This window comes from Pseudomonas shirazica, assembly GCF_015168335.1.
Lineage (GTDB): Bacteria > Pseudomonadota > Gammaproteobacteria > Pseudomonadales > Pseudomonadaceae > Aquipseudomonas > Aquipseudomonas asiatica.
On record NZ_CP063456.1, the window covers coordinates 2,676,080 to 3,131,077 of the forward strand.

The 454,998-nt window shown below is 62.3% G+C and carries 422 protein-coding genes, 1 tRNA gene and 12 pseudogenes (2 of these 435 only partly in view); 183 read left to right on the forward strand and 252 right to left on the reverse strand.

Annotated elements, in window-relative coordinates:
- The 3 genes from IMX18_RS12155 to IMX18_RS12165 form a co-directional block, all read left to right on the forward strand.
- Positions 1–91: the final stretch of a cytochrome b gene (locus tag IMX18_RS12155; RefSeq protein WP_015270187.1), read on the forward strand. The gene continues 443 nt to the left of window position 1, outside the view; only the last 91 of its 534 coding nucleotides appear in the window; its start codon lies off the left edge, out of view; it ends in the stop codon at positions 89–91.
- Between the two features lie 84 nt (positions 92–175).
- Entirely contained in the window at positions 176–1,381 is a 1,206-nt protein-coding gene (locus tag IMX18_RS12160) for an MFS transporter (RefSeq protein ID WP_054573117.1), read from the forward strand.
- A gap of 81 nt (positions 1,382–1,462) precedes the next feature.
- Positions 1,463–2,008 (forward strand): cupin domain-containing protein, encoded by a 546-nt coding sequence (locus tag IMX18_RS12165; protein ID WP_003248033.1) that lies wholly within the window; start codon positions 1,463–1,465, stop codon positions 2,006–2,008.
- 94 nt (positions 2,009–2,102) lie between these two features.
- On the opposite strand, the gene IMX18_RS12170 is transcribed toward IMX18_RS12165, so the two are convergent.
- On the reverse strand, positions 2,103–2,714 hold the full coding sequence (locus IMX18_RS12170; protein WP_054573116.1) for a 2-hydroxychromene-2-carboxylate isomerase: 612 nt from the start codon (positions 2,712–2,714) through the stop codon (positions 2,103–2,105).
- A gap of 29 nt (positions 2,715–2,743) precedes the next feature.
- Positions 2,744–3,475, reverse strand: a complete 732-nt coding sequence (locus IMX18_RS12175) for an SDR family oxidoreductase (protein WP_015270184.1) — start codon at positions 3,473–3,475, stop codon at positions 2,744–2,746.
- A gap of 89 nt (positions 3,476–3,564) precedes the next feature.
- On the opposite strand from IMX18_RS12175, the gene IMX18_RS12180 reads away from it, so the two are divergent.
- Together IMX18_RS12180 and IMX18_RS12185 are read left to right on the forward strand one after the other, a co-directional pair.
- Entirely contained in the window at positions 3,565–4,128 is a 564-nt protein-coding gene (locus IMX18_RS12180) for a TetR/AcrR family transcriptional regulator (RefSeq protein WP_054573115.1), read from the forward strand.
- Entirely contained in the window at positions 4,115–4,708 is a 594-nt protein-coding gene (locus tag IMX18_RS12185; RefSeq protein WP_024087033.1) for an eCIS core domain-containing protein, read from the forward strand. The genes IMX18_RS12180 and IMX18_RS12185 overlap by 14 nt, the downstream gene beginning before the upstream one ends.
- Positions 4,709–4,878: 170 nt before the next feature.
- Here the strand turns inward: IMX18_RS12185 and IMX18_RS12190 are convergent, their stop codons facing one another.
- The gene (locus tag IMX18_RS12190; protein WP_015270181.1) at positions 4,879–5,871 is read right to left on the reverse strand and encodes a bile acid:sodium symporter family protein; all 993 of its coding nucleotides are present in this window, start codon (positions 5,869–5,871) and stop codon (positions 4,879–4,881) included.
- A 119-nt stretch (positions 5,872–5,990) separates the two neighbouring features.
- Between IMX18_RS12190 and ampC the strand changes: the two genes are divergently transcribed.
- Positions 5,991–7,133: a class C beta-lactamase gene (ampC, locus tag IMX18_RS12195; protein WP_100413514.1), complete on the forward strand. Its 1,143-nt coding sequence runs from the start codon at positions 5,991–5,993 to the stop codon at positions 7,131–7,133.
- Between the two features lie 301 nt (positions 7,134–7,434).
- Complete coding sequence (locus IMX18_RS12200; RefSeq protein WP_003253895.1) at positions 7,435–7,767, forward strand: hypothetical protein; 333 nt, start codon at positions 7,435–7,437, stop codon at positions 7,765–7,767.
- Between the two features lie 46 nt (positions 7,768–7,813).
- Here the strand turns inward: IMX18_RS12200 and IMX18_RS12205 are convergent, their stop codons facing one another.
- The 6 genes from IMX18_RS12205 to IMX18_RS12230 all read right to left on the reverse strand — a co-directional run bounded on the left by IMX18_RS12205 (position 7,814) and on the right by IMX18_RS12230 (position 11,875).
- On the reverse strand, positions 7,814–8,125 hold the full coding sequence (locus IMX18_RS12205) for a hypothetical protein (RefSeq protein WP_023663278.1): 312 nt from the start codon (positions 8,123–8,125) through the stop codon (positions 7,814–7,816).
- A gap of 140 nt (positions 8,126–8,265) precedes the next feature.
- Positions 8,266–8,454, reverse strand: coding sequence for a hypothetical protein (locus IMX18_RS12210; protein WP_003253897.1), 189 nt, complete (start codon positions 8,452–8,454; stop codon positions 8,266–8,268).
- Between the two features lie 138 nt (positions 8,455–8,592).
- Complete coding sequence (locus tag IMX18_RS12215; RefSeq protein ID WP_015270179.1) at positions 8,593–8,913, reverse strand: YbjQ family protein; 321 nt, start codon at positions 8,911–8,913, stop codon at positions 8,593–8,595.
- Positions 8,914–9,027: 114 nt separating this feature from the next.
- Positions 9,028–9,912, reverse strand: coding sequence for an EamA family transporter (locus IMX18_RS12220; protein WP_023663280.1), 885 nt, complete (start codon positions 9,910–9,912; stop codon positions 9,028–9,030).
- A 140-nt stretch (positions 9,913–10,052) separates the two neighbouring features.
- On the reverse strand, positions 10,053–10,808 hold the full coding sequence (locus tag IMX18_RS12225; protein ID WP_054573126.1) for a class II aldolase/adducin family protein: 756 nt from the start codon (positions 10,806–10,808) through the stop codon (positions 10,053–10,055).
- 23 nt (positions 10,809–10,831) lie between these two features.
- Positions 10,832–11,875, reverse strand: coding sequence for an ABC transporter substrate-binding protein (locus IMX18_RS12230; RefSeq protein WP_217190548.1), 1,044 nt, complete (start codon positions 11,873–11,875; stop codon positions 10,832–10,834).
- Positions 11,876–12,051: 176 nt separating this feature from the next.
- Between IMX18_RS12230 and IMX18_RS12235 the strand changes: the two genes are divergently transcribed.
- The 3 genes from IMX18_RS12235 (at position 12,052) to IMX18_RS12245 (ending at position 15,915) form a co-directional block, all read left to right on the forward strand.
- Complete coding sequence (locus tag IMX18_RS12235) at positions 12,052–14,004, forward strand: oxidoreductase (RefSeq protein WP_013972469.1); 1,953 nt, start codon at positions 12,052–12,054, stop codon at positions 14,002–14,004.
- A 39-nt stretch (positions 14,005–14,043) separates the two neighbouring features.
- Entirely contained in the window at positions 14,044–14,643 is a 600-nt protein-coding gene (locus IMX18_RS12240) for a helix-turn-helix domain-containing protein (RefSeq protein ID WP_015270174.1), read from the forward strand.
- Positions 14,644–14,712: 69 nt separating this feature from the next.
- Positions 14,713–15,915, forward strand: a complete 1,203-nt coding sequence (locus tag IMX18_RS12245; RefSeq protein WP_015270173.1) for an NAD(P)/FAD-dependent oxidoreductase — start codon at positions 14,713–14,715, stop codon at positions 15,913–15,915.
- 154 nt (positions 15,916–16,069) lie between these two features.
- On the opposite strand, the gene IMX18_RS12250 is transcribed toward IMX18_RS12245, so the two are convergent.
- Complete coding sequence (locus tag IMX18_RS12250; RefSeq protein WP_003258995.1) at positions 16,070–16,681, reverse strand: FMN-dependent NADH-azoreductase; 612 nt, start codon at positions 16,679–16,681, stop codon at positions 16,070–16,072.
- A gap of 133 nt (positions 16,682–16,814) precedes the next feature.
- On the opposite strand from IMX18_RS12250, the gene IMX18_RS12255 reads away from it, so the two are divergent.
- Both IMX18_RS12255 and IMX18_RS12260 read left to right on the forward strand, forming a co-directional pair.
- The gene (locus tag IMX18_RS12255; RefSeq protein WP_015270172.1) at positions 16,815–17,717 is read left to right on the forward strand and encodes a LysR substrate-binding domain-containing protein; all 903 of its coding nucleotides are present in this window, start codon (positions 16,815–16,817) and stop codon (positions 17,715–17,717) included.
- Positions 17,710–18,069, forward strand: coding sequence for an MmcQ/YjbR family DNA-binding protein (locus IMX18_RS12260; RefSeq protein WP_043935581.1), 360 nt, complete (start codon positions 17,710–17,712; stop codon positions 18,067–18,069). The genes IMX18_RS12255 and IMX18_RS12260 overlap by 8 nt, the downstream gene beginning before the upstream one ends.
- A 120-nt stretch (positions 18,070–18,189) precedes the next feature.
- Here the strand turns inward: IMX18_RS12260 and IMX18_RS12265 are convergent, their stop codons facing one another.
- Together IMX18_RS12265 and IMX18_RS12270 are read right to left on the reverse strand one after the other, a co-directional pair.
- Positions 18,190–18,603: a DUF1294 domain-containing protein gene (locus IMX18_RS12265; protein WP_102083858.1), complete on the reverse strand. Its 414-nt coding sequence runs from the start codon at positions 18,601–18,603 to the stop codon at positions 18,190–18,192.
- Complete coding sequence (locus tag IMX18_RS12270; RefSeq protein WP_015270169.1) at positions 18,596–19,426, reverse strand: undecaprenyl-diphosphate phosphatase; 831 nt, start codon at positions 19,424–19,426, stop codon at positions 18,596–18,598. Before IMX18_RS12270 ends, IMX18_RS12265 begins: the two co-directional genes overlap by 8 nt.
- Positions 19,427–19,815: 389 nt before the next feature.
- On the opposite strand from IMX18_RS12270, the pseudogene mcpP reads away from it, so the two are divergent.
- The 12 genes and pseudogenes from mcpP to IMX18_RS12325 all read left to right on the forward strand — a co-directional run.
- A pseudogene (gene mcpP, locus IMX18_RS28490) lies at positions 19,816–20,439 on the forward strand (methyl-accepting chemotaxis protein McpP); the annotation flags it as partial.
- 186 nt (positions 20,440–20,625) lie between these two features.
- Positions 20,626–21,360 (forward strand): methyl-accepting chemotaxis protein, encoded by a 735-nt coding sequence (locus IMX18_RS28495; protein ID WP_404940922.1) that lies wholly within the window; start codon positions 20,626–20,628, stop codon positions 21,358–21,360.
- A gap of 185 nt (positions 21,361–21,545) precedes the next feature.
- Positions 21,546–22,112 carry a nicotinamide riboside transporter PnuC gene (gene pnuC / locus IMX18_RS12280; RefSeq protein ID WP_015270167.1) on the forward strand — a complete coding sequence of 189 codons (567 nt, stop codon included), beginning with the start codon at positions 21,546–21,548 and terminating at the stop codon, positions 22,110–22,112.
- Entirely contained in the window at positions 22,109–22,678 is a 570-nt protein-coding gene (locus tag IMX18_RS12285; RefSeq protein ID WP_054572459.1) for an AAA family ATPase, read from the forward strand. The genes pnuC and IMX18_RS12285 overlap by 4 nt, the downstream gene beginning before the upstream one ends.
- A gap of 298 nt (positions 22,679–22,976) precedes the next feature.
- Entirely contained in the window at positions 22,977–23,411 is a 435-nt protein-coding gene (locus tag IMX18_RS12290; protein WP_015270165.1) for a hypothetical protein, read from the forward strand.
- A gap of 1 nt (position 23,412) precedes the next feature.
- Positions 23,413–23,991 carry an adhesin gene (locus tag IMX18_RS12295; protein ID WP_085719915.1) on the forward strand — a complete coding sequence of 193 codons (579 nt, stop codon included), beginning with the start codon at positions 23,413–23,415 and terminating at the stop codon, positions 23,989–23,991.
- A gap of 48 nt (positions 23,992–24,039) precedes the next feature.
- Complete coding sequence (locus IMX18_RS12300) at positions 24,040–25,491, forward strand: hypothetical protein (protein WP_039612960.1); 1,452 nt, start codon at positions 24,040–24,042, stop codon at positions 25,489–25,491.
- 62 nt (positions 25,492–25,553) lie between these two features.
- On the forward strand, positions 25,554–26,234 hold the full coding sequence (locus IMX18_RS12305) for a C39 family peptidase (RefSeq protein WP_217190539.1): 681 nt from the start codon (positions 25,554–25,556) through the stop codon (positions 26,232–26,234).
- Between the two features lie 46 nt (positions 26,235–26,280).
- Positions 26,281–27,033: a hypothetical protein gene (locus IMX18_RS12310; RefSeq protein WP_054572457.1), complete on the forward strand. Its 753-nt coding sequence runs from the start codon at positions 26,281–26,283 to the stop codon at positions 27,031–27,033.
- A 46-nt stretch (positions 27,034–27,079) separates the two neighbouring features.
- The gene (locus tag IMX18_RS12315) at positions 27,080–28,360 is read left to right on the forward strand and encodes a transporter (protein WP_015270160.1); all 1,281 of its coding nucleotides are present in this window, start codon (positions 27,080–27,082) and stop codon (positions 28,358–28,360) included.
- A 135-nt stretch (positions 28,361–28,495) separates the two neighbouring features.
- A complete protein-coding gene (locus IMX18_RS12320; RefSeq protein ID WP_137137440.1) occupies positions 28,496–30,697 on the forward strand; it encodes an LTA synthase family protein in 2,202 nt (733 codons plus the stop codon).
- A gap of 93 nt (positions 30,698–30,790) precedes the next feature.
- Positions 30,791–31,519, forward strand: a complete 729-nt coding sequence (locus IMX18_RS12325; RefSeq protein WP_015270158.1) for a DUF899 domain-containing protein — start codon at positions 30,791–30,793, stop codon at positions 31,517–31,519.
- Between the two features lie 184 nt (positions 31,520–31,703).
- Here the strand turns inward: IMX18_RS12325 and ureG are convergent, their stop codons facing one another.
- From ureG to IMX18_RS12370, 9 genes are all read right to left on the reverse strand, one after another.
- Positions 31,704–32,327, reverse strand: a complete 624-nt coding sequence (gene ureG / locus IMX18_RS12330; protein WP_010953755.1) for an urease accessory protein UreG — start codon at positions 32,325–32,327, stop codon at positions 31,704–31,706.
- A gap of 11 nt (positions 32,328–32,338) precedes the next feature.
- A complete protein-coding gene (locus IMX18_RS12335; RefSeq protein WP_217190537.1) occupies positions 32,339–33,013 on the reverse strand; it encodes an urease accessory protein UreF in 675 nt (224 codons plus the stop codon).
- Positions 33,013–33,558 carry a HupE/UreJ family protein gene (locus IMX18_RS12340; RefSeq protein ID WP_013972451.1) on the reverse strand — a complete coding sequence of 182 codons (546 nt, stop codon included), beginning with the start codon at positions 33,556–33,558 and terminating at the stop codon, positions 33,013–33,015. The genes IMX18_RS12335 and IMX18_RS12340 overlap by 1 nt, the downstream gene beginning before the upstream one ends.
- 17 nt (positions 33,559–33,575) lie before the next feature.
- Positions 33,576–34,079, reverse strand: a complete 504-nt coding sequence (gene ureE, locus IMX18_RS12345) for an urease accessory protein UreE (RefSeq protein WP_015270156.1) — start codon at positions 34,077–34,079, stop codon at positions 33,576–33,578.
- 10 nt (positions 34,080–34,089) lie between these two features.
- The gene (ureC, locus tag IMX18_RS12350; protein ID WP_013972449.1) at positions 34,090–35,793 is read right to left on the reverse strand and encodes an urease subunit alpha; all 1,704 of its coding nucleotides are present in this window, start codon (positions 35,791–35,793) and stop codon (positions 34,090–34,092) included.
- Positions 35,790–36,107 (reverse strand): urease subunit beta, encoded by a 318-nt coding sequence (locus IMX18_RS12355; RefSeq protein WP_015270155.1) that lies wholly within the window; start codon positions 36,105–36,107, stop codon positions 35,790–35,792. Before IMX18_RS12355 ends, ureC begins: the two co-directional genes overlap by 4 nt.
- A 19-nt stretch (positions 36,108–36,126) precedes the next feature.
- Complete coding sequence (locus tag IMX18_RS12360; RefSeq protein ID WP_003256923.1) at positions 36,127–36,429, reverse strand: urease subunit gamma; 303 nt, start codon at positions 36,427–36,429, stop codon at positions 36,127–36,129.
- A gap of 9 nt (positions 36,430–36,438) precedes the next feature.
- On the reverse strand, positions 36,439–37,272 hold the full coding sequence (locus IMX18_RS12365) for an urease accessory protein UreD (RefSeq protein WP_100413517.1): 834 nt from the start codon (positions 37,270–37,272) through the stop codon (positions 36,439–36,441).
- A gap of 555 nt (positions 37,273–37,827) precedes the next feature.
- Complete coding sequence (locus IMX18_RS12370; RefSeq protein ID WP_015270152.1) at positions 37,828–38,742, reverse strand: site-specific integrase; 915 nt, start codon at positions 38,740–38,742, stop codon at positions 37,828–37,830.
- Between the two features lie 214 nt (positions 38,743–38,956).
- Here IMX18_RS12370 and IMX18_RS12375 point away from each other — a divergent pair, with 214 nt between their 5' ends.
- Positions 38,957–40,138: an NnrS family protein gene (locus IMX18_RS12375; RefSeq protein ID WP_217190535.1), complete on the forward strand. Its 1,182-nt coding sequence runs from the start codon at positions 38,957–38,959 to the stop codon at positions 40,136–40,138.
- A 172-nt stretch (positions 40,139–40,310) separates the two neighbouring features.
- Here the strand turns inward: IMX18_RS12375 and IMX18_RS12380 are convergent, their stop codons facing one another.
- From IMX18_RS12380 to IMX18_RS12400, 5 genes are all read right to left on the reverse strand, one after another.
- The gene (locus IMX18_RS12380; protein ID WP_054572927.1) at positions 40,311–42,572 is read right to left on the reverse strand and encodes an ATP-dependent DNA helicase; all 2,262 of its coding nucleotides are present in this window, start codon (positions 42,570–42,572) and stop codon (positions 40,311–40,313) included.
- Positions 42,569–44,218 carry a VRR-NUC domain-containing protein gene (locus tag IMX18_RS12385; protein WP_217190534.1) on the reverse strand — a complete coding sequence of 550 codons (1,650 nt, stop codon included), beginning with the start codon at positions 44,216–44,218 and terminating at the stop codon, positions 42,569–42,571. The genes IMX18_RS12380 and IMX18_RS12385 overlap by 4 nt, the downstream gene beginning before the upstream one ends.
- Before the next feature lie 311 nt (positions 44,219–44,529).
- Entirely contained in the window at positions 44,530–45,885 is a 1,356-nt protein-coding gene (locus IMX18_RS12390) for an aminotransferase class I/II-fold pyridoxal phosphate-dependent enzyme (RefSeq protein ID WP_100413522.1), read from the reverse strand.
- Positions 45,885–47,270, reverse strand: a complete 1,386-nt coding sequence (locus IMX18_RS12395; protein ID WP_054572924.1) for a hypothetical protein — start codon at positions 47,268–47,270, stop codon at positions 45,885–45,887. Before IMX18_RS12395 ends, IMX18_RS12390 begins: the two co-directional genes overlap by 1 nt.
- A 512-nt stretch (positions 47,271–47,782) precedes the next feature.
- The gene (locus IMX18_RS12400; RefSeq protein ID WP_054572923.1) at positions 47,783–48,805 is read right to left on the reverse strand and encodes a zinc-dependent alcohol dehydrogenase family protein; all 1,023 of its coding nucleotides are present in this window, start codon (positions 48,803–48,805) and stop codon (positions 47,783–47,785) included.
- Positions 48,806–49,011: 206 nt separating this feature from the next.
- Between IMX18_RS12400 and IMX18_RS12405 the strand changes: the two genes are divergently transcribed.
- From IMX18_RS12405 to IMX18_RS12415, 3 genes are all read left to right on the forward strand, one after another.
- A complete protein-coding gene (locus IMX18_RS12405) occupies positions 49,012–49,926 on the forward strand; it encodes a LysR family transcriptional regulator (RefSeq protein WP_013972367.1) in 915 nt (304 codons plus the stop codon).
- A 442-nt stretch (positions 49,927–50,368) separates the two neighbouring features.
- Positions 50,369–51,598, forward strand: coding sequence for an outer membrane beta-barrel protein (locus IMX18_RS12410; protein ID WP_217190532.1), 1,230 nt, complete (start codon positions 50,369–50,371; stop codon positions 51,596–51,598).
- A gap of 83 nt (positions 51,599–51,681) precedes the next feature.
- The gene (locus tag IMX18_RS12415; RefSeq protein WP_100413523.1) at positions 51,682–53,040 is read left to right on the forward strand and encodes a glutamine synthetase family protein; all 1,359 of its coding nucleotides are present in this window, start codon (positions 51,682–51,684) and stop codon (positions 53,038–53,040) included.
- A gap of 181 nt (positions 53,041–53,221) precedes the next feature.
- Here IMX18_RS12415 and IMX18_RS12420 read toward each other — a convergent pair whose 3' ends face one another.
- Positions 53,222–55,123, reverse strand: coding sequence for a potassium transporter Kup (locus IMX18_RS12420; protein ID WP_217190531.1), 1,902 nt, complete (start codon positions 55,121–55,123; stop codon positions 53,222–53,224).
- Between the two features lie 134 nt (positions 55,124–55,257).
- Positions 55,258–56,352, reverse strand: a complete 1,095-nt coding sequence (locus IMX18_RS12425) for a GNAT family N-acetyltransferase/peptidase C39 family protein (RefSeq protein WP_217190530.1) — start codon at positions 56,350–56,352, stop codon at positions 55,258–55,260.
- Between the two features lie 94 nt (positions 56,353–56,446).
- Here IMX18_RS12425 and IMX18_RS12430 point away from each other — a divergent pair, with 94 nt between their 5' ends.
- From IMX18_RS12430 to IMX18_RS12460, 7 genes and pseudogenes are all read left to right on the forward strand, one after another.
- Positions 56,447–58,027: a RimK family protein gene (locus IMX18_RS12430; protein WP_100413526.1), complete on the forward strand. Its 1,581-nt coding sequence runs from the start codon at positions 56,447–56,449 to the stop codon at positions 58,025–58,027.
- Positions 58,028–58,030: 3 nt separating this feature from the next.
- Positions 58,031–58,942, forward strand: coding sequence for a magnesium transporter CorA family protein (locus IMX18_RS12435; RefSeq protein WP_100413527.1), 912 nt, complete (start codon positions 58,031–58,033; stop codon positions 58,940–58,942).
- 338 nt (positions 58,943–59,280) lie between these two features.
- Positions 59,281–59,424 carry a hypothetical protein gene (locus IMX18_RS12440; RefSeq protein WP_167506595.1) on the forward strand — a complete coding sequence of 48 codons (144 nt, stop codon included), beginning with the start codon at positions 59,281–59,283 and terminating at the stop codon, positions 59,422–59,424.
- A gap of 322 nt (positions 59,425–59,746) precedes the next feature.
- Positions 59,747–60,064 carry a type II toxin-antitoxin system PrlF family antitoxin gene (locus tag IMX18_RS12445; RefSeq protein WP_095064487.1) on the forward strand — a complete coding sequence of 106 codons (318 nt, stop codon included), beginning with the start codon at positions 59,747–59,749 and terminating at the stop codon, positions 60,062–60,064.
- Positions 60,064–60,417 (forward strand): annotated as a pseudogene (locus IMX18_RS12450) (type II toxin-antitoxin system YhaV family toxin); the annotation flags it as partial. The gene IMX18_RS12445 and the pseudogene IMX18_RS12450, both read left to right, overlap by 1 nt.
- Before the next feature lie 545 nt (positions 60,418–60,962).
- Complete coding sequence (locus tag IMX18_RS12455; protein ID WP_039612922.1) at positions 60,963–61,541, forward strand: NAD(P)H-dependent oxidoreductase; 579 nt, start codon at positions 60,963–60,965, stop codon at positions 61,539–61,541.
- Positions 61,542–61,705: 164 nt separating this feature from the next.
- Entirely contained in the window at positions 61,706–62,089 is a 384-nt protein-coding gene (locus tag IMX18_RS12460) for a MerR family transcriptional regulator (RefSeq protein WP_003256870.1), read from the forward strand.
- A gap of 69 nt (positions 62,090–62,158) precedes the next feature.
- On the opposite strand, the gene IMX18_RS12465 is transcribed toward IMX18_RS12460, so the two are convergent.
- The 11 genes from IMX18_RS12465 to IMX18_RS12515 form a co-directional block, all read right to left on the reverse strand.
- Positions 62,159–64,768 (reverse strand): efflux RND transporter permease subunit, encoded by a 2,610-nt coding sequence (locus tag IMX18_RS12465; RefSeq protein WP_015270144.1) that lies wholly within the window; start codon positions 64,766–64,768, stop codon positions 62,159–62,161.
- 33 nt (positions 64,769–64,801) lie between these two features.
- Positions 64,802–65,638: an outer membrane lipoprotein-sorting protein gene (locus IMX18_RS12470; protein ID WP_100413528.1), complete on the reverse strand. Its 837-nt coding sequence runs from the start codon at positions 65,636–65,638 to the stop codon at positions 64,802–64,804.
- A gap of 51 nt (positions 65,639–65,689) precedes the next feature.
- Positions 65,690–66,973: a DUF1302 family protein gene (locus IMX18_RS12475; RefSeq protein WP_217190529.1), complete on the reverse strand. Its 1,284-nt coding sequence runs from the start codon at positions 66,971–66,973 to the stop codon at positions 65,690–65,692.
- Between the two features lie 2 nt (positions 66,974–66,975).
- Positions 66,976–67,740: an SDR family NAD(P)-dependent oxidoreductase gene (locus IMX18_RS12480; protein WP_015270142.1), complete on the reverse strand. Its 765-nt coding sequence runs from the start codon at positions 67,738–67,740 to the stop codon at positions 66,976–66,978.
- Positions 67,737–68,474: an SDR family NAD(P)-dependent oxidoreductase gene (locus IMX18_RS12485; protein WP_015270141.1), complete on the reverse strand. Its 738-nt coding sequence runs from the start codon at positions 68,472–68,474 to the stop codon at positions 67,737–67,739. The genes IMX18_RS12480 and IMX18_RS12485 overlap by 4 nt, the downstream gene beginning before the upstream one ends.
- Positions 68,475–68,483: 9 nt before the next feature.
- Positions 68,484–71,354, reverse strand: a complete 2,871-nt coding sequence (locus IMX18_RS12490) for an aminotransferase class III-fold pyridoxal phosphate-dependent enzyme (protein ID WP_015270140.1) — start codon at positions 71,352–71,354, stop codon at positions 68,484–68,486.
- A 43-nt stretch (positions 71,355–71,397) separates the two neighbouring features.
- The gene (locus IMX18_RS12495) at positions 71,398–72,603 is read right to left on the reverse strand and encodes a beta-ketoacyl synthase N-terminal-like domain-containing protein (protein ID WP_217190528.1); all 1,206 of its coding nucleotides are present in this window, start codon (positions 72,601–72,603) and stop codon (positions 71,398–71,400) included.
- The gene (locus IMX18_RS12500; RefSeq protein WP_061302390.1) at positions 72,600–73,898 is read right to left on the reverse strand and encodes a beta-ketoacyl-[acyl-carrier-protein] synthase family protein; all 1,299 of its coding nucleotides are present in this window, start codon (positions 73,896–73,898) and stop codon (positions 72,600–72,602) included. Before IMX18_RS12500 ends, IMX18_RS12495 begins: the two co-directional genes overlap by 4 nt.
- A complete protein-coding gene (locus IMX18_RS12505) occupies positions 73,895–74,821 on the reverse strand; it encodes a beta-ketoacyl-[acyl-carrier-protein] synthase family protein (protein ID WP_217190544.1) in 927 nt (308 codons plus the stop codon). The genes IMX18_RS12500 and IMX18_RS12505 overlap by 4 nt, the downstream gene beginning before the upstream one ends.
- 157 nt (positions 74,822–74,978) lie before the next feature.
- Entirely contained in the window at positions 74,979–76,250 is a 1,272-nt protein-coding gene (locus IMX18_RS12510; RefSeq protein ID WP_217190527.1) for a beta-ketoacyl-[acyl-carrier-protein] synthase family protein, read from the reverse strand.
- An 11-nt stretch (positions 76,251–76,261) separates the two neighbouring features.
- The gene (locus IMX18_RS12515) at positions 76,262–76,831 is read right to left on the reverse strand and encodes an acyl carrier protein (protein ID WP_137137435.1); all 570 of its coding nucleotides are present in this window, start codon (positions 76,829–76,831) and stop codon (positions 76,262–76,264) included.
- A gap of 287 nt (positions 76,832–77,118) precedes the next feature.
- Here IMX18_RS12515 and IMX18_RS12520 point away from each other — a divergent pair.
- The 3 genes and pseudogenes from IMX18_RS12520 to IMX18_RS12530 form a co-directional block, all read left to right on the forward strand.
- Positions 77,119–77,436 (forward strand): annotated as a pseudogene (locus tag IMX18_RS12520) (divalent metal cation transporter); the annotation flags it as partial.
- A pseudogene (locus IMX18_RS12525) lies at positions 77,388–77,606 on the forward strand (ATP-dependent zinc metalloprotease FtsH); the annotation flags it as partial. The pseudogenes IMX18_RS12520 and IMX18_RS12525, both read left to right, overlap by 49 nt.
- A gap of 27 nt (positions 77,607–77,633) precedes the next feature.
- Positions 77,634–78,059 (forward strand): potassium channel family protein, encoded by a 426-nt coding sequence (locus tag IMX18_RS12530; RefSeq protein ID WP_015270132.1) that lies wholly within the window; start codon positions 77,634–77,636, stop codon positions 78,057–78,059.
- Positions 78,060–78,199: 140 nt separating this feature from the next.
- Here IMX18_RS12530 and IMX18_RS12535 read toward each other — a convergent pair whose 3' ends face one another.
- Positions 78,200–78,754: an Hsp20/alpha crystallin family protein gene (locus IMX18_RS12535; protein ID WP_217190526.1), complete on the reverse strand. Its 555-nt coding sequence runs from the start codon at positions 78,752–78,754 to the stop codon at positions 78,200–78,202.
- 194 nt (positions 78,755–78,948) lie between these two features.
- On the opposite strand from IMX18_RS12535, the gene IMX18_RS12540 reads away from it, so the two are divergent.
- Entirely contained in the window at positions 78,949–79,674 is a 726-nt protein-coding gene (locus tag IMX18_RS12540; protein WP_015270130.1) for a ferredoxin reductase domain-containing protein, read from the forward strand.
- On the opposite strand, the gene IMX18_RS12545 is transcribed toward IMX18_RS12540, so the two are convergent.
- Positions 79,649–80,380, reverse strand: a complete 732-nt coding sequence (locus IMX18_RS12545; RefSeq protein WP_024086875.1) for a helix-turn-helix domain-containing protein — start codon at positions 80,378–80,380, stop codon at positions 79,649–79,651. The two genes, IMX18_RS12540 and IMX18_RS12545, sit on opposite strands and share 26 nt — an antisense overlap.
- 231 nt (positions 80,381–80,611) lie before the next feature.
- Between IMX18_RS12545 and IMX18_RS12550 the strand changes: the two genes are divergently transcribed.
- Positions 80,612–81,070: a hemerythrin domain-containing protein gene (locus IMX18_RS12550; protein WP_015270128.1), complete on the forward strand. Its 459-nt coding sequence runs from the start codon at positions 80,612–80,614 to the stop codon at positions 81,068–81,070.
- A 57-nt stretch (positions 81,071–81,127) separates the two neighbouring features.
- Positions 81,128–81,697, forward strand: coding sequence for a GNAT family N-acetyltransferase (locus tag IMX18_RS12555; RefSeq protein ID WP_015270127.1), 570 nt, complete (start codon positions 81,128–81,130; stop codon positions 81,695–81,697).
- A 185-nt stretch (positions 81,698–81,882) separates the two neighbouring features.
- Here the strand turns inward: IMX18_RS12555 and IMX18_RS12560 are convergent, their stop codons facing one another.
- Genes IMX18_RS12560 through IMX18_RS12570 form a run of 3 tightly spaced genes read right to left on the reverse strand, consistent with a single transcriptional unit; the run spans position 81,883 to position 84,831 of the window.
- Positions 81,883–82,491: a hypothetical protein gene (locus IMX18_RS12560; RefSeq protein WP_043935573.1), complete on the reverse strand. Its 609-nt coding sequence runs from the start codon at positions 82,489–82,491 to the stop codon at positions 81,883–81,885.
- Between the two features lie 55 nt (positions 82,492–82,546).
- A complete protein-coding gene (locus tag IMX18_RS12565; RefSeq protein ID WP_137137434.1) occupies positions 82,547–83,914 on the reverse strand; it encodes an MBL fold metallo-hydrolase RNA specificity domain-containing protein in 1,368 nt (455 codons plus the stop codon).
- A gap of 2 nt (positions 83,915–83,916) precedes the next feature.
- Positions 83,917–84,831: a universal stress protein gene (locus IMX18_RS12570; RefSeq protein ID WP_054572913.1), complete on the reverse strand. Its 915-nt coding sequence runs from the start codon at positions 84,829–84,831 to the stop codon at positions 83,917–83,919.
- Positions 84,832–85,017: 186 nt separating this feature from the next.
- On the opposite strand from IMX18_RS12570, the gene IMX18_RS12575 reads away from it, so the two are divergent.
- Positions 85,018–85,566, forward strand: a complete 549-nt coding sequence (locus tag IMX18_RS12575; protein ID WP_015270123.1) for a GNAT family N-acetyltransferase — start codon at positions 85,018–85,020, stop codon at positions 85,564–85,566.
- A gap of 27 nt (positions 85,567–85,593) precedes the next feature.
- Here IMX18_RS12575 and IMX18_RS12580 read toward each other — a convergent pair whose 3' ends face one another.
- On the reverse strand, positions 85,594–86,520 hold the full coding sequence (locus tag IMX18_RS12580) for a universal stress protein (RefSeq protein ID WP_015270122.1): 927 nt from the start codon (positions 86,518–86,520) through the stop codon (positions 85,594–85,596).
- A 372-nt stretch (positions 86,521–86,892) separates the two neighbouring features.
- Here IMX18_RS12580 and IMX18_RS12585 point away from each other — a divergent pair, with 372 nt between their 5' ends.
- The 3 genes from IMX18_RS12585 to IMX18_RS12595 are packed head-to-tail and all read left to right on the forward strand — an operon-like array spanning position 86,893 to position 89,008.
- Positions 86,893–87,141, forward strand: coding sequence for a hypothetical protein (locus tag IMX18_RS12585; RefSeq protein ID WP_223997932.1), 249 nt, complete (start codon positions 86,893–86,895; stop codon positions 87,139–87,141).
- Between the two features lie 2 nt (positions 87,142–87,143).
- The gene (locus IMX18_RS12590; RefSeq protein ID WP_015270120.1) at positions 87,144–87,965 is read left to right on the forward strand and encodes a helix-turn-helix domain-containing protein; all 822 of its coding nucleotides are present in this window, start codon (positions 87,144–87,146) and stop codon (positions 87,963–87,965) included.
- Positions 87,950–89,008 (forward strand): MgtC/SapB family protein, encoded by a 1,059-nt coding sequence (locus IMX18_RS12595; RefSeq protein WP_217190524.1) that lies wholly within the window; start codon positions 87,950–87,952, stop codon positions 89,006–89,008. The genes IMX18_RS12590 and IMX18_RS12595 overlap by 16 nt, the downstream gene beginning before the upstream one ends.
- A gap of 192 nt (positions 89,009–89,200) precedes the next feature.
- Here the strand turns inward: IMX18_RS12595 and IMX18_RS12600 are convergent, their stop codons facing one another.
- On the reverse strand, positions 89,201–90,829 hold the full coding sequence (locus IMX18_RS12600) for a mechanosensitive ion channel family protein (protein ID WP_015270118.1): 1,629 nt from the start codon (positions 90,827–90,829) through the stop codon (positions 89,201–89,203).
- A gap of 361 nt (positions 90,830–91,190) precedes the next feature.
- Here IMX18_RS12600 and IMX18_RS12605 point away from each other — a divergent pair, with 361 nt between their 5' ends.
- Positions 91,191–92,516: an SDR family oxidoreductase gene (locus tag IMX18_RS12605; protein ID WP_217190521.1), complete on the forward strand. Its 1,326-nt coding sequence runs from the start codon at positions 91,191–91,193 to the stop codon at positions 92,514–92,516.
- Between the two features lie 412 nt (positions 92,517–92,928).
- On the opposite strand, the gene hutH is transcribed toward IMX18_RS12605, so the two are convergent.
- The 4 genes from hutH to IMX18_RS12625 form a co-directional block, all read right to left on the reverse strand.
- A complete protein-coding gene (gene hutH / locus IMX18_RS12610) occupies positions 92,929–94,452 on the reverse strand; it encodes a histidine ammonia-lyase (RefSeq protein ID WP_015270116.1) in 1,524 nt (507 codons plus the stop codon).
- A 12-nt stretch (positions 94,453–94,464) separates the two neighbouring features.
- Positions 94,465–95,298, reverse strand: a complete 834-nt coding sequence (locus IMX18_RS12615; protein WP_003256804.1) for a quaternary amine ABC transporter ATP-binding protein — start codon at positions 95,296–95,298, stop codon at positions 94,465–94,467.
- Positions 95,295–96,146 (reverse strand): ABC transporter permease, encoded by an 852-nt coding sequence (locus IMX18_RS12620; protein WP_015270115.1) that lies wholly within the window; start codon positions 96,144–96,146, stop codon positions 95,295–95,297. Before IMX18_RS12620 ends, IMX18_RS12615 begins: the two co-directional genes overlap by 4 nt.
- Before the next feature lie 75 nt (positions 96,147–96,221).
- Positions 96,222–97,190, reverse strand: a complete 969-nt coding sequence (locus tag IMX18_RS12625) for an ABC transporter substrate-binding protein (RefSeq protein WP_015270114.1) — start codon at positions 97,188–97,190, stop codon at positions 96,222–96,224.
- Positions 97,191–97,389: 199 nt separating this feature from the next.
- Between IMX18_RS12625 and IMX18_RS12630 the strand changes: the two genes are divergently transcribed.
- On the forward strand, positions 97,390–98,304 hold the full coding sequence (locus IMX18_RS12630; RefSeq protein ID WP_054572910.1) for a LysR family transcriptional regulator: 915 nt from the start codon (positions 97,390–97,392) through the stop codon (positions 98,302–98,304).
- A 22-nt stretch (positions 98,305–98,326) separates the two neighbouring features.
- Here IMX18_RS12630 and IMX18_RS12635 read toward each other — a convergent pair whose 3' ends face one another.
- Together IMX18_RS12635 and IMX18_RS12640 are read right to left on the reverse strand one after the other, a co-directional pair.
- A complete protein-coding gene (locus tag IMX18_RS12635; RefSeq protein ID WP_217190518.1) occupies positions 98,327–100,879 on the reverse strand; it encodes a bifunctional diguanylate cyclase/phosphodiesterase in 2,553 nt (850 codons plus the stop codon).
- A gap of 660 nt (positions 100,880–101,539) precedes the next feature.
- Positions 101,540–101,776 carry a hypothetical protein gene (locus tag IMX18_RS12640; protein WP_015270586.1) on the reverse strand — a complete coding sequence of 79 codons (237 nt, stop codon included), beginning with the start codon at positions 101,774–101,776 and terminating at the stop codon, positions 101,540–101,542.
- An 896-nt stretch (positions 101,777–102,672) separates the two neighbouring features.
- Between IMX18_RS12640 and pdxR (IMX18_RS12645) the strand changes: the two genes are divergently transcribed.
- From pdxR (IMX18_RS12645) to IMX18_RS12680, 8 genes are all read left to right on the forward strand, one after another.
- Complete coding sequence (pdxR, locus tag IMX18_RS12645; protein WP_217190517.1) at positions 102,673–104,178, forward strand: MocR-like pyridoxine biosynthesis transcription factor PdxR; 1,506 nt, start codon at positions 102,673–102,675, stop codon at positions 104,176–104,178.
- 111 nt (positions 104,179–104,289) lie between these two features.
- Positions 104,290–105,360 (forward strand): sugar phosphate isomerase/epimerase family protein, encoded by a 1,071-nt coding sequence (locus IMX18_RS12650; protein ID WP_015270109.1) that lies wholly within the window; start codon positions 104,290–104,292, stop codon positions 105,358–105,360.
- A gap of 33 nt (positions 105,361–105,393) precedes the next feature.
- Complete coding sequence (locus IMX18_RS12655; RefSeq protein WP_039612867.1) at positions 105,394–106,659, forward strand: MFS transporter; 1,266 nt, start codon at positions 105,394–105,396, stop codon at positions 106,657–106,659.
- 436 nt (positions 106,660–107,095) lie between these two features.
- Positions 107,096–107,587, forward strand: coding sequence for a GNAT family N-acetyltransferase (locus tag IMX18_RS12660; protein ID WP_061302399.1), 492 nt, complete (start codon positions 107,096–107,098; stop codon positions 107,585–107,587).
- Between the two features lie 478 nt (positions 107,588–108,065).
- On the forward strand, positions 108,066–109,475 hold the full coding sequence (locus IMX18_RS12665) for a circularly permuted type 2 ATP-grasp protein (RefSeq protein WP_015270106.1): 1,410 nt from the start codon (positions 108,066–108,068) through the stop codon (positions 109,473–109,475).
- Positions 109,476–109,478: 3 nt separating this feature from the next.
- Entirely contained in the window at positions 109,479–110,429 is a 951-nt protein-coding gene (locus tag IMX18_RS12670) for an alpha-E domain-containing protein (protein ID WP_015270105.1), read from the forward strand.
- A complete protein-coding gene (locus IMX18_RS12675) occupies positions 110,426–111,205 on the forward strand; it encodes a transglutaminase family protein (RefSeq protein WP_015270104.1) in 780 nt (259 codons plus the stop codon). Before IMX18_RS12670 ends, IMX18_RS12675 begins: the two co-directional genes overlap by 4 nt.
- Positions 111,206–111,246: 41 nt before the next feature.
- The gene (locus IMX18_RS12680; protein ID WP_217190516.1) at positions 111,247–111,966 is read left to right on the forward strand and encodes a proteasome-type protease; all 720 of its coding nucleotides are present in this window, start codon (positions 111,247–111,249) and stop codon (positions 111,964–111,966) included.
- Positions 111,967–112,019: 53 nt separating this feature from the next.
- Here IMX18_RS12680 and aroE read toward each other — a convergent pair whose 3' ends face one another.
- The 5 genes from aroE to IMX18_RS12705 are packed head-to-tail and all read right to left on the reverse strand — an operon-like array spanning position 112,020 to position 115,858.
- Positions 112,020–112,838: a shikimate dehydrogenase gene (aroE, locus tag IMX18_RS12685; protein WP_015270102.1), complete on the reverse strand. Its 819-nt coding sequence runs from the start codon at positions 112,836–112,838 to the stop codon at positions 112,020–112,022.
- Positions 112,835–114,067, reverse strand: a complete 1,233-nt coding sequence (locus IMX18_RS12690; protein WP_015270101.1) for a CaiB/BaiF CoA transferase family protein — start codon at positions 114,065–114,067, stop codon at positions 112,835–112,837. Before IMX18_RS12690 ends, aroE begins: the two co-directional genes overlap by 4 nt.
- On the reverse strand, positions 114,064–114,519 hold the full coding sequence (locus tag IMX18_RS12695; RefSeq protein WP_003256790.1) for a MaoC family dehydratase: 456 nt from the start codon (positions 114,517–114,519) through the stop codon (positions 114,064–114,066). The genes IMX18_RS12690 and IMX18_RS12695 overlap by 4 nt, the downstream gene beginning before the upstream one ends.
- Positions 114,516–114,914, reverse strand: coding sequence for a VOC family protein (locus IMX18_RS12700; RefSeq protein WP_015270100.1), 399 nt, complete (start codon positions 114,912–114,914; stop codon positions 114,516–114,518). The genes IMX18_RS12695 and IMX18_RS12700 overlap by 4 nt, the downstream gene beginning before the upstream one ends.
- Positions 114,911–115,858 (reverse strand): ketopantoate reductase family protein, encoded by a 948-nt coding sequence (locus tag IMX18_RS12705; protein ID WP_015270099.1) that lies wholly within the window; start codon positions 115,856–115,858, stop codon positions 114,911–114,913. The genes IMX18_RS12700 and IMX18_RS12705 overlap by 4 nt, the downstream gene beginning before the upstream one ends.
- A 93-nt stretch (positions 115,859–115,951) precedes the next feature.
- Between IMX18_RS12705 and IMX18_RS12710 the strand changes: the two genes are divergently transcribed.
- The gene (locus tag IMX18_RS12710) at positions 115,952–116,863 is read left to right on the forward strand and encodes a LysR family transcriptional regulator (protein WP_015270098.1); all 912 of its coding nucleotides are present in this window, start codon (positions 115,952–115,954) and stop codon (positions 116,861–116,863) included.
- A gap of 226 nt (positions 116,864–117,089) precedes the next feature.
- Here the strand turns inward: IMX18_RS12710 and IMX18_RS12715 are convergent, their stop codons facing one another.
- On the reverse strand, positions 117,090–117,572 hold the full coding sequence (locus IMX18_RS12715) for a GNAT family N-acetyltransferase (RefSeq protein ID WP_015270097.1): 483 nt from the start codon (positions 117,570–117,572) through the stop codon (positions 117,090–117,092).
- Positions 117,573–117,768: 196 nt separating this feature from the next.
- Between IMX18_RS12715 and IMX18_RS12720 the strand changes: the two genes are divergently transcribed.
- Positions 117,769–119,205 (forward strand): IS1182 family transposase, encoded by a 1,437-nt coding sequence (locus tag IMX18_RS12720; RefSeq protein ID WP_054573811.1) that lies wholly within the window; start codon positions 117,769–117,771, stop codon positions 119,203–119,205.
- A gap of 348 nt (positions 119,206–119,553) precedes the next feature.
- On the opposite strand, the gene IMX18_RS12725 is transcribed toward IMX18_RS12720, so the two are convergent.
- Positions 119,554–119,988: a rhodanese-like domain-containing protein gene (locus IMX18_RS12725; RefSeq protein WP_015270095.1), complete on the reverse strand. Its 435-nt coding sequence runs from the start codon at positions 119,986–119,988 to the stop codon at positions 119,554–119,556.
- Positions 119,989–120,083: 95 nt separating this feature from the next.
- Between IMX18_RS12725 and ftrA the strand changes: the two genes are divergently transcribed.
- Complete coding sequence (ftrA, locus tag IMX18_RS12730) at positions 120,084–121,043, forward strand: transcriptional regulator FtrA (RefSeq protein ID WP_100413444.1); 960 nt, start codon at positions 120,084–120,086, stop codon at positions 121,041–121,043.
- Positions 121,044–121,168: 125 nt separating this feature from the next.
- Here the strand turns inward: ftrA and IMX18_RS12735 are convergent, their stop codons facing one another.
- The 7 genes from IMX18_RS12735 to IMX18_RS12765 form a co-directional block, all read right to left on the reverse strand.
- A complete protein-coding gene (locus tag IMX18_RS12735) occupies positions 121,169–121,885 on the reverse strand; it encodes an SDR family NAD(P)-dependent oxidoreductase (RefSeq protein WP_217190514.1) in 717 nt (238 codons plus the stop codon).
- A 298-nt stretch (positions 121,886–122,183) separates the two neighbouring features.
- Complete coding sequence (leuA, locus tag IMX18_RS12740) at positions 122,184–123,881, reverse strand: 2-isopropylmalate synthase (protein ID WP_015270092.1); 1,698 nt, start codon at positions 123,879–123,881, stop codon at positions 122,184–122,186.
- A 277-nt stretch (positions 123,882–124,158) separates the two neighbouring features.
- Positions 124,159–124,665 carry a GNAT family N-acetyltransferase gene (locus IMX18_RS12745; protein ID WP_015270091.1) on the reverse strand — a complete coding sequence of 169 codons (507 nt, stop codon included), beginning with the start codon at positions 124,663–124,665 and terminating at the stop codon, positions 124,159–124,161.
- A gap of 91 nt (positions 124,666–124,756) precedes the next feature.
- Positions 124,757–127,195 (reverse strand): TonB-dependent receptor, encoded by a 2,439-nt coding sequence (locus tag IMX18_RS12750; RefSeq protein WP_217190512.1) that lies wholly within the window; start codon positions 127,193–127,195, stop codon positions 124,757–124,759.
- 77 nt (positions 127,196–127,272) lie between these two features.
- A complete protein-coding gene (locus IMX18_RS12755; RefSeq protein ID WP_217190511.1) occupies positions 127,273–128,109 on the reverse strand; it encodes a FecR family protein in 837 nt (278 codons plus the stop codon).
- On the reverse strand, positions 128,106–128,630 hold the full coding sequence (locus tag IMX18_RS12760; protein WP_015270088.1) for an RNA polymerase sigma factor: 525 nt from the start codon (positions 128,628–128,630) through the stop codon (positions 128,106–128,108). Before IMX18_RS12760 ends, IMX18_RS12755 begins: the two co-directional genes overlap by 4 nt.
- Before the next feature lie 93 nt (positions 128,631–128,723).
- Complete coding sequence (locus tag IMX18_RS12765) at positions 128,724–129,110, reverse strand: MerR family transcriptional regulator (RefSeq protein ID WP_061302409.1); 387 nt, start codon at positions 129,108–129,110, stop codon at positions 128,724–128,726.
- Between the two features lie 73 nt (positions 129,111–129,183).
- Here IMX18_RS12765 and IMX18_RS12770 point away from each other — a divergent pair, with 73 nt between their 5' ends.
- The 3 genes from IMX18_RS12770 to IMX18_RS12780 all read left to right on the forward strand — a co-directional run bounded on the left by IMX18_RS12770 (position 129,184) and on the right by IMX18_RS12780 (position 132,880).
- The gene (locus IMX18_RS12770; protein ID WP_217190509.1) at positions 129,184–130,284 is read left to right on the forward strand and encodes an SDR family oxidoreductase; all 1,101 of its coding nucleotides are present in this window, start codon (positions 129,184–129,186) and stop codon (positions 130,282–130,284) included.
- A gap of 160 nt (positions 130,285–130,444) precedes the next feature.
- Positions 130,445–131,956, forward strand: a complete 1,512-nt coding sequence (locus IMX18_RS12775) for a sensor domain-containing diguanylate cyclase (RefSeq protein WP_217190507.1) — start codon at positions 130,445–130,447, stop codon at positions 131,954–131,956.
- 24 nt (positions 131,957–131,980) lie between these two features.
- Positions 131,981–132,880 (forward strand): DMT family transporter, encoded by a 900-nt coding sequence (locus tag IMX18_RS12780; protein ID WP_054573819.1) that lies wholly within the window; start codon positions 131,981–131,983, stop codon positions 132,878–132,880.
- A gap of 62 nt (positions 132,881–132,942) precedes the next feature.
- On the opposite strand, the gene IMX18_RS12785 is transcribed toward IMX18_RS12780, so the two are convergent.
- From IMX18_RS12785 to IMX18_RS12800, 4 genes are all read right to left on the reverse strand, one after another.
- Positions 132,943–134,196 (reverse strand): OprD family porin, encoded by a 1,254-nt coding sequence (locus tag IMX18_RS12785; RefSeq protein WP_054573820.1) that lies wholly within the window; start codon positions 134,194–134,196, stop codon positions 132,943–132,945.
- A 58-nt stretch (positions 134,197–134,254) separates the two neighbouring features.
- Positions 134,255–135,559, reverse strand: a complete 1,305-nt coding sequence (locus IMX18_RS12790) for a CitMHS family transporter (RefSeq protein ID WP_013972233.1) — start codon at positions 135,557–135,559, stop codon at positions 134,255–134,257.
- 123 nt (positions 135,560–135,682) lie between these two features.
- On the reverse strand, positions 135,683–136,996 hold the full coding sequence (gene dctA, locus IMX18_RS12795; protein ID WP_003256769.1) for a C4-dicarboxylate transporter DctA: 1,314 nt from the start codon (positions 136,994–136,996) through the stop codon (positions 135,683–135,685).
- A 73-nt stretch (positions 136,997–137,069) separates the two neighbouring features.
- Entirely contained in the window at positions 137,070–138,149 is a 1,080-nt protein-coding gene (locus IMX18_RS12800) for a 4-oxalomesaconate tautomerase (RefSeq protein WP_015270082.1), read from the reverse strand.
- A 147-nt stretch (positions 138,150–138,296) separates the two neighbouring features.
- Between IMX18_RS12800 and IMX18_RS12805 the strand changes: the two genes are divergently transcribed.
- Positions 138,297–139,190, forward strand: coding sequence for a LysR family transcriptional regulator (locus IMX18_RS12805; protein ID WP_013972231.1), 894 nt, complete (start codon positions 138,297–138,299; stop codon positions 139,188–139,190).
- Between the two features lie 60 nt (positions 139,191–139,250).
- Here IMX18_RS12805 and tcuB read toward each other — a convergent pair whose 3' ends face one another.
- The 3 genes from tcuB to IMX18_RS12820 form a co-directional block, all read right to left on the reverse strand.
- The gene (gene tcuB, locus IMX18_RS12810; RefSeq protein WP_015270081.1) at positions 139,251–140,432 is read right to left on the reverse strand and encodes a tricarballylate utilization 4Fe-4S protein TcuB; all 1,182 of its coding nucleotides are present in this window, start codon (positions 140,430–140,432) and stop codon (positions 139,251–139,253) included.
- Positions 140,413–141,867 (reverse strand): FAD-dependent tricarballylate dehydrogenase TcuA, encoded by a 1,455-nt coding sequence (tcuA, locus tag IMX18_RS12815; protein WP_191472818.1) that lies wholly within the window; start codon positions 141,865–141,867, stop codon positions 140,413–140,415. Before tcuA ends, tcuB begins: the two co-directional genes overlap by 20 nt.
- 148 nt (positions 141,868–142,015) lie before the next feature.
- Positions 142,016–142,936: a LysR family transcriptional regulator gene (locus IMX18_RS12820; RefSeq protein WP_054573823.1), complete on the reverse strand. Its 921-nt coding sequence runs from the start codon at positions 142,934–142,936 to the stop codon at positions 142,016–142,018.
- 441 nt (positions 142,937–143,377) lie between these two features.
- Between IMX18_RS12820 and IMX18_RS12825 the strand changes: the two genes are divergently transcribed.
- The 5 genes and pseudogenes from IMX18_RS12825 (at position 143,378) to arsJ (ending at position 146,891) form a co-directional block, all read left to right on the forward strand.
- Complete coding sequence (locus tag IMX18_RS12825; RefSeq protein WP_217190505.1) at positions 143,378–143,734, forward strand: metalloregulator ArsR/SmtB family transcription factor; 357 nt, start codon at positions 143,378–143,380, stop codon at positions 143,732–143,734.
- 18 nt (positions 143,735–143,752) lie between these two features.
- Positions 143,753–143,863 (forward strand): annotated as a pseudogene (locus IMX18_RS28025) (arsenate reductase ArsC); the annotation flags it as partial.
- A 50-nt stretch (positions 143,864–143,913) separates the two neighbouring features.
- On the forward strand, positions 143,914–144,630 hold the full coding sequence (arsH, locus tag IMX18_RS12830) for an arsenical resistance protein ArsH (RefSeq protein WP_054573825.1): 717 nt from the start codon (positions 143,914–143,916) through the stop codon (positions 144,628–144,630).
- A gap of 23 nt (positions 144,631–144,653) precedes the next feature.
- On the forward strand, positions 144,654–145,658 hold the full coding sequence (locus IMX18_RS12835) for an ArsJ-associated glyceraldehyde-3-phosphate dehydrogenase (RefSeq protein ID WP_217190503.1): 1,005 nt from the start codon (positions 144,654–144,656) through the stop codon (positions 145,656–145,658).
- Between the two features lie 9 nt (positions 145,659–145,667).
- Positions 145,668–146,891 carry an organoarsenical effux MFS transporter ArsJ gene (arsJ, locus tag IMX18_RS12840; RefSeq protein WP_217190500.1) on the forward strand — a complete coding sequence of 408 codons (1,224 nt, stop codon included), beginning with the start codon at positions 145,668–145,670 and terminating at the stop codon, positions 146,889–146,891.
- A 124-nt stretch (positions 146,892–147,015) separates the two neighbouring features.
- On the opposite strand, the pseudogene IMX18_RS12845 reads toward arsJ, so the two are convergent.
- Positions 147,016–147,336, reverse strand: a pseudogene (locus tag IMX18_RS12845) (zinc-binding dehydrogenase); the annotation flags it as partial.
- Between IMX18_RS12845 and IMX18_RS12850 the strand changes: the two are divergent.
- Positions 147,272–147,475 (forward strand): annotated as a pseudogene (locus IMX18_RS12850) (LysR substrate-binding domain-containing protein); the annotation flags it as partial. The pseudogenes IMX18_RS12845 and IMX18_RS12850 sit on opposite strands and share 65 nt — an antisense overlap.
- Before the next feature lie 99 nt (positions 147,476–147,574).
- Here the strand turns inward: IMX18_RS12850 and IMX18_RS12855 are convergent.
- Complete coding sequence (locus IMX18_RS12855) at positions 147,575–148,426, reverse strand: LysR family transcriptional regulator (RefSeq protein WP_015270073.1); 852 nt, start codon at positions 148,424–148,426, stop codon at positions 147,575–147,577.
- 110 nt (positions 148,427–148,536) lie between these two features.
- Here IMX18_RS12855 and IMX18_RS12860 point away from each other — a divergent pair, with 110 nt between their 5' ends.
- Positions 148,537–148,917: a cupin domain-containing protein gene (locus IMX18_RS12860; RefSeq protein WP_003256754.1), complete on the forward strand. Its 381-nt coding sequence runs from the start codon at positions 148,537–148,539 to the stop codon at positions 148,915–148,917.
- Positions 148,918–149,009: 92 nt separating this feature from the next.
- Here the strand turns inward: IMX18_RS12860 and IMX18_RS12865 are convergent, their stop codons facing one another.
- Positions 149,010–150,221 (reverse strand): M24 family metallopeptidase, encoded by a 1,212-nt coding sequence (locus IMX18_RS12865; RefSeq protein WP_015270072.1) that lies wholly within the window; start codon positions 150,219–150,221, stop codon positions 149,010–149,012.
- 199 nt (positions 150,222–150,420) lie between these two features.
- Positions 150,421–150,984, reverse strand: coding sequence for a type 1 glutamine amidotransferase family protein (locus IMX18_RS12870; RefSeq protein ID WP_015270071.1), 564 nt, complete (start codon positions 150,982–150,984; stop codon positions 150,421–150,423).
- 331 nt (positions 150,985–151,315) lie between these two features.
- Between IMX18_RS12870 and IMX18_RS12875 the strand changes: the two genes are divergently transcribed.
- From IMX18_RS12875 to IMX18_RS12885, 3 genes are all read left to right on the forward strand, one after another.
- Positions 151,316–152,089 carry a creatininase gene (locus IMX18_RS12875; protein ID WP_054573827.1) on the forward strand — a complete coding sequence of 258 codons (774 nt, stop codon included), beginning with the start codon at positions 151,316–151,318 and terminating at the stop codon, positions 152,087–152,089.
- An 83-nt stretch (positions 152,090–152,172) separates the two neighbouring features.
- The gene (gene gabP / locus IMX18_RS12880; RefSeq protein ID WP_013972215.1) at positions 152,173–153,558 is read left to right on the forward strand and encodes a GABA permease; all 1,386 of its coding nucleotides are present in this window, start codon (positions 152,173–152,175) and stop codon (positions 153,556–153,558) included.
- A 223-nt stretch (positions 153,559–153,781) separates the two neighbouring features.
- Positions 153,782–154,798, forward strand: coding sequence for a GlxA family transcriptional regulator (locus IMX18_RS12885; protein ID WP_015270069.1), 1,017 nt, complete (start codon positions 153,782–153,784; stop codon positions 154,796–154,798).
- A gap of 120 nt (positions 154,799–154,918) precedes the next feature.
- On the opposite strand, the gene grxC is transcribed toward IMX18_RS12885, so the two are convergent.
- Positions 154,919–155,173: a glutaredoxin 3 gene (gene grxC / locus IMX18_RS12890; RefSeq protein ID WP_015270068.1), complete on the reverse strand. Its 255-nt coding sequence runs from the start codon at positions 155,171–155,173 to the stop codon at positions 154,919–154,921.
- A 13-nt stretch (positions 155,174–155,186) separates the two neighbouring features.
- The gene (locus IMX18_RS12895; protein ID WP_013972212.1) at positions 155,187–155,705 is read right to left on the reverse strand and encodes a carboxymuconolactone decarboxylase family protein; all 519 of its coding nucleotides are present in this window, start codon (positions 155,703–155,705) and stop codon (positions 155,187–155,189) included.
- Positions 155,706–155,835: 130 nt separating this feature from the next.
- Between IMX18_RS12895 and IMX18_RS12900 the strand changes: the two genes are divergently transcribed.
- Entirely contained in the window at positions 155,836–156,666 is an 831-nt protein-coding gene (locus tag IMX18_RS12900) for an AraC family transcriptional regulator (protein WP_015270067.1), read from the forward strand.
- 50 nt (positions 156,667–156,716) lie between these two features.
- On the opposite strand, the gene IMX18_RS12905 is transcribed toward IMX18_RS12900, so the two are convergent.
- On the reverse strand, positions 156,717–157,202 hold the full coding sequence (locus tag IMX18_RS12905; RefSeq protein ID WP_015270066.1) for a glycine zipper domain-containing protein: 486 nt from the start codon (positions 157,200–157,202) through the stop codon (positions 156,717–156,719).
- Positions 157,203–157,552: 350 nt separating this feature from the next.
- On the reverse strand, positions 157,553–158,248 hold the full coding sequence (locus IMX18_RS12910) for a DUF2238 domain-containing protein (RefSeq protein WP_052329214.1): 696 nt from the start codon (positions 158,246–158,248) through the stop codon (positions 157,553–157,555).
- A gap of 226 nt (positions 158,249–158,474) precedes the next feature.
- On the opposite strand from IMX18_RS12910, the gene IMX18_RS12915 reads away from it, so the two are divergent.
- The gene (locus IMX18_RS12915) at positions 158,475–159,674 is read left to right on the forward strand and encodes a zinc-dependent alcohol dehydrogenase (RefSeq protein ID WP_100413433.1); all 1,200 of its coding nucleotides are present in this window, start codon (positions 158,475–158,477) and stop codon (positions 159,672–159,674) included.
- A 296-nt stretch (positions 159,675–159,970) separates the two neighbouring features.
- Here the strand turns inward: IMX18_RS12915 and IMX18_RS12920 are convergent, their stop codons facing one another.
- Positions 159,971–160,204 (reverse strand): PLDc N-terminal domain-containing protein, encoded by a 234-nt coding sequence (locus IMX18_RS12920; protein ID WP_015270063.1) that lies wholly within the window; start codon positions 160,202–160,204, stop codon positions 159,971–159,973.
- Between the two features lie 186 nt (positions 160,205–160,390).
- Between IMX18_RS12920 and IMX18_RS12925 the strand changes: the two genes are divergently transcribed.
- The 6 genes from IMX18_RS12925 to IMX18_RS12950 all read left to right on the forward strand — a co-directional run bounded on the left by IMX18_RS12925 (position 160,391) and on the right by IMX18_RS12950 (position 163,888).
- A complete protein-coding gene (locus IMX18_RS12925) occupies positions 160,391–160,894 on the forward strand; it encodes a CinA family protein (protein WP_013972207.1) in 504 nt (167 codons plus the stop codon).
- Between the two features lie 432 nt (positions 160,895–161,326).
- Positions 161,327–161,791: a PA2171 family ribosome-binding persister protein gene (locus IMX18_RS12930; RefSeq protein ID WP_004376291.1), complete on the forward strand. Its 465-nt coding sequence runs from the start codon at positions 161,327–161,329 to the stop codon at positions 161,789–161,791.
- On the forward strand, positions 161,791–162,036 hold the full coding sequence (locus tag IMX18_RS12935; protein WP_015270062.1) for a hypothetical protein: 246 nt from the start codon (positions 161,791–161,793) through the stop codon (positions 162,034–162,036). Before IMX18_RS12930 ends, IMX18_RS12935 begins: the two co-directional genes overlap by 1 nt.
- A gap of 45 nt (positions 162,037–162,081) precedes the next feature.
- Positions 162,082–162,237 (forward strand): hypothetical protein, encoded by a 156-nt coding sequence (locus IMX18_RS12940; protein WP_217190497.1) that lies wholly within the window; start codon positions 162,082–162,084, stop codon positions 162,235–162,237.
- A gap of 86 nt (positions 162,238–162,323) precedes the next feature.
- On the forward strand, positions 162,324–163,433 hold the full coding sequence (locus IMX18_RS12945; protein ID WP_023661904.1) for a mechanosensitive ion channel family protein: 1,110 nt from the start codon (positions 162,324–162,326) through the stop codon (positions 163,431–163,433).
- Between the two features lie 26 nt (positions 163,434–163,459).
- On the forward strand, positions 163,460–163,888 hold the full coding sequence (locus tag IMX18_RS12950) for a hypothetical protein (protein WP_015270060.1): 429 nt from the start codon (positions 163,460–163,462) through the stop codon (positions 163,886–163,888).
- Positions 163,889–163,906: 18 nt separating this feature from the next.
- On the opposite strand, the gene xth is transcribed toward IMX18_RS12950, so the two are convergent.
- From xth to IMX18_RS12965, 3 genes are all read right to left on the reverse strand, one after another.
- A complete protein-coding gene (gene xth / locus IMX18_RS12955; RefSeq protein WP_015270059.1) occupies positions 163,907–164,701 on the reverse strand; it encodes an exodeoxyribonuclease III in 795 nt (264 codons plus the stop codon).
- On the reverse strand, positions 164,698–164,940 hold the full coding sequence (locus IMX18_RS12960; RefSeq protein WP_003257678.1) for a hypothetical protein: 243 nt from the start codon (positions 164,938–164,940) through the stop codon (positions 164,698–164,700). The genes xth and IMX18_RS12960 overlap by 4 nt, the downstream gene beginning before the upstream one ends.
- A 160-nt stretch (positions 164,941–165,100) precedes the next feature.
- A complete protein-coding gene (locus IMX18_RS12965; RefSeq protein WP_031324729.1) occupies positions 165,101–165,715 on the reverse strand; it encodes a hypothetical protein in 615 nt (204 codons plus the stop codon).
- A gap of 766 nt (positions 165,716–166,481) precedes the next feature.
- Between IMX18_RS12965 and IMX18_RS12970 the strand changes: the two genes are divergently transcribed.
- The gene (locus tag IMX18_RS12970) at positions 166,482–168,134 is read left to right on the forward strand and encodes a SulP family inorganic anion transporter (protein ID WP_217190495.1); all 1,653 of its coding nucleotides are present in this window, start codon (positions 166,482–166,484) and stop codon (positions 168,132–168,134) included.
- Between the two features lie 238 nt (positions 168,135–168,372).
- On the opposite strand, the gene IMX18_RS12975 is transcribed toward IMX18_RS12970, so the two are convergent.
- From IMX18_RS12975 to pedF, 10 genes are all read right to left on the reverse strand, one after another.
- Positions 168,373–170,100 carry a PAS domain-containing hybrid sensor histidine kinase/response regulator gene (locus tag IMX18_RS12975; protein ID WP_015270056.1) on the reverse strand — a complete coding sequence of 576 codons (1,728 nt, stop codon included), beginning with the start codon at positions 170,098–170,100 and terminating at the stop codon, positions 168,373–168,375.
- The gene (gene ercA, locus IMX18_RS12980) at positions 170,084–171,247 is read right to left on the reverse strand and encodes an alcohol dehydrogenase-like regulatory protein ErcA (protein WP_025339550.1); all 1,164 of its coding nucleotides are present in this window, start codon (positions 171,245–171,247) and stop codon (positions 170,084–170,086) included. Before ercA ends, IMX18_RS12975 begins: the two co-directional genes overlap by 17 nt.
- 89 nt (positions 171,248–171,336) lie before the next feature.
- Positions 171,337–171,609, reverse strand: coding sequence for a pyrroloquinoline quinone biosynthesis peptide chaperone PqqD (gene pqqD / locus IMX18_RS12985; protein WP_061302426.1), 273 nt, complete (start codon positions 171,607–171,609; stop codon positions 171,337–171,339).
- Positions 171,610–171,661: 52 nt separating this feature from the next.
- Complete coding sequence (gene pqqA, locus IMX18_RS12990; protein WP_003253598.1) at positions 171,662–171,733, reverse strand: pyrroloquinoline quinone precursor peptide PqqA; 72 nt, start codon at positions 171,731–171,733, stop codon at positions 171,662–171,664.
- 251 nt (positions 171,734–171,984) lie between these two features.
- On the reverse strand, positions 171,985–173,505 hold the full coding sequence (exaC, locus tag IMX18_RS12995; RefSeq protein WP_137137420.1) for an acetaldehyde dehydrogenase ExaC: 1,521 nt from the start codon (positions 173,503–173,505) through the stop codon (positions 171,985–171,987).
- Positions 173,506–173,667: 162 nt separating this feature from the next.
- Entirely contained in the window at positions 173,668–175,452 is a 1,785-nt protein-coding gene (gene pedH, locus IMX18_RS13000) for a PQQ-dependent alcohol dehydrogenase PedH (RefSeq protein ID WP_024086834.1), read from the reverse strand.
- A 267-nt stretch (positions 175,453–175,719) separates the two neighbouring features.
- Positions 175,720–176,652: a quinoprotein relay system zinc metallohydrolase 1 gene (locus IMX18_RS13005; protein ID WP_137137419.1), complete on the reverse strand. Its 933-nt coding sequence runs from the start codon at positions 176,650–176,652 to the stop codon at positions 175,720–175,722.
- A gap of 40 nt (positions 176,653–176,692) precedes the next feature.
- Positions 176,693–177,460 carry a quinoprotein dehydrogenase-associated SoxYZ-like carrier gene (locus IMX18_RS13010; RefSeq protein ID WP_015270052.1) on the reverse strand — a complete coding sequence of 256 codons (768 nt, stop codon included), beginning with the start codon at positions 177,458–177,460 and terminating at the stop codon, positions 176,693–176,695.
- Between the two features lie 162 nt (positions 177,461–177,622).
- The gene (locus tag IMX18_RS13015; protein ID WP_015270051.1) at positions 177,623–178,498 is read right to left on the reverse strand and encodes a substrate-binding periplasmic protein; all 876 of its coding nucleotides are present in this window, start codon (positions 178,496–178,498) and stop codon (positions 177,623–177,625) included.
- Positions 178,499–178,503: 5 nt separating this feature from the next.
- Positions 178,504–178,965, reverse strand: coding sequence for a cytochrome c-550 PedF (gene pedF, locus IMX18_RS13020; RefSeq protein WP_013972175.1), 462 nt, complete (start codon positions 178,963–178,965; stop codon positions 178,504–178,506).
- A gap of 254 nt (positions 178,966–179,219) precedes the next feature.
- Between pedF and exaA the strand changes: the two genes are divergently transcribed.
- Positions 179,220–181,115: a quinoprotein ethanol dehydrogenase gene (exaA, locus tag IMX18_RS13025; RefSeq protein ID WP_043935556.1), complete on the forward strand. Its 1,896-nt coding sequence runs from the start codon at positions 179,220–179,222 to the stop codon at positions 181,113–181,115.
- A 188-nt stretch (positions 181,116–181,303) separates the two neighbouring features.
- A complete protein-coding gene (locus IMX18_RS13030; RefSeq protein ID WP_137137417.1) occupies positions 181,304–181,963 on the forward strand; it encodes a pentapeptide repeat-containing protein in 660 nt (219 codons plus the stop codon).
- 179 nt (positions 181,964–182,142) lie between these two features.
- On the opposite strand, the gene IMX18_RS13035 is transcribed toward IMX18_RS13030, so the two are convergent.
- A complete protein-coding gene (locus tag IMX18_RS13035; RefSeq protein WP_003257635.1) occupies positions 182,143–182,781 on the reverse strand; it encodes a response regulator in 639 nt (212 codons plus the stop codon).
- On the reverse strand, positions 182,781–184,055 hold the full coding sequence (locus IMX18_RS13040; protein WP_100413427.1) for a HAMP domain-containing sensor histidine kinase: 1,275 nt from the start codon (positions 184,053–184,055) through the stop codon (positions 182,781–182,783). Before IMX18_RS13040 ends, IMX18_RS13035 begins: the two co-directional genes overlap by 1 nt.
- 151 nt (positions 184,056–184,206) lie before the next feature.
- On the opposite strand from IMX18_RS13040, the gene IMX18_RS13045 reads away from it, so the two are divergent.
- The 6 genes from IMX18_RS13045 (at position 184,207) to IMX18_RS13070 (ending at position 189,535) form a co-directional block, all read left to right on the forward strand.
- A complete protein-coding gene (locus IMX18_RS13045) occupies positions 184,207–185,400 on the forward strand; it encodes an ABC transporter substrate-binding protein (protein ID WP_217190493.1) in 1,194 nt (397 codons plus the stop codon).
- Between the two features lie 31 nt (positions 185,401–185,431).
- Positions 185,432–186,421 (forward strand): YVTN family beta-propeller repeat protein, encoded by a 990-nt coding sequence (locus tag IMX18_RS13050; RefSeq protein WP_217190492.1) that lies wholly within the window; start codon positions 185,432–185,434, stop codon positions 186,419–186,421.
- A complete protein-coding gene (locus IMX18_RS13055; protein ID WP_015270045.1) occupies positions 186,418–187,158 on the forward strand; it encodes an ABC transporter ATP-binding protein in 741 nt (246 codons plus the stop codon). The genes IMX18_RS13050 and IMX18_RS13055 overlap by 4 nt, the downstream gene beginning before the upstream one ends.
- Complete coding sequence (locus IMX18_RS13060; protein ID WP_013972167.1) at positions 187,155–187,946, forward strand: ABC transporter permease; 792 nt, start codon at positions 187,155–187,157, stop codon at positions 187,944–187,946. The genes IMX18_RS13055 and IMX18_RS13060 overlap by 4 nt, the downstream gene beginning before the upstream one ends.
- 305 nt (positions 187,947–188,251) lie before the next feature.
- The gene (locus IMX18_RS13065; protein ID WP_217190490.1) at positions 188,252–188,812 is read left to right on the forward strand and encodes a PQQ-dependent catabolism-associated CXXCW motif protein; all 561 of its coding nucleotides are present in this window, start codon (positions 188,252–188,254) and stop codon (positions 188,810–188,812) included.
- 57 nt (positions 188,813–188,869) lie between these two features.
- On the forward strand, positions 188,870–189,535 hold the full coding sequence (locus tag IMX18_RS13070) for a response regulator transcription factor (RefSeq protein ID WP_013972165.1): 666 nt from the start codon (positions 188,870–188,872) through the stop codon (positions 189,533–189,535).
- 171 nt (positions 189,536–189,706) lie between these two features.
- Here IMX18_RS13070 and IMX18_RS13075 read toward each other — a convergent pair whose 3' ends face one another.
- The 4 genes from IMX18_RS13075 to IMX18_RS13090 form a co-directional block, all read right to left on the reverse strand.
- Positions 189,707–191,602: a PAS domain-containing hybrid sensor histidine kinase/response regulator gene (locus tag IMX18_RS13075; RefSeq protein ID WP_015270042.1), complete on the reverse strand. Its 1,896-nt coding sequence runs from the start codon at positions 191,600–191,602 to the stop codon at positions 189,707–189,709.
- Positions 191,571–192,734, reverse strand: coding sequence for a nitric oxide-sensing protein NosP (nosP, locus tag IMX18_RS13080; RefSeq protein ID WP_013972164.1), 1,164 nt, complete (start codon positions 192,732–192,734; stop codon positions 191,571–191,573). Before nosP ends, IMX18_RS13075 begins: the two co-directional genes overlap by 32 nt.
- Before the next feature lie 269 nt (positions 192,735–193,003).
- Positions 193,004–194,188: a porin gene (locus IMX18_RS13085; protein WP_217190488.1), complete on the reverse strand. Its 1,185-nt coding sequence runs from the start codon at positions 194,186–194,188 to the stop codon at positions 193,004–193,006.
- A gap of 217 nt (positions 194,189–194,405) precedes the next feature.
- Positions 194,406–195,293: a MerR family transcriptional regulator gene (locus IMX18_RS13090; RefSeq protein WP_217190486.1), complete on the reverse strand. Its 888-nt coding sequence runs from the start codon at positions 195,291–195,293 to the stop codon at positions 194,406–194,408.
- 154 nt (positions 195,294–195,447) lie between these two features.
- On the opposite strand from IMX18_RS13090, the gene IMX18_RS13095 reads away from it, so the two are divergent.
- The 7 genes from IMX18_RS13095 to IMX18_RS13125 all read left to right on the forward strand — a co-directional run bounded on the left by IMX18_RS13095 (position 195,448) and on the right by IMX18_RS13125 (position 200,953).
- Positions 195,448–195,894 (forward strand): PAS domain S-box protein, encoded by a 447-nt coding sequence (locus IMX18_RS13095; RefSeq protein ID WP_003257626.1) that lies wholly within the window; start codon positions 195,448–195,450, stop codon positions 195,892–195,894.
- Between the two features lie 102 nt (positions 195,895–195,996).
- On the forward strand, positions 195,997–196,419 hold the full coding sequence (locus IMX18_RS13100) for a nuclear transport factor 2 family protein (protein ID WP_015270038.1): 423 nt from the start codon (positions 195,997–195,999) through the stop codon (positions 196,417–196,419).
- Positions 196,416–197,168, forward strand: a complete 753-nt coding sequence (locus IMX18_RS13105) for an SDR family NAD(P)-dependent oxidoreductase (RefSeq protein ID WP_013972160.1) — start codon at positions 196,416–196,418, stop codon at positions 197,166–197,168. Before IMX18_RS13100 ends, IMX18_RS13105 begins: the two co-directional genes overlap by 4 nt.
- A 6-nt stretch (positions 197,169–197,174) precedes the next feature.
- Positions 197,175–198,422 carry an NAD(P)/FAD-dependent oxidoreductase gene (locus IMX18_RS13110; RefSeq protein ID WP_217190485.1) on the forward strand — a complete coding sequence of 416 codons (1,248 nt, stop codon included), beginning with the start codon at positions 197,175–197,177 and terminating at the stop codon, positions 198,420–198,422.
- Entirely contained in the window at positions 198,419–199,228 is an 810-nt protein-coding gene (locus IMX18_RS13115; protein ID WP_015270036.1) for a DUF1365 domain-containing protein, read from the forward strand. The genes IMX18_RS13110 and IMX18_RS13115 overlap by 4 nt, the downstream gene beginning before the upstream one ends.
- Positions 199,203–200,465: an SAM-dependent methyltransferase gene (locus tag IMX18_RS13120; protein ID WP_015270035.1), complete on the forward strand. Its 1,263-nt coding sequence runs from the start codon at positions 199,203–199,205 to the stop codon at positions 200,463–200,465. Before IMX18_RS13115 ends, IMX18_RS13120 begins: the two co-directional genes overlap by 26 nt.
- Positions 200,465–200,953 carry a DUF2878 domain-containing protein gene (locus IMX18_RS13125; RefSeq protein ID WP_054572890.1) on the forward strand — a complete coding sequence of 163 codons (489 nt, stop codon included), beginning with the start codon at positions 200,465–200,467 and terminating at the stop codon, positions 200,951–200,953. Before IMX18_RS13120 ends, IMX18_RS13125 begins: the two co-directional genes overlap by 1 nt.
- On the opposite strand, the gene IMX18_RS28280 is transcribed toward IMX18_RS13125, so the two are convergent.
- Genes IMX18_RS28280 through IMX18_RS13140 form a run of 3 tightly spaced genes read right to left on the reverse strand, consistent with a single transcriptional unit; the run spans position 200,891 to position 203,161 of the window.
- A complete protein-coding gene (locus tag IMX18_RS28280; RefSeq protein WP_015270033.1) occupies positions 200,891–201,073 on the reverse strand; it encodes a DUF2256 domain-containing protein in 183 nt (60 codons plus the stop codon). The genes IMX18_RS13125 and IMX18_RS28280 overlap by 63 nt on opposite strands.
- Complete coding sequence (locus tag IMX18_RS13135) at positions 201,070–202,596, reverse strand: cryptochrome/photolyase family protein (RefSeq protein ID WP_217190483.1); 1,527 nt, start codon at positions 202,594–202,596, stop codon at positions 201,070–201,072. The genes IMX18_RS28280 and IMX18_RS13135 overlap by 4 nt, the downstream gene beginning before the upstream one ends.
- A gap of 43 nt (positions 202,597–202,639) precedes the next feature.
- Positions 202,640–203,161 (reverse strand): chalcone isomerase family protein, encoded by a 522-nt coding sequence (locus IMX18_RS13140; RefSeq protein WP_054572907.1) that lies wholly within the window; start codon positions 203,159–203,161, stop codon positions 202,640–202,642.
- Positions 203,162–203,332: 171 nt separating this feature from the next.
- Here IMX18_RS13140 and IMX18_RS13145 point away from each other — a divergent pair, with 171 nt between their 5' ends.
- Positions 203,333–204,091 (forward strand): SDR family NAD(P)-dependent oxidoreductase, encoded by a 759-nt coding sequence (locus IMX18_RS13145; RefSeq protein WP_217190481.1) that lies wholly within the window; start codon positions 203,333–203,335, stop codon positions 204,089–204,091.
- Between the two features lie 26 nt (positions 204,092–204,117).
- Here the strand turns inward: IMX18_RS13145 and IMX18_RS13150 are convergent, their stop codons facing one another.
- The 11 genes from IMX18_RS13150 to pstS form a co-directional block, all read right to left on the reverse strand.
- Complete coding sequence (locus IMX18_RS13150) at positions 204,118–204,672, reverse strand: helix-turn-helix domain-containing protein (protein WP_054572893.1); 555 nt, start codon at positions 204,670–204,672, stop codon at positions 204,118–204,120.
- A 228-nt stretch (positions 204,673–204,900) separates the two neighbouring features.
- Positions 204,901–206,259 (reverse strand): aspartate aminotransferase family protein, encoded by a 1,359-nt coding sequence (locus tag IMX18_RS13155; RefSeq protein WP_015270029.1) that lies wholly within the window; start codon positions 206,257–206,259, stop codon positions 204,901–204,903.
- A gap of 69 nt (positions 206,260–206,328) precedes the next feature.
- Positions 206,329–207,102, reverse strand: a complete 774-nt coding sequence (locus IMX18_RS13160; RefSeq protein WP_015270028.1) for a gamma-glutamyl-gamma-aminobutyrate hydrolase family protein — start codon at positions 207,100–207,102, stop codon at positions 206,329–206,331.
- Positions 207,103–207,186: 84 nt separating this feature from the next.
- Positions 207,187–208,533 carry a glutamine synthetase family protein gene (locus tag IMX18_RS13165; RefSeq protein ID WP_039613291.1) on the reverse strand — a complete coding sequence of 449 codons (1,347 nt, stop codon included), beginning with the start codon at positions 208,531–208,533 and terminating at the stop codon, positions 207,187–207,189.
- Positions 208,534–208,560: 27 nt separating this feature from the next.
- Entirely contained in the window at positions 208,561–209,115 is a 555-nt protein-coding gene (locus IMX18_RS13170; protein WP_015270026.1) for a helix-turn-helix domain-containing protein, read from the reverse strand.
- 160 nt (positions 209,116–209,275) lie between these two features.
- Positions 209,276–209,875 (reverse strand): trehalose-phosphatase, encoded by a 600-nt coding sequence (locus tag IMX18_RS13175; protein WP_015270025.1) that lies wholly within the window; start codon positions 209,873–209,875, stop codon positions 209,276–209,278.
- Complete coding sequence (locus tag IMX18_RS13180) at positions 209,875–210,573, reverse strand: hypothetical protein (protein WP_015270024.1); 699 nt, start codon at positions 210,571–210,573, stop codon at positions 209,875–209,877. The genes IMX18_RS13175 and IMX18_RS13180 overlap by 1 nt, the downstream gene beginning before the upstream one ends.
- 93 nt (positions 210,574–210,666) lie before the next feature.
- Positions 210,667–211,428 carry a phosphate ABC transporter ATP-binding protein PstB gene (pstB, locus tag IMX18_RS13185; RefSeq protein ID WP_031324478.1) on the reverse strand — a complete coding sequence of 254 codons (762 nt, stop codon included), beginning with the start codon at positions 211,426–211,428 and terminating at the stop codon, positions 210,667–210,669.
- Between the two features lie 75 nt (positions 211,429–211,503).
- The gene (pstA, locus tag IMX18_RS13190; protein ID WP_015270023.1) at positions 211,504–212,397 is read right to left on the reverse strand and encodes a phosphate ABC transporter permease PstA; all 894 of its coding nucleotides are present in this window, start codon (positions 212,395–212,397) and stop codon (positions 211,504–211,506) included.
- Positions 212,397–213,362, reverse strand: a complete 966-nt coding sequence (pstC, locus tag IMX18_RS13195) for a phosphate ABC transporter permease subunit PstC (protein WP_013972145.1) — start codon at positions 213,360–213,362, stop codon at positions 212,397–212,399. Before pstC ends, pstA begins: the two co-directional genes overlap by 1 nt.
- A gap of 72 nt (positions 213,363–213,434) precedes the next feature.
- Positions 213,435–214,466: a phosphate ABC transporter substrate-binding protein PstS gene (pstS, locus tag IMX18_RS13200; RefSeq protein ID WP_003259756.1), complete on the reverse strand. Its 1,032-nt coding sequence runs from the start codon at positions 214,464–214,466 to the stop codon at positions 213,435–213,437.
- Between the two features lie 289 nt (positions 214,467–214,755).
- Here pstS and IMX18_RS13205 point away from each other — a divergent pair, with 289 nt between their 5' ends.
- Positions 214,756–215,133, forward strand: coding sequence for a hypothetical protein (locus IMX18_RS13205; protein WP_015270021.1), 378 nt, complete (start codon positions 214,756–214,758; stop codon positions 215,131–215,133).
- Between the two features lie 97 nt (positions 215,134–215,230).
- Here IMX18_RS13205 and IMX18_RS13210 read toward each other — a convergent pair whose 3' ends face one another.
- A complete protein-coding gene (locus IMX18_RS13210) occupies positions 215,231–215,464 on the reverse strand; it encodes a hypothetical protein (RefSeq protein ID WP_003259758.1) in 234 nt (77 codons plus the stop codon).
- A gap of 245 nt (positions 215,465–215,709) precedes the next feature.
- Between IMX18_RS13210 and IMX18_RS13215 the strand changes: the two genes are divergently transcribed.
- From IMX18_RS13215 to IMX18_RS13230, 4 genes are all read left to right on the forward strand, one after another.
- Positions 215,710–216,585, forward strand: coding sequence for a universal stress protein (locus IMX18_RS13215; protein WP_015270020.1), 876 nt, complete (start codon positions 215,710–215,712; stop codon positions 216,583–216,585).
- Between the two features lie 371 nt (positions 216,586–216,956).
- Positions 216,957–218,183 carry an MFS transporter gene (locus tag IMX18_RS13220; RefSeq protein ID WP_013972141.1) on the forward strand — a complete coding sequence of 409 codons (1,227 nt, stop codon included), beginning with the start codon at positions 216,957–216,959 and terminating at the stop codon, positions 218,181–218,183.
- Positions 218,184–218,421: 238 nt separating this feature from the next.
- Entirely contained in the window at positions 218,422–220,263 is a 1,842-nt protein-coding gene (locus IMX18_RS13225) for a potassium transporter Kup (RefSeq protein WP_080604860.1), read from the forward strand.
- A gap of 147 nt (positions 220,264–220,410) precedes the next feature.
- On the forward strand, positions 220,411–220,731 hold the full coding sequence (locus IMX18_RS13230; RefSeq protein ID WP_015270018.1) for a hypothetical protein: 321 nt from the start codon (positions 220,411–220,413) through the stop codon (positions 220,729–220,731).
- A 460-nt stretch (positions 220,732–221,191) separates the two neighbouring features.
- Here the strand turns inward: IMX18_RS13230 and IMX18_RS13235 are convergent, their stop codons facing one another.
- A complete protein-coding gene (locus tag IMX18_RS13235) occupies positions 221,192–222,817 on the reverse strand; it encodes a methyl-accepting chemotaxis protein (protein WP_217190478.1) in 1,626 nt (541 codons plus the stop codon).
- A 251-nt stretch (positions 222,818–223,068) separates the two neighbouring features.
- Between IMX18_RS13235 and IMX18_RS13240 the strand changes: the two genes are divergently transcribed.
- Together IMX18_RS13240 and IMX18_RS13245 are read left to right on the forward strand one after the other, a co-directional pair.
- Positions 223,069–223,467: a tetratricopeptide repeat protein gene (locus tag IMX18_RS13240; protein ID WP_015270016.1), complete on the forward strand. Its 399-nt coding sequence runs from the start codon at positions 223,069–223,071 to the stop codon at positions 223,465–223,467.
- A gap of 189 nt (positions 223,468–223,656) precedes the next feature.
- A complete protein-coding gene (locus IMX18_RS13245; RefSeq protein ID WP_015270015.1) occupies positions 223,657–224,901 on the forward strand; it encodes a DUF1835 domain-containing protein in 1,245 nt (414 codons plus the stop codon).
- A 208-nt stretch (positions 224,902–225,109) separates the two neighbouring features.
- Here IMX18_RS13245 and pdxR (IMX18_RS13250) read toward each other — a convergent pair whose 3' ends face one another.
- Positions 225,110–226,657: a MocR-like pyridoxine biosynthesis transcription factor PdxR gene (gene pdxR, locus IMX18_RS13250; RefSeq protein WP_015270014.1), complete on the reverse strand. Its 1,548-nt coding sequence runs from the start codon at positions 226,655–226,657 to the stop codon at positions 225,110–225,112.
- Positions 226,658–226,735: 78 nt separating this feature from the next.
- On the opposite strand from pdxR (IMX18_RS13250), the gene IMX18_RS13255 reads away from it, so the two are divergent.
- A complete protein-coding gene (locus IMX18_RS13255; protein WP_191472840.1) occupies positions 226,736–228,412 on the forward strand; it encodes an NAD(P)H dependent flavin oxidoreductase family protein in 1,677 nt (558 codons plus the stop codon).
- Between the two features lie 214 nt (positions 228,413–228,626).
- On the opposite strand, the gene dapA is transcribed toward IMX18_RS13255, so the two are convergent.
- The 11 genes from dapA to IMX18_RS13310 all read right to left on the reverse strand — a co-directional run bounded on the left by dapA (position 228,627) and on the right by IMX18_RS13310 (position 240,980).
- Positions 228,627–229,493, reverse strand: coding sequence for a 4-hydroxy-tetrahydrodipicolinate synthase (dapA, locus tag IMX18_RS13260; protein ID WP_015270012.1), 867 nt, complete (start codon positions 229,491–229,493; stop codon positions 228,627–228,629).
- A 121-nt stretch (positions 229,494–229,614) separates the two neighbouring features.
- Entirely contained in the window at positions 229,615–229,767 is a 153-nt protein-coding gene (locus tag IMX18_RS13265; RefSeq protein WP_023661540.1) for a hypothetical protein, read from the reverse strand.
- Positions 229,768–229,870: 103 nt separating this feature from the next.
- Positions 229,871–230,128: a PAAR domain-containing protein gene (locus tag IMX18_RS13270; RefSeq protein ID WP_015270011.1), complete on the reverse strand. Its 258-nt coding sequence runs from the start codon at positions 230,126–230,128 to the stop codon at positions 229,871–229,873.
- The gene (locus IMX18_RS28030; protein WP_224765925.1) at positions 230,125–230,934 is read right to left on the reverse strand and encodes a DUF6708 domain-containing protein; all 810 of its coding nucleotides are present in this window, start codon (positions 230,932–230,934) and stop codon (positions 230,125–230,127) included. Before IMX18_RS28030 ends, IMX18_RS13270 begins: the two co-directional genes overlap by 4 nt.
- Positions 230,931–234,158 carry a T6SS effector BTH_I2691 family protein gene (locus tag IMX18_RS13280; protein WP_223175421.1) on the reverse strand — a complete coding sequence of 1,076 codons (3,228 nt, stop codon included), beginning with the start codon at positions 234,156–234,158 and terminating at the stop codon, positions 230,931–230,933. Before IMX18_RS13280 ends, IMX18_RS28030 begins: the two co-directional genes overlap by 4 nt.
- Complete coding sequence (locus tag IMX18_RS13285; RefSeq protein WP_015270008.1) at positions 234,155–235,078, reverse strand: hypothetical protein; 924 nt, start codon at positions 235,076–235,078, stop codon at positions 234,155–234,157. The genes IMX18_RS13280 and IMX18_RS13285 overlap by 4 nt, the downstream gene beginning before the upstream one ends.
- Positions 235,078–237,156, reverse strand: coding sequence for a type VI secretion system Vgr family protein (locus IMX18_RS13290; protein WP_015270007.1), 2,079 nt, complete (start codon positions 237,154–237,156; stop codon positions 235,078–235,080). Before IMX18_RS13290 ends, IMX18_RS13285 begins: the two co-directional genes overlap by 1 nt.
- Positions 237,157–237,170: 14 nt before the next feature.
- Positions 237,171–238,043, reverse strand: coding sequence for a type IVB secretion system protein IcmH/DotU (icmH, locus tag IMX18_RS13295; RefSeq protein ID WP_015270006.1), 873 nt, complete (start codon positions 238,041–238,043; stop codon positions 237,171–237,173).
- 232 nt (positions 238,044–238,275) lie between these two features.
- Entirely contained in the window at positions 238,276–239,247 is a 972-nt protein-coding gene (locus tag IMX18_RS13300) for a 5-oxoprolinase subunit C family protein (RefSeq protein ID WP_100413685.1), read from the reverse strand.
- Positions 239,244–240,131 carry a 5-oxoprolinase subunit B family protein gene (locus IMX18_RS13305; RefSeq protein ID WP_217190818.1) on the reverse strand — a complete coding sequence of 296 codons (888 nt, stop codon included), beginning with the start codon at positions 240,129–240,131 and terminating at the stop codon, positions 239,244–239,246. Before IMX18_RS13305 ends, IMX18_RS13300 begins: the two co-directional genes overlap by 4 nt.
- A gap of 90 nt (positions 240,132–240,221) precedes the next feature.
- Entirely contained in the window at positions 240,222–240,980 is a 759-nt protein-coding gene (locus tag IMX18_RS13310) for a 5-oxoprolinase subunit PxpA (protein ID WP_100413686.1), read from the reverse strand.
- Between the two features lie 119 nt (positions 240,981–241,099).
- Between IMX18_RS13310 and IMX18_RS13315 the strand changes: the two genes are divergently transcribed.
- Positions 241,100–242,017, forward strand: a complete 918-nt coding sequence (locus IMX18_RS13315) for a LysR family transcriptional regulator (protein ID WP_015270004.1) — start codon at positions 241,100–241,102, stop codon at positions 242,015–242,017.
- Between the two features lie 60 nt (positions 242,018–242,077).
- Here the strand turns inward: IMX18_RS13315 and bcsC are convergent, their stop codons facing one another.
- Genes bcsC through bcsE form a run of 9 tightly spaced genes read right to left on the reverse strand, consistent with a single transcriptional unit; the run spans position 242,078 to position 255,784 of the window.
- Complete coding sequence (gene bcsC, locus IMX18_RS13320) at positions 242,078–245,593, reverse strand: cellulose synthase complex outer membrane protein BcsC (RefSeq protein WP_217190820.1); 3,516 nt, start codon at positions 245,591–245,593, stop codon at positions 242,078–242,080.
- Positions 245,581–246,696, reverse strand: coding sequence for a cellulose synthase complex periplasmic endoglucanase BcsZ (gene bcsZ / locus IMX18_RS13325; protein ID WP_085721611.1), 1,116 nt, complete (start codon positions 246,694–246,696; stop codon positions 245,581–245,583). Before bcsZ ends, bcsC begins: the two co-directional genes overlap by 13 nt.
- Entirely contained in the window at positions 246,696–248,975 is a 2,280-nt protein-coding gene (gene bcsB, locus IMX18_RS13330; protein ID WP_371807321.1) for a cellulose biosynthesis cyclic di-GMP-binding regulatory protein BcsB, read from the reverse strand. The genes bcsZ and bcsB overlap by 1 nt, the downstream gene beginning before the upstream one ends.
- Complete coding sequence (bcsA, locus tag IMX18_RS13335) at positions 248,975–251,584, reverse strand: UDP-forming cellulose synthase catalytic subunit (protein ID WP_217190822.1); 2,610 nt, start codon at positions 251,582–251,584, stop codon at positions 248,975–248,977. Before bcsA ends, bcsB begins: the two co-directional genes overlap by 1 nt.
- Positions 251,581–252,288 carry a cellulose biosynthesis protein BcsQ gene (gene bcsQ, locus IMX18_RS13340; protein ID WP_191472850.1) on the reverse strand — a complete coding sequence of 236 codons (708 nt, stop codon included), beginning with the start codon at positions 252,286–252,288 and terminating at the stop codon, positions 251,581–251,583. Before bcsQ ends, bcsA begins: the two co-directional genes overlap by 4 nt.
- Positions 252,285–252,503, reverse strand: coding sequence for a cellulose biosynthesis protein BcsR (bcsR, locus tag IMX18_RS13345; protein WP_025339608.1), 219 nt, complete (start codon positions 252,501–252,503; stop codon positions 252,285–252,287). Before bcsR ends, bcsQ begins: the two co-directional genes overlap by 4 nt.
- On the reverse strand, positions 252,500–254,119 hold the full coding sequence (bcsG, locus tag IMX18_RS13350; protein WP_191472852.1) for a cellulose biosynthesis protein BcsG: 1,620 nt from the start codon (positions 254,117–254,119) through the stop codon (positions 252,500–252,502). Before bcsG ends, bcsR begins: the two co-directional genes overlap by 4 nt.
- Entirely contained in the window at positions 254,112–254,297 is a 186-nt protein-coding gene (gene bcsF, locus IMX18_RS13355; protein ID WP_039613316.1) for a cellulose biosynthesis protein BcsF, read from the reverse strand. The genes bcsG and bcsF overlap by 8 nt, the downstream gene beginning before the upstream one ends.
- Complete coding sequence (gene bcsE, locus IMX18_RS13360; RefSeq protein WP_191472854.1) at positions 254,294–255,784, reverse strand: cellulose biosynthesis protein BcsE; 1,491 nt, start codon at positions 255,782–255,784, stop codon at positions 254,294–254,296. Before bcsE ends, bcsF begins: the two co-directional genes overlap by 4 nt.
- A 345-nt stretch (positions 255,785–256,129) precedes the next feature.
- Here bcsE and IMX18_RS13365 point away from each other — a divergent pair, with 345 nt between their 5' ends.
- A complete protein-coding gene (locus IMX18_RS13365; RefSeq protein WP_054571855.1) occupies positions 256,130–257,983 on the forward strand; it encodes an ABC transporter ATP-binding protein in 1,854 nt (617 codons plus the stop codon).
- Between the two features lie 315 nt (positions 257,984–258,298).
- Here the strand turns inward: IMX18_RS13365 and IMX18_RS13370 are convergent, their stop codons facing one another.
- Positions 258,299–259,126, reverse strand: a complete 828-nt coding sequence (locus IMX18_RS13370) for an IclR family transcriptional regulator (protein ID WP_015270002.1) — start codon at positions 259,124–259,126, stop codon at positions 258,299–258,301.
- A 249-nt stretch (positions 259,127–259,375) separates the two neighbouring features.
- On the opposite strand from IMX18_RS13370, the gene IMX18_RS13375 reads away from it, so the two are divergent.
- The 7 genes from IMX18_RS13375 to IMX18_RS13405 are packed head-to-tail and all read left to right on the forward strand — an operon-like array spanning position 259,376 to position 265,890.
- A complete protein-coding gene (locus IMX18_RS13375; RefSeq protein WP_217190824.1) occupies positions 259,376–260,395 on the forward strand; it encodes an ABC transporter ATP-binding protein in 1,020 nt (339 codons plus the stop codon).
- Positions 260,392–261,261 carry an ABC transporter permease gene (locus tag IMX18_RS13380; protein WP_015270000.1) on the forward strand — a complete coding sequence of 290 codons (870 nt, stop codon included), beginning with the start codon at positions 260,392–260,394 and terminating at the stop codon, positions 261,259–261,261. Before IMX18_RS13375 ends, IMX18_RS13380 begins: the two co-directional genes overlap by 4 nt.
- A 4-nt stretch (positions 261,262–261,265) precedes the next feature.
- A complete protein-coding gene (locus IMX18_RS13385; protein ID WP_100413691.1) occupies positions 261,266–262,060 on the forward strand; it encodes an ABC transporter permease in 795 nt (264 codons plus the stop codon).
- Between the two features lie 14 nt (positions 262,061–262,074).
- Entirely contained in the window at positions 262,075–262,365 is a 291-nt protein-coding gene (locus tag IMX18_RS13390) for a (2Fe-2S)-binding protein (RefSeq protein ID WP_013972115.1), read from the forward strand.
- On the forward strand, positions 262,362–263,720 hold the full coding sequence (locus IMX18_RS13395; protein WP_100413692.1) for an FAD/NAD(P)-dependent oxidoreductase: 1,359 nt from the start codon (positions 262,362–262,364) through the stop codon (positions 263,718–263,720). Before IMX18_RS13390 ends, IMX18_RS13395 begins: the two co-directional genes overlap by 4 nt.
- Positions 263,717–264,850 carry an NAD(P)/FAD-dependent oxidoreductase gene (locus IMX18_RS13400; RefSeq protein ID WP_015269997.1) on the forward strand — a complete coding sequence of 378 codons (1,134 nt, stop codon included), beginning with the start codon at positions 263,717–263,719 and terminating at the stop codon, positions 264,848–264,850. The genes IMX18_RS13395 and IMX18_RS13400 overlap by 4 nt, the downstream gene beginning before the upstream one ends.
- The gene (locus tag IMX18_RS13405; RefSeq protein ID WP_015269996.1) at positions 264,847–265,890 is read left to right on the forward strand and encodes an ABC transporter substrate-binding protein; all 1,044 of its coding nucleotides are present in this window, start codon (positions 264,847–264,849) and stop codon (positions 265,888–265,890) included. The genes IMX18_RS13400 and IMX18_RS13405 overlap by 4 nt, the downstream gene beginning before the upstream one ends.
- 239 nt (positions 265,891–266,129) lie before the next feature.
- Here IMX18_RS13405 and IMX18_RS13410 read toward each other — a convergent pair whose 3' ends face one another.
- A complete protein-coding gene (locus tag IMX18_RS13410) occupies positions 266,130–266,900 on the reverse strand; it encodes an IclR family transcriptional regulator (RefSeq protein ID WP_015269995.1) in 771 nt (256 codons plus the stop codon).
- Positions 266,901–267,054: 154 nt separating this feature from the next.
- Here IMX18_RS13410 and IMX18_RS13415 point away from each other — a divergent pair, with 154 nt between their 5' ends.
- The 5 genes from IMX18_RS13415 (at position 267,055) to IMX18_RS13435 (ending at position 273,137) form a co-directional block, all read left to right on the forward strand.
- Entirely contained in the window at positions 267,055–267,864 is an 810-nt protein-coding gene (locus IMX18_RS13415) for a shikimate dehydrogenase family protein (protein ID WP_217190827.1), read from the forward strand.
- Positions 267,865–267,868: 4 nt separating this feature from the next.
- Positions 267,869–269,602 carry an FAD-dependent oxidoreductase gene (locus IMX18_RS13420; protein WP_217190829.1) on the forward strand — a complete coding sequence of 578 codons (1,734 nt, stop codon included), beginning with the start codon at positions 267,869–267,871 and terminating at the stop codon, positions 269,600–269,602.
- Positions 269,587–269,907 (forward strand): NIPSNAP family protein, encoded by a 321-nt coding sequence (locus tag IMX18_RS13425; protein ID WP_025339629.1) that lies wholly within the window; start codon positions 269,587–269,589, stop codon positions 269,905–269,907. Before IMX18_RS13420 ends, IMX18_RS13425 begins: the two co-directional genes overlap by 16 nt.
- Before the next feature lie 33 nt (positions 269,908–269,940).
- Positions 269,941–271,620, forward strand: a complete 1,680-nt coding sequence (locus tag IMX18_RS13430) for an FAD-dependent oxidoreductase (RefSeq protein ID WP_217190830.1) — start codon at positions 269,941–269,943, stop codon at positions 271,618–271,620.
- 191 nt (positions 271,621–271,811) lie between these two features.
- Positions 271,812–273,137 carry an MFS transporter gene (locus IMX18_RS13435; protein ID WP_217190832.1) on the forward strand — a complete coding sequence of 442 codons (1,326 nt, stop codon included), beginning with the start codon at positions 271,812–271,814 and terminating at the stop codon, positions 273,135–273,137.
- 207 nt (positions 273,138–273,344) lie between these two features.
- On the opposite strand, the pseudogene IMX18_RS13440 reads toward IMX18_RS13435, so the two are convergent.
- The 4 genes and pseudogenes from IMX18_RS13440 to IMX18_RS13455 all read right to left on the reverse strand — a co-directional run.
- Positions 273,345–273,461 (reverse strand): annotated as a pseudogene (locus IMX18_RS13440) (sugar phosphate isomerase/epimerase); the annotation flags it as partial.
- A gap of 364 nt (positions 273,462–273,825) precedes the next feature.
- The gene (locus tag IMX18_RS13445) at positions 273,826–274,641 is read right to left on the reverse strand and encodes a sugar phosphate isomerase/epimerase family protein (protein WP_102083882.1); all 816 of its coding nucleotides are present in this window, start codon (positions 274,639–274,641) and stop codon (positions 273,826–273,828) included.
- A 17-nt stretch (positions 274,642–274,658) separates the two neighbouring features.
- Positions 274,659–275,711, reverse strand: a complete 1,053-nt coding sequence (locus tag IMX18_RS13450; RefSeq protein ID WP_100413695.1) for a Gfo/Idh/MocA family protein — start codon at positions 275,709–275,711, stop codon at positions 274,659–274,661.
- 140 nt (positions 275,712–275,851) lie between these two features.
- Positions 275,852–276,628 (reverse strand): IclR family transcriptional regulator, encoded by a 777-nt coding sequence (locus IMX18_RS13455; RefSeq protein ID WP_085663306.1) that lies wholly within the window; start codon positions 276,626–276,628, stop codon positions 275,852–275,854.
- A gap of 194 nt (positions 276,629–276,822) precedes the next feature.
- On the opposite strand from IMX18_RS13455, the gene IMX18_RS13460 reads away from it, so the two are divergent.
- The gene (locus IMX18_RS13460) at positions 276,823–278,535 is read left to right on the forward strand and encodes an FAD-dependent oxidoreductase (protein ID WP_054571864.1); all 1,713 of its coding nucleotides are present in this window, start codon (positions 276,823–276,825) and stop codon (positions 278,533–278,535) included.
- Positions 278,536–278,729: 194 nt separating this feature from the next.
- Here the strand turns inward: IMX18_RS13460 and IMX18_RS13465 are convergent, their stop codons facing one another.
- The 5 genes from IMX18_RS13465 to IMX18_RS13485 all read right to left on the reverse strand — a co-directional run bounded on the left by IMX18_RS13465 (position 278,730) and on the right by IMX18_RS13485 (position 286,608).
- Positions 278,730–278,993, reverse strand: coding sequence for a DUF3077 domain-containing protein (locus tag IMX18_RS13465; protein ID WP_217190834.1), 264 nt, complete (start codon positions 278,991–278,993; stop codon positions 278,730–278,732).
- 520 nt (positions 278,994–279,513) lie between these two features.
- Positions 279,514–282,399, reverse strand: coding sequence for an HD domain-containing phosphohydrolase (locus IMX18_RS13470; RefSeq protein ID WP_217190836.1), 2,886 nt, complete (start codon positions 282,397–282,399; stop codon positions 279,514–279,516).
- A gap of 269 nt (positions 282,400–282,668) precedes the next feature.
- A complete protein-coding gene (locus tag IMX18_RS13475) occupies positions 282,669–284,162 on the reverse strand; it encodes an aldehyde dehydrogenase (RefSeq protein ID WP_015269984.1) in 1,494 nt (497 codons plus the stop codon).
- A gap of 178 nt (positions 284,163–284,340) precedes the next feature.
- A complete protein-coding gene (locus IMX18_RS13480; protein WP_015269983.1) occupies positions 284,341–285,723 on the reverse strand; it encodes an aspartate aminotransferase family protein in 1,383 nt (460 codons plus the stop codon).
- A gap of 42 nt (positions 285,724–285,765) precedes the next feature.
- Complete coding sequence (locus IMX18_RS13485) at positions 285,766–286,608, reverse strand: helix-turn-helix domain-containing protein (protein ID WP_013972098.1); 843 nt, start codon at positions 286,606–286,608, stop codon at positions 285,766–285,768.
- A gap of 281 nt (positions 286,609–286,889) precedes the next feature.
- Here IMX18_RS13485 and IMX18_RS13490 point away from each other — a divergent pair, with 281 nt between their 5' ends.
- Positions 286,890–288,269 carry an APC family permease gene (locus IMX18_RS13490; protein WP_054571868.1) on the forward strand — a complete coding sequence of 460 codons (1,380 nt, stop codon included), beginning with the start codon at positions 286,890–286,892 and terminating at the stop codon, positions 288,267–288,269.
- A gap of 159 nt (positions 288,270–288,428) precedes the next feature.
- Positions 288,429–289,802, forward strand: coding sequence for an 8-oxoguanine deaminase (locus IMX18_RS13495; RefSeq protein WP_100413698.1), 1,374 nt, complete (start codon positions 288,429–288,431; stop codon positions 289,800–289,802).
- A gap of 60 nt (positions 289,803–289,862) precedes the next feature.
- Here the strand turns inward: IMX18_RS13495 and IMX18_RS13500 are convergent, their stop codons facing one another.
- On the reverse strand, positions 289,863–290,354 hold the full coding sequence (locus IMX18_RS13500) for a GNAT family N-acetyltransferase (RefSeq protein WP_015269979.1): 492 nt from the start codon (positions 290,352–290,354) through the stop codon (positions 289,863–289,865).
- 286 nt (positions 290,355–290,640) lie between these two features.
- On the opposite strand from IMX18_RS13500, the gene IMX18_RS13505 reads away from it, so the two are divergent.
- Entirely contained in the window at positions 290,641–291,009 is a 369-nt protein-coding gene (locus IMX18_RS13505) for a hypothetical protein (protein WP_015269978.1), read from the forward strand.
- A gap of 157 nt (positions 291,010–291,166) precedes the next feature.
- On the opposite strand, the gene IMX18_RS13510 is transcribed toward IMX18_RS13505, so the two are convergent.
- Complete coding sequence (locus IMX18_RS13510; protein WP_015269977.1) at positions 291,167–291,313, reverse strand: DUF2986 domain-containing protein; 147 nt, start codon at positions 291,311–291,313, stop codon at positions 291,167–291,169.
- Between the two features lie 153 nt (positions 291,314–291,466).
- On the opposite strand from IMX18_RS13510, the gene IMX18_RS13515 reads away from it, so the two are divergent.
- Positions 291,467–293,245: a phosphoethanolamine transferase CptA gene (locus tag IMX18_RS13515; protein ID WP_217190839.1), complete on the forward strand. Its 1,779-nt coding sequence runs from the start codon at positions 291,467–291,469 to the stop codon at positions 293,243–293,245.
- A 62-nt stretch (positions 293,246–293,307) separates the two neighbouring features.
- Here the strand turns inward: IMX18_RS13515 and IMX18_RS13520 are convergent, their stop codons facing one another.
- From IMX18_RS13520 to IMX18_RS13535, 4 genes are read right to left on the reverse strand one after another with little or no spacing between them, the layout of a single operon-like run.
- Positions 293,308–293,841: a PqiC family protein gene (locus tag IMX18_RS13520; protein ID WP_015269975.1), complete on the reverse strand. Its 534-nt coding sequence runs from the start codon at positions 293,839–293,841 to the stop codon at positions 293,308–293,310.
- A gap of 11 nt (positions 293,842–293,852) precedes the next feature.
- Complete coding sequence (locus tag IMX18_RS13525; RefSeq protein WP_015269974.1) at positions 293,853–295,493, reverse strand: PqiB family protein; 1,641 nt, start codon at positions 295,491–295,493, stop codon at positions 293,853–293,855.
- Positions 295,477–296,121, reverse strand: a complete 645-nt coding sequence (locus tag IMX18_RS13530) for a paraquat-inducible protein A (RefSeq protein WP_024086789.1) — start codon at positions 296,119–296,121, stop codon at positions 295,477–295,479. Before IMX18_RS13530 ends, IMX18_RS13525 begins: the two co-directional genes overlap by 17 nt.
- A complete protein-coding gene (locus IMX18_RS13535) occupies positions 296,118–296,714 on the reverse strand; it encodes a paraquat-inducible protein A (protein ID WP_015269972.1) in 597 nt (198 codons plus the stop codon). Before IMX18_RS13535 ends, IMX18_RS13530 begins: the two co-directional genes overlap by 4 nt.
- A gap of 150 nt (positions 296,715–296,864) precedes the next feature.
- Between IMX18_RS13535 and IMX18_RS13540 the strand changes: the two genes are divergently transcribed.
- Complete coding sequence (locus IMX18_RS13540) at positions 296,865–297,338, forward strand: YMGG-like glycine zipper-containing protein (protein ID WP_003259312.1); 474 nt, start codon at positions 296,865–296,867, stop codon at positions 297,336–297,338.
- 38 nt (positions 297,339–297,376) lie between these two features.
- Here the strand turns inward: IMX18_RS13540 and IMX18_RS13545 are convergent, their stop codons facing one another.
- Together IMX18_RS13545 and IMX18_RS13550 are read right to left on the reverse strand one after the other, a co-directional pair.
- Positions 297,377–298,282 (reverse strand): LysR family transcriptional regulator, encoded by a 906-nt coding sequence (locus tag IMX18_RS13545; protein WP_013972086.1) that lies wholly within the window; start codon positions 298,280–298,282, stop codon positions 297,377–297,379.
- Positions 298,283–298,430: 148 nt separating this feature from the next.
- Positions 298,431–298,616 carry a hypothetical protein gene (locus IMX18_RS13550; protein ID WP_061302466.1) on the reverse strand — a complete coding sequence of 62 codons (186 nt, stop codon included), beginning with the start codon at positions 298,614–298,616 and terminating at the stop codon, positions 298,431–298,433.
- 200 nt (positions 298,617–298,816) lie between these two features.
- On the opposite strand from IMX18_RS13550, the gene IMX18_RS13555 reads away from it, so the two are divergent.
- Positions 298,817–299,203, forward strand: a complete 387-nt coding sequence (locus tag IMX18_RS13555; RefSeq protein ID WP_061302467.1) for a VOC family protein — start codon at positions 298,817–298,819, stop codon at positions 299,201–299,203.
- Positions 299,204–299,210: 7 nt separating this feature from the next.
- On the opposite strand, the gene IMX18_RS13560 is transcribed toward IMX18_RS13555, so the two are convergent.
- Genes IMX18_RS13560 through IMX18_RS13590 form a run of 7 tightly spaced genes read right to left on the reverse strand, consistent with a single transcriptional unit; the run spans position 299,211 to position 305,494 of the window.
- The gene (locus IMX18_RS13560; protein WP_217190841.1) at positions 299,211–300,578 is read right to left on the reverse strand and encodes a sensor histidine kinase; all 1,368 of its coding nucleotides are present in this window, start codon (positions 300,576–300,578) and stop codon (positions 299,211–299,213) included.
- Positions 300,575–301,237 carry a response regulator gene (locus IMX18_RS13565; RefSeq protein ID WP_003259308.1) on the reverse strand — a complete coding sequence of 221 codons (663 nt, stop codon included), beginning with the start codon at positions 301,235–301,237 and terminating at the stop codon, positions 300,575–300,577. The genes IMX18_RS13560 and IMX18_RS13565 overlap by 4 nt, the downstream gene beginning before the upstream one ends.
- Before the next feature lie 2 nt (positions 301,238–301,239).
- Positions 301,240–301,881: a tetratricopeptide repeat protein gene (locus tag IMX18_RS13570; protein WP_015269968.1), complete on the reverse strand. Its 642-nt coding sequence runs from the start codon at positions 301,879–301,881 to the stop codon at positions 301,240–301,242.
- On the reverse strand, positions 301,878–302,684 hold the full coding sequence (locus IMX18_RS13575; protein WP_013972081.1) for an SDR family oxidoreductase: 807 nt from the start codon (positions 302,682–302,684) through the stop codon (positions 301,878–301,880). Before IMX18_RS13575 ends, IMX18_RS13570 begins: the two co-directional genes overlap by 4 nt.
- On the reverse strand, positions 302,671–303,351 hold the full coding sequence (locus tag IMX18_RS13580) for an iron-containing redox enzyme family protein (protein WP_023663323.1): 681 nt from the start codon (positions 303,349–303,351) through the stop codon (positions 302,671–302,673). The genes IMX18_RS13575 and IMX18_RS13580 overlap by 14 nt, the downstream gene beginning before the upstream one ends.
- A 15-nt stretch (positions 303,352–303,366) precedes the next feature.
- Positions 303,367–304,827: an AMP-binding protein gene (locus tag IMX18_RS13585; RefSeq protein WP_217190843.1), complete on the reverse strand. Its 1,461-nt coding sequence runs from the start codon at positions 304,825–304,827 to the stop codon at positions 303,367–303,369.
- Positions 304,817–305,494 (reverse strand): thermostable hemolysin, encoded by a 678-nt coding sequence (locus IMX18_RS13590; protein ID WP_015269965.1) that lies wholly within the window; start codon positions 305,492–305,494, stop codon positions 304,817–304,819. The genes IMX18_RS13585 and IMX18_RS13590 overlap by 11 nt, the downstream gene beginning before the upstream one ends.
- Before the next feature lie 111 nt (positions 305,495–305,605).
- On the opposite strand from IMX18_RS13590, the gene IMX18_RS13595 reads away from it, so the two are divergent.
- On the forward strand, positions 305,606–306,175 hold the full coding sequence (locus IMX18_RS13595; protein WP_013972078.1) for a hypothetical protein: 570 nt from the start codon (positions 305,606–305,608) through the stop codon (positions 306,173–306,175).
- Positions 306,176–306,242: 67 nt separating this feature from the next.
- Here the strand turns inward: IMX18_RS13595 and IMX18_RS13600 are convergent, their stop codons facing one another.
- The 3 genes from IMX18_RS13600 to IMX18_RS13610 form a co-directional block, all read right to left on the reverse strand.
- On the reverse strand, positions 306,243–307,919 hold the full coding sequence (locus tag IMX18_RS13600) for an MFS transporter (protein ID WP_013972077.1): 1,677 nt from the start codon (positions 307,917–307,919) through the stop codon (positions 306,243–306,245).
- Between the two features lie 213 nt (positions 307,920–308,132).
- Positions 308,133–308,558 carry a VOC family protein gene (locus tag IMX18_RS13605; protein WP_015269964.1) on the reverse strand — a complete coding sequence of 142 codons (426 nt, stop codon included), beginning with the start codon at positions 308,556–308,558 and terminating at the stop codon, positions 308,133–308,135.
- Between the two features lie 310 nt (positions 308,559–308,868).
- Positions 308,869–309,795, reverse strand: coding sequence for an alpha/beta fold hydrolase (locus IMX18_RS13610; protein ID WP_015269963.1), 927 nt, complete (start codon positions 309,793–309,795; stop codon positions 308,869–308,871).
- A 254-nt stretch (positions 309,796–310,049) separates the two neighbouring features.
- On the opposite strand from IMX18_RS13610, the gene IMX18_RS13615 reads away from it, so the two are divergent.
- Entirely contained in the window at positions 310,050–314,921 is a 4,872-nt protein-coding gene (locus IMX18_RS13615; RefSeq protein WP_325169219.1) for an NEL-type E3 ubiquitin ligase domain-containing protein, read from the forward strand.
- A gap of 7 nt (positions 314,922–314,928) precedes the next feature.
- Here the strand turns inward: IMX18_RS13615 and IMX18_RS13620 are convergent, their stop codons facing one another.
- Positions 314,929–317,445, reverse strand: a complete 2,517-nt coding sequence (locus IMX18_RS13620; RefSeq protein ID WP_100413703.1) for a UvrD-helicase domain-containing protein — start codon at positions 317,443–317,445, stop codon at positions 314,929–314,931.
- A 166-nt stretch (positions 317,446–317,611) separates the two neighbouring features.
- Here IMX18_RS13620 and IMX18_RS13625 point away from each other — a divergent pair, with 166 nt between their 5' ends.
- Positions 317,612–318,310, forward strand: coding sequence for a pirin family protein (locus IMX18_RS13625; RefSeq protein ID WP_013972071.1), 699 nt, complete (start codon positions 317,612–317,614; stop codon positions 318,308–318,310).
- A gap of 166 nt (positions 318,311–318,476) precedes the next feature.
- On the opposite strand, the gene IMX18_RS13630 is transcribed toward IMX18_RS13625, so the two are convergent.
- The 3 genes and pseudogenes from IMX18_RS13630 to IMX18_RS13640 all read right to left on the reverse strand — a co-directional run bounded on the left by IMX18_RS13630 (position 318,477) and on the right by IMX18_RS13640 (position 330,164).
- Complete coding sequence (locus IMX18_RS13630; protein WP_100413704.1) at positions 318,477–318,962, reverse strand: isochorismatase family protein; 486 nt, start codon at positions 318,960–318,962, stop codon at positions 318,477–318,479.
- Positions 318,963–319,035: 73 nt separating this feature from the next.
- Positions 319,036–319,209: pseudogene (locus IMX18_RS13635) on the reverse strand (LysR family transcriptional regulator); the annotation flags it as partial.
- Positions 319,210–319,406: 197 nt separating this feature from the next.
- Entirely contained in the window at positions 319,407–330,164 is a 10,758-nt protein-coding gene (locus IMX18_RS13640) for a peroxidase family protein (RefSeq protein WP_217190845.1), read from the reverse strand.
- A 547-nt stretch (positions 330,165–330,711) separates the two neighbouring features.
- On the opposite strand from IMX18_RS13640, the gene IMX18_RS13645 reads away from it, so the two are divergent.
- The 6 genes from IMX18_RS13645 to IMX18_RS13670 all read left to right on the forward strand — a co-directional run bounded on the left by IMX18_RS13645 (position 330,712) and on the right by IMX18_RS13670 (position 338,263).
- Positions 330,712–332,448, forward strand: coding sequence for a type I secretion system permease/ATPase (locus IMX18_RS13645; RefSeq protein WP_100413706.1), 1,737 nt, complete (start codon positions 330,712–330,714; stop codon positions 332,446–332,448).
- A 6-nt stretch (positions 332,449–332,454) separates the two neighbouring features.
- A complete protein-coding gene (locus IMX18_RS13650) occupies positions 332,455–333,795 on the forward strand; it encodes an HlyD family type I secretion periplasmic adaptor subunit (protein WP_217190846.1) in 1,341 nt (446 codons plus the stop codon).
- A gap of 1 nt (position 333,796) precedes the next feature.
- Positions 333,797–335,125, forward strand: coding sequence for a TolC family outer membrane protein (locus tag IMX18_RS13655; RefSeq protein WP_015269955.1), 1,329 nt, complete (start codon positions 333,797–333,799; stop codon positions 335,123–335,125).
- A 90-nt stretch (positions 335,126–335,215) separates the two neighbouring features.
- On the forward strand, positions 335,216–336,079 hold the full coding sequence (locus IMX18_RS13660; protein WP_043935540.1) for a sensor domain-containing diguanylate cyclase: 864 nt from the start codon (positions 335,216–335,218) through the stop codon (positions 336,077–336,079).
- Between the two features lie 17 nt (positions 336,080–336,096).
- Positions 336,097–337,455, forward strand: a complete 1,359-nt coding sequence (gene chrA, locus IMX18_RS13665; RefSeq protein WP_015269953.1) for a chromate efflux transporter — start codon at positions 336,097–336,099, stop codon at positions 337,453–337,455.
- Between the two features lie 139 nt (positions 337,456–337,594).
- Positions 337,595–338,263, forward strand: coding sequence for a class I SAM-dependent methyltransferase (locus IMX18_RS13670; protein WP_217190847.1), 669 nt, complete (start codon positions 337,595–337,597; stop codon positions 338,261–338,263).
- Between the two features lie 144 nt (positions 338,264–338,407).
- On the opposite strand, the gene quiC is transcribed toward IMX18_RS13670, so the two are convergent.
- Positions 338,408–340,315: a 3-dehydroshikimate dehydratase QuiC gene (gene quiC / locus IMX18_RS13675; protein WP_137164947.1), complete on the reverse strand. Its 1,908-nt coding sequence runs from the start codon at positions 340,313–340,315 to the stop codon at positions 338,408–338,410.
- Positions 340,316–340,689: 374 nt separating this feature from the next.
- Here quiC and IMX18_RS13680 point away from each other — a divergent pair, with 374 nt between their 5' ends.
- Positions 340,690–342,063: an MFS transporter gene (locus IMX18_RS13680; protein WP_015269950.1), complete on the forward strand. Its 1,374-nt coding sequence runs from the start codon at positions 340,690–340,692 to the stop codon at positions 342,061–342,063.
- Positions 342,064–342,337: 274 nt separating this feature from the next.
- Here IMX18_RS13680 and IMX18_RS13685 read toward each other — a convergent pair whose 3' ends face one another.
- From IMX18_RS13685 to IMX18_RS13705, 5 genes are all read right to left on the reverse strand, one after another.
- Positions 342,338–343,750, reverse strand: coding sequence for a DOPA decarboxylase (locus IMX18_RS13685; protein WP_015269949.1), 1,413 nt, complete (start codon positions 343,748–343,750; stop codon positions 342,338–342,340).
- A gap of 120 nt (positions 343,751–343,870) precedes the next feature.
- Positions 343,871–344,815, reverse strand: a complete 945-nt coding sequence (locus tag IMX18_RS13690) for a LysR family transcriptional regulator (RefSeq protein ID WP_015269948.1) — start codon at positions 344,813–344,815, stop codon at positions 343,871–343,873.
- A 144-nt stretch (positions 344,816–344,959) separates the two neighbouring features.
- On the reverse strand, positions 344,960–345,670 hold the full coding sequence (locus IMX18_RS13695) for a YebC/PmpR family DNA-binding transcriptional regulator (RefSeq protein ID WP_013972055.1): 711 nt from the start codon (positions 345,668–345,670) through the stop codon (positions 344,960–344,962).
- A gap of 226 nt (positions 345,671–345,896) precedes the next feature.
- A complete protein-coding gene (locus tag IMX18_RS13700; protein ID WP_015269947.1) occupies positions 345,897–347,288 on the reverse strand; it encodes an FAD-dependent oxidoreductase in 1,392 nt (463 codons plus the stop codon).
- 15 nt (positions 347,289–347,303) lie between these two features.
- Entirely contained in the window at positions 347,304–348,620 is a 1,317-nt protein-coding gene (locus IMX18_RS13705; RefSeq protein WP_003259277.1) for an MFS transporter, read from the reverse strand.
- A 243-nt stretch (positions 348,621–348,863) separates the two neighbouring features.
- Between IMX18_RS13705 and IMX18_RS13710 the strand changes: the two genes are divergently transcribed.
- Together IMX18_RS13710 and IMX18_RS13715 are read left to right on the forward strand one after the other, a co-directional pair.
- Entirely contained in the window at positions 348,864–349,733 is an 870-nt protein-coding gene (locus IMX18_RS13710) for a LysR substrate-binding domain-containing protein (RefSeq protein WP_013972053.1), read from the forward strand.
- 141 nt (positions 349,734–349,874) lie between these two features.
- Positions 349,875–350,246 carry a DUF2784 domain-containing protein gene (locus IMX18_RS13715; protein ID WP_015269945.1) on the forward strand — a complete coding sequence of 124 codons (372 nt, stop codon included), beginning with the start codon at positions 349,875–349,877 and terminating at the stop codon, positions 350,244–350,246.
- On the opposite strand, the gene tam is transcribed toward IMX18_RS13715, so the two are convergent.
- From tam to IMX18_RS13730, 3 genes are all read right to left on the reverse strand, one after another.
- Positions 350,236–351,012 (reverse strand): trans-aconitate 2-methyltransferase, encoded by a 777-nt coding sequence (gene tam, locus IMX18_RS13720; protein ID WP_082810535.1) that lies wholly within the window; start codon positions 351,010–351,012, stop codon positions 350,236–350,238. The two genes, IMX18_RS13715 and tam, sit on opposite strands and share 11 nt — an antisense overlap.
- Positions 351,013–351,141: 129 nt before the next feature.
- Positions 351,142–352,551 carry an amino acid permease gene (locus tag IMX18_RS13725; RefSeq protein ID WP_013972050.1) on the reverse strand — a complete coding sequence of 470 codons (1,410 nt, stop codon included), beginning with the start codon at positions 352,549–352,551 and terminating at the stop codon, positions 351,142–351,144.
- Complete coding sequence (locus tag IMX18_RS13730; RefSeq protein ID WP_085619209.1) at positions 352,551–352,826, reverse strand: hypothetical protein; 276 nt, start codon at positions 352,824–352,826, stop codon at positions 352,551–352,553. Before IMX18_RS13730 ends, IMX18_RS13725 begins: the two co-directional genes overlap by 1 nt.
- A 47-nt stretch (positions 352,827–352,873) precedes the next feature.
- Here IMX18_RS13730 and IMX18_RS13735 point away from each other — a divergent pair, with 47 nt between their 5' ends.
- The gene (locus IMX18_RS13735; RefSeq protein WP_015269943.1) at positions 352,874–354,298 is read left to right on the forward strand and encodes an aminotransferase-like domain-containing protein; all 1,425 of its coding nucleotides are present in this window, start codon (positions 352,874–352,876) and stop codon (positions 354,296–354,298) included.
- 123 nt (positions 354,299–354,421) lie between these two features.
- Here the strand turns inward: IMX18_RS13735 and IMX18_RS13740 are convergent, their stop codons facing one another.
- Genes IMX18_RS13740 through IMX18_RS13750 form a run of 3 tightly spaced genes read right to left on the reverse strand, consistent with a single transcriptional unit; the run spans position 354,422 to position 358,020 of the window.
- The gene (locus IMX18_RS13740; protein ID WP_015269942.1) at positions 354,422–355,444 is read right to left on the reverse strand and encodes a histone deacetylase family protein; all 1,023 of its coding nucleotides are present in this window, start codon (positions 355,442–355,444) and stop codon (positions 354,422–354,424) included.
- Entirely contained in the window at positions 355,444–356,685 is a 1,242-nt protein-coding gene (locus tag IMX18_RS13745; RefSeq protein WP_217190848.1) for a Zn-dependent hydrolase, read from the reverse strand. Before IMX18_RS13745 ends, IMX18_RS13740 begins: the two co-directional genes overlap by 1 nt.
- Before the next feature lie 30 nt (positions 356,686–356,715).
- A complete protein-coding gene (locus IMX18_RS13750; RefSeq protein ID WP_039613369.1) occupies positions 356,716–358,020 on the reverse strand; it encodes an MFS transporter in 1,305 nt (434 codons plus the stop codon).
- A 291-nt stretch (positions 358,021–358,311) separates the two neighbouring features.
- Here IMX18_RS13750 and IMX18_RS13755 point away from each other — a divergent pair, with 291 nt between their 5' ends.
- The 3 genes from IMX18_RS13755 to IMX18_RS13765 all read left to right on the forward strand — a co-directional run bounded on the left by IMX18_RS13755 (position 358,312) and on the right by IMX18_RS13765 (position 360,353).
- A complete protein-coding gene (locus IMX18_RS13755; protein ID WP_013972045.1) occupies positions 358,312–359,220 on the forward strand; it encodes a LysR family transcriptional regulator in 909 nt (302 codons plus the stop codon).
- A gap of 88 nt (positions 359,221–359,308) precedes the next feature.
- Entirely contained in the window at positions 359,309–359,704 is a 396-nt protein-coding gene (locus tag IMX18_RS13760; protein WP_023662326.1) for a hypothetical protein, read from the forward strand.
- A 16-nt stretch (positions 359,705–359,720) separates the two neighbouring features.
- Positions 359,721–360,353: a BRCT domain-containing protein gene (locus IMX18_RS13765; protein ID WP_015269938.1), complete on the forward strand. Its 633-nt coding sequence runs from the start codon at positions 359,721–359,723 to the stop codon at positions 360,351–360,353.
- 15 nt (positions 360,354–360,368) lie between these two features.
- Here the strand turns inward: IMX18_RS13765 and IMX18_RS13770 are convergent, their stop codons facing one another.
- The 4 genes from IMX18_RS13770 to IMX18_RS13785 all read right to left on the reverse strand — a co-directional run bounded on the left by IMX18_RS13770 (position 360,369) and on the right by IMX18_RS13785 (position 363,459).
- On the reverse strand, positions 360,369–360,650 hold the full coding sequence (locus IMX18_RS13770) for a type II toxin-antitoxin system RelE family toxin (protein ID WP_217190849.1): 282 nt from the start codon (positions 360,648–360,650) through the stop codon (positions 360,369–360,371).
- Positions 360,640–360,885: a type II toxin-antitoxin system Phd/YefM family antitoxin gene (locus IMX18_RS13775; protein ID WP_013972043.1), complete on the reverse strand. Its 246-nt coding sequence runs from the start codon at positions 360,883–360,885 to the stop codon at positions 360,640–360,642. Before IMX18_RS13775 ends, IMX18_RS13770 begins: the two co-directional genes overlap by 11 nt.
- A 243-nt stretch (positions 360,886–361,128) precedes the next feature.
- On the reverse strand, positions 361,129–362,235 hold the full coding sequence (locus IMX18_RS13780; protein WP_217190850.1) for an alkene reductase: 1,107 nt from the start codon (positions 362,233–362,235) through the stop codon (positions 361,129–361,131).
- A 30-nt stretch (positions 362,236–362,265) separates the two neighbouring features.
- Positions 362,266–363,459, reverse strand: a complete 1,194-nt coding sequence (locus IMX18_RS13785) for an MFS transporter (protein ID WP_025338595.1) — start codon at positions 363,457–363,459, stop codon at positions 362,266–362,268.
- 122 nt (positions 363,460–363,581) lie between these two features.
- On the opposite strand from IMX18_RS13785, the pseudogene IMX18_RS28500 reads away from it, so the two are divergent.
- From IMX18_RS28500 to IMX18_RS13800, 3 genes and pseudogenes are all read left to right on the forward strand, one after another.
- Positions 363,582–363,692, forward strand: a pseudogene (locus IMX18_RS28500) (oxidoreductase); the annotation flags it as partial.
- 502 nt (positions 363,693–364,194) lie between these two features.
- Positions 364,195–364,737 carry a WYL domain-containing protein gene (locus IMX18_RS13795; RefSeq protein WP_217190851.1) on the forward strand — a complete coding sequence of 181 codons (543 nt, stop codon included), beginning with the start codon at positions 364,195–364,197 and terminating at the stop codon, positions 364,735–364,737.
- 256 nt (positions 364,738–364,993) lie between these two features.
- Positions 364,994–365,473 carry an REP-associated tyrosine transposase gene (locus tag IMX18_RS13800; protein WP_217190852.1) on the forward strand — a complete coding sequence of 160 codons (480 nt, stop codon included), beginning with the start codon at positions 364,994–364,996 and terminating at the stop codon, positions 365,471–365,473.
- A 99-nt stretch (positions 365,474–365,572) separates the two neighbouring features.
- On the opposite strand, the gene IMX18_RS13805 is transcribed toward IMX18_RS13800, so the two are convergent.
- Together IMX18_RS13805 and IMX18_RS13810 are read right to left on the reverse strand one after the other, a co-directional pair.
- A complete protein-coding gene (locus IMX18_RS13805; RefSeq protein WP_015269933.1) occupies positions 365,573–366,295 on the reverse strand; it encodes a hypothetical protein in 723 nt (240 codons plus the stop codon).
- Positions 366,296–366,373: 78 nt separating this feature from the next.
- Positions 366,374–366,676 (reverse strand): DUF3077 domain-containing protein, encoded by a 303-nt coding sequence (locus tag IMX18_RS13810; RefSeq protein ID WP_015269932.1) that lies wholly within the window; start codon positions 366,674–366,676, stop codon positions 366,374–366,376.
- Between the two features lie 197 nt (positions 366,677–366,873).
- On the opposite strand from IMX18_RS13810, the gene IMX18_RS13815 reads away from it, so the two are divergent.
- Positions 366,874–367,497, forward strand: a complete 624-nt coding sequence (locus IMX18_RS13815; protein ID WP_217190854.1) for a glutathione S-transferase family protein — start codon at positions 366,874–366,876, stop codon at positions 367,495–367,497.
- Positions 367,498–367,627: 130 nt separating this feature from the next.
- Here the strand turns inward: IMX18_RS13815 and IMX18_RS13820 are convergent, their stop codons facing one another.
- Positions 367,628–368,803 carry an MFS transporter gene (locus IMX18_RS13820; protein ID WP_191472879.1) on the reverse strand — a complete coding sequence of 392 codons (1,176 nt, stop codon included), beginning with the start codon at positions 368,801–368,803 and terminating at the stop codon, positions 367,628–367,630.
- Between the two features lie 94 nt (positions 368,804–368,897).
- Between IMX18_RS13820 and IMX18_RS13825 the strand changes: the two genes are divergently transcribed.
- The 3 genes from IMX18_RS13825 to IMX18_RS13835 all read left to right on the forward strand — a co-directional run bounded on the left by IMX18_RS13825 (position 368,898) and on the right by IMX18_RS13835 (position 371,561).
- Positions 368,898–369,806, forward strand: coding sequence for a LysR family transcriptional regulator (locus tag IMX18_RS13825; RefSeq protein ID WP_061302498.1), 909 nt, complete (start codon positions 368,898–368,900; stop codon positions 369,804–369,806).
- A 194-nt stretch (positions 369,807–370,000) separates the two neighbouring features.
- Positions 370,001–370,492, forward strand: coding sequence for a DUF1543 domain-containing protein (locus IMX18_RS13830; protein WP_013972028.1), 492 nt, complete (start codon positions 370,001–370,003; stop codon positions 370,490–370,492).
- A gap of 82 nt (positions 370,493–370,574) precedes the next feature.
- Positions 370,575–371,561 carry a 5'-nucleotidase gene (locus IMX18_RS13835; protein WP_217190856.1) on the forward strand — a complete coding sequence of 329 codons (987 nt, stop codon included), beginning with the start codon at positions 370,575–370,577 and terminating at the stop codon, positions 371,559–371,561.
- A gap of 116 nt (positions 371,562–371,677) precedes the next feature.
- Here the strand turns inward: IMX18_RS13835 and IMX18_RS13840 are convergent, their stop codons facing one another.
- Positions 371,678–372,319: an HD domain-containing protein gene (locus IMX18_RS13840; protein ID WP_015269928.1), complete on the reverse strand. Its 642-nt coding sequence runs from the start codon at positions 372,317–372,319 to the stop codon at positions 371,678–371,680.
- A gap of 130 nt (positions 372,320–372,449) precedes the next feature.
- Here IMX18_RS13840 and IMX18_RS13845 point away from each other — a divergent pair, with 130 nt between their 5' ends.
- Positions 372,450–373,421: a GlxA family transcriptional regulator gene (locus IMX18_RS13845; RefSeq protein WP_217190858.1), complete on the forward strand. Its 972-nt coding sequence runs from the start codon at positions 372,450–372,452 to the stop codon at positions 373,419–373,421.
- Positions 373,422–373,519: 98 nt separating this feature from the next.
- Here the strand turns inward: IMX18_RS13845 and IMX18_RS13850 are convergent, their stop codons facing one another.
- Complete coding sequence (locus IMX18_RS13850) at positions 373,520–373,966, reverse strand: hypothetical protein (protein WP_015269926.1); 447 nt, start codon at positions 373,964–373,966, stop codon at positions 373,520–373,522.
- A gap of 166 nt (positions 373,967–374,132) precedes the next feature.
- On the opposite strand from IMX18_RS13850, the pseudogene IMX18_RS13855 reads away from it, so the two are divergent.
- From IMX18_RS13855 to IMX18_RS13890, 8 genes and pseudogenes are all read left to right on the forward strand, one after another.
- Positions 374,133–374,468, forward strand: a pseudogene (locus IMX18_RS13855) (OPT/YSL family transporter); the annotation flags it as partial.
- A gap of 67 nt (positions 374,469–374,535) precedes the next feature.
- Complete coding sequence (locus IMX18_RS13860; RefSeq protein WP_054572959.1) at positions 374,536–376,794, forward strand: sigma-54-dependent transcriptional regulator; 2,259 nt, start codon at positions 374,536–374,538, stop codon at positions 376,792–376,794.
- 30 nt (positions 376,795–376,824) lie between these two features.
- Complete coding sequence (locus IMX18_RS13865; protein WP_054572960.1) at positions 376,825–378,021, forward strand: S-methyl thiohydantoin desulfurase domain-containing protein; 1,197 nt, start codon at positions 376,825–376,827, stop codon at positions 378,019–378,021.
- On the forward strand, positions 378,018–378,734 hold the full coding sequence (locus tag IMX18_RS13870) for an aspartate/glutamate racemase family protein (protein WP_015269922.1): 717 nt from the start codon (positions 378,018–378,020) through the stop codon (positions 378,732–378,734). The genes IMX18_RS13865 and IMX18_RS13870 overlap by 4 nt, the downstream gene beginning before the upstream one ends.
- Positions 378,735–378,914: 180 nt before the next feature.
- On the forward strand, positions 378,915–379,604 hold the full coding sequence (locus IMX18_RS13875) for a hypothetical protein (protein WP_046614039.1): 690 nt from the start codon (positions 378,915–378,917) through the stop codon (positions 379,602–379,604).
- A gap of 63 nt (positions 379,605–379,667) precedes the next feature.
- On the forward strand, positions 379,668–380,105 hold the full coding sequence (locus IMX18_RS13880; protein ID WP_054572962.1) for a hypothetical protein: 438 nt from the start codon (positions 379,668–379,670) through the stop codon (positions 380,103–380,105).
- Positions 380,106–380,222: 117 nt separating this feature from the next.
- On the forward strand, positions 380,223–381,500 hold the full coding sequence (locus IMX18_RS13885; protein ID WP_013972022.1) for a bifunctional O-acetylhomoserine aminocarboxypropyltransferase/cysteine synthase: 1,278 nt from the start codon (positions 380,223–380,225) through the stop codon (positions 381,498–381,500).
- Between the two features lie 64 nt (positions 381,501–381,564).
- Entirely contained in the window at positions 381,565–382,329 is a 765-nt protein-coding gene (locus IMX18_RS13890) for a hypothetical protein (RefSeq protein ID WP_191472887.1), read from the forward strand.
- 178 nt (positions 382,330–382,507) lie between these two features.
- Here IMX18_RS13890 and IMX18_RS28230 read toward each other — a convergent pair whose 3' ends face one another.
- The gene (locus IMX18_RS28230; protein WP_262926140.1) at positions 382,508–382,636 is read right to left on the reverse strand and encodes a hypothetical protein; all 129 of its coding nucleotides are present in this window, start codon (positions 382,634–382,636) and stop codon (positions 382,508–382,510) included.
- A 96-nt stretch (positions 382,637–382,732) separates the two neighbouring features.
- On the reverse strand, positions 382,733–382,900 hold the full coding sequence (locus tag IMX18_RS13895; RefSeq protein WP_160320193.1) for a hypothetical protein: 168 nt from the start codon (positions 382,898–382,900) through the stop codon (positions 382,733–382,735).
- A 245-nt stretch (positions 382,901–383,145) separates the two neighbouring features.
- Here IMX18_RS13895 and IMX18_RS13900 point away from each other — a divergent pair, with 245 nt between their 5' ends.
- The 8 genes from IMX18_RS13900 (at position 383,146) to IMX18_RS13935 (ending at position 392,508) form a co-directional block, all read left to right on the forward strand.
- Positions 383,146–386,373 (forward strand): T6SS effector BTH_I2691 family protein, encoded by a 3,228-nt coding sequence (locus IMX18_RS13900; protein WP_223175409.1) that lies wholly within the window; start codon positions 383,146–383,148, stop codon positions 386,371–386,373.
- Positions 386,370–387,173, forward strand: coding sequence for a DUF6708 domain-containing protein (locus IMX18_RS28035; protein ID WP_225903888.1), 804 nt, complete (start codon positions 386,370–386,372; stop codon positions 387,171–387,173). Before IMX18_RS13900 ends, IMX18_RS28035 begins: the two co-directional genes overlap by 4 nt.
- A gap of 164 nt (positions 387,174–387,337) precedes the next feature.
- Complete coding sequence (locus IMX18_RS28285; RefSeq protein WP_325169227.1) at positions 387,338–388,138, forward strand: DUF6708 domain-containing protein; 801 nt, start codon at positions 387,338–387,340, stop codon at positions 388,136–388,138.
- Positions 388,139–388,302: 164 nt separating this feature from the next.
- A complete protein-coding gene (locus tag IMX18_RS28040) occupies positions 388,303–389,103 on the forward strand; it encodes a DUF6708 domain-containing protein (protein WP_225903889.1) in 801 nt (266 codons plus the stop codon).
- A 178-nt stretch (positions 389,104–389,281) separates the two neighbouring features.
- Positions 389,282–390,091, forward strand: coding sequence for a DUF6708 domain-containing protein (locus tag IMX18_RS13920; RefSeq protein WP_225903890.1), 810 nt, complete (start codon positions 389,282–389,284; stop codon positions 390,089–390,091).
- Between the two features lie 113 nt (positions 390,092–390,204).
- Positions 390,205–391,005: a DUF6708 domain-containing protein gene (locus tag IMX18_RS28045; protein ID WP_225903891.1), complete on the forward strand. Its 801-nt coding sequence runs from the start codon at positions 390,205–390,207 to the stop codon at positions 391,003–391,005.
- 122 nt (positions 391,006–391,127) lie between these two features.
- Positions 391,128–391,763, forward strand: a complete 636-nt coding sequence (locus IMX18_RS13930) for a DUF1326 domain-containing protein (RefSeq protein WP_013972018.1) — start codon at positions 391,128–391,130, stop codon at positions 391,761–391,763.
- Positions 391,744–392,508 (forward strand): DUF2182 domain-containing protein, encoded by a 765-nt coding sequence (locus tag IMX18_RS13935; RefSeq protein ID WP_061302508.1) that lies wholly within the window; start codon positions 391,744–391,746, stop codon positions 392,506–392,508. Before IMX18_RS13930 ends, IMX18_RS13935 begins: the two co-directional genes overlap by 20 nt.
- 57 nt (positions 392,509–392,565) lie before the next feature.
- On the opposite strand, the gene IMX18_RS13940 is transcribed toward IMX18_RS13935, so the two are convergent.
- The 3 genes from IMX18_RS13940 to IMX18_RS13950 form a co-directional block, all read right to left on the reverse strand.
- Entirely contained in the window at positions 392,566–394,140 is a 1,575-nt protein-coding gene (locus tag IMX18_RS13940; RefSeq protein ID WP_137137385.1) for an aldehyde dehydrogenase (NADP(+)), read from the reverse strand.
- A gap of 168 nt (positions 394,141–394,308) precedes the next feature.
- Positions 394,309–395,298: an AraD1 family protein gene (gene araD1, locus IMX18_RS13945; protein WP_217191406.1), complete on the reverse strand. Its 990-nt coding sequence runs from the start codon at positions 395,296–395,298 to the stop codon at positions 394,309–394,311.
- Between the two features lie 28 nt (positions 395,299–395,326).
- Positions 395,327–396,634 (reverse strand): MFS transporter, encoded by a 1,308-nt coding sequence (locus IMX18_RS13950; protein ID WP_085721295.1) that lies wholly within the window; start codon positions 396,632–396,634, stop codon positions 395,327–395,329.
- A 184-nt stretch (positions 396,635–396,818) separates the two neighbouring features.
- Between IMX18_RS13950 and IMX18_RS13955 the strand changes: the two genes are divergently transcribed.
- Together IMX18_RS13955 and IMX18_RS13960 are read left to right on the forward strand one after the other, a co-directional pair.
- Positions 396,819–398,552: an IlvD/Edd family dehydratase gene (locus IMX18_RS13955; protein WP_217191404.1), complete on the forward strand. Its 1,734-nt coding sequence runs from the start codon at positions 396,819–396,821 to the stop codon at positions 398,550–398,552.
- Between the two features lie 509 nt (positions 398,553–399,061).
- Positions 399,062–399,784, forward strand: a complete 723-nt coding sequence (locus IMX18_RS13960; protein ID WP_217191402.1) for a FadR/GntR family transcriptional regulator — start codon at positions 399,062–399,064, stop codon at positions 399,782–399,784.
- 39 nt (positions 399,785–399,823) lie between these two features.
- Here IMX18_RS13960 and glsB read toward each other — a convergent pair whose 3' ends face one another.
- Positions 399,824–400,732 (reverse strand): glutaminase B, encoded by a 909-nt coding sequence (gene glsB, locus IMX18_RS13965; protein ID WP_015269909.1) that lies wholly within the window; start codon positions 400,730–400,732, stop codon positions 399,824–399,826.
- 200 nt (positions 400,733–400,932) lie between these two features.
- Here glsB and IMX18_RS13970 point away from each other — a divergent pair, with 200 nt between their 5' ends.
- Entirely contained in the window at positions 400,933–401,970 is a 1,038-nt protein-coding gene (locus tag IMX18_RS13970; protein WP_217191400.1) for a GGDEF domain-containing protein, read from the forward strand.
- 546 nt (positions 401,971–402,516) lie between these two features.
- On the opposite strand, the gene IMX18_RS13975 is transcribed toward IMX18_RS13970, so the two are convergent.
- A complete protein-coding gene (locus tag IMX18_RS13975; protein ID WP_217191398.1) occupies positions 402,517–403,185 on the reverse strand; it encodes an HD domain-containing protein in 669 nt (222 codons plus the stop codon).
- A 538-nt stretch (positions 403,186–403,723) separates the two neighbouring features.
- On the opposite strand from IMX18_RS13975, the gene IMX18_RS28050 reads away from it, so the two are divergent.
- Positions 403,724–403,966 carry a hypothetical protein gene (locus tag IMX18_RS28050; protein ID WP_225903892.1) on the forward strand — a complete coding sequence of 81 codons (243 nt, stop codon included), beginning with the start codon at positions 403,724–403,726 and terminating at the stop codon, positions 403,964–403,966.
- 163 nt (positions 403,967–404,129) lie between these two features.
- Complete coding sequence (locus IMX18_RS13980) at positions 404,130–404,393, forward strand: DUF3077 domain-containing protein (protein ID WP_003256566.1); 264 nt, start codon at positions 404,130–404,132, stop codon at positions 404,391–404,393.
- A gap of 118 nt (positions 404,394–404,511) precedes the next feature.
- Here IMX18_RS13980 and IMX18_RS28055 read toward each other — a convergent pair whose 3' ends face one another.
- On the reverse strand, positions 404,512–404,844 hold the full coding sequence (locus tag IMX18_RS28055) for a GNAT family N-acetyltransferase (RefSeq protein WP_225903893.1): 333 nt from the start codon (positions 404,842–404,844) through the stop codon (positions 404,512–404,514).
- Between the two features lie 464 nt (positions 404,845–405,308).
- Between IMX18_RS28055 and IMX18_RS13990 the strand changes: the two genes are divergently transcribed.
- The 3 genes and pseudogenes from IMX18_RS13990 (at position 405,309) to IMX18_RS14000 (ending at position 409,039) form a co-directional block, all read left to right on the forward strand.
- Positions 405,309–406,208, forward strand: a complete 900-nt coding sequence (locus IMX18_RS13990; RefSeq protein ID WP_217191396.1) for an HNH endonuclease — start codon at positions 405,309–405,311, stop codon at positions 406,206–406,208.
- 236 nt (positions 406,209–406,444) lie between these two features.
- Positions 406,445–406,719, forward strand: a pseudogene (locus IMX18_RS28065) (hypothetical protein).
- Between the two features lie 259 nt (positions 406,720–406,978).
- Positions 406,979–409,039, forward strand: coding sequence for a hypothetical protein (locus IMX18_RS14000; protein ID WP_217191393.1), 2,061 nt, complete (start codon positions 406,979–406,981; stop codon positions 409,037–409,039).
- Between the two features lie 96 nt (positions 409,040–409,135).
- Here the strand turns inward: IMX18_RS14000 and IMX18_RS14005 are convergent, their stop codons facing one another.
- Complete coding sequence (locus IMX18_RS14005) at positions 409,136–412,075, reverse strand: DEAD/DEAH box helicase (RefSeq protein ID WP_217191391.1); 2,940 nt, start codon at positions 412,073–412,075, stop codon at positions 409,136–409,138.
- Between the two features lie 296 nt (positions 412,076–412,371).
- Between IMX18_RS14005 and IMX18_RS14010 the strand changes: the two genes are divergently transcribed.
- Both IMX18_RS14010 and IMX18_RS14015 read left to right on the forward strand, forming a co-directional pair.
- Entirely contained in the window at positions 412,372–412,755 is a 384-nt protein-coding gene (locus tag IMX18_RS14010) for a nucleotide pyrophosphohydrolase (RefSeq protein ID WP_144172333.1), read from the forward strand.
- A gap of 24 nt (positions 412,756–412,779) precedes the next feature.
- Positions 412,780–414,648, forward strand: a complete 1,869-nt coding sequence (locus IMX18_RS14015; protein ID WP_217191388.1) for a DUF2075 domain-containing protein — start codon at positions 412,780–412,782, stop codon at positions 414,646–414,648.
- Between the two features lie 974 nt (positions 414,649–415,622).
- On the opposite strand, the gene IMX18_RS14020 is transcribed toward IMX18_RS14015, so the two are convergent.
- The 24 genes from IMX18_RS14020 to IMX18_RS14140 all read right to left on the reverse strand — a co-directional run bounded on the left by IMX18_RS14020 (position 415,623) and on the right by IMX18_RS14140 (position 436,773).
- Positions 415,623–416,594, reverse strand: coding sequence for a hypothetical protein (locus IMX18_RS14020; RefSeq protein ID WP_217191386.1), 972 nt, complete (start codon positions 416,592–416,594; stop codon positions 415,623–415,625).
- 139 nt (positions 416,595–416,733) lie between these two features.
- Complete coding sequence (locus IMX18_RS14025; protein ID WP_217191383.1) at positions 416,734–417,249, reverse strand: helix-turn-helix transcriptional regulator; 516 nt, start codon at positions 417,247–417,249, stop codon at positions 416,734–416,736.
- A gap of 134 nt (positions 417,250–417,383) precedes the next feature.
- Positions 417,384–417,668 carry a hypothetical protein gene (locus IMX18_RS14030; protein ID WP_217191381.1) on the reverse strand — a complete coding sequence of 95 codons (285 nt, stop codon included), beginning with the start codon at positions 417,666–417,668 and terminating at the stop codon, positions 417,384–417,386.
- 1,275 nt (positions 417,669–418,943) lie between these two features.
- Complete coding sequence (locus IMX18_RS14035) at positions 418,944–419,150, reverse strand: hypothetical protein (RefSeq protein ID WP_217191379.1); 207 nt, start codon at positions 419,148–419,150, stop codon at positions 418,944–418,946.
- Positions 419,140–419,448, reverse strand: a complete 309-nt coding sequence (locus tag IMX18_RS14040) for a hypothetical protein (protein ID WP_217191377.1) — start codon at positions 419,446–419,448, stop codon at positions 419,140–419,142. The genes IMX18_RS14035 and IMX18_RS14040 overlap by 11 nt, the downstream gene beginning before the upstream one ends.
- A 119-nt stretch (positions 419,449–419,567) precedes the next feature.
- Positions 419,568–419,774: a hypothetical protein gene (locus tag IMX18_RS14045; protein WP_217191375.1), complete on the reverse strand. Its 207-nt coding sequence runs from the start codon at positions 419,772–419,774 to the stop codon at positions 419,568–419,570.
- 23 nt (positions 419,775–419,797) lie between these two features.
- Positions 419,798–420,007: a hypothetical protein gene (locus IMX18_RS14050; protein WP_217191373.1), complete on the reverse strand. Its 210-nt coding sequence runs from the start codon at positions 420,005–420,007 to the stop codon at positions 419,798–419,800.
- 171 nt (positions 420,008–420,178) lie between these two features.
- Positions 420,179–420,628: a carboxymuconolactone decarboxylase family protein gene (locus IMX18_RS14055; RefSeq protein WP_217191372.1), complete on the reverse strand. Its 450-nt coding sequence runs from the start codon at positions 420,626–420,628 to the stop codon at positions 420,179–420,181.
- 134 nt (positions 420,629–420,762) lie between these two features.
- Entirely contained in the window at positions 420,763–421,281 is a 519-nt protein-coding gene (locus IMX18_RS14060) for a DUF2514 family protein (RefSeq protein WP_217191370.1), read from the reverse strand.
- Positions 421,278–421,724, reverse strand: a complete 447-nt coding sequence (locus IMX18_RS14065; protein WP_217191368.1) for a structural protein P5 — start codon at positions 421,722–421,724, stop codon at positions 421,278–421,280. The genes IMX18_RS14060 and IMX18_RS14065 overlap by 4 nt, the downstream gene beginning before the upstream one ends.
- Positions 421,721–421,939, reverse strand: coding sequence for a hypothetical protein (locus IMX18_RS14070; protein WP_217191366.1), 219 nt, complete (start codon positions 421,937–421,939; stop codon positions 421,721–421,723). Before IMX18_RS14070 ends, IMX18_RS14065 begins: the two co-directional genes overlap by 4 nt.
- A 56-nt stretch (positions 421,940–421,995) precedes the next feature.
- Positions 421,996–422,547, reverse strand: coding sequence for a tail fiber assembly protein (locus IMX18_RS14075; protein ID WP_217191363.1), 552 nt, complete (start codon positions 422,545–422,547; stop codon positions 421,996–421,998).
- 2 nt (positions 422,548–422,549) lie between these two features.
- Positions 422,550–423,131 carry a hypothetical protein gene (locus IMX18_RS14080; protein ID WP_217191361.1) on the reverse strand — a complete coding sequence of 194 codons (582 nt, stop codon included), beginning with the start codon at positions 423,129–423,131 and terminating at the stop codon, positions 422,550–422,552.
- A 9-nt stretch (positions 423,132–423,140) separates the two neighbouring features.
- Positions 423,141–424,196 (reverse strand): hypothetical protein, encoded by a 1,056-nt coding sequence (locus IMX18_RS14085; RefSeq protein ID WP_217191359.1) that lies wholly within the window; start codon positions 424,194–424,196, stop codon positions 423,141–423,143.
- On the reverse strand, positions 424,196–429,541 hold the full coding sequence (locus IMX18_RS28505) for a phage tail tip fiber protein (RefSeq protein WP_425355253.1): 5,346 nt from the start codon (positions 429,539–429,541) through the stop codon (positions 424,196–424,198). The genes IMX18_RS14085 and IMX18_RS28505 overlap by 1 nt, the downstream gene beginning before the upstream one ends.
- Positions 429,541–429,939, reverse strand: coding sequence for a DUF6950 family protein (locus IMX18_RS14100; RefSeq protein ID WP_100413931.1), 399 nt, complete (start codon positions 429,937–429,939; stop codon positions 429,541–429,543). Before IMX18_RS14100 ends, IMX18_RS28505 begins: the two co-directional genes overlap by 1 nt.
- A 2-nt stretch (positions 429,940–429,941) precedes the next feature.
- Entirely contained in the window at positions 429,942–430,544 is a 603-nt protein-coding gene (locus tag IMX18_RS14105) for a hypothetical protein (protein WP_061302528.1), read from the reverse strand.
- Complete coding sequence (locus IMX18_RS14110; RefSeq protein ID WP_100413932.1) at positions 430,544–431,128, reverse strand: hypothetical protein; 585 nt, start codon at positions 431,126–431,128, stop codon at positions 430,544–430,546. Before IMX18_RS14110 ends, IMX18_RS14105 begins: the two co-directional genes overlap by 1 nt.
- Before the next feature lie 16 nt (positions 431,129–431,144).
- The gene (locus IMX18_RS14115; RefSeq protein ID WP_217190701.1) at positions 431,145–433,871 is read right to left on the reverse strand and encodes a phage tail tape measure protein; all 2,727 of its coding nucleotides are present in this window, start codon (positions 433,869–433,871) and stop codon (positions 431,145–431,147) included.
- A gap of 55 nt (positions 433,872–433,926) precedes the next feature.
- Positions 433,927–434,253, reverse strand: coding sequence for a hypothetical protein (locus IMX18_RS14120; protein WP_217190699.1), 327 nt, complete (start codon positions 434,251–434,253; stop codon positions 433,927–433,929).
- Positions 434,240–435,088 carry a hypothetical protein gene (locus IMX18_RS14125; protein ID WP_217190697.1) on the reverse strand — a complete coding sequence of 283 codons (849 nt, stop codon included), beginning with the start codon at positions 435,086–435,088 and terminating at the stop codon, positions 434,240–434,242. Before IMX18_RS14125 ends, IMX18_RS14120 begins: the two co-directional genes overlap by 14 nt.
- Positions 435,089–435,381: 293 nt before the next feature.
- A complete protein-coding gene (locus tag IMX18_RS14130) occupies positions 435,382–435,684 on the reverse strand; it encodes a hypothetical protein (protein ID WP_217190695.1) in 303 nt (100 codons plus the stop codon).
- Entirely contained in the window at positions 435,681–436,628 is a 948-nt protein-coding gene (locus IMX18_RS14135) for a BRO-N domain-containing protein (protein ID WP_225903894.1), read from the reverse strand. The genes IMX18_RS14130 and IMX18_RS14135 overlap by 4 nt, the downstream gene beginning before the upstream one ends.
- The gene (locus tag IMX18_RS14140; RefSeq protein WP_217190708.1) at positions 436,606–436,773 is read right to left on the reverse strand and encodes an Arc family DNA-binding protein; all 168 of its coding nucleotides are present in this window, start codon (positions 436,771–436,773) and stop codon (positions 436,606–436,608) included. Before IMX18_RS14140 ends, IMX18_RS14135 begins: the two co-directional genes overlap by 23 nt.
- Before the next feature lie 109 nt (positions 436,774–436,882).
- On the opposite strand from IMX18_RS14140, the gene IMX18_RS14145 reads away from it, so the two are divergent.
- From IMX18_RS14145 to IMX18_RS14155, 3 genes are read left to right on the forward strand one after another with little or no spacing between them, the layout of a single operon-like run.
- Complete coding sequence (locus tag IMX18_RS14145; RefSeq protein WP_225903895.1) at positions 436,883–437,326, forward strand: helix-turn-helix domain-containing protein; 444 nt, start codon at positions 436,883–436,885, stop codon at positions 437,324–437,326.
- Between the two features lie 43 nt (positions 437,327–437,369).
- A complete protein-coding gene (locus IMX18_RS14150; protein WP_217190693.1) occupies positions 437,370–437,594 on the forward strand; it encodes a hypothetical protein in 225 nt (74 codons plus the stop codon).
- Positions 437,595–437,647: 53 nt separating this feature from the next.
- Entirely contained in the window at positions 437,648–437,941 is a 294-nt protein-coding gene (locus tag IMX18_RS14155; protein ID WP_217190692.1) for a hypothetical protein, read from the forward strand.
- A 52-nt stretch (positions 437,942–437,993) separates the two neighbouring features.
- Here the strand turns inward: IMX18_RS14155 and IMX18_RS14160 are convergent, their stop codons facing one another.
- The gene (locus tag IMX18_RS14160; RefSeq protein ID WP_217190690.1) at positions 437,994–438,440 is read right to left on the reverse strand and encodes a hypothetical protein; all 447 of its coding nucleotides are present in this window, start codon (positions 438,438–438,440) and stop codon (positions 437,994–437,996) included.
- Positions 438,441–438,661: 221 nt separating this feature from the next.
- Between IMX18_RS14160 and IMX18_RS14165 the strand changes: the two genes are divergently transcribed.
- Entirely contained in the window at positions 438,662–438,856 is a 195-nt protein-coding gene (locus IMX18_RS14165; protein ID WP_217190689.1) for a hypothetical protein, read from the forward strand.
- On the opposite strand, the gene IMX18_RS14170 is transcribed toward IMX18_RS14165, so the two are convergent.
- The 4 genes from IMX18_RS14170 to IMX18_RS14185 all read right to left on the reverse strand — a co-directional run bounded on the left by IMX18_RS14170 (position 438,849) and on the right by IMX18_RS14185 (position 440,519).
- The gene (locus IMX18_RS14170) at positions 438,849–439,046 is read right to left on the reverse strand and encodes a hypothetical protein (RefSeq protein ID WP_217190687.1); all 198 of its coding nucleotides are present in this window, start codon (positions 439,044–439,046) and stop codon (positions 438,849–438,851) included. The genes IMX18_RS14165 and IMX18_RS14170 overlap by 8 nt on opposite strands.
- Before the next feature lie 106 nt (positions 439,047–439,152).
- Entirely contained in the window at positions 439,153–439,539 is a 387-nt protein-coding gene (locus IMX18_RS14175) for a DUF1799 domain-containing protein (protein WP_342592945.1), read from the reverse strand.
- Positions 439,467–439,850 (reverse strand): phage tail assembly chaperone, encoded by a 384-nt coding sequence (locus IMX18_RS14180; protein ID WP_217190685.1) that lies wholly within the window; start codon positions 439,848–439,850, stop codon positions 439,467–439,469. The genes IMX18_RS14175 and IMX18_RS14180 overlap by 73 nt, the downstream gene beginning before the upstream one ends.
- Before the next feature lie 9 nt (positions 439,851–439,859).
- Positions 439,860–440,519, reverse strand: coding sequence for a phage tail protein (locus IMX18_RS14185; RefSeq protein WP_217190683.1), 660 nt, complete (start codon positions 440,517–440,519; stop codon positions 439,860–439,862).
- A gap of 98 nt (positions 440,520–440,617) precedes the next feature.
- On the opposite strand from IMX18_RS14185, the gene IMX18_RS14190 reads away from it, so the two are divergent.
- Positions 440,618–441,130 (forward strand): ATP-dependent Clp protease proteolytic subunit, encoded by a 513-nt coding sequence (locus tag IMX18_RS14190; RefSeq protein ID WP_217190681.1) that lies wholly within the window; start codon positions 440,618–440,620, stop codon positions 441,128–441,130.
- A 147-nt stretch (positions 441,131–441,277) separates the two neighbouring features.
- Here the strand turns inward: IMX18_RS14190 and IMX18_RS14195 are convergent, their stop codons facing one another.
- Positions 441,278–441,700, reverse strand: coding sequence for a phage tail terminator-like protein (locus tag IMX18_RS14195; RefSeq protein WP_217190679.1), 423 nt, complete (start codon positions 441,698–441,700; stop codon positions 441,278–441,280).
- On the opposite strand from IMX18_RS14195, the gene IMX18_RS14200 reads away from it, so the two are divergent.
- Positions 441,699–442,256 carry a hypothetical protein gene (locus tag IMX18_RS14200; RefSeq protein ID WP_217190678.1) on the forward strand — a complete coding sequence of 186 codons (558 nt, stop codon included), beginning with the start codon at positions 441,699–441,701 and terminating at the stop codon, positions 442,254–442,256. The genes IMX18_RS14195 and IMX18_RS14200 overlap by 2 nt on opposite strands.
- Position 442,257: 1 nt before the next feature.
- Here IMX18_RS14200 and IMX18_RS14205 read toward each other — a convergent pair whose 3' ends face one another.
- Genes IMX18_RS14205 through IMX18_RS14230 form a run of 6 tightly spaced genes read right to left on the reverse strand, consistent with a single transcriptional unit; the run spans position 442,258 to position 445,953 of the window.
- The gene (locus IMX18_RS14205; RefSeq protein WP_217190675.1) at positions 442,258–442,932 is read right to left on the reverse strand and encodes a hypothetical protein; all 675 of its coding nucleotides are present in this window, start codon (positions 442,930–442,932) and stop codon (positions 442,258–442,260) included.
- A gap of 1 nt (position 442,933) precedes the next feature.
- Positions 442,934–443,326, reverse strand: coding sequence for a hypothetical protein (locus IMX18_RS14210; RefSeq protein WP_100413942.1), 393 nt, complete (start codon positions 443,324–443,326; stop codon positions 442,934–442,936).
- Positions 443,327–443,329: 3 nt separating this feature from the next.
- The gene (locus IMX18_RS14215) at positions 443,330–443,707 is read right to left on the reverse strand and encodes a hypothetical protein (RefSeq protein WP_217190674.1); all 378 of its coding nucleotides are present in this window, start codon (positions 443,705–443,707) and stop codon (positions 443,330–443,332) included.
- 3 nt (positions 443,708–443,710) lie between these two features.
- Positions 443,711–444,151, reverse strand: a complete 441-nt coding sequence (locus tag IMX18_RS14220; protein WP_217190672.1) for a hypothetical protein — start codon at positions 444,149–444,151, stop codon at positions 443,711–443,713.
- A 47-nt stretch (positions 444,152–444,198) separates the two neighbouring features.
- Positions 444,199–445,176, reverse strand: a complete 978-nt coding sequence (locus tag IMX18_RS14225; RefSeq protein ID WP_096010286.1) for a major capsid protein — start codon at positions 445,174–445,176, stop codon at positions 444,199–444,201.
- Between the two features lie 3 nt (positions 445,177–445,179).
- Entirely contained in the window at positions 445,180–445,953 is a 774-nt protein-coding gene (locus IMX18_RS14230; protein WP_217190670.1) for a hypothetical protein, read from the reverse strand.
- Positions 445,954–446,091: 138 nt separating this feature from the next.
- On the opposite strand from IMX18_RS14230, the gene IMX18_RS14235 reads away from it, so the two are divergent.
- Positions 446,092–446,610, forward strand: coding sequence for a hypothetical protein (locus IMX18_RS14235; protein ID WP_217190668.1), 519 nt, complete (start codon positions 446,092–446,094; stop codon positions 446,608–446,610).
- A 1-nt stretch (position 446,611) separates the two neighbouring features.
- Here the strand turns inward: IMX18_RS14235 and IMX18_RS14240 are convergent, their stop codons facing one another.
- From IMX18_RS14240 to IMX18_RS14310, 15 genes are all read right to left on the reverse strand, one after another.
- Positions 446,612–447,703, reverse strand: a complete 1,092-nt coding sequence (locus tag IMX18_RS14240) for a minor capsid protein (RefSeq protein ID WP_217190666.1) — start codon at positions 447,701–447,703, stop codon at positions 446,612–446,614.
- Positions 447,630–449,081, reverse strand: coding sequence for a DUF4055 domain-containing protein (locus tag IMX18_RS14245; RefSeq protein WP_217190665.1), 1,452 nt, complete (start codon positions 449,079–449,081; stop codon positions 447,630–447,632). The genes IMX18_RS14240 and IMX18_RS14245 overlap by 74 nt, the downstream gene beginning before the upstream one ends.
- Positions 449,081–450,409, reverse strand: a complete 1,329-nt coding sequence (locus IMX18_RS14250) for a phage terminase large subunit family protein (RefSeq protein WP_217190664.1) — start codon at positions 450,407–450,409, stop codon at positions 449,081–449,083. Before IMX18_RS14250 ends, IMX18_RS14245 begins: the two co-directional genes overlap by 1 nt.
- Complete coding sequence (locus IMX18_RS14255) at positions 450,384–450,860, reverse strand: DUF2280 domain-containing protein (RefSeq protein ID WP_217190663.1); 477 nt, start codon at positions 450,858–450,860, stop codon at positions 450,384–450,386. Before IMX18_RS14255 ends, IMX18_RS14250 begins: the two co-directional genes overlap by 26 nt.
- A gap of 31 nt (positions 450,861–450,891) precedes the next feature.
- Positions 450,892–451,515, reverse strand: coding sequence for a putative metallopeptidase (locus tag IMX18_RS14260; RefSeq protein WP_217190662.1), 624 nt, complete (start codon positions 451,513–451,515; stop codon positions 450,892–450,894).
- Positions 451,490–451,942: an Ntn hydrolase family protein gene (locus IMX18_RS14265; protein WP_217190661.1), complete on the reverse strand. Its 453-nt coding sequence runs from the start codon at positions 451,940–451,942 to the stop codon at positions 451,490–451,492. The genes IMX18_RS14260 and IMX18_RS14265 overlap by 26 nt, the downstream gene beginning before the upstream one ends.
- Positions 451,939–452,199, reverse strand: coding sequence for a hypothetical protein (locus IMX18_RS14270; protein ID WP_182942788.1), 261 nt, complete (start codon positions 452,197–452,199; stop codon positions 451,939–451,941). Before IMX18_RS14270 ends, IMX18_RS14265 begins: the two co-directional genes overlap by 4 nt.
- 73 nt (positions 452,200–452,272) lie before the next feature.
- Entirely contained in the window at positions 452,273–452,542 is a 270-nt protein-coding gene (locus tag IMX18_RS14275) for a hypothetical protein (RefSeq protein WP_217190659.1), read from the reverse strand.
- Positions 452,542–452,853 carry a peptidase M48, Ste24p gene (locus IMX18_RS14280; protein ID WP_217190657.1) on the reverse strand — a complete coding sequence of 104 codons (312 nt, stop codon included), beginning with the start codon at positions 452,851–452,853 and terminating at the stop codon, positions 452,542–452,544. The genes IMX18_RS14275 and IMX18_RS14280 overlap by 1 nt, the downstream gene beginning before the upstream one ends.
- An 82-nt stretch (positions 452,854–452,935) precedes the next feature.
- Positions 452,936–453,012: transfer RNA gene (locus tag IMX18_RS14285), tRNA-Gly, on the reverse strand.
- Between the two features lie 405 nt (positions 453,013–453,417).
- Positions 453,418–454,098, reverse strand: a complete 681-nt coding sequence (locus tag IMX18_RS14290) for a hypothetical protein (RefSeq protein ID WP_217190655.1) — start codon at positions 454,096–454,098, stop codon at positions 453,418–453,420.
- On the reverse strand, positions 454,095–454,241 hold the full coding sequence (locus IMX18_RS14295) for a hypothetical protein (protein ID WP_217190653.1): 147 nt from the start codon (positions 454,239–454,241) through the stop codon (positions 454,095–454,097). The genes IMX18_RS14290 and IMX18_RS14295 overlap by 4 nt, the downstream gene beginning before the upstream one ends.
- Entirely contained in the window at positions 454,238–454,597 is a 360-nt protein-coding gene (locus IMX18_RS14300; protein ID WP_217190651.1) for a RusA family crossover junction endodeoxyribonuclease, read from the reverse strand. The genes IMX18_RS14295 and IMX18_RS14300 overlap by 4 nt, the downstream gene beginning before the upstream one ends.
- Complete coding sequence (locus IMX18_RS14305; RefSeq protein ID WP_182408140.1) at positions 454,594–454,896, reverse strand: nuclease domain-containing protein; 303 nt, start codon at positions 454,894–454,896, stop codon at positions 454,594–454,596. Before IMX18_RS14305 ends, IMX18_RS14300 begins: the two co-directional genes overlap by 4 nt.
- A protein-coding gene (locus IMX18_RS14310) for a response regulator transcription factor (RefSeq protein ID WP_096010387.1) crosses the window boundary here: on the reverse strand, positions 454,887–454,998 show its 3' end. It continues 188 nt past the right edge of the window; 112 of the gene's 300 nt are visible here — the last part of the coding sequence; the start codon falls outside the window, past its right edge; it ends in the stop codon at positions 454,887–454,889. The genes IMX18_RS14305 and IMX18_RS14310 overlap by 10 nt, the downstream gene beginning before the upstream one ends.

Here is a 454,998-nt window from a genome sequence, read left to right on the forward strand (position 1 = left end):
GCATGTGGGTGCGGCCTTGATGCACGCGTGGGTGCGCCGCGATGGCGTGTTGCGTAGCATGTGGCCTGGCCCGCTGCGCCGCAGCCAATGACGCTCGGCAGGCCGGGGGCTCGACACCGATACCGATTCCCAACAAGATCGGCTTTCTATTTGCCGTACCGCCCTGGACTGCCCTATGAATGTCGCAAAGGATCCTGCCACACTCGCACCCGCCAGTACCCTGGACTTGCGCCCCCTGCTGCTGGCCAACATGGCCTGCACCATGTCGATGATGGCCTTCGTCGCCCTGATCGGCCCGATCGCCCGCCAGCTCGGCATGGCCACCTGGCAAGCCGGTGCCGCAGTGACCGTGGCGGGCGTGGTCTGGGTGCTGCTGGCCCGGCCTTGGGGGCGCGCCGCAGACCGTCTGGGCCGTCGGCGCATCCTGCTGCTGGGCAGCGCCGGCTTCACCCTGGCCTACTGGCTGCTGTGCCTGTTCGTAGAAGGTGCGCTGCGCTGGCTACCGGGGGCGACCCTGGCCTTCATCGGCCTGATGGTCGCGCGCGGCTGTATCGGCGCCTTCTATGCTGCCATCCCGGTGGGCTGCAATGCGCTGATCGCCGACCATGTCGAACCGCAACGCCGGGCCCGGGCCATGGCCTCGCTGGGGGCGGCCAACGCCGTCGGCCTGGTGGTGGGGCCGGCGCTGGCAGCGCTGCTGGCGCGGCATAGCCTGAGCCTGCCGTTCCATATCATGTCGCTGCTGCCGGCCAGTGCCTTTCTGGTCCTGCTGTTCACCCTGAAGCCGCAGGCGCTGCCGCACAGCCATGCTCCCAGCCCGGTGCGCCTGAACGACCCACGCCTGCGCCGGCCTTTGCTGGTGGCGTTCAGCGCCATGCTCAGCGTCACGGTATCGCAGATCATCGTCGGCTTCTTTGCCCTCGACCGCCTGCACCTGGGCCCTGCCGAGGCTGCCCAGGCTGCCGGCATCGCCCTGACCACGGTAGGCGTTGCACTGATCCTGGCGCAGGTGCTGCTGCGCCAGCTGGAATGGCCGCCGTTGAAGATGATCCGGGTCGGCGCCACGGTTTCGGCCCTGGGCTTTGCCTGCGGCTCGCTGGCCACCACGGCTCCATGGCTGTGGGCTTGCTACTTTGTCGCGGCGGCTGGCATGGGCTTTGTCTTCCCGGCCTTTTCGGCGCTGGCGGCCAATGCCATGCACGCCTCCGAGCAAGGCGCGACGGCCGGGTCCATCGGTGCTGCGCAGGGCATGGGTGCAGTGATCGGGCCGCTGGCCGGCACCTTGGTTTATGCCGTCGATCCACGCTTGCCATTCCTGGCGGTGGCGGCGCTGTTGCTGCTGGTGGGGTCATGGCCAATGCCCCGCGATCAGCGGGCCTGACAAGCACAGCGCGCAAGCGCGCAGAGTGTGTTTTAATGCGCATCGCTCATTATTATTGACACCTCTGATTACAAGGCGGCTATGGACACGGGGACGCGACTCAAACTGGTGCGTGAACGCAACAACCTCTCCCAACGGGAACTGGCCCGCCGCAGCGGGCTGACCAATTCGACGATCTCGCAGATCGAGCAGAATCGCGTCAGTCCTTCGGTCAGCTCCCTGAAAAAACTGCTCGAAGGCATTCCGATGAGCCTGGCGGAGTTCTTCAGTTTCGACGAGCCGGTGCGCGAAGAGCGCTACGTGTTCCGTGGCGGCGAGCAGCCAGATCTGGGCCGCAACGGCCTGCGCATGCTGCTGGTTGGCGCCAGTGTCGAAGGCCGGCAGATGCGCATGCTGCGTGAACTGTATGCACCGGGTGCCGATTCGGGCGAGCCGATCGTGCATGCCGAGGGTGAGGAGTGTGGCCTGGTCACACGCGGCACCGTCGAGTTGTGGGTCGATGGCCAGGTGAGCGTGCTCAACTCGGGCGACGGTTACTACATCCCCACTACCCTGCCGCACAGTTTCAAGAACATCGGCCCGGACGAGGCCGAAATCATCAGCGCCAACACCCCGGCGAACTTCTGACTGCTTTATGCATGGAGATGGCACCGGCTTTGCCGGTGTTCGCGGCTGAAGCCGCTCCCACAGGAAACGCGCCAACCCTGTGGGAGAGGCGCCTTCAGGTAAGGCTGTCGCCCCCCTGACGCAGGGCCTCTTCGACAAAGTCCAGGCGGTCCTGCCCGAAGAACATCTCGTCACCGACAAAACAGGTCGGCGCGCCGAACACCCCGCGCTCCACTGCAGCTTCGGTCGCATGCCTGAGCGCGGCCTTCACCTCGTCATCACCCGCCAGCGCGCGAAATGCCTGCGGGTCGAAGCCGCCTTGGCTCAGCGTGTCGTCGAGGACGGCGTTATCGCCCAGGTTGCGGCGCTGCGCAAACAGCCCATTGAACAGCACCGCCAGCAACGCCTCGAACCGCTCCGGCGAACGCAGCTGGGTGCCCATTGCCCCGCGCATCAGGGTCAAGGTATTGACCGGGAACCCCGGCGGCAACCCGAACGGTACCCCGTAGCGCTCGGCGAAGCGCGCCAGGTCGGTGAACATGTAACGGCCCTTGGCCGGGATCATCACCGGCGAAGCATTACCGGTAGCCTGGAAAACCCCGCCCAGCAGCATCGGCCGGTAACGCAGCGTGGCACCCTGGCGGGCACACAGCCCAGGCAGTTGAGTCCAGGCCAGATAGCTGGCCGGGCTGCCCAGGTCAAAAAAGAAATCGACAGTCTTGTGCATGGTTACGGTCCTTGCTCGGTGAAAGGGGCTTACCAACGTTCCATCCAGGGGCGCAGGTCCAGCTCGAATGTCCAGGCGTCGCGGGGCTGGGCATGCAGGAACCAGTAGCTGTCGGCGATGTGGGCCGGGTCGAGGATGCCATCCTGGCCCTTGAGGGCGTAGCGCTCGGGGAATGTGTCACGGATGAAGGCGGTGTCGATGGCCCCGTCAACCACCACGTGGGCGACATGGATGTTCCGCGGCCCCAGCTCGCGCGCCATGCTCTGGGCCAGGGCGCGCAAGGCATGCTTGGCCCCGGCGAATGCCGCAAAGCCCGCCGCGCCACGAGTGCCAGCGGTGGCGCCGGTGAACAGAATGGTGCCACGCTCGCGCTGGACCATGCGCCGGGCCACCGCCTGGGCGGTAAGGAAACCGGCAAAACAGGCCATCTCCCAGATCTTGAAGTATTTGCGCGGGGTTTCCTCAAGAATGCTACAGGGCACATTGGCACCGATATTGAACACAAACGCTTCGATCGGGCCGATATCACGCTCGATGGTTTCGACCAGCGCCGCCACCTCCTCCTCCTTGCGCGCATCGGAGCCAAACCCGTGGGCCTGGCCGCCGGCAGCGCGGATTTCGTCCAGCAGCGGCTGCAACTTGTCAGCCTGGCGCCGGGTAACACAGGCAATGTAGCCCTCGCGGGCAAAGCGCTTGGCGATCTCGCCGCCGGTAGCATCCCCCGCGCCAATCACGAGCACCACTTTTTGTTGTTCTGTCATGCCTGCCTCCATTGGTGAATGATCGTTTAGTAAACGAACGCTATGTTATGATCGCCGCCACCGTCAAGCCCGCCTGCAGAGGCAACTGAATGCGCTACACCAACGAACACAAGCAGCAAACCCGCGAGCGGCTGCTGGCCAGCAGCGGCGCGCTGGCCAAACGCGGGGGCTTTTCCAGCACCGGCGTAGCCGGGCTGATGAAGGCGATCGGCCTGACCGGCGGAGCCTTCTACAACCACTTCCCGTCCAAGGACGACCTGTTCACCGAGGTAGTGCGGCAGGAATTGTGCAACAGCCCGCTGGCGCGCCTGGCAAACCAGGGCGCCAGTCGCGAACGCCTGGGCCGTTGCCTGCAGCAGTACCTGAGCCTGGCCCACCTGCACAATGCCGAAGGTGGCTGCCCGCTGCCGCCATTGGGGGTGGAGATTGCCCGGGCCGAAGCACCCGTGCGCGCCGTGGCCGAGCATTGGCTGGTGGAGCTGCACCAGGCCTGGAGCGCGACCCTGGAAGACAGCGAATTGGCCTGGGTGCTGATCAGCCAGTGCGTCGGTGCCTTGCTGGTCGGGCGCATGCTGGCCACGGAAAGCGTGCAGTCGCAGGTACTGGACGCCAGCCGCCACTTTGTCGAGAAGGCCCTGCATGAAGCGGATTAGTCTACTGCTGGGGCTACTGATGAGCTTGCCTGCACTCGCCGAACAGGCCTGCCCGCCAGGGCAATACCAGGTGTGCCTGATGGGATGTTTCTGTGCGCCCATCGACCCCGGCCAGGCCGGGCAGATTTTCAAGGACGTGGAAGTACTGGCTTCGTCCAGCCTGACCTACGCCTTGCAGCAGGCCCGCGACGAAGCCACCGCCAGCGGCGTCGAGCCGATCCCGTTGCATATCCGTGCGCAACTCGAACCTTGGTACGACTTTGCCGTGCTCGACGCGGCGCGCTTCCGGGTGGGTGACGAACAGCAGATGAGCGCGGCCAATGCGCTGCTGCAGAACCCCGATGTGAACGCCGTGACGCTGATCGACACGATCATCTTCCGCCGCCCCGCCGACGCCGAGGACAACGTGGCGTTGTGGGCACATGAGCTCAAGCATGTGCAGCAGTATCAGCAGCTGGGTGTAGAAGAGTTCGCCCGGCGCTACACGCGCAACTACGACGACCTGGAAGCGCCGGCCTACAAGATCGAGGCCGAGGTAGGCAAGGCGCTGCGCGAGCGTGGTTCAGGGCAGGCCAGATAATTTCTGGTCATTTCGCGGTCGCCGTGTAGGAGCGGCCTTGTGTCGCGAAAGGGCTGCGCAGCAGCCCCTCGATTTCAGCTTGGAGCAGATATTGCCGGGGCCGCTTTGCGGCCCTTTCGCGACACAAGGCCGCTCCTACACGGCGACCGCATCAGTGGCCAAACCAGGTGTCAGGACGCCGCCGAAGCTTCTTCAGCCACCTGCTCACGGCTGGCATAACGTTGCGCCAGCACTGCACAGACCATCAGCTGAATCTGGTGGAACAGCATCAGCGGCAGGATCATCGCGCCAATGCCACTGCCGACGAACAGCACCTGCGCCATTGGCACCCCGGTAGCCAGGCTCTTCTTCGAACCGGCGAACAGGATGGTAATGCGGTCCTCCAGGTCAAAGCCCAGCAGCTTGCCGAGCAGCCGGGTACCGTACAACACCACCGCCAACAAGATTCCGCACACGGCAAACAACCCGGCCAGGTGCTGCGGCGATACCGTGTGCCACAGCCCGGTGACCACCGCCTCGCTGAACGCGGTGTAGACCACCAGCAGGATCGAACCCTGGTCCACCACCTTGAGCCAGCGCGCATTGCGCTTGACCCAGGCACCGATCCAGCGCCGGGCGACCTGCCCGGCCACGAACGGCACCAGCAGCTGCAGGGTGATCTTCAGCACCGCATCCAGACCAGAACCGGTATCACCGCTGGCCCCCAGCAACATCATTACCAGCAACGGCGTGAGGAAGATACCCAGCAGGCTGGATGCCGCCGCACTGCAAATGGCCGCCGGCACGTTACCACGCGCCAGCGAAGTGAAGGCGATGGCCGACTGCACGGTAGCCGGCAAGGCACACAGGTAGAGCACGCCCAGGTAAAGTTCGTTGCCCACCAGCGGCACGAACAGTGGCTTGAACGCCAGGCCCAGCAGCGGGAACAGCACGAAGGTGCAGGAGAACACCAGCAAGTGCAGGCGCCAGTGCCCCGCTCCGGCAATGATCGCCTCACGCGACAGCTTGGCGCCGTGCAGAAAGAACAGCAGGCCGATGGCCAGGTTGGTCAGCCAACCAAAATACACTGCGCCGTCGCCCGAGCAAGGCAGCACGGTGGCAATCAGCACCACCCCGAGCAAGGCCAGGGTGAAATTGTCGAATAACATGCGCAAATACTTCATCACAGTTTCCGTCTTGTCATTGTGCAAGGGCAGACGATAAGGTCTTCGGCTTTTCGCCGCTAACGCCGGAACCCCCACCGGTGTCGCTCAACGGACACGCTCCAGCACAGGACTCGCTCATGCCCCTCTCCCGCCTGGCTGCACTTGCAGCCGCCATCACTCTCACCCTGGGCTACAGTGCCGCCCAGGCCGACGACCAGTTGCAGGCCAAGGTCGACCAGATCATCCGCCCGCTGATGCAAGAGCAAGGCATCACCGGCATGGCCGTGGCTGTCTATGCTCGCAACCACGCGTACTACTTCAGCTATGGCGTGGCCAGCAAGGCCGACAATGTGCCGGTCAGCCGCGACACGCTGTTCGAGATCGGTTCGCTGAGCAAGACCTACACCGCCACCCTGGCCGCACTGGCCAGTGCCGAAGGCAAGCTGGACCTCGATGCCCCGGCCAAGCGCTATCACCCGGCCCTTGCCGGCGCCCCCATCGGCGACGCAAGCGTGCTGGAGCTGGGCGCCTATAGTGCCGACTGCCTGCCGTTGCAGTTCCCGGATGCGGTGCAGACGGCGCAGCAGGTGGTCGATTTCTTCCGTCACTGGCAACCCCGCGCCAAACCCGGCACCCAGCGCTGCTACTCGAACCCCAGCCTGGGCTTGTTCGGTGACCTGGCCGCCCGCGCGCAGCATCAGCCATTTTCCACGCTGATGAGCGAGGGCCTGCTGAAACAGATGGGCCTGGAAAACACCTATCTGCAGGTCCCGGCCAGCGCCCAGGGGTTGTATGCCCAGGGCTACGACAGTGCCGACAAGCCGGTGCGTGTCGGCCCCGGCCCTTACGCCGACGAAGCCTACGGCATCAAGACCAGCGCCAGCGACCTGCTGCGCTATGTGCGCCTGCACATGCAGCCGGAGGGCTTGCCACCGGCGCTGGCACAAGCCACGGCCATCACCCAGCGGGGCTACTTCCAGGTCGGCGCCATGACCCAGGGCCTGGGCTGGGAGCGTTACCCCTACCCGGTCACGCTGGCCACACTGATCGATGGCAACGGCCCGCAGCTTATCCGTGAACCGCAGGCAACCACACGCTTGCAACCAGCCCTGCCGCCGCTGCCGGCAGCCTGGTACAACAAGACCGGCTCGACCAATGGCTTCGGCGCCTACGCCGCGTTCGTGCCCGCCGAACAACTGGCCGTGGTGTTGCTGGCCAACCGAAACTACCCGAACGAAGCCCGGGTGCGCGCAGCCTTCGACATTCTCTCCGGGCTGTAGTGCGGGCAGCGATTGTCGAACAAAACGACACAATGTAGTGAGCAAAAATATTCACTACAAAATGGTTGACGCCGTTCATCGCCCTTGGGCATGATGAAGCCGTCTCCCTGATCGGGAGCGGTGGCAAGGGTGTTCCAGACGGCCTGCGCGGTAACGCAGGCCGTCCGTGGAGAGGGAAACTGTCCAAAAGGCAGCGTGAGAAAGCCCCTGTTGCGATGCTGCTGTAGCAGCCTTGGTAGTGCGCTACACCGTGGTAGCGCCAACTGTGAAAAATCACCTACGAATGGGTAATGGGGGCTTTATGATGAACTTGAACAACAATCCGACTATCGACCAATTGGCCCAGCTGTTCGCCGTACGCAAGGACAGCCTTGACGACCATCTGCTGTGGGTAAGCCAGACCGGTGAAGTGCGCCTCGACCGCCTGCCACCGAACACCGTCGAAGATGAATTCGAAGAGCACCTGCCCAGCATGCGTGCCCGCTTCAAGGTCTACCGCCGTGGCCAAGGCTACGTCGGCAAGAAGGCCGCCGCCGATACCGAGTTCGTCGGCCGCGTCCTGCAGACCCTGCAACAAGAATGGCCCGCTGCCCGTGAGCAGCAGGCAGTCAAGGTGATCGAACCGCTAAACTGAGGGTTCCCACCTTTATCTGAGCCCGGCCCGCACAGGCCGGGCTTTTTCATGCCTGGCGCCGCTGGCTGCGGGGCTCCGGCAGCGGCAAGGCGCCGGTTGCCATCGCCCGGGCGCGGTCTACACCCCACACCAGAGCGCGAGTCATGGTCTCGCCTGGGCGTGCGGGGTAATACTCCTCCAGCAACGCTCGCCCATCACCGGCGTACAACCCCAAAAACAGTTGGGTCGCCCCCAGGCGCGACAGGCGCACCTGCACGTCCAGCGTGGTGCCGTCACTGAGTGCTTCGTCGTGGCAGCGGCTGTGCAGCTGTGCGTCGGCCCATTGCCAATAGGTCTCTTCCCTGACTCGCATGAGCATTCAATCCTCCGTTGCTGGAATGCCGCGCAAGAAAACCACAGCCTTGGCCATCCTGCGAGTGCTACCCGGCAATGCCATGAGGCGGATCAAGAAATGGCAATAAAAACCCCGCCATTCGGCGGGGTTGTGCTGGAGCGGGATCACTTCTTGAGCGGAACCCGCGGCATGAAGCGGCCTTTTTTGCTGCGCTGCAGATGTGCAGGCTGGAGCTGTTCGGAATCATCCAGCGTCATGTGGGCGAAGCCCAGGCGAAATGCCGCTTGGCCGCAACGCACCTGGCTGTTGATCGGGAACGCGTCGTTCAGGTCTTCGAAAAAGGATTCGCTCATGCCCTGTCTCCCTCCAGTGGCGGACGCGTCGGCAACCAGAACAGTTGCTCTACCAAACGCGACCTGTGAAAGTGAGACTAGCTGGTCATTTGCGGACCGCCCAGACCGAAGCCTTGGACCCGACCAGCGGCAGACGCTCTACTTCAGGCGCACCGCTGTACCGGTAGCAAATACCACGACCATGCCGCCCTGTACCGACGGCATGCTGATCTCGAAATCCACACCCACTACCGCATCGGCCTGCAACTGGCGTGCCCGCGCCTTCAGTTCTTCGGTGGCCTGCTCCCGGGCTTGGCGCAGTGCGCTTTCCAGGGTTTGCGAACGCCCGCCGAAGAAGTCGCGAAAACGTGCAAAGAAATCGCGCACGAAATTGATGCCCTGCACCGATTCGGAGCTGACCACACCCAGGTATTCAGCAATCGGGCGGCCTTCGAGCTGGCTGGTGGTTGAAATGATCATGGGTGCGCTCCATTGGCCTGGCAAAAGAGGCCGATTCTAACAGAGCGCCCTGTTTGCAACGCGCATTTGTGGGAGCGGCCCTTTCGCAACGCAAGTCCGCTCCCACAGAGTCAGCTACGCGCTGACAGCCCTTAACCGGCGCCCAAGCCTTGCGCCAAACACGTTCACCAGCAACCCTGCCATCACCAGCAATGCGCCCCAGCCCTGGGTCGCAGTCAGACGCTCGCCCAGCAACAACGCCGACGAACTCAGGCCAATCACAGGCACCAGCAGCGAGAACGGCGCCACCTTGCCGGCCGGGTGGCGCGACAGCAGCTTGCTCCACAGGCTGTAGCCGAGCATGGTGGCGACAAACGCCAGGTAAGCCAGGGCCAATACCGAACTCCAGCTGATATTGGCAATGGCGTGGCCGATGCGCTCCGGCCCCTCCAGCCACCAGGACAACGCAAGGAACGGCAGTGGCGGGATCAGCCCGCCCCAGATAACCAGCGCCACCAGGTCAACCGAGCCAAAGCGCCGGGTGATGATGTTGCCCATGCCCCACATGGCGCCGGCACACAGGGTCAGCACCAGCGCCAACATCGGTACATGGCCGCCGTCTTCGCTGCCGATAAGCGCCAGGCCGCTGGCGGCCACCAGCAGCCCCAGCACGCTGGCCAGGCGCAGCCGCTCGCCGAGGAACAACGCGGCGAAGCCGAGGGTGAAGAACGCCTGCGATTGCAGGATCAGCGAGGCCAGCCCTGGCGGCATGCCGCTGTACATGGCCTGGAACAGGAAAGCGAACTGGCCCAGCGAAATGGTCGCGCCGTAGGCGATCAGCCAGCGCCAGGGCAACTTCGGCCGCTTGACCAGCAAGATCGCCGGGAATGCCACCAGCAAGAAGCGCAATGCCCCCAGCAACATCGGCGGCAACCCATCGAGGCCAACCTTGATGACCACGAAGTTGACTCCCCAGGCGACAATCACCACCAGGGCGATGAGCAGATCCTTGAGTGGCATTGCGACATCCTTCTTCAAGCTTTCTAGACATATTTCGTTACAGCATAAGGCTATTCCTTTGACAGGGACCAGCACAGTTGCGGCCCAGAGGTGCGCAACAGTGACTGTTATCGTGCAAGGGTTGCCGAGGTGGCGGAGCGTCAGCTCCGGTATCCAGGTGCGACCTTTTCCAGCATCCGCAACAGTGCCGCCCATGCCAGCTGCAACGCATCCGGATCCGCCAGTTCGCCCTGTTTCAACCCTCGTCCAGGCTCATTGAACTGCCGCTCGGTATGCGCGCACACTTCGGCCGGCGGCAAAATCACCTGCCCGGCACTCTGTGCCGCCAACTGGATCTCGCACGCCTTCTCCAGGTAGTACATGCGCAGGAATGCTTCGGCCACGCTGCGCCCAGTGGTCAGCAGGCCATGGTTGCGCAGGATCATCACCGGCTTGTCGCCTAGGTCGGCTACCAGCCTTCGCTGCTCATCCATGTCCAGCGCAATCCCTTCATAGGCGTGGTATGCCACCTTGCCATAAAACTCCATGGACATCTGGTTGAGCGGTAGCAGCCCACATTCCAGCGCCGCCACCGCACAACCTGCCCGGGTGTGGGTGTGCAACACACAGCGGGCATCCTCGCGGGCAGCATGGATGGCGCTGTGGATGACGAAACCGGCCGGGTTGACCGGGTGCGGCGTCGCTTCAACCGGCCGGCCCTGCAGGTCGATCTTCACCAGGCTGGAGGCCGTGATCTCATCGAACAGCAAGCCGTACGGATTGATCAGGAAGTGGTGCTCCGGCCCCGGCAGGCGCAGGGAAATATGGGTGAAGATCAGGTCGCTCATGCGGAAATGGGCGATCAGCCGATAGCAGGCGGCCAGCTCCTGGCGCAGGCTTTGTTCCGTTGTGGTCATCATCGTTATACCTTTGCAGTACGCTATTTGCTGGCCCACGCATTGAAGCGCTGTTCCAGCTCTTCGCCATGGTCGACCCAGAATTCCACATTCATCGCCAACGCCCCCTGCAGGTTCTGCGGCGAAGTAGGCACCCAGCTGGCCAGGGACGGGTCTAGCTTCGCCGCCGCCTGGGTGTTGGTCGGCCCATAGGGAATCTGCTGCACATAACGCACCTGGGTGTCCGGCTGGTTGGCGTAGGCAATCAGCCGCTTGGCCTGGTCGACATGCCGCGAGCCTTTGATGATCGCCCAGTAATCCATGCCATACAGGCTGCCACGCCAGACCACCGCCAGCGGGCTGCCCTGCTGGGCCGCCACGGCGATGCGCCCGCTATAGGTCGAGGTCATCACCACGTCTCCCGCCGCCAGCCACTGGGCAGGTTGGGCGCCGGCGTCCCACCACTGGATATACGGCTTGAGCTCGCTGAGCTTGGCAAAGGCACGCTCGACCCCTGCCGGGGTGGCCAGTACCTGGTACACATCCTCGACCTTCACCCCATCTGCCATCAGGGCGAACTCCAGGTTGTACACCGCACGCTTGCGCAGGCCGCGCTTGCCCGGGTACTTGCTCACGTCCCAGAAGTCGGCCCACGACGCAGGCGCCTGTGCCAGCTTGTTGCGGTCATAGGCAATGGCCACGCTCCATACCAGCGCGGCCGAGCCGCAGGCCTGTGCGGCGTCGGCAATCAGTTCATCCGCATGGCCCATGCGCTGCCAGTCCAACTGCTCGTAGACGCCCTCGTCGCAGCCGCGCATCAGGTCAGGCCCTTCTATCTGCACCACGTCCCAGTCGACATTGCCGGTCTCGGCCATTACCTGGATCCGTGCCATCTCGCCGTTGTACTCACTCTGGATCAGCTTGCTGCCATCCTGGGCACTGAACGGTTTGAAGATCGCCTCGTCCTGAGCTTTCTGGCCGGCACCACCATAGCCGACCACGACCATCTGCGGTGCCGCTTGCGCACTGCCCAGGCCCATGGCCAGCAACGCTGCGCAAAGGCTGCTTACACGTGGGAATACCTGCATCGTAGTTGCCTCCTGCCGGTGCCCGAGGGGCCCGTTTTCTTGTTGTTGTGAGGTCACGCCCTCGCCACGAGGGTGAGGAAAACCTAGTCGCCGACCAGTTAAAAAACAAGTTGATTTTTTACTGTCGCTACACTTTTATAAAAGAACAAGAACAACATCGCACCGGAGCCGCCTGTATGCAGACCGCCTTCCCTCATCTGTTCGAAGCCTTGCAGATCCGCGGCAAACGCTTGAAGAACCGCATCATGTCCACCGGCCACGACACCTGCCTGCCTACCGACAACCTGGTCAACGACAAGCTCATCGCCTACCAGCGCGCCCGCGCCGCCGGTGGCGTGGGCCTGATCGTGCTGCAGGTGGCCGGGGTGCATGACAGCGCTCGCTACACCTCGCATGTGCTGATGGCCACCGACGATGCCTGCATCGACGGCTACCGCCAGCTTGCCGAGGCCTGCCATGAGCATGGCACCGTGGTGCTGTCACAACTGTTCCACCCCGGGCGGGAGATCATGGAGTCGGCGGACGGTTTGCTGGCGGTGGCCTACTCGGCGTCCGCGGTACCCAATGAACGCTTCCGGGTGATGCCGCGCGCACTGGACCAAGCGATGATCGACGAGATCGTCCAGGGCTATGCCAGCGCTGCCCGCCGCCTGCACCAGGCCGGGCTGGATGGCGTTGAAGTGGTGGCCAGCCATGGCTACTTGCCTGCGCAGTTCCTCAACCCGCGGGTAAACCAGCGCTCGGATGGCTACAACGGTGAGCTGGAGCAGCGCCTGCGGTTCCTGCGCGAAGTGCTGGCCGCCGTACGCGCGGCTACCGACGAACAGTTCATCATCGGCCTGCGCATCAGTGCCGACGAGCGCGACAGCCAGGGGCTGAGCGAGGATGAATCGCTGGCCGCAGCGGTTGCCTTGCAAGGCCAGCTCGACTACCTGCACATCGTTGCCGGGACGTCGGCGTCCCTCGGCGGCGCCGTGCATATCGTGCCGCCGATGGCTATTCAACCGGCCTACCTGGCCCGTGAGGCCGGCACCTTCAAACAACACCTGGGCATCCCGCTGTTCGTCACCGGGCGTATCAACCAGCCCCAGGAAGCCGAACTGATCCTGGCCCGTGGCCAGGCCGACGTCTGCGGCATGACCCGCGCGCTTATATGCGACCCGCAGATGCCCAACAAGACCGAGCATGGCCAGGTCGAAGACGTACGTGCCTGTATCGCCTGCAACCAGGCATGCATCGGCCATTTCCACCGCGGCCTGCCCATTTCCTGCATCCAGCGACCGGAGACTGGCCGCGAGTTGCAGTACGAGCAACTGCCACCCACCACCCGCCCCAAGCGCATCCTCGTGGCCGGTGGCGGGCCCGCCGGCATGAAAGCCGCCGCCGTGGCCGCTGCGCGCGGGCATCAGGTCACGCTGTACGAGGCTGGCCCGCAGCTCGGTGGCCAGGTGCTGCTGGCCCAGTTGCTGCCACGGCGCAGCGAGTTCGGTGGCGCCAGCACCAACTTGCAACGGGAAATGGCCCTGGCGGGCGTGGAAGTGGTGCGCAACACCCGGGTCGACCGCGCACTGGTCGAACGGGAACGCCCCGACCTGGTGATCGCCGCCACCGGTGCCACCCCCTACTGGCCGGCCTTCGAGCGCACCGGTGATCTACAGGTGGTGGATGCCTGGCAAATACTGCGCAGTGAAGCAAAACCGGGCCGCTCGGTACTGGTGATCGACTGGCGCTGCGACTGGATCGGCCCCGGCATCGCCGAACGCCTGGTACGCGACGGCCACCAGGTGCAGCTGGCGGTCAATGGCACCCATTGCGGCGAAAGCCTGCCGCTGTACGTGCGCGACCAACTGGCCGGCGAGCTGCATCGCCTGGGTATTCCCATCACACCGTATGCCCGCCTGTATGGCTGCGACGACAACACGGTGTACCTGCAGCACACCGCCAGCGGCGAACCGATGATCTTCGAAGGCATCGACACCCTGGTACTGTGCCAGGGCCATCAACCGGAAGACCGCCTGGCAACGGAGCTGGCTGGCTTGGTCGAGGTGCGCCGCATTGGCGACTGCCTGGCGCCGCGTACCGCCGAAGAAGCGATTCACGATGGCCTGACGGTTGCCTGGGCGCTCTGAGGCTGTACATACTGCGGCTTTTACGATGGACCGACGTGCATGAGCCAACTCCCCCAGCCCCCCGCCAGCGAAGCCGGGGGCGCCGCGCCGCAGTTTCTCGGCAGCCGCATTCGCGGCCTGCGCAAGCGCCGTGGCATGACCCTGGCGGAGCTGGCCGCGCACAGTGAGCTGACCGCCGGCTACATCAGCCAGCTGGAGCGCAACCTCTCCTATCCATCGATTCCGGCGCTGTTCAACATCGCCCGCAGCCTGGGGGTGACCATCCAGTGGTTCTTCGCCAGCGAAGCCATCACTGCGCCCGAAGACCAGGGCTATGTGGTACGACGCAACAGCCGCCTGAGCGTGCATTACGAAGACGGTATCGTCGATCAACTGCTCACGCCCCAGCCCAACCGTCAGCTGGAAATCCTGCATTCGCGCTTCCCTCCGGGCAGCTACAGCCAACAGAGCTACAGCCACGACGGTGAAGAGGCCGGCTACATCCTTAGCGGCAGCTTCGAGCTGTGGGTGGGCGAGCGGCATTTCCAGCTGGGTGAAGGAGACAGTTTCAGCTTCTCGAGCCAGGAACCGCACCGCTACGGCAACCCCGGCGAAGTCGATGCCGTGGTGATCTGGGTGATCACGCCGCCAACATTCTGAAGCATGCTCGCTCCCCAATATCCAGCAACAGGGTCTACCTTGTTAACCGAACTTTAGAGGAGCACAACCATGAAGCAGATCCTGATCATAGGCGCGGGCTTTGCCGGCCTGTGGAGCGCGCTCAGCGCCGCCCGCCAGCTTGACCTCCATGGCCGCAAGGATGTCGAGGTCACCTTGCTTGCACCCCAGGCCGAGCTGCATGTGCGCCCGCGCTTCTACGAACCCGACGTACATACCATGGCCGCGCCGTTGCAGGAGCTGTTCGATGCCGCCAACGTCCGCTTCGTGCAGGGCACGGCCTTTCATATAGATGAAGCGGCCCGCCGTGTGGGCTATCGCACCCGCAGCGGAACCCAATGCACCCTGCCCTACGACCGCCTGATCATGGCCTGCGGCAGCGTGCTCAACCGGCCCGACATGGTCGGCATCGAGCATGTGTTCGATGTCGACAAGCTCGACAGCGCCGCGCGCCTGGAAACCCACCTGAAGTCACTGGCCAACCTGCCCGACACACCGGCGCGCAATACCGTGGTGGTGGCCGGTGGAGGTTTTACCGGCATCGAGACCGGCACCGAACTGCCGGCCCGCCTGCGCGAAATCCTCGGCGAGGACGCAGCGTTGCGCGTGGTGGTGGTCGACCGTGGGGCGAGGATTGGCGCGGCCCTGGGTGACGGCATCCGCCCCGCCATCGAGCAGGCCTCCGAGGCCCTGGGCGTGGAGTGGATCTGTGGCGCCACGGTAGCCTCGGTCGACCCTGCCGGCGTGGTGCTGGACAACGGCCAGCGCATCGACGCCAGCACGGTGATCTGGACCGTGGGCTTCAAGGCCAACCCGCTCACCGAACAGATCAGTGGCGAGCGCGACCGCCAGGGCCGCTTGCATGTCGATGGCAATCTCAAGGTGAAAGGCAATGATGCCGTGTACGCGGCGGGTGATGTGGCCTACGCCGCCTGCGACGAGGCTGGCAATCATGCGGTGATGTCCTGCCAGCATGCGATTCCGCTGGGGCGTCATGCGGGCAACAATGCGGCGGCCGAGCTGATTGGCGTGGCACCGAAGACCTACAGCCAGCCCAAGTACGTGACCTGCCTGGACCTTGGGGCCTGGGGGGCGGTGTATACCGAAGGGTGGCAACGCACGGTGTCGCCACCGGAGGACAAGGCCGAAGCCAAGGTTTTGAAGGCGCAGATCAATACCGTGTGGATCTATCCACCGGCGGCCGAACGTGCTGCGGCGCTGGCAGCGGCTGACCCGGCTATTCCAGTGGCCTGACACCAGGCCGACGCGATCACTGTAGGAGCGGCCTTGTGTCGCGATGGGCCGCAAAGCGGCCCCAGAATTCTCGGCGTCAACGCTGAAACCCTGGGGCCGCTTCGCGGCCCATCGCGACACAAGGCCGCTCCTACATTCGATCGCGTACCTTCGATCAGGCAGCAGCAAACAGCTCGTTGGCAATCTGCGCCTGGGCAGCATCGATCGCCTGGCTGCGGTGCTCAGGGCCATAGGCCAGGCCATGGGCGCGGACGATTTCCAGGTCGGTGATGCCGATGAAACCCAGGAATACCTTGAGGAAGTCCTCATGCCCGGCGCCAGTCGGCTGGCCAGCGTGCAGGCCACCGGCGGTGGACACCAGCACTACCTTCTTGTTGCCGCACAGGCCTTCCGGGCCGGCTTCGGTGTAACGGAAAGTCTTGCCGGCGACGGCAACGCGGTCGATCCAGGCCTTGAGCTGGGTCGGCACGGTGAAGTTGTACATCGGCGCACCAATCACCACGGCATCGGCAGCCAGGAACTCTTCCAGGGTTTCCGCGCTCAGCTTAGCTTCGAAGGCCTGGGCTGCGTCACGCATGTCTTCCGGGGTGCCAGCCGCTACCAGGGTTGCCGCGGAGAAGTGGGCGATGGCGTCAGCGGCCAGGTCGCGGTACACCACTTCCACGCTCGGGTCGGCGGCTTTCCAGGCTTCGACCACTTCACGGCTCAGTTGGCGGGAGGCGGAATTGTCGCCCAGGATGCTGGAATCGATGTGCAACAGTTTCATGGGATTCTCCTGTGAATGAAGACCGCGACATTGGGCGATCACGATGGGGAGAATCCTACCGACATCAACAATGGCTGATAAGGCAGCAAAAATGCGTTAGTTTGTCCTACTGGTGGAACAGTGAGACATTCCCATGCAAGACCTCAACGACCTTTTCTACTTCGCCCGCGTGGTCGAAGCCGGCGGTTTCGCCGCAGCGGGCCGCCAGCTGGGCATCCCCAAATCGCGCCTTTCGCGGCGTATCGCCGAGCTGGAAGAACGCCTGGGCACGCGCCTGCTGCAACGCACTACACGGCAACTGAAGCTCACCGCGGTGGGCGAGCGCTACCTGCACCACTGCCAGGCCATGCTGCTGGAAGCCGAAGCCGCCGACGAAGCCGTGGCCAGCATGAGCAGCGAACCGCGCGGGCGCTTGCGGGTGTCGTGCCCGGTGGCATTGGCCCACGCCTTTCTGCCGGATGTGATCAGCCGCTTTCTTGCGCAGTACCCGCTGGTGCAACTGGACATGGTGCTGCTCAACCGCCGGGTAGACCTCATTTCCGAAGGTATCGACGTGGCCCTGCGCGTACGCGACCTGGGCGATGAAGACCCGGCCCTGGTCACCCGCCGCCTGCGCCAGGCGCAGATGCAACTGGTTGCAGCGCCCGGTTTCGCCGACCACATCCGCGAACCGGGCCAACTGGCATCATTGCCGGTGCTGGGCGCTGCCGAGGCGGACCGGCTGGTACACTTCCGGCTGTTCGGCCCCCACGGCAAACAGCAGGAAATCGCCCTGGAACCGCGCCTTGCCATCGATGATTTCGTAGTACGTAATGCTGCTGTACGGGCAGGCCTCGGGTTTACCGCGCTGCCCAGCATGTTCTGTGAAGAAGAACTGGAGCGTGGCGAACTGGTGCGCCTGCTGCCGGACTGGTCGCTGCCGGGTGGCTACCTGCAGGCGGTGTACCCGCACCGGCGCGGCTTGCTGCCTGCGGTACGGGTATGGATCGACCACCTGGCGGCGTCGTTCGAGGCCTGTGGAGAAAAGTATGTCTGAGCGGAACATGAGCGAAGCCCAGGTGGCAGCGTTCTGCCTGAGCCTGCCGGGTGCGCGGGAAGACTACAAATGGGGCGGCATCCGGGTGTTCTCCGTAGCAGGCAACAAGATGTTCGCGGTGCTCGACCTGGCGGGTGCGGGGTTGTCGTTCAAAGTGGCCGACGAACTGTTTCTTGGCTACTGCGACCGCCCGGGGGTGCGGCCTGCGCCGTACCTGGCACGGGCGCGGTGGATCAGCATGGCATCGCCCTACCCCATGGGGCGTGAGGAGCTGTGTGATCTGTTGCAGCGCTCGCACCAGCTGGTGGTGCGGCGGTTGCCGAAGCGGTTGCAGGTGGGGTTGGTAATCTAGCTAGCCTGTGCCGGCCTCTTCGCGGGCTTGCCCGCTCCTACAGGTACTCCACAGACCTTGAGGGCAGTGAAAATCCTGTGGGAGCGGGCAAGCCCGCGAAGAGCCCGGCACAATCACATATCAACTGAAGGGCAGATACCGCCCACCAAGAAACAGCCAGTCCGCCCAGAACACCTGGTGCACCAGCACAATCCCCCAGAACACCAGCTGGTACGACACCTTGCGAGTCTTGTGCCGATACAGCTGCTGCGCCAGCAGTGCCCCCGGCCAGCCGCCCAGCAGCTCACTGGCATGCAGCACCTTCTCTGGCGTACGCCAGGCCTGGGTACGCGCCTGCTGTTTATCCTGCCAATACAGCAACAGGCTGATCAGGCTCATTGCCGGGTACAGCGCCAGCGGCCACCAGGCCTGGTCGATCCAGGCCATGCGCGCCGCGCCCAGGCCCGGCAGCAGGCACAGCAGGCCCAACAGCAGCAGCTTCAGGCGCACATTACGTACGCCCTCCACCCTTTGTCCCCGTGACGCCTCAGCCATGGGCCGTCGCCCAGTCAACCCAGCCGAACTGCCAGGTCGCCAGAATCAGCAGGCCAAAGGCAATGCGATACCAGGCGAACGCCGCGTAGCTGTGGTTGGCAATGAACTTGAGCAGGCCACGCACGGCGATCATGGCAAAGATGAACGAAGTCACGAAGCCAATGGCAAATACCGGCAGGTCACCAGGCTGGAACAGGTCGCGGTACTTGTAGCCCGAATACACTGCCGCACCGACCATGGTCGGCATCGCCAGGAAGAACGAGAACTCGGTCGCTGCCTTGCGCGACAGGCCGAACAGCAGGCCACCGATGATGGTCGAGCCGGAGCGCGAAGTGCCCGGGATCATCGCCAGGCACTGGATGAAGCCGATCTTCAGCGCGTGGCTCCAGCGCATGTCGTCCACGTGGTCTACCTCCACACGGTGCTCGCGGCGCTCGGCCCAGAGCATGATCACCCCGCCCACCACCAGCGCAGCCGCCACGGTGATCGGGTTGAACAGATATTCGTGGATCAGGTCGGCGAACAGCACGCCCAGCACCACTGCCGGCAGGAAAGCCAGCAAAAGGTTACCGGTGAAACGCCGCGCCATGGGCTGGCTGGTCAGGCCGAAGACCACGTCGAAGATCTTGCCGCGAAACTCCCACACCACCGCCAGGATCGCCGCCAGCTGAATGATGATGTTGAAAGCCATGGCCCGTTCGCCACCAAACCCGATCAGGTCGGCGACGATGATCTGGTGGCCGGTACTGGAGATCGGCAGAAACTCCGTCAGCCCTTCGACCACGCCTAAGATGATTGCCTGGAAGGCAGTCCAAAAATCCATCGTTCCCCCGATGGAGCACTGCTCGTTGCAGGCCCCTTGTTCTTGATTTGCTTGAAATTGCCGCGCGCGGCCCGGCTGTTTTACAGCGACTGTTGGGCGTAATGCCAGTAGAAAAGTTCACGCCGCCTAAAGGTTTCATCTTGCGCGGCCGAAATCCTAGCAGAGCGCCTTCGCAATCACCTTGTACAAACTGCTGCAGACTATTGAATGGATAGCACTTAGCCATTAGTCGTGTGGGGGCCTCGCGCAAAGCATGCTTGGATGCGCCTGAATAAAAAGAACAATGCGGGAGCTGTGGTATGAAAACCCTGAGATCGATGTCTATCAGCCGCCGTCTGTGGCTGATCCTTTTGGTGGCGGTGGCCATGCTGGTGGTATTGGGCCTGCTGATGCTGCGCCAGATCCACGGTGACCTGTACCAGGCCAAAGCGGAGAAAACCCGCCACGTGGTGCAGACCGCAGCCGGTGTGCTGGCCTATTACCAAGAGCTGGAGGCAGCCGGCACGCTCAGCCGTGAAGCGGCCCAGCAACAGGCGCTGCAAGTGGTGCGGGCGCTGCGCTACGACCACGATGACTACTTCTGGATCAACGACCTGGGGCCGAAGATGATCATGCATCCGGCCAACCCCAAGCTCGACGGCCAGGACCTGTCGGCCATCCGCGACCCCGACGGCTTTGCCGTGTTCAACGAGATGGTCGCCCTGGCTCGGCAGCAGGACGCCGGGCCGGTCAACTACCGCTGGCCCAAGCCCGGTGCCAGCGAGCCGGTGGCCAAGACGTCCTACATCCAGCTGTTCAAGCCCTGGGGCTGGATCATCGGCTCAGGCGTGTACGTCGATGACGTGCAGGCCGAATTCACCCGCCAGTTGCGCGACGCCTCGCTGGTGGGCGTGGCCATCGCCCTGCTGATGGCGCTGGTGGTCATGCTGATTGCGCGCAGCATCGCCCGCCCGTTGCAGGAAGCAGTGCAGGCCATGGGCAACATCGCCAGCGGCGAAAGCGACCTGACCCGGCGCCTGGACACTCACGGCCGGGACGAAATCACCCACCTGGGCGAGCACTTCAACCGCTTCAATGGCAAGCTGCAAGGCGTGGTCGGCCAGTTGCAAGGCGCGGCCCATGCCCTGGCCCGATCCGCCGGGCATGTCGGCGACAACGCCGGTGCCGCGCAGCAGCACAGCGCCCAGCAATCGCTGCAGATGGACCAGGTGGCCACCGCGGTCAACGAAGTGACTTACGCCGTGCAAGACGTGGCCAAGACCGCCGAGCAGGCCGCCGGTGAAATGCGCACCGCGCAACAGCAGGTGGCACACGGCCAGGAGGCCATTCACGGCAGCCTGGCGCAGATCGACCGGCTGTCGCTGACCATCGACCAGGCCGTGCAGGTGATCCGTGAACTGGCCGGGCACAGCACGCGCATCGGTGGTGTACTGGATGTGATCCGCTCCATCGCCGAACAGACTAACCTGCTGGCGCTGAATGCGGCCATCGAGGCGGCGCGGGCCGGCGAGCAGGGCCGTGGCTTTGCCGTGGTCGCCGACGAGGTGCGCCTGCTGGCCCAGCGCACGGCGCAGTCGACGGCCGAGATCCATACCATGATCGAGCACCTGCAAAGCCAGTCGGACGCTGCGGTCAAAGCCATCGACACCAGCAGCGAGGCCTCGCGCCAGACGGTCGAGCAGGCCCGCGAGGCCGGTGCCAGCCTGGATGCCATCAACCAATCACTGAACAACCTCACGGCGTTGAATGCCTCGATCGCCAGCGCCACCTTGCAGCAGTCGCACGTGGTAGAAGAGATCAACCGCAACGTGCTGGATACTGCCGGGTTGTCTCAGCAGACCGCCGATGCAGCGCGCCAATCCAGCGATGCCGGGATGGCGCTGGGGCAGCTGAGCGAAGAGCTGGAGCAGCTGTTGCGGCAGTTCCGCGTATAATGCCGGGGGCGCTTTGCGCCCTTTCGCGACACAAGGCCGCTCCTACAGACGATCGCGTCCCCCTGTAGGAGCGGCCTTGTGTCGCGATGGGCTGCAAAGCAGCCCCAAAGACCCCAACGCCCTACACCTTCCCCGGCCGACCCGCTACAATCGCGCCCTTCCCCCGCAGTCTCCAAGGATCGCCGATGTCCGGCCTTGAACTCATCGCCGCCGTCCTCGGCGTCACCGCTGTCTGGCTCACGGTCAAGCAGAATGCCTGGTGCTGGCCCATCGGTCTGGTCATGGTGCTGATCTATGGCTGGCTGTTCTACGAGGTGAAGCTGTACTCCGGCATGTTGCTGCAACTGGCCTATGCCATCCTGCAGGTCTACGGCTGGTGGCAATGGAAGCGCCCGGGCCATGCTGAAGACGCCCGCCAGGTCACCCGCCTGCAGCGCCCGGCATTGCTCGTCGGTTTGGCCGGCGGGGTGCTGTTGAGCGCCACCTTGGGCGCGGCGATGGCCACCTGGACCGACGCCGTCCTGCCCTGGCTGGACGCTACCCTGACCGGCTTCAGCCTGGTGGCACAACTGTGGATGGCGCAGAAGCGCCTGCAGTGCTGGCCGCTGTGGGTAGTGGTAGATATCGTCTACGTGGGCCAGTACCTGCACCAGCAGTTGTACTTCACCGCCGGTTTCTTCGCCGTGCTCACCCTGATTGCCGTGCGCGGCTGGCTGGAATGGCGCCGTGACCCGGCGTTGGTGCAGCCATGAGCGCGGCACAATCCATGAAAGTACTGGTGCTGTGCGGCCCGGAATCCAGTGGCAAGAGCTGGCTCAGCGGTGTGATCCAGGCGCATTTCGGCGGCGTGGTGGTGGCCGAATACGTGCGCCACTTCATCGATCAGGAACGCCGCGACACCTGCTATGCCGATATCCCTGCCATCGCTCGTGGTCAGCTGGCCTGGGAAGACCAGGCCCGTGAGCAGGCACCGTCGCTACTGATTCTCGACACTCACCTGCTCAGCAACATGCTCTGGAGCCACGCCCTGTTCGGCGACTGCCCGGCCTGGCTGGAACAGGCGTTGCTGGCGCGGCATTACCACCTGCACCTGCTGCTGAGCCCGCAAGGTGTGGATTGGGTTGCCGATGGCCAGCGCAGCCAGCCCGAACTGCGCGACCGCCAGCGCTTTTTCGACGACAGCCTGCACTGGCTGCAACGGCATGAGCAGGCGTACAAAATAATTGAGGGCAATTGGCCACAACGCCAGTTGCTGGCACTGCAAACAGTAGCTAAGCTCATTGATAGCAATACGCCATCCTACCCCACCGAGTGTTAACCCACTGACACACCCTTGTGGGGCGAAGCCCCTGAAAACATGAGGTCTTGCGGGGCATCGAAAGTAATGTCAAGGCGCTGAAACACTCCTGCAAAAACCCTTCCAATCAAGGCCAACACTGGCTCTGCCTGCACCACTCGCGGCTGCCTGTTTCAGCCCTGAGACAGAATATGCCGCAGCTTGTCATGGTGCCTACCTTAACCTTTTGATCTGAAACCGCTTCTCGAAAGCGGCACACCTTCTGCTCCCTCGTTCACATCGCTGAACAGGGCCAGCGCTCATTGAAGGAGTTGCCGTCGTGAGGAAAACTGACAAACGCCTTTATCACCTGCTGCTGATGGGCTATGTGCTGGGTTCGTTGAGCCTGACGGCCCAGGCCGACAACGGCATCATCGTGATAACCCGTGATGTGCAGACACGCAACGCTGTGGTCCCGCCGTTAAGACCCGACCCCAACCCCACCACCGTCAATGCCAATCCTTCCGCTCACATCCTCAAGCAAACCAACGAACTGAGTGATGGCGACTTCGCCAACATCAGCAGCGGTGCGGGCATCAGCACCCTGATTACCCAGCAGACCAACAACCTGGGCGGCAACCTCAATAACCAATCCCAACTGCCCAACCTGGCCGGTGGCCGCGGTACAGGCTCGGGAAATGGCATCTCGAACATGGTCAACTCGAGTGTGCAGCGCGGCCTGGCGCCGCTGCAGATCCTGACCGGAGGCAAGTGAGATGAAGCACACGCTGCTGATCCTGGTCACGCTGTGCAGTACATCGGCCTTCGCGCAATCCCCGGTCCCCGTGATCAACAATGCCGACATCGACAGCTCGGGCAGCCGTTACCAGGGCAACCTGTCGGTCAACCAGGCAGCCGGCGACCAACAGCAACAGGCCAACGCGCGCGCCTTCGCCGCAGGGCCCGAGGCTGGCGCCACCACGCAAATCCGCCAACGGCTGAACGCCCCCGCAACTTCCGCGATGGACGCGCGCGCGACCATACAGGGCGACGCCTTCAGCAACGGTAGCGGCGCCCTGGGGGTCAACCAGAGCGCCGGCGCCAACACCCAGCAAGCGAACGCACTGAGCATCAGTCTCGGTGCACAGCCGCAAAGCATCGACGACAGCGTCCTCATGCAACAGAACGTGGCGCTGCTCAACAACTCCGGTCCGATTGACACTTCAACTGGCAATCGCCAGGTCACCACCAGTGACCAGGCCTTCACCGGTAGCCGTGGAGTGATTCAGTTGAACCAGAGTGCCGGGGTGGGAAACCGAATGGCCAACACCTTGAGCATCCGGGTCGCGGATTGACCCATCCAGTTAAGAACAACACTTAACCTAAAAGTACGGAGAATCACCATGAAACCCTCGATGGCAATCAAGCCTCTGGTTTTCGCAATTGCTGCGGTCATGGCTGTTGCTGTACAAGCTGATCAGAACGACCGGCGTGGCGGGCACCACAATGGTCACCACAATAACGGGCATCACACCCCTCCTCCCACCCGGATCCCTGTGTATGCCACAGCCAACGCCATGGACAGCCAACGCAGCACGGGTAATACCATCACCAACCAAGGCACCATCAACGAAGCCGAAATGAGCAGCTCGGCCACGGGTGCAAGCGGCAACGTGGGTGTCAACGTGGCAGCCGGTAACGGCAACCAGCAGGACAATGCTGCGGCTATTGCCAATGCATCGTCCGAGTCCAGCCTGGACAACAGCTTCGTGTTCGGCACCGCCGAAGCCACCGCTGACGTTCGCCAGTTCAGCAACAACAACCGTGTCGACAACTGGTCCACCCAGAACTCGGCAGTCATGACCGGCTCGGCCGATGGTGCCGAGGGTAACGTCGGCATCAACATCGCTGGCGGCGACCTGAACCAGCAGAAGAACACCATGGCCATCGCCAACACCGGTGCCCCGCTGGGCAATGCCACTGCCACCGCCTCTGCCGACCAGAACGGCCCAGGCCTGACGGTGAACAACGGCGCCGACCGCACCTACCGGGTGGATACGCTGACCATCACCACCACCAAGAGCGGTTCCAGCTCGCGTGAGGGCACGTTCAATTCGACCGACGACCGCAGCTCGTCATCGAGCTTCAGCGTGGCCGGCTCGCGAAGTGCCAGCTCCAGTGGCTCCAGTGGCTGGAACTCCAGCGGTTCGAGCAGCATGAACGCCAGTGGTTCGCACAGTTCCACTGCCAGCGGCTCCAACAGCTGGAATGCCAGTGGTTCGATGTCCGGCAACGCCAGTTCGTCCAGCAGTGCCAGCCTGAGCGCCTCCCTGGCTGCGGCAGCCGATGCGACCCGCACCACGAGCACCGATTACGGCCGTCACGAGCGCACTCGCACCGACAGCTTCGATGCCTCGCTCAATGCATCGCTCAATGTGGATGTCGACCACTCGCGGGAAAGCTCTTACGACAAGTCGTTCGAGAAGGCATTCGACTCGTCGTATGACAAGGCTCGCCAATCGAGCTACGAGAAGTCTCGCGACTCCTCGTATGAGAAGGCTCACGAGTCGTCCTATGCCAATGCATCGGAATCGGCGTTTGAAAAGTCTGGCGAGAAATCGTCTCAATCGTCGAACGACGTGTCGAAGAGCTACAGCGAAAGCAGTGCCTACGACTTGAGCAATACCGTGTCCTTCCAAGTGCTGACCCCGACCGGATGGGCAAACCCTGTTACCAACACTGCAACCCTTAGTGGTTCGGTGAATGGCGGCAGTGGCAACCTGGGCGTGAACGTGGCAGCCGGTGTGGGCAACCAGCAGAGCAACTCGCTGGCCATCTCCAACACCTCGTTCTGATCGCTGTGCTTGAGGCCCCCTTCGGGGGGCCTTTCTTCAACAGAACCGGAAGGCATCCGATCATGCGCATCATTGCCCTGGCGTTTTTGCTGTGCCTGGCCAGCATGAGCGAAGCTGCACAAATGCCGCTGTCCGTCCTGCCGGGCGGCGCCGTGGTGTTCAAGCCCATCCAGAGCGTACGCGAGCGCAAGTTCGCTGACCTGGTGCAACAGAAAACCGACTTCAGCTGCGGCGCCGCCGCGCTGGCCACCATCCTGCGCCAGGCCTACTGGCTGGATGTGGACGAGCAACAGATCATCGAAGGTATGCTGGCCCACGCCGACCAGGACCTGGTGCGCACGCAAGGCTTCTCGATGCTCGACATGAAACGCTACGTGGAAAGCCTGGGGATGCGTGCCCGCGGCTACCGGGTCGCACCCGAGACCCTGCACAGCGTGCGCATCCCGGTCGTGGTGCTGATGGACGTGCGCGGCTACAAGCACTTCGTGGTCATGCAGAAGGTCGACAAGGGTTGGGTGTATATCGGTGACCCGGTACTGGGCCACAAGCGTTACAAGATCGATGATTTTCTCAAGGGCTGGAACGGCATCATCTTCGCCGTCATCGGCCAAGGCTACGACAAGCACAACATCCTGCTCGACCCGCCCCTGCCGCTGACCGCCAAGGGCCGGGTGAACAACTTCACCCCGGTGCAGGATGCAGAGCTGCTGGACTTCGGTTTCATCAAAAGCGACTTCTTCTAACGACTCTTGCAACGACAAGGAGCACGAGGCTCCGGGGAGCACCCCAATGAAGAACCCATTCTGGCTCGCGATCGCATGCCTGGCCGTCAGCCTTCCCACCCATGCCGAAACGTTCAAGCCCATCGAGCTGAAGGACCATGAGTTGGCGACCCTGCGTGGCCGCTACGTGATGCCGGGGCGGATCGTGAGTTTCGGCATTGTCATGTCCAGCACCTGGCAGAATGCCAAAGGGGACGTGATCGGTGCCACGAGCACGATGCAGATTCAGCAGTCGACCATCAAACCGCAATTCTATGTGTCGTTGATCGACGAAAGCGGCACCGGCACAACGTCAGCTGGATCCACCGCACCAGGTACCGGTACCGTCACGGGCGGTGCCGGCCTCAACACCACAGAGGGTGTTACCCAGGTGGTACGCGCCGCTGGCGACAACAACACCGCCTACAACGATGTCGCCATCAATGTCTCCAAGGCCAACCAGGCGCCCGCCATGCAGCCGCAGGGCCAAGCACTGGCCAACGGCCAGACGCTGACGGGCGAAAACGGCGCGGGTGCGCTGAGTGTGTCTGCCAGCGGCGTAGGGGTGCAGTTCAATATCAATGCCAGTAACAACCAGGGCAGCAGCGTGCAGCGTCTGGCGCAGGGTGGCCTGATGCAGAACTCGACGCTGCTGGGCAATGGCAACAGGGTGAACAACGTCACCACGCTCAATGTGGTGATGCGTGAAAGCGTGCCAACAGCCGCTTCGCTGAACGGTAGCCTCGATCAGCTCAAAGGACTTCGCACATTCGGATACTGATCTACGCTCAGTCTCATCAAAAGAAGTCGGCAGGGACGGCAATTCCATGCACCGATCTTTATCGCTCAAAGTTTTTGTGTGTTTGACCACCTTGGCCCCGGCCACATTGCTCTACGCCGCCTCCGACCCGCAGGTTGAGGCTCTCAAGCAGGAACTGATGGAGCTGAAACGTCGCTACGAAGCCCAGCAGCAAGCGCTGATGGTGCTGGAGCAGCGCGTACGCCAGGTCGAGGAAACCCCGGCAGCACCACCGCCCAAACGCCTGGTCAGGTCCCCGGCCGAAGGGGTCAAGGGCGCACAGACGGTGGCATCGGGTGCACCGGGCACCACCGGCAGCTCCTATGGTCAGGCGCTGACCGCCGACGCCGAACCGGCACAGAGCGTGTCCAACCTGTATGACGAGGCCAGCGGCTTCTTCGGCGGCGGCAAGTTCAGCTTCGAGACCGGTGTCACCTATACCCACTACGATACTCGGGCGCTGGTGCTCAACGGCTTCCTGGCACTGGACTCGATCTTCCTCGGCAGTATCAACCTTGACCGGGTGAAGGCAGATAACTGGACCCTGGACATGACTGCCCGCTACAACCTCGCCCAGCGTTGGCAGTTCGACATCAACGTCCCGGTGGTGTACCGCGAATCCACCTACTCTTCCGGCGGTGCGGGGGGAGCCGGGGCGAGCACCTCGGACGAAACCGTAACCCGCGACCCGGAAATTGGCGACGTCAACGTCGGCGTCGCCTACAAGTTCCTCGACGAAGACGAGACCTGGCCTGACGCCGTCGCTACCTTGCGCATAAAGGCACCGACCGGCAAAGACCCCTATGGCATCAAATTGCGCCAGGTCGAGGGCAACGACAACCTGTCGGTACCGGAAAGCCTGCCGACCGGCAACGGCGTCTGGTCGATCACGCCGGGCATCTCGCTGGTCAAGACGTTCGACCCGGCCGTGCTCTTCGGCAGCCTGTCCTATACCTACAACATGGAAGACTCGTTCAGCGACATCAGCCCACAGGTCAACAGCAAGGTACCCGGCGACGTGAAGCTGGGCGACTCCTGGCAGATCGGCGGCGGTATCGCCTTTGCCCTGAACGAGAAGATGAGCATGTCGTTCTCGGTGTCCGACCAGTTCGCCCGCAAGAGCAAGATAAAGCCGGATGGTGGTGACTGGCAGTCGATCTCCAACAGCGACTACAACGCAGCCAACTTCAACATCGGCATGACCTTCGCCGCCACCGACAACCTGACCATCGTGCCCAACCTGTCCATTGGTCTGACCGATGACGCACCGGACTTTTCCTTCAGCCTGAAATTCCCCTACTACTTCTGATACTTGCCATCGGCCGGGCCCGCGCTAAAGGGCCCGGTTTTGGTTACCAGCCTTGTCCCGGACCGCCTTCCATGCCACGGCCTGTTATCATCAAGCACAGTTGCATGACGATTTAATGGCAAAAGGGATGTTTTCGTGAAGAACCTGTCAGACCACCCACGTACCCGGCTTGTCGCCCTGGCGACCCTGGTACTGGTGATCCCACTGGGTACGCGCGCCATGCTGGGTTGGTCCAACCCGCTCGGTTACCTGTCCGACCTCGCACTCGGCAGCCTGCTGGTCTTGCTGCTGCACCGTCGGCCGTGGTGGTTGGCGCTCCCCGTATTGCTGGCCTGGGCGGCCCTCTGGGTGGCTTCGGCCGAACTGGTCAGCGCGGTTGGCCGTTTGCCCACCAGCGCTGACCTGACATACCTGCTCGACCCGCAGTTCATGGAAAACTCGACCGGTGGTGGCCTGGCCCATGCCTGGCTGCCCTTGATCATGGGCACCGGCCTGCTGGGCTGGCTGGCCATCGCCTGGCGCAGCCGTAGCCAACGCAGCCAGCCGGTGCCACGCAAGGCCTGGGCCATTCCGCTGCTGCTGTTTGGCGCCCATTGGGGCAGCCAGCAACTGGTACCTTCCGACGCCGACCAATGGCGGCAATACAACCTCACCCACCAGTTGCTGTCGGCCGGGGCCGGCAACCTGCAGCGCCAGGTCGAAGGCTGGATGGGCCGCACACATACCTTCACCCCTCTGGCCAGTACCGGCCTGACCCAGTCCGACCTGCATGGCCAGCGGCTGCTCGCCGGGCCAGGCAACGCCCGCAACCTGCTGATCATCACCGTGGAAGGCATCCCCGGGGCCTACCTGCGGCCCAACCGCCAGGCCCTGCACAGCCGCTTCGACGAAGAGCTGATGCCAAAGCTCAGCCAGTGGGCCGAGCGCGGCATGAACACCCCGGACTACGTGCTGCATACCCACCAGACCATCCGTGGCCTGTACGCGATGCTCTGCGGTGACTATGACAAGCTGGCCAACGGCACGCCCAAGGGCATGGAGCTGCTGACCCAGAACGATCGCAACCAGGCCTGCCTGCCAGCGCAGTTGCGCCAGGCCGGTTTCACTACCCACTACCTGCAGGGTGCCGGCCTGCGCTTCATGGCCAAGGACCGCATCATGCCGCACATCGGCTTTGACTCGGTGCACGGCCAGGAGTGGTTCCGCAACAAGAACTACCTGGACTTCCCCTGGGGCAAGGATGATCGCTCCTTCTTCGAGGGGGCGCTGAACTACGTCGGCCAGCTGCAAAAGCAGGACAAGCCATGGATGTTGACCCTGCTCACCGTGGGCACCCACCAGCCCTACTCGGCGCCGTTCGAGTACATGGAGCGCTACGACACGCCGAAACAGGCGGCAGTCGCCTACCTGGACGATGCGCTCGGTGCATTCCTCGACAACCTCGAACGCCAGGGCGTACTCAAGGACACCCTGGTGGTGGTGACTTCCGACGAGTCCCACGGCATCGACGGTGTGCGCCTGGCCTCGTCCTGGGGCTTCAACCTCACCCTGGCGCCGGAGCAGGCGCAGTTGCCACGGATCAAGCGGGGCACCTACGGCCATATCGACCTGGCCACCTCGCTGCTCGACTACTTTGCGCTGCCCATCCCCATGGCGCTCGGCGGTCGCTCGCTGTACCGCGATTACGACAGCGGTCGTGAAATGATCTCCTACACCAACGGCATGCTGCGCTATCACGACGGCCGGGGTGTGTTCACCGAATGCGACTTCCAGCAGCGCTGCCGGCGTTACGCCAGCGAGGGCTTCATCGCCGACCAGGCACGTTACCTTGGCCTGGGCGACAGCCTGCTGGGCCAGCAGATCGGTGCCCTCGCCGGGGTGCTCGACCAGTCCCTGCTGCAGACACCGCTCAACCTGCGTTACCAGTTCGGCGGCCCATCGCCGATCCAGCTGCGCAAGCGCATCAAAGATGACTGGGCCGACAACCTGATCGGCGCCCAGTACCTGGAAATGCCCGAGGGTTCGCATACCCGCGTACGGGTCAAGGTACGTTCGCTGGACCCCAAGCGCGCAGCCTATATCCAGCTCAAGGCCAAACAGCTGGAGCAGGACGTACCGCTGGGCTTGCCTTACGAAGTGAAAGTCACCGCCGACGAGCCGCTGGAAATGGAGTTCAGCTTCGACAACCCGACCGCGCGCAAAGCGTTTTCCTTCCATTTGCTGGGCTATGGTGGTGGTCAGGTGGAAATCAGCGACTTCAGTGTGATAACCGCGCTGCCAGGGGAAGATGAAGCAGCGGATGAGCTGACCGAAGGGCATATCGCCCATTCGGGCTGAACGGTACCACTCATCGCTGGGCCGCCGCGACCTGTCGATTTAACCCGCCCGTGCTCGACTAGTGTGTGAATCACCCAATGTGGAGATAACACCATGAGCACGAGCGAAAGCAGGCACCCGGTGGTTTCCCGCAGCCAGTGGCTGGCGGCCCGCCGGCAGCTGTGGCTGCACGAAAAGGCCTTCACCCGCCACCGCGACGCGCTGTCCGCAGCCCGTCGCGCCCTGCCCTGGGTCAAGGTGGAGCACGAGTATCGCTTCCAGGGGCCGGACGGCGAACTGAGCCTGGCCGACCTGTTCGCAGGCCGCAGCCAACTGCTGGTTTACCACTTCATGTTCGCCGAAGGCTGGAGCGAAGGTTGCCACGGCTGCTCATTCCTGGCCGACCACTTTGACGGCGCCAACCTGCACCTGGCCCATCACGACGTGTCGCTGGTGGCGGTGTCGCGTGCGCCGTATGCCGAGTTCCAGGCATTCCGCCGGCGCATGGGCTGGCAGTTTCCCTGGTATTCGTCACATGGCAGCGGCTTCAACGAGGACTTTGGCGTCAGCGTCGGCAGCGAGGGCCAGCGGCAGTACAACTATGAGCCATATGAGGGCGATGAAAGCGAGCTTCCCGGGCTGAGTGCGTTCTACCGCGAGCCGGACGGCAGCGTGTACCACACCTACTCGACCTATGCCCGCGGGCTGGACATCCTGGTCAACACCTACAACTTCCTCGACATCGCGCCACTGGGGCGCAACGAGGCCGGGACCATGGACTGGGTGCGGCACCACGACCGTTATGAAGGGCAGCCGGACAAGCCCAACTGCTGCCACAAATAACGAGAGGCAATACATATCGCTTATCACTCGCTTGGCACGTCCTTTGTAGGAGCAGCCTTGTGCTGCGAAGAGGCCGGTACAGGCAACAGATCTGCATAGCCAGTACGGGCCTCTTCGCAGCACAAGGCTGCTCCTACAAGGGGCCGCGCAGCGGCCAAGCATCCTCAAGTGCAGCACATAGTCTTCAGCCGCGCACACCCAACATCCCGCGCTCGACGATGAAGTCGATCACCGCCTGCAGCCCCTCGCCCTTCTTCAGGTTGCTGAAGGTCCATGGCCGCTGCGGGCGCATGCGCTGGGTATCGCGCTCCATCACTTCCAGCGAAGCCCCCACATAGGGCGCCAGGTCGGTCTTGTTGATCACCAGGAAATCCGACTTGGTAATCCCCGGCCCACCCTTGCGCGGGATCTTCTCGCCTTCGGCCACGTCGATCACGTAGATGGTCAGGTCGGCCAGCTCCGGACTGAAAGTGGCACTCAGGTTGTCACCGCCGCTTTCGACGAAGATCACCTCGAGGTTGCCAAACTTGCGCGCCAGGGCTTCGACCGCCGCCAGGTTCATCGAGGCATCTTCACGTATCGCCGTGTGCGGGCAGCCGCCGGTTTCCACACCGACGATGCGCTCCGGCTCGAGGGCCCCGGCTTCGGTGAGGATACGCTGGTCCTCCTTGGTGTAAATGTCGTTGGTGACCACTGCGATCTGGTAATGGTCGCGCATGGCCTTGCACAGGGCTTCGAGCAGCGCCGTCTTGCCGGAGCCGACCGGGCCGCCGACACCGACGCGCAGTGGTTGTTGATAGCTTTGCATGCAGGCAGTCCTCAGGAACGGAACAAACGGGTGTATTGGGTTTCGTGTCGCGATGAGGCAATGGCCAGCAACGGCAGGCCGCCGCCAAGCTGGTCATCGCCCAGGCCCAGTGCCTGGTCGAGGGCCGCGGGCAGCCCTGCCCCCAGGTCGCGCAGCAAGGTCTGGGCGGCCTGCTGGCCGAACGGCACCAGCTTGACCCCGGCCATTACCGCGCCCTCCAGCCAGGCAAAACCATGGCCCAGGGCCAACTGGCGCAGTGGGATCGCCCAGTGCGCAGCCAGCCAGGCCATACCGCCCAGCTGGGTGAGTTCTAGGCTGGCCCGCCAGGCTGGCGCCTGGCCCAGTTGCCAGCCGTCCAGCAGCCGTGCCAGCGCCGCGCCGCGCTGCTGTTCTTCCAGACGCAGCTCGGCGGTTTCACGGTTGGCCAGCAGAAAGCGGCTCCAGTGGCCGAAGGCTTCGGCGTCCTCGGCCTGGCAGGCGTGGTACAAGCGCGCCAGCACCGGCCAGTCGAGGCAGGCCAGGGTGTCGTCGATCTGCTCGCGCTGCCAGGCAGCGAAACCGTCCACGTCCCGTACCCAGCCCGCCTCGACCGCCCACTCCAGGCCTTGCGAGTAGGTGAAGCCACCCACCGGCAAGCTAGGGCTGGCCAGCTGCAGCAGGCGCAACAGCGCCAGGTCGCTGCCCATCAACCAGCCAGTACCAGCGCGGCGCCGGCCAGCAGGCCGCCGCCAAAGGCCTTCTGCAGGCCGCTATGCCTGCGCAACAGGCAACCGACCGCAAAGCCGGCCGCCAGCAACAGGCCGCTGACCGTGACGAAGCCGGCGCTGAACTGCCAGAACGCGCTTGGCGTGGCTTCCACGCCATGGGCCCAGCCATGGAACAGGGCGAACACCGGCATGGCCATTGCCAGCAGCAGCTGGCGGCTGGGCAGCAGCACGGCACCGGCAGCCACCAGCAGCGACAGGGCGATCAGGGTTTCCATGCCCAGCACATCGCCGAACAGGTGGCCGCATACCGCGCCGCCGAACATCGCCGCCAGGGTTGCCAGGGGTAGCGTCAGGCTGCGCCGGGTCAGCGCGGCGAGCACACCGGTGCCCAGCAGCATCAGCAGGTGGTCAAGACCGGTCAGCGGGTGCAGCAGGCCGTCCTGCAGCGGGTTGGCGTCGTGCCCGGGGTGGGCGAAGGCAGGCAGAGCCAGCATCAGCAGAAACAGGGCGAAAGTCTTTTTCATTGGTTGCTCCAGGCAGTTCAGGAATGGGCAGGCAGGCGCACGAACGGGTGATCGTGGCCGTGGGCATGGCTATGGCTGTGGCTGTGCGGTGCGCTCTGGTAGGCGCCCGCTTCAGGCTCGAACGGCGCCTGTTCGGCCTCTACCGTCAGGCCCAGGCCACGCAACATGTCGTCCAGCACGTGGTCGTGCTGGAAGCGCAGCAGGCCGGGTTCGATCTGCAGCGGTACATGGCGGTTGCCAAGGTGATAGGCCGCGCGGGCCAGCAGGTGCGGGTCGGCGCAGCGCACCGTGGACACCGCCTCGGGCGCCGCCAGCACACGGATCAGCTGGGTGCCCTCGGCATCGGCCAGCAGTTCGCCTCCGCGCAGCAGGTGGCCGCGTTCGAGCATCAGCCCGGCCTCGCGACCATCATCCAGGGTCACCCGCAGGCGGCTCTTTATGCGGCTGTCCACGTCCAGGGTAACGGTGCCGGTTTCGCCCAGCTGGCCGGGCTCGGTGATACGGCGGGTCAAGACAATCATCGGTGCTCCTTCAGAACAGGAAGTAACGCTGGGCCAGCGGCAGTTCGCGGGCCGGTTCGCAGACCAGCAGTTCACCGTCGGCACGCACCTGGTAGGTCTGCGCATCGACCTCGATCAGCGGCTGCAAGGTGTTGTGGACCATGTCGGGCTTGCGCACCCGGCGGCAGCCGTGGGCCACGCCGATCAGGCTGCGCAGGTTCAACTCCTCGGCCAGGCCACGGTCCATCGCCGCCTGGGGCAGGAAGGTCATGCGCGTGGCATGCCGCGCCGCGCCCAGGGCGCCGAACATCGGGCGGTAATGCACCGGTTGCGGCGTGGGGATGGAACCGTTGATGTCACCCATGGGCGCGGTGACGATCATCCCGCCCTTGATGACCAGGGCCGGCTTGACCGCAAAGAACGCCGGCGCCCACAGCACCAGGTCGGCCAGTTTGCCGACTTCCACCGAGCCCACTTCGTGGCCGATGCCGTGGGTCAGGGCCGGGTTGATGGTGTACTTGGCGATGTAGCGCTTGACCCGGAAGTTGTCGCTGTAGCTGGTGTCCGGCGCCAGTGGCCCGCGGCGCAGCTTCATCTGGTGGGCCACCTGCCAGGTGCGCAGCACCACCTCGCCAACCCGGCCCATGGCCTGGGAGTCGGACGAAGTCATGGCAAAGGCGCCCATGTCGTGGAGAATGTCCTCGGCGGCGATGGTTTCGCGGCGGATGCGCGACTCGGCAAAGGCCACGTCTTCGGCGATGCTCGGGTCCAGGTGGTGGCAGACCATGAGCATGTCCAGGTGCTCGTCCACGGTGTTGACCGTGTACGGCAGGGTCGGGTTGGTCGAGGACGGCAACACGTTGGCCTGCCCTGCCGCGCGGATGATGTCCGGGGCGTGACCGCCACCAGCACCCTCGGTGTGGAAGGTGTGGATGGTGCGGTCGCCGATCGCCGACAGGGTGTCTTCGATGCAGCCGGACTCGTTGAGGGTGTCGGTGTGGATCGCCACCTGGATGTCCATTTCCTCGGCCACGCCCAGGCAGCAGTCGATGGCTGCTGGTGTCGAACCCCAGTCTTCGTGCAGCTTGAGGCCCACGGCGCCGGCTGCGATCTGCTCGCGCAGCGCTTCCGGCCGCGAGGCGTTGCCCTTGCCCAGCAAGCCGATGTTGATTGGCAGGCTGTCGGCAGCCTGGAGCATGCGTGCCAGGTACCAGGGGCCGGGCGTGCAGGTGGTGGCGTTGGTGCCGGTGGCTGGCCCGGTACCGCCGCCGATGAAGGTGGTGACACCGCTGTTCAGCGCCTCGTCCACCTGTTGCGGGCAGATGAAATGGATGTGCGAGTCGACACCACCGGCGGTGACGATCTTGCCCTCGGCCGCGATCACCTCGGTGCCGGGGCCCACTGGCACGTTCACGCCCGGCTGCACATCGGGGTTGCCAGCCTTGCCGATCACCGCGATACGCCCGTGCTTGATACCGATATCGGCCTTGACGATGCCCCAGTGGTCGATGATCAGGGCATTGGTCAGTACCAGGTCCATGGCTTCGGCAGCCAGCATCTGGCCCTGCCCCATGCCATCGCGGATGACCTTGCCGCCACCGAACTTCACCTCTTCGCCATAGATGGTGAAGTCGTGCTCCACCTCGACCCACAACGCAGTGTCGGCCAGGCGCACGCGGTCGCCCACGGTGGGGCCGAACATGTCGGCATAGGCCTGGCGGGAAATGCGGCTCATGCCCTGCCCTCCAGCGCGCCCATCACCTTGCCCTGGAAGCCGTAGACCTCGCGCTTGCCGGCGTATGCCACCAGTTGCACGGTACGCGCCTGGCCAGGCTCGAAGCGCACGGCGGTACCCGCGGGGATGTCCAGCCGAAAGCCCAGCGTAGGCGCGCGCTCGAACACCAGCGCCTCGTTGACTTCGTAAAAGTGGTAGTGCGAGCCGACCTGCACCGGCCGGTCGCCATGGTTGGCCACGCTGACGCTGACTGTCGCGCGGCCGCTGTTCAGCTCGATGTCGCCGGCGGCGACCTGGATTTCACCTGGGATCATGCGGGGCTCCTGGGCAATTTCAGACGATAGGGTCATGCACGGTCACCAGCTTGGTGCCATCCGGGAAGGTCGCTTCGACCTGCACGTCGTGGAGCATTTCGGCAATGCCAGGCATTACCTGCTCGCGGCTCAATACTTCACGCCCCAGGCTCATCAGCTCGGCGACGGTGCGGCCATCACGGGCGCCTTCGAGCACGGCGGCACTGATCAACGCCACCGCTTCCGGGTAGTTGAGTTTCAGGCCACGGGCCAGGCGCCGCTCCGCCAGCAGCGCGGCGGTGAACAGCAGCAGTTTGTCTTTCTCTCTCGGGGTCAGCTCCATGGCGCTCTCTCAGGTGGCCCAGATACGCGGTGGGCAGGCCGGCAGGCCGAGGACGGCCGGGCGCAGCACATGCCACAGGCGTTGCAGGGTGCGTTGCAGGTGTTGGTTGTCATGGTCGAGCACGCGGATCACCAGCAACGACCCGAGCAGGGTCGCGCCGGCCGGGTTGGCCATCTCGTCGAGCAGCGGGCGCACCAGATCCAGCACAGCCTGGTCGGCGGGTGCGGCGCAGAAGGTGGCCAGCAGCGGATGCCCGCCAAGCTTGCTCAGGCGCCCGCCTTCGACGCGCAGGCGCTCGTGCAGGCCCACTTCGTCGGGCAGTTCGATGTGCAGGCGGCTGTCGAGGGCACCCTGCTCGAAACGCTCGTTCATCACCGGGCGCCCCAGGCACAGGGTTTCCCAGGCCAGCAGGCGCGCGCCCGGTTCGAGGGTGAAACGGCTGTCGAGGCTGGCGCGGGCACCGGAGAAGAAGATGCTGTCCTGCGGCAGCCACTCCAGGGTGCTGTCGGCGGCCACGTGAAAACGCTGGGCCAGCCGCGCGGTCGGGCCGATGCTGCGGTAGAACTTGCTGGCGCCCGGCATGGTCAGCAGCGCGTGGCTGCCCGGCTCCAGCTGGATATCCAGCTCCAGGCGGTCGCCAGCGACGATCCCACCAGGAGGGTGCAGCACGTAGACATGGCACGGTGCACCTTCGGGATAGAATGGCCGCTGCACCAAAAGAGGTCCGAAATGCCGCCACGCACCAAGGCGGGTCACCTTGTCGCGCCTGACGAAGCGCAACTGCAGGTGAGCGCTCCAGCCGGCATCGTCGTGTTGTTGTTCGATCTGCTCCGCGAGCGACATCCTGCGGCCCCTGAAATCCGTGGCCTGCTGGCCGTTTAGAGTGGCAGGCACGCACGGCTATGGCGTGCGCGCCCTGACCACTCGATCAAATTCGCAGGCTGGATATAGCAGGTTGCGGGCCAACTCCGCAGGTGAACGAAGATGAAGTTTTTGCCATGGCCGCTCTGGCATCGGGCATAGAGGGAGATGGCGCACAAGGCAGGGGCGTGCTTCGGCCCTGTTTCGGTGCCGAAGCAAGGTGAAAATGGGGCTGCGTTGCAGCCCTTCGCGGGCGCGCCCGCTCCCACAGGTACCTGGAGGACTTTGCTGGTACCTGTGGGAGATTGCCCAGCCCTTTTGGGCTGCGCAGTCGCGCAGAGAACAAATTTCGCTCGTTTGAAGCGTCCTTTGTAGGAGCAGCCTTGTGCTGCGAAGAGGCCGGTACAGACAATAGACAGGCTTTGTCAGTACCGGCCTCTTCGCAGCACAAGGCTGCTCCTACAGTACCTCGCCGAACCAATGAGTCATGTGCCGTTCTATGAGAGCAAGGTGCAAAGCGGCCCCAACTATCAAAACTCAGTAATCGAAGCGGTCCACCGCACGCCGGCGTTCGTTGTCGTCACGCCGGTCATAGATGGCGGTGGTCTGGATATTGGCGTGATGCGCCAGCTTCTGCGCAATGGACAGGTCGTGCTCTTCGATCACCCGGGTGATGAACGCGCGACGGAAGTCGTGCGGCATGATCTTCACGCCCACCTGCGCACCACGCTGGCGGGCGATGTAGTAAATGGCATGCTTGGTGATGCGCGCTCGGGTTATATGGCTGCCACGGCGGATGCGGTTGAACAGGAATGGGTCGTCTTCGGCCCCTGCGGGCAAGTCCTGGCGGCGCAGGTCCAGCCACGCCTGCAACTTCTCGAACGCCCATGGCGGGGCGTACTTGATCAACTGGCGGTTGCCCTTGCCCAGCACCTGCAGGCTGCGCGCCTCGAAGTCGACCTGGTCCAGGTCGATGTCCACCGATTCCGACTTGCGCATGCCAGTGCCGTACAGCAAGGCGATGATCGCCGCGTCACGCACACCCTGCGGCCGTGGGTCGGCCGCGCACACATCCATCAGCTCGCGAATCAGGCTGCGGCGCAGGTTGCGCCCCGGCGGCAGGCGGCTGCCGGTGGCCGGCTTGACTTCGCGAATGCGCAGCAACTGCTCGTGATCGATCAGGCCCTGGCGCCAGGCTTCGTTCATCACACCGCGAATGGCGTTGACGTACAGCGACGAGCTGTTGGGGGCGTAACCGTCCGCACGCAGCGCCGCCACCAGGGCGATCACATGGCCGGGCTCGAGCCGATGCCAGGGCACATCGACGATATTGCAGTCGACAAAACCCAGCCGATCGGCGGCGTCCTGAAGGATGTAGCGCATGGTTTGCTGGCTGGATGGGGCCAGGCGGGCCATGTACTGCAGCAGCGGATTTTTCGAGAGATCGGACAAAACGTGAATCCTGTAGCGAAGCGTTGGCCAGCGGCGAACCGGCCAGACCCTGAAGCAAGTCAATACGACATACAAGCAGGTCCAAATAACAGCGGAATACACATGTCATTCGGACCCGGAGAAGTGCCATCACCTTGATATACAAGGGGTTCGGAGCTGGCACGGATCGTGATCTTACCCCAATTGAGCCCACTGAACGAACGAAGGTCAGCCCATGCTTGTGCAGCCGATCGATTCACGCCCACGCCAGGCCGTCTGGGGCCTGGGTTTCCGCCCATTCTTCCTGGGTGGCAGTTTGTTTGCGCTGCTCGCCTTGCTGTTGTGGGGCGGCGTACTGGCCGGTGCGCTGGAGCCCACGCCCCCCGGCGGCATGCTCGCCTGGCACCGCCACGAAATGCTCTATGGCTTTGCTGCTGCCATCATCGCGGGTTTCCTGCTGACCGCCGTGCAGAACTGGAGCGGCATCCCAGGCTTGAACGGGCGCGCGCTACAGGGTTTGTTCCTGCTTTGGCTGCTGGGCCGGGTGAGCTGGTTCCTGCCACTACCGGACAGCTTGCTGGTAGTGATCGAGGGCAGCTTCCTGCCGCTGGTGGCACTAGCCCTGGCACGGCCGATCGTGCAACGGCGCTTGCGTAACAACTACCCGATCGTCGGCCTGGTGCTGTTGATCGCCGCCTGCCAGTGGCTGACCCTGGTCGGCTGGCTGCGCCAGGACGAACTGTGGCAGCGCCGCGGGCTGTTTGCCGGGTTGTGGTTGGTGGCCACGATGATGACCGTGCTTGGCGGGCGGGTGATCCCGTTCTTCACCCGGCGCGGCCTGGGCAACATGGCACCGGCCCCTGCCCACCCCTGGCTGGACCGGGCCTGCCTGCTGCTGAGCGTGGCGGTACCGCTGGCCTTTGCCGCGGGTTTGGCCGACACGCCGCGTATCGGCCTGGCCGTGCTGTTCGGCGCCTTGTTCGCTCTGCATACGGCCCGCCTGGCCTTGTGGCATGACCACGGCCTGTGGCGTGTGCCCCTGCTGTGGTCGCTGCATCTGGCCTATGCCTGGATTGCCATTGCCTGCCTGGGCATGGCGCTGTGGCATGCCGGGGTGGCGCTGAGCCCGAGCCTGGTGACTCACGCCCTGACCGTGGGAGCCATGAGCGGCCTGATCCTGGCGATGATGGCACGGGTCAGCCTGGGCCACACCGGCAGGCCGCTGCAGGTGCCGACCAGCATTGCCTGGGCCTTTGCCTTGATCCAACTGGCGACGCTGGCGCGGGTGGTGCTGCCGCTGTTAACGCCGCTGGGGGTGAGCCTTTCAGTAATGTGCTGGAGCCTGGCGCTGCTGCTGTTCCTGCGCCACTACCTGCCCATCCTGCTGCGGCCACGGGCTGACGGTATGCCGGGCTAGCCTTGATGCCTAGATTGGGGCCGCTTTGCGGCCCATCGCCGGCAAGCCAACTCCCACACCGACCGCGCCGACCTCAAGGCCTGCGCTGTACCTGTGGGAGCTGGCTTGCCGGCGATGGGCTGCGAAGCAGCCCCAAGGTTTCAGCACAGATGCACAAATTGCCGGGGCCGCGTTAACCTCCCGGCGCCGGCCACCACCCCGGGAACATCTGCTGCACCCGGGGTTCGGCGAAGCGCTCGTCGATCAAGACCAGAACGCCACGGTCCTGGTCGCCCCGGATGACCCGGCCTGCCGCCTGGATAACCTTGCGCACGCCCGGGTAGAGATAGGCGTAATCGAACCCCGCACCAAACTGCCGCCCCAGGCGCTGCTTGAACTGCTCGTTGACCGGGTTGACCTGGGGTAGCCCGAGGGTGGCGACAAACGCGCCGATCAGCCGGGTACCCGGCAAATCCACCCCTTCCCCGAATGCACCGCCCAGCACCGCAAAGCCCACCCCGCGGCCATCCGCCACAAAACGGTCGAGAAAGCCCTGCCGGGCCGCCTCGTCCATGCCTGGTTCCTGGGCCCACATGGGTATCTGGGCATGCCGCTCGGCCAGCAGCCCGGCCACCTGTTGCAGGTACTCGAAACTGCTGAAGAACGCCAGGTAGTTGCCCGGCATGCGCTCGTACTGCCGGGCAATCAGCTCGACGATCGGCGCCAGCGAAGCCTGGCGTTGCTGGTAGCGGGTGGATACCTGGCTGGCGATGCGCACTTCCAGCTGTTCGGCGCGAAACGGCGCGGCCACTTCCAGCCAGGCGGTATCGGCCGGCATACCCAGCAGGTCGCTGTAGAAATGCCGTGGGCTCAGGGTTGCGGAGAACAGCGTCACGCAGCGCGCCGCCTGCATGCGTGGGCCCAACAGGCGCGCCGGGGTGACATTGCGCAGGCACAGGGTGGCCAGCCGCCGCTTGCGTGGCCCCTGGCGCTGGCTGATGTCGAAGAGGAAGTGCTCGTCGAACAGCTCGGCAACCCGGCTGAACTGCAACGCCTGGTAGAAGAACTGCAGCACCTGCGGGTCCATTTGCGCGGGTGCCTGGTTCATCTGTTCCTGGATCAGCCCGATGCATTGCTGCAGGGCGCGCAGCAAAGCGTCCGGCAGCGACTCGCTGGCCTGGTACGGCGCGCGCTGCTCCTTGTAGAGGGCGTTCCACTGCCGATTCAGCCGGTCCAGCGCACTGACCAGCCCGGGCGGTTTGCTCTGGCGCAGGGCCTGCAACTGCCCCTGGTCGAGGCTGGCGCTGTACATGCCGCGGCCGCGCTCGACCAGGTTGTGCGCCTCGTCCACCAGCACCGCGACCCGCCACTGGTTGGCCTGGGTCAGGCCAAACAACAAGGCATGGGCATCGAAGTAGTAGTTGTAATCCGCTACCAGCACGTCTACCCAGCGCGCCATCTCCTGGCCCAGGTAATACGGGCACACCTGGTGCGCCAAGGCCACTTCGCGCAGCTGGGCGCGGTCAAGCATGGGCAACGCTGCCGCCGCAGCGCGCGCGGCCGGCAGGCGGTCGTAGAAGCCTGCGGCCAAGGGGCAGGATTCGCCATGGCAGGCCTTGTCGGGGTGCTCGCAGGCTTTGTCGCGGGCGATCAGCTCCAGCGTGCGCAAGGCCGGCTGCGGCGTGGCATCGGTGATCTGGCGCATGGCATCCAGGGCCAGGGCCCGGCCCGGGGTCTTGGCCGTGAGAAAGAACAGCTTGTCCAGTTGCTGCGGCACCATGGCCTTGAGCAGGGGGAACAAGGTACCGAGGGTCTTGCCAATTCCGGTACTGGCCTGGGCCATCAGGCAACGGCCGGTACTCACGGCCTTGTACAGGGTTTCCGCCAGTTGTCGCTGGCCCTGGCGGAACGCCGGATAGGGGAAGCCCAGCGCTTGCAGGCCCTGGTTACGCTCGGCCAGGCGCTGCTCCTGCCCTTGTGCCCAAGCCAGAAAGCGTTGGCACTGGGTTTCGAAGAAGGCCTGCAGTTCGGCTGCCGTGCAGTGTTCACTGATCAGCGTCTGGCCATCGCTGTCCACGTCCAGGTACACCAGCGCCACCTCGATGTCCGGCAGTTGCCGAGCCTGGCACATCAACCAGCCATAGACCTTGGCCTGCGCCCAGTGCAGCTGGCGATGGTTGGCCGGCTGGCGCGCCAGGTCGCCACGGTGGGTCTTGATCTCTTCCAGGCGTTTGCAGGTGGGGTCGTAACCGTCGGCGCGGCCACGCACTTTCAGGGTTTCGAACTGACCTTCGAGGGTAATTTCCGACTCATAGCCCGCAGCGCGTCGCGCCACCACCCGACGGTGCCCCTCGATCCCCTCCTGAGCGGTGGGTGATGGGGTGAAGCGCAGGTCCAGGTCGCCGACCTTGGCGCTGAACTCGCACAAAGCCCGTACCGCCACGCTATAGCTCAAGGCGTTTCGCTCCAGCGTACATGGCACACCGCGACAGGCAAACCGTGCGCCCGGCAGAACTCCAGCCAGCGCAACTGGTTGTCCTGCAGGCGGTCGCCAGGGCCCTTGACCTCGACCATGCGGTAGCGGCCTTGCTCGGGCCAGAACTGGATCAGGTCGGGCATGCCGGCGCGGTTGTTGCGGATGTCCTGCAGCAGGCGCAGGAAGCACTGTTTCAAATGGGCCGCCGGCAGGCAGGCCAAGGCTTGCTCAAGTAATTCTTCACTGAGCACGGACCAGAACACGAACGGAGACTGCAGCCCTTGCTTGGCGGCGTAGCAATCCAGAATCGCCCGGTGATGGCTGCCATCGTCGAGCCGCCCCAGGCAACGTTCGAACAGAGCACTGCGGCGTTGCTGGAAGTCGCCGTCGTGCAGGTCCTGCGGGGCGGCCTGGAACGGGTTGAAGAACGCGCCAGGCACCGGGGCGAAGATCGCCTCCCAGCACAGCAGGCCGAACAGGCTGTTGAACAGCGTGTTCTCCAAGTAATGCACCGGCCCGTCGGCTTCGGCCAGGTGCTGGCGTACCGCCTCTTCCACGCCCAGCGCTGCCCGTTCCCGGGGCAGCTCGAGCTCGATCAGCTCCAGGGGCGCGACACGCTGGCGCCGCTGTGGCGGGCCACCGAGCTTGCGTGCCAGGCGTGGCAACATGCGCTCCAGCGCCTGCACTTCCAGGTCGTTGGCCGGTGCCGCGGCCAGTTGCAGCGCCAGTGCATGGGCCTGGGGCCACTGCTCGCTGCGCTCCAGCACCCGCACCTGGCGGATGCGCGCCTGGGCATGGCTGCACTGCGTGTACACAGCCATGGCCTGCGCCCAGTCGCCCAGACGCTCGCATTGCTGGCCCAAGGCGAATTGCAGGCGCGCATGGCGCCGGGCCAGCCATGGGTTGTCGCTGTGCAGGCCCTGCATGGCTGCCAGGATCGCCTGCGGGTCGTCGCCTTGCTCAAGGCGCTCGGCGCAACGGTGCAAGGCCATGGCCAGGTCGACTTCGGCACGTTGTTGCAGGGCACGCGAATCGGGGCTGAACGGTACCTGCTCGTAGCGCAACAAGCCAAGGTCGGCGAGGACGAAGTCCGACCAGTCCTGGTACAGGTTGCCGAAGAACAGCAGGCGCATGCGGTCGCACAAGGGTTGCAGGCACCAATGGAGGATGCGCATGCCGCTGTCCGGGAACCACTCGGCCAGTGAACGGGCTTGCAGGCCCAGAGGTTGCAGCTGTGCAAGCAGGTCATGCTTGGCGGCGCGAGGGCGGCTCAGCTGTGGGGCAAAACAACGGGCAAATTCGTCCTTGCGCAACAGGGCGAACAGTTGCTCCAGTTCCAGTTGCGCGGGCTCCCGTACCCAGCCGAGGGCCAGCAACGGCTGCAGGGCCTGCCCGGTATCGCCAATTTCGGCATAGTCGAGGCGGTCGCTGCGAAACAGCTCGCCCTTGCGCATGACCATGCGCACCATCAGGGCCTGCGCCGGGGCGTCCAGTTGGCTGAAGGTGTGGATGAAAGCGAGTTCCTGATCGTCGAGCAGGTCTTCGTAGCGCTGTTGTACCCACAGCAGCACCTGGCGGAAATTGTGCAGGTAGTAGAACGGGTCGTCGACGGAATGGGCGATCACGGGCTGGGGTCAGGCGGCTGGAATGGATACTGGTTATACATACAGACCAGTAAGCCTGGCAAGTGCCGTGGGTCAGTTCGGTGGCGCTGTCTGTGGAGCGGCCTTGTTTCGCGTTGGGCTGCGCAGCAGCCCCGGCGAACTGGCCCGCACTGCGGCGGTGTCGGCCTGTGCGAATACGTGCAGAACATTGCCCTGTTCGACTACATCGCGGTGTCGGCCTCATCGCAGCAAAAGGCTGCTCCTACAAAGGATGCGTCAGGCGAGCGATATCTGTTATTTGCGCACAGCACAGCCCGACATCCCCCGACGGCTCAAGGTGTAACCCCGGCGGGCCGGCCACAGCGCAGTTCCAGCACCTGGGCCAGGCGCTCTACCGCCTGTTGCAGCTCACCCGGGTGATCACCCAGCCACGCCATCGCCAGGCACTGCTGGTAGCGCCCCTGCAGGCTGAACTGCTCGCCCGGCATTGCATGCAGCGCTGAACCCGCCAACGACGCGGCAATATCCGCCCATGGCAGCGGCTGGCGAAAGCGCACCCACAGGGTCCGACCGCCCTCCGGCGTTTCCAATGCCACCCGCTGGCCGAACTGCAGCTGCAGCTCACGCGCCAGGCATTGCATACGCTTTTGCAGGTCCGTGCGTAGCCGCACCAGTTGCGTCTCGATCTCGCCTTTGCCCAACATGTGCGCCAGCGCTTGCAGGCGAAGCGGTGCAAGCCGAAACGCACGCTCCGCAAAAGCCTTGGCCAGCCCGGCATCATGGCCCAGCAAGTAGGCATAGGGCGCCTCGCTCCCCACTGCAGCATCGAACGCCCCCATCACCAATAGCCAGCGGGGGTCGACCCAATCGCGCAGGCGCATATTCGGCGGCCCGCTGTAACAGTGCTCACTGTCCAGGTCGTTTTCCAGCACCCATACAGAGTGCTGCCCAAGCATCTGGCCAAGCTGCTGCTGATAGTGCGGTGATACCAGCCGCCCCTGCGGCATGCCAAGGCACGACGGCATCACGAGCATGCACACCGGCTCGCTATCCAGTAGCCAGGCCAGGGCGCGCAGGTCCGGGTTGCCGCAGGTATCCAGTGGTACCTCCAACACTCGCATGCCGGCGCGGGCCAACGCGCGCAGTACCTGCCAGCAACAGGGCGAGTGCACCACCACGGTTCCTCCTTGCACGGCCAACGCCGCCAGCAAGGTCTCCAGCAACGCCTGCACATCCGGAGCCAACTGAACGTCCTCGGCACGCCAGTACCGGTTGGAGGAACGGGTATAGCGTTCTGCGACGGCATTGCGCAGGCGGGCGCTGCCGGGCGCGTCCCAAGGGGCACCATTGTGCGTGCGCTGACGTGCCAGGCGCCGTTCGTGGCTGAGCAGGGTTCGCTCCAGCATCGGCTGTGCCGGCAGGGGTGCCTGCAGAGGCATGGCCGCGGCAGCATCCTTGGCAGCGCCCTGTACGTAATAGCCCGACCTGGGCAGGCATTGCACGCGGCCCTCTTCTTCCAGCAGGCTGTAGGCACTCTGTACGGTGGCCAATGACACCCGCAACCGCCGGGCCAACTCGCGCAACGACGGCAAACGGCAGGGGCCACTACGTGGAGCCTGGTCGATCAGGGCTTCCAGGTAGCGATAGACCTTGCGATAGGCGAACTCTCCGGCGCCCGATTGCTCCATCAAGGCGGCCCCGCATGACCACGCCGCCGCCCCGCTGACCGCCGTGGCAGCAATCTCAGCTGTACATCGCGACGGGCCAGATGGCTCATCAGGCGCCAGGAGGCCAGCGGCAGGCCCCCGCCATAGATCAACCTGAGTTGCCCCAGCGGCAGGCCGCTGGTGTTCACCAGCCAGTTTTTCACCGCTTCAGGGCAGGGTTTACCCTGCAATGCCCTATGCAGGTATGGCAGCGCCACCAGCATGTCGGCATGCCAGCACTGCAGAAAACGCTCCAGGTTCTTCCCCTGCCTGGCAAACGGGCTGAACAACAGGCACACCTGTTGGATCTGGTTGATGCCGTATGCCCTGCCGAACTGCAGTTGATGCACATCGCGCCGCTTGTTGGCGCCCGGCTGGCCAGCCAGCCGCAATGCCGGGCGACTTGCCTGCGGTTCGAGACTGCGCGCGTGCAGTTCCTGCAACTGCGCCGGGGCCAACGGCTCGACGAACGCGGCCAATGGCCGGGCGTCCAGGCCCCCCTCGAAGCGGCAACCGAGCATGAGGTCAAGCTGCTGTTCTTCGAGCAACGGCGGCAGCAGGTCGTCAATGGCAATCAACCGCACCGGCGTGTTCTGCGGCGCCGCCCCCACGGCCGGTTCCGCCAGGGCGCTCGATGGGCCCCCGATGCCGCCATGCAGGCGACTGAGCCCCTGTGCCAGCGTTGCCAGGCACTGGTGCACCGCATACGACCCCCGCTCCCCTGCCAGGCGCAAGCTGCGCCGTGCCCAGGCAAGGTACCGGCGGCGCTGGCACGCCGGGATGGCGGTGATCAATACATCCGCAGGGGTATGGGCCTGCAGCGCAAAGCCCACCGCGGCCGCCAACTCCAGGTGCAGGCGACTCCCTAGCAGCGCTTCGGGGCTGGCGTCGACCAGGTGACCGAACATCAGCATGGCGTCCCTCGCCAACAGCCAGCTCTCGGGCGCGGCAGGGGCATGCCGGCTGAACGGCACTACTTCACGCCCCTTGATCATCTGCAGTTGCACCCGCGGGTCATCCTGCAAGAACAGCGCATTGAAGCCGCGCTCATGGCATTCGAGCGTGGCACTGTCAGCCACGGGCAGGCTCACTACCAGCACCCGCAGCTGGAAGGTTACCGGCGCACGCAGGGCGATACTCAGTTGTGCGGCACGCAGCATCGCCAGCAGCCGGGCGCTGCGCTGATCGTTGCCTTGCAGCACCAGCAAGCGGTAGGTGCCGATGTATTCTGGCCCGCCTGCAGCAACCAGCAGCCGTTGTATCAACAACTGCAAGGAAGCACGCTGCGCCTGTGACATATGACTGAGCAAGCGCTCGAGTACTTGCTGGTAGATATAGTGCATTGCCTGGTCGTGAATAGCAGTCACGAAATCACCTCATCAACTTCATGCAGCCAGCGCAGGTTGATCAGAGAACCTGAACATCAACATGCCCTGAACTTTTCCAGAAGAAATTTCCTACAACTAATTGGAAGTAATGACGTAACCAGTCACTGTCGCCAAGACATCGAGAAAAACGCATCGTAGCGACGCCCCGCCGCTGCCATAGACCGCCCTGGCCTGGGCATAGCCATGCTCATTCCACGCTCCTTGCGCAAACTATCATTGAGCCATTATCGAGGGATGCAAGGCGAATAGAAGATACAGATCAGGGTAAAAAAACCATTCAGAAGAAGTGAGAAAACACATTGACCGCGAGGGAATAACAATTCAAGGCAAAAAGCTTGGCGGAATATTTCGACGAACCTCTGAGCGATCGTTTAAATATAATCCGCGTCTCCTTTTATTGTAGGAAAATTCTTTTTTAAACATCAATCATTCTGTACCGGGCACAAAAAACCCGGGACTCTGCCCGGGCTTCCTGATGACGCAGACCGCTGTCAGTGTTGCCCCATGTCCAGCACCACGCGCCCGCCGCATGGGCATTGGTCCATGTAGCGATGCGCCTCGACCACCTGCTCGAACGGGTAAACCTTGATGATCTGCGGTGTCAGCAACTGGTCGGCAGTGAACTGGTTGATATCGCGCAAGGCGCGCTGCAGCGCCACCTGGTCCTGGCTGATACCCAGCTCCGGCTTGCCGGTGAAGTTGCCGATGCAGTGCACATAGAACTGGATGTTCTTCTGGAACGCCGCGCAAGCCGGGAATGGCGTCTGATTGCCGCCTTGCAGGCCATACAGCACCAGGCTGCCGCGCGGTGCCAGCACATCGCCGAGCAGCGACATCTGCGGCCCACCCATGCCATCCAGGACCATGTCCACACCACGGCCATCGGTGTACTTGCCAACCTGCAGCAGCAGGTCCTGCTCTTCGGTGACAATAACCTTGTCGGCGCCCAGGCCCAGCAGGTACTCACGCTGTTCCGGCTCCTTGGTGGCGGCGAACACCTTCAGCCCCAGGGCCTTGCCCAGTTGCACGAAGGCAGGGCCCGCGCAATGGCTGGCATCGGTGACCAGCGCCGTCTGCCCGGCTTTCGCCCGGGCCAGGTCGACGTAGGCGAAATAGGCGATCAGCAGCGGCGTGTAGTGCACGCTGGCCTCGATCGGGGTAAGCACATCCGGATAACGGGTAATGGCCGAACGCGGCAGCACGATGACATCGCCATACACCGGGTGGTCGTTGGCACTGGTGGCCGGGAAGCTGGCAACCCGGTCACCCACCGCAATATCCTCGACCCCTTCACCGACCGCGGTCACCACCCCGGCCATCTCGTGGCCGATCCCCGCCGGCAGGCGCGCCTGGGACGGTGCCAGGTTCTGGCGCCAGAGCACGTCATACCAGCTGACGCCAACCGCCTCGACGCGGATTTGCACCTCGTCGGCAGCAGGTGACGGTTCGGCCTGCTCCTCGCAACGGAGCACATCGGCAGCGCCGAACTTGTGGAAACGGATCATGCGGGACATCGCATACCTCGCCTTTGTGAACCTCTAATTACCACGGACTTTATCCGGGCTTTGCCGGTTAGACCATCAGTGGTCATTAATAGTCGACATGCCTGTCATCGATTGGGCACCTGACTTTCCCTGCGATTGGTCCCCCTAAACCCGTGCAGGGTACCAGCCTTTGGCCTTAAGATTCACCTCTGCCCCACTTCAGGCGAAGCTCACCGATGAATCGAAACGACCTGCGTCGCGTAGACCTCAACCTGCTGATCGTGTTCGAAACGCTGATGCACGAACGCAGCGTGACCCGTGCCGCGGAAAAACTGTTCCTCGGTCAGCCCGCCATCAGCGCGGCGCTGTCGCGCCTGCGCAACCTGTTCGACGACCCGCTGTTCGTGCGTACCGGCCGCAGCATGGAGCCCTCGGCCCGGGCCCACGAGATCTTCGCCCTGCTGTCCCCGGCGCTGGACTCGATTTCCACCGCCGTCAGCCGCGCCGCCGAATTCGACCCGGCCACCAGCAATGCGGTGTTCCGCATCGGCCTGTCGGACGACGCCGAATTCGCCCTGCTGCCGCAGCTGCTCAAGCGCATACGCGCCGAAGCGCCGGGTATCGTACTGGTGGTGCGCCGGGTCAATTACCTGCTGATGCCGACGCTGCTGGCTTCGGGCGAGATCTCGGTGGGGGTCAGCTACACCAGCGAGCTGCCAGCCAACGCCAAGCGCAAGGTGCTGCGCCGCAGCATGCCGAAACTGCTGCGCGCCGACAGCGTGCCCGGCGCCATCACCCTGGACGACTTCTGCGCGCGGCCGCATGCGCTGGTGTCGTTTGCCGGGGACCTGTCGGGGTTCATCGACGAGGCGCTGGAAGAGATTGGCCGCAAGCGCCATGTGGTGCTGGCGGTGCCGCAGTTCAACGGGCTGGGGAGCTTGCTGGCGGGCACCGATATTGTCGCTACGGTGCCGGACTACACGGCGGATGCGTTGACCGCGGCGGGTGGGTTGCGGGCCGAGGATCTGCCGCTGGATGTGCGCAGTTTCGAACTGCACATGGCCTGGCGCGGGGCGCAGGACAATGACCCGGCAGAGCGGTGGTTGCGGTCGCGGATTCAGATGTTCTTCGGCGACCCTGACAGCCTATAGGGGCTTCGCGCATGCTTAATAACTAATCATTTCTGCCTCTTCCTAGCCTCGAAGAGCCATTTTCCTCCAGCTAATTGCTAAATTTGGGGCATATTTGAGGGCATGCTTTGGATGGTTTGAAAAGGATGCCCCCAACCTGATGTCTACACCCCCTGCCGCTCCCAAACTGAAATCGATGGCCATTTGCTCGCTTAAGATTGTCGACTTGAACCTCTTTCCTTACACACCTGAGATAATGAAAACCCAATTCAGGAAGCGGCACAGATCATCAAGAACTGACGTTGTTGTGAGAGTTGGAGCGCTGCTGTGTAGGTAGGGCCGCGCAGCAACCATGCCTAGTACTCTTTATCAAGAATTTACGCCGGCGAAAAATAAACCGACAGCAACTTGGCACGCGAATCAATACGCTTTAGTCACTTCTTCGGAGTATCGAGAGCGTTACATGTTCCTGTACGTCAATACCTTCATTCGCCCCACCCAGTCCGCTTCGTTCGCAAAATCCTGCAAGACCAAGCCCCTCGCCCTGTTGCCCGTCCAGACTGGTCTTGCCACATTACTGATGATCGGGCCAGCACTGGCGGATCCACTTCCTACCCCTGCCATCGCCAGCACCCTGCCACCCACCCCCAACCCCTTCGCCGTGGACACGACACTGCTGGGCAAGGTCTACGTCAGCGGTCAACTGACCGGGCTCGGCCTGTGGCAGAACCATATTATCGATGCTCCCGGTAACGATAACGACACCTTCCGCGCCGACCTCAGCAATGCCCAAGTCGAGATCCAGACCATCGACAGGCCGCTGCAGTTCTATATCCAGGCCGGTGGCTACTCGTTGCCGTCCCTGGGCAGCACCTACATGAAGTCGACCAAGGCCGCCGAAGAGCTTTACGGCAACCTGCCAGTGGCTTACCTGAAGGCGCCGTTGGGCGAACACTTCGCGATCCTGGCCGGCTCGCTGCCGACCCTGGTTGGTGCTGAGTCCACTTTCACTTTTCAAAACATCAACATCCAGCGTGGCCAGCTGTGGAACCAGGAGCCCTCCATCAGCCGCGGCGTGCAACTGAACTATGCGAGGGACAAACTCAGCGCCAGCCTGTCGGTCAACGATGGCTTCTATTCCGGCAAGTACAACTGGGTCAGCACCAGCCTCGCCTACGCTTTCGATGCCGACAACACCCTGGCGTTCATCGGGGCGGGTAACTTCTCCAGCAACGCGAAGTCGAACATCGCCACGCCCACAGTGCAGAACAACAGCCAGCTCTACAACCTGATCTACACCCACACCGACGGTGACTTCACCCTCAGCCCCTACCTGCAATACACCCGTATTGACCAAGACCGCGACATCGGCATCCATGCAGCCGCCGAAAGCTATGGCGCCGCGCTCCTGGCCAAGTACAGTTTCGATGAACACTGGGCCTTGGGCGTGCGTGCCGAATTCATCGACAGCCAGGGCGGCAGTTGCGGCACCGACCAGAATTGCGCCTCGACCAACCTGCTCTACGGCCCAGGCTCCGGCGCCTGGGCGTTGACCGCCACGCCGACCTACCGTGACGGCCCGTTCTTCGTACGGGGCGAGGTGGCCTACGTCAAGGCACTGGGCGCCGACGATGGTTCGGTGCCAGCGGTGATGAGCGTGACCAGGTTCGGGTACTCGCCGAAACCGGCCTGATGCTCTGCCCCTAAAGCCCTGTGGTCGCACAGGGCTCGACCCACGGGCGTCAAGGAATAAATGTCCAATCCGACGAGGCTTTCATGAATAACCCCCTTGAGCAGTTGCAAGAGCAACTGAGGCAACACGGCATCACCGAAGTCGAGTGCGCGCTCTGCGATTTTTGTGGCATCGCCCGAGGCAAGATCGCCGCCACCGCTCGCTTTCTCGAAGAAGGTGGCATGCGCCTGCCGGAAAGCGTCCTGCTGCAAACGGTGACCGGTGAATACGTCGATGACCATGTGTTCGATACCCTGCTCGACGAGGCAGGTGCCGACATGTACTGCCGCCCCGATCCGCAGGCCTGCTTTGTTCTACCCTGGCTGGCCGAGCCTACCGCCATGGTCATCCACGACCCGTTCGACAAGGCCGGCAACCCGATCGAACTGTCGCCGCGCCATGTACTCAAGCAGGTGCTCGGCCTGTATGCCGATGAGGGCTGGCAACCGGTGGTAGCCCCAGAGCTGGAGTTCTACCTGACCCGGCGCAGCTTTGATCCGGATGTGCCACTGGAGGCACCCGACGGCCGCTCCGGCCGCCCGGAACGGGGTCGGCAAAGTTTCTCCATCGACGCCACCCACGAATTCGCACCGTTGTTCGAAGACCTCTACCACTGGTGCGATGCCCAGGGGCTGGACCTCGATACCCTGAGCCATGAAAGCGGTCCCGCCCAAATGGAAGTGAACTTCCGCCACGGCGACGCTTTGCGCCTGGCCGACCAGCTCATCCTGTTCAAGCGCACCCTTCACGAAGCGGCGCTCAAGCACGGCATCAGTGCGACCTTCATGGCCAAACCGATCGCCTACCAACCCGGTAGCGCGATGCACATCCACCAGAGTGTGCAAGCCTTGCATACCAGCGACAACCTGTTCGCCCGCGATGACGGCGGCATGAGCGAGCAGTTCATGCATTACATCGGCGGCTTGCAGCGCTACATCCCGCAGCTGCTGCCGCTGCTCGCGCCCAACGTGAACGCGTTCCGCCGTTTCCTGCCGGACAACTGCGCGCCGGTGAACGTCGCCTGGGGCCACGACAACCGCACCGTCGGCCTGCGTGTACCCTGCGCATCGCCCGCCGCGATGCGCGTGGAGAACCGCCTGCCCGGCGCCGATGCCAATCCCTACCTGGCGCTGGCCGCCACCTTGCTGTGCGGTTATCTGGGCATGCGCGAACGGATCGAGCCAAGCGCCCCGTTATCGGGACGTGCCTACGCTCACTGCGGCCTGAGCCTACCAAACACGCTTGACGAGGCGCTGGCTCGAATGGACGCCTGCGACAAGCTCAAGACCTACCTGGGTGACAGGTTCGTGCAAGGGTATGTCGCGGTCAAGCGCACCGAACACCGCCACTACCGGCAAGTCATCAGCACGTGGGAACGCGAGTATCTGCAATTGAGTGTGTAACACCGCTCCAAAAAACCGCACGAATGGACTTGATGCGATCTTTATCCAGAAAGCCCCAATCCTTCTGACATCTTGCGCTGCGTGCCACTAGCCTTCCTTCACTACTGGAGGAAACGCCATGGACCTGATCTTCATGGCCCGGACCTGATCGTGCTCGACCGGTTCATTCCTTAGGCCAACGTCACATCTCGACCTGAGTGCCCAGTTCGATCACCCGGTTCAGCGGCAACTTGAAGTACTTGAGGTTGCTGTTGGCATTCTTGAGCAGGAAGGCGAACAGGTGCTCGCGCCACTTGGCCATGCCGATCCGTTTGGTGGGCACCACGGTTTCCCGGCTGAGGAAGTAGGTGGTGCGCATAGGGCTAAAGTCCAGCTCAGCAGTGCTGCTCTGGCTTAGGGCAAGCGGCACGTCGGGCTCTTCCATGAAACCGAAGTGCAGGCTGACTCTGAAGAAGCCTGCGCCAAAAGCTTCCACTTCGAAGCGTTTGTCAGCGCTGACACGCGGCGAATCTTCCGAGACCACCGTCAGCAGTACCACCTGTTCGTGCAGCACCTGATTGTGCAGCAGGTTGTGCAGCAGGGCATGGGGTACGGCGTCGGTACGGGCGGAGAGGAACACCGCAGTACCCTGTACACGGTGGGGCGGCTGCGCCTGTACGCTGCCGATGAATAACGGCAGCGGCAACGCGGTTTCGTCCAGCCGTTCGACGACAATGCTGCGCCCGCGCTTCCAGGTGGTCATGAGCACGAACAATGCCAGGCCGGCGATCACCGGGAATGCGCCACCTTGGAAGATCTTGGGCGCGTTGGCGGCAAAATACAGGCCGTCCACCAGCAGGAAGCCCAACAACAGCGGAACAGCCAGCCAGCGCGGTGTCTTCCACAACAGCAACACCACTGCCGACGCCAGGAGCGTGGTGATCAGCATGGTTCCGGTCACTGCCACGCCATAGGCTGCTGCCAGAGCACTGGACGATTCGAAGCCGATCACCAGAAGCACAACGCCTACCATCAGCGCCCAGTTGACCATGCCGATGTAGATCTGCCCCTGCTCTTCGCTGGAGGTGTGCTGGATGAACATGCGCGGCACATAGCCAAGCTGGATGGCCTGGCGAGTCAACGAGAACGCACCGGAAATCACCGCCTGCGAGGCAATGATAGTGGCCAGGGTGGCCAGCGCTACCATCGGCAGCAGTGCCCACCCGGGAGCCAGCAGGTAGAACGGGTTTCGCACCGCGGCTGGGTCGTTGAGGATCAGTGCGCCTTGCCCAAAATAGTTGAGTACAAGGCCCGGTAGCACCAGCATGAACCAGGCGCGAGAAATCGGTTTGCGACCGAAATGCCCCATGTCGGCGTATAGCGCCTCGGCCCCGGTCAAGGCCAGTACCACCGCGCCCAGAATGGCGATGCCCACGCCGGGATGATCGACGAAGAAGTGCACGGCCCAAGTCGGGCTCAGCGCCTGTAGCACATCGGGCCGCTGGGCAATGCCATAGACGCCCAGCGCGCCGAGCACCACAAACCACAGCACCATCACCGGCCCGAACAGGATACCGATGCGTGCTGTTCCGTGCTTCTGGATAATGAACAACCCTAACAGGACTACGACCGAAATCGGCACGACCCAGTGGTCAATCCCGTCGATCCCCAGTTGCAGGCCCTCGACCGCCGACAGCACGGAAATTGCCGGGGTGATCATGCTGTCACCGTAGAACAGCGCCGCGCCGAACAGGCCCAACAGCACCAGCACCCTGCTCAGCACTGGATAAGGCCGCGCCGCCCGCCTGGCCAACGCAGTCAAGGCCATGATCCCGCCTTCGCCCTGGTTGCTGGCGCGCAGGATGAAAAGCACGTATTTGACCGACACCACCCAGATCAACGACCAGAACACCAGCGAGAGAATGCCCAGCACCCCTTCGATGTTGGCCTGCACGCCGAAGTGGCCATTGAACACTTCCTTGAGGGTATACAACGGGCTGGTGCCGATGTCGCCATAGACCACGCCAACAGCTGCGACCAACAGGCCAACGCCCGTGCTCTTGCCTGCGTGGGATTGATTTTCAGCGGTTGCGGTCTGACTCACAGATAACGTCTCGTCTGTTTTGCGTAAAGTCTGAGTGTAGGCGGGAATTCGGGGGCTTGAAAAAGCTGCACCAGTATTGGCCCTGGCCGTGATCCAGCGCATAAAGAATGGGTAAGAAATGCTCGTCGGTCGTCTCACCGACCACGCAAAAGAACGGCCGCCCTCACCCGCTGCCTGCCAAAGCAGTTCATGCGTGCAAATTCGCCATGACTGACCGGCAGGTGCTGGCAATCCAGGCTGCGACGGTGGCGGCTGTGGTCCACGTCCGGGTCGTGCAGGTAGACGAACTCCTCATCGCAGCCGGTTACCAGTACCCAGTGCGGCGCCTTCAGACGGGTGAAGCGATAACAACTGATCAGCACCAGTGGTCTGAAACCCGCTTGCAACACCGAACGGATATCGAAGCCAGGCGCCACCACCTGTTGCACGTCAGTCTCCCCCAGAGCCTCGACGAACTCGTCCTCTACCAGCCTCATGACGTCTTTTTTCTGCGGGCTGCGCACACCGTCGAGAAAAAGAGACCCCGGCTGGCTAAGCACCACGCGCACCTCGAACCCACGGCGCCAGGCCGCCAGAGCCAGGCCCTGCGGGCTACAGCCGCCATGGCCGGCGGTCATGAAGATGGTGGTGGCCTCACGCCAGAGCTGAATCTCCTCGGCGCGCAACAGCGGCCGCCCACGCTCGATCGCAGCCATGGCCATCAGTAGACAGGCCGCACCGCAGGTGAACTCTGTCGTTTGCGCGTAATAGGGCACTTGCCGAGCAGGTGCAGGTGCGTTGCAGAGGATGCGCTTTTCATAACGCAACGCCTGGCCATGGTCTTCGTAGTAGTCTTCGACCACGGCGAAGCGATAATAGCCATTGCTTTCGTACAGGCTGATCGCCGTCGGGTTGTCGGCGCGCACCTCAAGCCTCAACCAAGCGCAATTGCGCTCCAGCGCTGCCGCCTCGGCCTGCTCCAGCAAACGCTGCCCTAGGCCATGGCCACGCCAGCCGGGGCTCACAGCAATCGAGTAAAGGCGCGCGAGTGACGTACCGCGATGAAACAACAGCAGCGCATAGCCGGCCATTTGCCCCTGCTGCTCGGCAACGATCAGGCAGGCATTGGCACGGCGCACCATCCAGCTGAAATTGCGCGGGCTCAGGCGATCAAGGGTGAAGCAGTCCTGCTCCAGGGCCGCCAGCGCCTCGACATCGGCCACCGACGCAAAGCGAAAATCAAAAACCATGGCACCACCGTAATGTTTGAGTAACGAACCGGGACAGGTCGAGAAACCCGTGATTTATTGAAGCGGCGTGTTCTTCAACAGGGATCGAATACTCATGTCAGCGGTGCAAGCCAACGTGGCCGAAGTATTGGCCAAAAGCGAAACTTCCACAATCACCCTCAACGAGGAACCTCCCAGTACACGGCGCGCCGGTAGCCGCTTGCTGATTCTGGTGGAGCGCAAGGAGGACTGGGCCAGCTACCTGCCCAGCGAAAGCCTGATGCTCGCCCAGGACTACCTTGAGCACAGCGATGACGCACCCGGTCGCACTCAGGTGCTCAACCTGTGCCGCAACTACAAATACCTGGGCCAGGGCTACTACTGCTCGCTGCTGGCCGAGGCACGTGGGCACAAGGTGTTCCCGTCGGTACGCACGGTCAGCGAACTGAGCCGCAAGGCGCTCTATGGCGTGGGGCTGGACGACCTTGAGCGCACCCTCGAGCGTGCCTTGGTCAACCACCCATATGGCAGCACCGAGGCCTTCACCCTCACCCTGTACTTCGGCCGCACAGCCATCGAACCACTGCAGGAGATCGGCCGCCAGCTGTTCGAGGCGTTCCCCTGCCCCATCCTGTTGGTGGAGTTTCGTCGCGGCGACGCCTGGCAGATCGCCGGCATCAAAGCAGGCGCCCTGCACAAGCTGCGCGATGAGCAGCAGCATTTCTTTGCCGACGCGCTGGATGCCTTCAACCGCCGCACGTGGCGCCAGCCCGCCTCCAAGCGCCTGGCGCGTTTCGACCTGGCGATCCTGCACGATCCGGCAGAGGAACTGCCGCCGTCCAATGCCCAGGCCCTGGAACAGTTCATCGAGAACGGCAAGCCGCTCGGCATCGACGTGGAGCTGATCGAAAAGAAAGATTACGCACGCCTGGCCGAGTTCGACGCGCTGTTCATCCGCGAAACCACGCGGGTGGACGATCACACCTACCGCTTCGCGAAGAAGGCCGAGAGCGAAGGCCTGGTGGTGATCGATGACCCCTCCTCGATCCTGCGCTGCACCAACAAGGTGTACCTGGCCGACCTGCTCAAACGCCACAACCTTGGCGCACCGGCCACCGAGATCCTGTACAAGGACCGCCCCCAGGAACTTGAACTGGTGGGCCGCCGCCTAGGCTTCCCATTGGTGCTGAAGATCCCCGATGGCTGCTTCTCCAAGGGTGTGATCAAGGTTGCCGATGCCCAAGCGCTGGCCTCGGCGGCACAGGAGCTGTTCGAGCACTCGGTGCTGCTACTGGCCCAGGAGTACTGCTACACCGAATACGACTGGCGCATTGGCGTGCTCAATGGCGAGGCGCTCTACGCCTGCCAGTACTTCATGTCCAAGGGCCACTGGCAAATCTACAACCACAAGGCTCAGGCCGGCGAAGTCAATGGCCGGTGCCGCGCGGTGCCGGTGGAGCAGGCACCGCCCGAGGTGGTAAAGCTGGCCGTGGACACCGCGCGGCTCATTGGCCATGGGCTGTATGGCGTGGACCTCAAGCAGGCCGGCGACCGCGTGCTGGTGATTGAAGTCAACGACAACCCCAATCTCGATGCCGGCATCGAAGACGCCGTGCTGGGCGACGAACTGTACCGCCGTGTACTGCAGGCCTTCGTGCAGCGGCTCGAACGCAAACATCTTGGCCAGACCTGGTGAGCGATGATCGAATACTACTGCACCGAGCACGGTGCCCTTCTTGAGTCGTCCGAGGATCAGGCCAGCATCTGGTTGTGCGTGGCGCCGGACGCAGCCGAACAGGCTCGACTATGCGGGCGTCTGGGCGTCAGCGCCCAGGCGCTGGAGTCGTCGCTGGACCCGGACGAAGTGGCGCGTATCGAGATCAAGCCCGATCACCTGTTCCTGATCTGGAAACGCCCGGAAAGCTTCGACGGCCGAGTATTCAACGTATCGTCATTCGGCGTGGTGCTCAGCGAGAAACGCCTGGTGGTGATTTGCGCCAGCAATTCGCTGCTGGACGGCGTGGATCCTCAGGCCGGTATCAGCACCCCGCTGGATGTGCTGATGGCAATGCTGGCCGAAAGCGTGCATCACTACCTGGGGCATTTGCGGGTGGTCAAGCAGGTGGCCAGGGAGATCCAGCTGCAGTTCGACCGACCCATGGACAGCCAGCACCTGGTGCAGATGTACAGCCTGAGCGAAAGCCTGGTGTATTACGTCAACGCGATCCAGAGCAACGGCGCCGTGCTCGCGCTGCTGCGCAGCCACGGTCAGAAGCACGGCTTCAGGCCCGAGCAGCTGGAGGCGCTCAACGACCTGATCATCGAGAACGAGCAGAGCTACCAGCAGGCGAAAATCCACGCCCAGGTTTTCACCAACCTCATCGAGGCCCGCGGCAACCTGGCCAACAACGGCATGAACCACGCCCTGCGCAATTTGACGCTGATCAACGTGGTGTTCCTGCCGTTGAACCTGCTGGCCAGCATCGGCGGGATGTCGGAATTCAGCATGATGACTGCTGGCATGCCCTGGTGGCTGTCATTTCCGGCCTTGTTGCTGGGCATGGCGGCGCTGGGCGGGGGCATGGCCGTGGCGTTGCGGCGCGTAGCATGAGCCCTTGCCCTCTACTTATTGTGCAGACACAGGCCGTTGAGCACTGCCAGCAGGCTTACCCCGACAGCGAACACTGCCATCCACAGGGTCCCCATTTCCAATGCACGGTTTTCTGCCTGGTTCAGAGAGGTCACCGCGAGCTCATGCCAGCCCAATGCAGGCCCTTTATTGAGTCTTTACGCCAGCGTGCAGAAAACCGACAGCAACTTGACCTGGAAAAGCCGTAATCTCGATGCACGCCAATGAAACGGCGTACTGGCAACGCACGGATCAACTCGCCCAGCGCAAACGCAAGGCAGACATCTCCATTTTTCAGACAGACTGGCAGGAAGATTCTCATGGAAAACTCAGACATCGGACTGTTTTTACTGGCGCTGGTAGCCATCACTGGGACGCTCATCAGTCTGTTCGAGCGCCGTATCAATAAACCAGCAAGACCGTTAATGAAAAGTCAGGCCACCAAAGTTCAGCGGCGTTCATGAAACAGCGCTGAAGCATTGCGCGATCCGCTGTTAGGCTGCCTTGTCAGTGTCCGCAATAATTATGCGGTGTGTTTTTTCGGCTTCCTTGATCCAATGAATCTTCTGGTGGGTAAATCCTATCGGCAACATCTGCTCACCATGCCGGTAGCCACCAGAAGATCGCTTGGTGCACATCAGACAGATCGTGCCCCTGGAAGTGGTGTAACTCATCTTGCGGCGCTATTGAGCGTCCTCCCCGCCTATGCTTGATCAGCAGAAAACCAAGATTGATCGTGTAAGGATTATTCCTTACCATCCAATCAATACATCCGGGAGAACGCCCATGCCTGCCATCCACGAAATCGCCACGCTAACCTCGAAGGGGCAGATCACACTGCCCAAATCCGTTCGCCAGCTTTTGGGCATTGACACTGGTGGCAAGATTGCATTCGACGTACGCGGGGGTGAAATCGTGGTCAGCCGCGTAGAAACCACCCACGAAGACCCTGCCATCGGTGCGTTCCTGGGTTTGCTGGAGGCTGATATCCGAGGCGGCCGCAACCTCACCACTCTGCCGGAAGACTTGGCGCAAACCATGCTCGCCAACGCAAACCACTCCGTAAACCTGGACGAAGATATCGACGGTGAGGTCGCGATCTGATGCTGCGAAATGGCTGGGCACTGTTGTTCCATGAAGGTGTGACTTTACAGCTACGCAAATTGCAAGAAGCCGCCGCCCGGGCCGAGCAGAACGACCCGCAAGGTTTTGAAAGCAACGCCAACGTCAAGCTGCTTCGGGCATTGAGCCATCTGATCATGGAGGCTGTGCCTGCCGACCCGGGCCGTGATGAGTTCCGCCAAGGCAACACGCTGGGCACCGCCTACCGACATTGGCGGCGGGCAAAAATCGGCAGGCGCTTTCGGCTGTTCTTTCGCTACGACTCAAAATCCAAGGTCATCGTCTATGCATGGGTCAACGACGAAAATACCCTACGGTCCGCAGGCAGCAAAGCTGCGCGACTGGGTGAGGGATTGCACGTTTGACACCGGCCCTCCCCTCGGTGCGTCCACTGTAATCCACTCGTAGCTGCTGTAAAAAAGGGTACATCTGGGGGTACAAAACCAACTCCCCATTCATAACCTTTTGATTTATATGGTTGTCCAAATATTCTTCGGCGACCCTGATAGTCTTTAGGGAAATCCGAACAAGTCACCCGACACCCGACAATGGCTGACTTCCGGGCTCAGAAAAGCTCGATTTGCAGGCGCGGATTATTGAAAACCAGGGCAGCCCCTTGGTTTTCTGGCCTTACAGGCGCACCTCTCCGGCAGCAGCCAGTAAATGCCGGCGCACCCTCCATGATCCGGGCTTGATCTGGCGCGATCTGCCGGCCCCCTGGGCGCAACGCATATTGCGGATCTGCGCCCACTCATTCGACGGTTTGCCGGGCTACACCCGAGCGCTGCTGAACTGTTTGTCTCGACCGCTAACCGGCAACGCTTGACTCTACCGTAAGGGGCAGACTTTACCCTTGGCACTTCATTACCTGGAGTTTGTCATGAAGAGCAAACGCATGCTCGTAATCCTCGGCCACCCTTCGAACGACAGCTTTTGCGGCGCTGTGTCCGAACGTTACGTCGAGGCCGCCACCCAAGCAGGCCATGAGGTGCGCTTGCTGCGCCTGGACACCCTGGATTTCGATCCGGTCCTGCACGATGGCTATAACCAGGTCCAGTTGCTTGAGCCCGATTTGATCGCCGCACAGAACGACATTACCTGGGCCGAACACCTGACATTTGTGTACCCGATCTGGTGGGGCGGCATTCCGGCGTTGCTCAAGGGGTTCTTCGACCGCGTGTTTCTGCCCGGTTTTGCCTTCAAGTACCGCAAGGGCTCGCCCTTCCCGGATAAGCTGCTCAAGGGTCGCACGGCTCACCTTTTGGTGACCATGGACACGCCGCCGTGGTACTACCGATGGGTGTATCGCATGCCGGGCCTGCACCAAATGCGCAAGACCACCCTGGAATTCTGCGGCATAAAGCCCCTGAAAACCCTGACCTTCGGTCCGGTATTGGGCTCCAAGCCGGAACAGCGTGAAGCCTGGCTCAAACAAGTCCAGGCAGTCGCCAGCCGCTGATCGGCCCCGGTCGTGCCGTGCCCCTGCACTGCCCAGCCGAGCCTACCTGCTGCGACACCTTGTCCAAACTGGCTTCCAACCCCCTGACGCTTGTGCAAAGATGTCGCGCGCCTGTGCGAGCGCGCGACATCTTTTCGCTTCTGATGCGTCAAAAAGGGATTTTCATGTACATCGGCAAAGCCGCCCAGCTGTCGGGCACCACCGTCAAAAGCATTCGACATTACGAAGAAATCGGCCTGTTGCCCCCCCCGCAACGCGAAGGCAAGTACCGCATCTACAGCCAGCAAAGCGTAGAGCTGCTGACCTTCATCAAATGTGCTCAACAACTCGGTTTCAAGCTCAAGGAAATGCAGGCCATTCTGCAGGATCATCGCGGCCAGGAGCTGCCCTGGGATCTGGCCATGCAGGCCATCGATAACAAAAAGCAGGAATTGATGGGGCAGATCCAGGCGTTGCAGAAAGTGCATGACGGCTTGGTCGAGTTTGAGCTGAGCCTCAAAGATGCTCAGATGCAATGCCAGTTCGAACACCTGGAAAAAGCCCGCTGAATCCGCACCGCCGCCGCTGAACGGCCATGGCGCCCCGTGCCGTTTTCAACACGCAGGCGCCCCGGCGATTTAGCCTGGCACAGCCTCACCCCGCGGCTGCTCGCCCTCTTGCACTGCTGGCTGCGGCACAATCGAGGCAAAGAACCACGGCGAAATCAGCGTGACCAACAAAATGGTCATGAAGCCACTGGATGACAGCGCCAGTATCACCAGTACACCCAGGTCAATGACGGGTTTGTAGGCGGAGAACAGCAGCGCGACAAAGCCCATCGAGAAGATCACGACATTGACCACCGTCGAACGCCCGACGCCCTGCATGGCCGCCAGGATGGCCTCGTCGATCTCGGCGCCCTTCTGCACCAGCATCTTGATCCGTGACAGCAGGTGAACGGCGTAATCCACGACGCCCACCACCAGGAACGTCACCAGTGTGGTACCGATGTTCAACTCGATATCCAACAGGTACATGCTGCCGTACACCGTCACCGACGTGGTCAGCAACGTCAGCATGCCGAGGATGCCCAGGCGTACTGACTTGAGCCAGAACATCATCATCAAGGTCACGGCCAGCAACGCCAGCGAGAAGCTCAGCACCTGACCCTGGGTGATTTCCTGCAACACCCCGGTCCATATGTACGGCGTACCGGCATGGGTGACTTGCAGGTTGGCCGGTTTGTTGATCGCCAGCCAGGCGTCCAGTTTATCGAGCATCGCCTGGTAATCGCCCGCCACAGAGGAGGTCATGGTGAACAGCGTCACCGCCTTCGAGTAATCGGCATTGAGCACGTTCTGCAAGTCGGTGCCGCCACCGTTCTCGAACATCATGATGTGTTGTTCGATGAGCGAGTTGCCATCGACTTCGAAGGTCTCCGGTTTCCCGTCATCATCGACCACCGTCACCTGCTCCACCGCCTGCGGCACCCGCAGGAAAGCAGGGTTCATGTCATTGAGCACGAGGTTCATGCGCTTGATGTAGGTCGCCACCGAATAGGTGTAACTCACGTTCGGCTGGGCCCTGATGAACTGGTCCAGACGTTCCAGGAACTGCACGGTTTCAGTGGTCAGCGCGCCACGCGGAGTCTTGGTGTCGAAAGCGATCCAGCCCGGCGACGTACCCGCGACTCCGGCCCGGTTGATGAACTCGTCGGACATCCGCACCGGGCTGTCCTTCTTGAAGTAGGCAATACCCGAGTCTTCGATATCCACCTTGAACGTGAACACCGTCATCATCGCCAACAACGGCAGGGTCACCAGCAATACCGGCTTGCGCCAGCGAATCAGCCAGGCACAGAACACTACCAGATAGTGGGAGATCAGCGACTCTTTGAGTTGCACTTTGCGCGGGACGGCATCTTTGCCCCAGATCGAAATCCACGCCGGGATCAGTAGCAACGAAATGATCAGCGCCGCCGTCAGGCCGATGGACATGAACACGCCAAAGTTGCGGATGCTGACAATGTTGTTGGTGGTGGAAATCAAGAACGTCGCAATAGTCGTGACCGTTGTCAGAACGACGGGCGTGACCATCAGGCGCTGGGTTTCTCGGTTGGCTTCGCGGAAAGACTTGCCCGAATTGAGCTGTTCGTAATACTCGGCCATGACGTGGATCGCGTCGGCACAACAGATGGTGAACAGGAACACCGGCAACACACTGGTGAGCAAGTCCATCGGTACACGCAGCAGCGCCATCAGGCCAAGGGTCCAGATGGTGCAGAACAGGATATTGAACAGCGGCAGCACCACGCCAAGTGGTTTGCGAAAGAAGAAAACCAGCAGAGAAGTCACCAACAGGAACACGATCGGGAACAGCATCGCCAGGTCGTGATCGATGATCTCCTGCTGGGCCGCAATGAAGATCGGCATGCCGGCGATGAATACCTCATCGGTGAACTCCGGGTGAGCGGCCTGGTACTTCGCGATGATCTCGCGGACCTGGTGATAGGCACGCAACTGGGCCTGAGCGTCGTCCTGTTTGGTGCCCAGTTCGGCGACGACCATGGCGACTTTCTTGTCCGCCGAGACGACGCCACCAACCATCTGCTCGTTGCCCATGATCTGCGCTTCGACCTTGCTCGGGTCCATATCCAGGGCGTGCAGGGTCTTGTGGATCCACAACTCGCCATCGGCACTCAAGCTGATGTTTTCCAGGTCAGCCATCGAGGCCATTTCCTGGATCGGGTTGAGCCGCTCGGCAAGAAAGCTCAGGAACTGCAGGTCGTGGCTGTCCCAGTGCCGGGCAATCCCATGGTCGCGCAGCGCTTTGGCGGCAGCGTAATCGTTCTGCGAAAAACCTTCGGCGAGGATCTGCACCAGCAAGGCCTGGGCATCGGGATCGCCACTGTGGAGGCCAACGATGCGCTGCAGTTCGACACGGTCCTCATCGTTCGCCAGCATCAGCCGGCGTATGGCCTGGGACAACTCGAACTGCGCGTTCAGCGACGTGGTGTTGAAGACACTCTCGGGGTTGCTCAGCGCCACCATGACCGAGTCATATGTGCCGGTGAACTCGCGCTGCAAATCAATGATCGTCTTGCGCGCCGGGTGAGTGTCCTTGAGCAGATACGGATTGGTGTCCGACATCAGCGCGCCGAGGGTGTAGGTGAAGTAGGCGGTGATCGCCACCAGCACGAACACAATTGCCCGCGCATAGCGCTCGACGAAGTTCAGGTATCTTTCCATGAATGAGGGTTCCAGATGAATCGAGAGCGGCGCTTAGCGGGCAGACACGGCGTATTCCGGCAAGTCGCCGGCTTTCAGCCCACGCTTGATCGCGGTCTGCGTGAACAGGCGGTCGTCCAGCGCGACGTTGTACTGCAACTGGTTGAAGCGCAGCTGAGAGCGCGTACCGGCGATGAAGTCTTCGGTTTCGCTGAAGGTAATGCTGTCGATCTGGTCGATGGTTTCAGTCTTCAGAGTGCGCATCTGCTTGAACATCACACCTTTTACATCGAAGAAATCCTGGCGCAGCACCAGTGAGTTTTTCTTGTCAACCCAGACCTTGAGCTTGTTGTAGCCGGTCTTGGCCAGCACGGCAGGCGTCGCCGGCTCACGCTCGATCACGTAGCAATCGCGGCCCTGCAACTGCTCTTCGCCAACCAGCGTTTGGCGATAGTCTTCGGCGCGAATCTTGTCGAGGTCGGCATAGGAGTAGTCGCTACCCATGAACGCCCCGCGTTTGTCGGTGGTGGAAATCCTTCGGGTCTGTCGGCTGACCGGCAAATACATCCATTGGCTGTCTTCGAGGCCCAGGGCCTCGCGCGGGTTTTCGATGTGGAAGGCGACGTCACGCACATCACTCGGCGCGGAGAAATACATGGTGAATTTGTCGCTGTCCGGGTAATCCTTTTGCAGGTAGCTGAACTCGCGGATGCGGCTGTTACCTTGCTTGTCGATCAGAATCAGGGACACCTGGGACATGAAGCTCTTGCCGTCATCGCGGTCCCGGGCCTGGCGAATGATGTCGTCGGCCGTGCGTGTTTCAGCTGCCATGGCGGCAGCGGTGCTCAGCAACAGTGCGCTTACAGTCAGGGTCTTGAAGATGGGCAACATCGCGATTTCCTTTTCATTGTTTGAGTGGTTCGCACACCGGCACCGGTGTGGTCAGAACAGATAACCGGCGGACACGCGCACCTGATCGCGGTTGGCGTAAGCACCGAACTGGCGGTCGGGCTTGCCGAAGAACACATCGACTTCGAGCCCCAACTTGAGCCAGTCCACCGGTTTGTAGGTGAAGATCCCCTGAACGAAGCTATCGTCCTGCGCTGGCGGCGACATGCCGAAAACCAGACGGGTCTTGAGGCGATCCTGGAACTGCGAGCCCTCGGCAGACACGGTGAACAGGTCGTCGCGTTTGTCCTGGACCATGCCGGGCTGCCAGTCGAGCAGCCGCTGATGTTGCCACTGCGTCGAGATCAGCCAGTCCCGCAACAGGTAATCGACGCCCAGCAGCGACTTGGTCATCGCCGTCTGGTCGCTGCCGTAAGCGCGGTAAGGATTGGTGACGCGCCAATTGTCGAAGTAGGCGACTTCACTGCGTACCACGATGCTGTGGCCGGCATCGATGGCCACACTGGCGCCGCCCATGGAATAGCGCGGGAATTGCCGTTCGAGGCGAATCAGGCCCTCTTCGGTCTGGCCTTCGACGGCGTAAACCGGGTCCTGCTGGCGGGCGTTGAGGGCAACGAAGCTGACATCCACCGTGCCGACCCGGCCGTTGGCACTGGCGCCATAACCGAAGCCACTGTGACCGTCATAACCGGGCCGCGAATCGACCACAAACATCTGCGGATCGGGTGTGGCAAAGATCGGTGCATCGAACTCGCTGCCGACGGCCGGCGCCTGGTTTTTCACGAAATCAGTGATCACCAGCGCTTCGAGCTCCCACTCGGCGACCGGCTGCACCAGGCGAATCATCGGCACCGCGATGCGGCTGTCTTCCAACAGACCGATCACACCCTCGCGATAGTCCAGCGGGTTGATCTGGTCGAGCACCCGTAATTCATCTGCACGCCCCCACACCACCTGCTGCCAGCCCACCGTCAGCTCGCCGTCGCCAACGTAGAGCCCCCAGTAAAGGTGCCGCCAATCGGCGGTCGCCCGGTAATCGTCCCGGGCTTGCGCACTGTAGGGATTGTTGCCGTCATAACGGAAGTCATAACGGGCTCGGCCCTTGGCCTTGTAGTAGCCGCTTTCCCAGGCATCCTCCAGGCTGAACTTGAGGTACACGGCCTTTTGCGTGACCTGGTCGTCACCGTGCAGACGCACGGCCGTGGCTACGCCGATCTCCGCTTCATGATGCTCCGGCAACCACTCGGCGATCGCCACCGGCGAGCCGAGGCTGACCAGCGCGGCCAAAAGGCCGCGGTTCAATCCCAGTCGAGCCATGGCTACATTCCCAACCCGGCACCGCCGTCGATCATCAGGCTTTGCGCTGTGACACCACTCGCCTGCGGGCTCGCCAGATAACGGACCATGGCCGCCACTTCGTCGCCCTGAATGAAGCGCCGCAGGGGCAACTTCTTCTTGGCATTGCGCAGGATTTGCTCATGGGTGATTCCGGCGATGCGCGCCTGAGCCGCCAATTCGCCTTGCAGCATCGGGGTATCGATCCAGGCGGGCAGGATGGCATTGACGGTGATTCGCCGTGGCGCCAGGTCCAGCGCCAAGGCCTTGGTCATGCCGATGATGCCGTGCTTGGAGGCGCAGTAAGCGGTGTTGCGGACCTTGCCCGCTCGGCCGAGGATCGACGACATGTTGACGATCCGCCCACCATCCGCCATCAGTGGCAGGCACAACGAGGTGACGTAAAAAGTGCCGTTGAGGTTGATCGAAATCACCTTGTGCCAGTTGTCCAGGTCTTCGGGCTCGTTCTCGTCGCAGACACCGGCGCTGTTGACCAGCACATCGACAAAGCCGACCCGGTTGGCCAGGCCCTTGAACAGAAGTTGCAGGCTGGCCAGATCGGCGATGTCCGCTTGATGGGTTTCGATGCGAGCGGCAAATTCGCCCTCGGTGACCCACCGCTGCAAGGTTGCCAGATCCCGATCAAGCAAGATCAAAAGGTGCTCGGCCTGGGTTGCAAAACTTTCCGCGACGGCGCGGCCAATACCATTGGCCGCGCCGGTAATCACAATCGTGCGTGCCTGGCTCATAGCATTTTCAATCCGCCGTTGACGGGCAAGACTTCGCCCGTGACGTACAGGCCGCGCTCGGCCAGATACAGTACCGCGTCGGCAATTTCTTCAGGCCGGGCGAACCGTTTGATCAACAGCCGCGACTGGATTTCCTGCTCATGGGCGCCGACCAGGGCTTCGCTCATGTCGGTGCTGACGATGCCGGGCGCCACCGCGTTGACCCGGATGTTGCGCGGCGCCAACTCCACCGCCAGTGCGCGCGTCAATGCTTCTACACCGCCTTTGGCCGCGGCGTAGTTGCTCTGGCCCTTGCCGGGCTTTTGCGCGGCTACCGAACTGAGGTTGACGATGCACCCGCTGCGTTGGCGCATCATGCAGGGCAGCACCTGCTGACAGCACAACAACGTGCCGATCAGGTTGGTCTGGATGACCTCGGTGATGTCGCTCAACGACTGCGTGGCGAGCAAACCGTCACGGGTAATACCGGCGTTGTTGACCAACAAGTCGATACGCTCGAAACGCTGCTCGACCCGTTCAAAAAACGCCTGAATGCTCTGCGCATCCTTGACATCACACTGCACAGCCAGGCACTCCCGGCCGAGCCCTTCGACCTGTGCCTGCAAGGCAGCAGCTGACGCCTCGTCACGGACATAACTGAAGGCAACCTGATAACCCGCGCCGGCCAGGGCCAGCACGACGGACTTGCCAATGCCGCGACTGCCGCCGGTCACGACAGCTATTTTCTGAGTCATGACCGCTCCTTAAAGCGAGTTTTGAGTTTTGAATTGCGCGAGGGTGAAGCCGTGGGTCGCGGCCAGTGCGCGGACCTGCTGAACTTGCTCACGGCTGATATCGCCGTAGGAGCCGTGCTGGCTCATGCCAGACAAGCCCATCAACACCGACTCGGCCATGCACGCATACAGCTGACCTTTTTTCAGGTAGGCCCGCACGTTGGGCGCCAGGCCGTCGTCGAACGGCGTCTGGACGATGCCGCCGTGCATGTAGAGCACGTCCTCGCGTTGGCTCGGCATGTCTTGATGAACGTTCAGCGGCACGGCAATATCGCAAATCACGCTGCGCTCGGCGAAATGTTCGGCGCCGAGGAATGGCTGAGGCGCATTGGCCGCGCACAGGACAACCCGTGCGCCCTTGAGGGCGTCGAGATCGTTGGTGACCGTGATGAAAGCGTTCGCGCCAAGGCGCTCATCCACCAGACGGGCGATGTGCAAACCGAGGTCGGCTTTTTGTCCATGTGAGCGCAACAAGTCACAAAAACCATCAAGGCTCAGCAGTCGCTGCGCCAACCGGTCGTTTTCGGCTGTGCCCTTGAGGATCGAACGGGCCGCGTCGGCGTAAATCAGTTGGGCAGTTTTCTCCAGGCGCCGAACCGAGCCGTCACGACCGCTGCCAATCAGAATCAGGTGATCGACGGTGGCGGACAGCACCGAGGCATAGGTCGAGGCAACGTTACCGGCGGCACCAACAACGGCAGCGGTTTGCTCGCGCAGTGCCAGGCCTTGCTGAACACAGCCTTGCTCGATGGCTTCGAGCCCCATGCCGATGGTCAGGGCATTGCCGGACGTCAGCGCCATGTCGGCAATCTTCAGCGCCTGACAATTGTTGGTGACGATCGAGGTGTACATCCCGAGACCGGCGATGCTGCAGCCGTCGGCGCGGGCATCGGTGACACGCCTGCCGACTTCTTCGCGAATGCTGTCCAGGTCACCGCTGAGGATGTACTCGGCCATGGCATCCGAATCCATGCACAGCGGGTACAACGTGAACTCCACCGCCATGCCGAGGCGCGACCGAATGATCACCGGGCCGACTGGCGCAGCGCGGCGTTCAGGCTTGGTGCGGTTGATGAACGTGCGTTTCTGTTCCGGGCTCAGGGCTGCCAGCGAGGGATCGACGTCACCGAGGATATCGGCATCGATCAGGTGGTTGATGAACGCTACCCGAGCGACGACTTCGACCTTGGCATCGATGTTTTCAACGGGCTCGGCCATCCGAAAATCGTCCTGACGGGCTGGCACAGCGGGAATCGAGTCCGCGCAGATACCCGCCGCCAACGGCAACGCATCGCCACGGCGCAGCATGTCACAGACCCGTTGCAAGGCACCGATCAGCCCGTCGATTTCGCCCAGGGTGATACAGGCTGGAGGCTCCAGGCGAATCACGTTGGAGTTGCTGCCCGACGGTGCTACCCGCAACGCTTCGAATTGCAACAGGTAGCCGGCGATCAAGTAACCCAAGGCATCGTTGTACTGGGCCGACGCCTGTACCAGCGAGCTGCTGACACTCAGGTCGTGCAATTCCAAACCCACCAGCAAGCCGCGCCCGCGCACATCGGCGATCACATCCGGATAGGCCATCTTCAGTTCATTGAGCGAGGCTTTGAGGTAGGCGCCCTTGGTGCGTATGTCTTTGAGCATCGCGTCGTCATTGGCGAACAACCGGCGCAATGCCGACAGCGCGATATGGCAGGACGGATCGTCCTCGGCGAAGGTCGAGCTATGGATGTAGCTGAACTCGCCTTCGTAGTGGCTGCTGCGGATCACCGTCGCGGCGATTTTCATCAAGCCGCCGCCGAGGGCCTTGGACAGGCAGTAATAGTCGCCTTGCAGGTTGAACTGGCTGCTGGCAAGAAACGTCCCGGCGCGACCAAAACCTGACTGCACTTCATCGATCACCAGCGGGCACTGTTGCTCGTTACACAGCTTGCGCAGCCCCAGGTAGAACTCGGCCGCGAACTCGTTGATACCGCCTTCGCCCTGAATCGGCTCCATCAACACGGCGGTAATCGCGCTGAACGGCAGTTTCAGCACGTTCAGGTGTTCGCCGTCCCATTGCAGGCTCAGCCAATGGTGCGTGTGCCGGGCCGGCAATTCCTGCAACTGATGGGGCTGCTGGGGGTCGATGAACTCGACGTTCAGACCAAAACGGGCAAACGGCGCGCGGTACTGACGGCCATAGGTCAGTTGCACGGTATTGACCAATTTGCCGTGGAAGCTGCCGCGCAGGGCGATGAATACCGGTTCGATGTGCAACTGCGCCAGGTTGTGTTGGCGAACGGCTTCAACCACCTGACGCAAGGTCACGCTGTTCAGAGTGGCTGGCAGGACACCTGCAGGCAGGTCGAGGTCGGCCACATCCAGCTCGCGATAAGCGCGTTCGCTGGCGGTCAGGCTGGCCAGGGTGAAATCGATGTCGTCGAACTGCTTTTGCAGGCTCTTCTGGCGACGGAACTCCGCGTGCTTGACGGCAATTTCCACCGCCTCCGCGCCACTGTTGGAGAAAGTCGAAATGTAACGTTCGGTGTTCTTCAGTTCGCGATTGAAGGCGTCGCTGAGCTCTCGCCCCAATTGCCCGGCCGCACCGCGGATCGACATTTGTGCGTTGAACGGCACGTCACTGCGCAGCAGCGCACAGAGCTGATCGACAAACTGTGGGTCGTTGTGGCCGAACAGTGCCGCACCGTAACCGCCGAGAAAGTCGGTGACCGTGACCATGTCGCCCTTGGGGTTGCGGTAGAACAACTGGCTACCGAGGGCGCGCTGAAACTCACACTCCAGGCCCAGTGCCTGGAGCAGGCCGACGAATTTGGGCCGAACGAAATCGCGATAATCCATGACTGTCATATCCCTGAAAGTAAAAAATAGGCGGTAGTCAGCGTCAGTCTTGAGTGACCTTTGCGCTGTAGAGCACTTGATAGGCGGCGCTGAATCCGTTGTCGTCGCGGTTCAGCACCAGGCAATGCTCAAGGCTCGCGGCGTGGGGCGCGCCCTGAATAAACGGCAGGTTTGCCACTGGCTGCTGCAAACCGGCAATCGGCGGCACGCTTTGGGCCTGCAATGCGCAACGCGCAAGCATCAGATCCACCAGGCTCGGCGCTGCGCTGAGAATGCCGTTTATCGCCAACCCGCTGGTGATGTGCGAAGCGCGCGCAAGGGCCAGCGTCTGGCACAACACGCGGTCTTTGTGCGCATCGCCGGTGCCGCTGCACACCAATAGATCGGTTGGGCTGTCGGGCAGGCTCAAGCGACGGAGGGTGGCATGGGCCGTCATGTCGGCGAGGCACGCCTGAGGGCCGGCCGGCAGGTCTTCGCGCCGGCGCAGCACCAATGCTGCCGCGCCCTCCCCGGCAATGCCACCGGTGCCCCGAAGGTCAAACGGCAGCAGAGTGTTCGAGCCGTTGGCGCTGATGACCCCCGCCTGGACCAACCCGGACAGCGCCAGGGCATCCAGTTCGCTGCCCGCACCGACAACGATTGCCGCGTCGATTCGGCCATCCTGCAAAGCGGCCGTAGCCTCACGCAAGGCTGCCAGGTTGCCGGCGACACCTTGCATATAGGCGTTGCACTCACCCACCAGTCTCAGCGCCAGGCTGGTGACACCCAGCAAGCAGTTGCTCAAGCCTTTGAGCACCAGAAAAGGGTCCTGGGCACGGTCTTGCAGGATCCGTTTGGCGAACGCCGCCATGTCGGCGACGCCGTCCTGCCGACAGCCGAGCAACAACTCGGCATAGGATTCCAGAGACGGATGGGTGTAGCCGCCCTGACAGCAATACAAACCGAAACGGACATCCGGCTGCTCATCGGCCAGGCCTGCTTCTGCCAACGCCTGACGTACCGCGCTGACACCCCAGATCACTGCCGGCGTGCAGTAACGCTGAAGGTTTTGCGCAAGGTCTTGTCGGCTGCGTTGGTGGTCCTGATCCTGAATTTGCCCGAACGCCACCACGCGTTCGCTGCTGAACCTTCGGGCGTTCAGCGCCGTAATTGCACTGCGCCCCTCGTTCGCAGCTGCCCAGAAAGATTCGACACCCCAGCCGCTGGGCAACACGCAACCCGCACCGGCAATCGCGACCGCCTGTTTCATCGCGGCGCCTCCCGGTACTTGCCCAGCGCCAGTGAAGTGTTGAGGCCGCCGAAACCGAAGGAGTTGCTCAGGGCAACGTCGACCTTGCGCTTGACCGCTTGATGGGCGCAGTAGTCGAGGTCGCATTGTTCATCGGCATCATGCAGGTTCAGGGTCGGCGTGACCCGATCATCCCGGCAGGCCAGGGCCGTGAGCATGAACTCCGGTGCTCCGGCGGCCGCAATCAGGTGGCCGAACTGGGATTTGTTGGCCGTCACCAGCAACCGCCGATAATGTTCGCGCTCGGCGAACAGGGTCTTGATCGCCAGGGTTTCGGCGGCATCGTTGAGGGGTGTCGACGTACCGTGGGCATTGATCAGATCGACCTGTTGCGGCTCCAGCCCGGCATCTGTCAGGGCCGCCTGCATCGCCAGCACCGCTCCCCGGCCCTGCGGGTCGGGTGCGGTGATTTTGTAGGCATCCAGGCTGCTGCCGAAACCCAGCACTTCGGCGTACGGCGTTGCCCCTCGGGCGAGCGCCCGTTCGAGGGTTTCGAGCACGACAAAACCACCGCCCTCACCCGCAATCAAGCCACTGCGATGGCGGTCGAACGGCCGACACAGTTCGGTGCCCCAACGCTGCTCGCTGCTGGCGGCGCCGAGCAGATACAGCGCGGTCATGGTGTCCAGGCTCAGCACCGAATCGGCGCCCCCGGCAATGGCCAGCTCGACCTCGCCGCGACGGATCATCTGGAATGCATTGCCGATGGCCTGGGATGCTCCCGCGCAAGCGCTGCTGATATTGATCACCGGGCCTTCACTGCCGATGCCATCGGCAATCACCCGCGCAAGGCGGTCGTTGCTCTGACACAGTGAACTGTCAGGATCGACCTGCGCCTGTCGCGCCATCAACTGAGCCCAGGACGGTGCCTGCGCCGGGTTATCCGCCAGGCTGAGCAGCATGTCCTGCAAACGATGAGCAGGTGCGCCGGACGCTGACAATACCGCCGCGCCACGCAACTGTTCGGGGCTCAGGCCACTGTCGGAAATGGCTTGGGTGGCCGCGACCCAACCAAAGCGGGTGCGTTTTTCCAGCGACAACCCCCAGGCCGGATGGTCTTTCAAGTGTGCCGGCATCAAGCCCATATCCACGGGCGCTGCGTAACGCACAGGGAACGCACCCGCCTCGACGCCTTCCGGTTGCCATGGCCGAATGCAATGCTCGCCGGCCAACATTCTTTGCCACATGGACTGCCACTCGAAACCGAAGCCGGTGACGGCGCCCATGCCCGTGATCACGATCCGTCTGGGGCTCATGGGTAACTCTCCATTGTCTCTGTGTCCGACGACGTTCTGGCCAGCAGCACCGCGCCCCAATGCCCACCTCGGCTATGTTCGAGCAACAGCGTGTAACGGCTGCAATCCAGTGCCCAGGTCACAGCGATTTCGCTGAGCAAGGCGCTGGCGCCCAAGTCACCTACCAACGCCTTGGAGTGTTCGAGGGTGTGCCCCGATAGGGTGAACAATGCGGCAATCTGCGGGTCCTGTGCATCGGCGACGACCTGCCCGACATCGCTGAGGCATAGTTTTTCGTTGCTCAAAGCACGCTCGATGACGTCGCGACCAACCGCCAGCCCACGCTCGGGTTGCGCGCTGTAACCACGGGCAAACCCGGCAATGCGCAACGCAGATTGAGCACCACGACCCGGCTTGGTCGTCAGCAACAGTGCCGCAGCACCTTCGCCCAAAACCCACGGGCCGGGGTTCACAGGTGGGTGTGTAGCGTCACGCAGGTACAACGCCGGGGTGATGTTCGGGCTGCTACTGACGACGACGGCAGCATCGGCACGGCCTTCGCTCAGATGGGCGGCGGCCTCCATCAAAGCATCCAGTCCTGCATTGCCCTGGGAGCAAAAACCGCCCATGGGGCCCTTGCAATGCAAGGCCTCAGCCGCGTGGGCCATAACGCTGCTGTTGAGCATCATCAGCGCATGCAGCGGCGGTGTGTGGGCAAAGAATTGCGCCAACAGATCCGCCGGTTGTGCGCCAATGGCCTGCACGGCATCCCAGCACGAGCTGGGGCCATCCACTTCCGGAATGGCAGCGGTCAATGCGATCCGCTCATCGGGCAGTTCCAGCTCACGCAAGGCCTCGGCGAGGCGGCCGGCGCAATACAGCAGGCGCGCGCCCTGAGGCTCGAGGCTGCGGGACAATTTGCGGTCATACACACCAGCCGGCAAGGCGGGCGCTGCGACGCAACGGGCCAGGCGTGCCGGGTCGAAATCCAGCGGTTGCGCGGCCTGAGGTTGACTGTCACGAGGCGCACATTCAGTACCGGCGGCGTTGAGTACCGACGCTGCAGTGATATAAACAGCAGTTGAATTGGATCTGGTCATGTCATGCCCTGCCCAGCACCAACGAACTGTTCACGCCAAACCCGAAGGAGTTTGAGAGCACGACATTGATCGGTTGCTGCAACGGTTCGCAAAGGAATTTCAACTCCGGAAATTCGGATTTTTCCGGCTGAAAATTGAGGGTCGGCAAGGCCACGCCCGACTGAATGCTCATCAACGACAGCACCGCCTCAATGGCACCACTGCCGGCCAACGAGTGCCCAACGGCAGATTTGTTGGCGGTGAACGTCATCTGCTCCAGGGTTTCGCCGAACACCTGCGCCAGGCCCAGGGCCTCGCAACGGTCATTGGCCTGTGTCGACGTACCGTGAACATTCACATGGTCCACAGCCGCACTGGGCAGTTCGGCATCGGCCAGTGCCGCGGTCATGCAGGCGGCGTACTTGCTGCCATCGCGGCTGCTGGAAGTGATTTTCTCTGCCTCGCACAGATTCGCGTAACCCAGCACCCGGCCCAGCGAGCGGGCCTGACGACGCTCGGCATGCTCGCGGGATTCCAGCACCAACAGCGCCGCCCCCTCACTCAGCACAAAACCGCAGCGGTCTGGCATGAACGGTCGGCTCTGTTCTTGTGGGGAAAAGTCCACTCGCTGGCAGAGTGCGCCCAGCCCATCAAAGCTGTAGTAAGACAATTCATGGGCCATCAACTCCACCGCGCCACACAATGCCAGGTCGATCTCGCCACGGGCGATCGCTCGATAGGCGCTGCCGATGGCCATGGTGCCAGCGGCACAGGCATCGGAATGTGTGGAGATATGGTCACGTACACCCAGCCATTCGGCGAGATGGCGGGTTTGCTGATCAACCCGCCGGGCGAACGCCCCACCGCTGAGGGTGTGGTTATCCAGGTACTGGTCAAGATCGACCCGCCCCTGATCGTCCATGTAACGGCTGGCGTCCCGCAAATCACCGCTCATGCAGTATTTATTGGCCCCGACGAAAATACCGCTCGCGACTCGGGCAAATGCGCCGTCGGCCAACCCGGCATGGGCCAACGCCTGACGGGCCACGTAATGCGCCAGCCATTCCTGGCGGGAGGTGGTCTGCAGATCACCCGGAAAGGCCGCAGCGATCACCTGCCATTGTTGCTCATCGATAAACCCGGCCGCCGGGTTCGCAAAGCCCAGTTCGACAAACGCCGGGTGCTGGCGAATGCAGGAACGGTTTTCGCTGATCGTCGTGAACAGCGAGGCTGCATCCAGTGCCGTGGGAGCCACCAGGCCATAGCCGGTGACCAGAACCTCTCGGGCCTGCATCAAGGCAACCCCTACACCGAAGCCTTCAACTGGGTGGCTGCGTACTGCTCAACCAACAGACGCGAGATCGAGTCACCGTCCAGAGGGGTCAGACGAGCACTGCAACCGCCACACACCACTTGTTTGCGTTCATTGAGTTGGGCATGCACCGCGCCACACTCAGGGCAGGTCTCGGGGAGGTAGTTGAAAACGTTATGGCATTGCTGCGCCCAGTTACGCACGGTGGTGGCCGAGAAGACATCGCCCGGCTGCATGCCCGCGTGCAACTGGCCCGGCGCATAAGCGCTGAGGCTCTGTTCCAGCAAGGCCACGCCGTCCTGCGTGATTCGGCCTTTTTCGACAAACCGGGTGGCGTCGCCGAACACCGCTACCGCGTGATCCAGCACGCTGGTTTTCGGCAAGGTGCAACCGTACTGACGGCCCAACTGGAAGCTCAGGTCGACGATGTCCAGCGAGTCGGCGCCGAGGTCGTCAACGATACTGCTGTGCTCTGCCACGTCGGCCCGGTCCAACACCAGCAACTGCGCAAGAATCTCCTGTGTACTGCTGATAACGCTGTCCAATTCCAAGGGATTGTTCATTGATTGTTTCCCTACAAAAGCCGCATTGAATGAATAAATTCATCGGGCCAAAAAATGCTGTTTTCAGGCCAGATATATCGAGGGCCGGGAGTCTAAAGTCTCCCCCTAAGGGGAGAGTCAACGTGCCATCATCGCTTTTTGCGAGAAATCCCGACGCGCCCTGGAACCTTTGATTTATGCAGTTCAATGGTGCTTGGAGAGGGATCGTAAAATGACAAAATCGATTGCTTGAAACAGCACGATAGTTCCAAAAGTGGGATATAACCGTGCCCGCAAGCACCAGAGGCATCATGCGCAACGACCTGCTGTTTGCGGTATTCGTCGCTATCGTCATCAACCTGGCGATCTGGATCGTCGGCGCGGAAATCCTGCAGCCCAACGGCATCGAGGTGAAAACGCTCGGCGACCCGGGCAAGGCGTTGGAACTGTTCTTCGGCCCGATCGGCTGGTACATTTTCTTCGTAGGCGTATTCGCCACTTTGTTCGCCAGCATGAAATACCGCAAAGCGCGGCAAGAGTTGATAGCCAGGGCCAGCGCGCATTGGGGACTACCTGTACAGAGCAGACCGCGCGCGAAATCGACCTGGGTATTCGAGGCCTGCTGAAAGACGCTTACGCCCGTGCCCGGACCTTGCTCGAGCAACGACGCGCCGACCTGGACACTGGGGCACGCCTGTTGTTGGCCAGGGAAACCATCACCCCGGAAGAATTCCCGGCGCTGCTGCCGGTGGCCAAGGAGCCTGCCACCTATAATCTGGTCGATGCGGCCAAATGACACTCCGATCCAGTCCGAGTACCGACCATGCTCACCGTCACATTGATCAACATGCTGGTGGTGATCCTGGTGGTGATCATCCACTACGAATGCCTGCTGCGCCTGAACGACTGGCTACCGCGGTTGAAACTGTGGAACCGATTCCGGATCGTCGCAGGCGTATTCGGCGCGCTGCTGGCTCATGCGCTGGAGGTCTGGTGTTTCGCCCTGGTGTATTACCTGATGATTCACGCCGAAGGCTGGGGCACGCTCAGTGGCAACTTCGACGGCAGCTTCCTGGATTGCGTGTACTTTTCCTTCACCACCTACACCACGATAGGCTTTGGCGACATAGCGCCTAACGGCCATCTGAAGTACCTCACCGGCCTGCAAGCGTTGACAGGCCTGGTGCTGATCACCTGGACCGCGTCGTTCCTGTTCCTCGAAATGCAGAAATACTGGAAAGCCAAATAGCGCCTGTTCAGGCGTCTGGGTGTGGCGTCCAGTGCCACAAGTGGACGGCTTGCGAAGGTCACCTGGGGCAGTTGGTTGGAGCACCGTTGCGCTGTAACACGAAAAGGGAGCGTCCATGCTCCTGAACGCGGCCGGGTCGCTCATTTGGTGATGGGAATCACTTTTTCAGGGTGAATCGCTTCGGCGCGCTTGGGCAAGTGCACCAGCAGCACGCCCTTGGCAAACTGGGCAGTGATCTTTTCAGCGTCGACTTCACGGGGCAACTGGAAGACCCGCTCGAAGCTGCCGTAGTGACGCTCTGACAAGTGGTACTCCTTGCGTTTTTCGTCAACCTCTTCCTGCTTCTCGCCGCGGATCACAACGTTGCCATTGACCAGCTTGATCTCGATGTCCTTGTCGTCCACTCCAGGCAGTTCGGCGCTGATGCGAAACTCATCGGCCAGTTCGCTGATATCCATCGCCGGCATGCCATGGCTGAACAGTTCACGGCGCCAGAATGGCTCGACATCGAACGGGGTATGGCTGAACGGCATGCGCAATGGCCGGCGACCGAAATCGTCGAACAGGCTGTCGATCTGACGCCGCAACTGCTGGAATGGGCGCCACAGGTCCGATGGCTCGGTACTTGGCGGCGTAGCCTTGGCAGGTTGGGTGGTTGCGGAAGTGACAGGTACTTTCTTCGCTGTTTCGGACATGGCGACCTCCTCTAATGAGTAATGCCTCCCTGGGAGACGCCTCGATATTGCGCTGGCAGGCAAGCCCCCGTTTGACCTTTATCAATCAGGATGCGGCCACCATCCTCTGTCGGTTTGATCCTGATCAAAGTGTTGCCATCGCAGGGGCTTAGCTTATATGGAACGTGGCCCGCCCAAACCTGTTCGAGGCGCATATGGACCAGGATGACAGTGAGTGTGTCCGTTTGCTGGAAACATTGCCGGGGCCCGGCATACAGTACCTTCGCCTGATGCTGTGCAACCCGCAACGCAGCGAGGCGATGCCAGGCCAGTATTGCCAACTGGCGAATCAAACCCAGCGCTGGACCTGCAACTACATCAGCATGCCTGGCGCAGCAGGTCGGTTCATGGTCGCCACCCGCAGCGTCCTGGCATTGAAGGTCGGAGATCTGCTGGAGTACTCAGGCCCTCTGGGCAGCGCCTGGCCGGTGCCCTTGCAGAGTGTGCGACTGCTGGCTATCACTCACGGCGAGGGGGTTTTGGCGCTACTTTGCACACTGGATGAGGTTCGCTGTTGGCTACCTTGGGTAGAGGTGAGGCTGTTGCACGAAAGCTTTGAGCAGGAGCAACTGCCCGCTGAATGTAAGCCATGGATCTCAGCGTTTACCTCGGTGCCGCGCAACAGCAGAAGCGTTTGGAGTCAACTGACTGAACAGCTGGAGGATTTCAAGCCGGACACTGTCTACTGCTGCGCGCCATCCTTGGTGGCAAGGCATGCCGCGCGCATCTGTTGGCAAAAAGGGGTCCCGATACAGCGTATCTGGTTGCGGGCAGACCATGTGTCGCGTCCATCCTGGAATTGTCAATTTCCTCTGAATGGGCCTGTGCAACGTTATGACAGGATTCTCGAGGCCCTCAATTCGGCTCCTCCATCCGACTGAGCTTGAGCAGGCCCTGTTGATCGATGAGTCGGACTTCCCGGCCAACGCATTGCAGGAGCCCAGCCTGATTGAACCGGCTGAAAAGCCGGGAGACAGTTTCCAGGGTAAGGTCCAGGTAGTTTGCGATATCTCCTCGCGACATGGGCAGATTAAGGACGTCTGCACGCAAACCTCTTTCTTGATAACGCGCCGCCATGCCCAACAGGAAAAGCGAAAGGCGCTGCTCGGCTCGTCCGTGGCAACAGCGCAGGTGTTCGTCCTTGCCTTGAATACCCAGGCTGAGCATGTGCAACAGTTGATAGCGCAATCCGGGTATCTGCCCCGACAGATCAACCAACTGGTCCAGCCGGATCGAGCAGACTAGCGAAACGTCCAGCGCCAACGCATAGCTCCGATAATGACTTGCCCCGATAGCGTCCAGCCCCAAGATTTCGCCCGGCAGAACGAAGCCGGTGACCCGCTCGTTGCCCTCGGTATCAATCAGAAAATTCTTGATGACTCCTGAGCGCAGGGCAAACACATGCTCCATGGGCTCATCGGCCTTGAACAGATACTCGCCCCTCTTCAAAGGGCGGTTACGGCGAATGATACGCTCCAGCTTTTCCACTTCATCGACGCTTAGGCTGGCGGGCAGGCAAAGTCGGCTCAAAGAGCACGCAAGGCACTTTACCTGGGGCTTTATACCCATATCTTCAGGGCCTGACATGACGATGTCTCCGCTTTTTCTTGCGGGCTCTATAAACGCTAGCCGCTTCGCCCGAAGTTTCTGAGGCAACTGACCAAGGGTCATGGCTGTGCCCTAAAGCTTGATCAAGATCAAGTCAGGCCAGTGCGCTGCCCTCATGCTCGACTTAGACAGCCTTCAACCCGTGTTCCTGTCTGAAGGCCCCTGGGCCTTATAAATCTGCATTGTCTGGTAACGTGTAGAGGATGTGTCATGAATACCTTACTGAACGAACTTCACGCCTATCACCATGACATGGCCAATAAGATAAGCCAGATCAGGAAGTTGCTGAAAAAGCTAAAGCATGAACCCGATGCCACTGATGACTGTAAGCTTTTGTTCGAAATGTTGGAGGCCTTGCACAGCAATGCAGAGCGGCACCACCATGAGAATGAAGAAATCATTCGGCGAGCCTTGCTGGCCACGGAGGCGCCGATCCACCCGCGGATCCTGGATATCGAGCGAGATCACCAGGCATTTGCGCGCATTGCTGGGCAATTGAAAACATTAGCGGCTACGACAAAAGACACGAAAGTAATCGCTGACACTGTCGATGACTATATCGAAAAATATTACGACCACATGGAGTCGGAGGAAAACATATTCTTTCCAGCTGCAGACAAATGGCTTTCAAACAGTCAATGGCTGGAAATAAAACATCAATGGCATTAACTGGAGTGCAAATTCAAGCGCCCAACCGCCCCATCTCAATCACACGAGGATACTGCCATGGCTTCTGCTGATACTTCCCGTCAACATACCGCGCCCTCGTTTCCCAAGCCTGCGGGCGAACATTGGATCGAAGCCCTCGACAATGGCACCCATGTACTGATCAGGCCGCTGCAAGCCAAGGACCGGGAGCGCGAGAGGGCCTTCATCGAACGGCTGTCACCGCAGTCGCGGCATTTTCGCTTCCTGTGCCAGATCAAAGAGCCCGGTGAGGCGATGCTCGACCAGTTGATGGCGGTCGACCAGGACCGACAAGCGGCTTATGTCGCCCTCGCCCATGTGGACGGCGAGCTGCAGGAGGTGGGCATATCGCGTTATGCCGCCATTGCCGGCAAGGATGAATGCGAATGCGCCGTGACAGTACTCGACAGCTGGCAGCACCATGGCCTGGGCCGCCTGCTGCTCAAGCACCTGACCGATCATGCCCGGGCAAAGGGCCTGCGGCAGATGTACTCGATCGACTCAGCCGCCAACCTGGCGATGCGCGACCTGGCCAAGGCGGCAGGATTCACCACCACTACCGATCCGGATGATCCGGCCCAGGTCATCCATCGCCTCAACCTGACCTGAAGCGCCGCTGCGCCAGCGCCTGGGGCAGCCACCGTGCTGCCCCGCCCTCTGCAAGCCCCGCGACCTCCGGCCCTATCCGCACGAGGAGGTATCCGTGAACAAAGAGCAAGATCATGCGACATGGAAACCTCCCGCGCCGCGACGGGCGCCTGTCGTTTCAGCTACTGGCAAGCACTACATAACATTCAAGGCAGCGTCGCCCGGGCCTCTTCAGGCAGCAGGTCGAACTGCTCGAGGCAGCGCTGTTCATCGTCTGCCGTCAACGCCTTGTATGCGCTCACTTCCCGCATCGGCGTTTCGAACAAGGCCAGGCGTATCACCCCATTACGGTCGAGAAACGTCTGCGCCAGGCAGGTACACACCGGCTTGCCGACCAATGCCGTGAGCTTTTCATCCTCAGGGGTGTTCACCCGGGCCTGCAGGCTGTCTGTGCAATTTTCCACGATTCGGTCCACCGAGCGCCCCGCCAGCCAAACCGTGCCGCCAGCGAGCAACGCCAGGAACAGCAACATGCCCAAGAGCACGTTCGACTCCTGGGTGACCGAGCGCAGGAAGGCAAGCCGAGCCTGCCAGCCCGTGGCCTGGCCGTTGAATATGGTCTTGCCTACCGTGCGTTTCACGCCACGCTGCACCACCCACCCCAACGCCACGCACAAGGCGAGCAACGCCAGCAGCATAAGTGGATGTTGCATCGGCAGGCGCCAGTTCGGGTTCAACGACCGGTAGGCAGCGACCACGACGAGCAGTGCGAAGATTGCCACGATAAACCCCAGGCTACCCCGTGGCCGATGCATCCAGGCCCGGAGTTTCGCCCTTGCTTGTGTATCCATGACAGCCTCCCGGCCCAGGCTAGCGCACTGGGTCAATAGCAACCGTTTCGTGGTACTCGGGTACGTACACCTGCCAACCGAGCTCGATGCTGATCCGCCGCCGCAACGTGTCGGCGGCGTGCGGCTCACCATGGATGACATAGGTCTGGCGTGGCGGGCGGGCGAAACCGCGCAACCACTCCATGATCTCGTCGGCATCGACGTGCGCAGAGAGATTATCCATCGCATGCACCTGGGCCCGGATAGGCACGTCTTCACCGTGCAGGCGGACACTGCGCGCACCGGCGACGATGTCGGCGCCGCGCGTACCGCCGGCCTGGAAACCAGAGAACAGAATGCTGTTGCGTGGGTTGGGGGCCAGCGCCTTGAGATGGTGCAAGACTCGTCCACCGGTCGCCATGCCACTGGCGGCGATAATGACCGCGGGCTCACGCAGCTGATCCAGATGCCGGGATTCATCGACGGTACGGATGATATGCGTGCCCCTGCACATGTCGGCGCATTCCGCCAACGTCAGGCGATGCTCGCTCCGGAACTGCTGGTAAAGGGTGGTTGCGTCTGTGGCCATCGGGCTGTTGAGGTAGACCGGAATGTCGGGTATCAGGCCATCGCGCTTGAGCTTGTACAGGTAATACATCAGCAACTGGGCCCGGCCAACCGCGAATGAGGGCACCAAGGTGATGCCGTGGCGCAAGAGAGTCTGGTTGATGACCTGGGCCAGAAACTGCTCGGTCGATTCGCTTGGATGCTGGCGATCGCCATAGGTGGACTCCACCAGCAGCACGTCTGCCGTCCTGATCAGTTCCGGCGCGCGCATGATCGGGTCTTGTGGCCGGCCCAGGTCGCCAGAGAAGACCAAGGTCTGGCCGTCGACCTTGATCTGTACCGTCGCCGCGCCGAGTATGTGCCCAGCCGTGCGCAACAGCAGCTCCATCCCCGGCGCAATCATGGTCGGGTGATGCAACTCCACAGGGCGCAACAATGCCAAGGCACGCTTTGCATCCTGTTCGGTGTAAAGCGGGCGTGCCGGCGAATGCTTCGAGTAGCCGTGCCGGTTGGCATGCTCTGCCTGCTCTTCTTGCAGCCGGGCACTGTCGAGCAACAGGATTTCGGCCAAGGCACAGGTGGCCGGTGTTGCGTAGATCGGCCCGGTATAGCCTTCCTTCGCGAGCACCGGAAGATAACCGCTGTGGTCGAGGTGGGCGTGGGTCAGCACCACGGCATCGAGCGCGCGCAGCGCCGCCGATAGCGGTTCCCAGTTGCGCAGGCGCAGTTGCTTGTAGCCTTGGAACAGCCCGCAGTCGATCAGCACGCGGCTGCTCTCGTGGGTCAATAGGAACTTGCTGCCCGTCACGGTCCCGGTACCACCGAGGAATGTCAGTTGCATGGCTAGGGCTCCAAGGTTTCGGCCGCTTGAGGGTGAACCGCAAGGACGCTGCACGGCGGGCGGCTGACGATGCGTTCTGTGGTGTCGCCGAGCAGTTTGTCCAGGCCCTTTGGCTGCACGACGCCCATGACCACCGCGTCGATATCCAGCACAGCGACTTGCTCGCGAATCACCTGAACCGGGCCACCTTCCAGGAAGTGGCGGCAATCGGCCGGGACCCCCTCGGCGTCCGCCAAGGTGTCGAACGGCTCCTTCAAGGCATTGCGCATCTCATCGATCCACGCCTGGGTAACGTTCATGTCCGAGGCGAACACGCCCGCCAGGTTGTAGGCCGAGAGCAGGTGCAGCTGTGCATCGCATTGCAGTGCCAGCGCCTGCGCTGCACGAATCAGCCTGCGGTTGAAGGACGCCTGGTCCTCGGGGGTTTCGCTGAAGGAGGTGTCCACGGCGACCAGCACGCGCCGGGGCAGCGACACCGCCGCCTCCGGTACGAAGTGCGTGATGCCCTTCAAGCCCCGCATCAACGCGCAATCCAGGGGCGTGCTGAACAGGCGCATCATGGTTGGCGTCACTTCGCTGTCCTTGATGACCATATCGGGGTGCAGTTCGCTGATGTAGTCGATGGCCTGGCTGCGGATGTCATCTGCCTGCAAGGTGTCGACCGTCAAAGCGATGCCGCTGCCACGGTGACGCTCGACCAACCCCGCCAGCCGCAAACCGTAGTGGTCGAACTGACGCTGGATATCGGCCTCGTTCAATCGCTCTTCGCGCAGCAGGTGCTCCTGCGTCGGTTCGAACAAGCCCAGTACATGCACACTGGCACCACTGACATGCGCCAGGGCCAGGGCCCGGCGCAGCGCGGCCGAATGCGGATCGAGCTCGGTGAGCAGCACCAGCAGTTGACGATATTGACCCATGGCGAACCTCCGGGCTTGCGCGGCTGGCGTGATGATGTAGGCGATTGTCCGAAAGCAGGCCTGTTCGCGCTTGATGCAGATCAGAAAACCACCATCCGAGCCGGAACTTGACGATTGTCAGAACCGGCGCCGCCCAGCACGGTACAACAGCTCTGGCAAGCATCGACCAGGTGACCGGGAGGCGACATGAACAGGCAACAGACTGAAAAGCCAGACGCGTGCGAGCATTGGATCGACAAGCTTTCTGATGGCTCTGCCGTACTGATCCGCCCCCTGCGCGAGGAAGACCGCGAAAGGGACCGCCGCTTTCTCAGCACGATCGCCTTCGAGGCCCGGCGTTTCCGCTTCATCGCCGGGCTCAGTGGCGGTGTGCCGAGCCTGGATGCGCAGCATATGCCGGTGGATCATCACCAGTGCGAAGCCTACGTTGCCCTGGTCCATGCAGATGGCCAGTTGCGCCAGATCGGGGTCAGCCGGTATGCCAGTGTTCCCGGCAGCCTCCAGTGCGAATGCGCGGTAGCCGTAAATGAAGAATGGCAACGCAAGGGGCTGGGCCGGCTGCTGATGCAGCACCTGATCGCGGCCGCGAAGCGCAATGGCTTCCACTGCATGATCTCCAGGGACCTGGCGAACAACTACGCCATGCACCGGCTGACCAAGACCCTGGGGTTCACCTCCCGCTACCTGGGTGGCGATGTCAGCGAAATCCTTCACGAGCTCGATCTTCACGCCTGAAAGCAAGGCCCTTTCGGGCCTTGTCTCTCAGCCTTGGGAATGCTCTGGTGATATCACCAGCACGCTGCTGGACAACCGATGCAATACCCGCTCCGCAGTGCTACCGATGAACCAGCCAATGCCGCGATGGTGGTAACTGCCCATGACCAGCACATCGATATCATTGTTCTCCATGAACAGCGCCAGCACCTTGGCCGGGTCTCCCAGCCGCAGGTGGCGGTGTTCGGCGGCGATACCGTTACGTTCGGCCAGTGCCTGGAATGCCTCGCTTTGCGCCTCGTGCAGCGTCTGGGCGAGGTTGGAGTCGAACAGAAACGAATGCTCGCGGCTGCCGCCTGAGTCCAGGTACATGGACCCCAGGTCATAGGCATATAGCAGTTCGATCTGGGCGTTGCACTGTAATGCCAGTTTCAGCGCTTCACTGATGATCTGGTCATTGAACCCCTCAAACTGGTCCTCGGGGCGGGACAGGTCCACGGCAGCCAGAATCTTGCGCGGCAGCGCGTGGCTGGCCTGATGCACCAGGTGCAGGGGGATGCGGGTTTCCCGCAGCAACTGAATGTCGAGCGAGGTGAACATCGCCCGCGCCCACCAGGGTTCATGCTCGAAGGCTTTGATCAGCATGGCGAACGGCTGCTCGCGCAGGTGGACGAGGATCTCGTCCAGCGGATGCTGCACCCATACCACTTCGGTGGTGACCGTGACCCCGTTACGGCGCATCGAAAGCGCTTGGGTTTCCAGCCATTCACGGTGTTGCTGTACATAACCTTCACGCATCACAGCCAGTGTCTGGTCGTTGACCAGGCCCGCCGTGGCAAGGCCTTCGAGATAGTCGAAAGCAACGATATGCAGGGCCATGCCCTTGGCCTTGGCCAGCGCAGCCGCACGGTCGTAGACCGGGGTGCGCCGCATCAGGGGCGAGGCGATCAGCAAGAGTCTTTGCGGGTTGTCCATGGCGCACCTCAGCGGTTGGGAAGTGTTCCTGGATCATCCATCACCCGCACCTGGCGGATTTGATGTTTATCAACTGAACCACTGGGCGGACAAACGGCAACGCCCGCGGCGCGGAAATTTGATACTGGTCAAAGCTCTTGGCCGTTAACGGCGCAATCTGACCCTACACCAACAACAATCATCGAATGCCCCGGAGGCGTGCCATGGCGCTCATGAAAACCATCGAACGTCGCCTATGGTCGTTCGCCAACCAGCGCGATAGCGCGATGAAAATGGCAATCACGCCCTGAACACCCCTGTTGCCGGCAGGGATGCCTTCGTTTTCGCATGGATTTGCAGTTGGTTTGCTCATGCATGCTTTTGGAGGCTTCCATGAACATCTACGTCGAAAATAGCCCTCAGCAGAACCGCTGGTGGGTCCGCATGGACGACTGCCGGGTGAGCTTCGTTACGTCCACCGAAGCGCAAGCCTTTGTCGACCGGTTGAATGCGCGCCTCAACGCGCCCCACTCGCGGGACATGCTCGCCGACTGGTCACCACGCCCAGGTATGGGCAGCGTTGGCAAAGCCAATGCAGGGATGGCAGCCCAGGCAGGTCTCCGATGCGCGAAGGAGGCCTGAAAATGACTGGCCTACTGAAAGTGACCTTGCTCGACCAACCTGCAGCGTCGAGCCCGGCAACCCCGATTCACCTGAAACCGCTGACGACCCTGTGCACAGAGTGCCGTGTCAGCGGGCTGTGCCTGCCCACCGGTCTGCCCGTGCATGACAACAGTTGCCTGGGCGCACTGATCGGCCCGCGCATGCGTATTCGCAAAGGCGCCGCGCTGTTCAACGCCAACGATCCGCTGACGACGCTTTATGCCGTGCGCTGTGGCAGCTTCAAGACCAGCCTGAACAGCGCCGAAGGCCAGGGCGTGGTGATCAATTTCTGGATGCCGGGCGATGTACTTGGGCTCGACGCCATCGCCACCGAACATCACGTATGCGATGCCATTGCCCTGGAAGACAGCGAGGTGTGCCCTGTCCCCTATCGCCGGCTGCAGGCATTGGCGCGTGACTTTCCCGTCCTGCAGCAAAGCCTGAACCGTTTGATGAGCCGAGAAATCGTGCGTGAGCATGAGCGGGTGCTGATGCTGTGCAACCTCACCGCCGAACAGCGCCTGGCAAGCTTCCTGGTTGGGTTGTCACAGCGCTTCGTCAGCCGCGGCTACTCTGCCCACGGCTTCATGCTGCGCATGTCCCGGGAAGACATGGCTTCGTACCTGGGCCTGCGCCTGGAAACCGTGTGTCGCTCAGTCGCCCGCATGCGCGCGCTGGGCATCGTCAGCATGCGTGGCAGGCTTGTCGAGATACTCGATCTGCCAGCCTTGATAGCCCTTGAGCAAGGCGGCGCGGAAGTCAGCCCCAAGGACACCCCGAAGGCGCCATGCTCGACGCGGTAAATGTCAGCCACGGTGCCGTCGCGCTGGGCATCGGCATGTTGGTGGGGCTTGAGCGCGAGCGCAAGAAAGGCCGCAATGAAGATCATGCCGCTGCCGGCCTTAGGACCTTCGCCATCACCGCCCTGCTGGGCTACGTCAGCATGTTGCTGGCCGGGCCGGTACTGGTCGGGGTCGCCAGCCTGGGCCTGGTTCTGATGCTGTGCATGCATTACCGCAAACACGCCGACAAAGACCCCGAAGTCACCAGCGAAATCGCCCTGCTACTGGTGCTGACGCTGGGCGCACTGAGCCTTGACGAGCCAGAACTTGCCACGGCGGTCGGCGTGGTGCTGACCGTGCTGCTGGCACTGCGCCGCGAGCTGCACCATTTCGTGCTCCAGCAACTGAGCGAGGAAGAGCTGCGCGATGGTTTGATGCTGCTGACGGTAGCGCTGGTGGTGCTACCGTTGACACCGGACAGGTTCATGGGGCCGTATGGCGCACTCAACCCTCGCACCATCTGTACGCTGGTCGTCCTGCTGATGACCGCCGGTGCACTGGGGCATATCGCAATGCGTCTGGTGGGCCCACGCTACGGCTTGCCCCTGAGCGCGATCGCCTCAGGTTTCGCCTCCGGCACGGCAACCATTGCGCTGCTTGCCCATGAGGCACGTCGGCAAGTCACAGCCGTGAGGCCCTTGGCCGCCGCAGCCGTACTGTCGAACCTCGCCAGCATCGCGCAATTCGCCCTGGTGCTAGGCATCGTCGACCGACACCTGTTGAAGCCTTTCGTGGCCTCGATCGGGCTCGGTACCGTGGGTACGGTGGTTTACGGCACTTTGTTGCTTGCCCCCTGGCGTAGCGACCAAGGCACTTCAACAGCGCATCAGGGCGATGGTGCCTTCGATCTCTTCACAGCGCTGATCATCACCGTCGCCCTGACCGGCAACACCTTGACCAAATGCATTCTGTCCCTCGGTAGCGGCGGCTGCAGCTTCGGGAGATACCTTGTTCCCGGCCAACTGGTCATCCTCGGTGCAATGTGGCTGGGGCTTTTGATATGAGGTTGTATCGGCAACCTCTACCCCCTGGATGAGGACAAGCTTGAGGAACTGAAAAGCTACAGGGACCATGACCACGACATATCCAATCAACCTTGCTCAAGAGTTGGTGCCGCGCCCATCTGCGCTGGTTCGACATGACGCCACTGGAGCACCGTCGGCAGCATGGCGACCCTGTGATCGCCGGTTATGACGCTATTCCCCCGGCTGGCCAACCTCAGGTTTCCGCGCAGGTGCCGTGAACCAGCGCTCGTGCGGCACCCACTTTTCCTGCGCGGGGTCGCCCAGGTAATGCGGCGACATGATCTGCACCCCGTACTCGTTGAACACATCCTGAATGTTGCCGTGCAACAGGCTCAGCAGTTCTGCCCGTGGCCGTGGCTCACTCGGCACCGCCTGCGCCACCAGGCGATACTCGGGGTAGAAATCCGAAAGCCCGGTCTGAAACACCTGCGGCCTGGGTTTTTCCAGTATGCCGTCGGTACGCTTGGCCGCCTCCACCAGCATCGCCTCCACTTGGCGCCACGGCGTGTCGTAACCGATGGTGACCACAGTATCGACGATGTAGCCCTGCCCCTGTACAACACGTGAAAAATTGCGTGTCACCGAGCCGGTGATCATCGAGTTGGGCAAGGTCAACACTTCGCCCAGTCCAGTGCGGATCGTGGTGTTGAACATGCCGACTTCGGTCACCGTGCCCTCGTGGTCACCTACCCGCACATACTCGCCAGCCTTCAAGGTGCGTGAATAGGTCAGGATCAGGCCCGCTGCCGCCTGCCCGACAATGCTGGAGGCGCCGAGAGAAATCATCAGCCCGAGCAGCACCGACAGCCCCTTGAAGGCGTCGGTGCCGGAACCCGGCAGGTACGGGTACGCCATCACCAGGGCGAACAGCCAGATGGCAAGTGAGGTCAGGCGTGTGGTTGGCTGCAGGGTTTCCTCGGTCAGCCACTTGAGGGTGCCCGGCCGAGCCATGCGCTCCAGCAGGCGCCGACTGAAGCCACTGATACCGCGGGCGATGAAAAAAATGATGATAGCCACGGCGATGCCGGGAATTGCCTGCAAAATGCCGTCGAGCAGATAACGTAACAGGTCGATCAAGTGGACGTTGAGGCTTTCCCCCCAAGGCCGGGTGTAGGGGAATTGCGACAGCACGAAGCTCAGCCACTGGTAGCTCAGCAACAGTACTACGCCCCAGTGCAGCAGCCGCAACAGGCGTTCGATCACGGTGTAGACCAGCTGCATGTCCAACAGCGGCATCTGCCCGAGCCGTATCTGCCGGGCGCGCTCGCGCATCAGCTGCGGCAACAGGCCTTGGAGCTTGCGCCGAGCCAGGTTGGTGCCCTTGATGAGCACCACGTAGATCAACGTGGCCAGCGCCGAGTAGCCTGCTGCCTTGAGCAGAAAGCGCAGGCTGCGGGCCTGACCGGTCTCGTCGACCACCAGGCGCAGCATAGCGGCTGCCTGCTCGGCGGCTTCGCGAGTGTCGCCACCGGCCAGGCCCAGGTCCTGCGGCGCAATGATGAAGGCACGCCGCCCTCCCAATAGCACCAGGTGGCTATTCAGGATGGGGTCGACGCTGACCTTCAGCTCATCAGTCCCGCGCAAGGCCTCTTCGATCACGGCTGTGGCCCGTTGCACCCGCGCCGCCGGCGTTTCCCCCAGCAAGGTGGCGTGGAAGATGAAGATGCTGCGATTGGCGATGGTCAGCTCGGCCGGCTCACCGGGCACGCCATCTGTGGCACTGCCTGCAACCTCGATACCGTGCCCGGCCATGGGCTGCAGGGTGAAAAGAATCAACAGCAGGCAATAAAGGCGCTTCATCATGAGATCCCCGGGCCCCTATGGCGAAAACCATGCAGGTAGTGATAGCACAGCGTTTACTGCCCAGGGCTGAGGAACCAGCGGAAATACGGGCGCGGCGGTTCAGGACATCATCCTGTGACACACGGATGCAGCGAAGCACCGTTTGGTACCACCGGACTTGTTGGTCTGAACTTTGCGGTCCGCCCTGGCTTCCCCTGCATATCCAACACGCAAAGATGCGCCTGCCGGGGCAGGTGCCAACGAGCGCTTTGGTATCCGGAGCGTTGCTGGCCCGCGCAGCGTCAAGCGCACCGGGCCTGCTTCTGACTAGCACAGCAAAGGCTGGCATTTCCGAGGTCCAACTACAGGGGTTCGCAAAATGATCGATCAAGCGACAGGTATGAAACCAGGTGAACGCTATCGCGTGGAAAACGTGGAGCGGGCTCATCAGTTCCCTGGCTTCTTTCAAGACGGGAAGTATTATCTCGGCCCTGAGCTTTTGACCGCCGTGGGGTGGATCGAAGGCACGCGCTTCATCTACGACAGCGTGGATGCCGAGGGTGAACCCGTGTTTCCGAACCGGGAGGCTGGCACGATTGAAGGGCTGAGGTTGACCCTGGTCGATGGCACCGCTCTTGAGCTTTCTCGGATCGAGGCCAGCGAAACGATCGCGCCACTTGACGACCACAAGAAATCTGGCACAGAACAGGAAGCGCCCCGCGGGGGCGTTCCGAGCAGAGGGCCACTGCGCGGCAAAGTCGTGGTGATCACTGGCGCTTCCAGCGGTATCGGCCGTGCCGCCGCGCACGCATTTGCCTGCAAGGGCGCTCGCCTGGTGCTCGCTGCGCGCGACGAAGAGGCGTTGTTCGACGTGCTGGATGAATGCACCGACTGCGGTACCGATGCCATCGCGATCACGACCGACGTCACCCGCAACGACCAGGTGCAAGCGCTGGCCGCACAGGCAGCAGAATTCGGCCACGGGCGAATCGATATCTGGATCAACAACGCCGGCGTCGGGGCGGTCGGCAATTTCGAGGACACACCGCTGGAGGCCCACGAGCAGGTCATTCAGACCGACCTGATGGGTTACCTGCGCGGTGCGTTCGTAGCCCTCCCCCTCTTCAAAGCCCAGGGCAGCGGCATCCTGATCAATACACTGTCACTGGGCAGCTGGGTGGCCCAACCCTATGCAGCCGCGTACTCTGCGAGCAAGTTCGGCTTGCGCGGCCTGACCGAGGCGCTGCGGGGGGAATTGACGGAGTTTCCCGATATCCACGTGTGCGATATCTATCCGGCCGTCATGGACACACCGGGCTTCCGAGACGGCGGCAACTACACAGGCCATGCGCTGACGCCTCCGGGCCCTGTATATGATCCCGAACTTGTGGCGAAGGCCATGGTGGCCTGCGCAATCTCACCACGCGCTCACACCACGGTCGGTGCCACGGCCCGCCTGGCGCATCTGGCCAGCTACCTGGTACCGGGCCTGCCTCTGTTATCGGGGTGGCTGACGCGTCGGGGGATAAACCGCAGCCCGAAAGCCGAAACATCATCAGGCAACCTCTTTGAGCCGCCGAGTGGCAGGAGGAGTATCGACGGGGGTTGGAGGAAGTCAAAAGACAAGACGCCTCTACTGATAGGCGCAGCGGCGCTTGGAATGATCGTGGGTTTTGCAATCACCCATTCACGACGCAGGAGCTGAACGACCGTGCCGTCAAAGCCGATGCAAGCCAGATCCTTCCCAAAGGTTGGCGAACAAAGCTCTGCTGCACCACCGGCGCCCGCACGGGTTCTTTCGCGCAACCCGTCGGGCCGAGCAAAATGCAGTAGAGCAAACGCCCCTCTGCCTGACGTCCGAGTTGAACACAGACTTTCCTGTGTGACGACATGAGGTGATGAACGCGACTCTGAGGCTGGACGTAAAGGCGGACAGGACAGCCACGGCGGCGGTCGTGGTAGCGAAAATCGCTAACTTGAAATGAGCTCGGCCAGGGTGCATGGCACCCTGGCCTTTTTTCTGAATATTGGTCGTTCACAATCAAGGGGGCATTTGCCCCCCGATTGCACAGGTCTTGCGCCTCAGGAGCCGAAGCCATGAGCGGCCCTTGCATCGCTCATAACAGCTCGGGGAATGCAGCGCCAAGCAGGCCCGGATCCTTCAGGATCGATGCGCTGCTGGCGATATCCGGGGCCAGCCAACGGTCCTGGGCATACGCCGGGACCCGTTCGCGCAACAACCGCCAGGCAACGCTGGTACCCGCGCCAAAGCGCTGCTCCTTGAGGAACTCGAATGCCTGGGCCGCCAGCAGGTATTCGATGGCGAGGATCTGCGTGCAGTTCTCCAGGGCGCGGTGCAGCTTCAACCCGGCATTGGTGCCCATGCTCAGATGGTCCTCCTGCAGGCCGGAAGTGACGTAGTTGTCGACGACTGCCGGTTGTGCCAGCTGACGGTTTTCTGCACACAGTGAAGCAGCCACGTACTGGACAATCATCATCCCCGAATTAACTCCCGGCTGGCTGACCAGGAAAGCCGGCAATCCGCTGACCAACGGGTTGATCAGGCGATCGAGACGACGCTCGGCAATCGCCCCGATCTCGGCCACCGCGATGGCCAGCAAGTCAGCCGCCATGGCCACCGACTGGCCGTGCGGATTCGCCTGGGAAACCACCCGATACGACTCGGGCGTACCCAGCAGCATCGGGTTGTCCGTGGTGGAGTTGAGTTCGGTTTCGATCTGCCGCGCAGCGTGGTCTAGCTGATCGCGGGCGGCGCCATGAACCTGCGGAATCGAGCGAATGCTCAAGGCGTCCTGGGTGCGTATGCCTTGGCTGCTGGCAATGATTTCGCTGCCGTCGAGCAGGCGTCGCAGGTTACTGCCCACGCGCTGCATGCCGGGGTGCGGTTTCATCGCGATGATTTCAGGGTCGAAGGCATCGAGCTGGCCGCGCAGGGCCTCGAAGCTCATGGCACTGATGACATCCGCCCATTGGCTCAACCGAGTGGCGTCGTCCAGGGACAGGCAGCTAAGGCCGGTCATGCAAGGGGTACCGTTGACCAGGCACAGGCCATCCTTGGCACCCAGTTTGACCGGCGCCAGGCCGACCTCGGCCAAGGCCTGCTGCGCCGGCATGATCTGGCCGCGATAGCTGACCTGGCCGACGCCCAGCAAGGTGATGCTGATATGCGCCATGTGGGTCAGGTACCCCACCGACCCCTGCTTCGGCACCTGCGGCGTGATGTGCTGGTTGAGCAAGGTCAGCAGCGCCTCGACCACCTTGCGCTGCAGGCCGGAACGGCCCTGGCAGAAATTGATGATCGCCGCGCACATGATCGCCCGGGTCTGTTCGTCCGACAGCGCCGTACCCACGCCACAGGCATGGCTGAGCAAGGTGTTGTGCGACAGCTGGCTGAGTTGTTCATCCTGCAACGAGACATTGCACAAGGCGCCAAGCCCGGTGTTGACGCCATAGGCGCGGTCACCGCTGGAAACGATGCGCTGGACAATCGCCTGGGCGTTCTCGATCCGGGCCCAGGCCGATGGGGCCAGCTCAAGCTTCGCGCCATGCCGGGCCACTGCCACCACGTCCTGCCAACGCACTGGCGCGTCGGCGATGATGATTCTTTCGGCAAACGACATATACCCGGTTCCTTAAAGCGAAGCTACGCGACGCTGCACGAAACGATCTACATATTCGTCCGCAGGTTGGTAGAGGATTTCTTTCGGCGTACCGACCTGGACCAGGCGACCGTCCTTGAGAATGGCAATCCGGTTACCGATACGCACCGCTTCGTCCAGGTCGTGGGTGATGAAGACGATGGTCTTGTGCAGTGTCTTCTGCAGCTCCAGCAACTGGTCCTGCATTTCGGCGCGAATCAGCGGGTCGAGCGCACTGAAGGCTTCGTCCATCAGGATGATGTCGGTGTCGGCTGCCAGGGCGCGGGCCAGGCCGACGCGCTGACGCATGCCGCCCGACAACTGGTGCGGGTACGACTTTTCGTAACCCTTGAGGCCCACGGTGTTGATCCAGTGCAGGGCACGCTCTGCGCACCTGGCCTTGCTCTCGCCACGGACTTTCAGGCCGTAGGCGACGTTGTCCAGCACGGTGCGGTGCGGCAACAGGCCGAAGCTCTGGAATACCATGCTGATCTTGTGCCGGCGGAATTCGCGCAGGGCGTCCATGTCGTACTGCAGAATGTCTTCGCCATCGACCAGGATCTGGCCGCTGGTCGGGTCTATCAGGCGGTTGAAGTGGCGCACCAGGGTCGACTTGCCCGAGCCCGACAGCCCCATGATCACGAAGATCTCGCCGCTGCCGATGGACAACGAGAGATCGTTGACCCCAACCACGCAGCCGGTTTCGGCCAGGACCTGATCCTTGGCTTTTTGCTGGCGGATCAGTTTCAGGGCATCTTCGGCGCGAGCACCGAATATCTTGAAGACATTCTTGACTTCGATCTTGTTCATTGTCTGTTTGGCGCTCATTTGCCCACCCCATGCCGTGGTCGGCCATAGGCCTGGGTAATACGGTCGATCACGACCGCCAGAATCACGATGGCCAGGCCCGCTTCGAGGCCGCGGCCCACATTCAGGGTCTGGATGCCGACCAGGACGTCTTCACCCAGGCCGCGGGCACCGATCATCGAGGCGATGACCACCATCGACAGGGCCATCATGGTGGTCTGGTTGATACCGGCCATGATGCTCGGCAACGCCAGTGGCAGCTGCACACCGAACAGTTGTTGCATGCGATTGGCACCGAAAGCGTTGATCGCCTCCATGACCTCGCCATCCACCTGGCGAATGCCCAGGTCGGTCAGGCGAATCAGCGGCGGCGCGGCATAGATGACGGTGGCAAAGATCGCCGGCACCTTGCCCAGGCCGAACAGCATCAGCACCGGTATCAGGTACACGAAGCTGGGCATGGTCTGCATGATGTCGAGCAGCGGCATCAACACCGCCCGAAGGCGATCGTTGCGCGCCGACAGCACACCCAGCGGAATGCCGACCAGGACCGATATCAGCGTTGCGACCAGCATCAGCGCCAGGGTCTGCATCAGCTTGTCCCAGAGGCCGACCGCGCCGACCAAAAAGAGCAAGCCGACGATCACGGCAGTGGTCACGACTTTGCGGGTGGCGTGCCAGGCGATACCAGCAACAATGGCCAGCATCAGCCACCAGGGTACTGCGCGCAGCAGGCCTTCGAGGTTGACGATGGCCCACAGCAGGGTGTCGGAGATGTGCCGGAACACGTCACCGTAGTTGGTTACAAGCGCATCGACCCAGCCATTGACCCAGTCGGCAATGGAAAACGTGAAGTTCTTGGGAAACATGGAATTCTCTCGAGCAAGTGCATGAAACGGACTGTCGCGTGCCTTGTCCGGCAGGAGCCGGACAAGCCCATACGCTCAGAGTGCCGCGTCCACCTTTTTGGCTGCGTCTTCGCTGACCCAGCTGTGCCAGACCTCGGGGTGCTCCTTGAGGAACAACTTGGCCAGTTCCGGCGACTCGATGCGATCTTTGCTCATGCGCGCCAGGTTCTGGTTCAGCAGGTCGATCGGCAGATTGACCTTTTCCAGCACTGCCACCAGTTCCGGCGCCTGCTCGTGGAAGGCCTTCGACAGGCCCACCTTGATGGTCAGGGATTTATCCACGCCTGGCTTCTCGTCCAGCTTGACCAGGTCGACCAGGCCCATCAGCGGCGTCGGCGACCAGTAGTAGAACAGGATCGGCTCGCCACGCTTGTAGCTCGACAGCACGGCGGCATCCAGTGCCGGGCCGGTGCCCGGGCGGAAGTTGGTGTAGCTGCTTTCCAGGCCGTAGTGCTTGAGCATCTCGCTGTTGTCCAGCTCGCAGGTCCAGCCGGCCGGGCAATTGTAGAAGCGCCCCTTGTCCGGTTCTTCCGGGTCTTTGAATACCTGGGCGTATTGCCCAAGATCGGCGATGGTCTTGAGGTTCGGTGCCTTGGCTTCGAGTTTGCGCTTGGGGTCGCCTTCGATCACGTAACGCGGCACATACCAGCCTTCGACTGCGCCAACGACCGGCGCGCCGACGCCAACAACCTTGCCGGCGGCCGCCGCCTTGTTCCAGACCTCGCTGCGCCCTACCCACTCTTCGGCAAACACCTGAATGTCGTTGCTGCTCAGGGCGTTTTCCATGGAGATGGAGTTACCCGGCAGGCTGTCGGTTTCACAGCCATAACCATTTTTCAGCACGAACTGCATCACGTCCGTGAGCAGCATCCCGCTTTCCCAGTTCAATCCGGCGAATTTCACCGGTTTGCCAGACTCGCACCAGCCGGCCGCCTGGCTGGCACCAGCGGCCGCCAGCAGCCCGAAAGATAGTGTGGTGGTCAGCAGAGCCTTTGTAATTTTCATTGTGACGCTCCCAAACAAGAACATGGATTGCAGTAGTCGAGGGCATCCGGCCCAAAGAGGGTCGCCAAACTGGCTGATCAGCCTTGCAATCGGCATCGGCGTGGCACCTGTGATCGGTGGCCACTGCACAGAGGAAATATTTCACAACCTCAAAAAAGGATAAAATAATATGTCCTGATGTATCACAACGGAAAAACCTATGAAGTTCACACTGCGACAACTGCGCTACGCGCTCGCAGCGGCCAAGCACGGGAACCTGACGACTGCCGCCATGGAGCTTCATGTTTCACAGCCCTCCATTTCGGCGGCCATCAGCGAATTGGAAGAGGTGCTGGGCCAATCGATTTTCGTGCGCCAACGTGGCCTCGGCATATCGCTGACCCCGTTCGGGCGTACCGTCATGGTCCAGGCCCGCCGCGTTCTGAGCGAAGCTCGGACCTTTGCCGAGATCAATGCCAATGCAGGAGAGTGTGTCGGAGAGTTGGTGGTCGGATGTTTTGAAGACCTGGCGCCCTATTGCCTGCCACAAATTGTGCGACGGATGCAGGAGTCCTGCCCGAGGGTCACGGTCGATATGCGCGAAGGCAGCTTCGATTATGTTGGCAAGCGGCTGAGTGAGGGTGCGATAGAGCTGGCGATCACCTACGATCTGGGTCTGCCGCCGAACACTCAATGCACCCAGCTGTGCCAGCTGACCGCTCAGGTACTGCTGGCTGCCGATCACCCGTTGGCCAAGGAATCGCGCGTCAGCCTCAAAGCGCTATCCGAATACACACTGGTAGTCACCGATCAGGTCCACAGCTGGCAGCATGTGCTGGACCTGTTCAGCTTCTACGATCTTTCGCCCGCCGCTGTGCACCGCGTGCGCACCTTCGAGATGCAGCGTAGCCTGGTCGCCAACGGGTTTGGCGTGGCACTGATCTACACCCGGCCATTTGGTGACCGCAGCTATGATGGCCAAGCGCTGGTGTGTCGGCCGACCGAGGAGAAATTGCCAACGCACAGCATCGTGCTGGCGCATGATCAGCGCTATCCGCTGACGCCTTCGGCTGAGGCGTTCAAGGACCTGGCGGTGGCATGGTTCGCGGAGCGGCCGTCGTTTGCATCCGAATGAAACTGCCCTCCTCTGCGAGGCGTCATTGCGCTAACGATACCTGGTCTTTCATCATCCCCATCAGTACCTCGTTTTCCAGCGGTTTGCTGAGCAAAAAGCCTTGTACTTCATGGCATTGGTCATCGCTGAGCAAGGCCAGTTGCTCGGCGGTCTCGACACCTTCGGCAGTCACCGTCATGCCCATTGCATTGCCAAGGTTGATGATGGCCTGAACCACGCTACGGTCGCTGCCACTCTTTCCCAGGTGCTGCACGAAGCGCTTGTCGATCTTGATGCTGTCGAACGGGTAGGTACGCAGGTAACCCAACGAGGAGTAACCGGTCCCGAAGTCGTCCATGTTCAGGCGCACGCCCAGCTCTTTCAGTGCAAGCATGGTGTGCAGTGCGCCTTCGACATCGTTGAGCATGACGTTCTCGGTAATTTCCAGCTCCAGGCGGTGGGCTGGCAGCCCGGTGGCGCGCAACGCGTTGCCGACGTCGCGGACCACATCGCTGCGGCTGAACTGGGCCGGCGACATGTTGACCGAGACCATCACCGCCTGCGGCCAGCCCCGCGCCTTGGTACAGGCTTCCTGCAGCACCCAGTTGCCAAGCAGCACGATCAGGTCGGACTCTTCGGCAAGCGGGATGAAACGATCCGGGCGGAGCAGGCCCAGGCGCGGGTGTTGCCAGCGCACCAGGGCCTCGGCCGATGCGATCGAGACCCCATCGACCTTGAAGCGCGGCTGAAAATGCAGCACCAGCTCGCCACGCGGTATGCCCTCGCGCAGCTCGCTTTCCAGCACACGCTTCTCCATCAAAGCGGCGTTCATCTGTGCCGAAAAGAAGCGCCAGGTGTTCTTGCCCGCCTGCTTGGCGCTGTAAAGGGCCACGTCGGCGTGTCGGATCAGGTCGCTCGGCGTACCAGGGTACTCGGCCGTCAGCACTACACCCAGGCTTACCCCCACTTGCACGACATGCCCTTCGACCTGAATGGGGCGTTTGATCGCCTCGATCACGCGCATGCAGAATCGGTCCATGTCCTGGTGATCGCCTGGCCGGGTCAGTACGACGATGAACTCATCGCCTCCCAGACGGGCGACCAGATCACTGTCACGGGTAACTTGACCGAGGCGGCTCGCTACCTCGAGCAGCACCGCGTCGCCGGCCGGATGCCCAAGGCTGTCGTTGATTGGCTTGAAGTTGTCCAGATCGAGCATCAACAGCGCCACCTTGGGTAGCTCAGCGCCAGGGGCTGATTGTTCGAGGAAACGGAACAGCTTGTTGCGATTCGGCAGGCCGGTCAGGGCGTCGTGCAAGGAGAGGTGCTGAATCTGGGCATGGGCGGCCACTTCGTCGGTGATGTCGCTGCACGTGCCACGAAAGCCGGTACACACGCCCTCGGCCACGATCGCGCGCGAAGCGATCCTGCAGATACGCTGCTGGCCTAGATGGTCCTGGTATTGGCAGCGCAGCGTGCCGGAGGAGCCTGTCGCGGCCAGGCTGTGCAGCGAGGTCCGGAGGTTGCTGGTATCACACGACAGCAACTCGGTAATCGGGCGCTGTCGCCACGCTTCGACGGGGTGCCCGGTGAGTTCGGTGAACCGGTCCGAAAGGTAGGTCAGGCGAAGGAGCACATCCGTTTCCCAAATCCAGTCCGAGGCAGCTTCGGCCACTGCCTTGAAGCGCTCTTCACTTGATTGCAGGGCAACCCTGGAAGTCACCAGAGCACGGTGGCTGCGATCGATCCTGCTGCTGGCGCGGATCGCGTAGCGTGCAAACAATGCCATGCTCAGTGCGATGAATAGAACGGCGATAGCCAAGGGCGCGATTACCGTGTGGATCAGTTCGGTGCCGGGCTGCGGTATATCCCATGTCAAGGTGTGGCCGCTGCCTTCAAGTGGCAGGGCACCGCGCCCTTGGCGCTGATCGGCCGAATCGCCCACGGCCAGGCCTAACAGCCCCGCCGCCTGGCCCAGCGGCAAGAGCACCTGTGGCGATAGAACCCGAATGAACACCAAAACCGCAGTTGGTCCCGGCGGGCGGGCCGGCTGGGTCTGCGGGCGGATCAGTGCAGCGACGTACACCGCCGGCTGGCCACGAAAGACCAGATAGCCTGAAGACGCCTGATCGTGCTGCGCTGCTTGCCGAGCCTCCTGCAGGATCTTGCCGGCACTGACGGTATGCTGCTCCAGGCCCAGCTGGCTGAGCTTACCGTCCAGTATTGCGTACCGCGTACCGTCGTCATCGAGCACATATACGCCTTCGTACCCATCGGAGGTATAGAGCGTGGCGCCGACATTGTCCTCGTCGTATGCCCAATGTGCATCGACCTGCCCGCCCAAGTGATCATAGGCGGCCTGCCAGTTGGCATGGGTCAGCAGGAACGTCCTGTCGTTCTTCTGCAGCTGGGCCATGGCGGATTCAGCATAGAAGCGGCTCTGCTCCACTTCTCGGGCGTACAGCGCCCCGGCGAGGCGGTAGAGGGAGAACAGCCCCAGCAACAAGGCCAACAGCAGAATCAGGGAAAACGCCACGATCAGTTGCCCGACCACATCACTGCGGGTCGACATTTCATTGTCAGCAAAGACGTCCATTGGTTCACCATCGCGGCCTAGGGTCTCCCGGTTGACCGGGCGGCGGGCTTGGAGGTCGATGGAGCTGACGATCGGTGGTTGGCGAAAGGCAACCTAGAGCCTGATACGGGGCTATGGTCAGTACAGCGCGGGGGCCTGCCAGCGGTGAACGACTGCCAGGTTGGATAACGGTTCTGGTGCGTTCCGCGGATAACGACCCATAGCTGTCGTTTTGCCCAACGGCGATCATTGTGCGGGCATGCCCGCGAACACCGGCAAAGCCGGTGCCATTCACCGCGGCGCCTGCTTCGCGGGTAAACCCGCTCCCACAGGGCCGGAGTCGCACTTGAGATCACACGGTACCTGTGGGAGCGGGCATGCCCGCGAACACCGGCAAAGCCGGTGCCATTCACCGCGGCGCCTGCTTCGCGGGTAAACCCGCTCCCACAGGGCCGGCGTCGCACTTGAGATCACACGGTGCCTGTGGGAGCGGGCATGCCCGCGAACACCGGCAAAGCCGGTGCCATTCACCGCGGCGCCTGCTTCGCGGGCGCGCCCGCTCCCACAGGTACTGCGCGGGCTTCGAGTTGGCGCTGTACCTGTGGGAGCGGGTTCACCCGCGAAGAGGCCCTCAAGGTCAATCACGGCTGCCGCTTGAATCAAACAAAGCCCAAGCGCCCGTCAGACACCCGGCACCGTCTTCCGCCCAACCAGTTGCTGCCTCTCCACCCCATCCAGCAACGCCTCCACCACCGCCTTGGCCGAATCCAGCCCATGGTCATTGCTCAACAACAGATCACGACAGGTTCCCTTGGCCAGCTCCAGTGCCTTGAGATTGGTCGCAAACGCGCCTTTGAGCAGCGTGGACAGATGCACCAGCGCATCTTCGTAGTCCACCCCAGAACGCACGGCAAACAACGGTGGGTGGCTGCATTCGCACGTGGAGAAACTGGAGGACGCCGTGGTGGCGCGTACGGGAGGATCGGGTAAGCCTTTTGTCATTGTGTCGCTCCTTGATTCACTGGAGCCGCCACACAACGTGACCAAACGAATGGGTGGCGACTGTACGCGGGTTGGTCAACCGGGAATCAAGGAAACCGGCGCGCACGGAGGCGCCCCACGCACAGCCGCCATAAAACGAAACAGCGGGCACAAAAAAGCGCCAACTGTATCGCAGAGCGGGCGCTTGTGCGCCTTGATGATTGCGGGTGACCAAACCCGGCCGCTGGACTTACAGCAGCGGGCAAAGACTACCGGTGTCAGGGAAGCGTTTCAAGCGAAGGGAATGTGCAGTAACACTTCCGTTGGCGCCTCTCACTCATCACCTGCTGGCCAATCAGCAGTGATCACCATGTTGTGTCGCCTGCACCGGCCTCTTCGCGGGTAAACCCGCTCACAAAGGGACGGCGTCGCGCTTACGAAACCAGTTATCCTTTAGCGTCCGCCTTGGCCAAAAGCGATCGACCGCGAATGGCGGCTAACGACCCACGGCGGACACTGATCCAAAGCTCTGTAGTCAGTACCGGCCTCATCGCCGGCAAGCCGGCTCCCACAGGAATATCACCAGCCTTCAGGCATGCGCTGTACCTGTGGGAGCCGCGCTTGCCGGCGATGGGCCGCGAAGCGGCCCCGGTCACAGATGTCCGCTTTGGGTCGTTTGTAGCCATTCGCGACTGGGCACTATCTACCCAAAACGGACGCTGCGCCGGACATCAAAGCCGGACGGATGACTTATCGGGTATCGCTCGCTACCCTGAAATCCCGTCGCCTGACGGTTCCCGGGTCAAATCCCGTTTCACCCAGACGAGCATGTCATGAAATCCCCCACAGGTTTGCTGCTGTCGGCTATCGAACTGGACCGTGCCAGTGCCATACCTCTGTACCGTCAGCTGTATCTGCAAATTCGCAAACAGATACTCAACGGCAGAATTCAGGGGGGCGTGCGCCTGCCGTCGACGCGGACCTTGAGCATCGAGTTGGGGCTGTCGCGGATCACCATCCTCAATGCTTTCGATCAGTTGATTGCCGAAGGTTTTCTGGCCTCGCGCACGGGTGCAGGTACGTATGTCGGTACTGAGTGGGAAAACCGGAGTATCGAGGACGAGCAACCGCGCCAGCCACCGCGCCTGTCCGAACTGAGCCAGTCGATGCTGTCGCTGCGCAGCGATCATTTTCGCGGGGTGTCCTATACCGACTGGGATCCGGCGACGCCGACCTCCTTCCTGCCCAGTCACAGCACCTATGAAGGGTTTCCGCAAGCCATCTGGCGGCGCCGGATGAACCGTCATTTGCTAAAGCCAACCAAGGCGATCCTGGGTTATGGCGAGTTGCAAGGCTTGCAGGCGTTTCGCACAGCGATTGCCGAGTATGTCTTCGATGCGCGAGGTATCGACTGCAATGCCGGCCAGGTAGTGATCGTTTCCGGCGCGCAGCAAGCATTCAACCTGCTGGGCATGCTGCTGCTCAATCCGCAGGACAGTGTCTGGATGGAAGACCCTGGGCACATCGCCGCGCGAATTGCGTTGCAAGCCCAGGGGGCCCGGATCATTCCGTTGCGTATTGATGAACAGGGGATCGATGTCCAGCAAGGCCTTGCCGAGTGCCCTGATGCGCGCCTGGTATTCTGTACGCCTTCGCGTCAGCATCCTTTGGGTGTCACCCTGAGTTATGTGCGGCGCCAGGCACTCATCGACTGGGCTGCGAAGCATCAGAGCTGGATCATCGAGGACGATTGCGACAGCGAGTTTCGCTACAGTGGTCGACTTCTTCCGGCACTGTATGCCATGGACCAGATGGCCCGAGTGATCTACGTCGGCACGTTCAGCAAAGTGCTCTTCCCGTCACTGAGACTGGGCTACGTGATTCTGCCGCAGGCTCTGGTCGAGCCCTTCTGCACCCTGCGCGCGGTCATGGATCGCAGCCCGCCCACACTGCTTCAGGCCACAACGGCCGACTTCATGAGCGAAGGCCACTTCCTGGGGCACATCCGCCGCATGCGTGCACTGTACAAGGCGCGCCAGCAGGCGTTGATCGAACAACTTGAAAAGCAGATCGGCAGCTTTTTCAGGATCACTCCGACGGATGCCGGCATGCACCTGATCGCCTGGCTGCCCCCCGAACTCAGTGACACTGAAATCGCCCGGCAACTGGCCCGACACAACATCCACACCTACGCCTTGAGCGACTACCGCATCAAGCATGACCTGCCGCCTGCCCTGTTGATCGGCTTTGCCGGCACGCCTGAAAAGCAGGCCCGGGAGCGTGTCGAGGAGCTGGCCCAGGCTTTGCGCACGCTGGGTTATCTTCCGCCGACCACTTGATGCGTGGAAAGTGGCCTTATCAATTAATTGATAATGGATCTATCGAGAGTTCCTGGCTGGCGCGATAAAGGCTGCGCCGGTAGACCGGTGCCTGAACCAGGAACAACTCTAATGAACAACAAGATCCAGGAACGATTCAACGCCTTGCTGAGCCACAAGGTGGTCGAACACGTGGCTGCTCCAGTGCTGACAGAGGCACTGGCCCAGCGGCTGCTTGAGCGTCTCGGGCAATTGCGCCTGTTTGCCCACGCCTACCCGCTACTGACCAACCTCACCCACGGTCGTGTCACACCCGCGGACATGCTGGACTTCGCCTATCGCCACGAGCTGCAAGGCCTGAGCCTGCACTTGCTCGACGGCGAGGAAAACAGCCTGAGCCAGATGTCGCCAGAGCAGCTCCAGGTGTTTGCCAGCAAGGCCAAGGCGCTGGGGCTGGATGTGCATCTGGAAATCAGCAGCACGCTGAAAAAGGATGTCGACCAGGTGATCGCCATCGCCAAGGCACTGGGGGTGCGCAACATCCGTGTCTACTCACGTTACGAGGGTCCGCTGTCGCGGGTCATGGACGTGATCGAGACCGACCTGCACTACCTCGCACAACAGGCCGATGCCAACGATCTGTACTTTGACTTCGAGCAGCATGAAGAACTCAAGAGCAGCGAAATCGCGCAGCTGCTCAACCGTGTCAACCACCCTCGCCTGCATGCCCTGTTCGACTTCGGCAACATGATCAATGCCTGCGAACAGCCCCTGCAGGCCCTGCACAACCTGGCGCCGCACATCCGCCAGGCTCACCTCAAGGGCGTACGCATCGTCCCCGAACAAAACGGCTTCGGCCATTACGGCGTGTTGCAAGGCAGCGACGAAGACGATCTGCCCAGCGCCCGCATGCTGTTCGAACTGTTGATGCTGGGCGAAGCAACCCCGCAAGTGATCGCGTTCATTCTCGAGCAGGAAAATCACTACGTGGCCCCGGCCTTCCGGCAGAGCCTCGAAGCAGCCGATCCATTCATTGCTTACCGGGAGATGAGCGAAACGCCGCTCCCGAAAGGCTACTCGCTCGAGCGCATGCTGGCCGACGAACACCGCTGGGCGAACAATCAGGTGGCCTATGTCCGAGGTTTGCTGGGCGAACTGCGCACCTTGGCTGAACTGACCCTGGCCGCTCCTTCCAACGCATGAACCTGACGACCCGATTACGCCCGGAGAACAATAATGACAACTCAAAACAAGGCCAAATGGCTCAGATTCCTGATTCTCATCCTTGGTGGCGGCACCATTTACAAGCTGGCGAACCTCAAGGACGCCTTCTATGTCCCCATGCAGGAATTCATGGGCCTGAGCCACACTGAAATCGGCATGCTGTTGAGTGCCAACGCGATCATCGCGACTGCACTGTTCGTGGTTGGTGGCCTGCTCGCCGATCGCTACGACACGCGCAAACTGATCCCCCTCGGCCTGATCGGGACCGGGAGCCTGGGGTTGTACCTGGCGACCTTTCCGCCCTTCAGCAGTTTGCTGATCGTGTTCAGTCTGTTGGCCGTCTGTGCCGACTGCCTGTTCTGGCCATCGTTGCTCAAGGCCATCCGCAATCTGGGTGACGATCAGGAGCAAGGCCGGTTGTTCGGCCTGCTGGAAGGCGGGCGTGGCGTGGTTGATACGCTGGTGGCCTTTTCCGCACTGGGCGTGTTCGTCGCCATGGGCTCGGGGGAAGCCGGCCTGAAATCGGCGATCCTGTTCTACTCGGTCATCGACATTCTGGCTGGCACCCTGACCTGGGTCCTGCTCAAGGGCGGTAATGCGCAATCGGCCACCAAGCCGAAAAACGGTCTGGCAAACCTGATGGAGGCTATCAAGGTACCCGGTATCTGGTTGGTCAGCCTCAATGTGTTCATGGTCTACATCGTCTACTGCGGCCTGACCTATTTCATCCCCTACCTCAAGGAAATGTACGGGTTGCCAGTAGCGTTGGTAGGCGCCTACGGCATCATCAATCAATACTTCCTGAAAATCCTCGGCGGGCCTGCCGGCGGTTTCATTGCCGACAAGCAGTTCAAGAGTACCAGCCGTTACCTGAAGTGGGCATTTCTGGCGCTATTGCCGCTGATGGCCGTGATCATGCTGATTCCTAAAAGCCCGGGCTTCATCTATGCGGGGATGGCGGCCACCCTATCCTTCGCCCTGATTGTTTTCTCGATGCGCGGCGTGTTCTGGGCCCCCATGGGCGAAGTCGGCATTCCCCAGCACATCACCGGCTCGGCCTTCGGCATCGGTTGCCTGATCGGCTATGCCCCCGGCATGTTTGCCTACGTCATCTATGGCGCGATCCTCGACCACTTCCCTGGTCAACAGGGCTACAACTATGTGTTCATTCTGATGAGCATGCTGGCCATTGCAGGCTTCATGGTGTCCAGCCTTCTCTATCAAGCAGTACGCAAAAAATCCGTGCTCTCTGGCGGGGCCGACGCGGTACAAGCCTGATCGTCGCCATGGGCTTCAGGAGGAGGGTTCGTCCATCATGCCGAGCCCTCCTCCGCCCACAACGCCGGTGTTCGCGGCTAAAACCCCACAGGTACAGCGTTGCTCTCGAGGTTGTGGCTGTACCTGTAGGAGCGGCCTTGTGTCGCGAAAGGGCCGCATCGCGGCCCCAGGATTGATGCGCAACAGTTGAAATTGCCGGGGCCGCTGCGCGCCCCATCGCGACACAAGGCCGCTCCTACATGGGCCCTGCTGATTCAATGAGTTATGTGCAGTTCCATGAGAGATGACAAAAGCTGAGTTGCTTGCCAAGGTCGATCGTTAGCCATTGGGTCTTGTTTCGTCTGGCGGGCCAGGCGTTGAACCAAGCCATTGCAAGCAGGCCTGAAGAGGCCATAGGCTGCCTTCTCATGAATCGGCCACTTACGTTGGATAAACGATGATCGAGCTACAAGGATGTGGAGCGTCTTCAGGCCTGGAGTGTCGGCCAGTCGGGCCCGCTGACGCAGCAATGATCTGCTCGCATCGCCAGGAGATGTTTCTTGAGGCAGGTGGCGACCCTGAAAAACTGCAAGTCATGACTCAGCACTTTCGCCCATGGCTGGAAGAGCGGCTCGGTGACGGTCGGTATTACGGTTTCAAGCTCCTGGATGGCGACCAACCGGTTGCAGCCATTGGCCTGATGAGCATTGACTGGCCTCCCCATCCATCGCACCCAACCCTGGACAAACGTGGGTACGTGCTGAATGTGTTCGTCCAGCCGGCCTACCGCCGCCGCGGCCTGGCTTCGGCCTTGATGCAGGCTGCTGACGCCGAGTTCGCTCGCCGAGGTATCACCTTCGCTGTCCTGCATGCCACCGAGACGGGTAAACCGGTCTATGAGCAGACCGGCTGGACTGGAACGTCGGAAATGGCCAAATCCATTGAATGATAGTGACCGTTTTCGATCTGCAAGCGACGCCCAGAGTATTCTGCGTCGGTGACTGCGTCATAACCTGACACTCGGAACGAAACGCACTACTCCTTGCTTGCGCGGCCGGAGTGCCGCCTCGCCATGGACTCGCTCCAATTCGGAGCAAAAGCTGCAGCTCGGTGCATAGCGCGCCTTTTTTTGAGGCGCGCCTGTCCCCCCTCCCGACCGTTCCCGCACGGCTGCATGCGGCGCAGTCATCGAATGCAGCAATAAAACCCAAGAGTTTCAAGGTGTTACCGCCAGCCCGTTGCCACTCCAGAACTGTGCCTGGCTTTCGGCACCTTCATTGCAATGGCCTCTTGCGTGCATAACGCACAGCAATTGATCGGATTCGAGGCTCACCGCAGACAAAACACCCACCGACCCGCAAGGCCGCACCCTGAAACACGTAGATGAACCGCAATGAAGCTGCCGGCAACGGTGGCAAGGAGTGGGTATGTCCCGGGCATTTTTCAATGAAATGTATGATACGAACGGAAGTTGCCGCCCGCATTACCAGGAGTTCGCCCGCTGGTTGGCAAACACCCCGCTGGAGTTGCTGGAGCAACGCCGACGCGAAGCTGACCTGCTGTTTCACCGCGCCGGTATCACCTTCACCTTGTACGGTGACAAAGAGGATACCGAGCGCCTGATCCCCTTTGACATCATCCCGCGCAGCATTCGCGCCAGCGAATGGCGCATGGTCGAGCGCGGTTGTATCCAGCGGGTTCAGGCGTTGAACCTGTTCCTGCAGGACATCTACCACGACCAGCGCATCCTCAAGGCCGGCATCATCCCGCCGGAACAAGTGCTGGCCAACGAAGGCTACCAGATCGCCATGCAGGGCCTGGGCCTGCACCGCGGGCTCTATGCCCATATCGCTGGCGTCGACCTGGTCCGTGACGGGGATGGCAGCTACTTCGTGCTGGAGGACAACCTGCGCACCCCCAGCGGGGTCAGCTACATGCTCGAAGACCGCAAGATGATGATGCGGCTGTTCCCCGAGCTGTTCGCCGCACAGCGTATCGCGCCCATCGACCACTACCCCAACCTGCTGCTGGACACGCTCAAGAGCGCCAGCCCACTGGACAACCCCACTGCCGTGTTGCTCACCCCTGGCCGCTTCAACAGTGCCTATTTCGAGCACGCCTTCCTGGCCCGGGAAATGGGCATCGAACTGGTCGAGGGTGCGGACCTGTTCATCCGTGACGAGCACGTCTACATGCGTACTACCGCTGGTCCAAAACAGGTGGATGTGATCTATCGCCGCCTGGATGACGACTACCTCGACCCGCTGTCGTTCAACCCTGACTCGATGCTGGGCGTGCCGGGGCTGATTTCGGTGTACCGCGCTGGCAACGTGGTGCTGGCCAATGCGGTAGGCACCGGGGTGGCAGACGACAAGTCGATCTACCCCTATGTCGACGACATGATCCGCTTCTATCTGAGCGAAGAGCCGGTCCTGAACAATGTCCCTACCTGGCAGTGCCGCAGGCCTGCAGAGCTTTCCCATGTCCTGGCCCACCTGCCCGAGCTGGTGGTCAAGGAAACCCAGGGGTCCGGTGGCTACGGCATGTTGGTCGGGCCTGCGGCGACCAGCGCACAGATCGAGGACTTCCGCGCTCGCATCAAGGCCCGCCCGCACGCCTACATCGCTCAACCTACCCTGTGCCTTTCCACATGCCCGACCTTCGTCGACAGCGGCATCGCGCCGCGCCACATCGACCTGCGCCCGTTCGTGCTGTCCGGCAGTGAAACCCGACTGGTGCCAGGCGGCCTTACCCGCGTGGCCCTTCAGGAAGGTTCGCTGGTGGTCAACTCGTCGCAAGGCGGCGGTACCAAGGACACCTGGGTGGTGGAGGACTGAACCATGCTTTCGAGAACTGCTTCCGACCTTTACTGGATGTCGCGCTACCTGGAGCGTGCAGAAAACCTTGCGCGCATGCTCGAGGTCAGTTATTCGCTATCGCTGATGCCCCAGGCTGGCCGCAGCGACGGCCATGCCGAGCTGGCCATGTCACTGCTGGCATCCGGAACGCTGGACGACTACCGCCGCCGGCACACCGAGCTGGACACCGAGCGCATGCTGCACTTCTTCGCCCTCGATGCGACCAACCCCGGCAGCATCTATTGCTGCCTGCAGGCGGCCAGGACCAATGCCCACGCAGTGCGTGGCCGCATCACTGCCGACATGTGGGAGAACATCAACGCTACCTGGATCGAGATGCGCAACATTGCCAGCAATGGTCTCGGCCGTTATGGCATCAGCCAGTTCTGCGACTGGGTCAAGGAACGCTCGCACCTGTTCCGCGGTGCTACTTCAGGCACCATCATGCGCAACGACGCTTACAGCTTCATCCGCCTGGGGACCTTCCTGGAGCGGGCTGACAACACCCTGCGCCTGCTCGATGCACGCTATGAAATGTTCGGGGAGGCCTCCGAGGAAGTCAGCGATGATTCTGCCCGCGGCTATTACCAATGGAGCGCCTTGCTGCGCGCGCTGACCTCCTACGAAGCCTTCAACGAACTGTATCGCGCCGCACCCAGTGCACGACCGGTGTCCGAGTTGCTATTGCTGCGGGTCGATGTGCCCCGCTCGCTGCATGCCTGCATCGAGGAGCTGGACCAGATCCTTGCCAGCCTGCCGGGCAGCACCGGGCGCGCCGCCCAGCGCATGGCCGCCGAACTCAACGCTCGCCTGCGCTACACCGCGATCGACGAAATACTCGAAGCAGGGTTGCACCCGTGGTTGAGCGACTTCATTGGGCGCATCAATCAACTGGGCCAGGCGGTCCACCACTCCTATCTGGAGGTCGTATGAAACTGTCCATTCGCCACGACACTACCTACAGCTATGCAAGCGATGTGTGCAACAGCATCCAGTTCCTGCGCCTGACGCCACGCAGCAGCGAGCGCCAGCGCATCACTGAATGGCAACTCGACCTGCCCTGCAAGGTCAAGGGCCAGATCGACCCGTATGGCAACATCCTGCATGTACTGACCTTGGACAAACCCCATGGCCACCTGGCACTGACCGCCAGCGGCCAGGTAGAAATCGACCCGGATCGCGAGCAGGAGGCCGGCGAACATTCACCCCTGCCCTTCCTGCGCGGCAGCCACCTGACCCAGGCCGATGACACACTCAAGGCCTTCGCCAGCCGACATTGTGGCGAGCACCGCGACCGGGCGGCGCTGATCGGGCTGATGCAAGGCCTGGCCGAGCACATGCCATACAGCCCCGGTGCCACATCGGTGGGCACCACTGCCATCGAAGCGTTCAGCGGCGCTGCCGGGGTGTGCCAGGACCATACCCATGCGTTCCTCGCCTGCGCGCGCAGCCTGGGTATTCCGGCACGCTATGTGTCCGGTTACCTATGTACCGAAGACGAGCAGCACCTGGCCAGCCATGCCTGGGCGGAAGCCTGGGTCGATGACGCCTGGTACAGCTTCGACATCACCAACCGCCTGACCCGGCCAGAACGCCACCTGAAGCTGGCAGTGGGCCTGGACTACCTCGATGCCTGCCCGGTCAGGGGCGTGCGCCGCGGGGGCGGCGCCGAATCGATGCAGGCCAGCGTACACGTGCACCGCCAATGACAGGTGCGGCATCCGTTCATGAAAAAAACAAGGGAAACAGCATGACCTATTGTGTCGCCATGCACCTGGCGGACGGGCTTGTCTTCATCAGCGACTCACGCACCAATGCGGGCATCGACCAGATCGCCAGCTTTGCCAAGCTGTTCGTGTTCGGCGTGCCGGGGGAGCGCCTGATCGTCCTGCAGACCGCTGGCAACCTGGCGACCTCGCAATCGGTGGTGAACCTGCTCCAGCAACGTACGAAGGGCCCCGGCCCCCACCTGTTGAACGTTGCGACGCTCTACGATGCAACGGTACTGGTCGCCGACACCTTGCGCGAGGTGGTCAGCCGTGATCGCAGCAAGCTGTCGGCCGGAATCGACCTGAGCAGTTCGTTCATCGTCGGCGGCCAGATTGCCGGCGGCCCCATGGGCATATACAACGTCTATGCGCAGGGCAATTTCTTCCAGGCCACGCCGGACACCCCGTTCCTGCAACTGGGCGAAAGCAAGTACGGGCGGCCGATTCTGGACCGTAACCTCGGCTACCATATTCCACTCGATGAAGCATTGCGCTGCGGCCTGATCTCGTTCGACTCGACCATTCGCAGCAACCTGTCGGTGGGCATGCCGTTGGACTTGCTGGTGTATCAGAAGGACAGCCTGGAAATACCGAAACGCCAGCGTATCGCCAGCGACGATGTGTATTACGAGCAGATACGCAGGCAGTGGAGCGACGGGCTCAAAAGACTGTTGGCCGAACTGCCAGCGCCGCCGTACTGATTGGCAGGGCCACTGTGGAAACGGGCATGCCCGTTCCTACAGTGGCCTTGGTCCTACTCCAGCGGAATAGTCAGGCGATCGATGACGGCGCGGGTTTCTGGCCGTACCCCGCGCCACCAGGCGAAAGCCTCCGCCGCCTGCTCGACCAACATACCGACACCGTCGGCCAGGCGCACCACCCCCTGCGCCTGGGCCATGCGCAGGAACGGCGTAAGGCCTTTGCCATACGCCAGCTCGTAAGCCAGCTGCGTCGCGCCCAGCACGCCTTCAGGCAGTGGCGGCAGCTCGCCGGTGAGGCTGGCAGAGGTGGCGTTGACCACGATGTCGAAGGACTGTCCCTCCAGTTCCTCATAACGGCTGATGCGCAGCCTTGGATGATCCAGTTCGTTGCGCAGGGCGAGCGCCTTGGCCATGTCACGGTTGGCAAGCACCAGCTCGCTCGGCCCCGCCTGCAGGAACGGCAGCAATGCACCGCGTACCGCGCCACCGGCGCCGAGCAACAGTACCCGTCGATTGGCCAGCGGCTCACCGAGGTTTTCCTCGATATCCCGCAGCAAGCCGATGCCGTCGAAATTTTCGGCAAAGATACGGCCATCCTCGAACTTCAACGCATTGGCCGCCCGCGCCAACTGGGCGCGCTCGCTGCGCTGGTCGGCCAGCTCGAAGGCTCGCAACTTGAACGGCGCGGTGATGTTCATGCCCAACCCACCATCACTGCGAAACTGCAGTACCTGAGCCTCGAAGCCCTCGAGCTCGCCCTCCAGCGCGCCATACTCCAGGCACTGGCAGGCGACCTGGGCGAACAGGCCATGAATCAACGGGGACTTGGTGTGGTTGATCGGCCGGCCGATCACTGCATAGCGGTCGCTCATCGTGCATCTCCGTGGGTGAACAGCACACCGTCTGCCTGCATGGCGGTGATTTCTTCAGGGGTGAAACCTAGGCCGGCGGCCACTTCGGCATTGTGCTGACCGAGGTCCGGGGCCACCTGGTGGATCGTGGTGTCACAGTCGGAAAAGCGGAACGGCAGGTTGGGCAGGCGCAAGGTACCGTAGCGCGGGTGCTGCTGCTCGATGACCATGTTGCGCGCCTTAATCTGCGGGTCGGCCACCACCTCGTCGATGCGCTGCACCTTGGCGCTGGGGATGTCGATGTCATCGAGCAACTGCAGGATATCCGCCACCAGGCGCGCGCCGACCCAGTCGCGAACCACGGCCAGAATCGCCTGGCGATGGGCGTTGCGGCCATTGAGGCTGTGGTAGCGGCTGTCGCTGCCGAACCCGGCCGGGCCACCGTTGGCTTCCAGCATCGCGGCAAAGCGCTTCCAGGCATCGTCGACCTGGGCGGCGATTACCAAGTCGCCATCGGCCGCGCGAAACACGCCGTACAGGGTGGAGGTGGGCATGTCATGGCCGGTCTGCTCGGGCAGGACGGTGCCGTCGGACAAGGTGTAGCACTGCACCGCATATTCATGCATCGACACCAGCGTGTCGTACAGGGCCATGTCGATGTGCTGGCCGCGTCCACTGTTCACCCGGCCCAGCAATGCCGCATTGATCGCCGCCACGGCATGAATGCCGGTGTACATGTCGCCAAGGGAAATGCGCAGCAACGGCGGCGCTTCGCCCGGCACGCCGACCATCTGCATGATCCCGCTCTTGGCCTCGGCGATCAGCCCGAAACCGGCGCGGTGGGCATCCGGCCCGGTATGGCCATAGGCGGAGATGGAGCAGTACACCAGACGCGGGTTGCGCGCCGACAGCTCGGCATAGCCCAGGCCCAGCTTGTCCAGGGCGCCGGGGCGATAGTTTTCGATGAACACATCGGCCGAGTCGGTCAGGCGCTGCATGAACGCTTTGCCACGCGGGTCCTTCATGTTCACGCTGACGCCCTGCTTGCCCATGTTCAGCTGCAGGAAGTAACCGCTCTGCTGCTCATCAAGGGTAAATGCATGCTGGCGCCCGGCATCGCCGCTGCCCGGCCGTTCGACCTTGATCACCTCGGCGCCGAGTGCTGCCAGGCAGCGGCCCACATAGGGCCCGGCGAGGAAGTGGCTGTAGTCGATGACGCGGATACCTGCCAATGGCAATGCCTGGCTCATGCCTGCACCCTCCGGGGCACCATCAGCCGGTGCTCGCCACGCTGCACGACTTCGCCGTGCTGGTTGATCAGCTCCGACGGCAAGACCACGATGCCCCAGCCCGGTCGACTGTTGCTCGGGCGCATCGCCCCCACGCGCATGCGCACGTGCAGCACATCGTCGACCTTGATCGGCAGCACGAAGTCCCAGGTCCAGCCCAGCGACATGCCCGGTACAAAGCGGTATTCGCACTGGGTCTTCAGGCCGTCGGCGATCGACAGGCCGAACAGGCCGTGGGCAACCAGGCAGCCGAAATGACTGGCGTTGGCGTAGGCCTCGTCGACATGCACCGGGGTGTGGTCGCCGGTGAGGTCTGCGTAGGCCAGGATACGTTCGCGGGTCACCGTGTAGGTGGGGCTGATGCATTCATCGCCTTCGCGGGCATCGTCCCAGTATCTTTCCACTACGCTCATGCCACCACCTCTGCACGTGGGTCGATGGCCAGTGCCTGGGCGACGCATTTCGCCGGCGATGCCTGAATGAACTCGACCGCAAGGCCGTCAGGCAGGCGCAGCCAGTTGCGGCCCTGGGGCATTTCGCTCACGCCGAAACGCTGTGCGGCGGCCAGGGTAGCTTCGAGGTCCTCGCACATGATGCCCAGGTGCGCCATGCGCCCTTCCGGGCCGGCAAAGTCCGGTTGGTGGATGAACTGCAGGCCACCAAGGGTCCAGTACTGTGCAGGCTGCTCGACGTCACCCTGTATTTCACGCATGGTCATGCCACACACCTCGCTGAAAAAGCGGATGTGCCACTGGATGTCGCGCACCCAGAACGCCACGTGTTCAAGGTAGGCTTTCGGCTGGCTCATGGATTACTCCCCTTCTGCTGATCGGCCATGGCGCGTTCGATGCCCTTGATGCAGGCCACCAGGGTCGCGTTGACCGGCGTGGCCACGCCATGGCGCTGGCCCCAGCGCACGACGGAGCCATTGATGAAATCGATCTCGGTGACCGAACCCTTTTCCAGGCTCTGCAGCATCGAGGTACGGAAGCTTGCCGGCAGGCCTTCGGCGGCCAGCCGCCATGCAGAATCCGGGCTGGTGAGGCTCAGGCGGATGCCTGCTCGTTCAGCGACGGCAATGGCTTCAGCCACCGCTGCCTTGGCGGTGCTTTCCAGCAGCGGCTCGCTGTACAACTGGCCATAACCGAGCCTGGTGATGCCGCTGAGCGCGCCTGTCGCGACGTTGACCAGCAGCTTGTCCCACATGGTGCCGAGAATGTTGTCACTGACCGTGGTGGCGAGCCCGGCGCCATTGAAGACCTCGGCGATGGCCTGCACACGCAGCGTCCTTTGGCCGTCGAGCTCGCCGATGAAAGTCTGCTTGCCCGCAACACCGGCGCGAATCGAACCCGGCGCCAGCAGCACGCCACCGACGTAGGTCTTGCCAGCCAGCACCCGCTCACGGCCCACGGCCTCGGCCAGGATGTCTTCATGGCCAAGACCGTTCTGCAGTGACAGCACAAGCGTCTGCGGCCCGATCAGCGCCTTGGCCCCGGCAATCGCCTCGCCGGTGTGGAATGACTTGACCAGCACCACCACCAGGTCGGCCACGCCCACGGTTGCCGCGTCGCAGGCTGCCTTCACCGGGACCTGCCGCTCGCCGCGTTCGTCCTGCACCCGCAGCCCGTGCAGGTTCATCGCCTCGACATGTGCATGGCCACGGTTCAACAGCCAGGTTTCGTGCCCCGCTTCGCTCAAGGCCGCACCGATGGCACAACCCAGGGCGCCGGCGCCCAGAATGCAGATTTTCAAATCGCTGACCTCCTGTGGTTTGCGACTACCTTATGCAGCGAGCCTTATTTCGGCTATACAATGGACTCAATACACTTATTGGATTTCGCAATAATGAGTGCGCTCGACGCTTTGCCCGACCCCAAGCTGCTGCAACTGTTCGATGTGCTGTATCAATGCCGCAGCGTCACTCGCAGTGCTGAACAGCTCGGCCAGAGCCAACCTACCGTGAGCATCTGGTTGGGGCGCTTGCGTGAAGAGTTGAACGACCCACTGTTCGTGCGTACGCCAGGCGGCATGGCGCCAACCCCGCGGGCAGACCAGCTGATCGGGCCATGCCGCGAGGTGCTGGAATCGCTGCGGCGCCTGACTACCTGGGAGCCGCAGTTCGTTCCGGCCACGGCGCAGCGGCGCTTTCGCCTGTGCGTCAGTGATGCCAGCCATATCACCCTGCTGCCCAGCATCCTCAACCACCTGCGCACCCACGCGCCGGGTATTCGCCTGGAAGCTGCACGCATCGATGGCAATACCGAGAGCGCGCTGGAGTCGGGCGAGGCGGACCTGGCCATCGGCTTCGTGCCCTGGCTGGGTGCGGGGATGTATCAGCAAGTGTTGTTCGAGCAGGACTGGGTCTGCCTGAGCAACCCGCTACACCCTCGATTGAGCAACGGCATGAGCGTGGCGGGTTACCAGGCCGAGGGGCATGTACAAATCAGTGCCGGGACCGGGCAGAAGTTACTGGAGGCTGGCCTGGCGCGGGCCGGCATCGAACGCAGGATCATGCTGGAGCTGCCGGCGTTTCTGGGGTTGGGGATGATTGTCGGGTCGACCGACCTGGTGGCTACGTTGCCACGGCACATCGGCCAGACACTCGCCGACATGCATGGTTTGCACGTGCACGATTGCCCGTTTGCAGTGGAAGGTTTCACGGTCAAGCAGCACTGGCACGCACGGTACCAGCAAGACAGCGGGAATCGCTGGATCAGGGAGGTGGTGCGGGGCTTGTTTCAAACAGGGGCCGGTTAGCACACACGGCGAAACCTTCGCTCGCCTCATCGCTCCATGGATCTGGGCTGACCCGCCGTTCAACGGGCATAGCGTGCCGCCTATTTGCCGACCGCGCCGGGCGCGGGTCGAAGGCGACGGGGCCGCGAAGCGGCCGGTCTCTGGGCCGACAGCAATTGTCCACGAACGGCGACTAACGACCCATTACGGCCCTTGGCGCAAGGCCCCTAACGGCCATTTGAAGTCATTAAGAACAGCAGCCTGGGTCGTAGACGGCGCTTGAAATGGTCAACCACTTCTCCATCGGTTGGTAGATCAGCCCGGCAAGCTCGCCCACTTCCCCTGCCAACGCAAAACCGTAACGTTCATAAGCGGCCACTGAAGATAGCGACGCTCTAACTGTTACTACATTGGCCCTGGCCTGCTCCAGAGCCGCATTCATCAAGCGCCTCCCAACGCCGTGGCGCTGCCAGGCCGGCGCAACGAACAGCATCGCCACATGGCGCCCTTCCTTCAGCTCGATCAGCCCGACCAGGGTTCCCTCCGCGACACAAACCAGCATCAGGTTGTCACTTACCATTCGTTCGGCAAACGCCTTCTGAGCAACCACCTTTGCGAAGGTTTCCACGCCCTGGGCAGACAGCGATGGCGCAACCGCTAGCATGAACGCCTCCAAGCACAGGGCGTTGGCGCTTGGCAGGTCTTCCTGAGTCATCTTGCGTATCTGCATGGTCGTCGTCCGTGACTTGGGTAGGGGTATTTTTATACCAGAACATCCGACTTAGAGATATGCAACAACGCCTCTGCTAACAGACACCTCCATGCGCGAGAGGTAACGTTACAGACCGGCAGCTTCGGGTCCAGGCTGTGAAAAAAACCTGCGATTATCTAACCTTCTGATCGTCGAGATCGTGGCGGGGACGATCATGAAGCGGTTCATTGAGGGTGAGGCCCGGACGCAAGTCACGCTGCTGCCGGAGTGCCTGGATGATTACATCACCGAAGAAAACCCTGTTCGGGTGGTTGACGTTTTCGTCGATGAACTCGACCTCGGAGCGCTCGGATTCGAGGGTGTCGATCCGGCTGCTACGGGTCGTCCGGCCTACCATCCAGCAGTCCTGCTGAAAATCTACATCTATGGCTACCTCAACCGGATTCAGTCCAGCCGCCGGCTTGAGCGCGAGGCAGAGCGCAACGTCGAGCTGATGTGGTTAACGGGCCGGTTGGCTCCTGACTTCAAAACGATTGCTGACTTTCGGCGAGACAACGGTAAAGCTATTCGCGGCGTGTGCCGGCAATTCGTAGTGCTGTGCCGCAACCTCAATCTTTTCTCCCAGTCGATCATTGCCATCGACGGCAGCAAATTCAAAGCCGTAAATAACCGCGACCGCAACTTCACCCAGGGCAAGATCAAGGCGCGCATGCAGCAGATCGAGCAGAGCATTGACCGCTATCTTGCGGCGCTGGATTCGGCGGATCGGGCGGCGCCCGAGGTCGCCGAGGCCAAGGCTGAACGGCTGAGCGAAAAAATAGAAAAGCTGAAACAGCAGATGACAAAGCTAAAGGACATTGAAGCGCAGCTTCACGCCAGCCCAGATCAGCAAATCTCTCTTACCGATCCTGATGCACGCTCAATGGCCACGAGTGGCCGAGGTACTGGCACGGTTGGCTACAACGTACAAACAGCAGTCGATGACAAATACCATCTGATCATTGCGCATGAAGTCACTAATGTTGGCAATGACCGAACGCAGCTGAGCAATATGGCGAACCAGGCACGCGAAGAGATCGGCGCTGAGTCGCTGACAGTGGTCGCCGACCGAGGCAATTACAAAGGTCCGGAGATCCTTGCTTGCGAGCAGGCAGGGATCACCACTTTTGTCCCGAAGCCGCTGACATCAAGCAGCAAAGCGGAAGGCCGATTCGGCAAGCAGGACTTCATCTACATCGCTGCATCGGATGAATACCGATGCCCTGCGGATCAACTACTGACCCGCAGGCATTCTTCGGTGGAAGACGGTATGTTGCTGCACTCCTACTGGTTCTCTGGCTGCCAAAGTTGCTCCATGCAGAAGCAGTGTACGACGGGTAAGGAACGCCGATTGAAGCGCTGGGAGCATGAAACGGTAGTCGAAGCCGTGCAGATCCGATTGGAGCATGACCCAGGAAAGATGAAGGTTCGTCGGCAGACGGTGGAGCATCCCTTCGGAACGCTCAAATACTGGATGGGAAGCACTCACTTCCTGACCAAAACCCTACCGAGGGTAAGCACCGAAATGAGCCTTCACGTGCTTGCCTACAATCTCAAACGAATGATGAGCATCTTTGGCATTGCTGGGCTGATTGAAGCGATCAGGACTTGAGGCCACGCATTTTTTGCGTCCGTATACGGCTATTCGGGCTGCTGCCGCGGCCCAAATAGCGCAGGCCGCGTCCGGGCCCGACTGAGGTAGATCAGCACTCAGATCTGCTGAATTGACAGGGTGCCCCAGCTTCTTTCGCTACTCGACGTACTTATTAGCGTTTTCACACAGCCTGGCCCCATTGCGGACATTCAACAGAGGCTAGCGAGATAACACTATCTGTGGGAAGGCTCATCAATGCAGAGAGAGCTGCTCATCGATATTCGGAAAAACTTTCCGATGCTCGCATGTGCTCGATCAGGCCGGGTACGTCCTCGGGTGATGCCGCTCGAACTGTGCCCTCTCGACTCAACATGCACATGAAACGCCGTTACCCTGTGCAGCAACGTCCGCACCCTCCAACGAAAACCCTTCGTCAAGCCAGCCGGTAACCCCGCCAATCATTTCTTTCACCGGAAAACCCAGCTCAGCCAAACGAACCGCCGCCCGATGTACGCCATTGCAATGCGGCCCCGCGCAATAAACAACGAAAAGCGTCTGGCGCGCATAGTCAGCCATGCGTTCTGCGCTGATGGTGCGGCCAGGAATATTGATCGCGCCCGGCACATGGCCTTGCGCAAACGCCTCGCTGCTCCTTACATCTACCAGCACATAGTCGACATCACCCGACCGCTGGCTACGTTCAACATCCGAACAATCCGTCTCGAACGCCAGACGGCGGCTGAAATGAAGCAGGGCTTCGGATGGGCTTGCGGCAGGATATTCGCTGACCAGGCTTGGCATGGATTTCACTCCTCGGTTGAAGGTGCGCCCATTGTAGGAAGCCCGCCTGTACCGCTACAGTGGCGCACTCGACAGTCACCGGTAGTTTTCCGCCAATGCTCACGAACCCTGGTTTGGTCGCCGTGCTTGCCTATGACGGGCTGTGCACCTTCGAGTTCGGCATTGCCGTGGAGATCTTCGGGCTGCCACGCCCGGAGTTCGAATTCGCCTGGTACACGCATCGCATCGTCGCCGTCGATCCCGCACCAATGCACGCGGCAGGTGGCATGCAGGTCATTGCCGAGTTCGGCTTGGAGTCGCTCGTTGATGCCCATACCATCATCATTCCGGGCTGGCGTAGCCGCGATGAGCGCCCGCCGCAGGTGCTGCTGGACGCCTTGCGCGCCGCGTATCAACGCGGGGCGCGGTTGCTTTCCATCTGTTCGGGGGTGTTCGTGCTCGCGGCTGCGGGCCTTCTGGACGGCAAGCGTGCCACCACCCACTGGCGCTATACGGACGAACTCGCGGCACGCTATCCACTCATTGAAGTAGACCCAGGCGTGCTTTACGTACACTGCGGCCAGCTGATTACCTCGGCAGGCAGCGCTGCCGGTATAGATGCCTGCCTGCACCTGGTGAGTCGAGACTTTGGTACCCAGGTTGCCAACACCGTTGCCCGTCGCCTGGTTATGGCACCCCAGCGTTCCGGAGGGCAAACACAGTTCTTCCCCGCACCCGTTGCCCAGAAGCCTCGCGATGATCTTGCCGCGGTGCTGGAGTGGGCGACCTTGCATGTGGGCAGGCCGCTTACGGTCAAGCAGCTGGCAGCGAAGGCACTGATGAGCGAACGAACCTTCCTGCGACGCTTCATCGAAGCGACAGGCATCACGCCGAAAACCTGGCTGCTTCAGGTGCGCATGAACGTGGCGCGTGAGTTGCTGGAAAGCAGCCCATTGAGCAATGAGCAAATCGCCGAACGCTGCGGGTTCGCCTCGGCGGAAAGTTTCCGGGCAGCATTTCGCAAGACCGTGGGGTTGGCGCCCATGAGGTATCGTGCGCAGTTTGGCAACCACTGACCGTTCAGCGGTACCTTTGATACATCGTTTTTGCCAAGGAAGCAGAAACACGTGCATGTCGATTCTGTCGCGCCCTGGTACGCGTCAGCTGCTATCCGGACTCAGGGCGACTGACCGTTGTGGTGTCAGAAGCGCTCATCCCCGATCGCGGGCAAGATCAACTCCCGTACGAATGAAGCCCCTGACAGGCGTAACAACGCATCGACCATGTTGACCACATCATGTACCGGTACCCAACGCCGCTCACCTCGCGCAGCAGCCTGCACCAATGGCGTGGACAGGGCGTCATCGGTATTCAGGTAACCCAGCTGAAGCACGGTCACCGCCAGGTTGTCATCCCTGAAGCCTTCGCGTAGCGCATCAGCCATGCCGTTGAGGGCGAACTTGGAGGCACCGAACGCTACCTCCGGGCGCCCGCTCTGGCGAAGAGCCGAAGTCGAGCCGGTGAGGATCAACTGCGGCCGGGGAGCACCGAGCAACCTGGGTATCAGGCGTTTGAGAAGAAGCAGCGTGGCGGTGACGTTCACCTCGACCAGCCGGGTGATCGATTCGTCGCTGTCTTCGGAGAATGCATAGTGCTCGCTGAAGGCATGCTCTTCCCAGATGCCGACGTTGTATATCAGTACGTCCAGATCGGCAGGTGTTCGGTCCGCGATCCGTGCTACAGCCGCCACTGGCTCGGAAAGGTCGGCATCGATCCAGTACAGGCCGATGCCCGGCGCAAGGGCCAGATCTTTCGGCTGTTTGCGTGATACGCCAATCAGCGTGTCCCCGGGCTTGCCGAGGCCTTCGAGCAAAGCCCGCCCCAGCCCTCTGCTGGCGCCTACGATCATCGTCTTCACATGCTGTTCCTCTTTCCCTGATCTGCTCCAGGCCTCACTGGATCGGTCATCGCCTTCGACAGGCCCAAGGCGATGAAGCCGATAATCTGGAAAACCAGCAGTGAAGTCGGAGTGTCCATTTCTGGTGCTTGCGAGTTCGTTTGCGCAAGCAGCGAGTGTGCCGCCACGCCACTCTAAAACCTTGAGTTAACTCGAGGTCAATAGCGGTTCAGGGTTACAAGGCTGGCATTTCACCTTTTCCGCCGTGGCCGCAGCAGCATTGGTCACCACACCGCCGAACAGCGCCAGCCAGTATCCCTCAAGCCGTGGCGACCGTGCTTTTCACTGTATCGAGCAGCCCCAGGCGCGTGGCCCGGCAGACAGCACTCACCACAGCCTTGAGTGATGCCTGGAGTGTACTGCCGTCCCTGCCCACGCCAAACAGCAACTGGTTCTTGACACGTATTTCGATGTAGGCAATGGCTTCGGCCTCAGCACCATCACGCACGGCGTGCTCGTGGTAATCGGCAATATCGAAGACCAGCCCCTGCTGGGCGAACGCATGGACCAGTGCGGCCACTGGGCCATTGCCCTTGCCAGCGAACGCCAGGCGTTCACCCTCGACCAGCAGTTGAGCGTCAAGGTAAGTGCAGGCTTCGTCAGTGGTGACCATGGGGTGCAGCAAGGCGTAGGGATTACCCTGCTCCAGGTAGTTTCTGGTGAAGCACGACAAGATCATTTCGCTGGTGATCTCCCTCCCTTCACTATCGGCGACCTGCTGCACCAGGCCGCTGAACTCCATCTGTAACCGGCGCGGCAGGACGATACCCTGCTGCTCCAGGAGATAGGCCACACCACCCTTGCCCGACTGGCTGTTGACCCGGATGACTGCCTCGTAGCTGCGCCCCATGTCGGCCGGGTCGATCGGCAGGTACGGCACCTCCCAGAAACCGTCGGGGTTTTTCCGCCGTTGGGCGAAGCCCTTCTTGATGGCGTCCTGGTGAGAGCCGGAAAATGCCGTGAACACCAGCTCTCCCGCATAGGGATGGCGTGGATGGGTCGGCAACTGGTTGCAGAACTCGACCTCACGCTGGACATGGATGATGTCAGAGAAATCCAGCTCCGGGCTGATGCCACTGGTGTAGAGGTTCATGGCCAAGGTCAGGATATCGACATTACCGGTGCGCTCACCATTGCCGAACAAGGTGCCCTCGACCCGCTCGGCGCCTGCCAGGCAGGCCTGCTCGGCGGTAGACACACCTGTGCCACGGTCATTGTGCGGGTGGATACTGATGATCACGCTGTCGCGCTTGCGTACGTGGCGGCAGAACCATTCGATCTGGTCGGCGAACACGTTGGCGGTCGAAACCTCCACGGTGGTAGGCAGGTTCAGGATCATCTTGTTGGTGGGAGACGGTTCGAATACGTCGATCACCGCTTCGCAAATTTCCAGGCCAAAATCGAGCTCGGTGAAGCAGAAGGTTTCTGGTGAATACTGGTAAGTCCACTGCGTCTGCGGATTGGCCTGCATCAGCGCCTTGATCTCCCGGGTAGCCTGCGTGGCGATGCCGATGCAACCTGCGCGATCCACGCCGAACACCACATCACGAAATACGGGAGCCGTTGCGTTGTACACATGAACGATGGCACGTGGCGCCCCCTTGAGCGCTTCGAAGGTACGCTCGATCAAGTGTGTACGGGCCTGTGTCATGACCTGGATAGTCACATCTTCGGGGATCCGACCGCTCTCGATCAATTCACGCACATAGTCGAAATCGGTTTGCGATGCTGCCGGGAAGCCAACCTCGATCTGCTTGAAACCGACCTTCACCAAAAGGTCGAAGAATCGACGCTTGCGTTCGGCGTTCATCGGCTCGATCAGTGCCTGGTTACCGTCTCGCATGTCGACGCTGCACCAGGTGGGAGCGACCTTCTGGACCTGATTGGGCCACTGGCGGTCTGGCAGGTCGACTGTGGCGAAATGGCGATATTTGATTGATGGATCCTTAAGCATCATGGCGGCTTTCTCCTGGGCCTGTGTAACACCTTGTACTTGCCCGTGATGGACAAGCCAAAATATTGGATCCAATTTACACAGAACCTGGCTTACCTCGATTGCGTTATTCAGCATCAATTCGGTAACTTGCGAACATTTATTGTTATAAACAATGAAAAAATGGATTTTTATATCGAAAAATGAAAATAGGCAGCCACAGGCTGCCTTCAGCACCATCCCGTCGGAAGCTACAGCCCCAAAATCTGGCAAAGGCGAATGCGCCTTCATGAAAAAGCGCTTATTGGCTTGCTTCCGTCTCCTCTTGCTTGAAGATACGGAACCCTCGCGCCTGATAATTTCGAAGCGCGGCAGGATGGTCGAAGGTGCAGGTATGTACCCACACCCGCTCTGTACCGCTCCATCCCCACGCAGATCGAACAGCATGGCTCAGGAGCGCTCCGCCGAAGCCACACCCCAGGAATTGAGGTGCCAGCCCGAAGTAGCGTATCTCTGCGTTACTGCCATCGGGGCGATAGAGCTCGTAATAGCCAGCTATCGCACCACGGTAATAGGCAACCCAGGTACGGTGGCAATCCTGTTCGACGAGTGCCTGCCAGTCAGAAATCCCCCAGGTGTCAAGATCGCCCCACTCCCAAGGTGTGCCTACCAGCTTGTACAGAAACCGATTGAATTCCGCCTGAGGCACTTCACATTCAATGATCTGGAGTTCGTGAGGCTGTGGTTTTTCCTTCAGCTCGGATGCCGAGACCATTTCCAGATAATAAGTGGTGCAAGACCGTTCCATCGTAGACTCCCTACCCTACAAGCCAGCTATTGGTATGAAACATGACAATGACCACCGGGGCCGACATCGAGCCCGGTGGTTTTTCACTACCTTACCAATTGTGCGTGTAACTGGCAGTCAATACCGTGCCGGGTGCCGGCAAGTGGCTGGTGTTGTTGTTATTGCGCAGCAACTGGCTGTAGAGCGGGTAGTAGTCGCGGTTGAACAGGTTCTGGATGCCGACGCTCACCTTGTCGTCTGCGGAGATCTGGTACTGGCTGACCAGGTCGACTGTCGTATAACTGCTAACCTGATGTCGACCAAAGCTGTCCACCCCATCGAGCCTGTAGTCCTTGGCATCGAAGAACGTGGCTTGCAAGCGGTTGCTCCAATCCAGGGTCGGCTTGTATTGCACGTAGGCGGTCAGCTTCAGCGGCGGAACGCGATAGCCGGTCATGTCTTGCCAGTCTTTACCGTCCGGTTTTTCTCGTCCGCGCATCCAGGTCGCACTCCCCCCTGCGCCCCACACAGCATCGTCCGACAGCCAATCGGCACTGGCTTCAGCACCGTAGATACGCTCCTTGGTGCGGGTCAGAATCAGGCCGTTGTTGAAACTTTGTACATCCCCCAGTTTGGAGGTGGTGTAGAACAGCGCCAGGGTGCCGAGTGTGTTGCTGCCCAGGTCTCCTCGCCAGCCAAGCTCATAGTTGTTGGTCTTGACCGGTTCCAGGTTCGATGCGCCGATGTCGAAGCCACGGCGCGCATTGCGCAGTTGGATGCCCACGTCGGGCAACTGGAAGCCCTGGCTGAAGGAGGCGTAGATTTCCTGGCCGAGTACCGGCGAGTAGACGATGCCCAGGTTCGACAGCACCGCATCGTAATGAATGTCGCCACCCTTCACCGCCACCGGGGAGGCAGCCGTGGACTCGGACAACGGAACGAAGTCATCGAATTCGGCGGTGGAGTATTCGTAGCGCAGGCCGCCGTCGACCGACCAATGCTCATCGAAGCGATGCTGCAGCTGGGCGAAGGCGCCAGCGCTTCGCGTCCTCAGCGGGGGCATGTAGGTGAGCTTGCCGGTCTTGTCGAAAACCAGGCCGCCACTGGCGTCATAAGCCGCCGGGTCGAAGACATCGAGCGGCATGTCGCTGCGCTCCTGGTTATAGTCACCACCCCACACCAGTTCGGTACTGCCGCTGTCGCCAATTGGCGTGCGCAGGGTCAGGCGGCTTCCGAAGACTTCGCTGTTTTGCATGATCTGGTCAACATTGCCGCCGCGGGTGGCAACGGCACGGGCATCGAACGGGGTGAAGCGTGTGAAGTAGTCCCGGTAGTACATCTGGGCAGAAAGCCGGCTCCCGAGGATGTCGAGATTTTCATACTCCAGGTTCACCAGCGTGTTGCGAATGCGGTTCTGCTCGTCAAGATCCAGGCCCTTGATCGCATTGGCCGGCACAGAGCCAGCAGGGAGTTTCGCGACGCTTGGGTCGGTAGCGTAATCGGTGTCCTGGCGGGCATCGTAGTGGCTGACTGCAAGCTGCACTCGCTGGTTCTCGTCAATGTGCAGCCCCAGCTTGCCGCCAATGTTGTAGATGTTCGAATCGAACAGGTCGCCTTGGCTTGGCTCCGGGGCGATCCGGTCACCGTGCGCATCATACGAGGCACCGATATGGCGGGTACCGAAGTCGAACGAGTAGTCCACCGCACCCTGAGAGCCCGCGAAATATTGCTGGAACTGCCCCCCCAGGCCATCGCTGCCAAGGCGGGTCAGCGGCGAGGTCGCGCTCAGGCTGGTTTCGGCGCGGTTTTCACCACCCGCGGGCCGTGTGGTAATGGAGATGATGCCCCCCGTGGCGCCGCTGCCGTAGATGGCGCTGCTGCCACGAATGACTTCGACCCGTTCGATCAGTGCCGGGTCGATGTTGGCCAGGTTGCGCGAGGAGTCGCGGTTGGTATTGAGCGGCACCCCGTCGACCATGACCAGCATGCTGCGCCCGCGCAGGGTCTGGCCATACTCGGTGACGGTGCGGCTGGAGTCGGACATGCCGGGAACCGCCTTGGCCAGTACCGTAGCCAGGCTCTCTGACCCCTGGCGCAGCTCCTGCAGTTGTTCATGCTCGAGAATGGTGGATTGCCGCGTCGCAGAAACCAGGCTGCTGCTGGTGCGCGAGGCGGTGATTTCCGTCTGGGCCATTTCCACGGGTCCGCTCTGGATTCCAGCACTTGATGCAGGGCCCCCCTGCGCGACGATGACGAACGTGCGCTCATCCTTGGCCTGTACCTGCAAGCCAGTGTCCTTGAGCAGCGTTTGAAGTGCTTCCTCGGGTGTGAACCGCCCCTTCACCGCAGGCGCGTTTCGGCCTGCACCAAGATCGCTGGCGAAGATGATCTGTACCGAAGACTGCTGTGCGAGCGCGTTGATGGCCTCGCCCAGCGGTGCGGCGGGGAGATCCACGTTCACCTTTTCCCGGCTCTGGGCCGACATTGCGATGAGCAGGCTACTGGCAAGCAATGACAGGCGTAGCTGGCGACTGCGGAGGGGAAAATGCACTTCTCGAGTTCCTTTTTGTGGTTGGGCTTTTTCAGTAGCCGCCATGGGGATCGAGAAACCCTACCTGCGCCTGAGAATTATTTTCTTGTCGGTTTGCGTTGAATCCGGACGCTGCCGTCCCCTGCTTGCAGCACGGCGACAGGCAGGATGCTGGGCAGCAGATCCAGTAGCAGGTCGACATTGCGCGCTTCGAACACCCCCGTCACCTTGAGTGCGGCCAGGCTTGGGTCGCTCAGCTCGATGGGGGCCTTGCGATAGTGGCGCAACAACGACACCGCTTCATCCAGCGGCGTCTGCTCGAACACGATGCGATCATCTTTCCATGCCATCGCCTTGGAGGCGTCAGCCTTTGCAACCGGCATCAGTTGCCCGCCAATCGAGTCGACCTGTTGCCCTGGCCTCAGGGTGACAGGCGCCTGTGCTGCAGTTGCAGCGGTGACGTCCACGCGCCCACGGGCCAGGGTCACACGCACCGCGTCGTTATCCAGCCGGCGGACATTGAACAGCGTACCGAGCACCTCGACTTTCGCCATGCCAGCGGACACTACGAAGGGGCGGTACACGGCCGAGGACACATCGAAAAGCGCCTGCCCTGCGCGCAGGTCGACTTCGCGGCTGAGCAGACGCCAACTGATATCGACATGCGTGCCACTGTCGAGCAGCAGCTTGCTTCCATCGCTCAGCAGCACAGCGCGCCGCTCACCAATGGCGGTAGCGAAACGCTCGCTCTTGTAGGCAGGGTTCAGCCACGCCAGGGCCGCAAAGGCGATCGCAACCGCTAGTGTAATGCCGGCCGACTTCACCGCTTTGGAGGGCGCTGGCCTGAACGGCGGCATGGGGAACAGCTGCTTGAGCTCTTCACGATGTCGCCCCAGTGCCTCGTCCAATGGCGCCTGTTCGGGCTGCCTGGTCATGGATGCACCTCATCGCGCCCAAGCCGTTGCCTGCACGCCGCCAACCCCAGGCGCAGATGCTTTTCCACAGTCTTTAGGGAAATACCGAGGCGCGCAGCTACTTCTGCCTGGGGGATTTCGTGAATCTTGTGCATGACGAAAACAGCCTGGCAGCGTGGTGGGAGGTCTGCGATAGCGTTGACGAGCAGTTGAAACTCGCGCGCGCTGTCATACCTGGTCACCGGGGTGGCTGCCGGGCAGGCCACCTCTGGCAGCTCGGAAATTGCCTCTACCCAGGCGCCTCGGCGGCGATCGCTACGATAGCGGCTCACGGCGGTGTCGTGGGATATTTTTCGTAGCAGGGCCAGTGGGGTTCTGACGTCTTCTTTCTCACCGCGCTCAAGCAACTGCACACACACGTCATGCACTACATCGCGCGCCACGCTTCTGTCGCCGAAGCGTCGGCGAATGTGGTCCACCAGCTCGTCATAGTGACGGACCAATGTAGACAGCAGCGACGGTTTGGCGGGATCGAACGACACGATGCATCCTGGATAAGAGGTAGGCCTCGAAAACAAGACACAAGTGTAAATGAGAAATAATTGCGAATAAACAAGCTACAGCATCGAGCCATGCTAAACCGAGAGAGGGCGAGGAATGGTCAGACCGTTGGCAATGGCACTGGCTTCCAGCTTTGCACGCTCCGCATCCAGAAACACATAGGCGGCTTGCAGCGTGGTGATCTTCGCTTGAATTTCGGCCATCTTGCCGGCTACCAACATCGCGCCTTGGGCGCAATCGATCGTGTTACCGCGCTTGGCCGCAAGGATTTCGCCAATCTCGGCGAGCGAAAAACCGCCGCTCTGGGCACTTTGAATAAAGGCCAGATCGACAACGGTCTGGTCGCTGTAGCTGCGGTAATTGTTGGCTTGGCGATGGGCCACGATAAGCCCGAGTTGCTCGTAATAACGCAATGTATGGCGGCCCACCCCACTCCGGCGCTCCAACTCTCCGACATTCACGATAAAAATTCCTTGACTGTAGAGTAGGCTCTACACCTTAGCCTGCGCCGATCATCCAGACAAGGATTCAGATATGAGCGTGGAATGCTTCGTCACTGGCGGCAGTGGGTTTGTGGGTCAACATCTGCTGGCCCATCTTACCGCGACAGGGCACAAGACCTGGGTGCTCATGCGCAACCCTGCAAACATCGAACGCCTCAAAGAGCAGGTAGGCCAACTGGGAGGTAATCCCGCGTATTTAAACGCAGTTGAAGGAGACATCAGCAGGGATGGGCTTGGACTCAGCGAAGCAGACAGGCAATGCGTAACTTCGGCCGCCGTGGTCTTTCACCTCGCGGCGCAGTTTACCTGGGGCCTTACAATGGAACAGGCCCGCGCAGTCAACGTACACGGGGCGCTGAGGGTCGCCAGGCTTGCGGCGAGCCAGCGTATCCGCTTGCTGATGGCTGGCGGTTATATGCTGCAGAACCTTACCCATCTTGCAAGTATCGGGGTTGATAACGCGCACCCTGAAAACACCAATTGGCCTGCAGTATACGGCCGTGTCGGGGGCTACGAAGGCAGCAAGCTGGAGTCCCATTTCTCGGTCGTCCGTTACATGCAGGAGGTAGGCGCAGATTACTCGATCGTTCATCCTGCTACGGTATGTGGTCACAGCGAGAGTGGGCATATCCCTGAAGGTCAACCTCTGGTGGACCTCATCAGAAACCTGGCACTGGGCCGGTTCAAGGCTGTCCCCGGCTCCGCCAGGCACTGGTTGCCGCTGGTCAGCGTTGATTACCTGGTAAAGATGATGACCTGCGTGGCGTTCGACCCATCAATGGTCAACCGGCAGGTCCTGGCGCTGTATGAGCACACGCCGAACCTGCAGGGTATGCTTGAGCAAATGGCACAAACGCTGGATATAGAGCCCCCCCGCCGCCATGTACCCATAGGGTTGCTGAAGTGGCTGTTGGCGATTCCAGGACTGGCCAACCGATTATCGATCAGCGCGGAGTCACTGAACTTCATCCAGACGCAGCGGTTCGACATGAACGACAGCCAGCAACTGGAACGAAAGTATCAGTTGGCCCATCCCGACATGACGCGAACTTTGGAAAAGACGGTGCGCTACGTTGAGGGTTACTTGCCCAATCGTCATGTTCATACTTCTGCATACCCTGCCGGAAGATAACGAACGGGTTCTGACAGAACGCGTAATTCTGTCGAACATTCCGGTAACTTCGGTGTTATATTGTTGCACATGAACCGATTGGTTACTTCCTGACCGTCTGGTTAGTTAAAGCGTGTCGACGCTCAACTTGGTCTTTAGGGAAAAAGGCGTGTGAATTGACGTGAAGCGTGACATCCACCTCGTTGTGCTACTGCTATCGGTCATCGGTTGTTCTCTCGCCTCGCTAACGCTGTGGAAGGTCATGGCTTCTCGCGAGCGTGCCCTGGAAGACGTCAATGTCCATGGCCTTAACCTGACCCAGGCATTGTCCACCTATTCGGAAGGTATCTTCCGTCAGAGCTCAATGCTACTGCTCGGGCTGGTCGAGCGCCTGGAAACCGAGGGCTCCGGACCTGCGCAGATCGAGCGGCTGGATCAACTGGTCAAGCGCCAGCAACCATTGATGCCGCCAATGAGCGGCATCATGATCTACGCCAGGGACGGACGCTGGCTGATGTCGTCCAACCAGCCGCCCCCCGTCGGTGCCAACAGCAGCGACCGCGCCTTTTTCATACACCATCGTGACGACCCGTCCCGCGACCCTTTCATCGGCCTGCCAATCCGTAGCCGCGTCAACCAGGAATGGGTGATCACCATCAGCCGGCGGTTCAACGATAACCACGGCGAATTCGCCGGCGTTGTCGCCATGACGCTTGGCGTGGAGAACTTCCTGCAGCTATTCGGCAAACTCGATGTCGGCCATGAGGGCGCCATCGGGCTGGCCTATACCGACGGTTCCATGCTGGTGCGCTACCCGTTTCGGGAACAGGACATGGGTCGCAACTTTTCGAAGTCGCCCATCTTTACCAAGTATCTCGTTGACCAGTCAGCAGGCACTGCGTCGTTCACCTCCAGCCTGGACGGCGTGGAGCGCCTCTATGCGTTTCGCAAGAGCGACAAGCTACCTTTGGTGACAACGGTCGCGCTGGGCAAGCAGGAGGCACTCTCGGCCTGGCGGCTCGAGGCGCTGCTGTCAACGCTGGTGGTCGCTGTGCTGCTGGCACTGACCGGGGCCATTGGCTGGCTGTTGATTCGCGCCATGAGCCGGCGAAATGCGGTCGAAAGCGAGCTTCGACTGACCCAGCAACGGCTACTCGACAGCAACCAGCAGCTCGAGAGCCTGGCGATGCACGATGCGCTCACGGGGCTTGCCAACCGGCGCTGCTTTGACGAAGCGCTGACTCAGGAAATCCGCACGGCCCATCGCAATGGCACCACGCTGGCTTTGCTGATGATCGACATCGATCATTTCAAACCCTACAACGACACCTACGGGCATCCGGCGGGCGATGCCTGCCTGCAGCAGATAGCCTCCCTGCTCTCTTCCTGCATTCGCCGCCCTCGCGACCTGCTGGCACGCTACGGGGGGGAGGAAATGGCGGTAATCCTGCCCGATACCGACAACGATGGAGCGGCCGTCGTCGGCAGGCTGATGCTCGAGCGCCTGGCTTTGCAAGCCATCCCTCACAACGGCAGCCCATTCGGACACATAACCGCCAGTATCGGCATCGCCTGCTCCAAAGGTACGGCCCTGGACAGCGCGCCATCACTGATTGAGCGCGCCGACCGGGCGCTCTATATCGCCAAGCAGGCCGGCCGCAATCGCCTCCATGTCGACCGGTCGAAGACATAAAGCCAAATAACAAGGAATGTATAAATGCAATCTCAATTCAGCAAAGGCTTGCTCTTTGCACTCTGCGCCGCTGCACTGAATGCAACGATCGGTGTACTCAGCAAGGTATTGATGAACAGTGGATTCAGTTCCAGCAGCATCGCCCTGATAAAAACAGTCCTCGGCTGCCTGTTGCTGTCAGCACTGCTACTGATCCTCAAGCGGCCACTGCATACGGCCAAATGGTTCCATGCCGCCGTTTGCGCCTTTCTCGGCATTTTTGTGCTGTTCCACTTTGAGACTTCGGCCTATAGCCATTACGCCGCGGCAGGCGTCGTGGTGATCCTGATGGCAAGCGCGTCCATTTCTTCGATATTACTGGGACGGATAGTCCTCAAGGATCCAATCACCGCCAATGCGACAGTAGGCGCCGGTTTGACCATAGCCGGTATTGCCGTGATTTTTGGAGCCGACCTGGACCAAGGCTTCACGCTGCAAGGTGCAATGCTCGCTGCGACTGGGGGCTGCGGCTACGGTGCATTTTCAGTTGCCATGAAGCGCATGGGCGTTTCCGGGGGGCTGCATTTTACTCGGCAACTATTGTTTTTCGGCAGTCTCTACCTGCTGATGCCAGCTGCAACCGATGGGTTCATCATTGGTGAACTGTCGCTGGGAGCGGTCCTGGCATTGCTGGCGCTGGCTGCGTTGCCGACTATCCTCGGCTTCTTCTGTACCACCAAGGCCATCGAATATTTGAAGCCATCACAAGTCCAGGCACTGGAGCTGACTGAACCGCTGTTTGCCGCGCTTCTAGCGTTCGTGATCCTCAATGAAGTGCCACGAGACACCTTGTACCCGGGGGCCGGGCTGATCCTCTGCGGATTATGTTTCTCCAACGAGCTGATCCGGTTAGGCAAAAAAGCACCACAGCCGTCCGGCGCATAATTCATTTTCAATCAGCACCCGGCGAGCACGCGCTCCTTGAGGCGCATGCTCGCACTGCCGCATTACCAGACCGCAATATCGTAGGTGAGATAAATCCGGTTGCTGTCACGACCTCGGGCAAAGTCAGAGCGGTATACATAGTTGCGCAGTTTCACGCCGAGCCCTTTGACTGGCCCGGACTGCACCACGTAGGCAAGCTCCACATCACGCTCCCACTCGCTGAGCCCGGCTTCACCGGAACGACCGTTGTCCCCGCTCAGGTAACGCGCCATGAAGGTCAGCCCGGGCACACCGGCCGCTGCAAAGTTGTAGGCGTAGCTCGCCATCCAGGTTTTCTCTTCCTCCTCGATGAACTTGCCTATGCCAACGTTACTGAACGAGTAAACCGTCGCGCCGCTGATGTACGGCAGCCCTGCCTCGCCGTCGAGCACCTGGTAACCGGCACCGACAGTGTGCCCGGAGTGGGTATAGGACAACTGCCCGCTGAACATGTCATTGTCGATCTGGCCGCCATGAGCGGCTCCGCTGTCGCGGCTCTTGAAATAGCGCAAGTCGGTGGTGAACACCCCTCCACCCAACGGCAGGTCGTGTACCAGGCCGGCATAGTCCTGGCGATAGAAGTGTTCGAGCTGGCCGTGGAAATAGCTCAGGCGCAGCTGCTTGCTGACGGCATAGTCGGCACCGGCAAAGTTGAAATCGCCAGACTCGCCGCCACCATAACCATCCAGGAACAGACCGGTGCTGTCCGAGGAGTCCCGCTGCTTGAAGCGGTCCAGGTGGCCGGCGGTCAGGGTCAGGCCATCGACATCGGTACTGGTCAGCTGCGTACCCTGGTAGGTCTGAGGCAACAATCGTGCATCGTTGTACACCAGCACCGGTGTCTTGGGCAGCAAGGTGCCATGCTTGACGATGGTCTGCCCCAGTCGCGCCTTGGCGGTTACCCCGGCACTGGCGAACTCGTCCGCGGCACGGCCATCGTCATGCACCGGCAGCAAGCCGGTACCGCTGCGGCCGCGGCCCGAATCGAGACGGACGCCTACAAGCCCCAAGGCATCGAGCCCCAGGCCCAGCGGGCCTTGGGTGAACCCTGATTGGTAGTCGAGCAGAAAACCCTGCGCCCATTCCACCCGCTCGCTCTTTGCAGTTGCAGCAGCGCGGGCGCTCATGCCTTGTTCGTCGCGGAAGTTTTCGTTGAAGTAAACGTTGCGCAGCTGCAGCTTGAGCTTGCCGTCGTCGATGAATCCGGCAGCGCCGGCCACAGGCAGCCAGCCGCAAAGCAGGCCACAGGTGGCCCGGCGGAAAACAGTTCGGGACATTTTCGATACTCTGTTGTTGTTCTTGGATGAGGTGGGCGCCAGCGGCGCCCGAAGCAGATCAGACGAAGAAGGACAAGGCACCCGTGACCAAGGCCAGTGCGGTGATGACCAGTGATGTCAGCACCGCCCATTTCACGGTGGCCTTCTGGAAGTCGCCGATGTCGCGATCGACCATGCCCACCAGCAGCAAGGTCGAGGCCACCAGCGGGCTCATCAGGTGCACTGGCTGCCCCAGCACCGAGGCGCGGGCGATTTCAACCGGGTCGATGCCGTAGGCGGCCGCAGCGTTGGCAAGGATCGGCACCACGCCAAAGTAGTAAGCGTCGTTGGACAGTACGAAGGTCAGCGGCATGCTGGTCAGCGCCACCACCAGCGGGAACCAGTGGCTCCACGCCTCGGGAATCCAGTCGACCAGGGTCTGAGCCAGCGCATCGACCATCTTGGTACCCGAGAAGATCCCCGCGAAGATGCCTGCGGCGAATACCAGCAGTACCACTGTCATGGCATTGCCAGAATGGGCGAGGATGCGCTCTTTCTGCAGATCCAGCTGCGGGTAGTTGATCATCAGCGCCGCGACGAAACCGATCATGAACAACAGTGCGGAATGCATCACGCCCATCACCAGCGCTGCCATGACGGCAATCACCAGCACCAGGTTCACATACGCCAGGCGTGGGCGCTTATGTGGGCTCTCGCCGAGGATTTCCTTGATGTAGCAGTTGCCGCCACCCGACTCCAGGGCGATGTTGCCGATGCGTCGGCGCTCGGCGCGGCCCAGCAGGAACGCGGTGAACACCACCCAGGCCGCACCGCCGATCACGGTGGGCAGCATCGGGATGAAATACTCGGTCGCATCCAGCCCGAGCGCGGCAATGGCCCGGGTGGCCGGCCCACCCCAAGGGCTCATGCCACTCATGATGCTCAGCGACAGCATGGATACCGTGGCCAGGATCATCGGGTTCATGCCGATGCGCTTGTACAGCGGCAGCATGGCCGCACAGGTAATCATGTAGGTGGTGGTGCCATCACCGTCGAGCGCCACCAACAGCGAGAGCAGCGCGGTACCGATGGCGATCTTGACCGGGTCGCCATTGACGCGCTTGAGGATCTTGCGGATCAGCGGGTCGAACAGGCCGGCATCGATCATCAGGCCGAAGAACAGGATGGCGAACAACAACAGGGCCGCCGAGGGCGCCACCATTTTCAAGCCATCGAGCATCATCTTGCCCAGCTCGGGGGCGAAGCCGCCGATCACTGCAAAGACAATGGGTACCACGGTGAGCGCAACGATTGGCGACAGGCGTTTGCTCATGATCAGGTAGGTGAAGGTCACCACCATGATCAGGCCCAGGAGTGCGAGCATGGTCTTTTCTCTTGTTTTTATTCTATTGCGGCCATCGGCAAGGCAGACGGCCCCCTACCCCACTCGGCATCGCTGGGATGCTGAGTGGGATTCTAAGTCAACTAGGGAAGGTGAAGAGGCTTTTCAGCCGTGATGCCGGGGCTCGGCAGACCAGTCGGCCTGCGCAATATCCGCCTCGTCCGGTGCAGCCGGAATGCCGTTCAGGCGGCGCAGCAAGGTTTCCCGCTCACAGGCATTCTCCGACAGCGAGATGACCACCGTGGCCACGGCATTGCTGGCCAGGCTGGTCAGGGCACGCGCCTCGGACATGAAGCGATCGATGCCGATCAGCAAGGCAAGCCCTGCCAATGGGATGTCGTGAATGACGGTCAAGGTCGAAGCCAGCGCAACGAAACCACTACCGGTCACACCCGCCGCGCCTTTTGACGACAACAGCATGATCGCCAGCATCGTCACCGTCTGGCCAAGGCTCAGGTCGATGTTGCAAGCTTGAGCGATGAAGACCGCCGCCAACGACAGGTAGATGGCAGTACCGTCGAGGTTGAAGGAGTAACCGGTTGGCAGTACCAGCCCGACCACACCTTTCTTGCAGCCCAGTTTCTCCAGCTTTTCCAGCATGCGCGGCAGTACAGGCTCGGTGGACGAGGTGCCGAGCACCACCAGAAACTCCTCGCGGAAATAGCGCAGCAGCTTCCACAAGCTGAAGCCATGGGCACGGCAGATGCCGCCAAGCACCACCAGCACGAAAAACGCACAGGCGATGTAGAGCGTACCTACCAGCTTGGCCAGTGCACCCAGGGACGTCACGCCATACTGCCCGACGGTGAAGGCCAGGGCACCGAAGGCGCCGACCGGTGCGAAACGCATCAGGTAGCCAAAGATGCGAAACACCATGGTCGAGGCAGACTCCAGCACATCGAGTACCGGCTTGCCCTTCTCGCCCATCGAAGACAAGGCGAAGCCGCTGAGCACCGCGATGAACAGCACTGGCAACACTTCACCCTTGTTGAACGCCCCGATGAACGTGTCGGGAATGATATGCATGAAGAAGTCGACCACGCTGAGCTTCGCCGCAGATGCGGCGTACTGGCCGAGCCCCGCAGTGCTGAGAGTGGCAGGGTCGATGTTCATGCCGACACCAGGACGGAACAGGTATACCGCTGCCAGGCCGATCATCAGGCTGATAACAGTCAATACCAGGAACAGCAGCAAGGTCTTGCTCATCAAACGCCCGAGGGAGCGCTTGTCGGTCATCCCGGCGATACCGGTGACGATGGTGCAGAAGACCACCGGCGCGATCATCATCTTGATCAGCTTGATGAACGCATCACCCAGGGGCTTGAGCGCAACGGCCTGTTGCGCCCAGAAGTGACCGACCACCACGCCCAGCAGGACGGCGCAGAGGATCTGGAAGTACAGCGATTTGGCGAGTCTCATGAGGCATCACCCATTGTTGAAATTGTGCGGATGCGCTTGTTGCGAATGTACAGGTCTGGACTACCGCCTGGGCCTACCCCGCCAACCTGCGGAATGTAGGCGCGTAAACGAAGCCTGAGAACAACCGCCGGGCGGTTCGCACCACAGAGGCCTGAATCGTCTTGCCATCTGCGCCACTGCGCGACAGCGCGACATCAATACCGCCGCTTGGATGTTCCAGACGCACTTCGGTCAACTGCACGGCGCCCTCGCCCAGCAGATCGCCGATCACCGTACCTGGGCTGACGCAGGCAGTCGCCAGCCCTATCGCTCCGGTGATGGCCAAGGCGCGGTGGCAGTTGTGTGGCATGAAGTAGCGAACCTGCAACGTGCCGTCATAACGGGGCTTGGACACCAGAACAGGCTTGGGGATGACCATGCCGCTGACATCACCCAGGCCCATGGCCTTGCCGGCCTTCAGACGCAACGCCTCGAGGCGCTCGAGCAGTTCGCCGTTGGCGTCGAGTTCGGCCGGGGATTCCGAGCCGGTGACGCCCAGCTGGCTGGCCTCCACCACCATCATCGGCATGGCCATGTCGATGCAGGTGACTGCAACGCCGTCGATCACATCCTTGGCCTTGCCAGTCGGGAACAGTTTGCCGGTCTTGCTGCCGACCGCATCGAGGAAGGTCAGGTGTACCGGGGCGGCAGTGCCCGGTACGCCATCGATCGCCGTGCGGCCTTCATAGCGCACGATGCCGCCGGGGGTTTCCACCAGCGAATTGACGAAAGTGCCGGTGTTCAGGTTGCGAATACGCACCAGCGTCTTGCCGTCCTGGCCTTTGACAAGACCTTGCTCGATGGCGAACGGGCCAACGGCGCACAGCATGTTGCCGCAGTTGGGCGCCGTATCAACCCGGCGCTGGGCGACCATGACCTGCACGAACAGGTAGTCGACGTCGGCGTCGGCATGCAGCGAGGGGCTGACAATCGCTACCTTGCTGGTCTGCGGGCTACCGCCACCGATGCCGTCGATTTCCAGTTCATGCCCGGAACCCATCAGGTTGATCAGCAATTCGTCGCGTTCGACCACATTGGCAGGAAGGTCCCATGCATGGAAAAAGGGGCCCTTGGAGGTGCCACCGCGCATGAGTACGCAAGGAATTCGTTGCATGATTTCGCACTCTTGTTGATCAATGGACATCATTGATGCTGTGGACAAAAGATTGACAGGGATGGATAAATCAATCCAATGCAAATATCGTAGTTATTGTTCCGATTTGAGCATCAATACCGAACCCAATGCCAAGAGCGATCCGAGATGGAATATGAGCTGCAAGACATACGATCTTTCGTGAAAATCGCCGAACTCGGCAGCTTCCACGAAGCCGCAGAAGCGCTGCACCTGTCCCAGCCCGCCTTGAGCCGACGGATCAAGAAGCTCGAGGAAGGCTTGGGCACTTCGTTGCTGGAACGCACTACTCGTCGCGTCAGTCTGACCAGCGTCGGGCGTGACTTCCTGCCCAAGGCCAGGCGCCTGCTGGATGACTTCGAAGACTCGATCCTGAGCATTCGCGAACTCGCAGAACGACAGACCGGCCAGGTAACCCTCGCCTGTATTCCGACCGCAGCGTTTTATTTCCTGCCATCGGTGATCCGCGACTACAACGAGCAATACCCCAAGATCCGCATTCGTCTGCTGGACCTCAGTGCCAACGACGGGCTCGAAGCCGTGCTGCGGGGTGAAGCCGATTTCGGCATCAACATGATGAGTGGCCAGCACCCGGACATCGAGTTCGTCTCCCTGGTACAGGAGCACTTCGTGCTGGCCTGCCGCAGGGACCACAAGCTGGCGAACCGTGAGGCCGTCACCTGGACAGAACTGGCCGACTACCGCCTGATCGGCGTAGGCCGGCTTAGCGGTAACCGGATGCTGCTGGACCATGCCCTGTCCGGGCTCAACCTGCGGCCCAAGTGGTTCTATGAGGTTCAGCACCTGTCCACTTCGCTGGGCATGGTCGAGGCCGGGCTGGGCGTGTCGGCCATGCCCAGCCTGGCCATGCCCAGCGCCGACCACCCGACGCTGGTCAGCGTGCCGCTGATCGAGCCCCAGGTAACCCGCACCCTGGGGTTGGTCTACCGCAGAGGGGCGTCGCTGTCGCCGGCAGCGGAGAAGTTCGTGTCGATCCTGCTGGACAAGTGGCCCAACCGTTGAACGAAATGCCTTGCTTCCGGCTCGGCACGGCGCAAGGGAAATACGGGCTGAGTTCATGGTTCACTCCCCGCCCAGGCCCAGCTTGTTGGGCCGGCGCTTCTCGATTGCAAACTTGAGCAGTGCCGCGCTGCGGAACAGGCCATGGGCAAACTTGCCATAGGGCAGCGTGATGAACAGCGCCATCACCGTCCCCAGGTGAAGCGCCAGCACGATCGCCATCGCTGCGGTATCACGCAGGCCCAGCAAGGCGAGGCCTGTGGCGCTGACCAACAGCAGAAGCAGAATGAAGGCCCGGTCCATGGGGCGCTGGGCCACATCGCCCTGCTCCGGCGCCCTGCGCAGGTTCAGCGCCAGCAACCCGGCCGGCCCGACAATCAAGCCAATTCCGCCCAGGGTTCCGAGCAACACCGGTGCACTCAGCAGCGGGTACGGCGCCTGCTGGCCCAGCAGGTAGTGATAACCGGTGGCGACCACCGTGGCGGCAAAGCACAGCATGAAGCCGTAGAAGGTGAAGTGATGGAAGCGACGGCGCCAGAGCGTGTAGCGATCATCGGCATTGTTGCAACCTTGGCCGTGCCCACCGTCGAGGTATTTCAAGGTCAACACCGCGCTTGATGCCTCGAACACCGCCCCATTGGCCGGTTGCGCCAGCGCCTCGGCAGGCGAGACCGAGCGCCAGAAGCGACGTATCGCCACCGCCAGGGCCAGCGCTGCAGCGGCAAAGACGCTTCCGAACATCAGTGCCAGGGTGTTGTGCGGGAAGACCGCATAGAAATTCCCAGCCAACCGCCCGGGCAGCAGCGTGCCGTTGACGAACAAGGTCAGCAGCAGGAACAGCGACAAGGCTACGGCCAATGCACTGGCGACATAGGTGCCGTTGTGCCTGTACAGCCGCCCGAAGAGGGCCGGCCAGGCGTACTCGGCGTATGTCTGCCCGCGCACTTTGGCCATCGCCTGGGGCACGTTCACCGCGAATTCGTGGGGCTGCGCGTACTGGCAGGCATGCAGGCAGGCGCCGCAGTTGTGGCACAGGTTGGCCAGGTAATGGATATCGGCCTTGCCGAACTCCAGCCTGCGGGTCATCGCCGGGAAAACCGCGCAAAAGCCCTCGCAGTAACGGCAGGCATTGCAGATCCGCATTTGCCGGTCCACTTCCTGCTCCTCGACGTTCAACACCGGGATCAGTTCGAGGGCCGGCCCGGCGGTGTCAGGCTGGCGTGGCTCAGGCAGTTGCGCAGTCATGGCTCTTCTCTTTTTCTGGATGTTCGTAACCCGCCGCCGCAGCAGCGCTGGTCCCGGCGATACGGCCGAAGGCGGTGCCGATGGACATGCCGACGCCTGCGGTGTAGCCCTTGCCCAGTACATTGCCCGCCATCATTTCACCGGCAACGAACAGGTTCGGGCTGGGACGCCCGTCGAAATGGACGGCGGCGGTTTCATCGGTGCGCAGCCCCAGGTAGGTGAAAGTCACGCCAGGGCGCAGCGGGTAGCCGTAATAAGGCGGCGTATCGATCGGGCGCGCCCAGTGGCTTTTCGCCGGTTCCAGGCCTGCGGTGTGGCAGTCGTCCAGCCGGGTGTGGTCGAAAGTGCCCACCTGGCAGGCTCGGTTGTAGGCATGCACGGTTTTTAGGAAGGCCTGCACAGGCAAACCGAGCAGGCCGGCCAACGCCTCCAGACTATCGGCGGTGGCACCCGGAAAAACCGGTGGCATGAAGCGCCCGAGAGCTTTCTGGTCGATGATAGAGAACCCCACCTGCCCAGGCTGATGCGCCACCAGGCGCCCCCAGATGGCATAGCGCTTGGGCCAGAAATCCTCGCCTTCATCGTAGAAGCGCTGGCCATCGCGGTTGACCACCACGCCCAGCGACACACAATCGATGCGCGTGCAAATGCCGCCGTCGTACAACGGCGCACGAGCATCGATCGCCACCATGTGCGCCTGGGTCGGGTCGCCAATCGTGTCGGCGCCCTGTTCGATCATGCGGCGCAACAGCACCCCGTCATTGAAGCGCGTGCCACGGATCAGGAAATTGTCCGAAGGCCACTCCCCTCGCTCGTTCTGCCCCCACGCCTCGCGCAACCACTCACGGTTGGACTCGAAGCCGCCGGCGGCAAGCACACAGGTACGCGCCTCGATGCGCTCGGCAGGCAGGTGTCGCCCCTGAACCTCACGCGCCGGCACATGGGCCGCGACGAAGCGTCCGCCCTGCAGTTCGATGTCGGCTACTGGCGTGTCGTAGCGTATCTGTACGCCAAGGTTTTCGGCGCTGCGAAAGTAGGCATTGACCAGTGCCTTGCCGCCGCCCATGAAGAAGGCGTTGGTCCTTGCTGTGTGCAGCGCACCCGACAATGAGGGCTGAAAATGCACGCCATGGCGGCGCATCCACCCGCGACAACTGGAGGACGCGCGAATCACCAGCCGCGCAAGCTTTTCGTCGGTCTGGCCACCGGTAACCTTCAGCAGGTCCTGCCAGAATTCTTCTTCCGGGTACGCCTCGACCAGCACATCCTGCGGTCCATCATGCATGCACCTCAGGTTGCGCGTGTGTTGTGAGTTGCCACCACGCCAGGCGCGGGGTGCGGCCTCGAGCAGCAGCACGCTGGCTCCGGCCTCTCGCGCCATCAGCGCGGCACAGAGGGCGGCATTGCCCCCTCCGATGACTAGCACATCGATCATTTCGCCTCCAGATCACGAAGAGCCGAATGTTCGGCTGCTCCTCGTGACCGGGGACTTTAATGAGCGCCCGCAGACCGCGAAACGCGATGGTCGGGGGGAGGCATTCAGTTTTTCTAAAGGGTCGGAACAAGCGCCCCCGGCGCCTGGGTCAAAGCAGCCGTGCGCCTGGCCATCGGCCCTGCTCCACCAGCTCCCGGGCAACGTCCTGCAGTACGATCCGCGTAGCCAGCGCCGCCGGTGAGAGCTCGTCATCAGTCAGGCTGACAATCACATTGCGACGCTGCGCCAGGGCTTCGTCGACAGCAAACACGCGCAAGCCCGCCTGATGCGCCCGGGCCACCGTCGCGCCGGGCTGGATGGTGGCGGCATGGCCCGCACACACGCAATCCATCAACAGCGACAGGCCATCGACTTCCATGACGATGCTGGCCTCCAGCCCTGCCCGCTCGAAAATCGAGCGCAACGTCGTGCGCAATCCATGCTGGTTGCTGGGCATCACCAACGGCAACGTCGCGATCTGTTGCAACGTGAGCGACTCGCCCCAGCCGTCCTTGACCAGCGGTGCGGGAACCAGCACGAACAGCCGCTCCGTCAGCAGCCCCCGCACCTCCAGGCGCGGCCCCGTCTCTGCCTGGAACAGCACCGCCAGGTCAAGGTGCCTGGCATTGAGTTGGTTCATCAGATAACCAGACAGCATTTCCACCAGGTGCAGCCGGATGTCGGGATAGCGCTCTCGCATCCTGTCGATCAACGCCAAGCCAAGGATCGATGCAGTGGTCGGTGCCAGCCCCACGCTGGCATAGCCGCTCATGCGACCACTTTGTGCCGCCAGGACAGCATGCTCCGCCTGACGAAGCGCCAGGCGCGCATGGTATTCGAAGGCCAGCCCGGCCGCGGTCGGCGCTACGCCGGTGCTCGAACGCGTCAAAAGCCGGGTACTCACCTCGCTCTCCAGCTTCGACAACTGCTGGCTCAAAGCCGAGGCGCCAACCCCTAGCTCGAGCGCAGCCCTGCCAAGGCTGCCGTACTCCAGAACACTCAGGAAATAGCGAAGCTGACGTAACTCCATACAGATCTCTTCAACGATGGGGGCAGGCCTGGAGCATGTTAAACGTATTTGCACAGCGTGGGCGGTCAAGCCTTGATCGACAGGACGCTACGGTGGAACGGACTGGCCCGCCCTCATGGAACTGCATATAGCTGGATGATTGAGCAGGGCCTCTGTGGGAGCGGGCGTGTCGAGGCGTCGAACCGCCGCGAACACCGGCGCAGCCGGTGCCAACCACCGCGTTGAATTTTTCGCGGGCACGCCCGCTCCCACAGAGGCCGCATCGCGCTTGCGAATTGAGTTCTCTGCGCGACAGCGCAGCCCAAAGGGCTGGGCGATCTCCTGCAAGGCCTTCTTTTCGTCTGCAGGAATCAATCTGGCAGGCCTTGCAATACATGCGAAAAATCGTATATTTGAAAAACCATATATATCAAGCATGAAAAGCAAACACCGAGAACTGCCATGACTGACTCGCTGACCCCGACCCAGGTCTTCAAATGCCTCGCCGACGAGAACCGCATTCGGATGATGCTGCTGATCGCTCGCGAGGAAGAGCTGTGCGTCTGTGAACTGATCTGCGCCCTGAAAGAAAGCCAACCCAAGGTTTCCCGCCACCTCGCACAACTGCGCACCTGCGGCCTGCTTGAAGACCGCAGGCAGGGCCAATGGGTTTACTACCGCCTGCATCCAGAACTGCCCGCCTGGGTACGCGATGTCCTGGTAACCACGCTGGAAGCCAATCGCGAATGGTTGAGCACCAGCGCCAAACGACTGGACACCATGGGTGACCGCCCTCAGCGCGTCGCTGCCTGCTGCTGATCATTGCGAGGAAATACGCTGAAAGCCCTGTTCCTCTGCACCGCCAATCGCTGCCGCAGCATCCTGTCCCATGCCAATTTCAATCACCAGGCACCGGTCGAGATGAAGGCCTTCAGTGGCGGCAGCCAGCTATAGAGCGAAGTGCGCCACGATCCATCACTACCCTGCAGAGTGAAACCATGACCGAACACCACATTCCCAACATCGACAACGACCTGGTCGATCTGCCGACAGCCGAGAAACTGGCAATCGCGCAACAGTCCACCCACAAGCCTCGCATCCTGCTGCTGTACGGATCGACCCGCGAACGCTCCTTCAGCCGCCTGCTGACCGAAGAAGCCGCCCGCCTGCTGGAGCATTTCGGTGCCGAGACGCGCATCTTCAACCCGTCCGGCCTGCCACTGGCGGATGACGTGCCCGATGACCACCCCATGGTCAAGGAACTGCGCGATCTGGTGTTGTGGTCCGAAGGCATGGTCTGGTGCTCGCCGGAACGCCACGGTGCAATGACCGGCGTGTTCAAGTCGCAGATCGACTGGATCCCCCTGAGCATGGGCGCCGTACGGCCGACCCAGGGAAAGACCCTTGCGGTCATGCAGGTATGCGGTGGTTCGCAGTCGTTCAACGTGGTCAACCAGTTGCGCGTGCTTGGCCGCTGGATGCGCATGTTCACCATCCCTAACCAGTCGTCCGTGCCCAAGGCCTACCTGGAGTTCGACGAAACGGGCCGCATGAAACCGTCCCCGTACTACGACCGTGTCGTGGATGTCATGGAAGAGCTGGTGAAGTTCACCCTGCTGTTACGCGACCGCGCCGACTACCTAGTCGACCGCTACTCCGAGCGCAAGGAGTCGGCCGAGGAATTGTCCAGGCGTGTCAATCAACGATCCATCTGAAGTCACAACTCGAGAACAAGACCATGGCAATCAAAGTAGGCATCAATGGGTTTGGCCGTATCGGTCGCCTGGCGCTGCGCGCGTCCTGGGGCTGGCCGGAATTCGAATTCGTCCAGATCAATGACCCGGCCGGCGACGCCGAGACCCACGCCCACCTGATCAACTTCGATTCGGTCCACGGCCGCTGGCAGCGTGAAGCCGGGGCAGAAGGCGACTCGGTGGTGATCGAGGGCAAGCGCATCAAGGTCACTGCGAACAAGGCGATCGCCGACACCGACTGGTCGGGCTGTGACCTGGTCATCGAAGCCAGCGGCAAGATGAAGTCGGTAGCCGTGCTCCAGGCCTACCTGGACCAGGGCGTCAAACGCGTGGTGGTCTGCGCGCCAGTGAAGGAGAAAGGCGCGCTGAACGTGGTGATGGGCGTCAACCAGCACCTGTTCGACCCGGCGCAGCACCGTATCGTCACCGCCGCTTCCTGCACCACCAACTGCCTGGCCCCAGTGGTCAAGGTGATTCACGAGAACCTGGGCATCCGCCACGGCTCGATCACCACCATCCACGACCTCACCAATACCCAGAGCATCCTCGATACGCCACACAAGGACCTGCGTCGTGCCCGTGCCTCGGGCATGAGCCTGATCCCGACCACCACAGGCTCGGCCACCGCAATCGCCGAGATCTTCCCTGAGCTGCGCGGCAAGCTGAATGGTCACGCTGTGCGTGTACCGCTGGCCAACGCCTCGCTCACCGACTGCGTGTTCGAGGTGGAGCGTGAGACGACGGTTGACGAGGTCAATGCGCTGCTGAAAGCCGCTGCCGAAGGGCCGCTCAAGGACATCCTCGGCTACGAAGAACGCCCTCTGGTGTCCATCGACTACCGCACCGATCCACGGTCTTCGATCATCGACGCGCTGTCCACCATGGTGGTCAATGGCACCCAGGTGAAGATCTACGCCTGGTACGACAACGAGTGGGGCTACGCCAACCGTGCAGCTGAACTGGCACGCTTGGTCGGCGCAGCGGAGTAACCGGCAATCATGAAGGCGTTGTCAGCCCTGCCTGCACAAGTGCGTCAGTACCTGCTGGTTACCGGCAACTACTGGGCCTTCACCCTCACCGACGGCGCATTGCGCATGTTGGTGGTACTGCACTTTCATTCACTGGGCTACACGCCGCTGCAGATCGCGGCGCTGTTCCTGTTCTACGAAGTGTTCGGCGTGATCACCAACCTGGCAGGCGGCTACCTCGGCGCCCGCCTGGGGCTGAATCGCACCATGAACATAGGCCTGGGCATGCAGGTGCTGGCCTTGCTGATGCTCACGGTGCCGGCAGCCTTGCTGACAGTGCCCTGGGTGATGGCGGCACAGGCGCTGTCCGGCATCGCCAAGGACCTGAACAAGATGAGCGCCAAGAGCTCCATCAAGCTCCTGGTGCCGGACAGCCAGCAAGGCACCCTGTACAAGTGGGTAGCCATTCTCACCGGTTCGAAAAACGCGCTCAAGGGCGTGGGTTTCTTCCTTGGTGGCGCCCTGCTCGCCCTGCTCGGCTTCACCCTGGCGGTGCTGGCCATGGCGACGGTACTGGCATTGATCTGGGTCGGCAGCCTGATCCTGCTGAAGAAGGACCTGGGCAAGGCCAAGGCCAAGCCGAAGTTCCGCGACATGCTGTCCAAGAGCCGGGCCATCAACATTCTTTCGGCCGCACGGCTGTTTCTCTTTGGCGCCCGTGACGTCTGGTTCGTCGTGGCTTTGCCGGTGTACCTGAGCACGGCTTTTGGCTGGGACTTCTGGCTAGTCGGCGGCTTCCTGGCTGCATGGATAATCGGCTACGGCATCGTCCAGTCGCTTGCCCCCCACATCACTGGCAAGAAACGCGGCCAGGTGCCCGACGGTCGCGCGGCTTTCATCTGGGCGATCGCCCTTGCCGGGCTGCCGGCGCTCATCGCCGTGGGCCTGTCGGCAGGCTGGTCGGCCCAGGGGATGGTGCTTGGCGGGCTGATGCTGTTCGGCGTGCTGTTCGCCGTGAATTCGTCGCTGCATAGCTACCTGATCGTCAGCTATGCCAAGGAAGACGGGGTATCGCTGGATGTGGGCTTCTACTACATGTCCAACGCGCTAGGGCGGCTGGTCGGTACGCTGCTTTCCGGCTGGGTATTCCAGGCTTACGGGTTGGAGGCCTGCCTGTGGATCTCCACAGTATTTGTTCTGCTGGCAGCATTGATATCGAGTGCATTGCCAAGGCATGCCAGCGATTGCAATTGACCCACTCAGCGTGTGCCATAGAATCGCGTCCCCCGAAATCTGCTCTCCAGCACGACAAAGTCAGGGGGCCGCTCGGTAAAGCGGCCCCCATCGGCGGATACCTCGGCGTTCAACGTTCTCGATTCTATTCGCTCAACAACTGGATGATTGTCTTGCCCTTGGCGCGGCCTTCTGCGACCTGGCGGAAGGCGTCGTTTACCTCGTCCAGTGCGAACCGTTGCCGGTCCACCCGTATCGTCAGTTGCCCCGCATCTGCCAGCTCGGCCGCCTCGCGCAGGATTGCGCCATGGTGTTCGCGGCCCTGGCCCGTGAGCAACGGGGCCAGGGTGAACACCCCCGAATAAGTGGCGCTTCTGAACGAGAGCGGCGCAAGACGGTGCGGTTTGGGCATCTCCCTCTCGCCACAATGGCTTTTCAAAGCAGACGTTGAACGCGGCAGCGTGCTAAGCGTGCTTGACGATTACAAAGCCACGGCACTGCCCGTCAGCGCGGTGTTCAGCCGCGAGCGGCGACATTCGGCACGGGCGATGGCCTTCATCGACTTTCTGCGCGAGCACCTGCACGGTCTTGCGCAAGAGCCGTAGGCCTGCGTCAGTCGAGTACACAGGCGTGGGGCAACATCAACAAACAATCTGGACCTGCTCATTCGGACCGGCTTCGCAGTGATGAGAAACGCAGCCGTCTCAGCGCTTGAAATGTTCCCGGATAATGTCCGCGAGGCCAGAAACGGAACGACTGGCATCCTCGACCGTCTGCAACCGCACGGCGAACGCGGGCAGTGTCGGTAACCCACATTCGGCTGCAGCCAGGCTGATATCTTCAGGAACGAGACTTCGCAGCCATGGCGTAACCGCCAGCCCGTTGCGAACCATGGTCAACGTGGTATCGACCGACGCATTTTCAAATACCACCTTTGCCACGATACCTGCTTCGCCAAGACACCGGAAAACGGTGTCGCGAAAGGCGCAATTCGCCGTCAGGAAGCACAGAGCCAATGGGCGCCGTGCCGATGCGGTCTCGTTGCCCAGCCACACCAGCTGATCAACAGCCAGGCGTTCGCCCAACTCGACATCAACCGGGCCTTGGCTGAGCACCAGATCGAGTTCGCCCGTGGCGAACACCTGGTCGAGGTCCACGGACGAAGCACTGAAGATCTTTACCTCGGCCTTGGGGAAGGCATCACCGAACGCCTTCAGCACGGGAGCAAGCGGCGCGCCGGCCATATCGAACGGGAGCCCGAGACGCACCGGGGCGTCTGATTCCCTGGCCCCGACACTGGCGCAAAATGCATCATGCATCCGCAGCAGGCGACGAGCGTCAGGCAACAACGACCTCCCCTGCCAGGTCAGGCTACTGCCTTGAGTGTCACGCATCAGCAATGGGCAGCCGAGGAATGCCTCCAGCCGCTTTATTCGCTGGCTGACAGCCCCTTGTGTCAGGTGCAGCCCTACCGATGCAACACTCATGCTTCCGGTATCCGCCACTTCGACAAAGGCCCTGAGCAGCGCCAGATCAAGGGTGTGGTTCTTGTTCATGCCAGGCCATTAGCAGTGTTAATACCGGTATTGTAATTCGTCGCTACGCAAAAGCCACGCGCCGCTCTAGATTGCAAGCCTCAGACTGACTTGCAGAAGGGAGTACGCGCATGATCAACACGGTGGACAGCATCAACCTGCAACATGAACTGGATACGCTGACCGGATACTGGAAGCCCAAGGTCATCGGCCGCGTCAACAACCATTTCATCAAGATTGCGAAATTGAAAGGCGCGTTCGTCTGGCATGCCCATGAACATGAAGACGAAATGTTTACGGTGGTCTCTGGCACGCTTCGCATCGAGCTCGAAAGCCGCACCATTGTCCTGAACGCAGGAGAATTCTGCGTGATTCCAAAGCAAATGCGACACCGGCCGATTGCCGAGGAAGAATGTGCAGTCATGCTGATCGAAACGGATACCACCCTCCACACCGGCGCAGAGACTTCATCACTCACGGTTTCGATAGAGGAGCAGTTATATCCGGCGTAATTCAGTCAACCGCGGTTCACGCCTTCAGGCGCACCGCGCAAATCGCCGGTGCAGGGAGAAAGCCGCACAGGTTGACTGTGCGGCGGGTTCAGTCACTTTTTGATGATGTTGTGTTCCGGGCCGTACGGGAACTTGGTGATGTTTTCACTGCCGTGCTCATTGACGATCAGGATGTCGTGTTCACGGTATCCGCCAGCTCCCGGCAGGCCTTCGGGCAGCATGATCATCGGCTCGATCGACACCACCATACCCGGCTCGAGTACGGTGTCGATGTCCTCACGCAACTCCAGGCCTGCCTCGCGACCATAGTAATGGCTCAGCGTACCGAACGAGTGGCCGTAACCGAACGTACGGTATTGCAGCAGATCGTGCTCCAGGAAGATCTCGTTCAGCTGCAGGGCGATGTCGCTGCAACGCATGCCGGGCTTGACCAGTTCAAGGCCAGCCTCATGCACCTTGACGTTGACCTCCCACAGGCGCAGGTGCTCATCGGAACAGTGGTCCAGGAAAAGCGTACGCTCCAGTGCGGTGTAATAACCAGCGATCATCGGGAAGCAGTTGAGGCTGAGGATGTCGCCCTTGTTGACCTTGCGCGAGGTCACCGGGTTGTGGGCGCCGTCGGTATTGATGCCCGACTGGAACCAGGTCCAGGTATCCATCAGCTCGGAGTCCGGGTAGGTGCGGGCGATCTCACGCACCATCGCCTGGGTAGCGTGCAATGCCACTTCGTACTCAGGTACCTGGTCACGCAGGGCCTCGACCACCGCAGCGCCACCGATGTCGGCTACCCGGGCGCCCTGGCGGATGATCGCGTGTTCTTCAGCCGACTTGATCATGCGCATGCGCATGCACGGCGCGGCGATGTCCACCAGCTCGGCCTGCGGGTAACGGCAGGCCAGTTTGTCCCGGTTCATCAGGTTCAGGTGGTCGAACTCGATGCCGATGCGCCCGGCCTTCGGCAGTGCCTGCTGAATCGCGACAAAATAGTTATCACGCTGCCAGTCGGTGTAGATGATGTTGTCGGTACCGACCGTACGGCGCCATGGCTGGCCACCATCGATGTTGGCACTGATCGACACGACGGCTTCCTGAGTGACAACCAGTGCATAGGGGCGGCCAAACGAGCAGTACAGGAAGTCGCTGTAGTAGTTGATATTGTGGTAGGAGGTAAAGACCGCAGCATCGATATTGTTTTGTGCCAGGTAAGTGCGCAACTTGGACTGACGGTTGGCATATTCCTGTTGCGAGAACGTCGGTTTGACTTTTTCGCCGTTCTTGATCTGAATGGTTTTTGGCATTTGCATGTTTTTTATTCCTTGTAGTTAACAGCGGAGAAACTTGTTTATCGGTGCCACTGGTGACCATTCGACCAGATAAGCCGAATGGTTTTTTGCGCGAATCCGACCCGTAAATGACCAGATCCGTCGCCCTGCAAACGAGGCCAAACACTGCAAAGGCGACGCAGAATCCGAGGCGCCAGCGCAATCAACCGATAGTGAGGATTCAGTGGGGTCGGTGCGCGAACAAGCGCTCGAGAAGTTGCCGCGAAACGCCGATCAGCGTTGCCAGTTCGCTGACTCCAAGCAGGTGGGATGTAGACGGCGGGAACAAAGCCAGGGTCTTCTTGACTTGTTCCGAAACACTGGCCGGTGCATGCACACATTTGATCTGGCCGACAGGCAGGTCTGCGTGATCGTCAACGGTGGGCAACCACCACGTCATCTGTTTTGCCGCACAGCGCACCTTCGGCCCCGATACACGGTGGCGCAGGTGCGGGGTGCCTGTGCGTGAACGCATTTCATCACCCGGGCAGACAATGAGTATATCCAGCGGTTTTGCCTGGCTCAGTTCCACGGTGGCCGTGGAAATGCCGTTGCTGGCCTTCAACGGCCGGCCGCCAAGGCTGATGATCTGCCACTGGCATACTTCGCACCGGGCAACTTCATTGGCGATGCGCAACGGCTCCAATGCGGCGGCTAATGCATAGAAATCAAACCCTTCACTCAACAGGAAACCAATGCGCACTGTGCTTGCCAATGGCTGGCCCACTTCGGTCAATTGCTGCATGTACTACCTCCAACTTTACCCACGCAGCGTCTACTGCGAACAGTAATATTGTCCCGGTAGTTGCTTGGCCAGATATGTCAGATTTCGACCCCTAATTGCCAGACAGAATGGGCAAGCAAATCAGTTCGTCCGACATGAACGTTTTCGCCGCCCCTGAACTCGTGAATCAACGCATGCCGTGACCTACGGGATAGAGCCACGGCAGCTTTTGTCAATTTCAGGTCGGAAACTGACAATTCCAGCCGATGGCGATCTGATCAAATTGGGACATCTGCTACTGCTGCAAACCGGACGAGCTTTTGCAATTACAAGAACATAGAGAGACCACCCGATGAACGATAGCGTTGTAATTGGCGAACTCACCTGGCCCGAGTACGCCCGGCGTGTTGCATCCGGCAGCACGATATTCTTGCCTGTAGGCGCCCTGGAGCAACACGGCCACCACATGTGCATGGAAGTGGATGTACTGCTACCGACCGCGCTGTGCAAGGCCGTAGCGCGCAATGTCGACGGCCTGGTGCTCCCCGCATTGGCCTACGGCTACAAGTCGCAGCAAAAATCGGGCGGCGGAAACCACTTTCCCGGCACCACCAGCCTGGATGGCGCAACACTGACACATACCATCCAGGACATCATCAGGGAGCTGGCCCGGCACGGCGCGCGTCAGCTGGTGATGATGAACGGGCACTACGAGAACTCCATGTTCATCGTGGAAGGCATCGACCTGGCGCTGCGCGAACTCCGTTATGCCGGCATCACCGATTTCAAGGTCGTGGTCCTGTCCTACTGGGACTTCGTCAACGCGCCTGAGGTCATCCAGGAACTCTACCCTGACGGATTCCTCGGCTGGGACATTGAACACGGTGGCGTCTTCGAGACTTCGTTGATGCTGGCCCTGCACCCCGAGAAAGTCGACCTGGCCCGTGCCATCGATCATCCGCCAGCCACCTTCCCCCCCTACGATGTGTTCCCGATCATTGCCGAGCGCACGCCGGCGTGTGGAACCTTGTCATCGCCAAAAGGCGCCAGCCGCGAGAAAGGCGAACTGATTCTGCGTGTCTGCACCGAAGGCATCAGCAACGCTGTCCGCGAGGCATTCAGTTAAGCGCCGCAACACCGCATTGATCTACCAGAGCACGATTCGCATTAGCTGTTAACCCGCCATCTATAACAACAAGGGTAATGATAATGTCCAGCCATTCAACTCTGGCCCCCGGCCTCAAGCAGCGCCACGTCACCATGCTCTCGATAGCCGGCGCTATCGGTGCCGGCCTTTTCATCGGATCGGGGCATGCAATTGCAGCGGCCGGCCCAGCGGCCATCCTGGCCTACATCATGTCCGGCACACTGGTTGTGCTGGTCATGCGCATGCTCGGTGAAATGGCAGTTGCTTCCCCTGATACCGGTTCGTTTTCCACCTATGCCGAACGCGCAATGGGTCGTTCGGCCGGTTTTACCATTGGATGGTTGTACTGGTGGTTCTGGGTGCTGGTCATTCCCATCGAGGCAATTGCCGCAGCGGCAATCCTGCATGCCTGGTTCCCCGCGATCGAAACCTGGGAATTCGCACTGGCCGTTACTGCCCTGCTCACCTTGACCAACTTGTTCAGCGTTGCGCGCTACGGGGAGTTCGAGTTCTGGTTCGCCATGCTCAAGGTCATCGCCGTACTGGCCTTCATCGCCCTGGGTGCGCTGGCCCTGACCGGCGTGGTGCCAAACCTCAGCGTCAGTGGCGTGGCCAAGCTGAGCAACGACTTCGGCGGTTTCATGCCCAACGGCATGGCAGCGGTGATTGGCGCCATGCTGACCACGGTGTTCAGTTTCATGGGCACCGAAATCGTCACCATCGCCGCCGCAGAATCCAAGGACCCCTCCAGACAGATCACCCGCGCTACCAACTCGGTCGTGTGGCGCATGGGCATCTTCTACATCGTCTCGGTGTTCCTGATCGTCTCGATCGTGCCCTGGAACGACCCCATGCTGGTGCAGGTCGGCTCCTATCAGAGGGCCCTTGAGCTGATGAACATCCCTCACGCCAAGATGATCGTGGATGTCGTCGTGCTGATTGCCGTGGCCAGCTGCCTCAACTCGGCAATCTACACCGCATCGCGCATGGTCTACTCGCTGAGCAGACGTGGCGACGGCCCTGCCGTTCTCCAGCGCACCTCATCGGCCGGTGTGCCATTCGTCGCGGTCATGGCCAGCACCGCTGTAGGCTTCCTTACCACCGCGTTGAACTACTTTGCGCCGGACGAGGTGTTCTCCTTCCTGCTGGCGAGTTCCGGTGCCGTGGCACTGCTGGTCTACCTGGCCATCGCGGTATCGCAACTGATCCTGCGCAAGCAGATGGCTCGTCGAGGTGAGGTCATGGCCTTCAAGATGTGGTTGTTCCCCTGGCTGAGCTACTTGGTCGTCGCCTCCATCATCGGGATTCTGGCAATGATGCTGATCATGCCCGGCCACCGCATGGAAGTAATGACAACCGGCGCGCTGGCAATTGCCATCGTGTGCATGAGTTCGATCTTCTCGCCCAGGAAGCGCCCACTGCCCCGTGTCGCAACCAAATCGGCCTGAGGCTGGCTCAGCCGCTTCGCCCTGCGAAGGCTATGCGTTCGCAGGGTGTCGCCTTTTTGCGTCAAACTGAAAACAGGGGGCGAATATCGGCCAGTGCGCACCCTGTAGCCTGATTGCTGCGTGTAGTATGCCGCCGCAGGCTTGGAGCCCTTTTACACAAAAAATTGCCTGTATCGGGAGACAGGCGCTGAACACGTCATCTTGCATTGTAGGAGTCGTATTGATGGCTACGCCGAGATCCTCCCCGCTGGCCACGGGTTACCCTGTCGATGCCCCCACACCCAAGATCGTCGGGTTTCTGGTGATCCCCAATTTCACCACCATCGGGTTCGCCTCTGCGGTGGAGACCTTGCGCATGGCTAACCTTGCTGCGCGCAGGGCCATGTTCCAGACACTGATCATCGCCGCCGACATGGAGCCGGTGAGCGCCAGCAACGGCATGCGCATCCTGCCTGAATACACCATCAAGGATGCGCCCAAGCTGGACATGCTGTTTGTGGTAGGGCCAAACCCCATCGTCTCCGACCACAATACCCGCGCCATCCTGAACTGGCTGCGCAAGCTCGCCCATGACCAAGTGGCATTGGGTGGCATTTGCACGGGTAGCCATTTGTTGGCGCGTGCCAATCTGCTCACGGGTTACCGTTGCACCATCCACTGGGAAGATATCGAAGCGCTGAAAGAGCGCTTTCCCGGGATCATCATTTCCAGCCAGTTGTTTGAACTTGACCGTGACCGGTACACCAGCTCGGGTGGGGTGGCATCAATGGACATGTGCCTGCAACTGATCGCACGCGAACCCGGCGGGCGAGAGATTGCCGAACATGCGGCCGAATTGCTGTTGTGCGACCGCGTTCGCAGTTCGCAGGAACGCCAGCGCGTGCCCCTGCGACAGCGGCTAGGGACGTCCCAACCCAAGCTCAGCCAGGTAGTCAGCATCATGGAGGCCAATCTCGAAGACCCTGTGACCCTGGAGGAACTGGCGCAGTTGAACGACATCTCAGTTCGGCAGTTGGAGCGCCTGTTCCACAAGCACCTGCAAAGTACCCCTAGCCAGTACTACCTTGAATTACGCCTGTCGCGCGCCCGACAACTGTTACTGCACAGCGAATCACAAGTACGGGATATCGCCCTTGCCTGTGGTTTCGTTTCGCCGGCGCATTTCTCCAAATGCTACAGCCGTTTCTTCGGCGTCTCTCCCATGGGTGAACGCAAGCAGGTTGCTGCGGCTCAGTGCTGATCATCGACGAGTGCAACGAAGCGTCGGTGAAACAGGGATCGCAAGTGACCGCTTTGAACCGTTAGCTGCCCTTGCCAAGGGCGGCTAACGGCCAAAGGCAAATATCGCTGAATCAGCCCTTCAGGCACTGAGCAGTGCTTCGAGCTCGCCCTTTTGATCGAGGCGTTTCAGATCATCAAAACCTCCCACATGGACACTCCCCACAAAGACCTGCGGCACGGTCCTGCGCCTGGATCGCAGCAGCATCTCGGCCAGATGGTTCGGCGAAGCCTCGATATCGATTTCCACGGCACTGACCCCCTTGTGCGCCAGCAGTCGCTTGGCGCTCACGCAGTAAGGGCAGTGTTGGGTGGTATAGATTGTCACCTGGTTCATGTCGGTTGCCCTCCTAGTGTGCCAACGGCGGGAAGTCGATATCGGTGGTGGCGATGTTGTTCAGGTAGTTGGTCAGGGTCAACAGCGTGACCTGTGCCACCACCTCCACGATCTTGCCATCGCTGAGACCAGCCTCGCGTGCTGCGGCGACCTGATCGTCATTCAATTGGCCGCGGCTTTCGGTGATCTGATGCGCCAGCGCGGCGACCGCGCTGAGCGTGCCACTACGCGCCTGGCTAATGGCCTCATCGCTCAAGCCGGCTTTGGCACCAAAAAAGCTGTGTGCGGCCAGGCAATAGTCGCAACCATTGATTTCCGAGGTGGCAAGCGCAACCACTTCACGCTCCGCGGCGCTCAGTGAGCTCTTGCCCAGAGCCTGGGCGAGGCCCAGGTATCCATTGAGAGCGGCTGGGGAGTGAGCCAGGGTCTTGAAGGCGTTGGGTATGAAACCAAGGCCTTTCTGAATGCCTTCAAGGGCAGTGCGCGAGCCAGCAGGGGCCTGGTCCAGCGAGAGAGCAGCGATACGAGTCATGGTAGTTTCTCCAGTAGGGTGATTAACCAGCTTGTCGATCAAGCCTGGAGTCAATACTAGGGAAGACGACTATCCTTTCGGCTTCAGATCGTCGAATCTATGCAACCGATCGTCCAAACCTGAGCGCCCCATGGACCGACTATCGACACTGCTCAAGCACTTCAACCTGCATGCGTCTACCTTCCACCACGGTGGTTTTTGTGGAACGACCCGCTTTCATGGGCAGCAAAGTTCCGGCCACGCGCACCTGCTTCGTTCGGGTCGCCTGACCTTCAGTGACAAACGTGGTCAGCTCATGGAGCTGGCGGAGCCAAGCCTGATACTTGCGGTACGTCCGCAGGAGCATCAGTTGCTGGCGATCGAAGCAGACGAAGCGGAGTTGGTGTGCGCCACCTTGCAGTTCGATGGTGGCGCCAACAATCCGCTGACCCAGGCCTTGCCGGACTTCATCATCAAGCCGTTGCGCGAATTGCAGGGCCTCGATGGCACCCTCGAATGGCTGTTCGAAGAAGCCTTCGGCGACGAGTGTGGACGGGATGTCATTCTCAATCGGCTGTTCGAGTTGATGGTGATTCAGCTACTTCGCCATCTGATCGCCAGCCGCAGCATTGCTTCGGGGATGATGGCCGGGCTGGCCAATGCACAGCTGTCCCGTGCGCTCGTGGGTATCCATAACGAGCCACAGCACAATTGGACCGTGGCAGAGTTGGCTGACCGCTCAGGCATGTCGCGCGCGAGCTTTGCTGCGCACTTTCGCGAGACCGTGGGCATCACCCCTGCCGATTACCTGGCGAACTGGCGAATCAGCCTTGCCCAGAAACGGCTGCGCGAAGGCCGCCCCATCGCCCTGATTGCCGATGAGGTCGGCTACGAAAGCCCGTCTGCGTTGGCCCGCACCTTTCGCCGCAAGGTGGGTGCAAGCCCGAGGGAGTGGCTACAGCAGAGCACGCATGATACCTAGCCGAGAGACAGCTGCGTCCAGCCCCCGGCGATGGGCCTGTAACGCGGGGATCAATCGTCGTAGCGATGTTTGTTGCGCCAGCCATAATGATGGCCACGGTCGTGGCGGTGACGGCGCCAGCCCCGGTCGTCGTCATCGTCGTCATAATCACGGTAGCGATGCCCGCTCTCGTCATCGTATTCCCGGCCCATGTGGTTGCCCAAGGCACCACCCACACCGCCACCGGCTGCTGCGCCGATCATGCTGCCAGTGGTGCCGCCCATCTTGCGACCCACCACGTTGCCGCCAGCTGCACCCAGTGCGCCGCCAATGGCCGCCTCGCCACGGCTGTGCTTGTCGGCACCCACCGCACCACCGGCCGCACCACCCAGGCCGGCGCCGATTGCCGAGCCGGTGCTGCCGCCGATCGACTGGCCGACTACCGAGCCCAATACTCCACCCAATGCGCCACCTATACCTGCTTCGGTATTGCCGCCTGCCGACGCAACGCCGCTCAGCAGGCCAAGTGACAACAACAGAATCGAGGAGTACTTCATTTGTGAAAGCCTCAGAGGGATACGGAGGCGATCCTGAGGCTCTGGACAGGGGCTTACAATGGAAATCCGACGAGTGACACGACTTGGAAAAATTCTCCAAGTTATTGTTTTCCCGATGGAAACTTAAGGGATTTTCGATAGTCACAGGCTGATTGCGAGAGGCCTTTCCAGTGATGGAGAGACCTTTTGAAGTTCTGATCGCGCTGGATGCTACCTGGAGCGGCCTTGTGTCGCGAAAGGGCTGCGGAAGCAGCCCCAGCAACTTATGCGTCTACGCCGAAACCCTGGGGCTGCTTCGCAGCCCTTTCGCGACACAAGGCCGCTCCTACACAGCGATAAGTCCTGCCCATTCAGCCGTGCCTGTCCTCCAGACACACTACCTTTGTGCCCCAAAGCTTGCGTGACCCAAGCCACTGGATGAACAAGGTGACAAGTGCACCGAGCAAAGCCAGGGCCATGTCCTTTTGTGCATCCCAAGGGTCTTGCTGGGTCGCGACAAAGGCTTGTGCCTGGTCATCACCCAGGTATTGGCCACCTATCCACTCCAGCAGCTCGTACAGCGCCGATGTGGCGAGGACGAAGGAAACAGTACACAACGCCAACCAGCCGCCTCGCAACAGGGCCTGGCGCTGGAGCAGCTCCCTGATCGGCAGGACGAACAAAAGGCCGTAACTCAGATGCACCAGACGATCGAACTGGTTGCGCTGCCAGCCCATCCAGGCATTCAGAGAGTGGTCGGTAAGCGCACGCAGCCAAGCGTCATAGGGGACTTTGGCATAGGTAAAATGCGCTCCTAGTTCGTGAATCGCCAGCATCACCACGATTGCCAGGTAAGCATGCCGAGAAAAGCGCCAATAATGGCTGGTCGCAGCCAAGGTGAGCAGGAGTGCCAGCGGCAAAACGTTTTCGAGCCACCAATCCGCACGATCAACCGGCGCAACCCCCGAGGCAAGCATCAGCAACGTGGCCGATTTCAGCAAGCCCGCAGCTTGGCGTGGCGTGGCCGAAGGGGCAAAGCTTGTTTGCAATGCTGGATTCTTGTTCATGGTTTTACGCTCGGCTTGAGCACGGTTGAGCCTGGCAGGGCAACTAAAGTTTCCTCCGGTCGCCGGTTTCACCTGATGCCATGTCCCCCCAACGACAGTTCTTCATGATGTTGGTGGGGCCAGTAGCACTGAAAATTACCGATGGATGATTCCACCTGAACTTTACCTCCCTCCTTGGCTTCCCCTGCATAGACCATCCGGCCCCGCCTCTGCAGGAGATGAAACAATGAGAGCATTGACTTACCACGGAACCCAGGACGTCAGGGTCGACAATGTCCCCGACCCACTCATCCAGGACGAGGACGATATAATCCTCCGGGTCACCGCTACCGCCATCTGCGGCTCCGACCTGCACCTCTACCATGGCAAGATTCCACAGACCGAGCCGGGAGATATCTTCGGCCACGAGTTCATGGGGATCGTCGAGGAAACCGGCCGCGGGGTGACCAACCTGCAGGTCGGTGACCGCGTGGTGATTCCCTTCGTGATCGCCTGCGGCAACTGTTTCTTCTGCCAACTCGATCAGTTTGCCGCTTGCGAAACGACCAACACCGGCCGGGGTGCAATCATCAACAAGAAAGGCATCCCGCCAGGAGCGGCGCTATTCGGCTATAGCCATCTGTATGGCGGCGTACCCGGTGGCCAGGCGGATTTCGTGCGGGTGCCCAAGGCCAACGTCGGCCCGTTCAAGGTGCCTACCGACCTTCCGGACGACAAGGTGCTGTTCCTCTCGGATATCCTGCCCACAGCCTGGCAGGCCGTCACCAATGCGCAGGTCGGCCCAGGCTCGACAGTGGCCATCTACGGCGCCGGGCCGGTCGGCCTGCTGAGCGCAGCCTGCGCGCGCATGCTGGGCGCCCAGACGATCTTCATGGTCGACGACAATGACTACCGCCTGGCGTATGCCCGCGATGCCTACGGCGTGGTGCCGATTAACTTCGAGCAGGATGACGACCCGGCCGACAGCATCATCCGCCTGACCCCCGGCATGCGCGGCGTGGACGCCGTCATCGATGCGGTCGGTTTCGAGGCCAAGGGCAGTACCACCGAAACGGTACTGACCACTCTGAAGATAGAGGGCAGCAGCGGCAAGGCGCTACGCCAGAGTATCGCCGCGGTGCGCCGGGGCGGCGTGGTCAGCGTGCCTGGGGTCTATGCGGGCTTTATCCACGCCTTCATGTTTGGTGATGCCTTCGACAAGGGCCTGACGTTCAAGATGGGCCAGACCCACGTGCAGAAGTTCCTTCCTGAACTGCTCGAACATATCGAGGCCGGGCGCCTGGAGCCGGAACTCATCGTCACCCATCGCCTGGCCCTGGAAGAAGCGGCTTTGGGTTACAAGTTGTTCGACCAGAAACAGGACGACTGCCGCAAGGTCATCCTCGTGCCGGGCGCTGCTGCCGGTACATTGGGACCTGACCATTAGCAGGGACCTGTGGGAGCGGCTTTAGCCGCGAACACCGGCGCAGCCGGTGCCATGCACCGCGTCGGATTCTTCGCGGCTAAAGCCGCTCCCACAGGTTACGCGGACCGCTTGCGAATTCAGTTCTTCCAGCCGACCCGATCAACGCTTGCGTTGCGTTTCCTCACGAGCTGTTTTCTGCGCAGTGGAATCATGGGACGTGCCAGTCGAACCATCAGGACGCTGCGCATCATTGTCCCGTTCCTCTTCACCTTGGGTTCCGCTGCGAGGTGCCTCCGATCCTTTCTTCATGTCCCCTCCTACCCCTTGCTGTGTTCAGGCGACGACGGCCCGGTACCGCGTTTGATCCCACGCGGCCCGAAAACGCCCCAGATAGCCAGGCCGACAACGGGCAGCACCAACAGCAACAGTGCCCACATCGCCTTCGTCATGTCGCTCTTGTCACTGCGGAAGACACTGACGATGGCCCACAGATCGAGCAACACGATGATCGCCGCAACAGCGATCCAGAAATACGTCACAGGCTCGGTCATGATCGCTTCTCCTCTGTTGTTCCGGCAGCAGCGCGAGGTCCGCACCGCCGCCCTCCTACCCAGAGGAAGCCGGCAAACGGAACAAAGTTCAGGAAGCTTTCCCCAGCATTGATGGGTGGCACCCAAGCAATGAACCAATCCCACAGGAAACACGTCCACAAGAAAACAACGCACGAGTGACCGGCCATGACGACCGACCCCGTACTCGAGGCCCTTGATTACCTCAAAGCCCACAAGCTGGTACTGACCACCGCAGAATCCTGCACGGCCGGTGCCATGGTTGCGCTGTTGGCAGCAGTGCCGGGGACCGGCGAGGTTCTGGAAAGCGGCTACGTGGTGTACTCGCCAAGCGCCAAGAAACGCCTGCTCGGCGTCAGCCCACAGACTATCGAACGCTACGGCCTGACCAGCGAGGCGGTAGCCTGGGAGATGGCCCTCGGCGCATTGAAAGACAGCGACGCCACCGTCGCCATCGCCAGCACGGGAGTCGCCGGGCCACAGCCGCAGGATGGCATCGCCCCGGGCACTGTGTGCTTTGCCTGGGCCTTTGCCGGCGAGCCTTTGGCGGTATTCACACGCAGCCAGCGCTTTTTTGGCGAGCGCGCGGATGTAATCCGCCAGGGCGCGCTGTACGGGTTGTCGCACCTGGCCCATTACCACCAACGCTGGCTGCGCGGTGAGCGCGCCTGAGGGGCAACGTAAGGGGCTGCGTGAGAGGCTGCGAGCATGGACGAAGACGAGCTGGCTTCAAGGCATTACCCCGTCGAGGATGACATGCGCATGCAGCAGCGGGTCTGGCGATTCGAACGGGTCGGATGGTACGCGCTGGTGCTGGTGGTGCTGCTGGGCCTGGCCGGGCTGTTCGGCAACGGTCCGCTCATACCTGACCCTGCGCAGCGAACATGTCGGCACTCTCGAAGGTGTTGTCAGCGCCGGCCCAGGCAGCGCAGTGCATTTTCATTCCGCAGGAGTGACCCTGCCTGGCCGGCGCAACCTGCACGGATTCCGGTGAGAGCCGCCTTTCGCGACAGCAGTACGCTGATCATCCGCTTTGAACCTTGGCGCGCGGCCCCTACTCCATCGAAGGCAATCGTGAATTTTTCAGCCCCGAAGAGGTGTCGCATGAACGCTATCGATTTGCTGATCCAGGACCATGAGCTGGTGAAGAAGCTGCTGGAGGAACTCTCCTCCACCACTGAGCGCGCGGTGAAAAAGCGCGCCGAGTTGCTCGAACGCATCAAGCAGGAGGTAAGCATCCATACCGCCCTGGAAGAAGAAATCCTGTACCCGGCCATCAAGCAGGCCGGCGGCAAGGAAGAAGCGAAGATGTACTACGAAGCCAAGGAGGAACACCGCACCGTGGACTCCCTGGTGCTGCCGGACCTGCTGCAAACCGAAACCGGCACCGTCGAGTTCGCCGGGCGGGTCAAAGTGATGAAGGAACTGCTGGAACACCATATCGAGGAAGAAGAAAGCGAGCTGTTTCCGACCGCCCGCAAGTTGCTGGGCAAGCAGCAACTGGATGAGCTCGGCCAGGCCATGGAAGCGCAGAAAAAACTGCTCAAGGGCGAACAGCGTGCTGCGTGATGGAAGCCTGGATCGACTTTCTTGAATGGCCTGCCATGGCCCTGACGGTACTTGCTGCGTGGTGCATCGGCTCACGGCGCCCAGGCCGGCGCAAGCTGGGTTTCTGCTGCTTCATTGCCAGCAACGTGCTGTGGGCCGCCTGGGGGTGGCAGGCGCAAGCCTGGGCGCTGATCATCCTGCAGGGTTGCCTGTGCGCCATGAACCTGCGGGGCTGGAAGAAAAACACTGCCGTGGAGTCGGGCTGAACGCCCGGACACATGCCTGAAAGCCCAACGGCGAGGAGCCAGACCATGATCGACCCCAACCAACCCGACCCGTACGTGGACGAAGTACCCCACAACCCGGGCGAGCCTGTGCCTGAACAGGAACAGGAACAGGAACAGGAGAAGGAAGCACCCGACTGGCCCGAAGGCCAGGTGCCGCCAGAGGAGCAGTCCGACGGCTGAGGCTCACCTGGCGAGCGGCATTGCCTGCTTCGCCGGCAATGCCGCTCCACCAGTCACCCAATCCTATGGAAGGAGGCAAGTGTCTCATGAGTGATCGCATCATCGCCTTGTTCACCGATACCACACTGTTCGGAGTTTCCGTTCTCAATTTGTTGCTGGCACTGACGGTAGCGCTGCTGACATTCGTCGTGGCGCGGGCGGCCATCAGTTTCATGCTGCATCGGGTCAGGCGCTGGTCCGAGCATGACGGCGCGCTAAGCCAGGTGCTGGCCAAGGTGCTCGCCGGGACCAGCAATTTTCTGCTGTTCCTTGCCTCGCTGCTGGTGGGCCTGAGCATGCTCGACCTGCCCGAGCGCTGGCTGACCCGGGTCGGTAGCCTGTGGTTCGTGGTCGCGGCATTGCAGATCGGGCTGTGGGCCAACCGCGCCATCGGCCTGGGCCTGAGTCGCTACTTCGCCCGGCATCGCACCGACGGCTTGAACCAGGGCAGCGCGCTGGCCACGCTGTCGGCATGGGGTGCGCGGGTACTGTTGTGGTCAGTGGTGCTGCTGGCGATGCTGTCCAACCTGGGCGTGAACATCACCGCCTTCGTCGCCAGCCTGGGGGTAGGCGGTATCGCTGTTGCATTGGCCGTGCAGAACATCCTCGGCGACCTGTTCGCCTCGTTGTCCATCGCCGTCGACAAGCCGTTCGAGGTGGGCGACTTCATCGTCATCGGCCCGCTGGCCGGCACGGTGGAGCACGTGGGGCTGAAGACCACACGCATCCGCAGCCTGGGCGGCGAGCAGATCGTCATGGCCAATGCCAGCATGATCAGCAGCACCATCCAGAACTACAAGCGCCTGCAGGAACGACGGATCGTGTTCGAGTTCGGCCTGTCGTACGACACGCCAACCGAGGCCGTGAAAAAGGCACCCGCCATCGTCGAGGAAGCGATCAAGGCACAACAGCAGGTGCGCTTCGACCGTGCCCACCTGCGCGGCTTCGGCAAGGAGGCGCTGGAATTCGAGTGCGTGTATATCGTCAAGGACCCGGGCTACAACCTGTACATGGACATCCAGCAAGCGATCAATTTCCACCTGCTCGAGCGCTTCTCGAAGGTAGGTGCAAAATTCGCCGTACCGGTACGCGCGATCAAGGTCACGGCCTTGCCAGAAGAATCGAAGCGCGGGCCTCAAAGTATTCACGTGGGGTAACCCGCCCCCGTGCATGTCAGCGCTCCATGCATTCCGTCGATTTCACGGCACGCCCGTGGGTGATGCAGGCCGAACAGAAGGTGACCAACCCGCAACGGAGTATCGCCATGAAGATCATGAAGCCTCATTCGTTACTGCTCGTGCTGTGCCTGGGGCTCAGCGCACCTGTGGTGCTGGCAGCCACCGACCTGAACGATCAGCGTGCTCCTGGCACGCAGCCGCATGACAGTGGGCACATGAGCAACCAAGGCGGAGCGACCGGCTCCGGCACGCCTGCGGATGCCATGGGGACAGGTTCCGGCGGAACCGATGGCAATGACACTGACAATACCGGTGGCGATGGCACCACCGACCGATCCGGTAGTGACCGCAGTGGATCGGAACGCGGCACCGGGACGGGTAGCGGGACCGGAGGCTCTGGTGGTTCGGGCTCCAGCGGTGGTTCCGGTAGTTGAAGGTTCGCTCGAACTGCCCTATGGCCGGCGACGCGTGCCCAGCTCGATCCAGACGGGCGCATGGTCGCTGGCCTTGGGTTCGTTACGCACCCAGGCATCGACACCAGCCCGCTTCAGGTAGGGCGCGAGCTCGGGGTTGAGCAGCAGGTGGTCGATACGTAAACCGGCGTTGCGTGCCCAGTGGTTGCGGAAATAATCCCAGAAGGTGTAAATGCGCTCGTCCGGATACAGATGGCGAATGGCGTCGACCCAGCCTTGATTCAGCAGTTTCTGGTAGCACGCACGTGATTCGGGCTGCAGCAGCGCGTCCTTCATCCAGGAGCGCGTGTCGTAGATATCCATATCGGTTGGCACCACATTGAAATCGCCCGCCAGCACCGCGGGATGGCCACCGTCATGCAGCCCTTTGACATGCTCGATCAGGCCCTCGAACCAGCGGAGCTTGTAATCGAATTTCGGCCCCGGTTGCGGGTTGCCGTTCGGCAGGTACAGGCAAGCCACCAGCACCCCGTGCACCGCGGCTTCGAGGTAGCGGCTCTGGTTGTCGTCCTCCATGCCAGGCAGGCCACGCCGTACTTCCAGTGGTTCGCTGCCTCGCGACAGAATGGCCACACCGTTCCACGAAGGCTGCCCTTGATAGAGGCTGCCGTACCCCGCCGCTTCCAGCGCCTGGTGAGGAAACTGCTGATCCGCCGCCTTGAGCTCCTGCAGGCAGGCAATGTCAGGCCTTTCCCGCTCCAGCCAGGCCAGCAGTGCCGGCAGTCGGCTACGAATGCCGTTGATGTTGAACGTGGCAATCTTAAGCGCTTTCATGCGTCGGGGTCGCTCACATGGGCCTGCACGGCATCTTCCAGGGCGCGCACATGGGCGTCATCGGCCAATGCCTTGAGTGCCAGCCAGTCGTCCCAGTCGATGGCACCATCGTCACGCAGCGCCTCGGCCGTGCGTAGCAGTTCATGGTGGTAGGCATCCGGCGACTCACGGCGGTAACTGATGTCGTCGTATTGGGCGTACCAGGCTTCGAGCTCGGGGATGCTGCGTTCAATGCTCATGATGGAGCCCTCACGGTGTCCTTTGCATTAAGAGCCCCACCATTGGGCGACGTTCAAATTCAATGCCGCCAGTCGAACCGCCCAGAGGCTGCGCATGAAACGAGCTCGCCGCGAACCAGGTTTCCCGGTTCGCGGCGCAACCGAAGCGTTACTCAGGCAATCAGGTAGGAATGCCTGCCAGTCGCCAGACAGGCGCTGGAGCCGGTTCGGCCTGGCTGCGTTTGCGTGCCCACTGGGTCAGGGCAGCCATCATGGCAAAGCCCAGCAGGATCAGTACCGGATAAGCCAGCAGCAACTCGGTCAGCGAGTATTTCCAGGCCAGTGGGCGGCCAACACCCAGCATCGCCGCATACAGCCAGGACACACCCGACAGTGCGCCGGAGAACAACGCAAACATCCGCACGCCAAAGTTAAGGTCCAGCAAGTTGCCTGCTTTGAGCAGGGCCGGCAATACATAGCGATGCAACAACATGCCGTTAAAGGTCAGCAACATGACAATAATGACCTTCGCTTGAAGTTTAGGATTGGCAAAATAGTTCATACCTTTATCAAGGTAGTCAATTCCAATCACTGCGGCACCCGTGAGCCACAGGAATATCAGGGCATTGGCCACGGACTTCTGCAAGCTCGTCATATGCTTACTGTCATGCCCGGCTTCTTTATGACCTTTCAACAAGTTCCTGACCATCTCGGCGTCACTGGCGAATACCATGCCGATGGCAATGCAACAGGCCAATAAATGAACGTAAATAACAGACAACCGCACCAGCTCCATGGATTCTTTCTGCCCGAACAGGCTAATAATTGTATTAATCTCCACGACATTTTCTCCACGCAATGCGTTAGCGCTAGATGGCTTTGAAATAGGTGTGCGAACGATTTAATCGCAACGACAGAGCCAAATTCTAATCGTTAAATGAAAAAGCAGATTGTCACTCAATACACGCGGTGGCTCACCCGAAGAGCCTCGGTTGGGCATGGCAATACTCCACTATTCAGGAATAAAAAAGCCCCATGAGCATCCCTGCAATGCCGATGAGGTTGAACGTCCATAAGTTCTGGGGAAAGGCGCGAGGTGCAATCACATTGAACGCACCTGCTGGCAAATAGGAGTCAGTGTCATCCAAATCGTTCATTTCTCGAGCAAAACGACCGACAGGCGGCACACTAAATCAAGTTAGTTAGTTTGCTAAGTTGTTGTAATTTGACCGAATGGAAAGTTTTACCAACAACTGGATCCAAACTTAGCAAGTGTCTTTGGACGCTCTATCCTGCTGTTTCGCAGTTATCGCTTTGCAGGTGACCGTGCCTGAAGTGCCATCAGTCAGGCCCGGCAAGCTACATTCCGATCATCACGGGCGGTCGGAAGGAAGCGTGCGAGACATCGTGAATCTGGACCCGCACAACGCCTTCACATTTGAGGGTGCAGATGCCGCGCCTGCCCTGCTCCGCCTCGTTCAGCTCGATCAGTTCGTTCAGAGGCACAACAGGCCCATGGCATGCTAAATACTATGTGCATGCACCTTATCAAGGAGCCTGCAATGATCGCGGTTCGCGAAGCCTGGAACGCCGGCCTGTTCAAGCGTGAACACTGGATGCGCAACCTTGTCTCCGGCCTCATCGTCGGGGTTGTTGCGCTGCCCCTCGCCATGGCCTTCGCCATCGCTTCCGGGGTCAAGCCGGAGCAAGGCATCTACACGGCGATCATAGGCGGGCTGCTGGTTTCCTTGCTGGGCGGCAGTCGATTGCAGATCGCCGGACCAACCGGGGCCTTCATCGTGATCCTCGCAGGGGTGACGGCGAAGTACGGAGTGGAAGGCCTTCAACTGGCCACGATGATGGCTGGCGCCATACTGCTGGTGCTTGGCATTACCCGCCTGGGTGCAGTCATCAAGTTCATTCCCGACCCGGTGATCGTGGGTTTCACCGCCGGCATCGGCATCATCATCTGGGTTGGGCAATGGCGTGACTTCTTCGGCCTGCCCGTAATCGAAGGTGGGCACTTCCACGAAAAACTGTGGCATCTGTTGCTAGCCCTGCCGGACCTCCACATTGCCACGACGCTGCTCGCGACATGCAGCCTTGCTTTGCTGATCCTGGCACCAAGGCTGCCCGTGCTGAAACGCCTGCCCGGGCCACTGGTAGCCATGGTGTTCGCGACGCTCGTCCAATCCCTGTTCCATTTTGACGGTGTGGCTACCATCGGCACCGCCTTCGGGGCGATCCCACAAGGTTTGCCGTCACTGACCTGGCCCGAAGTCTCCCTGGCGCGGGTGATCGAACTGATCGGGCCAGCATTTGCGATCGCCATGCTGGGGGCCATCGAATCATTGCTCTCGGCTGTCGTCGCCGACGGCATGGCAGGGACCAGGCACGACTCGAACCAGGAATTGATCGGCCAAGGGGTCGCCAACCTGGTAGTGCCGCTGTTCGGGGGCTTTGCCGCCACAGGTGCCATTGCCCGGACAGCGACCAACATCCGCAATGGTGCTACCGGGCCGTTGGCCGGCATCATCCATGCGCTGACACTGGTACTGATCATTCTGTTCCTGGCGCCACTGGCGTCGAACATTCCACTCTGCGCACTGGCGGCGATTCTGTTCGTCGTCGCCTACAACATGAGCGAGCTGAAGCATTTCAAGCGCATGCTGCAGCGCGCACCGCGAGCCGACATCGCCATCCTGCTCGTCACCTTCACCTTGACGGTGTTCAGCGACCTGGTGATCGCCGTGAATATCGGCGTCATCCTCGCCATGCTTCAGTTCATGCGCCGCATGGCATCGTCCGTCGACGTCCAGCAGGTGGTCGAAGAGGAACTGGCCAATGAACTGCACAGCAACGGCCAGAAATCGCTGCCCCCCGGCGTGCTGGTGTACACCATCGAAGGCCCGCTGTTCTTTGGCGCCGCTGAAACCTTCGAGCGCGCCCTGTCACAAACGCATACCGACCCTGAACTGCTGGTAATTTGCCTGAAGCGGGTGCCCTTCATGGATATCACCGGGCTGCAGACCCTGGAGGAAGTGATCCAGCAACTGCATGAACGCCAGATCGTTGTGAAACTGTGCGAAGCCAACGGCAAGGTGCTTGGCAAGCTCGAAAAGGCCGGAATCTTGCGCCTGCTTGGCCCCGGGCACTATCACCAAACGCTCGGTACCGCCCTGCTGGAGGCAAAGGCACCGGCGGCACACAACTGACTTGTGATCCACCAGCAGTACAGCGGCGTTATTCTTGTCCAGTCGCTTGTATTGAAAGGCCATACAGAGTCCCATTTCAGGAACAGCCACCTGGCACTGCGCGGCCCCCCCCCTGTAGGAGCAGCCTTGTGCTGCGAAGAGGCCGGTACAAGCAACAGATATGCATAATCAGTACGGGCCTCTTCGCAGCACAAGGCTGCTCCTACAGAGGGCCGCGCAAGGCCGTGGGGTTGAGGCTTCAGCCCAGCAACTGGCTCAACACCGCACGCAACTTCCCCGGTTTGACGGGCTTGTTCAGCAACGGCGCGCCGAGCTTGTTCAAGGAGCGTCGGCACTGATCGCTGCGGTCGGCAGTGATGATCACCGCAGGAATGGCGGCGCCGAAATGTTCACGCAAGTGCCTGACCACCTCGCAGCCGACAACACCGTGGTCCAGGTGAAAATCCGCCAGGATCAATTCCGGTGCCCGCCCCTGCAAGGCCAGCAAGGCCCCGGCCTGGTCGGTCGCGGTAACCACTTCGCAGCCCCACTGCCCGAGCAGCGCGCCCATGCTCTCGAGGATGCTCACTTCGTTGTCCAGTACCAGCAGGCGGCGGCCCGGCAACGGGTTGCCGGCGCCAGGCTGCGGCGCGGCCTGGTGGATAGGCAGCGGCATGGCTTCGCCGATCGGCACGTCGATACTGAACATCGAGCCACGCCCCGGCCATGAACGCACCTCGACGCGATAGCCGAGGATCTTGGCGATCCGCTCGACGATCGCCAGCCCCAGCCCCACACCCTTGCGATCGGCGGCACGGCCTACGTCAAGTTGGTTGAACTCGAGGAAAATGGCCTGCAGCCGATCGGCCGCGATGCCCCGCCCGGTATCCCACACCTCCAGGCGCAAGTGATCGCCGCGGCGCCTGGCGCCCAGCAGAATCCTGCCCTCATCGGTATAACGGCAGGCGTTGCTGAGAAAGTTGCGCAGGATACGCGTCATCAGCCGCAGGTCGGTGCTGATGGCGTAGTCGGCAATGCGCGCACGCAACTTCAGGCCTGCCGCATCGGCCACCGTGCGGAACTCCGAGACCAGTGGCCCGAACAGCTCGTCGAGGCGGTACAGCGCCACGTCCGGCTTGACCGCCGCCTGGTCGAGCCGGGAAATGTCCAGCAGGTCGGTCAGCAGGTCTTCAGCGCCCTCCAGCGCCTGATGGGTACGCTCCACCAGCACTTTTTCCGCTTCTGGCAGCGGTCTTTCGCGCAAGGTCGAGATCAGCAGCCGCGCGGCATTCAGCGGTTGCAGCAGGTCATGGCTGGCGGCAGCGAGGTACTTGTCCTTGCTGCGGTTGGCGGTTTCCGCGGCGTCGCGGGCATCGCGCAGGGCGCGGGCGATCTGTTTGCGCTCGGCGATCTGCTGTTGCAGGTTGCGGTTGGCCTCCAGCAGTTCATCGGTACGGGCAGCCACCCGTTGTTCGAGCTCGTCATTCAGTTGCTGCAGGCGCTGCTGGGCCAGCTTGCGTTCGGTGATGTCGGCGACAAACCCTTCCACCAGCCCTTCCTGACCTGGCTTGAGCAACAGGTTCATCAACACATCGAGGTGGCTGCCGTCCTTGCGCCGCAAGCGGGTTTCATAACCGTGCAGGCTGCGTTCACGAGCGAGGGTCGCGGTGATGGCGTGCAACTCTTCGGCCCCGCCGACAAACAGGTTGGCGGCAAGGTCCGTCAGCGGAAACAGCAACGCTTGCGGGTTGTCGTAACCGAGCATACGTGCCAACGCCGGGTTGGCGGCTCGCATGCCGTCTTGCAGGCTGGCCTGGAAAATCCCGTGCACGGCGTTTTCGAACAACCATTTGTAGCGGTTGCGTTCGGCCTCCAGTTCGTCCAGGCGCGCAGCCAGCTCCGGGTAATGGCTCTTGCGCGCCGAGTGATCGCCCAGCCCCAGCAGCCCGGCCAGCGCCCGTTGCTGCTCGTCAGAGGGCCTCGCCATAGACCACCTCGACATCACGTTGGCTCGACGCACGCGGGTTGGTGAGGATGCACGGGTCATCCATCGCATGTTGCGACAGGAACGGGATATCGGCCGTGCGCACCCCATGCAGGCCCAGGGTTTCGTGGAAGCCGATGGCATGCTTCAGGGCGATCAGGTGCTCCACCAGGCGCGCGCAGATCTGCCGGTGGTTGAGGCCGCGGCAGTCGATACCCAGCACTTCGGCAATCACCTTGAAACGCTCCGGTGCCGAGCTGTAGTTGAACGCCACCACGTGTTCCACCAGCACCGCATTGCACAGGCCATGCGGCAGGTCGAGGAACCCGCCCAGGCTGTGCGACATGGCGTGGACCGCACCCAGAATCGCATTGGAAAACGCCAGCCCTGCCTGCATGCTGCCCAGCATGATCTTCTCGCGCAGGGCGATATCGGTGGGGTTGGCGATCATCTCCACCAGGTTGCCATTGATCAGGCGCATGGCTTCCAGCGCATGGGGGTCGGTCAGCGGGCCGTGGCCGGTGGAAACGAAGGCTTCGATGGCATGCACCAGCGCATCGATACCGGTGCAGGCCGACAGGAACGGGTCCATGCTCAGGGTGGTTTGCGGGTCGATCAGCGACACGTCCGGCACCACCGCCTTGCTGACGATGGAGAACTTCATGCGCTCCTGCTGGTTGGAAATGATCACGAACTGCGACACGTCCGCCGAGGTGCCGGCCGTGGTCGGGATCAGGATCAGCGGCGGGCTGGGCACACGGATCATGTCCACGCCTTCGAATTCGAGGATGCTGCGCCCGTGGGCGACCACGATGCCGATGGCCTTGCCGCAATCCATCGGGCTGCCGCCGCCGACCGCGACGATCACATCACAGTGGTTCTGCCGGTAGATCTCGGCGCCAAGCATCACCTCTTCCACACGCGGGTTGGGCGATACGGCGCTGTACAGGCAGTAGTCGATGCCCTGGGCCTGCAGGCTGGCCTCCACGTCCGCCACCCAACCGGCGGCAATCACACCGGGGTCGCTGACCACCAGCACCTTGCGCGCACCGAAGGTCTTGGCGTAATTGGCAACATTATGCCGGCAGCCGGCACCAAAGATGATCTCGGGCGAAACGAACTTGCGAAGCGGGCTGAAACTCTGGCTCATCGGGAAGCCTGTTCTTATTGTTCTGGAAGGTAACCGCCAGCGTAAAGCATCCCGCAGCGAAAGCAACCAGACCAAAGCCTGGCCAGGGCTCATTCGATCCAGTACTTGGCACGGGCCACCTCCAGGAACGCCAGGATGTCCTCGTCCAGCCCCGGCACCCCGGGGAAGCGCTGTGCAAGGCGGTCGATGACCGCCGCCACGCTGCGCCGGCCATCCAGCAACTCGAGCACCCAGCCGGCACTGGCATTGAGTTCGATGGTGCCCTCCGGGTACAGCAGCACATGGCAGGCCTGGCGCGGCTCCCAGCGCAGGCGGAAGCCCTTGCGCAAGGCCAGGGCTTGTTCGCGATCGATCAGGTTCACAACGGGCATGCTCAATGAAGAACCGGCCATCGCGCTGATGGCCGGACAGGCATCAACGATTGGCGAAGTACATCGTCACTTCGAAGCCGATGCGCAGGTCGGTAAAGGCGGGTTTAGTCCACATGGGGCATTCCTCTTCTTGGTGCCGGGCGATTCCGGTATAGGCATTAATGCACGAGGGGCGACGGGGCCGAATGCTACTTTGGGACAGGTTTGCGGGGTGCGTTGGTAGGGGTAACACGGAGCTGCTGTGGATTTGTGCATGACAGTGCCGGCCTCTTCGCGGGCTCGCCCGCTCCCACAGGGACTGCACAAGTTTCAAGACCAGTGCAATACCTGTGGGAGCGGGCGAGCCCGCGAAGGCCGCGACGCGGTTTAGAAGAAGCCCAGCGGGTTGATGTCGTAGCTCACCAGCAGGTTCTTGGTCTGCTGGTAGTGATCGAGCATCATCTTGTGCGTCTCGCGGCCCACCCCGGACTTCTTGTAGCCACCGAACGCGGCATGCGCCGGGTACAGGTGGTAGCAGTTGGTCCACACGCGCCCGGCCTTGATCCCGCGGCCCATGCGGTAGGCACGGTTGATGTCACGGGTCCACAGCCCCGCGCCCAGGCCAAACTCGCTGTCGTTGGCGATCGCCAGGGCTTCGGCTTCGTCCTTGAAGGTGGTCACGCCCACCACCGGGCCGAAGATCTCCTCCTGGAACACGCGCATCTTGTTGTTGCCCTTGAGCAGGGTCGGCTGGATGTAGTAACCGCTGGCCAGGTCGCCGTCGAGCCGCTCGGCAGCGCCACCGGTGAGCAGCTGCGCGCCCTCCTCCCGGGCAATCTGCAAGTAGGAAAGAATCTTGTCGTATTGCTGCTCCGAGGCCTGGGCGCCGACCATGGTCGCGGTGTCTAGCGGGTTGCCACGGGTGATCTTGGCGATCTTCTTCATCACCTCGGCCATGAACGGCTCGTAGATCGATTCCTGGATCAGCGCCCGCGACGGGCAGGTGCACACTTCACCCTGGTTGAAGAACGCCAGCACCAGGCCTTCGGCTGCCTTTTCGATGAACGCGGGCTCGGCCTGCATGATGTCTTCGAAGAAGATGTTCGGCGACTTGCCGCCCAGTTCGACGGTGGACGGGATGATGTTCTCGGCGGCGCACTTCATGATGTGCGAGCCCACCGGGGTGGAACCGGTGAAGGCGATCTTGGCGATGCGCTTGCTGGTGGCCAGGGCCTCACCGGCTTCGCGGCCAAAGCCCTGGACGATGTTCAGCACGCCTGCTGGCAGCAGGTCGGCGATCAGCTCGGCGAAAATGGTGATCGACAACGGCGTCTGCTCCGCCGGTTTGAGCACCACGCAGTTGCCGGCTGCCAGCGCCGGGGCGAGTTTCCAGGCGGCCATCAGCAGCGGGAAGTTCCATGGAATGATCTGCCCGACCACGCCCAATGGCTCGTGGATGTGGTAGGCCACGGTGCCCTCGTTGATTTCGGCGGCGCCGCCTTCCTGGGCACGGATGCAGCCGGCGAAGTAGCGGAAGTGGTCCGCCGCCAGCGGCACGTCGGCGTTGAGGGTTTCGCGCACGGCCTTGCCGTTGTCCCAGCTCTCGGTAACGGCCAGTACTTCGAGATTCTGTTCGATGCGGTCGGCGATCTTCAGCAGTACCAGGGCGCGGTCCTGCACCGAGGTCTTGCCCCAGGCCTCGGCAGCGGCATGCGCGGCGTCCAGGGCCTGCTCGATGTCCTGGGCGCCGGAGCGCGGGAACTCGGCAATCAGCTGGCCATTGACCGGCGAGCTGTTGGTGAAGTACTGGCCGCCCAGCGGCGGCACGAATTCGCCGTTGATGAAATTGCCGTAGCGTGGCTTGAAGGACACGATGGCGCCTGGGGTTCCGGGTTGTGCGTAGATCATGCTGAGCCTCTGTGGGTCGATGCCTGTCCAGCGACAGGCGATGAGCCGATGGTAAAAAGCCCCGCCTGCCGGGCGAATGCATCGTTGGCAGCGGGGCTCTCGTCATTTGGTAGTAGGGCCGCTTGCCACAGGGTCCCTGGCAGCAAGCGGCAGGTTGTCGGCTTAGCGACTGGCGCTTGCCGTTTGCAGTTGCTTGGGCAGCTTGAAGGTCCAGAGCATGCCGCCCTGGTTGAAGTCCTTGACCCGCTTGGCCACTTCACCGCCCCACAGCGGCACCGCGCCGCCCCAACCGGAAACCACCGAAACGTACTGCTCGCCGTCCATTTCCCAGGTCACTGGCGAACCGAGCACGCCGGAGCCGGTCTGGAACTCCCAGACCTTGTCGCCGGTCTTGGCGTTGAAGGCCTGCAGGAAGCCTTCCGGCGTGCCGGTGAACACCAGGTTGCCCTTGGTGGTCAACACCCCGCCCCACAGCGGCGCATAGTTCTTGTGGCGCCACACTTCCTTGCCGCTGACCGGGTCGATGGCGCGCAACACGCCAATGTAGTCTTCGTTGAGCGGCTTGATGGTGAAGCCGGCACCGAGGAACGCCGCGCCCTTCTTGTAGGCGATGCCTTCGTTCCAGATGTCCATGCCCCACTCGTTGGACGGCACATAGAACAGCCCGGTGTCCTTGTTGTAGGCCATCGGCATCCAGTTCTTGGCCCCGAGGAACGCCGGGGCGACGAACACCGAGCTGCCCTTGGCCTCGCTACCCGGCGCCCCCGGCCGGCTGGCCTCGTTGTAGATTGGCCGGCCGTCCTTGTCCAGGCCGGTGGCCCAGGTGATCTTGTCGACGAAGGGGAAGCCGCGGATGAACTTGCCGTTGGTGCGGTCCAGCACGTAGAAGAAGCCGTTGCGGTCAGCGGTAGCGGCGGCCTTGACCTCCTTGCCGCCGTCCTTGTAGTTGAACGAGATCAGCTCGTTGACGCCGTCGAAATCCCAGCCGTCATGCGGCGTGCTCTGGAAGTGCCACTTGATGGTGCCATCGTCGGGGTTCAGGGCCAGGCGCGAAGAGGAATACAGGTTGTCGCCCGGGCGCAGGTGCGAGTTCCACGGCGCCGGGTTGCCGGTGCCGAACAGGATCAGGTTGGTTTCCGGGTCGTAGTAGCCGCCCAGCCAAGGCGCCGCACCACCGGTCTTCCACAGGTCGCCGGGCCAGGTCTTGCCCGCCTCGCCGCCAGAAATGCCGTTTTCGATCGCCTTGCCGTCCTTGTACACGTAGCCCATGTGCCCTTCCACGGTCGGGCGCATCCACAGCAGCTCGCCGTTTTCCGGGTTGTAGGCCTGGATCTTGCCCACCACGCCAAACTCGCCGCCGGCGACGCCGGTGATCAGCTTGCCGTTGACGATCATCGGCGCGGCGCTGATGGAGTAGCCTTCCTTGTGGTCGGCCACTTTCTTGCTCCATACCACCTTGCCGGTGTCCTTGTTCAGCGCCACCAGCTTGGCATCGAGGGTGCCGAAGAACACCAGGTTGCCGTACAGCGCCACGCCGCGGTTGATCACGTCGCAGCACGGGCGGATGTCATCGGGCAGGCGCGCATCGTATTGCCACAGTTTCTTGCCGGTACGGGCGTCCACGGCGAACACCCGTGAGTAGGAGCCGGTCAGGTACATCACCCCGTCCTTGACCAGCGGCTGGGCCTGCTGGCCGCGCTGCTTCTCACCACCGAAGGAAAATGCCCAGACCGGCCGCAGGTCCTTGACGTTGTCGGTATTGAGCAGGTTCAGCGGGCTGTAGCGCTGGCCCTGCACGCCCAGGCCATTGGTCACGATCTGCTGCGGGTTCTTCGGGTCCTGGAGAATTTCTTCATTGCTGACAGCGGCGTGGGCTGCACCGGCAAGCAGCATGGCGCTGAGCACCAGGCTCAAGGCGAACACGGGACGACGTGTGGATCGGGTCATGACGGCTACCTTTGGTTTTTTTGTTGTATCCGGGAAAACTTCCCGGTGTGTCGGGAATTCTTGGTCCCGACCTGCTTGCCAACAATTGCCCGCAGTGCTGAGTTTTCTAGTTCCTTGGTAGCAGTGAACTTGCGCGGTCCCCTGTAGGAGCGGCCTTGTGTCGCGAAAGGGGCGCGAAGCGGCCCCAGGATTTGTGCCCATGGCTGAAATTGCCGGGGCTGCCTTGCAGCCCTTTCGCGACACAAGGCCGCTCCTACAGGGACCGTGTCAGCCCTTGCTGTCCAGGCGCCGCAACTGCTGGCGTTCGTAACGGGGGTACAGGTGGCTGACACTGCGAATCAGCTCGTAACGGGTCAGGCTGATAGCAGCAAACCGTTCGGGTATGGGGCTGCGGATCATCTCGGCCATGTCATCGCCACGCGCCGCGCCGTCGCGCATCAGCCCGTCCAGCCAGCCCAGGTAATCACGCATCTGGGCAAACGGCCGGGCATCGCTGGCCAGCGGGCCATGACCAGGCACCAGCTGCTTCCAGGGCAGCGCTTGCAAGGTGTCCAGGTCCTTCAGCCACACCTCCAGCCCCGGGCTGTTGGGCGTGGTCAATGCGCGCTCGTAGAACACCAGGTCGCCGGCGAACAGCACACCGGTGCTTTCATCCAGAATCGCCAGGTCGGCACCGGTGTGCCCGCCCAGCGCCAGCAGCCGCAGGCGGTGCCCACCCACCTCGTGAATACCTGGCTCCAGCACACGGGTCGGCAGCACCACCTCGGTACCGCGCATCCAGTCACCAACCAGGCGGTACATGTTCTCGGCCATGGCCTCCCCCTGCTGGCGCAACAGCTCGCCGGTACCGGCCAGGGCGCCGATGGGCACATCGGCAAAGGCCTGGTTGCCCAGCACATGGTCGGGGTGATGATGGGTCAGCAGCACTTCGACCACCGGCTTGTCGGTGGTGGCGGCAATGGCCTGGCGCAATGCTTCGCCGTAGCGTTTCGACGGCCCGCTGTCGATCACCACCACCCCGTTGTCGGTGACGATGAACGCGGTGTTGACGATATTGCCGCCGTTATCCTTGGCGAAATTGTCGGTGCTGCCCTCCAGCAGCCAGGTCCCTTCGGCGATCTGCCGGGGCTTGAGCCGATAGTCCAGGTCTGCCCAGGCCGGCAGGCCCAGGCACAGTAGCAACAGCAGAATGCAACGCATGACGGGCGCCTCTGGTCAGGGATGGAGTCGGGCAACGCGTTCAGGGCACTGCCGCCTCGAACTGGTTGCCGCTGTTGTCCTGCAACACCAACCGGGTCGGCCCGGGACCCTGGATGTCGAAGCCCAGGTTGGGGTTTTCGCTGACCGCCGGGTACAGTTCCAGGCTGGCCAGGCGCTGGCCATCCGCGCCTTGCAACTCGGCATGGTTGAGGAAGAATTCGGGAATACCGCTGACCAGGCCGTTGTCCATCGGGTGGGCCACCTGCAGGCGCAGGCGGCTGCTGTCGCCACGCGGGTAGCGCCCGCCCAGGACTTCGCCAAGGTGCTCCTCCCAGCCGGGCTGAGTGCGTACCACGCTGGGCGCGGTACAACCGCCGCCGGCGGCATCGATCAGGGTCGAGCCGACATGCCACAGGCCGTCGCGCGTCAGCACCGCGGCACGCAGCGGTGTGGCCTGTTCGACGCGGATGCGGATCGACAACCAGGGCAGCACGCGCTCGCCAGGCTGGAAGTCGACGATACGCGGCAGCGGGTTGAGTTCGGCCCAGGCAATGATCCGCACCACTTCGCCGCTGAACGCCCGAGCGTCGATCTCCAACGGCACCTGGCGTGCGTCCTCGGCAAAGGGTGGCGCCAGCAGCTTGACCCGATCATCGAACACGAATGCGGCCTGGCCCAGCAGCTGCTTGTGGTAGAAGTCCCACATCACCGACGGCACCGGGTCCTTGTGGTTACTCGGCTCGCTGGCCTGGGACTGTGCGGCCCAGGGCATCCAGCAGGCCAGCAGGAAAGTCGCTCGCCAGTTCATCGCCCACTCCTTGATGAAACAGTTATCCGTTGAGCCAGCATGATCCCTGTGGGAGCGGGCATGCCCGCGAAGCAGGCGGCGCGGTGGATGGCACGGGCTTCGCCCGTGTTCGCGGCGGTTCGACGCCTCGACAAGCCCGCTACCACAGGGGTCGCACCAGCGCTACTGATACATTTCCGGCACCTGGTAACGCAGGCCATAACTGGCATAAATCGCCTTCATCCGCCCATCACGAATCAGCGTCTCAAGCGCTTCCTCCACCGCATAGGCCAGCTGCCGGTTGCTTTCATGCACCGCCATGCCGATCTCCCAGGCCTGCTTGCCAAGGTTCGGGTAGGCGTTTTCCGCCAGGGCCAGCTGCGGGTCGGCGGCTTGATGCAGTTGCCAGTCAACTTCGCCGCGCATCGCCATCACCGCGTCCACCTGGCCGGCCTGCATGGCGCCGAAAGCTTGCTGCACATTGGGGTAATGATGGGTCCTGGCACTGAGCATGCCGTTGAACACAGAAGTCAGGTAGAACGACGGCACGCTGTCCACCTCGACCCCGATCGGGTGCTGCTGGAACACCGCGACACTGGCCACCGAGGGCAGGCGGCGGCGATCATAGGCGACCTGCCAGCGCTCCTCCTGATAAGGGCCGAACATGACCACCTGGGCGTTTTCCAGCTCGCCTACCTCGTTGCGCCGCTGCGCATAGGCATGGTCGTATGGCACCCGCATCATCAGGTCGGCCAGTTGCTGGTGGCGCAACGGGCTGCCGCGCCAGATGTAGTCGCGCAGATCGTCGTCGAGCTTTTCCCCGGGTGGCGCCCAGATCAGCTGCAAGCGCACTCCCAACGCCGTTGCCAGGGCCTGCGCCAGCTCCACGTCGACACCTCGCGGCTGGCCGTGGTCCTCGAAACTGTAGGGCGCAAAGTCCTTGTACACAGCCACCTTCAATTCGCCGGCGGCGATGATCGCGTCGTAGTTGCGCACCTGCGCCTGCGCCGCCGCGCAGCACAGCAGCAAGCCACTGAACAGCACCGCCAACAGACGCATGGCCGTCATTCCTCGACGTGCACGCTGTCCAAGTAGGTGCGCACCGCCCACAGGGCCTCCTGGCTCAGGTAGTCGGCCATCTTCGGCATGTACACCCGGCCGTCGCGGACCGCACCGTGGCGTACCCGCTCGACGAACCACTCATCCCCGGCCTCGCCGGCATCGAGCATGCGCAGATCCGGGGCGATGCCCCCCGACTTGGCCTCCAGGCCATGGCAGGCGGCGCAGTTCTGGTTGTAGGCCGAGGCACCGATCTCCACGGCCTTGTCGTGCTCGGGAGAGCTGCGGTACGGGTTGACCGCTGCCCAGCCATCGCCGTCCAGGGTTACGCCAGCGTCCTTGATCGGGGTCAGGCCCTTGGTTTCCACGGCCTGGGGCACCACATTGCCATGTGCCCAGGCAGTGCCGGTCAGCACTGCACTGGCAAGCAGCCCGGCAGCCAGCAAGACGTTGCGTTTTGTTGTCATTTTTATGCCCTCACGATTGCACGCAAGGCCTCAACCACAGAGGCCGTGTCGCCATCTTAGAAACAGCCCGCAGGCGGCCGAATGCTGCTTTGGTGGCCGCGCCTTACTCCCTTGGTAGTAGGGCTTGTGGCGAACGGCCAAATGAGGTGCCCCGTGGGAACTATTCCCGGCAAGGGCGGGACTTTTTCCGTATCCCGCAAGGCCCGCCCCGTCCCACCCTGTGCAGGCCAAAACCTCCACTGGGAACTGCAACCATGACAACAAGAACGCTACCCGCCCTTTCCCCTCTGGCCCTGAGCGTGCGAGCCTTGCTGCTGGCCGGTAGCCTGGCCCTGGGCAGCGTGGCCACGGCAGCCACCACCCCTGCGGCACCTGCCAGCAAGAACGTGACGTGGGAAGACATCGCCAACGACCACCTGACCACCCAGGATGTGCTGCAGTACGGCATGGGTACCAACGCCCAGCGCTGGAGCCCATTGGCCCAGGTCAATGACAAGAATGTGTTCAAGCTGACCCCGGCGTGGTCCTATTCCTTCGGCGACGAGAAACAACGCGGCCAGGAATCCCAGGCCATCGTCAGCGACGGCGTGGTCTACGTCACCGGCTCCTATTCGCGGGTGTTCGCCCTCGATGCGAAAACCGGCAAGCGCCTGTGGACCTACAACCACCGCCTGCCGGACAACATTCGCCCCTGCTGCGATGTGGTCAACCGCGGCGCAGCGATCTACGGCGACAAGATCTACTTCGGCACCCTCGACGCCCGGGTCATCGCCCTCGACAAGCGCACCGGCAAAGTGGTGTGGAACAAGAAATTCGGCGACCACGCCGCCGGCTACACCATGACCGGTGCCCCGGTGCTGATCAAGGACAAGACCAGCGGCAAGGTACTGCTGATCCACGGCAGCTCCGGCGATGAATTCGGCGTGGTCGGCCAACTGTTCGCCCGCGACCCGGACACCGGTGAAGAGGTGTGGATGCGGCCCTTCGTCGAGGGCCACATGGGCCGCCTGAACGGCAAGGACAGCACGCCGACCGGTGACGTCAAGGCGCCGTCCTGGCCGGACGACCCCACCACCGAAACCGGCAAGGTCGAAGCCTGGAGCCATGGCGGCGGCGCCCCTTGGCAAAGCGCCAGCTTCGACCCCGAGACCAATACCATCATTGTCGGCGCCGGCAACCCCGGCCCCTGGAACACCTGGGCGCGCACCTCGAAGGATGGCAACCCGCAAGACTTCGACAGCCTGTATACCTCAGGGCAGGTCGGCGTCGACCCAAGCACCGGTGAGGTGAAGTGGTTCTACCAGCACACACCCAACGATGCCTGGGATTTCTCCGGCAACAACGAACTGGTGCTGTTCGACTACAAGGACAAGGACGGCAAGCAGGTCAAGGCCACCGGCCACGCCGACCGCAACGGTTTCTTCTATGTGGTGGACCGCAGCAACGGCAAACTGCAGAACGCGTTCCCCTTCGTCGACAACATCACCTGGGCCAGCCACATCGACCTCAAGACCGGGCGCCCGGTGGAGAACCCCGGTCAACGCCCGGCCAAACCGCTGCCGGGCGAAACCAAGGGCAAGCCGGTGGAAGTCTCGCCACCGTTCCTGGGTGGCAAGAACTGGAACCCCATGGCCTACAGCCAGGACACCGGCCTGTTCTACATCCCCGGCAACCAGTGGAAGGAGGAGTACTGGACCGAGGAAGTGAACTACAAGAAGGGCTCGGCCTACCTGGGCATGGGCTTCCGCATCAAGCGCATGTACGACGACCACGTCGGCACCCTGCGCGCCATGGACCCGACCACCGGCAAGCTGGTTTGGGAGCACAAGGAGCACCTGCCGCTGTGGGCCGGCGTGCTGGCGACCAAGGGCAACCTGGTGTTCACCGGCACCGGCGACGGCTTTTTCAAGGCCTTCGACGCCAAGACGGGCAAGGAGCTGTGGAAGTTCCAGACCGGCAGCGGCATCGTCTCGCCGCCGATCACCTGGGAACAGGACGGCGAGCAGTACATCGGCGTGACCGTGGGCTACGGCGGCGCGGTACCGCTGTGGGGCGGCGACATGGCCGAACTGACCAAACCGGTGGCCCAGGGCGGTTCGTTCTGGGTGTTCAAGATCCCAAGCTGGGACAACAAGACTGCACAGCGTTGACTGCCTGAGGTGACCTGCGGTGCAGCCTATTGCTTGTAGGAGCCGCCTTGTGCTGCGAAGAGGCCATTACAGCCGAAGCAGATCTGTGGCCTTGCTGGCCTCTTCGCAGCACAAGGCTGCTCCTACAGGTGATGGGCCGCAATGCGGCCCGGGATGATTGCTCGACTTCACATTGAGAGCCTTTTGCCATGACCTATCTGCCACTTGCCTTGCTGATCGTGCTGTCTCCTGCCATGGCCGAGAATGCCGACGACGCAGGCAACGATCCCCCCCTGACCATCAACGGCTGCGTGATTGCCGAAGCCAGCCAGTGCCCGGGGGCCGACCTGCGGGGCGCCAACCTGGCCAACCAGGACCTACGCAAGATGAACCTGGCCGGCGCCGACCTGCGCGATGCGGACCTGCGCCATGCCCGGCTGGACCTGGCCAACCTGGAAAAGGCCAACCTGCAAGGCGCCAACCTGACCCGCGCCAGCCTGCAGCAAAGCAACCTGCGCCTGGCCGACCTGAGCCAAAGCCGGCTCGTTGCAATTCAGGGCTGGGGCCTGTTTGCCCAAGGTGCGCAATTTGCCAGGGCCGACCTCAGCGCGGCCTACCTGCAGTTCGCAAGGTTGTCAGCGGCGAAGATGCAGCAGGCCAATCTGCACGCGGCGGACCTGGAAATGGCCTGGCTGAGCAAGGCTGATCTGCAAGGGGCCGACCTTGGCGATGCCAACCTGCAGGAGGCCAAGTTTGGCCAGAGCAACCTGGCCCGCGCCGACTTGCGCGGGGCGCGGCAGCATTACGGGAATTTTCAAGAGGCCAACATGGAGGGGTGCAAGGGGTGCCCCGAGACCTGGGACAATTGAGCCCGATATCCTGCCTTGCGCAGGCCCCCTGTAGGAGCGGCCTTGTGTCGCGATGGGCTGCAAAGCAGCCCCGACGATTGCTGCGTTGACGCTGAAGCCCCTGGGGGCCGCTTTGCGGCCCATCGCGACACAAGGCCGCTCCTACAGGGCTCTGCGCAGCGTCCAGATAGCAGAACACCTCACCCCGCCACCCGCACCACCCCCAGGTCAATCCCCAGATGCACCAGCTCGGCATGGGAGCTGACCTGCAACTTGCTCTTGAGCAAGGTCAGGTGGTTGGACACGGTCTTGGCACTGATGCACAACTGCTCGGCAATCCCCCGCACCGGTGTGCCCTTGGCCAGCATCACGAAAATTTCCAGCTCACGCTGGGTCATGCGCTGCAGGCGCGGGTCGCTGGCATTCTGCTGTGACGTGCAGGCCAGCTGGGTGGCCAAGGGCTGTTCGATATAGGCATGCCCGGCCAACACCCGCTGCACCGCCTCGATCAGCACTTCGGGCGCCGAGTTCTTGGTCAGGTATCCCGAGGCACCAGCATCCAGCGCCTGGCGCACCAGCGGCAGTTCGTCATGCATGCTGAAGAACAGCACCCGCAACTGCGGCAGGCGCTGACGCAGGCGCCGGGTGGTTTCCAGGCCGCTGATGCCTGGCAGGCCAAAGTCCATGATCACCAGGTTGGGCACCTGTTCCTGAACCCGCGCCAGCGCCTCTTCGCCACTGGCAGCCTCACGCACCTGTACCTTCGGCAGCACCGCTCGCAGCAGGCTGGCATAGCCCTGGCGGACCACGGCGTGGTCATCGACCAACACGATATTCATCACACCTCCATGGGAATGTTCAGGGCCAGCGCCCAGCCGGCACCCGGTCGGCTGAGGATGCGCAGCTCACCGCCCAGGCTGCGGGCGCGCTCGGCCATCGAGTGCAGGCCTACCCCGGGGCGCTGGGGCTGGCTGGCACCGCAACCGTTGTCGCGAACCAGCAGGCGCAAGCCCTTGGCGCTGCGTTGCAGGCGCACCCGCACCTGGCTTGCGCCGGCGTGACGGGCGACGTTGGTCAACGCCTCCTGCAGCAAACGATACAAATGCGTGCGACTCGGCCCGGGTAGTGCCGGCAAATGCTCGCCTACCCGCAGGCGGCAATCGATACCCTGGCTGGCCTGCCATTGGCTCACCAGCAGGCCGAAGGCTTCGGCCAGCGGCATGTGCTGCAACGCCAGCGGGTACAGGTCATGTACCAGGGCGCGGAAACCTTGCTGCAGGCGTTCACAATCGAGCTCCAGGGTGCGTGTCGTCTGCGCCACCGCGGTTGGCTGGTCGGCGACCATGCGCAGCAGGCAGAGCTGGGCCCGAATACCCGCCAGGTATTGCCCGAGATCGTCGTGCAGGGTCTGCGCCAACTGGGTGCGCTCCTGCTCCTGCACCGCCAGCAGGGCCTGGGTGAGTTGGGTATTGTCGCAGCGGGCCTGCTCCAGAGACGCGGTCATGCGGTTGAAGTGCTCCGCCAATTGGCGCGCCTCCGGCAGGCCGGCCTCGCGCAGGCGTGCGGTCAATTGCCCACCCGAGACCTGGCGCAAGGCCTGCAGCAGATCGTCCAGCAAGCCCATGCCCCGCCGCACCGCCCAACGGATGGTCAACAAGCTCAGCAACAACGCCAGGCCGCACAGGACCAACAGCTGCTGCAGCGAGTCGCGGACCTCATCGATTTCATCCCGCGCATCCACGGCGATCATTACCCGGCGGCCGTCACCCAGCTCCAGCAGCCGGCTGCTGTCGTGGCGCTGGCCAAGCAGTTGGCGGCCCAGCCAGGCATCCAGGCCGGTTGCTTGCGGCAGCCGCGCAGGTTCATCCGCCGCGAGCCAGTGCACCCGCACATGGCGCAGGCTTTGCGTCAGCCGTGGTTGCAGGCTCTGCGGGTCGCGCTCGGCAGTGTCGCCGAGGTATGCCACCACAGCTTGCGCCGACTGCAACTCCCGCTCCACGTCAGCCACCGCCTGGCGCAACAGCACCCCGGCACAGGCCAGCGTCAACATCGCGAAGCAACAAGTGACCCAGAGGTTGATCCGCCACAGGGCCGAAAGGTTGACAAGGCGCATGGGCAGTTCTCCTCGGGGTTGCTGCAGCCATCGTAAAACCCGCGCCCATGTGGTGAATTACTACCTTGGTACCGGGCGAGCGCTACTTTCTGCATATTCCCCCCTCCCGGCGCGCTTCCTATGCTGGCGCCATCTGCCGTGGAGTTGCCTTATGCGCCTGCCTGCCCACCTTGCCATGACCTGCCTGCTGGCCCTGGCCGCGACGCTTTCTGCAAGCCCGGCACCCGCCGCGCAGGCCCCGGGCGGGGAACCGTTGCAAGTGCGCATCGGCTATCTCGGCTATCGCCCCGATCCCGGCCCGCTGCTGTCCAACATCATTCCCGAACCCACCGATGCCGGGCTGCAGGGCGCCGAACTGGCGATTGTCGACAGCAACAGCAGCGGGCGTTTTCTCAAACAGGAATTCCACCTGGCCAATGCCACGGTCGAAAGCCCCGAAGCCCTGCTGCAAGCTGCCAAGGCCCAGCATGACCAGGGCCTGCGGCTGTTCGTGGTAAATGCCCCCGCCGCCAGCCTGCGCGCGCTATCTGCCGCCCTGCCCGACAGCCTGCTGTTCAACGCCGGCAGCCCGGACGACAGCCTGCGCAGCAGCCAGTGCCTGGGCAATGTGCTACACAGCCTGCCCAGCCGCGCCATGCTGGCCGATGCCCTGGCGCAGTTCCTGGTAATGCGCAAATGGCAGCGGGCGCTGTTGGTCGTCGGCCAGACAGACGATGACCGGGCCTATGCGGCGGCCCTGCGCCGCGCCATGAAGCGCTTTGGCATGCAGCTGGTCGCGGAGAAAGCCTGGACATTCGACAACGACCAGCGCCGCAGCGCCCAGGCCGACATGCCGCTGTTCACCCAAACCGCCGAGTACGACGTGGTGCTGGTGGCTGACGAACGCGGCGACTTCGGCGAGTACCTGCCCTACCAGACCTGGTATCCGCGGCCGGTAGCCGGCACCCAGGGCCTGACCCCCACCGGCTGGCACAAGACCGTTGAAACCTTCGGCGCGGCGCAGTTGCAAAAGCGCTTCGAAGCCCAGGCCGGGCGCTGGATGAACGACCGCGACTTCGCCGCCTGGATGGCCGTGCGCAGCGTCGCCAGCGCAGTGAGCAAACTGCGCCAGGCCGAGCCCCGCGCCCTGCAGCAACTGCTGCTCAGCGAGCAGTTGCCGCTGGACGGCTTCAAGGGCCGCAAGCTCAGCTACCGCCCGTGGAACGGCGAGCTGCGCCAGCCGATCCCGCTGGTGCAGCCGCGGGCCCTGGTCAGTACCTCGCCGCAGGAGGGCTTCCTGCACCCGTTCAACGAAATGGACAGCCTGGGCTACGACAGGCCCGAAGTGACCTGCGGCTACCCCTGACCCGATAACCACAACAAAAAAGGATTTCGCCATGCGTCGCTCCCCTTTTCACCGGGCACTGCTTTACCCCAGCCTGCTGTCGGGCGCCCTGGCCCTTGCCAGCGGGCACGCCGTGGCCGCCACCGCCTGGGTATCGAACGAGAAGGACAACAGCCTCAGCCTGATCGACATGCAGACCCTGCAAGTCACCGAAACCCTGCCAGTGGGCCAGCGCCCGCGCGGCCTGCTGCTGTCCCACGACAACACGCTGCTGTACATCTGCGCCAGCGATTCGGACCGGGTGCAAGTGATGGATGTGGCCAGCCGCAAGATCATCAAGGAACTGCCCTCCGGCAAGGACCCCGAGCAGTTCGCCCTGCACCCCAACGACCGCTGGTTGTACGTGTCCAACGAGGACGACGCGCTGGTGACGGTAATCGATACCCAGACCGACAAGGTGCTCGGGCAAATCGACGTCGGCATCGAGCCCGAAGGCATGGCAGTGAGCCCGGATGGCAAATGGGCGGTCAACACCAGCGAAACCACCAACATGCTGCACTGGATCGACACCAGCACCCAGACCCTGGCGGACAGCACCCCGGTGGACCAGCGGCCGCGCTTCGTCGAATTCAGCCAGGACGGCTCGCGGCTGTGGGCCTCGGCAGAAATCGGCGGCACGGTGACCATCCTCGACGTGGCCAGCCGCCAGGTGCTGAAAACCCTGAACTTCCAGATCAAGGGCGTGCACCCGGACAAGGTCCAGCCGGTAGGCATCAAGCTCAGCGCCGATGGCAAGTACGCGTTCGTCGCCCTGGGCCCTGCCAACCATGTGGCGGTGGTCGATGCCAAGACCTATGAGGTACTCGACTACCTGCTGGTGGGCCGGCGGGTCTGGCAACTGGCGTTCACCCCGGACCAGAGCCAGTTGCTGGCCACCAACGGGGTCAGTGGCGACGTTTCGGTGATCGATGCAAAAAACCTCAAGGTGCTCAAGTCGGTGAAGGTCGGCCGCTACCCCTGGGGCGTGGTGGTGACGCCATGAATACCCTCGAAGTCAGTGACGTGAGCTTTGCCTACGGCCAGCGCGAGGCGCTCAGGCACGTCGGCTTCAGCCTGGCGCCCGGGCGCTTCGCCGCCTTGCTGGGCCCCAATGGCGCCGGCAAGTCGACCTTGATCGCCCTGCTCACCCGCTTGTACGACCTGCAGCATGGCGACATCCGCGTGTGCGGCTGCTCGCTGCGCAACGCCACGCGCCCGGCCTTGCGCCAGCTGGGCGTGGTGTTCCAGCAAAGCACCCTCGACCTGGACCTGAGCGTGGAGCAGAACCTGCGCTACCACGCCTCGCTGCACGGCCTGTCGCGGCGCCAGGGCAATGTTCGGGTCGATGCCGAGTTGGCCCGCCAGGGCCTCGATGAGCGGCGGCGCGAACCGGTCCGGGCGCTGAACATCGGCCATCGGCGCCGGGTGGAGATTGCCCGCGCGCTGCTGCATGAGCCGCGTTTGCTGTTGCTCGACGAGGCCAGCGTCGGCCTCGACCCGGCTAGCCGCCTGGCGCTCAACCAGCACCTGCGGCTGCTGTGCCGCGAGCAGCGCCTCAGTGTGCTGTGGACCACCCATCTGCTGGACGAAGTGCAGCCCAGCGATGACCTGCTGATCCTGCATCAAGGGCGCCTGGTGGCCAGCGGCACGGCCGATGCCCTGAGCCTGGAGCACGGCGGTGACCTCGACCATGCCTTTGCCCGCCTGACCAGCGCCCCCACAGGAGCCAATGCCCGATGAACGCTTACTGGCAGTGCTTCAACGGCATTCTCCTGCGCGAATGCCTGCGTTTCGTCCTGCAACGCACCCGTTTTCTCAGCGCCCTGGTGCGCCCGCTGCTGTGGCTGCTGGTGTTCGCCGCCGGCTTTCGCGCGGCCCTGGGCATTGCGATCATCGAGCCCTACGACACCTATATCCCCTACGAGGTGTACATCATTCCGGGCCTTGCCTGCATGATCCTGCTGTTCAACGGCATGCAGGGCTCGCTGTCGATGGTCTATGACCGGGAGATGGGCAGCATGCGCGTGTTGCTGACCAGCCCGTTGCCGCGGCCCTTCCTGCTCGGCAGCAAGCTGCTGGCGACCTCGTTGATCTCCCTGCTGCAGGTGTACGCCTTCCTTGCCATCGCCTGGTTGTATGGCGTGCAGCCACCGGCTGCGGGCCTGTTGCTGGCGCTGCCAGCGTTGTTGCTGGTGGCGCTGATGCTCAGCGCCCTGGGCCTGTTGCTATCGAATGCGATTCGCCAGCTGGAGAACTTTGCCGGGGTGATGAACTTCGTGATATTCCCGCTGTTCTTCCTGTCCTCGGCGCTGTACCCGTTGTGGAAGATGCGCGAGGCCAGCCAGTGGCTGTACTGGCTGTGTGCAGTGAACCCGTTCACCCATGCCGTGGAGTTGGTGCGCTTTGCCTTGTATGAGCGCTTCAACCCGCTGGCGCTGGCGGTATGCCTGGGGCTGACCGTGCTGTTCACCCTGCTGGCGATCCTTACCTTCAACCCCCAGCATGCGGCGCTGCGCAAGCCGCGCTGAGCGGCAGCGATCCATCGCTTAGCGCGAACCCTGTGGGAGCGGGCGCGCCCGCGAAACAGGCGACGCGGTGTATGGCACCGGCTTCGCCGGTGTTCGCGGGCACGCCCGCTCCCACAAGGGAAGGTGACACGCTCTCGAACATTGTTCCCTGTGCGACAGCGTAGCCCAAAAGGGATGGGCAATCTCCCACAGGTTTGCGCGCCCGGCTTTCTACTACTTTGGTACTGCCTTTGCTGTCTGATCGTCGCATTCACAATGCACCGCCACTGACATGTAATGGGCCTATAACAAAAAGGACAACCCCCATGCCACGTGCCCTGCCCCGGCTGCCAGGCCCATTGCTGGCGGCGCTTTCCCTGAGCCTGACGCTGGGCATCGCCCAGGCCGACACCACGCCGCTATTCTCCGCCGACGGCTACCGCACCTCCCTCTACCGCAGCCCGACCCCACAGCAGGTCGAGGGCGGCCAGGTCATCGACACCGCCATGCTGCAAGCCCTGCTGGGGCACACCCCCAAGCCGGTGCTGATCGACGTCTATCGCCGCCAATGGCTGCAAGGCCGCTTCATCGAAGATGAACCCCACGCCAACATCCCCGGCAGCCGCTGGCTGGCCAACACCGGCGACGGCGAGCTGAGCCCGGCGTGGCACGATTACTTCGTGCGCAACCTGCAACTAGCCACCACCGGGCGCACGGAGCAACCGCTAGTTTTTTACTGTCGCTCCGATTGCTGGTTAAGCTGGAACGCGGTAAAACGCGCGAAAGCCCTGGGCTATAAGAATCTGTATTGGTACCGCGATGGCCTGGACGCCTGGCAACAGGCCAACCTGCCGCTGCAGCCAGCGCAGCCGGAACCCTTCCCCTGAATTCATCGCCTGCAAACGCGTGCCCGCTCCATCCAATAAAAACGAGGTGAAAAGGCCATGTACAAAATTCTGATTGCCGACGATCACCCCCTGTTTCGCGAAGCCATCCACAACGTTATCAGCGATGGCTTCCAGGGCAGCGAAGTCATGGAAACTGCCGACCTGGACAGCGCCCTGGCGCTGACCCACGAACATGACGACCTCGACCTGATCCTGCTCGACCTGAACATGCCCGGCATGCATGGCCTCAATGGCCTGATCACCCTGCGCAACGAGGCACCGACGACGCCGGTGGTGATCGTCTCGGCCGAGCAGGAAAAGCAGATCGTGCTGCAGGCCATCACTTATGGCGCGGTGGGCTTCATCACCAAGTCCTCGCCACGTTCACAAATGATCGAAGCGATCGAGCAGATCCTCAACGGCAATGTCTACCTGCCGCCCGACATCATCCGAGCCCAGAAAAGCAGCACCAGCCGGCGCCTGAACGATGCCCCGAGCTTCCCCCCGGAGATGCTCCAGGCCCTGACCCGCAAGCAGCTGCTGGTGCTCGAGCGCATGACCAAGGGCGAGTCGAACAAGCAGATCGCCTACACCCTGGATATCGCCGAGACCACGGTCAAGGCCCACGTTTCGGCGATCCTGCGCAAGCTCAACGTGCACAACCGGGTGCAGGCCATCCTCAGTGCCGGTGATATCGATTTCGGTGATTACCTGCGGCGTTGATCTGCCGCTGCTCCTTTTCCCAGGCTACATCATTGCCCTGTAGGAGCAGCCTTGTGCTGCGAAGAGGCCGGCAAGGCAAAAATCTTCTCTAGCAGTAATGGACTCTTCGCAGCGCAAGGCTGCTCCTACAGGTACTGAGCAGCCTTTGGGTCCGATTGTCTGGCATCACGGCTAGCCCTGGCTGCCCAGCAAATGGCTCATCGCCGCCTTAAGCTTCATCGGCCGCACCGGCTTGTGCATCAGGGTGTGGCCCTGCTCGCGGATCTGTTGCTTGAGCTCGTTGCTGTAGTTGGCGGTGATCATCATCGCCGGCAAGGGCTGGGTACGGCGGGCATTGATCCGCGCCACGGCGTCGACGCCATTGCAGTCATTGTCCAGGTGGTAGTCGGCGATCAGCAGGTCGGCCTCGGCATGGTAGTTGTCCACCTGGCGCGCCAGGTCCTCCTCCGACAGCGCGGTGACCACCCGGCAGCCCCACCCCTCCAGCAGGGTGCGCATGCCAGCGCAAATCGCCGCATCGTTATCCAGTACCCACACCCGCGCCCCGCGCAGGCGTTCGAGCATCGGCTCGCTGATTGCCTGGCTCGGCTGGGCCTTGGGCGCGATGGTGCTCAGCGGCACTTCGACCGCGAATACCGAGCCTTTGCCAAGCCATGAACGCACCCGAATCCGGTGGCCAAGAATGCCGGCGATCTTTTCCACGATCGCCAGGCCCAGGCCCAAGCCACGGTCCTGGTCCGGACGCTGCACATCACCGCGCCTGAACTCCTGGAACATTTCTTCCAGGTGCTCTTCGGCGATACCGATCCCGCTGTCCCATACTTCGATCCGCAAGCCGCCACGCTGGCGCCGGCAGCCCAGCACCACGCGCCCACTGCGGGTGTAGCGAATGGCATTGCTGAGCAGGTTGCGCAGGATCCGCGCCAGCAGCTGGATGTCACTACGGACCACGGCGGAACAGCCCACGAAATGCAGTTCAAGCCCTTCGCTGCGCGCCACCTGGGCGTATTCGGCAGCGAGGTTGTCCATCAGTTCGCGCAGGGCGAACGGGGCGACATCGGCCTTGATCACGCCAGCATCGAGCTTGGAAATATCCACCAGGGTACCTAGCAGGTTCTCCACATCCTCCAGCGAGTTGCTGACATTACGCACCAGGTGGGCACTGTTGTGCGGCTCGCGGTGTTCGAGCAAGGCGCTGGTGAACAGCCGCGCCGCGTTCAGTGGCTGCAGCAAGTCATGGCTGACGGCGGCAAGGAACTTGGTTTTCGACAGGTTGGCCTGCTCGGCCTCGCGCTTGGCCTCGCGCAGGCGCGATTCCACCCGGCTGCGCTCCTCGATTTCGCGCAGCAGCTGCTCGTTGAGGCTGGTCAGCTCGGCCGTGCGCTCGCGTACCCGTTGCTCCAGGTGCTGATACGCCTGGTGCAGCGCCTGTGCGGTATTGCGTCGCTCGGTGATGTCGCGGATCAACACGAAGATGCCCACCACTTCGCCATTGGCCAGGCGGTTCGGCACGTAGGAGCGCAGCATGTAGCGTTCCTGGCCGTTGATGTTGGTTTCGGCAAATTCGAAGGTTACGCTCTCCCCCGCCAGCGCCCGCGCCACGTAGGCCTCCAGGCGCTGGTAATGCTGCTCGCTATGGGCCTCGCGCAGGCTCTGGCCCAGCATCACGCCGCGAGGCCAGCAATACCATTCTTCATAGACCTTGTTGGTGAATTCGTAGACCAGGTCGGCATTCAGGTAAGCGATCAGCGCCGGCACATGGTCGGTGATCAGGCGGATCTGGTGCTGGTGTGCCGTCTCGGCCCGCTGCCGGGCCTCGCTGAGCAGGTGGTTGACGGCCTTGAGCTCGGCCATGGCCTGGTTCAGCGCTTCGGTGCGTTCGCGCACCTGCTCGGCCAGCACCACCGAATGCTGAAACGCGGCATAAGGGTCGTTGCCACGCGTGACGCCGGACTCAATACGCTCGATCAGGGCGCCGTTGATACGCTGCAGCTTGTGGTTCTGGTGCTGCAGCCGGGCGACCTCGGCCTGCAGTTCAGCGACCGACAGGAGGCCGGTTGCGGGCAATGGCGACTCCGGTGAAGGTCTGGTTGATGTGCATGCCATCGAACTGTTCTCCGTAGGTGTTGAAGCCGATCACCCGCTGCTCGCGCAGGAACGCACCGACCGCTTCCAGCCCGTCCCGGGCTTCCAGCTCCAGCCGCCGCAGGAAGCAATCGCAACCGATGGTCAGCAGCAGCGGGCCGAGGCGCTGCTGCAAGCCGTCGAACAACTGGTGCAGGTTCGGCAACAGCGGGCCTGGGGTCATGGCGGTGAGCACGATGCCGTTTTCAACAGCGCAGTAGAAACTCAGGCTCAGGTCCGGGTGCACCTGCTGTATCGCCCGCACGTAGTACTGGTCGTGGATGCGCACGGCCAGCGGATGGGCAGCGAACACACGATGATCGAGCTCGGCCACCGGCACGCCGATGTGCCGGGCGTATTCCTCGGCAGCTGGCTCGGCATTCAGTTCGAAGACCCGGCGCTGGGCACTGTCGGCACCGGTGACCACCAGCTTTTCCTGGCGCGGCAGGATGTGGTGGGTGGTGAACACTTCGAAGTCGAGCCAGGTATTGACCAGCACCACCACCGCCGCGCCGTGGTGGAACGCGCCGCCGAAATACACGTGGGTGCGGGTCAGGTAGTTGTCGTCGCCGGCCGAGCCGCCGAAATGCGGGATGTCGCCCAGGGCCGCACTGAGGGCGGCAAGCACCATTTCCTCACGGCTGGACAAGCCGTCGAGCAGGGTCAGGGCAAAGCTGTGGCCCTTGATCGGCGCCAGGTTATTGCTGCGGCAGGTGCCGACCAGGCGCTCGACCATCTGCTGGGCGTCGATCAGGCTGAAGCGCTCCATTTCATCGATCAGCTCGGTGGCGATGGAAAAGTGCCGATGATCGAACCCCACTGCCGTTATGCAGTTGCGGCCATAGCCCTGCGGGGTGATTTCCCCGGCGCTGGTGCAACCGACCAGGCGGATGCCGCCAAAACCCTGCTCCAGGGCTTCGCCCAGGGCCTGCAGGTCGTACTCGGCGGAGCAGAAGAACAGCACGAAGCCCAGGTGCGGGTGCAGCAACTGCGCCGCCAGCTCCTGGGCTGCCTGCCGGGCGTCGGTTGCCTGGGACATGGCGCTGACCACACCGTCGTTGTGAGCCTGCTGCATCGTGGTCTCCGGCGCGGGGTGGCTGAGTGATGAGTGTACGAAGGCGATCATCGAGGACGAATGCTACTTGGGTAGCGGGTGGGCGGTTCCATGGACGTAATATCACCGGCATGCGCGGGACCTTGTAGGAGCGGCCTTGTGTCGCGAAAGGGCTGCAAAGCAGCCCCAGCAATTTGTGCATCGCTGCTGAAATCCTGGGGCCGCTTTGCGGCCCTTTCGCGACACAAGGCCGCTCCTACAATTGACCGTGTTGCCCGGTCTGGCAAGGCTTACCAGGTGAGCACCGCCCCCACCGCAAAGGTATCGGTGTCTTCGTTCTGGTCACTGGTTTCATGGCCGTCGATGGAGAACTGGTTGTACTCGGCAACCAGCTTGAGGTTGTCGTTGACGTCATGGAACAGCGCCACGCCACGAGTCTCGTAATCCGCACCGCTGCCCACCGCACCGTTGCCATCGTCCTTGGTCTTGCCATACGACAGCGCCACCCGGTTCTTGCCAACCTTGTAGGAGCCCTGTAGCAGGTAGCCGTCGCTGTCGACATTGCGCAAGGTCGGTTCGCCAGCGTTGTTGGTGAAGAACGGGTTGATGCCCTTGGCCTGGAACCCCGAGCCGGTCAGCGACACCCCCCCCATCTTCGCCTGCACACCGTAGCCGACACCTTTGGAGGTGACCGACTGCACCGCCGGGTCGGTGTTGTCGGAGGTCTGGTAGCTGCCGTTGAGCCAGCTGTAGATCTGCGCCCCACCCAGGTCGAACTGGTAGGTGATCTCGCTTTCGGTACGCGGGTTTTCCTGGTAGGCCTTGCCGGTCGGGCTGCTGTCGTTGGTGTCCACCGGGTCCATGATGCCCACCGCCACCCGCAGGCCGTCCATCACTGGGGTGCGGTAGGTGATTTGCGAGGTGGGGAACGGGTACGGGTAGCCGCTACCGATGTTGCCGAACGAGACCCCGCCGCCGTCAACCAGCCCCAGGGTGTCACTGACCTGGCCATAACCGGCCAGCAGTTCGTCGAGCAGGATATTGGAACGGGCGAACAGCCCGAAGTCCTTGCCGATCAGCACCTCACCCCACTCGGGGTTGGCCACGGTGCCGTAGAACTGGCGCACGTCGATGGCGGTGTCGGTACCGTTGGTTTCGCTGTCGTTGATGGTCACCCAGAACGAGGCTCGCGCGCCGAGCTTCAGGTCATCTACCTGCTTGCCCATGTTGAAGCCCAGGTAGTTGGGCAGAAAGCCCATCTTCACCCGTGACTGGCGGCGATCGAACTGCTCACCCTGCCGATCGACATCGCTGTTGACGTAGAAGGCGTTGATATAGCCGTCGGTGGAAAACGTCGTCTGGTCCTTGTCGTACAGCATGATCTCGGCCTGAGCCAGGCTGCTCAGGCAAAGGGTCGACAGGCTGACGGTAACAGCCGCCAGCAAACGTGGGGACAGATTCTTATTGTTGTACATGTCGCGCTCCGAAACGGGGACGGGATGTCGGAGGCGATTATCAGAAGCTGGCAAACAGCCAGAAACGCTGCCTTGGAGGGGGCTGCCAGGTGCTTTGGGCCTGCGCGCGCGGCGTGATGATTCCGGCCCAGGACCGGGTTACGCCCAGAGGCAAGACTTCTGGCGTAACCCACAGGAGCAGGCGAGGATCAGTACGGCAGACTACGGCGGGCCCCTGTCAAAGGTCCAGGGCACCACTGAGCAAGGCGTTCAGCATGGGTGCGACGTCAGCGCGCTGCTCGTCCAGCAGACACAGCGGGAGGCCTTGCCAGGCTGGTTGTAAATCGGCCAATCCCTCGCCAATCAAGGCCAGCGGACAAACGATTGCCATTTGCAGCGAACGCAGGCGCCTGGCCAAGGCAGGGTCCACCGGCACCTGGACCTTGATCACCACTGCTGCGGGCTGCATTGCTGCACACAGCATGGGTATTTCTTCCAGCGGCTGCCCGCAACCGAGCACTTCGATGCGTTGCTGCTCGCTGCTCAACAGCAGCCCGGTGCACAACACCTGCAGTTCGGCTTGCCCCTCGGTGCCTGCCAGCAGCACGCGCGGTGCATCGGCCTGGTTCATCTGCAGGCGCATCAGCAGGCGGGCGCGCAGGAACATGTCCAGAAACAGCCATTGGCTACGCTGGCCCGGCGCAATGCCTGAGGCCAGGCCATGCCAGACTGGCATCAGCACCTCACGCAGCACGGTGGACTTGGGCAGGACGGTGAACAACTGCCCATGGATGCTTTCCAGCGCTTGTGTATCGAATGCCTTGGTTGCACGCTCCACGGCAGCGCGCCAGTCGTCGAACGCCGAGTGCTGCTGCACCGGCGCATCCGGCTGGCCTGCGAGCATGCCGCCTACCTTGCTGATGGGCACCCCATTGCCGGTCCAGCGCAAGATGTCGCGTATGCGCTGGACATCGCGGGCGGTATAAAGGCGATGGCCGCCCTCGGTGCGCTGCGGGCTTATCAACCCATGGCGCCGCTCCCATGCCCGCAAGGTCACCGGATTGATGCCGGTCAGGCTGACCACATCGCGCATGGGTAGCAAATCGGCTGGGATGGCGTCAGTCATGATGAGGGTTTATCTGGGGGGTGGCACATTCTAAACCCATATGCACCTTCTGCGGCGAGCCTCCTTGGGTCATCATGCAACAAACGGCGCCGAGGCCTTCTGCACGCAGGCCAGGCCGCGCACTTTGCATCCTAAATGCCTGTAGGTGGGCCCCATGATCAACGCGAAACTCATGCAACTGATGGTCGAGCATTCCAACGATGGCATCGTCGTCGCGGAGCAGGAGGGCGACGACAGCATCCTTATCTACGTCAACCCCGCCTTCGAGCGCCTGACCGGCTATCGCGCCGAGGACATCCTGTATCAGGACTGCCGTTTTCTGCAGGGCGACGATCATGACCAGGCCGGCCTTGCCAACATCCGCGAGGCGATCCGTGGAGGCCTGCCGTGCTGCCAGGTGCTGCGCAATTACCGCAAGGACGGGAGCCTGTTCTGGAACGAGTTGTCCGTCACGCCGGTGTACAACGAGGCGGACCAGTTGACGTACTACATCGGCATCCAGCGCGATGTCACAGCGCAGATTTTCGCTGAGGAGAAGCTACGCGAGCTGGAGGCCGAGGTGGCTGAATTGCGCCGACAACTGGGCCAGGCTGAGCGCTGAACAAAACCTATACAAGATCGTTGACTTGTATAGATTTACGCTTAGACTTCAGATATACCTGTACAACAAGCCATTTCTGTACAGGATTTCCTGGAGTCCAGCATGTCAGCGTATCTGCAGCAATTCGCCGAGCACTTCAGCAGACTCGACGGGGGCAACCTCGGCACCCTTGAAAAGCTGTACAGCGACGATGTCACTTTTCGCGATCCGTTGCATCAGATCCAGGGGCTGCGCGCTCTGCGAACCTATTTCGCGCAGTTGTACGCCAACGCTCACGACATTCGCTATGCCTTTTCCAGCATCGACGAAGTGATGCCCGGGCAAGGTTACCTGCGCTGGACCCTGCAGTTTCGCCACCCACGCCTGGCCCGCGGTCAGCAGATCAGCTTGCAAGGATGCAGTTACCTGCAATGGCATGACCGGGTCCATTTTCACCAGGACTATTTCGACGCAGCAGCCCTGCTCTACGAACATGTTCCGGTCATGGGCGGTGCGATTCGATGGCTCAAAGGCCGGATGGCATGAGCCGCTGCTGGCTGACAGGCGCAAGCAGCGGTATCGGTGCCGCACTTGCACAATGCCTGCTGGAGCAAGGCCACCAGGTTGCCTTGGGCGCACGACATGCAGATCGTCTCGCCCCGTTGGCTGAACGTTTTCCCGGGCAGGTGCTGCTGGCCATTGGCGACCTGGACGACCCCGTACAGGTCGCCGGGATCGCAACCCGTATCGAGCAGGCCTGGGGAGCGCTGGACAGGGTGATCCTCAATGCAGGCACCTGCGAGTACCTGGAGCCGGACCATTTCGACCCTGCCTTGGTCGAGCGCGTGGTCCGTACCAATTTCCTTGCTGTCAGCTACTGCCTGGCAGCGGCCCTGCCCTTGCTTCGCGCCGGTCAACGCCCTCATCTGGTGGTCATGGGCAGTTCGGTGACCTGGCTGGCCTTGCCCCGTGCCGGCGCCTATGGCGCGTCCAAGGCAGCCGTGCGTTATCTGGTGGAATCGCAGCGCATCGACCTGGCCCGCGAAGGCATCGCCGTCACCCTCGTCAACCCGGGCTTTGTCGACACGCCATTGACCCGTCGCAACGATTTCCCCATGCCGCAGCTGTGGTCGGCGCAGCGCGCAGCCAGCCATATTGCCAAACGCCTTCCCGAGCGCCCGCTGGAAATCAACTTCCCCCGGCTTTTCATCCTGGTATTGCGCCTGCTTGGCGCACTGCCCGCGCGCCTGCGCCTGGGGCTTGGGCAACGCCTTGCCCGTCATGAACAGGAATGATGATCCATGCGTATAGCAATCATCGGCAGCGGCATTGCAGGGTTAACCTGCGCTCATCTGCTGTCACGCAAGCATGAGGTGACGGTTTTCGAAGCCGAGAAATGGATCGGGGGCCACACGCATACCCTCGATGTGATCTGGCAGGGTGAACGCCATGCAATAGATACCGGCTTCATCGTCTTCAATGACTGGACCTACCCGCACTTCATCCGCTTGCTCGACCACCTGAAGGTCGCCTCACGGCCGACCGAAATGAGCTTCTCCGTGCATGATCCGGTCACTGGCCTGGAATACAACGGGCACGACCTGAATACCCTGTTCGCCCAACGCCGCAACCTGGTGTCCCCGGGGTTCTGGGGGATGCTAGGGGATATTTTGCGTTTCAATCGTCAGGCGCTCGCCGACCTGGATAACCAGCGTATCGATGCCAACGCGACCCTGGGCGCCTACCTCCGGGCTCAGCGCTATGGACAGCGCTTCATCGACCATTACATCGTACCGATGGGGTCGGCGATCTGGTCGATGTCCCGCGCGGACATGCTCGCCTTCCCACTTGCGTTCTTTGTGCGGTTTTGTCGCAACCACGGCTTGTTGTCGGTCAACCAACGTCCACAGTGGCGCGTGATCGAAGGGGGTTCGCGCAGCTACGTCAGTCCGCTGTGCCGGCCGTTTGCCGGGCGCATCCGCCTCGACTGCAAGGTTTTCCGGGTCAGCCGCGACGAAGGTGGCGTCACCCTGACGAGCGCTGCCGGTACCGAGCGTTTCGACAATGTGGTGTTCGCCTGCCACAGCGACCAGGCCCTGGCTTTGCTCGAAGCGCCGAGCGTGCAGGAACGGGAAGTGCTCGGCGCCATCGGTTATGCCAGCAACGATGTGGTGCTGCACACCGATACCCGTCTGCTACCCCGCCGCAAGCGCGCCTGGGCCAGCTGGAACTACCGTCTCGGCGGGCCGCAGCAGGCGCCTGCCGCGCTGACCTACAACATGAACATTCTGCAAGGTATCCAGGCAGCGACGACCTTCTGCGTGAGCCTCAACCAGACCGCGCTGGTGGATCCGGCGCAGATCATTGCCCGCTTCCAGTACGACCATCCGCAATACAGCCTTGCGGCGTGCGCCGCGCAGGCGCGCCAGGCGCAGCTGCAGGGCCAGCGCCACAGTTACTTCTGCGGCGCCTACTGGGGCAACGGCTTTCACGAAGATGGCGTGGTCAGTGCGTTGAAGGTGGCCGCGCATTTCGGAGAGCACCTGTGAACAGCAGCCTTTGCGTGGGCTGGGTCAGCCACCGGCGCCTGGCGCCGCGCCCCCACGCCTTCCGCTACAGGATCGGCATGTTCTACCTGGACCTGGACGAGCAAGCCTTGCTGACAGGCCTGTCACGCTGGCTGTGGCGCTGGCGCCTGGCGCCGCTGAGCTGGAACCAGGCAGATTACCTGCCAGCCCAGACCCGCCGGGGCGAGACCCTGGCCCAGGCTGCACGCTTGCTGGTGCGCAGCGCGACGGGAGAAATGCCTGAGGGGCCGGTGCACCTGCTCACGCAGTTGCGTTGCTGGGGGCTGTCGTTCAACCCGGTCAGTTTCTATTTCTGCCATGACCGTGACGGACGGCTGACGGCAATCCTGCTGGAGGTGCGAAACACACCATGGCGTGAACGCTTCCATTACGTGCTGCCGGTGCGCGGAAACCTTGCCGGGCCCTTCACCGTCGCCAAGGCCTTCCATGTGTCACCGTTCATGCCACTGCACATGGACTATCGCTTGCGCTTCGCCCTGGACGCTGAACATGTGCGCATCCACATGGAGAACTGGCAAGCCGATAGCAAGGTGTTCGAGGCCGACCTGGCCTTGCAACGCCAGGCGCTGGATAGAGCCGCTGTGCACCGATACGTACTGGCCTTCCCATGGATGAGCCTGCGCACCGTCTCGGCCATTTACTGGCAGGCATTGCGCCTGCTGTTCAAACGCACCCCCGTCCATGACCACACGGCCAGCCAGCGTGACCTGGCGCTCGGCCATTCCTGCGAGGACCCTGATGATGTCGAACCCCACCCTGAGCGTTAGCAAGTTCGCAGGCCTCGGGCCATTGTTCGGCGGGCTGGCACGAAATGCCGTGCTCGCCCGGCTGGGCAGGCTGCGCCATGGCCACCTGCGCCTGCTCAGCCACGGGCAGCAGTGGAGTTTCGGTGACGCCCACAGCCCGTTGCAGGCCGAGGTGGAGATCCTTGATGACATCACCTGGGGCCTGATAGCCGGCAATGGCTCGATCGGTGCTGGCGAAGCCTACATTCACGGCTATTGGCGCAGTCCCGACCTGGCGCTGGTGACTCGTCTGTTCGTCGCAAACCTTGAGGTACTTGACGCCCTCGAGGGGGGCCTGGCCCGCTTCGGCCGCCCTGCCCTGCGGTTGCAGCACAAACTCAACCGCAACAACAGGCGCGGTGCCCGCCGCAATATTCTGGCGCACTACGATCTGGGCAATGCCCTGTTCGAGCGGCTGCTCGACCCCACCATGATGTATTCGGCAGCTCAGTTCGAACACCCGGGGCAGACACTGGAGCAAGCACAGCTGCACAAGCTGGAGCGCATCTGCCAGAAGCTGGAGCTGAGCCCTGCCGACCACCTGCTGGAGATCGGCTGCGGGTGGGGCAGCCTGGCGATCCACGCCGCCACCCGATATGGCTGCAAGGTCACCACCACCACGCTTTCCGAGGCGCAGTACAGCCATACCCTGCAACGCGTTCAGGCCCTGGGGCTGGAGCAGCGCGTGAAAGTGCTTCGCGAAGACTACCGCGATCTTCAAGGCACCTTCGACAAACTGGTCTCGATCGAGATGATCGAGGCTGTCGGCCACCGTTACCTGCCGGTGTATTTCCGCCAGTGCGCCTCGCTACTCAAGCCCGACGGCCTGATGCTGTTGCAAGCGATCACCATACGCGACCAGCGCTATGAGCAGGCGCGGCGGTCGGTCGACTTCATCCAGCGCTACATCTTCCCCGGTGGCGCCCTGCCTTCGTTGAGCGTGATGCTGGAAACTGCCAGCCGGCACACCGCACTCAACCTCTTGCACATGGAAGATTTCGGCCAGGACTATGCCCACACATTGCGGCATTGGCGAGAAAACCTGCGCCAGGCACGCGCAGCGCTGACGGACCTGGGCTACGACGACATGTTCCAGCGCCTGTGGGAGTTCTACCTGTGTTACTGCCAAGGCGGTTTCGAGGAGCGCACCATCGGTGTCGCGCATCTGCTCTGGGCAGCGCCCCAGGCACGGCGCGCGCCCTTGCCTGGCAGTGCCTGATGAGCCGTGGCTGGCTGCTCGCCAATGCCTTGTGGCTACAGGCTGGCTGGTGGCTATGCATACTGGGGGCCGAAAAACCCTTCCTGTCGATGCTGGTGATCGCTGGCCTGGCCGTGCATCTGAGCCTGTGCCCGGCCGTCCACGCAGAGGTCAAGGCGCTGTTGCTGGTAACGCCGGTCGGGTGTGTGCTGGATAGCGTGCTGGGCGCGCTGGGCGTGTTCAGCTTCGACACCTGGCCATTGCCGCTGTGGCTTGCGCTGCTGTGGCTGGTACTGGCCAGCGGCATGCGCCACAGCCTGGCATGGGCCGACAGGCACTGGCAGCTCGGTGCACTGCTAGGTGCAGTTGGCGGCCCGCTGGCCTATATAGGCGGAGCGGGGCTGGCAAATGTCGACTTGCCCATGGGCGCACCGGTAACCGGCCTGTTACTGATGCCGATATGGGCCGTTACCCTCCCCCTGCTCGTGCGCCTTGCGGTGCGGTGCTGACCTGCGGCATCGTTCGGAGCAGTAGCGCACCTGCTCCCAGCAACGTGACCAGCGCTTGCGCCAGTTGAACGGCCGCCCACACACCACGCAGACCTTGCTGGGCAAAAGACCCTTTTTCATATCGGCTGCACCGCATCGAGTCGCGCCCAAAGTGACTGGCCACGCTGCCAGATGGCATCGCGACGGTCAGCCGACATGCCATCGAGGTTTCGATAGACCAGCGCCAGACGCGGGTTGGCCGAAAGCAGGTGGCGATGACGGATGAGAAAATGCCAGTACAGGGCATTGAACGGGCAGGCGTCCTCCTCGGCCACCTGGTCAACCCTGTAACTGCACGCCTTGCAATGATCGGACATGCGCTGGATGTAGCGACCGCTGGCGCAGTAAGGCTTGGAGCCCAGGTAGCCGCCGTCGGCGTACATCACCATACCAAGCGTGTTGGGCAGTTCGACCCAGTCGAAGGCGTCCATGTAGACAGCCAGGTACCACTCACAGATTGCGGTGGGCGCGATACCGGCCAACAAGGCGAAGTTGCCGGTGACCATCAGGCGCTGGATATGGTGAGCGTAACCCAAGCGAAGGGTCTGCCCGATGGCCTGCTCCATGCAGCGCATGCGGGTGCGACCGGTCCAGTAGAATTCCGGCAACGCTCGCTCGTTACCCAGGTAATTGAGCGCGGCATACTCCGGCATGCGCAGCCAATAGATGCCGCGTACATACTCACGCCAGCCGATCAGCTGGCGGATGAAGCCCTCTGCTGCATTGAGCGGTACTCGCCCCTCGCGCCAGGCCTTGTCGACCCCGTCGCATAGAAAACGCACATCAAGAAGCCCGATGTTGAGTGCTGCACTGATGCGCGCATGGAACAGGTACGGCTCGCCCTCGGCCATCGCATCCTGGTAGTCACCGAAAGCCGCCAGGCCGAAATCCAGAAAGTGTTGCCAGAGCTGCTGTGCCTCGGCATGGGTCACCGGGTAGTCGAAACCGTCGATGGCTCCGTAGTGGTCGCTGAAGCGTTGCCGTACCAGGGCTATTACTGCAGCTGTGATGTCGTCCTGTGCGAAATGTGCGGCGAAAGGGCCACGTAGCTGGCGAGGCAAGGCCTTGCGGTTGTCGCCATCGAGATTCCAGGTTCCACCTGCCGGGCTGCCGTCAGGCTCCAGCAGCAGGCCGGTGCGCTTGCGCATGCCACGGTAGAAGTGCTCCATGCGCAGTTGGCCGCGCTCCCGGGCCCAGCGCGCGAAAGCTTCGCGGGAGCATAGAAACCGCGTGTCGCGATGCCACACAAGCGGCAGTGCGGCATCGCGCAACGCCTGCTCCAGGCGCCACTCTCCGCACTCGGTCAGGTGAATATGCGTGGCTCCCAGGGCCTGCTGCCAGCGCCGCAACTCGCCAACGATGGTTCCGCTGTTGCCGTCATCATCGAGTTGCACATAATGCACCTGCCAACCGCGCTCGCGCAGTGCCAGTGCGAAGTGCCGCATGGCGCTGAAGATCAGGACGATCTTCAGCGGATGATGCGGCACGTACCTGGCCTCCCCTTCCACTTCCGCCATCAGCACAGCATCGCGGGCAGGATCGAGGGCGTTGAGGCTTGCCAGGTCGAAGGACAGCTGGTCACCCAGTACCAGACCCAGGCGCATCTTCAGGCTACCCCAGGCTGGTCAGCGTTACCGCTACGCAGATTCATGGCATGCCCCCCAGCAGACGCTGACGCAGTTGTTGATCCCTGGCCCGCGGATCGAGCCAGATGGCGAAGAACGCCCGTGCAAAAACGGGGTCGGCGACCGCCCGGCTGAGTTTGCCATCGACGTAGAAGCGGCAGCCCTGCCCCGGCATGTACAAGCCGGTGATGCGCATGCCTGGCCGTACATCCACAAACGCCTGCTGCATGGCCTGGGACCACGCCGCGCGCCGCTGCGGCGTCAGGTTTTCAGGTGCCAGGCGGTACATTTCCTCGAGGCTGGCCTGTACCAGCGTGTCCCTGGACAGGCTTCGGTGATAGGCCAGCTCAAGGGCAAAAGGCCGGCTCCAGTCCTGGACCGGACCTGCTGCCCATAGCTGTGCGGTGTAAAGGCGCAAGCCAAACCAGCTGAACTCACCGACGCCCAGCCGTTGCGCTGCCGGCAGCTCCGCTCGCCAGTCCGCCGCCTCCGACAGGGCAGTCAATAGCAGGCAAAGCCAGGCCCAACGAGTCGTGTGCCCCATACTGACCTCGAGCACGTGAAATACCTGTACAATATTAGAAACTATGTACAGTTTTTTATGAGGTTGTACAACTTTTACTTGCGGGTCTCAGGGCCTTGTTTCGGCAGAGCCAGTGACAGTGGCATACCTGCGTCGGGGCCGGCAAAGGAGGCAGTTCAGTGAGCCTTATCAATGACCTTCATACCCCCCGCCAACGTGCTGGTCTGCGGAGCCAGCCAGGGGATCGGCCTTGCACTGTGCACACAGCTGCTGGCGCGCGACGACATCGGACGGGTGTTTGCCGTCTCGCGACATGCCACCAGCAACCCTGCGCTGGATGCTTTGTTCGCCGAGCACCCACGACAGTTGGTTCGCATCGACTGCGACGCTTGTTCCGAAGTGGCACTGCAAACACTGGCGGCGCGGGTGGGAGCCTGCTGCAACCACTTGAACCTGGTATTTTGCACGCTTGGCGTGCTGCAAGCGCCACCCGCACGGGCCGAAAAAGCGCTGACACAGGTGGATATGGCGGGGCTGCTGGCCAGCTTCACGACCAACTGTTTCGCCCCTGTCCTGCTGCTCAGGCACTTGCTGCCCTTGTTGCGACAGCAACCGATGACCTATGTGGCGCTGTCGGCGCGGGTCGGGTCGATCAGCGACAATCATCTTGGCGGTTGGTACAGCTATCGCGCCAGCAAGGCGGCGCTCAACCAGCTTCTGCGTACCGCGAGCATCGAGCTCAAGCGACTGAACCCCGCTTCCACGGTACTGTTGCTGCATCCCGGGACCACCGACACCCGCCTTTCCCAACCCTTTCAGGGCAATGTGGCGCCAGGAAAACTGTTCTCGCCGGCGTTTGCAGCCACATGCATTCTAGCGCTGGTGAGCCGACACGGCCCGGAACAGAGCGGTACATTCTGGGCGTGGGACGGGACACCGATTGCCTGGTGACTCCAGAGCCAGCCTGGATTCCCCTCTCAGCTGAATACCCAGAGCACGCGGGTGAGCTTGTCTGTCAGGTTGGCGTAACGAAAGCTCGCGTGGGGTTGCAGCTGAAAACTGTCATTGGCGCGCAGCGTTACCGGCTCGCCGCCATCCAGCCAGACGGTCAGTTCGCCTTCGAGCACGAAGCAGCCCTGCTCCGAGCTGTCGTCCAGGTACTCCTCGCCACTGCTGGCCCCCGGCTCCAGGTGGCTGTCGAGCATGGAGAACGCGCCCGTTATCGTGGGGGATGCCAGCACATCGGTGATGCCACCGGCCAGGTGAAGGGTACGACGCTCGTGAGGGCGGGTGACCCACTCGAGCTCGCGGGGCTGGTCCAGCTTGTAGAAATAGGCCGTGGAGACGCCGAGCTCTTCGCTGATAGCCGTGAGGTCGGCCACGGTTGGGCGGGATACGCCCCGTTCGACCTGGGACAGAAAGCCCACCGAACGGCCGATGCGCTGGGCCAGTTCGCCCAGTGTCAGGCCCTTGAACTTGCGCAGGTCGCGAATCAGTACGGCCAGGCCTTCGATCTCTTCGTGAACTTTCATGGTTGAATCGCGACTTTCGGATGGGAAAAATTGATGCCCTGAAAAGTACATGATTCATTTCACAAAGCAAGATTCTTCAAGGAATTGCGGGAACCGGCAGTTTAATTCGGGGCCGCCTTGCGGCCCATCGCCGGCAAGCCAGCTCCCACAGGTACTGCGCAGCACTTGAAGTCGATGCGGTCGAGGTGGGAGCTGGCTTGCCGGCGATGGGCTGCACAGCAGCCCCCCTTACCGAACAGCCTCGTACGTCAAGTCCAGGCACTTGCGGGCCTTCTCCACCAGTTCGTCGATCTCCTCGATGCTGATAACCAGCGGCGGCGCGATGATCATGGTGTCACCCACGGCACGCATGATCAGGCCGTTGTCGAAGCAGTGCTGGCGACAGATCATGCCGACACCTTTGCCTTCATAGCGCGCGCGGGTGGCCTTGTCCTTCACCAGCTCGATCGCACCGAGCATGCCCAGGCCGCGTACCTCGCCTACCAGCGAGTGGTCAGCCAGCTCGCGCAGGCGTTGTTGCAGGTAAGGCGCGGTCTTGTCGTGCACCTGCTCGATGATCTTTTCGTCACGCAGGATCCGCAGGTTCTCAAGGCCGACCGCAGCCGCCACCGGGTGGCCGGAATAGGTGAAGCCGTGATTGAAGTCGCCGCCTTCGCTGATGACTTTGGCCACTTCATCTCGCACGATCACGCCGCCCATGGGGATATAGCCGGAGGTAAGGCCCTTGGCGATGGTCATCAGGTCGGGCTTGAGGTCGTAGTAGTCGCTACCGAACCACTCGCCTGTACGGCCGAAGCCGCAGATCACTTCGTCAGCGACGAAGAGGATGTCGTACCTGGCCAGGATCTCCTTCACCTTCGGCCAGTAGGTCTGCGGTGGAATGATCACCCCGCCAGCGCCCTGGATCGGTTCGGCGATGAAGGCGGCAACGTTGTCCACGCCAACTTCGAGGATCTTTTTCTCCAGCTGTTCGGCCGCCCACACGCCGAAGTCGGCCTCGGTCATGTCGCCGCCTTCGCCATACCAGTATGGCTGCGGGATATGCACGATATCCGGGATCAGCCCGCCCTGCTGGTGCATGCCGCTCATGCCGCCCAGGCCCGCGCCGGCCACGGTGGAGCCGTGGTAACCGTTGATGCGGCCGATGATGACCTTCTTGTTCTTCTGGCCCTTGAGCGCCCAGTAATGGCGGACCATGCGCAGCACGGTGTCGTTGCCTTCGGAGCCAGAGCCGGTGAAGAACACGTGAGTCATGCCTTGCGGGGCCACATCGGCGATCGCCTTGGCCAGTTCCAGTGCGGGCGGGTGCGCGGTCTGGAAGAACAGGTTGTAGTACGGCAGCTGCTTCATCTGCTGGCTGGCGACGTCGGCCAGCTCATCGCGCCCATAGCCCACCGCCACGCACCACAGGCCCGCCATGCCATCGAGAATCTTGTGGCCCTCGCTGTCCCAGAGGTACACACCTTTGGCCGAGGTGATGATGCGCGGGCCTTTCTCGGCCAGCTGCCGAACATCGCTGAACGGGGCCAGGTGGTGGTCGCGGCTCATGGCTTGCCAGGCAAGGGTCTGCGAATTCTGCTCACTCATTGACTTCACTCCATCAAGTTGCGCAGCCGTGCTGCGCAGGTACTTTTTTGTAATTGGGAAAGATCGCTGTCAGGCGGTCTTCAACAGCATCTGGCGCAGTACCGAGCGATGCCGGCAGGCCTTGCCAAAGGACTGGAAGATGGTCAGGTAATGCGGGTTGTCCATGACCTGGTACTCGGGGTGCCATTGCACGGCCAGGGCAAAGCCTTTGCTGTTCTCGACCGAAACAGCTTCCACCAGGCCATCGGGCGCCAGCGCCTCCACCCTCAGCCCGGGGGCCAGTACATCGATGCCCTGGCCGTGGATGGAATTGACATCGATGACCGCCGGCAAACCCATGCGGTCGAGCATGCCGCCGGGCTCTATATGCAGGGCGTGACGCGGGCCGTATTGCTTTTCGATGGGCTCACCCTTGCTTTCGCGGTGGTCCATGAACATGCCGGTCTCATGCACTTTCTGGTGCAAGGTGCCACCGAGCGCCACGTTCATTTCCTGGAAACCACGGCAGATGCCCAGCACCGGCACTCCGGCGGCGATGGCCGCACGCATCAGTGGCAGTGTGGTGGCATCACGCAGCGGATCGTGATGGGTGCCCGCTGCACTGGCCGGTCCGTTGTAGTGGAACGGTTCGATGTTGGACGGCGAACCGGTGAAGATCAGCCCGTCCACCACGTCGAGAATATCGGCGCTGTCCATCAGGTCTGCGAGGCTGGGTATCACGATGGGCAGCCCACACGCTGCCTTGGCCGCCGCGCGCGCGTACTTCTCGCTGATGGTCTGGGTTGCATGCAGCTCGATCATGCTGGTGCATGCGGTAATGCCGATAACGGGCACACGTGGCATATCTTCCTCCGGCAAATCCATATTGCGCGTTGTATTGAAACGGTAGAAAGGCAGGGTGCAGCGGCGCTGCCCCGACCCCGGCACCTACAGGAACCAGCGGTATTCGCGGGCATCGATGTGGCGCATGAAGTCCAGTTGCTCCTGGTATTTGTTTTCGCAGTAGACCATCACGAATTCACTGCCCAGGCCCGCGTTGACCTCCGGGTGGTGACGCATGGCGGCCAGGGCACTGAAGGCATCCTTGGGGAACTCGATGCCGCTCTGGCGGTTGTCGTTCAGCGGGGCGATGGGCTCGACGCCACGTTCCAGGCCATGCTCCATCCCGGTCAGGATGGCCGCCAGCACCAGGTACGGGTTGGCATCGGCCCCAGCGAGGCGGTGTTCGATGCGCAGGTTGCGGGGGTCGGACTCGGGGATGCGAATACACGCATCGCGATCTTCGAAACCCCAGCTGGCCTTGCTCGCCGCGTTGACCATGGCACCGTAACGGCGGTAGGCATTGTGGTTCGGGGCGAAGATCGGCATGCAGTGCGGCAGCAACTCCAGGCACCCTGCCACCGCATGGCGCAGCTTGCGCTGGTCATCGCCGGCGAGGATGTTGTTGCCGGCGTTGTCGTACAGGCTGACGTGCACATGCATGCCGCTGCCCGGCGCATCCAGGTACGGCTTGCTCATGAAGCTGGCTCGGTAGCCGTGCTTCATCGCGATCCCGCGGGTACTGCGGCAGAACAGCGCCGACCAGTCCGCCGCGCTCATGGCATCGTCGCTGTGCGAGAAGTTGATCTCGAACTGGCCTGGGCCCAGCTCCGCGGTGATGACGTTCGCCGGCACGCCTTGCTCGTTGGCACCATCGACCATTTCGTGCAGCACCGGTGCAAAGCGCGACAGCCGCTCGATGTGCATGTTCGGCTGGTCGTCGTGGTCGTCGGTCGCCTTGTCGCGTGGGTACTGTGGCAGGCCGTTATCGAGCTTGCGGTCGAACAGGTAGAACTCCAGCTCGAAGGCCACCACCGGGCGAATGCCGCGCCTGGCCAGGCGCTGGATCACCCGGGCCAGCACTTCACGGGGCTCGAACTCGATGGGGTTGGCGGTGCCGTCAGAGGTGATGAGCATCTGCGCGATCGGTTCCTTTTCCCAGCGCACCGGCCTGAGGGTACCCGGCACCAGGCGGCGGGCGGCATCCGGGTCGCCATCGGCGAAGCAGTAGTCACCGATTGGATAGAGGCCACCCTGGGTGCCCAGCAGCACGCAGTTCTGCGGCAACTTCAGCGGCGCGCCGGCTGCGACTTTTTCCAGCATGTCCATGGGGTAGCGCTTGCCGTAGAAGTGCCCGGGAATATCCAGCGCAATCAGGTCGACATAACGTATTTCTGGGTGTTTCGCTCGGAACGAGCGCACTTCAGTCAGCAGATCCGGAAAGACGACACTCATCTTCTTGTCCTTGTGAGGTGAACGAATTCAGTTGAAGACCCAGAGCACGCGGGTGGCTTTTTCCGTCAGGTTGGCGTAACGGAACTGCGCGTGGGGGTGCAGCTGGAAGCAGTCGTTGGCCTGCAGGGTCACGGCGTCGCCGTGGTCCAGCCAGACCGTGAGTTCGCCTTCGAGCACGAAACAGCCTTGCTCGGAACGGTCGGTCAGGTACAGCTCGCCACTGCTGGCGCCTGGCTCGAGATGGCTGTCGAGCATGGAGAACGCGCCGCCGATGGTGGGCGAAGCCAGCACATCGGTGATGCCCGACTCGAGGTACAGCGTGCGCCGCTCGTGGGGGCGCGTGACCCAGCTGACGCTGCGGGGCTTGCTCAGGTTGTAGAAGTACGCGGTGGATACGCCGAGCGCTTCACTGATGGCGGTGAGATCGGCCACGGTAGGGCGCGAAACACCGCGCTCGACCTGGGACAGGAAGCCCACCGAGCGGTTGATGCGCTCGGCCAGTTCGCCCAGGGTCAGGTTCTTGAATTTGCGCAGGTCGTGAATAAGGATCGCGAGGGCTTCAACCTCTTCGTGCATCTTCATCGTTTGAGACTGCCGTGAAATTTTTAGAGTTATTTTTCATGAAAAATTACATGAAAAATTTCACGAGTCAAGCCGAAGCTGAAAATGGGAAACCGCGAAGGGAGGTGTGGGGGGGCAACAAGTAGCGAAGAGGCGTAACGAGAAAAGTACCTTGAAGCCCTCAGGAAGCGAGGGCCTGCGAACGCTGCCGTACCGGCATTTCATAGCGGTGCGGTTGCTGCCAGGCCAGCTGTGCCTGCACATCGACCGCCGCATCCATCACTTTCTGCGCCCAGTTCTCATCCTTGGGGCACACCACCACCACGCGAAAACCGTGGTCGACGCCTTCCAGCCGCACGCCCTCGGAATCATCGACATGCAGGTCGATATCGAAAGCCGACGGCAACTTGGAAGGCGCATTCTCAAGCCCGTTCACGGCCAGGATATGCTGGTGCCGGTCACTGTTGACCACGCCATCGACCCGGATACCGTAGAGCATCAGCCAACGGCGTATGTAGGACGGTGTGCGCCCCGACGAGGTGTAGATCCAGATGCTGCAGCCCTGGCGGCGCAAATCGCGCATCAGCGAGCGCGTGCCACTGCGCAGGGGTTCACCCAACCAGCGGTGGATGAACGCCGGCAGCTTGCTGTCCTCGGCGGCGGCATGGTCGGCCTGGCAGGCGAGCGTGTCGTCGATATCGAACGAAATGCGTATCTGCGGGCGGTTGAACGTGCGCTCGATGGCTTGCCGCCCGCGTTGGAACAGAGAAGAGCTTTGCATCAGCGGCACCTCTCGCGCGCAGGCATGGATGTGACGCCCAGGAAGAACTTGCCGGGCTCAGGCGCGTGCGCTTCAAGGAAAGCTGCATACTTTTTCTTGATCTTGGGTAGTTCGTACAAAGCCTTGACACCATGCTTGGCAGAGTTGCGTATGACCGAGGATGGGTTGAAGTAACCCTCGGCATTGTCCAGCGACAACACGAATGGCGGTAACCCCGCGCGCATCAGCAGGTAGCTGACAATGAGCGACCCTGTGCGGTTGTTGCCTTCGATGAACAGCTGCGGCTTGCTCAGAATTCGAACGTAGACACCCGCCGCGCGCTTCCAGATCGAGTCGCTGCCGTACGAGCAATACCAGTTGTAGAGGTCCTTGATGCCGCCCTCCACGTTGTTGAAAAAGTGCGCCTCGGTCGCCGCCAGGTGCGGGGCAAACTCCAGCCTGCGTGCCGGGTCGCTGCCGCACAGCACGGTGGCATTGATCTCCAGCATCAGGTTCAGTTGCTGAAGGTCGAAAAGGTCGACACCCCGGGCGACATAGTCGTCAATCAGGGCATAGCCTTCAACCACATTCAGCAGCACCTCGTCGGTAAACGGATCGCGCGGTTCGGTGAAATGCTGGCTGAGTTCGGCAAAGCGGGCCTGCACCTCACGCAGTGCGCGCTCTACCGCTGGCAGATCAAGACGACGCGTCGCTGGCATTGGAAATCCCTGGTAACACTTGACGGAAGGTAATGCGGCCGGGTGTTGCAGCCTTCCTGACTGCAACACCCGGCCACCTTGGCACGTGCGGCCTCAGCTGAACTTGCCGCTGATGTAGTCAGCAGTCAGCTGCTCACGCGGGTTCTGGAAAATCTGCGTGGTCGGGCCCATTTCGACCAGGTAACCGGTACGGGTGCCCTTGGAGATATCGACCGAGAAGAACGCGGTGGTGTCGGCCACACGAATCGCCTGCTGCATGTTGTGGGTCACCAGGGCGATGGTGTAGTCCTTCTTCAACTCGACCATCAGCTCCTCCACCCGGCGGGTGGCAATCGGGTCGAGTGCCGAGCAGGGTTCGTCCAGCAGCAGCACTTCCGGCTCGGTGGCGATGGCGCGGGCGATGCACAGACGCTGCTGCTGGCCGCCTGACAGGGCCAGGCCGCTGACCTTGAGCTTGTCCTTCACCTCGTCCCACAGCGCGGCGCCCTGCAGCGCGTGCTTGACGCGGTCACCGATATCGCCCTTGTAGCGGTTCAGGCGCAGGCCGAAGGCGACGTTGTCGAAGATGCTCATCGAGAACGGGTTGGGCTGCTGGAACACCATGCCGATGTAGCGGCGCACCACCACAGGGTCGACGCCCTTGCCGTAGACGTCCTGGCCCAGGAAGTGCACATGGCCTTCGAAACGGAAGCCCTTCACCAGGTCGTTCATGCGGTTGAGGCTACGCAGCACGGTACTCTTGCCGCAGCCGGACGGCCCGATGAAACCGGTGATCTCGTTCTTGCGGATCGGCACATGGCTGTCGCGAACGGCCATGAAATTGCCGTAGAAGATCTTGTCCAGCTTGCAGTCCATGACAATGGGGGCTTCGCTGACCACGGGAGCGGCTTTTGGCGCAGTGGATACGTTCAAGGTCGGATGCTCCCTTTCTCAATACTTGGGCTTGCCGAATACTCGGCTCAGAATGTTGATTACCAGCACGATCATCACCAGTACCAGCGAGGCCGCCCAGGCGAGCTCGAGCTGGTTGTCGAATGGCATGCCGGAGAAGTTGTAGATCAGTACGGCCAGCGAGGCCGTCGGGTTCATGACCGCCAGGTCACCGTCATGCAGGATCCAGTAGTTGCTGAACAGCGCGGTGAACAGCAGCGGCGCGGTCTCGCCGGCGGCACGGGCCACGGCCAGCATGACGCCGGTCAGGATGGCCGGCAGGCCGGTGGGCAGGACGATTTTCCAGATCACCTGGGCACGGGTGCAGCCCATGCCGTAGGCGGCATCCTTCATGATCTTGGGCACCATCTTCATCGACTCTTCAGCGGTCAGCACGACGATGGGCAGCATCAGTACCGCCAGGGCCACACCACCTGCCGGCGCGGAGTAGGTGCCGGTGGTCATCACCACCAGGGCATAGGCGAATACGCCAGCCAGGATCGACGGCAGGCCGGTGAGCATCTTGGCGGCAAAGCGCGCGGTGTTGGCCAGCTTGCTGTCCGGGCCGAGTTCGGCCAGGAACACCGCGGCCAGGATACCGACCGGGACGGCGATGGCAGCAGCAATGCCGACCATGACGAAAGTACCGGCCATGGCGTTGCCAAAGCCCCCGCCCATCTCGAAACCGGTGGGTGGCAGCTCGGTGAACACCTCCAGGTTGAGGCGTGCGCCACCGCGTGTGATCAGCATGTACAGCACGGAGATCAGCGGCACGCTGGCAACCAGTGCCGCGAACCATGCCAGCGTGGTCAACAACAGGCTGCGCAGGGAACGGCCTTCCAGCTTGCGCTGCAGGCTGGGCAACGCGTTTGCAGGGGTGGTGAGGTTGGTCATCATTTGTTACCCCGCTGGGCGTAGAGCATGATCATCGAGCCGAGCACGTTCACCAGCAGGGTGATGAACATCAGCACCAGTGCGGCGTACATCAGTACCTCGACCTCGTTCGGGCCGGCCTCCGGGAAGTTCAGGGCCAGCAAGGCCGCCAGCGTGTTGGCCGGGGCGAACAAGGACAGGGAAATGTTGTTGGCATTGCCCACCAGCATGGCCAGCGCCATGGTTTCACCCAGCGCACGGCCCAGGCCGAGTACCAGCGAACCAAAGATACCGGTGGCTGCCGATGGCACCATTACCTTGAGAATGGCCTCCCAGTGGGTGGCGCCCAGGCCGTAGGCGGCCTGCTTGGTCTTCATCGGCACGCTGGTCAGGGCGTCCTGCGAAACGGCGGCGATGGTCGGCAGAATCATGATCGCCAGCACCAGCGCGGCAGGCAGCAGCCCTGGGCCGCTCAGGGAAGTACCAAAAAAGGGAATCCAGCCCAGCTCGCTGTTCAGCCAGGTGGTCAGCGGGCGAATGGCCGGGATGACCACATAGATCCCCCACAGGCCGTAGACGACGCTGGGGATGGCAGCGAGCAGCTCGACGATGGTGCGGAACACCGCCGCCAGCCGGGCCGGGAGGAAGTCCTGGGTGAGGAAGATGGCCATGCTGACGCCGAAGAAACCGGCGATCAACAGGGCGATAAGGGCGCTGTAGAGCGTGCCCCAGATCGCTGGCAGAATACCGTACTTGCCTTGGTTGACGTCCCAGACACTGCCGAACAGCACGTCAAAACCGTGCTTCTCGATGCCTGGCAGTGCCTTGCGGCCCACTTCGTAGACCAGCGCGAAGACCAGCGCCAGCACCAGCACCACACCGATGCGTGCAAGCGCACGGAAGGTGCGATCAACCAGGAAGTCTTTCGCAGACGGTGGCTGGCACGCGGAGTCGGGGTTAGCCGGGATGGCAAAAGGAGTGTTCATGGGCAAGTTCCGGGACAGAGAGCAAACACACCCGGCATGGCCGCCAGACCACACCGGGAGCGCCTGGACGTGTTACTGAATGTTGGCCGACGCTTTGCGTACCTGATCGACAACCGACGCTGGCAGCGGGATGTAGCCCATCGAGTCGGCGATCTTCTGGCCTTCGGTCAGGCTGTATTCGACCATTTCGCGCATGGCCTTGGCCTTGGCCGGGTTACCGTTGTCCTTGCGGAAGATCATCCAGGTGTAGGAGGTGATCGGGTAGGACTTGGCACCGTCCGGGTCAGGCAGCCAGGCCACCAGGTTCTCCGGCATCTTCACCGCAGCCAGCGCCTCGGCACCGCTCTCGGCGTTCGGCACGACGTATTGGCCGGCCTTGTTCTGCAGCTGGGCGAAGTCGACCTTGGCCAGCTTGGCGAAGCCGTATTCGATGTAGCCGATGGCGCCTGGGGTCTGGCGGACGGTGGCGGTTACGCCATCGTTCTTCGGCGACTTGATGAACTTGTCGCTGGCCGGCCAGTTGACGGTGTTGCCTTCACCCAGCGCTTGCTTGAAGTCAGCGTTGATGGCCGACAGGTGCTTGGTGAATACCGCAGTGGTGCCGCTGGAGTCGGCACGCACGACCACGGTGATCGGGGTGGCGGGCAGTTTCAGCTCAGGGTTGGCCGCGACGATCTGCGGGTCGTTCCACTGGGTGATCTTGCCGAGGAAGATGTTGGAGTACACATCGCGTGGCAGCTTCAGCCCTTTGGGGTTGCCTGGCAGGTTGTAAGCCAGGACGATCTCACCGGCGGTCATTGGCAGCAACTGCACGCCTTCGCCGACCTTGGCGATTTCTTCGGCTTTCATTGCCGAGTCGCTGGCGGCAAAGTCGACGGTCTTGTTCAGAAAGTCCTGAACACCCGCCCCGCTCCCCTTGGACTGGTAGTCAACGGTGACACCGTCGGTTTCCTTGCTGAAGGCCTTGAACCAGGTCAGGTAGATCGGTGCCGGGAAACTTGCGCCGGAACCGGTCAGGCGGATGTTCTCTGCGGCAAAGGATGCCGAAGTGGCGCAAAGAGAAACGGCAACGGCGAGTGCAGCAGATTTCATCAGGCGTATCATCGAAAAGCGCTCCGTGTGATGGCCGGCACACTTTGCAGCAGCAATGTTACAGCTTTGTGACCGATGAATGGCAGGCCGCAGGGTAGAGCCGTCTGGCGGCGCCATCACGGCAACATCAGGGGCCAGAGCCCTGGAGTGGTTCCTGTCTCAACCCTACGGCTTCGATGTGTCGATTGAATGACTGCTTCCGGCAGGCAGCAGGCTTCGTGGCGCCGCTCGTCGATTACCGGGCACTCTGGCGTTGCCGCGGCATTCAACCGCACATGCAAAGCAGACGGGAGTGAGTGCCATGCCACGCGGCGACAAGGACAAATACACCGACAAGCAGAAGCGCAAGGCCGAACACATCGAGGAAAGCTACGAGCAAAAAGGCGTGCCCAAAGAGCAGGCCGAAGCGCGTGCCTGGGCCACCGTGAACAAACAGTCCGGTGGAGGCGAGAAGAAAGGTGGCTCGGGTAAGGCTACATCCTCCAGCGAGAAGAAAACTGCCCGCTCGGACTCGGCCAAACGGGCGGCGAAGTCGCGCCAAGGTCATTCCCGCACATCGGGCAGCTCCCTGGAAACCCAGAGCAAGCAAAGCCTGATGAAGGAAGCGCGCAGCAAAAACATCAAAGGACGCTCCACCATGACCAAGGCACAGTTGGTGGAAGCGCTCAAGCACGCATGACCACAAGCCCTGAACCGGGCGCAATCCCTGTGCGGGCGTGCCCGCGAAGAACGCAATGTGATGCATGGCACCGGCTACGCCGGTGTCCGCCACAGCATCAACCATTCCCGGCGATATCCGCCGTGTCGGCATCCCGGCAACTGTTGCGGGATGCGCATACGAATTCCGCCTCGGCACGTGTGGGGTAGTTGAGGGTCAGGCGCAGCTTTTCCTGTGTGTCATAAAGGTCATAGCCCTCCCCTAACGTTGCGGGAAAGCCAAGACTACGCGGGTAAATCTCTTTCTTTAGCGGCACAGCGGGAACCACAACAAAGCGCATCTGCATGATCATCCCCCTCCCGGCAGTCTCTTAGTATTAGTACTGCTACGGGAAAGCATCAAGTTGACTCATGCAAACAATCGCAATACCCCTGCGAGCCTATCAGCCGAAGTGCTCCCTTGACGCACGTCAAGCCGCTGGGCCGGGTTCGCGCGACGATGGCTGCCAGCAAGGAACGAATCGAAAACCGCCATGCGCATTGTGCTCAAGGCCATCGCCATCGAGCACTGTGCGCGGCCTTGGATAAGGAGTCCCACATGAGCCACCTGAACCACGTACTGGTAGCAACCGACCTGTCCACCTCCGCCCGCAACGCGGCAGAGCGCGCTGCGCACCTGAGCAAGGCGCAGCAGGCATCGCTGGACCTGCTGTACGTTGCCAACCCGGCCCCCTTCGAGCGCTTGAAGCAGTTGGTCGCACCTGGTGATGATCTGCTGAAGCGCGTGCTGGATACCGCTGGCGAAAAAATCCGCGCACTGGCTGCAATGCTGTTCCAGCGCCATGACATCGCCGCTGGCGTGCAGGTAGCGCATGGCTCGGTGACCACGGAGATCACCCGTGTGGTGCAGGATAAACGCAGCGACCTGCTGGTATGCGGGGCGAAGGGCCAGAGCGTCGCGCGGCGCCTGCTGCTGGGCTCCACGGTGCAGAAGATGCTGAACCGCATGCCCTGCCCTTTGCTGGTGGTCAAGCAGGCGCCACGCGATGCCTACCGGACCTTGCTGGTTGCAGTTGATTTTTCGCCTTCGTCACTGCGCTCCATCGAACTGGCAAAAGCCATTGCCCCACAGGCCGAGATCATTCTGTTGCATGTTTACGAAGCGCCGTTCGAAGGCAGCATGCGTTTCGCCCACATCGACCATGAGACCCTTGCTCACTACCGCAATGTCATCCGCAAGGATGCGGTCCAGCAGCTCGCGGCCTTGAGCGAAACCGCCGGAGTGGCAGATGCTCGGCAAATCGTGGTGCATGGCGACCCTGCCTGGCGGATTGCCGAGCAGGAACAAGAGCTGGAATGCGACCTGATCGTGGTTGGCAAGCAAGGGGAAAGCGCGCTTGAAGAGCTGCTGATAGGCAGCGTCACCAAGCATGTGCTGAACGAATCCCAGTGCGATGTGCTGGTATCGCCATAAGATGCATGTGATGTGGAGGACACGTGCCTGTCCTTCGCGGACAGGCGACTCATTGGTTAAGTGAGGTTTTGTAGGAGCAGCCTTGTGCTGCGAAGAGGCCGGGACAAGCAATACAAAGGCTTTGTCAGTACCGGCCTCTTCGCAGCACAAGGCTGCTCCTACAATGGACGCTTCAAACGAGCGATATTTGTTCTCTGCGCTCCCATCCAACAGCGGGCGCTCTGCGCAAGGCGTTTCATCGATTGCGCTGATGATTACTATCGAGCGACCCGCATGTTGGCCAGGCGAAACCGCCCCCTATAATCCCCGGCAAATTTCCCCCGCTCCTCGCGCCTGCTTCAGGCGACATCCCTCTCTTGGAATCCAATACCATGCCAAGTGCCAGCCAGGCCCCTCGCGGCCTCCCCGAACATGATCAACAAAGCGTCAGCCAGCAGTGGCTGGCAATCCTTTCGGTCGCCGTCGGCGCTTTCGCCCTGGTGACCAGCGAGTTCCTGCCGGTGGGCGTACTCAACGATGTCGCCAGCGACCTTGGCATCAGTGCAGGCCACGCCGGCCTGATGGTCACCCTGCCCGGCATCATGGCCGCCCTCGCCGCCCCACTACTCTCGGTGGGCATTGGCGCTCTGGACCGTCGCTACCTGCTGATCGGGCTGACGCTGATCATGATCATCGCCAACGCGGTAGTAGCCTACGCCAGCGACTTCAACCTGCTGCTGTTCGGCCGCGTGCTGCTGGGCGTGAGTATCGGCGGCTTCTGGGCAACGGCCATTGCCCTCAGCGGCCGCCTGGCGCCAAAGGGCGTGGGCGTAGCCCAGGCCACCTCGATCATCATGGTCGGCGTAACCCTGGCCACCGTGCTGGGCGTGCCGGTGGGCACCTGGTTGAGTGGCCTGATGGGCTGGCGCATGACCTTCCTAATAACCGCGCTACTGGGCATACCGGTGCTGCTGGCGCAGATCCTGTTGCTCCCGCGGCTCAACCCGGACAAAGCCATTCGCATCAGCGACCTGCCGGCCCTGTTCATCAACCCACAGGCGCGGGTTGGCCTGATTGCCGTGTTGCTGATCGGCCTGGCGCACTTTGCCGCGTACACCTATGTCGCGCCCTTCTTCAAACAAAGCTCCGGCTTCGATGGGCCTACCATTGGCTCGTTGCTGCTGCTTTATGGCGTGGCCGGGGTATTCGGCAATATCTTCGCCGGTTTCGCCGCCAACCGCAGCGTACGTCACACCCTGCTGCTGGTAGCGCTGATGATCGGCACCAGCACTGCCCTGTTCCCTCACTTCGCCACCGGCATGACCGGTGCCGCGATGCTGATCGGGTTGTGGGGCTTCGCCTTCGGCGCGTTCCCGGCCTGCGCCAGTATCTGGATGTTCGTCGTCGCGCCCAAGGATGTCGAACGTGGTATGCCGCTGTTCGTTGCCATGTTCCAGGTGATCATTGCACTGGGCTCGTTCTTCGGCGGTCGGATCGTCGACCAGCTGGGCAGCTCGGTGTTGCTGAGCCTGGCCACGGCCCTGGTGGGTTGCGGTTTCGCTACGGTGCTGGTGCTGGGGCGTAACGTCAGCAACAGCCTGGCGGCGCAACCTGGCTGACCAAACCATCGCCGGCCGGGCCGCAAAGCGGCCCCGAATTGCTTGACTGACAGGTATTGGGGCGCTGGCTGATTTTTTACGCTCTTTTTACGACTGAGCCGGCAGACAGAAGGAATACTGGGCGCGCGATGCTCAGGGATGGCATGCATTTATACCCGCCAGTCCAGAGAAACCTTTCGTGAGCCAGTCCACCGTTATCGCAAATCAATCCCTTCCCGCCAAGTCCAACCCTGTCGGCATGCTCGTCGCCGCTGTCGGCGTGGTGTATGGCGACATCGGCACCAGCCCGCTGTACACCCTCAAGGAGGTGTTCGCCGGGCACTATGGCGTACAGGCCAACACCGCTGGCGTACTCGGAGTGCTGTCGCTGGTGTTCTGGTCGTTGCTCTGGGTGGTATCGCTCAAGTACGTACTGTTCATCCTGCGTGCCGACAACCAGGGCGAAGGTGGCATCATGGCCCTGACCGCCCTGGCGCATCGGGCGGCGGCGCCCTACCAGCGCCTGGGCAGGATACTGGTGCTGCTCGGCTTGTTCGGCGCCGCGCTGTTCTACGGCGACAGCATGATCACGCCGGCGATTTCCGTTCTATCGGCCGTCGAGGGCCTGCAACTGGCCTTCGACGGTATCGAGCATTGGGTCGTGCCACTGTCGGTGGTGGTGCTGGTGGCCCTGTTCCTGATCCAGAAGCATGGCACCGCGCGCATCGGCATCCTCTTCGGGCCGATCATGGTGCTGTGGTTCGTCGTGCTGGGTGCACTGGGCCTGCACGGCATCGTCCAGCGCCCGGAGGTGCTGCAGGCACTCAACCCGCTCTGGGCGGTGAAGTTCTTCGTGCTGCACCCGGGCATGGGGGTTGCGATCCTGGGCGCAGTGGTGCTGGCGCTGACCGGCGCCGAAGCGCTCTACGCCGATATGGGGCACTTCGGCCGCAAACCCATCGCCCGGGCCTGGTTCCTGCTGGTGCTGCCCGGCCTGGTACTGAACTACTTCGGCCAGGGCGCGCTGATCCTCGGCGACCCGCAGGCAGTGCGCAACCCGTTTTACCTGCTGGCGCCCGAATGGGCCCTGCTGCCCATGGTCGGGCTGGCCACGCTGGCCACCATCATCGCGTCCCAGGCCGTGATTTCCGGTGCGTTCTCGCTGACGCGCCAGGCCATCCAGCTGGGTTACGTACCGCGCATGTTCATCCAGCACACCTCCAGCGAGGAACAGGGGCAGATCTACATCGGCATGGTGAACTGGGCACTGATGGTTGGCGTGGTGCTGCTGGTGGTCGGCTTCGAGTCGTCCGGGGCACTTGCGGCAGCCTATGGCGTAGCCGTGACCGGGACCATGCTGATCACCACACTGCTGGCTTCGGCAGTGGTGCTGTTGCTGTGGAAGGCACCACGCTGGCTGGCGGTGCCGATGCTGCTGGCATTCCTGCTGGTCGACAGCCTGTATTTCGCCGCCAATGCGCCGAAGATCCTCCAGGGCGGTGCATTTCCGGTGATTGCCGGCCTTGCACTGTTCACCCTGATGACTACCTGGAAGCGCGGGCGACGGATGATCGTCGAGCGGCTGGACGAAAGTTCGCTGCCGCTGGACCTGTTCATTACCAGCCTCAAGGCCCAGCCGCCTCACCGCGTGGGCGGTACTGCCGTATTCCTGTCCGCCAGGCCCGAGGCGGTGCCTCACGCCTTGCTGCACAACCTGCTGCATAACCAGGTACTGCATGAACAGGTGGTGCTGTTGACCGTCGTGTTCGAGGACGAGCCACGGGTCAACGCTGGCAAGCGCTTTGAGGTCGAGGAGTTTGGTGACGGTTTCTTCCGCGTGAGCCTGCATTTCGGCTTCATGGAGGAGCCCGACGTGCCGTTGGCGTTAAGCCGCTGTCAGCGTGCGGACCTTGAGTTCGGCCCCATGCGCACCACTTATTTCCTCAGCCGGGAGACGGTCATTGCAGGCAGGCAGATGGGCATGGCCCGCTGGCGTGAGCACCTTTTTGCCTTCCTGCTGAAGAATGCCAACAGCAACCTGAAGTACTTCAAGCTGCCGCTGAACCGGGTGATCGAGCTTGGCACCCAGGTCGAGATCTGAGCAGTCATGAAGCTTGAGGCTGCCAGGTACTGAAAGGGCCTGGCAGCCGCTTCGTCGAAAGGCTGCGCACTGCGGAACTTAAAGGGCAACCTTATGTCGTATCCGCACTCAAATTTCCTCCCCTGCGCCTTTTGGAGGCGAACAAACATGAAAAAAACCCTGGTAGCCGTCTTTACCTGTGCCCTGGCGCTCGGCGCAACTGCATTGTTGCCTGCCGATGTCTCGCCGATTGGTTCCGCATATGCCAAAGGTAATGGCAATGGCGGTGGCAAAGGTGGGTTCAACGGTAATGGCGCCGGCTACGAGAGTGATCATGCAGGCAAGGCCACCCGCAACCATGGCGAGAGCGGCAATCACTATGGAAGCCTGCGCAATGATGACAACGGCCGTGGCACTACCCGGTCCGGCATTGCCCATTCCAAGGAACACAACAAGGCCGGGCGCTCCTCTTCGAAGCACGATCGATAACTGAAAGCACACATGGCGTGCGCTCGAACCGGGCGATGCGGTTGATGGCACCGGCTGCGCCGGTGTTCGCGGGTAAACCCGCTCCTACAGGTACGGCGCATTCCTTCAGCTGGTGGGGTCCCTGTGGGAGCGGGCATACCCGCGAAGCAGGCGACGCCGTGGATGGCACCGGCTGCGCCGGTGTTCGCGGGCGCGCACGCTCCCACAGGTATGGCGCATTCCTTCAGCTGGTGGGGTCCCTGTGGGAGCGGGCATGCCCGCGAAGCAGGCGACGCCGTGGATGGCACCGGCTGCGCCGGTGTTCGCGGGCGCGCCCGCTCCCACAGGTATGGCGCATTCCTTCAGCTGGTGGTGCCCCTGTGTGCGGGTTTACCCGCGAAGCAGGCGACGCGGTGGAAGGCACCGGCTACGCCGGTGTTCGCGGGCGCGCCCACTGCCACAGTCTGGTGCCCGCCAGACCTCAAACCCTGAACCGCGCCACCAACGCCGCCATCTCCCCCACCAACCCCGACAACGCCTTGCTCGCCTCACTGGTCTGCTGCGCCCCTGCTGCCGAGGATGTCGACAGCTCGCGAATGTTCAGCAGGTTGCGGTCCACCTCTCGCGCCACCTGGGCCTGCTCTTCGGCTGCACTGGCAATCACCAGGTTACGCTCGTTGATCTCGCCGATCGCACTGTAGATACCCTCAAGCACCTGCCCCGAGGCCAGTGTCACGTCCAGCGTCGACTGGGCACGACTGGTACTGGCCTGCATCGAGGTCATGGCCGCTTCGGTACCCGCCTGCACGCGCCCGATCATCTGCTCGATTTCCTGGGTCGACTGCTGCGTGCGGTAAGCCAGCGTACGCACTTCATCAGCCACCACCGCAAAGCCGCGCCCGGCCTCGCCCGCACGGGCGGCCTCGATGGCGGCATTGAGCGCCAGCAGGTTGGTTTGCTCGGACACCGAGCGAATCACTTCCAGCACCTTGCTGATGTCCCGCACCTGCCCGACCAGTTGCTCCAGGTGTGCGCTGCTGGCCTGGATCTCCCGAGTCATGGCCTCGGTGCCGTCGATGTTGTCGTTGACTTGCCGGCGGCTTTGCGCCGCCAGCTGGTTGGATTCGCTGGTGGTCTGCGAGGTGGTGATGGCATTGCGCGCAACCTCCTCGACAGCCGTGGTCATTTCGGTAACGGCGGTAGCGGCCTGCTCCAGCTCCAGGCCCTGCTGGCGCAGGTTGTTGGCGCTTTCCTCGGTGACCGTATTCAGCGCCGTGGCGGCTGCGTCCAGCTGCCTGGCACAGTTGCTGATCTGCCCCAGAGTGTCGCGCTGGCTCTGCTGCATGCGCTCAAGTTCATGGAACAGCTGGCCGATCTCGTTACTGCCCTGCCCCTGCACCGGCACGCTCAGGTCGCCGCCGGCAATGCGCTGGAAGTGCCGGCCAGCTTCGCGCAGCGGGTGCAGCACGCGCTGGGCAATAAAGGCCCAGCACAGCACCGCCAACACCAACGTCACGCCTAGCAGCCCCAGGCTCAGCAGTTGGGCGCGCGCCAGGCGCCGGTCGGATTCCAGCATGATCTGCTGACCGCGCTCACTCAATGCGCCGACCAGTTGCTGGCGCAGCGCCTGCAGCCGGCCCATGGCGTTGCCGGCGTCGGTGTTGACCTTGAAATACTGCTCGAGTGAACGTTGACGGGTTGCCTCACGCTGCCCGGCGACCGCCTTGGAATACTCGCCGTAGGTGGCCTGCAGTGCCGTTGCCAGTGCGTGCAGCGCAGGCTCGCGGGCGTTTTCGACAAACTCGTCCACCAGCTTCTGGCTCTTGTCGTTCAGCTCGACCGACAGCGCCATGCGCTTGTTGGCGCTTTCCTCATGACCACCCAGCTGCTCGATGAAGCCCGAGGACACATTGGCACTGGCGCGAATCGCCATCAGCAACGCATTGTTCAACCGGTCCGACTGGTGCGCGGTCTGGTCCAGTTCGGTGATCTGCTGGTCGCTGCCCACCGCCGCCCGCCAGGCACTGACGGTGGAAAACAGCAGGGTCACGCTGAACAGCGACAGCACCCAGAACATTCCGGTGCGGATCTTCAGGTTGGCAAGCATGGGGGCAGTACTCCTTGTTGGCACCACTTCTGGTCGATGATTCGACGGTGGGTGTGCTGCTATCGGAGGTACTGCCCCAGGCTTGAGGCGCCGGAGTACGGTTATGGGCGGTAACCGAACAGATGTTGTCGAGGCACAGACCGGGCGACGGGCAACAAGCCGCCCAGGCGGGAACTTCAACGCTCCAATTCGGTCGATAGCATCCGCTCGCCCTCCAACCTGGCCCGCCCCCCCTGCCGAGTCTTCCGCCGATGCCCAGCACACCTGTTCTGTCAGCCCTGCTCCTGTTGTTCAGCGCAATCACGGCACAGGGCGCACTGGCCGGCGAACGCTACGCGCCCACGCGCAGCAACAATGCCTCGACGGTGCTGATCGAAACCGCCTCGCAACAGTATGCCGACGGCCAGCTGGACCAGGCGGCGGCCACCCTGGAGCGTGCGCTGCACATTCAACCGAACAACCCGGCAACGCTGCACTACCTTGGCGTTTTGCGCCTTCAGCAAGGGCAGTATGAACAGGCCGAAACCCTGGCGCTTCGCTCCAACCTGCGTGTTGGCAACAATCACGCCCTGCGCAGCCGCAACCTGCAGCTGATAGAAGCCGCGCACAAGGCCCAGGGCTCGGGCATTCTGCCGACGGCTGCGCACTGACGGCGATCGGACGCTGCGCGTCAGGCCACCATCGACCTTCTTTGCACCCACGCGCATTACCCGGTAAAGTCGGCGCCAGGGCGCTGGCTGCGCCTGCGGTCCGCGCCAAGGGGTTTCCCGAGCCAAGCATCATCACATTCCCATACCAGCTCCCGGCTTGTCGGCGGACCGAGCCCCAAAGGAGTTGGCATGCCCGCCATCAATGCATCCCGCCACCACGGCCTGCTCGACCTGCCCGCCTTGCGCAAACGCGCCAAACGCTTGCTCACCGCCCTGAAAAACCACAAGGCCGACGACACCCGCGAGCAGCTACGCGCACTCGGCCTGCCTGGCCCTGACTACCGGCTTGCCGATACCCAATGGCTGGTGGCCCGCGAGGCCGGTTTTGCCAGTTGGCCCAAGCTCAAGGCCCATGCCGATGCCGTCGCTTTTGCGGCACGCCACCCTGGCTTCACCGCCGATGACGAGGCAGCCGTGCAGCATTGGCGCTGCGGCAACGACATCGCCCACAGCTTGCGCACGGCCGGTTTTGCCGGTGCCTTCCAGATGTTCGAGGACCCCATGGTCATGGGGCCGGTCTGCGCACTGCCCGAGGAGCAGTATTGGCAGGTTCGGGCCGCTTACATACAGCAGGCGTTCAACCTGAGCATCCAGGACGTTGAGCAACGCCAAGCGGCACAGCGCACCGCCCTGGCCGGCTTGAACAGCGACAGCAAGATCGTGCTGTGGTGCGAGGGTGACGCTTACGACCAGCTGTTCCTGATCCGCGTACTCGCCAGCCTGCCCAGCCTGCCGCGCCGCTTGGAGCTGATCGAAATCACCCAGGTACCTGGCGTCGAGCGCTTCATCGGTATCGGCCAGCTGGCCCCGGACTTGCTCGCCTGGCTATGGCCACAACGTCGCGCGCTGGGTGAGGACGTGCTGGCCCTGGCCCGCCAGACATGGGCAGCCTATACCGCGCCTGACCCAAGGGCCTGGGCTGCCCTGGCGGGCCTCCAGCATACGGCCTTGCCGTTGCTGGGCCGGGCCCTTGCGCGGCAACTTCAGGAACTGCCGGGGGCGAACGACGGCTTGAGCCTCACCGAACGCCTGCTGTTGCGCATTCTGGCCTCACGCGGCGAGCTGCCGGCCGGACGTGTGTTTGCCCAGTTGATGATGCAGGATGAACCGCTGCCTTACCTGGGTGACATGATGTTCCATGTTTTGCTGCAGCCCCTGATCCATGCACCGCACCCGCTGCTGCTGGAAGGCCCGGGCGAGTCTTGGGCGCAACGGCCGTTGCGGCTGACCGCACTTGCCGAGCAGGTGCTGGCGGGGCAGGCGCATTGGCTTGACCACAACCCTGCGCAGCGCTGGGTGGGTGGAGTGGTTATCGATGCCGCGGACAAGCCCTGGGTGGTCAGCGAACAAGGCGGAGTGTGGCAGCGCAAATAGCCCGCTCAAGCTTGATCAGGTAACGCGGTGGATGGCACCGGCAAGTCAGCTCTCATGGAACTACCCATAACTCATTGCATTAGCAGGGCCCCTGTGGGAGCGGCTTTAGCCGCGAACACCGGCGCAGCCGGTGCCATGCACCGCGTTGGGATCTTCGCGGCTAAAGCCGCTCCCACAGGGTACGCGGACCGCTTGCGAATTCAGTTCTCTACTCGACAGCGCAGCCCAAAGGGCTGGGTGATCGCCCACAGGGATTGCGCTGGACCGATGTTGCAATCGCCTTCGCCGCCTGCGCCAAACGTTGTGTAGCCAGCCGGATTTCATCCATGTCCAGCGAGGCAAACCCGAGGCGCAAGGCATTTTCCGCATGACCAAACGGCGAAAACTGCCGGCCACTGCGTACCACCAGGTCCAACTCCAACGCCTTGCCAACCAACTGATCCACATTGATCTCGTCAGCAAACCTCACCCACAGCGCCAGCCCACCTTCCGGCTCGCGCACGGTTACCTGCTCGCCAAAGGCATCGCGCAAGCAAACCAACAGGGTCTCTCGACGTCGGCGATACTCCCGGGTGACCCGACGCAAGTGCTTCTTCAGTTCGCCATCATTGATCAAGTCCGCCAGCATCTGCTGCATCACCGCATCACCCTGCCCCAGGGTCAGCGTCGCCCTGCGTTCGAGCGCCGCAGCCACCTCCGCCGGCGCCACGATGAAACTGCAACGGAACGTACTGCCCAGGGACTTGGACAATGAGCCAATGTAGATCACGTGCCGCTGCTGACGGTCGCTGGCCAGCGGCAGGTAAGGCCTCCCGGCAAAGTGGTATTCATGGTCGTAGTCTTCCTCGACCACGCAGAAGTCGTGCTGCCGCGCCAGTTCCAGCAACTGCTGCCGGCGCCCGGCAGGCAGGCTGACCGTGGTCGGGAACTGGTGATGGGGTGTGATGTACAGCATGCGTACCTGGTGCAGCCGGCACAGTGCATCGATCTGCTCGACCCGACAGCCCTCCTCATCCAGGTCCACGGTGACCAGCCGGGCGCCCAGCTGGCGGAAGATCTCCCACGCGGGCGGATAGCTCAGGCGTTCGACCAGCACAACGTCACCAGGCTTGAGCAGCACGCTAGCCACCAGGTACAGCGACATCTGCACGCCCTGGGTCAGGCAGATATGCTCGGCGCCAACGTTCAGGCTGCGATTGTGCCGCAGCATGTCGGCCAAGGCGCTGCGCAGGGAGTGGCTGCTGCACGCGCTGCCATGGCGCACGGTGTTGGCGGCAAAGCTGTTGCGCAAGGCATTACGGTAATAGCGGTGCAGAACGGTCTGCGGCAGCAGGCGGTGGTCACAGGCGCCGTTGTCAAAGAACAGCGCACCCGGCCGATCCTGCTGCGCGGCAGCCTGTTCGTTGGCCGCGAAGTAGGCAACGGCAGGCTCCTCCTGTAGCACCAGGGCAAAAGGCTGCGCTGCATCGGGCTCGGCCAGGGTGCCAGCCGCCAGCTGCCGACTGACGAAGGTGCCACGGCGCTGCACGCTTTCCAGCCAGCCTTTGGTCTCGGCTTCCTCGTAGGCGAGGATCACCGTCTTGCGATTGACGTTCAGCAGTTGCGCCATTTCCCGCGTGCCGGGCAACGGCGTACCGGGGCGCAGGCGGCCCTCGGAGATCGCGGCTACCAGGCCCTCGACGATCTGCCTGTACGAAGCCTGCGGCTGCGCCCCGTCGAGCTTGAGCAGCGGCTGCCATTTGCGAAGCTGGACCATGTGAATTAACCGAAACTGGAGGTTCTACTGGTCCTGGACTATAGCAACAATCGAACCTCCACTTGCCCCGAGATGCCCATGCAGAACCGCCACGTCATTGAATTGTCGCCCTCGGGCAAAACCTTCGACGCCAGCCAGGAGCTGCTGCTCGATGCCATGCTCGCCAGCGGCCTGCCGGTGCCCTTCTCATGCCGCCGCGGCGCCTGCGGGTCGTGCAAGGTCAAGGTGGTGTCGGGGCAGTATCGGGACAAGCAGCGGACGGCAGACATGCCGGCGCCCTGCTACCCCCTGGCCGACGACGAAATGTTGCTGTGCCAGAGCCACGCCTGCAGCGACATGCGCCTGGAAATCCCCGGCTGGTCCCTGGAAACCCAGACACTGGAAATCCACGCGCAGGTACATGGTAAACGCGAACTGAGCGCCGATATCATCGAACTGGTGCTGCAGCCTGCACAGCCGTTGGCGGTACGGGCTGGCCAGTACGTACGCATTCGGCTCGCCAACGGCGATAGCCGCTGTTTTTCCATCGCCAACCTGCCCGACCGGGACCAGGGGAAACTGGTGTTTCACATCCGCAAGGTAAGCGGCGGCCTGTTTACCGAACGCCTGCTGCCAACCCTGCAAGCAGGTGACACCTTGAAGCTGGAAGGGCCGGTGGGTGCCTGCACCTGGCAGCACGAGGACCAGCGGCCCCTGGTGCTGTTCGCCACTGGCACAGGTTACGCCGGCATCAAGCCATTGCTGCTGACCGCCCTGGCAGGTGATGCCGAGGTCACGTTGTACTGGGGCGGCAGATCGGACGCCGACTTCTATGACCGTGAGTTTCTCGATCAGGCCAGCCGTGCACACGCTCACTTTCGCTGGTACCCGGTGCTATCGGACCAGGCGCGGGTGCAGCAGGTAGCGCTGGCCCAGGCCCATCGCTGGGCCGACACCCAGGTCTATGCCTGCGGCAATGCGGCGATGATCAGCCAGGTTCGCGAGCAGTGCCTCGCGGCAGGCCTGCAGGCCCATCGTTTTGTCGCGGAGGCTTTCGTTGCCAGCGGCACACTGGCGCCAGAGGCTTCAACAGCCAGCCCGTTGCACCCGGAGCTTGAAAAAGTCGGCCCACGCTACTCGCTGGACGGCATGCTCGCTGCCCGCGAGCAGTCGGTGCGGGCCGTTGCTGCGATAGCGAACCAGCTGAAAGTCGGCATGACCACTGCCCAGGCGCTGGAGATGGCCGCGCAAACCTTGCAGGCGATGGGTGCATCGCACACCTGGCACCCGACCTACATCCGCTTTGGCGACGACACCGTGCGCACGCCGCGCCAAGGCATTGATCTGCAACGTGTATTACGTACTACGGATATCGTCGTGGTCGACGTCGGCCCGGTATGGGATGGCTATGAGGGCGACTATGGCGACACCTTCGTGTTCGGCCAGCACGAGCTGCACCACGCCTGCGTCAAGGCACTGCATGAGGTGTTCGACGAAACCCGCCAGGCCTGGGGCCGTGGCCTGACCGGGCGCGAACTGTACGACTTCGCCGAGCGCAGTGCCCAGGTAAAAGGCTGGCAGCTGGAGCGCAACCTGGCCGGGCATCGCATCGCCGACTTCCCGCATGTGCTGTATGGGCAGGACAAACTGGCCGAGGTGGAAATCGTCCCGAGCGAAGTGGTGTGGGTGCTGGAGATCCAGTTGTGCCACCCTACCGAGCCGGTCGGGGCGTTTTTCGAAGACATCCTGATTGGCGAGGCCAGGTCGGTCTCCTGAGGTGAAAATTTAGCAGGGGCCCGGTAGGAGCAGCCTTGTGCTGCGAAGAGGCCGGTACAGGCAACAGATACGAATTGTCAGTACGGGCCTCTTCGCAGCACAAGGCTGCTCCTACAAAGGACGCGCCAAGTGAGCGATATTTGTTTTCAACGCGCCAGCGCAGCTCAAAAGGCCGGGCATTCGTCAACAGAACAACAGCCCGGCAGGTACACCCTCAAGCGCCGAGCGAATCCACAACGCTTCGCAGCTTGCCCCGGGTCATCTCCGTGCACGCCTGCATGGGCTCTCGCAGTTCGTCGGTCATCAGCCCCTGCAGCTGCAAGGCCGCCTTGACCACAGCCGGGTTGGGCTCGGCAAAGGCCATCTTCATCCAAGGCAGCAATTGGTAGAACGTGCCGCGCGCGGCTACCCAGTCGCCATGGTCGACCTGCTGCAGCATGCGCACGTACAGGTCGGCGCGTACATGCGCCGAAGCAGAAATGGCCCCTGCGCCACCCAGGCACAGGTTGTTGAAGATCTGCACGTCCTCACCGGCCAGCACCTGGGCGTGGCCGTCCTGGATCAGGGCCATGGTGGTCTCGCTGTCACCGCCGCAGTCCTTCACCGCCGCGATGCGCGGGTGGCGCACGATGCGGCGCAGGGTTTCACGCTCGATACGTACCCCGGTGCGGTAGGGAATGTCGTAGACGATCACCGGTACGCTGGCGGCATCCGCCACGGTGCTGAAGAACGCTTCGATGCCGGCCTGCGAAGGCCGGATGTAGCACGGCGCAGGGACCAGCAGCCCGCCAATCTCACGCCGCTGGATTTCAGCCTGGAAGGCCAACAACTCGCGCAAGTTGTAGCCCGACAAGCCCATCACCACCCTGCCCGGCTCCACCCAGGCCAGCACGGCATCCAGCACGGCCAGTTGTTCGGCCTTGGACAGCGCCGCCGCCTCGCCCGTGGTACCGCACACCACAAAACCGGCCACACCCTCTTCGAGCAGCTTCTTCACCAGTTTTTCCAGGGCGGCGAAGTCGACTTCATTGGCGCGCAATGGCGTGACGAGGGCAATCCAGATACCACGGAAATTCGACATGCAAAAACTCCTGATGTTGACCGAAAGTCAGCGTCAGCAGAGCGGAGAGTCGAAGTGGTCTGGCAGGGATACCTGGCGCCTTCTGTCTCGTCAGCCCACCTGACGAGACAGCGCGCCTCGGTCAGATGAGCGGCTGTTTCTTGGATTTCTTGGCAACGGCAACGCACGCGCCTGCCTGGGCGATGAAGCCCGAAGCGAAAATGGCGTGGTTGGAAATGGACATGCCGGCAAGCCCGTTGCGTGGATATGGCTGGATAATGGTGGCGCGGCGCACTCGGTGTCAACACCGAGATAGCAAACCCATCCGGCTGCGCTGGTGTTCACTGCCAAAGCCGCACAGAGATCTGTGGGCCCGATCTTGTACAAGAGACATTTGATCAGTCCAGCATCCACCCAGCATCACCCTCCTCCAGCACACCACCGTGATCCGTCCGGTCACCTTTACGCGCCACGGCCGCGCCTTCAATCAGGAAATGCTCGGCTCCACTCTCAATCACGGCACCGCACGTGGTCCGATCCCCCACCCTGGCAACCGCCCTGCCGTTGAAGATGTACGTTGCACTGCCGCTTTCTACCTCGTTGATGCCATGCAGCGGGCAGACATGTCGATGGCCTACAAGTACGACAGGATTCATTGGGTCTCTCCTTCTGATGGCCCGGTGCGAGATTCACGGTCTATCTCCTCTGGCCAATTAACCTTGGGTGCCAGGCAATGCATGTGGCTCAGGCCATCGTCATCGTTCCAGTCACGGGGTGGGTGTACGAACTTCGGCAGGGCTTCGGGGCCTTGCTGCATGAATAGCCGGGCGATGGCCCAGTAGGCTTCACCGTGGTACAGGTCGTGGGTGAAGAAGACGCGGTCGATGACTTCGTTGGTTTCCGGGTTGCGGACCGACAGCATGACGTTTTCGATCAGCCCACCGTGGCCGGGGGCGTAGACTCGGTAGACTTCGGCGGTTACGTCGTCCCAGTTGTAGGCGACCGGTTTAACGCCCCAGTGTTTGCGGCTGAACAGATAGATGTAGTGGAATCTGAATTGATAGAGATAAATTTTGCGTCGCAGGCGATTGAAGCGGATTGGTTCGTCCCTTGGGAGCATTAGGTCGATCTTTACAAAGGACGCAACAGCCCACATTCCAATCAGAGGCACCAGCACTATAATAACAGCAACATACCAGTCACGCGACCAACTAACATCCAGCATAAGCAAATACAAATATATAAGCGCACCAGAAGACGCGATCAACCCTGGAATGCCCAGCAGGACCGCAACACCACGCAAACTGACAGTAGATCGAGGAAGCTCCAAGTACACTTTATCTAGATAGTTAGGTGATGGATTTATATCCTCAAAACTAAAACGCGGAACCTTCTGCGAGCTGACATCAGGCAGATCATAACTCCAACAAAGAGCCCGCCGAGCCCTGAACTTAGCTTTCACTCATTAGCCTCCTTGGCACAAACCTCAACATAGGCATTCGGCACATTCCTATCTGGCCAATACATCACTAAAAGTGTCGCAGCTCTAATATTATGCAGCCCGATAGTCGGCATAAGTTCCACAGCTCCGGTGATTTCCAACCTGGACACATGCAAGCCACCTAAGCCCCACGATCGTCGCTGTTTATTCACCAAAAAATCACTTTTGTAGTCAGGCGACCTTGGCTGAGAAAAGCCAGGGAGTTTTACAGCTTTAGCAAGATCCTTGACTGGAAAGGCCTGATATTCATCAACAATAAGAGTCTCACCGCCGAAAAATTCGGGGAAGGTTCCGTCACCCTGTCGATGTACTACTAGAGTCCAACGAAAGGCCGAGTTCTGATCACTGTACCCAGGCAATTCAATTCGAAACTTAAGTTGATGTTCTAGCTCCAAGCTGACCAAGCCACCTATCTTGGAGGCAGCCGGATCGCTTGAGCGCCTGGATTCGAAATGAACCCCCACATACACGCCTAGCGTGGCCGCATTAAGCTCTGCAAATGCAATATCTGCATACTCAGGAACATCCCAATGCACAGCTGGCTTTTCATCAGCCTTACCAAAGTAGCAGCGTCGTGCCCAGCGCTCTAGTGCGGTAGATTCGCTTCCCTCAGCCAACTTGCTGATTGCGTAGGCAGTGAGCGCCAGCACTACAGCCAGACCTAAAGGCCCTAATACAAATGACTTAATAACTGCATAGGCAAATACCCCAGTGGAGATGCCATATACGAACCCTGCACCATAATAAAGCGCTCCCGCCTTACTATCCGCTGCTGTCAGTGCGCGTTTAGCAGCAGAAAATGCTTGCACCGTGTCAAAAATCCCAGCTATCGCACTGACCATTGCACCGAGCCTTATCAGCGACACTCCAGCTCCGGACGTGCTTTTAGCCCATGACTCAGCCATGTGGCCGGTACTTGATCTCAAAATGAGCCCAACCAGTTCGACTTGCCCTCCCAACAGGCCCAACTGCGATCCTTGCAACGCCAATTTGGCCTCAAACGCCTTGGGCCCAATCTCCGTTTCCGCCTTTTCCTGATTCCTGCCCAGGCTGTCCTGCTGCAGATACAACCCGCCTGTCGCCAGCAGGACTTCCCAGCTGCCAGCAATCCCGCGCAACCCGGAAAAACTGGTTTTTACCAATCGGGCCGCCTGCTGCGACGTGATCTTCATCCCCTGCAATAATTTGCGCGCATCGGCTTCCAACGTCCCTGCCGCCACCGAGATATCCACCAAGGCAAGCTCCGCCGCGCTGCTCGCCTGGGTCACGCCCATGCTGGCCTCCTTGAACAGCCGCCCATGCACTTCCTCGGCCTTGCCCTCGACCCACACCGTCACGCTGATCATCGAATTGGTGAACCGTGGATCGAGCACGGCCAGGCTCATCAGCCCGTGCTGGATGATCGGCCGCACCTTGCGCATGGCCTTCATCGAGCCAAACTCGAAGTCATCGATATTGCGGCGCATCCGGTCCCGCGCCTCGGCGATCGACGCATTGGCCTTGTGCTGCAACTCCCGGAGGTGGGCGCTCTGCAACGCGTAGTACTCGCCCAGCTTCATCTTCACTTCCAGTTCGATCAGGTGGACGCCGTTGTAGAGAAACTGCGTGGCGCTGTTCAAATGCCGCACAGCCTTCTGAATACCAGGTGACAAACATGGCGCCAGCCGCTGACTGGCCGCATTGAGCGCACCCTGCGTTTCAGCAATGGCCTGCTTGAGGGTATTGCGCATGCGCAAGCCGGCGTCATCGCTGGCGATGATCTTGCTCAGCATGCCGTAGAGCTTGTCGCTGTCGTTCCAGCTGATCGCTTCTGTGGCGGAGAAACTGGGCAGCAGCCCGGCCAGCAGTGCCTGGTCGCGTATCAGCAAGGCACGGTAGGGCGGGCTGTCCGGGTCCTGCAGCCATTTCAGCCAGAGCAGTTCGCTGGTGCCGGAAGCGGGAACATGCGGTTCAAGGCGGGGGACGACAGCTTCCGTAACCCCACCGCCCAGGCACAGGGCCATGGTCTTGGCGTAGGCCACCCCGGACTCACGATCGTTACCGTCGTAGTCGTACGCCTCGGCCACCTTGAACATGGGCGTATCGAACAAGGCAACGTACGCCTGCGCGTCCTTGTCGATGTAACGCTGAAACTCACGTTCCTGCTGCTCATAGTCAGCCTGGAACGCGGCCCGCTGCGGTTCGTGGTAGCGCTCTTCAAGCCGCTTGTCACTCTCCTGCTGTGCACGCTCGACCAACAGCTGCCGCTCGACTGCCGGGTCGGTGAACACCGGCGGCCCATCACCCGTCATCGGTTCCAGCGACGGCACCTTCTGCGCCGCCCATTCCCTGTGCGTGGCGCGAATGATCTGCAGGATCTGCGAGGTCTGCAGCTGATAGGCGCGCATCGGTTCTTCACGCCAGGCCTGACGCTTCACTACCCAGTTCAGCCGCTGATGGTTGTACTCCTGAATCAGCCCGACAGTGTCGTCGAGCACCACCGCCAGCACGCCGTTTTCCAGCTTGTGCCGGTTGATCGCATTGACCAGATACCCTCGCAGGGCGAACCGGCGCAACCAGCGGCTGTGGAAGCCATGCGCACTGTCGAAGGGGGCACAGCCATGCTGGGCGTACTCGAACACCTGCTGGTCGACCCCAAGCTTATCGGGCGTCATGGCGATGCCTAGGAGCTCGGGATTGCTGCGGGCCTGGATCAGGTCCAGGCCCTCGAAGCGATGCGCAGGCGACGCGCCGCTCTTGTAGGCGTTCAGCACGCTCACCGGCCAAGGATCGCTGGAGAAGGCCAGCCAGGCGCTGGCGTACCTGCTGGTATCGATGTTGAGAAAGGCCGAAGGAATGTCGTGATCTGCGTTCACGCATTTTTCGGGCAGCGGGGAAGGCGGGCCATCTGGCGGCTCGTAAGGGTTGAAGCGGCGCAGATGACCTTGCTCGCTGACGGCATAGGCATGCCAGACCTGCTGGTCGAGCAGCACATACAGGAAGCCCCTGCGCAAGGTGCGCAAGCCGATCTTTGTCGAGATATGCCGGTTATCCGCCACGGTGGAGACACACTCGGGGCGGGTATCGGGCACCAGGGCGCGGCGCAGCGGCAGGATCGGCAGGCCCTGGCGCTCGCAGAACATGCACTGGTCGTGCGGCAGCCCGGCTTCGGCGATCGCGAGGGCAATACGTTGGCTGATGGTCATGAGCGATTCTCGGATTTCGGCAGGCATTCGATCAGTTGGCGCCATTGCGCCTCGGAGTAGCGGGCGAGCAACGCGGCAAGAGGCGCCTGGCCTCTGGCCGCTGCATCGATCATTTCGCCCACCGCAGGTACGGTATGCAGCCTCGGGTGAATGCACAGGTGATGGAGAGCGAAGGCCACGATGTCCTCCATCTCGCTCAGGCCCAACCTGCGTGCATCATCGATATGGTTCGAAGCACGCACCGCAGCAAACGGTGGAATCTGACACTGATTGATGTGCTGCGAACCCGCCCGCAACACTCTCCAGGTAGCCAGCACACGTTCGATCAGCCCCACGTCATCCTGAATTCGCCGCGCAGGGGTCGGCAAAGGGTGTCGCTGCCCGCTCTGCCCTTTCAGGCTTGCCAACCTCCCACCGCTACTCAGGAACAACCAGTCACTGATCGGCCACCATGGGCCTTGTTCAAGCCGCTCGAACGTCGCCGCAAGCAACTCCAGCCGGACGGGTTCGTAGACCGGGTAGCAGCCAAATTCCCGATTGGAATCGGGTAGCCGACACAAGGCCGTGAGATGGGACGCGACAGTGGCCGAAGGCGCCTCACTGAACAGCCAGCCACACAGGTAACGCCGTTGCTGAAACAACGCCCTCTGCGCCGCTCGGGCGGTCAGTTCCAACAGACGGCGACTGGGGACCATGCCGGGCGAAGCCAGGCAGACCAGTACGGGATGCAGTTGGGGGGCATGGGCCAGGTCGGCCCGGTGCACACGGGTCAATGCCTGCTCACCCAGGGCATTGCGCAGCGGGGCAAGCACGCCGTGGTCGCCATCGTGAGCAGTCGCAAGCGGATCTATCAGCACATGGCAGTACAAGTGCGCCCCATGATGGCTTTCGATGAGCCTCGCCAGGTTGTCAGTGCGCATCAGGCCTTGGCCTCGCACTTGTTGCTGGCGTCAGGCGCAAGCGTAAGTGGCTGGCTGTTTCCAGCCCCTGACGCAGCCGCGCTGGTTTGCCCCAACAGCTCGAGCTTCAGCCCGTTGATAGTGATGCCCTGCCCGTCCAGCACAATGCTGCCGCCCGCGGTTCTGAACTCGATGCGCTCACTGGCGCGCAGCTGATAGATCGTCGTATGTTGCTCCATGCCCTGCCCGACGGTGACCTTTTGCGTACCTTTGACGACCAGCTCGGCGTCTTTCCCGACAAGGGCCCTGTGATTGGCCCCTGTTGATTCGCTACGGTCGTTGCCTATCTTCTCGATCAGGTCCTGCTTGATGTCTACGTGGCAGGTTTGCCCAATGAGCTGGGTATGGTCACCCCCGGTTTCCTGGCGGAAGTCATTGCCGATATTCAAGTGCTCATCATTGCCGACCTGCTCGACACGATTACGCCCCACACGCGTGGTCTCATCATTGCCGACTACATTGTTCTGGTCCCGTTGGGCATGGATGAACACTTCTTCCTTGCCGAGTTCGTCCTCGAAGCGCAGCTCGTTGAAGCCATCGCCCTTGTGGGTCTGGCTCTTGATGGTCATGCGCGTCTTGTGTTCGGGCAGGTCGTACGGCGGCAGCTGGTCGCCGCAATAGGTACGCCCGGTGATCATCGGCTGGTCGGGGTCGGCGTTGACGTACTGGACGATCACGTCCTGGCCAATGCGCGGGATGGCCATCGAACCCCAGCTACCACCGGCCCAGCCTTGCGACACGCGCACCCAGCAGGAGCTGAACTCGTTGTTCTCGCTCTCCCGGTCCCAGGGGAAGCTCACCTTGACCCGGCCCCACTCGTCGCAGTAGATCTCTTCCCCGGGCGGCCCGACGACCGTGGCCATGTGCGGGCCGTCGATGCGTGGCTTGGGCAACGGCGCCGGGCGCCATTCGATTCGGCCGGGCACCAGCACGGCTTCCTGCGAGTAGCGCGTTCCTTGTTCGGCCCCGGCAGCTTCTTCTTGCAGGCTGGTGAACTGGCTGCCCTCGTGATGTACACGCATCACACGCCAATGGGCGTTGAGGTCTTTGCGCGGGTGTTCGATGAGGGTAAAGCTCAGCCCCGGTTGCAGCCGCACATCGTCACCCTCGACTTCGGCAATACGGGCGTCATGGCGCAGAGCCGTCAAGCGCGTGGCGGTGAAGGGTACTCCGACCGCATCACGCTTGTAACGGCCGGGGTAGTCGAAGCGCTCGTAGTCCCGGGACTGATGGGTGATGCCACTGTCACCTGCGCGGTGTTCCTGCCGGTACTGCGGGTTGGTGAAGGTGTAGTCCCGCTGCACCTGACGTGCAGTGCGCACCTGTTCGCTGTAACGCAGGCGGCGCAGGCAAGGCCTGGCCTGGTCGCCACCGCTGTTGGCACGGTACAGCACCTGGTCGGGGCCGATGTCGTCTTCGTCGAAGAAGTCTTCATCCTCGTCGTCGGCCTTGATCGCGCTCCTGCTGATCTGTCCCAGCGCCAGCAATCGGTCGGTGATGACCAGTTGGTGATGTTTCGGCGTGTGCTCGAAGCGATAGACGAAACCCTCTTCCCCCGCCAGGCGGGCGATGAAATCGAGGTCCGTTTCACCGGCCTGTACGCAGAACTCGCGCACCTGATGCTCGCCCATGCTGTTGATTTCGAAACGGGCAATGCCCTGGCGCTTGAGCATCAATTCGAGAATCTGCGGCACGGTTTTCTGCTGGAAGATGCGCCAGTTCGAACGTAAGCCGGCACGGGCCAGCACGGGCTCGACCAATGCGCGGTAACGGGTGCGATAGAACCCCGTCTCACCCTGGCTGAAACTGCTGACCAGGCCGTGCACATAGCGCAGGGGGCGCTCACCGCGCCAGATCGTGAACAGCACTGGTTGGTCGAGCAACTGGCCGAAGTCGACCTCGTCTTCAAAACTGATCAATTCCAGCTTCAGCTGGAACGGTGAGCTGATCATTTCGTCGAGTTCGAACGAAACCACCTCGAAGTCAATCTGGCCAGCGAGCGGCTGGAAGGTGAAGCGCAAGTCGGATTGGCTAGGCATGCGGATCCCCTTTGCTACTGCTGCAAAATGCCGTTGAGCGACTCCAGCACCTCGGCGGTGATCAAGCTCAGGCGGTAGCTGTAGTAGCAGTAGGCGCAGACCATGGCGATGGCGGAGATCACCAACGGGCTCCACCAGGGCCATTCCCGACGCCGCATGCGGTGGGGGCGATGGACCACGTTGGTATAGGGGTCGCCCGGGAATTCCGGCGTGGGGCCGCGCAGTGCACGAATGACCTTGTGCATCCGCGAAATCAGGGCGTTGATGATTTCATCGCACTTCGGGTCCAGGGCGTACTTGCCCTTCAGGCCCAGGCAAAAGCAGAAGTACAGGAACTCCAGCACATCCTGGAACTCCTCCGGAGACTGCATCAACCGCTCCAGCAACACGAAGATCTTCTCGCCACCCTGGGTTTCGCCATGGAAGATGCTGAGCAGCGGTTCGTGGCTCCAGCACGAATTGTTCCCCCAGGGGCGACTCATCACGGCCTCGTCCAGGTAAAGGCACAAGGCATAGGAATAGGCTTCGAGGTGCACAGAGGAATAACCGTGCTGCTGTATTTCCTCGCGGATTGTGCTGACCTGAATCTGCAGGGTCTTGTGCACATGTTCGATGTTGGGCAGGTCATCCAGCGTACGCAGGCGTATGACCAGGCCGAACAGCGGGTTGGCCGCGTCGAGCATCAGGTTGGCGAAGCCGCCGCGTAGCTGGAAGTCCGGGTCGGCCGGATAACCCTCATGATCCGCGCGCCTGCCCTGGCCGGGTGGATAAGGTGAATCGCTGCCCTCCGGGACATCGAGCATGGCATGCAGGCTGCTTTCGGTTACGTCATGGGCAGCGTTGGCGGCCTGGGGTTTTCCAATATGAACAGCAGATGGGCCGGGCATGAAGAGGTCCTTGTCTTCCAGTTAGGCTGAAGACATGAACACTATCGGGGAATCAATTCTTCGAGGAGCGTGGTGCGTCCCAAAGCGCTGTAGGAATTTTCTCCTTTTGGCTTGTCTGGACGCTGTGATGCCGGAATTCCGGGGCCGCTCGGCGGCCCTTTCGCGTCACAAGGCCGCTCCTGCAACGACTGCGCCAGCCCTTGTGTGGGTGGCGCACCGCCGCAAACATCAATCAGCCAAACAATCTGGCCAGGAAACCCAGCTTCTTCTTGTACGAGCGCCGAGCTTCCAGGGCTTCCTCCAGGCTTACCTCGAGGAACCGCGCCTGCTGATTGGGCTGCATCTGCCCGATCAAATCCAGGTCGGCGCTGATCACCGTGCCGATCATGGCGTAGCCGCCACCCGACACCGCGTCACGGTGCAGGATGATCGGCTCCAGCCCCGCGGGCACCTGGATCGAGCCGATCGGGTAGCAGCTGTCAACGATGTTCGACGGGTCCGAGCCGGCCCCGAACGGCTGCTCCCGTGGCTGGAAGCTCAAGGCACTGCCGCCCTTGTAGCGATAGCCGATACGGTCGGCCTCGGAGCCGACCGTCCAGGCTTCGGTGAAAAAGCTTTGCACCGCAGCCTTGGTCAGGCGGTGAAAATACAGCCCCGGCACTACCCGCAGCACCACCTCGCCGCCCAAGGCCTGGCGCAAGGCCATCGGCAGGCTCGCGCCGGCGCGGGTCTTGCCGCTGGGCATGCCGACCGGCAACAGGTCACCCGCCATCAGCTTGCGCCCTTGCAAGCCACCCAATGCACCCAACGCATAGGTGGAGCGGCTGCCGAGCACCTCGGGTACATCGATACCGCCGGCCACCGCCAGGTAGGCCCGGGCACCTGCGGTAGGGAAGCCGAAACGCAACACCTGCCCGGCACGTACGGCAAACGCGGTGTCCGGGCGTTGCTCACGGCCATCGAGCAAGGCCGGCATCTGCGCACCGCAAACCGCCACCAGGGCATCCCGCTGGAACTCCAGCTCCGGCCCCACCAGCGCACACTCAAGGCCGGCGGCGCCGGACGGGTTGCCCACCAGGTGGTTGGCCGCCCTCAGGGCGTACTGGTCGAGGGCGCCGGACGGCGGGATGCCCAGATGGTAGTAGCCTTCGCGGCCCAGGTCCTGCACCGAGGTAGCCAAGCCGGGTTTGAGTACCTTGATCATGCCAGCACCTCCTGCAGAGTCCGTGGATAACCGACCGGGTCGGCAAGGAACGCGTCCAGGGAGAATTCCACCGGGCGAATGCGCAGGGCGAAACGGCCTTCTTCGACATCCGCCACCGCCTGGTCGTAGGTGCGGCGGTCAATGGGTTTGAACTGCACGATGTCTCCCGGGCGGAAGAACACCATGTGCTCCTTCAGGTAGTTCAGCGTCTGCTGCGGGTCGTAGATAGGCGCCGGAGTGACGCCGAACATCTGGTAGCCACCTGCCCCGCGCACTGAATAGATGCAGCCGAAACAGCCGCCATGGCCAAGGGTGAGCTTGGGGGTGTCAGTACGCGGGCGCAGGTACTTGGGCACCTGCAGTTGCCGCTCTCGGTCGACCATCTGGAACATGAACGGCAGGCCGGCAACGAACCCGACCATCGACACGAACCACGGCGCACCGCTGTGCGCGGCAATGAACCCCTCGACATCGGCCAGGCCGTTGATCCGCGCGGCGTACTCCAGGTCGGTGCTGCCCGGGTCCTGATGGCGGTCACGAAAACGCATCAGTGTTTCATGGGTCCAGGGGTCGTTGTACAGCACTGGAATCTCGATGATCCGTGTCTGCAACGAGCGCTCGGCCACCGCCTGCGCTTCGGCACCGCGCACCGCCTCCAGCAGTGCCTGCGGCGCGATACGGTCCGGGTCGAAGCGAATCTGGAACGAGGCGTTGGCCAGGCACACATCCAGCACGCCATCCAGGGCCAGCCGCTCCACCGCGCGGGTGACAGCCATGCCCTTGAAAAAGGCCTCCAGCGACATGCTCTCGCTGACTTCGGCAAACAGGTGCTCGTCGGCGCCGAAGCTGTAGCGGATAGGGGTTGTAGCGAGCGGTTCGGCCATGACTGTTCCTTTTCTTGGAGTCTTTACAGAAAGGCAGGCGAAAGCAAATTGCACGGGCTCCGGCGTATACCTGCCGGATGCCCCACGGATTCAGCGTGGCGCACGCACCACGATACCGGCAGCGTCCAGCGCCTTGCGCGTGGCCTCGACCAGGTCGAGCGCCCCCGGGGTGTCGCTGTGCAGGCAGATGGAATCGAATTCGATGGCCAGGTCCTGGCCCTCGACCGTGCGCACCACGCCTTGCTGACAAGCCCGCAACACCCGTTCAGCGACCGCTCCAGGTTCGTAGCCCCGCACATTGCGGGTGAACACGATCGAACCGCTCAGGTCGTACTCGCGGTCGGCGTAGAACTCGCGAATTACCGGCTGGCCAAGCTCCTGGGCAATGCGGCAGATCACCGAACCCGGCATGCAGTACAGCAGCAGCTCCGGCTCGATCACTCGCAGGTTCTCCACCAGCAGCCGTGCAGCTTCTTCGTCACGTGCCAGATGCATGTACAGGGCACCGTGCGGCTTGATGTGCTGCAGGCGCACGCCCTGGGCGCGGGCAATTTCACGCAGGGCGCCGAGTTGGTAGAGCATGTCGTCGACCAGTTCCTGGGCCGGGGCATTGATGTGTCGGCGGCCGAAGCCGACCAAGTCACGGAACCCAGGGTGCGCCCCCACTGCGACGCCCAGGGCCTTGGCCCGCTCGACGGTACGGCGCATGGTGCCGGGGTCACCAGCATGGAAGCCGGTGGCGATGTTGGCCGTGCTGATGTAGCCCATCAGCTCGTTGTCGACGCCGTCGCCAATCATCCACGGGCCAAAGCCCTCACCCATGTCCGAGTTGAAATCCACCACCTGCATGACTGTCTCTCCTGGCGCTTGTGACTGCATGCAAGCCACGTTAGATTCTCCGCACCCCCTTGGGAAGATCTATAAACAGATAGGGTGTCTTCTGAAAATCAGATACCTCGGGAGCTATCGTGTCACTGACCCTGCGCCAGGTCCGCTATTTCGTCGCCACCGCCGAGATCGGCCAGATTTCCCAGGCGGCAATCCACCTGAACATTTCCCAGTCTGCAGTGACCACGGCTATCAAGGAGCTGGAGGCGATGCTCGGCGTGCTGCTGTTCCAGCGCTCGGCGCAGGGCATGAGCCTGACCGAGGCCGGCCGGCACTTCCTCAACCGCGCCTACGTGATCCTGCGTAGCGTGGACGATGCGTTGAATAGCCCGCTGCCGGACGTGCGCGCCAGTGGCCTGCTGCGCCTGGCGGCAAGCTACACGGTGATCGGCTACTTCCTGCCCCATCACCTGCAGCGGCTGGAGCACTGGCATCCGGATGTGACCTTGGAGCTGTACGAGCAGGAGCGCAGCGCCATCGAGCAAGGGTTGCTGGAGGGTCGTTTCGACATGGCAGTGGTACTCACCGCCAACCTCACCCACCCGGACATCGTCTCGGAAACCCTGTTCAACTCCGAACGCCGCCTGTGGCTGCCTGGCAACCATCCGCTGTGCGAGCGCTCGGCGGTAAGCCTGGCCGATGTGGCCTGCGAGCCGTTCATCCTGCTGACCGTGGATGAGGCCGAGCAAAGCGCCATGCGCTATTGGGAGCAGGCCGGGCAGCGGCCGAGAGTGCGGGTGCGGACCAGTTCGGTGGAGGCCGTGCGCAGCATGGTTGCCAATGGTAGCGGTGTAGCGATCCTGTCGGACCTGGTGCACCGGCCTTGGTCGCTGGAGGGCAAGCGTATCGAGACGGTTAGCATCAGCGACCCGGTGACACCGATGAGCGTCGGGTTGGCCTGGCACCGGGAACGGGCGTTCAGCCCGGCGATGCAGGCTGTACGCAATTACTTCCATGATGCTTTTTTGGCACCGCAGCAGTTGTCGGCACGGCGCTGACCGTTCCCTGCAGGCCCGACTCTTCACGGGTAAATCCGCACACAGCGTCTGCATTCGGAATCAACGCCACTCGCTATAGGGCTCCAGCGGCGTCACCGGCAGCGCCAGGTTGCCCCGCCACGGCTCGAACAGGTAGCGCAGGTAGAGCATGCCATGGCTAGGCGCATAGTCGTCGCTGTGCTGCCAGTCGAAGCCGCCGCCCAACACCCAACGGTCGCTCAGGCGCCGCTCGAACAGCCCGCGCAGGCGGTAGCCCAGCCCGCTGCTGTCGCTGGCGTCGCGCATCGCATCGATGTTCGACTCGCCAATATCAAATCGATCCATCAACTTGCGGTTGAGGTGCGTGTCCGGATACAGCCGGCTGCGGCCGCTGTGGGCCTGGGACCAGCTGACCGAGCCTTCCAGCAGCACCGACCAGTCGTAGTTGCGCCAGGCATAGCTGACCGGCACGCCAACCGATGTGTAGCGCTGCGGGCTGTAGTAGCCGCCCTGCCCCAGGCTGTAGCCGCCCAGGTCCTTGTCGTGACGCCAGTGCATCAGCGTAAGGCCCACGCGCACACGCTCATCGGCTCTTTCCACCACGCGGTGGTACCAGCCGGCCATGGCTCGGGTGCGCTGGTTGTCGGCGACGTTTTCGCCATACAGCCAGTGGTGCCCGAGGCTGGCCCAGACGCCGTTGTCACCGCCTTGGTCCCAGCTCAGGCCGAGCGTGGCGCCATTGGCCGTGACCCCACCCCAGCGCACGCCCATGCGCGGGTCACGTGCCCCGGCAAACGATAACAGCGAGTTGCTCATCGGCCGCCGCGAAGCGGTCAGCGACCAGCCAAGCTGGCCGAGGTCACCGTTGACCGTGGCGCCACCCAACCAGTTGTTGATCGCATAGCCCTGGGTGGTGCCCAGGTCGAAGGCCCAGCGGCTGCCCTGCCAACCCAGCGCCAGCACACTGCCGTCAGCGGTTTGCGAGCCACCCTTGCACTCGGGGACCGGCTTGTTGGTAATGCCAACAAACTGACAGCTGCCGAAATCCGGGGTATAGCGCCCCTGGTCGTTCTGCTCGAACGACCCCGCATCCATGCCGATGCGCTCCACCCGCGCAAAGGCGGTGCCGTCCTGCCAGGGGGTATCGACATGCAGCAAGGTCGACTGGGTACTCAGTTCGGACGTGCCCGGCGTACCGTCGTCCTCACGCCAACCGTAGTCGTGCATCAACGTCACATGGGTATTGCGCTGGCGATACAGCGCATCGACGTCGCTGCGCAGGCTGCGTGCCAGCCAGTCGTCGTCATCCTGCTCACGGCTGGCCAGCGTCAGTGCACGGTCGTCCCGTGGCGACACGGCAGCACGTTCGAGCAACTGCGCATCGGCCATCGCTGCGGCGTAAAGGTCCAGCGCCCGTTGCGGCTCATCCTGCGCTACCAGGCGGGCAGCGTCGCGCCGCAACAAGGGATCGGGGCGAGGCTGCTGCGCTGCGGTCTGGTCGAGCATTCTGGCCGCCTGGTCGTATTCGCCCAAGGCGACCCAGACAGCCGCCAGGCGCCGCTGGGCGTTGCTGTCATCGGCAGCCAGTTGCGGTACCTGCACAGCCAGCATGTGCCGGGCCTGTGCCAGGTTGCCTTCGGCCACCGCGCTTTCGATCACTCCAAGGCGCGCCTGGGGTTGCCCAGGCTGCACGGCAAGCACGCGCTGGTAATAACCGCGCGCCTTGCCAGGCTCACCATTGGCCGCCGCCCAGTCAGCCAGCAGCATCAGGTCGTCGGTGCTGCCTTCGCCACGCGCCAGGCTGGCCTCGAGCAGGCGGGTCGCTTCAGCCGTGCGGCCTTGCGCCTGCAGTTGCTGCGCCGAGGCCAGGGTCATGCGACGGCGGATACGCTGCTCCAGTGCATGCATGTCAGCGTTCCAGGCCCCCTGCGGCACCGCGCCCAGGCTGTCCAGGGCCAGCGCATCGCGGTCGCTGGACTCCAGGAACAGGCCATGGGCAAAGCGGGTAGATGGGTCGCTCGGCTGGCGCTGCACGATGCTGGCGAATGCCGCGTCGGCTTCGGCGGTGCGCCCCAGGTGGCGCAGGCTGCTGGCCAGCTGGTAGACCAGCCAGGGCTCATCCGGGGCCAAGGCCGTGGCCTGGCCCAGCGCCTGGCTGGCAGCCACCCAGTCCTCACGCTGCATGGCCTGGTCACCTTGCTGGCGCAGGCGTGCGAGTTCCAGGCTGCGGCGCAGGCTGGCGAACTGCGCTTGCTGCCGAGGCGACAGGCTGTCGAGGTACGCCCGCGCCTTGTCGGGCGATTGCGCCTGGTACACACGCACCAAGCCGCGCACGGCACTTTCGTTATCCGGTGCCATGCGCCGAACCTGCAGGAATTGCCGCTCGGCGGCGGCTGTATCGCCCTCGGCCAGCGAGACATCCGCCAGGCCCAGCAAGGCGTATTCCTCCTTCGGGCGCTGCTGGCGTGCCTGCTGGTAGAAGGCACGGGCAGCGCGCAGGTCTTTCGCCTGCAGTGCCCGCTCGCCTTTGCTGAGCAGGGCCCAATACTGGCTGGACGACTCCAGGTCCTTCCACTGGCTGATCCAGTAGGTGTCCTGCTCCTTGGCGCTCGCCGCCCGGAACGCCGCATTGGCGTCTTCGTAGCGGCTCTGGCGCATCAGCGCATAGCCCAGTGCACCCTGCAGGCTGGCATCATCCGGATACTGGCGCAGCGCCCGGCGCAGTTGTGCTTCGGCTTCAGCGTTGCGGCCCTTGTCGAGCAATGCCAAGCCCCGCTGGCCAGCCTGCCAGGACGGGTCGGCCAGCAGTTTGCGCTGGTGTTGCAGGGTCTCGCTGGCCTGCGCCTGCAAGGGTGAGGCGGGGTAACGCAGGAGAAACGCTTGCCAGGCCGCCGCGCTGGCGGCGCTCACCGCCTGCCCAGACAGATAGTCGAACTCACGCTGGGCAGCGGCATCCCGTGCGCCAGGGTCGCGCGACAGCTGGTCGAGCAAGGCCAAGGCTTCGCGGTCGCGATCTTCGGCGAACAGCCAACCGGCCAAGGTCTGGCGCAGCCCGGCACTGCCCGGGTACTGCTGGTCCAGCTGCTGCAGCTGCCTGATCGCTTCAGGGCGCTGGCCTGGGAGATTGCCGCGCACGCGCCAGTAGTCCAGGGCCAATTCCAGGCTTGGCGGTTCACCAGCGAACAACTGTTCATAGGCCGTCAGCGCCTCTTCATTGCGCCCTGTGACCGCCAGCAGGCGGGCCTGCTGCAATTGCCGCATGCGCTCCGGCTGCTGCAGCTCGAGCAGGCGCCTGGCCTGGCGTGCCTGCAAGCTGCCAGGCGCGATGGCACTGATCCGCGCACTCAACTGCTCGGCCTCGGTGCTGTTCTTTTCGCGCAATGCCAGGCTCAGGGCCGCCAGCAACACATCCGGGTTGCGCGGCTCGAGCAATTGCAGCCGCCCCAGTGCATCGCGCACCAAGTCGTCACGGTGCAGCGCCTCGCCGCGACGCACCTGGTCCAGCAGCCATTGGCGCTGTTCGCCGGCATCCTTGGGTTGTGCCGTGGCCTGGCAGGTCACTGCCGCCAGCATCAGCACGCCGATCATTCGCTGCATGGCGCGCTCCAGGCCGGCAACAGGCGGCCGTGCGAGTCAAAACGGTAACGGCCTTGGTCCCAGCCCTGGCCAAACAGCGCCAGCACCTGGCTGTAATAGGCCTTGGCTTGGACTGGCTGCTCGCGCAGGCGCTGACGCTGGGCCGCCAGGCCCGCGACGTGCTCCGGCGATGCCGCCAGCAACGGCAGCAACGCCGCAGAGAAACCTGCCGGGCCTTGGCCGCTGGCAACACCGCTGTGCGCATCCACATGCTCTGGCGGTAACCCTTGGCGCATGGTCAATGCCGCCATCGGGGCATAGTGGGCCACCAGTTCGGCACGCTGCGCCGCGTCCTTGGCCAGCATGCCGACCCACAGGTAGACGCGGATGGCGTCATAGTCACCTTCACTGCCATGTTGCGGGTCCGCTGCCAGTTCACCGGCTGGCGTCCACAGCAGCCAGTCCGGGGCAAAGCCCTTTGGCGACGAAGCCAGCCACAAACGCCGCGTGTTGGCCGCCAGCTCGCCCCACAACGGGTCGACCAGGCTGAAGCGATCGAACAACTGCGGCGGCAAATAGCTGGGGTTCAAGCGGGCGCCGCGAGCATCTTCGAAGCCGTAGTCCCCCGGCAGCAGCATCACCCCCAGGCCCGGCAGCTTGCGCACGGTCTGCGCGGCGATACGCCACAGCAGGCGCTGGCCCAGCTGCGTGTAGGCCGGCTCGTCCCACAGCCGCCCGGCTTCCAGCAGGCTGTAGGCAATCCACAGGTCGGCATCGCTGGCGTTGTTGGCATCCAGCACCTGCCACTGCTGCTGGCCGTTACGGCCCCACAGCCAGGCGGGCAGATGCCGGGCCAGGTCGCCCTCCGCCAGGTTGTTGCCGGTCCAGCGCAGCAACTGCGCGAAGGCTTGCCGGTCATTGCCCACCAGGGCGAAGAACAGCGCATAGCTCTGCCCTTCCGAGGTGGTGATCAAGCGCTCGTCGCTCGGGTCGATGACCCGACCGTCGACACTCACCAGTTCGGCCTTGAAGCGGTCCCAGGCCGGCCATGGGCAAGCCGGTGCCGCACTCGTGACAACGGGCAGGCCCAAGGCGACCAGCCCGACCAGCAACTGACGCATCATCACCCCGCCTCACCCAGGCGGCGCTTGCCTGCCCAGCGCAGTGCCCGCCACAACAGGAAGGCGAACAGCACCACGCAAATGGCCGCGATCGCCGCCAGCAGTACCGGGTGCTCGGACAGGTGGAACCACAGCAGCAGCCACCACGGCAGCGCGCCTACAAAGTAGTGCTCGCCGACGAACTGGCTGGTGACGCCGCTGCTGCGCACCAGCGTCACCGAGCCGGCCACCGCATCGAGCTTGCCCACATCGCCGAGCACATCGCGCAGCAACGCTTGGTCGCTATCGCTGTTGGCCAGCAAGGCGACGACACTGCGCTGCTCGTGGAATGGAGACTTCAGCCCGGTGATGGCCGCAATCGGCGCCTGCGCGCTGACTGCCACACGGCTGCTCGCGGCCACCGGCGCGGTATCGAAGCGCTGGCTGCCCGGCAGCCCTGTGCTACGGCCCTGCAGCAGCCAGTCCCGCTGGGCACTGAGCAGCAGGCCAAGGTTTGGCGCATCCCCCAGGGCCTCGGGCAGGCTGCCGAGCAGCAGCAAGTCGGCATCGGCCGCTGCGGCCTGCTTCCAGTCATCGACCAACCGAAGGCCAAGCGCCGGGTAGCCGATCTGCCCGGCCAGCCCGCCAACCGCATCGAGCAAGGTGCCCACCTGCATCGCCGTGGGCTTGGCCGGCATGACGACCAGGGTTTCGGAAAGGTCGGCCATACGGCTGAACGGGAAGCCGCTGCGGGCGAATGCGCGCAGGTCGGGCATGGCGATGTAGTGGTGGTAACCGGACAGGTCGATGGTCGAATTGTCGTCGATCGCCGCGCGCACATCCACCGGCAACGAGGTCTGGCAGCGGTCGCGCTGGGCGCTGCCCAGGGTGCTGGCAAAGCTGAAATCGAAGCGCAGGCGGTTGCGGTCGCCGATCTTCAACGCCGGTACCAGCGACTTCTCGGTCAATGCGCTGTTGTCACCGGACAACACCGCCAGGCGCATTTCCTCGAGCGTACCGCCGCGCCGGTCATTGCCCATCAGCGGCATGCTGGTGATGTACTGGTCGTTGACGCTGATGCTCAGGCGCGATTCGTCGCTCACTGCCGGGGCCGTGTAGCGGTACAGCGTACGCAGCGGAATGCCTTGGTTGCGCCAGACGAACAAGTCCGGCGGCAGGTTCAGCTCAAGCGTCACCGGCCGTGGTTGCAGGCCGCTGACCTGCAACTGCTCGGGGTAATCGAGCAGCTCGGCGAAGCGTACCGGGCGGTCGGTGCGTGTCCAGTTCGGCGCATCGTAAGGCTGGCGCGGCTGCAGTGCCGTCATCTGCTCGACCTTCACCCGGGCACCGCGGAACAGGTTGTTGCCAATCGCCAGCGCCGAGGCGGCCTTGACCAGGTCATCGTCGTTACGGCCCAGCACCAGCAGCACCTTGCTGAAGCGGTCGTCCGGGTGGTCGATCATCTGCAGTACCGGGCCGTCGACCGGCGGGAATTGCTGCAGGTCGGCAAGGAAGGCCGGGCGACGGTCGTTGCTGGCAAACACGATGCTCGGCGTGGGTTTGTCGCCACGGGCCGGCAGGCTGTCGTACAGCACCGGGAAAGTCGCCTTGCGCCAACCGGCCTGGCTGCCGAAGTAGGACGCCAGGATCGCCGCCGCACGCTGCTCGCCCAGGCTCGGCACGCCGCTGAACACCACCGGCAGCGTTACCTTGCCAGTGTCGCGCACATCAAAGAACGGCAGCGGGAAGTACGCCAGGTCGTTGTCCAGGGCCAGGGCCTGTTCGTGCAGCTGCACCTGGCTCTTGCGGTTCAGGTTCAGCCACAGGCCGCTGTGCGCAGGGTCTTCGCAGATGTCGGTGTAATGCCCGACGAACTCCAGGCGTACCCGGTTGAAATCGCTGAGCAGCTTCGGGTCCAGCGGCAGCTGACGGCGCACGCGCTGGCCAAGCTGGTCCTTTTCCACCGGCACCACGCCCATCAGTTCGTCATTCAGGTACACGCGCAGGTGCGACAGGTTCGGCAACAGTGCGGGCGATGGCGTGTAGTCCAGCTGCAGGCTGGCGTCGGTGGCCAGGCGGTCGCGCCGCAGGCCGAATTCGATATGCTCGCTGTTGCGCACCCCCAGCAACAGGCTGTCGGACGCATGCCCGAGCTGCTCGAAGGTTTTCGCAACCGGCCAGTTCGGTACCGTGGGTACGGCTGGCTCGGCAAGCGGGGCTACGGAGGCGGCAGCGGCGCTCTGCGACAAGGCAGCAAGCAGCGCTATCGCCAGGCCCCAGGTACGCGCGGGATAACCAGTCATCATGCGTCTCGATCAACAGGGTTCAAGGAAGGGACAGGCCGCGGTGTGCACGGCCTGTAGCTGGCCAGCCAGTTCGCCAGCGCGTGAAGTGGGCGCAGCCACGCCCGCACCCATGGCGGCAAGTGCTCAACCAGCCGCAGGTAACCGACACCGCCCAGCTTCAGCACGTCGACCAGGCTGCGCAGCGGGCGATCGACCTCGTGCTGCTCGCTCCAGCCCAGCCAGGCATCGGCGCGGGCGAAGGTGCAGTGGACCAGGTCGATACGCTGTTGCTGGCCGAGGTCGTGGAACACCAGGCCAACGTGTTGCCCGACGGTACGGGTGACACAGGCCTGGAAGGCGAACTCGCGTTGGCCGCGGTTGAGCAGCAGGCGTACCCGCTCCCCCGCTTGCAACTCGAGGCCCCGGTGCAATTGCAGGCCGACACCGCCGTCGGAGTAGTCGACCAGGGTACAGGGGTAGGCGTGACCGCTGGCCAGCACCAGCCCCGCCGGCAAGCGCATCTGCACCCGGTGGGCGCGGCGCACCTGGCGCACTTCGGCAGCCACGGCGACGGCGGCGCCGATGATCAGCAGGTTGTAGATCACCCACAGCGAGCTGACGATCACCGTGCCGATTTCCGCCGCCGGGCCGGTGAACAGGCGCCACACGGCGAAGCCCAGGCCGGCCACGTTGAGCGCCGCCAGCCACAGGTAGGGTTGGGCGATGCGCCAGTCGAACTGCTCCTGCTCCATCAGGCCGCCCTTGGCGGTGACGTTGAACTTGCCCTTCTTCGGCGCGAACAGCGCGACCGTGGTTGGGCGGGCGATGTACCAGGCCAGCACGGTCTCGTAGACCTCGCCCCAGAAGGTCTGCCGGTACTTGCCCTGCATGCGCGAATTGGTCAGGCTGGCGTGGATCATGTGCGGCAGCACGTACAGCAGGATCATCAACGCCGGGGCGTAGATGATGTAGGCATGCAGCAACAGGAACGCCAGCGGTGCGGTCAGGAACACCAGCCGTGGCAGGCCGGCCAGGAAGTGCAGCATGGCGTTGGCATAGCACACTCGCTGGAACAGGCTCAGCCCACGGCCGAACAGCGGGTTGTCGGTACGGAAGATCTGCACCATGCCCCGGGCCCAGCGAATGCGCTGGCCGATGTGCGCCGACAGGCTCTCGGTGGCCAGGCCGGCCGCCTGCGGAATGCTCAGGTAGGCCGATGCCCAACCCTGGCGGTGCATGCGCAAGGCGGTATGGGCATCTTCGGTCACGGTTTCGACGGCGAAACCGCCGATGCTCTCCAGCGCGGTACGGCGCAGCACGGCACACGAGCCGCAGAAGAACGCCGCGTTCCACATGTCATTGCCATCCTGGATCAGGCCGTAGAACAGCTCGCCTTCATTGGGGCGACGGCGGAACGAGCCCAGGTTGCGCTCGAACGGGTCGGGCGAGAAGAAATGGTGCGGCGTCTGCACCAATGCCAGCTTCGAGTCCTTGAGGAACCAGCCGACTGTCATTTGCAGGAAGGAGCGCACCGGCACGTGGTCGCAGTCGAAAATGGCGATCAGCTCGCTGTCGGTCACGCCCAACGCATGGTTGAGGTTGCCGGCCTTGGCGTGCTTGTTGTCCGGCCGCACGATGTAGCCGACCCCCACTTCGTCGGCGAACGCACGGAACGCCTCGCGCCGGCCGTCGTCGAGGATATAGATGCGCAGGCACTCGCGCGGCCAGTCCAGGCCCAGGGCGGCCAGCACCGTGGTGCGCACCACCGACAAGTCCTCGTTGTAGGTGGGGATCATCAGGTCGACGGTCGGCCAGTGCGCCGGATTTGCCGGCAGGTTCGCCGGCTTGCGCTGCAACGGCCAGCTGGTCTGGATGTAGCCCAGGATCAGCACGAACCACGAATAGGTTTCTGCCGCCAGCAGGATCAACCCGCACACCAGCCCGGTGGTGTCGTTCCAGTTCAGGGTCGAGGTGTAGCGCCACCACAGGTAGCGGCAGGAGATGAGCGTCGACAGCACGATCAGCATCAGGGTCGGGAAGCGGCCCGGCATGTGCCGCACCAGCAGGGCAATGCCCAGCAGCAGGCAGATGAACACCAGCTGCGCCAGGTAGCCGAACGGTTCGGTCACGCACAGCACGGCCAGCCCGATGGCGCCGAGGGTCAGCACGCTGTAGAAAACCCACCGGGCGAACACGCTCAAGCCGCGCAGGCGTGCCGAGGCTTGCTGCTTGAAAGCGCTGGCGCGGTAGCGCGCAGGCAGCTGCTGCAGGCTTTCGATCAGCAGGCCATGGTAACGGCGCAGCACCTGGTGCATACCGCGCAGCTGCGCACGCACTGCACTCCAGGCACGGCGGGCAAACCCCGGTTCGCGTGGCAGCGGTTGGCGCCGGACCAGCAACCACAGGCTCTGGATCAGCAAGCGCAGCGGGTCGCCCAGGCTTGGGCGCTTGCCCGCCAGTTGCGGGTACAGCCGCTGCCGCTCGGCCAACAGGGCTTGCCAGGCAGGTGACTCCAGGCGCAGGAACAGGAAGGCCAGCCACACGCCAAGGGTGAACAGCCACGCGACCGGCTGCCGCGCGCCACGTGTGCGGAACCAGGCGTAGGCCGACAGAGGGGTCAGGGTCACGTCTGGCGCCTCGTCAGGCAGCGCACCGCCAGGCTCTGCACGTCCCGGCAAGCCAGGCTCTGCGGCGCGTAGTGGCCAAGCGGTGCCTTGCAAGCCAGGGCCTCGAGGAAGGCCTCGTCGCGGTGCACCACCTGGATCGGCAGGCGATCTCGGAACAGGTCGCGCCACACCATCAGCAGGTCGCTCTGCAAGCGGCTGGCGGGGTCGTAGCGGTTGACCAGCAACAGGTCGTAGTGGTCGACCTGCCGGCGCCCGAGCAGCAGATGACTGGCCATTTCGGCCTCGGCCACCAACACCCGCACATCAGTCTCGACACTTTGGTCAGCGGCACCGGCCGGCAGCTGCGGCAGGTCGAACAGCAACCAGTCGAAGTGTTCGGCCAGCTCGGCCTGGCGCGCGCGCCAGGCTTCTGCATCGGGCAACGGCGGCCGCGTGCCGGCAGGCAGATTGCCGAACGGCATCAGGCACAGGCCATCGAGCACCTCGTACATGGCATCGCTGTATGGCCGCCCTTCCCGCTCGGCAAGCGCCCAGCCCTCGCGCGTGTCGAGGGGCAGATTGAAGTGCAGGCCGAGCAGGTTGCTTGGGCACAGGTCGACCAGCAGCACCCGCTCACCTACGCCCTGCAACGCATGCCCCAGCGCGGCCAGCAAGGCACTGCGCCCCAGGCCACCGCGAACGCCGTGCAACGCCAGGCTGGTCATGGCGACAGCACCTGACGCCGCGGCGCCGCCGTGTACAACGTTCCCTGGGCGCTGCTCCGGCAGCTTTCACCCAGCAGTGGCCAGCGCTGCAAGGCCTGCTGGACACCCACCAGCAATGAGATGTCCTGGTAGTTCAGGTCCGGCATATCCAGGTGCTGGCGCAACTGGGCGATATCGTCGCTGCGGTCGGCAGGGTCTGCCTTGCCAGTGATCATGGGCGCTCCTTCGGAACAGGCTGCCAGTCGGGCTGGCCTTGCAGGCGCATGTAGGCGCGCCCCTGGTAGTTCAGTACTTGCGCACCTGCGGTTTCCGCGACCTGTTCGGTGGTCGGCAGGTCGCTCAGCAGGCTGGGCACATCCAGCACCTGCTGCTGGCCCAGGCCCGCATACACGCGCGAGATCAGCTCGGACAACGCCAGGTAGCTGGTGGGTGCCGAGACGTGCAGCGGCTCGCTGCGGGCAGGCTGGCCCATGCCGATGAACTTCAGGCCCACCGGCACATGGGTAATCGATGGGGTGGGGATTTCACGCATGCCCGACAGCTGCATGCGGTCGCCATGCAGCGCGGCGCCATGTTCCGGGACAATGGCCACGACCACGCGGCGGCCGCTGCGCTCCAGTTCATCGAGGAAGCTGCCAAGCTCGCCGAACAGCCGGGTGGCGCGGGTGGCGTAATCGGCCACGCGGGTACCGCCGTCGGCGGTGACGATACGGTTGCCGTCATGCAGGCTGATGCTGTTGTAGAACAGCGATACATGCTCGGCCGGCGCGCCTTTGCGCTGCCCCCACCAGCGGCGCAGCACCTCCAGGTCGCTGGCGATCGGCGAGCCGTCGAAGCCGACCAGTGCCCGCGGGAAGTCAGTGTTGCGCAGGCCGGGTTGAGGCATTTGCTGCTGCGTGATATCGCCGATGAAGTTGTCGAAACGGCCGCTGTGGTTGAGCAAGGTGTTGCTCTGGAAGCCGAGCCTGGCCAGGTTCTGGAACAACAGGCACTGCTCCGGGGCAGGCTGGTACAGGCCGGCGTGGGACGACTGCCCGCAGCTGGCACGCAGCACGCGGATGGCGGCCGGCCCGCTGTAGGACGTGGCCGAGTTGAACTGGTCGAAGATCACGTCCAGGCGCGAGAACAGCGGGTTGTCACGTAGCCCGACGGCGGACAGGTCATCCCAGGCCAGCGAGCAGATGTTGATTACCAGCAGGTCGAACGGCTGCTCATCGGCCTTCATGGCCGGGAATGCTGTCACCCGTTCACGCTCACTGGCGAAGAACCGCTCGAGCCAGCTGTCGAGCGTGGCATTGTCGGCAACCGCGGTGGCCTGCGCCTGCTCGGTGGGGCTGGCAGCCGCGGCGCCAGGCGCCTGGCCCGCATTTAGCCCCAGCGCTGGCAGGCCGCCGACCGCCAGGCACGCCAGCCCCAGCAGGCTCAAGGTACTCAGCCGCAGCCAATGGCGCAGGTACAAGTAACCCACCAACAATAGCGCCAACGCGCCCAGCAGGTTCCAGTTGATGAAGCGGCCGAGCAGTTCGAGCAGGTAGTCCCACGAGAAATCGAACACCCCCGGCTGCGCCAGCAGGCGGCTGAAGGGCGGCAGCCAGGTGTCCTGGTAGAACAACGCGATGCCAACCGGTACGGCCACCAGCTGCCGCGCGATTCGCAGCCACCTGCCTGGCAACGGCACCAGCAGAAACGCGGCGAACAACAGGTTCGGCAGCGCCTGGAAGTCGAGCATGCCAAGGGCGACCAACAGGAACTTGGTCAGAAAATAGAGGTTCCACCCTCCCAGTCCAAGCCAGCGGGCCGGTACCTGGAGCGTGGCGGATGTATTAGTCATTACGGGGTTCCTGGCGTGCAGCCCGGTGGCGTACGCCCAGCGGTTTCAGGTAACGGGGTGGAAGGCGGCGGCGCAACCAGCCGCGCAACGTGGCGCGCAGGCGCAACAGCAGCAGGGCCAGCGCCAAGGTGACCAGCGCCGTGATGCCGACCACTTGCAGCAGCTGCACGAAGTTCATGCCGTACCCCGCTTGCCCAGGGCCACCCGGCGCGGTGCCAGGGCCGGCCTGGCCTGGGCGGGCAGCTGCGCCGCCGCGTCGAGCCGGGGTGGCTGTGGCACGCTATCGTCGAGGAAGGCCGGGGTGGCCAGGCTGTCGACACCGGCAAGCACCTCCTGGCTGATGAACAACTCTTTCCACGACAACTGAAAGATGTGGTCAAGGGCTTGCTCGACGCCTTCGGAGCGGCAGGCGAACAGGAACAGGAACAGCACATCGCCCACCACGCAGGCGATATCGCCGTCGCGGCGGAACACCGTGCGCGAGCAAGCTTGCAGCGGGGTCAGCCCAGGGGCCGGGCGCAACACCAGCAACTGGTGGGCGATTTCTCCGTTGCGCACCCCGTGCCACATGGTCTGCACCGCTTCGGCGAACGCGCGCGGCGCCACCAGCCCGCAGATGGCCAGCGGCCGCAGGCGTGCGAGCAAGGCATCGAAATCGCTTGGCAGGCGCCGCCGCCAGAGGTAACCCTGGATGCTCTCGACCATGGTCAGGAAGCGCGACAGGCTGGCACCGAACGGCACGATCTGGCTGGCCCCGCAGGCCAGCAGCAGTTGTTCATCCTGGTAGCGCAGGGTCGGTGCCATCTCGCGCACCACCAGCTTCAGGGCACTGCCACGCAACTGGCGCAAGCGGTGCAACTGGCGCGCCAGGCTATCCAGGCGCTGCCCGCCGTCCATGGCAAAGATGACCGTGGCGGAAACCGCCCTGCCTGCTTTGGCAGCCAGCTCCTCAAGGCTCTCGCAGACCTGCCAGTGCTCAGAGAAGGCTGGCGCACCTTCCAGCACCTGGCGCTGGGCCAGGCACAACAGTTCGTCGCCACCGGTGTCGCTGGGTGCCTGCGGCACCCCGACGGCGGCGAAGCCCGCTTCGAGCCGCATCAGTTCCACATCGCGCGTACCGGTTTTGCCGAGCGAGTTGCTCCAGAAATGCTGCAGGTAGCGCACCCCACCTTTGCCGCGGTACACCTGGGCCAGGCCATCTACACCCTGGTTGAACGCCCGCAGGCGCTCTACCAGCCCGGCACTCTGGCCGCTGCTGATGACCAGCAGTAGCGCGGCCTCGGCCGACAAGACCGGGCGCAGCGCGTTGCACCAGTTTTCGATGTTGCCGGCACCCCAGACGTCTGCAGGCGCAAGCAGCACCAGCACACGCCCGGCGGCATCGATACGCGGCAGGTCATCGCCCAGATGCCAGACGGCTTGCGGGTTGGCTTCGTACAGCGCCAGCGCGCCGGGGCCCTGCGCGGCATCGAGCGCACCCAGCACATCACCGATGGCTTGCGCATCGGCGACAAGGGCTGCCCGAACGTGCTCGGGCAGCCCCCCAACCACCTGGCGGCATAGCAAGGTGGCGTCTTCTGCGCTGTCACAGGCCAACCAATACAGTCCCTGTACATGAAGCTGGCTGCTTTCGGCGCCTAAGCCTGAAATAGCCAACCACGGCATTCCATTCGTCAAAACACTGGCTCTGAAAAAGTAAATTGAAGCGGGTGAAAGGTAACTGTGACTGATCCATCACTAGTTTTTGATGATACGCGTCAATAAAACGACAAATCAGGCAGGCGGCATCAAAACCCGTCAATTCTACAGCACCAAGGCAAAATGAAATCAAGCAGAATGTAATAAATTGCAAAGTTTTGTTAACAACGACCGTTGGGTCAGTGTCTGTCAGTTAAGGTTGCCGGCTTGACTGGGGCTGCATTGCAGCCCAAGCCTGCCATGGCGACAGCGGACATATCGCTGCGTGTCATGGTCACCGGCCAGGCAAGAATTGATTTTCCGGAGACAAGCATGCTTCGCATCTTTGAGCGCTGGCTCGATCCCTTCCCACCTGATGAGGTACCACCGCCACCGGTTGGCCTGTTGCGCTTCATGTGGGCCTGCACCCGGGGCGCACGCGGCTACATCCTGGCGCTTGCGCTGCTCAGTGCCGGGGTATCGATCTACGAAGCCTGGCTGTTCGCCTTTCTCGGCCAGGTCGTGGACCTGCTCTCGGCCTGGCAGGCCGGCGGTACCGTCGGCCCCGAAGAAACCCGGGTGCTGTGGGGTATTGGCATCGTCCTGCTGGTCAGCATCGGGCTGGTGGCGCTGCGCACCATGGTTCAGCACCAGGTGCTGGCGATCAACTTGCCGCTGCGGCTGCGCTGGGACTTTCACCGGCTGATGCTACGCCAGAGCCTGTCGTTCTTTTCTGACGAGTTTTCTGGTCGGGTCACCACCAAGGTGATGCAGACGGCACTGGCGGTGCGCGATGTGTTGTTCACCATCATCGAGATCCTGCCCGGGATCGGGGTGTACTTCATCGCGATCATTGCCTTGGCCGGTGGCTTTGCCCTGAAACTCATGCTGCCATTCATTGCCTGGGTCGTACTGTTCGGCCTGGCCATGCTGTATTTCGTGCCACGCCTGGGCAAGGTCGGCCAGGAGCAGGCCAATGCGCGATCGTCGATGACCGGGCGGGTGTCCGACGCCTACACCAACATCACCACGGTGAAGCTGTTCTCGCACGCCAACCGCGAAGCGCACTTCGCGCGCGCGGCCATGGAGGACTTCAAGCAGACCGGCTTTCGCCAGATGCGTCTGGTCAGCCAGTTCGAAATCGTCAACCAGGCGCTGGTGGTGGGCTTGATCATCGCTGCCGGTGGCTATGCGCTGTGGCTGTGGCACCAGGGCCAGGTCGGTACCGGGGCGGTGGCGGCGATCACCGCCATGGCCTTGCGTATCAACGGCATGTCGCACTGGATCATGTGGGAGATAACCTCGCTGTTCGAAAACATCGGCACCGTGCAGGACGGTATGGCCACCCTCACCCGCGGCCCCAAGGTAAAGGATGCGCCGGGCGCTGCCGAGCTGGTAACCACGGGTGGCGCGGTGAGTTTCGACAAGGTGGGCTTCAACTACAACGGCGAGCGTCAGGTGCTCGACGACCTGAGCCTGCACATTCGCCCGGGCGAAAAAGTCGGCCTGGTCGGCCGCTCCGGCGCCGGCAAATCCACCTTGATCAACCTGCTGCTGCGCTTCTACGACGTGGACAGAGGGGAAATCCGTATCGACGGGCAGAACGTGGCCAAGGTCACTCAGGACAGCCTGCGCGCGGCGATCGGCATGGTCACCCAGGACACCTCGCTGCTGCACCGCTCGATTCGCGACAACATTGCCTATGGCCGCCCCGATGCCACCGAAGCGCAGATCCGCGCCGCTGCGGCCAATGCCCAGGCCGATGGTTTCATCAGCCAGCTCAGCGACCGCCAGGGCAACACGGGTTACGACACCTTGGTGGGAGAGCGCGGCATCAAGCTGTCAGGTGGCCAGCGCCAGCGCATCGCTATTGCCCGGGTGATGCTTAAGAACGCGCCGATCCTGCTGCTGGACGAAGCCACCAGTGCGCTGGACTCGGAAGTGGAAGTGGCCATTCAGGAGAGCCTGGATGAAATGATGCAAGGCAAGACCGTCATCGCCATCGCCCACCGGTTGTCGACGATTGCCGCCATGGACCGGCTGATCGTGATGGATGAAGGGCGCATCATTGAGCAAGGCACCCATGCGGAACTGCTGGCGAAGAATGGTACTTATGCGCGGTTGTGGCAGCACCAGAGCGGCGGGTTCCTGGGTGAGGACCAGGGTGTGGCCGAGGCGATGGAGTAGACGCAAGGAGGGATCAGGCACCGCGTCGCCTGCTTCGCGGGCACGCCCGCTCTCATAGAACAACACATAACTCATTGATTTAGCGGGGCTCTGTGGGAGCGGGCGCGCCCGCGAACACCGGCGGAGCCGGTGCCAGGCACCGCGTTGGATTCTTCGCGGGCACGCCCGCTCCCACACGGTACGCGGACCGCTTGCGCACTGAGTTCTCTGCGCGACAGCGCAGCCCAAAGGTCTGGGCAATCTCCCACAGGGATGGCGCCACGCTCAAGCCTCGAAAGCATGCGCGTGCCATCCAGCTGTTGCCGGGCCTGCAGCTCAACCAAACACATGCGAAGGCCGGCGCAGCACCGGGTCGAACGGGTTGACCCGCTCGCCAATCGCCGCCGCCTCGCGCTTGAGCAGCGCTACCACGGTCGGCATGCGGTTGGGCCCCAGGCGGTCGCTGATGGTCGCCACGCTCAGGGCCGCCACCGCATGGCCGTTACGATCGAGGATCGGCACCGCCAGGCCGGCCATGCCATCGAGTACTCCAGTATTGCGCCCGGCATAGCCGAGGCTGCGCACATTGTCGATTTCGGCGCGCAGCATGACTTCGTCGTAATGGTGGAAATCCTTCAGCCGCGGCAGGTTGTAGCGGATCACCTCGTCGCGCTCCTCCTCCGGCAGGAAGGCCAAGATTGCCAGGCTGCCCTGCCCCACCCCCAAGGCCACACGGCCGCCGATATCACCGGTGAAGGTACGAATCGGGTATGGCCCTTCGCTGCGGTCCAGGCACACCGCATCGAACCCTGAGCGCGCCAGCAGGAACAGCGAATCGCCCAGCGAGGCCGACAGCCGCAGCAGGCTGGGGCGCACCACATCGCGCAGGTTGCCGGCTTGCCCGGCCTTGGCCGCCAAGGCAAAAAAATCCAGGCTCAGCCGGTAGCGCTTGCTGGTCGCGCACTGGTCGACCATGCCTTCTTCAATCAGGCTGCGCAGCAGGCGGTGGGTCGTGGGTTGCGCCAGGCCAACCCGCAGCGCCAGTTGGCTGACCTTCTCGCCCTCGCCACCGCAATCTCCCAGCGCACGCAACACGGCGAACAAACGCGACACTGCACTGACACCTACTTCCTTGGCCTGCTCATTTCGTTTATCGGAATCCATTTTTCGTCAAACCTTAGAAAATTCCAGTCAGCGGAATAATTTCAAAATAGCTGTCACCCAGTGAAATTACCCTTTGTCGCCATCCTAATCATTGCCCTACTCTCCGGTCCATAGGGCGATATCACAACATCGGCCGCCGCCACAGAAGCGAGCGCCAACGTCCGTAAAAGCATTGCTTTTCGCCGCTGGCGCTCTGCCCACCCTGAAACTGCCGGTTGACCCCGGTTCCGTTTGCGATGGAGCACAGCCATGACCTTTCTGTTGATCGACAAGCTTTGCAAGCGCTATGGCGCCACGGAGGCAGTGGCCAGCTCGTCACTGGCCATCGAGAAAGGCGAGTTCGTCTCCCTGCTTGGCCCTTCGGGCTGCGGCAAGACCACCACCCTGCAAATGATTGCCGGCTTCGTCGAGGTCACCAGCGGCCGCATTGTCCTCGACGGCCGCGACATCACCCACGCCAAGCCGGCCAACCGAGGCCTGGGCGTGGTATTCCAGAGCTACGCGCTGTTCCCGCACATGACCGTGCGCGACAACGTCGCCTTCGGCCTGCGCATGCGCAAGGTGGCCAACGCCGACATAGCCCGCCGGGTCGACCAGGCCCTGGCGCTGGTGCGCCTGGACAAACATGCCGAGCGCTACCCGCGCGAACTCTCCGGCGGCCAGCGTCAACGGGTGGCCCTGGCCCGTGCACTGGTGATCGAACCGCCGGTGCTGCTGCTGGACGAACCACTGTCCAACCTGGACGCCCATCTGCGTGAAGAAATGCAGTTCGAGATCTGCCGTATCCAGAACGAAATCGGCATTACCACTTTGATGGTCACCCACGACCAGGCCGAGGCGCTGTCGATCAGCGACCGGGTGGTGGTGATGGAAGCCGGGCGCATTACCCAGGTCGATGCCCCCTACCGCCTGTATGAACACCCGGGCACGCCTTTCATTTCCGACTTTGTCGGCAAGGCCAACCGCCTGCACGGCGTAACCGGCCCCGACGGGCAACCGCGGGCGGATGCCCAGGGCCCGCTGACCCTCAGCCTGCGCCCGGAAAAGATCAGCCTCGGCCCGGCCGGCAGCGGCAAGCTCGCAGGCCGCATCAGCTGCCGTTACTTCCTCGGCAGCCAATGGCTGTATCGGGTCGACACCGCCCTGGGCAACCTGGCCGTGGTGCGTGCCAACGACGGCAACACCCCGCTGGATGAAGGCACACAGGTCGGCCTGGACTGGAACGATGCCCTGCTGCGGGTGCTGAACGCTGGCGAGGTGGCGGCATGAGCGCGGCAAAGCTGCGCAGCAGCGCCTGGGGCTATGGCTTGAGCAGCCCGGCGCTGCTGTTGTTCCTGGCCTTGCTGGTGGTGCCATTGGGGCTGACCGTGCTGCTGTCGTTCAACGCGTTCGACTACAGCAGCGGCATCCAGGCCGGCCAGTACACCCTCGGCCATTACCTGAGCCTGGTGACCGACACCTACTACTACGAGATCTTCTTCCGCACCTTCTGGATCAGCGCCCTGGTCACCCTGCTTTGCGTGCTGATCGGCATCCCCGAGGCCTTGGTGCTCAGCCGCATGGGCGCGCCGTGGCGCTCGATATTCCTGATCCTGGTGCTGACCCCGCTGCTGATTTCGGTAGTGGTGCGAGCCTTCGGCTGGAGCCTGCTGCTAGGCGCCGACGGCCTGGTCAACCAGGGCATCACTGCCCTCGGCGGGCAGCCGGTGAAGCTGCTGTATACGCCGTTTGCAGTGATCATCGGCCTGGTCCACGTGATGCTGCCGTTCATGATCATCCCGGTGTGGACTTCGCTGCAGAAACTCGACCCGACTGCCGAGCAGGCTGCGCTATCGCTGGGTGCCAGCCAGTGGACGGTGTTCCGCCGCATCGTGCTGCCACAGATCATGCCCGGCGTGCTGTCGGGCACGCTGATCGTGTTCGGCCTGGCCGCCAGCTCGTTCGCCATCCCAGGCCTGCTGGGCGGTCGCCGCCTGAAGATGGTCGCCACCATGATCTACGACCAGTACCTGGCCGAACTGAACTGGCCGATGGGTGCAACCATCGCCGTGGCCCTGCTGCTGATCAACCTGCTGGTGATGCTCAGCTGGAACCGATTGGTCGAACACCGCTACAAACGCGCACTTGGAGTCTGAACCGATGACCCGTAACGGCCCGCTGGCCCTGTCCTTTCACGCCCTGGTGATGCTGTTCATGCTCGCCCCGCTGGTGGTGGTGTGCCTGGTGGCATTCACCCCGGAAAACACCCTGAGTCTGCCCACTGCCGGCTTCTCGCTGCGCTGGTTCAGCGCCGTGTTCGAGCGTGCCGATTTCCTCAATGCGTTCTACAACAGCCTGAAACTCGCGGCCCTGGCTGCCACGCTGGCCACTCTGATCGCCGTGCCGGCGGGCCTGGCGATCACCCGCTACAGCTTCCCCGGCCAAGGCTTTCTCAACGGCCTGCTGCTATCGCCGATCATCATCCCGCATCTGGTGCTGGGTGTGGCCTTGCTGCGGCTGTTCGCCCTGCTGGGGGTCAATGGCAGCTTCGCCTGGCTGGTGTTCGCCCATGTCGTGGTGATTACCCCCTACGTGCTACGCCTGGTACTGGCTGCAGCCATCGGAATCGATCGCAGTGCCGAGCAGGCTGCGCAAAGCCTGGGCGCTGGCCGGGTCACGCTGTTCTGCAAGGTCACCCTGCCGATGATCCTGCCCGGTGTAGCCGGCGGCTGGCTGCTGGCCTTCATCAACAGCTTCGACGAAGTGACCCTGTCGATCTTCGTCACCTCGCCTGCCACCCAGACCCTGCCAGTGCGCATGTACGTATACGCCACCGAATCCATCGACCCGATGATGGCCGCCGTCTCGGCGCTGGTGATCGCCGTCACCGCCCTGACCATGGTCGCCCTGGACCGCGTATATGGCCTGGACCGCGTGCTGGTGGGTAAGCAATGACAAGGAATGCTCCCATGCCCCTGTTCAAGCGCGTGGCCGAACACGACCGCGAGCCTGTGCCTTTCCTGCTCGACGGCCAACCGGCCAAAGGCATGAGCGGCGATACCCTGCTGACTGCCATCCTGACCAATGCCGGGCACCTGCGCGGCAGCGACTTCAACGCCGAACCACGCGCCGGCTTCTGCCTGATGGGCGCCTGCCAGGACTGCTGGGTACGGCTGCAGGATGGCCGCCGGGTACGCGCCTGCTCGACCTTTCTGGAATCGGGCCAGTGCGTGACCCGCGACCCGGGGCGCCAGCCATGAGTGCGATCGTGATCATCGGCGCCGGCCCGGCCGGCATCCGCGCCGCGCAAACCCTCGTAGCCCACGGCCTGCGCCCGGTGCTGCTGGACGAAGCCAGCCGCGGCGGCGGGCAGATCTACCGCCAGCAGCCGGCCAATTTTCGCCGCTCGGCCAAAGCCTTGTACGGCTTCGAGGCCGGCAAGGCCCAAGCCCTGCACAACACCCTCGAGCAACTGCGCGGGCAGGTCGACTACCGCCCGGACACCCTGGTTTGGAACGCCGAGAACCAAGTGCTGGACACCTTGCAACAGGGCCACCTGGCCGACCGCCTGGCGTTCGACCGGGTGATCGTCGCCACCGGTGCCACCGACCGGGTGTTGCCGATACCCGGTTGGACCCTGCCTGGGGTCTATACCTTGGGCGCTGCGCAGATCGCCCTGAAGTTCCAGGGCTGCGCGATCGGGGAACGGGTGGTGCTGGGCGGCAGCGGGCCGCTGCTGTACCTGGTGGCCTACCAGTATGCCAAGGCCGGTGCCAGGGTCAGCGCGGTGCTCGACACCTCACCGTTCAGCGCCCAGGTGCGTGCCCTGCCACGCCTGCTTCTGCAACCGGGCACCTTTGCCAAGGGCCTGTACTACCGAGCCTGGCTGGCCCGCAAGGGGGTGCCCGTGCACCAGGGCGTGACCCTGCTGGGTATCGACGGCGAGCAACGCGCCAGCGGTGTGCGCTGGTTGAGCAATGGCCAGCAACACGACCTGCCGTGCGACGCCATGGCATTCGCCCACGCCCTGCGCAGTGAAACCCAACTGGCCGACCTGCTGGGTTGCCAGTTCGCCTGGAGCGCGCTCAACCGCGCCTGGCTACCGGTACGTGATGCCCAGGGCCGGGCCAGCAGCCCCGGCGTATACCTGGCAGGCGACGGTGCCGGCATCCTCGGTGCCGACGGTGCCGAGATGAGCGGTGAACTGGCCGCCCTGACACTGCTGGCCGACCTCGGCAAGCCCGGCAACCCGCAGCGCCAGCAGCAACTGGAAAGGCGCCTGGCCACCCTGCAGCGCTTCCGCCAGGGGCTGGAGCAGGCCTTTCCGTTTCCCGAGCAGTGGGCACGGCAAGCTCCGGACCAGCTCACCGTGTGCCGCTGCGAGCAGATCAGCGCCGGGGAAATCCGCGCCACCGTGCGTGCCGGGCACTGGGAAATCAACCGGGTCAAAGCCATATGCCGAGTCGGTATGGGCCGCTGCCAGGGCCGCGTGTGCGGTGCTGCTGCCGCCGAGTTGATCGCCTGCGAAAGCGGTCGGGCCATTGACCAGGTCGGGCGCCTGCGTGGCCAGGCTCCGGTCAAGCCCCTGCCCTTTGGCCTGGAGATAAAACCATGAAGCTGATCGAAGTGGACGCCATCGTCGTCGGCGGCGGCATCGTCGGCAGCAGCGCTGCCTTGACCCTGGCCCGCGCTGGTCGGCAAGTGGCATTGCTGGAACGCGACTTCTGCGGCTCGCATTCCAGCGGGGTCAACTACGGCGGTGTGCGCCGTCAGGGCCGCTCGTTGGCGCAGCTGCCATTGTCGATGCGCGCCCATGCCATCTGGGGGAATCTGCGCGAGTGGATCGGCATCGATGGCGAATACGCCCGCAGCGGCCACCTCAAGCTGGCACGCAGCGAAACCGACTTCGATGCCTTGAAGGCCTATGCCCAGCGTACCCAGGCTTTTGACCTGCGCCTGCAACTGCTTGAACGACGCGAACTGCGCCAGCGCTTCCCCTGGGTGGGCGATATCGCCGTCGGCGCCTCGTACTGCCCCGAGGACGGCCATGCCAACCCACGGCTGGTGTCACCGGCCTTCGCCCAGGCAGCCAAGCGCAGCGGCGCCCAGGTGCATGAGCAGTGCAAGGTGCTGGAGGTGGGTCACGACGGCTACCGCTTCAGCCTACACACCAGCAGCGGCCAAGGCTTCAAGGCGCCCTGGCTGTTGAATTGCGCCGGCGCCTGGTCGGCGCAACTGGCCGAGCGGTTCGGCGAGCCGGCGCCGCTGACCGCGGCCCACCCGGCCATGCTGGTCACCGAGCCGCTGCCGCTGTTCATGACCGCCAGCACCGGGGTCGAAGGCGGCGGCATCTACGCCCGCCAGGTGGCGCGTGGCAACTGCGTGCTGGGTGGCGGGCGCGGTTTTGCCCTGACCCCGACCACCGCACGCCCGGGCCAGGCCGCAGTACTCGACATCCTGCGCAACGCCACCGAGCTGTACCCGGCACTGGCGGGCGCCCAGGCCATACGCACCTGGAGCGGCACCGAGGGTTACCTGCCCGATGACGAACCGGTGCTCGGCCCCAGCCTGCACCAGCCTGGCCTGCTGCATGGATTCGGCTTTGCCGGTGCCGGCTTCCAGATAGGCCCGGCTGCCGGTGAAGCGTTGGCGCAATGCATCCTGCACGGCGCGCCGGCACTCAGCCTGGCGGCTTTTTCCATCAACCGCTTTCAGCCCAACCACTACAAGGAAAACCTGTCATGACGCACAAGCAACGTTTGCTCGCCCTGTTCTGCACCGTGCCCGGCCTGTTCGCCTGCCTGCCCGCCATGGCCCAACCCACGCTGTACCTGGGCATGAACGGCGGCACCATGGAGCGGCTGTTCAGCGACAATATCCTGCCAAGGTTCGAGCAGGCCAACGGGGTGAAGGTGGTGATCGTTCCCGGCACCTCGGCCGACATCCTGGCCAAGGTCCAGGCCACGCCGAACAAGCCGTCGATCCATGTGATGGTGCTGGATGACGGCATCATGTACCGCGCCATCGGCATGGGCCTGTGCAGCACGCTCAAACCCAACCCGACCTTGGCCCAGTTGCCGGAAAAGGCTTTGATCAAGGACAAGGCTGCCGCAGTCAGCCTGGGCGTGACCGGGCTTGCCTACAACAGCCGCCTGTTCAAGGCCAATGGCTGGGCAGCGCCTACCTCATGGAACGACCTGGCCGACCCGCGCTTCAAGGACAAGGTGGTGTTCCAGTCGATGGCATCGTCCACCTTCGGCCTGCATGGTTTCCTGATGTACAACCGCCTGCACGGCGGTAGCGATACCGACGTCAACCCGGGCTTCGCCGCCTGGCAGAAGAACGTGGGCCCGAACGTGCTGGAGTACATCCCCAACTCGGCCAAACTCTCGGAAATGGTGCAAACCGACGAAGCCGCGCTGTTCCCGCTCACCCCCACTCAGGTGACGGCGCTGAAGCTCAAAGGCATCCCGGTGGAGTACGCCGCGCCCAAGGAAGGTGCCGTGGTGCTCAACCAGGCCGAATGCGTCACGGCCAACAACGACCAGCCGGAGCTTGCACAGAAGCTCGCCGAGTTCCTGCTCAGCCCCGAGGCGCAGTCGCCGGCACTGGAGCTGGGTGACCAGATCCCGTCCAACCCCAACACGCCCACCAGCGACAAGACCCGTGGCCAGGTCGAAGCCATGCAGACCTACCTGCAGACCGCAGTGACCATCGACTGGGACCAGGTCAATACCCAGCGCCCCGAGTGGAACGCGCGCTGGAACCGCCAGATCGAGCGATAAGCCGAGGACCTGGGCCGTCACGTATAGAACAAATATCGCTCGTTTGAAGCGTCCTTTGTAGGAGCAGCCTTGTGCTGCGAAGAGGCCGGTACAAGCAATAGACAGGCTTTGTCAGTACCGGCCTCTTCGCAGCACAAGGCTGCTCCTACAGACCCTCACTAAACCAATGAGTCATGTGTTGTTCTATGAGAGCGGGTTTACCCGCGAAGACGGCAGCACGATTCCCGAACCATACCGCCTCAATCCAGCACCGGCCGCAATAACGCCTGGGCCTCATACAAGGTCGGCAGATACCGCAAGCGTATTTCATCCACACTCAACCGCGAAGCATGGGTGGTGATGGTCAATGTCGCCTTCAGCCGGCCAGCCCGGTCCAGAAGTGGCACACCCAGCACGCGCATGCCGACTTCATACTCCTGGTCCACGATACAGAACCCTTGCTCCCTCACCCGCAGCAACTCCGCCTCCAGTTGCAACCGGTCCGTCTGTGTATAAGGCGTCAACCCTCGCAGCGGGTTACGCGCAAAGTAGGCATCCCGCTCCCCCTCATCCAGCCAGGCCAGCCAGACACGCCCGCCGGCAGTGCAATACATCGGCACCCGCGAACCCGGCCGGATCGACAACGAGGACACATGGCTGTAGCGGCTGCGTACCAGATGGATGATCTCGTCACCATCACGGGTACCCACCGACACATGCTCCTGCGTCTGCCGCGCCACCTGCTCGACTATCGGCCGCAGCATGCGCGGTAGTTGCGCCGAATCCACATACGCCTGGCCGAGGCGCAGCGCCTTGGGCGTAAGCCAGTACTCACGGCTGTCGGTTTCGGCAAACCCTTCGTGCACCAAGGTCAACAGAAACCGCCGCGCGGCACTGGGGGTAAGGCCGGACAACCTGGCCGCCTGCGGCACGCTAAGGCGCGGCTGCTCGGCGCTGAACAGCTGCATCAGCGCCAGGCCCTTCTGCAAGCCGGCGATCAGGTCACGGGGGTGGATAGCGGGGGTGTTCATCTATTCGACTCGCAAGCAGGGCAAAAACAGCCGATTACCGCGATAACCGGATCAATGTTGCGATTATCGCATCAAACGCCCGATCAGCGCATTGTTGCCCACGCCCCCTTGCCTCACCCTTGGCCTGCATAACAACGCCAATAAGGAGGTCAGCATGATTCGTGGTTCGACTGAACTGGTCGCCATCGTCGGTTCGCCCATTGCCCAGGTGAAGTCCCCCGAAAACTTCAACACCTGGTTCGCCAACAACAACTGCAACCTCGCCATGCTGCCCATCGATCTGCATGAGGCCGCGCTGGCTACCTTCGCCGGCACCCTGCGCGGCTGGCAGAACCTGCGCGGTTGCGTGGTCACCGTGCCGTACAAGCAGGCCCTGGCCAGCCGCCTTGACGGCCTGAGCGAGCGCGCAGCCGCGCTGGGCTCGGTCAATGTGATTCGCCGAGAGCGTGACGGGCGACTGCTGGGCGACAACGTGGACGGCGCCGGCTTCCTCGGTGCTGCGCGCAAACATGGCTTCGAGCCGGCGGGCAAGCGTGCGTTGGTAATCGGTTGCGGCGGGGTCGGCAGTGCCATTGCCTATGCATTGGGCGAGGCCGGCATCGCCAGCGTCACCCTCAGCGACCCCAGCACAGCGCGCATGGGCGCTGTGTGCGAGCTGCTCGGCAATGCCTTCCCCACGGTCGAAATCGCCACCCGGGTCGACGGGCTGGAAGGCTTCGACCTGCTGGTCAACGCCTCCCCTGTCGGCATGGGCGGTAGCGCGGAACTGCCACTGCCTGCCGCCCTGCTCGCCACCTTGCAACCCGAAACCCTGGTCGCCGATGTGGTCACCTCGCCCGAGATCACCCCGCTGCTGAACCGGGCACGCCAGGTTGGCTGCGCGGTCCAGACCGGCCCGGAAATGGCCTTCGCCCAACTCGGCCACCTGGGCGCCTTCATGGGCGTCACGCCGCTGGAGATCTGAAGCCATGCCGACCCATGAACATGCGCAACACAACTTTGACCTGGTCGTGCTGGGCAGCGGCGCCGGTGGCCTTACCGCTGCCGCCACCGCCGCCCGCCGGGGGCTGAAAGTGCTGGTGGTGGAAAAGGCCGAGCACTTTGGCGGTACCTCGGCAATTTCCGGTGGGGCGGTGTGGCTCTATGGTACTGATCAAGCCCGCGCCGCTGGTGCGGTGGATTCCCCCGAGGCCATTCGCACCTACCTCCGGCAGGTCATCGGCGACGGCTATGACCCCGCGCTGGTCGACGCCTTCATCGAGCATGGCCACCAGGCGCTGCGCTGGCTGGAGCAGAACACCGAACTGCGCTACGCCCTGCGCCCGCATTCGCCGGACTATTACCCGGACGCCCCCGGTGCCACCCAGTTTGGCCGGGCGCTGGAGATGGTCGAGTACGACGGCAGGCAGCTCGGCTCGCACTTCAAGGACCTGCAGATGCCGCCGCCCGGCATGTTGCTGTTCGGCGGCATGATGGTCAACCGCGTGGATATCCAGCACTTTCTCAGTATTCGCCGCTCGCCCCGGTCGCTGTGGCATTGCCTCAAGCTGATGGCGCGTTACGCGCGGGACCGCCTGCATCATCCGCGTGGCACCCGCCTTACCACCGGCAACGCCTTGATCGCCCGCCTGGCCAGCAGCGCCTTCGCCCATGGCACGCAGCTGTGGTTGCGCAGCGAAGCCCTGGAACTGATCGTCGAACGCGGCGTGGTCACCGGCGTGGTGGTGCAACGCGAAGGGCGCCGTGAACGGGTGCTGGCCCGGGGCGGTGTGGTGTGCGCCATGGGCGGGTTCGCTGCAGGCGCGCTGGCCGACAGCTACCGGCCGGGCCGGCAAGCGCCGCACCTGACCATGTCACCGCCCACAAATGACGGCGCTGCCCTGCGCCTTGGCCAAGCCGTGGCCGCAGCCCAGGGTGAGGGCCTGGTGGCCAACTTCTTCTGGGCACCGGTTTCGGAACTGCGCCATGCCAGTGGCGAGCGTGAGCGCTTCCCGCACCTGGTCACCGACCGCGCCAAGCCGGGGGTGATCGCGGTGGGCCCGGACGGGCGACGCTTCGTCAACGAGTCCGATTCCTACCACCACTTCGTGCAGACCATGTTCGCCAAAGGCATCGCCAGCTGCTGGCTGGTCTGCGATGCCGAAGCGATGAACCGCTACGGCCTGGGCCTGGCGCGGCCAAAGCCGGTGGACAACCAGGCGTTGATCCATGCCGGCTACCTGCACCGCGCCGCAACAGCGCAGGCACTGGCCAAGACCATTGGTGTCGACTCACAGGTATTCATGCAGACCCTGGAGCAGTTCAACGCCGACGCCCGCAACGGCATCGACCGCGCGTTCGGCAAAGGCGGCAACAGCTACAATCGCTACATGGGTGACCCGCAACACACGCCCAACCCATGCCTGGCGCCGCTGACCAGCGGCCCGTTCTACGCCATCCGCATCCACACCGGCGACCTTGGCTCAGCCCGCGGCCTGGTGACCAACGCCCAGGCCAACGTGCTGAACCGCGATGGCCAGCCGATTGCCGGGCTGTATGCAGTCGGCAACGACATGAACTCACTGATGAAAGGCACCTACCCCGGCCCCGGCATCACCCTGGGCCCCGCCCTCACATTCGGCTGGCTCGCTGCCAACCACATCGCCGCGCGCCTGCAGGCGCCACCCACCCAAATGGAGACCCCAGCATGTACTACGAACTGAGAACCTACACCCTCGACCCACTGAAAATGGCCGACTGGCTGAGCCTGTACCAAAGCCACGCGCTGGAGGTGCAAAGCGAGCATCTCGGTAACCTGGTCGGCTTTTTCACCAGCGAGTTCGGCGAGGTCAACCAGGTGGTGCATATCTGGGGCTATGCCAGCCTCGACGAACGCATGGCACGCCGCGCAGCCATGGCAGCGGACCCCCGTTGGGCAGAGTTCTCAAGGCGCAATCGCGAGCTGGGCGCGGTGCTGCACTTGCAGTCGCGAATGCTGCGGCCCACCGGTTTTTCGCCGCTGCAGTAAAACCTTCCTCCAACGCCTGAGCGGAACCCTACGATGCAACCCCTCGAATGTGACGTACTTGTCATCGGCTCCGGTGCCTCTGGCCTGGCTGCCGCGGTTACTGCCGCCCATCACGGCCAGCAGGTGATCGTCGCGGAAAAAGCCAGCCAACTGGGCGGCACCAGTGCCTGGTCGGGGGGCTGGCTGTGGATACCGCGCAACCCGCTGGCCATTGCCGAAGGCATCGTCGAGACAGACGATGCTCCGGAGCGCTACCTGCGCGGGCAAACCCACGTCAGCGAACTGGACCCGCGCCAGCGCGCCTTCCTGCACCATGGCCCGGAGATGGTGGCGTTCTTCCAGCAACACACCGCCGTGCAGTTCCAGTGCGGCAGCCGCATGCCCGACATGCGCGAAGGCGATGGCAGCACGCGCGGTGGTCGTTCGCTGTGCGCCCTGCCATACGACGGGCGCCTGCTCGGGCCCTGGCTGCACAAGCTGCGCCCACCGCTGGACATCGTCAGCCTGGCCGGCATGGGCATTGCCGGCGGCGCCGACATGGCCGCCTTCTTCAACGCCACACGCTCGCCCACGGCCGCGCTGCATGTGGGCAAACGCCTGCTGCGCCATTACCGCGACCTGCTGCTGCACCGCCGCAGCCTGCAACTGGTCAATGGCAACGCCCTGGTGGCACGGCTGCTGCGCAGCGCCCTGGACCTGGGCGTGACGCTACTGACCGACAAGCCGGCCAGCCGCCTGCTGGGCGAAGGCCGGGTCAGCGGCGCACAGTTTGCCGACGGCCAGATGATCCACGCCCGCCGCGGTGTGGTGCTGGCCTGCGGTGGCTTTGCACATGATCGCCAGCGCATCGCGCACCTGATGCCACATGCGCCGGACGGTACCCAGCATTACTCCGCAGCCCCCAGGGAAAACAGCGGCGACGGCCTGCGCCTGGGCGAACAGGCCGGTGGCATGGTCCAGGCGACTGCGACCCATGCAGGTGCCTGGGCACCTGTGTCGAGGGTGCCGCGCAGCGATGGCAGTTTCGGCCATTTCCCGCACTTGATCGATCGCGCCAAGCCCGGTTTCATCGCCGTGCGCGGCGATGGCCGGCGCTTCGTCAACGAGGCCGATTGCTACCACGACTTCATGAACGCGCTGTTCGCCGCCACGCCGCAGGGTGAAGCGCCGGAAGCCTGGCTGATCTGCGACCATGCCGCGCAACGTCGCTATGGTATCGGCTGGGCCAAGCCCTTCCCTTTCCCCACTCGTCACTATCAACGCTGCGGTTACCTGCACAGCGGTCGCACGCTGGAGGAACTGGCGCAGCGCTGCGGGATCGACGTCGAGCAGTTGCAGCGCACGGTGGACGGTTTCAACCGCCATGCAACCCGGGGTGAAGACCCGCTTTTCCAGCGCGGTGTATCGGCCTACAACCGGGCGCAGGGCGAGCCGTCGCAAGCCCCCAATCCGTCGCTGCGGCCACTGCTGCACGGGCCGTTCCACGCAGTGAAACTGTTGCCGGGCAGCCTGGGTACCTTCGCCGGCCTGGGCACGGATGCCTCGGCCCGGGTACTGGACCGCAATGCGCGGCCGATCCCCGGGCTGTATGCGGTGGGCAACGACATGCACAGCGTGATGGGCGGGCACTACCCGAGTGGCGGTATCACACTGGGGCCGGGGATGACATTCGGTTATCTGGCTGGTAGAGCGTTGAGTACCTTGACCACCTGAATTCACGTTGCCCCTTGCCTCGCCCGCAGGCCCAACGCAACCGTTCGGTAACCGAACACTAGCCCCTCCCTTTAATTGACGCTGCCGCCTTCACTGCTCACCATGCACCGGCCTTGCGTGCCCCCTGCCTGGGAACTGGTCACGTACTCGCAGCACCGCAGCTGAATACAATTTCAAGAATCGAGCAGTTTATGAACCACTCCAAGATCACCCCCGCCGCCCCCCGGATGCCCCAGGGTTCGATCGGCGACAAGCTTCGCGGCGCCTTCGGCGTCGGCAAGACCCGTTGGGGCATGCTCGCCCTGGTGTTCTTCGCCACCACCCTGAACTACATCGACCGTGCCGCGCTCGGCATCATGCAGCCCGTCCTGGCCAAGGAAATGAGCTGGACGGCGATGGACTACGCCAACATCAACTTCTGGTTTCAGGTCGGCTACGCGGTCGGCTTCCTGCTGCAGGGCCGGCTGATCGACAAGGTCGGGGTGAAGCGCGCGTTCTTCTTCGCCGTGCTGCTGTGGAGCCTGGCCACCGGCGCTCACGGCCTGGCCACCTCGGCCGCTGGCTTCATGGTCTGCCGCTTCATCCTCGGCCTGACCGAGGCCGCCAACTACCCGGCCTGCGTGAAGACCGTGCGCCTGTGGTTCCCGGCTGGCGAGCGGGCCATCGCCACCGGCCTGTTCAATGCCGGCACCAACGTCGGCGCCATGGTCACACCGGCCCTGCTGCCGCTGATTCTGGCCGTGTGGGGCTGGCAGGCCGCGTTCATCGCCATGGGCAGCCTGGGCCTGGTGTGGGTGGTGCTGTGGGTGCTGAAGTACTACAACCCTGAAGATCACCCGCGCGTGCGCCAGAGCGAGGTGGAGTACATCCAGCAGGATTACGAGCCCGAGCCAACCCGCGTGCCGTTCAGCCGCATCCTGCGCCTGCGTGGCACCTGGGCTTTCGCGGTGGCCTACGCGATTACCGCACCGGTGTTCTGGTTCTACCTGTACTGGCTGCCACCGTTCCTCAACCAGCAATACAGCCTGGGCATCAACGTGACCCAGATGGGTATCCCGCTGATCATCATCTGGCTGACGGCGGACTTCGGCAGCATCGGCGGCGGCATCCTGTCTTCCTGGCTGATCGGCCGTGGCGTGCGCGCCACCACCGCGCGGCTGGTGTCGATGCTGATCTTCGCCTGCACCATGGTCAGCGTCACCTTTGCCGCCAACGCCAGTGGCCTGTGGGTCGCGGTGGCGGCCATCTCGCTGGCGGTGGGCGCGCATCAGGCATGGACGGCGAATATCTGGAGCCTGGTGATGGACTACACGCCCAAGCACCTGGTGAGTACGGTGTTCGGTTTCGGCAGCATGTGCGCGGCGATTGGCGGGATGTTCATGACGCAGATCGTCGGTAGCGTGCTGACCGCTACCAATAACAACTATGCCGTGTTGTTCACCATGATCCCGGCGATGTACTTCCTGGCGCTGGTGTGGATGTACTTCATGGCGCCGCGCAAGATCGAGAGCGCCTGAACGCGCTGACCATTTTCCTCTACGGGGCCCTTGCGGGCCCTTTTTTTGGCCAGTCAGCAAACAGCAGTTCTTGCCTGCCCGGCCTCATCGCCGGCAAGCCAGCTCCCACAGTTACAGCGTTGCTCTAGAGCTTGTCGCTGTACCTGTGGGAGCGGGCGTGCCCGCGAACACGGGCGGTAGCCCGTGCCATGCGCCGCGCTCTATCAATCAGACTCTGGCCAACACTGCCATGGCCTTCTCCAGCGCCATGCGCGCACGCTGTTCGCCGCTCATGCCCTGTTCCAGCAACTGCCGCGTGGGGATCTCCAGGCTCAACGGCACACTTCTCTGCGGGACGCTTGCGGGCCTTTTTTTGATCAATCTGATACACGCACTATATGGGGTCGCGCCTGAGTCAAGACATGCGCTGTACCTGTGGGAGCGGCTTCAGCCGCGAAGAATCCAACGCGGTGCGTGGCACCGGCTGCGCCGGTGTTCGCGGCTAAAGCCCCACAGGTGCTCCACAGGGCTCAAGCCACGCGCTGTACCTGTGGGAGCTGGCTTGCCGGCGATAGGGCCATCAGCCTCACCGCAAATCTGCAGCTCCCACAAGGCCCCTGCCAGGTCAGTGAATCATGTGCAGCTCTGTGGGAGCGGGCGTGCCCGCGAACACGGGCGGTAGCCCGTGCCATGCGCCGCGCGCTATCAATCAGACTCTGGCCAGCACTGCCATGGCCTTCTCCAGCGCCATGCGCGCACGCTGTTCGCCGCTCATGCCCTGTTCCAGCAACTGCCGTGTGGGGATCTCCAGGCTCAACGGCACATTTGGCGGCAAGCCGCGCAGCAGGCCGACCAGATCGGCATCGCCCTCGCCCGGGAAGCGCCGCTCGTTGCGTGCCTGGCGCAGGATCTCGTCCATCTCGGCCGGCACCGGGCCGGCAACGTCGCACAGCTGGGCATAGCGCATGCGCTGCGGTGCCAGTTGCGCCAGATCGTCCAGCGAAGAACCGGAGCGGTTGAAGTGGAAGGCATCCACCAGCACACAGCCATTGGCACGGTCAGCGTTGGCCACCACCCGCATGGCCTGGCGCAGGTCACGCACATCAGTCCAGGGCATGAACTCCAGGTGCGGATGAATGCCATACCTCGCCGCCAGGTCACACAACGCAGCAAAGCGCTCGGTCAGCCGCGCTTCATCCGGGTCGTTGCCAGCCACCAGCAGCTCCGTGCCGCCCAGCTCGGCGCCCACCGCCAGGATCGGCTCGAAATCGGCGACACAGGTTTCCGGCTTCAGCCTCAGGATCTCCAGGTCGAGCACCTTGATGCCCGTGTCGCGCAGGCGCGCCTGGGTCTGGCGGCGCAGGCCGGCATCGGCCACCAGCGGGAAATGCTGCTCCTGCTCGGTGGCGGGCACCAGGCGCAGGCCAACGTGGCTGTAACCGGCGCGGGCTGCTGCCTCGACCATGTCCGGCGGGGACAGCTCGAGTACCGTCAGGGCCGCCAGGGAGAAAATTCGATCAGTCATTATCGTCACCCGACAATTCAAGCAATGTGCTCGGGCGCACGGGCCCGGCCAGTTTCCGCGGCCTGGCGGATCGCCTGGACCAGCGCCAGGGTACGGCCACCATCGGCGGCATCGATCAGCGGCGCCTGCTCACCCCGGGCAACCCGCACGAAGTGTTGCAACTGCAAGGTCAATGCCTCGCCGGCGGGGATGCTTTCCTCGCTCTGCAACAACGGCGTGTGCCAGCCCGACCCGACCTCGGCGTAGTGCCAGCGCTTGAGTTGCGGAATGCTCAGGGCCCCCTGGGTGCCGGCCAGCAGGTAGCACGGTTGGCCATCCTGGCGCGGGTAGACGGGGCTTTCGCCGGAGTCCAGCTCCCAGCTCCACGGCGCGGCCACCGCGTCGGAGCCAGTCAGGCTGCCCAATGCTCCATTGGCGAACTGCAGTAGCACCGCGGCACTGTCCTCGTTGGCAAAACCGCGCACATCGTTGCGGGTGAATGCCTGCACCTGTACCACCTCGCCGCACAGGTGGCGCAGCAGGTCGAGGTCATGGATCAGGTTGGTCAGCAGGAAGCCAGCGCCCGGCTCGCGGCGCCAGGGGGTGTCGAAATAGCTGTCGGGCTTTTGCAACTGCCACAGCGCGGTGACGTTGATCAGTCGGCCCAGCTTGCCGTCGGCAATCACCTGGTGAGCCTTGGCGATCAGCGGGTTATGCCGGCGATGATGGCCGACCAACACCGGCACATCGTGGCGGCGCGAGGCTTCCACCAGCGCGCGGACTTCATCCAGGTGCACGCCCACCGGTTTTTCGACCAGCACCGGTACACCGGCCTCGACGCAGTCCAGGGCGGTGGCGACATGCAGGTTGTTCGGGTTGGCGACGATCACTGCCTCGGGGCGCGCGTGCTCCAGCATCTGGCGGTGGTCGGCAAAACAGGGCACGCCGCATTCGGCGGCAAAGGCCTCGGCCTGCGGGCCCGGGTCGGCCACAGCGCACAGCTGGGCCTGCGGCACATTCAGCAAATGCTGGTAATGCTGGCGGCCCATGCTGCCGGCGCCAATCAAGGCAATACGAAGGGGTGCGTTCAACAGCCTGTCCTCTTGTCATTGTTGTCATGCGGATTCCGGAATCTGATTCCACAATCCACATTCGACAATTTAGAACCAGGTTCAGCTTTTAAGAAGAAGCCGCAGGACAGAGTGTGCGGTAATCGACCGGAAATGCACCTTCAGGCGAACAACTCACTGGCCCGGCTGGCCGCCGACAGTTCCTCTGCCGCCGCCAGCAACAGCGGCGCCAGTTCTGCCAGGCGGCTTTGCGCCAGGCGCGCACTGGGCCCGGCGATGCTCAGCACACCGATCACCTCGTCACTTTGCGGGCGGCGCACCACCGCAGCCAGGGCCGAGGTGCCAATGGCCGAGGTTTCCTCGACCCAGGCATAACCACGCTCGCGGGCGCGGCGCAGGTAGGTGAGCAACTCGTCGGTGGAGCGTGGCGCATTCGGGCCGAACTGCGCCGGGTCGGCAATACCCTGGCGCAACACCATCTGCAGCGCCTGCTCATCGTCCAGGCTGGCCAGCCAGGCATGCCCGGACGCGGTGTAGAACAGCGGCGCGTCGCGGCCCATGTCCGGGTCATAGCGCAGCCCGGAGCGGGCACCCTGGGACTTGGCGATCCAGGTCTGGCGGGCGCCGTCGATCACGCCAAGGCGCACCAGTTCGCCGCTGTCCTGGGCCAGGCGGTCGAGAATCGGCTGAATGATGTCGGCACCGCTGCTGGCCAGGTAGCGGAAGCCCAGCGCCACCAGCTTGGCCGACAGCTGGTAGCGGCTGTTATCCCGGTTCTGCCGCACATAGCCCAGCCGCACCAGTTCGGTGAGCATGCGATGGGTGGCGCTCTTGGGGATATCCAGGCGCTCGGCCAGGGTTTGCAACGGCAGCCCTTGCGGCTCACCGGTAAGGCTTTCTACAAGACTGAAGGCGCGTTCGATCTGACTACCAGCCATGACACAGGTCCCTGAAATTTCTGCGAATTCTAGAAGATGATTCCACACCGCCAATAGCCGCCGCAGCAAGGGCGGCACGAACTGTCCGGTTATCGCCCATTACTTGCCCGGAAGGGCCGCCATACCCTTGCGGGCCGATTCGCTGCCAATAAGAATGTGGAACCTTGTTCCAATAACAATACAGGAATCCCGCAATGCCTTCCGCTCCCTACGAAACCGAATGCGATGTGCTGGTCATAGGTTCTGGTGCCGCCGGGCTGGCTGCGGCCGTGACGGCGGCCTGGCATGGGCAGAAGGTGATCGTGGTGGAGAAGGAGCCAGTGTTCGGCGGCGCCACCGCCTGGTCCGGTGGTTGGGCCTGGGTGCCGCGCAACCCGCTGGCACGCCGGGCTGGCATCGAGGAGGACATCGAGCAGCCGCGTACCTACCTGCGCAATGAACTGGGGGCGTATTACAACGCCGAACGCGTCGACGCCTTCCTCGAAGCCTGCCCGCACATGGTGACGTTTTTCGAAAAGCACACGGCACTGCAGTTTGCCGACGGCAACGGCATCCCCGACATGCATGGCGACACACCGGGCGCGGCCCAGGGCGGGCACCAGGTGATTGCCGCGCCCTATGACGCCCGCGAGGTGGGTGCGCTGCTGCCACGCCTGCGCAAGACCATGCGCGAAACCTCGTTCATGGGCATGCCGATCATGGCGGGTGCCGACCTTGCCGCGTTCCTCAACATGACCCGCTCGCCCAAGGCCTTGCTGCACGTGTGCAAACGCTTTGGCCGCCACCTGTATCACCTGGCCCGGTACGGCCGGGCGATGCACCTGGTCAACGGCGTGGCGCTGGTGGCCCGCCTGGCCAGGTCGGCACAAGACCTGGGCGTGCGCCTGCAGGAATCGGCGCCGGCCAAACGCCTGCTGGTCGAGGATGGCCAGGTGCGGGGCGCGCTAGTGGCTACACCGCAGGGCGAGCAACTGATCCGTGCCAAGGCCGTGGTGCTTGCGGCGGGTGGCTTCCCCAACGACAACGCCCGCCGCAAGCAACTGTTCCCGCGCGATGCCAGTGGCCATGACAACCTGGCCCTGCCCCCCAAAGGTTGTTCGGGTGACGGCCTGCGCCTGGGCGAGTCGGCCGGCGGCGTGGTCGCTACCGACCTGAAGTCGCCGGTGGCCTGGGCGCCGGTTTCGCGCGTGCCGCACCGCGACGGCAGCGTCGGCCATTTCCCGCACATCATCGAACGCGGCAAACCGGGCATCATCGGCGTGCTGGCCAACGGCAAGCGTTTCGTCAACGAAGCGCATGGTTACTACGACTACGTGTCAGCGATGGTCGCGGCGGTGCCACAGGGCGAAGAGGTGTGTTCGTGGCTGGTCTGCGACCACCGTTTCCTGCGCCGCTACGGCCTGGGCCACGCCCGCCCGGCGCCACTGCCGGTGTGGCCGCACGTGCGCAGCGGCTATCTCAAGCGGGCTGCCACCCTCGAGCAGTTGGCCCAGGCCTGCGGCATCGACCCGGTAGGGTTGCGCGCCACGGTCAGCGACTTCAACAACCATGCCCGCAACGGCCAGGACCCGGCGTTCGGCCGTGGTTCCACACCGTTCAACCGCAAGCAGGGTGACCCGCAGCACAAGGGGCCAAACCCTTGCGTGGCGCCTATCGAACATGGGCCGTTCTATGCGGTGAAGGTGCAGCCCGGCTGCTTTGGCACCTTTGCCGGGCTGCGCACCGACGGGAATGCCCGAGTGCTGGATGAAGCTGGGCAGCCGATTGCTGGCCTGTATGCGGCGGGTACCGACATGGCCAGCGTGTTTGGAGGCTGGTATCCGTCGGGTGGTATCAACCTGGGCCCGGCGCTGACCTTTGGCTATGTGGCCGGGCGGCATATTGCTGGGGTGCGGGAGTATGAATGAGGTGAGCGATCACTGATGGCCATGCCCTGTACCTCATGGACGGCGCGATTCCTGTAGGAGCGGCCTTGTGTCGCGAAAGGGCCGCAAAGCGGCCCCGGCGTTTTTGCGGTGATGCACAGATCGTTGGGGGCGCTTCGCACCCCTTTCGCGACACAAGGCCGCTCCTACAGGAAACCGCGCCTGCCTGCGATACCTCAGTGCTTCATGCCCAGTTCGGCATCATCCATCAGCGCCTTGGTCATCGCGCTCAGGTAATGGGCGGCCCAGATCATCATCGGTTTCTCATCCATCAGGCCGGTAATGGTCAGTTCGCGGACATAGCCCATCAATTCCGAGGACTGCTCGCGGGCATCGCGGCAGGGGATGCCGGGCTCGATGCGGAACAGTGGATGGGTGCCGTTTTCGCCTTGGTAGAAGGTGGTCTTGCCGACGGTAAATTGGGTCTCTTCTGTGGTCATTGGTGAATCCCCTGAAATTTCTCGACTGCTTGCACTGGCCCTTTCGCGGGCACGCCCGCTCCCACAGGTACTGTGCAACTCTTGAGTACGGTGAAGATCCTGTGGGAGCGGGCGTGCCCGCGAAGAGGCCAGAACAGGCAACACATTACTTATGCCCTGGTGCAAAGTGTCTTCGAAGGAATCGGGGGATGTGGGGTGGATCGGGGACAACTTTCAGCATGCTTTGGTATCCATTTGTTGGGCCACTACCGGCCTGCTGTCAAACAAGTAGGTGGCAGCTGTACATAGGTTGACAGACCGGCGGATACCAGAACCGGCGCACGCGAACGTGCCCCATGCACAGCCACCATGAAGCGCAAAGCCATGCGAAGTATCTCGTCGCGGCCTGTCAAAGCCGATCGCTGATGTGCAGCGACCCGCCGAGACTAGAGCGCTGCCAAAGCGGCCGCAACGGGAAACAGGCGGCGTGAGTATCTTTGGGAAATGGCCTACAAGGAAGGGGCTAAATCTGATTTTTCGCTCAAGCCGGGCAACGCATCTGCCCCAGCCAGTACGCCACGTCCACCTCGTCGATCTGCTCGGCACGCAGGAACCGCTCGGCATACTGGCGGTACACCCCGCTGCTGAGGAACAGCTCCAGCAACTGGCCGTCGATGTGCCCGCCGCGGGCCATGCCCACCAGGATCTTCACCGACTCGGACAAGGTCTTCGGCGCCTTGTAGGGCCGGTCGGCCGCGGTAAGCGCCTCGAAGATGTCGGCAATCGCCATCACCCGCTCGGCAATGCCCAGGTCCTGCTCGCCCAGCCTGCGCGGGTAGCCGCTGCCGTCCATTTTCTCGTGGTGGTTGCCAGCGATGTCCGGAACCCGCTTGAGCTGGCGGGGGAACGGCAAGGAACTGAGCATGATGATGGTCTGCACGATGTGTTCGTTGATCTTGAAGCGTTCCTCGTCATTCAGCGTGCCGCGGCGGATCGCCAGGTTGTACAGCTCGCCGTAATTGCTGGCACAGGCCGGCAGGCGCATGTCGAAGCCCCAGCGGTTGCGCGGGTCGTCCTTGGCCACCGGCGGCTTGCGGGGGCCCCAGGGCACGCAATGCTCGGGGCGGTCGGCCAGCAGTGGCTCGTCAACCGGTAGCGCAGGTGGAGGCACGTCAGCAAAGCGCTCCAGCTCATCACGGGAGATGCCCAGGCGGTTGTCGAAATGGCGCTGCCAAAGGCGCTGGCCAATCTGCTGCAGGCGCTCCATGTCGGCGTCCTGCATGAACTCGCCGCCGATGTTGGCCTGGGCGACGAAGGCGAAGTCGTCCTGCAACTGCGCCTGGCTGCGCACCAGGGTGGCTTGCAGCGCCTGCTGGTCGCCACCGCTGGCCAGGCCTTGCCAATAAGCCAGCTCGGCATCCCGCCAGAGCACCTCGAAACGCATGCGCACCTCGTGGATACGGTTGTACAAGGTTTCCAGCTTGGTCGCCTTGTCCACTACATACTCGGGGCTGGTGACCTTGCCACAGTCGTGCAGCCAGGCCGCGACGTGGAATTCGTAGCGTTCAGCCGCGGTCATGCTGAAACTGGCGTACGGGCCGGTTTCGGCCGCCACCGCCTGGTCCAGCAGCATCTGCGCCAGTTGTGGCACCCGCTCGCAATGGCCACCGGTATAGGGGCTCTTGGCATCGATGGCATCGGCCAGCAACTTGATCATGGCATCCAGCAGGCGTTGCTGGGCTTCGGCCAGCTGGCGCGTCTCGATGGCCACCGCCGCCACCCCGGACAGTTCCGCGACAAAGCTGCGCAACGGCTGGCCTGCCTGCTCGTGTACATGTCCATCGCCCAGTTGCAGGATCAATATGCCCAGCAGCGCCTGGCTGCGGTCATTCAGCACCAAGGCCAGGGTGCCCTCATGCAGGCCGAGGGCCTGGCTCACTGCCGTGGCCAGGTGCTGCTGGGCAGTCTCGTCCACGGCCAGCTCGCCAGGGTACTGCTCGCCATGGCAGGCAGCGGCCAGGCGCAGCAAGGCGTGTTCGGCATCGAACAGGTAAACCACGCCGGCACTGCCCCCGGCGGCTTCCACCAGATGGGTCAACACACCGTCGAGCATGCGTTCCAGGTCGCGCTCGCTACTGAGTGTGAGGGTAATCGCCTGAAAGCTGCGGATGGTGCCGGACATGCGGCTAAGCACGCGGCTCAGCTCGCGCACTTCGGATACCCGCGAGCGCACCCCGACTTCGCGGCTGAAATCAAAGCCAGCCAGGCCTTGTACCTGTTCAGCCAGCAACCGCAACGGGCGGCCGATACGCCGGCCAAGCACACCACCGAGCACCAGCAGCACGCTTATCAGGGCAGCGGTCCAGAGCAACTGTTCGAGCAGTACCTTGCGTGCACCGGCCAGCAACTCATGGCCTGGCACGGCAATCAGCACCTGCAGGTCCTGCCCGGCCAGGTTGGTCAGTTGCACACGCATGCCATACCAGGTCTGCCCGTCCACCTGATAAGGCTGCGGCCGGGGGCCTTGCGGCAGGTCGGCGTAAAGGTGCTCCAGGCTGGGGATGCCCAGTTCGGCGATGCGCGACAAGCGCACGGCCTGCCCTTCGTGCACGATTACCCGCTGCAGGTCCGGGTAGGCCACCACGCTGCCCTGGTCGTCGATCACGACGATCTCGGTGCCGGGGGTCATGCGCAGGCCCTGAGTCTCACTGGCCAGGTCGTCGACCGAAACGTCCATGCCGATCACCGCCCCGCCGTCGAGGCTGCGCTGGGCCATGGTCAGGCCGATCTCGCGGGTGGTGAAGAACACATAGGGGTGGGTCAGCACGGTGGTGGGCTGGGCACTGGCTTCGACAAACCATGGGCGCGTGCGAGGATCGTAGCGGTATTCAGGCTTGGCCTGGGCCTGCAGCAGGTTCAGCGAGCGGTCGTAGAAGCGCCATTCACCCTGCACCTCCCCGCCCTCACGGCTGACGCTCTGCACCAGAAATACCGTGCCCGGCGGCGCAGCGAAACGCTGCAGCAACTGCGGGTCACGCAAGCGGCGCACCAGCAGGAACTCACCACTGGGGTAACCCATGTAGGCAGCACTTAGCATGCGGTTGGCGTCCAGCGTCTCGACCAGTTGCGGCAAGCGTTCCAGGCGCTGAGCCGGGGTTTGCGCGGCCGGGTTGTGGGCCAGCAGGCGGATACTGCTGTGCACGGGGTCGATCAGGCGCCGGGCGCGCTCGTCGATGGTCTTGCCTATTTGCTGGGCAGAATCACCCGCTGCGGCAACCAAGGTCTGACGAATGCCGTGATAGCCCTGCCAGGCCAGGGCGGCGCCGAGCAGCAACATGCCCAGCACGATGGCGAGTGCCACCAGCCACTGCAGTGAAATGCTACGTCCGGCGTTGCCAGCAGCACGACCATTCGACACGCAGCCCATCCCAGGTACTCCATGTATGGCACATTGCCTTGGCTGATACCCGCAGCAGTGTAGAGGGCGGACGGGCTTTTTGCCGGGCTAGAGAAGAAATTTAGTCTTGCATGGCTCTTCTAGCCAGTACCGGCCCTTGTAGGAGCGGCCTTGTGTCGCGATAGGGCTGCAAAGCAGCCCCGGCAATTTGTGCATCTGTGCTGAAACCCTGGGGCTGCTTTGCAGCCCTATCGCGACACAAGGCCGCTCCTACAGGTCCTGGGTATGCCTTCAGGGTATCAGGCGCGCAACTGGTACCAGGTGGTCTTGAGCTGCGAATACTTGTCGAACGAGTGCAGCGACAGGTCGCGGCCAAACCCGGACTGCCTGCCGCCGCCGAACGGCACCGTCACATCCAGCGCATCGACCGTGTTCACCGATACGGTGCCGGCCTTCAACGCCCGTGCCACGCGGTGCACCTGGTTGAAGTCATCGCTCCACACCGACGCCGCCAGCCCATAGATGCTGTCGTTGGCCAGGCGCACGGCCTGCTCTTCACTGTCGAAGGCACTGACCGCCAGCACCGGCCCGAATACCTCTTCCCGCGCCAGGCTCATACGGCCATCGACACCGGCAAAAATGGTCGGCTCGATGTAATTGTCCGAGCCGTCGATGGTCAGGCGCCGACCACCACACACCAACCGCGCGCCATCCTGCCCGGCGCGGGCGATGGCGGCTTCGATCCGGCCAGCCTGACCGGCGTCGACAATTGCACCGGCACGGCTCGCCGGGTCCAGCGGGTTGCCTGGCAGCCACTGGCGGGCCTTGGCCTGCAAGCGCTCGATGAACTCGTCATGGATGGAGCGCTGCACGTACAGCCGCGAATTGGCCGAGCACACTTCGCCCTGGTTGAAGAAGATGCCAAATGCCGCCTTTTCCGCAGCCAGGTCCAGGTCCTGGCAGTTTTCGAATACCAGGTTGGGGCTCTTGCCGCCGCACTCCAGCCATACCTGCTTGAGGTTGGACTGGGCCGAATACTGCATGAAGTACTTGCCCACCTGGGTGGAGCCGGTGAACACCAGGCAGTCCACGTCCGGGTGCAGGCCCAGTGCCTGCCCGGCCTGCTCGCCCAGGCCCGGCACCACGTTCAGCACGCCTTCCGGCACACCGGCCTGCAGCGCCAGCTGGGCCAGGCGCAGGGCCGAGAACGGTGATTGCTCGGCGGGCTTGAGCACCACGCTGTTGCCGGCAGCCAGCGCCGGGGCGAGCTTCCAGGCGGCCATGTCGAGCGGGAAGTTCCACGGCACCACGGCGGCGACCACGCCGAGGGCTTCGCGGGTGATGGTGGCCAACGCGTTGGGCGCGGTGGGTGCCACCTGGTCGTACAGCTTGTCCAGCGCCTCGCCATACCAGGCGAACACCTGCGCCGAGCCCGGCACGTCGATGTTGTAGGCGTCCATGACCGGCTTGCCCATGTTCAGCGAGTCCAGCAACGCCAGTTCTTCGCGATGGGCCAGGATCAGCTCGGCCAGGCGCTGCAGCACTTTCTTGCGCTCACCCGGGGCCATGCGCGGCCATGGGCCTTGTTCGAAAGCCCTGCGGGCGCTGGCGACGGCCAGGTCGACCTCGGCCTGACCGCAGGCGGTGACCTGGGCCAATACCTTGTTGGTGGCGGGGTTGATGGCGGCGAAGGTAGCGCCGTCCTGTGCGTTGACGGGCTTGCCGTCGATCAGTGCATTGGCCGGGAGGTAGAGGTCCGAGGCACGTTGTTGCCAGAATCCGAGAGTGTACATTTGTACTCCAGGCGACCGTCATGCGGTCGTCTTGCGCAAGTAACAGGTACCACACAGTCCGCAAGCACGCCGCACTCCCTCTGTGGGAGCGGGCATGCCCGCGAACCAGGCGACACGGTGGATGGCACCGGCTTCGCCGGTGTTCGCGGGCTTGCCCGCTCCCACAGGGATCAGCGGTCTAGAGCTTGCCGACCAGGCGCGCCGTGCGGTCCACGGCAATGCGGGTCTTCTCTACCAGCTCATCCAGCTCGCTGTGGTTGGCGATCAGTGCCGGCGCCATGATCATCCGGCCCAGGGTCGAGCGAATGATCACCCCTTCCTCGAAACCGAAGGTACGGCACTGCCAGGCCAGGTCGTTCTCGTTGGCAAAGCGCTTGCGCGTCGGCTTGTGCTCGGCGAACTGCAGCGCCGCCACCAACCCGGCACCCTGAACCTGGCCGATCAACGGGTGGTCGGCGAACACCTCGCGCAGGATGCGTTGCAGGTACGGCCCGGTGTCGTCCTTCACCTGGCGCACGATGCCTTCGTCACGCAGCGCCTTCAGGTTGGCGATGGCCACCGCCGCCGCCACCGGGTGGCCGGAATAGGTCAGGCCGTGGGCGAACACCCCGCCCCGCTCCACCAGCGCCTCGGCAATGCGCTTGCTCAGCACCAGGCCACCCATGGGCACGTAGCCGCTGGTCAGGCCCTTGGCGATGGACAGGGTGTCGGGCTCGAAGCCGAAGTACTCGTGGGCAAACCATTCACCAGTGCGGCCAAAGCCGCCGATCACTTCATCGGCGCACAGCAGCACGTCGTACTGGCGGCAGATGCGCTGGATCTCGGGCCAGTAGCTTTCCGGCGGGAAGATCATGCCGCCCGCGCCCTGGAACGGCTCGGCGATAAAGCCGGCGACGTTCTCGGCCCCCAGTTCGAGGATCTTCTCCTCCAGCTGCAGGGCGCAGCGGCGGCCGAACTCGGCCGGGGTCAGCTCGCCGCCCTCGGCGTACCAGTACGGTTCATCGATGTGCGCCACATCCGGGATCAACCCGCCCATTTCGTGCATGAACTTCATGCCACCCAGCGCCGTGGCCGCCAGGGTCGAGCCGTGGTAACCGTTCCAGCGGCCGATCATGATCTTCTTGTCCGGCTGGCCGACCACCTGCCAGTAGCGGCGCACGGTACGGATCAGCACCTCGTTGGCCTCGGAGCCGGAGTTGGTGTAGATCGCGTGGCTGTAGTGCCCAGGCAACAGGCTGAACAGCAGCTCGGACAGTTCGATCACCGCCGGGTGAGTGGTGTGGAAGAACATGTTGTAGTAAGCCAACTGGTCCATCTGCGTGGCCGCGGCGGCTGTCAGGTCGCGGCGGCCGTAGCCGAGCTGGGTGCACCACAGGCCGGACATGCCGTCCAGGTAGCGCTTGCCCTCGCTGTCCCACAGGTGCAGGCGTTCGCCACCGACGATCACCCGCGGCCCTTCGGCGTTCAGCGCCTTCTGGTCGAGGAAGGCATGGATGTGGTGCGCGGCATCGGCTGCCTGGTAGTCGCGGGTCTGGCGTTGCGGGGCGAAAGGCGCATTCATTGTTGGTTTTCCTTTGCGGTGGGGTTGCAGGGTGGCTTGCGCTCAGCGCAGCTTGCCCATGTAGCTTTCCAGCGGGTCCTTGCCCAGCACGCCCTGGGCATTGGCCAGCGCGTCGATGAACAGGGAGAACAGCTCGGACTGGGTGCCGATGTCGAGCTTGGCGTAGACGTTCTTGCGGTGTGACTTGATGGTGTCCTCCGACACCCCCAGGCGCTCGGCCAGCGACTTGGTCGAGTGGCCCCGCAGGATCAGCTGGGCGATACGGCATTCACGCTCGGTCAGCAGCGAGCTGCCGAAGTTGTTCAGCGCCGCGTGGATGCGCTGCTCGAGGATGTTCTCGAAGCGCCCGGCGCGGCTGTCCAGCCCGGCGAAATGCTTGCTGAGCACCGCCAGCACCCAGGGCGTGATACGCGCGAACAACGCACGGGTTTGCCCATCGAGCTTGTCGGTGAACGCCAGCGATACTGCCAGGCTCTGCCCGGGCGCGACCTGCAGGATGTAGTTGAGCTCATCCTCCAGATGCGAGTGCCGGTAGAACGACTGGTAGTACTCGCTGACCTCGAAATGGTCGGGCGCCACTTCGAACAGGCCGTAGCAGCCGGACTCGACCTGCTCCACACAGGCGCCGTAGAACGGGTCGAGCAGATAGAAGCCGGACAGGTAGCGGCTGACATTGCCCTCGGGCTGCCAGGGCGCCTTGTCGTCCTGCTCGAACAGCGCGCAGGGCATGCCGTCGTGCGGGTACAGGTACACCGTGGTCGCCTGGATCGGCCGGATCACGCCAAGTGCAGCAAACAAGGTGGCGGCAAAGCCCGGTCGGCCGATCGCCTCGGTGACCTTGGCCTGGTGCTCGAACCACTGTTGCGAAAGCAATTGATCAGTCACTGTGGGCCTGCCGTCTCAAGTAAAGGCACCGCCGCCAGTGCGGTGCGTCGTTGGCCAGATACTCCCATGACACTGCAAACACCGAAATCACCCTTTGGGGTGAGCCGGCAAAGCCCCCTCCCGGCTCACCCCAAAGGGTGATTCCGGGTACCGGCGGGGTGTGGGAGCATCAACCCGCCCCAGCGCTGCGAGCCACCCGCTCGACCTCCTTGCACAACACCCACCGGTATCGAGCCCGCTCGCATACCGCGGCGTCCTGCATCCCTTTCCAGGAGTTAGCAATGCATACAACAACAAGTACAGCCCATAGCCCTGCACATAGCCCGTCGCAACCCACCGCCAGCAACGGCCGTTTCCGCAAGTCCATGGGGCTGCCCGCCCTGGTGCTGTTCGGCCTGGCCTACATGGTCCCCCTTGCAGTATTCACCACCTACGGGCTGGTCACCCAGATGACCAAGGGGCACCTGCCCATCGCCTACCTGCTGACCCTCGCCGCCATGCTGCTGACCGCCTACAGCTATGGCCGCATGGTCCAGGCCCACCCCTACTCCGGCTCGGTCTACACCTACACCCGCAAGGCCTTCGGCAGCCACATCGGTTTCATCACCGGCTGGACCCTGCTGCTCGACTACATCTTCCTGCCGCTGCTCAGCTACCTGCTGATCGGCATCTACATGTCGGAGTACTTCCCGGCCATCCACGCCTGGGTGTGGGTGGCGGGCTCCATTGCCCTGGTCACCTTCCTCAACCTGATCGGCATCGAGTCGATCACCCGGGTGAACTGGATCCTGGTGGTGGTGCAACTGGTGTTCATCATCGTGTTCGTCGCCCTGTCCATCCACAACCTCAGCGGGCAGGCGCAGCCGGTGTCGCTGCTGGCGCCGTTCCACCACGAAGGCTTCAGCGTGCCGTTGATCATGACCGGCGCCGCCGTGCTGTGCCTGTCGTTCCTGGGCTTCGATGCGGTCTCGACCATGGCCGAGGAAACCAGCAACCCCACCTACCGCATCCCCGTGGCGATCCTCGCCGTGTCGCTGATCGGCGGCATGTTGTTCCTGGTGGTGTCGTACTGCGCACAGATGGTGTTCCCTGACTGGGGCAGCTTCGCCGACCCGGACTCGGCGTCGGTGGACGTGATGCGCCGGGTTGGCGGTGAGCTGCTGGTGACCGCCTTCACCGCCACCTACGTGGCCGGCTGCTTCGCCTCGGCCATGGTGTCCCAGGCCAGCGTGTCGCGGGTGCTGTTCGCCATGGGCCGCGACGGTGCGTTGCCCCGCGCGTTCGGCCAGCTGGTGACGAAAAAGCGCGTACCGGCCACGGCCATCCTGCTGGTCAGCCTGCTGTCGCTGATTGCCTTGGTGATCACCCTCGACACGGTGGCAAACATGATCAGCTTTGGCGCGCTGTTCGCCTTTTCGGCGGTGAACCTGGCCGTGGTCAAGCACTACCTCATCGACCAGAAGCTGCGTGGTGGTCGCAACTACTTGCTGTATGGCGCCATTCCCGGCCTGGGCTTCCTCAGCACGTTGTGGCTGTGGAGCAGCCTTACCAGCCTGTCGTTCACCATCGGTTTGTGCTGGATGGGCATGGGCCTTGTGGTGCTGCTGGGGCTGACCCGCGCGTTTCGGGTGAAGCTGCCTGAGTTGCAGATGGCCGAGTGACCCCGCTGTCGAGCATTTGCGCGGTCCCACAGGGGGCCGCGCATACAAAGGCCAGCACAGGACCATCAGCCCTGTATACAATCCGCAAAAACCTTGCTTACAATGCCCTGCGCCTATGACATCGGTAATCGCCGATGCGTATTGCGACAGACTCAAGCCATGTCATCTACAAATGCTCCAACAACGCTACTGGTCAAAAACGCCGAACTTCTGGTCACCATGGACGGCGAACGCCGCGAGATCAAGAACGGCGGAATGTTCATCGAAGGCAACCTGATCCGCCAGGTCGGCCCCAGCGATACCCTGCCACAGCATGCCGACGTGGTGCTGGACATGGGCGGCAAGGTGGTCATCCCGGGCCTGGTAAACACCCACCACCACATGTACCAGAGCCTCACCCGCGTGGTGCCGGCGGCCCAGGACGGCGAGCTGTTCAACTGGTTGACCAACCTCTACCCGATCTGGGCACGCCTGACACCCGAGATGATCGCGGTGTCGACCCAGACCGCCATGGCCGAACTGATCCTGTCCGGCTGCACCACCTCCAGCGACCACCTGTACATCTACCCCAATGGCTGCAAGCTCGACGACAGCATCCATGCCGCCGAGGAAATCGGCATGCGCTTTCACGCCGCGCGCGGCAGCATGAGCGTGGGCCGCAGCCAGGGCGGACTGCCGCCTGATTCGGTGGTGGAAAAGGAAGCCGACATCCTCAAGGAATCCCAGCGCCTGATCGAGGACTATCACGACGCCAGCCACGGCTCGATGCGCCGCATCGTGGTGGCGCCCTGCTCGCCGTTCTCGGTCAGCCGCGACCTGATGCGCGAAGCAGCCGTGCTGGCGCGCCAGTACGGGGTGTCGTTGCACACCCACCTGGCCGAGAACGTCAACGACATCGCCTACAGCCGCGAGAAGTTCGGCATGACCCCCGCCGAATATGCCGAAGACCTCGGCTGGGTCGGCCACGACGTTTGGCACGCCCACTGCGTGCAACTCGACCAGCATGGCATCGAGCTGTTCGCCCGCACCGGCACGGGTGTCGCCCACTGCCCATGCTCGAACATGCGCCTGGCCTCGGGCATCGCGCCGGTGCGCAAGATGCGCGACCACGGGGTGCCGGTGGGCCTTGGGGTCGACGGTTCGGCATCCAACGACGGCGCCAGCATGATCGGTGAAGTGCGCCAGGCCTTGCTGCTGCAACGGGTGGGCTTCGGCCCCGACGCGATGACTGCGCGCGAGGCGCTGGAAATTGCAACGCTCGGCGGCGCCAAGGTGCTCAACCGCAATGACATCGGCGCACTGGCGCCAGGCATGGTGGCCGATTTCGTCGCCTTCGACCTTGGCCACGTGGCCTATGCCGGTGGCCACCACGACCCGTTGGCGGCGCTGGTGTTCTGCACCCCGACCCAGGTGCACACCAGTGTCATCAATGGCCGTGTGGTGGTGAAGGACGGCCAGCTGGCCACGGTCGACCTGCCACGGGTGCTGGAGCGCCACAACCAGTTGGCACGCCAGTTGGTCAGCGGCGAATAAGCAACCATTCGGGGCCGCCTTGGCGGCCCATCGCCGGCAACGCTGCCGTGTCTTGCGAAATCAGAGGACCATGAGCATCTCATGCCAGGCCATGCCGCCGTGGTCCGACGGCGACGGTTTCACGTACTGATAGCCCAGCTTCCGGTACAACGCCACATGCTGTTCCTTGCACATCAGGTGAATGGTCAGCTTGCCCGCCGCCTTCATGCGTGCGATGAATTCATCCATCAACTGCTTGGCGTAGCCTTTGCCCTGGTACGCCGGGTCAACCACCACCGACATGATCACCACGTTTGGCGCCGCCGGGTCGTGCCCGACCAACTCCTTGAATGCCTCATCGGACATCACCACTTCGTGGGCACAGCCGCTATTGATGAAACCGACGATCTCGCCCGCGTTTTCCAGCACCAGGAAGCCCTGCGGATACTGCGCGATGCGGGTGCGGATCTTCTCCAGCGTGGCCGCCTCGTCGCCTTCGTAGGCACCGATTTCGATGGCATAGCAGCGTTCGGCGTCGGCGACTGTGGGGGTGCGAAACTGGGGGGCGCTCATGGCGGGTTTCCTTGGTAATGGTCAAAAACGGCCGCCATGGTAAATGAGCTCCGCTGCCACAGGTACAGCTTGTTTTGTGTCGCCATAGGCGCAAGGTGCCCTTTTTTGAAGCGCTGAAGTTCTACAAGTTGTTGCCGCTGCGAACTTTTTCCCGTTTACCGGTCTATGTGGGAGGCACAGAAAGGAAACGGAACGCGAGACTAGGTTCGCCCGACACCTGCTGGCCTGATGGCTCAATTGTTATCAGAGGTTGGCTTCGCTCATGAAAATACATGTCGCAAGGTTGATGCTGCTCGGCCTGTTCTCGTTCGCGGCGATGGGCACGGCATCGGCAACACAGATGAAGGCGCCCGCAGTGGCTGCCCCGGCGGTTCAATCACCGTTGCAGCCTGCCGGCAACCCCTGGTCCAGGGTGGCCAGTGTGGCCGATGAACAGCCAGCCACGTTGCTGGCCCACGATGACGACCGCTGGCATGACCACCGCAGCGACTGGCGCCGCGAGCAGTGGCGCCGCGAGCAGGCCCGCCGTGATTGGGAGCGCCGGCGAGACTGGGAACGCCGACGCGACTGGGAACGGCGCCGCGACTGGGAGCACCGCCATGAGCGGGCCATGCACCACCGCTACAATGATGACCACCGCTACTATCGCCGCTGACCGCAAGCCGCCAACGCGCTCCCTGTAGGAGCGGCCTTGTGTCGCGATCGGGCCGCAAAGCGGCCCCGGCGATATCTGCTTCAATGCTGATATCGTGGGGCCGCTCTGCGGCCCGATCGCAACACAAGGCCGCTCCTACAAGGTCCGCGCCAGTCAGTCAGGTGGGGGTATCCGCTGCCGCCTCGGCCTCCATCTTCAAACGGTCGGCCTTGCAAATGTACTTGGGCTTGCGCGGCGCCAGCTTGGCACTGGCCTTCTTGGCGTGCGCCTGCAGTAGCTGCTTGATCTTCTTGCGACGGTTCATTCTCACTCGACCTGTCAGTCCGGTTTGGCTGAATACATCATACCTTGCCTGGGCCAGCGTCTCGTTGACGTTATTTTCACGCTCGGCAGATTAGCGTCACGCCCTTTCCGGCCACGAGCACATCCGCTGGCCGCCAAGTACGACGAGGCATACGTGTCACACACTCCATCCCCCTCCTCGCCCAAGCGCGTGGATTGGGCCGGCCTGGGCTGGCTTTTGCTGTTCTTCTGGTACTTCTCGGGGGTGACCCAGGCGTTGCTGCTGTTCAGCGGTACCACCGGGTTCGCCGGCTTTCGCGATGCATTCTTCCTCAGCAGTCTGTGGCTGGCACCGGTACTGCTGCTGCCGCGCTTCACCCGCGCCACGGCCGCAGGTATAGGCCTGGTGCTGTGGGCCGCTTCACTGGTGGGTCTGAGCTACTTCGGCATCTATCGCCAGGAGTTCTCGCAAAGCGTCATTTTCGTGATGTTCGAGTCCAACACTGCCGAGGCCGGTGAGTACTTCAGCCAGTACTTCAGCGCCTGGCTGGGCCTGGCATTGCTGTTGTACACGCTGGGGGCGGTGCTGCTGTGGAAGCGCGTACGCCCGGTCAGCCTACCACTGCGCAGCCGCCTGCCGGTGGTCGCCTTGTTGCTGTTGGCCAACCTGGTGTACCCGTTCTACAAGCAGATGGTCACCCAGGAGCGCAGCTTCGCCGACGCGGCGGAGAAAGTGCAGCAACGCATGGAGCCCGCCGTGCCCTGGCAACTGCTGGTCGGCTATCGCCAGTACCGCCAGCAACTGGACAACATGCAAGAGCTGCTGGCCAAGAACGCCGCGCTGCCGCCCCTGCAGAACCTGCGTGACAGCAGCGGTGCAGCGCCACGCACGCTGGTGCTGGTGCTGGGCGAATCCACCACTCGCGAACACATGCACCTGTATGGCTACAACCGCGACACCACGCCCAATCTCGATGCGCTGGCCGCCAGCGACAAGGGCCTGACGGTGTTCCGCAACGTGGTGTCGCCACGCCCGTATACCATTGAAGTGATGCAGCAGATCCTCACCTTCGGCGACGAGCAGAACCCGGACCGTTTCCTCACTGACCCGTCACTGATCAACCTGATGAAACAGGCCGGCTACAAGACCTTCTGGATCACCAACCAGCAGACCATGACCAAGCGCAACACCATGCTGACCACCTTCTCCCAGCAGACGGACGCGCCGGTCTACCTGAACAACCAGCGCAACCAGAATGCCAGCCAATACGACGACGTGGTGCTGTCGCCGTTCGAGAAGGCCCTGCAGGACCCGGCGCCAAACAAGTTCATCATTGTGCACCTGCTGGGTACGCACATGGACTATCGCTACCGCTACCCGGACGACTACGCGCACTTCAACGACCGTCAGGGGGTGCCCGGCAAGCTGACGGACGACCAGGTGCAAACCTACAACTTCTACGACAACGCGGTGCGCTACAACGACTACGTGGTGTCTAGCCTGATCAAGCGTTACTCGGCCAGTTCCCCCAATGGTTTCCTGCTGTACCTGTCCGACCATGGCGAAGATGTGTACAGCTCTGGCAACCACGACCGCCTGGGGCGCAACGAAGGCGCGCCGACCCGGCCGATGTACACCATCCCGTTCTTGCTGTGGACTTCGCCAAGCTGGCAGGCCGAGCACCCGCGCGACTTGCAGGCGATGGCCGATCGCCCCTACAGCAGCTCGCACCTGATCCATACCCTGTCCGACCTGGCCGGGCTGAGCTACGACCGTTACGAGCCGGCCAAGAGCCTGGTGAGCCCGCAGTTTGTGGTGGCGCCGCGCTGGATCGGCGACCCGTACCGCAAGGATGGCCTGCGCGAATTCGACCAGTTGCCAATGGACAAAGCCGAGCGGGGACAGGAAATGGTCAGCAGTGGCAAGAAACAGAATGCTGGACGCCTGAACTGATTACCTTGTAGGAGCGGCCCTATCGCGACACAAGGCCGCTCCTACAACGGTCCGCGAGACGCTCAGGATGCAGAACAGCTGCCCTGACGGGCACTCACCCGCACCGCCTCGGCCAGTTTGCGCAGGTTGGCCTGGTGGGCATTGACCAGGCTGGCGATGCTGCTGTCTGCGGGCGTCTGTAGCGAGGTACGGCAGGTCAGTTCGGCCTCCCCCGAGCGCGTCAGGCGCCATACCGCCTCCAGCGAGGCGTAGCGCCCCGGCACGGTATCGAAGCGCTGTACGTCCACGCGCAACAACACCTTGCCGCCACCCACCGGCCCGCCCAACTGGTCCTGCAAGGCGCTGCGAAACTCATCCACCAGGTTGGCACCCCACCACTCCGTCTCGAGGATGGCCAGGCCGCTCTGCCCTTGTCGCACCACCAACTGCGGGCGGTCCACCTGCGGCGGCACGACCACCCTCGCCACCTGGATGCGCTGGCCACCGTCGCGTACAGGCTCGCTCGGTACCAGCGTGTGATAGTTGTTCGGGGTACTGCTGCAGCCCAACAGCACTGCCAGCAGGCCGGCGCCACATACATTGCGCAGTCGAAGCATCGGCTGTCTCCTCAGGGTTCCAGCTCGGCGGCAGTGGCCGCTTTCGGCCGGCCGCGTATCAGTGATTCGGGGTGCCGCCCCAGGTAATCGGCAAGGTCACGCAGCGAACGCGACATGCGCTCCAGTTCGTCCAGGGTTTCCCCCATCCGCTCGCGCTGCGGCGAGTCCTCGGAAATGGCCGAATTGGCCGTGCGCAGGGTCTTGTGCACTTCGTCCAGTGCCACTTTCACCTCCGGCAGCGTCTGGCCATTGAACTGCTTGAGGCTGGCACGCAGCTCTCGCAGGCTGCCGTCCAGGTTGCTGGCGATGCTCTCCAGTGGCAGTTTGCTGATGCGCTCCACTACCCGCTGCAGCTGTTCCTGGAGCTGCTCCAGGCTGCCGGGCAATGTGGGGATGGTGATAGGGTCTGCGGTCTTGTCGAAGGCCACCTTGGGGGCATCCGGGTAGAAGTCCAGGGAGATGAACATCTGCCCGGTGATCAGGTTGCCGCTGCGCGCCTGGGCCCGCAGGCCGTGCTCGACGAAGGTGCCGATCAGCCGCCGCGCACCGTCCATGTCACCTTCGGAATGCTTGAACACAGACAGCATCTTGCGGTGTACCGGCCCCAGCCGCTGCGGGTAGATCACCGCTTTGACCACCACCGGGAAGGTCTGGCGGGTGGCATCATAGTCGAGCTGCACCGATGTGACTCGGCCAAACTCGACCCCCTTGAACTCCACTGGGGCGCCTACCGACAAGCCGCGCATGGCCTGGTCGAAGCGCAACTGCAGGTACTGGGCCTGGCCACTGGGCGGTGCCAGGGCGGTATCGCGGTCGGCAAACAGCTGGAAGTGCGCCTGGTCGGCAGCAGCCTCGGCTTGCGGGGCGAAGTCGGGCGAGCCAAAGGCCAACCCGCCCACCAGGATCGATGACAGTGATTCGGTATCGATCTTCAGGCCGTTGGCACCGATCTGCATGTCGACGCCACTGGCGTTCCAGAAGCGGGTATCGGCGGTGACGAAGCTGTCGTAAGGGGCCTGCACGAACACGCCGATCTCCACGCCCTTGCCATCGCCCTGCAGGGCAAAGGACACCACCTCGCCCACCGGGATCTTGCGGTAGTAGATCGACGAGCCAATATCCAGCGAGCCCAGGTCACTTGCGGTCAGGACAAAGCGCTTGCCCTTCTCGTCGTAGGTGATCGGCGGTGGCAGCTCCAGGCCGACAAAGGACTTTTCCGGCACTTTCGATTCGCCGGAATCCGCCCCGATGAAACTGCCCGACAGCAGCGTGTCCACGCCGGACACGCCGCCCACGCCAATGCGTGGCCGTACCACCCAGAAGCGCGCCCCCTGGGTGGCGAACGCACGGGCATCGTTGGACAGCTGGACCTTGGCGACCACGCTCTTCTTGTCGTCGGCCAGGTCCACCGTGGTGACTTCGCCGATCACCACGCTGCGGTACTTGACCTGGGTCTTGTGCGCCACCAGCCCCTCCCCGGTGTGGAAGGAAATGGCGATGACCGGGCCCTGCTGCATCCAGTTGCGCACCACCAGCGAAGCGCCGATCAGGATCGCCAGTATCGGCACGATCCATACCAGCGACACGCTCCAGCGCCGGGTGCGCACTTCAACCTGCCCCGCGCCCTCGCGCTTGTCAGTCTGTTGCACCATCAATGCGGCCTCCCTCGTTGGTACGGCTATCCCAGATCAGGCGTGGATCGAAGCTCATCGCAGAAAACATGGTCAGTACCACCACCATGCCGAAAAACAGGATGCCCACCCGCGGCTCGATGGTGCCCAGCCCACGCAGTTGCACCAGCGCCGCCACCAGCGCCACCACCATCACATCGAGCATCGACCAGTAGCCGATAAGCTCGACGAAACGGTACAGCTGCGAGCGCTGCCGGCAGGCCCAGGTAGAACCGCGCTGGGCGGTGAACAGCAACAGGCCGAGCGAGAAGAACTTGATGGCCGGCACACCCACGCTGGCAATGAAGATGATCAGCGCGATGTCCCAGGCCCCTGCCTCCCAGAACTCCAGCACGCCGCCACCGATGGTGCTTTCGCTGCCACTGCCGAGCATTTCGGTGTGCATCACCGGCAGCAGGTTGGCGGGAATGTAGAAAACCAGCGCCGCCAGCAGAAACGCCCAGCCACGGCTGATTGCATTGGCCTTGCGCCGGTGGATGGCGGCACCACAGCGCTCGCAGGTGTGCTTGTCGCTGCCCAGTTCGCAGGCCTGACCGCAGCCATGGCACAGGCACAGGCCCAGGTCGTCGGCGTTGGCCGGGGTATTCATACCTGCTCCCAAAGGCCGCGGATGTCCTTGCCGGCGATATGGATGATCAGCATGCTGAGCGCTGCCAGCGCCAGCAGGCCGATGCCAGGTATCACGTCGAGAAACCCCGCCAGCTTGATCACCGCCACCATCGCCCCCAGCAGGCACACCTCCAGCATGCTCCAAGGCCGCAGGCCCTCCAGGCTGCGCATGCACAGGGCAAAACCGGGTGCACGCTGGCCGGCCAGGGCGAAACCCAACACCCAGCACAAGAGGGTAATCTGCAGCACCGGCGCAAAGATGATCGACAGGGCCATGACCAGGGCGATGAAGGTGATGCTGCCGTGGCTGAGGATCTGTACCGAGTCCCATAATGTCGCGGAATGGGTGAGCCCTTGCATGCCGATGGTCATCACCGGGTAGGCGTTGGCGAACACCAGCAGGATGCCACCCGTCACACTCAGGGCCAGGCGTTGCTGCACCGTCAGCGAGGTATGCCGGTACAGTACGCCGCCACAGCGCTGGCAAACGGCGCGCTGGTGCTTGAGCAGCGGCGCACGGTTGTAAACCGTGTCACAGTACTCACAGATGATCAGTTGCTGGCTCTGGCTCATGGGGTTTCCACAGGTAGCCCGGATTCACGCCGTGATACGCAGGCGAACCACGTTTGATATCCGGTTTAGACCATCCCGGCAAAACTGCCATCATCGGCAGCAAATAGAACTATCCTGTGAAACGGGATCCCCACCCGCTGGAGGTTTGCCATGCGTACGTTCACGTGGAGTTGCCTGCTGGTGCTGCTGTGCGCGGCATCGGCAGCCCAGGCGCAGTCGGTGGTGCCGCTCAAGGGCCAGAGCAGCCAGCAGATGCAACTGGATATCAATGATTGCAATACTGTCGCGACCAATGCCGCGAACAGTGCCGCGACCTCCAGCGACCCCCATGTCGGTGGCCGGGTACGCGGTGCCGCCGCCGGCGCGGTTGCCGGTGCGGCAGGCGCGCAGGTGCGCGGCAACCAGCACGACGAGCTGTATGACCGGGTCGGTGACGATGCCAAGGAGCAATACCGACAGAACCGCGCCGGCGAAGTGGCCGCCGCCGGTGCTGCGGTCGGTGGCATGCGCCAGCGTCAGGACCGCCGTCAGGACCGGCGCGGCCAGGACGAAGCGAAAGCCCAGGCTCATGCCAGTGCCTATGCCGGCTGCCTGCAAGGGCGCGGCTATCAGGTCAACCCCTGACCAACGGGCACGCCATGCTCCTGCATGGCGTGCCCGTTTCAGAACTTGGCCAGTTCTTCCCGGCAAAACTCGACGAACAACTGCGCCGGCTTGGTCAGTTGCACCCGCTTCAACCACGCCGCTGCCAGCCCTGACAGCGCCACTGGCTCGGCTATATCCAGCATGGCCAGGCGTTGCCCGTCGTAGGTGTACTCCGAATGCGGCCGCGTCACCAGCAACGAAAAGCCAAAGCCCTGCCCGACCATGCCGCGTACCATCTCGATCGACGGCGAACTGAAGACGATATTGGGCGTCAGGCCCATTTCGTTGAACAGGCTGACGAAGTAGGTACGGCTGGGGGCAACGTCCAGCAGGATCATCGGCTCCGGGCACAGATCGCGCAGCGACACCTGGGCCTGCCCGGCAAAGCGGTGGTTCTCGGGGAGCAGCACATAGGGCTTCTGCGGCGGCATGAGCGGCTCGGCCTCGATGGTGCCGTCCAGGTCATGGTCGTAGAGGAACGCCAGGTCGAAGGTACCGGCAGTCAGGCCCTGGATCAGGTCCTGCTGCTCGCCGTCGCGCAGGCGGATATCCACCCCCGGGTAACGCTGGCGAAAGCCGGCGATCAGGCGCGGCAGGTACAGCGGTGCCACGGTTTCGAAGCAGCCGATGTCGATTTGCCCGGCCACGGTGTCGTTGTCGGCCAGGGCGTTCTGCTCGAATTCGTGGGCCATCTGCAGCAGCGACTTGGTCTTGGCATAGAAGCGCTTGCCGCTGGGCGTCAGAGACACACCCTGGGCGTGGTGGCGGATGAACAGCTGCACGCCGAAGCTTTCTTCCAGGCTCTTGATGGCCGTGGAGATGGACGGCTGGGCAATGTACAGCTGGCGTGAAGCTTCGGCCACGCTGCCGGCCTCGACAGTGGTAACGAAGTACTTGAGTTGTCGCAATGTGTAGGCCGCCACGGGCACCTCTCTGACGCCGGTCTGGGCGCGCTGGGATCATGCCTGTCACTTTACCCTCGGCAGCGGCTGGGTGGGGGCCGGGTGATGAAGGATTTACCTATGGCTTGAGCAGGTTTTTACGAGGGGCGCGATGCGCCCCCCCTTTGCTTCACTCGAAATCGATATTGGCGATTACACAGTCATCACCAATCAGCTTGTACCCTGGCCTGCAGGGCATGCCGACTACTGGCCCTATACCGCGCTTGCGCCGGGACAACGTTACCTGCGGCTCTGCACTTTCCAGCTGTTCGTGGTCAAGCGTGTCGTCTGGCTCGTTAACGGGTTCTTCTTGCATGGGGTTCACTCCTTGGTTTGGGTGGTATTGCCCGATCAACGCTACAACCCCCATTGCCACCAACCCATCTGGAACTTTGACCGTGAAGAGAAATGCTGTCGGATCGCGCTGCAGGGTTAGCAGTGAACCCGGTGCCCTGGCCAAATGCCGCTGATTGTCTTTACTGGTACTCAACGACTCCAGGCATACGGTGTGCGTTCATGAAGATCATAGTCACCAGCATCCTCGTCGACGACCAGGCCAAGGCCCTGGCTTTCTACCACTACGTACTCGGTTTCGAGCCCAAGCACGACATCCCCATGGGCCGACACCGCTGGCTGACCCTCACCTCCCCCAACGACCCCAACGGCGTCGAGCTGCTGCTCGAGCCCGACGCGCACCCGGCCGCCAAGGTCTACAAGGCCGCGCTCAAGCAGGACGGCATCCCCGCCACCTCGTTCGGCGTGCGGGACATCCAGGCCGAATATACCCGGCTTCGCGCAGCGGGCGTGCAGTTCACCCAACCGCCTACTGCCATGGGGCCGGTCACCGTAGCGGTGTTCGATGACACTTGCGGCAACCTGATCCAGATCGCCCAGAAACACTAGCAAGCGTTCAGGGCTCCACGGGCAGGCGCAAGGTCGCGCGCAGTCCGTGTGGCGTCTGGTTGCGCAACTGCACGCTGCCACCCAGGCGGGTCATGATGGTGCTGACGATCGACAACCCCAGCCCGGCGCCATTGGTCGAGCCCTTGCTGTAGAAGCGCTCGAATACCCGCTGCTGGTCGACTTCGGCGATGCCCGGCCCTTCGTCGTCGACACTGACCAGCAAGGCCTGCCCTTCGCACTGCAGTGTCACGGTGACCCGACCGCCTGCCGGCGAATGGTCCACGGCATTGGCCACCAGGTTCTGCAGCGCAATACCCAACGCGCCAGCGTCGGTGTGCAAGTGGTAGTCGCCGGCCGCGATGTCCAGCGAAGGCTCCAGCCCGCGCTCCAGTATCCAGGGGGTAAGCTCTGCCAGGGTCTCGGCCACCACGCCCTCCAGGTCCACCCGCGGCCAGTCACGCCGGCCTGGTCGCGGCTCCAGGCGGGCCAGGGTCAACAGCTGGTTGACCACCCGGGCAAGGCGGTCGACACCGCCCATCAGAAACTGCAGGGCCTTGTCCCGCTCGGCAGCGCTGTCTGCATTCAGGGCGTTCTGCGCGTGCAGGCGCAGGATGGCCAAGGGCGTGCGCATCTCGTGGGCAGCATCGGCGATGAAACGGTGTTCGCGGCGCAGCAGGTCGTCGATCTGCCCGAGCAGGCGGTTGATCGCCGCCTGCATCGGCTCCAGCTCCTTAGGCAACGGCACCAGCTGCAACGGCTCGAGCGACTCGGCGTGTCGGGCGCGGATCACCCTGGCCATGTTCTGCAGCGGCCGCAGCCCCCAGCCTATGGCCGCCCACACCAGCAAGGCCAGGGCCAGGCTGCCGAACAGGAATGGCAACAGCGTGTGCTGCACGATGCGTTCGATCAGGTCGTCACGCACGTCGTTGCGCTCGCCCACCCAGATCACCCAGTGTTTTTCCGGCACCGGCAAGACAAAGCTGCGCCAACGCCGCCCATCCACCACCACGTCGGCGAAACCCGGCACCCGCGGCGCCTGCCCCAGCTGCGGGGCGCTGGGCGTGTGTACCAGCAGCCCGCCGTCGTCGGCCCATACCTGGAAGGCCAGCTTGCTCTCGTAGCGGTGCCCCACCTTGTGGTGCCCGGCCTTGCTCAAGGCCTCGTCGAAGGCGCGGTACAACTCGTCACGGCTCTGCTCTTGCACCGGCAGGCTCATGATGCCCTGCAGCAGCCGGGCGTTCTGCGCCAGATGGGCGTCGTACACTTCGTTAATTTCGTGGCGGCTGTCGTGATAGTTGTACAGCGCCAGCAACCCACTGCCGACCAGCAACAGCAGCATCACCCGCCACAAGGTGCGTTGGCGCAACGAGCTCATGACTTGCGTTCCACCAGGTAGCCGATCCCGCGCACGGTGCGGATCAGGCCGTTGAACAGCTTCTTGCGCAGGTGGTAGATGTTCACTTCCAGGGTGTTGCTCTCCGGCTCTTCATCCCAGCCATACAGCAACTGGGTCAAGCGTTCGCGGGTGAACACCTTGCCCGGCTGGGCCAGCAGCTCGTGCAGCAGCAGGTATTCCTTGGGCGTGAGTACCACCGGCTGGCCCAGGTAGTGCACCTGCTGGCTGACCGGATCCAGGCATACCCCGGCATGCTCTATCAGCACGCGGGCGCGGCCACTACTGCGCCGCAGCAAGGCCCGCAAGCGGGCCTTGAGTTCGTTGAGGTCGAAGGGTTTGACCAGGTAGTCGTCGGCGCCGGCATCCAGCCCGGCAATGCGGTCATCGGTGGCGTCGCGGGCGGTCAGCACCAGCACCGGCAGGGTCTTCCCGGCCGCACGCAGGCGCCGCAGCAACTCGATGCCATCCAGGCGCGGCAAGCCCAGGTCGAGGATGGCCAGGTCGAACTCTTCGTGGCACAGGGCATGCAAGGCACTGGCGCCATCCTGCAACCAGTCGAGGGTATAGCCCTCGCGGCGCAGGCCGTCACAAATCCCCTCCCCCAACGCGGCGTCGTCTTCTACCAACAGCAAGCGCATGCTTAATCCTGTTTGTCCTTGATCGCTTTGAGTAAAGCATCGATTTCACCACGCCGGCCCTGGTCGGCCAACTCTCTCCCGGGCCGGGGCGGTGCCTGCAACGCCTTTTGCAGGGCGGCGCGGGCTTCGTCGTAGCGGTTTTGCCGGTACAGGTGGTCGGCCCAGAAATAGTTGCTGTCGATACCGTCGGGGTTGATCGCCAGCGCCTGGCGCAGCATGGCCTCGGCCTTGGCCTGGTCGCCGAAGCTCAATGGCCAGCCGGGCACCTGGTCGTACAGCGCGCCCAGGCTGGTGTAGGCCGAGCCTTGCAGCGCCTTGGGGTCCATGGCCAGGGCCTTTTCCAGGCTGGCGCGGGCGGCCTTGACCTTGCCCAACGCGCCCAGCCCACCGGTGGCGCCGGCCCAGCTGCTGTTGACGATGCCGTCCCAGATCAGCGGCTCGGCCGAGCCCGGATGCTGGCGCACCAACGCCGCCGACTGTGCCGCCAGGGCCTCGAATGCCCCGGCACGCTGGGCTTCGGGCAGGTTATAGCGAACCACCGCCCAGCGCTGCTGGATGGCGTTGAGTTGCTGGGTACCGGTCTGGTCGAGGGCCCAGGTGAACGGGGCGATGGCCAGCAGGCTGGCCAGTATCAGACGTTTCATTTGCTCGACTCCTTGCTGTGCCAGTTGCTGTAGCGACGGATCAGCGGCAATTGCTTGCGCAGGGCGCGGTCGACCACGCCTGGCAGCATGCCGTTAAGGCGCACGAAGAGTTTCTCCGGCCAACCCAGGTACAGTTCGCTGCGCTCGGCCTGTACCGCGTCGAGCACCGCCCGGGCGACATCCTGCGGGTCATCGACGCCTACCTTCAACGCCTGATTAAGGGCCTGCGCGGCGCTACTGTTCATCGTCGTGCGGGTAGTGCGCGGTGCGGCATACAGCACGTTCACCGAGGTGTCGGCAAGCTCGCGGCGCAATGCCTCGGAGAACCCGCGCAAGGCAAACTTGCTGGCGCAGTAGGTGGCATAGCCTGGGTAGCCGATGGAGCCATAGATCGACCCCACGTTCACCACCAGCGCACTGGGCTGGGCGCGCAGTAGCGGCAGGCACAGGCGGGTGAGCTGCACGGCGGCCTTGATGTTGAGGTCGAACAACTCGTCGAGGGCGGCCTCGTCCATCTGTTCGAGCAAGGCGAAGCGGTTGACCCCGGCGGCGTTGATCAACAGGTTGCAACTACCCATCGCCCGCGCTGCCTCCAGCACGTCACGGCGGCCTTCGGCGCAGCGCAGGTCGGCCTGCTGCCAGCGCAATTGCCCGGGGTAGCGCGCCATCAGTTCGGTCAGCTTGCCCTGCTGCCGGCTGACCGCCAGTACGCGAGCACCGGCACTGCATAGCTGGGCCGCCAACTCCAGGCCGATGCCACCGCTGGCACCGGTGAGCACCGCCACGCAATCAGGCAAGCGCATGCTTTACCTCCTGCTGCGCGGTACGCGGCAGCCCTTCGAACATGGCGGTATACAGGCGATACACCACTTTGGCAGCGTGGATTACCGCCTGCTGGTCTTCGGGCTGGTCCAGACGGTTCATCAGGCCACGGTAGGTGGCCATGTGGTCCTGGTCCAGGGCGCCGTGGGAACTCAGGTAGCTGAACGCCTTGTCCGGCAGGCCGAGGCTGCTCTGCAGGGTACCGGCTGCCTGGGTGGCGAGGGCAATGCTGGTGCCTTCGAGCACGTTGACCATACCGAACAGCCCGACCGGGTTGCCACGGGCAATCTGGTCGTAGAGAAATGCCACCATCAGCTCGATGGGCAATGCCGGCCGGCCGCCGGCCACCTGGTGCGGGTCGCCACCGCAGGCGGCGATGTCATCGAGAATCCAGCGCTCATGGCCGTACTCCTCGTCGATGTACTCGCACACTGCGCCGCGCAGCCACTCCAGCCGCGCCGGCAAACGGGCCCCGCAGGCCATCATCAATGGCACGGTGTGCCGCACGTGGTGGTAGGCCTGGGTGAGAAAGGCCACATAGGCCTCGAGGCTGGCCTTGCCGGCCAGCGCGTCGCGGATGACCGGGACACTGAACAATGCCGTACGCTCGTCGGCGGTTTCCTGCTGCAGCATGTCGAAGAAAAGCATGGCAAACCTCGTAGATCATTGAAGGTCGGATAACAGGGACTGGTAACACCGCAGGATCTGTTCGCGGCGTGGCCGGCCGTTGGCGGTCAGGGTTTGCCCGGCGGCACTCAAAGGTTCGGGCAGACGCCGCCAGGCATGCACCCGGGCATAGTCCGGCAGGCCGGCATTGGCCTGGCGGATGGCCTGTTCCAGGGTGTGGTCGTCAGCCTGCGGGTCCAGCGCCCAGATCAACGCCAGGTTGTATGCCAGGCCTTCGCCGTGGACGAACGCCTGGGCGATCACCCCGCCCTGGGTCAGTTCGGCCTCGACCCATTCGGGGTTGACGTTGCGCCCGAAGCTGGTGCTGTACTGGTGCTTCTTGCGCCCGGCCAGGTACAGGAAGCCGTCGCTGTCGAAGTGGCCCAGGTCACCGGTCGACAACCACGGCTCGCTGAAGGGTGGTTCGCCCAGGTAGCCGAGCAACGCCGAACCGGCCACCTGCACTTCGCCATCTTCGGCAATGCGCACCTGCACATGCGGCAGCGGCCGCCCGACACTGCCCGCACGATGCGCCCCGGGGCGGTTGAGGCATACCACCGAAGCGCATTCGGACAAGCCATAGCCCTCGAACACCGGTAGCCCGATGGCCTGGGCCCGGGCCAGCAGGCTCGGCGCCACCCGCGCGCCGCCCACCGCCACGAAGCGCAACGGGCCGACCCGCATCAGGCCGCGCTCGATGGCAGTGACCAGCCCAAGCAGCAGTTGCGGCACCAGGATCAGGCTTTCGGCACCACTCAAGGCGATGGCGCCCAGCAATTGCTTGAAGTCGACCTGACTGGCACCGCGAAAACCCAGTTGCGCCTGCGGATACAGGGCAATGCTCGCCCCGGCCAGCAGGGCCGCGTACAGGCCCAGGTTTTCCAGCAGCACCGCCAGAGGCAATACCGCCAGGTACTTGCCTGGCGCCGTGGGCCGGCTGGCAGCCTCCAGCTCATGCGCTACCCGCAGCATGGCCTCGGCGCTCAGGCATACGCCCTTGGGTGCACCGGTACTGCCGGAGGTGTAGGTAATCTTCGCGGTACCCGGTGGCAAGGGTGCGGCCGCTGGCGGCTGCCGGCTCCAGAAGCGCTCACCGGCAGAGAAGCCGCTGGCGTGCAAGTCGTCAGCGAAGGCCTCGTCGGCCAGCGCCAGCACAGCCCCGCTCTGTGCCAGGCAGTGGCGGCGCTGGGCGCTGCTGAAGAACGCCGGCAGAATAACGATGGGGCGCGCCGCGAACAGCGCCGCCAGGTCCCAGAACAGCGCCTCGGGACCGTTCTCCAGGGCCAGAGCGAAAGTGCCCGGTGGCTGCGCGCTCAGCCAGGCCTGGCGTTGCTCGACCTCGTCCAGCAATTGTTGATAGGTGAACGGCCCGCCAAGGCCCAGCAACGCCGGTTGCGCCCCTCGGTGGCGGGCATGCAGTTGCAACACTTCCCTGAACAGCTGGCATTCACGCGGCATGGCCGGCCTCCTGCACGCTCGCGGGCAAGCCCAGCCGCTCGAAAACGCCGCCGCGGGCCAGGGCTGCATGGCCGTAGCCGATGTTGCCGACGAACACTTGCGGGTGCTGTGCGTAGTAACTGCCCCAACTGTCGGCATCGCCGTTCAGCCGGCCAGGGTCGGCCACGGCCAGCGCCGTCGGCACCAGGCCCAGGCGATGAAAGCTGTTGACCAGGGTCGCGGCACCGGTGAAGGCCACCCACTGCAAACCGCGGGCAGCCAGCAACCAGGTCACGGCAATGATCATGATCCGCGCGCTGCCGGCGCTGAGCGCGGCCAGGTTGCCCACTTCGACCAGCTGTGCACGGCTCACCGAGCTGCCAGACAGCCGGGTCACGGCCGCTTCCAGCGGCTCATCCAGATAACGCTCGAGGAAGGTCGGCCCACTGCTGGCCAGGCGTATGCCGGCGGCGGCCATCAGGCGCCCGTGGCTGTCATGCAGGCCGAGCAGTTCGGGCAGGTAGTGCTGCACGTCGGCGTGGTGCGCGCAGGCAAAGCGGGCGTGAATGAACTGTTCCAGCTCGTCGCGCCCGGGCTCCCCCGAGCGTTTCAGCGTCATGCGGGCAAGGCGCTCGCCGTGGCTGCCGATAGCCAGTGGAAACAGGCTGGCGCTGTCTGCCTGAGTCATGGCGGTCCCCCTTTCAAGTCAGGTGTTGGGGGCAGTATCAGGGGGCAATCTGAAGCCAATCTGAAGTGCTACATTTGCCATTGCCCTCACGCGCACCAACAAGGAAAACAGATGCGCCACGAATTCAGCGAAGTGCTCAACGACCTGGTCGACTACTTTCTGCTCGGCGATATCCAGTTGCTCGAGCGCTTCAAGCAACAACATGAATTGCCCGACGACCTTGCCCATGCCTTCACCCACGGCGACAGCGGCGACCAGGCCGTGCGCGAAGGGGTCGTGCTGCCACTGGCCGGGGTCGATAACCTGCCCTACCGCATCCTGTTCACCCTGGACAACCATACCCCGGCCCTGCGCGAACCCGGCAGCCGCCTGAAGCACCGCCGCAATGGCTATGTGCTGCAGGTCGAGCACGGTGCGCTGATGCTGTACACCTGGCGCATCCTGCAGCACTTCACGCCCAAGACACTGGGTGACCTGATGGCGCGTTACCAGGTGCCGGGGCGGCCGATCATCGAGCTGGACAATGGCTGGTATGACGTGGAGGTGCTGGCGGGTGCACTGGTGCGGGACGGGCTGTACGAGCCAGCGTTCGAGTTCGTGTTGAAGAAGCGCTGGAGCCGCGGCGAGGCTGCTGGGGTGGATACCGGGTATGCCTTTGGGTTGCGTGGCTATTTCGACTGATGGGTTGACTGTACCGGCCTCTTCGCGGGCTTGCCCGCGAAGAGGCCGGTACAGTCAGCCTCAACCTTCAAGTGTGGTTGATATCGCGGTCCTTGGTCTCCGGCAGGAAGAAGATCCCCAGCACCGCCGTCATCACTGCAATCACGATCGGGTACCACAAGCCGTAATAGATATCCCCGGTCGCCGCCACCATGGCAAACGCCACGGTCGGCAGGAAGCCGCCGAACCAGCCGTTGCCGATGTGGTAAGGCAGCGACATCGAGGTGTAACGGATGCGTGCCGGGAACAGCTCCACCAGCCAGGCCGCGATCGGCCCGTAGACCATGGTCACGTAGATCACCAGAATGGTCAGCAGCAACAGCACCATCGGGTAGTGGATCTTCGCCGGGTCGGCCTTTTCCGGGTAGCCGGCTTCCTTCAACGCCCCGGTCAAGGTCGCGGTAAAGGCATCGCTCTGTGCCTTGAAGTCCGCTGCCGCCAGGCTGCGTCCATCAAAGCTTGGCAGTACCCGTTCACCAATGCGGATCTGCGCCACGCTGCCAGGTTCTGCCGCTTCGTTGGTATAGGGGATGGCCCGCTTGGCCAGCAGGCTCTTGGCGATATCGCACGAACTGGTGAATTTGGCCTTGCCCACCGGGTCGAACTGGAACGCGCACTGGGCAGGGTCTGCCATCACCACCACCGGGTTCTGCTCCTGGGCGACGAACACGTCCGGGTTGCCGTACTGGGTCAGTGCCTTGAAGATCGGGAAGTAGGTCAGCGCGGCGATGATGCAACCGGCCATGATTATTTTCTTGCGGCCGATGCGGTCGGACAGGCTGCCGAAGAAGATGAAGAACGGTGTGCCGATCAATAGCGAACCGGCAATCAGCAGGTTGGCGGTCTGCGGCTCGATCTTGAGCATCTGCAACAGGAAGAACAGCGCATAGAACTGCCCGGTGTACCACACCACGGCCTGGCCGGCGGTGCCACCGAGCAGCGCCATGACCACCACCTTGAGGTTGTCCCAGCGAGCGAACGATTCGGTCAGTGGCGCCTTGGACGCCTTGCCCTCGGCCTTCATCTTCATGAACACCGGCGACTCGTTGAGTTGCATGCGGATGTACACCGAAATCGCCAGCAGCAGTATCGACAGCAGGAATGGCACTCGCCAGCCCCAGGCCTCGAACACCTCGTTACCCATGGCCGTGCGGCAGGCCATGATCACCAGCAGCGAGAGGAACAGCCCCAGGGTGGCCGTGGTCTGGATCCAGGCGGTGAAAAAGCCGCGCCGGCCCTTGGGTGCATGTTCGGCCACGTAGGTGGCCGCACCGCCGTACTCGCCACCCAGTGCCAGGCCCTGCAGCAGGCGCAGGCTGATGAGGATGATTGGCGCTGCCACGCCGATCGTGGCATAGCTGGGCAACAGGCCCACCACAGCGGTGGACAAGCCCATGATGACGATGGTGATGAGGAAGGTGTACTTGCGCCCGATCATGTCGCCCAGGCGACCGAACACGATGGCGCCGAATGGCCGCACGGCAAAGCCGGCGGCAAAGGCCAGCAAGGCGAAGATGAACGAGGTGGTTTCATTGACCCCGGCAAAGAAGTGCTTGGCGATGATCGCCGCCAGAGAGCCGTAAAGGTAGAAGTCGTACCATTCGAATACCGTGCCCAGGGACGAGGCGAAGATGACCTTGCGCTCCTCCCGGGTGATACCGCGTTGGGGCGCGCTGCCCGTGGATGTGCTGTCGAGAACCGCCATGGGGTGCCTCCGTCTTGTCGTCATGCAGGCCGGGAGCACCTCATATTTTTTTCACCGTCGCACCCAGGCCCTGGGGGGCTTGCTTTGGATATGCGAAGCACGACGAGGCGGGCCGCCTCGGATCGCAGCAAGGTAAATGAAGCATAATAGGCTTTGCCGGGATATCCACCTGAACCTTGCGCGATCCCTACCTCTCGCGGGTGTGCAGGTTGCTCATGGAGCCTGCGTTGCCGGTACCGGCCCTTTCAGCTCGACCTGGTTGCCATCGGGGTCGTAGCAGTACAGCGACAGCCCCTCGCCTTCGGCGCCATAGCGTTTTTCGGCAGGTTCGACTTTAACCCCTGCAGCTTGCAGGTAGGTCGTAAGTGCCGCCTCGTCGAACGGCTCGATGCGCAGGCAGAAATGGTGCAGGTTGCGCCCCTCGGCCCCCGGCGCCGCACCACCTGGCTGGCCCAGGGGACCATCCAGGGTCACCAGGTCGATCATCGCCGTGCCCGTGGCCAGGTGGACCATGCCCAGGTCGTCGCGCACGCGGCTGACCGTGCAGCCGAGCAGCTCGGTGTAGAAGGCGACACTGCGCTCCAGGTCGCTGACCCGCAGGACGAGGTGGTCGATGTGCTTGATGACGAATGGTCGCATGCCAAGGCTCCTTGTGGCCGCTGGATTCCTGTGGGAGCGGGCGTGCCCGCTTTGGCTCATTGGTTTGCCAGGGGCCTGTAGGAGCAGCCTTGTGCTGCGAAGAGGTCGGTACTGACAATGCTTGTCTGTTGACTTTACCGGCCTCTTCGCAGCACAAGGCTGCTCCTACAAAGGACGCACCAAGCGAGCGATATCTGTTATCTGCGCGACAGCGCAGCCCAAAGAGCTGGACAACCTCCCACAAGGGATCACGCAAGCCCGATGAGATTCACCACCATAGCCCACGTGCGCATGGCATGACCATATGCAGTTATTCGTTTACCAACCGTTGCAGAACGCCCCCTTCATGGCGGGTGAGGATGCGCAGCAGTTGATCGACCAGCGCCCGGTCCGGCGCATCCAGGTGGAAGTGGTGCCCGCCCGGATGCCAGGAGATCTTCGCCTGGCTGGGCAAGGCCGCCTGGCGCCGGGTAAAGGCTTCGCCGGTGAATGCCCCCTGGCGCCCGAACAGCAGGTACAACGGGCAACGGATCTGGCTGAGCAGGTCGCAGGCTTCGCGCTCGGTCAGCGGCATGGGTTCGGGCAGCACCAGGCGTGGGTCGTGGCGCCAGCAATAGCCCTCGCCCAGTTGCAGCAGGTCACGCAGCGCCAGCAGCCGTGCCGCCTCTTCCGACAGCTCGGTGTCCAGGCGCTCGCGGCGTTGTTCCAACGCCGTGTCCAGGTCCTCGAAACGGTCGACGTCCGGCTCGGAAAAACCCTGCAACTGGCTGCGCTGCACCATGCGCTTGAGCCGGTAGGCCCGGGCCAGGTGCTGCACGCGGTCATCCTCGGCCACCGTGAACGGTGCGCCCATGCCGTCGAGGAAGGTCATGCTGGCAATACCGCTGGTCATGGCCGCCAGCAGCGACGCCACCCCGGTGCCCATGCCATGGGCCAGCACATGGAATTGCGACAGGCCCAGGCTGTCGGTCACTGCCAGCATGTCCTCGGCATGTTCCCACAGGTAGTAGCCACTGTCGTGGCGGCGATGGTCCGAGCGGCCGTGGCCAACCAGGTCGGGGGCGACCACGAAGCAGCCGTCGAGCATCGGTGCCAGGCGTTCGAACGAGGCGGCGTTGTCCAGCCAGCCGTGCAGAGCCAGCACCGGGATGCCGTCCTCCGCCCCCCAGGTGCGTACCGCTATTTCAATACCGTCGAGGTCCAGCAGGTGATCCTTGGGACTGCACAGCGAATGCATCGTAGTTCTCCCTGATAGAACGCCGGCCCATGGCCAGGCATCACATGACGCCGGCCCATACCCCACGTGCCGGCGTCATCCACACGACATGCCTACCCCATGCCTTGCTTCACCATCTCCCAACAACCCTGCCCGCGCTGCTCCCCTACCGACGCTCTCGTGCACAGGACCGACCTGTGCATTCAACTAAATACCACCGCATGCCGAGGCGAAACCTGTCGACTGGCCCCTCCATCGACCACGGAGACTTCAGCATGACCAGCACACCCATGCCTTTCCATCAGGCCCAGATTGTCCGTAACCTGCCTGACTGGTGCCGAACGATGCACCCTGACCATACCCGCCGCGTCGTACAGAGCATCCGCAAGGACTACCTCGACGAAAACGGCTCGCCTTACGCCTGGTACACCGCAGCCAGCGATGAAGACAAGGCGCGTTTACGGCAGCTGATCAGCGCCCGCGATGCCGAGTTCAAAGCTCTGCGGGCCTTGCTCGAAGACTTCAGGCAGATCAGCGAATTCTGCAAGCCTTTGCTCGAGAGCCGGTTGGGCCCGGATGTCAAAGCGGACAAGGCCCAGTACCTGCACCAGCCGTTCAAGGTGTACACCACGCTGGTGAATGTCCCCGGCCTCGATTTCTCACTCGGCGGTGACGATACGTACATCAAGCGCCCCGAAGGGTCACCACAGAAGCGCACGCTGCTGGAGGCCGCCCTGCACAATTTCGAAGCAACCGACGAAGTGGGCCCGTTCGACACCCTGACCCTTGGCCCGGACGACGACGCCTCACTTCCTGGGCTGGAGCCCGAAGCGTTCGTGAACCTTTGCCGAAGCCTGGACCTCGGCCGGCAGTATCAAGACCACCTGCAGAGTATCTATGAAGGCCCCAGAAAAGCCGCAATCGAGCAGCAGTGGATCGATGCAAGCCAGCAGGCACTGAAAACCGAGGCAATGATCGCCTACCTCAAGGGCCTGTTGACGCTCAAAGGCCACAGTGCTCTGGTACAGCTATGCGACAACGAAAGCACGCCGCGTTACGGCGAACACAAGCTTCGCTGCTGGCGCTTCAGCCTGTTCGGCATCCCGCTTCATGGCGTACTGCTGATAGGCCCTGATGAAGCCGACCAGACTAACCCCTGCATGCTCTACATTCCCCATGATTCCGAACACCCGGTGAGGGAGTTTGCTTCCTTGCAAAAGGCCGGCTCGCTCATGCGTCAACGCCTGCTGCAAACCACGTTTCGCCAGCACTTGATCAGCTTCGCTGACCAGGACAACCAGGTCGAACTGAGCCGCAAGCTCGAAAATGCCCTGTTCGAGCATGGCACCTCCACGCGCAAACCCAAGGACAAGCCTGAGCTGCTCTTCAAGCGAACCCGCCTGGCCTTTCCCATCTGGCAAGTGCTTTACAGGGACCACAAGCGCCGCATCAAGGCGAATGCCAGAACGATCGCAGTACCGACCGCAGATGCCGACGCCAAGGCACGCAAGGAACGGCTGCAGCACTGGCTGGACGCAGGCATGAACGTACTGAACGTGGCCGCCTTTTTCGTGCCTGGGCTGGATGCCGCGATGCTTGGAGTATTTGCCTACGACCTCATGGATTCGGTATTCACCGGGTTCGAAGCCTGGGAAGAAGGCGATACCCAGGAAGCGCTGCAACAACTCGAGTCACTGGCCATCAATGCCGCCGTGATCGCCGGTTTTGCCATCGGCAGCAGCGCGGTCAAGGCATCAGGGTTCGTCGATGCGCTGGAAAGCGTCTGGAAAGGTGGCCGCGAACGGCTTTGGCACCCAGACATGGGCCCTTACAGCACTTCGAGCTCGTTGCCGGTGGGTGTGCAGAAAAATGCCCAAGGGCTCTACATCATCGGAGGCAAAACCCACGTTTGGCTTCAAGGCAAACTGTATGAGGTGTTCGAAACCGACGGACAGTGGCATGTGCGCCACCCCGACGCCCCCGATGCCTACACTCCGGCCTTGCGCTACCTCGGCGACCAGCGCTGGCAGTTGGCCCACGACAACCCGCTCGAATGGGACGATGCGCAGTTGCTCGAGGGGCTGGGCCGGTTCGGCCAGGGGCTGGATGCATCGGAGCAACTTGCCGCATTGCGCATTACCGAAGTCGACGCAGACACCTTGCGTCGCAGCCAGGTCACCGGCTCGCAGCCGCCGGCTCTGCTGGCCGATACCTTGTTGCGCCTGCGACTGGCTGACGACGTGGAGGGCATCATCACCCGAGTACGTCATGGCCAGCCTTTGGCTGCACATATGAACTTCGCGCTGCCGGAACTGGTACAGCTGCCTGGCTGGCCCGCGAACTACAGGCTGAAGGTCTTCACCGGTGCCGAAAAGTGGGGGGACGCAGTCTACTTCGGTGCGGAGCCAAAAGCCGACACGCTGCAGATCGAGATCGGCCGCGAAGAGCTTGACGATGGCGAACTGAGCAAGATTGTCCTGGCGGGGATGGATGAAGATGTCATAGAGCAGCTACTACCCGATACGCCAGTAGAGCAGCGCCCGGGCGCCCTTAACGAGCTATTGGCCAACCGCCTGTCAGCACGTCGTCGCGAAGTCTTCGCGAGCATGCTGGAAAGCCATCGCGCACCGCTTGGCGACGAAGCGCAGACCTTGGGCCGCCAGTTCCCCGGTTTGCCTGACAATGCCCTGGAAGAACTCGTCGCGCATGCCGACAGCACCGAACGCGAACGCCTGAAGAACGGGCGCGTGCCCTTGCGCGTGGCTGAAGAAGCCCGCTACCTGCAAGCTCGTGCCCGCCTCGATCGTGCCTTGACCGGCCTGTACCGAGCAGACCTGGCCAATGCCGACAGCCAACTGCTGCGTGATGCATTGGTAGCCGAACAGCCGCAGGCGAGTGAAGCCGAGCTGTTCGCCAGCGCCCTCGCCGACCGCTCGGGCTGCGCGGTGCTGCTCGGCCAGCAGCCAATCAGGCCTGGTTTTCGCTCACCCATGCGCCTGGCACATGGGCGAATCGGTTACCCGCTCAGTGGCCGAGGAGCAGGCCCTTTCGGCGAAAGCGCCGCGACACGCCGGCTCAAGTCACTTTTCCCCTCACTGAACAGCAACGAGATCAGCGCCTTGAGAGCCGAACTGAGCCAGACCGGTGACCTGGGCACGGCAGTGCGGCAACTGCAGGCAGAGTGGCAAGATCTGAAACGCTATCTGGAAACGTGGTACCTGACCGCACGCAACATCAGCCAGCGCTTCGAGCGACAACAATGCGCCGACCGCCTCAAAGCCGCCTGGCGACGGGAGGGTCCCGGCAACCTGGGCACACTCGTGCTGGAGCGAATGCAGTTAGGCGAGTTGCCAGCGATCACAGCCAGCCTGCCCCACATCCGTGAACTCAAGCTGGACGAGCTGCAACTGCAACGACTGGACAGGGCGTTCCTGTCACGCTTCCCCAACCTGCAAGTGCTGGAAGTGACCAACAACCGTACAATTGACGCGCAAGCACTGTTCGAGGCACTTGAATCGGTGCCCAGGCTGCGCACGCTGGATCTGACCAACAACACCCTTACTACCCTCTCACCCACCGCACAACGTGTGCTGGCGGCGATGCCAGACCTGCGCCAACTGAATTTGCGCCGCAACCAGCTGACACTGGATGAAGCGACATTGACTTTCCTCTGCGGCCGGCCATTGGATGTCCTGAGGCTGGGGCACAATCGCATCACGCTCGATGAAAACCTCTCCACGCGCTTTCAGGACATGATCCATCCGCAGCAACTGGACCTGGACTTCAACCCGCTGCAGCACGCGCCTGATGTACGCTACATGGCGCGGCTGCAGCGCCTGAACCTATCCAATGCTCAGTTGCAGGCATTTCCTACTGGCCTGACCACGTTGATGAATCAGCCACAGTACCAGTTGCGCTACCTGGACCTCTCATCCAACCGTATTCACCATGTTCCAGACCTCGAAGGTATCCTGCGCAGCCCCTATGCGCGGGACGTCGCCGCCCGCTTGCCCGAGCGCCGCTGGCTCTTCAACTACAACGATCTGGAGACCGAGTCGGCCAGGCGCCTGGGAGCCAGCGGCGTCAGTATCTTCGAGCACACGCCCGAAAGACAGGAGTGGCAAGGGTTCTGGCGCAATGTCGCGACAGACCCTCAAAAGCAGCTGTGGTCCGACCTGTTCGACCAGAACGACAATGGCGACCTGCAAGCGGTGTTGGAGCCCCTGACCTACTCGTTGGTAGCGCGAAGGGATCCGGATGGCCTGCGTGCCCGAGTGTGGGCACTGTTGAAGCAGGCCCACGAGGATACAGCGCTGCGCGAGCGGTTGAACGAGGTGGCGCATACCTTCCCACCCACTTGCGGCGATGCCGGCGCAGATGCATTCAGCGCCCTGGAAGTGGAGTTGCTGGCCAGCCAGGCCTCAGGGCGGGCACGGGACACGGCCAAGCCGCTGCTCGACCTTTACCGCAAGCTGTATCGTCGCGAAAAAGTCAACGAACTGGCGGACCGCATCAGCACCCATCGCATCATGCGCAGGGCGGCGCTAAGTGGAGATGCCGGTCAGTTACCGGACCTTGACGTGCTGGATGTCCCTGCGGCAATCCCTGATGCGGTCCTGGCCAGAGAACGGGTCGACGATATCGAAGTTCGCCTGGCACTGCGCCAGTCCTTGGCCGAAGAGCTCGATTTCCCCGAACCTAGCAGCGGCATGATTTATCGCCATTTCGCCAACATAAACCAGCAAATCGTCGACAACGTCCGCGCTGCTGTGCTCGAACTCGATGCCGATTCCACCACCCGACAGCAGTGGACGAGCAAACAGCCGGTCTGGGCTGACTACCTCAAGCGCCAATATGCCAACCAGTTCGAAGCCATTACCGACTTCTGGCGCCCGGGCCTCGATTACCTGTTCTATTGCCTGGATGAAACTCAGGAGCCGGTCACGCACCTGGACGACGCGATATTACGTGCATTGGCCCCGGAAATGCCTGACCCTGCACTGGACGAAAACGGCACGCTACGTCGGGTTCCTCTCAATGAGCAAGCCTATGTCAGGGCTACGAAAGCCTTGACCGAGGCACAGCAGGAGGTGGAAGCCGGGCTACTGCTGAGCCTTACCCGGCAAGCGGACGTCCTCGATGCCTGAAGGCTGATCAATGACCTCGCAGGTCTTCGAAGAAGGCCTGCCGTCCATCCACCTGGCTCGACGCACGCGGCGCTGCCGCCGCCTCTGCGTTGGCCGCCTCCACATGCCAATAGCAGTGCCTGACCGCGCGGGTTACCGCCACATAGGCCAGGCGCTGCACCTCTTCCTTCTGTGCGGTATCGAACGGCTGGGCATCACCGGCCTTGCCCAACCCGGCCTGGCGATACACCTGGTTCTTGTAGGGCGAGCTGGTCAGGTACTGACAGTCGCCCAGCATGAACACTGCATCGGCCTGCAAGCCTTTGGCACTGTGGTAGGTCAACTGCCGCAGACGGCGCTGCTCGGCCGGCAACGCCGCTTCGGCGTGCAGCACGCCCTGCAGGTGCTCGTTCATCAGCGCCCTGTCGCTGCCCTTGCGGTAAAGCATCATCACCGTCTCGCCACGCTGGTAGTGCTCGATCAGCGTTTCACCCAGGGCTGCCTCGTCACGGTCGAATACCTTGACCGGCGAGCCTGGCAACTCGGCCGCCGGGCCACTGGCCCGGGCTTTCTTGCCGGCTATCGCCGGGGTGCCCTTGACCAGGTGCTCGGCCGCGTCGATCACCTGCTGCTGGCAACGGTAGTTGTCGACCAGCATCACCCGGGTGTTGGCCGGCGACGGGAAGGCCTTGGTGAACTCCATGAAGTACTTGGGCGAACTGCCACGCCAGCCGTAGATCGACTGCCAGTCGTCGCCCACACACAGCAGCGACGAATGCTGGGCATGGCGCCCGATGTGCATCGCCGGGCCGCGACGACGGATCTCGGCGAGGCTGGCCCGCAACCAGCTGACGATCTGCGGCGACACATCCTGGAACTCGTCGATCATCAGGTGCGCCAGCGGCCGCAGCAACGGGTCGGGCAGCAGTTGCAGGTTTTCCGGGTTGTTCTCGCCGAACAAGGCGAACATGCGGTTGTAGCTCATCACCGGCGGCGACTGGTCCAGCAGGTGGGCCTCCAGGGCCTTCCAGTACAGGGCCAGGGCCTCGAAAAACAGCGCATCGCTGTCGCCGGAGGGGAAGCTCATCGCCGCCACGGCAGTGTTCACTTCCAGGCCGAGGTTCTCGATGAAATTCGCCGCGCCGACAAAGGCATCGAGCAGTGGCGCCGGGGCCAGTTCGCCCTTGACCTTGTATTCGAAGCCGGGGCCAGCCACGGCATCACCGGCCAGCGAGGCTGCCAGGCGCCGGGCCATGGCGTAGTTGTCGAGCCAGATCAGCGGCCGGTCGCAAAATGCCTGCAACAGGGTGCGCTTGACCGCCCACTCGGCACGCACCGCCAGCTTGGCGCCGGGGCGCTGGTACTGCGCGCTTTCCGCAGGGTCGAAGCCCAGCACGAGCAAAGGCCCCTGGCCGGCCAGACGACCATGCACATGGAAGCGGCTGCCACGGATCTCGATGGTCTCGCGGCAGGGTTCGATGCCCTTGATCGGCCAGGCGCCGGCGGCGAACCACAGGTCTTCGATCACATCGCACAGTTCTTCGTCGCGCTGGGCGGCCAGCTGGGTTACCTGGGCGCGCTTCTGCACATCGGGGTTGTTCGGGTCCAGCGGCTTCAGCTGCAGGGCTTCGCTGCGCAACAGGCCGACCAGCTCGGCAAAGCGCGGGCTCTCGCCCAGCAGCGTGCTGTAGCACTGGTTCAGCTGCTGGCGCTGGGCATCGTTCAGGCGTAGGTCGAACGGGTTGCTCTCGGCCTCGGCTTCACGCCCGGCCGGCATCTCGTTGCCCAGCGTTTCGAACGCGCGCACCTGGCCAAAGCCCGGCAGGCTGCGCACCAGCGGCAGGATGCGCGAATGGAACGTGCGCACAAGCTCGCGGGCCTGTGGCGGTTGCAGGTTGATCTGCCACAGGGCGAAAACCTGCAGCAGGCGCTTGATGAAGTCCTTGCGCGACTCACGGGTGAAGGTGACCACGGTCATCGCATCCAGCTCGTAGCCCAGGTAGTGGCGCAACAGCAGGATGCGCAGCACCAGCGAGGTGGACTTGCCCGCCCCGGCCCCTGCCACCACGCAGGTGGACGGTGTGTCACTGAAAATCAGCTTCCATTGCGCGGCACTGGGTTGCGCCTCGGCGGGCAGACGCTGGGCGACATCGGCCTTGAAACGCTTTTTCAGCTCGGCAGTCAGCGGCAGGCGCCAGTCATCGAACAGGTTGTCATCCCGGCCCGGTACGGCGGCGGTGTCTGGCCGGGTGTCGCGGATCACCAGCACCTGGCGCCCGGCCTCGTAACCTTCCACCCGCCCGCGTTCAAACCCTTCACGCACGCCATCGGCATGGCCACTGCGCTGGCCGCTGGCGTGGCCGAGGAACCAGGAGTCGCGGTGCTGGGCCTGCAGGCGGGTCAGGCCACGCCCCAGCAGGCGGGCCGCCAGGCGGCGAAACCAAGGCAGTTGTGCAGGAGGGGTAAGGTCGGCGGGGGCCTGGGGTTGCTCGTGGGCCACGGTCACTCCGTTGAAAAACAAAATCAGCGGGCATGTTCGCCGCATCGACAAAAAATCGCCAGCGAATGCTTGCAGATCAGCGATGAAGCGAATAAAACACTCTATCGCATTAAATCAACTTTACTGATTGTTTTAAGCCGATATTTACGCTTATTTTCGATGCTTCTTTGACGCATCATGGCCTCATTCCACTGATTCAAGGAGCACGACCATGCTGCAACTGCGACCGTTCGAAAGCCTCGGCCACGCCAACCACGGCTGGCTCGACGCCCACCACCATTTCTCGTTTGCCGAGTACTACGACCCGGCACGCATGCACTGGGGCAACCTGCGGGTGTGGAACGACGACCTGATCGCTGCCGGCAGCGGCTTCCCGCCGCACCCGCACCGCGACATGGAAATCATCACCTATGTGCGTGAAGGCGCGATCAGTCACCAGGACAGCCTGGGTAACAAAGGCCGTACCGAAGCCGGTGACGTGCAGGTGATGAGCGCCGGCACTGGCATCGTGCATAGCGAGTACAACCTGGAAGACGTCGACACGCGTATTTTCCAGATCTGGATCGTGCCGGAGCGCACCGGCGAAGCACCGCAATGGGGTACCCGGCCGTTCCCCAAAGGTGAGCGTGGCGAAGGCTTCGTGACCCTGGCCAGCGGCCGTGCAGGCGATGAGGACAGCTTGCAGATCCGCACCGATGCGCGGTTGGTGGCTGCCACCTTGCGGGCCGGTGAAACTGCCGAGTACCGCTTCGATACCGCTCGCCGGGGTTACCTGGTGCCGGCCAAGGGGCTGGTGGAGGTCAACGGGCTGCGTGCCAAGGCGCGCGATGGCGTGGCGATCGAGCAGGAGGAGGTGCTGCGGGTGACCGCCATCGAGGACAGCGAGATCGTGCTGGTGGATGTGGCCTGAGGCTTTCGCCTTGCGACGCGTTCTCTGTAGGAGCGGCCTTGTGTCGCGATCGGGCTGCGCAGCAGCCCCTCGATTTCAGCTGCGCTGCACATATTGCCGGGTCCGCCTTGCGGCCCTTTCGCGACACAAGGACGCTCCTACAATTTAGGCCTTTTGGGCTACGGTTCTAGCCTAGCGCAGCCACTTCGGCGAGCACCTCGGCCGAGGTGGTGACCTGGCGGAAGTGATGCTTCCACAGGTCGATGCCCAGCTTGCCCGACCTGTCCAGCGAAGACCCTACAGTCATGTCCGTGACCAGGGTGGGCATCAGCCCCGCATCGAACAGGGCAAAACCGGCGGCCAGCACGCAAGTTTCGGTCTGCAGCCCACATACCAGCACCCTCTCCACGCCCAGTTGCCGGATGTACTCGATGGCCTCTGCGCTCTGCCCGTAGCCATGCTTGACGAACACCTGGTCAGCTTCGACCAGGCTCTCGTCCTCCGCCGCCGGGTGCCAGCCAAGCTGGCGCTCGAACGGCGTGACCTGTTCATCGTGCAACTCGACCGAGGCAATGGTGGGGATGTTGGCCGACAACCGGCGCAGGCCATCGACCAGCCACTCGGGCGGGCTGAAGGTGGACTGGACATCGACAATGAGCAAAACCTGGCGCATGGGCGGATTCCGGGCATGGGCAAAGGCGCGGAGTATAACGCGATCGCCTGTGGGAAAGGCCTCAATGCCACGCTGCCAGGTTCCACTCGGCCCGCAACAGGATACCCTGCCCGTCCAGCGCCCAGTTCAGGGCGACCTCGCCATCATTGGTGCTGAGGCTGCCATGTACCTTCACCGACTCGCTCTGCTTGCCGCGGCTCAGCCGCCAGATACCGAACGCGGCGTCATTCTGGCGTAACACGATGCAGGTTGCTCCCACAGGTTCACCACAGGGCTGAGTATTGTGGGGTATCTGTGAGTTATCTGTTGCCTGAACCAACCTCATCGCGGGCAAGCCCGCTCCTACAGGGGTATCACCAAGCCTGAGGGCAGTGATATCCCTGTAGGAGCGGGCTTGCCCGCGAATGGGCCGCAGAGCGGCCCTTGCTGCGTTCTCCCAGGCCCTCAACCTGCCAGGTTGAAGTCCGCTACGGTCACCGTGGTTGCATCCGCCACCCCCACCAGGCGGATGGAGTCGGTAGCACCGATGCTGACCAGCGTGTCATTGCCGACATCGGCGATGGTGACGTTGGCGGCAAAGGTGGCAGCGGTAATGTTGAGGGCAGAGATATCCAGCCGGTCCTGGCCACCCTGCGGGACTGCGTCGAAGTTGATGATCAGGTCATTGCCGAAGCCTGCACTGAACAGGAAGACATCATTGCCATCGGTGGCCATCATCGTGTCGTTGCCGGCACCGCCCTCGACGGTATCGTTACCCGCCCCACCGTTGAGGAAGTCATTGCCGGCACCGCCCTGCAAGGTGTCATTGCCAACGTCACCAAACAGCGTGTCGTTGCCATCGCCACCCTGCAGCACATCGACGCCGTTGCCGCCGTCAAGGTTGTCATCGCCGGCACCACCCTGCAGGTTATCGTTGCCGGCGTCCCCGAACAGCGAGTCGTTACCGGCGCCGCCGTCGAGGGTGTCGTTGCCAGCGCCACCGTTCAGGGTGTCGCTGCCCAGGCCACCGAGCAACTGGTCGTTGCCGCCATCGCCGTTGAGGGTGTCGTTACCTGCCGCGCCGGTAATGATGTTGGCCAGGCCATTGCCGGTACCGGTGAAGTTGCCCGCCCCGATATAGGTCAGGTTCTCGACGTTGGCACCCAGCGTGTAGCTGGCCGCCGTGGCACGCACGGTATCCGTACCGGCAGCCGTAGCCTCGACTACCACATCCCCGGCGTTGTCCACCACATAGGTGTCGTTGCCCAGGCCACCGACCAGGCGGTCGATACCGGCACCGCCATTGAGCAGGTCGTTACCAGCGCCACCGGTGATGGTGTTGGCCAGCGTGTTGCCGGTACCCGTGAAGTTGCCTGCCCCGGTAAAGGTCAGGTTTTCGACGTTGGCACCCAGGGTGTAGCTGGCAAGGGTGGTCTGCACCAGGTCGACACCGCCGTTCAGCGCCTCGCTCACGGTATCGCCGAGGTTGTCGACCACGAAGGTATCGTCGCCTGCACCGCCAACCATGGCATCCGCACCAAGCCCGCCGTTGAGGGTATCGTTGCCGGCACCGCCGTCGAGGCTGTCGGGGTCGTTACCCCCATTGAGGATGTCGTTACCATCACCGCCGAACAGTTGGTCGGCGCCGCCGAGGCCGTTGAGCACATCGTTGCCGCCCAGCCCCGAGAGCGTGTCGTTGCCCGCGCCACCGGTCAGGGTGTTGGCCCCGGCAGTACCGACCAGCACCACGCCTGGCGGCGGCACCACCGCCGCAGTCGCTGCCGAGGTCAGCGATTCCAGGGTGCCGAAGGCGTCGGTGTAGCTCACGACCACCCGCAACTGCCGGTTACCCTGTTCGAAGCCCGGAGTGAAGGTTGCAGCAGTGGCACCCGCGATGTTGCTGAAGGTGCCGCCAATGTTCTGCTGCCACTGGAAGCTGAACGCGCCCAGCCCATCCAGGTCGGCGATACTGCCGGTGAGGGCGGTCAGCGTCTGGCCCTGGTCTGGCGTGGTGTCGCTGATCAGCACGGCACCGGTGGGCGCATCGTTGACGTTGGCCACCGGGTCGAGGATGTCGGAGGCAATGCTTTCCTGCACACCGAAGTCATCCACGTAGCTGACCACCACCCGCATGTTCTGCCCCACCTGGTTCTGGGTAAGGAGGAAGGTGCTGTTGATGGCGCCAGCAATGTCGACCCAGCCGGTACCCCGGTTGGACTGCCACTGGAAGGTGAACCGCGGGTTGCTCAGGCCGTCGGCATCGACAATGGTTGCCGGGTTGGCGGTGAGCGTCTGGTTCTGCACCAGCAGCCCGGTCACGGTAGGCCCGGCGGTCGGCGCGTTGTTCGGCGCCGAATCGACGATTTCCAGCGTGCCCTTGGTGTCCTGGTACACCGCGCGTACGCGGATGTTCAGCCCCGCCACATCGTCCGTGACCCGGTAGGTGGTACCGACAGCTCGCGAAACCTCGCCGGCAGCAACGAAGGTGATGTCTTCATAGACCCCCGAACCTGGCAGGGTCTCTACTTGCCAGTAGTACGCCACCGGGCCGGTGATCGCACCGGTCAGGTTGGTTGCGCTGACATTGTCCGCGTCATGTACCGCCAGCGGGGTAACCCGCAGCAGCTGGCCGCTTACCGGTGTGTCGTCACGCACGCCGGTGGCAGCGTCAAGGATCACCAGGCTGCCGGTGGGACCGGCGTTGACGGCGGTACCCACACCGGAAGCTTGCGAGCCATCCGAGAACTGCAGGCGCTCGATGCCGGTCAGGCGGTCGACACCATCACGCCCGGCCACCGAGTCGGTGACGATCACCGAGTTGCCATCGACTACCACGCTGTAGTCGCTGGCCACCCCGGAGTACACCGCGGTGTCGTAGCTGTCGGTGCCGTTGAGGATTTCGCGAACGATCACCAGCTGGCCCGGGTTGTAGGTGCCTTTGAGCATCAGCGGCACCATCGGCTCCATGCTGTCGAAGCTGGCGATTTCCGGGCCGGTGCCGTCGCTGTTGGCGCGCACGCTGATGCGCACGTTCAGCCACTTGTCACCGTCGAGGATGTCGTCGCCGCCGCGGCCTTCGATCAGGTCGCTACCACTGCCACCGAGGATGATGTTGCCACCATCGTAGAACGTTGCACCGGCGGCCAGCAGGCTGGACAGGCCGTTGATCAGGCTGATGTTGGTCAGTACGCTGCCGTTGGCGCCATTGGTCGGCAAGGTGGCAGAGGTTTCGCTGTCACCACGCAGGAAGTCACCATGAGCCGACCCCGACAGGCCTTCCATGATGTCGAAACGCACCAGCGCAGACGCGCCCGAGCCCGGTACCGGCGGCACATTGAAGAAGCGGTCGCTGAAGTCGACAGTCACGCCCTGGGCCAGCCCCTTGAAGGTCGCCCAGTCGTAGCCGGAACCACCGATGTAGCGGTCACCGAAGCCCAGGCTGCCGACCATGATGTCGTCACCGCCTTCACCGTTGAACTTGTCGTTCTCGTTGCCACCGATGAACACGTCGTTGCCGATGACCGGGTCGTTGCCGAGCGGGTCGAAGTTGTCGCCAGGCGCACCGTCCGAGGTGCCCTTCTCGATCCAGTCGTCACCTTCGTTGCCCATGTCCTGCTCGTTGGCCTTGCTGCCCAGGATGAAGTCGTTGCCCTGGCCGCCAATGGCTTCGGAGGCGTCCTCACCGGTGACGATGAAGTCGTTGCCGAAACCGCCGATGATCAGGTTGACGCCATTACCGCCGTGCAGCACATCGTTGCCGTCGCCGCCCTGGATGTTGTCGTCACCACCCATGTCGCTGATGATGTCGTCGCCGGCACCACCACGCAGTTGGTCGTTGCCGTCGCCACCCTCGATGCGGTCGTTGCCGCCATCGCCCCAGACAGTGTCGTCACCCTCGCTGGAAACCAGGATGTCGTCACCGTTGGTGCCACCCAGCACGATATGCTGGTCACCGGCGTAGCGGATGTAGTTGGTGTCCGGGCCTACTGTCAGCGGGCTGTCGCGGAACACCACCTGCTCGCCGTTTTCGCCCAGTGGGTCGGCATTGCCCAGGCCTTCGTTGAACTGCTTGCTCTGGTCCACTTCCAGGTAGAAGCCAACGTCGGAGAACACCAGGCCCGGCAAGTGGGTGGCCGAAGTGTTGGCCATGATCAGCTTGGCGAACGAGTTGCTTTCCAGCTCGGCGTTCATCGACAGGCCGGCGGTGCGCTCCAGATAGTAGAAGCGGTCGCCGTCCTGCAGTTTCTCCATCTGGTTTTCGAACACGAAGTTGAACGTGCTGCCCAGCATGCCGCCGAACGGGGTCTTCGCCTCCGCCAGGCCACCGATCCACAGGTCGATGGCATCGACACCGGTCACGGTCACTGCCCGCAGGTCATCGACGGTGCCGAGCACGCCATCCTTGCCAGGCAGGGTAACGTTGGCGTAGGCGCCGGTGCTGTTGAGGAACTCCAGGCGATCGGCTGGCGCGCCGTCGCCGCCGAACACCAGGGCCATGGCCGCCGCGCGTTTCTCCAGCAACGTGGTGGCCCCGGTGATGGTGCTGTGGGTGCCGTAGGCCGCGATGAAGTTGATCAACGACTCCGGATGCTTCAGGTGCTGCACCAGGTCGACCCAGCTGGTGTACGGCTTGAGCTGGGTATCGCCGGTTTGCGCGTAGATGTCGCGGCGCACGGCGTTCAGCGAAGGGATACCGACGTCGCGGCCCCGAGCGATGTTGATCGCCGGCAGGTCCAGCGGCAGGCCGAGCAGGTTGTTGCGCAGCGCCTCGGTGACGAACTCGTCGATTTCGTTACCGGCCTGGCGGGTTACCCCGCGCACGATGGCGCTGGTGGCATCCTCGGGGGTGACGCCACTGGCGGCATACGCCAGCGGGTTGAGGAACGCCGCGATCAGGCCCAGTTGCTGGTCGGGGTTGGCGCTGGCCGGGTCGCTGATGACGGTGAAGTCGACGTCGAAGCGGTCCACGGTTTCGGTCAGCATCGAGTGGCCAAAGCGGTACACGGTGTGGGCGAATTCGGCCACGATCGACGCATCGAGGTCGACGTCATACACCTGGGTCGGGGCGAAGAACAAGTCTACCCGCGGCTGCACGGTACGGGCGAACTCCTCGAACACCAGGTGCTGGTACTGCATCTCGGTACCGAACTTGGCGGCCTGGAACAGCCGCTCGCCATTCCACACCAGTGCGTCGATCTCGGCCTGGTTGGCCGGCAGCGCGCTCAACGGGTTGAGCAGCCACTCGTTGATGAAGGCCAGGTCACCCGAGTCGAGCACGGTGTCCATGGTCTGCGCCACCAGCCGGTTGTGCTCGGAGTGGAAGATCGCATGCACGGCGGTCAGGCCGATGTTCTCGTTGACCCTGCCGTCGCCGGCGATGTAGTGAGCATCAAGCAGCTCGTTGTCGTAGGCCAGGTTGGCGCCGGTCTGCGGGTTCACCGGCACGGCGTTGCCGACATCGGTATCTGCATCAGGCACCAGCGCGCCATTGCTGAACACCGGCACGGCATTGTGGGCGATGTCGGCAAGGAACTGGTGACCGGTACGCACGGCATTGGTCAGGTCGATCGGCGCCAGCGGGTTGCCTTCGACCTGCTGGTCGTCGGCCGTGCCGGCAATGCCGTCGGCGCCTTTCATGATCACCATCGGGAAGCCGTTGGGCCCCTTGATGAAGTTGCCGTAGGCATCGGTTGCCAGCAGCGGTACGTTGTCGACGTCGGCATCGGTCAGGTTGATACCCAGTACGTCACGAGCCTGGGCCTTGACCACCTTCCATGTCGCCATGCCGCCGATTTCGGTGTCGTCCGCGGTGCCGTATTTGCCATCTGCCCCCAGGTCACGGTTGGTGATCAGGCGGCCGGTGGCGACGGGGGCACCGTCGACCGTCACATAGGCGCGCAGGAACACCTGGTGTGAGGGGTGCGAGCTGTAGGTCTGGTTCTGGTCCACGAACGGCGAGGTGGTATTGGTGTGCTCGTGGATATCGTCGGCCGTGCCAAGCACGCCGTCCGGCCCAGGCTGGTTGGTCGCACGTGTCACCACCATGAAGTTGGTGAAACCGCCCTCCACGTACAGCGGGTCATCCGGTTGCAGCGGGATGTAGATGGTGCCCGAGCCCCCCTTGGTGACCAGGTCCAGGCCATGGTCGAAGAACTGCCCGAAGAAGGTCATCCAGGCGTTGAACGGCGCGGACAGGCCGGCATCGGCGGCGGTGTTCTCGAACAGGTAAACGTCGTGATCGTCGTCGGTGCCGAACTGGCCGTCCAGGCCCGGGCTGGCGACAATGCGCACGCCGTCCTTGAGCACGTCGTCATTGCCCTCGACGCCGAAGTTGAGCACGCCGTCCGCACCCGGATCATACGCGGTGGCATAGGCCGCCGGGTTGTTGGAGGTCTGGTCGACGATCAGGTTACTGATGGTGCGCGGCTGCGAGTCGAATACCGGGCCACTGGTCTGCTGGTACGACGAGCCCGGAATGGCCGGCGAGCCAGGGCCAAAGAAGCCGGCCGGTGCACCTTCGGCCGGGTTGAACACCGGGTCGGTCACGCGCGGGAAGACGTTGTCGGCCGCACCGAACTCGGTGTTGTTGATGCCGTTGAGGTTCATCAGGTTGTTGTTCGAACCATCCACCGCCCGCAGGCCGAGTGGCGCACGAATGTTGGGCAGCAGCGAGAGGATGTCTGCCCCATTGGCGTCGGCCTCGGCGATCTTGATCTGCTCGAGGATGAAGTTGAGGTCGGAGCGCACCATGTGCAGCCCGGCACCACCTGCCGTGGCATCCACCACCGGCGTGGCTGGCGTCGGTACCACAGGCGCGCCCGGTTGCACCACGGTGGTGGGCTGGGAGAACAGCACTTCGGTGGTGCCATGGGCGTCCTGGTAGATCGCCTTGACCCGCAACGACAACCCGGCCAGGTCCGGCGACACCTTGAACGTGGTGCCGTCGGCGCTCTGGAACGCCAGGTCGCCTGCCGGCAGCAGGATGATGTCTTCGAACACACCACTGCCCGGGGTGGCCTCGAACTGCCAGTAGTACGACACCGAACGGTCGGCGAGCGTGCCAAGCGGGTTGCCGGCGCTGATGTTGTCGGCATCCCGCACGCCGGCCACGTTTACCGTAAGGAGGTCGCCCACGGTAATCGCGCCGCCGTTGTTATCAGTAACGGCCGGGCTGCCGACAGGCTGCGCATTCAGCCCTTCCACCAGCACCCGCTGGCTGTCGGCGAACTGCAGGCGCTCGATGTGCAGCAGGGTATCGACGCCATCGCGGCCGGCCACGTTGTCGGTCACCGTCCAGACATCATCGGAAGTGTCCAGCGTACCTTTGGTGTTCTGCGTCACCGTGTACTCGCTCTGCAACCCCGAGAACACCGCCGTGTCGAAGGCTGCGCCACCGGTCGAGGTGCCGGGCAGGATTTCCCGCACGGCCTTCAACTGGCCAGGGTTGTAGGTGCGGTCGAGCATGAACGGAATCATGTCGACCATGCTGTCGAAGCTGGCGATTTCAGGGCCGGTGTGGTTGACATCTCCCGGCGCGTACACGGCGATGCGCACGTTGAGCCACTTGTCGCCGTCGATCAGGTCATCACCGCCACGGCCTTCGATCAGGTCGCTGCCGTTGCCGCCGAGCATGATGTTACCGGTGGCAAAGCCGGTGGTCGGCAATCCGGCATCGGCCAGGAACTGCTGCAGGCCACGGATCAGCGCCACGTTGGTCAGCGCACTACCGGTAGCACCACCATGGTTGAGGATGGTCACGGCATCGACATTATCGCCCTTGAGCACATCGGCGAAGTTCGAACCGGACACGCCCTCGACCTCGGCGAAGCGGTCGAGGATTGAGGCCGGCGAGGCGCCGACCGGGTTGAAAATACCGGTGTTCTGGTTCGGTGCGTTGCCATGAGGCTGAGCCAGGGCGGCCAGGGTCAGGTCGACGGTGACGCCGACCTGGTCATTCTTGTTGGTAACCCAGTCGAAACCGGACATGCCATCCATCTTGTCCTGGGCATCGCTGCCGACAAAGATGTCATCGCCGCCCTCGCCTATCATTTCGTCGAAGCCGCCACCACCGACGAAGATGTCGTTGCCGACCACTTCGTCACCCAGCAGCGGCGCAAAGTTGTCGCCGGGCGCACCGTCCTGTGTGCCCTTCTCGATCCAGTCGTCACCCTCGTTGCCGGTCGGTGGCAGGTTGGTCTTGGCGCCGAGAATGAAGTCGTCGCCCTGGCCGCCGAAGGTGAGGCTGATGTCTTCGGTGGTGATGATGAAGTCCTGGCCGTTGCCGCCCAGGATCAGGTTGCCGCCCACCAGCATGCTGCCGGCGACGATCACATCGTTGCCGTCGTTGCCTTCCAGGCGGTTGTCGCCGAAGGAGTCGGTGATGATGTCGTCACCGGCGCCGCCCAGTACCGCATCGTTGCCCGCACCGCCTTCCAGGGTGTCGTTGCCGGCGTCGCCGTAGAGGGTATCGTCGCCCTCACTGGAAATGATGATGTCGTTGCCGGAGGTACCGCCCAGTACCACGTGGTCTTCGCCGGTGTAATGCAGGAAGTTGGTGTCGGTGCCCACGGTATCGGGGTTGTCGCGAATCACCAGCGACACCACTTCGACACCGTTGATCATGATGCCGCCCGTCGGGTCGGCCCGGCCGTCTGCGCCCAGGCCGGTGAACTGCTTGGTCTGGTCCACTTCCAGGGTGAAGGTGGGCGTGAGGAACACGGTGTTGGACAGGTGGGTGACATCGGAGTTGAGCATGATCAGCTTGGCGAAGGAGTTGTTCTCCAGTTCGGTGCCGAAGTTCATGCCCGCCGTACGCGACAGGTAGTAGAACCGATCGCCGTTCTGCAGGGCTTCCAGCTGGGTTTCGAAGACGAAGTTGAAGCTGGAGCCGAGCATGCCGCCGAATGGCATTTTCTTCTCGGCCAGGCCGCCGACCCAGAAGTCGATGGCATCGACACCGGTCACGGTCACCCCGGTGATGTCATCGGCGGTGCCGGCGATGCCGTCGGCACCGGCCAGTGTCACGTTGGCATAGGCGCCGGTGCCGTTGAGGAACTCCAGGCGGTCTGCTGGCGCGCCGTCACCGCCAAGCACCAGCGCCACGGCGGCGGCGCGCTTGGCCGCTTCGGTGTCAGCCCCGGTGATGGTGGCGTGGGTACCGTAGGCGGCGATGAAGTTGATCAGCGACGCCGGGTGCTTGAGGTGGTCGGCAAAGTCGGCCCAGCTGATGTAGGGCTTGAGCTGGCTGTCGCCAGTCATGGCGTAGAACTCGCGGCGCGCCTCGTTCAGGGTGGGGATGCCGGTGTCACGGCCACGCGCGATGTTCAGCGCAGGCAGGTCCAGCGGCAGGCCGAGCAGGTTGTTGCGCAGCGCTTCGGTGACGAACTCGTCGATTTCGTTGCCCAACTGGCGGGTGACACCGCGGATGATCGCACCGGCCGCTTCATCGGCAGTGGCGCCACTGCCGGCGAATGCCAGCGGGTTGAGGAAGGCAGCGATCAGGCCCAGCTGCGGGTCGTCATTCACCGTGGCGAACGTCGGGTCGTAGCGGTCGACGGTTTCGGTCAGCATCGAGTGGCCGAAGCGGTAAACCACGTGGGCGAACTCGGCGAGGATGGCCGGGTCGATCGAGGTGTCATAGCCGTTGGGGGCGAGAAACTCGTCGATCTGCGGCTGAATGGTGCGGGCGAACTCCTCGAACACCAGGTGCTGGTACTGCATTTCGGTGCCGAACTTGGCAGCCTGGAACAGCCGCTCGCCGTCCCATACCAGCGCGGCGATTTCGGCGGGCGTGGTGGGGATGGCAGCGACATCATCGATCAGCCACTGGTTGAGAAACGCCAGGTCACCGGCGGCCAGCAGGGTGTCCTTGGTCTGCTGCACCAGGCGGTTGTGCTCGGAGTGGAACACATGGTGCACGGCAGTCAGGCCGATGTTCTCGTTCACCCGGCCGTCGCCGGCGATGTAGTGGGCGTCGAGCAGTTCGTTGTCATAGGTCAGGTTGTTGCCGCCAGGCCCGGTTGGTTGCGCGTTGCCGACGGCAATATCGGCGTCGGCCTGCAGCACACCGTTCACGATCACCGGCGCGGCGTTGTGGGCGATGTCGTCAAGGAAGCCATGCCCGGTGCTCACGGCATTGGCCAGGCTGATCGGCGCGTCGCGGTTGCCTTCGACCAGCGTGGTGACGTCGTCGGCGGTGCCGGCGATGCCGTCAGCGCCATTGTTCACGCGCATCACCACCTGTGGCATGCCGTTGGGCCCACGCAGGAAGTTGCCGTAGGGGTCGGTGGCCAGCAGTGGCACGCTGTGCACATCGGCGTCGGTCAGGTTTATGCCGAGCAGGTCGCGGGCCTGGGCCTTGACCACTGCCCAGGTGGCCATGCCACCGCTTTCACCATTGCCATCGTCGGCGGTGCCGAAGCGGCCATCGGCGCCCAGGTCACGGTTGGTAATCAACCGCCCGGTGGCTACCGGGTCGCCTGCGGCATTGAGCGTGTATTCACGCAGGAACACCTGGTGCGAGGGGTGCGAGCTGTAGGTCTGGCTCTGGTCGACGAACGGCGAGGTAGTGTTGGTCTGGCCATCGTCGGCAGTACCCACCACACCATCGGCGCCTGCAGTACGCACGGCGCGCGGCAGCACCATGAAGTTGGTCGGGCTGCCTTCGACGTACAGCGGGTCGTCCGGCTGCAGCGGGATGAACACGACGTCGGTGCTGCTCTTGGTGACCAGGTCCAGGCCGTGGTCGAAGAACTGGCCGAAGAAGGTCATCCAGGCGTTGAAGCCGGCGGTCAGGCCGACGTCGGGCGACACGTTGGGGATGAAGAACACCTCCGTGTCGTCAGCGGTGCCGAATACCCCGTCGATGCCGGGGCTGATCACCGGGGCGGCGCCGCCATTGGCTTCGACCGCTGCCGGGTTGTTCGCCGTCTGGTCGACGATCAGGTTGCTGATGGTGCGTGGTTGCGAGTCGATGACCGTGCCGGTGCCGGCATAGTCGCCGGTGAAGGATGGGCTGAGCAGGCGCAGGAACGAATTGTCGGCGGCGCCGAACTCGCTCTGCCCGGTCACCAGGTTGTTGTAGCTGCCGTCGACGGTACGCAGGCCGAACGGCACCTGGCTGTTGGGCAGCAGGTCGATCAGGCTGGCGCCATCGGCATGCGCTTCGGCTATGAAGATCTGCTGAAGGATGAACTCCAGGTCCGACTTGCTGAAATCTGCCATTTCAATTGCCCTCGATCTGTCGGGAGATGACTCAGGGCAGCAGGGTCCTTCCCGCGCCCAGTCAGTGTGACGTGCGCAGTTTCTGATTCTGGGTTCTGGGGCAGTTGGGCACTACGGTGCTGCGTTATCGCCACTGGCCTCATCGCCGGCAAGCCGGCTCCCACAGGAACGGCGGGAACCTTGTAAATGGTGCGATACAGGTTGGCACCGCACACACATCGACCCCAGCTCGCACAGGGTCCGAATACATCAGACTAAAGTCGCAGAAGAAAACCTTGTCAATATCCCGTCAAAAAATTCGTTCAGCATCGATAATGCGACTCAACTTACTGTTTTTCTGAGACTTATGAAAAGTTCAACGATTTTATAGAGCGAAAAGATATTACCGAGTGTTTCACTGCAACCTACGCTCCAGCATGTGGGAGCAACGCAGCGTTTTGGACCATTCGCCCTCAGAGCGACCCGCCTGCGAGCCGACCAGAAGCCACAACTACCGCTGTACGGGCCGCCGCAAGGGCTTCCCGTTTGTGATAAAGGGAGGCCTCCGATGCACAAGCCACCACGCACTCGTTCCGAGTTGGCCGACGTGCTGTTCCGCCTGCGCCGCAGCTTTTTTGCCCTGGCCGCCTTCAGCGGCGTCATTAACGTCATGATGTTGACGCCAGCTATTTATATGTTGCAGGTGTACGACCGCGCCCTGGTCAGCCGCAACGTCACCACCCTGACCATGCTCACCTTGCTGGTGATCGGCTTGTTCATGCTGATGTCGGCCCTGGAGATGGTCCGCACCCGCGTACTGATCCGGGTCGGTAACTTCCTCGACATGGATCTGAACCGACGCATCTTCAGCGCTGCCTTCGAACGCAACCTGAGCCGCGCCGGCGGCAACCCGGCCCAGGCCTTGCAGGACCTGGCCCAGGTACGGCAGTTTCTCACCGGCAACGGCCTGTTCGCCTTCTTCGATGCCCCGTGGACGCCGATCTACCTGCTGGTCTGCTACCTGATCCACCCACTGCTGGGGCTGGTGACGTTGATCGGTTCGCTGATCCTGGTGGGCCTGGCCTACATCACCGAGAAGGCCACGCAAAAACCCTTGGCCGAAGCCAACCAGGCGGCCCTGTCCTCGGCCAGCTACGCCAACAACAATCTGCGCAACGCCGAAGTGATCGAAGCCATGGGCATGCTGCCAGCGATCGGCAAGCGCTGGTTTCAGGGCCATTTGCGCATCCTGCAGATGCAGACCCTGGCCTCCGACCGCGCGGCGATCATCAGTAGCACCGGGCGCTTCGTGCGCATTACCTTGCAATCGGTGATCCTCGGCGCCGGCGCACTGCTGGCGATTGAGGGCAAGATCACCCCCGGCATGATGATCGCCTGCTCGATCCTTACCGGCCGCGCCCTGGCCCCAGTTGAACAGGTGATCGCCGCGTGGAAGCAACTACAAGGCAGCCGTTCCGCCTGGGGCCGGCTCAACGATCTGCTGCACGACTACCCGCAGCGGCCACCAAGCATGTCGCTGCAACGGCCAATGGGCATGCTGGCCGTGGAAAACGTGGTTGCCGGTGCTCCCGGCACCAGCAACAGCATCGTGCGCGGGGTCAGCTTCAGCCTGGTCCCGGGTGAAAGCCTGGGCATCATCGGCCCGTCGGCTTCGGGCAAATCCACCCTCGCCCGCCTGCTGGTAGGCGTGTGGCCGACCCAGGCCGGCAAGGTGCGCCTGGACGGCGCCGACATCTTCACCTGGAACAAGGCCGAACTCGGCCCGTGGCTCGGCTACCTGCCGCAGGACGTGGAGTTGTTCGAGGGCACCATCGCCGAAAACATCGCACGCTTTGCCGAAGTGGACAGCGAAGCGGTGATCCGCGCTGCCCGCAGCAGCGGTGTGCACGACATGATCCTGCGCTTCCCGCAGGGCTACGACACCCGTCTGGCAGCCGACGGCAGCCCGCTCTCCGGTGGCCAGAAACAACGCATCGCACTGGCCCGCGCGCTGTATGGCGAGCCGAACCTGGTGGTGCTGGACGAGCCCAACGCCAACCTCGATGACGTTGGCGAAAAGGCGTTGGTCGATGCGTTGGCCGAACTCAAGGCGCGCGGGGCCACGGTAATCCTGATTTCCCACCGGCCCAATGTGCTGTGCGCGGTCGACAAGGTGCTGATGCTGCGTGACGGTGCCGTGCACATGCTCGGCAGCCGCGACGAAGTGTTCGCGGCGCTGCGCAAGGCCAGCGTGATCCCGACGGCGACCGCTGCGCCGCTGGCGTCGGTAAAAGTACGGGAGTGACCGATCATGCAGATGACCCAACACACCGAGTTGATTCCCGCCGAGGCTCGCAACGAGATCGACCTGGACATTCATCGGCCGGCACGCTGGGGCGTGTGGCTGGTCGTCGCCGGCTTTGGCGGTTTCCTGCTGTGGTCGGGCCTGGCGCCGCTGGATGCCGGTGTGGTCGCCACCGGTACCGTCAAGGTCAGCAGCAACCGCAAGGCCGTGCAGCACCTGACCGGTGGCACGGTCGAGGCGATCCTGGTGCGTGAAGGCGATGTTGTGAAGAAAGGCCAGGAGGTGGTACGCCTGGACGCCCTGCGCGCGGTGGCCGAACAGGGCGCGGTCAGTGCCCAGTACATCGTCAGCAAGACCGTGGAGAACCGCCTGGAAGCCGAGCGCGATGGCCGCGACCAGGTCGCCTTCGACCCTGCCCTGCTCAAGCACTACGGCGGCGACCCGCGCCTGCTGGCAGCCATGGACCTGCAACAGCGCCTGCTGGACACCCGCCGCGCGGGCCTGGCTGGCGAACTGAGCATCCTCGAGGAAAACCTGGCTGCCACGGCGGTGCAGCTCAAGGGCCTGCAGCAGGTGTACGGCGCCCGCGCCTCGCAGATCGGCTTCCTCAACCAGGAACTGCAAGGCACACGCGTGCTCGCCGCCGAAGGCTATGTACCACGCAACCGCCTGCTGGAGCTGGAGCGCAACAATGCCGACCTGTCCGCCGGCCAGGCCGAAAACCTCAACAACATTGCCCGGGCGCGCAGCCAGGCCACCGAGATCAAGCTGCGCATCCTGCAACGCCAGCACGACTACCTCAAGGAAGTGGAATCGCAGCTGACCGATACCGCCAAGGAGAACACCACCCTGGCCGATCGCCTGCGCGCGCTGGACTACGAAGTGACCCATACGGTGATCCGCTCGCCGATCGACGGCATGGTCCAGGCCCTGAGCATCGCCACGGTCGGCGGCATCATCCAGCCAGGGGCCAAGATCATGGAGGTGGTACCGCTGGACCAGCCGTTGCAGGTGGACGCGATGATCCCGGTGCAGGCCATCGACAAGATGGTGCCGGGCTTGAACGTGGACCTGGCCTTCCCGGCCTTCAACCATGCGAAGACGCCGAATATCCCGGGGCGGGTCAAGACCATCTCCGCCGACCGCCTGATGGACGAAGAAAGCAAGCAGCCGTACTACCTGGCCCAGGTGGAAGTGACGCAGGACGGCATGGCCCTGCTGGGCAGCAACCATATCCGCCCCGGGATGCCGGCCACCGTCACCATCAAGACCGGCGAGCGCAACCTGCTCAGCTACCTGCTCAAGCCGATGCTCGAACGCGTGGACGCCTCGTTCAAGGAGCAATGACATGAATCGCCCGTGCCTGATGTTGTGCCTGTTGGGGTTGTCCGTACAGGCCAGTGCCATGGACCTGAAGCAAGCCTGGGACCTGCTGCAGTACCAGGGCCCGATCTACCGCGCCGCGGTGCACGAGAAAGAAGCCGGCAGCGAGAACCGCGCCATCGGCCAGGCCGGCCTGCTGCCGCAGATCAACGCTGTGGGTTACTTCAACAAGGTCAATGGCAGCCAGCGTCAGAGTGGCCGGGACAACGACCTGGACTATGACTCCAAGGGTGCCAACGTGCGGTTGCGCCAACCGCTGTTCAACAAGCAGAAGATGGCCGAATACCATCAGGGCCAGCAACGTGCCGACTACAGCGTGGCGGTGTTCGATGCCAAGACCCAGGACGCTGCGGTGCGCCTGGCCGATGCCTACTTCGACGTGCTGCTGGCCAGCGAAACCATCACCCTGGCCAAGGCCAAGCTGAATGCCTTCGAAGAGCAGCTGGCGTCGGCAAAGCGGCGCATGGAGCTGGGCGCCGGCACCATCACCGACATCGACGAGTCGATAGCCCGTCGCGACCTGGCCGAGGCCGACCTGATCGAGGCTCAGGACAACCTGGTCAACGCCCGCCGCAAGCTGGAGGAATACATTGGTGAAACGCCGGAGTCGCTGACCACCTTGCAGCCGGGCTTCAACACACCGCCGCTGATGCCGGGCAACCTGCAGGACTGGCTGGTCAAGGCTCAGGCCGACAGCCCGTTGATCCATGCGCGCCGGCACAACTACGAGCTGGCCGAAGAAGAAGTGAAACGCGCCCGCGCCGGGCACTGGCCGACCCTGGATTTCGTGGCGGGCTATACCGCCGGCAGCAGCCAGTCGATCTCCGAACTGAACCAGCGCAACCACTACAGCTCGATCGGGCTGGAGCTGAACATTCCGCTATACAGCGGCGGCAGCACCAGCGCCCTCACCCGCCAGGCCAGTGCCAACAGTTCCAAGGCACTGGATGAACTGGATGCCACGCGCCAGGAAGTGATCTCCGACACCACCCGCGAGTACCGCGGCGTACAGAGTGGCGCCTTGCGCATCCAGGCGCTGGAAAAGGCCGTGGCATCCAACGAACGCTCGCTGCTTTCGGCCCGCAAGGGCTTCAGGGAGGGCGGCACCAGCACCAACTCGGATGTGCTCAATGCCGAGGAATTGCTTTTTGACGCCCGGCATGACCTGTTCGAGGCGAAGCTGAACTACCTGATGTCGCGGCTGCGCCTGGCATCGTCGGTGGGCAGCCTGGGAGATGACGATATCCAGCAGATCAACGATTACCTCGGGCCGGAACTGATAGTAAGCAACTGACTATCGGCGGCCCGCTCCCACAGCGGCGCCTACCGCATTTTGTTCCATTTCAGGCTATGATCGGTGACCCCGCCGCGGACGCCATGCCCCATGCCCGTAGACCTGCAATCGTTATACCCCAGGCTGATCCACCTGATGCTGGACACGGTGTTCGTGGTCGACAGGGACAACCAGATCGTTTTCGTCAGCGATGCCTGCGAGGCGCTGCTGGGCTACCAGGCCTGCGAGCTGATCGGCACCCCGATCACCGACTACATGCACCCTGACGACCTGGCGATTACCCGCGCGTCGATCGTACGGGTGATGAACGGCCAACCCCATTACGACTTCCGTAACCGCTACATCCGCAAGGATGGCAGTATCGTGCATATCCTGTGGTCGGCCTCCTGGTCCGATGAGGCCAATGCCCGCATTGGTGTAGCGCGGGATATCACCGCCCAACACCAGGCCGAGGAAGAATTGCGTTTCCTGGCCCACCATGACCCGCTGACTCGCCTGGCCAACCGGGCCATGTTCAATGAGCGGCTGGGCACCGCACTTGTCGCGGCCCGGCACCACAACCATCCGCTGGCGTTGCTGTTCATCGATATCAACGACTTCAAGGATATCAACGACAACCACGGCCACAGCGTGGGCGACCGGGTGCTGTGCACCCTGGCGCGGCGCCTGGAAGGCTGCGTTGGGGCGACCGATACAGTGGCGCGGATGGGCGGTGACGAGTTCACCGTGCTGTTGACCGACTACGCCTCACCAGAGGCCATTGTCGAGCAGGTGGCACGTATCCTGGCAGCCATGGCCGAGCCACTCGGCGCCGAGTTTGCAGGCATCGGAGCGCCGTCCTGCAGCATTGGCGTGGCCCGTTTCCCCGAAGACGGCAATGATGCCGACATGCTGCTGCGCCATGCTGATGGCGATATGTACCGGATCAAGCGACAGCGCGCTGCGGCCAGCTGAATACCAAAGGGAAGAAAATGACGGAACACCTGCAAGGCGCCGCCGAGCAAACGCGTGGTCACATCAGCCGGATCGAGGCCTTGCTGTTCTGGCTGAAGCTGGGTTTCATCAGCTTCGGCGGCCCGGCGGGGCAGATAGCGATCATGCATCAGGAACTGGTGGAGCGGCGCCGCTGGATCAGCGAGCGGCGCTTTCTGCATGCCCTCAACTACTGCATGCTGCTGCCTGGCCCCGAGGCCCAGCAACTGGCCACCTACATTGGCTGGCTGATGCACCGCACCTGGGGCGGGGTGATTGCCGGCACCCTGTTCGTACTGCCGTCGCTGTTCATCCTGATCGGCCTGTCGTGGGTCTATCTGGCCTGGGGCGAAGTGCCGGTGGTGGCTGGTATTTTCTACGGGATCAAGCCGGCCGTGACCGCCATCGTCGTGCATGCCGCACATCGGATTGGCACGCGCGCCCTGAAAAACGGCTGGTTGTGGGCCATTGCCGCGGCCTCGTTCGTGGCCATTTTCGCGCTCGACGTTCCCTTCCCGCTGATCGTGCTGGCGGCCGCGCTGCTGGGCCATATCGGCGGGCGGCTGCTACCGGGGCAGTTCGCGCCTGGTGGTGGCCACGGCGCAGCCAGGGCCAGCCATGGCCCGGCCGTGATCGACGACGACACACCGGCGCCAGAGCACGCCCGCTTCAGCTGGGGGCGGCTGCTGGGCCTGCTGCTGGTGGGTGCCGCGCTGTGGCTGCTGCCCATGGGTGTACTGATGGCTACCTTTGGCTGGCAAGGCACCTTGACGCAAATGGGCTGGTTCTTCACCAAGGCGGCATTGCTGACCTTCGGCGGCGCCTACGCGGTGCTGCCCTACGTCTACCAGGGGGCCGTCGGCCATTACGGCTGGCTGTCGCCGACGCAGATGATCGATGGCCTGGCGTTGGGGGAAACCACCCCCGGGCCGCTGATCATGGTGGTGGCCTTCGTCGGCTTCGTCGGTGGCTACCTGCACCCCATGTTCGGCACCGACCAGGCGTTCATGGCCGGCGCGGTAGCGGCGAGCCTGGTGACCTGGTTCACCTTCCTGCCCTCGTTCCTGTTCATCCTGGCCGGTGGCCCGCTGGTGGAATCGACCCACAACGAACTCAAATTCACCGCCCCGCTGACCGGGATAACCGCGGCGGTAGTGGGCGTGATCCTCAACCTCGCGCTGTTCTTCGGCTACCACGTATTGTGGCCGGCCGGTTTCGACGGGCGGTTCGACTGGCCTTCGGCGCTGATTGCGCTGGCGGCGGCGGTGGCGCTGTTCCGTTACAAGCGTGGGGTGATCCAGGTGTTGATAGCCTGTGCCCTGGCGGGGCTTGCCACCCATCTGTCGAGCCCACTGTAGGAGCAGCCTGGTGCTGCGAAGATGCCCGCATGGCTGGCGGAAATCTGTCTGCCATACTGACCTCTTCGCAGCACAAGGCTGCTCCTACAGAGGGTAGTGATAGGTCGCAGGGCCTATCTCCAATCCAACGGAGATGAACATGCGCAACCCTGAAGACGCCTTGCTCGACAGCTGGCAGCACAACGCCCAGGCCTGGATCGATGCGGTGCGCAGCGGCAGTATCGAGAGCCGTCGCCAGGTTACCGACCAGGCCATCCTGCTGGCCATTCTTGGTCGCCAGCCCGAACGGGTGCTCGACCTGGGCTGTGGTGAAGGTTGGCTGCTGCGCGCGCTGGGCGACCGGGGTGTCGAGGCGGTAGGTGTGGACGGTGACCGGGCGCTGGTGGATGCCGCGCGTGCTGCGGGTTCCGCCGAGGTGCACCTGGCCAGCTATGCACAGCTGACCGCTGCCCAAGTCTATGTTGGCAAGGACTATGACCTGATCTGTGCAAACTTCGCCCTGTTGCAGCAGGACATCATCCCGCTGCTGGCAGCGATGAATGCCTTGCTGGCGCCCGGCGGTGCACTGGTGATCCAGACCCTGCACCCGTGGAGCGTGGCGGATGGCGATTACCAGGATGGCTGGCGGGAAGAGTCGTTTGCCGGGTTCGCCGGGCATTGGCAGGTGATGCCGTGGTACTTCCGCACCCTGGCCAGCTGGTTGAACGCGCTGGACATGGCGGGGTTGCGGCTGGTCAGCCTGCAGGAGCCACAGCACCCCCAGAGTGCGCTGCCACAGTCGCTGCTGTTGGTGGCCGAACGCTCTTGAAGCATACGCGGTCGGTGTAGGAGCGGCCTTGTGTCGCGATGGGCCGCAAAGCGGCCCCAGGATTCATGCGGTGCTGCTGAAATCCTGGGGCCGCCTTGCAGCCCATCGCGACACAAGGCCGCTCCTACAGGGACCGCGCCGGGCTCAGAGGACTGGCTTGCGCGCCGCCCCGCTGCGGGCCTTGGCCATGGCCGCCAGGCGCACCGCAACGTTGGCCGCACCGTAACCGGCATACCCCCCCTTGCGCTGGATGATCTCGAAGAAGAAACGCTCTTCGAACGGCTCGGTATACACGTGGAACAGCTCGCCGCCCTGGGCATCGCGGTCGTACAGCACGTTGTAGTAGGCCAGTTCGCTGAGGAACTCGTCGTCGAAATCGAAACGCGCCGCCAGGTCGTCGTAGTAGTTCAGCGGGATCTCCAGCAACGGTACCCCGGCCAGTTTGGCCCGCGCCACTTCGCGGAAGATGTCGTCGCAATCGAAAGCGATGTGGTGCACGCCCGAACCACGATAGCTGGACAGCGCATGGGCGATGGCGGTGTTGCGGTTTTCCGAGATGTTCAGCGGCAGGCGCAGGGTGCCGCATTGGCTACGCAGCGCGCGGCTCTTGACCAGGCCGTACGGGTCCGGCAGCACCACTTCGTCATCGGCTTCGAAATCGAACAGGCTCTTGTAGAACAGCACCCAGCTGTCCAGCGACTCGGCCGGCAGGGCCAGGGCCATGTGGTCGATACGGCGCAGGCCGCCGGTGGCGGTGGCGTTCTTGTCCAGGCTGAAGTCGGTGTCGTACAGGGTCTGGCCGGCAGTGCCCTGCTCCACCAGGTACAGCAGGCTGCCATCTGGCGCACGTACCGCCGGCACTTCGCACTCGTTGGGCCCGACCAGGCCACGGAATGGCTGGCCACGGAAGGCGGTGGCGCGCTTCAGGGCGGCTTGCTGGTCCTTGACCCGCAGCGCGGTGGCGCACAGCGACGGCCCGTGGGCCTCGAAGAAGTTGTGGCCGAAGGAATAGGGTTCGGCGTTCAGCACAATGTTGATATCGCCCTGACGCAGCAACTGCACCTCTTTGCTGCGGTGCTTGCCGGCATCGGCAAAGCCCAGGCGCTTCAGCCAGTTGCCCAGGCGCGCGCCGACGGCTTCGTCGACTGCAAATTCGAGGAACTCCACGCCGTCATAGGCACTGGCCGCCGGTGGGGTGAACAGCACACCGGGCTCGATCGAGGTACCTTCCTGCTCCAGGCGCAGGCGGGTGTGCTCCTCGAGATACAGCAGCGAACGCAGGCCGTCGGCGGCATTCTGCCGGGGCGGTGCGGCGCGGAAGCCGTCGTTGAAGATTTCCAGCGACAGCGGCCCACGGTAGCCGGTGGCAAGGATCGGCGCCAGGAAACCGGCCATGTCCATCTCGCCCTGCCCCGGGAAGCAGCGGAAGTGGCGGCTCCACTCCAGCACATCCATGGCCAGGATCGGCGCGTCAGCCATTTGCACGAAGAAGATCTTGTCGCCGGGGATATCGCGGATCGCGCTCGGGTCGCCCTTGAGCGACAAGGTGTGGAAGCTGTCGAGGATCACCCCGAGGGCCGGGTGGTCGGCCTGGCGCACCAGGTTCCAGACTTGCTGGTAGGTGTTGACGTGGCGGCCCCAGGCCAGGGCTTCGTAGCCAATGCGCAGGCCGCGTTTGCCGGCGTGCTCGGCCAGCAGGCGCAGGTCGTCGACCAGCAATTGCTCTTCACCCAGGGCATCGGCCTGGACGTTGCTGCATACCAGCACCAGGTCGGTGCCCAGTTCCTGCATCAGGTCGAACTTGCGCTCGGCGCGGTCGAGGTTCTTCTGCAGGCGGTCGCGGCGGCAACCCTCGAAATCGCGGAACGGCTGGAACAGGGTGATGGCAATACCCAGGTCGGCGCACATCTGCCGTACCTGGCGCGGGCTGCCGGCGTAATAGAGCAGGTCGTTTTCGAAGATCTCGACGCCGTCAAAACCGGCGGCGGCGATGGCTTCGAGCTTTTCCGGCAGGGTGCCGCTCAAGGACACGGTAGCGATCGAACGCTGCATGGCGGGAGTTCCTTGTTGTTGGAGGTTGAGGCCAGGGCTGCCTGTACCGGCCCTATCGCCGGCAAGCCAGCTCCCACAGGATTGGCGCATACCTTGTGGGAGCTGGCTTGCCGGCGATAGGGCCAGACCTGGAAAATCCGGACCACAGTTCCTGGCACGATCGATTATTCGCAGGTAAAGTCGTCGCTTCAATCTCTTTGTACGGAATGGTTAGTTTTGCGTTCGATTATCGAACAAAACCGATTTTAGCGAATTGCCAGCCCACTGGCCCGTGGTCAACATGAACCACAGACGCAGGCACACCGACCCTCGCCTCCTGCCTTGGCGAATCTCCGGCGGAACCTGTGCAAACAACAATAACAACGGAGACAACGATGGCTCACTCCAGCTCTCAAGCCAAGAAAGCGACTGCCAGTGGATGGATAGGCTCGGCACTCGAGTACTACGACTTCTTCATCTACGCCCAGGCTGCTGCGCTGATTTTCCCGCAGATCTTCTTCCCCAACACCGACCCGAAAATGGCCATCATCGCCTCGCTGGCCACCTACGGCGTGGGTTACCTGGCGCGCCCGGTCGGCGCCTTCGTGCTGGGCCACTGGGGTGACACCCGCGGCCGCAAGAACGTACTGCTGCTGTGCATGTTCCTGATGGGCCTGTCGACCATGGCCGTTGGCCTGCTGCCCACCTACCACGACATCGGGCTGCTCGCCCCGGCGTTGCTGGTGGTGCTGCGCCTGGTCCAGGGCTTTGCCGTGGCCGGGGAAATCTCCGGAGCCAGTTCCATGATCATGGAGCACGCACCGTTCGGTCGACGGGGCTACTACGCCAGCTTCACCTTGCAAGGCGTGCAGGCTGGCCAGGTGCTGGCGGCGGCTGTGTTCCTGCCGCTGGCCTACTTCATGCCCAGCGAAGCCTTCAACGACTGGGGCTGGCGCATTCCGTTCCTGCTGAGCGCCTTCGTGCTGATCGCCGGCTTCATCATCCGTAAGGAAGTGCACGAAACCCCGGCGTTCGTGAAGGAAGAGAAGCAGGACAAGGTCGCCAAGTCGCCGATCAGCGAGGCCTTCCGCCACAGCTGGAAGCACATGGTGCTGGTGATGTTCATGGCCTTGATGAACGTGATCCCGGTGGTCGCCACCATCTTCGGTGCGGCCTACGCGGTGCAGCCGGCCTATGGCATCGGCTTCGACAAGAGCGTGTACCTGTGGATTCCGGTAGTCGGCAACATCGTCGCGGTGCTGGTGATACCGTTTGTCGGCAACCTGTCCGACAAGATCGGCCGTCGCCCGACCATGATCGCCGGTTGCCTGGGCTCGGGCTTGCTGGCCTTCGTCTACCTGTATGCGATCAGCATCCAGAACGTACCGCTGGCGTTCGCCTCGTCGATCGTGATGTGGGGCATGGTGTACCAGGGTTACAACGCGGTGTTCCCAAGCTTCTACCCAGAGCTGTTCCACACTCGCTACCGCGTTTCGGCCATGGCCATCGCGCAGAACATCGGCACCATGCTGACCGCCATGCTGCCGGCACTGTTCGCCCTGGTAGCCCCGCCCGGTTCGGACAACATCCCATTGGTGGTTGGTAGCCTGGCGTTCTTCATCACCTGCGTGTGTGCTTTGGCAGCCTACATTGCACCGGAAACCCATCGCCTGGCGATGGAAGACCTGGGTAACCCCGATGCCAAGCCGATGGACAAGACCGCGTATGAAGCTAGCCGTAAAGGTAGCTTTCAGGCGGTGAGCCACTGAGATTGCAGGGGGCTGCTCTGCAGCCCTTTCGCCGGCAAGCCAGCTCCCACCTTGACCGCACAGGCTTCAAGCCTTGTGCGGTTCCTGTGGGTGCCCTTCGCCGGCAAGCCAGCTCCTATCTTGACCGCACAGGCTTCAAGCCTTGTGCGGTTCCTGTGGGAGTCCATTCGCGGGCAAGCCCGCTCCTACCTTGACCGCACAGGCTTCAAGCCTTGTGCGGTTCCTGTGGGAGCTGGCTTGCCGGCGAATGGGCCGCAACGCGGCCCCGGCAGTTTCAGCCCTTGACTACTTCCTGCAGGCGCGCCCAGAGCTGTTCGACATGCTCCCGCTCGGTCGGCAATGCGCCAATCGACACCCGCACCATCCACCGCCCATCCAGCGTCGCCGGCGTCACATAGGCATCCCCAGACGCATTCAGCCGTTCGGCCCAGCCCTTGGTATGCGTATCCAGCGTCTCCCCTTCCAGCCCCGCCGGCCGATGGCGAATGCACAACGTCTGCAACTGCACCGGCGCCAGCACCTCCCACTCCGCCGCCGCGCCGATTTGCCCGGCCAGCCACTGGGCATTGTCCAGGTCACGCCGCAGCCGTGCCTGCAACGCCTCGACCCCCTCGCTGCGCAGCATGAACCACAGCTTCAATGCGCGGAACCGGCGGCCCAGCGGGATACCCCAGTCACGCAGGTTCTTCACCTCGCCATCCACCGCCGACTGCAGGTAGCTGGGGTTGGTGCTCATGACCCGGATCAGGTGCTGCGGGTCGCGCACGTAGTAGATCGAGCAATCGAAGGCCACGCCCAGCCACTTGTGCGCGTTGACCACCAGCGAATCGGCCAGCTCGATGCCGTCCCACATCCAGCGGCATTCCGGCAGGATCATCGCCGAGCCGGCCATGGCCGAGTCCACATGCAGCCACAGGCCATGGGCCTGGGCGATCTCGCCGATCGGCCGCAGAGGGTCGAGGGCCGTGGTGGCGGTGGTGCCGGTGGTCGCGACCACCGCGCAAGGCTGGTTGCCAGCGGCCAGGTCCTGCTCGATCGCAGCCTGCAGGGCCTCCGGGCGCAGAGCGTAGCGTTCGTCGGTCGGGATCAGGCGTATGTTGTCGCGGCCAAAACCGGCCAGCAATGCGGCTTTGTCCACCGAGCTGTGGGCATGGGCGCTGACATAGACGATCAGCGGCTTGGCCTGGGCTTGCAGGCCGCCGCGTACCAGTGCGTAGTCGCTGGCGCGTTCCCGTGCGCAGATCAGCGCCACCAGGGTGCTGGTGGATGCGGTGTCCTGGATCACCCCGCTCCATTGGCCAGACAGGCCGAGCAGCTGACGCAGCCAGTCGAGGGTGGTTTCCTCCAGCTCGCTCAGGGCCGGGCTGGACTGCCACGAAAGGCCCAGCACGCCCAGGCCAGTGCTGAGGAAGTCACCGAGGACCGACGACAGGGTGCCATTGGAGGGGAAGTAGCCGTAGAAGTCCGGGTGCTGCCAATGGGACAGGCCGGGCATGACCAACTGGTTGACGTCGTCAAGGATCGCTGCGAAAGGCTCGCCTTGCCGGGGGGCCTGTGCAGGCAACGCAGCCTTGAGATAGCCGGGCTCGACCTGGGCCATGACCGGGCGCTCGCCGACGGATTGGCGGTAGTCGGCGATCAGGTCGATCAGTTGGTGGCCGTACTGGCGGAATTGTTCGGGGGTCACCTGGGGTCTCCTGTGGGGTTTTTCGCTGCCTGTGCCCGCGAAGAGGCCAGCGCAGGCAGCACAATGCCCCCAGTCTAGGCACCTGTCCCGAAGTGAATAACCCCGCTTCGCGCATACCTGCTATGGCAAACCCGCATGCCCACCCTGCACACCGAACTGCGACTGGCGCCACAACTCGAACACCCGGTTGCGCAACCAGCGGTGTTCGGCCGAGGCCTGCAGGCGCTGGTGCCACACCACCCAGTAGCGCTGGCTGTGGTCGATGAAGCCCAGCGGCCGCCAGGCCAGGTCATGCAGGCGGCACAGCTGCCGGGCGATGTGCTCGGGCACGGTGGCCAGCGCCTGGCTGTTGGCAATCACCTGCACGGTGGCCGAGAAGAACGGCACTTCCAGGCTGACCTGCCGTTGCAGGCCCTGGGCGCGCAAGTGGCGGTCGATGAAGCTGTCCTTGTCGCCTCCGCCGGAAATACGCACATGCTTGTGCGCCAGGTAGTCGGCCTGGCTGAGCGCACCGTGGGCAGCCAGCGGGTGGTCGTGGCGCATCAGGCACACTGCCCGGTCCTCGCCCAACAGCCGACCGTGCAGGTTGGGTGGCGACTCGTCGAACAACGTGGTGGCAAGGTCGATCTCGCCGCTGGCCAGCAAGGCGTACTGGCCGGCCTGCCAGGTGCGGTACTCCAGCGATACACCCGGCGCCTCGCGCTCCAGCGCCGCCACCAGCAGCGGCAGCATGTGCTCGGCCACATAGTCCGACGCGGCCAGACAGAAGCGCCGCTCGCAACGCGCCGGGTCGAACACCGCGGGCTGGCGCAGGGCGTGCAGCTCCTCGAGAACCTGGCGCAGGGGTTCGACCAGGGCTTCGGCGTGTTCGCTGAGTACGTAACCGCGGCCCTGGCGTACCAACAAGGGGTCGTCGAAGGCTTCGCGCAGGTGGGCCAGCTGGCGGCTAAGTGCGGACTGGCTGACGCCGAGGCGCTCGGCGGCGTGGCTGAGGTTCTTCAGCTGCAGCAGGTGGTCGAGGGTGCGCAGGTGGGCGAGGCTGAGGGAGGCGAAAGCGGGGTTCATACAGGCTCCCTTCTAAAGGATCGACCGGCCCAATCGCCGGCAAGCCAGCTCCCACAGGGTCACCACAACCATCGGGGCTTGTGCTGTACCTGTGGGAGCTGGCTTGCCGGCGATTGGGCCGCAAAGCGGCCCCAGAGAAGCAGATCAGTCAGTCAGGCCAACATAAACGTTCTGCACGTCATCGTTCTCGTCGATCGCCTCGAGGAACGCTTCCACCTCGGCCAGCGCCTCGGCACTCAGGCTGGCCGCGCTCACCGGGTTCTTCGGGGTGTAGCCGATCTTCGCCGAGGTCACGGTGAAGCCGTGCTCCGGCAGGGCCTTCTGCACGGCGTCAAGGTCGGTGGTGTCGGTGATGAACAGGGTCGAACCCTCTTCGTCACCTTCCTCGAAGTCCTGGGCGCCGGCTTCGATGGCCGCCATTTCCGGGTCGGCGTCGCCGTTCGGGGTGGCTTCGATCAGGCCGACATGGTTGAAGTCCCAGGCCACCGAACCGCTGGCACCCAGCTGGCCCTTGCGGAACAGCACGCGGATCTGCGCGACGGTGCGGTTGACGTTGTCGGTCAGGCACTCGACGATCAGCGGCACCTGGTGCGGGGCGAAACCTTCGTAGCTTACCGCCGAGTACTGCACGGCATCGCCGTCCAGGCCCGCGCCCTTGCGGATTGCGCGCTCCAGGGTCTCGCGGGTCATCGAGGCCTTCTTGGCCTGCTCGATGGCCAGGCGCAGGCGTGGGTTCATGTCCGGGTCGGCGCCGGACTTGGCGGCGATCTGGATCTCTTTGGACAGCTTGCCCATGATCTTGCCTTTGGCGTTGGCCGCGGCTTCTTTATGTTTGGCTTTCCACTGTGCGCCCATGTCGACTCTCTTGTTTCAGCGGCCGGTTCAGGAAGCGACCGGCCAAAAGTGGGTGCAGTTTATACGCCCTCTGGCCTGTGTTCGACAAGAAATCGCTGGGGCCGCTTCGCGACCCTATCGCGACACAAGGCCGCTCCTACAGAAGAAGCGCGCCAATCTGGGCTTGCGCGTCCCCCTGTAGGAGCGGCCTTGTGTCGCGACAGGGGTGCGAAGCGCCCCCAAAATATCAGCCTTTATCGGCCTTGCCCGCCGCCGCGGCAAACCGCGCCAGACGCACATCCAGCCTGCGCGGCCGCAGCCCACGGTCCTCGGCCCGCTCCTTGCGGCGGATGGCATTGCGCACCATCAGCGAACCCAGGTAGCGGATCGGCTCGGGCGGGAACAGCCCCAGCGGCCCCTTGATCAGCGGCGAACGGGTCCATGGGTTGTCCAGCCCCAGTGCCAGCGACGACAGAATCTGCCCGCCCATGTGGCACGGCCCGACGCCGCTGCCGGAGTAACCAAAGCCGTAGAACACGTTGCCCTGCCCGTCCAGCCGGCCAAAGAACGGCAAACCGGTCACCGAGCGGTCGGACGGCCCGTTCCAGCTGGCCGCCAGCGGCACCTCGGCCAGCGCCGGGAAAAACCCGCCCAGGCTTTCACGCAGCAGCGGCCGGTACGGCGACGGCTGGTCGAACACCGGCAGCATGCGCCCGCCATAGGCGAAGGTATTGCCGCCCTTGCCGAGCATCAGCCGACCATCGGAGGTGTTGTGGTAGTAATGCACGAAAATCCGCGAATCGAGCACGCTGATGCCACTGTCCAGGCCGACCTGGTGCAGCAGCTCGGGGCAAGGTTCGGTGATCACCATGTCGCTGGAAACAATCGCCACGCTGCGTTCGAACTGCGGGAAAGCCCGCGCCATCCAGGCATTCAGGCCCAATACCACGCGGTCGGCGCGCACCGTGCCATGGGCCGTGCGCACCTGCACCGGGGCGCCGTGCTCCAGGCCGGTCATGGCGGTGCCCTCATGGATGCGCACGCCGCGCTGCAAGGCCACCCGGCGCAGGCCGCGCACCAGCTTGCCCGGCTGCACCGTGGCCGCGGCCGGCGAGAACCAGCCTTCCAGGTGCCGCGCCGAACCCGCCAGACGCTGCACCTGCGGCAGCGGCAGGCGGCGAAACGAGTTGATCCCCTTTTGCTCCAGCGCAGCGATCACCGCGTCGGTGGCGCCGACCTGCGCGGCGTTGGTGGCGGTGTACAGCGTGCCGTCCAGGCGGTAGTCGCAGTCGATGCCATTGGCCGCGCAGAACGCACCGATTTCACCGATGCTACGCTCGGACTCACGCACCAGGCGCACCGCCTCGGCCACCCCGAACAACCGCTCGAGGGTGAAGTACTTGGCCGACCAGGACAACGCACAGCCACCATTGCGGCCACTGGCACCGGCACCGCAGATATCGGCCTCGATCAGCACGATATCCAGGGCCGGCACCGCTTCCTTGAGCATCAGTGCGGTCCACAGGCCGGTATAGCCGCCGCCGACGATGCATACATCGCAACGGGCATCGCCTTGCAGCGGCGGGCACACCGCCTCTTGCGCCGAATCCAGGGCCTGTTGCAGCCAGAAGGGTCTCATTCGCTCGCTTTCCTTTCAGGTACGCAATGGCTTGATTGCCATGCTGGTATTCGGTGCCACGTCGGTGCTTTGCGCAGCGCTGGCCGGGCGGCTGTTCCAGTGCGGCAGCAGCACCAGCGCCGAGAACAGCGCGCAGCCGGCAAACACGATGAACACCGTGACGCCATCGAAGTATCCCGGCAGCAGCCCGCCCAGCACCGCCCCCACCGAGCCGCAGCCGTTGACGAAGCCTGCTGCGGTGGCACCGGCCTTGGCGGTGCCGAAGTCGATGGCCGCAGCACCGCTGATCATCGAGTCTGGCCCGTACAGGGTCAGGCCCATGACGAACAGCAGGGCCACCACCAGGATCACGCTGCCGGTGTGCATGGCCGCCATGAATGCCGCCAGCGCCACGGTCAGCAGCACCAGGCTGATGACACAGGCCGGCATGCGCCGGGCGCCGAACAGCTTGTCGGAGGCAAGGCCGATGATGATCGGGCCGAGCAGCCCGGCCAGTTCGAAGGCTGTCGGGATGATCGCTGCCCCCACCTTGCCCACCGAGGGCATCTGCTCGAAGACGATCACCGGCCCCCACAGCAGGATGGCGTAGCGCGCCGGTTTCAACAGGAAGTACGCCAGCCCCAGGGTCAGCACCGTGCGGTTGCGCATGATCTCCTTCAGGGGCGCCCACACACTGCACAGGTTGCCGGCCGGGGCCATGCTCTGCGGCTCGGGCTCCACCGCCGGCAGGCCGACGTCTTCAGGCTTGTTGCGCTGCAGGAAGAAGAACAGCACGGCCACCAGTGCCACCACCGCGGCACTGGAGAAGAATGCCGCGTGCCAGGTACCGACCAGGGTGTAGGCCCACCAGCCGGCGAACGGCGAGGCCACCAGGCCGCCGAAGGCATAGCAGGAACTCCACAGGCCCAGCACCCGCCCACGCTGCGACGCCGGGAAGAAGCTGCCGATGTTCTTGCACAACCCGGCCCAGCCGGTGGATTGCGCCAGGCCCTGCACCAGCATGCAGGTGGCGAAGATCGGGAATGTGGCGTAACTGCCCATTACCACCGCCGCAACAGCAGAAATCAGCAGGCCGCCGAGCACCACCACGCGTGGGCCAAAGCGGTCGGCAAGCATGCCCCAGGTGAACTGGCCCACGGCGTAGGCGGCCAGGTAGATGGCGTCGAGGTTGGCCATGGCGGCCTTGTCGAGCATGAAGTCGGGGTCTTCACCGATGCCCAGCTTGGCCACCGAGAAGGCCTTGCGGGTGAAGTAGAAGGCGGCGTAGGCCAGCCAGGTAATGGCGAAAATCTGGATACGCCAGCGTTTGAACGCGGCTAGGGATTGGTTCATGTAAGTCTGACCTCTTGCTTGAGTGTGCCGGCAGAATGTGAAGAAACGCCTGTCTTGTTCTTGTGTTACGCACAGCGATGACGAGGCTGTCATCGGGTCAGATGGCGCCGTTTGGGTGCCATGGCCCTGGCGGCACTTGTGGTGCCAGCGTCGGGCTGACATGCATGGAAACAGTTGCGCTAAGATAAATAAAATCGATTTATCGTATTTCACACATAAGCCCAGCTTGTTACTGAGGTCGTCATGTCGGTTTCCCACGCACAACTCAAGGCCTTCCACGCCGTGGCGGTGCACGGCAGCTTTACCCGCGCCGCCGAAAAGCTGTTTCTTACCCAGCCCGCGGTGTCGGACCAGGTGCGCAAACTGGAGGAGCGCTTCGGCGTCTTGCTGTTCCACCGCAACAAGCGTTCGGTGCAGCTCACAGACCTCGGCGAACGCCTGCTGGGCATCAGCCAGCGCCTGTTCGCCTGCGAGGCCGAGGCCCATGAACTGCTGCAGGATTCGCGTGCGCTGCACACCGGCAGCCTGGTGCTGGCGGTGGACGCGCCGGTGCACGTGCTGCCGCAGATCGCCCGCTTCTGCCAGCGCTACCCGGGCATCCAGGTCAAGATCGAGACCGGCAACACCGACGAGTCGCTGGCCCGGCTGTTCAGCTACCAGGCCGACCTGGCCCTGCTGGGGCGGGACGTCGACGATGAGCGTCTGCACTGCCTGCCGCTGCGCCGCGACCCGATGGTGGCGTTTGTCTCGCACCAGCACCCCTGGGCCAGCCGCGGCGCGATCAGCCTGGCGGACCTGGACGATACACCGCTGGTACTGCGCGAGCCCGGGTCGGTGACGCGGCAGACGCTGGAAGAAGAAATGCAACGGGCCGGGCTGCGGATTCGCCCGGCGATCCAGGTGGAAGGCCGGGAAGCGGCGCGGGAAGCGGTGGTGGTGGGGATTGGTGTGGGGGTGGTGTCGGCGGCTGAGTTTGGTGCGGATGCGCGGGTGTGCGCGTTGCCGATCGTCGATTGCCAGCGGCACCTGACCGAGACACTGGTGTGCCTGAGCGAGCAGCGCACGCGGCGGGTGGTGGCGACCTTCCTGCAGATGGTGGAGGAAGGGTTGTAAGCCTGTGCCGGCCCTTTCGCAGCACAAGGCTGCTCCTGCAGGATTATCGCATTCCCCTGTAGGAGCAGCCTTGTGCTGCGAAGGGGCCGGTACAGGCAACCCAACTATGCTGGGATAACCTCAACCCTCGGCACACAACCCATGCTCTACCGCCTTGCCGCCGACACCCTGGTCCTGCTGCACCTGCTCTTCATCCTGCTGGTGCTGTTCGGCGGCCTGCTGGTACTGCGTTGGCGCCCTGCCCTGCTGCTGCACCTGCCGGTGCTGGCCTGGGGCCTGGCGGTGGAATGCCTGCACCTGGGCTGCCCGCTGACCACCTGGGAAAACCGCATGCGCAACGCGGCTGGTGACGCGGGCTATCAGGGCGGCTTCGTCGAACACTATATCTGGCCGTTGATCTACCCCGCCGGGCTGACACCGCACATCCAGCTGCTGCTGGGCACTTTCGTGCTGCTGCTCAACCTCGGCGTCTACGGTTACGTGGCCTGGCGCTGGCGCCGCCCTAGCGGGTAGCGATCACGAACAGCCGCGGGAACGGCAACAGCACCTTGCCATCGGTGGCCGGCGGGTAGTCGCGTTGCATCGCCTGCAGGTACATCTGCAGGAAATCCGTCTGCTCCTGGGGATCCAATCGCGCCAGGTACGGTCGCAAGGCCGAACCCTTGAACCATTCCACCACGGCTTCGGCACCGCCGGCCAAAGGGTGATGATAGGTGGTACGCCACACATCCACCCGCGCGCACAACGGGCTGAGCAGATCGTAATAGAACGCCGCGTTGTGCCGAGGCGGTAGCTGGAAATCAGCGAACTTCGCCGCCCAAGGTCCCTGGCTGGCGATTTCGCGCAGTTGCCGGTGGGCCGGCTCATCGAGGTTGTCCGGGGTCTGCACGGCCAGGCTGGCACCTTCGCTCAGCTGGCGCACCAGGTGCGGGTACAGCGAGGCGTGGTCGGGTACCCATTGCAGCGAGGCATTGGCCAGGATCAGGTCCTGCGGCTCGGGGGCGGACCAGCCGGCAATGTCAGCGATGACCGTGCGCACCCGGGGGATGCACAGCCGTTTGCGCTCGCGGGCCTTGTCGATCATGTCCGGGTCGCTGTCCAGGGCCGTCACCTGGGCATCCGGGTAACGTTGCAGCAGCACCTCGGTGGAATTGCCAGGGCCACAGCCCAGGTCGGTGGCGTGGCGTACCGGGCGTGCCGGTACAGCGGCCAGCAGGTCACGCACCGCGCGGGTACGCTCGTCTTCGAATTGCGAATACTGGGTGGCGGACCAGGCCATGTGAAGCTCCTTTGGGCGGGCAATGTGTTCAGCATATGCCATGTAACAGGCGGCCATATACCCCTGGCCCAATAACGCAAAACGGCCGGGTCCCCGAGGGAGCCGGCCGTTTCGAGAAGCGAGTGACGCTTAGTGCTGCTTGCCAGTACGGATCTGGTGCACTACACCCATCGCCACCACGATTGCCGCGGCGATACCGGTGGAAATCACCAGGATCTGGTAGTCAGGCATGAAGGCCATGGTTACCAGGGCGGCCACGATGAACGCGATCACCAGGTAGGTCAGCCATGGGAACAGCCACATCTTCAGGCGTACTTCCTTGCCTTCGGCAACCAGCTTGCGGCGCATGCGCAGCTGCGAGAAAGCAATCACCAGGTACACCAGCAGGGCAATCATGCCGGTGGTGTTCATCAGGGTTTCCAGCACGTCTTTCGGGCGCAGGGTCTCGCTGAAGTTGATCAGCGCACACACCACGGCCACGGCGCACGAACCCATGATCGCGTACACCGGTACACCGGTGCCGGCGCGGGTGATCTTGAAGAACGACGGCGCGTCGCCACGCTGGGCCAGGGAGAACAGCATGCGCGAAGCGGTGTAGTGGCCCGAGATCAGGCAGCTGCTCACCGAGGTCAGCACCACGAAGTTCATCAGCAGCTCGGCATACGGCACGCCCAGCAGCTCCAGGGTGCGGCGGTAGGCGCCATAGCCGGAAACGCCCAGGTGCGGGTCGTTCCACGGTACCAGGCAGACGATCAGGAAGATCGACCCCACGTAGAACAGGCACACACGCCAGACCACCGAGTTGGTCGCCTTGACGATCTGCGCGGCCGGGTCCTTGGCTTCGGAAGCGGCGATGGTGACGATTTCCGCACCGAGGAAGGCGAACATCACCCCGAGCAAGGCACCGATCACTGTAGTGATGCCATTGGGCATGAAGCCTTCGGCGGTGAGGTGGCTGATGCCACGCACTTCACCGAACTGCCAGATGTTCAGCACGGCAGCGGTACACACGATCAGGAAGCAGACAATCGCGATCACCTTGATCAAGGCGAACCAGAACTCGAACTCACCGTAGTGCTTGACGTTGAAGAAGTTGACGGTGATCAGCAACAGGGTCGTGGCCAGCACGAACACGTTGACGCTGACGTCGGGGAAGAAACCATGCAGGATCTTGCCCGCCACATAAGCTTCCCAGGCCATGAGGATGACCCAGTACCACCAGTACAGCCAGCCGATGGTGAAACCGGCCCAACGGCCGATGGCGCGATCGGCGTAGGTGGAGAACGAACCGGTGTCTGGCGAGGAAGTCGCCATTTCACCCAGCATGCGCATGATCAGTACCACCAGGATGCCGCCTGCCAGGTAGGCCAGCACAGCAGCTGGGCCGGCGCTGTGAATCACGCTGCCGGAACCGACGAACAAGGCGCCGCCGATAACCCCGGCGATCGACATCATCGTCAGGTGGCGCGACTTGAGCGAGGCACTGAGCTTGCTCTCATGCCCGCTTTTCGCGGTGGTGGTTGTGGATGTTGCGTCCATCAGTTGTGTACCCCGTGCTTCTTTTTATCCAAGGAAAACTGTGAAACCCCGATGGCTGGCGGTTTCACGTACATCAGTGCTAATGCGCGCAGGATGGTGTGAGCGAACACACGCAGGCCTTCCATGGCGGCCTGCTGACGCGCCCCAGGGCAGGCGCCTGGAGCGAACTGAACATGCTTTAGGTGGCGATATCTGACACCTAATGTAAAAATGTCCGACGCAGAGAGCCATGCACAGTGGCATGAAACTCGCACTGCACTGTACAGGTCGCCCATGCAATACACCTTGCAAACGCCGGGCGATACGCAACCTGAAGGCCCAAATGTTCGAATTACATCCAGACTCCTCGACCCCGCTGGTGAACCAGATCATCGACGGGCTGCGCGAGCTGATCGACAACCAGACCCTCAAGCCAGGCGCCAAGGTCCCCTCGATCCGCGCCTTTGCCGCGAGCTATTCGGTGAGCACCTTCACCGTGGTCGAGGCCTACGACCGTCTGGTCGCCCAGGGCCTGCTGGTGAGCCGGGGCAATGCGGGGTTCTTCGTCAACCGCGCGGCGGGCGAATTGCTCGACCCGCACAACGCCGAGGCCGACACCAGTCGACCAACGTTCAACTCCGAGTGGTACCTGCAGCAGATCTTCGAAATCCGCCAGCTGCCGTTCAAGCCTGGCTGCGGCTGGCTGCCCAACGACTGGATGTACGAAGACGGCCTGCGCCGCGGCCTGCGCCAGGTGGCCGGCAGCCCGCTGGAGCTGTCGGGCTACGGCGACCCCATGGGCCTGATGGAGCTGCGTGCACTGACCGCACAGAACCTGCAGCAGGAACTGTCGATCGTCGCCAACCCGGCGCAGCTGATGCTTACCCATGGCGCCAGCCAGGCCCTGGACCTGGCCGCGCGCACCCTGGTACGCCCGGGCGACGTGGTGCTGGTGGACGACCCCGGTTACCCCAACCTGATGAGCATCCTGCGTACCCAGGGCGCGACTCTGGTCGGCGTGCCGCGCACACCGGCCGGCTACGACCTGAACCAGCTGGAGCAGTTGCTCACCCATCACCGCCCCACTGCATTCTTCACCCAGCCGCACCTGCACAGCCCGACCTGCTCGCGCACGCCGCTGCCGCAGCTGCACCGCCTGCTGCAACTGGCCAGCCAGCACGGCTTCCGCCTGGTGGAGAACAACCTGTACGCCGACATGGTCGCCGAACCGCAGCCGTGCCTGGCCAGCCTCGACCACCTGCAGCAGGTGGTGTACGTGGGCAGCTACTCCAAGAGCATTTCGCCCAATGTGCGGGTCGGCTACATGCTGGCCAACCCCGAGCTGATGCAGAAGCTGCTGCACCTGAAAATGCGCTCTGGCCTGACCACCTCGCAGGTTATGGAGCGTGTGGTGTATGCCGCGATCATCGACGGGCGCTGGCGCAAGCACCTCAAGCGCCTGCGCCAGCGGCTGGCCGAGGCGCACCAGGAAGTTGGCCGGCATCTGCATCGGCTGGGCTTCGAGCTGTTCATCGAGTCGGATGAAGGGATGTATATCTGGACCCGCCACCCAGCGATTCCGGACAGCGCGGCGTTGCTGGATGATGCGTTGGAGAAAGGCATCATGTTGGGGCCTGGGCAGTTGTTCATGGTCGATGCCAAAGCGACCGGCTGGATGCGGTTCAACGTGGCGTTCAGTACCGAGCCGGCGATGTGGGAGTTGCTGGAGAAGGTGTTGGTGAAGCATGTGCGGCGGGGTGGGGTGTAACGGGCTGCGGGGTGTTCGCCACAACACCTTCAGCGCCTATGAGATCGAGCGCCGCGCGGGCGGCGCTCGATCTCATAGGCGCTGAAACTGTCAAGGCAAGCACCTGTCAGCCCCGACACTACGTTATCGCCAGTCCGCCTTGTCGGCAAAAAACGCCTGCGCATTCGCCTCCAGGCTCTCCAGGTGATACCCCCCTTCCTGCACGATCAGGCACGGCAAGCGCATCGCCCGAATCCGCTCGCCCAATACCGCAAACCCTTCAGTCGTCACCGCCACCTTGCTCTGCGGGTCGAGTTCGTAGATATCGAACCCCAGCGACAACACCAGCACCTCGGCGCCGAAGTCCTTCACTGCAGCCAGCGCAACCTCCAGCTGGCCCATGAAGTCCGCTTCGCTAGCCCCATGCGCCATCGGCAAGTTGAGGTTGTACCCCTCCCCCGCACCGCTGCCACGCTCGTCCGCGAACCCGGCCACACCCGGGTAGAAGTTGGTGGGGTCGCCATGCACCGATACATACAGCACATCCCGGCGGTCGTAGAAGATTTCCTGAATCCCCTGCCCGTGGTGCATGTCGGTATCGAGGATGGCCACGCGGCTGTAGCGGCTGCGCAAGGCCTGGGCAGCGACAGCGGCGTTGTTGAGGTAACAGAAACCACCGGCCGCATCGAAGCGCGCATGGTGGCCTGGCGGTCGGCACAGGGCATAGGCCGCCGGCTCGCCGTCGAGAATGGCCTTGGCACCGGCTACTGCGCTTTGCGCAGACCAATAGGCCGAGCGCCAGGTGTGTTCGCCTACAGGGCAGCTGCCGTCAGCCAGATAGCGCCCGGCCTGGGCGAGGATGCCGCGCAAGGCGTTGGGTTCACGCACGAAGATGTTGGACATGACCTCGTCGCCCCAGTCCTCGGGCACTTCCTTCCAGCGCGCATGGGCCTCTTCGAGGAAGGCCAGGTAGGCCTCGCCATGCACTGCCTTGAGCGGCTCGAGGCCGGCGTCCTCAGGCTGGCGGATGTCGAAGCCCAGATCCTTGGCCGCCTGCAGCAGGCGCTGGGCACGCTCGGGGACTTCCTGCGGGGTGCGCATGGCGCCGCGCGAGTAGTAGCTGCGTGGGTGGTGCAGCAGCTGTTCGGGGTGGAAGTAGCAACGCATCAGGCTTCTCCTTGTTCGACAATGCCCGCGCGGGCCAGCACGGCATTGAGCAGTACATCGGCACCCTGGCGGGCGTCGTCGGGCAACACGTCTTCGGCTTCGTTGTGGCTCAAGCCGCCGACACAGGGGATGAACACCATGGCGGTCGGGCAGTAGCGGGCCAGCAGGATGGCGTCGTGGCCGGCACCGCTGACGATCGACTGCTGGGCATAGCCCAGGCCATCCACCGCCTGCTGCACGGCGGCTACGCAATCGGCATCGAATGGCGTGGCCGGGCTTGTCCAGTGGCGCTCGATACGCACCTGCAACCCGCGTTGATTGGCGATGGCTTGCAGCTTCAACGTCAGCTCGCGTTCCATCGCCTCGATGGCTTCGTCCCGGTGATGACGCAGGTCGACTGTGAACTGCAGCAGCCCCGGAATGGTGTTGCGCGAGGACTTGGCGATGGACAGTTCACCCACCGTGGTCAGGCCTTCAGGGGCAAAATCGGCAGCCAGTTGCTCGACTGCCTGGATCATCCGCGCGGTGCCGAACAGGGCATCCTTGCGCAGTGGCATCGGCGTGGTACCGGCGTGCGCGGCCATGCCTTCGACCGTGACGTCGAGCCATCGGATGGCCTGCCCGCCGCTGACCACGCCAATGGCCTTGGCGTTGTCTTCAAGGATCGGGCCTTGCTCGATGTGGGCCTCGAAATAGGCATCGACTCGGCCACCCAGCGGGCGCCGGCCGGCGTAACCGGTGCGCTGCAGTTCGTCGGCGACGCTGATGCCATCGGCATCGCGAATGGCCAGCGCTTCGTCCAGCGCCAGGGTACCGGTGAACACCGCCGAACCGAACATGGCCGGGGTGAAGCGGGCGCCCTCCTCGTTGGTCCATACGGCGATTTCCAGCGGTTTGCGCGTCTGGATGTTCAGGTCATTGAGCCGGCGCACCACTTCAAGGCCTGCCAGCACACCGTAGACGCCATCGAAACGGCCGCCCTCAGGTTGGGTGTCGAGGTGGCTGCCCATCATCACCGGCGCTGCATCGGGGTCGCTGCCAGCGCGGCGGGCGAACAGGTTGCCGATGGCATCCACAGTCAGCGTCAGGCCGGCTTCGCGGCACCAGTGGCTGAACAGTTCACGGCCAGCCTTGTCCTCGTCGCTCAGGGCCAGGCGGCAGCTGCCGCCACGGGCGGTAGCGCCGATTTCGGCCATGGCCATCAGGCTCGCCCACAGGCGTTCGCCATTGCTTTTCAACATGTGCGGGTACTCCAGAAAAAAGCGGTTCGATCAGGCCAGTTCCAGGCGCTGGCTGCGGGCGTACTGGCGCGCCAGGGCGAGCACGCAGACCAGCGAAATGGTTGCGATCAAGGTGTAGAACACCGCCATCGGCCACCATTGGCCGGTGAAGGTGTGGGCCAGCCAGGTACCGATCAGCGGGGTCAGGCCGCCCGCGATGGCGCCGCAGATCTGGTAGGCCAGGGATATGGCGGTGTAGCGCACGCGGGTGTCGAACATGCCGCTGACATAGCCGGCGATCACCGCGTAGAACGACGCCATGCACGCTGCGGCCAGCGCGATGCCGAGCACGATCAACGGGCCCTGGCCCGAGCTGACCAGCACGAACATCGGGTAAGGCGAGGCCATCGCCAGCAACGCGACCAGGGCCAGGAAGCGGGTGGCGCCGATTTTTTCCGATAGCCAGGCGGCCAACGGCTGCACGCAGAACTGGATGATCGCCACGAAGAACAGGCACTCCAGGATCAAGGAGCGCTCCAGGTGCAATTGCGTGGTGGTGTAGCTGATCATGAAGGTGTTGGTGAAGTAGACCCCGGCAATACCCAGGGTATTGGCACCGATGCACAGCAACAGCGGGCGCCAGGCCGTGCGCAGCACTTCGAATACCGGTGCCTGCTCCTTGCGCCGGGCCTTTTCCGCCTGCTCGCGGCTGGCGATGAACTCGGGCGACTCATTCACCCCCAGGCGAATCGCCAGGCCCACCAGCAGCAACAGCGCGCTGGCCAGGAACGGCACGCGCCAGCCCCAGTTCATCAGGTCTTCTTCCGGCAGGCGGGTGACCGCGCCAAAGGCCAGCAGCGACAGGATCAGGCCCGCCGGGCTGCCCAGTTGGGCGAACGAGGCAAAGAAGTTGCGCCGGCCCTTGGGTGCATGTTCACCGGCCATCAGCACCGCCCCGCCCCACTCACCGCCCACGGCAATGCCCTGGACGATGCGCAGCAGGATCAGCAGTACCGGCGCGCTGGCGCCGATTTGTGCGTAGGTCGGCAGCAGGCCGATGCCCACGGTGACGATGCCCATCATCAGCAAGGTGATGACCAGCGACTTCTTGCGGCCGATACGGTCGCCCACGTGGCCGAAGACGATGCCCCCCAGCGGCCGGGCGAAGAAGCCAACGGCGAAGGTGCCGAACGCGGCCATGGTGCTGAACAGGCTGTTGTCGGAGGGGAAGAACAGCGCGCCGAACACCAGGGCGGCGGCGGTGGCGTAGATGTAGAAGTCGTACCACTCGATCATGGTGCCGATGAACGCGGCGGCGGCGGCACGGCGTGGCTGGGGGGAAGCGGTGGGCTTCATGGGGGCTCCTTTGCTTGTTGTTCTGGCAGGAGTTGTCAGGGGCACGGGGGCGCTCTTGTGGCGCTTGGCCTGTTGAATCGGTGTTGGATTCTTCGCGGGCTCGCCCGCTCCCACAGGTACTGCGCAGCATTCGAAACTTGTGGTAACCCTGTGGGAGCGGGCAAGCCCGCGAAGAATCCAACACCGACTCGGCAGGCCTCGATACCTGCGATTTATCGGCCCGGGGCTATGATTAGTCAATTTTCTATTTATTATTCGAAATATTAGCCTTGCTTATTATCGAGCCCTGCCATGCCCGACCGTCTGCTCAACGACCGCCTCGACTGGAACCTGCTGCGCACCTTCCGGGTCATCGGCCAGGAGCTGTCCATCAGCCGTGCGGCCGCCCGCCTGCACCTCACCCAGCCGGCAGTGAGCCAGGCGCTCAAGCGCCTTGAAGAACAGCTTGGCCGCCAGCTCATCGCCCGCCGCGGGCCGCGCTTCGTGCTGACGGAAATGGGCGAGCAGCTGTTCCAGCTGGCTGGCGAGGTCTATGGGCAGATGTCGCAGATCGGCGGCTTGCTGGAGCAGCCGGCGGACGAACTGGTGGGCAAGGTACGCCTGCTGATGATCAGCCGTATCGTCAACGAACACTTCGACGACTTCCTCGCCGACTTCCACCGCCAGCACCCGCGGGTGGAGCTGGAGATCGACGTGATGCGCAGCTCCGACATCGTTGCCGCCCTGCAGGAAAAAACCGCCACGGCGGGCCTCAGCCTTAACCGGCGTGCGCAGCCACGGCTGGAGCAACGGTTGTTCCTGCGCCAGCGCTATGCGTTCTTCTGTGGCAAGCACCACGCATTATTTGGCCAGGACGAGGGCGATCTGCAGCGCGAGAACTTCGTCAGTTTCACCAGTGACCAGATTGGCGGCATGCTGTCGCCCCTGACCATTTTCCGCGACCAGCAGGGGTTTGCCGGGCGGATCGTGGCATCGTCACCAAGCCTTGAGGAGGTACGCCGGCTGGTTATTGCCGGGTTTGGCATAGGTTGCCTGCCCGAGCATGTGGTAGCGCCGGATGTAGACGCCGGGTTGTTGTGGAAGCTGCCGCCGCAGGAAGGGATTGCCGATGTGGATATTCACCTGTTGTGGAACAGGGAGCAGCGCTTCAGCCGCGCGGAAGAGGTGTTTATCGAGGCGTTGCAGCACAGCCTTGACTGAACGCAGAGCTGGGGTCGGCGAGCACTGGACACGATAGTGGCCAATTAGTAGCATCCAGACCAACTGAACATTACGGACAATCTCAGTCATGGATCGAGCTACCGGGGTCATTCGACGCCCCATTCATCACCCCATCCGCCCCTTGATCACCTGGGAAGAAGCATGGAAGGGGCCCGACGAGGGCTTGATCCGCTGCTGGGAGATTGGCCGTGAGCGGGCTCTGGCCCAGCCAGAACTTGCCCGGCACTGCGCCGATGGCGCGCTCCCGGTGCTAGGTTGGAAAGGTGGCCATGATCGCGCATTGAAGAAACCGATGAAGTACGGTTCGTTCAAGTACCTGGCGCAATGGCAGGGCCTTCGCGGCGAGGATCTGTTCATCGATACGCGAACAGAGCTCACCCTGACCTGTAATCACACCGGCATGCTGACAACGTTCACACCGGACCAGGAAAAATACGCCAACGCTGTGATGCTGATGGAATAGCAACGAGGAACAGGGAATGGTCGATCTTCATCAGGAATTTCAGAACAGCCGCTTTTTTCACGAAGCGCGGATCGCGCAGCGCTCGGTTGATGGGTTGATTGGAATCGCTGCGGGCCTGACTGCTGACAATCAGGTCAATCAACAAGAAGCCGAGTTCCTCAAAGGATGGATGGAGCAGCAACTCGTTCATCTTGAGGATCCGGTCATCAATTTGCTGTACCGGCGCCTGAGCGACATGCTCAAGGACAATATGCTGGATGCTGCCGAGTCGGCTGAACTGCTTGAGCTATTGCAGCAGTTCACCGGCAAGCCGCGCTGCAGCGACAACCCATTCTCTTCACCCACCTCACTGCCACTCGATAACCCCGAACCCACACTGGAGTGGACAGGCCGCATGTTCCTGTTTACCGGCACAATGGCTTACGGGCCTCGCAAAGCATGCGAAGCGCTGGTAGTCGAACGTGGGGGTTCAATCGCCGCGGGGGTGAACAAGAAGACCCACTACCTGGTCATTGGCAGTATTGGCAACGAGCAGTGGCTGCACAGCAGTTATGGCACGAAGATCAAGAAAGCCGTGGAAATCAGGGAAGCGGGTGCGAACATTGCGATCATAAGCGAGGCGCATTGGCAGCGTGCGGCGTTTGGTTGATGGCCATGATGGCGTTTACCGCTTCTGAGCGGATCGATACACCTCGCTACGCTCGCGCTTGCCAACCGATACCACCACTACAACGATACGCTCCTCCTCGACTCGATAGACGAGGCGATATCCAGAGGCCTTGAGCTTGATTTTGTAGTGGTTCGGCAGGTCACGCAGCGCGTCGGCCTGTACCTTGGGTGACTGCAGGCGCTCGGCGAGTTTTTTCTTGATCTGTTCGCGCACGGTGTGGCCTAGCTTGCCCCACTCTTTCAGTGCCGAAGGCAGGAATTCGAGTTCATAGGTCATCCAGGGAAACCGGTACGCCTTTTTCACCCAACCTCGACTTGGCCAGTTCGCTCAATTCGAGATCTTCCAAGCGCTCCATCATGGCCTCGTACAGTTCGGCCGGCACCATGTAACCCATCACGCGGTTGTGATTGAGCACGGCGACGGGCATACCCGCAGCGCCGGTCATCACCGCGGATGGGTTCTTTTTCAGTTCCGACACGCTTACGGCCACGTCAGCGAATATGTTTTGCATGTTTGCACCCTCAATAGAGAGCCATATTTTGGTCCATATATAGGACACAAACAAGTCGTCACTGCTCAAGCACAGAGGTGAGACACGACAGGCGAAATGCCGTCTTTGTGGGAGATCGCCCAGCCCTTTGAATCCAACGCGGTGCATGGCACCGGCTGCGCCGGTGTTCGCGGCTAAAGCCGCTCCCACAGGGTCCCTGCTAACTCAATGAGTCATTTGCAGTTCCATGAGGAGCGGTCGGGGTCAGGCTGTTGCCATGACCGGATAGTCGGTCAGGCCATGGGCATCACCACCGAACAGCGTGGCCCGTTCGTGCTCGGCCAGGGGCGCATTCAGCTTCAGCCGCGCCGGCAGGTCCGGGTTGGCCACGAATGGCCGGCCGAAGCCGACCAGGTCAGCCCAGCCCTCCTCCAGCGCACGCCGTGCACGTTCGCCGGTGTATTTGCCGGCATACACCATCACCCCGGGGAACACCGCCCGCAGCTGTTGCTTGAAGTCCACCGGCATGTCCGGCGCGTCATCCCAGTCGGCTTCGGCAATGTGCAGGTAGCCAATGCCGATTTCGCCCAGGCGCTTGGCCGCTGCGGTATAGGTGGTGACCGGGTCGGCATCGACACAGCCATTGAGCGTGGTCAGCGGCGCCAGGCGTACGCCTACACGCTGGGCGTCGCCGGTACCTTCGACCAGCGCACGGGTGACCAGGTCGAGGAAACGCAGGCGGTTTTCCAGCGAACCGCCGAAGCGGTCGGTGCGGTCGTTGGCGCCGGAATCGAGGAACTGGTTGACCAGGTATCCGTTGGCCGCATGCAACTCGACACCGTCAAAACCGGCGGCCATGGCGTTGCGCGCAGCCTGGCGGTACTGCTCGATGATCTCGGCAATTTCCGCTTCGCTCAACGCGCGCGGCTTGGAAGCCTGGACAAAACCTGGCGTGCCGTCGGCATTGTCGATAAACACATTCACGCCTTCGGCCTGCATCGCCGAGGACGACACCGGTGCCTGGCCACCAAGCAGGCTGCTGTGGCTGAGGCGGCCGACGTGCCAGAGCTGGGCGAACATGCGCCCGCCCGCGGCATGCACAGCCTCGGTGACCAGGCGCCAGCCGTCGATCTGCGCCTGGGTGTGGATACCCGGGGTGCGGGCGTAACCCTTGCCCAGTGGCGAGATCCAGGTGCCTTCACTGACGATCAGCCCGGCACTGGCGCGTTGTGCGTAGTACTCGGCCATCAGCGCGGTCGGTACATCGCCAGGCTGGGCAGCGCGGGAGCGGGTCATCGGCGGCATCAGCACGCGGTTGGGCAGGTTAAGGGCGCCGAATTGCAGGGGTTGGAACAGCGGATCTTGAGGCATTGCGAGCATCTCCGTAAGGCGAATCAGGGGTCAGGCGCGGCTGACGACAGGTTGTGGCTGGGCAGGTACGCGGCGGTCGAGGCGGCCGCTGTACAGGGTCAGGGCCAGGGCACCGAGGGTGACCAGCGCGGCAATCCATGGGGTATGGCCGAGGCCGAGCTGTTGCACCACCTGGGCACCGCCCCAGGAGCCACCGGCCACACCCAGGTTGAAGGCGGCGATGTTGAAACCGGCCGCCACGTCGACTGCGTCGGGGGCGACCTTTTCCGCCTGCTGCACCACGTACACCTGCAGGCCCGGCACATTGCCGAAGGCCACCGCGCCCCAGGCCAGTACGGTGATTACCACCAGTACCGGATGCGGCGCGGTGAAGGTCAGCGCCAGCAGCACCACGGCCAGCAGCAGGAAGATGATCGACAGTGCCTTGACCGGGCCTTTGCGGTCGGCCAGGCGGCCGCCCCAGATGTTGCCCAGGGCAACCGAAACGCCGTAGGCGAGCAGCACCAGGGCGACGCTGTTGGCGCCGAAGCCGGCGATGTCCTGCAGGATCGGGGCAAGGAAGGTAAAGGCGATCAGCGAGCCGCCGTAACCCACGGCAGTCATGGCATACACCAGCAGCAGGCGCGGTTGCAGCATCACCCGCAGTTGGCGCAGCAGCGGTGCCGGCTGGCTGTGCTGGATGCGCTTGGGCACGAACAGCAGTGCGCCGAGCAGCGCTACCAGGCCGAAGGCAGCCACCACCAGGAAGGTCACGCGCCAGCCGAAGTGCTGGCCGATGAAGGTACCCAGCGGGATACCGGTGACGAAGGCCACGGTCATGCCACTGAACATGGTGGCGATGGCGCTGGCGGCTTTTTCTTTCGGCACCAGGCTGGTGGCGATGATCGAGCCCACCGAGAAGAACACCCCGTGGGCCAGGCCGGTGAGGATGCGCGCCATGATCAGCGATTCGTAGCTGGGCGCCTGCCAGGCCACCAGGTTACCGGCGGTGAACAGCGCCATCAGGCCGACCAGCAGCAGCTTGCGCGGGACGCGGCCGGTCATGGCGGTGAGCAGGGGCGCGCCGATGGCGACGCTGAGGGCGTAAAGGCTTACCAGCAGGCCGGCCGAAGGCAGTGTCACTGCCAGGTCATTGGCGATGGTCGGGATGAGGCCGACGATCACGAACTCCGTGGTGCCGATGGCGAAGGCCGCCAGGGTCAGGGCTAACAAGGCGAGAGGCATTTGAGAATCACCTGTGGAAGGTTGGGATGGGTGGATTCTCGGGGGGACGTGGGGATGGGAAAAAGATGGGCGCGGGACAATGAGTTTTGATCTGAAAGCAAAGGTTGCGACTGGGCTGTTGCGAAACAGTCAATCTTTTGTGTTGCCTGACAGACGCATTCGCGGGCACGTCCGCCACCACCGGTGCAGCGCTGCGGGTCGACGGCGGCGTGGTCGACAGCCTGGCTATCTGAATTCAACCCCGGCTACCAAGCGACCGAAGCGCTGTTCAAGGCCATCTATGAAGGTGGCTTGGAAGCCTTGGCGAAAACCCCCGGCTAAGTGAATTGGGGCTGCTTTGCAGCCCACACCCGTCTCGAAAGGACCCGCACCCAATCGCTGGCGCGTGACGGCAGTTTTGCCGAGCTCTGCCTGCTCGATGCAAGCCTGGTCATGCATATCCACAGCGCGCTCAGCGACACCGCCGCGGCCGCCGTGCCCTGCCCCGCCCTGACCGCCTGGCAGGCCTTGGCCAAGGTACCCGAAGGTGCCACAGCGCCGCGAGTTCACCTTCTCTGCTTTGCCACAGGCTCTGCGGCAGCTGAAAGAGGGCCAAGGCACAGGCAAATGGGTGACGCGCCTGGACTGAACGCTAAATGCGAAAACTTGGATCCCATTCTGCTACAAGGTATGCTGAGCAATAGCTAAACGCCACTACTTAGGCAGGCTTCGTGCCTGCCTTCAAGGACGAGCCCTTTGCCCAGCCACCCTACCCGCCACACCATCGCCCGCCAGTGGCAGCTGCTCAAGCTGCTGCCAGGCCGTCACCCGGGGATGAGTTCCACCCAGTTGCAGGCCGCCCTGACCACCGTTGGCCATATCACCAGCAAACGCACGGTCGAACGCGACCTGGTCGAACTCGCGGCACTGTTCCCGCTGCAGTGCAACAGCAAAGGCATGCCCTACGGCTGGTACTGGCAAGCGGGCCTGAACCCTGGCGAAGCGCAACAGCTGCAGCCCGATGCGCTCTCACCTGCGGAACAGGTCGAGTTGCACGCCTGGGTCGATGATGCCCTTGCCCGGCGCCTTGAGGCGTCGCCACTGTCGGCAGATATGCAACTGACGCTGCAGGCGGAAGGTGGTGCCACCCTGGTAGCTACCGTCGACGACAACCGCTCGCTGATGGGCTGGCTGCTGTCCCAGGCCGGCTCGATCCGCGTGCAGGCGCCGCAGGCATTGCGACAGGCCATGCTCGTGCAGTTGCGCCAGAGCCTGGCGCTGCACGAGGGTGGTTGTTGACCGGCAAGAACACCAACCCCGTGGCGAGTCACTGACTATCAGTGCCATTGGGCACTGACCTGTAGGAGCAGCCTTGTGCTGCGAAGAGGCCGGTACTGACCAAACATGTGTATCGCTCGTACCGGCCTCTTCGCAGCACAAGGCTGCTCCTACAAATGTGTATGACTGAAAAAACGGGTAACGATCTGCCAACGTCGGTAGCGTCTGGGATCTCTATTGTAGGTATCCCACACGGAACGGATGCGAGGAAGATTACATGGATCGTGCTGAGGCCAACCGGCTACGTCGGGGGCGTTTTTCAGAGCCTGGCAGGCTGTACCTGCTGACCACTGTCACCCATGCACGCAAGCCACTGTTTCAGGATATTCGTACAGCTCGCCTGGTCATCAGTGAGCTGAGGCAGACGGAACGCCTTGGCGCTTGCCGCTCACTTGCCTGGGTGCTGATGCCTGACCACTTGCATTGGCTGGTGGAGCTGCGTGCCGTCACATTGAGCAGCCTGATGCGACAGTTCAAATCGCGATCTGGTACGGCACTGTGCAAGGCGGGCGTGAGCCCGGGCCCAGTCTGGCAACGCGGGTTTCATGACCGAGCGCTGCGCCAGGTAGATGATGTGCGCAAGGTAGCCCGATACATCGTTGCCAACCCTCTGCGGGCTGGCCTGGTAGCAGAGATTGGCGATTATCCACACTGGGACGCAGTATGGCTCACTGACAGCCTGCACAACTCCTTGTAGGAGCAGCCTTGTGCTGCGAAGAGGCCGGTACAGGTGGTACACATGTTCAGTCAGTACCGGCCTCTTCGCAGCACAAGGCTGCTCCTACTGGTGAGGCGTTCAGTGCGGGTTACGGCGCGACAGGCAGGCATACCCCAGGCCCAAAACGCTGGCCGCCAATACGCCCAGCAGCATCATCAGCTCGCGGCTGTAGCGGGCCACCCAGGCCGGGAAACCGATGACCTCGCGGTAAACCTGTATGTCAGCCTTGCCATCGGCGTGACTGATGCTGACCCCGCCCTGGCGGATCTGCGAATAGTCTGCATCGAAATACACCCATACCTTGCATACGCCACCCGGCTCGATGGTGGGGATATCCGCTTGCATGGTGGAGGTTTCCACGATGGTGTCATTGCCAGCTGCATCGCGCACCTGCACCAGGCCTTTCGCCGGCAGGCGGATTTTCACCTGGCGTACCTGCGCATCACCACGGTTGCGCAGCTCGATGAGCAGACCGGTGCGGTGGTCGACCAACCCGGCCTCGAAGGGCTTGGCGAACAGCTGGGCATACGGCGCCTGGGCCATTTCGATCAGCCGCTCGACCTGATCGTGGCTCAGCCCACCCTCGCTGATGGCATTGATACGCCCCTGCAACTGCTCGTACTTGAGCTGTTCGCTGGCTTTGGTGATGCGTTCGCTGAACTGGCTGGGATAGGTGAGGTAGGCATAGGTCAGCGATGCCTCCAGGCGCGGGTTACCCCTGAGCAACCCATAGGCGGCCAGCAGGACCATCAGGCCAAGCAGCACGGCTACGAGGAGTTTCCCCACCTTGTCCCAGCTCAATGCGAACTTCCTTCTGTCGTGATACAGAGATTCAAACTGACCAAGGGTGCCAAGTTCATGGTCCCCAGGCAAGCCTGACTAAGGCTCCTGCTCGCCTCCCCGAGCCTGGCGCAACTGCTGCAACTGGCCGTCGATCAGCGCCTTGGCCATGCCTGCCAGGTAGTACGTGGCCTGCATCATCGCCTTGCGGTCACCGGGCCGGTCGATGGCCTTGCGGGTGAGTTCGGTAATACAGCCCATGATGCTCGAGGCCTCCATCAATGCCGTGCGCATCGGCAATTGCGCGTTCATCTGCACCAGTTCGGCACCGCCGTTGCCAAAACGGCCCGCTGCACGCACGACATTGAGATTGCCGCTTTCTTTCGGAGTGTCTTTGTCCATGTCCATTTCCTCGGGTTACGAGCGTGCCGAGACTAGGGCGCTGCCTGCCCCGCCACAATAACCTTGGGGGTGGAAAGGCTTACTTTCGGAAATGGACTACAAGAACCCTACAAAGAGGACGCTCCGCCACCCCGCTGGCTCTTGACCGGCAAGCGGCAGTGACGGACGATCAATCCCCCCTCACAAGGATGAACATCATGCTACGGATATTGGGCAGAGCCTCCTCCATCGATGTGCGAAAAGTCCTGTGGGCATGCGCCGAGTTCGAGGTCGCGTTCGAGCGCGAAGACTGGGGGGCGGGCTTCAAGCCCACGGACAGCGCCGAATTCCTTGCGTTGAACCCGAACGCCATGATCCCGGTGATCCAGGATGGCGACTTCACCCTGTGGGAATCCAACAGCATCATCCGCTACCTGGCCACGCGCTATGGTGCCACCGCGTTCTACCCGGGCGAGGCGCAGGCGCGGGCCAGGATCGACCAGTGGATCGACTGGCAGGCCTCGGACCTCAACCGTTCCTGGAGCTACGCGTTCATGTCGCTGGTCAGGCATTCGCCGGCCCACCAGGACCCACAGGCCCTGGCCGCCGGCTGCGCGGACTGGGCGCGCTACATGCACATTCTCGACCGCCAGCTGGCAAGCACCGGTGCCTACGTGGCCGGCAGCCAGTTCACCTTGGCCGACATCCCCATTGGCCTGTCGGTCAACCGCTGGTTCGAAACGCCCTTCGAGCACCCGCACCTGCCGGCCGTGCGCGACTATTACGAGCGGCTGAGCGAGCGCCCTGCCTATCACCTGCATGGCCGCAACGGTACGCCGTGATGGGCAAGACTGTGGGGCTGCCTTGCAGCCCATCGCGACACAAGGCCGCTCCTACAAGGAATCGCGGTTTCCTGTAGGAGCGGCCTTGTGTCGCGATGGGGCGCAAAGCGCCCCCGAAGATCTCCACCTGTTACACAGCAACTTGACTCGCCGCAGCCCCCGCCCGCCCCCGCCAAGCGAACAGCAGCACCATCACCAGGCCCAAAACCGCCATCGCCGCCCCCGCCAGGGAAACCGCCGAATACCCAAGCCCGGCATTGATCACCGCTCCACCCAGCGCCGCACCAATCGCGTTACCCAGGTTGAACGCCCCGATATTCACCGCCGACGCCAAGTTGGGCGCATCGTTGGCCGCCTCCATCACCCGCATTTGCAGCGGCGGCACCAGGGCAAAGCTGGCAGCGCCCCACACCAGGATCGCCAGCGCAGTCGGCAGCGGCCAGTCCATCACCAGCGGGAACACCAGCAACACCGCAATCAGCACGGCCAGCGACAGCATCAGGGTACGGTCGATCGAGCGGTCCGCGGCCTTGCCACCCCACACGTTGCCCAAGGTCAGGCCGACACCGAACAACACCAGCATGGCCGTGACGAAGGTGGTGGACGCTGCCGCCTCGCTCTGCAGGATCGGCGCGATGTAGGTGAATACCGTGAACATCGCACTGGAGCCCACCACGGTCAGCAGCAATGCCGCCAGCACCGGCCCGCGGCCCAGCACGCGGATTTCGGCCATGGCCCCGCCACCCTTGGGCGACGGCACATCGGGTAGTGCGTACCAGAGGGTTGTCATTGCCACCAGGCCGAGCCCGGCGATGCCCCAGAACGCCATACGCCACCCCAGCATTTCACCGAACCAGGTCGCCAGCGGCACACCGCCGATGGTGGCCAGGGTCAACCCCATGAACATGGCGGCCACGGCACCGGCGCGCTTCTCGGGCGGCACCACGCTGGCCGCGACGATAGAGCCGATGCCGAAGAACGCACCGTGGTTCAGCGAGGTGACCACACGGGCGACCAGCAGGCTGGCATAGTCGCTGGCCAGGGCCGACATCAGGTTGCCGAGGGTGAAGATGGCCATCAACCCGATCAGCAGGTAACGCCGCGGGATCTTCACCGTGGCCAGGGTCATCAGCGGTGCACCGATCAGCACACCGATTGCATAGGCACTGACCAACAGCCCGGCTGCTGGGATGGAGACGCCAAGATCGGTGGCGATGCTGGGTAACATGCCCATGGGGGCGAACTCGGTGACACCGATGCCGAAGGCACCGATGGCGAGCGCGACAAGAGGTGGATTGATACGCATGGCAAGCTCCTTATCTGTGCTGCAAATGCTACGATCCGAAGCTGAGCCGCACTAGACTGCATTTTTGCGAACCACCTTTGCCAAAGAGGCACAAATGGACTTCAGTGGAAGATCCGGAGAGATGGAAATCTTTGCCAAGGTGGCCCAGGAGGGTAGCCTGTCCGCCGCCGCCCGCGCGCTGGGCCTGACGCCGTCGGCGGTGAGCCGCATCCTCGCGCGGACCGAACAGCGCCTGGGCACCCGCCTGCTGCTGCGTACCACCCGGGCGATCACCCTCACGCCTGAGGGCGAAGCGTATCTGCGCGGTGCACGGCGGGTGCTGGCCGACATGCTCGAAGTGGAAGAGGCCATCACCGACCAGGGTGTGCCCCGCGGGCGCTTGCGGGTCAGCGCAGCACTGGGCCATGGCCGGCTGACCGTGGTGCCGTTGCTGGCGGCGTTCAGCGCGCGCTACCCGCAGGTGCTGGTCGACCTTACCCTCAGCGACGAAGTGGCCGACATTCTCGGCGGCCAGGCCGATGTGGCGCTGCGCTTCGGCCACCTGCCGGACAGCTCGTTGAGCGCCCGTGCCATTGGCGAAACCGGCCAGGTGATCGTCGCCTCGCCCGAGTACCTGGCGCGCTGCGGTACGCCGCTTGTGCCAGAGGACCTGGCCCGGCACAACTGCCTGCGTTTCAACTTCCGCCGCGCCGCACCCGACTGGCCGTTCCGTCGCGACGGGCAGGCGTTTTCATTGAAGGTGACGGGCAATATCGAATGCAGCAGCGGCGAGGCCCTGGCGCAGTTGGCCAGGCTCGGCGCCGGCGTGGCGCGCATCGGTACCTTTACCGTGGCCGATGACCTGGCCAACGGGCAGCTGGTGCCGTTGCTGCAGGCGTACAACCCCGGTGATCGCGAGCCGATCCATGCGGTGTTCGTCGGCGGCCCGGCGATGCCGGCGCGGGTGCGGGTGTTCGTGGATTTTCTGGTGGAGCAACTGTCAGGCATGCCCAGCGCCTTGTAGGAGCGGCCTTGTGTCGCGAAAGGGCTGCAGAGCAGCCCCAACAGACTATGCACAGTTGCTGAAATCCAGGGGCCGCTTTGCGGCCCTTTCGCGACACAAGGCCGCTCCTACAAGGGGCCACTGGATCCATGCGGCATCCGCTGATCTGGCAGTACAATGCCGCACTTTTACATCCACCATGCAAAGGACCGCCCATGCTTTACGTCGTCATGCTCGGAGGCCGCCACCCCGGCGCCAAGATCGAAGTTCACGATGTGGTGTTCGCCCTGGCCGACACCTTCGAACAGGCCTACCCGCAGTTGCGCCAGGCCTGGTTCGGCAGCCCGAAAGGTTTGCACATCGATTCATGGCTGGAAGTGCATGGTGTCGACGGCCAGCGCATCGAACTGCGCCCGCACGCCCCCGCCCCCGGTGCGCTGCGCCTGTACTTCATCAACCTCGGTGGTTATGAACGCGAAGTATTCGGCGAGGCCCACCGCTACCTGCTGGTCACCGCCCACAGCAAGACCGAGGCCAAGGCCCTGGGCAAGCAACGCATGCAGGCGGACTGGCTGAAGCCGCATACCGATGCCTTGCTGGATGTCGACGACTGCCTGGCGATCGACCAGGTGGCAGGGCAGTTCGTGCACCTGGTCGAAGGGGCGCATGAGCCGCTGATGGTGCGTAGTGACTACATCCTCATCTGATGCCGATAGCGCCTGTGGGTACTGAGGGCTTTCGTCACAGCGCACGGGTACACTTGCCTTCAGCTCACGCAGGAGTTGTTTCATGCCCTACCCCATCGAACAGAAACTGGTCATCGGCGTTGCTTCGAGTGCGCTGTTCGACCTCACCGTCTCGGACGACATCTACCAGACCGAGGGCGTCGAGGCTTACCGTCAGCACCAGCAGCAGAACCTGGACGAACCCTTCCCCAAGGGCGTGGCGTTCCCGTTCATTCGCCGCTTCCTGAGCATCAACCAGGCCTTCCCCGAGCAGTTGCCGGTGGAGGTGGTGCTGCTGTCGCGCAATTCGCCGGAGACCGGCCTGCGGGTGTTTCGCTCGATCAACCACTACCAGCTGGACATCACCCGCGCGGCATTCATGTCGGGCCGCTCGCCCTACGAGTACATCCCGGCATTCAATGCCTCGCTGTTCCTCAGTGCCAACGAGGAAGATGTACAGAAAGCCATCGACGCCAACTACCCGGCCGGGCGGGTGCTGCCGACACGCATCTACGATGACGAGATCGACACCGAATTGCGGGTGGCCTTCGACTTTGACGGGGTGATTGCCGATGACGAGGCCGAGCGCGTGTACAAGCGCGACGACAACCTGGACGAGTTTCAGGAGCATGAACGTGTGCGCAAGGGGATCCCGCATTCGCCGGGGCCCTTGGCGGACCTGTACCGCAAGCTTTCGCTGATTCGCATGCTCGAGGACCGCAAGTTGGCCGAAGACCCGGCGTACAAGCGCATCTTGCGGATTGCCATCGTGGCGGCGCGCAATGCCCCTTCGCATGAGCGGGTGGTGACGACGCTGAAGGACTGGGGCGTATCGCCGGACGAGTGCTTCTTTCTGGGCGGGATGGAAAAACCCAGGGTGCTGTCGATACTGAAGCCGCATGTGTTCTTTGATGACCAACGCAGCCATTTGCAATCACCGGCGGGGGATTTGCCGATGGTGCATGTGCCGTTCGGGGTGGCGAATCGCGAGCGCTCGGCGGCGGACTCTGCGCTCGACGAGCCAGCTCCCACTTCGATAGCACCGGTTTGATCTAATGCGCAACCTGTGGGAGCGGGCACGCCCGCGAAGGGCCGCAAAGCGGCCCCAATCTGTTTAGCTGACAGGCACCAGGGCCTGCGAACACCGGCAGCACCAGCCCGCTTTACTCAGCTCGCCCAGCAGGACTGCCGAATGACGCTGCAGAAATTCCCAGGCCGGAATGCAGGCTCCTTGTCCGCGATCACATCCGCCTTCACGTTGCCAAACGTGGTCTGCGGCTTGTGCCGGATGCCGTCGTAAAACGCCTGAATGATCGCCTCCTTGAACCTTTCCCCACGCGGGTGCGCCTGGACCACGGCGTCCCGTGCGGCAATTTCCAGCCCTTCGTGGTGCAGCCCCAGCACATCGGTCTCCACCCCCGCCGTGACCAGGGCGATCAGCGGGTGCATGTGCTCTGGAATGCCCGGCGTGGTATGCAGCGCGATCGCCGTCCACACACGCTCGACATCGCGCTCGTCCACGCCGTGGCGCTGGAGGAAATCGCGCGCCGCATTGGCACCGTCCACCTCGAAGCGGCAGCAATCGCTGCTGTGCTGATGGGTCAGGCCCATGTCATGGAACATGCAGCCTGCGTACAGCAGTTCACTGTCGTAACGCAGCCCAAGCCGCTGCCCGGCAAGGGCCGCGAAGTAGAACACCCGGCTGGAGTGGTGGAACAGCAAAGGGGAAGCCGTGTCACGGACGAGCTCGGTGATTTCCCGAGCCATGGCGCTGTCGGGCACCTGGATACCGGCGATGGATGAGGACATGGTCGCTCCTGGGTGGGTTGATGACGAGCCCAGTCTGCGGTCATGGGCCAATGTCCTCAATTGACTTGTACAGCCAAATACTGCCATTGTCGGCGGATTACGGACTTGCGGCGCAACGCCCGGAGCCACCATGCCCTCTGCCCCCATCACGGTCGCCATACTGGCCATGCCCGGCGTACAACTGCTGGATGCCTGCGGCCCGCTCGATGTATTCGCCGAAGCCAACCGCCAGGCCGGCCGTGACGCCTATCGCCTGCTGTTGCTGGCTTGCGAACCGGGGCCGCTGGTGAGCTCTTCCGGTACACGCCTGGTCGCCGACGGCTGGATCGGCGAAGACCTGGAAGCCATCGACACCCTGCTGGTCGCCGGCACACCGCAGGCTGCCGAGCAATACCTGCGCCCCGGCATTCTCGACTGGCTGCGGCAACGCGCGGGTGCTTGCCGGCGTTACGGCTCGGTGTGCACGGGGGCGCTTGCCCTGGCGGCTGCCGGGTTGCTGGATGAACGGCGTGTGACCACCCATTGGGCCGTGGCACAGCCGTTGGCCGAGCGTTATCCGCGGGTGCAGGTGGATGCCGATGCCATTCAGGTGCATGACGGCAACCTGCGTACCGCTGCGGGGGTAACGGCCGGGTTGGACCTGGCGCTGACGTTGGTCGAAGAGGATCTGGGGCGCGACATTGCCAGGCAGGTGGCCGGGCATCTGGTGATGTACTTCAAGCGGCCTGGCGGGCAGCTGCAGTTCAGCCGGCAAGGTGGGACATCACCGGTCGGGCGTTCGGCATTGCAGGGGTTGCAGCGTTACGTGGCCGCCAACCCTGCAGTGGACCACGGGGTTGCCAGCCTGGCTGCGCGGGTTGGGCTGAGCCCGAGGCATTTTGCACGGGTGTTTCAGAGTGATGTGGGGATGACCCCGGCCGCGTGGGTGGAGCTGGCGCGGGTGAATGCTGCGCGGGCGCGGCTGGAGACTGGGCGGGAGCCACCGAAGCAGGTGGCGGCGCTGTGCGGGTTTGCCAATGCGGATACGTTGCGGCGGGCGTTCGTGAAGCATGTGGGGGTTACGCCGGCGGAGTATCGCAAGCGGTTTGGGCGGTCGGGCTGAAATGAACCGTGGTGTGCGTGCGCTCGCGCCGGGTACGCTTTTGCGTCCCGGCCGAGGAGCGTTGCCTGTGGTTGCGGCTTGCAGCGCCGTAAAGCAGGCTAGCCCATCCGCCAATCATCGCCCGGCATGATACGCCGCATGAACTCATCGAAAAGCGGCACAGTGAACGCCGTATCACCGTGGTTCGGGCTGTAGATCATCCCTTTCTCGATCAATGCACTGCGCAGTGGTGCGAGCGTGGAAACCTTCCGCGCCAGGCTGGCGGCGATATCACCAGAACGATGAGGGCCGGCCCCCAGATCCGCCATGCCACGCAGGTACTTCTTTTCCGCAAGCGTGAGGCGGTCAAAGCGCACCCGGAAGAAGCTCTCATCCAGTGTGGCAATGGCCTGCTCTGAAGCGGTTTCGACATCAGCGCTGGTGATGGGGCTCTGCGAGGCTACATCCCATGAATGCTTGCCCCACTCCTGACTTATACCAAGATTAGGAAAGTTATCGAATTTGGATAACTTAACTAATCTCTCTTGATTCGGCAGTGTCAGCAAGAGCGGGCCCCTGTGCACAGCACTTTTCTTGAGACCCGACGGTGTTGCCGCTAGCACTTCCGGGCTGTTGCTGGACACCTTTCACAACCAGAAGCGACAGTGAACCTTTGTGGCTGCAGTGGCTCAGTTGTGCAAAGCGCGCTTACCACTCCGACAAGGGATTGCCATGAGACCTGCCCCCTCCACCGCCCCTCCCCAGGTTCGCATCGAACGTGAACTGAGCCCACGGGCGGTGCTCACCGGCGTAGCGCTGGGCATTCTGCTGACGCCCTCGAATGTGTACGCGGGCCTTCGGATCGGCTGGTCGTTCAACATGTCGATCATCGCCTTGCTGGTCGGTTTCACCCTGTGGCAGGGCCTGGCGGGGCGCAGCAAGGGCCGGCCCGCATGGACGTTGCACGAAAGCAACATCAACCAGACAGTGGCCTCGGCCGCCGCTTCCATCGTTTCTGGCGGGCTGGTCGCGCGCATTTTCGACGTTCTGACCGGTGGCCGCCCGGACACCAGCAGCGGCCGCGTCGTTCTGCTATACCTCATTGCCTGGCTCACCCCAACGAGGATGGATTCTCATGGAGCCACTGTGCACCACGCACCCGGGCGACGAGGATGGCGTGCCTGGCCGTTCGCCCGCCATGCAGGCGCTGCAGGCCTTGCTGCGGCGGGTGGCGCAGAGCGACCGGCCGGTACTGATCTTCGGCCCGACGGGAGCCGGCAAGGAAGTCATCGCCCAGCAACTGCACCGCCTGAGCGCGCCGGGCAAACCATTCATCGACCTCAACTGCGGGGCAATACCCGAGCCACTGCTCGAGTCCGAGCTGTTTGGCCATGCCCGCGGCGCGTTCACCGGCGCGGTTGGCGAGCGCATGGGCCACCTGCAGATGGCTGGGGCGGGGACACTGTTCCTCGATGAGATCGGCGAACTGCCCCTGGCCCTACAGCCGAAGCTGCTGCGGGTGCTGGAAACCGGGCAGTACCGGCCGCTTGGTAGCAGCGAAAACCGGCGCTTCCGCGGCAGGGTGGTGGCGGCCACCCACCGTGACCTCAAGCGCCTGGTGGCCGAGGAGCGCTTTCGCGAAGACCTGTACTACCGCTTGTCGGTGTTCGAGCTCGAACTGCCGGGACTGAACGAGCGCCGTGAGGACATCCCGGACCTGATCGAGCATTTTTGCCGCCAACAACGGCGACCGCTGCGCTTCGATGCAGCAGCGCTGGAGCTGCTGTGCCAACGAGACTGGCCTGGCAATGTGCGCGAACTGCGCAATTCGATCGATCGCATCGGCACCCTGGCCCCGTCACCACTGGTCGATCGGGAAACCCTCGAACAATTGCTGGTACCGCCCTCGCCCGCCTCGGCGCCTGCCGTAGAGCTGGCCGAAGCGCTGCTCGGGCTTGAGGGGCCGGACAAACTGGCAGCGGTGGAGACACTGCTGATAGAGCATGCGCTGAACCGCTGCAACGGCAACAAGAGTGCTGCGGCGCAGCTGTTGGGGGTCAACCGCAAGGTGATCGAGCGGCGGGTCCGGTTGCGCCAGGACTTGCGCCTGACCGTGGAGCGCTACCTGGCCGAAGGCCGCAAGCTGATCGACGGGGCCGACTTCCGCGGCGCCCTGGGCCCTTTGCAGAAAGGCCTGGAAGTGGCCGAGCGGGTCTACGAGGGCAAAGACCTGTGGCGTTTGCAATTTGAGTTGCACCGGTTACTGGGAGTTAGCTTTCGCAGTATCGAGGGCTGGTTGAGCATCACCAGCCTGGCCAGCTACCGGGACGCCCAGGCCTTGGCCGCGCGTCAAGGCCAGCCGCAAGAGATGGCGTCGGTGTCGTTCGGCCTGTGGACCACCCTGTTGATGGGCCTGGAGCTGGCAGAGGCTCGCGCTACGGCACAACAGATGCTGCAGCAGGCGCAGATAGCCGGTGGCGAGGCACTGCGCATCGAGGCCCACCTGGCCATGGCCAATACCCTGTTCTGGCTCGGCGATTTCGAGGAAAGCCTGGCCTGCCTGACGCGCGGCAGGCTGCTGGAGGACGACCAGGCCAGTTGGCCATCGAACCAAGGGCTGGACCTGGTGGGCCTTGCCCGCACTTTCGAAGGCCTGGCCGCCTTCGAGCTGGGCCTGTTCAGCCAGGCGCGCCAGGCGCTGGCCCGCTTGCAGTCCCGCGCCGAGCAGGCGGTCGACAACCCCTTCAACCGCGCGGTCGCCCTGCAGGGCGCGGCCTGGCTCGCCGCAGTACTGGGCGAGCGCGATGCACTCGGGCGCCAGGCCCGCGAGCTGGAGCTGCTCAGTGCGCGCCACGAGTTCTCCTTCTACCGGGGCGTGGGCATGATCCTGCGCGGCTATCACCAGGGCCTATCGGGTGAGTACGAAGCCGGTGAACAGGCCATTGCCGAAGGCTACCAGCAGCATGTGCTGCGTAACGGGGGCCTGTTGTTCCACGGCTTCCAGGCCTGGAAGCGCGGCGAAGTGCTGTTGCTGGGCGGGCGCGCAGAGGCCTGCCTGGAACTGGTGGATGTCGCCCTGGACCTGGCCCAGGACCATCAGGAGCGTGCCTACCTGTGCGAACTGATGTTGTTACGCGGCCGGGCGCTGCTGGCGCTTGGCGACGACCGCGAAGCCGAGGCGACCCTGCGCGTCGCCTTGTCCACCGCGCTGACCCTCGGCGTGGTGCCGGCGCGGCTGCATGCCGCCTTGGAATTGGCCCGGTTGCTCGAACGCAGCGAACGTGGCGCCCAGGTGCAGTCGATCCTGATGCGTGCGCTTCGCGGCCTCGACCCGCAACTGGACTACCCGCCCGCCAGCAACGTGCGTAGCTGGCTGGCACGTTTGTCGAGCTGACCCCCTCAACCGGAAAGCAGGAGCACGATCATGGCGTTCGAGCTGGAGCACAAGGATCTGCAAGCGTTGATCAACGGTGGTTGTTTCTTTGGCAGTGGTGGTGGCGGCACCTTGGCGTCGGCCCGGCACTTGCTGGCCGCGTTCAATGTCGGGGAATTCTACCCGCGCGACCGCGTCAGGGTGGTCACGGTGGATGAGGCCCGTGCCGGCGACGCCGCGGTAGTGGCGTACATGGGTGCACCGGAAACGATCGGGCGTTGCCAGTACCCCCTCGGGCCGATTCAGGCCCTGGAATGCTTGCGCCAGCGCCTGAATGAGCAGGGCCGCGAGCTTGCCTATGTCGTGCCGCCGGAAAGCGGCGCGCTGGGCTTTCTGGTTGCGTGCCTGGCCGCCGCCAAGCTGGGCCTGGCGGTGGTCGATGCGGACGGCGCCGGACGCGCGGTGCCCTCATTGCCGATGCTCACCTTCGCTGCTGCCGGTATACCGCCGCGGCCGGCGTTCGTGGTCAGCCAGGGCGGACTGGTGGTGGAGCTGAATGTGACGCCGCCGGCCAAGGCCCAGGGGTACGCTGAAAACGCCAATGTGATCGCCGAGCAAATGTTGCGCCCTGTGGTCGGCTCGCCGGCGTTCGGTGAGTTCGGTGGCCTGGCGCTATGGTGCATGAGCCCCGACCAGCTGCCTTCCGCACTGCCGATGCGCGGCACCCTCAGCCGCGCCCTGGCGCTGGGCAGAGCCCTGGCTGCGGGGCAGCTGCACACTTGCCAGGCCGTGCTCGACTGGCTTGGCCAGTTCGGCCTGATGGCCCGCTGCCTGTCCCGCAATGCGCGCCTGACCCACGCCGGCGTGACTACCCAGGGCGGCTTCGACATCGGCCGCATCGACCTCGACAGCCACGAAGGAAGCTTGCGCCTGTGCTACGAGAACGAGTCGCTGTTGCTGTGGGACAAGCACCAGCCGCAACCGCTGGCCATGGCCCCGGACAGCATTGCCTGGTTCTTCGAAGGTGCGGGGCCGGCACTGGCCTCCAACGGCGACCTGGTGCGCGCCGATGGCTCGCTGGACCCGAGCTATGCCGGGCGCCCTGCCTGCCTGATCGGCTGGCAGGCGGCGGCGCCGCTACGCCAGCCCGGTGGGTTGATCGCGTGGAGCTTCGAGCAGTTGCTGGCAGACCTGGGTTACATGGGCGCTTACCGAAGCATCGAGCAACTGCAGGAGTTACGACCATGAGCCTGCGTATTGCGGTTCTCGCACCGGTCAACAGCAGCGACTACAACGAGGGCCTGCTGGCCTCGATAGCCCCAGTGGTGCCCCCGGATGTCGAGGTCCAGGTGTACAACATCGACCAGGGCAGCCCGTGTATCCAGAACCGGCTGAATCTCGCCGAGAACGCCCTGGCAGTGGTGCGCCTGGCCCAGCACCTTGAGCAGCAGGGGTTCGACGGCATCTGGCTGAGCGATTTCGACATGTGCGGCGTGGAGCCTGCCCGCGAAGTGATCGATATCCCGATCATTGGCGGCTTCCCCACCTCCGCGTTCAGTGCCCTGGGGTTGTGTCAGCGGTTTTCCATCATCACCATCCTGCAGAGCACCCTGGCCCTGCAACGCGGCCATGTGGCCAATTACGGCCAGAGCATCAATTTTGCCTCCATCCGTTCCATCGACTGCCCGGTGGCCCAGTTGGGTAATGTCGAGGTGGTACTGGTCAAGGCATTGCAAGCCGGGCTGGCGGCCATCAAAGAGGACGGCGCGCAGGCACTGTTGCTTGGCTGTACCGGCTTCATGGGTGTCGCCGAGCGCTTGTCGAAGCTCATCGAGCAGGACCTTGGCTGCTACGTACCAGTGCTGGACCCCAACCAGTGCGGGTTCGGCTTCCTGCTGTCGCTGGTGCGGATGAAGGTGCGTCCGAGCCGTTTGTGCTACGCCAGGGCGCCCCTTGGTTGAGGTGGTCGGATACGTCCGCCATGGGCTCCCCCAGGTGGACGAAAACGTCCACCTGTACCCCTGCTTTTCGGCCTAACTGGTTGAAAGGAAAGCGATCACCAGCCTGGCATGATCGATGCTCCTGTCACCGGGCCGAGCGCGTGACCCCACACGCTCGGCCCACATGACAAGGAGAGCATCATGAGCACTGACTACTATGTAGACTTCGACAACCAGACCAACGATACCTGGACCCTCGCGGTCTACCAGACCTTGCCAAGCTCGGTAGGGCTCGACAGCGTGTCCTGGAAGCAGACCACCGTGCCCACCCAGGGCTTCAGCGGGGTGGAGTGGACCATCGACTACAACGTGGTGATCGCCAACTATCGGCAGGTCGGTGGCGTCGGGGTGTACAAGGCCAGCCAGACGCTGTCGACGCAGCTCGGATCGGTCTGGGACTGTGTGTTCAAGGACAACGTCCAGCAACTGGTGCTGGGTAGCGGCTCCGCGCCCGGAGACAGCATCCAGATCAACAACAAATCGAACTTGCCTGCCAACCTGGGTATCGGCATGAGCGGGCAGGGTTCGGTGTTCAAGCCGGATGTGGTCGGTAGCGGCCAGGCTCAGTTCAAGGTGACACCCACTTATTACCTGGGGCTGTTCCAGAAAGTACAGCTGGGTGAAGTCATCAGCAGCAACGTCGTTGTCGGCCCAAGAGAGATCAAGTTCCCCAGTGGCATGAACTGCGCAACCGCAACTGCGCGCATGGACGGCGCCAATATCAAACTGACCATCACCTACTCCGAAGTGACCAAAGTATCCTACGAGGCTACCCAACGGTTGATCGCTGCCCGCCAGGAGCGCCTTGGCAGGGTTCTGGAACACGCCTGAAGCTGCGGCCGGCGCGCAGCAGCGCGCCGGCCTGCTGTCGCCGGATTCGGCAAGGAGCTGAGAATGAACAAACCCATAGAAATCGCCACCCTCAACGCCGGCCCGCTGGCGTTTACCGCCGACCCAAAGGTGAGTGGCGCCCAGTTACTGGACTTCGTCCATACCGTGGATCAGCAGATCGAAAGCGTCACCAAAGGCCTGGTCGAGCAGTTGAAGAAGGAAAAGATCAACGCCCGCGTGGCGCAGCAGGGCCGTGACTACCTGATCATCCAAGAGGGCGTCAACCCAGCTTCGCTGTCGCAACACGACAGCGTGGAGACCGATCCCGCCCCACAACCCTCGCGGATCCGCATTTACGTCCGCAGTAGCGACGCACCGCCCACCATCAACGCGATGCGACTGTTCTTCCGTGACTGGCGCGCAGTGGCGGGCCTGATCGCGGTAGGCGGCGCCTGGCAGTTGGGGCAGTGGTTGATGCAGGTACGCCGCCAGGACCAGTAGAAGCACCTTTGAACGCGATGGGCTGCTGCCGGGCAGCCCATCGCGCGTTCACGCTTGACCCATACCCTTCCCCCGCCACATGCTCGATCGCTCCACCCACGCTCAAGGAACGATTGCATGAAGCTGGAAACCCTCGCCATCCACGCAGGCTTCAGCCCCGACCCGACTACCCGGGCAGTGGCTGTACCGATCTACCAGACCACTTCCTTCGCCTTCGACGACACCCAGCACGGCGCTGACCTGTTCGACCTGAAGGTGGCCGGCAACATCTACTCGCGCATCATGAACCCCACCAACGACGTGCTCGAGCAGCGCATGGCCGCCCTGGAGGGCGGGGTTGGCGCGCTAGCGGTGGCCTCGGGCATGGCGGCCATCACCTACGCCATCCAGACCGTCGCCGAGGCCGGCGACAACATCGTCTCGGTGGCCAAGCTGTACGGCGGCACCTACAACCTGCTGGCCCACACCCTGCCGCGCATGGGCATCCACACCCGCTTCGCCGCCCATGACGACATCGCCGCCCTCGAAGCATTGATCGATTCGCGCACCAAGGCGGTGTTCTGCGAGTCCATCGGCAACCCTGCCGGCAATATCGTCGACATCGCCGCGCTGGCCGAGGCCGCCCACCGCCATGGTGTGCCGCTGATCGTCGACAACACCGTGGCCACCCCGGTGCTGTGCCGGCCGTTCGAGCACGGTGCCGATATAGTCGTGCACTCGCTGACCAAGTACATCGGCGGCCACGGCACCAGCATTGGCGGCATCGTCATCGACTCCGGCAAGTTCCCCTGGGCCGACAACAAGGAACGCTTCGCCCTGCTCAACACCCCCGACCCGTCCTATCACGGCGTCACCTACACCGAAGCCTTCGGCCCCGCCGCCTTCATCGGCCGCTGCCGGGTGGTGCCGTTGCGCAACACCGGTGCCGCGCTGTCGCCTTTCAACGCCTTCCTGATCCTGCAAGGCCTGGAAACCTTGGCCCTGCGCATGGAGCGCCACACCGAGAACGCGCTGAAGGTCGCCCGCTACCTGCAAGCCCACGAGCAGGTGGCGTGGGTGAAATATGCAGGGCTGCCCGACCACCCCGAGCATGAACTGGCCCAGCGCTACACCGGCGGCAAGCCGGCGTCGATCCTGTCGTTCGGCATCAAGGGCGGCCAGGCGGCCGGCGCGCGCTTCATCGATGCGCTGCAGCTGGTGGTGCGCCTGGTGAACATCGGCGACGCCAAGTCGCTGGCCTGCCACCCCGCCTCCACTACTCACCGCCAGCTCAATGACGAGGAACTGGAGAAGGCCGGCGTGCCACGGGACATGGTGCGCCTGTCGATCGGCATCGAGCACAGCGACGATATCATCGCCGACCTGGCCCAGGCGCTGGAGGCCAGCCGCGGTTGATTCATCTGCGCCCTACCCAATGCCTACGGCGGGCGCACCTTTCGCACATATGGATAGCCCTGCGATGACCCTGTTCTACCTCAAGCTGATCGTCACCCCTCTCCTGATGTGGGCCATCTCCCTCGCCTCGCGTCGCTGGGGCGGCCTGCTCGGCGGGTTGCTGTCCGGCCTGCCGATCACTTCGGCCTTGGTAATGACCTTCCTGTGCCTGGAGCAGGGCACGGCCTTTGCCTTGGGTGCGGTGCCCGGCGCGCTGGGCGGCCTGGCGGCGGTGCAGGCCACGTACACCTTCTACCTGTTCGCCACACGCAGGCTCGGCATCGGCTGGGCCGTATTGCTGGCGATGCTTTGCTATGGCGTCGCGGCCTACGCGTTTACCCACGGGGGCAACCTGTACCTGTCGATTGCCGTGGCGCTGGTGCTGATCGGCGTGCTGATACGCGCCAGCGGCCGCGAGCCCAGGCCGGACACCCTGGTCCGGCCCCGGCATCGATTTTGGGAAATCCCTCTGCGCATGGTGTCTGCCACTTCGTTGCTGATGGTCACCACAAGCCTGGCCAACTGGCTGGGCCCGGCGACCAGCGGGATGCTGGCGCCGATCCCGGTGATTGCCTGGCCGCTGGTGGTGTTCGCCCATGTGCAGACTGGCCGTGCCGGAATGGCGGCGATGGTGCGGGGCAATGCGATCGGGGCGGTGGGGGTGATTGCGTTTTATCTGGTATTGGCGGGGCTGCTCGATGCCTGGGGTGTCGCAATAACCATCAGCCTGGCCATGCTTTGTGCCGTGGTCCTGACCGTGGGCTTGGCGGCTGCATTGCGACGGGGGTGATACGCCGACGAGCATGCCAGGGCTGTGTCCATCGGGGCTGCTTCGCAGCCCATCGCAGGCAAGCCAGCTCCTACAGGATCACTACAGCCTTCAAGGCAGATGCAGTACCTGTGGGAGCGGGCATGCCCGCGAACCGGCGCAGCCGGTGCCATACGCCGTGTCGGGTTCTTCACGGAGGTCATTCCCTGCGCTGATCCAGGTCTACCGCAGGTTGCTCCCCTCTCTGCCTGGCATCGTCTTCCTGCCAATCACCACCCTCCTCTTCGTTCATGAGCGGGTCGTCGTCAGGGTCGGGTGAAGTGGGCATGTCCGGGTTCGTGCCGCCTTGTGCATTCGGGTTGGGGCTCATCGCTGCCTACCTCGCAAGAAAGGTGTGAACCACATTCGTTCCGGGCCAATTCCGTCACCGAGGCTGCGGGTGCTCGGCAGAAACCGAATTGTTTGCCTGCACGTCCTCCATCTCCTCTTCTATCGGGCCTTCGTCATCCGATGGTAGCGGGACCTCTCTGTCACCGCTGCCGGGCTGGGATTCGGTTTGCTCGGGGCCGGGGTCATTCTGATCGTTTGCCATGGACGTTCTCCTGGGTTTGCGCGTTGATCGCGCATACAGATCGGACGGAAAACGGCCAGCAGCAGTGCCTTGGGCTCGACAGGTGGCGCAAAAGGCCGGGGTACCGATCATGACCCCATATAGAGCTAAACCATTATTCAGAGACGTTTCCTACAAGGTTTTGGGAAGCCCAAAGCCTCTCTGGAAAGCGATTCCCCGTTAGTGTTCAGGGGTCGACAAGGACCTGTCCAACACGAGGATCGCTCATGACCATCAGCCAACGTATTGCCCTCGCGATCGCCGAAGCCGGGCTGCCGCACGACCAGTGCATGTTCTGCGAGCGCCAGGGCCTGCCGATCCTGCCGCTGCGCCGCGCCCTGGTGCCCGATACCCGCCCCGAGTGTGTCTCCACCGTGGCGGATAACCGGCATATCTCGACAAAGATCGGCTTGCGCACCTTGCGCAGGGGCTTCCTGTATGTGCTGCTCGACCAGCAGGTCTGGCATGCCTATGCCGTCAGCGAGCAAGGTCATCTGCGCCGCTTCAACCCTTACGAGCCGCCAGATGGCCCGCCTTCGCCGCTGCCCGAAAAATGCGTGAACGCAGATCACGACATTCCTTCGGCCTTTCTCAACCTCGATACCGGCAGGTACACCAGCGCCTGGCTGGCCTTCTCCAGCGATCCTTGGCCGGTGAGCGTGCTGAACGCCTACAAGAGCGGCGCGTCGCCTGCGCATCGCTTCCAGGGCCTGGACCTGATTCAGGCGCGCAACAATCCCGAACTGCTGGGCATCGCCATGACGCCCGATAAGCTTGGGGTCGACCAGCAGGTGTTCGAGTACGCCCAGCATGGCTGTGCCCCCTTCGACAGTGCGCATGGCTTCCACAGCCGCTGGTTGCGCCGGTTCGCCCTGCGAGGGTATCTGGTCAATGCGATCAACCGGCACAAGCTGGAAAACGGCGTGCTGGCGGTGGTGCTCGACGACACTGTCGGGCTGATTCAGGAGTACAACCATCAGCGCCTGAACTGGGTAGTGAAGCGTCAGGCCTGGCGTGAAGACCCGATGCGCGCCTATCAGCTGCAGACCTCGCAGATCCTGCAGATCATTCGCGCCACGCACAGGGAATGGGCGGCGCAGAAGGTGCCGTCGCTGGAACCGATGACGGGTGATGGGCCGCCGGTGTTCACCGACCCGGCAGTCGAGCGGCAGCTGTTGGTCGAGCGTGCGCAGCAGGAGAGTGACGAGCGGCTTGAAGAGCGCTACCACGAACCGCAGCGGGCCGCGTTCCAGGCTGACTATGAGCAGCAGGAACGTGAGTTTCAGCGTTACATCGACAAGGACGCGCAGGCGTACGTTGCCTTGTTCGATACGCCCATGTTCAAGGTGGCCGAGGCGTACGACTACGACGGTAACGATCGTGAGTCCGGGGTGGCCTACGCCAAGACCATGGCCCTGTGCCTGGGCGGTGGGGTTACGGAAGCTGTCGTCCCCCGCCTTGAACCGCATGTTCCCGCTTCCGGCACCAGCGAACTGCTCTGGCTGAAATGGCTGCAGGACCCTGACAGCCCGCCCTACCGTGCCTTGCTGATGCGCGACCAGGCACTGCTGGCCGGGCTGCTGCCCAGTTTCTCCGCCACAGAAGCGATCAGCTGGAACGACAGCGACAAGCTTTACGGCATGCTGAGCAAGATCATCGCCAGCGATGACGCCGGCTTGCGCATGCGCAATACCCTCAAGCAGGCCATTGCTGAAACGCAGAGCGCACTCAATGCGGCCAGTCAGCGGCTGGCGCCATGTTTGTCACCTGGTATTCAGAAGGCTGTGCGGCATTTGAACAGTGCCACGCAGTTTCTCTACAACGGCGTCCACCTGATCGAGCTGGAAGTGAAGATGAAGCTGGGCGAGTACTACGCCTTGCAGAGCGCCCACCTCCGGGAGTTGCAGCATAAGGCCAACGCGTCGATCGCCGAGGCGCGGGACCGGATGCACCGCAATATCGATGACTTCGAGTTTGGCTCGATGAAGGCCATGCGCAAGGTGCGGCCGATCATCCAGCACGGGCTGATGAGCCTGGCCGTGCTCGACCCGCGGTTCACCAATACGATGATCAGCGTGACGGTGTGGGTCGAGGGCAAGGCCGAGGAAGTGCATGGCCGGTTGTTCAAGGAGACCAGCATGGGGGTAACCCAGGCGAGCAGCGCGGCACAGCTTGCCTTGGTGGATATCTCGGTGGCAGCGGGGACGTTGGAAACCGATGCGCGCAGGTTGTTGCAGGGGATGAAGATCACGACGCAGCAGGCGGCCCGATTGGTTAGAACCGGTTTTTCCGGGTTGCGCGGGATTGCTGGCAGCTGGGAGGTTCTGCTGGCGACAGGCGGGTTGTATCTGCAGCAGGACAGCCTGGGCAGGAATCAGGAAAAGGCGGAAACGGAGATTGGGCCGAAGGCGCATGAGGCCAAGTTGGCGTTGCAAGGATCGTACTTGGGAGTGTTGGGAGGGAGTATCGAGCTAATTGGGCTCTTGTTGAGCTCAAGTGCTAAGCATACTGGAAAATCGTGGGCTAGGGGCGCCTCAGAAACTGGAGTATCGCTGATAAAAATCGGTGCGATGATAGGTGCAATAACCGGGGTTTTGGATACGGTACAAGCATTTTCTGCTGCTAAACGTACACGAGCAGCTGGGGACAACCTAGCAGCGAGGAATTATTTTGGTGCAGGTCTTGTGTACGTCTCTTCAACTGGCATGTTTGTCTACGCAATATTCAAACCCGTCCTGTTAGGGCCTTTAGGTCTGGCTATCGTACTGGCTCTCATCGCTTACGCATTTGCCAAGTCAGCTGAAGAAAGCGAATCTAATGCATTAGAGCGCTGGGTACGACGCTGCTGCTTTGGAACTAACGATGAAAATCCGGTCGTGTCTTGGAAGACACCTGAATATGCAGACATAGCGTTTGCAGAGCTGAATGCCGCCACGCTCGGCGTATATACGGCGGTTCATTTCGAATCCAAGCGTTTAAGCGACCCGACCACTTCTAAGATTGGTGGATTGCTTAGCTTGGAATTAGAGCAAAAATTAAAATTCCAAATCATATTGCCCAAATACCGTGGTGAGCATTCGGCCTATCGTTTGACGCTTGTGGTACATCGTCATGGTGACGGAACCTTCCCCGACTTCAGTGGCGGAGAGGCTATCGTTCTTGATGAGTACCAACCTGTTCGAGCCGAGGCGCTTACCAAAGCGGCAACATTCCATGACTTTTTTCAGCCGAGGTTGCCCGATTATAAGAGTGATATTTTAGTTAAAAAAATACGACGGTCGCCTAGCCGAAATGAGCCGCATATGTCTTGGCTAGAAATTACGGGCACTGTGAATCTGATGGCTACGATTGGGCCGCATACCATTAGAGCCGCGACACTGCTGATAAGTTATTGGCCGGATAGAAGGCTGCCAGACGCATATGTTGAGGTCTGCATTAAGGAAGCTAATGAATGAAGATCAAGCCCAGAATCCTTTCAGAGCGAGCTCTGTGTTGGAGTCATGATCTGCCTGGTGTCAGTTCGGATGAAGTTCCGCGTTTAAGCTTTGAAGATATAGATCCGCCACCAAACTACTGTGATGATGTGTTCCTGGAGCTTCCCCGATCTACTGTCAGTTTGCGTGGTGTCACAGTGCTGATAGGGGGACCAATTCTGGTTTTTTCTGTGGGCGCATTAATCTACATGCATTGGAGGTTTTTTGGTATCTACTGGTCGAATAATTGGGGCATTGACATCCTCTCATCGTTAGCGATCTTGATTGGCATGTGGGCTACTGCGACATATGTAAAAATGGACCTATTGCTCCCACGGGACGAACCCATTCGCTTCAATCGCCTACGACGCAAAATCTATCTCTATCAATTCAGATTTCACTACATCTATCTGTTCAGTCATAAACACTGGGGCGTCAAACCGGTCGCCTACAACTGGGACGACGTAACCGCCGAAGTCTACCGAGTCTACGCCCCCGGCCACGGCGGCCTGATCGAGAACGTCATGCTGTCGGTACGCAACCCGGAAACCAACGAAGTTATCGACCGCGTGTTCTTCACTCACGACCTCTACCACGGCGAAGCCTACTGGGCCATCGCCCGGCTATTCATGCAGCAAGGCCCCGAAGCCCTGCCGGAGTTCGTGCACCCACCCCGTGACTGGAACGACGACGATGGCCTGAGCCACATGCATTGCCTGGCACCCAAGGTTCATTGGCCGGAGGATATTGACCGCGAATCCCGTACTGCCCCATCTGAATGAGAGGGCCGATGCTCCTGGGCCTAGAGGGTATAGGCTGCCATAGGTTGCGGCAGCCTCACTGTTCCCGCAAGGCCCCTGCACAGCTAGGCCCTACGGCAAGCTGCTACACGCTCTGCCTAGATGCCAAGTGGGTACATTGAGATTTGTGCCAGGGAGATTAGCGAGTGAAGCGTGATGATAAAGTTTTGTGCGAGCGCGCTTTAGGCTGGAGCCATGACCTTCCCACGGTGCATGAAGTTCCAAAGTGGCGGGAAGTGTGGACGAGTGTCAAGCCGTCGCCCAACTACCTCGATGATGTTTATCTCGAGTTACCTCGGAGTAGCATTATCCTCCGAGGTGTCATATTTTTAGTTGGGATTCCGGGGTTGATTTTTATTCTGGGATTGACGCTTTGCCTCTACTGGGGTCTTTTGCATGACGGTTGGCAGCGCGATTGGCTAATAAACATATCAATAATTTTTCCTCCGGCAATACTATGGGCTTTGATTCCCTATGTCAGACTTGATCTGGTTACGCCTAGAGATGAGCCAATTCGCTTCAATCGACTCCGCCAAAAGATATACATTTATGAGTTTCGATATGACCGCATCTTCATCTTCAGCCGCAAACACTGGGGCGTCAAACCAGTCGCCTACAACTGGGACGACGTAACCGCCGAAGTCTACCGAGTCTACGCCCCTGGCCACGGTGGGCTGATCGAAAACGTCATGCTGTCCGTCCGCAACCCGGAAACCAACGAAGTCATCGACCGCGTCTTCTTCACCCACGACCTGTATCACGGCGAAGCCTACTGGGCGATCGCCCGGCTATTCATGCAGCAAGGCCCCGAAGCCCTGCCGGAGTTCGTGCACCCACCCCGTGACTGGAACGACGACGATGGCCTGAGCCACATGCATTGCCTGGCACCCAAGGTTCATTGGCCGGAGGATATTGACCGCGAATCCCGTACTGCCCCATCTGAATGAGAGGGCCGATGCTCCTGGGCCTAGAGGGTATAGGCTGCCATAGGTTGCGGCAGCCTCACTGTTCCCGCAAGGCCCCTGCACAGCTAGGCCCTACGGCAAGCTGCTACACGCTCTGCCTAGATGCCAAGTGGGTACATTGAGATTTGTGCCAGGGAGATTAGCGAGTGAAGCGTGATGATAAAGTTTTGTGCGAGCGCGCTTTAGGCTGGAGCCATGACCTTCCCACGGTGCATGAAGTTCCAAAGTGGCGGGAAGTGTGGACGAGTGTCAAGCCGTCGCCAAACTATTTCGATGATGTATATCTCGAGTTACCGCGGAGCAGCACCATCCTTCGAGGTGTTATATTTTTGATTGGGGTTCCGGGCTTGCTATTTGCTTTAGGAATTACGCTTTACTTATACTGGAGCCTTTTGCATGGCAGTTGGCCGCGCGACTGGCTTACAAACATATCAATAGCTCTTCTTCCGGTAGCATTATGGGCTTTGACTGCCTATGTGAGGCTTGATCTGGTTGCCCCTAGAGACGAGCCAATTCGCTTCAATCGACTACGCCAAAAAATATATATTTATGAGTTTCGATATGACCGTATCTTCATCTTCAGCCGCAAACGCTGGGGCGTCAAACCGGTAGCCTACAACTGGGACGACGTAACCGCCGAAGTCTACCGAGTTTACGCCCCCGGCCACGGTGGCCTGATCGAAAACGTCATGCTGTCGGTCCGCAACCCGGAAACCAACGAAGTTATCGACCGTGTGTTCTTCACCTATGACCTCTACAAAGGCGAAGCCTACTGGGCCATCGCCCGACTATTCATGCAGCAAGGCCCCGAAGCCCTGCCGAAGTTCGTACACCCACCCCGTGACTGGAACGATGACGATGGCCTGAGCCACATGCATTGCCTGGCACCAAAGGTTCATTGGCCGGAGGACATTGACCGTGAGTCCCGTACTGCCCCATCTGACTGAGAGGGCCGATGAACCCCAAGTCTAGAAGGTATAGGCTGCCCTGGGTTGCGGCAGCCTCACTCTTCCCGCGTGGCCACTGCCCAGTCAGGCCCTGCGGCAGGCTGCTCCCCGCTCTGCTTGCCATCATCAGCCAGGCCATCATCGTCCTCCCCATCACTGTTTCCACGGAACTGAATGCATGAAAGGAAAGAGAAAGATGCTACCTACCCGAGGGGTGGGCTGGAAGTATGATCTTCCTCCGCATGATATTGCACCCGCGCAGCGCGAGGTGTGTTTGGCATCTAATTTAAAGATCAATCGGGCTGGACATATATTTATCGAGATCCCACGGTCGTCGGTCAGTGTGCGGGGGATATCTTTTTTCGGAGGCTTGATTATTTTAATTTACACCATGGTGTTTATCGTGCCAGACATCATCACTTCCCTCCTTGACGACTGGCAATCGGGAATTGAAATTACGACCATAGGCATCATGATTGTAACTCTTTCAACCTGGGTTTTTTTTCCATTGTTTCGTATAGACCTACGACTTCCTCGCGATGAACCCATACGCTTCAATAGAGCACGTCAAAAAGTCTATTTTTACGAGTACAGGTTTGATCGCCTATACCCCTTCGGCAGCAAGGGTTGGGGGGTAAAACCTGTGGCCTATGACTGGGCCGACCTAACTGCCGAGGTTTACAGGGTATACGCCCCAATGGGCTACGGCGGCCTCATTGAAAATGTAATGATATCGGTTCGTAAAACAGACACCGAGGAAGTCATCGACCGCCTGTTCCTGTGTGACGACATAGAGCAAGGCAAGCAGTATTGGGCACTGGCACGTTTGTACATGCAAAGTGGCTATGACGCTCTTCCTGACTCTCTACGCCCTTTTCAGGGTCAGAAGATTGGCAATGGTCTGAACCCTATGCAATACCTCGCCCCCAGGGTCCGATGGCCAGCGAAAATCGACTTGGAGTCTCGCAGCGCACCGACAACAGATTAAGTCGTCTAAAACCTTAGCGCGAGGTGCTGAGGGCACGGTAAGCACCCTGCTGCTACACGCTCTGCCTAGATGCCAAGTGGGTACATTGGGGTTTGTGCAAAGAAGATTAACGAGTGAAACGTGATGATGAAGTTTTGTGCGAACGTGCTTTAGGCTGGAGTCATGACCTTCCCAAGGTGGATGAAGTGCCAAAATGGCGGAGCGTATGGGCGAGTGTCAAGCCGGCACCCAATTATTTCGATGATGTATATCTCGAGTTACCACGGAGCAGCACCATCCTTCGAGGTGTTATATTTTTGACTGGGGTTCCGGGTTTGCTATTTGTTTTAGGAATGACGCTTTACTTATACTGGATCCTTTTGCATGGCAGTTGGCCGCGCGACTGGATTACAAACATATCAATAGCTCTTCTTCCGGTAGCATTATGGGCTTTGACTGCCTATGTCAGGCTTGATCTGGTTGCTCCTAGAGATGAACCAATTCGCTTCAATCGGCTCCGCCAAAAGATATACATTTATGAGTTCAGATATGACCGCATATTTATCTTCAGCCGCAAACGCTGGGGCGTCAAACCGGTCGCCTACAACTGGGACGATGTAACCGCCGAAGTCTACCGAGTCTACGCCCCAGGTCACGGTGGCCTGATCGAAAACGTCATGCTGTCGGTCCGCAACCCGGAAACCAACGAAGTCATCGACCGTGTATTCTTCACCTATGACCTCTACAAAGGCGAAGCCTACTGGGCCATCGCCCGGCTATTCATGCAGCAAGGCCCCAAAGCCCTGCCGAAGTTCGTACACCCACCCCGTGACTGGAACGATGACGATGGCCTGAGCCACATGCATTGCCTGGCACCCAAGGTTCATTGGCCGGAGGAGATTGACCGTGAATCCCGCACTGCCCCATCTGACTGAGAAGGCCGATGCTTTGACGCAGCAGTTTTATACGGCCCGTGTCAGATGCCGAATCCATCTAAATATGGCGGCATGATCCGGAACTAAACTAACAAGTGGTACTTGTTTGCGAGGATAGGATCATGGCCTATGTCGATTGGCGATTGCGCGGCGCAGGGGTCGACCTTTGCAACTGCGATTATGGCTGCCCCTGCCAGTTCAATGCCTTGCCCACCCATGGCACTTGCGAAGCGGCAGTGGGCTATCACATCGAGGAAGGGTACTTCGACGAGGTGTCGCTGGCCGGCTTGAATGTGGCCTGCACCTTCGCCTGGCCTGGACCCATCCACGAGGGCGGTGGGCAATGCCAGGCCTTTATTGATGAACGCGCCAGTGATGCCCAGCGCCAGGCATTGCTGACCATTCTCAGCGGCCAGGAGCAGGAACCCACGGCCTTCTTCGCCATTTTTGCCAGCACGGTGCAGACCATGCACGCACCGCAGTTCGTGCCGGTTGAGGTGCACACCGACCGCGCCGCACTGACCGCCAGCATCCACGTGCCCGGGGTGCTGGATGGCCGGGCCGAGCCGATCCGCAACCCCGTGGACGGATCGGTGCACCGGGCCAGGCTGGTACTGCCAGAGGGCTTCGAGTTCGGCGAGACGGACTGCGCCAGCGCCACCTTCAACTGCTCCGGGGCGGTGAAGCTGGACTATGCCGGGCGCAACGCCATGCTCTACGACCTGGATATGGGGCCAAATGGCATCATCCGCGGCTAGCCGCTGGCCAGCCCCGGGCGCGCTGCTGACCGGCGCGCTGGTGCTGATGATCAGCGCGCTGGGTTGGTGGTGGCACGTCGAGCAGGCAACGACCATGGCGGCGATGGGCGAGATGCAGATGCCACCCACCGCCTGGTGGTCGCGCCAGGGCGCGCTGACCCTGCTGATGTGGTTGGCGATGATGCAGGCGATGATGCTGCCGGCCGCCCTGCCGGTGTTCCTGCTTTACCGACGCTGCCTGGTGCGCGACAGCGCCGGCCCATTCAAGCTGCTGCTGTTCTGCGCGGCCTATGCGCTGCTCTGGTGTGGCTTCGCCCTGCTGATGACCCTGCTGCAGGCCCTTGGCGAATGGCTTGGCTGGCTCGATCCCATGACCCTGCGCCTGCCACCGCTCATGGGTGCGCTACTGCTTCTGCTGGCCGGTGGCTACCAGATGAGCCAGGGCAAGGCCGCTTGCCTGGAGCATTGCCAGAGCCCGCTGTTCTTTCTTCAGCACCATGTACGCCCGGGCCTTGGCGGCGCCTGGAGGCTGGGGTTGCAGCATGGCCTGTACTGCATCGGTTGCTGCTGGGCGCTGATGCTGGTGCTGCTGGTGGTTGGCGCCATGAGCCTGTGGGGCATGGCCGCGCTGGCGATGCTGGTTCTGGCGGAGAAAGTGTTGCGGTTGGGCGCGGCCTGGCGCCGCTACAGTGGCGCCCTGCTTATCGCTGGTGGACTGCTGCTGGCGTTCTGGCCGCATATCTGACAACCCGCCCGGGCCTACCCGGGCGGGTGCAGCGGTACCACGCCGAAGCCATTGGCGTCAGGCCAGCGCCTCACGGCTGTGCTGGCCGTCGACCAGGCGTTGCAGGCCCAGCGGGTTGGCGTTTTTCAGGGCGTCGGGCAGCAGCGCATCCGGGTAGTCCTGGTAGCACACCGGCCGCAGGAAGCGGTCGATAGCCAAGGTGCCGACCGAGGTCCCACGGGCATCGGACGTGGCCGGGTATGGCCCGCCATGCACCATGGCATCGCACACTTCGACACCGGTCGAGTAACCATTGACCAGCAGGCGCCCGGCCTTGCGCTGCAGCAGCGGCACCAGCGCGGCGAAGCGCTGCAGGTCTTGTGGCTCGGCAATGAGCGTTGCCGTCAGCTGCCCGTGCAAGGCTTGCAGCGCGCGGCGCAGTTCGGCTTCGTCGGCCACCGCCACGGCCACCGTGGCCGGCCCGAACACCTCCTCCTGAAGCAACGCATCACCGTCAAGCAGCAGGCTCACATCCGCCTGGAACAACTGCGCCTGCGCCTGGTCGCCAGCCTGGTCGGCGCCGGCCAGATGACGCACGCCCGGGTGCTGGTGCAGGCGTTGCACGCCCTGGGCATAGCTGCGCAATGTACCGGCATTGAGCATGGTCTGCCCGGGCTGGTCGGCCAGCTGCGCACCAAGGGCCGCCAGGAAGTTGCTGAACGCCTCGCCGGCAATACCGATGACCAGCCCGGGGTTGGTGCAGAACTGCCCGCAGCCCAGCACCACCGAACCGGCCAGCTCCCTGGCCACCTGCTCGCCCCTGGCCTGCAAGGCCGCAGGCAAGACCAGCACCGGGTTGATGCTGCTCATTTCGGCGAACACCGGAATCGGCTGCGGGCGCGCTGCAGCCAGCTCGCACAGCGCACGGCCGCCCTTGAGCGAACCGGTGAAGCCCACGGCCTGGATCGCCGGGTGGCGCACCAGCGCTTCGCCGACACCGGCACCGTAGATCATGTTGAACACGCCTGCGGGCATGCCGGTGGCCACCACCGCCCGCTCGATGGCCTCGGCCACCCGTTCGGCAGTAGCCATATGGCCGCTGTGCGCCTTCACCACCACCGGGCAACCGGCGGCCAGCGCCGCGGCGGTATCCCCCCCTGCGGTGGAGAAGGCCAGCGGGAAGTTGCTGGCGCCGAACACGGCTACCGGGCCGACGCCGGTGCGGTACTGGCGCAGGTCAGGGCGCGGCAGCGGCTGACGCTGGGGTTGGGCACGGTCGATGCGCGCCCCCAGGTAGTCGCCACGACGAAGCACCGAGGCGAACAGGCGCATCTGGTTGCTGGTACGCGCGCGTTCGCCCTGGATGCGCCCGGCCGGCAGTGCGGTTTCGCGGCACACGGTGGCGACAAAGGTGTCGTCCAGCGCATCCAGCTGGTCGGCAATGGCATCGAGGAACTGCGCACGGCGCTGCGGCGCCAGGGCGTTGTATTCGGCGAAGGCCGCTTCGGCAGCCTGCGCGGCGGCGTCCACTTCCTCCGGGGTGGCTTGGGCAAAGGCCTGCGGAAGGGCTTCGCCGGTGCGCGCGTCGAGGCTTTGCAGGCGCACGCTGCCGGCAGCGCTGCGCTGGCCGCCAATGAAGTTGCTTCCAGACATGGTTGGCTCCTGTAATTGAGAAAGACGGTTCAGATGCTCATGGCGGTAAGGGGGCTGCTGCGCAGCCCATCGCAGGCAAGCCAGCTCCTACAGGGTAACTGTGGGAGCGGGCGAGCCCGCGAAAGGGGCGCAGAGCGGCCCCGATTCAGCAACTGGCTGGCAGCGGGCTCAAAGGCTTCTCACCACCCCGGGGCGAACCTGCCCGGGCGCGGCGGCAATGCCGTTGCGCAGCGGCTGGCCGAAGGCGTCGAGGCTGACTTCGAAGGTGTCGCCCGGGCGCGCCTGGATGCCGTCGGCGAACGACAGCGTGGCGGTGCCGAAGTAATGCACGTGGATATCACCGGGGCGCAGGAACTGGGTGTACTTGAAGTGGTGGAATTCCAGGTTCTCGAAGCTGTGGCACATGTTCTGCTCGCCCGAGAGGAACGGCTTGCGCCACAGTTCCTGCCCGTCGCGCAGGATGCGGCTGGTGCCTTCCAGGTGGGCCGGCAGCGCACCCAGGCGCAGCTCTGGGCCGAAGCTGCAGGCGCGCAGTTTGGAATGGGCCAGGTACAGGTAGTTGCGCCGCTCCATCACATGGTCGGAAAACTCGTTGCCCAACGCATAGCCAAGGCGGTAAGGCGTACCGTCGGCACCGATCAGGTACAGCCCGACCAGCTCTGGCTCCTCGCCGGCATCCTCGGCGAACACCGGCAGCGGCAGGTCGGCGCCAGGGCGCACGACGATGCCACCGTCGCCCTTGTAGAACCACTCCGGCTGCGCGCCCTCCTGGCCTGCCGGCGGCCGACCGCCATCGAGGCCCCACTGGAACATGCGCATGCTGTCGGTCACCGCGCCTTCGGCCTGCTGCTGATGCATCTTGTCGCGGGTTGCGGCGCTGCCCAGGTGGGTCAGCCCGGTGCCGGTGACCAGGCAGTGCGCCGGGTCCGGGTGGTCCAGTGGCGGCAACACGCGGCCTTCGGCCAGCAGGGCCAGGTAGTCGTGGCGCTCGCCCAGGCCGGCAGCCTGCACTTCAGCGGCCAGGTCACGGCCGGCGGCAATGGCTTGCAGGGCCAGCTCGCGGGTGCTGCCTGCGCCCTGCACCTGCAGGGCGTAATCGTCTTCCACCACGCCCACGCAGCGCTCGCCGGTGGCGGTTTCAAATTGGATCAATCGCATGTTTGTGCTCGCTTCTCGGTTGCGAAAATTAGCGGGAGGCTTCGGCTGCCCGCGTGGAAGCCAGGCGCTGGCGGCGCTCCAGGCGGTTGTAGACAACCCCGGTGAGCAACAGCCCGAACAGCATCACCACGGCCAGGAAATACAGCCCCGACGACAGCTGCCCGGTATGCTCCTTGAGCGCGCCAATACCGAACGGGCCCAGGTAGCCGCCGAGGTTGCCGATCGAGTTGATCAAGGCGATGCCGGCTGCGGCGCTGGCACCGGAGAAGAACCGGCCCGGCAAGGTCCAGAAGATGGCGGTGCAGGAGAACAACGCGAATGCCACCAGGCACAGCGCTGCCAGCTGCATGACCGGCACGCTAAGCCAGGCACTGAAGAACAGGCCGATCGCACCCAGGGCATACAGCAGGCCGAGGTGGCCATAGCGGTCGTTCAGGCGGTCGGAGCTGCGCGGCACGATCAGCAGGCCGATGATGCCGAACAGGTAAGGCACGGCCGAAACGAAACCGGTGACCAGGTCACTGCCGCCAAACTGGTGGATCAGCGTCGGCAGCCAAAGGCCCAGGCCGTAGATGCTCAGAGTCACCGGCAGGTAGAACAGCGCCAGCAACAGCACCCGGCTGTCCTTCAGGGCATGCAACGGATTGCCATGGCGAGTCTGGCCGAACTCGCGCAGGTCATTGGCCAGCTGTTCCTGCAGCCAGCTGCGCTGTTCGTCGCTGAGCCAGCGCACCTTGGCCGGGCTGTCTGGCAGCAGGCGCAGGGTCGGCCAGGCCAGCAGCACCGCGGGGGTACCGATGCAGATGAACAGCCATTGCCAGCCATGCAGGCCGTAGATGCCATCGAGTCCCAGCAGCGCGCCCGAGAGCGGCCCGGTGATCAGCATCGCCAGCGGCTGGGAGAGGATGAAGAAGCCGAGGATCTTGCCGCGATGGCGCACCGGGTACCACTGGGTGATGTAGTACAGCACGCCCGGAAAGAAGCCCGCCTCGGCCGCCCCCAGCAGAAAGCGCATCACGTAGAAACCGCTGGGCCCGGTAACGAAGGCCATGCCGACGGTGATCGCGCCCCAGGTGACCAGGATGCGGGCGAACCAGCGGCGCGCGCCAAAGCGGTCGAGCAACAGGTTGCTCGGCACCTCGAACAGGAAGTAACCAATAAAGAAGAGCCCGGCGCCAAGGCCGTAGGCCGCGTCACCCAGGCCGATGTCGGCGCCCATGTGCAGCTTGGCGAAGCCCACCGCGGAACGGTCGACATAGGCCACCAGGTAAAGCAGTACCAGAAAAGGGATGAGTTTCAGTGTGATCAGGCGGACGAGCCGCTGCTCCTGAATCATGGCGATGTCTCCAATTGTTCTTGTAATGGGTACAGCACCTGGTCGGGGACTTTTTGGCAGACCTCTGACCTGGGTGAATGATCTTATAGTATTACTAATTGAGCCAACAAGCCTTCACAGAGACCATTTTTATCAGTACAGTCGATCTCACAACGACAAATAGTAATACTAATTAGGTGTTCCCATGTCTGATAGCAAACGCCCACTGCGCTCCGCCCAATGGTTCGGCACCGCCGACAAGAACGGCTTCATGTACCGCAGCTGGATGAAGAACCAGGGTATTCCGGACCACGAATTCCAGGGCAAGCCGATCATCGGCATCTGCAACACCTGGTCGGAGCTGACCCCGTGCAACGCGCACTTCCGCAAGATTGCCGAACATGTCAAAAAGGGCGTGCTGGAGGCTGGCGGCTTCCCGGTGGAGTTCCCGGTGTTCTCCAGCGGCGAGTCCAACCTGCGCCCCACCGCCATGCTCACCCGCAACCTGGCGAGCATGGATGTGGAGGAAGCGATCCGTGGCAACCCGGTGGACGCCGTGGTGCTGCTGACCGGCTGCGACAAGACCACCCCGGCGCTGCTGATGGGCGCGGCGAGCTGTGACGTGCCGGCGATCGTGGTTACCGGCGGGCCGATGCTGAACGGCAAGCACAAAGGCAAGGACATTGGCGCCGGCACCATCGTCTGGCAGATGCACGAGGCCTACAAGGCCGGCCAGATCGACCTCAACGAGTTCCTCTCGGCCGAGGCCGGCATGTCGCGCTCGGCAGGCACCTGCAACACCATGGGCACCGCCTCGACCATGGCCTGCATGGCCGAAGCGCTGGGCACCTCGCTGCCGCACAACGCCGCCATTCCGGCGGTGGATGCACGCCGTTACGTGCTGGCCCACCTGTCGGGCATGCGCATTGTCGACATGGTGCGCGAAGACCTGCGCCTGTCGAAAATCCTCACCCGCGAAGCCTTCGAGAACGCCATCCGCGTCAACGCCGCCATCGGTGGCTCGACCAACGCGGTGATTCACCTGAAGGCCATTGCCGGACGCATCGGCGTGGACCTGCAGCTGGAAGACTGGACCCGCATCGGCCGCGGTACGCCAACCCTGGTCGACCTGCAGCCTTCGGGCCGTTTCCTGATGGAGGAGTTCTACTACGCCGGCGGCCTGCCTGCGGTCATCCGCCGCCTGGGCGAACACGGCCTGCTGCCCAACCCTGCCGCGCTGACGGCCAACGGCAAGAGCCTGTGGGACAACTGCCAGGCCGCACCGCTGTACGACGAAGAGGTGATCCGCCCGATCGACAAGCCGCTGGTGGCCGATGGCGGCATCTGCATCCTGCGCGGCAACCTGGCGCCCAAGGGCGCCGTGCTCAAGCCCTCGGCCGCCACCCCGGCGCTGATGCAGCATCGTGGCCGCGCCGTGGTGTTCGAGAACTTCGACGACTACAAGGCACGCATCAACGACCCCGAGCTGGATGTGGATGCCAGTTCCGTGCTGGTGATGAAGCACTGCGGGCCCAAGGGCTACCCGGGCATGGCCGAGGTCGGCAACATGGGCCTGCCGGCCAAGCTGCTGGCCCAGGGCGTGACCGACATGGTGCGTATTTCCGATGCCCGCATGAGCGGCACCGCCTACGGCACCGTGGTGCTGCACGTGGCGCCGGAAGCTGCAGCTGGCGGGCCGTTGGCTGCCGTGCGCGAAGGTGACTGGATCGAACTGGATTGCAAGGAAGGCCGGCTGCACCTGGACATTACCGACGAGGAACTGGCCGGCCGCCTGGCCGACCTGCAAGCCCCGCCGCAGTTGATCAGCGGTGGTTACGCCAAGCTGTATTTGGACCACGTCATGCAGGCCGATGAGGGTTGTGACTTCGACTTCCTGGTCGGATGCCGCGGGGCGGCGGTGCCCAAGCACTCGCACTAAGGCCTGAAGCCTGTCGTTTAGCGTCATTGGGGCTGCTGCGCAGCCCATCGCCGGCAAGCCGGGCTCCCACAGGGACCGCGAAACTCTTGGGGTCTGCGCCGTATCTGGGGGAGCCCGACTTGCCGGCGATGGGCCGCAAAGCGGCATCAAATTGCTTGACTGACTGGCATCAGGGCATGCCCGCGAACACCGGCGCAGCCGGTGCCATGCACCGCGTCGCCTGCTTCGCGGGCATACCCGCTCCCACAGGTACAGCGCCGACCCGCAGAGCAGCGCAATACCTGTAGGAGCGGCTTTAGCCGCGAACACCGGCGCAGCCGGTGCCATGCACCGCGTCGCCTGCTTCGCGGGCATGCCCGCTCCCACAGGTACTGCGCCGACCCGCAGAGCAGCGCAATACCTGTAGGAGCGGCTTTAGCCGCGAACACCGGCGCAGCCGGTGCCATGCACCGCGTAGACGCGCTAATGCTATGATGCTGCCCCCGCCCGAAGGATCCGCCCCGCCCCACATGAACTACCGCCAACCCACCACGCGCAAGAGCATGCACGCCACCCTGGTCCAGGACCTTGGCGTACAGATCGTATCCGGCCAACTCGCACCCGGGCAGAAGCTGCCTTCCGAGGCCAGCCTGTGCGAAGCCTACGCGATCAGCCGGCCGGTGTTCCGCGAGGCGATGCGCGCCCTTACCGCCAAGGGCCTGATCGAGGCCCGCCCGCGGGTGGGTACCCTGGTGCGGCCGCGCCATGACTGGCACATGCTCGACCCGGACGTACTGCACTGGCTGATGCAGGCCACGCCGCAACAGGAATTCTTCAACATGCTGAGCAGCGTACGCTGGGTCATCGAGCCCGCGGCCGCGGCCCTGGCCGCCACCAACGCCTCCGCGGCGGATGTGGCGTCTATCGGTGAGGCCTACCAGCGCATGGAAGCCGCCCGCAACCATGAAGAGCGCCTGCAACCGGACCTGGACTTCCACGCCCGCATCGCCGACGCCACCCACAACGACCTGCTGGCCTACCTGTGCAACATGCTGTCGATGGCGCTGCGCGAGTCGGTGCGCTACTCCAACCAGCGGGCGAATTTCGACGAACTCGCCCTGCCCCGCCACAAGGCGATTCTGACCGCTATTCAGAACGGTGACGCGCTGGGCGCGCGGCATGCTTCACTGGTACAGCTTGAAGATGCCCGCGTGGCCCTGGCCAAGGTACTGGGGCAGGACCCGACGAGCTGAGGTATCGACCGGGCCTACCTCAGCCACCGGGCCCGCCGATCAGAACACCGACCAGCCGATCCGCGAACTGAGCAGTTCGAGCGCCGCCATGCCGGCCAGGGAGTTACCCGCCGCATTCAACTCCGGCGACCACACGCACACGGTAAATTGCCCCGGCACGATCGCCACAATCCCGCCCCCCACGCCACTCTTGCCCGGCAACCCCACCCGATAGGCGAAATTCCCTGCTTCGTCATACAACCCGCTGGTGGCCATGATCGAGTTCACCTGCTGGGTCTGGCGCCGGGTCAGAATCTGCTCACCACTGTGCTTGCAGAACCCATCATTGGCCAGGAAACAGAACGCCCGAGCCAGGTCCAGGCAATTCATCTGCAGCGCGCAATAGCTGAAATAGCTGCGCAGCACCGTCTCCACTTCGTTATGGAAGTTGCCGAACGACTGCATCAGGTAAGCCATGGCCGCGTTGCGCGCGCGGAACTGATACTCCGAGTCGGCAACGCGGGCATCGATCGCGATATGGGGATTGCCCGATAGCCGCCGCACGAAATCGCGCATCGACAACGTGGGTGCAGCGAAGCGCGACTGGTTGATATCGCAGATCACCAACGCACCCGCATTGATAAAGGGATTACGCGGCCGACCGCGTTCGAACTCCAGCTGCACCAGCGAGTTGAACGGCTGGCCGGAAGGCTCATGGCCAAGCCGCTGCCAAATGGCTTCCCCCGAGTGCCCAATCGCCTGCACCAGGCTGAACACCTTGGAAATACTCTGCACCGAGAACGGCACCAGCGCGTCGCCTGCGCAGTAATAGCTGCCATCGTTGCCATAGACCGCGATGCCCAGCTGGTTCGCCGGCACATCGGCCAGCGCGGGAATGTAGTCAGCCACTTTGCCCTTGCCGATCAAGGGACGTACTTCTTCGAGAATCTCGTTCAACAGCGTTTGCATGGAAGGCCCTGTATCAGTCCCCAGACGACGGCTAAGGGGTAGCATCCTTGACGAAGATCGAGCGAAAGAAATCACACTCCCGGCAAGAAATTGTCGGCCGACCGTGCATCACGCCATGGCCTATGCTGTGCTTGTTTCGACGGTATACAGCCCGCGCACCCGCCAGGTACCCAAGCCAACCAAGGAACGGAGGACCCACAATGCCAGCTTGCCCCTTGCCCGCTGACGAAACGCTGCGCCAGCGCACGCTCGACGACATGAACCTGGTCGACACGCCAGCCGAGCATTACCTGGATACCCTGGTGCGGCTCACCCAGGACCTGGCCCATGTGGACACTGTGCTTATCAGCCTGATCGACCAGGACCGGCAGTGGTTCAAGGCCCGCATAGGCCTTGAGGCAAGCGAGACGACGCGCAGTGTTTCGTTCTGCGGCTACGCCATTCTCGGCGAGGATACCCTGACGGTGCCCGACGCCCTGTGCGACGAACGCTTCGTCGACAACCCACTCGTGCTGAACGAGCCCTACATCCGCTTTTACGCCGGCCACCCCTTGCGTGCTGGCAACGGTAAAGCCATCGGTACGCTGTGCATGTTCGACCCGCGCCCGCGCGTGCTCAGCGAGGCTCAGCAAGCGAACTTCAGGGACCTGGCCACGCTCGCCGAGGGGTATCTGCAGCTGCGTACCTTGGCCCAGGTGAACCGCGATCTGCGGCTTGAAATGGATCGCGAACAACGCAAAGCCCTGCTCGACCCTTTGACACAACTGTGGAACCGCGGCGCGTTGTCGGCGTTTGAAGCACATGAACGGCGATTGGCCGAGGTGAACGGCTTACAGCTGGGTGCGGTTTATGCCGACCTGGACCACTTCAAGTCCATCAACGACAAGTACGGCCATGGCGGCGGTGACAAGGTGCTGTGCGAAACGGCCCGCCGCCTGCGCGCGGCACTGCGCCCCGATGACTTGGTGGTGCGCCATGGGGGTGAAGAGTTTGTTGCAATTTTGCAGGTGAAGGACAGCGAAGAGCTGACCCGCATTGCTGAGCGGATTCGCGAACAGGTGGGTGCCAGCCCGATGCAGTTGCCCAGTGGCCAATTGAACGTAACCCTGAGCATCGGGTGCACCCTGTTTGCCACAGGAGAAACGCTGGATGACGCGCTGGAACGCGCTGACAAGGGACTTTATGACGCCAAACAGAATGGACGAAACCGGGTTGTCTACATAGCGCCACCTCTCTGAGACGAGCACGATCCGGGCTGTGCGGCATCTCTCGCCTCTCAGCCCGCCTATTCATTGCCCCAGACCCCGCCCCGCTCGACACTCCCGCTCCGCCAAAGCTGGATTATCTGAATGCCCCAACACAGCGCTCAAACCCTGCGCGTCCCCCCCTGTGGGAGCGGGCGCGCCCGCGAACACGGGCGCAGCCCGTGCCATCCACGGTAAACCCGCTAAAAAAGCTGCAAGCCACTCATCAATAAGCAGAACCGCACACAAAAGGTCTCCACGAACAAATCCGCCCTCAAAACTGCCCACATCTCCCTGAATTAGCAGGTCCCCCTGTAGGAGCGGCTTCAGCCGCGAACACCGGCGCAGCCGGTGCCATGCCCACGCCAGATTCTTCCCCGCCCAAACGCAATACTCAGGGCCATGAGACCACAGCTACCCGCCTCCAAAACCCAAGGCCTGGCACCTTGCCCAAAGGCACCTGCCAAATCGATCAGCCATATGCAGTTCCAGGACAACTGGCCAACGCCCAAAACAACCTGCTAATCGCTCCAAGCCCCGTCACTGCATCCCTACCCCGCCAGCCCCGACCTCATCCATGAAATCCGCAAGAAACACTTCAAGCCGAGCATGGCGCTCAGCAGCCAGCCGAGCCCCTTCAGCAGTTTTAAAACCTGACGCAAGCTTGAGCAGCTTGGTATGAAAGTGCTCGACCGCATACGCCTTGTCCTGATACTCCCTCCCCCACGCCGCGGGGTTCTCGAAATCGTACAGCGCCGACCCCATTCGCCCGGAAACGTAAAAACACCGGGCGATACCCACTGCACCTATGGCGTCCAGGCGATCACTGTCCTGAAGAATCCTGGCCTCAAGGGTGAGCGGCTCGAAGCCAGCCGAGTAGCTGTGGGTTTTGACTGCATGCGCCACCTGCTCGATGCGCTGCAAGGGCCAGCCCATATCAGCGAGGATTGACGCCGCCTTTTGTGCGGACAGCGTTGACGCCTGCCCACGCAAGGGCGAGTTCTTTTCTACTGCGACACAATCATGCAGCACCGTCGCTGCAAGCAGAACTTCCAGGTCGCCGCCTTCTACGCGCTGTATCCGTTGCGCGTTGACCCATACGCGATGGATGTGGGACAGGTCGTGGGAGCCATCTGGCTGGTCAGCCGGTAGATACTTCAGCAGGTCAGTGGCGAGGAGCTGGAAAGGGGCAAAAGCTTCGATAGTCATCTTCGGTGCATTCCATGGGCTGTTACTTGGCGTCCGTTGTCAGGGGCTGGACCGTGACCTGCCTTGGTCCAGATGCGAGCGGGTCAGTTTCAAGGCTTGAGTGGCGAAAGTCCATGCTGGACCGTTGGTTGGCATTGCGACATAACTGGATACAGGGATTCGTGAGTGGAAAGCTTTTTGAGATCCACTGGCCGTTAACTGAGCAGTCGGCGTTGCATGCTGTGAAGGTGAATGGGCGAAAAATGTCAGAATTAACCCCTTCCTTGTAGGCCATTTCCCAAAGATACTCCCTGCGCCTGTTTTTCGTTGCACATGGAAATCGTGAGTCCTAGTCTCGCTCCGTCGCTGCCAATTCAGCGACCGGTTTTGACAGGCCGTCGATTGTTGTCCGTGTGCATACGCTTATGGCGGCTGTACGTGCGGGCACCCTCGTGTGCGCCGAGTGCCAACAATCTCGGTCTGTCAACCCGCGTACAGCTGCCACCCTCCCGTTTGACAGCGAGGTGGATAGCAGCTCAACCATTGTTGGAGCGTAAGCATGCTGAAGATAGTCCCAGATCCACCCCAAAATACTCTCTGCCTTGAAGACACCCTGATCCAAGCCACGGACTACGCACTATGCGCAGCGACCGTTGTGCATCAGGCAATGCTGCTGCAGCCCAAGTCACCAGCGTCGATTCTGATGATGGCCTCGATGCATGAGCTGGAGACGCTGCGAGCTTTGCTTGAGTCCGCACTGGTCCAGGTGCAGATGCCCACTGAGCCTAGGACTTTGCATTAAGGCTTCATTTATGTGTCGCCTGGGCTGCCCCTATCGCCAGCAAGCAAGGCTCCCACATGGATCTAAGCTGCCCCACATCTCGAGGCCTGTGCAGTATTTGTGGGGGCTGGCTTGCCGGCGATGAGGCCAGTCCAGGCACTAGAAGTTTCGGGGAGATTGAACAATGACCACAGAAGAAACCAAATTCACCGTCGGCAAAACCACCTTCTACCAAGGTGAAAACCAGACCCATCCGCTGTTCCGCATCGAAGCAGGCATCCCCTGCCAGAGCGCCCGCGAACAAGCCTCGGAGCTTATGGGCTACGCACGGGATATGACCCTGGACGGCTTGATGGAAGACAAACCCCAGCTGATCTGGGCTTCACATTACCTCTGCGCTTTGGCTAAGGCGCTGATGGATGATGCCGAGCTGGGCATGATGCGCTGAAGCGCCTACTCGTTACTCAGGGCCGCCTTCAGAAATCTCTGAAGGCTTTTCTCCCACCGGAACCATGCGACTAAATATCCCCGCTTCACCGCCCGACACCACAACTCAGCCACAGCAGCTATCGAGCCGGGCTATCAGTACCAGAGCGTAAACACAGGTTCAGTTCCATCGACTGAGAGCTTATAGAAGAGCCTTGGCGCAAAGGTTCCGGCAAGCCGATGTCACAAAATCCGTTTGACCTATACAGGCGCATCGCCGGCGTATCTGCGATCGTCACGCCCAAGCGTATACGTTGCTCCCCTCGACCTTCAGCCCAAGCAATAGCTCTTGCCAGCAGAGCCCGACCGGCTCCAACACCACGCGAGACAGGGTCCACCCACATCTGAAAAACCTCGACGACACCTGGCTCAGCTTCTGATGATTTGCACCAAACCAAGCCACAAGGCGGCATGCTGAAAAGCCAAAAAAGCCTGTGCGCTGGTGGAGGTTGCTACAGCGGAGACACGGGCTTCCCAATTATCGTCGCTTCGAGTTGCCTCACGCTCGTAGGTACTTGCGAACGCATCCGGTGACTCTCGCAGTGCCCGCAAACGCAGACTCCGATAAAGCCGCAATTCATGTGCGGCTATGGGGCGAACAAACACGATGGCACCTCCAATTGATTTCCTACCGTCAGGCAGGGAGCGGACTTGTAGAGGCTACGCGCCTCTTGCTTTCTAGCAATCCCTTCTCCCTACCGTAGCCCATCCGTTCTGGCTCAAGCCCGCCCGCACACCTTTCCAACGATTCTCAAAGTCCTAAGCCAATGCGACACAACGAGAACAGCGATTCTTCATGCGTTGTAGGAAATTTCCTTCCACGCCGTAGGAACTCACGCTAGAGTCGCCAGCGACAGACCAGCACTTAGGACGCGAGATGCAATTTTTTTGGGTAAACCTGGGCGCAACTCATAAGGAAGCCAAAAACGGTCAATTTTTATGGGCTCCTCGTAGTTCACGATCCAAGCATGGAAAGGAGCAATTCCGAACTCACTGGGATAACGTCGCCAAAGTCCAAACCGGAGATTTGATTTTCTGTTATCACGACAACTACATCCGGGGTATTGCGACAGCTCGGGGCAAATCCTACATCGCTGAACGCCCTCCTCGGCAGTCATTTAAGGAATGGCAGAACGAAGGGCATCGCGTAGATATTAGCTACAACGAGTTAAAGCGCCCGATGCGCAGTGATGATATTGCTGAAATCTACATGGCACGATTCGACACTCGTACTGAACCTCGACTCTTCAACAGTGCGAGCGGTATAAACCAGATCTACATGGCTTCACTGCCCGCCGATGCCGGCCAATTCCTGCTAGAACAAGCTGGAATTTTTATCGACTATGAGGACCGCATAATTGATGCCGGCTCGCCTCAAAAGATAAGCAGTACAACCAGAACGGCACTGATCGAAGCCAGGGTTGGTCAAGGGGCATTCCGTTCTGGATTGCTAAGTCGCTGGAATAGCAAGTGCGCTCTCACTGGACTGCAAAATCCAAGTCTGTTGGTTGCCTCTCATATCCACGCATGGAGCCTAGCCGATAACGCCGAACGTTTAGATATAGACAACGGCCTGCTTCTGGCTGCGCACATTGATCGCCTGTTTGATTCTGGCTTAATCTCATTTTCGCAAAATGGTGATGTTCTTATCAGCGATAAGCTGAAGGAACAGGAGCGCTACATTTTACGATTGGACGAATTCACAAGAATCGGCCAATTGAGCGATGGTAATCGCAGGTATCTTGCTAAGCATCGGGAACGGTTTAGCTTCAACTGAGTGAGGCTTATTAGGCGAAAGATCTCAAACGAGTATCGTAGGGGACCGCTGCCTCCCATGGGATCCGCGGCACGATAGCTGCCCCTTCCGGGTATTGCGTGGTACAAGCGTCTCGCGCAAAGCTAGTCACACAGCCAACAAAAAAACTCAATCGTCAATGAGGCCGGGCGGCAAATCAGCTATGAGCTGGGGCACGGTCGGATTGATGTGGTCGCGGCCTACATTGGGGGGCGGACATGAGAAAGCCATTTGATATGGAGTTGTTCCTGGCTGGCGTGCTGACCGGATCTCACGCCAGCCGCCAACGCCATGTGCGACAGGCGAAAACCATCCAGGCTGAGATCGCAGAGCGCTGGCAGCGCAGGAGCCTTGGACTCGGCAGAAAAAGCACGTGGCTTGGTTTCTTGAGCAAAGACTAAATCGACGAAGCGATGCAACACGCTATTACTATCTGCTGACCGTGCGGCTGCTCGCTCGTCGTTTACAAAAAACATGGGTTTTCAATCTATGAGTAAGACCGGCTGCTATCCACTCATAGCCACCGTTCGGCGCTGACAGCAGTCGGCCATTAGCTGCCCTTACTGAACGGCAACTTTGATTTGGGAGCAAACGCTAGGGGGCATTCAAAGACTTGTGCTCCCGGCTTTACGGGAATTGTGCCAGCGGTGACAGGTATGGCTTGATGTGAGCCTTACAAGGGAATATCGTCTAGCTGCGCTATCAGCTGCGAGTTACACCATTTCCAACAATCGAGGCAGGGATTTCTCGCTATGAACCACTCCCAAACAACGCTGTTGAAACTAGCCCGTGATCGACAACTTCCTCATCCAGCTATGCTAGAGAAGTTTAATATTTCCAGCTGGCTTCAAGCCTATGAGTGGACTAGGGGCGAGCGAACCGAGGAGCGCGGTTTTCTCAATGGTGTTAGCTGGCTCAATGAGCATTTCCAGCGCGTACAAAATACTCGTCAGCAATTCACTTTCAGCCGAGAAACTCCGCTAAGCGCGAACGAACTTATCCAAGCACACTTGGGTGCCGCCAATCACGCATTCTACCGGATTTCCGAGGAACAGATGGCGCTCATGACGGGACAGCCCGACGCGGCGATGGAACAGTATCTTGACCTTAAGTCCACCCTTACTAATGGCGGCGTTGAGGTTGATCCTAATACTTTGAACGCGTTTCGGCTCGATAGCTTATGCGGGCCTTTCTGGGAGCTATTAATAAAGTATAGAGATGACATAGACCGGGTCTTTCCTGAAGCTCGTCCTCATCAACTGGACAAATTCATATTCTTTGAGAACGAAACCTCAATGGCCCAGATTTTTCATAGCTTCTCGCGAATCTGGCAGGATTTGCTCTACGGCGAGGTCAGATTTTTCCCGCATCCAAATGGAGTGGTACTAGCCTCCACCACACCTGACCCACATTTGATCAAGGCCGTCTCCAAATATCGTCGGGATCACCATAACGCCACCAATGCAATGCATATCGTCCGCGATTGGAAAAGCCGGCGCTTGATTGCTGAGTCATTGTTATACGAAGGTCAATACCTGCATTACCAAAGCTCGGGTAACGTATTATCCTGCATTCGATGGCAGGATCTATCGGATGAGGCGCAGATGTCGGCTTTCTATCATCGAGCCGCACCGCACTACATGGTCGACGAGCACCTGCATCCCTTGCTGGACTCAGCATCCGGCAATACCAAGGATAAGGCAATCCGCAATGTTTTGAAGGTGTGGTTTCACTTAGCGATTCTTTCAATTCAGATTAAAGAGACGGCTTTATCCAAGCCATCGCCAAGGCAGTGGGACGAGCTGCTGGACTTTGCCCCAAGAATTCGGCTGGACGATTTGATTGATAACCTAGTGCGTTGCACAAAGATGACTCCAGAAGACGTAACGATCGTTATCGAAATGCTCTCCTACGACGCCCGCAGCATCCAAAACGACCTTTGGAGCCAACCCTTGCTGGTTCTTGATGAGCATGTATGTTTCCCAGTGAGCGCCCTGCTGACTGCTAGTATTGGGCGAAATTTCGACACTTGGCTGCAGCGGATAGACCCCAATTCTAAACGACGTGGCAAGTTATTCGAGCTAGACACGTTAAAAGTTATGCAAGAGTGCCGATCAAACAACCCAGTACTGGCTGAGCACCTCTACTGGACCGCCGCATTGAAATTCAAATACGCGCCAAAAAAATTTGAAGAAATTGATCTGACATTTGCCCTAGGCAATTTGATAGTAATCGCTGAACTCAGAAGCCGGCGCACACCGATCACTCCGCTGGATTATCACAACGAGATCTTCGACAACAATGGAATAGAATACAAAACTACTCAAGCCAGCCGAAAAGCAGAGCGAGTCCGCGAAAATCTACAAGAATTCTGCGCAGTGCACTACCCATCACTCATAGGCCGCAATGACATTACGGTTATGCCCTTAGTGATCATAAACGGTCAGTTTCATGCAGGGTATCCCCGCAACGGTGTGCCTGTGCTGGACCCCCACCTGCTCAAACACTTCCTCAAAGACGCGCAAGCGAGATTCTACGGGAACATAGATGAAACCACGGGCCACATGTATAGCATCCCCCTGTATAACTCTCTGGACGAGGCGGTCCGAGTGTTTCCTCAATATGCTAGCTGCCCAACATTGATCAGTCTCTACAACGCACTGACCACGCAGGTTTCCGCAAAATACGAGGTTCCCGGCAAAGATCTCCCCCCCATTTTCACCAACACCTTAGAAATTTCTAAAGTAACATCTGAGCGCTACATGCAGATCTTGGAGAAAATCGCCAAAGGCAATCTTCGCAAAAACTTCTGACTCCTACTTATAGACTATTACCAAAGGGAGCCTAGGAGGTGCGGATCAAAGCATGACATCAGCGGAATCAGCTGCAATTCCGCTGATGCAAGTCAATCAAGGGCTTACAATGACCTTGATGTCCGAGCCCGAGATGCTCTTGATGTATGAGTAGCTCGTTCCCAAGACGGCCAGTTGCTCCTTCGATACCTTCTTCGCTGATATCGCAGGCTGCACGATCACAAACTTGAAGATCAGCTCATGGTCGTGGCATTTGTTGCGCAGGATCTCTAGCTGCTGAGGCGTGCCTTTCAGGATTCTGTCGAAGTCCTTCAGCAGTCCTTGCTGGTAGCGATCCATTAGCCGGTTGAAGAACTTGTCGCCGGTGTAAAGCCATTTCACCGACCTGGATGCCTGACCGCATACTTCATAGACATCGGCGACGCGCGCACCAGGCGCAGCCACGCCATCCGTCATAGGACAGAATTTGCAGTGGTACAGGTCGACGTAAATGGCATCCTGGTTTTCCCGAATTGCCACCAGGTCAGCGATTTCGCCTTTGCCGTCATCGTTGAACACTATTGAATAATCGTCAGCGATCTTGTCGAAAGTGAACCCTTGTACTGAATCCTTGCGTCGTTCCGCACGCATGGACTCCTGATGGATTTTCGTCGTTCCCCAATCCCAGGCTTCGAGCAAACCGGCAGGTAGTTTTACATCCATGCTGTTGAGTGAGTATTGACGGTAGTTCCCCTGCACCATGGATCCGTCGACCTTGAGAAGTACCAGCGGCTCTCCATCCAGATAAGAATCCAGTGGCATTTCGTGGGGATAAAGGATCTTCACACCTGGGCAGGAGGTCTTGTACCCATCTTCCAACAATTTGATGGCGATGGTGGTCAGCCGGCGCTCCTCACCCTCGTTACCCACAACAATGACGGGGATCTCCAGCGTCCGTGCATCAATGTACTCAGGCTTACCAAGCTCGACATCGAGCAGGTTGAAAGTCTCTCCCTGAAAATACAGCGAGATCCTTTGCTCGTTTTCGATCGCGATCGACACAGGCCAGTCGGCGTAGAACAGCCCCTCTGGCCATTTGCCCTTGATTTGGTCGGCACGCATGACATTTTTGAGGACGTCACCAGGGTCAATGGTGTTGTCGTTGAGTTTGACCGCCATTCGCTTGCACCACTCGACCCAGTAGTTTATCGGAGAGGAGTTCATCTCCCAGATCTTGCCCTTGTGCGAGCAGCCTACGGTGGTTCGTTCTCCATCCTCAAAACCAGTGGCGAAGATGTTCGACTTTGTCGCATTGCCTTTCTCGATATCGCTGATCACTTGGTTGATGTCGCGCCCCACATGCATCGTAAACCGCAGGTCTTTCCGGGCGCGGGACAGGCCAACGTTCTGAAGCTTCATCAGCTTGATGTCGTGGAGCGTCCGGAACGCCGGCTCACCATTGATGCGACGGGAGTCTTTGGCCACCAGGTTCAGGAAGCGAGTTGCCTGAGTGTCGTCACCCGAGGTGTGAATGAAGAGGGTTTTCTGCGCTTTGTCATAGAACGCGATGTAAAGATTCCAGTTGGTATCGACGATTTCTTCGGTCTGAGCCCAGCCAACTAATGTCTCTCGCCGGGTTACCGCAATAACGGTATCGGCTTGCTCATTGATCGAGAAGTACTGCAGTATCTCTCTACGCCCGTCCAGACTCTGCGCCCGCTGCGGTGTCCAGTCTTTGGCAGAGACGTGATACGCCACGGCGCTGATTTTGGGGTTCGGGTTGAGCCCAAAGATCACCTGGGCATCGTCACCCTCAGCGAACTGTTCGTTGAAGTCCGCCTTCTCAATTTCCCGGCTGACCTTTTTCTCACTTACATTGCGAATGACTGCCCCCCAGTCAGCACTCTCCTTATAGAGGTCAGCCATCTGATGGTCGGTCTTCTGGTTAGCGATGTTCGCCACGAACTTGGCATCGCCTAGGGCCGCATCAACCCGTGTCAGCCGGCCAATGAACTGGAGCGTCACTGCAGGGCTTTGGTGTTGGTCATGAATGGCAGCAATTTTGAGCTCGGGCAGATCGAAGCCCTCACCAAGCATATCGACGCACACGATGATCCGGTGCTTCTTCTTGATAATTTCAGCCATCACCCTAGCCTGATTCGGCACATTGCTATGAATCAGTACCGGCGTGAGGTCGGGGTGCTGCTTGTATATCTCAAACAGGTCCGACGCCCGCTTATGCGACTTTGCCCGCACCATCATCAGATGGTTATACCCAGCCTTGAGGTCAGCCCTGAGCAGCTCAACAGCCTTGTCTGCGATGGCCTGATCGGCCAGCTTGAGGTTATATTCTCGTACCGGATGGAACTCGATACCTTTGAAATAGCCGTCAAGCTGCGCATCCCGGAGCGGGTAGTTGTAGATAATCTTGCCAGCTAGAGCCAGACCATCCTCCCGGAATGGCGTTGCAGTGAACTGAATACATGGTTTACCCATGAAGGCGGTTTTGATCCGGTTCCAGCTGGCAGCAGCGACATGATGAGCCTCGTCGATCATCAGGTGGCTGCACATGTTGACCAACGCCTCCAAGGCGGCCTCTTTGAATAACAACAGAGCCTGGGGAGTGGCCACAATGATGTTGGCGCTAGCCAAATCAGCAACCTGGTCCTCTGACAGCTTTGAATCGATGGCTGCAACAATGGGGTTGCGCGCCGTATCCGATACTGCACCCACGGAGCGGAGCGTCTTCATCTCCGTACACTTGCCCACCAACTGCGTTCTTAGGGCATCCGAGGGAACCAAGATCAAGGTCCTGGGCATCCTCGCAGCGATGATCAGCGCGAGCATAGTGTCGGTCTTCCCTGTACCGGTCGGCATGACCACTGTGGCCGTCGAAGAGGGATCAACCACCAGATGTCCCAAGGTGGCATAGAGCGCAGCCAATTGCGGTTTGCGCAGCCCGGGTACGTTCGTCTTGGGATCGTCGAGACTGAATTTGAAGAGATGGTTTTGCCAGCTCTGGTACACATCCAAATGCGTTATGACTACGTCGTCCATGGTGATTACCTGATGGCAGAAGAGACGTCTCAGGAAAGAGGTGGCGATATAGTAGCACGCCCATTATTGCCTGAACGGCCTTAACCAATTAGACAAAAGGACAAACCCGTCGAGGCCCGCACAGGTTTGACGAATTGTCGTGCTCGCTTTTGGCCAAATGCTGAGCACTGGCATCAATCCGACCAGTTGCCGACAGGTGAGGCTAAACACAAAAAACTGCGAAAGCGGTAAAAACCCTTACAATCCAAGGCCGGATTTCCTACACATTGTCCCCATCGTTGCCAAAGAGATAGCCCGTGAGTGACTCAGAAAGCGCATCCGCGCCACTGGTTGACGTAGTGAAGCTTGCCGCATCCCTCCAACGGTTCGCAGATGATCGCGACTGGCAGCAGTTCCATTCCCCCAAAAATCTCATCCTGGCGCTCACTGGTGAGGTAGGAGAACTGTGCGAGATTTTCCAATGGATGAGCGATGCCGATTCGCTCTCTGTAGCTAAAGATCCTGAAATCGGTCTGGCCGTAAAGGACGAACTGGCGGACGTACTGATGTACCTGGTTCGCCTTAGCAGCGTACTTGGTATTGACCTCAACGAAGCAGTCACGCAGAAGCTCGCCTCAAATGGCCGGAAGTATCCCGTAGATAAAGCCAGAAGCAACAGCAAAAAGTACGACCGACTCTGAACAACACGCATTTAAGGACAACCCGTGATCGTTTACGCTGCGACCAAACAGCAATTTCTTAAAGACAACGATAACGATGACATTGAGGAGGTGATCCTCAGGCATTACAAGGAAGCTACTGGCAAGAACGTTGGCTCCTCAGAAATCAGGTCGTGGCAAGGATCCCTGACTTACATGGCCAAGGTCCTTAGAGATGAGGGCCTGCCGAGCGATGCAGGCCTGGCCATTGAATTGCACATTCCGCAGTCGTCGAAGCGAATCGACTTTCTACTCACCGGACGCGACGAAAACCAGGCAAAAAAGGCCGTGCTGATCGAGCTTAAGCAATGGAGTAAGGCCAATGCCACAACCAAGGATGCCATCGTCAAAACGACATTGGGTGGCGGCCTCATTGAGACCATTCACCCGTCCTACCAGGTGTGGTCATATGCAGCGCTGTTGGAAGGCTTCAACGAGGCGGTGTATGACAAAAGCATCGAAATCCGTCCGTGCGCCTACCTCCATAACTACGTCAGCGACGGGGTCATAGATTCAGCCCAGTATGAACCCCACATCAGCAAGGCTCCTCTGTTTCTGAAAGGCCCAGAAGAGCTCAGTAAACTCAGAACCTTTCTGAAGAAGCATATAAGTCATGGCGACAACAAAGAGGTTCTTTACGAGCTGTCCGAAGGAAAAATTCGCCCATCCAAGGCGCTAGCCGAAGCCCTCAGGGGGTTGATGAAAGGCAAACCCGAGTTCGTATTGATTGACGATCAGAAAGCAATTTTTGAGTCGGCGCTGGCGGCGGCAAGCGAGGCCTCGGACCAAGCACCAAAGGTGATGATCATCGAAGGTGGGCCGGGCACCGGAAAGACTGTCCTGGCTATCAATCTGCTGGTGAAGCTCACCGAATTGAAGCTGATGAGCAAATACGTCTCCAAGAATGCTGCCCCTCGCAAGGTCTACGAAAGCAAACTGGTTGGCACCATCAAGCGCAGCCATTTCTCGAATTTCTTCTCAGGCTCTGGTGCATTCATCGACACTGAGCCCAACACATTCGATGCGCTTATCGTGGACGAAGCTCACCGGCTGAATGAGAAAAGCGGGCTTTATGGAAACCTTGGGGAAAACCAGATCAAGGAGCTGATCGACTCAGCGAAATGCTCCATTTTCTTTATTGATGAGGACCAGCGTGTAACCTTGAGCGATATCGGCAGCAAGCAGGCGATACGCGCTTTTGCAAAAGCCAAGGGTGCTGTGGTTGAAGAACACGTGCTGTCTTCGCAGTTTCGCTGCAGTGGTTCTGACGGTTACCTGGCATGGCTGGATGACACGCTAGGCATTCGCTCGACGGCAAATCCGACGCTTGAGACCCAAGAGTACGAGTTTAAGTTGTTCGACTCACCTCAGGCGATGCATGACGCAATCAACGAGAAAAACCACGGGAACAAAGCTCGTGTGGTCGCGGGCTATTGCTGGCCTTGGTTGAGCAGGAAAGACCCCGCCGCTGCTGATATCGTGATTGGTGACTACAAACGCCAATGGAACCTGGATCAGGATGGCAGCCTATGGATCATCGCTGAAAACTCCATCGAGCAGGTTGGCTGCATTCATACCTGCCAAGGTTTGGAAGTCGACTACGTCGGGGTAATTATCGGACCAGATCTGGTCGTGCGTGACGGTCAGGTAATGACATCCCCGGATGAGCGCGACAAGCACGATAAATCGATTCGCGGCTGGAAAAAAATGATGAAAGAGCAACCTACCCTCGCGAAAAGTGAAACAGACCTGATCATCAAAAATACATACCGAACCCTGATGACACGGGGGATGAAGGGTTGCTACCTGTACTGCACCGACAAAGAGACTGCGCAATACTTCGCGAGCCGGCTTAACCAACACAGCAGTCCATGAGGGTATCGTGGCCTGGGCTCTGTAATCCCGCGAAACCCAATCGTCGCCCCTCGAAAGCTGAGATTCTGTACAGTCACCCGCCATCAACGAAAAGGAACTCTGTGATGGCAAAGCGTTACGACCTGTCGGTCGAGGCCTGGAGGGTATAGTTTCCGATTTTTCATCGAAACCCATGGCCGAGGACCGCAGCGCATGAGGAACCGCCTGATGCTAAATCGCGAGCTCTGGGTACTCTACTAGGGTGCTGCCGGCGCATATCAACCCGGCAAACAGAGAGCTCAAGCTCAGGGCGATATGTGAGAACAACGAGGAAATGGAGCAGCCCCTGGAACTGGTGTTCGAACGCAACATTTCGGTGGCCTAGGATTAGTTCTACCTCGATCAATACCGACACATGCATGACTTTCACGCGGTCTTACAAAATACCGTGCTGCACCCGATTGCGACCCAACGGCGGATCATGAGCTTCCGATGCGCTGTCCAGAACAAGCCGTCGAGCAACGTCATCACTCGAGTGATGAACAAGCCGCGCTACGACCCAAATGACTCCGCCAGTCGGTCGGACTTATAGTCAGCATCTGGTCGAGCCAAGCGGACTGGTTCAAGGACTTTGCGCAAGAGGATGAGGTAGTCATTCTCGGCAACTAGAAGTCATCAATCTCAGCCACTAAATCCGCCCTCATGCAAGGTGGTCGATTTCAGATATTGACCAACCGCAGGCTCACGCTCAATCTTGCGCTCAATACTCGGCGTAATAACATCGAGCCATTGAAAACCATCAGCAAGCGTAGCTGAAAATTGCCTGCTCTCTTGCAGCTCGCCTGGCACATTCAAAGCATCGGAATGATGGACAGCAAGTGCATCTCAACGACGCCTGGATTTGGATGTTACATATTTAGACAAGGCTAATCACCAGCGAAATAGTGCTTCCCCCGAACTCTTTACCATTCCAAACCAATGCCAACGACTATTTATTATTTACCGTCACCCAACTCGGTCAGATTGAACCTATCAGACTTAAACATAGCGACATGTCTTTGGAATGCTTCGCGCATCGCCTTTTTAACCGGCGCGATGTACGCCTGCCAGCGCCCAGGGTTGTATTTCCTTATGATGGACAGCACATTATACTCCAGCTGATGCGCAGGATATTTAATCAAGGCATCCCCAATGAGCAGTTTCTTCTTAAGCTCAGTATAGTAGGAGTGACAATCCACCTTATCCTTGTCATCTCTGAGGGTGTGAAAGGCAATCTCCCTCGAGCTATTAATTATCCTTTTAGCTTCAGCAATTTCGATTTGCAACAACTTAATCTGCAACGCAGCACCTGAAATGTGTCCTCCCTCTGCACTATCTAAATTCGACTTATATTTTTTAAGTACCGCCTCATGAAAGCCATCAATTACTTCGTCCGTTATTTCCTCCAACCATAACTGGTGATGATACTCCGGAAGCCCTCCAATTGGTTTGGACTCAACCAACTGAAACTCAACTAGATTTTCTTCAATACGCGCCAACGCTTTTTTTATGTCTTCCGGCACATGATTACCGCTATGAACTTTATCGAGACCTTTTTTGAAGTCTTTATACCGTATATCGCCATCCATAACGCAAACGACTTCCAAGTGTCTTTTATCGCCGGCCGCCCTTACTTGATCTCGATAAAAGTAGATCCCGTACAACAAAGTGGGCATATTGTCCCACGCACCGGCAGCAATGACTTTAAATGAGCCATCCATCTCGCCAGCAACCATCCCCAAGATGGTTTCAGCAAGCGAATCCTCGCATACGACAATGACAGATGGTATCACATTGTGCACCATGCTGCCGCGACGCTCTATCGTGATTAATTTTGAATCCTCACCCTCCGATATCGTAAAGGAGCTAGTCCCGATAATTCCCACACCACCACCCAAATTTATTGGCGCTCGCTGTTCATTATCCATGGCTATAAACTCCAACCTCGATCACGAATGTTTTATCAGAAGCTGTTGATGATGGCCTACAGCCCACTAATACTCAAGCCCCGAAAACTATATTATTCAACAAGCCTCTCAATAAACTTCTTAGTCCCACCAAAATATATCAGTATGCAATAGCATGAATAGATGGGTCATTTGCCACGCGATCATTTTCTTTTTTGATATTTACATGCATAGCGACACGCGCAACATCTAAGGTAACACGAGGCACTATGTACGTCCCTCTACCTTCCATCCAGCGAAGCACTTCAGCAAGATGCCAAATTGCAGAGCTTCCTTCATGTACAGGAGCTGGAAAACTTGGATGGCTTATTACAAGCTTTCGCATATTCTGCCGACTAACACCCATTACTTCAGCCACATCAGTGAGGCCTACAAGATCCGGTGTCGCTTCAATTAATCTAGCTTCAGGCACGGCACGACGCACATCTGCCAGAGCGCTTTCCACTGCTTCTCTCGCGGTTGCAGCTTCGCGTACAAACTCGAGACCGAGGCGTCCAGGCTGGCCTATGCCCACCAATGCATCGTCACAACCCTCTTCTGCCAATTTCTCAATTAGCGCATCAGTATCGGTGTTATTGGTTGGTAGCTGGTACTTGAGAGTGAAGGTAAATTCCATCTCTATTACTCCGTCTCTTAGGGGATCCCCCGACTATTTTTTACAAGGGATCCCACTGGGCTTACTTAACTTACGGGACTTGCGGGACTTGCTGACTTCCTGGGCTTACTGGTTTTCGGCTTACTGGGCTGCGGTCACTGGGCTTTCTGGGTTTGTTCCTGCTCAGCCTCAAGCTTTTGTCGCTGCCGGGCGCAGTTATCAACGACACGGTAAAGCTGGGAAGCATGGTTCGTCGGGTTACGGGGAGTGCACCACACCGATGTGATGCAGAATTCGCCGCAGCGACATTCGTTGTCTCTGAAGGGACAGTAGATTTTACCCCAAGCATGAGCGCCTCCTTCCTTCACCGCCCAACCCTGAGACTCGGCATGCTTCAAGGCTTCTTCGATTTCTTTCTTCGGGTGCTTCGCACGCCCCATAAGCTCATCTCCAGTATGGAAAGGTGTCCAAGAGTTGTCAAGTGACAACTATGCCAAGAACGGAGCCGTTGAGCAAGCGTTTGCAGACCTTTCGGTATCCATGCAGGCACAACAAGATCACCACTGGATCCAATCCAGAATTCAATCCGCACGGTCTGCAATGGTGTCGAGATAAGCCATTCGCCAGGGCCAACCAGGTGTATCAGTACCCAGACGCACGAAGCGATCAGGGGAGTGATAGCCTAGGAGACCGCCCCCTATGCTCCGTCGCGCACCTCTTTCCAGCCAACACAGCAGAGGCCCAGAAAGTGTTAACAGAATTCATTTCCGTAGATGGTTGAAAACCCTACAGAATTTCAGCGTCCGAGGGCCGCCGATTCACTTTCTCAGGATTTCGTATAGAACTAAGGTGCATAAGATCGTAGTGAAGAATCTCGAGAAGCTGCGCTCCAGGCTGATGAACGACTGATGCTACCAGTTTGGTGCGCCGCGCCGGTGCCGAGCTGAGGCACACCGTCGGAACAGGAGCTCCCACAGTTCAGTTGGATCTGGGCTACGCTCGGCTAGGTCGGCCACGATGGAGGCGGAGGTCCGTATACAGGGGACTACCGTTTGTCCGCGGGCTAGTGATGGGGGATCCAGCATTCCAATTGGTATTCCAGCTTAAAAACTCAAACCTACATTAATCTTATTAATCAAAATATTAGAAACCTTATTCAACTCCCCCCGGCGCTCTCGAGGCATGGGTCGCGCCCTCCGTAGCGCGACCAGTGAAAAGCTGCTTACTGTCCAACACAAGAAGTTCAGCCCGAAAATCTATTCGCCCACACCGGCCCTCACCTCTTAGCGCTGGGAGCATCCGTAGCGGGACGCGAATTGAACCAGGGTAGCCAACCCTTTAAGAAACGCCTGCTCAGTTACGAGGCTCGCGAAACGATGGGCACAGCTATCTTGCCTAACCGAATCACAAGATTGATTAATGAAACAAACGAAGCCTCTAAAAAACCAAGAACTCCAGAAACAACAAAGCCACCCGAAGGTGGCTTAGTCGTTTAAATAATGGTCGGGACGGAGTGATTCGAACACTCGACCCCTTGCACCCCATGCATGCCAAGCCAGCTAAAGGCATGATACCACAGCATTTTTTGGCGCGCTCGCTGCAACCGACTGCCCATAGGTGCCCACAAGCGTTCACGAGAGTCACGCATTTCTCACGCAGCCCAGGCTGCCCATCCCGGCGTTCTGCCGACCGATTCCCTTCCTTTATATAGCTCCTCACAGATCGGCGCTATCCAGCGCCCACAGCCTGGCCGACTCGACGATCTCCAGCATGTCGACCAAGTCACCGTCATCGACCTCTCGCCGCCGGCGCGCGGCATAGGCCATCTCATCGAGCACTGCCGCGCGTCCATCAGGATCAGCCACCAGGGCAGCCTGGTCGTTCAGCTCGGCCAACCAGGCCTGCGGAAGCTCAGTTGCCATAGTCGCCCACCGCCCGGCACCACCACGACTGGGCGTACAGCACGCCCTCGATTTCCTCGACACCGTTGATGTTGATCCCGAGCTGAGCCATGCCATTGAGCTTGGCGTCGTGCAGCCGGGGAATTATGTCGGGCCCGGGCGACGGGTTGAACACCCACGCCTGGGTCGAAACCCGGCCCAGCGGCTCACTGTAGTGGTCACCGATGTGGATGTCGGCCCGCAGGGGCTGGATCTTCCTCAGCTGATCGGAAGGGATGGCCACGCCATTCACGCGGCGGCGAACGAGGAGGAAGTACATGCTGCACCGAATACTGTATATAGATACAGTATTTCAGCATCAGGCAAAGCAACCGCGCCAGTACCGCTCGGCGGACCATGCGTGGTTGCTCAGGAAGGATGTCGACACATGCGGCCCGATCAGTGAATCGGGCCAGCAGGGCCGCCTAACGCTTTGAGCTGGTAGTCGGTGACCGCCTGGAACTGAGATTCGGCAATCAGCCGCAGACGCTCCACTTCTTCCGGCGGCTCACCCGAAGCCTGGGCTTCGTGATAACGCTTCATGGCGTCCACGGCGTCGGTGTACATGGGATGGTCAGGGTAAAGAATCGGCGGCTTACACTTCATCGGGCTCCATCCTGAGAAGGCCATCACTGAATAGTAGCCGGTGCCCGACCTGCTTGGATTAACTGGTAATCGAGAACCGCTTGGTATAGCGAATGCGCCAATAGGCGTAGACGTTCGACCTCTTCAGGCGGCGCGCCACCTGTTTCCGCATCACGATGGGCCCGGACCGCTTCCAGAGCTTTCAGTAGCAAGGGCTCACCAGCGAGCGCCATCCCCTCCAGCATTCTTTTCACGGATTAATCCTTTGGTGGAAGTCAGTGCATTATAGGCCGCTTCGCCCCAGTGCCCGCTATTCAGTGGATCGAGGCGATGCGGCTACAATTGACCCTGACTTCACACCCCGATAAGGCGGAAAACCGAGCTCCACCTTGGCGACTTCCTTCGCAGGGTTAGGCGGTTGACAGCTACCCCTTCGCGGCAGGCTTGAGTCTGAACGTAACCCCCATCCTGTTGAAAGCGTTCATTGCAGCAATCGTGGCAGTCAAATCCACCAAGTCTCGCTCGTTGAAGACCGCGGAGGCGGCAGCGTAGGCCTCGTCCGAAACATGGGTTTCTCCCACATTGGTCACCTCTTCTGCCCACTTCAATGCAGCGCGCTCTAGATCAGAGAATAAGTGTTCCGCCTCATGCCAAACCGCGACTAGCAGCACCTTGTCAACTGACATGCGGCCTTTGATCAAGTCGCGAGAGTGAAGATCGATGCAGAACGCGCAACCATTGATCTGTGATACCCGAAGGAAGACCAGATGTATCAACTCCGGAGGTAGATTCGTTCCGGTGGTTACATAGTGGTGTAAACCGGTCAGCGCTTTTGCTGCACCGGGAGACTTTTCAAACCAATTCATACGAGTCATACATACTCCATAAGCGCTTTCGTAAACACAGACGCATTTTATTGCGTACGCGGCTCGGCTCATGGGTCCAATCCGCTGTAATTTCTGGGTTCCAATAGGTGGCTAGGGCGCTTTTCTGCCTCCCTGCTTCCTTGCTATGGAGAGAACTTTCCAAAACCGTCGATCACCGCCTCACAAGCCAGGCCGGCTATTCGGCTTCGCTCAAGCGCTGTCGCGAGGTCTCCCGCCATTCGGTCAGCTTCCTCAAGCAATCCCCCGAGCACCACGACGGCAGAGGTTCCTGCCTGGCGCTGCTGGGCAGCGATGGTATCGCAGGTGGCTCGATGGCCGTCTCGCAGTCTGGCGATTTCCCAGCGCAGCCCGTCAGAAGCAGACTCAGCATCAGCGGCGCGGCCTTGGGCCAGTTCCAGTTTCTTGCGTGCACTCTCACCCTCCTCGTCCGCCACGGTTTGGCGGCGCTGTTCTTCGGTTCTTGCCTGAGCGGCTGCGCGCCGGTCCCGCTCGGAAACCTCCAGGCGGTAGTCGGACAGTTCCTTGCGTGCCTCTGTGGCTTCTCCATCGGCAAGCACAACCCGGTACTGCTGCCCGCCAGCGACCAGCACCAGAGCGATCAGCCACCAGCACCAGGCTGGTACCGCACCCAGCCTGGTCATGCCAGCGCCCGCCGAATGCCTTCGTCGATCACCTCTGCCTTGTACGGGTTGCCGCCGTTCTCGTGGACGATGATGCCGACCACGGCCTCGCGCAGCACCTGCGGCCTGGAGATGTCGATAGAGTCACGCACGCCAACACCCAGGCGCTTGGCGATGGCCTGGGCGTAGGCCTGGGTATTGTTCTCGCTGGACGGCGCCCAGCGGCTGATGAATTCCAGCGGGGTGTCGATGCCTGGGCGACCAACCCCGGGCATACCATCCTTGCCCCGGTAGTTCAGCAGCAGCTTGCCCAGGGCACGAATACCATTCTCGGCCTGGTCGAACCTGGCGAAGCGCGGTTTGGCCACGCCCTCCTCCATGCCCAGCTGGCCCTGCCATGCATTGCGCGGGTTGAAGTCGATATTGCCGGGGTTGTTGTTGCGTACACCGCGGGGAGTGCTCATTGGGCAGGCTCCTCGACAGGCAGCGCTTCAGCCTCCTGAACGGTCACGCTGACCTGAGCGGAGTAGCGCTTGATCAGCTGGGCGGTGAGGACTTCGTTACCAGGCTGAGCGTTCAGCAGCTCGCGTGCCGCTGCATCAGCCTCAGCTTCTGTGGCGTACTCCACAGTGCGCAGCGGGCCCAGGGCGTTGGTACGGTCGATGACGATGAAAGGCATAGGTTTTCTCCAAGCAAAAAAAACCGCCAGGCGGCGGTCGATGGGTTCGGTATGTATCAGGCCGGCAGCGCGGGCCAGCTGATGTCTGTGGGGTAGCCTTCCTGCTCTGGCAGGCGATTGAGCGCAACGCGGTACCGCTTCCACTCCTTCAGCAGGGCAGCCTCTTCAGCAGTTGCCTCTTCCAGGTCTACGGCGTCCTGTAAGGGGGTAACTGCGGAGTCAGCGATGGCCCGCAGCCTGGCAATCTCTGCCTGCACCAACACCAGAGGATCCACCGGCCCAGGTGTCGGAACCTCGGGAAGCTCGACGGCAGGCAGGTCTTCCACTGACACATGCAGGGTTATGCTGTGCAGCAGGTCGGCCGGCTCGCCCTCCTTGGCCACGCTTACCAGAAGCACACCGTCGGCATACGAAGTAGCCACCGATGCACCTGCATCCATCTGGTTGATCACATACCCCCAGCCCTCTGGCGGCGGACACATGCCGAGGGTGCCGGATACCAGGTATTGACCTGGCCCCGGATGATCGACGGTGATGTCGGCCATGCCGAGCGATGTGATATCGAGCACTGAGCCGTCGCCCAGAATGTTGAGTGCTGCTCTTGCCATGGTCAGATCGCCTTCAGGGTGCCGTCAGCGGCGCGGGTTGTATTGCCGGTGTGGTAGATCGTGTTGAACGCCGCGCTGGCGTAGTTTCCAGAGCGGAACCCAATCTTGCCGTTGAAGCCCATCCAGAGTTGAGAGCCATAAGTGGTTTGGAAGGGGAAACCCATGCAAATCATCGATCCGCTGGTGACGCCAGTGCTTGCCGCGTACTGCGTGTCTGGGTCTTGGATCGAATAGAAACCGGCTGGGTAGACGTTCATGCTTGCCGCGATCGGGACGGCAGTTGAACCAAGCCCAAATGCTCCGTGCTGCAATACGTTTCCGCTGGCTAAGCCAACGTTAAGCGTCGCTGCCGTTCCCAGCTGGAGCGCGGTACGTGCAGCGGCTTGTGTTGTCGCGCCCGTGCCCCCCTTTGCCACTGGCAGCGCGGCCGGCAATGCGGTGGCAACGTCATCGCCTTGAGACAAGTTGGCGATCCAGTTGTACAGCTCCGTGAAGTTCGCTTTAGCCTTTACCCAGGCTGAACGGCGATCATCACCACCTGTACCAGTTGGCGAGGCACCGAGATTGATTACTTGCTTTGCCATATAGATTCCTTAAAGCGGCTTCATCGGCCTAGAAGCGAACAGCGTTCGCCCGTTGGCTGTGAGCGGATTGATCCCCGATCCGTTGTCGCAATACATCTGCAACACAGATCGGTTTCCAGGCAGAAAACCGCCAAAATTGGCGCGAAATGGTTGGGTTGTTTGTCCAATGTTGGTTACAGAAAACAATGCATTTGCTAGAACATAGTCTTGATAACTACCGGTCCAAGGCATCTGATTGCTGGGCGCATACCACGCGCCTCCTGTCAAAGGGTCGCCCGCCACAACAAAGGAGTTGGATGCCGGCTGGCCATTCAGCAGCGCCAGGTTGGCGGTGGTGACAAAGGTCCGGTTGCCCACGGCGTCCCGGACTGAGGCCCCGTATTGCCCCGGAGCTGCATCCGGCACCCTGTAACTCGCGCAGAACCAGTTGATCATCATCGGATACAGGGCAGCCTCCCCATGTCCGCTTTGGTTGTTCCAGGCTTTCAGCCTGAAGCCGGTCCAGTTCCCCGGGCTACCTTTCACCGAAAAGTTACCGACCATCATGTAGTCATCGGCATTCAGAAAGACCATGGGTCGTTCATATGTGGTGATCGGCGCAGCAAAGTTCACATCTGCCCATTGAATCTGGTTCTTGCTACCAGGTCCTTGGAAGCCTATGTTGAACCTGCCGTTGTAACGAACCGTTAGCACCTGATTGATTGAATCGATCTGCGTTCGAATGTTGTTGTTCGAAGCGCGGATGCCATAAGAACCAGGAGCAGCGAACGGCTCGCCACCCATCGACAGAATCATCACCTGCCAGGTCTGGGTATAGGGTTGCCGCAGTTGCAGCTGCCCCGTCGAGTACCAAGCTTGGGGGCTGCTTGTGTTTTCTCCTCCGTCATACAGTGCATCCACGACCACGAACGACTGCGCCTGGATCTCGGGAATGGAGATGTACTGATCGAACGCTCCGTTGCCAGCGACCTGTATCATTTTCAGCGACCGCACCGAGGTGATGGTGGTGTCGAGGGTGGTAACCCCGGACGCATCCCGCGTCCGGAGCCCATATAGGTCAGCCATCAGGTAAGCCTCCCCACTGCCGTACGCTCGATGCCATTTGCGTCATACACATAGAGGCCTCCGTTGTTGAGCAGAGTCGAACCGTTGGCATCCTGCCCCCTCAGCGTGAACGTACCCGCTGCAAAGTTGATCTCCAGTAGCGGTAGGCCCTGGGCGTTCAGCGCAGCAGATCGAATGGTCATACCGGCCACAATTTGCTGGATGAACGCGGTATTGATCACCGCCTGGTTGATGAAGATCTGCCCGCCTTCGACCACGAACGGCAGGATCGTCTGCCCGTTCAGGCTGTCGATGACCGCCAGCCGCTGGGCCATCAGCAGGATCTCGCCCTCCTCCCCATTGCTGCCGATCGCGATACCCGAGACGACCTTGCGGCCGCCCTGGTTTGTCTCGACCTTCAGCGTGGTTTGAGCCGACACCCTGCCATTGATGTCAGCCATGACCTCGCTGACCTGCTGTACAGAGGCATTGGTCTGGCCCATCTGCGCTTGGACGGTTTCGACCTGGCGCCCCATCGCAATGCCGTCCTCGACCCGGGCCGACTGCTCAGTCCAGACACCCACCAGGCCACCCGTGGCGCCAGCCAGACCGGAGCTGTCACCTTCCATTTCCGGATTCACTTGGACATACAGCCCGTCCAGGCGGCTGGCTTGGGCCGTCAGCTGTTCGCCTTGCTGGGTCACATTCGTGCTGACCTGCTGCAGTGCAGCAGCTGAAGCACCGGGGCCCAACCGGCCGACCGCTATCCAGTCGATCTCGAACGCACCGCCAGACAGCGCGCCGATGTCGATCCGCAGGCGAGTAATGGTGCTGGTGACCCAGTCATTACCGCCGGCAAACAGGTTGGCCATGTCCCATTCGACGATCGCACTCTCCCCGACCGCAATGTTCGGGTTCGCCGCTCTGGCGATGTAGCTGCCAGAGAAGCCATGGCCAGCCGTCTGATAGAACAGCGAACTGTCCCAGTCAGTAGACGCCCCGGCCCGCCGGGTGATCTTCACCTTGATCCGGCTGTAGAGCGCGCCATTGATGCTGACAATCGGGCTGACCAGGTTCGGGTCGTTTGCCGTTGCTGTAATCGTCATGCTGCCGGTACCGGCGGTGAGCGTGGCGTTCGTCGCACTCCAGCCCTCCACGCTGGTATCGAACTGCCACGTTGCACCTGGTGCCGCATCGAGGCCGCCGGCACCGATACCACCAATGGTGTTGCGCAGCTCGGTGATGGACTGGCCCTGACTCGTCAGGGTTGTGCCCTGCTGGCCAACCGTCGTCGACAGCGCCTGCACCACCGAGGCCTCGGCCTTGGTGGCCACCTGCGTCAGCGCGCTGGCAGCCGCTGCAGCGGCGTCCGTGGCAACCTTGTCGGTCACCGCCACCCAGGCCGAGCCGTTCCACCGCTTGGGCGTGTTGGCATTACCCGTGGTGTCGATCCACAGGTTTTGTGCCAAACGCTTGTCGGCAGCCGGAGCGGCTGCACCATAGATCACCTCCCCCTTTGCACCGGCGGCCGTCGCTGCCGCCTGGGCGGCCTGCTGAGCGGCGGTGACGTTCTGGTTGGTGGTCGTCAGGCTATTGTCGAGGCTGGTGATCGCTGCGCCCTGAGATGACAGGCCCGCCTCGGTTTGCTCGACCCTGTTTTGCAGGGCTTGTGTTGCTGCGGCCTGGACTGCTGCAGACTGCTCTGTTGAGGGGGCATAGGCGGTAGCCACTGCACCTTCCTGGAACTGAACGTTGTCCATCTCGGACCAAGCTGAGATGGTGGTCGACCCACCGTTCAACATCCGGCCAGCCCACACGGTCACCGACACAGTGTCCGCAGGGGCTGTGGCAAGCAACACGAAGCGCCCATAGTCGGCAGTCAGGGTGTGCATCGCCACAGGGGCACTCAGCACAGCGCCGGCTGCATCCCTGAATTGCAGGTACTGCCGGAACGCCACGCCTGGAGTGCCGCGGGCGAACACGCTCAGTGCGTACTGGGCCCCTGGCCGGGCTTTCGGCCTTGAGACGTTGTCGCCGCCGTACGCCAGATCGACGTAGCCGCCAGCAGGCAGAGCGGGATGCTCCACGCGCTGGGCCTTGGTGCTTTGCGCCAGAGGCGAATCCACCATCGATGTAACCGTGCCGGTGGCGGTGGCACCAACGTTCCAGTACTTGGCACGGCTCGCCGTTGCCAGTTCCTCGAACGAGGAGTTGGCCAGGAGGTTGTCCCCGCCGACGTTGCCGATCTGGTTGCTGATCTGGGTCAGCGCGGCGCCCTGGCTGGTCAGGGTGGCGCCATGGCTCTTGACCTCGGTGTCCAGCGATTGCAGGGCCGAGGCCTCGGCCTTGGTGGCGACCTGGGCCAAAGCTAACTGGGCAGCCGCAGCAGCGTCGGTTGCCACCTTGTCAGTGACGGCAACCCAGGCCGTGCCATTCCAGCGCTTGGGCGTGTTGGCATTGCTAGTCGTGTCGATCCAGAGGTTCTGGGCCAGACGGTCCGCCACTGCCGGCGCGGTCGACTGATACAACACCTTGCCCTTGGCCCCAGCGGCGTCGGAGGCTGCTTGCGCCGCTTGCTGAGCAGCCGTGACGTTCTGGTTCGTCGTGGTCAGGCTGTTCTGCACACCAGTGAGCGCCTGCCCCTGTGAGGTGAGAGTGTCACCTTGCTGGTTCACCTTCGAAGACAGGCTGTCGACGACCGTCGCGTCCGCCTTGGTCTGTGCTACCGACAGCGCATTGGCCGCTGCGGCGGCAGCATCCGTCGCCACTTTGTCCGTCACGGCCGACCAGGCGCTGCCGTTCCAGCGCTTCGGCGTATTGGCGTTGCCCGTGGTGTCAATCCACAGGTTTTGCGCCAGGCGGTCAGCAGCAGCCGGGGCAGCCGATTGCACGATCACCTTGCCTTTGCCACCGGCCAAAGTCGCCGCGTCCTGGGCGGCCTGCTGGGCAGCATTGACGTTCTGGTTGGTGGTAGCGAGGCTCGATTGCACGCCATCAATGCGCGTCGACTCCGCAGCGAGCTTGCCGTCCTGTTCAGTTACCTTCGTTTCTACCGTAGTCACGCGTGCTGCCAGACCATTGGCCGTCTGCACTGCCTGGCCGATATCGGTCCAGAAGGTGGCGTTCGGTGGCGGATTACCGGCCGGCACGTCGACCTTGGCCTGGTATAGCTTGCCGTCCTCGCCCAGCACGCCCTGGCCAGCGGTGTAGGCCTGGTCGGGCTTGTAGGGCATCGAGTCAGCCAGATCGGCGATCGTGTCAATTTGCTGCTGCAGGTCCTGCTGAGCCTCGGCGACCTGCTCGCCCAGGTCCTGAATGCGCGCATTGACCGAGCCAGGAGTGCTCGGCGGACCGGAAATCAGTTCGATCTCTTCCCGCAGCGCGGGCGCCAACTGGCCGCCCTCGATCTTGTCCTTCAGCGCATCGAGCATGTTCTCGACATCAGTCGATGTAGAGGCCACCACTTTCAGGAAGGCGCTCACCCCGTAGGCATTCTTCGAGCGAACGAAGTAGGCATAATTGGTGGCAAATGCCAGGCCGGTGTGGGTCAGGGACAGGCCTTGGCCCAGGTACTGACCCTCGGTTGCCTGCGGATTCGTCGAGAAGAAGTACTCGTAGGTTCCTCCATTCAGTCCATGCAGTGTGTTGCCCGGGATCAGAGTGATGGTGTCGATGGTCGCCTGCACCACGCACGACTCTGGAATAGGCGGGCCGTCGATGCTCACCGTGATGCTCGCCTCGCCGGAGCGGGTCAGCGGACCGAGAGCGGCCACACTCATGGTGTAACTACCAGACGGCAGGCCCGACAGTGGCAGCTTGAGCGCCGTAGCCGGTACCTGCTGGGCCTGGACTGCGGTCGCGCCTTGGCGGACAGTGACGGCGTAACTGGTGACCACGCCAAAGGGCGCCGCCCACGACAGAGTGCCCTGTACCGACTCGGCGTTGTCATCGGTCGACCAAGTGAGCCCGGTGGGACTACCCAGCCCCCCAGTCGGCAGTTTGATAAACCCGATTGGGTTGTAGGGCTGGCCAACAGCGTCGTGAAACTGCGCGGCATCGTACTGCTGCAGCTGGGCGGTGCACCCCTGGTCCGAGCCCATACTCCAGTTGGTGACGATGAACTCGCCCAGAATGTTCAGCGATGGCAGGTTCACGCGCACGGCGCGGCCCGGCCGGCAGTTGTAGCCCATGAAGTTCATCGGCACGCTGATGGTGCCGCCCGCACGCCGGCGGCGCAGCTCGATGTTCGCTAAGCGCTGGGCCTGGTACGCATCAGTGACGTAGGAAAAGGACAGCGTTTCTGCAGCCTCGCCGCCGTCCTCGATAACCCACTCTGCAATGCTTACCTCAGGGTAGTCGGTCTCAGTCCATGATTGCGAAGTGTCAATGAACGTGCCGCGCACCGTGTTGATGGCGGCGTCGTTGGTCGGCTCGGTGCTGCCGGTGATGGTGCCGACCACCATGTCCTCGGTGATCTCGAAGTCATAAGGGCCGTAGTACGCCCCAGCCTGGAACATCCAGCGACCACCGACACGAATAGTCCGGCCACCACAGGCGGCCTCGAGCTTCTGCAGCACGTTGGTACGCTGCTCGTCGGCGCCGATCACACAGCTGCTGCGGTAGCGCGGGCTAGTGGTGTTGTCAGGATTGGCGACAGATTCGTCGCAGATATTGGCACCGCTAGCGAACGTCTCGAACACGATCTCATCGTCCGGCACGCCGCAACGATTGCGCAGGTACCACAGGATGTGAAGCGCTGTGTTCTCGGTGTAAACGGCTGTTCCGCTGCGCGGGTCGTAAATGTCGTTGCGGCCACGGACGATGAAGCGTGCGTCAGGGATGCCAGAAGGGAATTTCTCGGCGCTGTACTTCAGCGACAGGCGCACGAACGACAGCCCACGGCCGATTTGCTCGTCTTTCCAGTCCGGGCAGTTGGCCTTGAGGAACGCGTTCACTTGGGTCGGGTTTACAACCAGCTCATAGGTGGCGTGCTCGCCGTAGGTGGCGATCTCCTCCTCGCCGAGGTAGATGTTCTCCAGAGCATCGACCGGGCCCTCGCAAAGGACGTAGACCAGGTGCAGCCATTCGCCATCGGTTTGGTCGCCGGCCTGCTCCTGCGCCCAGACCAAGACGCCGCCGGTACTGACGCGGCCAAGGATGAAGCGCGCTGGCGCCTTGGAGGAGCGGACGGTCTGGGCCGACGGCTCGTTGTCGCGCATCGGCGACTTGGTGTTCAGCTTCTCCTGCTGCTCGGCCATGTAGAAGGCCATGCCGGCGCCGATAGCCGCCCCCACGGGGCCGCCCTGGACGAAGCCAATCACCGCACCAACAGCTACCTGAGCTATCTTCTTGACGCCACCGGACATTATTCAACTCTCCAGACTGCAAGCGGGTTGCACACCACGCGGGCCACCCCGTCGTCAGTGGTCGCCCAGTAATCGTTTGCCCAGTACACGGCCATGGACCGGCCGCCGGGCGCTTCGTACATGGCAATGTCGCCGCGCTGGATGAATGCCGGCGCCACCCTGGCAAAGCAGGCATCCCAGGCTGCCTCAAGGCTGCCGTGCCGCTTCTTCAGCGCCCGCTTCGCCCCTGCCTCGGTCTTGTAGGTGCCGCGGTACGCTTCAGCCGGGTCGGTACCGCACACCGCTACCGCGCAGTCCGCCGCGAACAGGCAGCAGTCAAATTCGCCCCATGAAAAAGGCCGCTCTATGGCGGCCTTGATCACTTCACTGAGGCGTGTGGTCCAGTCTCGGTAGCGCATGGCTATTTCTCGTAGGTGAACGTCGGAGCGTCCTTCTTGGAGCCCCAGTAGATGGGCCATTCGGACATTTGGGCGATGGCATAGAAGAAGCGGTCGCCTTGGTGGCGGGCGCGGTGGTTCTCGTCGGTGAAGCGCTCGGTACCCGTGCGGCTCCACTCGGCCATCCGGTCAACGATCGGGACGGTGATCTTGTTGCCGTCCTCGCCATTGCCGGCGTAGGAAAAGGTGGCTGCGTCCATGCGGCCAGAGAACAAGATGTCGGCGGCGTAGTTGCCCTGCTCGTCGAACACCACAAACATCAGCTTGCCAGAGCGCCCGCGGCAGCCGCGGATATTGGTCTCGGTGATGATGTAGCTGTCCAGGCCGGTGAGTGCTAGGTCGATCGACATCGGGGAGTTCGAGTTGTCGCTCTCCTGCGACTGCCCTACCTCGCCGAACTGCCCTACCCCCAGATATGTGATGCCGCCGATCACCAGGTCGCCGGTACCCGTGTGCGCGTATACAGGGCCGTCTTCGAAGTCGAGCTGGCAGGCGTACACGCTGAGGAACCTGCCCGTGGCGATGATATCGACCACGCTCTGGCTGAATGGGAACGTCGAGGGCATCAGAAGGCCTCCCTGAACTGGTAGCTGCCGTTCGACACTGCCTGGCGCACGGTCATGCTCCAGGTGTCCTGGGTCATGCGCATTTCGGAATACGGGTTGAGGTATTCGATGGCCGAACCAACCGCCAAGGTTTGGCGAATGCGTTTGTTCACCTGCACCAATGCCTGCCCTTGGGCGTTGGCCGCGGCCGGCTTGATCACTTCAAACATCTCGCCGGCGATCGTCATGTAATCCCCGACCGAGAACATCTGAGTGTTTGGTGTGGCGCCGCCGACCTGGATAGAGCGGGACTGCGACGGGCCACTAACGACCTTCAGAGCCCCCACACTATTGCCACGACGCCGCGTGAAAGCCGGCACGTTGACCGTACCGAACATCCCGTCCAGTTCGCCCAGGAACGACGACAGCTGCCGCTCCTGCTTGCGCGTGAGCAACCCGAACGTGATGGTGCATTGCCAATAGGCGCCCGGCTGCCCAACGATCTGCTGGGCGTTAGAGAGTGTTGAGGTGAAGGCACGGCTGTTGTTGACTATGCCCCACGTCATTTCAGACGGGCGCAGCGATGCCGGCCATTGGATAGCCATGCAGTACTCCTTCTTGCTATCGGTTTCGGGCGATCAGCTGCCGCGCCGGCCCGTTCATCTTGAGATCGCGCAGCACAAGGTTGTAGCCATCCTGCGCACCCTTCTGTGCGGCCTGCTGGATTCGGGCCAGGGTGGCGTCGTCGGCAGTACCTTGGACGCTGATGTGCTGAACGATCCCGGGCGCCGAACTGATCGACGCCTCGGGTTGGCTGGCAGCCAATTGCGTAGCGGTCGAGGCAATCCGCGGCGTCACGAATCCGCCGGAGGCGTAACCCCTGACGTTCAGCCCCTCCAGGTAGTTGCGCATACCTGGCTGGGCCACCACCTCCTTGCGGAGGACGAATTCACCGCCGTGCACCACACCCTTCGGTTCAAACTTGCCGCCGTCACCGGTATAGCCGCCGGTGGAAAGCTGCTTTAGCGGCTCACTGAATCCAGTCATGGTGCCTTGGCCTAGCGCCTGGCTACCACCGCCCAAGAAGCCGAATGCAGTACCAAGAAAGCCGACAGCCGCCTGCCGCACCTGGATGCGGATCAGGTCCTCGATGACCCCATCCGCAAAATCCTTGAAGGACAACTTCCCGGTTTTGACGAAGGTGACGATGCTGTCTTCCATATTGGAGAAAGCATTAGTGAACAGCGTTCTTGTTTGCCCCGCGACGTTGCGCGCCTGCTCTAGGTAGGTGCCGAATGCGGCCCGTGCACCAACCGACCAGTCTGACTGCAACTCATCGACGCGCTGGTAGTACTGTTCCTGCTTAGCCAACCGCTGATCCAGCGCGCTTTGCAGGGCGGCGTTTTCCTTTTGGTAAAGGCTCTCGCTAATACGTCCCTCGTTGCGCTGCTGCAACAGGTTGTCCATTTGCTGCTGGTACTGCTGTTCGATGCTGAACCGCTCTTGCAGGCGCTGCTGGGCCTGGTCGCCAAGACCCATGCCGGCTAGGTTGTTGTCCAAGCCCACCGATGCGCGCTGCAGCTGGCTGTTTAGGTTTGCTTCGAATGCCGCCAGTTTCTGCGCTTCTTCCGTGGCTACTTTACGCAGTTGCATTTCGCGCTCGAGCCCTGCGTTGCGCTTCAACTGGGCAGTGATCAGATCCTGATTCGCCAGCAGCGACTTCTGGTCGGCGGTTAAGGTCTTCTTGTCCTTGATGTCGGCCAGTTGCTGCTCCCAGCGCACCAGGGCTTGGCCAGCCTCGCCCAGCTTCTGCATCTCGCCGCGCTGGGCACCGATTAGGCCATTCTGCTGCTGGAGCACCGAGTATTGCTGGCGAGCTTGGTCGAGGGCCTTGGTGCCGGCGTCTTCGCGGTAGGTAGGACCTTTCGGCCCTGGCTTGTCTTTGAACTGTTCGCGGGCGGCATCGCGCAGCTGATTCAGCTCAGCTTCGGTGTAGACCCGGCCGCCATCACCGCCTGCAGATTTCTTGGCGAGCTCGTTGATTTCTTTGAGGCGCGCAGCCAGCTTCTTCTGATTGTCATCGGTAGTGCGCAGCTGCCCGTTCAAAGTTTCCTGAGCGAGAATGGAATCTCGCTGCCGTTTCCGGTAGTTCTCTTGAGCCTGGTCGATCGCTTGCTGGGTCTTGAGCTGATCCCCCAGCGCTGTAATTCTGCTCTGTAGCAGCTCGCGCTCTGATTTTAGCTGGGCACTAGCGGCGACAATTTTGTTCTCTCCAGCTCTCTTTTCAAGATCGGCCAGATCAGCCTGTGCCGCCGTCAGCTGATCAGCAATCCCTTGTGTCCTGCCGAAGTTCAGCGCCGCATCACCAGCACTCTTGGTCATACCCCAAACACCGCGCCACGCCTTTTCGATCCAGCCGAGATTCTCGACGATCTCTTTCGATCTGGTATCAATAGTTTGCGCGTAGGTATCGGTCAGGAGCTTGGCTGCACCCACTGTATCGCCCTGCTCCTTGAGGGCTACGATTTGGGCATAGGTGCTCGCGGTAAGGAAGTTGTACTGCTCGTTCAGCTCCTTGGCTGCCGCCACCGGGTCCTTTCCGATTTTCACAAACTCGGCAACCGTCTCCTCTACCGCGCGCCCCGTCGCATCTTTCATCTGCAGGGCAGCAGTCGCAACGGTGCCAATACTGTCACCAGCGATTTTTCCGTTGCTTGCGAGCTGGGCGAGCACCTCAGCAGCCGCCCCGGTTGTGCCCACAGTGGTGCTGATCTGCCGAGCCAAATCGGACAAGGCGCCGGCGTTTGTCCCAGCTGCGTTTCCTGTGAGGATGAGCGCTTTGCGAAAGTCCTGCGCTTCCTCTGACCCCTTGTAATACGCCACGCCCAGCCCAGCAACTGCCGCGCCAGCGACAGTGAATGGATTGACTAAACCCGCAACATATCCGCCCAGCGCCCTGGTTGCCGGCCCGATTCCACCGAACATGTCCTTGAGCTGACCGCCTTGCTGAAGCATGACGGTTAGCGGATTCATCCCGCCTTGCAGTGAAATAATAATGTCCGTGAACTGCGCTGGCACGCCGCGCAGAGCTGCAGTGTAGGCTTTGGTCGACATACCAGCAGCCTGGGCCTGGCGGGTGTATCGGTCTATTGCCTGTTCGGCAGACTGAGCGCTTGCCGCCAAGTCCTTGATCGACACGCCAGAGCTTTTGGCTTGCGCGCCAACACTACCTGTAGCAGCTTCTGCGCGCTCGCCGGCTTTCGTCAGTTTATCGAGGTCATCGGCAGCAGCAGCAGCCTCGCCTGATTCAACCTTAATGCCGAGAACGGCGATATCACCCTGGCTCATACTTTCTCCGGACAACAAAAAACCCGCCGAAGCGGGTTTGATTTTCTTCCGAGGACTATCCCTCGTCTTTGACCTCGCATAGTGCGCGGTCCAGCGATGTTTCACCGTCTCCTTCGAGGGCGACGGTTTGACCTCCGCCATCCTTCCAGATCACGGTGTAGCGCTTGAATCCAACGTAACCGCCCATGGCATTTTTCGAGTTGACCTCGCCACACACCCAGCCATCCTTCTTGCTCCGCTCATTCCGAAACTGAGCAGACGACGGGTCAGTGAGCTTCTCGGCGATAGCCTCTCGGGCCCTGTCGATATCGCTCTTCCCACAGCCAGCCAGGGCGACCCCGACCAGTGCCAGTAAAGTCAAATTACGGTTAATCAACGTCATGCTCATCCTCGTCATCAAGCTCAGTGGACATGATCGCAATAAGTCCCCCCATGCCGCCAACCTTGTCTATAAACCCGTCGAAGAAATGTCCTTCAGATCCACACATCACTTTCATGCCGTCGAGGAGACTGACCTTTTCCTGATAGCTGCATTTAGTGGCGCCAATTACCTTTGCCATCAGCAGGAAACGAAGGTAGTCACCACCATCCCTAGGGATGCTTCCTATGTCCGAGGACATCTGTTGCCAGTCCTTGAGCTCGATATCCCTCTTGGTAACGGGGTGCCAGCCACCCTGCCAATCTTCTTCAACAAAAATTGGCAGCGACTCTTTCGGAAGACATTCGATCCGACCGTGCTGCTGCAAGACCTGAAGCTTATTCTTGCGCCAGATCATGGCCATGAATTGGTAGCCAATTATTAGATCTGTGGGCGAATTCAGACCTTCATATGGGAGGCGATAGTATCGCTCTACGAAGGGGCTGTAGCTTTCGACAAGCTGAATTCGATGGCCTGACGGGCCAATCTTTCCGCTGTCTCGCACATTCAGGCAGATACGCTCTGGACCATCCCAGGGCATTTGCTTCAATGTTTCAGGGGCAAACAAATGTCGGAGATAGGCCTCATCCTGCCCAGCAAACCGCATTGCCGACCGAAGGTACAGCATCGCTCCACCCTTGGTGACGTTCTGCAATGCACCGGCGCCATGCTTCCGTACGGTGTCTTCAATCTGACGCTTGTCCTCAGCAGTAAGGCGGTACGCCGCTGGGTCATACTCATGACTGATGGTGTCATCGGGGCTGTAGAGATACGGCTGGAGGAGGTCTAGCGGGTTCACATCGAGAGCGTCCCTGTCTGCATGCAGGGCAATCTACCATCATAGGTAGGAAGCGACAAAACCCCGCAATGGCGGGGTTCGTCTTATGGCGAGTATCAGCAGTAACCGTCGGCTCGCCTGGCCTCGACAATTTCGCGGACTTGTTCAGGCGTGAAGACCAATGCCAATTGGTACCCACTATCGCTTGTGCGGGCTTGTTGCGGGTTGAACCCAAGCTTCAGCACATAACGCCTTGCTGCGCTTCGATCCATTTTCAACAGCAGTGCAAGCTCCCGTAGGGTAGTCATTTTCTTTTACGCGATGGGCTCCCCCAGGGAACAGTGCTCCTTTGCTGCCTCAGATCGCGGATCGAAGGTCTGCCCCGGGTCTAGGCCTTCCGCGCCTTTTAGATGGATGCCTGAAAGGAACCATGACAGTCCCTCAAGCCATGCAGAGACCATCGAATCTGTGGGGTGACGATCAAGTTGCTTGATCCAAATGTCGTATTGGAAAACTAGCTCCTGGATGATCAGTCCCGAGAATGGGCTAGCAATACTGTGCCCAGCCACAATCCCGTCTTGCCGGCATTCATCAACCTGGCTTTGAGTGAGCTTCATGCTCCAGCCCTCCGCGCCATATACTCGAATCGGCCGCGAAGATTCACCACTGCCGCCATCAAGAATTCGAACATGTCAGGGGTCGAGACCGGGATATCACCTGGCGACATGACCATCCCCTGGATCAGATCTCGAGTCGAGAGCACGCAGGCATCATCAGGGACCTCTTCAACGACGTGCTCACCCTTGTGATCGAAAGCGACCAGGTAGCGCTTTAGCGGACTACCTACGATCTGAACCTGTCCGTGCTTAGGCAGGAGGTCGCCCTCAAAGACATAGGCCGCGACAAAATTGCAGGCATTGGCCAGTTCTTCCGCTGGAATCAGTGCAGTCTTCTGAACGCTGAATCGAGTACGCAGCCGACTTTTCATGGTGTGCTTGAAGCTACGGCGCAGCGCGACCGGAAGAGCGTTGGCCTTCTGATCGATGACCTGATCCAGAACGTGCTCGCCGTCACTACCGATTACCGTACCTATCAGTGTCGCCATTTGACTCGGAGAAGCTTCAAAGCGGCCATGCTTGCGAATTGATGGAAGCACCTCGGAAGTCACCCACTTACGGAAAGCGTGAGGCTTGCTGCCCTTGTTCACTGCATCTCGACAGCGAAGAATCAGGGTATAGAGACCCGATTCATTGACAACGTTGGCCTGTCCCTGACGACCTATGTTGAACATAGAGCGCTCATCTTCATCCAGCGCCTGCATAGCCTGGGTGGTGTTCGTCACATCCAGCACGCGGCATACGTCGGCCGCGACGAACCATGGTTCGCCATCGATAGTGACTGCACGGACGCTATGCCCACGGAAGTCAAACGGGGTGACACTGGATGCAGCTGTGCTATTATCGCCCATGACGTTGTTTTCCTGATCGATGACTGCGTTGATTTCCGAAGCCTCAAGCGCTGCAACGCTTGGGGCTTTTTCATGCCCGCTGTTTCGGCCCATCCTGCGTTTCCTCCTCCAAGGATTTCCTCAAGCGAAAAACGATCTCGCCGCTCAGGCTGCGCCCGTTTTCAGCTGCCCGCTCTTCGAGCTTCTGCCGCATCGTGCACAGCATTCGTACTGCGGTGGTTATTTTGCTGGTAGTCATGCTCACCTCCATTGTGCGTTTTGTGAGTTTATTGCCTTTCTTGACTTTGTCAAACGCATTTTTGCATTTCGTGAGTTTGTATTATCCTTGGGTAATACTAGAGGCTGCCATGACCACTGATTTCGCGAACAATCTCATTCGTCTGCGCGGCGCCAGCAACCTGACTCAGCAGGAGCTAGGTGACGCAAGCGGCGTTTCCCCTTCTCAGATCTCGAGATACGAGGCTGGCCAGGCCAGGCCGCGGAAAACCGTAATGGGAAAGCTCGCTGATGCCTTAGGCGTGAGCGTCGATGAGCTACTGGGCCAATCTCCTGAGCCAGGAACTGTGACTCTCGTCCTAGAGGAGCCAGGAGGCGAAGACATGCCGCTGACCATCGACCGATCTGCCTTTGAGCTGCTCCAGAAGGCGGCCGAAGAGACTGGCAAGCCGCTTGGCGACATCGTGTCGGATACGCTGCTCTGGGGCCTGCGAATGATCAAAGAAAGCCCAGAGTTCGCGGCCAGCCTTAAACGACAGATCGAAGAAAGCCGAAAGGCGGAAAAGGACGAGTAACCCTAAGCCCGGCCCCGCCCGGCCTACACAAGGAATCAATACGATGAGCGAACCTATGACTGCTGATGATCTCAATCTCCTCCTAGACAATATTCGTATAGAGATCGGCTACCAAGGCGACGTTACGACCGTCACTTTGAAGCCGCACGAAGCAGAGGAATTTGAAGCCATCAAGAACGGACTCGATGTTGATGGGCGCACCGTTGATTTAGACCCGAAGACCAACAGGCTCACGATTGACTCCTCGAATTGCCCAACCTTCGAGTAATGAGACTCAAGCCCAGCCAAACGCCGGGCTTTCACATCCAAAAGGGCTGTTGGATGACTATCACCGCGCAAGATCGCGCCACGCTGCTCCGCCAGGCAGCCGCTCATGGGCGTCGCAACCCTGAGGATCTCTTCGGAGCGCGAATGGCGATTCATGATGCGTTCGAAGGAACCGGCGTTGACAGCAATCGTGTGTGCGATGCGCTACTGACGAAGACACCACCAATTTCCGAATGGGCTTGCGAACGATTGGATGTGGTGGCGGATCAAATAGAACAGGCGCCGGACGCTAGCTCTTCTTTGCTTTTCGGCCTGTGCGAGATGGCCAAGATGCTGACACCAGATTAAGAGGTTGCTCGCCAGAGGCAAAAAGCCCAGCGCGGGGCTGGGCATCATCCTTTCACCAATCGTAGTAGTGCACCCCGTTCTCTACTCTCGGTTCCTTGATGTATCCAGCATCTTCTAGAGTCGTCTGACCGCTGCCGTTGTAGGCCCCGCCGAACACTCCCCGGATTACTAGCTGACCGTTGTTGTTCATGGAGCCGCCCAGTTTTCCAGAGGGCTGCACGATTACCTCTGAGCCAGCACAAATATTCGTGGAGCCCTGGCACTTTCCGGATACCTCCACCCTGCTGTTTCCGGACACATTCATCGACCCCTGCTGCGTTCCCTCAATTAGAACCTCGCCACCATTTTCGACGGACAGAGATCCTTGAAGCGTTCCGCTGATCACGAGCGTACAACCACTTACGGTGATACTCCCTTGGTGCGTTCCGTATAGCACCTGATTTTGTGTGAGGGTTAAACCCGGTACTCGGACTCCATCGATGATGTCGTAGCCAGCCATTCTGATCGCTCCATGAGGACAAACTGCCATCAGCATAACGAACCCACACGCAGAGGAACACTGTTACCAGCAAGCCTCCGCCCCTGTCCGCCCATCCAGCGTGGATGGAAACCCAGTAACCGACCCTCCTGCCACCGTAGTAGCGTTGTGCCTCCAACGAATCGCCCCGGTCCGTTGCCGGAAAGCCCATGGACTGGGGAGCAACCCTGAAGGATGATCCAATGAGTAACGACCCAAAACTGATTGATGCGCTGAACAGAGCGGTTCGCAAAGCGGATCAAGCGATCCGAGCATCATTGACTACCAGGCCGGATCCTCAAGCCGCTGCTGATGCAATTAACTCCTTCTCGAAGGTAGTCCAGCTCTTGGATGCTCGGATCGCCGCAATCGAAGAAAAGCTGAAAGACCCTAGCTAATCCGATTGAGCTTCTCGGTGCAAAGCTCAATGGCTCCATCGATGCGCCGAGAAAGCTCTTCAACAGCAATTCTCCCCTGAGTTGGAATAGTCCCACTGAGGCTTGCCTCGTCGTTTCCTGCCACGAACATTTGATGAAAAATTTCGTTAACGATACGGCTACTCAAAATCCTACGTTGTTCATCTGTCATGTACTGCTCCTGCGGCCGAGCCGCTTCATTTCGCGTCCCGATGACGCAACACAAAGCGCGTCCGGTTGAGCCAGGGTGCGCCGAACAGGGTGATTGTTGGCCTGCCCTACTCCGCTGCCGCGGCCATCACTGCCAGCGCCTCGTTCTCCATGAGACGAAGATCGTGAAAGGCCTCAGACAAATCACCCCGCTTCAGGCCGAGCATCTTGGCGGTCCCGGGGATCGCGGTGTAATCGAGCCCTGACGGCCCGCCAGGCCCTAGGCGCCATTGGGTTCCCAGCGCTTCAAATAGGCAGAAGGCCGGCCATATATCCGGCCAGACTTCTACATCCTCGGTTTCGATGTCTTCGAGGGTGAGCCCCAGAAACGCTAGCTGCTCGGCGGAGGGACCTTGCTCATACAGGGCCCGCGCCGCCGCCTTCAGTTTCCCAGGCGAGCCGGGTTGTAGGCTTGCTGATAGGCGTCCAGAACCGCTTGCGGAGCACCGACGCAGGTAGTCACCAGGTCGAGGATGGCCTCGTCAGTGAACTTGTCGTCGAAGCCCCAGCCGACGGTGACGGTCTTGATCTGTTCAGCCTGCAGTTGCACCTGCCCGGCAGTGAACTGCTCGAGGCTCGCACTCTCGGCCTTAGCCTTTTCAGCATTGGCTTCGGCAGCCTGGTTCCAGCTGTCGTAGAGCTTAGCCAGGGCGGTGCGGTCGAAATAGCGGAACGTGAACTCTACCGCCACCGGGTCGCCGCCCACACGCGGGATGTTCACCTCAGCAGTGAACGTGGGGTTTTGCGCGATCTTGATCTTCGCCATGAGGGCTCCTTACGCGCCGGCCAGGTAACGAAGCGAGCGAGCCGACAGGCCGACGCTGATGGTTCGGGTCATCACGTTGTTCCGCTCCATGGTCGGATCGGGGGTGATGCTGACGTAGCCTGGGTACAGGATCTGGTCGCCGTTGCGAAGCTTCATGCGGATCACCGCCAGCTCCTTGGAGGCGTCGTAACCCTCGACAGCCTCGACGTACGCGGCCGTCGGCTGGTCCTCGACCACGATCGACAGGCTGGTAGGGTTTCTGTTGGTAGGGAACTGCTTGTCATCGTCGTCTTCCAAGTATCCAACAGTCGCATACTGCTGCTCACCTCCAGACGAGTTGAACGAGGTGACTTTGGAAATCTGCACCCAGTCGGACACAGGGAGAACGGAGCCTACGCCGGCGCCAGCGGTGAAGCGTTCCGCATCGCTGGTGTCCAAACCGGCCAGGGAGAAGGCGCTGGCTGCGACGTTGGCCGCCTTCACGGCACGGTCGTTGATCAGGGCCCACCCGGAGTTAACCAGGAGAACATCGCCGTTCTGGATGGTGTGATCGGCTGAAGTCGCAACAGGCGGTTTTGCGTTGGTCAGCGCGGTGATTGGGACGGCAGCGCCGATGACGCGTGCGATCTCCAGCACCGCGCCGTTTGGCAGCGGGAAGCGTGCGGCCATGGTGTTTTCCTCTTGGGTAGAAACGAAAAAGCCCGCACTCGGCGGGCAGTACCTTCGTGGTACCGTTGCAATCCCTACGAAAGCAATGGATTCACGAGATGGAAGCGTTCATCATTTTTCATCAGTCCGTATCAGACCATTCAGTAGTTCAGCTTGAATCCAAGGCAATTGACCTGGTCGCACGAGGGATTGAGCGACTGACGGTCGTTATCAACAGCGGCGGTGGAAGCACGTATGCGGGGCTTGGTGCTTTTCACCTTCTTCGAAGCCTTCCGATCGAAGTGAACACCCACACCCATAGTGTATGCGGGTCAATAGCCGCTTCAATTTACTTGGCAGGCAAACGTCGCACCATTGCAGCTGCAAGTGCGGTGATCCTGCACGCGACGACTTACACCGATGGCCCGTTCGCAGGCCAACAGTCGATGTTTAACAAGGTCGTCGCAGAGCCCTTCAGGTCTATTGCTGGCTGGGGCGATGACCTTGTAATGCGGTTCCTGTCGCCTGGCGAGAACTACATGTGGCCTGATGAGGCTGTTGAGCTCGGCTTTGCACACGAAGTGGTTGATCTGCAGATCCCGCCTGGGGCAGAGATTCATCACATCGCATAGAGATCTCAATAGATCGCCTCAGCCTACAACCCAACCGCCTGCAGTCCTCATAGACGCATCCACACTGAGGTGATACGACCTGATTGAGCATTGAACCCTCCCGAACTAGAAAGATGCATTTCGCAAGCCGCTTGGAGGGATGAGCCCTCAGGAAGCTGGTTGATCTGCGACACCGCGGTAGGTGAAGCTGGCCGGGACCGTGTAGGTCGCCGACTCGGTGATGGTTGGGCCTTGATCGACCGGTTCGGTGACCAAGCCCTCAAAGCCGTTGCGGCTGAGTGGCGAATCGACACGGAACAGGTCGGAGAGCTCTTCAACAATGGTTTCAGCGGTCTCTAGCGGCTGGCCCGCCGGGCAAACGATGCTCACTTGGTAGACGCCGGTGTATTCGTAGGCCTCGCCGCCCAGATAGCGACAGGTGGTGCCCGCCGGTAGCTGGAAGGCTTTCAGGTAGGTTTCGTCGGGTCCTGCCTCGAAACCCTGATCGAAGTTTGCGACCCGGATCGGGCGCGCCGCGGCCCAGGCGGCCAGTTTTATTTCGATGGCCTGCCGCGCTCGTGCTTGGCTCATGGCTATCCTCTATAACGAAACTAATGGCATAGTGCAGCCATTGCACAATGGGGATTGGCAGATGTTTTTCAAAAAAAAGGCAGCATCAAATCCAGATCTGAAGCTTTCTACCTTGGTCTCACGCAATCACGAAACTGGTTATGTATTCGTTGATATCAACAACGATTTGGGAGACGCTGCCGAGGTGATAATGGCTAGCTCCGAATTGATCAAGATGGCCTACGGTTATGCCCGACGTGCTTGTGCCTTTGCTATGTATGCGCAAGGCCTCATCGATCAAGCCCTACTTGACCATGTTCAGATGATATTCAAAGGACTCCAACTGAAAACAGGGCAATCTAAGGAGTTTCAGGAGGCTGCCTATGACGAGGCCATCGCTTTCATGCAGTCATATCACTGGCAACTCAACAGATTCAGCATCCTCGCGATAAGAAACATTGCCGAAAACTATGACCGACCTGAGTCGGGCCCAATCAGCGACGTTGATCTTCTGGTAGGAGCCATTGATGCGGCTCATGCCGAGCAAGAAGAGGTGAGAGGCAAAACCCAGACCTAACTCACAACTGGTTCCGCTCCATGGCTTCTTTAACAATACGTTGGAAGTTGGCCATAGTGACCCGCACCATACCGCTTGGCGATTGGGCCGAATGGCCATACTCCAGCGGGATAGCGTACGGCAGGTTGTTCACGATGTACGCTGTCTGCCCGATGGACAGCGCCTGGACCTGGGCCATCAGCTCGGCAATGGATTCGCTGCCCGACGGGTCGATTCGATCCAGCTCTCCGCTTGCTGGTGTATCGATCGAGAACTGCCAGTTGCCCCGGAACCGCCCGCCTACGTAGCCCTGGCCCGCGACCACGCCGTTCACAGCGAAGTTCTGCTCACGCTCGGTCTTGGTCAGGGGCTTGGCGTACTTCACGCCTTTACGCAGCCTGCCGGCCTTGGTGAAGTTGTCCTGGTTCAGGTTGATCAGGGTGTTGCGCACCGCGACCTTGAAGTCGTAGTCGTCGGCGGCCCTAGTCGCCTTTGCCCGATGGGCCACGTTGGCCGCCCACAGTTCCGGGTTACCGACCGGCGACATGCGGATCACGCTGCTGCCGATCTCGACCACGATTTCGCGAAAGGTAGCATCCAGGGCTTGCTCCGCCTGCTCAGCGAACGCCCGTATGGCTTCAGCGAAGCCGCCCTGCTGACCGCCGTATCGCTGGGCCATGTGTGAGCCGCGCGCCATGTCACTTCCTCAGCTGAATGGTCCAAGTCGCCTGGGCCGGGTCCTCGGAAACGTTGAGCACGCGGTACCCGCTCACCTGGTCACCGATCTTGGGGGCAGCTGGAACATCGGTAGCGGCACCGGCCTGCCCCTCGAAAATCTCGTTCTGGAGCACCAGCAGCTTCACATCCTCGGTTTGGATGCGGGTCCCGTCGATCTCCTTGGCCAGATAGCTGCCAAACACGCCGCGGCCGACGTAGTAGATGGTCGAGGCCGGTACTGTGCCGCCGATATCCGGGTCGTAACCACCCTTCACCGTGCGAGACCCAGCCACAGGCTTCACCGTGTCGGCCAGGCCATCAGGATCATCGAAGGCTTCCGCCAGGTCGGCCTGGATTTCATCGCGCATGCCCATGGGTCAGATCCTCTTGAGCATCACGGTGCCAGTGCGCCTGATCCACGGGGCGATAAGGTCAAGGGCGAAGTTCTCGGCAGCAGAGCGATCGACAGACCCCGCGACGTAGGTCTTGCTGGTCGAAGTGCCAGCCTGGGCCGACACCGTCTTGCTCTGCACCTCGCGCTGGGTGTCCTTGTAGAGCTTGCCGGCCGCCGCCAGCTTGGCCACTTGCGCGCCGGCAGTCACGATGGCATTCGGCACCGGGCCTTGCACCGGGCGTTTGATCTTGACCGTGAGCCAGGCATTTGCCATGGAAACGGCGATGACCGCATCACCGTCGCCTGCCCAGCCCTGCCCGAGCGCCTGGTCGACATCAGCGACGGTGATGAAGTCGGTCATGGCTTATTCCTTCGACGGGATGAGAGCCTGCAGATCGGGCTTGTTGAGGGCTGGGTCGAAGGTGATGCCCTGGGTCGTCAGCCAGGCCTTCAGCTGCGGGACCTTCATTTTGTGCGGGTCAGTTTCATCGTCGCTGCCGCCCTCCTCCTCGATCGCTTTGTCGATCTCCGCTTGGCTGCTAACCGAGGCATAGCCGTTCGGCGGATAGGCCGACGCCTTATAACCCTGCTCCAGCCACTGAGCGATAGTCGGGCCGTCCAGGCGCAGGCCTTCCTCGATCTCGCTCACACTGATGCCCTGGCGCTGGTACGCCTCACCGATGTGCGGAGCATCGCCCTGCACGGACACCGAGGTCGCGCCGTCGATCACGCCGAAGAACTGGTCCAGGCGGCGATAGCAGGTGCCGCGCTCGCTGCCCGGGGTGTTGGTGTAGATGACTTTCATGCTGATCTCCTGCGCAGGGCGCCAGGCCGGCGCCCCGCATCATGGGGTCAAGGGGTGGCGGTGCCGCTGATGACCGCGGCGAACGGAACCTGCTTGCGGTCGAAGACGCGCTTCCAGTTGGCCGCCGAGGCGTACTGGGCGGCGGTCGGGCTCAGGTTGCGGTTCTCGCTGCCCTGCCAGCTGAAGCCGGCCGGCTGCAGGATGTAGGTCTTACGCTCCCACAGCACCTCGGCACCACCACCGTTGCCGCCGGCGGCGTTGCGCTGCATCTCGACCGGCATGTGAGGGTCGCCCTCGCCGTAACCGAAGGCGCCTTGGCCGAAGAACAGCGAGAGGAACTGGCCCGGGGCGTAGGTCAGAGCGTCATCCATGAAGACCGGCTTGCCCAGGTACGTGGCCAGGATGATCTTGCCCTGCGAGTCGCGCAGGTACTCGATCATGTCCTGCTTGACCATCTGGTTCATAACGACCGAGTGCACGCCAATTGCACCGAACATGTCGGCAGCATCGCCGGCGGTGAAGGCGGCATCTTGGAAGGCATTGGCACTGATCGAGGCGCCTGCATCCTTGACCATGTCGCCACCGTTCTGGGCAATGTTGGCCGCGATGATGCCGCGGCCAGCGCCCATCAGGTAGCGCTGCCACTGGCGGGTCCAGTAGGTGCCGAAGCGGTTGCGGATGTGCTGCATCGGCTCGGAGTTGGCCAGCTCGGCAGTCAGGTCGGAGACGCCGTAGCCCTTGTTGAGGTACAGGGTCCGGGCGCGCATGCTGCCCTGCTCGGCCTTGCCGACGGCGCCCAGGTCGTCGGGGTCATCGTTGGAGATGTTCGGCGCTTCATCGGCGTCGAGATCCTGCCAGTAGCTGATCTCAGAGGTGCCCTGGCCATTTTTCGCGATGTTGTCCAGGGTGGCCGAGCGGGTGATGATGCCCGACTCGTAGACGGCGGTCTTCTCTGGAGAGTTCACCGGCTCCAGAGTGCCGTAGTAGTCGGCAACGAAGATGTCCGACAGTTGGGTAGATGCCATGGGTTAGGTTCCTCGGGTGGCTTGGAGTTTTTTGAATGCTTCGGGGTTATCACGAGCCATCGCAGCACGCTCGGTCTCGGTGTACTCGCCCCATTTCTTCGTGGCCTTGCCACCGTTGTCGCCGGTCTGCCCGGCACCCTGAGCCCTTGGCCACAGGTGGGTAGCGGTTTCCCGCAGCGATTCCGCCCATTCGAGGGGAGACAGCGGGGTCTTGCCGTCCTTCCCGTACACGACTTCGCCGGCACGGTCGGTGGCAATGGGCTCGCCGTCTTCGCTCAATTTGAAGGTGCCGCGGGCGCGGAGGATGATGTCCTCAGCAGCCTCAGGCAGCGCGCCGGCCTTGATGGCGGCAGCGCGGATGGAGTCAGCCAGCACCTTGTCGCTGTACTTGGCAGCGAAGGCTTCGGCCTTGTCCGCGCGCTCGTTGGCGGCCTTGACCTGCTTATCCAGGTCGGTGCGCAGGCGCTCGGTGCGACGGCTGATGACCTCGTCCAGCTTGCCCTCGGCGATCAGCTTGGTCTCTTCGTCCTGGCCGGCCTTGGCCAGCAGGCCCTTGACCGCCTCGATGTCCAGGCCGTCGAACTGGCCTTTCAGCTTGTCCAGTTCGGCCTTGATGGTCTTGTTGGAACCGATCAGCTCGTTGTTTTTGGACTTGAGGCCCGAGACCTCGCCATCCAGGAATTTCTGTACCTCGCCGCCCAGCGCTGCTTTCAGCGCGGCAGTTTGGGTTTCGTCGAGGGTGAGGCCGTGGGCGGCCGGGTCGAAGTCAAAAGGCATGTGGCTATCCCCTGGGGATTGATTGGCCCGCCTTGCGGGCATAAAAAAACCCGCCGAAGCGAGTCAGATTTGATTGAGTGCGTTGTAGGATGCCGCCGCGAGTGACGCCCCTTTTGATCTTTGTGCGAGCAGTGCCTAATGAGAAGCCCTAAACCCTACAACGAGAACAAGAAATCGAGCTGGCTGAGACCTGATGTGCCGGTGCAAGTAGCACTCGTCACTGGAGTACTCACTGCTGCTGGATTGGTGGTGCAGACATATGGATCTCACCTGTCGACGGAAAAAGATCTGCGCACGAGCTGCGTGAAAAGGCTCGACGAACGCGAAGAAAAGCTTCGCACCAAAGCTGAACTAATGCTTGTGTCGATCTCAAAGACCATGACTTATCCATACCACCCCAACCCCTCGCATGAAGAGCTGGCACTTCGGTATGAAACGGCAGTGGCCTCCGCAGAGGCCCTCATAGCAAATTCCCCGCCGAGACTGGCGACAAAAACGATGAATCTGTTGGGAAAATTTATGGCAGCCGCGCAGCCAACTGATGACGAGAGCGCAAGAAACGCCCGAGCTGCTGATCTTGCTAGCGAGGTGAACCCGTGGCATGCAATTTACTTTGAAGAACTGATGGCCTTCGACGCCGAGCGGAAGGGCTGCTGACTCACAGGCCCGCAAGCCCGAACGCCAACGGTTCCAGCTTCTTGAGCTGCTCCAGCGTCAGCGGCTTGAAGTTCTTGTCCAGTTGCAGCGCGGCGAAGCGCTCGGCCGTCAGGCCACCGTCACGGAACAGCTTGCCGCGCACCGGCCCCAGAGCAGCGTCTTGGAAGGGCGCTGGCTGCGTTTTGAGCCACTGGTAGTAGCTGAGGCTTGCCGAGACCTGCCCGCCTCCATCCGCGCCAACGGCTGCCCGCGTAGCACCTCGCCCGAACAACGCCGACAACCTGGTGATTGGCGTGATGGTCGTCCGACAGTGGATGTGAAACGGCGGCACAGGTCCCTTCCCCATCGCGTATTCGCGCCCATCCAGGCTCCGGCATTGCACACTGGTCTTCCGGTCCAAGGTGGCGACGATCCGATAGCCAGGCACCACATCGGCATTCGCCTTGAGCGTTTCCAGGCGCGCGGTGGTGGCCACATGGTGGACTGCGGTCTGGACGACTGCCCGGGCACTCCGGTTCGTGACCGCCAGTACGCCGTCCGTGAAGTTCTGCGCCGCGGTACCGCGCACCGCCTGGGTGATCTCGGCGTTGGTCTGGCCCTGCACGACACCCATCCGGATGGCGTTGGTGACCCTGTCCGCTTCAGTGCGGGTCCATCCGTTCAGGAAGGGCTTGAGCAGCTTGCCACCATCCACCCCGGCCACCTGCAGGGGCTGCGTATTGATCGCCGCCCGGATCAGGGAGTCGGCTGGCATAGCCGCATCTATCAGCAGCGCCTTCGCCAGGCTGCGGCCTTCGAATGCAGCTTCGTACTGCGCGATATCCACCAGGTCGGACTGCATCCGGTCGCTAAAGGCCTTGTAGACTTCCAGCAACTTGCCGCCCACCCGACCAAGAAACTCCTCAAGCCGGCTCCGGCCGTAGGTGGTCAGTTCCTTGCGGGTGAGCTGATCGCGGACGTGGGTGTCAGCGCGGCGCAGGTAGGCCTCGAATTTCTTGACCTCGCCAGCCTTGAGCCGCTCAAGCAGCACCGAGTGGCGGCTGACCTGCTCCAGCAGCTTCTCGTCCGCCGTTTGCTCCGGTTTCGTCGCCATCTTCTCTGTCCAAGTTCACGCCGCCAGCGCCGTGATGGTCGCCGATCAGGTCGGCCTCTTCGTCATAGGGGCGCTCGGGCAGCTTTCCAGTGGTCAGATACTGCCAATACGTCTCGGCGCTGATGGTTCCGGCCATGACACTCTTCTGCAGCTCAGCCAGCACTTGGGCGTCCACCACCGGCATCACAAACTCCGGCTTGACCTTGAATGCGACTTCGTCCGGGTTGTAGCCCGTCCATTCCGCTGCGTATCGCAGGGCCTGCTCAATGCCGGCCGCGGCGGTAATGACGATGCTATGTAGCGTGGCGTGCTGGTCGTTCTGGCGTGTCTTGCGGGCCTCGCCCGACTCCGTGCCGGAGACGTCCATGACCTTGGCGCCAGCCTCAAGGGCTGCGTTCTTCTGGTCTTCCATCGCGGTGCGGACGGCCTGTATGCCAGCGCCTTGGAACTCCAGATAGCCGCATTGGCCGTTCGGCCCGAGATCCCAGGCCGCCGATGGCCCGGTGACGCTGAGCTCGACGCTCTCGTCCAGGCCGGATACCCACGGCTGCGGGTGGCTGGTCTGGTGCAGCGCTGTGAAGTAGTCGGCGCTGAGCTGGTAGGACTTCAGCGCGGCCCGGGCCATGGTCAGCAGCGGGATCTCATCCACATCCGGCGAGTTGTCGGTGGAGCCGCAGTAGATGACCGGGATGTAGCCCAGGCCGCGCACCAGGTTGTTGCTGCCGTCGACGGTGCCCAGCGGGCGGTCGTCCTCGATCAGCTCGCCGGCCTCGTTGCGCACGCCCGTGCGGCAGACCGCGCCTTCCATGTAGAACTCGCGATAGACCGTCTCGCACTCGTGACTGTAGCGATCCTGCTCCTTGCGCCGGAACTCGCGGAACACCGATAGCACCAGGTCCTGGCGCCCCCCTTGGTCCGCAGTATCCCAGTTGATGGCGTTGCGAACGGCGTAGGTTGCGAAGTATGGCTGGCCCGTGTCATCGACGTTGACCACCAGTGGCACCCGGCCATGGGAAATAGCCTGGCGCACGATCCGCAGGAACAGCTGGGTCAGCCCGAAGCCATCGGCCGTGGCGTTGTCCTCAAGCCCCTTCAGGCCGGCGGGCAGCTTCACCTCGGGAATCAGCCGCGAGACCAACCCCATCATTGAGCGCAGCGAATCCCGCACCCAGTGTTCGTACTGGGCCCGGGCGGTGTAATTGAGGTACAGATAGGCATTACCGGCACCGTCTAGCTTCTCGGCCTCAACCATGCCGCTAGGCTTTGGCAGGTTACGCGGACTGCGCTTGATCGCGCCCTCGCCCTCCAGGGCGTCATCCATCATCCGCCACTCTTCAATGTGAGCGTCGTAGTCTGGGTTGGTGGATTGAACAGGCATTACGCCAAACCTCCGATGCGGCGGGTGCCGGCGGACTGAGTCTTGATCGGGAACCGCTTGGCAATGAAGTAGCCCGCGGCGTCGTTCATGTGGTCGTACCCCTTTTTCGGATCCTTGTCCGGCTCGCCCTTGTCGGTGTAGGTCTGCCGCTCCAGGCACTGGGTAAGCTGGGGACACTGGTCGATGTTGACCTTCAGGCGCCGCTCACCGTATGTGTTGAGGAACATGGCGTTGACCGCGTTGATGCGATCCTTGACGCCGGGGTTCTGCGAGTCGACCACCACGGTGAAGCCCGCCTTCTTGAGCAGGGACAGGTCCGATTCACTGGCGTTCTTGCTGCTGGTGTTCTGGCCGCTGGCGTCTGGGTACACGGAAATGCTGTGACCGGAAAAGCGAACCTTGATCTTCTCGATCATCTCGGGCGTATCCCGCACCGAGTGGAACTCATCCAGCGCCAGCGGCAGGCCGTCCCGGACCACATACACTACGGCGGCCATCTTCATGACGTTGAAGTCCATGCCGATGTGCAGCGCCTCGCCTGGCTTGATGCGTTCACTAGTGCAGCACTCGGCGCGGTCAAAGGTGTAATAGACCACCCCGGCATAGTTCTCGAACCCGGCCTCATACTCCTGGCGGAACGTGCGCGGGTCCATCTTGCGGCGTGCGGCGTCCAGCTCATCGGCCGGGACGTTGCCACCCTGCAGCGAGGTGTATTGCCAGCTCTTGTGATCCGGCTCCCCGCCGGGCTGCCCGTCGCGGTAGGTGTCGTAACAATGGTTGAAGCCCTTCGGAGTGCCGATCCGCAGCGCATGCCCGCCCTTTCGCGACTCGCCGGTCTGAGGAATCGTGTACTGACAGGTCGAGAGCATTGGCCTGAGCACTTCTTCCCAGGCTGCCCACGGGCAGTCCGCCCATTCGTCCACCAAGACAAAGAACAGGCCGGAGCCCCGCAGGTTGTCGTAGTTGTCCAGACCGACCACGCGCATGATGTGGCCGGACTTCAGAGTAATCGAGCACTCGGTCTCGTTTGGCCGGGTAGCGCGCCAAGCTTCGGGGATGGCTTGCTTCAGTCGGCGCCAGAAAACCCGCTTGGCCTGCTTGAACGTCGGCGCGCCATACCAGATCTCATCCTCAACGCTCACGCCCCACTCCGCAGCCAACCGGGCCGCGCGGCGCATCTCAGCCTTGCCGAGGAAGGTCTTGCCGAATCGCCGGCCACACACCGCATCACGGAAGCGTGCCTCAGGCTGGAAGCCCCAGACGTAGATGTTCGCCTGCTTCGGCGTCAGCTTCACCGGTTGGTCATAGGTACGGGGTAGTCGGGACACCTTCGTCTGGCTCCAGCTTGTACTCAGCAACGGCGTGCTGCTGGTCCGCCCGGGAGCCCAGGGGCTTGTCGGGTTCTAGCTTGCGGTTTACGTACATGTCGCCGCATTCCTTGGCGGCTTGCTCGTACAGCTGGGCAGTCAGCGCCAAGTTGCGCATGTTCTCGGCCTTCTCGGCCATTCGCCCAAGTCCGCGCAGACGGAACGCCCGGTTAGCGATTGGGATGTCTGCGGTCTCTTCACGAAAGCGCTTTCGGCATTCGTGGAAAAGGTCAGCCCACTTTTGGGCTAGGCCTCTGCCTGCATACTTAGTGGGGTCATGCGACTCGCACTGCTGGCGACTCACCTCGACCCCGAATTCCTTCTTGACGGCCTCCACCACCTGGCTGGGTGAATCGAAGCAGGCCAGAGCCTGAACAATGAAGGCTTTGACCTCGCTTCGTAGTGCTGCCATGGGTTTGTCATCCGTCAAAACCTGTCAAAAATCAGGCCGACTTGAGTAGGCAGGTTCCGCAGGCCCTCGAAATGTTGATCTTGGCCACCTCAGGCGGCCGGATTGCAGCGTCGATCAGCTGCTGTACGTCATGCCCGGCACCGTAGCGCCTCACCACACCGACGAACTCCTCCACATCGTGGCCACGCAGCGTCAGGCTGGGCAGTCCGTCCTGGGTGAACTTGGGCGCGCCGTACTGATCGAGCTTCTGGGCAATGTGGTACAGCTCATGTTCGATGAGGGCGCAGAACTCGGTGTCGGAGCACTGGGAGCAGTAATCCGCAGCCAGGGTGATGACGAAGCCCGGTACCTCGCCGAACCAGTCGATCATCTGTTGCTCTTGCCGAGCCTTCTGCCATCCGCCAGCGCGGAACATCACCGCCTCGGCCTGCCCTACCACGGTTCGCCCTTGCTTCTCGAAGCAGGCTGAGGCCCACAGGAAGCGCAGCGGCGCGTCGATCAGGTGGGCATGGTCAGGGTTATGCAGCTCGCCACCCTCACCGAGGATCGCATCCTGCACCCACTCGCCAACCTCGGGCGCCGGCTGGAGCCTGGTGCCGAGCATCGATAGCTCGGTCAGCTCAAGGAGGTCAGATGGAGGAACTGGCCGCGCCATGCTGATCCACCCTCTGTGTCCTGACCCGGCCGCCAGTGCTGGTATCGCGCCGCGCCGCCATCTCGACGGCCTTCTCGGCTGATGCGCCCATGTCCATTGCAGCGAATGCGTATGGCGTGCCGCTGCCAATGGCGTACGGTCGGTCTGCCTTGAGTGGCGACTTCCACAGGCCGGTATCGTCATCCACGGCAACCATCATCAGCTTGCCGTCGTGAAGGACGATCGCAGATGCGTCGACCTTCCCCGATGGAGCGGTACCGAAGTAGGCCCCCACCAGCGCGTCATAGTCGCAGACGGCGCCAGTCAGGAAGAACTTCACACCGTCGCGCTCAATGCACTTGTCGCAATCATCGTCGGTGATGAGGTCGCCTCGGGTGACGCGAGAGTCGTAGGCGATCACGCCGTCCTTGTATGCGATGGTGGTCATTCGCCCTGCTCCAGCCGCTGACCAGAGATAACCTCGCCCAGGCTCAGCCCGTGGCGGGAGCGGCTGGACTCGATTCCATCAGCCTGATCCTTTGCCACCATTGCATCGGCAACCAGATCGGCCTGCTGGCCACTGGCGAACTCGCCGACCACGCTGGATTGACTTGGCCCGGATAGCATCTCGTCCGTGGTGGTAGGCGATTCGTAGCGGGTCACGATGTAGCGGGTCACCGGGCGAACCTGGTATTCGGTCTTCATGGGGATTCTCCGGCCTGCGCACAGGCTGAGTGATGACGCGCCACAGATCGGCGCATTGGGAATTTGTGGCGCCCTACCCCGGCTGGAACACATGGCCGCGCCGGGCGACCGCATACAGGACAATCCCCAGCTTGAGGATCACGCCGTACAGGGTGGGCACATGGCCGTTCATGGCCAGGACGAACGAGCCGAACGCACCGATGGCCACCAGGTAGAACGCGACGGCCAGTAGTGGCGCATCCATCGGCTTGATCCGGCGCAGGTAGTCGCACGCAGCGATCACCACCAGCACGCTCAGGAAGGCATTGGCGCCGATCAGCATTGAAATTAGGGTCGAGCTCATCAGGTAGCTCCCTTGGCTCCGAACTGACCCACGAGCGACTTCAGCACCGGGATGATGTTCATTGCCAGAAGGCCTATCAGAAAGGCCACGCCGTATTGGGTTTCTCCGCTTGCGCCAAGGCTGAAGTAGCTGATGGCGAGCGGGGTGCAGAAGACTGCCGATGCGAAGCCGGTGAAGAAGGCAGCGACCGCCTGGCCGCGGGTGAGCCCCCGCAGGAAGGTCAGCGAGAGGATCGCTCCTGCGAAGCCGCCAATGATCACGCCGTACTTCACCAGCAGGACGCCGGCAGTCGTGCTTGCTGGTTCGGCCATGAGTGGTTCCTAGAAGAAAAGGCCCGGAGGGGAGGCCCTATTGAGGGACCGGGCAAAGGTGCGGAGCAGCACTTAACGAAATTGGAGCGGATACAGGGACTCGAACCCTGAGCCTCCGACTTGGAAGGACGGCGCTCTAACCGATTGAGCTACATCCGCTGATTTGCGTGTCTTCCCACGCCGCCCGCCGAAGACCATCGCAGCGCTGGCACCCCAATGCACCAGTCTCGCCGATCCGGTCTCGCGCCACCCTGAAAGCATGTGAGGTCAGGGTGCGCGGGCTGCCGGTGTTTTTCCGTTGCACTGCACGGGCCTCGCGGCCGCTATCCGGCTAATCAGTGTCCAGGCTGTCCCGTTAGGGCCTGCCCTGGCTGCAGTTGCATTTCTTGCTGGAACAAAAATCCCGGCGCTTGGCCGGGACTCTTGAGGCCCTCTTCGGGCAACAAAAAACCCGGCTCATTGGCCGGGTTTCTTTTCGTCACTCCTCAACACGCGCAGGAATGACAGGATGGAGCAAATTTACGACATGGCGACATGATATTGCAAGCCCTTTTGAGGGCCTTTTCACGCTGCCTCGTCGAACAGCACGCCAATCGCTTCAAGCATGTGCTGGGCCTCGGTCAGCGCCTCGTTCACCAGCGACTCCAGAGCGCCCTTGATTGCCCGGTTCCAACGCTGGTAGGTGCGCTCAGTCAGGCCTTGGGAATCCCAGTTGGTCATGTCGTAGTTCGACTCGGCCAGGACGATCATCTCCCCCGGTTTCACCTCGGCCACGGCACGGGCATTCTTGTTGGCGCGCTCAGCAGCGGCAGCAGCAGCCTTGTTGCGCCAGTCCCACTGCCCCTCCCGCTCGTTCTCGCGCGGGTCAGGCGCCTTGAACTGGGGCACCTTGCGTTGCATGCCCTTCGTTTGCTGAGGAACCGCCCAGACCAGAACTGCCTGCTGAGTGAAGCGCTTCGGCGCCGGGGTGGGCACGATGGCGACCAGGCGGCCGATGGAATCAATCTTGCGCCCCTTGTGCGTGCTGTACTTCGCCACGAGGGCATTCCAGTGTCGCGGGCTGAGCTGGGCGTGCAGCAACTTGTGCACGATAGAGTCAGCCAGCAGAGCGGCATCCTTCCCCGAGATCTCACCTTTGAGCTTGCTGGCCTGCACGCGCGGCTCGACATTGCACCCGCCGGCGCTGTTGATTGTCTCGGCCGCCAGGGCTCGAACGACTGCGGAAATTACGTTCTGATAGCTCATTGCTTGCCCCCTGCCCGCTTGGCCTTGCTCAAGATGAATTCTTCGTAGCTGCGCTTGCGGCGCACTGCGCCTGCCCAGGACAGCGCCACGCCGGCCACCACCATGAGGGCGGCCATAATCAAAAACCCCCACGCTGGCGTCATGCCGCTTGCTCCTGAGCCTGGATACGGACGCGCACTGCGCCGCCCTTGATAGTTTCCTTGCTCACCCTGATCTGCGTGGCAAACACGTTGTCGTCGATGCCCAGGGCATCTGCCAGGCCGTCACGGCCCGCCTTGAACATCGCCAGCAGGTTGTCGTCGTCGCGGCGGCGGCGATCCGGTGGCAAGAACTCGAGCATGAGCAGCGCTTCACCCTCGGGTGCCTGGATGCCGGCCTGCTTCGCCAGCAGGTGGCAGGCTGCCCGGTACGACTTGGCCGCCTTGCTCTTCTCTCTCCAGTGCACCCGGGCGTTCGGGCTGCATGCGGCCGGCGGCCACGGTAGTGTCAGTTCCTTCATGCGGCCCCCTTGATGGTCAGAATGCCGGCCCGGATCAGGGCCTCATGAGTCTCAGCGATCGCCCGTGGCATGTCGGACCAGTCCACCTCGCCCTTCCCCCGACCATCGAGCACGTCGTGACAGGCGCTGCAGGCGTATACCGCCACGGTGTCGAAGCCCTTCATGCCCATGCCCTTCTGCCCGCAAGGCAGGTGAGCCAGCACGGTGGTCTCCGGGTTGAAGTTGCAGGTGCCGGGGATGCGGACGGTGCAGTCCTGGCCGCGGGCGCTCTCTCGCACCTTCTTGCTTACTACGCGCATGGCTCGGCCTCCGATGCGTAGATGATCCCTGCCGCAACTGCCTTAGCGACCAGTTCCGTGCGGTTGGAGGCCCCCAGGTGCAAGCGAGCGTCTGCCATCCTG

Coding starts and splice junctions, on each gene's coding strand:
- IMX18_RS13555 (WP_061302467.1), top strand. CDS start 298,817: ATGAAGATCATAGTCACCAGCATCCTCGTCGACGACCAGGCCAAGGCC.
- IMX18_RS12515 (WP_137137435.1), bottom strand. CDS start 76,831: ATGAACAATCCCTTGGAATTGGACAGCGTTATCAGCAGTACACAGGAG.
- IMX18_RS13455 (WP_085663306.1), bottom strand. CDS start 276,628: ATGGCTGGTAGTCAGATCGAACGCGCCTTCAGTCTTGTAGAAAGCCTT.
- IMX18_RS13840 (WP_015269928.1), bottom strand. CDS start 372,319: ATGTCCTCATCCATCGCCGGTATCCAGGTGCCCGACAGCGCCATGGCT.
- exaA (WP_043935556.1), top strand. CDS start 179,220: ATGACAACAAGAACGCTACCCGCCCTTTCCCCTCTGGCCCTGAGCGTG.
- IMX18_RS12480 (WP_015270142.1), bottom strand. CDS start 67,740: ATGAGCCAGGCACGCACGATTGTGATTACCGGCGCGGCCAATGGTATT.
- IMX18_RS13055 (WP_015270045.1), top strand. CDS start 186,418: ATGAATACCCTCGAAGTCAGTGACGTGAGCTTTGCCTACGGCCAGCGC.
- IMX18_RS12305 (WP_217190539.1), top strand. CDS start 25,554: ATGCGCATCATTGCCCTGGCGTTTTTGCTGTGCCTGGCCAGCATGAGC.
- arsH (WP_054573825.1), top strand. CDS start 143,914: ATGACCGAACACCACATTCCCAACATCGACAACGACCTGGTCGATCTG.
- IMX18_RS12160 (WP_054573117.1), top strand. CDS start 176: ATGAATGTCGCAAAGGATCCTGCCACACTCGCACCCGCCAGTACCCTG.
- IMX18_RS13705 (WP_003259277.1), bottom strand. CDS start 348,620: ATGAACCAATCCCTAGCCGCGTTCAAACGCTGGCGTATCCAGATTTTC.
- IMX18_RS12620 (WP_015270115.1), bottom strand. CDS start 96,146: ATGTTTCCCAAGAACTTCACGTTTTCCATTGCCGACTGGGTCAATGGC.
- IMX18_RS13980 (WP_003256566.1), top strand. CDS start 404,130: ATGACCACAGAAGAAACCAAATTCACCGTCGGCAAAACCACCTTCTAC.
- IMX18_RS14295 (WP_217190653.1), bottom strand. CDS start 454,241: ATGACGCCAGCGTGGGGGTTTTTGATTATGGCCGCCCTCATGGTGGTG.
- IMX18_RS12295 (WP_085719915.1), top strand. CDS start 23,413: ATGAAGCACACGCTGCTGATCCTGGTCACGCTGTGCAGTACATCGGCC.
- arsJ (WP_217190500.1), top strand. CDS start 145,668: ATGAAGGCGTTGTCAGCCCTGCCTGCACAAGTGCGTCAGTACCTGCTG.
- IMX18_RS13970 (WP_217191400.1), top strand. CDS start 400,933: ATGCCAGCTTGCCCCTTGCCCGCTGACGAAACGCTGCGCCAGCGCACG.
- IMX18_RS13435 (WP_217190832.1), top strand. CDS start 271,812: ATGAACCACTCCAAGATCACCCCCGCCGCCCCCCGGATGCCCCAGGGT.
- IMX18_RS12550 (WP_015270128.1), top strand. CDS start 80,612: ATGAATACCTTACTGAACGAACTTCACGCCTATCACCATGACATGGCC.
- IMX18_RS13420 (WP_217190829.1), top strand. CDS start 267,869: ATGCCGACCCATGAACATGCGCAACACAACTTTGACCTGGTCGTGCTG.
- quiC (WP_137164947.1), bottom strand. CDS start 340,315: ATGCAGCGTTCGATCGCTACCGTGTCCTTGAGCGGCACCCTGCCGGAA.
- IMX18_RS13765 (WP_015269938.1), top strand. CDS start 359,721: ATGGTCGATCTTCATCAGGAATTTCAGAACAGCCGCTTTTTTCACGAA.
- IMX18_RS13150 (WP_054572893.1), bottom strand. CDS start 204,672: ATGAAAGTTCACGAAGAGATCGAAGGCCTGGCCGTACTGATTCGCGAC.
- IMX18_RS12430 (WP_100413526.1), top strand. CDS start 56,447: ATGTCAGCGGTGCAAGCCAACGTGGCCGAAGTATTGGCCAAAAGCGAA.
- IMX18_RS13530 (WP_024086789.1), bottom strand. CDS start 296,121: ATGAATACCCCGGCCAACGCCGACGACCTGGGCCTGTGCCTGTGCCAT.
- IMX18_RS14240 (WP_217190666.1), bottom strand. CDS start 447,703: ATGGCGACGAAACCGGAGCAAACGGCGGACGAGAAGCTGCTGGAGCAG.
- IMX18_RS12270 (WP_015270169.1), bottom strand. CDS start 19,426: ATGGATTTTTGGACTGCCTTCCAGGCAATCATCTTAGGCGTGGTCGAA.
- IMX18_RS13625 (WP_013972071.1), top strand. CDS start 317,612: ATGCTGCAACTGCGACCGTTCGAAAGCCTCGGCCACGCCAACCACGGC.
- IMX18_RS12185 (WP_024087033.1), top strand. CDS start 4,115: ATGAAGCGGATTAGTCTACTGCTGGGGCTACTGATGAGCTTGCCTGCA.
- IMX18_RS14035 (WP_217191379.1), bottom strand. CDS start 419,150: ATGGCAACTGAGCTTCCGCAGGCCTGGTTGGCCGAGCTGAACGACCAG.
- IMX18_RS13095 (WP_003257626.1), top strand. CDS start 195,448: ATGATCAACGCGAAACTCATGCAACTGATGGTCGAGCATTCCAACGAT.
- IMX18_RS13240 (WP_015270016.1), top strand. CDS start 223,069: ATGCCCAGCACACCTGTTCTGTCAGCCCTGCTCCTGTTGTTCAGCGCA.
- IMX18_RS13445 (WP_102083882.1), bottom strand. CDS start 274,641: ATGACTGATCGAATTTTCTCCCTGGCGGCCCTGACGGTACTCGAGCTG.
- IMX18_RS12485 (WP_015270141.1), bottom strand. CDS start 68,474: ATGACTCAGAAAATAGCTGTCGTGACCGGCGGCAGTCGCGGCATTGGC.
- IMX18_RS12415 (WP_100413523.1), top strand. CDS start 51,682: ATGAATAACCCCCTTGAGCAGTTGCAAGAGCAACTGAGGCAACACGGC.
- IMX18_RS12570 (WP_054572913.1), bottom strand. CDS start 84,831: ATGGGTCAATATCGTCAACTGCTGGTGCTGCTCACCGAGCTCGATCCG.
- IMX18_RS12435 (WP_100413527.1), top strand. CDS start 58,031: ATGATCGAATACTACTGCACCGAGCACGGTGCCCTTCTTGAGTCGTCC.
- IMX18_RS13310 (WP_100413686.1), bottom strand. CDS start 240,980: ATGCAGGTGGTGGATTTCAACTCGGACATGGGTGAGGGCTTTGGCCCG.
- IMX18_RS28230 (WP_262926140.1), bottom strand. CDS start 382,636: ATGCCCACTTCACCCGACCCTGACGACGACCCGCTCATGAACGAAGAG.
- IMX18_RS14080 (WP_217191361.1), bottom strand. CDS start 423,131: ATGGCAAAGCAAGTAATCAATCTCGGTGCCTCGCCAACTGGTACAGGT.
- bcsR (WP_025339608.1), bottom strand. CDS start 252,503: ATGATCACTGGCAAGGCAGACCCTGCCGACCGCAGCGACGATATCGCC.
- IMX18_RS14245 (WP_217190665.1), bottom strand. CDS start 449,081: ATGCCTGTTCAATCCACCAACCCAGACTACGACGCTCACATTGAAGAG.
- IMX18_RS13600 (WP_013972077.1), bottom strand. CDS start 307,919: ATGGCGGTTCTCGACAGCACATCCACGGGCAGCGCGCCCCAACGCGGT.
- bcsF (WP_039613316.1), bottom strand. CDS start 254,297: ATGAACTTCGTGCAGCTGCTGCAAGTGGTCGGCATCACGGCGCTGGTC.
- gabP (WP_013972215.1), top strand. CDS start 152,173: ATGTCCAGCCATTCAACTCTGGCCCCCGGCCTCAAGCAGCGCCACGTC.
- IMX18_RS28035 (WP_225903888.1), top strand. CDS start 386,370: ATGAAGATCAAGCCCAGAATCCTTTCAGAGCGAGCTCTGTGTTGGAGT.
- IMX18_RS12805 (WP_013972231.1), top strand. CDS start 138,297: ATGGAATATGAGCTGCAAGACATACGATCTTTCGTGAAAATCGCCGAA.
- IMX18_RS12410 (WP_217190532.1), top strand. CDS start 50,369: ATGTTCCTGTACGTCAATACCTTCATTCGCCCCACCCAGTCCGCTTCG.
- IMX18_RS14305 (WP_182408140.1), bottom strand. CDS start 454,896: ATGCGCGTAGTAAGCAAGAAGGTGCGAGAGAGCGCCCGCGGCCAGGAC.
- IMX18_RS14215 (WP_217190674.1), bottom strand. CDS start 443,707: ATGACCGACTTCATCACCGTCGCTGATGTCGACCAGGCGCTCGGGCAG.
- IMX18_RS12560 (WP_043935573.1), bottom strand. CDS start 82,491: ATGCATCGGCCACGGGGTAGCCTGGGGTTTATCGTGGCAATCTTCGCA.
- IMX18_RS13510 (WP_015269977.1), bottom strand. CDS start 291,313: ATGAACCGTCGCAAGAAGATCAAGCAGCTACTGCAGGCGCACGCCAAG.
- IMX18_RS13540 (WP_003259312.1), top strand. CDS start 296,865: ATGCGTACGTTCACGTGGAGTTGCCTGCTGGTGCTGCTGTGCGCGGCA.
- IMX18_RS12935 (WP_015270062.1), top strand. CDS start 161,791: ATGGAAGCCTGGATCGACTTTCTTGAATGGCCTGCCATGGCCCTGACG.
- IMX18_RS14030 (WP_217191381.1), bottom strand. CDS start 417,668: ATGGGGCGTGCGAAGCACCCGAAGAAAGAAATCGAAGAAGCCTTGAAG.
- leuA (WP_015270092.1), bottom strand. CDS start 123,881: ATGATGCTTAAGGATCCATCAATCAAATATCGCCATTTCGCCACAGTC.
- IMX18_RS12655 (WP_039612867.1), top strand. CDS start 105,394: ATGACAACTCAAAACAAGGCCAAATGGCTCAGATTCCTGATTCTCATC.
- IMX18_RS12530 (WP_015270132.1), top strand. CDS start 77,634: ATGCTCACCGTCACATTGATCAACATGCTGGTGGTGATCCTGGTGGTG.
- IMX18_RS12225 (WP_054573126.1), bottom strand. CDS start 10,808: ATGACCACAACGGAACAAAGCCTGCGCCAGGAGCTGGCCGCCTGCTAT.
- IMX18_RS12510 (WP_217190527.1), bottom strand. CDS start 76,250: ATGCAGGCCCGAGAGGTTCTGGTCACCGGCTATGGCCTGGTGGCTCCC.
- IMX18_RS12630 (WP_054572910.1), top strand. CDS start 97,390: ATGAAGTTCACACTGCGACAACTGCGCTACGCGCTCGCAGCGGCCAAG.
- IMX18_RS13750 (WP_039613369.1), bottom strand. CDS start 358,020: ATGAAGCCCACCGCTTCCCCCCAGCCACGCCGTGCCGCCGCCGCCGCG.
- IMX18_RS12285 (WP_054572459.1), top strand. CDS start 22,109: ATGAGCGCGGCACAATCCATGAAAGTACTGGTGCTGTGCGGCCCGGAA.
- IMX18_RS13630 (WP_100413704.1), bottom strand. CDS start 318,962: ATGCGCCAGGTTTTGCTCATTGTCGATGTCCAGTCCACCTTCAGCCCG.
- IMX18_RS13490 (WP_054571868.1), top strand. CDS start 286,890: ATGCATACAACAACAAGTACAGCCCATAGCCCTGCACATAGCCCGTCG.
- IMX18_RS12390 (WP_100413522.1), bottom strand. CDS start 45,885: ATGGAGCAATCGGGCGCCGGAGAGTTCGCCTATCGCAAGGTCTATCGC.
- IMX18_RS14290 (WP_217190655.1), bottom strand. CDS start 454,098: ATGAGCTATCAGAACGTAATTTCCGCAGTCGTTCGAGCCCTGGCGGCC.
- IMX18_RS14055 (WP_217191372.1), bottom strand. CDS start 420,628: ATGACTCGTATGAATTGGTTTGAAAAGTCTCCCGGTGCAGCAAAAGCG.
- IMX18_RS12895 (WP_013972212.1), bottom strand. CDS start 155,705: ATGACTCGTATCGCTGCTCTCTCGCTGGACCAGGCCCCTGCTGGCTCG.
- IMX18_RS12540 (WP_015270130.1), top strand. CDS start 78,949: ATGGACCAGGATGACAGTGAGTGTGTCCGTTTGCTGGAAACATTGCCG.
- IMX18_RS13495 (WP_100413698.1), top strand. CDS start 288,429: ATGTCATCTACAAATGCTCCAACAACGCTACTGGTCAAAAACGCCGAA.
- IMX18_RS13235 (WP_217190478.1), bottom strand. CDS start 222,817: ATGCTTGCCAACCTGAAGATCCGCACCGGAATGTTCTGGGTGCTGTCG.
- IMX18_RS13005 (WP_137137419.1), bottom strand. CDS start 176,652: ATGCGTTGCATTCTGCTGTTGCTACTGTGCCTGGGCCTGCCGGCCTGG.
- IMX18_RS13375 (WP_217190824.1), top strand. CDS start 259,376: ATGACCTTTCTGTTGATCGACAAGCTTTGCAAGCGCTATGGCGCCACG.
- IMX18_RS12870 (WP_015270071.1), bottom strand. CDS start 150,984: ATGCAGCAATTGACCGAAGTGGGCCAGCCATTGGCAAGCACAGTGCGC.
- IMX18_RS12755 (WP_217190511.1), bottom strand. CDS start 128,109: ATGACCAGGCAGCCCGAACAGGCGCCATTGGACGAGGCACTGGGGCGA.
- IMX18_RS13955 (WP_217191404.1), top strand. CDS start 396,819: ATGTCTGATAGCAAACGCCCACTGCGCTCCGCCCAATGGTTCGGCACC.
- IMX18_RS13160 (WP_015270028.1), bottom strand. CDS start 207,102: ATGCCACGTGTGCCCGTTATCGGCATTACCGCATGCACCAGCATGATC.
- IMX18_RS13290 (WP_015270007.1), bottom strand. CDS start 237,156: ATGCCTAGCCAATCCGACTTGCGCTTCACCTTCCAGCCGCTCGCTGGC.
- bcsC (WP_217190820.1), bottom strand. CDS start 245,593: ATGCAGCGAATGATCGGCGTGCTGATGCTGGCGGCAGTGACCTGCCAG.
- IMX18_RS13480 (WP_015269983.1), bottom strand. CDS start 285,723: ATGAATGCGCCTTTCGCCCCGCAACGCCAGACCCGCGACTACCAGGCA.
- IMX18_RS12555 (WP_015270127.1), top strand. CDS start 81,128: ATGGCTTCTGCTGATACTTCCCGTCAACATACCGCGCCCTCGTTTCCC.
- IMX18_RS13940 (WP_137137385.1), bottom strand. CDS start 394,140: ATGTCTGGAAGCAACTTCATTGGCGGCCAGCGCAGCGCTGCCGGCAGC.
- IMX18_RS13035 (WP_003257635.1), bottom strand. CDS start 182,781: ATGAATATCGTGTTGGTCGATGACCACGCCGTGGTCCGCCAGGGCTAT.
- IMX18_RS14115 (WP_217190701.1), bottom strand. CDS start 433,871: ATGAGCCAGGGTGATATCGCCGTTCTCGGCATTAAGGTTGAATCAGGC.
- IMX18_RS13180 (WP_015270024.1), bottom strand. CDS start 210,573: ATGCCAGCGACGCGTCGTCTTGATCTGCCAGCGGTAGAGCGCGCACTG.
- IMX18_RS14200 (WP_217190678.1), top strand. CDS start 441,699: ATGGCTATCCTCTATAACGAAACTAATGGCATAGTGCAGCCATTGCAC.
- IMX18_RS13620 (WP_100413703.1), bottom strand. CDS start 317,445: ATGCGGCGAACATGCCCGCTGATTTTGTTTTTCAACGGAGTGACCGTG.
- IMX18_RS12585 (WP_223997932.1), top strand. CDS start 86,893: ATGAACATCTACGTCGAAAATAGCCCTCAGCAGAACCGCTGGTGGGTC.
- IMX18_RS14270 (WP_182942788.1), bottom strand. CDS start 452,199: ATGAAGACCGAATACCAGGTTCGCCCGGTGACCCGCTACATCGTGACC.
- IMX18_RS13045 (WP_217190493.1), top strand. CDS start 184,207: ATGCGCCTGCCTGCCCACCTTGCCATGACCTGCCTGCTGGCCCTGGCC.
- IMX18_RS12825 (WP_217190505.1), top strand. CDS start 143,378: ATGACTGACTCGCTGACCCCGACCCAGGTCTTCAAATGCCTCGCCGAC.
- IMX18_RS12235 (WP_013972469.1), top strand. CDS start 12,052: ATGCAGACCGCCTTCCCTCATCTGTTCGAAGCCTTGCAGATCCGCGGC.
- IMX18_RS12945 (WP_023661904.1), top strand. CDS start 162,324: ATGAGTGATCGCATCATCGCCTTGTTCACCGATACCACACTGTTCGGA.
- IMX18_RS12250 (WP_003258995.1), bottom strand. CDS start 16,681: ATGAAACTGTTGCACATCGATTCCAGCATCCTGGGCGACAATTCCGCC.
- IMX18_RS13645 (WP_100413706.1), top strand. CDS start 330,712: ATGCACAAGCCACCACGCACTCGTTCCGAGTTGGCCGACGTGCTGTTC.
- IMX18_RS13835 (WP_217190856.1), top strand. CDS start 370,575: ATGCCCTACCCCATCGAACAGAAACTGGTCATCGGCGTTGCTTCGAGT.
- exaC (WP_137137420.1), bottom strand. CDS start 173,505: ATGATCTACGCACAACCCGGAACCCCAGGCGCCATCGTGTCCTTCAAG.
- IMX18_RS14130 (WP_217190695.1), bottom strand. CDS start 435,684: ATGAAGCTCACTCAAAGCCAGGTTGATGAATGCCGGCAAGACGGGATT.
- IMX18_RS13865 (WP_054572960.1), top strand. CDS start 376,825: ATGGCGTTCGAGCTGGAGCACAAGGATCTGCAAGCGTTGATCAACGGT.
- IMX18_RS13950 (WP_085721295.1), bottom strand. CDS start 396,634: ATGATTCAGGAGCAGCGGCTCGTCCGCCTGATCACACTGAAACTCATC.
- IMX18_RS13975 (WP_217191398.1), bottom strand. CDS start 403,185: ATGACTATCGAAGCTTTTGCCCCTTTCCAGCTCCTCGCCACTGACCTG.
- IMX18_RS13430 (WP_217190830.1), top strand. CDS start 269,941: ATGCAACCCCTCGAATGTGACGTACTTGTCATCGGCTCCGGTGCCTCT.
- IMX18_RS12780 (WP_054573819.1), top strand. CDS start 131,981: ATGCAATCTCAATTCAGCAAAGGCTTGCTCTTTGCACTCTGCGCCGCT.
- IMX18_RS13615 (WP_325169219.1), top strand. CDS start 310,050: ATGACCAGCACACCCATGCCTTTCCATCAGGCCCAGATTGTCCGTAAC.
- IMX18_RS13470 (WP_217190836.1), bottom strand. CDS start 282,399: ATGGGCTGCGTGTCGAATGGTCGTGCTGCTGGCAACGCCGGACGTAGC.
- IMX18_RS13110 (WP_217190485.1), top strand. CDS start 197,175: ATGCGTATAGCAATCATCGGCAGCGGCATTGCAGGGTTAACCTGCGCT.
- IMX18_RS12920 (WP_015270063.1), bottom strand. CDS start 160,204: ATGACCGAGCCTGTGACGTATTTCTGGATCGCTGTTGCGGCGATCATC.
- IMX18_RS13425 (WP_025339629.1), top strand. CDS start 269,587: ATGTACTACGAACTGAGAACCTACACCCTCGACCCACTGAAAATGGCC.
- ercA (WP_025339550.1), bottom strand. CDS start 171,247: ATGAGCCAGAGTTTCAGCCCGCTTCGCAAGTTCGTTTCGCCCGAGATC.
- IMX18_RS13070 (WP_013972165.1), top strand. CDS start 188,870: ATGTACAAAATTCTGATTGCCGACGATCACCCCCTGTTTCGCGAAGCC.
- IMX18_RS12500 (WP_061302390.1), bottom strand. CDS start 73,898: ATGAGCCCCAGACGGATCGTGATCACGGGCATGGGCGCCGTCACCGGC.
- IMX18_RS13105 (WP_013972160.1), top strand. CDS start 196,416: ATGAGCCGCTGCTGGCTGACAGGCGCAAGCAGCGGTATCGGTGCCGCA.
- IMX18_RS13285 (WP_015270008.1), bottom strand. CDS start 235,078: ATGCGCACTGACAACCTGGCGAGGCTCATCGAAAGCCATCATGGGGCG.
- IMX18_RS12405 (WP_013972367.1), top strand. CDS start 49,012: ATGAATCGAAACGACCTGCGTCGCGTAGACCTCAACCTGCTGATCGTG.
- IMX18_RS12490 (WP_015270140.1), bottom strand. CDS start 71,354: ATGGATTATCGCGATTTCGTTCGGCCCAAATTCGTCGGCCTGCTCCAG.
- IMX18_RS12615 (WP_003256804.1), bottom strand. CDS start 95,298: ATGAGCGCCAAACAGACAATGAACAAGATCGAAGTCAAGAATGTCTTC.
- IMX18_RS12590 (WP_015270120.1), top strand. CDS start 87,144: ATGACTGGCCTACTGAAAGTGACCTTGCTCGACCAACCTGCAGCGTCG.
- IMX18_RS12650 (WP_015270109.1), top strand. CDS start 104,290: ATGAACAACAAGATCCAGGAACGATTCAACGCCTTGCTGAGCCACAAG.
- IMX18_RS13670 (WP_217190847.1), top strand. CDS start 337,595: ATGCGCAACCCTGAAGACGCCTTGCTCGACAGCTGGCAGCACAACGCC.
- IMX18_RS13770 (WP_217190849.1), bottom strand. CDS start 360,650: ATGACCTATGAACTCGAATTCCTGCCTTCGGCACTGAAAGAGTGGGGC.
- IMX18_RS12860 (WP_003256754.1), top strand. CDS start 148,537: ATGATCAACACGGTGGACAGCATCAACCTGCAACATGAACTGGATACG.
- IMX18_RS14045 (WP_217191375.1), bottom strand. CDS start 419,774: ATGAAGTGTAAGCCGCCGATTCTTTACCCTGACCATCCCATGTACACC.
- IMX18_RS13680 (WP_015269950.1), top strand. CDS start 340,690: ATGGCTCACTCCAGCTCTCAAGCCAAGAAAGCGACTGCCAGTGGATGG.
- araD1 (WP_217191406.1), bottom strand. CDS start 395,298: ATGCGATTGATCCAATTTGAAACCGCCACCGGCGAGCGCTGCGTGGGC.
- bcsE (WP_191472854.1), bottom strand. CDS start 255,784: ATGCCGTGGTTGGCTATTTCAGGCTTAGGCGCCGAAAGCAGCCAGCTT.
- IMX18_RS12210 (WP_003253897.1), bottom strand. CDS start 8,454: ATGAGCGAATCCTTTTTCGAAGACCTGAACGACGCGTTCCCGATCAAC.
- IMX18_RS14165 (WP_217190689.1), top strand. CDS start 438,662: ATGAGTAACGACCCAAAACTGATTGATGCGCTGAACAGAGCGGTTCGC.
- chrA (WP_015269953.1), top strand. CDS start 336,097: ATGACGGAACACCTGCAAGGCGCCGCCGAGCAAACGCGTGGTCACATC.
- IMX18_RS12310 (WP_054572457.1), top strand. CDS start 26,281: ATGAAGAACCCATTCTGGCTCGCGATCGCATGCCTGGCCGTCAGCCTT.
- IMX18_RS13030 (WP_137137417.1), top strand. CDS start 181,304: ATGACCTATCTGCCACTTGCCTTGCTGATCGTGCTGTCTCCTGCCATG.
- IMX18_RS12260 (WP_043935581.1), top strand. CDS start 17,710: ATGTCTGAGCGGAACATGAGCGAAGCCCAGGTGGCAGCGTTCTGCCTG.
- pstA (WP_015270023.1), bottom strand. CDS start 212,397: ATGACCAACCTCACCACCCCTGCAAACGCGTTGCCCAGCCTGCAGCGC.
- IMX18_RS13900 (WP_223175409.1), top strand. CDS start 383,146: ATGACCATCAGCCAACGTATTGCCCTCGCGATCGCCGAAGCCGGGCTG.
- IMX18_RS12335 (WP_217190537.1), bottom strand. CDS start 33,013: ATGGGCAGCGACCTGGCGCTGTTGCGCCTGCTGCAGCTGGCCAGCCCT.
- IMX18_RS13730 (WP_085619209.1), bottom strand. CDS start 352,826: ATGGGCGACCTGTACAGTGCAGTGCGAGTTTCATGCCACTGTGCATGG.
- IMX18_RS13930 (WP_013972018.1), top strand. CDS start 391,128: ATGGCCTATGTCGATTGGCGATTGCGCGGCGCAGGGGTCGACCTTTGC.
- IMX18_RS13065 (WP_217190490.1), top strand. CDS start 188,252: ATGCCACGTGCCCTGCCCCGGCTGCCAGGCCCATTGCTGGCGGCGCTT.
- pedH (WP_024086834.1), bottom strand. CDS start 175,452: ATGACCCGATCCACACGTCGTCCCGTGTTCGCCTTGAGCCTGGTGCTC.
- IMX18_RS13520 (WP_015269975.1), bottom strand. CDS start 293,841: ATGCTTCGACTGCGCAATGTATGTGGCGCCGGCCTGCTGGCAGTGCTG.
- IMX18_RS28495 (WP_404940922.1), top strand. CDS start 20,626: ATGGACCAGGTGGCCACCGCGGTCAACGAAGTGACTTACGCCGTGCAA.
- IMX18_RS13040 (WP_100413427.1), bottom strand. CDS start 184,055: ATGCGCCTTGTCAACCTTTCGGCCCTGTGGCGGATCAACCTCTGGGTC.
- IMX18_RS14230 (WP_217190670.1), bottom strand. CDS start 445,953: ATGCCTTTTGACTTCGACCCGGCCGCCCACGGCCTCACCCTCGACGAA.
- IMX18_RS14255 (WP_217190663.1), bottom strand. CDS start 450,860: ATGGCAGCACTACGAAGCGAGGTCAAAGCCTTCATTGTTCAGGCTCTG.
- IMX18_RS12900 (WP_015270067.1), top strand. CDS start 155,836: ATGGACCGACTATCGACACTGCTCAAGCACTTCAACCTGCATGCGTCT.
- IMX18_RS14275 (WP_217190659.1), bottom strand. CDS start 452,542: ATGAGCTCGACCCTAATTTCAATGCTGATCGGCGCCAATGCCTTCCTG.
- IMX18_RS12315 (WP_015270160.1), top strand. CDS start 27,080: ATGCACCGATCTTTATCGCTCAAAGTTTTTGTGTGTTTGACCACCTTG.
- IMX18_RS13385 (WP_100413691.1), top strand. CDS start 261,266: ATGACCCGTAACGGCCCGCTGGCCCTGTCCTTTCACGCCCTGGTGATG.
- IMX18_RS12445 (WP_095064487.1), top strand. CDS start 59,747: ATGCCTGCCATCCACGAAATCGCCACGCTAACCTCGAAGGGGCAGATC.
- aroE (WP_015270102.1), bottom strand. CDS start 112,838: ATGAGCGACCGCTATGCAGTGATCGGCCGGCCGATCAACCACACCAAG.
- IMX18_RS13155 (WP_015270029.1), bottom strand. CDS start 206,259: ATGAGTGAGCAGAATTCGCAGACCCTTGCCTGGCAAGCCATGAGCCGC.
- IMX18_RS12360 (WP_003256923.1), bottom strand. CDS start 36,429: ATGGAGCTGACCCCGAGAGAGAAAGACAAACTGCTGCTGTTCACCGCC.
- IMX18_RS13990 (WP_217191396.1), top strand. CDS start 405,309: ATGCAATTTTTTTGGGTAAACCTGGGCGCAACTCATAAGGAAGCCAAA.
- IMX18_RS14065 (WP_217191368.1), bottom strand. CDS start 421,724: ATGAGCACTCCCCGCGGTGTACGCAACAACAACCCCGGCAATATCGAC.
- IMX18_RS12440 (WP_167506595.1), top strand. CDS start 59,281: ATGGAAAACTCAGACATCGGACTGTTTTTACTGGCGCTGGTAGCCATC.
- IMX18_RS13415 (WP_217190827.1), top strand. CDS start 267,055: ATGATTCGTGGTTCGACTGAACTGGTCGCCATCGTCGGTTCGCCCATT.
- IMX18_RS28055 (WP_225903893.1), bottom strand. CDS start 404,844: ATGCCGCCTTGTGGCTTGGTTTGGTGCAAATCATCAGAAGCTGAGCCA.
- ftrA (WP_100413444.1), top strand. CDS start 120,084: ATGCTCACGAACCCTGGTTTGGTCGCCGTGCTTGCCTATGACGGGCTG.
- IMX18_RS13170 (WP_015270026.1), bottom strand. CDS start 209,115: ATGAAGATGCACGAAGAGGTTGAAGCCCTCGCGATCCTTATTCACGAC.
- IMX18_RS13460 (WP_054571864.1), top strand. CDS start 276,823: ATGCCTTCCGCTCCCTACGAAACCGAATGCGATGTGCTGGTCATAGGT.
- nosP (WP_013972164.1), bottom strand. CDS start 192,734: ATGCAGCAGGCTCACAACGACGGTGTGGTCAGCGCCATGTCCCAGGCA.
- IMX18_RS13300 (WP_100413685.1), bottom strand. CDS start 239,247: ATGATCAAGGTACTCAAACCCGGCTTGGCTACCTCGGTGCAGGACCTG.
- IMX18_RS12820 (WP_054573823.1), bottom strand. CDS start 142,936: ATGGAGTTACGTCAGCTTCGCTATTTCCTGAGTGTTCTGGAGTACGGC.
- IMX18_RS13475 (WP_015269984.1), bottom strand. CDS start 284,162: ATGTACACTCTCGGATTCTGGCAACAACGTGCCTCGGACCTCTACCTC.
- IMX18_RS13960 (WP_217191402.1), top strand. CDS start 399,062: ATGAACTACCGCCAACCCACCACGCGCAAGAGCATGCACGCCACCCTG.
- IMX18_RS13935 (WP_061302508.1), top strand. CDS start 391,744: ATGGCATCATCCGCGGCTAGCCGCTGGCCAGCCCCGGGCGCGCTGCTG.
- IMX18_RS13585 (WP_217190843.1), bottom strand. CDS start 304,827: ATGCCGCGTGAATGCCAGCTGTTCAGGGAAGTGTTGCAACTGCATGCC.
- IMX18_RS13605 (WP_015269964.1), bottom strand. CDS start 308,558: ATGCGACCATTCGTCATCAAGCACATCGACCACCTCGTCCTGCGGGTC.
- IMX18_RS13215 (WP_015270020.1), top strand. CDS start 215,710: ATGAGCCACCTGAACCACGTACTGGTAGCAACCGACCTGTCCACCTCC.
- IMX18_RS12595 (WP_217190524.1), top strand. CDS start 87,950: ATGCTCGACGCGGTAAATGTCAGCCACGGTGCCGTCGCGCTGGGCATC.
- ureC (WP_013972449.1), bottom strand. CDS start 35,793: ATGAGCCGCATTTCCCGCCAGGCCTATGCCGACATGTTCGGCCCCACC.
- IMX18_RS12695 (WP_003256790.1), bottom strand. CDS start 114,519: ATGAGCGTAGTGGAAAGATACTGGGACGATGCCCGCGAAGGCGATGAA.
- tam (WP_082810535.1), bottom strand. CDS start 351,012: ATGGCCTGGTCCGCCACCCAGTATTCGCAATTCGAAGACGAGCGTACC.
- IMX18_RS13920 (WP_225903890.1), top strand. CDS start 389,282: ATGAAAGGAAAGAGAAAGATGCTACCTACCCGAGGGGTGGGCTGGAAG.
- IMX18_RS13210 (WP_003259758.1), bottom strand. CDS start 215,464: ATGATCATGCAGATGCGCTTTGTTGTGGTTCCCGCTGTGCCGCTAAAG.
- IMX18_RS13500 (WP_015269979.1), bottom strand. CDS start 290,354: ATGAGCGCCCCCCAGTTTCGCACCCCCACAGTCGCCGACGCCGAACGC.
- IMX18_RS13810 (WP_015269932.1), bottom strand. CDS start 366,676: ATGGACAAAGACACTCCGAAAGAAAGCGGCAATCTCAATGTCGTGCGT.
- bcsQ (WP_191472850.1), bottom strand. CDS start 252,288: ATGACCAGCCTGGCGTTGCACGGCGTTCGCGGTGGCCTGGGGCGCAGT.
- IMX18_RS13785 (WP_025338595.1), bottom strand. CDS start 363,459: ATGCCTCTCGCCTTGTTAGCCCTGACCCTGGCGGCCTTCGCCATCGGC.
- IMX18_RS12855 (WP_015270073.1), bottom strand. CDS start 148,426: ATGAACAAGAACCACACCCTTGATCTGGCGCTGCTCAGGGCCTTTGTC.
- IMX18_RS13890 (WP_191472887.1), top strand. CDS start 381,565: ATGACCCTGTTCTACCTCAAGCTGATCGTCACCCCTCTCCTGATGTGG.
- tcuB (WP_015270081.1), bottom strand. CDS start 140,432: ATGACTGCGCAACTGCCTGAGCCACGCCAGCCTGACACCGCCGGGCCG.
- IMX18_RS14025 (WP_217191383.1), bottom strand. CDS start 417,249: ATGGAATTTACCTTCACTCTCAAGTACCAGCTACCAACCAATAACACC.
- IMX18_RS12180 (WP_054573115.1), top strand. CDS start 3,565: ATGCGCTACACCAACGAACACAAGCAGCAAACCCGCGAGCGGCTGCTG.
- IMX18_RS12915 (WP_100413433.1), top strand. CDS start 158,475: ATGAGAGCATTGACTTACCACGGAACCCAGGACGTCAGGGTCGACAAT.
- IMX18_RS13690 (WP_015269948.1), bottom strand. CDS start 344,815: ATGAACCCCGCTTTCGCCTCCCTCAGCCTCGCCCACCTGCGCACCCTC.
- IMX18_RS14190 (WP_217190681.1), top strand. CDS start 440,618: ATGGAAGCGTTCATCATTTTTCATCAGTCCGTATCAGACCATTCAGTA.
- IMX18_RS12230 (WP_217190548.1), bottom strand. CDS start 11,875: ATGCAGGTATTCCCACGTGTAAGCAGCCTTTGCGCAGCGTTGCTGGCC.
- IMX18_RS13655 (WP_015269955.1), top strand. CDS start 333,797: ATGAATCGCCCGTGCCTGATGTTGTGCCTGTTGGGGTTGTCCGTACAG.
- IMX18_RS13560 (WP_217190841.1), bottom strand. CDS start 300,578: ATGAGCTCGTTGCGCCAACGCACCTTGTGGCGGGTGATGCTGCTGTTG.
- IMX18_RS12725 (WP_015270095.1), bottom strand. CDS start 119,988: ATGCCAAGCCTGGTCAGCGAATATCCTGCCGCAAGCCCATCCGAAGCC.
- IMX18_RS14185 (WP_217190683.1), bottom strand. CDS start 440,519: ATGGCCGCACGCTTCCCGCTGCCAAACGGCGCGGTGCTGGAGATCGCA.
- IMX18_RS13280 (WP_223175421.1), bottom strand. CDS start 234,158: ATGACCATCAGCCAACGTATTGCCCTCGCGATCGCCGAAGCCGGGCTG.
- IMX18_RS13745 (WP_217190848.1), bottom strand. CDS start 356,685: ATGTTGAAAAGCAATGGCGAACGCCTGTGGGCGAGCCTGATGGCCATG.
- IMX18_RS13370 (WP_015270002.1), bottom strand. CDS start 259,126: ATGGATTCCGATAAACGAAATGAGCAGGCCAAGGAAGTAGGTGTCAGT.
- IMX18_RS13885 (WP_013972022.1), top strand. CDS start 380,223: ATGAAGCTGGAAACCCTCGCCATCCACGCAGGCTTCAGCCCCGACCCG.
- IMX18_RS12365 (WP_100413517.1), bottom strand. CDS start 37,272: ATGTCGCTCGCGGAGCAGATCGAACAACAACACGACGATGCCGGCTGG.
- IMX18_RS13505 (WP_015269978.1), top strand. CDS start 290,641: ATGCTGCTCGGCCTGTTCTCGTTCGCGGCGATGGGCACGGCATCGGCA.
- IMX18_RS13650 (WP_217190846.1), top strand. CDS start 332,455: ATGCAGATGACCCAACACACCGAGTTGATTCCCGCCGAGGCTCGCAAC.
- IMX18_RS12495 (WP_217190528.1), bottom strand. CDS start 72,603: ATGAAACAGGCGGTCGCGATTGCCGGTGCGGGTTGCGTGTTGCCCAGC.
- IMX18_RS13610 (WP_015269963.1), bottom strand. CDS start 309,795: ATGCATTCGCTGTGCAGTCCCAAGGATCACCTGCTGGACCTCGACGGT.
- IMX18_RS12605 (WP_217190521.1), top strand. CDS start 91,191: ATGATCGATCAAGCGACAGGTATGAAACCAGGTGAACGCTATCGCGTG.
- IMX18_RS13775 (WP_013972043.1), bottom strand. CDS start 360,885: ATGCAAAACATATTCGCTGACGTGGCCGTAAGCGTGTCGGAACTGAAA.
- IMX18_RS13230 (WP_015270018.1), top strand. CDS start 220,411: ATGAAAAAAACCCTGGTAGCCGTCTTTACCTGTGCCCTGGCGCTCGGC.
- IMX18_RS13165 (WP_039613291.1), bottom strand. CDS start 208,533: ATGAGTGTCGTCTTTCCGGATCTGCTGACTGAAGTGCGCTCGTTCCGA.
- IMX18_RS28505 (WP_425355253.1), bottom strand. CDS start 429,541: ATGTCCGGTGGCGTCAAGAAGATAGCTCAGGTAGCTGTTGGTGCGGTG.
- IMX18_RS14260 (WP_217190662.1), bottom strand. CDS start 451,515: ATGGCGCGGCCAGTTCCTCCATCTGACCTCCTTGAGCTGACCGAGCTA.
- IMX18_RS14265 (WP_217190661.1), bottom strand. CDS start 451,942: ATGACCACCATCGCATACAAGGACGGCGTGATCGCCTACGACTCTCGC.
- IMX18_RS14145 (WP_225903895.1), top strand. CDS start 436,883: ATGACCACTGATTTCGCGAACAATCTCATTCGTCTGCGCGGCGCCAGC.
- IMX18_RS12970 (WP_217190495.1), top strand. CDS start 166,482: ATGATCGCGGTTCGCGAAGCCTGGAACGCCGGCCTGTTCAAGCGTGAA.
- IMX18_RS13205 (WP_015270021.1), top strand. CDS start 214,756: ATGCCACGCGGCGACAAGGACAAATACACCGACAAGCAGAAGCGCAAG.
- IMX18_RS13575 (WP_013972081.1), bottom strand. CDS start 302,684: ATGCGCTTGCCTGATTGCGTGGCGGTGCTCACCGGTGCCAGCGGTGGC.
- IMX18_RS13715 (WP_015269945.1), top strand. CDS start 349,875: ATGCTCTACCGCCTTGCCGCCGACACCCTGGTCCTGCTGCACCTGCTC.
- ureG (WP_010953755.1), bottom strand. CDS start 32,327: ATGCAAAGCTATCAACAACCACTGCGCGTCGGTGTCGGCGGCCCGGTC.
- IMX18_RS13825 (WP_061302498.1), top strand. CDS start 368,898: ATGGACTTCAGTGGAAGATCCGGAGAGATGGAAATCTTTGCCAAGGTG.
- IMX18_RS12975 (WP_015270056.1), bottom strand. CDS start 170,100: ATGGCGAGGCCCTCTGACGAGCAGCAACGGGCGCTGGCCGGGCTGCTG.
- grxC (WP_015270068.1), bottom strand. CDS start 155,173: ATGAACCAGGTGACAATCTATACCACCCAACACTGCCCTTACTGCGTG.
- IMX18_RS14100 (WP_100413931.1), bottom strand. CDS start 429,939: ATGCGCTACCGAGACTGGACCACACGCCTCAGTGAAGTGATCAAGGCC.
- IMX18_RS13225 (WP_080604860.1), top strand. CDS start 218,422: ATGCTCGTCGCCGCTGTCGGCGTGGTGTATGGCGACATCGGCACCAGC.
- IMX18_RS13565 (WP_003259308.1), bottom strand. CDS start 301,237: ATGCGCTTGCTGTTGGTAGAAGACGACGCCGCGTTGGGGGAGGGGATT.
- IMX18_RS12565 (WP_137137434.1), bottom strand. CDS start 83,914: ATGCAACTGACATTCCTCGGTGGTACCGGGACCGTGACGGGCAGCAAG.
- IMX18_RS12170 (WP_054573116.1), bottom strand. CDS start 2,714: ATGCACAAGACTGTCGATTTCTTTTTTGACCTGGGCAGCCCGGCCAGC.
- IMX18_RS13660 (WP_043935540.1), top strand. CDS start 335,216: ATGCCCGTAGACCTGCAATCGTTATACCCCAGGCTGATCCACCTGATG.
- IMX18_RS14280 (WP_217190657.1), bottom strand. CDS start 452,853: ATGGCCGAACCAGCAAGCACGACTGCCGGCGTCCTGCTGGTGAAGTAC.
- IMX18_RS14075 (WP_217191363.1), bottom strand. CDS start 422,547: ATGGCAAGAGCAGCACTCAACATTCTGGGCGACGGCTCAGTGCTCGAT.
- IMX18_RS28280 (WP_015270033.1), bottom strand. CDS start 201,073: ATGAAAAAGGGTCTTTTGCCCAGCAAGGTCTGCGTGGTGTGTGGGCGG.
- IMX18_RS13060 (WP_013972167.1), top strand. CDS start 187,155: ATGAACGCTTACTGGCAGTGCTTCAACGGCATTCTCCTGCGCGAATGC.
- IMX18_RS13410 (WP_015269995.1), bottom strand. CDS start 266,900: ATGAACACCCCCGCTATCCACCCCCGTGACCTGATCGCCGGCTTGCAG.
- IMX18_RS14225 (WP_096010286.1), bottom strand. CDS start 445,176: ATGGCATCTACCCAACTGTCGGACATCTTCGTTGCCGACTACTACGGC.
- IMX18_RS14235 (WP_217190668.1), top strand. CDS start 446,092: ATGAGAAGCCCTAAACCCTACAACGAGAACAAGAAATCGAGCTGGCTG.
- IMX18_RS13725 (WP_013972050.1), bottom strand. CDS start 352,551: ATGGACGCAACATCCACAACCACCACCGCGAAAAGCGGGCATGAGAGC.
- bcsZ (WP_085721611.1), bottom strand. CDS start 246,696: ATGATGCGTCAGTTGCTGGTCGGGCTGGTCGCCTTGGGCCTGCCCGTT.
- IMX18_RS13700 (WP_015269947.1), bottom strand. CDS start 347,288: ATGAGACCCTTCTGGCTGCAACAGGCCCTGGATTCGGCGCAAGAGGCG.
- IMX18_RS14195 (WP_217190679.1), bottom strand. CDS start 441,700: ATGAGCCAAGCACGAGCGCGGCAGGCCATCGAAATAAAACTGGCCGCC.
- IMX18_RS13695 (WP_013972055.1), bottom strand. CDS start 345,670: ATGGGCGCACAGTGGAAAGCCAAACATAAAGAAGCCGCGGCCAACGCC.
- dctA (WP_003256769.1), bottom strand. CDS start 136,996: ATGAGACTCGCCAAATCGCTGTACTTCCAGATCCTCTGCGCCGTCCTG.
- IMX18_RS12710 (WP_015270098.1), top strand. CDS start 115,952: ATGAGTGCGCTCGACGCTTTGCCCGACCCCAAGCTGCTGCAACTGTTC.
- bcsB (WP_371807321.1), bottom strand. CDS start 248,975: ATGACTGGTTATCCCGCGCGTACCTGGGGCCTGGCGATAGCGCTGCTT.
- IMX18_RS13140 (WP_054572907.1), bottom strand. CDS start 203,161: ATGGGGCACACGACTCGTTGGGCCTGGCTTTGCCTGCTATTGACTGCC.
- IMX18_RS13175 (WP_015270025.1), bottom strand. CDS start 209,875: ATGCAAAGCTCTTCTCTGTTCCAACGCGGGCGGCAAGCCATCGAGCGC.
- IMX18_RS12455 (WP_039612922.1), top strand. CDS start 60,963: ATGAAGAGCAAACGCATGCTCGTAATCCTCGGCCACCCTTCGAACGAC.
- IMX18_RS12175 (WP_015270184.1), bottom strand. CDS start 3,475: ATGACAGAACAACAAAAAGTGGTGCTCGTGATTGGCGCGGGGGATGCT.
- IMX18_RS14300 (WP_217190651.1), bottom strand. CDS start 454,597: ATGAAGGAACTGACACTACCGTGGCCGCCGGCCGCATGCAGCCCGAAC.
- IMX18_RS12660 (WP_061302399.1), top strand. CDS start 107,096: ATGATCGAGCTACAAGGATGTGGAGCGTCTTCAGGCCTGGAGTGTCGG.
- IMX18_RS13760 (WP_023662326.1), top strand. CDS start 359,309: ATGGATCGAGCTACCGGGGTCATTCGACGCCCCATTCATCACCCCATC.
- IMX18_RS14155 (WP_217190692.1), top strand. CDS start 437,648: ATGACTATCACCGCGCAAGATCGCGCCACGCTGCTCCGCCAGGCAGCC.
- IMX18_RS13640 (WP_217190845.1), bottom strand. CDS start 330,164: ATGGCAGATTTCAGCAAGTCGGACCTGGAGTTCATCCTTCAGCAGATC.
- IMX18_RS13125 (WP_054572890.1), top strand. CDS start 200,465: ATGAGCCGTGGCTGGCTGCTCGCCAATGCCTTGTGGCTACAGGCTGGC.
- IMX18_RS12950 (WP_015270060.1), top strand. CDS start 163,460: ATGCATTCCGTCGATTTCACGGCACGCCCGTGGGTGATGCAGGCCGAA.
- IMX18_RS12720 (WP_054573811.1), top strand. CDS start 117,769: ATGAAGCGGTTCATTGAGGGTGAGGCCCGGACGCAAGTCACGCTGCTG.
- IMX18_RS13595 (WP_013972078.1), top strand. CDS start 305,606: ATGCGCCACGAATTCAGCGAAGTGCTCAACGACCTGGTCGACTACTTT.
- IMX18_RS12300 (WP_039612960.1), top strand. CDS start 24,040: ATGAAACCCTCGATGGCAATCAAGCCTCTGGTTTTCGCAATTGCTGCG.
- IMX18_RS12715 (WP_015270097.1), bottom strand. CDS start 117,572: ATGCAGATACGCAAGATGACTCAGGAAGACCTGCCAAGCGCCAACGCC.
- IMX18_RS12340 (WP_013972451.1), bottom strand. CDS start 33,558: ATGAAAAAGACTTTCGCCCTGTTTCTGCTGATGCTGGCTCTGCCTGCC.
- IMX18_RS13820 (WP_191472879.1), bottom strand. CDS start 368,803: ATGCGTATCAATCCACCTCTTGTCGCGCTCGCCATCGGTGCCTTCGGC.
- IMX18_RS14040 (WP_217191377.1), bottom strand. CDS start 419,448: ATGTACTTCCTCCTCGTTCGCCGCCGCGTGAATGGCGTGGCCATCCCT.
- pstC (WP_013972145.1), bottom strand. CDS start 213,362: ATGAACACTCCTTTTGCCATCCCGGCTAACCCCGACTCCGCGTGCCAG.
- IMX18_RS12220 (WP_023663280.1), bottom strand. CDS start 9,912: ATGCCACTCAAGGATCTGCTCATCGCCCTGGTGGTGATTGTCGCCTGG.
- IMX18_RS13755 (WP_013972045.1), top strand. CDS start 358,312: ATGCCCGACCGTCTGCTCAACGACCGCCTCGACTGGAACCTGCTGCGC.
- IMX18_RS13085 (WP_217190488.1), bottom strand. CDS start 194,188: ATGTACAACAATAAGAATCTGTCCCCACGTTTGCTGGCGGCTGTTACC.
- IMX18_RS12665 (WP_015270106.1), top strand. CDS start 108,066: ATGTCCCGGGCATTTTTCAATGAAATGTATGATACGAACGGAAGTTGC.
- IMX18_RS13550 (WP_061302466.1), bottom strand. CDS start 298,616: ATGCAAGAAGAACCCGTTAACGAGCCAGACGACACGCTTGACCACGAA.
- IMX18_RS12865 (WP_015270072.1), bottom strand. CDS start 150,221: ATGCAAATGCCAAAAACCATTCAGATCAAGAACGGCGAAAAAGTCAAA.
- IMX18_RS13270 (WP_015270011.1), bottom strand. CDS start 230,128: ATGAATCCTGTCGTACTTGTAGGCCATCGACATGTCTGCCCGCTGCAT.
- IMX18_RS12245 (WP_015270173.1), top strand. CDS start 14,713: ATGAAGCAGATCCTGATCATAGGCGCGGGCTTTGCCGGCCTGTGGAGC.
- IMX18_RS12940 (WP_217190497.1), top strand. CDS start 162,082: ATGATCGACCCCAACCAACCCGACCCGTACGTGGACGAAGTACCCCAC.
- IMX18_RS13245 (WP_015270015.1), top strand. CDS start 223,657: ATGCCCGCCATCAATGCATCCCGCCACCACGGCCTGCTCGACCTGCCC.
- IMX18_RS13465 (WP_217190834.1), bottom strand. CDS start 278,993: ATGACCACAGAAGAGACCCAATTTACCGTCGGCAAGACCACCTTCTAC.
- IMX18_RS12580 (WP_015270122.1), bottom strand. CDS start 86,520: ATGGACAACCCGCAAAGACTCTTGCTGATCGCCTCGCCCCTGATGCGG.
- IMX18_RS12205 (WP_023663278.1), bottom strand. CDS start 8,125: ATGCTCATGCGAGTCAGGGAAGAGACCTATTGGCAATGGGCCGACGCA.
- IMX18_RS12465 (WP_015270144.1), bottom strand. CDS start 64,768: ATGGAAAGATACCTGAACTTCGTCGAGCGCTATGCGCGGGCAATTGTG.
- pdxR (WP_217190517.1), top strand. CDS start 102,673: ATGAAATCCCCCACAGGTTTGCTGCTGTCGGCTATCGAACTGGACCGT.
- IMX18_RS12910 (WP_052329214.1), bottom strand. CDS start 158,248: ATGAACAAGAATCCAGCATTGCAAACAAGCTTTGCCCCTTCGGCCACG.
- IMX18_RS14105 (WP_061302528.1), bottom strand. CDS start 430,544: ATGCCCTCGACGTTCCCATTCAGCCAGAGCGTGGTCGATATCATCGCC.
- IMX18_RS12575 (WP_015270123.1), top strand. CDS start 85,018: ATGAACAGGCAACAGACTGAAAAGCCAGACGCGTGCGAGCATTGGATC.
- IMX18_RS13590 (WP_015269965.1), bottom strand. CDS start 305,494: ATGACTCAGGCAGACAGCGCCAGCCTGTTTCCACTGGCTATCGGCAGC.
- IMX18_RS12215 (WP_015270179.1), bottom strand. CDS start 8,913: ATGATCATTTCAACCACCAGCCAGCTCGAAGGCCGCCCGATTGCTGAA.
- IMX18_RS12545 (WP_024086875.1), bottom strand. CDS start 80,380: ATGTCAGGCCCTGAAGATATGGGTATAAAGCCCCAGGTAAAGTGCCTT.
- IMX18_RS12200 (WP_003253895.1), top strand. CDS start 7,435: ATGATGAACTTGAACAACAATCCGACTATCGACCAATTGGCCCAGCTG.
- IMX18_RS12885 (WP_015270069.1), top strand. CDS start 153,782: ATGGCTACGCCGAGATCCTCCCCGCTGGCCACGGGTTACCCTGTCGAT.
- tcuA (WP_191472818.1), bottom strand. CDS start 141,867: ATGATCGATGTGCTAGTCATCGGAGGGGGCAATGCCGCCCTCTGTGCC.
- IMX18_RS12680 (WP_217190516.1), top strand. CDS start 111,247: ATGACCTATTGTGTCGCCATGCACCTGGCGGACGGGCTTGTCTTCATC.
- IMX18_RS12325 (WP_015270158.1), top strand. CDS start 30,791: ATGAGCACGAGCGAAAGCAGGCACCCGGTGGTTTCCCGCAGCCAGTGG.
- pstB (WP_031324478.1), bottom strand. CDS start 211,428: ATGGACTGCAAGCTGGACAAGATCTTCTACGGCAATTTCATGGCCGTT.
- IMX18_RS12460 (WP_003256870.1), top strand. CDS start 61,706: ATGTACATCGGCAAAGCCGCCCAGCTGTCGGGCACCACCGTCAAAAGC.
- IMX18_RS13390 (WP_013972115.1), top strand. CDS start 262,075: ATGCCCCTGTTCAAGCGCGTGGCCGAACACGACCGCGAGCCTGTGCCT.
- IMX18_RS14005 (WP_217191391.1), bottom strand. CDS start 412,075: ATGGACGACGTAGTCATAACGCATTTGGATGTGTACCAGAGCTGGCAA.
- IMX18_RS12670 (WP_015270105.1), top strand. CDS start 109,479: ATGCTTTCGAGAACTGCTTCCGACCTTTACTGGATGTCGCGCTACCTG.
- IMX18_RS12960 (WP_003257678.1), bottom strand. CDS start 164,940: ATGAGCATTGAACGCAGCATCCCCGAGCTCGAAGCCTGGTACGCCCAA.
- IMX18_RS12785 (WP_054573820.1), bottom strand. CDS start 134,196: ATGTCCCGAACTGTTTTCCGCCGGGCCACCTGTGGCCTGCTTTGCGGC.
- IMX18_RS13580 (WP_023663323.1), bottom strand. CDS start 303,351: ATGCTTTTCTTCGACATGCTGCAGCAGGAAACCGCCGACGAGCGTACG.
- IMX18_RS14160 (WP_217190690.1), bottom strand. CDS start 438,440: ATGGCTGGCTACGACATCATCGATGGAGTCCGAGTACCGGGTTTAACC.
- IMX18_RS12240 (WP_015270174.1), top strand. CDS start 14,044: ATGAGCCAACTCCCCCAGCCCCCCGCCAGCGAAGCCGGGGGCGCCGCG.
- IMX18_RS13815 (WP_217190854.1), top strand. CDS start 366,874: ATGCTACGGATATTGGGCAGAGCCTCCTCCATCGATGTGCGAAAAGTC.
- IMX18_RS13535 (WP_015269972.1), bottom strand. CDS start 296,714: ATGAGCCAGAGCCAGCAACTGATCATCTGTGAGTACTGTGACACGGTT.
- IMX18_RS12690 (WP_015270101.1), bottom strand. CDS start 114,067: ATGAGCCAGGCATTGCCATTGGCAGGTATCCGCGTCATCGACTACAGC.
- ampC (WP_100413514.1), top strand. CDS start 5,991: ATGCCCCTCTCCCGCCTGGCTGCACTTGCAGCCGCCATCACTCTCACC.
- IMX18_RS13880 (WP_054572962.1), top strand. CDS start 379,668: ATGAACAAACCCATAGAAATCGCCACCCTCAACGCCGGCCCGCTGGCG.
- icmH (WP_015270006.1), bottom strand. CDS start 238,043: ATGCCCGGCCCATCTGCTGTTCATATTGGAAAACCCCAGGCCGCCAAC.
- IMX18_RS13145 (WP_217190481.1), top strand. CDS start 203,333: ATGACCTTCATACCCCCCGCCAACGTGCTGGTCTGCGGAGCCAGCCAG.
- pdxR (WP_015270014.1), bottom strand. CDS start 226,657: ATGGTCCAGCTTCGCAAATGGCAGCCGCTGCTCAAGCTCGACGGGGCG.
- IMX18_RS12770 (WP_217190509.1), top strand. CDS start 129,184: ATGAGCGTGGAATGCTTCGTCACTGGCGGCAGTGGGTTTGTGGGTCAA.
- IMX18_RS14220 (WP_217190672.1), bottom strand. CDS start 444,151: ATGAAAGTCATCTACACCAACACCCCGGGCAGCGAGCGCGGCACCTGC.
- IMX18_RS14020 (WP_217191386.1), bottom strand. CDS start 416,594: ATGGATAATGAACAGCGAGCGCCAATAAATTTGGGTGGTGGTGTGGGA.
- IMX18_RS12375 (WP_217190535.1), top strand. CDS start 38,957: ATGCTTGTGCAGCCGATCGATTCACGCCCACGCCAGGCCGTCTGGGGC.
- IMX18_RS12745 (WP_015270091.1), bottom strand. CDS start 124,665: ATGGAACGGTCTTGCACCACTTATTATCTGGAAATGGTCTCGGCATCC.
- IMX18_RS14110 (WP_100413932.1), bottom strand. CDS start 431,128: ATGGCTATCCAATGGCCGGCATCGCTGCGCCCGTCTGAAATGACGTGG.
- IMX18_RS12835 (WP_217190503.1), top strand. CDS start 144,654: ATGGCAATCAAAGTAGGCATCAATGGGTTTGGCCGTATCGGTCGCCTG.
- IMX18_RS13845 (WP_217190858.1), top strand. CDS start 372,450: ATGCCCTCTGCCCCCATCACGGTCGCCATACTGGCCATGCCCGGCGTA.
- IMX18_RS14210 (WP_100413942.1), bottom strand. CDS start 443,326: ATGGGCATGCGCGATGAAATCCAGGCCGACCTGGCGGAAGCCTTCGAT.
- IMX18_RS12800 (WP_015270082.1), bottom strand. CDS start 138,149: ATGCAACGAATTCCTTGCGTACTCATGCGCGGTGGCACCTCCAAGGGC.
- IMX18_RS12875 (WP_054573827.1), top strand. CDS start 151,316: ATGAACGATAGCGTTGTAATTGGCGAACTCACCTGGCCCGAGTACGCC.
- dapA (WP_015270012.1), bottom strand. CDS start 229,493: ATGTCGAATTTCCGTGGTATCTGGATTGCCCTCGTCACGCCATTGCGC.
- IMX18_RS14070 (WP_217191366.1), bottom strand. CDS start 421,939: ATGCCTTTCATCGTCATCGACCGTACCAACGCCCTGGGCCCGCTGCGC.
- IMX18_RS12600 (WP_015270118.1), bottom strand. CDS start 90,829: ATGAAGCGCCTTTATTGCCTGCTGTTGATTCTTTTCACCCTGCAGCCC.
- IMX18_RS14150 (WP_217190693.1), top strand. CDS start 437,370: ATGAGCGAACCTATGACTGCTGATGATCTCAATCTCCTCCTAGACAAT.
- IMX18_RS12400 (WP_054572923.1), bottom strand. CDS start 48,805: ATGTCCCGCATGATCCGTTTCCACAAGTTCGGCGCTGCCGATGTGCTC.
- glsB (WP_015269909.1), bottom strand. CDS start 400,732: ATGCAAACGCTGTTGAACGAGATTCTCGAAGAAGTACGTCCCTTGATC.
- IMX18_RS13015 (WP_015270051.1), bottom strand. CDS start 178,498: ATGCGTCTGTTGGCGGTGCTGTTCAGTGGCTTGCTGCTGTGCTGCGCG.
- IMX18_RS13525 (WP_015269974.1), bottom strand. CDS start 295,493: ATGGTGCAACAGACTGACAAGCGCGAGGGCGCGGGGCAGGTTGAAGTG.
- IMX18_RS12930 (WP_004376291.1), top strand. CDS start 161,327: ATGAACGCTATCGATTTGCTGATCCAGGACCATGAGCTGGTGAAGAAG.
- IMX18_RS13710 (WP_013972053.1), top strand. CDS start 348,864: ATGTCGGTTTCCCACGCACAACTCAAGGCCTTCCACGCCGTGGCGGTG.
- IMX18_RS13735 (WP_015269943.1), top strand. CDS start 352,874: ATGTTCGAATTACATCCAGACTCCTCGACCCCGCTGGTGAACCAGATC.
- bcsG (WP_191472852.1), bottom strand. CDS start 254,119: ATGACTAATACATCCGCCACGCTCCAGGTACCGGCCCGCTGGCTTGGA.
- IMX18_RS12635 (WP_217190518.1), bottom strand. CDS start 100,879: ATGGACGTCTTTGCTGACAATGAAATGTCGACCCGCAGTGATGTGGTC.
- IMX18_RS13010 (WP_015270052.1), bottom strand. CDS start 177,460: ATGAACTGGCGAGCGACTTTCCTGCTGGCCTGCTGGATGCCCTGGGCC.
- IMX18_RS12535 (WP_217190526.1), bottom strand. CDS start 78,754: ATGTCCGAAACAGCGAAGAAAGTACCTGTCACTTCCGCAACCACCCAA.
- IMX18_RS12165 (WP_003248033.1), top strand. CDS start 1,463: ATGGACACGGGGACGCGACTCAAACTGGTGCGTGAACGCAACAACCTC.
- IMX18_RS13405 (WP_015269996.1), top strand. CDS start 264,847: ATGACGCACAAGCAACGTTTGCTCGCCCTGTTCTGCACCGTGCCCGGC.
- IMX18_RS14085 (WP_217191359.1), bottom strand. CDS start 424,196: ATGGCTGACCTATATGGGCTCCGGACGCGGGATGCGTCCGGGGTTACC.
- IMX18_RS12965 (WP_031324729.1), bottom strand. CDS start 165,715: ATGGAGCTGGTGCGGTTGTCTGTTATTTACGTTCATTTATTGGCCTGT.
- IMX18_RS13120 (WP_015270035.1), top strand. CDS start 199,203: ATGTCGAACCCCACCCTGAGCGTTAGCAAGTTCGCAGGCCTCGGGCCA.
- pstS (WP_003259756.1), bottom strand. CDS start 214,466: ATGATACGCCTGATGAAATCTGCTGCACTCGCCGTTGCCGTTTCTCTT.
- IMX18_RS13400 (WP_015269997.1), top strand. CDS start 263,717: ATGAAGCTGATCGAAGTGGACGCCATCGTCGTCGGCGGCGGCATCGTC.
- IMX18_RS14180 (WP_217190685.1), bottom strand. CDS start 439,850: ATGGCGAAGATCAAGATCGCGCAAAACCCCACGTTCACTGCTGAGGTG.
- IMX18_RS14140 (WP_217190708.1), bottom strand. CDS start 436,773: ATGACTACCAGCAAAATAACCACCGCAGTACGAATGCTGTGCACGATG.
- IMX18_RS13870 (WP_015269922.1), top strand. CDS start 378,018: ATGAGCCTGCGTATTGCGGTTCTCGCACCGGTCAACAGCAGCGACTAC.
- IMX18_RS12905 (WP_015270066.1), bottom strand. CDS start 157,202: ATGAAGTACTCCTCGATTCTGTTGTTGTCACTTGGCCTGCTGAGCGGC.
- IMX18_RS14120 (WP_217190699.1), bottom strand. CDS start 434,253: ATGACGTTGATTAACCGTAATTTGACTTTACTGGCACTGGTCGGGGTC.
- IMX18_RS13365 (WP_054571855.1), top strand. CDS start 256,130: ATGCTTCGCATCTTTGAGCGCTGGCTCGATCCCTTCCCACCTGATGAG.
- IMX18_RS14135 (WP_225903894.1), bottom strand. CDS start 436,628: ATGGGCCGAAACAGCGGGCATGAAAAAGCCCCAAGCGTTGCAGCGCTT.
- IMX18_RS13220 (WP_013972141.1), top strand. CDS start 216,957: ATGCCAAGTGCCAGCCAGGCCCCTCGCGGCCTCCCCGAACATGATCAA.
- IMX18_RS12255 (WP_015270172.1), top strand. CDS start 16,815: ATGCAAGACCTCAACGACCTTTTCTACTTCGCCCGCGTGGTCGAAGCC.
- pnuC (WP_015270167.1), top strand. CDS start 21,546: ATGTCCGGCCTTGAACTCATCGCCGCCGTCCTCGGCGTCACCGCTGTC.
- IMX18_RS12925 (WP_013972207.1), top strand. CDS start 160,391: ATGACGACCGACCCCGTACTCGAGGCCCTTGATTACCTCAAAGCCCAC.
- IMX18_RS12425 (WP_217190530.1), bottom strand. CDS start 56,352: ATGGTTTTTGATTTTCGCTTTGCGTCGGTGGCCGATGTCGAGGCGCTG.
- IMX18_RS14060 (WP_217191370.1), bottom strand. CDS start 421,281: ATGACCAGGCTGGGTGCGGTACCAGCCTGGTGCTGGTGGCTGATCGCT.
- ureE (WP_015270156.1), bottom strand. CDS start 34,079: ATGATTGTCTTGACCCGCCGTATCACCGAGCCCGGCCAGCTGGGCGAA.
- pedF (WP_013972175.1), bottom strand. CDS start 178,965: ATGACAACAAAACGCAACGTCTTGCTGGCTGCCGGGCTGCTTGCCAGT.
- IMX18_RS12700 (WP_015270100.1), bottom strand. CDS start 114,914: ATGAGCCAGCCGAAAGCCTACCTTGAACACGTGGCGTTCTGGGTGCGC.
- IMX18_RS13875 (WP_046614039.1), top strand. CDS start 378,915: ATGAGCACTGACTACTATGTAGACTTCGACAACCAGACCAACGATACC.
- IMX18_RS13100 (WP_015270038.1), top strand. CDS start 195,997: ATGTCAGCGTATCTGCAGCAATTCGCCGAGCACTTCAGCAGACTCGAC.
- IMX18_RS13305 (WP_217190818.1), bottom strand. CDS start 240,131: ATGGCCGAACCGCTCGCTACAACCCCTATCCGCTACAGCTTCGGCGCC.
- IMX18_RS13860 (WP_054572959.1), top strand. CDS start 374,536: ATGGAGCCACTGTGCACCACGCACCCGGGCGACGAGGATGGCGTGCCT.
- xth (WP_015270059.1), bottom strand. CDS start 164,701: ATGAAAGCGCTTAAGATTGCCACGTTCAACATCAACGGCATTCGTAGC.
- IMX18_RS28050 (WP_225903892.1), top strand. CDS start 403,724: ATGCTGAAGATAGTCCCAGATCCACCCCAAAATACTCTCTGCCTTGAA.
- IMX18_RS13570 (WP_015269968.1), bottom strand. CDS start 301,881: ATGAAACGTCTGATACTGGCCAGCCTGCTGGCCATCGCCCCGTTCACC.
- IMX18_RS12675 (WP_015270104.1), top strand. CDS start 110,426: ATGAAACTGTCCATTCGCCACGACACTACCTACAGCTATGCAAGCGAT.
- IMX18_RS13050 (WP_217190492.1), top strand. CDS start 185,432: ATGCGTCGCTCCCCTTTTCACCGGGCACTGCTTTACCCCAGCCTGCTG.
- IMX18_RS14205 (WP_217190675.1), bottom strand. CDS start 442,932: ATGGCGCGCGGCTCACACATGGCCCAGCGATACGGCGGTCAGCAGGGC.
- IMX18_RS13395 (WP_100413692.1), top strand. CDS start 262,362: ATGAGTGCGATCGTGATCATCGGCGCCGGCCCGGCCGGCATCCGCGCC.
- IMX18_RS13830 (WP_013972028.1), top strand. CDS start 370,001: ATGCTTTACGTCGTCATGCTCGGAGGCCGCCACCCCGGCGCCAAGATC.
- IMX18_RS13255 (WP_191472840.1), top strand. CDS start 226,736: ATGCAGAACCGCCACGTCATTGAATTGTCGCCCTCGGGCAAAACCTTC.
- IMX18_RS12475 (WP_217190529.1), bottom strand. CDS start 66,973: ATGGCTCGACTGGGATTGAACCGCGGCCTTTTGGCCGCGCTGGTCAGC.
- IMX18_RS12355 (WP_015270155.1), bottom strand. CDS start 36,107: ATGATCCCAGGTGAAATCCAGGTCGCCGCCGGCGACATCGAGCTGAAC.
- IMX18_RS12470 (WP_100413528.1), bottom strand. CDS start 65,638: ATGTTGCCCATCTTCAAGACCCTGACTGTAAGCGCACTGTTGCTGAGC.
- IMX18_RS13380 (WP_015270000.1), top strand. CDS start 260,392: ATGAGCGCGGCAAAGCTGCGCAGCAGCGCCTGGGGCTATGGCTTGAGC.
- IMX18_RS13780 (WP_217190850.1), bottom strand. CDS start 362,235: ATGCCTCAAGATCCGCTGTTCCAACCCCTGCAATTCGGCGCCCTTAAC.
- IMX18_RS14170 (WP_217190687.1), bottom strand. CDS start 439,046: ATGACAGATGAACAACGTAGGATTTTGAGTAGCCGTATCGTTAACGAA.
- IMX18_RS13740 (WP_015269942.1), bottom strand. CDS start 355,444: ATGCGTTGCTACTTCCACCCCGAACAGCTGCTGCACCACCCACGCAGC.
- IMX18_RS12625 (WP_015270114.1), bottom strand. CDS start 97,190: ATGAAAATTACAAAGGCTCTGCTGACCACCACACTATCTTTCGGGCTG.
- IMX18_RS12265 (WP_102083858.1), bottom strand. CDS start 18,603: ATGGCTGAGGCGTCACGGGGACAAAGGGTGGAGGGCGTACGTAATGTG.
- IMX18_RS13135 (WP_217190483.1), bottom strand. CDS start 202,596: ATGCGCCTGGGTCTGGTACTGGGTGACCAGCTGTCCTTCGACCTGGCA.
- hutH (WP_015270116.1), bottom strand. CDS start 94,452: ATGTCGTTTGCCGAAAGAATCATCATCGCCGACGCGCCAGTGCGTTGG.
- IMX18_RS13895 (WP_160320193.1), bottom strand. CDS start 382,900: ATGGCAAACGATCAGAATGACCCCGGCCCCGAGCAAACCGAATCCCAG.
- IMX18_RS14000 (WP_217191393.1), top strand. CDS start 406,979: ATGAACCACTCCCAAACAACGCTGTTGAAACTAGCCCGTGATCGACAA.
- IMX18_RS12790 (WP_013972233.1), bottom strand. CDS start 135,559: ATGCTCGCACTCCTGGGCCTGATCATGGTGGTGACCTTCACCTACCTG.
- IMX18_RS12190 (WP_015270181.1), bottom strand. CDS start 5,871: ATGAAGTATTTGCGCATGTTATTCGACAATTTCACCCTGGCCTTGCTC.
- IMX18_RS13800 (WP_217190852.1), top strand. CDS start 364,994: ATGGATCGTGCTGAGGCCAACCGGCTACGTCGGGGGCGTTTTTCAGAG.
- IMX18_RS13090 (WP_217190486.1), bottom strand. CDS start 195,293: ATGACTGACGCCATCCCAGCCGATTTGCTACCCATGCGCGATGTGGTC.